Below are 461,373 nucleotides of genomic sequence, written 5' to 3' on the forward strand. Positions count from 1 at the left end.
GAAAGGCCGCTAAGGATGAATTCACCCATTAAGCGCCGCATACTGACACGCCAAGAGCCCCGACAGCCGGTTTATATCTTCGGCTACGGGGCTCTCTGCTTATGGCGTAGCAGTTCGACAAGTTCGATTCTCCGCCTCAAACGCACATCGAAATCGGACCTATCCCCTACATACTAAAAATTCCACCTGACCCCCGCGTTGACTTGCCACGGCGTCTTCGCCTTCTCGCCCGTCGTCCGCGTCAGCTCCAGATAGCCGTCCGTCCTGGCGCCAATCTTGCCTGTCAGTCCGAGGGCGAACTCCAGCCAACTCTCCTTCAGGTCCTGCCGCATATCCACCGGCGCTTGCGTGCCGCTGGCCGCCTTTACGCCCGCCCTCGCCGCGAACTCCCGCACCAGCGACACCTTGCCGTAGTAGTGCGTCCTGCCGGCGTTGCAACCCACCGCCAGACCAAGCCGTCCGGTCAGCGAGTTCACCGCGTCGTTCGTTAGCCGCGTACCGTCGCTCGCCGTGTAGCTCGCCCCGTTTACCCGGCTGTACGTCACCTCGGCCTGCGGCTCCATGTACCAGCCCTTGGCCAACAGCCGCCGCACGCCGTACTCCGCCGACAGGCTGGAGCCCCAGTTTTCATAGCTGCCGTCGACCTTTGTATTGCTCGCGTTGTTAAGATAATTGGTATAGCTGTTTTTCAGCCGGCTCACCTTGGCAATGAGGTCCATAAAATGCCCCTTCTTGCCCAGCCAGCTGTAGTAGGCCGCCGCCGACGCGCTGGTCGCCTCGCCGCTGCCCCGGGTGTACGTGCTGCTGCCTTCCAGGTAGCCGATGGCCCAGCCGGCATAAGCCGCGCCGTCGTCGCGGCTTATCCTCCTGTCCCAGCCGCCCTGCAACGCCGTATAGTGCTGTTGCGTCGTCCGGTCGCCACCCACGAGCTCCTCGGCCCCCCGGAACGTCCTCAGCCACATCCCGGCCTCGCCGGTGGCGTTGCGCAGCTCGCCCAGCCTTTTCGTAAGGTTGTTGTTTTCGCTCCGCCACAGTATCATGTTGCCGGCAACCGCGTCGCTGCCTGTCCGCACCGTTTCACTCGCCCCGCTCGTCCCGCCATTTCGCGTCAGCGCTGTGACGTTCCACGTCGTGCCCGACGCATCCGTCGTCGAGGCCAGCGTCGGCGTATAGCTGTAGGCCCCGTACTCGCTGGCCGCCGCCGTAAAGCTCGCGCCGCCGCTCGTCACGGTGGCGAAGGTCGCCGAGCCGCTGACGCTTGCGCCGGTGAGGTAGGCCGGGTCATAGGCTACCTGCAGCGTATTCGCCGTCGAGCTTGCGGCGCTCGTTATCTTGATAAGATCGGCTTTCCCTGCCGCCAGGTCGGTGTTGATAACATAGTTCGCCGAGCCGCTGAGATTTCCGACCGTCAGCGTCCGGTCCGCCGTCGTCCCGTAGGCCAGCAGCACCTTGCCGCCGGCCGCCGCCAGGTTCGCGACGCTGCCATTGGCTGTGTAGGCTGCCGTGCCGCCGCTGGACAGGCTCAAGAGCGCATCCGTATCCACCGCCGCGTCGACGACCAGGCCGCTGCCGTACACCCGCAGCGCGTTGGTGGCGCCGGCCACGCGCGCCTTCGTCACCGTTCCGCCGGCCACTTTCACCGTATTGTTCGCGCCGCCTTCCACCAGGATTCCGCCCGAACCGCCGCTCACCGTGCCGTCGTTCACCGTCACCGTGTTGCCGCTGCCGTCTTCCACCATGATCCCGTACGAACCGCCGCTTACCGTGCCGCCGTTCACCGTCACCGTGTCGCCTGTTTCGCTGTGCAGATATATACCGTACGTGCCGCCGCTCACCGTGCCGCCCGCCATCGTAAAGGTATGCGAGGTGCCGAAGCCGGCGATGATTCCGTAATCGCCGCCGCTCACCGCGCCGCCGTTTATCGTATACGTATGCGAAGTGCCGCCGTTCATGCTTATCCCTATTGTGCCGCCGACTGTGCCGCTATTCACCGTTACCGAATGATTCGTGCCTTCGTTAATCACCATGCCGTACGTGCCTGTCACCAGGCCGCCGGCCACCGTCACGGCGTTGGCCGTGCCGCCGTCAGCCATCATCCCGTAGTAGGTGCCGCTTATCAGGCCGCCGCTCACCGTCGCCCGGTTGGCGCTGCCGCCGCTCACATAAACTCCCACTTCGCCGCCGGTCACCGTGCCGCCGGTCACCGTCACAGTATTTGCCGTGCCGCCGCTGACGTAAACGCCGTTTGTCCCGCCGCTCACCGTGCCGCCGGCCACTGTCGCTGCATTGCCGCTGCCGTTTTCCATGTATATGCCGTCCGTACCGCCTGTCACCGTGCCGCTGTTCACCCTCACCGCATAGCTTGTGCCGCCATAGATATCGATCCCGTTTCTACTGCCGCTGACTGAACCGTCGTTTATCGTCACGGCGGTCGCGCTGCCGTCGGATAGCGCGATTCCGAAGCGGCCACTGACCGTGCCGCCATTCACCGTCACCAAGCCCGCGCCGTCGGCGTATACATTGATCCCCTGGAAGACGCCGTTTACTGTGCCGCCGTTCACCGTCACCGCGTCGGCGCTGCCATGCTCCATCGTGATGGCGGCCACGGCACCGCTGACCAGCCCGCCGTTCACCGTCGCCGTATTTGCCGTGGCGCTGCCGTCGTTGGACATACGGATCATGGCGATCCCGTTGTCGCCGCTCACCGTGCCGCCGTTTACCGTCACCGTGCTGGTCTTGGCGTCCTCTACGCGGATGCCGCCGGCACCCTCGTAGCCGACCCGGCCGCTGACCAGGCCGCTGTCCAGCGTCACCGTATTGCCGCTGCCGCCCCTGACCGCGATCGCGGCGTTGCCGCTGACTGTGCCGCCTTTCACCATCACAGCGCCGGCGGCGCCGTTTTCCACGCAGATGCCGTATCGGCCGCCGCTCACCAGGCCGCCGCTTACGGCAAAGACGTTGGCACTGCCACCTGATGTATAGATGCCGTAGGTGCCGCCGCTTACTATAGCGCTGCCGACCACCGTCACCGCATTGCCGCCGCCAAGAACCGTTTCGACGCCTACTACGGCGCCGCTCACCGTCCCGCCGTGCATCGTCGCCGTATTGCCGCTGCCATTCTGCATGAGGACCCCGTGGTAGCCGCCGCTGACCAGCCCGCCGCTCATCACCAGCGCCTGGCCGGTTCCGCCGCGCAGCCCGATCCCGAAGAGTCCGCCGCTGACTGTAGCGTCGCCGCCAACCGACACGGTACTGGCGCTGTTGTCTTGCAACAGTATCCCGTCGGTGCGGCCGCTGACCAGCCCGCCACTCGCCGTTACCGCATTGCCGCTGCCGGACTTTACGAGAACTCCGTCGATGTAGCCTGTCACCGTGCCGCCGCTCACCGTCGCTAAGTTGGCACTGGCGTAATCAATTACGATCCCACCCGAAAGCATTCCGTAGATTTCGCCGCCGTTCACCGCCACGGTGTTAGAGGTGCCCGCCATAAGGATTCCAGATTCAGAGCCGCTGATCTGGCCGCCGGTCATCGTCACGGTGGACGCGGTGGTGGCGAAGTGTATGTAGACCCCGTTATAACCGCTGATCCGGCCGCTGTTAATCAACGAGGCGCTCTGGCCGGTCATAACCACGGCAGTGCCGCCGGAAACGTTTATCATGCCGGGTATGCCCACCACCAGGGTATCGCCGCCGCTTACCGTCTGAGAGGTGGTCACACTCGTGTTAATCGTGGTCGTTGTCGCCGCGTGGGCCGTGGCGAAGAACAGCCGCTCGGTCAGCTGCCCGCCGCGGTTCAGCAGGCTGAGCATCCCCGCGCCCGCATCGTCGCAGCGGACCGCGTCCTTTGCTGCCGCAGCCATCAGCGGCGCCGCCAGCGGCGCGTTCGTCTGCACCCCGTTCAGTATCGCCAGCGCTATTGACAGCGCCTTCTTCCTGTCGATGTTTCGCTTTATCTTTCTTATCATCCCGGTTCCTCCTCGTTATACCGCCGTCTTTGCCGGTCGCAGCCCATGGTCGGCCATCAGCCGGTCGATCGCCGCGTTCACCTGCCCGGCCGCTATCAGCCGCGTGCACTCGAACTGCCTGTCCGTGTTCTCCAGCCGCGGGCACCAGGCGAAATTATCGTTCGCAAACTCCGCGCCGCTGTCGGTGAAGCAGCCGTTACACACATGGTGGTTTATCACCCGATAGGGTGTGTAAAACTCCGTCTGCGGCAGACTGAAGCCGCTTATCATCACCACCGGCTTGCCTACCGCCCACGCCAGCCACGACAGCCCGCTCCCCAGGCCGACGAAGAAATCGGCGTGGTGGAGAAGGTCGACCCGCTCCGAGAGTGGCCTGTCGCCGGTGAAGTCCTCCGCCCCGTAGGGGATGCCGTTCCACCAGCGCCCCTGGCCGTGGACCCGCTCGCGGTCGATGCACAGCACCCGGTAGCCCCTGGCCTTCAGGTGCTCCACCGTCTTTATCCAGCCGTGGGGGTTGTTCCAGTACTTCGCCTGGCTCGTCGCCTGGGCGGCGATGCACACATACGGCTCGGCGATCTGCCGTTCCAGATTCTCCGGGGCGATCGCCGGGCGGATCTCCTGCGGCGTCAGTCCCAATATGCCGGCCGCCGCCTTCTGCAGCCCCAGTATCCGCCAGTCCGCCGGCTGGTACGCCCGCTCGCCGGCCGGGTAGAAGTAGCCCATGTAGTAAGTGGCGTAAATATCTTCCGGGCGCTCGCCCGGCTTTACGAAATTGACATCCGGGTAGGTGGCCTTGAACAGCTCCGCCAGCCGCGGCTCGATGGCGCAATATACCTCGCAGTCATGCAGGTATTTGAACGCCTGCCCGTAGGGGAAGGCGGCGATATTGTCGCCGAGCACGCTCCTGAGCGGGTACTGCAGCAGCACCCGCCGCTTCTTTGGAGTGAATTCGTGGTCCAGCACCAGCCGCCCGTCGCGGAAGATTTCCAGCCGGAAATTGACGTAGTACTTTTTCACGCTTGTCACCATGGTGTCCGATACCGCCGCGTCAAAGAGCGTCGTGAAGCTGTCGCGGTCGCTCAGCTTCACCCGCCAGTCGCCGGCCGGCACCTTCACCCGCGCCCCGTGGTTGAAGTCGAACTCCAGGCCGGGGATATCGGTTTTGCAGGTCAGTGGCCCGTTGTAAAACGCCATATAGGCGTTCGCGGCCACCGCCTCCCGTACCGCCGCCTCCGTCATCGCGCCGCCACCTTCAGCCCGCGGACTTTCGTCAGCCCCTTCGGGTTTAGGCCATAGTCGGCCATCAGCCGGTCGATGGTCGCGTTCACTTGCTCGGCGGCGATGGCCCGCGTGCACTCGAACTGCCTGTCCGTGTCCTTGTGGCGCGGGCACCAGGCGAAATCGTTGTGGACGAACTCCACGCTGCTGTCCGTGAAGCAGCCGTTACAGACATGATAGTTGATCACCCGGTAAGGGGTGTAAAATTCCATATACGGCAGGCTGAAGCCGCTGATCATCACAACAGGCTTGCCCACCGCCCACGCCAGCCACGACAGGCCGCTGCCCAGGCCGACGAAGAAGTCGGCGTGATGGAGTAGCTCCACCCGCTCTTTAAGCGGCAGCGCCCCGGTGAAGTTCTCCGCCCCGTAGGGGATGCTGTTCCAGCGGCTGCCGGCGCCGTGGACCATCTCGCGGTCGATGCATAGCACCCGGTAGCCTTTTTGTTTCAGGTATTCCACCGTCTTTATCCAGCCATGGGGGTTGGTCCAGTACTTGGCCTGCGTCGTCGCCTGGGCGGCGATGCACACGTACGGCTCCTTTATCAGCCGTTCGCCGCTTTCCGCCGCGATCTCCGGGCAGATTTCCTCCGGCTCCAGCCCGAGGATGTGGGGGATGGTCTTCTGCAGCCCCACCAGCCGCCAGTCCACCGGCTGGTGGTTGCGGTCGTCGCACGGGAAGAAGATGCCCAGGTAGTAGCTGGCGTACAGCCCCTCCGGCCGTTCGTCCGGGCCGACTAAATTTATGTCCGGGTAGGTCGGCCGGAAAAGCCCGGCCAGCTCGGGCGCCAGCGCGCAGTAGACCTCGCAGCCGTGTTTCTCCCGAAATCTCCGGGCATAGGGGAACCAGGCGACGATGTCCCCCAGCGTCCCCACCGGCAGCTTTATCAGCACCCGCTTGCTTTTAAGGTCGAGGTCATGCTCGAACATCAGCCTGTCCTCGCGGTAAACCTCGACACGGAAATTTATATAGTACTTTTTCACACTTGTCACGATCGTGTCCGATACCCTGGCGTCGAACAGCGTCACGAACGTGTCGCGGTCAGTGAACCTCACCCGCCAGTCGCCCGCCGGCACCTTGACCCTCAGGCCGTAGTTGAAATCGAACTCCAGGCCGTCGATGCCGGTTTTGCAAGTGAGCGGCCCCGGGTCGATGACGAAATAGGGCCGCTTATCGTGCTGCCCGCCTTGGCTTTCGGCCGCAGTCGGGACGACGCCCGTCACCGGCGCTTTTTCCTCTAACGGTTTAACTATTACACTGCTACTCATGTCATCTATCCCCTTCGTCGGCTTGCCTGACTATTATCAGCCGCGCCAGTTCCTCGCCCGACTCTACCTTTTGCCTGCCGGCTGCGAATACTGTAGCCGTATCCCGGTCGTGTTCGAGGCCGATCAGCACAAGTCCCGGTTTTTCCCGCAGCAGCGTGCCCACCTCGGCCAGCCCGCCGTCCCGTATGTCGAAGATGATCGCCTGCGGCGACAGCATCCTGACCGCCGGCGCCGCCTCGGCCAGCGAGCTGCCCAGCCGGCTCACCCGTATTTCGCCCCTCGCCTCCAGGCTGGCCGCTATCCCGGCCGCCAGCAGGCTGCCGCCGCACACCGCCACTTCCAATCGCTTTTGCATATTCGCTCACCCCGGTTTTGCCCAAAAAGCGCATACTTTTCCACTAAACCCATCCTAGCAAAATGCGCCTCCCCTGATACCTGCCTTTCGGATAGTCCGCAAAACAAAAAAGTATAGCCGGACTATACCTTGGTATAGTCCGGCTATACTGCCGACAACGCAGGAGGCCTTTATGAACAGGCGTAATTACAAGCCCAGCTTATAGGCATGGGCGATCAGCTGCGCCTTGTTCGCCAGCCTAAGCTTGCCCAGTATCTCCTTCACATGGTACTTTACCGTGACCTCCTTGATAGCCAGCCGGTCGGCGACCTCCTTGTAGGTAAGTCCCCGGGTTATGAGCCGCAGCAGCTCAGTCTGGCGCTCGGTCAGCTCCCGTTCCCCCCCGGCTTCTTCTCGCTGCCTTTGCTGCTGAAACTCGCGCAGCAGCCGCCCGGCCAGCCCCGGCGCCAGCGGCGTCTCTCCGGCCGCCAGACCGGCCAGCTGCCGCAGAAAGCTCTCCGGCTCCATCTCCTTTAAGAGATACCCCTCGGCTCCCGCCTTTAGGGCCGCCAACAGGCTATCCTCGTCCTCGACGGCCGTCAGCATCACGATCTTCGCCTCCGGATACTCCTTCTTTATCTGCCGTGTTGTCTCAATTCCGTCCATCTCCGGCATCTGCAAGTCCATCAGCACCAGCTCCGGCCGCTGCATCTCGAACTGCATCAGCGCCTCCGCCCCGTTCCTGGCCGTCGCCGCCACCTCGAAGCCGTTGGCCGTCAGGAGGCTGCGCATGCCCTCCAGGAACAGCGCGTGGTCGTCCACCAACAGCGTTTTCATAACTCTTCCTCATGCTTTCCTTGTTCTCCAGCCGGAAGCGGACCGTGACCCGCGTCCCTTCGCCGGGCCGCGACTCTATCTCCAGGCGTCCGCCAGCCTCCTCGGCCCGTTCGGCCATTATCTGCAGCCCGAAGCTCTTTCTCTCTCCGGGACCGGCCGCCATATCGAAGCCGCGTCCGTCATCCTCCACCGTCACCGTTACCTCTTCGCCCGCCTTTTCGATGATGACCTTGGCCTCGCGCGCCTCGGCGTGCTTGCGGACATTCGTCAGCGCCTCCAGGATTATCCTCAGCAGTTGCACCTCGCCGGCCTGGCCCAGCACCCCGGCGAGCGGCGCCGCCGGCAGGCTGAGCTTTACCGCGATGCCGTTATTCTTCTCATACCACTGCAGATAGTTCTCCAGGTTGGTCTCGAAGTCGTCGCTCGCCGCCGCCGTCTTCTTCAGGCCGACGATCGACTCCCGCGTGTCGGCGTTCTGCTCCCTGACCACCCCGAGCAACCGCTCCAGCTGCGTCGCCGCCGCCTCGGCCTTCCCGTCGGTTATCTGCGACCGTACCTGCTGCAGCTCCAGACCCAGGTAGCTCCATATCTGCCCCTGGCCGTCGTGCAGTTCCCGCCCCAGCCGGTCACGCTCCGTCAGGATGGCCAGCGCCTTTTCGCTTTCCAGCAGCCGCTGTTGATCCCGCCTCTGCTGGGTTATATCCTTGAAGACCAGCGTCCTGCCAAGCGGATCCCCCTGCGGCGTCGCCAGCGGTATCGTGCTTATCTGGTAGAAGCATGTCTCGTCGTCAAGCACCCGGGACGTCTCCGCGCCCTCGGGACAGCCGACAGCCTCGGCCAGCGCCGGCCAGGCCGAGGCTACCTGCGCGAACTTGTCGCCCGCCGCCGCCGGCAGCCCCGCGAATATCGCCTTCGCCGCCGGATTCATATCCACGATATATCCTTTCTCGTCCACCACCATCAGGCCGTCGTCCATCCTCCTGGTAACCGCGTCCTGCGCCAGCGGCAGTATGCTGTAAACCCGCCAGCGGTAAAAGACCCAGGTCACATAGACCGCGGATAGCAACTGTCCCGCCGTCTGCGGCGACACTACCGGCAGCTCCAGTGTAAACACCAGGATGTTGCCGATAAAATTAAACAGCGGCGTTACCGACAGCACTATCGCCTGCTGCCGCCGCAGTCCCCTGGATGCGTATATCCAGCGTGCCGACACCCCCAGGCATACCACATTGAGTCCATAACAAAAAGCCATCATCGCCCAGGCTGCCGGTCCGAACGCGATAATCAGGACGTTTCCCTCCAGCGACATTGGCCCGTAATACCAGCCAAGCTGGCCGTCGAAAGCGATTATCAGGACAAAGGCGGCCGTTATCCCCCGGATGGCATACTTCACCGCCGTCGCCAGCCGGCCCTTTTGCTGGCTGACCTCCCAGATGAACTCGAACCAGAAGTAGATAAGCAGCAGCGGCGCAAATTCCGTGAACCTAGCCCAGAACAGTTTTCCCGGCAAATCCGGGCTCATGCTGCAGAAAGCCGTGGCCGAAATCCACAAGCCCTTGCATATCTGGCAGTACACCAGCATTATCGCTCCCGGGATTCGCCGGAACTGGAACAGATAGACCGCCAGGGCCTCGAACACGGCCGCAATAAAAAGATACGCTATTATATTATCGATCGGCGCGAAAGTAACGCTAGATATCATGAGTAGGACAGTTTCTCCTTAAGAACCGGTGGTTTCCGTTGCTCTTTTCTTTTTTTCTCCATAAACGTGACTAATCCTTTGATTTTTCGGTATTTAGCTAAACGTGAAGGTCGCCAAGTATTGAACTGTTCATAAGCTACGAAAATAAGAGTGTGTTGCTACAAATACAAAAGAAATTTTCAAGACGACATTCGTACACCCCGCGGGCCTAGATATCTACTGGACATTAGCCCTGCGGCAGATGACTAACCTACCACCAACATAATAAAATGCCGCCCCAAAGGCAACCGCACTTCTACCGTAGAAGAGGGCCGCGTCTGCGCCCTCAACTGGCTCGACGAAGAACTCGCCTTCGTCAACCCCAAAGTCATCGTCGCCCTCGGCAGCGTCGCCCTCAAATACCTTATGGGCCCCGACGCGCGGATAACAAAAGACCGGGGCCGCTGGTTCGACACCAAATACGGCATCCCCGCCATCGCCACCTACCACCCCGCCTACCTCCTCCGCCTCACCGGCTCCGGCCAGGTAAAAGCAAAATGGGAAGTCTTCTACGACCTCAAGGCGGCGGTGGAAAAATGCAAGGAACTGGCGCCTGACTACGACCTGGCGTCCCCCGAAAAGCCCGACCTCCTGGCCATGTACGAAGGCCGCCGGCAGGAACGGAGAACGGGCCGCTAAGGTCGAGTCCACCAATTTTCGCGAAAGATTATAGATAGTTCTCCGCTGCAGTTGACGGTTGGTTACTTGGAGCAGAAAAGTAGGGCCCCACTTATTAGTGCGGCCCTACTTTTTTTGGATATGCTCCCGCTAACGCTCAAGCAAATTATTAATGGCCGAATCTTTTTTCATCGTTTAGCCATTTCAGGGCAAGCCTTCTGGCCTGGTCCTCTTTCGACCCTTTTGCGATATCGTGCCAGTCCCAGCTTTCGAGCAAGGTCCTCCTCTGCCCCTGAGCGTCATAATCAGCCTCGGAAAGCATCCTGCCCCTGTTCTCGGTCAGCAAGAACTGATAATTGGCTACAGTGTAGCTAAGGCTGGCGACGCCGGTGCTATACTTTTTTTGCGCGTTCAAATAGGTCAACCGTTTATCGAGCCCAGTTTTGTTCCATACGTATTTGACAATCAGCTCGACGATGACTGGATTATCCTTAGGCCAGGCGGCAATTGAGTGGATATTCCAATAAAGTGCGGAATCTTCAAGCTCGCTAAATGCGTACCACCTGGGCGCCGGGGCAACAGTATGGTCGGGCTGTACCGCACTATCCCGCCCTGGCTTCGCAAATTCCAGCACCCGGCTAATCTCCTCAGACTCTTTATGATAGTAATCACTCGGAGTGGTGTGGCGGCGGATCTCAGCATCTGTGCTGTTATACAGATATTGCCCAAGGGTTCGATACTGCAGAGGATAAACCAGCGGCGTTTCCTTCTTGAACAGTATCTTTTTTGTACCATCGTACTTGAGCGTTTCGTCCAGCACCCAAATCGTCCAGTATACAACCCGAGCATCGTCGGTGATGACCGAATCAGCATCGACATACTCGGTGCAAGGACCGTAGCGGGTGCCCTCCAGTCGCTTGAAGTATATCCAGTTAGTCGCGAAGGCGGAATTCGTAAGAATAAATAATACTAGCAGTATCAACGCAACGGTTTTGCGTATCATTGCGCATCCTTCCTCCGTCCGCTATCTGAAGGTCACTTGCATCCTTCGCCGTCGAGAACTACAGCCGCTCGCTTGTTTTGCCGCTTCACACTTCGATCTGGCGTGTGAGTGTATTCTACATACCATGAAGTAACTCTTCCCGGGAAGAAAAACACCGGCCGGAAATAAAGAGGCTCCGAGTGGTCCCCGGAAGCCTCGCGCGACTTACTGTTTGTACTTGTTGCCCTGAATGCCGTTCTGCCGGTGACGGGCGTAGCCTTCCCCCCGGTCCCAGAAACCGTTGACTATTTTGTCGCCGTTGAAAACGAACTGAAACTGGTTTACGACGCCGCCATTGGAGCGCCAGGTCCCGCTCAGCACATTGCTGCCGGGGGCGAACGTTCCCTCCAGGGTGCCGGTGCCGAAGGTGCCGGTTACTTTGCCGCCGTTCTGGGACAGGGTCATGATGCGGGCCATCCACGACGCATGCCATTTGCCTTCCACGTTAGGGGCCGCCAGGGCAAGGCCGGGAGCCAGAATGAGAGCAAACAACAATAGGCTGAGAGACAGGCACATTACGCGATGCAGTTTCATTGGCAAATCCTCCTCAAAAAAATAGTGATGCAGCATGATGCTTATATGATAAGTTACCGCCGGGAGAAAATATATCACCCGGAAGGGTGATTTGGGCTGGAGCCAGGCCGGAGAAAAGCGGAAAATCCCCCGTTCGGGTGATACACTTCCGCCGGAGGAAATGCTATGCTGAAGAAAAATTACGGGGGTGGGTCAAAAATGTATAAACGCCTGTTGGTAACCGTTCTGCTGCTGTTGTTCGTTTTTCCCTGCGTCGCCAGCGCGGCCAATCTGACCGGGAAACTGACCTATTGGAAACAGGGGAAGGAATATCCACTGGTCAACGCCACCGTGGTCGTCGGGAAAGATATCTGGCTGAAGGACGACGGGGCGACCGATGTGGTGAAGGGCGCCGTCACGGCGAAAACGACCACCGACGGAAACGGAAGATTCGTTTTGAGCGGCCCGGCCGGAAATTACCTCATGATTATCTGGAAAGCGAATCACATCCCGAGCACCGGTATCAACGTTTCTCTTCCGGGCACGCAAAACGACAGCATTTCGTACGACAACCAGGTGGGCGCCTCCGGCCGCCATGTTTACCTCAGGTTCGAGAAGTAGGCGGCTAGGGGTTATTTGCCGGGGCAACGGGCGGCGACGATCGCCGCGATCTCGCCGTAGTTGTCGTCCGTGCAGAATACGGCGATCGATTCGGTAAGCCTGCCTCTTACGAGGATGACATGCTGCTGCGGGCGGTATGTCACCTTCCGGATGTCGCTCCATTTGAGGAAGACCGACTGCCGCGACTGCGCCAGCAGGCCGGCGCCGGCCGCGGCCGGCACGCGGGCGAAAAGTCCCAGGAGCACGGCCAGCCCGTTGATGATGAGGTTCGCCTTCGCCTGGCTTTTCTGGGTACGGCAAAGGATGCCCTTGTCGTCGACCAGAAAGGCGGCGTCGTATTTGCCGCCGTACAAGGCCATAATCAGCAGGTAGGTCAGGAGAAAGAGGCCGCCGATAAGCGCCAGGGCATAATACGCGCCTGCGTCCGAGGAATTGCCGGCGAGGAAGAAAAGGAATACGACGAGGATGCCGAAGGGCAGGCCGACGGCAAGCGCCAATTGACGCAGGATGACCCCGTTGCGGAAAATCGGCACGGATATGAGCCATTCCCTGGGGCCGAGGTCCTGCGTATTTTTACCGGTCATCGTCCCAACCCCCATGTTTTTATTTCAGCAGCGGGCATTTGCAGCGGAAGCAGCGGTCGTCGCGGATGTCGTTGAGGCTGGCGCAGGCATTGCAGAAGATGACGGTGTCCTGCGATTTGTCGTATTTCTCGAAGGAGTTGAGCCCCTTGTGGTGTCGCACCCGGTCGCCGATCCGGTAATAGTTGTAAAGGGTATCGTCGTCTTCGCCGCCGATAATGTGCGTTTCGCCGCCGTCGCTGCGGATGACGACGGTATATGAGGTGCGCCAGTCATCCTCGTCGCTGCGCCGGCTTCTTTTTCGCTCGATTTTTTTGTCGACCACTACGCCGTCCCATGTCTTGCTTCTATGCCTGCCGATTATCTGCCACGCCGCGATCGCCAGGAACATGCCGCCGATGCCCAGGCCGATGTAAAGGGCCTCAGGATTGGCCATTTCCCGGCTGGTTTCGCCATAGACGTAAAAGCCGGCGACAGCGGCCGCGGCGAGGATAACAGCAAAGAGCAAAGACCAGCGGTTCGCATTGTTTATGTAGCAGGCAAAAGCCGGATGATCGATTTTAGCGGAATAGCCGATCGTTCCTGAGGCAACCCCGCCGGCCGCCGGTAGCGCCGCCGATGCGGGCATGGTTTTGTCGGGGGCTTCGGTGCCGATAATCTTCACTTTACGCCGCGGCCTGTTTGCGGCGAAGATGAGTAAGGCCCCCACCGCCAGCGAGGCCGCCTTGCCCCAGGAGGGTCGGGCGTTCTCCTCCAGCGTGTTCACCATAGGGAAGGCTTTCAGGTATCTGACCGGAACCGTCTGCCTGCCGGTTGCCTTGACGTAGAGGGGGCCGCCGATGCGGCGGGTGCTGTCGGTTATGGTTCGGCCGTCCGGTGTTTGGAAGGTGTAAGCGAGGATGAACGTGTATCTGTTGGGGGTAGTTTCGTTCCGCTCGCCGAGCTCGCGCCTGATGTGGGTGACGGCCGCGGTCCCCCGCTCGCCGATCTGTCCCAGCGTCAGGCTGATGACGGCCTGCAGGATAAAGCCCGCGCCGAGCAGGGTGATGATTACCTGCAAAACTTTGCCGCCGACCGCATGTTTTATCGCCATGTCCGCCACGCTCCGCCCTGCCGTACTTTTCCACTACAATAATAATGTATGCCGGCACGCGCCGGTATCACCCGGATGAGTGATTTTTGCACAAAAACGGCGCCTTCCTAGGAAGGCGCCGTTTTTCAGCGGCTACTGCATGGGCAGTTCTTCGCTGTTCATCATCAGGTGGAGGAGCTGGTTGCGGTTCTGCACGTTGTATTTGGCGTAGATATTCTTGACATGGGTTTTGACGGTATTTTCGCTGACGTACAGTTCGCTGGCCACCTGCTTGTAGGTCTTCCCGCGGACAAGCAGGGCGGCTATCTCGCTCTCCCGTTCGGTCAGGTCGCCGAGCGTCATCTGCTTCCGCAGGGTCTGCCGTTGCTTGTCGGGCGGCAGCTCGGCAAAAACGGTCAGAAAGACGTGCGTTTTCAGCAGCTTCCCGAGGTGCCTGCCCAGCGGCGGCAGCATGACGAGCACGACGCAGACGACCGACAAGGCCAGCAGAGAGTGGTGAGTGCCATCCCAGTTGAGCGTTCTGCCGGCCATGCCGCCGACCAGCACCCCCAGGACGTTCGCCGCCAGCCCGAAGCCGAAAACCTTGGCCGTGTCGGCCGACAAATCGAGCATTTCCCCGAGGATGCTCCACCAGAACAGGTCGAATATGCCGCAGGCTCCCAGCAGGATGGTATCGATCAACAGATAGGCGGCGACCGAGCGGTCGAGGACGATGAACGCGAGAAAGGAAAACCCCATCATGGAAACAGCGGCGTAAAGAAAGATGTTGCGGTTTACGGTACGCGGCAGATTGCGCATTACGTAAATGGCGGCGATGTAGGGAATCGCCCAATACCAGCTGGCCAGCCAGTCCAGATGGGTGAACGCCGGGTTAATCACCTGATACATGAGACCGGAGTTGAAGGTGATAACGGCGATGAAAAAACACAAAAAGACCAGCGGTCCGGCAATGCCGGCGCGCCCGTACCCGCCCGGTGACCCAACGGCCGGGGCGGCCTCCGCCGTAGGCAGGTGAAGCGCGCACAGCCACGCGCCGGCCAGCGCCAGCAGGCAAAGGGTCAGGCCGGCGTAGGGCGATATATTGACAGCGGCCACGTTGAGGAGGGTCATGAGGAGGTTGGAGCCAATCAGGGCGTCGGCCGCGGTTCTCATCCGCCCGTCAGGCGGCGTCGACGCCCGGAAGAAAAAGCCCCAGGCGGCCACGCTGCCGCCGGCCAGAAAAGAGCTTAAAACGAGACAGGGCGGCCAAAGCCCGGAGGGCGGCAGAAAGAAGAGGACGGTGACCGCGAAGGCGACGACGATGGAAAAGACGATGAATTTTCTGGCGGCCGCCGTGGTTTTGACGAAGAAACCGCACAAAAGTAGACCGGCGCATTGGGCGGCGACGGCCCCGGAAATCATCGGCCGCGGATCGACGCCCACGCTTGCGGCGAGGGCGTACAGCACCTGCCCCTCGAAGGGGAAGGCGAGCAGCCAGGAAAAATAGAGCGAGAAGACCGCCAGGGACAAATGGCGCGCCGATAACGAAGGATAGCCGCCGAATGACTGCAACGTCATCCCCCTGCCTCCTGTTCGAAAAATAAACCGGTTTCTTTTCTGCAACAAATGTGTTATCGGCATTCGGCGCCGGCCACGGGGTTACGAGAGGATTCATTCTCTTACCTGGGCGTTAATTCCTGTTTAGTGAGTTGCAAATTGGGAAGTCTTCTACGACCTCAAGGCGGCGGTGGAGAAACGCAAGGAACACTGGCGCCTGATTACGGACTGACGTCCTCCGAAAAGCCCGACCTCCTGGCTGATTGCAGGAACTAGTGCTCACCCATTTTGAGCCGGCGGGCATTTATTGCCACAAGCACCGTACTTACCGACATCAGCATCGCTCCCACTGCCGGCGACAGCAGGATTCCTGAAGAATACAGTACGCCTGCCGCCAATGGAATAGCCGCCACATTATAGCCCGTCGCCCACAACAGATTCTGCACCATCTTCCTGTAAGTCGCTCGCGACAACTTAATAACGTCCACAACATCCAGGGGATTGCTGCGGATAAGAATAATATCCGCTGTCGCAATGGCAACATCCGCGCCGGCGCCGACGGCGATGCCTACATCGGCCTGAGCTAGTGCCGGGGCGTCGTTAACACCGTCGCCGGTCATGGCGACAACCAGGCCGCGTCCCTGTATTTCCTTGATTTTTTGCACCTTATCCTGCGGCAGAACCTCGGCAATAAACTCATCCATGCCGACTTCTTCGGCCACCTGTCTGGCAACTTCCTTATTATCTCCTGTCAGCATGATACAGCGGATCCCCAGGTTTTTCAGCGCGGCGACCGCCTGTCTTGATTCGGGGCGGATGGTATCGGCCAGAGCGACCGCGCCCACGGCCTCACCGTCGACAATCACGAAAACGACAGTTTTTCCGGCAGCGGACAACTGGTTCAGCCTGGCGTCATGTATGGGAATATGATGCTCTGAAAGGTATCCCGGACTCACCACCTTTACCGCCCGGCCTTCGACCGTTCCCTCTGCCCCTTTCCCCGGGATGGCCCTGAAGTCTTGGGCTTCGGCTAAGTTTTCTGCCGCCGCTACAATGCTCTGCGCGATGGGGTGTTCCGACGCCTGCTCCAGCGACGCCGCGTAGCGCAGCAGCTCCTCGCGCGTCCAGCCCGCAGCAAGGGTTAAGACGTCTGTCACGCCAAACTTGCCGGCGGTCAGGGTACCCGTCTTGTCAAAAACCACTGCTCCTATACCGCGAGCTGCCTCGAAGGCGGCACGGTCACGGATCAAAAGCCCCTGCCGGGCAGCCAGCGACGTCGATGACGACACAACTAACGGCACAGCCAGCCCCAAAGCATGGGGGCAGGAAATGACCAGCACGGTCACCGCCCGCTCGACCGCCCAGGCTACCTCTCGACCGCTCAGAAGCCAGGCGGCCATCGTCACGCCACCGGTAAAGATAGCACCCAGTGCCAGCCAGGATGCCGCTCGATTGGCAAGATCCTGAGTCCTGGACTTACTTTCCTGCGCCTGGCGCACCAACTCCATCATCTGGGCGAGGAATGACTCCTGCCCCGTTTTTTCCACCCTTATCCTAACCGCGCCCTCGCCGTTTATCGACCCACCGATAACCACAGCTGCCACTTGCTTGAGAACAGGCTTTGATTCACCGGTCAACATTGCCTCATCCACCGAAGTTTCGCCGCTTAACACCACAGCATCGACCGGAATCCTCTCACCCGGTTTGACCAGCACGACATCGCCTTTTGCCAGACTTCCTACCGGAACATCTGTTATCGAGCCGTCTGCACCAACGAGATGAGCGTCAGCCGGCACCAAAGAAGCCAATTTCTCAAGTGCCTGTGAAGCTCCCATAACCGATTTCATCTCGATCCAGTGTCCCAGCAGCATGATGTCGACAAGCGTGGCCAGTTCCCAGAAGAACGTCTCACCCGCCAGCCCGAATACTACGAAAGAACTGTACGAATACGCGGTGGAAATCGCGACTGCCACTAAAGTCATCATGCCCGGGCGGCCTTGGCCGATCTCTTGGGCCGCCCCTTTCAGAAAGGGCAGCCCGCCGTAAACGAACAGCACGGTAGCCAAAGCAAAAAGAAAGTATTCATCGCCTGCGAACCGAAGCGACTCGCCCAAACCCGCCCAATGCTGAAGCATCGGGGACAGGGCCATAATCGGCACAGTTATAGCCATACATACATAGAATCTTCGCTTGAAATCGGCGATCATGCCCTCGTGATGCCCTTTATGCCCTCCTTGGCGGCTTGGGGGGGAGGCCCCATTAGCTGTAGAAATATCCTCCACATGATCTTTGGCATGATGAATAGTTTGCTGGCCGTGTTCATGCTGGCGATGTTCCATTGTGGCACCTCCTCGGCAACAGTCTAATTATTATTTCGTAATAATCTTAATATTTACCTCCCTAGATAATCAGTAACCCCGCATTTGCGTGTCCCAAAAGGTCGCCGTACAGCCCCGCAGACCTCCATATCTACCGGACTTTAACTCCCTTGATCAATGACGGATATACCACAAAATCATAAATGCCGCCCCCAAGGCGACCGTACCCTCATTGTCGACATGATTAGTGCTTACCGCTTAGCGCCAGGATGGCAATTGAAGCCACAACGCTCCGGCGCAAGCCGGAGCGTTGTGTTTTACGGTCGGGGCCCTGGCTCCGCCGCGGAGCGCGGCAGCGCTACCATGCTTGGCAAAAAGCCCAATAACTAGGGACGTGCCGTCACCTGCACATCAGTCGGTAGCCCACGCCCGACTCGGTGATAATGTACCGGGGCTGGGTAGGGTTTTCCTCGATCTTGCGCCGCAATTGGCCGATATATATTCTGATGTAGTGGGTATCGCCGCTGTAGCTGCTGCCCCAGACCAGCTTCAACAGCTGTTTATGGGTCAGCACTTTGCCGGCGTGCTGGGCCAAAGCCTTAATGATGTCGTATTCGGTCGGAGTCAGCTTTACTTCCCGGGAACCTACCGAGACCCGCCGCTGGGCCAGGTCGATCTGGAGATCGCCGCAGGTTATCAGCGGGTCGTCCCCTGCCTTCGCTTCCCGCCGCAGCGAGACCCTTATCCGGGCCATCAGCTCGCCCATGCCGAAAGGCTTCGTGATATAGTCGTCCGCCCCGGCGTCCAGCGCCTCGATCTTTTCCTGCTCCTGATCCTTAACGGTGAGGACTATTATCGGCACCTGGGCCCATTCGCGCACCCGGGTGATGACGTCTTTCCCGTCGATGTCCGGAAGGCCCAGATCCAAAATAATAATATCGGGCTTAAAGATGGCCGCGCGGTTGACGCCGTCCTGCCCGGTGGCCGCCTCGTCCACCTCGTAGCCGAACGCTTTCAGGGAAACTCTCAGCAGCTTGCGGATCTGCAGTTCGTCGTCGATTACCAGAATGCGCCGTCCCTTCTCGGTCATGACAGTTCCCGCCTTTCGGAAGACTGGAAGAAACTCGTGTTATCGTTGATCGGGATATCGAAGGTGAAGCTTGCGCCTCCGCCGGGGCGATTTTCCGCCTTTATGGTCCCGCCGTGGGCTTCCAGGATGCTTTTACAGATAGCCAGGCCGAGCCCGGTCCCGCCGATGTTGCCCTCCCGATGCTGGATGCGGTAGAACTTATCGAAGATCCGCACTAATTCGGGCTCAGGAATGCCTATTCCGTGGTCGGCGACCGTAACCGCGATTTTATCTTTCACGACGGAAGCGGTTATTTCGAGCTGGCTGCCCGGGGGCGAGTACTTGGTAGCGTTGTCGATGAGGTTGACCATTACCTGCTCCAAAAGCACGCAGTCGCCGCGCAGCAGCGGTGTATCGGGGGAAATAGCGACGGTTAACGGCCGGTCTTTTATCTGGTCCGTAAATCTGCGCAGCGCCGCCCCGATGATATCTTCGATATCGCACCAGTCGGTTTTCAGTTGGAGCAGGCCGCTCTCCAGCCGGGCGGCGTCCAGAAGATTGGCGACAACTCGGTCCATGCGGTTTGCCCCGTGTTTTATATTTTCAAGCAGCTCTCGTCTTTCTCCCGCGGAAAAGGTGGCTTCCGTCTCCAGCAGAGTGGACGACGAGCCGATTATCAGCGACAAAGGCGTGCGCAGCTCGTGCGACACCGAATTGATCAACGCGGTGCGCAACCGCTCCGACTCCAGCAGCAGCGCAGCCTCCCGCGCCCTCTCGGTCAACCTTACCCTTTCGAGGGCGATCGAGGCCAGCCCCGCCCAGGTCTCCAAAAGGCGACGCTGTTCCGGCGAAATCGTGCTGCCGTCGATATCGACGGCTAGGACGCCCACGGTCGCATCCACCGTGGCCAGCGGCAGATAAAGGCAGTCGGCATCAGGCATGGTATCGGTCGACTTGCCGGCCGACTGCCTGTGGGTATACGCCCATTGGGCGGCCGCGGCTTCGTTTTTGTCGCAACCGGCAGGAGCTTGCCGGTCGTCCCATTTCTGCAATTGTCCCTTCTCATCGGGCATGAAAACGGCGATCCGCCAGCGCAGGGCGTCGGTGGCCTGGCTGATGAATTCGGAGACGATCGTATCCAAATCGATTACGGCGGCGATTGCCCGGCTGAAATCGAACATGGCCCGGGTGCTCCGCTCCCGCTGCCGCGCTGCCGCCGCCTCGTCCCTCAGCACCTCCGTCCTGCGGCCGACCACATAGGAAACGACGACGAACGTTATGAAGCTCAGTACAAACCGGTCGTACACCCGAATCGCAAAAACCGGCGGCACGAAGATGAAGTTAAACACCAAAACGCTGCAGACGGCGGTGAAATACGAAGGCCACCGCCCCCACCAGAAGGCGCTCAAAACTACCGGAATCTGGTACAGCAGGACGATATTCATCAGCTCGAGATGATTCCGCAGCAGCCAGCCCAGGGCGGTTATCGCCGCCACCATCATCGCGCAGCCGGCATAGTGAAGGCGGCTTTGGGGTCCGGCCGGGGGAGCTAAGGATACCGGTGGGGCTGCGGGGCCTGCTTCGTGCGGATTCCTGACAACATAGATATCGGCAGCGAGGCTGTGGCCGGCGAGCTTGTCGGCTACACCGGGGGACAAGAACCGGCGGAGGGGGCCGCGGCATGCCCGGCCAACGACGACAGCGGCCACATTGTTGCTGCGGGCCGTGTCCGCCAAATGCCCGACAACATCCTTGGCCGTAATTATCAGCGTTTTCGCGCCCAGCTCCTCGGCCAGCCGCATGTTTTCGGCTACCTGGCCGCCGCCGCTCCCTATGGCCGACCCGACAGTGTCGATATGCACCGCCAGCCATTCGGTTCCCAGGGACGAGGCCAGACGCCGGCCCGCCCGGATCAGATGGACGGAGAAAGGAGTGGCGTCGACGCACACCATCACACGACCGGCAGCCGGGGGTACCGAGACCGAGCCGCATTCCTTAAGGCGTTTTCCCAGCCCGGGACATTCCCTTTCGGCAGCGAGGCGGAACAACAGCCCTCTGAGAGCGTTGATCGTCTCCGGCCGGAAAAAAGCGTCCGGCTTTCCGACGGTGCCGGGGGGCAGCCATAGACGACCTTCCTTGTACCGCCTTATCAGCTCCTCGGGGGAGACGTCGACGATGGTGACGGTATCGGCTTGCTCGACGAAATAGTCGGGGACGGTCTCCCGGGCGCCGGCGCCGGTGATCCTGGCGGCCGTTTCGCTCAGGCTTTCGATATTGCGGATATCCAAAGTCGTAAAAACGTTTATGCCTGCTGCCAGCAGATCTTCGACATCCTGGAATCTCTTCGTGTGGCGCGAGCCGGGGGCGTTCGCGCGGGCCAACTCGTCGATCACGACAACCGTCGGTTTGCGGAGGATAATCGAGTCTACGTCCAACTCCGCAAAACTGGCGGCCTTGTATTCCCGGACCCGGTCGGGAATTTTTCTCATCCCCGCCAGCAGCCGCTGGAGTTCCGGCTGGCCGTGGGGGTCGATCCAGCCGATTACGATATCGACATTCGCCTGTTGCAGGGCGCGGGCCTTCTCAAGCATCGCGACAGTCATGCCGACACCCGCCGCCGCCCCTAAAAAGACGGTCAGCTTGCCTCTGCGGGCCTTATCGGTAACGCGCGGAGGGGTATTGCCGCATCGCTCGTGTTTTTCGGCCTTGGTCTCGACCATCTTTTACGACAATCCTTTCTGGCGGTTCCGGATTAATTGTATATTTCCGGCTCTCCGGCTGCTCCTCCTTCTTTCCCGGCCAGCCGCCGGCGGAAGGGCTTTTCGGCGCGCAAGGGCCGAAGATTCAACAGCCATTAGTCTTCCCCTTCACCGGCGGAAAACTAATGGCTGACAGAAGGCTATGCAATATTCCGGGACGTTATTTCAGCATCGCCAGCATAGTTCCGGCGGCGACCGCGGTTCCTATGACCCCGGCCACGTTGGGCCCCATGGCGTGCATCAGCAGGAAATTGCCCGGATTCGCTTTCTGGCCGACAATCTGGCTTACCCGCGCCGCCATCGGCACGGCGGAGACGCCCGCGGACCCGATGAGCGGGTTGACTTTGCCGCCGGTCGCGTAATAGAACGCCTTGCCCAGCAGGACGCCGCCGGCGGTGCCGCCGGCAAAGGCCACCAGCCCCAGAACGATGATAAGCAGCGTCTGCACCGTCAGGAAACTCTCGGCCTTCATAGTAAGACCGGTACCGGTGGCCAGGAAGATGGTCACCATATTGATCAGCGCATTCTGGGAGGTATCGGAGAGCCGGTCGGTCACGCCCGATTCGCGGAACAGGTTGCCCAGCATGAGCATGCCCATCAAAGAAGCGATCGGCGGCAACAGCAGACTGATGAGAATAGTGGCCACGACCGGGAAGGCCAGGCGCTCGAACTTGGAAACCGGGCGCAGCTGCGCCATGACGGTCTCGCGCTCTTTCTGGGTGGTGAGCAACTTCATTATCGGCGGCTGGATGAGCGGCACCAGCGACATATAGGAGTAAGCCGCCACAGCGATGGCGCCGAGGAGATGCGGGGCGAGCTTGATCGTCAGATAAATGGCGGTCGGACCGTCGGCGCCGCCGATTATGCCGATAGCGGCCGCTTCCTGGATGTTGAAGCCCAGCAGCATCGCGCCGGCAAGGGAGACGAAAACGCCGATCTGGGCGGCTGCGCCCATGAGCAGCGTGCCAGGGTTGGCGATCATAGGGCCAAAATCGGTCATGGCGCCGACCCCCAGGAAGATGAGCGGCGGGAACACCTCATATTCGATCCCTTTGGAAATGAGCATCATTACACCCGGGTCTTCAAAGAAGCCGGTCTTGGGCAGGTTGGTGAGGATGCAGCCGAAGGCGATGGGCGAAAGCAGCAACGGTTCGAACCCTTTGGCAAAGGCGAGGTACAGGAGGACGACGCCCACGACGATCATTATGCCGTTGCCCAGAGTGAAATCTGTGAAGCCGCTGTCGGCCCAGACGGCCTGCAGGGACACGGAGAACGAATTTATAAGTTCCATCTTGAAAAAATCCCCCAATTTTCACATAGACGTGCGATCAATACGAAAGATGCTATTTATTCGTCGCGTCCTTCGTCGGATCGATTTTTTGGATGAGCTTGATTACCAGGCTCAAGGCGTACAAAACGGCGAATACGACGGTCATGTTGATGATCATAATCAACACGGGGCTGGTGGTTACAGGGGTTCCTTCCATGCTGCACCTCTTTCGGCGTGGTTAAAAATGTCCTGCCAGTGCGCCTAGCATCCTGGCAAAAGGAAGGGGGGAAGGGCGGGCGGACCCGCCACGCCCTTCACCTGCAGTGAAAGCTACTTTCCGGGGAAGAAGGGCCAAACCATCGGGATAATGATCAGCGAAACGATGAAGCACACGATCACCAATCCAGTCCCCGCTTTGACGTAATCCATGAACTTGTAGTTGCCGGGGCCGAGAACGAGCGTATTGGGAGGGGTTCCCACCGGGGTGGAAAAAGCGCACGAAGCGGCGACGGCGATGGCCATCAGAACGGCATGCGGGCTGGCCCCGATGCTTTTGGCGATCGAAATGCCGATCGGCGCGAGGAGGGCGGTGCAAGCGGTGTTCGACATGAACTGGGTCAGACCGCCGGAAAGAGCGAATAATACCGCGGTTACGAAAATCGGGCTGGGTGAGCCGCCCATCAAGTTTACGACGGCATCGGCGATCAGCTTGCCGGCGCCGCTTTTATCCATCGCGGTCGCAATCGGCATCATGCCGGCGAACAGCAGGATAGTGACCCAGTCTATGCCCTGATAAGCCTGCTTTTCCGACAAACACTTGGTCAGGATAAGGATAATTGCGCCGCAGACGGCCGCTATCTCAAGCGTGAACATTTTCAGGTCGAGGGCCATAACGACCACGACGCCGATGAGGGTAAGAGCGGTAATCCACATTTTTGTCGGGTCGGCGTTGCTGGCCATAGCCTCCTTGGCCGCCTCGGCGTCGATCACCACGTCGACCGAGAGGTCGGCCTTGGGCAGCAGGTATTTGCCGACAAACATCATGTACAGAATACCGACGACTGTCAGCGGGACGCCGATCCAGGCGAATTCGAAAAAGCCGAACGGCTGATAACCGGCGTTCTTAAGGGCGCCGGCCGCGATGATGTTGGGCGGCGTGCCGACAAGCGTGATTATCCCGCCCAGACCGGCGCCGAACGCCAACGGCATCATCTGCCGGGAAGCAGGAATGCCGGCGACGGCGCAGATTCCCAGCACGACCGGCATCAGCGCGGCGGTGGTGCCGGTGTTGGAGGAAACACTCGATATAACCGCCGCGATGGCCATCGTGCCGAACATAAGGCCGCCCTCGCTCGTGCCGACGATCCGTACGACGGTCGTGCCGACCTTTTGGGCCAGACCGGTGTGGAACATGGCCGCGCCGATGACGAACATGCCGGCAAACAAAACAACCGTGGAATTCGACAAACCCGAAAAGACGGTATTCATGGGAATGATACCGAGAATGCCGAGAGAAATCGCTCCGCCCATCGCCGTAATAGCCAGGGGAACAGCCTCGGTGATGAACAGCACCGCGACAATCCCGAGAACGATGAGAGTGATTATTGCCGGTGACATATTAATTTTTTTCCTCCCCACATTTTTTCTATAAGCACCGGATACGACTAGCCTTGCCATCACCTCCGCGGGGGAATTCGCATTCCCCAATCAGTTGGCCGGTGTTCCTTTAGTTCGATGTCACTGAAATTATAGCTTGGATATGCATAAAAAAACTGATAAGAATAGCGATGAATGTGTAAGGAAAATGTAAAAATGCAATCTTGATACGCCTACTAAAAAATGGCCGGTAAACAACAAAAAAGCGTGGCCCCTTCCTGCCGGAAGCGGGATTCACGCTAACCGTTCGTCGATAATCCGGATTCCGCCGCACTAAACAAAAATTGCTCGCCTACTCGTCCGGTTCGGTTTTCTTCGTACCCTTCCCGAGCAACAGCACCTTATGCCGATGCTTCAGCCGGTTGATTACCCGGCCGTCGTTGCCGCGCAGAGCGCGGATGACGCAGCTCATCGCATCGGCGAGGCAGCACGCCTGCTTTATCCGTCCCCGCAGCTCCTGGATACCGTTCGCTAAAGCGGTGCCCAGCGGCTCAAATTCAATACCCGCGGGGCTGATTCTATCCCGGAAAACGTAATATTTCCAGCCCTCGAAAGCCAGGATGGCCGGAAAAACCACCGCCATAGTTATGCTCATGATCTTGAGCGTGAGCCGGTTTGAGGCGGAATTATAGATAGTCAGGCTCCACTCCGGGCTCAGACTGGAAACGATGATCCGCGGGAAAAGCTCGGCGAAGACCGCGCCGGAAACCGCCGCCACCGCCAGGCCGCTAAAGACAAAGCTCCTGAGATAATGCCGCCCCTTCAGGCCGAGATTAACCGCGGATATCGCCAAAACCGCCGACAGCAAAGCGACGCCGGTGACGAATTTAAGGCCGGCGACCACATGCGTCAGTACGGCAAACACCAAGGCGGCGGGCAACGCTAACCTGGTCAGCGCCATGCCGAGCCGCCTTGTTCTTGCGCTTATCTCTCCACCCAGTTTAAGGGTTAAATACGTAGCGCCGTGAAGCAGGAAGAGCAGCGCGAACAAGACGCCGCTAGCGACAGTGTACAGGCTTAGCAGGTCCCAGAAAGTACCGGCATACTGCATCCGGGCATCGATCGGCAGCCCTTCCAGCAGGTTGCCCACGGCGACGCCCCATAGCACAGCCGGGATAACGCTGCCCGCGAACAGCGCCCAGTCCCAGAAATTCCGCCACTCCCTCCGCTCGTCCTTATCGCGAAACTCGAATGCCACCCCGCGCAGGATCAGCGGCGCCAGAATCAGCAGCAGCGCCAGGTACATACCGGAAAACAGCGTGGCGTAGGCGCCCGGAAAACCGGCGAACAGGAACGCCCCGGCCGCGATCAGCCACACCTCGTTTCCCTCCCATACCGGCGCCATCGTCCTGATTATCGCCCGGCGCTCCGCGTCCGTCTCCCCGAGGTAAGGCAGCAGCATGCCGGCGCCGTAGTCGAAGCCCTCCAGCAGCAAAAAGCCGATGAACAGCACGCCGAACAAAAGAAAGCAGACCGTGTTATAGTCCATCATATCCCCCCCGGTTATAACTCCCCGCCAGGCCCGGCGCGGATGATTCTGCGGGCGATGTAGAGCGCCGCCAGGGCCACGCCCGCGTATATCCCCGTATAAATAAGCAAAGACGTCCATACGCTCGCCGCCGGCACCACTTTGGAAACGCCGCGCTCAGTCAGCAGCAGGCCGTAAACCAGCCACGGCTGCCGCCCCGCCTCGGTCATCATCCAGCCAGCGGTAACGGCTGCGTACGGCAGCGGCAAACTCCACAGGATCGCTTTCAGCAGGGGCGGATGAGCCTCTAACTCATTTTTATGCCAGTACCAGGCGCAGAGCGCCGCAAGCACGAACAACCACAGGCCGATGGCCACCATGCCGCGAAAACTCCAGAAGAGCAGCGTCACCGGCGGCACGTAATCGCCTGGCCCGAACCGGACCGCGAACTCCCGCTCCAGATCGTTCATCCCCCTGACCTGGGTATTTACCGCGTTAAAGGCCAGCATGGACAGACCCGCCGGCAGCGCCAACTGATAGCTGTTTTTCCGGGTGTCCTCGTCGATCAGGGCGAAGACCACGAAGGGGGCCGGCGCGGCGGTTTCCCACAGCGCCTCCGAAGCGGCCATCTTCATCGGCTGCACCCTGGCGATATATTGGTTGTAAAAGTGTCCCGTACCGACTACGAGAACGGTGGCGACAAGCGCCCATCTCAACCCGACGTCGAACGAGCGCCGGAAGATATCGGGATACTCCCTGCGCAGCAGGTAATAGGCGCTCACCGCCATAATAAAAAAGCCGGCTGTCGCCAATCCGGACAAGACGGTATGGGAGTATTGATAAGCCAGATAAGGATTGTTGATCAGGGCGCCGAGATCGGCCAATTCCAGTCGCCCGTTCCGGAAAGCGAAGCCCGTCGGATGCTGCATGAAAGAATTCGCTGCCAGAATCCAGAACGCCGAATAATTGGCGGCCAGCGCCACCAGCCAGATGGCGGCCAGGTGGGCGCGCCGGGAAACCCTGTCCCAGCCGTAAACCCATATGCCGATCGCCACCGACTCCACGAAAAAGGCGGTCAGCGCCTCGAAAGCGAGCGGCGGCCCGAAAACGCTGCCCACAAACCGGGAATACTCCGCCCAGTTCATGCCGAACTGAAATTCATTGACAAGGCCGGTAACGATAGCAACCGCGTAATTGATCAAAAAAAGCTTGCCCCAAAACCTGGCCATGGCTTTATATAACCGCTCGCCAGTACGGACGTACACCGTTTCCATCATGGCTATCATGACTGACAGCCCGAGGGTCAGCGCCACGAACAAAAAGTGGTAGGTCAGCGTCACCCCAAACTGGATGCGGGCCAGCAGCAAGGCTGTATTATCCATTATTCTCCTCAGCTATGGCGTGGCGATAATAAGCTTTACGATCTTACCCTTTACATTCTCGACGCTCTCGGGCCGTAACCCGGCTATCATCGTATTTTCGACCGTGCGGCGGTTGATGTTCGCCCCGACCATATAGAGGGAAACCGGGTGGAGGATGTCCATTATCCGCCCCAGCACAGGATCATCGCTGCGAACATGCTCCAGCAGAATCACCTTGCCCGTCGGCTTGCACACCCGTCGCGCCTCCATCAGACCTTTCACCGGGTCGGGCACCGAACAAAAGACGCAGGTGGCCACCACCGTATCGAAGGTGCCATCGGCGAAGGCCATCCTCTGGGCGTCCATCTCATACAGCGTCACCGGGACTTTTGCCAGATGCAGCTTTCCCCGGGCCTTGGCCAGCATTCCCGGGCTAAAGTCGATCCCCGTCACATCGCAGCCCGCCGGATAAAACGGCAGATTGGCGCCTGTTCCCACGCCGATCTCCAACACCTTGCCGCTGGCGTGGGCGAGCGCCCTCTGCCGCAAATCCGCCGAAACCATCCGGTCCATCATGTCGTAAAACAAGGCGGCGCGGTTATACCGCCGTCTGATTTTTTCGGTTAGCTCTTCAGTTCCCCGCATTTTGCCCCTGCCCTTCCGGATTAACCCCTTTCAAGTAATAACCCGGTTTCGGAGGATTATGCCCGGTAAAAACTTCCGCAATTATGAGGGATCGTTGCAGTCGGGCGACGTTGTGGTAAAACGCCGCCGCACTCGGCCGCGCTCTTTTCCTGCCCTCCCGGCACGCGCCGGCCGATACCAGAAAAATCCACGTCAGAAAGCGCCCCATCCCTCATATCATTTAGCGAAAGGGAGGGAGGGACCGACGTGCGCTGCTCCAAGGCGCTTGCCGACACCATCCGCGTAGGGGCCGCGTACGCCGGCACCGTCATCGGGGCCGGCTTTGCCTCCGGCCAGGAAATAGTCCAGTTCTTCGCCAGCTTCGGCAAAGCCGGTCTGGCCGGCATCGCCGTCGCCACCATCCTGTTCGCCTGGCTCGGCGGCCGGCTGCTCGAGCTCGGTTACCGTCTCAGGGCCACCGCCTACCACCAGGCCATCTACCACGTGTGCGGCCGCCGCGCCGCCCTCGTCCTCGACGTCCTCACCGCCCTCTTCCTGTTCGTCATGCTGTCGGTCATGCTAGCCGGCATCGCCACCGTCGGCCGCGACTACCTCGGCCTGCCCTTTTACCTCGGCCTTGCCGTCGCCGGAGCGGTCGTCGCCGTCACCGTGTTGGGCGGCATCCGCGGCGTGGCCGTCGCCAACATGGCCATCGCCCCCCTCCTCATCGCCGCCATCGCCGTCGTCGGCCTCTACTCACTCGCCTACCACGCCGCCGACCCGGGCCTGGGCGCGGCGCCGCCCGCCCCCGCCAGCCAGTCGGCCCCCCATTGGCTGCTGGCCACCCTCATCTACGTCTCCTACAACCTTACCGTCGGCTCCACCATCCTCGTGCCGCTCGGCAGCACGATCCCCCACTACGCCAGCCGCGTCGGCGGCGGAGTGCTCGGCGGCCTAATCCTGGGCGGCCTGGCAGCGTTCATAACCCTGATCGTCATGCTCCATCATCCCGCCAGCCTCACTCAGGAGGTGCCCATCCTCGAAATCGCCAGTCGCCAGCATCCCCTTTCCAGCATAATCTACGCCGCCATCCTGCTAGCGGCGATGTACACCACCGCCCTCGCCAGCCTGTACGGTTGCGCCGGAAAAACAGCAGCGGCGACGGGCCTCCATCCGGCCCTCGCCGCCGTGGTGGTCGCCGCCGCCGCCGCGATCTGCGGTCAGTTCGGTTTCGCCAAGCTGATCAAAATGATTTTCCCGATTTTCGGTTACGCGACGCTCTGGTTCACGGCGCGGCTTGCCTGGCTTTCGATTCGAGATAGCCGATGGCGCTGAGCACCGCCACCAGGCCCTCCCCGGTCGCCTTCGCGATCTGCCAGGGCTTGCCCGTGCAATCGCCGGCGGCGAAAACGCCCGGAATACTTGTCGCCATATCGCGCCCCACCCGGATCACCTCGCCGTCCAGCTCCAGACCGGGGAGAACATTCTCCACCGGGTCCGACTGGCGGAGAATAAACACCCCGTCGACAGCCAGCGCTCCCTGGTCGGTCGCCAACTCCTCCACCTGGCTGTCGCCCTTGATCGCCCGGGGCTTGTCGGTCACAACCCTGACGTTCTCCATAAAGCGCGGCAACTCGCCCTTATACTGCGGCAGGTAATAAACCTGGCGGCACAGCTCGCCCAAATACGTCGCCTCGTGCTCGCCCTCCGCCGTATAAGAAATCACCGCCACGTTCTTATCCTTGTAGAACATCGCGTCGCAGGTCGCGCAGTAACTCACGCCGCGGCCGAGGAACTCCTTCTCGCCAGCGAACAGCACCGTCGCCACCACGCCGGTCGTCAGGATGACAGCCTTCGCCTCGTAAGTCGCGGCAGGCGTCAGCAGCGTAAAAACCTCGCCTGGGTAGATATTGAGCACCTTCTCCTTGATGATCGTCGGCTCATGGGCCAGGCAGTGGGCGGCCATCTGCTGCATCAGGCCCTTGCCGGTGATCTGGGGCAGGCCGGGGTAATTGTCCACAAGATGGGCCTTCTGCAGCTTCTGGCTGAAATCGAGATGCTCGAACAGGGCGACCTCCTTATTGCGGATGCGCCCGGTCAGCGCGGCCGAAAGACCGGCGGGTCCGCCGCCGACAACGGCAATGTCGAATACTTTCTCGGCCATGTGAATACCTCCTTCGGGGCAAGGGGTGATGGCATGTACAACTACACGGTCACGCGGATCGCGTGCGGCGCCGTCTTCCGGCTGGCGTTCGCGGCCGGCACGTGCGTCGGCGGGGCGTGCGGCATAATCCTTGGCCTGCTCGAAAGCAGCGCCGTCGGCGTCCTTGGCGGCGCCTTCCTCGGCCTGACGGTAGGAGTCGCCACCGGCGTCGTCGCCCTGGCCAGCGCCGCCGTCTTCAACCTGCTCGCCCCCTACCTGGGCGGCGTCGCGGTCAGGCTTGAGCCCGTGCCCGCGGCCCCGCCGGCCGCCGACGCACAGCCCGAACAGCCCGAGCAGCCCGCGGGCGACTAGCCCAGATCCGCGGCCACCTTCTTCATCCGCTCGCGGATGGGGATATCGTAGGGGCAGCGCGACTCGCACGCCCCGCACTCAGTGCAGTCCGAAGCCTTCGCCGGCAGCGTCGCGTACCGGCCGGGAATGGCGGTCTTCATATTATAGCGGGTATACTGGAGATGGAAAATAAACATCGTCGGAATATCGATACCGGCGGTGCACGGCAGGCAATAGCCGCAGCGGCGGCAGAAATTGGCGCCGATCTCGGCGGCCAGGCGCTTCAGCTCCTCGCGCTCCGCGGCGGAAAGCGGGCGGTAATTCTTCAGCGCCGCGAGATTCTCCTCCACATGCCTGACCTCGTCCATCCCGGGTATGGCGGTCGTAATATCGTGCTCCAGAATGTACCGCAGCGCCAGATCGGGATTGTCGATCTGGCCGCCGCCCAGCGGCTTCATCACGATAATGCCGATATTCTCCTTCCGCGCCAGCGGGAAAAGCTCCTGCTCGGCCTGCGACTCGATACAGTTGAACGGCGCCTGCACGGTGCTGAACAGACCGGTCTTCAGGCCCTCTACCAGCAAATCCATGCTGTGGCCGGTGATGCCGATATGGCCGATCTTCCCGGCCTTCTGCGCCTCCTGCAGCGCCTCCAGCGCGCCGCCCGGACTCAGCACCTTCTCGAAATCGGGGCGTGTCTTGACATTGTGGACCTGATACAAATCGATATAGTCGGTTTTCATGGTCGCCAGGCTAATATCGATATCCCTGGCCATGCCTGCCCGGTCGCGGGCCATGCTCTTGCTGGCCAGATAATACTCCTTCCGCCGGGACGAAACGTGGCAGCCGATCTTCTCCTCGCTGTCCGTATAGGCGCGGGCGGTATCGATAAAGTTGATCCCTGCGTCCAGCGCCGCGTTGAGCACCGGTCCCGCCTCGGCCAGCGTGCAGCGCTGCATGGGCAGGCCGCCGAAAGCGATGGCGGTGACTTCCAGGCCGGTACGGCCGAGAACCCTTTTTTCCAAAACTATCACTCCTTCCCGGTTTTATTTCGGTCCGTGGCCCGGACAATCCTCTTCCGGCGCCATCAGATTTCCTAATGGCCGGATGGCCGGATCCCCGCCAATGCTAGCTTTGTATGGGCGGAACAAAATTATGCGCAAACCCGGCCCGGCGAAAAAAACAACCCGCGCGCATCGCCCGGGCTGGCAGCGTTAATCGGCATGCAGCAGCTTCACAAACAACTCCGCCAGGCCGGGGTCGAACTGGCGGCCGGCGCAACGGACAAGCTCCGCCACCGCCTCGGCGTGAGTCATCGCCTGGCGATAGGGGCGGTCATTGGTCATCGCATCGTAAGCATCGACAATCGCCAGCATGCGACAGGGCAGGGGAATCGCCTCGCCCGCCAGGCCGAGCGGATAGCCCTCGCCGTTCCACCACTCCTGATGCTTCAAGATCCAGTCGGCGATCGGCGCCAGCTCGGGGGAAGCCAGCGCGATCCGGTAGCCGATCTCCGAATGCCGCTTCATCACCTCGAACTCCTCGGCGGTCAGGCGGCCGGGCTTGAAAAGAATCTGGTCGGGGATGCCGACCTTGCCGATATCGTGGAACCGGCCCAGCAGGCGCAGGTCGGGCAGCTCGCTGTCCGGCACGCCAACGGCGACGGCCAGCTTCACCATCAGCTCCTGAAGGCGGTCTGCGTGGCCGTCGGTCACGAAATCCCTGGCCTCCAGAGCCTGGGCGAGCGTCGCCACGATCGCGCTGTGGCCGCTCTGCTTGCTATGAAGCTTCTCGCGGTACATATTGCGGTCGGCCGCCTTAAAGGTATCGCCCAGCGTCTCATCCGCGCCCGTGCGGACAGCGCGGCCGACCGAAACGGCCAGCGGCGTCCGGGTAGATTCCCGGTAAGCGGACACCGCCGCGCGGATACGCTCGCAGGCATCCCCGACCGCCGCCGCATCGCTGTTGGGCATAATCACGCCGAACTCGCCGCCGCCGGTGCGGGCGACGACATCCCCGGCCCCGAAGCACGCGGCGATCATCCCGGCCGCCGCAGCGATCAGCCTGTCGCCGGCCTCGTGGCCCAAAGTATCGTTGATGAGCTTCAGGCCGTCGATATCGCACACGATAACCCCCACCGGCAAAAAACGCCCGTCGTTCATCCGCCGCAGCTCGGCTTCGAAGAACGCGCGGTTGTTCAGGCCGGTGGCCTGATCGGTCAGGCTCATCTGCTTCAGCACGCGCTCCATCCGGCGGCGCTCGGTGATATCGCGGATAATGGCGATGACCTCGCCGTCGGCCGTGGCCGCAAGACGCAGATCCCGGTGCAAAATTATGCCGTCCGGCGCGCTGATCTCATAGTCGAACTCCTGCACAACCCGTGTTCTGACCGCTTCCGCAATTCCGAGAGTTATTCTCTCCTCAACATACTGCGGGGCAAAATCGCAGAGATGGCGGCCGATAAACCCGGCGAGCGGGACGACCGTTTTACAGTCGCCGCCCTCCTTAAACTCCAGCAAGTATCCGTCCGCGCTCAGGCGGAGGATAATATCGGGCATCGCGTCCAGGGCCGCCTGGGTACGGGCCTGCTGCAGCTCCAGGCTGGCCTCGACCAGGGCGCGTTCGGTCAACTCCTCCCGCAGCGAACGGGTAAGGCGGGCGTTCGCGAGGGTTATCGAAGCCAACTCGGCAAAGCTCGCGAGCAGCTCCCGGACCTGCTCGTCCAGCTTGCGGCGGTCAAAATAATTCACCCCGAAAACCCCGGCGACCTCGCCGCTGACGATCAGCGGAAACCCCGTCGAAGTCCTGATGAGCGAAAAACCGTCCCCGGCCAGGCGGCCGTCCCAACAGTCATAATCGTTGATCACCAGCGGCGCGCCGGAATTCCATACCTGGCCGACGACCCCTTCGCCGCGGCGCTGGCGGAACCCGATCTCCCTGATGGTAGTGCCGATCACCACCTTCAGCTCCATCGCCTGACCGTCGTCGGTGAGCGTATACAGATAAGCGTGCGAAGATTCACCCAAAGCGGCCGCCTTCTCTACGATCAGCCGCAGCAGCGCCTCCACGTCCCGTTCGTGCATGAGCGCAAAGGCCGTCTCCCGCAGAGCCAGCAGACACTCGTTCTGGCGGCGGATCTTGTCCTGGCTGCTCACAAGCTCGCTAAACTGCTGGCGCAGCTCCTCCTCGGCGGCGGTCAGTTCCTCGTTCACCTGGGCGAGAGCCTCGTTGCGCTCATGAAGATCCTGCTTTGAGCAGACGATCGCCTTGACATTGCGGCGGATTACCCAAAACAGCATCACCGCCGTCGCGGCCACGAACCCCCAGCCTTTCGCCACCTGCAGGGCGGTGATGGCGGCCGGATCCTTCACGATCGAGAACAAAACAGTATCAGAAAACACGATCCACAGCCCGGCGATCACAGCGTATGAAAAAGCCACCCTGGCGGCGATCATCAAAGGATCGGTACTCATCCCGGCTGCCCCCCCCCCCATCCGATCGGAGCGGATAATTATCCTATAATTGAAAAAATTTCGACACATTGGCAAGCTGTTCCTGTTTTTTTTAAGCATGCAAAGAATCGGGAGGCAAAATATTTTTTGCCTCCCGAAAGACTCCTGCCTGTTACAGTTATTCACGCGGCGCCGCCCGGATCAGCGGCAGCCGGTCAAATGCACCACCATCGCATCCCTGAGCTTCGGCTCGAACCACGTCGACTTCGGCGGCATGATCGCGCCGCGGTCGGCGATCGCCATCAGCTCCTCCACCGAAGTGGGGTAAAGCGAGAAGGCCACGGCGTAGCGGCCGCTGTCCACCAGCCGCTCCAGCTCGGCCATGCCGCGGATGCCGCCGACGAAATTGATCCGCTTGTCGGTGCGGGGATCGCCCACCTTGAGGAGCGGCGCCAGCAGATTATCCTGCAGAATGCTTACATCCAAACCGGCCACCGGGTCGGTGCCGTCGAAGCTCCCCGGCCGGGCCGTCAGCCTGTACCAGCGGCCGGCGAGATACATGCCGAAGGTATGGGCGGCGTCCGGTTTGCAGGCCCCGGCCGGATGCTCCTCGACCGTAAACTTTCCGGCGACGGCAGCCAGAAAATCGGTCGGCGCGAAGCCGGCAAGATCGGCCACCACGCGGTTGTAATCCATTATCCGCACCTGATCATGGGGGAATATCACCACCAGGAAGCGATTATAATCTTCCTCCCCGGTGTGGCCGGGATTTGCGGCCCGGCACTTTTCCCGCACCCGCGCCGCCGCCGCCGAACGGTGGTGGCCGTCGGCGATATACAGCGCCGGTATTTGCCGGAAAGCCTCTTCGATGGCGGCGATATCGCCCGCGTCGTCCACCACGTACAGCGTGTGGCTTATCCCGTCGTCGGCGGTGAAATCGTACGCCGGCGTCCGCCGGCGGCAACGCTCGACAAGCGCGTCGATACCCCGGTCGGCGCGGTAAGTCAGGAACACCGCCCCGGTCTGCGCGTCGGTCGCGGCGATATGGTTCACCCGGTCGAGCTCCTTGTCCGGCCGCGTGAACTCGTGCTTCTTGATGATCCCCTGCTCGTACTCGTCGACCGACGCCGCGGCCACCAGGCCCACCTGCGTGTGGTCGCCCATCGTCTGCTTATACACGTAATAGCACGGCGCGCCATCCTGCCGCAGGTACCCCTGGGCGACGAAGCTCTCGAGAGTGGCGCGCGCCTGGTCGTACACCGCCGGCGAATAATGATCGGCCTCAGCCGGCAGATCCACCTCCGACTTGGTCACCCGCAGAAAACTGAGCGGGTTGTCGGCGGTGATCCGGCGGGCCTCCTCGGAATCCATCACATCGTAGGGCAGGGCGGCGATCTTCGCCGCCAGCCCCGGGTCCGGCCGCAGGCCGCGGAAAGGTTTTACAGTTGCCATCAGGACCTCCCTTTCGCTCAGCCGATATTGAAATTGACCAGTTTAGCGCCGAGAATGCCGTCCACCGCCTTGATCTTCAGCATAACCGGCGTAGGCAGATCGGCCTCGACCGTCATCACCATTATGCTCGTCCCGGCCGTTTCGGTGCGGCCCACCTGCATGCCGGCGATATTGATGCTGTGCTCGCCGAGGATCGTGCCGACCTTGCCGATGATGCCCGGCTTGTCGATATGCGGCCCGATCAGCAGCCAGCCCGACGGGTCCACGTCCACCCGGTAGCCGTCGATCATCACGATGCGGGCCTCCTCCTTGCCGAACAGCGTGCCGGCCACCATATGGGACCCCTTGTCCGTGCGGATGCGGACGGTCAGGAGATTGGCGAAGTTGGCCGTCTCCTTGCTCTTGATCTCCTTCGCCTTAATGCCGCGGCCCTTGGCCACCCCCGGGGCGTTGACGTAATTGACCGTCTCCTGGAGGATAGGACCGAGCAGGCCCTTCAGCACCGCCGTTGTCAGCATGCGGGTGTCGACCTCGCTGATCTGGCCGTTATACTCCACCTCGACCGTCTCGATGCGTCCGTCGGCCAGGTGTACGGCCAGGCAGCCCATCTTCTCGGCCACGCCCAGATACGGCTTGATAACCGTCATCACATGGGCGGGCACGGGGGCGATATTGACCGCGGTCGTCACCGGCTCGCCGCGCAGGGCGACGAGGATGCCCTCCGCCACATCGACGGCCACGCCCACCTGGGCCTCGGCGGTCGACGCGCCCAGATGGGGAGTCAGCACCACCTTGTCCACGGCGAGCAGCGGATTGGCCGGATCGATCGGTTCCTTCTCGAACACGTCGATCGCCGCGCCGGCCACTATCCCGTCCTTGATGGCCTCGGCCAGGGCCGCCTCGTCGATCACCCCGCCGCGGGCGCAGTTGACAATCCGCACCCCCGGCTTCACCTTCTTGAACGTCTCCTTGCCGAACAGGCCCTTCGTATCGGCCGTCAGCGGCAGATGCATTGTGATGAAATCCGCGCCGGCCAGCACCTCGTCGAACTCGACAAGCTCGATATTGAGCGCCCGGGCATGATCGGCGGTTATAAAGGGATCGTACGCCAGCACCTTCATCTCCATCGCCAGCGCCCGCTTCGCCACCCCGGTGCCGATGCGGCCGAGGCCCAGCACGCCGAGCGTCTTGCCCCGCATCTCCACCCCGACGAACTTGCCCCGCTGCCACTCGCCGCTCTTGACCGACTGGTGAGCCTGGGGAATATTGCGGGCCAGGGACAGCATCATCGCCATCGTATGCTCGGTCGCCGCCATCGTATTGCCCTCCGGCGCGTTCAGCACGATGACGCCCTTCTTCGTCGCCGCGTCCACATCGATATTATCCACGCCCACGCCGGCCCGGCCAATAACCTTCAGCTTATCGGCCGCCTCGATCACCGCCTTGGTGACCTTGGTCTCGCTGCGCACCACCAGCGCGTCGTAGCCGGGGATAAGTGCGACGAGCTCCTCGGGCGGCAGTTTAAGCTTGACATCCACATCGTGTTCCTGGCGCAGGATCGCTATGCCTTTTTCTGATACCGGGTCGGATACGAGTATTTTCATGATGCTCCCTCCAAAAATGAAATTGCTTATAAAAAAACCGCCCCGAAATTGGGGCGGGATTTTCCCGCGGTGCCACCCAGCTTATGCCGCAGCCGGAGCAGCCAACTAAAAAACCCCCATCCCCACAGGGACGAGAGTAATTCCCGCGTTGCCACCCACATTGCCAAACGGCCAACTTATGCCGCTTTATCGGGCGGCGCCCGTCATGATTCGTCACCAGCCGCTCCAGGGCGGAACCGCCTGCCCGTCCACCGGCTCGCACCACCCGCCGGCTCTCTGAAGGCACGCAACAATTGGCTTCCCTTTCAACGCGTTGCCGTATAAATTTAGTTTTGATTATAATTCATCCCCTTGGTAAAGTCAAGTGTCTTTTTCGCGAAAACATTGTTCCGGTCGCGGGAAAAATCGCCTGCTTCGCGTTTTTTTACTCCCGTTCGGCAGGAGCGGGCAGTCACCGTCCAGAATAAATAAAATAACGCCAGATAAAGGAGGAATCACCATGGACAAGGACCGCATCAGAGAATACCGTGACCTCTTCGCCAAAAAGGCCCGCGAACTGTGGGACGACCTCGGCGACGAAGTAAAGTGGGCTAAGGATGTCACCGAAATCCGCCTGCAGATGGAAATTCTCGAAGCCAAGCAGGACCGCCTCTTCAAGGAATACGGCAAAACCGTCTTCCTGACCGGCCAGTGCGAAGGCCCGGCCGTCGACACCCTGCTCAAGGAAATCGGCGTCCTCGAAGACGAGCTCCAGAAAAAATACCTCGCTCTCCAGAAACTCAAAGCCGAATCGTAAGTCGCGCAAGAGCCGGACTAACCGTCCGGCTCTTTTGTTTCCCTAACCGATTCATTTAAACACTACCTCGCAGAACACCGCCGCCAGCATCGCCACGCTCAGCGTCCCGTTCAGGTTGAAAAACGCCACCCCGGCGCGGGAAAGATCGGCCGGGCTCACCAGGCGATGCTGCCAGAAAAGCAGCGCCGTCGCGGCCGCCGTCCCCAGCCAGTAAAACGCTCCGAGGCCGAGCATATAGCCGAACAGCGCGAACAGGCCGGCCGCAAGAACGTGGAAAACTCTCGCCACCCGCAGCCCGGTCGCGATGCCGAAGCGCGCCGGGATGGAGTAGATACCGGCTGTGCGGTCGAAATCGTAATCGTCGCACGCGTAAATAATATCGAAACCGGCCACCCACAGCATCACCGCCGCCGCCAGCGTCAGCGCCGCCGCGCTCGCGGCCCCGGTGACCGCCACCCACGCCCCCAGCGGCGCCAGGGCTAGTGTGCCGCCGAGGAAAAGGTGGCACAGCCAGGTAAACCGCTTGGTGTAAGAATAAAAAGTCAGCGCCAGCACCGCCACCGGGAAAAGGCGGAAAGCGAGAGGGCTAAGCTCATGGGCCGCCACCGCCAGCAGCAGCAGCGACACCGCCGTGTACAGCCACACCGTCCACACCGGCAGCAGGCCACGGGGCAGCGCCCGCGCCGCCGTGCGGGGATTCGCGGCGTCGATACGGCGGTCGATGATGCGGTTGAGCGACATCGCCGCCGTCCGGGCGCCGACCATCGCCAGCGTAATCCAGACGAAATCGTGGAAGCTCGGCAGCCGCTGCTCCGCAAGCAGCGCGCCGATATAAGCGAACGGCAGGGCGAAAACGGTATGCTCGAACTTTATCATCTCCAGGAAAATCGCGAACTTTCCCAGGCGCAAACGCCCACCTCCTCACTTCCTGCCGGTATGCACGGCCACTATCCCGCCGGTCAGCTCGTGATAAACGGCCTCCTTCAGCCCCACCGCCGTGAAAATATCGCGCACCGCGGCCTGGTGGGGAAAGCGCCTGAGCGACTCCGGCAGCCAGCGATACGGGCCGTCCACGCCCACCCCCGCCTTACCCAGCAAGGGAAGGACCTGCTCGAAATAAAAGTAATAAAGCTGCTTGAAAACCGGTGCACTGGGCTTGGCCAACTCCAGGGAAACGACCATCCCGCCCGGCCGCACCACCCGCCGCATCTCCGCCAGCACGGCGGCGATATCAGGCACGTTGCGCAGCGCGAAACCGATCGTGGCGCAGTCGAAGCTGTCGTCAGGGAAGGGGAGGGCCATCGCGTTGCCCTCCACCAGTTCGACCATCCGGCCGTACGGGCTCGCGGCGACATTGCCAGTTGCCACATCCAGCATCTCCCGGCAAAAATCCAGGCCCGTCACCCGCCCCTCCGGCCCGGCGATCCTCGCCAGCTCCAGGGCCAGCATGCCGGTCCCGCAGCAGACATCGAGCGCCCGGCCGCCAGCCGCCAGCCCCGTCCTCTCGACCGCGAACCGTCGCCAGTACTTATCGCGGTTGAAGCTCAGCAGCGTATTCATCAAATCGTAACGACGGGCGATAGCGGCAAACACGCCGCGGACATAATTCTCTTTAGCGGTGGTAAAATCGGCCACAACATACTCTCCTTGCCAAATCAGACATCCCGTCCGCCTGTCGGCGGCCGGCACACTAACATTATACCGCCACGCGCGGGTCCGGACCACATAAAAAAACTTATCCCCTCGCCCCGCGCCGCCAGGAAACGCCTTTTTGCGGACAGAATATATAAATAAAAAAGATTCCCGCGGACGGGCGCGCAAGCGGCCCGCCGACAAGGAGGTTTCGATCGTGAAAGAAATCAGCTTCAGCGACCAGGCCAGCAAGGCCATGGAGGTGCTCCGCCAGGGAGCCTTCCTCACCGCCGGCGACGGCGACAAAAGCAACGTCATGACCATCGCCTGGGGCAGTATAGGCTTCATGTGGGGGAAACCGGTCTTCACCGTCATGGTGCGGCCGTCCCGCCACACCTACCAATTCATGGATCGCGGCGAATTCACCGTCAGCCTGCCGCTTGCCGGCATGAAGGACGCCCTCGCCCTCTGCGGCAGCAAATCGGGGCGGGACGTCGACAAAGTCAAAGCGGCTGGCCTCACCCTCCGGGCGGGCCAAAAGGTTGCCACCCCGGTCGTCGACGGCTGCGGCCTCTACTACGAATGCCGCGTCGCCTACCGGTACGACATGGTCCCCGGCCAGCTTGGCCAGGACTACGACGCCCAGTGGTACAAGGGCAGCGACTATCATACGGTATACATCGGCGAAATCGTCGCCGCCTACACTGACTGACGGCCGTCCGGCGGCGCCCATCTGCGGCCCCTACGCCGTTATAAAAGCGAGTCTTATTCAGACTCGCTTTTTCCTTTTATCTCAGCCCTCATTTTCCCGTTCATTCTTACCCTGCTTGCGCTGCCGCTGCGTCCGGTAGCCGTAGCCGACGACGCCGACGGTTATCGCCGCAGGCACCAGCCAGTGGGGCAAATACTCTACGATGTGGACGCCGATCTTGGGGTCGGCGTTGATCATCTCGCCCGCCGTCCAGGCGATCAGCGCGGCCCCGATGTAAACGATGATCGGGAACCGGTCCATCAGCATCACAAGGACTCTGCTGCCGAAAATGATAAGCGGGATGCTCAGTGCCAGCCCGACGCCGAGAAGAACATAATCACCCTCGGCGATTGCGGCGATGGCCAGGGTATTATCGAGGCTCATCACGATATCGGCGACAATGATCGTCTTCACGGCCGCCCAGAGCGAATCCGACGCATTGATATTATCGCAACTGTTCTCTTCCACGAGGAGCTTGGCGGCGATCCAGACAAGCAGCAGGCCCCCGGCGAATTGAAGATAAGGGATTTTAAGCAGGACCACCGCCACGATAGTGAGGACAATCCTAAGCCCTATCGCCCCGGCACTGCCCCACAGGATGGCCATCTTCTGCTGCTTGGGCGGCAGGCAGCGGCTGGCCATGGCGATAACCACCGCATTGTCGCCGCTGAGAACGATGTTCACCATCATGATTTTGGATAGTGCGACTAAAAACTCCATTTTTTTCTCCTTGATGTAAAAATTACTCTGCAGCCTCCTGAGCCGGTGCTCGGTAAAACAGTCAACATCAACTTACCACTATGCAAGCCTTATGTCAAGTGCGGCGGCGGTCCTCGACACGGCCGCACCCTGCGGGCGCCGGAGAAAAGTGCGAGCCCGCGGCTTATTTGGGCCGCGGGCTGGGAAGGTCTTATTATTTTTTAGCAAAGGTTATAGTTATAAAACCATCTCCTTCACATCCGGCACGACGGTAAAGGCGGCCTCGGTGGCGGCCCTCACATCGGCGACGGTAACGCCGGGAGCAGTCTCCGTGAGAACGAGACCCCGCTCGTCGCGGACAAAAACGGCCAGATTGGTGACGATCATATCGACCTCCTGCTTCGCTGTCAGCGGCAGGGAGCATTTCTTGAGAATCTTCGGCGAGCCGTCCTTGGCGGTGTGCTCCATCGCCACGATTACCCGCTTGGCGCCCACCACCAGGTCCATGGCGCCGCCCATGCCCGGCACGATCTTGCCCGGCACCATCCAGTTGGCCAGATTGCCCTCCTCGTCGACCTCCAGGCCGCCGAGGACGGTCGCCGCCAGATGCCCGCCGCGGATAATCGCGAACGACATCGCGCTGTCGAACACCGCGCCGCCGGGCAGGATGGAAACCGGCTTGCCGCCGGCGTTGGTCGTATCGGGGTCGGTTGCGCCGTTGGCCGAACCCAGACCGACAAAGCCATTCTCCGAATGGAGAATGATGTGGACGCCGGCCGGGATGTGGTCGGCGGCGAGAGTCGGGATGCCGATGCCGAGATTGACGAGATCGCCGTCCGCGAACTCGCGGGCGATACGTCTGGCGATAAGTTCTTTAGAATCCATCTTTTCTCCCCCTCCTAGCCCTGCACCAGGTAATTGACGAAAATACCCGGCAGCATTACGGCGTCCGGATCAATGGCGCCGGTCTCGACGATATTGGTGGCCTCGACAACCACGACATCGGCGGCCATGGCCATTAGCGGATTAAAGTTGCGGGCGGAGCGGTGGAAAATCAGGTTGCCCGCCTTATCGGCCGTATGGGCCTTTATAAAGGCGACGTCGGCCCGCAGCGGCTTCTCCAGCAGGTATTCGCGGCCGTCGACGGTGATGGTCTGCTTTCCTTCGGCCACGACTGTGCCCAGGCCGGTGGGGGTGAGGATACCGCCCAAACCTGCGCCGCCGGCGCGGATTATTTCCGCCAGCGTGCCCTGGGGCACCAGGTCGACGGCCAGTTCGCCGGCGTTCATCTGGCGACCGGTCTCGGGATTGGTGCCGATATGGGAAACAATCGCTTTCTTCAGCTGCTTGCTAACCACCAGTTTGCCGATCCCCTTATCAGGGACGGCGGTATCGTTGGCGATAACGGTCAGGTCTTTGGTCCCCTGGGCAACGAGCGCGTCCACGAGCGACTCCGGGGTACCCACCCCCAGAAACCCGCCGATCATGACGGACATACCGTCCTTGACCAAAGCGGCTGCTGCCTGTTGAGTCATCATTTTAGCCATAACAGATCCTCCTGAGCCGGAGGGGCAGCGCGGCTGCCCCTCCGCCATTTGCATTAGAATATCATCAGACCCAGGGCGATAACAATACCAGTGTAGATAAGCGTCATCACGCAGTAGCCCATGATGTCGCGAACGCCGAGCTTGGCGATCCCCAGCAGGGGCAGCGCCCAGAACGGCTGGATCATATTCGTCCACTGGTCGCCGTACGCGATGCTCATCGCCACCTTGGCCGGATCCACGCCGAGAGCCGCGCCGGCCGGGATGTTGATGGGGCCCTGCACTATCCACTGGCCGCCGCCGGAGGGAACGAAGAAATTGATGACGCCGCCGGCGATAAAGGTAAACAGCGGGAAAGTGAAGGGGGTCGAGAAGGAAATGAACCACTTGGCGATAATGGCGGCCAGACCCGAGGAAACCATGATGCCCTGGATGCCGCCGTACAGCGGGAACTGCAGGGCGATGCCGCCCGCTCCCTTGATGGCCTCGTTCATCGCCCGCACGTAATTGATCGGGGTCATATGAAGAATGACGCCGGCGACGAAGAAAATGCAGATAACGATATTAAGCGACAGGTTGAAACCCTTCGTGGCGAAATAATTACCGAGGTAAAGCAGGCCCATCAGGCCGAAAAGCATATTGATGACAACGCTGTTTTCCAGTATGGTCGCGAAAGTCTGTTTCGCGGGCGCCGCCGGCTCGGGCGCTTCGGCCAGCAGCTCGGGGTCGACCGTCCTGATGTCTTCGGGCTTGGGAGCCATCATCTTGAACAGGATCGGCAGGGTGAAGATAATAAACCACGTGATGATGAGGTTCGGGACCGAGAAAATGGTGCTGGTTACCGGGATGATGCCGGTGAGCTTCTCGACCAGGTGGCCCTTGGTGGCCACGGCCAGGGGAATAGAGCCCGAAATGCCGCCGTGCCAGATAACGAACCCGGAGTAACCGGCCGCGACCACGAAGCTGTAATCCGTTCCCTCCACGCGGCGGGCCAGCTCGCGGGCCAGCAGAGCGCCGACGACCAGGCCGAAGCCCCAGTTCAGGAAGCTGGCCACGCCGACCACGAAGCAGTTCAGCATCGCGGCCTGGGAGCCATTCTTGGGAATCGACGCCAGCGTGCTCAGGAAAGCCTTGATCGGCTTGCTGCTCGCCAGCGCGTGACCGGTCACGAGGATCAAAATCATCTGCATGGCGAAAGCGAGAATGCCGTATAGACCGTTGCCCCACATGGTAACAAGGGCCATGAAACCTTTTCCGGTAAGCGCGAGAGCCATTACGAACGCCGCAAAGGTAAGAAGAATTGCGAACAGGTAGGCGTCCGGCAGGTATCTCTGCACTAGAACGACAAAGAAATTGGCCATTCTGTTAAGCATAACTCTTGCTCCTCCTTATAACTAAAATTGTCGACGGGGGCTGAAACTCGAACCTGATTGCCCACCTCCTCCTTTCCGAAAGATCAAGCAAATCATCCCGCAAACATATAATGCAAATTTTATGCCAAAGAACAGACAAGAGCACGAGCCGCGCCGTTACCGGGCCGGCCGCCGCGCGACCGCCGGGAGAAGGGGAGGGCGGGGGTGAAAAATGTGAATATTTTTTCACACGCACCAGCCTTCAGGCGCTATTTTCGGAAAATTTTTGCACATTCATCCACCCGCTTGCGGTGTACCGCTCACTCGGAGGACTGGTCGCCCTCCAAAACCGCCTTGCCCAGACCGTGCTCGTCGATCTTATACTGCAGCGCCCGCCGGCTGATGTCGAGCATCTGGGCCGTCTTGCCGCGATTGCCGCCGCAGGCCTTCAGCGCCCGGTCGATCACCTGCTTCTCCACATAGTGCATGATATCGCGCAGCGTACCGGAGTGGGGGATCGCCACCTGCGGCTGGACAGTATCCGCAGTCAGGCCGGGCAGATCGTGGACCCCGATCACCCCGCTAGACATAATCACCGCCCGCTCCAGAGCATTGGCCAGCTCGCGCACATTCCCCGGCCAGCGATGGCGTCTTAGCTGCTCGGCCGCCTCGGCCGTGATCAGCGGCGGCTCGCGGTGGGACTCGGCGGCATAGTGGCGCAGGAAATAATCGGCCAGCAGCGGGATGTCCTCCTCGCGCTCCCTTAGCGGCGGCACATGGATAGGCACTACCTTAAGCCGGTAATACAAATCCTCGCGGAAATAACCGTTGCGCACCATGGCCTCGAGATCGCGGTTGGTCGCGGCGATGATCCGGACATCAACCTTAATCGTCTCCGTGCCGCCCACCCGCTCGAACTCCCGCTCCTGCAGCACCCCCAGCAGCTTCACCTGCAGCGCCGGCGTAAGCTCGCCGACCTCGTCGAAAAAGATCGTCCCCCCGTCGGCAAGCTCGAACCGTCCCGGCTTGCGGGCTACCGCCCCCGTGAACGCCCCCTTCTCGTAACCGAACAGCTCGCTCTCCAGAAGTCCCTCCGGCAGCGCCCCGCAGTTGACCTTGATGAACGGCCCGTCGCGGCGCACACTGTTATTGTGGATGATCTTCGCGATCAGCTCCTTGCCGCTGCCGCTTTCGCCGGTCACGAGCACCGTCGCGTTCGTTGGGGCCACCCGGCCCACCTTCTTATAAACCTCCTGCATCACCGCGCTCTTACCGATGATATTGCCGAGCTTATACTTCTCCTGAACCTGGTTCCTGAGCACCGTCACCTCGTCGCGCAAGCTCTGGAGCTGGAGCGCCCGTTCGAGAATAATCCTCAGCTCAGCCACATTATACGGCTTGACGAGATAATCGAACGCCCCGTTCTTCATCGCCTCGACCGCCGTATCCACCGTCCCGTGGGCGGTCATCAGAATAACCGCCGTATGGGGCTGCTCGCTGCGGATAATCTCGAAAGCCTCCATACCGCCCATCACCGGCATCTTGATATCCATCACGATCACCGCCGGCTTGATCTCCCGGGCCTTCTCCACCGCCTCGCGGCCGTTCTCGGCCAGGAAAACGCTGTAGCCGGCCTTGCGGACGACCTCCTGGATCAGGCGGCGGACGCTCAGCTCATCGTCCACCACCAGCACGCGGTCATTCCTGCTCATCTTTATCACCCTCCAGCGCCGGCAGGGCGAGCGTGAAAACGCTGCCCTGGCCCAAGGTTGAATCCACAAGGATCTTGCCGCCCCAGCTCGCCATCAGCCGGTCGGCGACCGACAGACCGAGGCCGGTGCCGCCGTCCTTCGTGGTGAAGAAGGGATCGAACAGCTTGCCGATATTCTCCGGGGAAATGCCTACGCCCGTATCCGCGACGCTGACGCGCACCGTGCGGTCCGCGAAGTCGAAAAAAGTGCGGATGCGGATCTCGCCGTCGCTGTCGACAGCCTGGCTGGCGTTGATAAGCACATTGATCAGCACCTGCTTGAAGCGCTCGCCGTCCACCTTCACCATCGGCAGGTTGGGAGCGAAGGAACGGACGAGCTCGATGCCGCTGCGGGCCGCCTTCGGCTCGATCAGCAGCAGCGAATCGGCCACCACCGTATTGATATCGGTCGGCCCCACCCCGGAAGCGGGCGGACGGGCGAACGTCAGCAGCTCCTCGATAAGGCGGTTCATGCGGGCCGTTTCCTTGATAATGATATCCGTATACTCGCTCTGCTCCGCCGGCGTGATCTCCTCCCGCAGCAGCTGGGCGAACCCCTTCACCGCCATCATCGGATTACGGATCTCATGAGCGAGGCCGGCCGCCAGCTCCCCGGCCAAGGCCAGGCGCTCGGCCCGCTGCACCTGCTCCTCCAGGCGGCGCTTGGCCGACAGGCTGAGCGCCATATCGTTGATCGCTGCCGATATCTCGCCCATCTCGCCGCCCAGGCGGGGCAACTGATGGGTCAGGTCGCTCTTCAGGCGCACCAGGCCGCCCTTGATCAGCTCGATGTCGGTAGCCAGCCAGCCGACGAGATAAACAACGCCGGCGATCCCGATGATCAGGCCCAGGGCGATCGCCAGGTAAGCCTGCCTGGTCATCGCGCGGATCTGCATATCGATATCGGCCGTCAGCTCGTTCGCCCAGATATATCCGATCACCTTATCATGCCGAATGATCGGGTGCATAGCGTTCATTATATCGCCGCGGACCAGGGGACCCTCCTGAACGCGCGGCCGGCCGGTGGCCATCACCACGCGGCCCTCGTGGGTCGGGCCGATCGGCAGGCCGACCTTATCCGCGAAAACGCTGCTCGGGCCGTAAGTTATGATAGCATCAAGCTCGCGCGAATAATAGCCCACGCCGATGCCGGGATAGGCGGCCGCCACCTGGTCCGTATAAGCGGCCAGCTCGCGGTTGAGGGCGGCGATGCGCTCGGTCCGTTCCGCGCCGGCGAGGTTCCGCCGGTCCAGGATATCATCATAGCTCCCGGCCAGGAACTCGTCCAGCATCCGGGCGGCGCCGAACAGCTTCGCCTGCTTCTCCGCCACCAGCGCCTGCTCGGCGTTCACCATCATGAAATAGCTCGCCGCCATGATCGGCAGAGCCACCACGACCACCGTCAGGATCAAGAGCCGTCCGCGCAAACTACGCGGCCACATCAGCACCACCCCTTCGCTGCACTAATTCCACCCGCCCGGCCGATATTCCTTGTGGTGCATTTTTCTTCAACCCCGCCGGGGCGCGGCAAAGCGAAGCCCGGCACCGTCAGGTACCGGGCTGTTCATCGTCGGCGCCGCTTTTTTCCGCCGCCTGCTCCTTACGGGCCTCGCGGGCCAGCGTCCAGGCCTCGCGGGCCAGCTCCAGCACCCGCTTCTCATTCTTGGCCTGCGGGTTGCCGACCACCTTCCCGAGGTAATTGAGCGCCTCCGGCAGCCGGCCGGTGCGGCGCAGCAGCTCGCCGATCAGATACTCGAGCGTCAGCTGGCTCATATTGCCGATCGGCAGCCTCTCCTTGAGGAAAGCCAGCTCATAATGCTCGCGCGCCTGATCCAGCATCGTCTTCTCCTCGTCCGGCAGCCCTCCCTCCCGGTAAAGCCAGGCCAGCTTAAGGTACAGACCTGCCTGACGGCTGGGCAGCGTACCGGCCATATCGGCGAAGAAAATCGCCAGCTTGTAAGTCGTCACCGCCTCCTGGCGCGTCCTTTCGCCGGAGAAATTCACCTTCACGTCCCGCCCGGACAGGAAAGTCTTTACAGCCGCCATCTTCGCCGGCTGCTCCTCGAAATACGTGTCCTGGGCGGCGTAGCCGCAGTGGGGGCAGACCCAGACCGAGTAATAATAAGGATTGACCTCTTTGTAATACGTGCAGAAATCGCTGTCCTGCTTCAGCATCGAAAGGCGGTTGCGCACCTTCGTGACCGAGAACCGCTTGTCACACATCACGCATGCCTTTTCCACCGTGTACAAAATATCTGCCATGGCTTTCCCTTCTCCCGGATTTCGGGCAGAACCGTCAGTCGGCTTTAAGCTCGCGGGCCAGCGCCCGGGCGGCTCCTGCGAACAGCATCGTATCCGAGCCAACGCACAGCATGCGCACACCCTGCCCCCGCCAATATCTGGCCTGGGCGGCGTCGAAACAGAACATGCCGGCGAACTTGCCGCTCCTCACCGTTCGCTCCACGATCGCATGCACCGTGCGGGTAAACTCGGGATCGTCGAAGCGGCCGGGCATCGCCATCGAGTGCGAAAGATCAGCCGGCCCCACAAATACGCCGTCCACCCCGTCCACCGCCAGAATCTCGTCAAGGGCGTCGACCGCCCTGATATCCTCCGCCTGGACGATAACGAGCGTATTCTCGTTCGTATCGGCGATATACCTGTCCAGCGGCTGAAAACCGTAGCGGGCGGCGCGGACAATGCCGGCGAGACCGCGGTCGCCGCGCGGATAATACTTCACCGCCCGGACGGCCCGGTCGGCTTCCGCGGCGCTGTTGACCTGCGGCACGAGCACGCCGCGGGCGCCGACATCCATAGCCCGCAGGATATACGCCGGCTCGTTCTTCGTAACCCTCACGACAGGCGTCAGCCCGCTCACCTCGGCGGCCCGGATCATCGACTCCACCTCGGCGATGTCGTTGGCGCCGTGCTCGGTATCGACAATCACGTAATCCAAGCCGGCGTAGCCGAGAATCTCCACGCTCGCCGGCGCGTAAGTCAGCACCATGGTGCCGTTCACCGCCCCGCGGGCGATTTTCTCCTTCAGCAGAAAGACCACATCCTTAAATGAGTATATTTTCTAGTATTAATTATTTTATCGCCAAACCCCTGCAAAATCCGACAAAAAAAATTTGCCGGCAAAAGAAAAGAACAGGGAATATTCCCTGTTCCGAATTTAGTAGACTATGGAAAAACAGTTTGACGCCCCGTCCGCTACCGACGCTTACTTCTGTAAAGCCGCCCAGGCCTTGATCCCGTCCACATACTGCCGGGAGAAATCGTCGAGCGACATACCGGCGGCGCTGGCGTCCTGAGGGGTCAGGGTCGTGATCACGCGATCGTCGTAATAAATCGTTATGTATGTCCCGTCGCCGTCGAGAATGAACCGGTCGGGATTGAAATCGCCCGTCCGCGCAGCGAGATACAGCGCGCCGGCCAGCAGGTAAGCCCGGTATAGCGGCTTATTGCCGCGGTAGGTGGCAGTGAGCGGCGGCAGCGTAAGCCCCGGGTCAATCGCCAGTGCGGTCGCGCCCTTCGCCGTCACCGTCGGATGGACCTTCGCCTCGTTCAGGTATCCCTGCACGCGGGCCACCCGGGCTTCCGGCTCGGGGTGGGTGGAAAACAACCCGTAACTGCCCTTCTTATCCTTGGCGAGATCCTCCAGCTTCTGCAGCCCCATCAGCATGCTGTAGGGGTTGTAGCCTGCCCTCACCGAATGATAATACCCCAGATGGTCGGCCTCCCGCTCGTCCTCCCGGCTGTAGCCGGCCATAATCGCGTTAAAGGCAAGGTTCTGGAGAAAAATCCCCCGGTCGCCGAACAGCACGCCAAACAGGATGCTCATCCCCAGACTCTTCTCGATCTGGCGGACGGTATGGCGCTTAGTAATATGCCCCACCTCGTGGCCGATGATGCCGGCCAATTCCTCGTCCGACGGCATATAATCCGTCAGGCCCTTGAAAAGATACACGTACCCGCCGGGCAGGGCGAGAGCATTGACTTCCTTATTATTGAGCACCTTAAAAGAGTATATAATATCCTGCCTGTCGCTCGCCGCCGCTATCTTGGCGCCGATGCGGGCCACCCGCGCCTGCAGGTCGGGATCCTCCGCCAGGCCGTACTTCGTTTCCAGCTCCATCGCCACGCGGCGGCCGATTTCGATCTCTTCCTTGGTGCTGATGATGGCGGCTTCCGCCTGGGGAAGCCAGCCGGCGATACAGGCGAGCAGCGTCAGCGAAACAAGCAGCCCGGCAACTCTGCGCCATCTGTCGTGCATATCATTCTCCTCCCGGGGGGACAGCCCCCTGAGGAAATTTTACCGGATTATGCCGCGTTAAGCAAGGACTTCCGGTCTCCCGGCCGCCTTGAAATAATTCCCGCGCCAGCAAATTTTCCCAAAACAGCGCACGTTTTAGTGGCCACCCGGGCGCTATTTAGTGTATAATAAATAACGTGAATCAAAAAAAAATGTAACACATTTCGGGAAAAGCGCAGGTGAGCGGTATCGAACTGTCGAAACGCCAGGAAGCCATCCTGGCAATAGTAAAAACCTACGGCCCCATAACCGGCAAAGAAATCGCCGACCGCCTCAACCTCAGCCGGGCGGCACTCAGGCCCGACCTCGCCATCCTGACCATGTCCGGACTTCTGGGCGCCAGGCCCCGGGTCGGTTACTACCTGACCGGCAAAGAACCCGCCGACGTCATCGCCGGCGTCCTCGGCAGCGTCAAAGTGGCCCAGGCGCTTTCGCAGCCCGTCGCCGTACGCGACACCAGCTCGGTATACGACACCATCGTCACCATGTTCGTCGAGGACGTCGGCACCATAATCGTGGTATCGGAAGGGGGCTTCCTCGAAGGGGTGGCATCCCGCAAAGATATGCTAAAAGCGGCAATGACCGGCAAGAATATCAACAAAATGCCGGTCAGCGTCTCCATGACCCGCATGCCGAACATCGTCGTCACCCACCCCGAGGAGCACGTCCTGCAGGCGGCGCAGAAGCTCCTCAGCCATCAGGTGGACGCCCTGCCGGTCGTCGTATCCGTCAAGACCGACAGCGGCGAAAAACTGCAGGTTGTCGGCCGCTTCACGAAAACCAACATCACGCGGCTATTCGTACAGCTAGCCGGTAAGTAGGGGGTAACGGTCATCAACCTGAAGCTCGAATGTCCCACAATCTATATTCTCTCCGACTCCATCGGAGAGACCGGCGAACTGGTGGTCCGGGCCGCCGCCAGCCAATTCAACGCCGGCCGCATTGACGTGCGGCGCATCCCGTACCTCAACTCGGCCCGCGACGTCGAAGAAGCCCTGCTCGAAGTCTCGGCCTGCCAGGCCGCCGTCATCTATACGCTCGTCCGTCCCGACCTCCGCGAAGTGCTCGTCGCCAAAGCGCAGGAACTCGCGGTCGTCTGCGTCGACATCATGGGGCCCATCCTCTCCTGCCTGGCCGTCGTCACCGGCAAGCAGCCCCGCCTCGAACCCGGACTGATACATAAACTCGACGAAGCCTATTTCAGCAAACTCGAAGCCGTCGAATTCGCCGTAAAATACGATGACGGCAAACAGCCATGGGGACTTGCCAAGGCCGATCTCGTCGTCGTCGGCGTATCCCGCACCACCAAGACGCCGCTGTGCATGTTCCTCGCCCACAAAGGCATCAAGGCCGCCAACGTCCCGCTCGTCCCCGAGGTTCCCGTCCCCGAGGACCTGCTCGGCCTCCCGGCCGAAAAGGTCGTCGGCCTCACCATCAACCCGTCCCTGCTCCACGAAATCCGTCGCGAGCGGCTCAAAACCCTCGGCCTCGCCGAAGGGGTCGACTACGCCAACCTCGAGCGCATCTACCAGGAACTGGACTACGCCCAGCGCATCATGCACAAAATCGGCTGCCCGATCATCGACGTCACCAACAAAGCGGTCGAAGAAACGGCGGCAAAAATACTCGAGTACTATCGGAAGGGAGCTGGCAAATAAATGACCAAATACGTTTACCTGTTCAACGAAGGCCGCGCCGACATGAGGGCGCTACTCGGCGGCAAAGGGGCCAACCTCGCCGAAATGAGCAACATCGGTCTCCCGGTGCCGCCGGGCATGACCATAACCACCGAAGCCTGCATCGACTACTACAAACTGGGCAAGACGCTTCCGGCCGGGCTTATGGATGCAGTCTACGTCAACCTGGCGGTCCTCGAAAAGCAAACCGGCAAGAAATTCGGCGACCCCGCCAACCCGCTCCTCGTATCGGTGCGCTCCGGCGCGATGTTCTCCATGCCTGGCATGATGGACACCATCCTCAACCTCGGCCTCAACGAGGCCACCGTCAAAGGCCTGGCCGACAACACCGGCAACCCCAGGTTCGCCTACGACGCCTACCGCCGCTTCATCCAGATGTTCAGCGACGTCGTCCTTGAGATACCAAAAAGCGAATTCGAGCACCTGCTCGAAGAACAAAAACGCGGTACAGGCGTCACCTACGACCAGGAACTCACCGCCGACGCGCTCCGCGTCCTCATCGACAAATACAAGCAACTCGTCAGCGCCAGGCTGGGCAGGCCCTTCCCCGAAGACCCGCGCGAACAGCTCGGCATGGCCGTCGAAGCCGTCTTCCGTTCCTGGAACAACGACCGCGCCATCATCTACCGCAACCTCAACAAAATCTCCCACGACCTCGGCACCGCCGTCAACATCCAGTCGATGGTCTTCGGCAACATGGGCAACGACTGCGGCACCGGCGTCGCCTTCACCCGCAACCCCTCCACCGGCGAAAAGACGCTCTACGGCGAATACCTCACCAACGCCCAGGGCGAAGACGTCGTCGCCGGCATCCGCACCCCCCAGCCGATCGCCAAACTCCGGGACGAAATGCCCGAAGTCTTCAAACAATTCGTCGCCACCGCCGAACTCCTCGAAAAACACTACAAAAACATGCAGGACATCGAATTCACCATCGAGCGCGGCAAACTCTACATGCTCCAGACCCGCAACGGCAAGCGCACCGCCCAGGCCGGCATCAAAATCGCCTACGACATGGTCGCCGAAGGCCTCATCGCCAAACGCGACGCCATCCTCCTCGTCGAACCGGCCCAGCTCGACAAACTCCTCCACCGCCAGATCGACACCGCCGCCAAGCTCGACGTCATCGCCAAGGGCCTGCCCGCCTCCCCCGGCGCCGCCTCCGGCAAAGTCGTCTTCTCCGCCGACGACGCCGAAAAATGGGCCAAGAACGGCGAAAAAGTGCTGCTCGTCAGCACCGAAACCACCCCCGACGACATCCACGGCATGGTCGCCGCCCAGGGCATCCTCACCAGCCGCGGCGGCATGACCAGCCACGCGGCCGTCGTCGCCCGCGGCATGGGTAAACCGTGCGTCTGCGGCTGCGAAGCCATCAAAGTCGACTTCGCCAACCGCGAATTCACCGTCGGCGCCCTCACCGTCAAAGAAGGCGACATCGCCTCCATCGACGGCGCCACCGGCAACGTCATCCTCGGCAACGTGCCCATGGTCGACCCCGTGCTCTCCGAAGAATTCCTCACCTTCCTCGCCTGGGCCGATGAAATCAAGCGCCTCGGCGTCCGCGCCAACGCCGACACCCCCGCCGACGCCGCCAAAGCCCGCGAATTCGGCGCCCAGGGCATCGGCCTCACCCGCACCGAGCACATGTTCATGGGCCACGACCGCCTGCCCCACGTCCAGGCCATGATCCTCGCCGACAGCGAGGAAGAGCGCCGCGAAGCCCTCAAAGCCCTCCTGCCCATGCAGGAAGGCGACTTCTACGGCATCCTCAAAGCCATGGAAGGCTACCCCGTCTGCATCCGCCTCCTCGACCCGCCCCTTCACGAATTCCTCCCCGACATGACCGAGCTCATGGTCGAAATCGCCGAAATGAAAATCACCGGCCAAAACGCTGGCGAGCTGCCCGCCAAAGAGGCGCTCCTCAAGAAAGTCAAATCCCTCCACGAATTCAACCCCATGCTCGGCCACCGCGGCTGCCGCCTGGGCATAACCTTCCCCGAAGTCTACGAAATGCAGATGCGGGCCATCTTCAACGCCGCCGCCCGCCTCACCAAGGAAGGCGTCAAGGTCCTCCCCGAAGTCGAAATCCCGCTCACCATCGACGTCAGCGAAATGAAATTCTTCAAAACCCGCATCGACGCCATCGCCGCCGAAGTAATGGCCGCCGAGAAAGTCTCCTTCCACTACACCTCCGGCACCATGATCGAGCTGCCTCGCGCCGCCCTCCTCGCCGACGAACTCGCCGAAGTATCCGACTTCTTCAGCTTCGGCACCAACGACCTCACCCAGACCACCCTCGGCTTCAGCCGCGACGACGCCGAAGGCAAATTCCTCACCCACTACCTCGACAAAAAGATCCTCAAGGAAAACCCCTTCATCGTCATCGACCGCAAAGGCGTCGGCAAACTCATGAAAATGGCTGTCGAAGGCGGCCGCAAAACCAGGCCCGGCCTCCTCGTCGGCATCTGCGGCGAACATGGCGGCGAACCAAACTCCGTCGAATTCTGCCACCTCATCGGCCTCGACTTCGTCAGCTGCTCCCCCTACCGCGTCCCCATCGCCCGCCTCGCGGCCGCCCAAGCCGCCGTCAGCACCGGCGAAGTATTAGGAACAAGATAAGGTTATAAAGCAAAGGCCCGCCCTGATGCAGATGGGCGCTTATCAACGGCCGCCATTGTATAAAAAGTCATACCCCGCCATCAGGCGGGGTATGACTTTTTATTAGCCTCTCGGCCCGGCCGCCGTAATCTCCGGCGGCACATCCTTGCCGAACTTCACGAAATTCTTCACGAACCGCGCGGCAAGCTCCGCGGCCGTCTTGTCGTACGCCGCCTTATCCGCCCACGTCTGCCGCGGCTTTAAGACCTCCGCCGGCACCCCCGGGCAGCTAACCGGCACCTGCACGTTAAACACCGGGTCAAGCTCGTAGCCCACCTCGTCCAGCGCGCCCTCGATAGCCGCCGTCACGATCGCCCGCGTATAAGGCAGCGACATCCGCTTGCCCACCCCGTACGGTCCGCCCGACCAGCCGGTGTTGATCAGGAACACCCCTGTGCCGTGCGCGGCGATCTTCTCGCCCAAAAGCTTGGCGTACGCCAAAGGCGACAGCGGCAGGAAAGGCGCCCCGAAGCACGACGAGAAGGTCGCCTCCGGCGCGGTTATCCCCCGCTCCGTCCCCGCCAGCTTGCTCGTGTAGCCTGACAGGAAATGGTACATCGCCTGCTCGGGGGAAAGCTTCGCCACCGGCGGCAGCACGCCGAACGCATCCGCGGTCAAAAAGACGATCGTCTTGGGATGGCCGCCCACGCCGGGGATGACCGCTCCGGGGATGTAGTCGACAGGGTAGGCGGCGCGGGTATTTTCGGTGATCGCCTCGCTGTCGAAGTCCGCCTCGCGGGTCGCCTCGTCGACGACGACGTTCTCCAGCACCGCGCCGAAGCGGATAGCCTCCCAGATCTGCGGCTCGGTTTCGTGTTTGAGCTTGATGCACTTGGCGTAACAGCCGCCCTCGACGTTGAAGATGCCGCCGTCATGCCAGCAGTGCTCGTCGTCGCCGATAAGCCTGCGGCCGGGGTCGGCCGACAGCGTCGTTTTGCCGGTGCCGCTCAGGCCGAAGAACAGGGCGGTATCGCCCTTGGCGCCGATGTTGGCCGAGCAGTGCATCGACAGGATGCCCTTCTTGGGCATGAGGTAGTTGATGTAGGTGAAGACAGATTTCTTCATCTCCCCGGCGTATTGGCTGCCGCCGATAAGGACGAGTCGGGCGGCGAAGTCGAGGATGATGAAGGCTTCGGAGTTGGTGCCGTCGCGGGCGGGGTCGGCCTTGAAGCCCGGCAGGCAGATGACGGTGAAGTCGGGCCTGGGGTCGGCCGGCGGCGCGTCGGGTCGCACGAACAGCTGGTGGACGAACAGGTTCTGCCAGGCGAGTTCGTTGATGAAGCGCACGGCGATCCGCTCGCCGCCCGAGCCGGCGAAGCCGTCGAAGACATAGAGCTCGCGGCCGGCGGCGTAGTCGAGCATCCGCTCGTAGAGGCGGGCGAATTTGTCGGCGCTGATGGGCTTGTTGTTGCCCCAGTCGATCTCGCCGGTCGCCGGCGAGTCGACGACGAATTTGTCGTTGGGCGAGCGGCCGGTGTACTTGCCGGTGGCGACGCGCAGGGCGCCGCTGGCGGTTAGCATGCCTTCGCCGGCTAAAAGCGCGCGCTCCGCCAGCACCGGCACAGGCAGGTTGTAGTTCACCTTGCCGGCTTTACCAAGGATCTTGCGGTCGTAATCCATTCTGTCTCCTCCGTTTGTTTTTTTAGGCAGCACGCTTGCAGGTCTCCGCCGCCTCCCGCCCGCGCACCGGGAGGCAAACGCCACACCCCGCGCGGCAGGAGGCAATCCCGCCGGCTCCCTCCGTTTTTCACCTCTCCCCGTCATGGCTATCCGAAGGACGCCGGCTCTATTATAGATGATAACTTCCCCGGCTCACCGGGGCCGGACAACAGACTTCTAGCCGCGCACCTCCATCGCGCAGCCCACCTTAAGCAGCCGGCACAGCCGGGCCGTCGCCGTCTCGATAAGCTCCGCCGCCGAGCACATGCAGTCCTCCAGCGACATCGGCTGAGGCACCACGCTCATCAGACCGTCGATCCCCTGCTCCAGCACCGCGTCGCAGCCCTTTCCCAGGCCGCCCGACAGGCACACCGCCGGCACGCCGAACAACTTGGCCACCTTCGCCACCCCCACCGGCGCCTTGCCGTGGGCGGTCTGAAAATCGGTATTGCCCTCGCCGGTGATCACCAGCGTCGCATCCCTCACGATCGCCGCGAACCCCGTCGCCTCCAGCACGATCTCCACCCCCGGCCGTAAAGCCGCCGCGGTGAAAAACATCAGCCCGGCGCCCAGACCGCCGGCCGCGCCCGCTCCCGGCGAGCCGGCCACATCTTTGCCCGTCGCCGCCTTCGCCACCGTCGCGTAATTCGCCAGCGCCGCATCAAGCTCGGCGATCATCTCCGGAGTGGCTCCCTTCTGCGGCCCGTACACCGCCGATGCGCCCCGCGGGCCGCACAGCGGATTATCGACATCGCAGGCCACCATGATCTGCGTCTCCGCCAGACGGGGGTCAAGCCCCGTCACATCAATGCTCGCCAGCTTCGCCAGCGCCGCGCCGCCCTCGGCGATGTCGCGGCCCTCCGCGTCCAGGAACCGCGCGCCCAGCGCACGGGCCATGCCCGTCCCGCCATCATTCGTCGCGCTGCCGCCGATGCCGACGATCAGCTTGCGGATGCCGCGGTCCAGCGCCGCCTTCATCAGCTGCCCCGTGCCGTAAGTCGTTGTCGTGCGGGGATCGCGCCGCTCCTTCGGCACCAGTGTCAGGCCGGACGCCGCCGCCATCTCGATAACCGCCGTCTCGCCATCGCCCAGCAGCCCCCAGGGGGCCTCCACCGCATCGCCCAGCGGACCGGTAACCTTCTCCGCGACCACGCGGCCGCCGGTCGCCAGCACCAGCGCCTCCACCGTGCCCTCGCCGCCGTCGGCGATCGGCACCTTCTTCACCTCCGCGGTGGGGAAAACCGACAGGATGCCCGCCTCCATCGCCCTGGCCACCGCCACCGCCGACAGGCTGCCCTTGAAAGAATCGGGAGCGACAACAATACGCATATCCTTCACGCCTTTCGCTGAATATCCGAGGAAATCCCTCGCCGACCATACCGTCGGTTACCTTAATTTTACAAAACATCTAAATGTTTTTTCAATTGTCTGACAATGCTAACCGTTATCGGTAATATTGCTCGTCTATTGGTTGTTTTGCACAATAAAGCCGGTCGTTTTCCGTCCCGCCGCAGCTTGTTCCGCGACGTGAAATTCCCCGTAATCCGGCCGACAACGCTGCCAATTTGCCGTGTAACCCCCTTTATCGCCGTGCGCAGGCTGTTGTATAATAAAACCATAATATGAAACGGGGGCGAAAGCATGATCCTCACCGGCGAACTGGCCCAGCAGATCGTGGACAACATTATGCCCATCGTCCACCAGAACGTCAACATCATGAACGACGCCGGCATAATCATCGGCTCCGGGCAAAAGCACCGGCTAGGCACCTTCCACAAAGGCGCCCGGGACGTCATCGACACCGGCGCCGTCGTCGAAATCTATCCCGAGGACCTCGCGCGCTACCCCGGCTCCCTGCCCGGACTAAACTGGCCGATCGCCCTCGGCGCGCAGATCATCGGCGTCGTCGGCGTCACCGGCCACCCCGACGCCGTCCGCAACACCGCCGAACTCGTCAAAATGGTCACCGAACTCATCCTCGAGCGCGAAATGCTCATGGGCGAATTCCGCTCCCAGTCCCACCTGCACGAGCAGTTCGCCACCCTGCTGCTGTCCGAGCACGCCGCCGCCAGCTACGCTCAGCTAGAGGCCAGGGCCAAACTGCTCAAATTTGACCTTGCCCTGCCCCGCCTCGTTGCCGTCGCCAACGTCCGCCCCCTCCTCGAAAGCGCCTACCACCAGTACGGCGCCCACGACCTCGTATCCGCCCGCACCCAGGAAAGCCTCCTCCAGCTCCTCGGCGCCTCCGACCTCGTCGCCCCCGAAGACATGGTCGCCTTCCTCGAAAACAGAATGATCATCCTCAAACACTTCGCCCGCGCCACCGCCTCCCAGGCAATCGGCGAATGGGGCGATGCCCTCGTCCGCCTAGTAAATGCCGGCAATCCCGCCGCCTCTCTCCACCTCGGCCTCGGCAGCCTGGTCGGCTCGCCCCTCAAACTCCACGATTCTTACCAGGAAGCCCTCTACGCCCTCGACAACCCGCCCGGCGACGGCGCCGTCGCCTCCATCTACGACTTTGCCCTGCTCACCGCCTACCTCCTGCAAAGCCCCCGCGGCCTCGCCGCCTGCGAAGCCGTCAAAGCCCTCCGGGAAAAGCTCACCGCCCGGCTCGACGCCAAATACGACATGCGCAACACCGTCCGCCGCCTCCTCGACAACAACCTCAACCTCTCCCTCACCGCCAAGGCCCTCTTCATCCATCGCAACACCCTCGTCTTCCGCCTCAAAAAACTCGAACAACTTACCGGCCTCAGCCCTGGCCGGGATGTTAACCATGCCATCCTTTGCAAAATCCTCTGCAGCTGAACTCCCAGGCGGCCGATAATACTCCATCTGCAGCGTTGTTCCTCGGCTGCCATCCTCAGCGTACGTTCGTGTACGCTTCCGGTGTCATCCTCCGGTACGCCTTGCATCTGGGGCATTCTCGGCCACCTGGGGCTAGTGCCTCAAACTTCATCGGCAAAGCAAAAGCGGCGGCCATACGGCTGCCGCTTTTGCGCCCCCTATCCGCGCCTTTCGGTCAGCGGGCCGGCAGGTAGGGCGGGTAAATAATTCGGAAAACAACTGGAAATAATTGCAAGAATTATATACATAATAAATACCATATATGGTAAAATATACTAAACATCAATCTGTCATCAAGGAGGGTACCAATGAAAAAAGTCCTTATCGGCCTGCTCGTCATCGCCGCCCTTTCGCTGGTCTTCACCGGCTGCGGCGGCGGGGGAGGGGGAGGGGGAGGGGGCGGCAGTCCCACCACCGGCGCCATCGTACATTTCAACTGCGTAGATCAAAACGGCAATCCCGAAGGAGCGGGGTACACCATGTACTTTACCGACCCGAACGGGCGCGAGCGGTCCGGCACCGTCGACGGGTCCAACAAACTAACCGTCATCTGCGACATCGCCGGTCCCTACACCTTTACCAGGATGAGTTACCAGGGTAAAACCGCCAATATCACCCCGCCTCTCCCCACCTTCACCGTCACCGCCGCTGATGTCGCCAACAAAACGGAATTTTGGTACACCCTCGTCGGCTATCTCGACGGCCACTTCGAAATCAAGACGGACCGATAACACCGGCCGCCAACCCCACCTTCTGCGTTACCTCAAGACCCTGCCTGCAGCCCAGGCGGGGTTTTTAGGTTGCAAAACAAAATATTAATTACAAAAAAAGGAATTTAAGAAAAATAATGGAAATATATGGATTGAAGGCCGAATTTGTCTATCGCTAACCGGTATCGTCGAATCCACCGACAAACCAGAACAGGAGAACGAAAGTGCTGGTCATCGACCGTTACTTGCTCACATCCCTGGCAAAACCGCTCATCCTGTCCATCGCCGGCCTGTCGCTGCTCTTCCTCAGCTCGGCCATCTTCGAGATGGGCACCTACCTGATCGTCCGCCGGGTCCATCCGTACCTCGTCGGCCTGCTGCTGCTATACAAGCTGCCGTCCGTCCTAGTCGCCACCCTGCCGATGGGCAGCCTGTTCGCCATGCTCTTCGTCCTCGGCAAAATGGCCCGCGACCGTGAACTCATGATCGTCCGCATGTCCGGACTGCGCACCGGCCGCATCCTTCTGCCCTATCTGGCGGTGGCCGTGCTGCTGAGCGGCCTGTCCCACCTCCTTAACGAAGCCGTCGTCGTAAAGGTCAACGGCAGAGCGGCCGAGATCGTCCGCCGCATCATCTTCGACACCCCGCCCCCCGAACTGATGCAGAACGTCTTCTTCGCCGACAAAGACCGACGATACTATATCGGCCACATCGCCCCGGCCACGAAAACCCTGCGCGGCGTCATGATATTCGAGCTCAAGGAAGGCAAAATGAGCCGCCTCATCACCGCCGAGTACGGCTTCGCCGCCAGCGAGGACTGGCTTCTCCACAACGCCGTCGCGTACGAATTCGACCCGCAGGGCCGGCTCCGATACCAGGCGGCGTCCGCCGAACTCACCGTCACCGGGGCCCGTCCCGGCGAACACGTCTTCCGGGTCGGCAAATCCGCGGACGACATGACCAGCGGCGAGCTGCGCCGCTTCATCGACGACCTGCGCGTCAAAGGCATCCACACGCTGTCCTACGAGGTCGACTACCATCTCAAAAGCGCCATGTCCGTCACCCCGCTCGTCTTCGCCCTCTTCGGCGCGCCGCTGATCAGCAGGGTCAAAAGTCACGAGAAAGTCTACACCGCGCTCCTGTGCGTCACCATCGTCACCGGCTACTACGTCATCGCCTCCCTATCGGCGGCCGCGGGTCGCGCCAGCCTCCTGCCGCCCCTCTGGGCCGCCTGGGCGCCGCCGGTCGGCTTTTCCCTGCTGGGGCTCGCCCTCCTGCGGCGGGCCGACGATGTTTAGGCGCGGCCGGGCGGCCCTCGCCGCCTGCCTGCTGGCCGCCGCCCTCGCCTTCAGGCCGGGCCCGGCCCACGGCTCCGGCCCGCCCGAAAGCCTACAGGCCGATACCATCCGCTACGAGGAGAAGGACAATCGCCTCACAGCCGCCGGCAACGTTCTTTTCGTCGACGGCGACTACCGGTTAACCGCCGCCGCGGCCAGCTACGACATCGACGGCGAAACCCTCCGGGCGAACGGCGCGGTCGTCTTCACCGTCGCCGCCTTCAACGCCAAAGGCGAAACCGCTGTCCTGCAGGCCGAAAACATCACCTTCGACCGGGACCATGAGAAGGCGCGGGCCGAAAACGGCGTCGTCCTCACCATCGGCGGCACCGTCGTCACCGGACAAACGCTCGAATACGATCGCGCCGCCGGCCGGCTCACCGTCAACGGCGCCGTCGCCGTCCGCCGCGACGCCGACAGCCCCGTCCACGGCGACTCGCTCGTGTACGACACCGCGCTCAGCCGGGGTACGATCGCCAACTTCGCCACCGCCGTCGTCAGCGAAGGGGTTGAATACGCCACCGCCGGCAAAGCTCTTACCTTCGGCGACGACAAGACCGAGATGTCCGCCGCCGTCGTCACCACCTGCGACCGCCTCAGGCCTCACTACACCCTGCGCGTCGGCAAAGTCGAACATTACCACGACAAAAAACTCGTCCTGTCCGACTCCCAGTATTGGCAGGGCGACAAAAAACTCCTCGCCGCCAAAAAGACGGTCGTCGCCATCCGCGACGGCGAGCCCGTCCTGCCCGTCACCGGTTACAACGACCAGGACGGCTGGTACATCAGGACCCGCGAATACTACGACCTCGCCGGCAAGGACTACGGCGTGGTCTACGCCGACTACATGGCCTGGCGCGGTCTGGGGGTGGGCGTTCGCGAGTTCCGCCACGACAAGGCCGGCGTCCTGCGCAACGAATACTCCCTCTACGCCTCGCGCAAACCGTGGGCCGCCAATCAGATCGTCCAGGGTGAATGGCGCAGCGCCGGCGGTAGCCGCAGCCAGCTCATCTCCTTCCGCAGCGAGGAAAACGACTGGCGGGGCGCCGGCGACCTGCTGTCGGCCAACTGGTATTTGATGGACGCCGGCAAGACCGCGAAAACCGTCGCCGAAGCCAGCGCCAGCCGCCAGATAGGCAGCGCCACCTTCACCAGCATCCGCCTCGGCCAGACCATCGGCCTCGACAAGGAAGTCCGGGGCTTCTGGGACTACAGCGCCACCCGCAACCTCGCCTGGAGCGGCTACAAATACACCGACCGCACCTTCGACACCAGGCTGGAATGGACCAAGCCCGGCTACGTCGCCGCCATCTCCACCCAGGAAAAGAAAAACGGCATCGACTACACCCCCAAACTCGCCTACTACACCACCCGCTCCTCCCCCTGGCAGTTCGCCGTCGCCACCGCGCACGCCACCAGCGCCGACAAATCCGCCACCCTCCAGCAAACCGACCTTAAAACCTACTACCGCACCAAGCCCAGGAAAATCGCTCCCGGCACCTTCGTATCCACAGTTTCCACCGCCAGCTACTCCTCGTTCGGCGCCACCGGCGCATCCGACCTGCTACTGAAAACCAACCTGCTCAAAAACATCAGCGAAAAGATATACATCAACACCTCGCTTTCGCTCGGCCAGGGCCGTGGCTACAACCCGCTCTTCAAAACCGCCGCCGTCGGCGCCACCAGGCAGTTCGACGTCGAAACCGACTACATCCTCGACGAATACCACCGCGTCAACCTCATCGTCGGCTATGACCTCGCCCGGCGCCGGTACCGCCCGCTGCTCCTCAGCCTAGAAGGTCGCGCCTACCCCTTCTGGAACTGGAACCTCTACAGCGAATACCAGCCCTCCCAGAGCGGCTGGAACACCGTCGGCGCCATGCTGGCCTTCGATCCCGGCAGCGGCGTAACCGGCTACATCCGTACCGAGTACGACCTCGCAATAGGCGCCCTGCGCGAAGCCTCCATACGCCTTGAAGGGCTGCTGGCGAAAAAGTGGTCCTGCAGCGTCAAGACCGACTACTACAGCGGGGGCGCCATCAACCTCTCGGAAATCCAGTTCGTCAAGGACAACCATTGCCAGGACCTCGTCGTCAGCTACTACCCGCGGCAGAAAATGTTTTTCTGCCAGATCCGCCTGAAAAATCCCTCCCGCAGCGAGGCGAAACCTGATGCGTAAAATCATCCTCCTTGGGCTGGGTCTGGCGGCGCTGCTCCTCCTCGGCTGGGACGCCCACCGCTGGTACGACGCCCGCGCGGCCCGGGAGCCGGCTTTCCGGTCGCGGGCCACCGCCAACGAGCTTTCCGGCTGGCGGGACGGCCGGCAGCGGTGGCGCATCCGCGCCGCCGAAATCACCCGCACCGACGGCGGCGTAGACGCTGTCGGCATTCGCGACGGCAGCCTCCGCCGCGACGGCGACGTTTCCCTGCGGTTCTCCGCCCCGCGGGCCGGCTACCGGGAAAAAGACGGCCTGCTGCGCTTCCCCGGCGGTGTCGTCTTCACCCTCGACGGGAAAACTCTTCGGATCGCCGACGGCGTCTACGACGACAAGGCGTGCGCCTTCCGGGGCGGCGGCGTACAACTGGCCTCAGGGCCGGAAAGCCAGCCGCGCTGGGAAGTCCACGCCGCCGGGATAACTTACGGCCACGACGGGACGCTATGGCAGCTCGAGAAGAAAGTAAACATAAAATGGCGAAGCGCGCCGGGCAGCCAGCCGTACACCCTCACCACGACCGTGCTCATTCTCGACGAGGACTTTGCCGGCGCCGCCATGCCCGGCCCGGTCGCGCTTGCCGGCGGCTCTCTCGCCGGCGCGGCGGCGGCCGCCGCCTGGGACGGCGACACCCTCACCCTCCAACGAGTAGCGCTGCGGGACGAAAGCTGGTCCGCCGCCCTGGCGGCCGGCGCCGCGACGCGCAGGGACGGCGCCTGGCTCTTCGTCGGCGTCGACATCCGCAGAGACAACGGCGACACCTGGCGCGCCGACCGCCTCGAGCTCGGCGACGGTGGCGCCGTCGCCTTCGCCGGCGTCGCCGGGACGATCGGCGACATCTCCTTTAGCGCCGACAAGCTGTTGTCCGACGACCGTGAAAACTACCGCACGGCAGGCGCCGTGACCGTCCGGCCGCGCGCGGGCGTCACGCTTGCCGCCCAGAGCCTGGCGTTCGCCGAGTCGGAAAAAAGATACCGCTTCACCAAACCAAGGCTGCGGCAGGACAATGGTACGGAAATAACCGCCGACGCCGGCCTATTCGACGGGAAGCGCCGCAACGTCGCCTTCGCGGCCAACGTCGTCACCGTAATGAAAGACGGGCGAGAGATCCGCGCCGCCACAGCCGCCTACGATCTCGACAGTCGCGTCGTCGAGTACACGGGCGCGGTCAGCTCGGTCCGCCGCGCCGGCAGGGAAGGGGAAAACCGATGAAAAACCTCCTCGCGTTCGCCATAATCATCCTCCTGGCCCTGGCGGGCGGCCCATCCGGGGCGGCCTCCCCGCCGCTCGCCGGCGGCCGGGTCTGTCTGCTCGCCGTCGGCGTAGACGATTACAAATATCTTTCGCCCCTCAAAGCGGCGGCCAACAACGCCGCGCTGTTCGCCGACTCCCTACGGGCCGCGAACGGCCACGCCGAAATAACCCTGCTCACCGACGGCCGGGCGACCCGGGCCGCCATCCTCGCCGCTTTCGAGCGGTACGCGGCCACGCTCGCCGCCGGCGACCGCCTGGTCATCTACTACTCCGGTCACGGCGGCCCGAGCGCTCGCCAATACCGCCCCGCCAGCCTCTACAGCGGCGACCTCCGCTGGCAGACCGAGAACAATCTCTACGACGAGACCATCTTCCCCGTCGACGCCGCCTACGATCTGAAAAGCCAGATAACCTTTGCCGACCTCGCCGGCCGCATAAAGAAAATACGCCACGCCGAAATCGCCGTCATCCTCGACTGCGCCTACTCCGCCGCTCACGACTGGTACATCGACGCCCCCCAAGGCCAGTCCGGGGCCTCGTCCGTCCGCCCCCGGACCTCGCTTCGCGACCTCAGCATGTACGGCGTCACCGTGGTCGAGGCTGCCGACTGGAACGAAACAGCGGCCGCCGACATCTTCGGCGGCAAGCAGTACGGCATATTCACCTACTATCTCGCCCGGGGGCTGGATGCTGGCGTCGTACGCGGCGGCAAGGGCGCCGTCACCCTCTACGACGCCTTCGCCTACGCCCGCTCCGTCACGCTGCAGGAAATCGGTTCCCAGCACCCCAAGATCTACCGCGGCCGCAACCCGGCAATGCCGCTGGCGGACCGTCAAACGGCCCCGTAACGTCAAAAAACCCGCGCCATATCAAGCGCGGGTTTCCTGTGTGCGGCATCGACCTATTTAATCAGATTGAACTGGATGACCCCGTTCGAGTTTATCACCAATCGGTAATACTTGACCGCGCTTTTGGCGATATCGTTCGCCCCGGTGCCGAACCGGACGCCCTGGGTCACCACATAATCCTTCCCGTCGTAAGAGATATTGGTCACCGGATAATCGCCGGCCTTGGTGATGAGAAAAACGAAATCGCCGCTGGCGTTGCTGGCGGGAGTGCGCTGCGTGGCGCCGGCATTATCGGTGTACGACATAACCACGCCGGCCAGCGCCGCACCGGTTTCATCCTGGCAATGGACGTTCGCCGTAACCGTCCCCGAGCCGCCGCCTCCTCCGCCGCCGCCTCCGCAACCGGCCAGCGCCACCGCCAGCAGCGTTACCAGCAAACCAAGCAGAATTCTTTTCAATACGATTCCTCCTCATATAATGAAATCAAAGCTCTATCCAGATATTACCAAAATATGGAAGTTCAGTCAAACCATTCCGGAGGAAAAACCTCCCGGTAGCCGGTCACAAAAACAACGGCGGCAGTCATTTGACTGCCGCCGTTCCCCGATTCTGTCAGCTTACGAACGATACATTCACTTCCAACGGGATATTGTCGATGAACATCTCGATATTGAGCCGCCTGGCCTCGGTCACCGAGCTCGCGAAGCTCTGGCCGGTGATGACGGTCGGCGGGGAAATATCGAGGCGAGTGCCCTGCTGCTCAAGGATCATCGCCGCGTTGGCCGCCAGCATGTTGCCCAGCTCGGCGATCGCCGACTCCGCCATCGCGTCGAATGCCTCAACCGGCATCCCCATCATCATCGTGCTGGCGATCCTCTTGGCTGAATCCTCCGACATATTATAGGCAATGTTGCCTTTGATCTGCTGCGTCAGGCCGATGACCACCATCACGCCCAGGCTGGCGATCTTGTTGGAGTCGCTCACGCTTATCCGGCCCCGCTTGACCTCCTTGAAGCCAAGCCCCGGCATAACCGAGTTCATCGCGCTCAGGAAAGGTTCGATACTGCGTACGTCCATAAAAATCCTCCGTTTAAAACATCGGTCGCGCCTTTCGCCGCGCCAAAGGAAAAGCCAGGGCATCCCTGGCCTAAAGCATTCTAGCGTGCTAAAATGGTGGCCTGGCGATCATGGTCGTAACGACGTTAGACCCATAGCTTTGCGCCCCCGCCTTTCGACGGGTTTGCCCGATATTCAGTACTTATGATTTTAACTCATGCCCGAGATGGCGTCAAGCGAACGCTACCTGAAATCGACAGGAATGTCGCTTAAACCACCTTCGTTGTCCAATCCTCCACGTTCCACACCGCCGTCACGATATCCTCGTAAAATTCCGGTTCGTGCGAAACCAGCAACACCGTACCCTTAAACTCCCTGATCGCCTTCTTCAGCTCGGCCTTGGCGTCCACATCGAGGTGGTTGGTCGGCTCGTCCAGCACCAGCCAGTTTATCTCCTTCAGCATCAGCTTGCACAGCCGCACCTTGGCGTTCTCGCCGCCGCTCAGCACCATCATCAGGCTGGTGATGTGCTCGTTCGTCAGCCCGCAGCGCGCCAAAGCCGCCCTCACCTCATAGTTCGTCATTCCCGGGTACTCCTGCCACACTTCCTCGATCGCCGTATTGCCGTTATCGCGGCCCGACTCCTGCTCGAAATACCCCGGCTGAACGTAGTCCCCGATCTCCACCTTGCCGGCGTAGGGCGGGATGATGCCCAGCAGCGTCTTCAGCAGCGTCGACTTTCCCAGCCCGTTCGTGCCGCGGATCGCCACCTTCTGGCCGCGCTCCAGCGCGATATCCACCGACCGCGTCAGCGGCTCGTCATATCCCAGCACCAGATTGCGGGCCGTAACCACGAACCGGCCCGGCGTCCGCGCCTCACGGAACTGGAACACCGGCTTCGGCTTCTCGCGCGGCTTCTCCAACAGCTCCAGCTTATCCAGACGCTTCTGGCGGCTGTTCGCCATCCCCCGCGTCGCCACCCGCGCCTTGTTGCGGGCGATGAAATCCTCCAGCCGCTCCACCTCCTGCTGCTGGCGCTCGTATGCCCGCACCTCCTGCTGCTTTTTCAGCGCGTGCATCTGCACAAACTGGTCGTAGCCGCCGGAATAGCGGGTCAGCGTGGCGTTCTCCACATGATAGATCACGTTCACCACCGCGTTCAGGAAAGACACATCGTGCGACACCAGGATGAAACTGTTCTCGTAATTTATCAAATACCTTTTCAGCCACTCGATATGCTCGGCGTCAAGATAATTCGTCGGCTCGTCAAGAATCAGGATCGTCGGATTCTGCAGCAGCAGCTTCGTCAGCAGCACCTTCGTGCGCTGGCCGCCGCTCAGATCGGCCACGTCCCGGTCCAGCCCGATCTCCCCCAGGCCGAGACCGTTCGCCACCTCCTCGATCTTGGCGTCGATCACATAAAAGCCGCCGTGCTCCAGCATATCCTGGATATCGCCCACATCCTCCATCATCGCCGCCAGCTCGTCCCCGGACGCCTCGCCCATCTTATCGTAGATGGCCAGCATCTCGGCCTCCAGCTTATACATCCCCTCGAAAGCGCCCCGCAGCGCCTCGCGGATCGTCATCCCCCTGGCCAGCGCCGCCTGCTGGTCGAGATAGCCCACCGTCACGCGGTTCGACCACTCCACCCTGCCGGCGTCGGGCTGCAACTGGCCCGTGATTATCTCCAGAAAAGTCGTCTTGCCCTCGCCGTTCGCCCCGACCAGACCGACATGCTCGCCCTTCAGCAGGCGGAAAGAAGCGCTGTCGAGAATCTGCCGGGCACCGAACCCGTGCGACACATTTTCCACCGTCAAAACACTCATTGCGTCTTACTCCCCGTAAATTTTCAAAATGCCCTACCATTTTAGCGCATCAGCCGCGCCGCTGTCAAAGAAAAATGCCCGTCCGGCAGGGAGAAGGGCGGGGGGTGTGGAATTTTACCGAAATAACCACACCGGAGGAGGGCGGACCGCTTGGTAACGGAATTTATGGCTCTGGCAACCGTCATTATCCTGCTGGGCGTAACCGGCGCCGAAACCGCCGCCGCGGTCTTCGGCAGCCTCGCCGGCTTCTCCGTATGGTTGGGCGTCTTCGCCGGCTACAAACTCTCGCGGCGCATGAACGGCCCCGACAGCCCTTTTGCATACGTCTACGCCCTTGTCATCACCGCCGTTTTCCGCTATGCCGAAATCGTCCTCCTGCTGCCCTCCGCGGGCGGCTTCCATCCCGGGGCCGACCTCGCGCGGCTCGTATGGCCGGTCGTCGCCAGCCTCCTCGTAATGGCCCTCGTCAACATCGGCGTCAAACTCCGCGCCAGAAGAAAATAAACATACCCAAAGCCAAACAGAGGCGGTCCCCGGACCGCCTCTTTGACTGCCGATAAAGCCCCATCTGCGGCGTTGCTCCTCAAAGCGCTTGCTTGCGTACGCCCTGTAGTACGCAAGCAAGCGCTTTTCCGGTGCGCCTTGCATCTGGAGCTTTCTCGACAACCTGGTTTTACCCTAAGCCAAAAGCGGCGGTCCACCGGACCGCCGCTTTTGGCTTTATCGCCGGACCCCGCGGAGCTCCCGGCTTTCTATTCGATCGGGCGGCTAACCGGCCGCCTGCATTTCCACGTGCTCCTCCTCGCTGAACAGCCTGTCCAGGTTGAGGATTATCAGCAGCCTGTCGCCCGTCTTGCCGATACCGCGCAGGAAATCCCCTACGCGGGTGACCGCCTGAGCCGACTCGATCGCGTTATCCTCCAGCCGCAGCACCTCGCTGACCTCATCGACCACCATTCCTACCTCGCGGCCGGCCGCTTCCACGATCAGCGCCTGCACTTCGCCGCGCCGCGCCCGCTCCAGGCCGAACCGCTTCCCCAGGTCGATCACCGGGATCACCTTGCCCCTGAGATTGATGATCCCCTCCATATGAGGCGGCGTGTTGGGCAGCTTAGTCGCCCCGCCGTAACGGATAATCTCCTTCACCTGAGCGATCGACACCGCGTACTCCTCGCTCCCGAGCTGAAAGACAACCAATTGTTCCGACGCCATCTGCTAGCCCCTCCTTCCTCTATACCCTGAACTTGCTCACCGCGATCTGCAGGTCCTCGGCCAGCTTTGCCAGCGCCTGGCTCGACGAAGCGATCTCCTCCATCGACGCCAGCTGCTCCTCGGCCGCCGCCGACACGCTCTGCGACTCGGCCGCCGACGACTTGCTCAGATCGTCGATCTTGCGCACCGACCCCACGATCTGCTGGCTGCCGCCCGCCATCTGCTGCACCGCGGCCGAAATCTCCCGCACCTGGCTCGACACCTGCGACACCAGCGCCACGATCTCCCGGAAGGCCTCACCGGCGGCGTTGACCACCTCGGCGCCTGTTTTCACCTCGCGGGTACCGTCGTTCATCGCCACGACCGCCTTGTCGGTATCGCCCTGGATCTCGCCGATCAGGTCGGCGATCTTCTTCGCCGCCTCCTGCGACTGCTCGGCCAGCTTCCTGACCTCCTCGGCCACCACCGCGAAGCCCCGGCCCTGTTCGCCGGCGCGGGCGGCTTCTATGGCTGCGTTCAACGCCAGCAGGTTGGTCTGCCCGGCGATGCCGGAAATCGTATCGACGATCTGGCCGATCTCCTTCGAGCGCTCGCCCAGCTTGGCCACAACCTTGGCCGACGTATTCACCGTATCCTCGATGTGCGCCATCTGGCTTACCGCCTTATCGACCGCCTTGCCGCCCTCCTGGGCCTGTTCGGCCGCCCGGGCCGACTGCGCCGCCATCTGGTTGGCGTTCGCCGCCACCTGCTGGAGCCCGGCCGACATCTGCTGCACCACCGCCGACGACTCATTCGCCGCCGACACCTGCTCGGTCGCCGCGCTCGCCACATTCATGATCGACGACGCGATCTGGTTGGCCGCCTGCGTCGACTGCTCGGCGCTCGCCGTCAGCTCCTCCGAAGACGCCGCCACCTGGTCGGCGTTGGCGTTTATCTGCCTCACCAGATTGCGCAGATTCCCGCGCATCTGGCCGATAGCGTCCGCCAGCTGGCCCACCTCGTCCCGCGAGTTCACCGTGCGTTCCCGGTCGGTCAAATCGCCCGCGGCCACCTCCTGTACCTGCGTCACCATCAGCTTCAGCGGGCCGACGATCCGCCTCGTTATATACGTCACCGCCAGCGCGGCCAGCACCAGCACCACCGCTATCGTTCCCAGCGAAATATTACGCAGCGTTGTCAATCCCTCGGTCACCTCGTCGATCGGGCCGGAAATCGCGATCGACCACTTCGTCCCGGGCACCGGCGCGAAGCCCATCATTTTCTTGATCCCCTGGAACTCGTACGTCATGACCGCCTTCTCGCCCTTCATCATCCGCTGCGTCGCCGCGGCCAGCGCAGGATTCTTGTCGTCCTTGCCGGGGTTGTACTTCATCACCAGGTCCTTGTTCGGGTGCATGATGATCGTGCCGTCGCCTTGGATCACATAGGCGTAGCCCGTCTTGCCCACCTTGACCTCCAGAATCTCTTTAGTAATGCTTTCGATATCAATTGCCCCAAACAGAACGCCGATAACCTTACCATCGTTTTTGATGGGAGTAGCAGCCACTATTACCAACTTGCCAGTTGCCCTTGAAACGACTGGGTCAGAGACCGACGAAACACCCTTCAGTGCCTGCTGTATGTAAGCTCGCTGGCTCAGATCGCCGGACGAGCCAGCACTGTTATAGTGGAACCCCGCCGTATTGACCCACGCAAAAGACTCGTATCGCTTATTGTTTTTTGCTAATGTTTGCAGGAAAGGGACAATGACCGTCTGATCGGCACTTTGGAACACCGGTGCATTTGCCATGCCACCAATTTCGAGTTTTGCGCTCTCCAGCCAGTCGGCGATACCATCGCCCTCGGCCTTAGCCATGTCCTGTAAATCTGCGAAAATTTGCTCCGTCAGCATCTTGTCCGCCTGCCGGTAATTGAGCCCGCCCAGCACGCCCAGCGAAACCAGGAAAATACCCAGGATGATCACGGTCAGCTTCATCTGCAGGCTGCTCATCAGCCCGCCCCGCGACCCTCCGCCGCTTGAACCTTGAACCATTTTCACGATAACCTCTCCTTTCACCCTACCCAATCTTTTTTATTCTATCGCGCCATTTCTATATTTTAAGGCGGCGCGAACCTTGGCCCGCCAGCAGGCGGGAACGACACTGCAGGGCTATTCTCCCGTGACTATACCATAAGGCATGGTGGCGGCAAAAAGCTTCTGCCGAAAGAAAGACAGGCACAAATTATATCGAAATCCCCGCCAGACCGGATAAATCAAGGCGTGGACGAATTTTCCGCAAAAAAATGCCCTATCTACATAAAGGTGGAAATAGTGTGCTTATGTGACAATAAACTCTGTTAATTCGACATAAAATGCCGTTTGCGGCGGGGTTGTCGCAATGCCGGCGAAAATGCTTACATTGACAAGCCATTTAATATTAACAAAAAATAATTACAAACAAAATTGTCTCCCGGCCACAAAAAAATAAGCCGTCCGTTGTCGGCAAATGACAACGGACGGCCTATCCGAAACCTCAGACCCGGCTCAGCAGCCTCCACACCTTAAGATACAGCGACACCATCGCCCGCGTCTCGAACGAATCAAGCGACAGCCCCAGCAGCTTCTCGATCCGCTTCTTCCGCCAGATCGCCGTGTTATGGTGGATGAAAAGCCTCGCGGCGACCATCCGCAGGTTCTCCTCCTCGAGAATCGCCTCCAGCGTGGCCAGCAGATTGCTCCCCCGCTTCCGGTCGTACGCCGCCAGAGCGCCGATCATATCCCGCACGATCCGCTGGATGTTCCGGTCCCTCAGCAGCTGGAACGCGACCTGGTACAGGCCGGTATCCGCATAATGCACCGCGCCGCGGCCCTCCTGCCGGTCGCACAGCAGCAAAGCCTCCGCCGCCCTGCCGTACAGCGCCTCCAGATCGAGCGGCGCCCCTTCGCCGGAAGTTGCCGCCACGCCTACGGCCACGCGGGTGAACGCGAACGCCGCCTCCACTCTCCCCGCCAGCCGGGCGGCGTACTCCGTCTGCTCCTCCTTCGTGCTCCCGGCCTTATCGGCAGGCACCAGCGCCGCGATACAGCCGTTCGTCTGCCATAGCCATCCTGGCTCGCGCCGCGCCAGCCAGGCAAAAATCTCTCCCGTGCTTGCCGCCGTCGCCGCCGTCGTCTCCCCGGACGGCCAGGCTGCCGGCGACCGCGGCTCCTCCCGCGCCACCGTCAGCGCCAGGCATACGTAATCCGCGCCGGTATCGACGCCGTAGCCCTCAAGCACATCGGCCACATACTCCGCCGGGTGTCCGCCCGTCACCAGACTGTTGAAAAACGTGCTGCGGCCGTACGCCCGCTCCGCCAGCGCCGACTTCTCCTCCGCCGCTTTCTCCGCCGTTATATCCCGGACGCGGAAAGAAACCGTCCGCCTGCCCCGGTAGCGGCGCGTCATCGGCGCCGCCGTCACCCTGACAGCCTTCGGCGCCTCGCCGACCGCCGCCCGAAACTCCGTCGTCCGCGCGGCGCCCTCGCTCAGCACCGCCGCCAGCATCGCCAGCAGATCGGCAGCCACCGGCGGCGGCAGCGCGGCGCGCAGGTTCTCCCCCTCCGGGTTGCCAGGCAGCAGGCCCTTATCGCCGAAAACCCGCACGATGTCGCCAGCCTCGTCCACGATCATCGTCGTCGCGTCCGCGTCCGCCTCCGAGCAGTCCTCCAGCAGGCCGAGCTGTTCCCTCGCCTGCTCCTCCGCCCGTCGCCGCTCGCTGATATCCAGCGAAGTCGCCACCAGATGCTTCCTGCCCCCCAGGTCGATGAACACCACGCTCAACAGCGCCGTCAAAGTATCGCCGCTCTTGGTGCGCACCGCCACATCCCTCTCCCGGACGCAGCCCTCCTCAAGCAGAAGCCTGCGCATCTCGTCCCGCGCAGCCTCGTCCCACAGGCCCAGCTCCACGCCCGTCTTGCCCAGCACCTCGTCCTTGGCGAACCCCAGGCTCGCCAGCCAGGCCCCGTTCACCTCGGCGAACCTTGCCTCCGGCCAGGTCAGCAGCGCCATCGCATGCGGATTGGCGTTAAAAGCCGTCTTCAGCCGCTCCTCGGGCGGCTGTCGCTCGCCGCCGGCGCGGATAATCGCCGCCAGCCCCTCCCCGGAGGGGTAAGCGGTAACCTCCAGCCACCCTTCCGGCTGCGGCAAAAAAACCTCCAAACGGACCGGCTCCTTACCGCCGGCAGCTGCCAACTCGAGCATCTCCGCCAGCTCGGGGATGGCCAGCCCGGCCGCGGCCAAAGTCCGTCCCGCAGGGTCGGCGCCAGCCGCCAGCAGCACCCTCGCCGCCTGGTTCATGAAAACAATCTTCCCCTGCCCGTCCACGGCCAAAAAACCGTCCGCCAGGCCGTCGAGCACGCGCGCCACCTGCGCCGCGCCTTTCTGTCCGCTTGCCCTTGGCATAAACACCGTCCGCCCTAAAAATTGCTTCCTTATTCATTCTGCGCCCACGCCATGAATCCTCCGCGCGCGTCAAAAATGGTGTCAATTCTTGTCAAATAAAGGCGATGATAAAACTCCGCACCTGTGCGGAGTTGGGAAGTCAAGCACGGGGTTTGAGGAAATAGGGCGGGGGAGAGGGCTCGCTACCTATATCCCGCAGGGGCGCAAACGCCGGCTCCGGTGCTTCGGCCGAACGCGCCGTAAGGCTTGGGCCTTCGCTCGCGGGCACCGTCGCCTACGGGCGTCCATGCCCGAAGGCTCCTCGCGCGTCCGTCCATGGACGCGCGTGCTGCGGCGTGCGGCCCTGCGACGACGGCGCGTATTCGCCCTCCGCAAAGTCGCCGACCGTTTGCACCCCTGCGGGCGTTCAGCCGGAGGACCGGAGCTGTTCGCTTTCTGCGGCCCTGCGGGTTTCTTTCTCCCCCCGGCAAAAACCCCATTTCCGGGGCAGGCAAAGCTGACAAAATATGTTACAATATAAAATATTATACTGCTCGCGCGACGGGGGAAGCCGTGCCTGTTCTTGCCGTGGCGGCGGATGAAGATTCGGAGGGATATGTTTGCCCGCGAACAGCCACCTGGTCCTGAACGTCCTCCTGTATTTCATGACCCTCACCCTCGGCAGCACCGCCAGCATCGCCGGCCTGGCCAACAAGTACATCGCGGCCCACTTCTCCGTAGAAAATTACGTCATCGGCTACTGCTTCACCGTCTACTCCGTGGCCTACGCCGGCTCCGTCTTCAGCGTCGGCTGGATGCTGGAGAAATTCAGCGTCCGCAGCCTGCTGCGGGTCTACTGCGGCCTCGGCGCCCTGGCGATCATCTGCTTCGCCAACGCCCCCTCCCTGGTCGTCTTCTCGATCTTTCTCTTCCTGTTCGGCTGCGGCATGGGCATCCTGCTGCCGACAGCCTTCCACGTCACCCTGCTGCTCTATGACGCCAAAGTCCGGGCCGCCAAATCGATCGCCGTCACCTTTTTCTACGCCGTCGGCTCGATCGTCGGTCCTATCCTCGCCGGCCTGGCATTCGACCGGGGCGTAACCTGGCAGGGCGTATACTACGCCATCGCCGCCATGCTGCTGGCCGTCGTCCTCGGCACCTTCATCCCCGAGCTCAAAGGCTTCGAACCGAAAAAAACCAACCGCGGCGACGAAAAAGTCGACTGGAACCTCAACGTCTATCTCGCCGGCCTGTCGGTATTCTGCTTCATGATATCCGAATTCATCTTCGGCTACTGGATTATCCAGTACCTGATGGACAGCCTGGCGGTCGGCGTCGTCCTGGCAAGCGCCGCCCTTTCCGCATGGTGGGGCTGCATCACCACCGGGCGGCTGGCCGGCAGCTTCATTCTATCCCGCGTGTCGCTGGCCCAGTACATCATCGTCAGCGCGGCCGTCGGCAGTCTCGCCTACTTCGGCCTGTTAGCGGCGGCGACCTACACGCAGGCGCTGGTGCTCATCGTCATAATGGGCTTTGCCTATTCGAGCCTTTACCCCACCCTCATCTCCTTCGGTACCTTCCAGACTCCCAAACCGTCTCCCCGCACGACCTCCTTCTTCCTCGCCTCCGGCTCGGCCGGCATCATATTCTCCGTCCTCTTGTCCAGCTCCCTCAAACAATACTTCGACTACGGCGCCGTACTCGCCGCCGGCGCTTCGCTCATCGGCGCGGTAGCCCTCGTAACCGCCGCCGTGGCCTACCGGAACAAAAAGCGCCCCTTCGCCCACGGCGCCTGATCCCTGCCGTTGTACGGCCCGCCTTTGGCTGACGCAGGCAAAGAAGTAATTTTCAGACAGGAATTTACTGTTGACAGCGGGGCCGGCTGCTGGTATATTTTAAAGTAACTTAGATAAAGTAGGCGATGGGGCCTTCGTAGTAAAGCTACGGAGGCCCTGTGCGTTTGCAGGTGACGATGACGTCCGCGCAATCTTTTGCCGGGCGTCTTGTGTTTTTTTGAGAGAGGTGGAACGCTGCTTAGATGAAAGAAATGAGAGAGAGGTGTTCCCCGAATGTCGAGAAAGTTTTGGACTGTTTTCGGTTTATGCTTGGTTTTCATGGTTGTTTGCGCCCCGTTGGCCCTGGCGGCCGATCCGCCGGCCGCACCGGCCAAGGTGGACACGGGCGATACCGCCTGGGTGCTGGTCTCCTCCGCGCTCGTCATGCTGATGACGCCCGGCCTGGCCCTCTTCTACGGCGGCATGGTGCGGACGAAAAACGCGCTGTCGACCATTATGCAGAGTTTCTTCATCGTCGGCCTTATTTCCGTTCAATGGGTGCTGTGGGGCTACACGCTGGCCTTCGGACCCGATATCGGCGGCATGATCGGCGGGCTCGACTTCCTCGGGCTCAGCGGGGTGGGGGTGGAGCCTAACAGCCCGACCTCGACCATCCCCCACCTCGCCTTCATGGTCTTCCAGGGCATGTTCGCCGTCATCACCCCCGCGCTCATCACCGGCGCGTTCGCCGAACGGATGAGATTCCCCGCGTTCCTCGCTTTCGTCCTCATCTGGGCGACCTTCATCTACGACCCCGTGGCCCATATGGTCTGGGGCGGCGGCTGGATGGCCGAACTCGGCGTCCTCGACTTCGCCGGCGGCACGGTCGTCCACATCCTCTCCGGCGTTTCCGGCCTGGTGGTCGCGCTCGTGCTCGGCAAGCGCAAGGGCTACGGCAACGAAGCGATGCTGCCCCACCATCTGCCGATGACCGTATTGGGCGCAGCCCTGCTGTGGTTCGGCTGGTTCGGCTTCAACGCCGGCAGCGCCCTGGGCGCCAACGGCCTGGCGGCCACCGCCTTCGTCACCACCAACACGGCCGCAGCCGCGGCCACCGTCTCGTGGGTGTTCGCCGAATGGCTGCACCACGGCAAACCCACCGTTCTCGGCGCGGCGTCCGGCTGCGTCGCCGGCCTGGTCGCCATCACACCCGCGGCCGGTTTCGTGGCTCCCCTGCCTTCGGTAATCATCGGCCTGGCGGCCGGCGTGATCTGCTACCTGGCGGTAAGCGTCGTCAAGGCCAAACTGGGTTACGACGACTCGCTCGACGCCTTCGGCGTCCACGGCGTCGGCGGCACCTGGGGCGCGATCGCCACCGGCCTCTTCGCCTCCAAAGCGGTCAACGAGGCCGGCAACGACGGCCTGTTCTTCGGCAACCCCGATCTCGTCGTCACGCAGCTCATCGGCGTGGCCGCCAGCTGGGCAATCGCCATCGTGGGCACGTATGTCATCCTCAAAATCGTCGGCGCGTTTATGCCGCTCCGGGCGACCGAGGAGCAGGAGATCCAGGGCCTCGACATTACCGAGCACGGCGAGCGCGGCTACGCCTACCAGGACTTTGCCGCCGGCCTGCCCGTCTCCCCCGCGGCGCCGTTCGCCGTCAGCCAGTCGGGCGCCGCCGCCAAGGTCAGCCTGAATTCGTAAGCGGAAAGGAGCGATACGCGTGGATAAGATAACGAAAATCGATATCATTACCCGCCCCGAAAAGCTCGAAGAACTCAAGGAAGCCATGAACGCCATCGCCGTGACCGGCATGACGGTAACCCAGGTTTACGGCTGCGGCCTGCAGAAGGGCTACAAGGAGGTTTACCGCGGCAAGGAAGTCGCCGTCAACCTCGTGCCCAAGGTAAAAATCGAGATCGTGGTGTGCGAGGTGCCGGTCGAACGAGTGGTGGAGACAGCGAAGCGCGTCTGCCGCACCGGCAACGTCGGCGACGGCAAAATCTTCGTCTACCCGCTGGAGAACGCTGTCCGCATCCGCACCGGCGAAGAAGGCCCTGACGCGATCAAGGACCCCAAAGATCTCCCGGCGCTCAAAAAATAGCGGGGCCAGCCCGCTGCCGCGAATGCGGATGACGCCTTACCGACAGGGTTTTCACGCTTGTTCCGCGGAGCCGCCGGACCTACCGCAAGGCCCTTCGGCTCCGCGGGCACCCTCCCTATATAGCGGCGCCCGCCGCTCTTAAATCCATACCGGCGAGGAAACACTTACTTTGCTACCTCTCTCGCCGGCCATCGTGCCGGCACTTTTTTTAATACAACGGCGGCAGTCCTGTGGACTGCCGCCGTGCTGCGTCGCAAACCCTATTCCCGGTGGCCGGCAAGCCCGCCGGCGGGGTTTCTTTTTTCTCCGAAAATCAGTGGTCGAAATGCAGCCGTATCCTGCACAGCCCCTCGTTGCGCGAGGCTTTGATCTGATCGGCGTACTGGCGGACGATAAAGCCGGAAAGCCTTATAAAGGCGGCGTCGTCCTCCAGCAGTTCGCTCTTCGACGGTCGGACCTCGGCAAACTCCATCAGCTGTCCCGCATAGCTCAGATCGAGATTGACATTGTACTCATCGAAGCTTGCCGCGACTTGCACCTTGCCGTCCACCAGGCCGAGGGCGGCGGAGGATTCCATGAACTCGGTCAGGGCCGACTCCGCCCGGTGGATCACGTCGCGGCGGGCTCCCCAACTGGCGCCGGCGCTTTCCAGAAACTCGAACACCTTCGCCGACGCCGCCACGCCCGGCTCGAGCTCGACCGCCTTCCGCTGCTTCACCCCGATGCGGAAAAGCAGATTCAGCACAATCGCCGTCACCGTCGCCAGGGAAAAGGCCGAATCGAAGAACGGCTGCAGCCAGGCCGGCAAAGCCCGGTAAAGACCCGGCACCATGCTCACGCTCAGCCCGAAAACCAGCGCCAGTCCGATGATGAATATCTTCCTGGCGTCGAGCATCCGGGACAGGATGATCTGAAACCCGGTTATCGTCACGAAGCAGATCACCACGATCAACGTCGCTCCCATCACCGGCTTGGGCATTATCGCCACCAGCGCGGCCGCTTTCGGCAGAAAAGCCAGGGCGATGAACATCAGGCCGACGAACACGCCGAGCCGGCGGCTGGTGACCCCCGTCGCGATCGCCAGGCCGATGCTGCCCGAGCTGGTGTTGTGGCCCATCCCCCCGACCAGCCCGCTCAGGGTGGTGGCGAGGCCCTCGGTCAGCAGGCCGCCCCTGGCCGATTTCATCTCCAGGCGCTTCCACTCGGGATCGTTCGCCTTCTGGCAGGTGGTGATATTGCCGACAGTCTTCAGCGAGGAACATACGACGGCGACCAGGAAGGGGAGCGCCATCGCCGGATCGAACGCCCAGCCGACATGGCTGATGTCCGGGGCCGCCACCAGGGGCACCTCGCTCAGGCGCGCCAGATGCTCGCCGGTAAGGCTGCCGGTGGCGTACGAAGCCAGATAGCCCCCTATCATGCCGATCAGGACGGAGTACTGGCGCACCGCCCCTTTCCCCCAGACGTTGGCTCCCACCATGACCCCGAGCGTCATCGCGCCAACGCTCAGCGCCGACAGATCGACAACCGTCCCGTCGCCGCTGCTGCCGGAAAAGTTGGTGATTGACACCGGAATCAGCGTCACGCCCAGCATGACGACGACCAACCCGGCCAGTTCCGGCGGCAGCAAAAACCTCACCCGGTGAATGACCTTCGCAAAAAACACCTCGGCCAGACCAGCCAACACCGTCATGCCTAGCACCAGCGGCAGGCCGCCCTTTTGCGCCGCCAGCACCGACGCCGGGTAATAAAGGGCCCCCGCCTCGTGGGGGCAGAAGTACCCCGACCCCACCGGCCCTCTGTTCAGTGATTGCAGCAACGTGCCCGCCCCGAGGGCGAGCATCGTCAGACTCACGAAACTCTGCGCCGTATGGATGCTGCCCATTACTGCCTGTACGATAAGCACCGGGAAAATCAGGTCGATGGAAATTATCACAACCTGTTGGAAGGCAAGCGGCAAAGTAATCCTCAGCGGCGGGTTGTCGTCCACGCCATAGTCCAGGTCGGCCGCCTTCTTGCTGGAAGTCATCTGAATAGCTCCTCTGTCGTTATTGCCTGCCCGCTTGTCGGGTGATTGTACATTCCCCGTTTTTTGTCAATAATCCTGCCAGTATGTTCCATAACGGGAAAAACGGCCCGCCCCCACGCCCCCCCTGGGCGGTCTGCCCGCAAATTTGACTTTTCTTTCCGTCTCTGCCATACTCATTATGGACATCACCGCCGGAGGGGGACCACCGCCATGGCCGCTACCCTGCGGGTAGGCGCCGTCGCCTGCCCGGCAACCGTCAACGCCGTCGAGGACAACTTCGCCGCCGCCGCCGTGTGGGCCGCCCGGGCCGCCGGCGAAAAAATCGACCTGCTTCTTTTCCCCGAGCTTAGCCTCACCGGCTACGCCACCGCCGGCCCGCCGGCCGCGCCGCTGAGCGCCGGCCATCCCGCCTGCCGGCGGATGGGCGGACTGGCCGCCGAGTTCGGCCTTGTTCTGGCCGCTGGCCTCGCCTGGGAGGAAGAGGGGGCAAAGTACCTGGCCCACGGCCTGTGGCTCCCCGACGGAGCCTTCCACCTCTATAAAAAGACCCACCTCGGTCAGCGTGAGCGGAACGAGTACGCCGCCGGCGACCGCCTGCCCGTGTTTCCCCTCCCCGGCGTCACCGTAGGCATCCAGCTTTGCCTCGAACAGCATTTCCCGGAAATAGCCCAGACCCTCGTCCTCAAAGGCGCCCAAATCATCCTCTGCCCCCATGCCACGCCGCGCCTCGGCCCGGACGAACGCCGCGAAAGCTGGCACATCTCCCTCCGCGCCCGCGCCTACGACAACTGCGTCTACGTCCTCGCCGCCAACCAGGTGGGCGACAACGGCCAGGGCACCGTCTACCACGGCGGGGCGCTCCTCGTCAGCCCGGCCGGCAAAGTGCTCGCCGAGGACTTCTCCGGCAAACCGGCCATGATAACCGGCGAGATCGACCTCGACCAGGTCATCGACGTGCGCACCACCCCCCAGGGAATGTGCCGCCGCTTTTATGCCCTCGAACGCCGTCCCGACCTTTACGAGTGACAATATTATTATTATGCAAACTTAACCCTCTTTAAAGGAAATAATATCCTGATTACCGGCATGAGAGAATAGTGTATAATAATATGTACGATAAAGATTTAGACCCTCTGCAGAGCAAATACCGGAGTCCTGTCAGAGCAAATGTCAGAGTAAATGACAGAGTAACTGTCAGGGAAAATGTCCGCTAGTGCCATACAATGATAGAGGGGGCGGATGGGGCCTGGTGGCTCCTGCGGTCTTCAAAACCGTCCGAGCGGCGTTAACCCGTCGCTGGTGGGTTCGATTCCTACACGCTCCCGCCACAGTAAAATCAAGGCTTCCGAGGTTTTTGACCTCGGAAGCCTTTTCCCTTTCAAGCCTCTTGTGGAGTGTCTTGGGAAGATGTTTGGGAAGATTGTGCTTTTAAGAGCATCACCTGGTCGAATATTTCCGACATCAAACCGGTCATCTTGGTAGTAGCATCTTTGGAGCCGTGAAGGTATGTGCGCGTCACTCTCGGCGCCGATTCATAGCCGCCGAGAAATTCGGCCTGCTTGGTGGAATGCCCCAACAGCTCGCTGATCGTGACTGTGTTCATGCCGGCCTCGTGTAGCAGCGAGCCCATAGTGTGACGAAATCCGTGCAAAGTGATATGCGGCAATCCGTTGTCTTCAAGATATTCATCAAGCCAATGGTCAATCGTTGAGGGATTGTACGGCGCGCCTTTTTCCTCCAACTTCACGAAGACGAGATCCTTGCCAAGCCACTGCTTTTTCCAGGCCACTTTTGCATTATCATACTCCGCCTTGTAGAGTGTGAGCACTTCGAGGACTTGCGGCGTAACTCCGACACTTCGGGGCTTGCCGTTTTTTGGCCCCTTATCGAGCACGCCTTGACCAGGTATATAAATTCTGCAATTCTGGACTGTTGCGGTCAGAGAGTCGAAATCGATGTCGGACCAGCGGAGGCCGGATAATTCTTCGCGGCGAAGGCCGAGCGTCCAAGCGATGTGGATAAGTAAAGCTCGCTGAAGTTGAGAATCGGGGAACACCCTCCAGAAGTCGGCTAAGTCGCTAATCGAGTAAAAGGCAGTCTTCTTATTCGTAGCTGAAGGTGCCTTCAGTCCTTTCATCGGATTGGTCGGAATGAAGCCCCATGCACAGGCTTGCTCGAACATACTGAACAGCAGGCGGAAATAGTGCTTTCGCGATTGATCACTCAGTGGTTTGAACGTTTTATCTCCGTTCTTCCATGGTCGAGCAAGCAGTCCTTTGACATATTGGTCCAGCTCAAATCCGGTAATCGCGGCAAGCTTCTTCGCTCCAAATACCGGCAGGATTCGCGACTCAATCCGGCGCTTGTCTTCATGAAAGGTCTTGGCGCTCGCCAGCGGTTTCCTGTCTTCAAGCCAGACCGCGGTGTAGTGTGCAAACGTCATTTCTTTGCTATCAATTTCTTTCTGTGCGGCTCGCGGAAGCACTTTGCCCGACTTAACGTCGAGAATAAACTGGAGACGGGCAAGATCAGCCTCCTTCTCGCTGACGACCCCCAAGGGAAGAACGAACCGCTCACCCTTGTGGTAGAAGATTACCCGAGCGCTTGATTTGCGCCAATCAACATGACCTTCGCCGTATTTTTTCCCTTTGCCTTTCACTGCAGTTCACGCTCCTTTTCAGAATTCCTACATCTAGGGGAATCAACTGGCGAGTTGGCTGGACTTCTGGACAAGCCATTGTTTGGCTGCCTCCAAGACGAAGAACCATTGGCCGCGCACCCTGAAGGCGGGAAACTCTTTGGCCTTCACCATGCGAGAAATGGTGCTGTGGGAAATTGCGTTGTTGAATATTATCTGCCGGGCATCCGAAAGCGGATGAAGTTCGCCAATGCCGTTGCTCAGGACCTGTAGATCAGCGGCCGGACCGGTGTGATTCTCGGGTGACGGGGGCAGAGGCGTCGAGATGACGGTTTCAGGGTACGAGGTTTTGTTACTCTGGATTGTGAGTTCGAGCATGATGGAATCCTCCTTATAATAGAGATATTGAAAAACAAAAGCACGCCAGGTGACACATGCAAATCCCTCCCGCGATGCGGAATGATCTGTCTGTGCACTGACGTGCCGTAATCTTGAAGTGTTTTATCAAGCTGCCAGAAGTATAAGGTTGTCTATTGGCGGCTGCTTGGGTTGTCTGGTATTGGTCCCAATGCGACCATGGTGAGTAATATTACGTAACTCCTTTACCATAATATCACACATGATCATGCGATTGCAAGACTCTTGAAGAATTATTTTTAGATTGTTCTCTCATCTGTCGATATGTTGTCATCATGTCCCCGTGAAATCTCCAGAGTGGGCTCATTGAGGCTAAAACTACGGTGGTCGCAGCAACACTTGAAATAATGAGTCTGGCATTATTGTCCTCCTTCCAAATAAATTTGATTAGAGTCTTGACAATGAAATGTACGAGTTTGATATAATGAAGTAGCGGGCCACATCACCGCGCACACATAGAAGAAAAGTAAAGACGCCATAGCGTTAAACAGCAACTAGTATGCTGTCTTTCGCATGGCGTCTATTGTTTTGTAATCAATTATGAAGGAGCGATGATTGATGAATCTGGTCAATCGGTGGAAACTGTGGAAAAGGAAAGATGATATCCGGCTATGGGGTGAGCGCAGACGTAACGGATATACACCAATTATTGGGTTGGCTCGCAGAATGGGTATTCAAGCAAATATCTTGCGACGGTTTGAAGGACTATATGGTACTCCCGAACGGAACTATCTCCCACAGAATATTCAAGACATGCTGTACTTTATATACCGAGCTAATTACAGTGGCATTCAATACCGCTACAAGTGGAATTACCGGCATCGACAATTGCGAGAAATGATCGACGAATGGCTCGAAACCTCACTCGAACAGGACGGCCTACTGTAAATGACCTACCCCGGGCTCGCGTTCTTACAAAAATTGGGGACATATTACCACCTAGAGCCTCAAAGATCATGATGTTTTTCTTTCGTGCTTAGGGTCACCAAAACGATAATCAACATGGAGCACCATCATGACACAATACGCCATCAAATTCCCGTAATACTAAGATAGACACCGAACTCGTGTCATAATAGAAAGGGGAAGATGAAGATGTCAATGCGTCAGCGGCTAAGACAGAAGCGTCGAGAATTCAAGTTGCGGCAAGAAGATGTGGCCCGTTACTTGGGATTCGCAAGCAAGAACGCTTACTGGAGCATCGAGAACGGTCGAACTAGACTTAAGGCCGAGCACCTTTGCCGGTTGATGCAGTTGTATAATGTTCCCGCCGAGTTTTTCCTCCGAGACGATGAGATCTAGAAAATAATTTCAACATCGGATCACCAAAACAGTGAATTATGGAGAAAAACCAGGTAGAGGTAAATTATACGAAGTTATCGGCGACATGAACATGGGGCGGCAAGGAGCGGGTAATCCTTACGCTGCAAGGCTTAGGGGACAGTGCACCACCATGACGATAACTGCGTATTGCAGAGTATATTCTATCTCAAAGGAGCGATTCTCATGATTCACACTATGTCGGTTTATTGCGCCTTATGGCCATCTCACGCACGCCGGATACTCGATAACCTGGGTGTCAGCAGTAATAAAAACAGTTTCAAAGGAGCTGTAAACGTCAACGGAATTGCCGAAGTGGTGGCCCGATCACGAGGAAAAGACTACGGATATCTGCTAAGAGTGATCGTTAATCCTGCCAAGCTACTTTATGGGTTCGATGCATTCGAGACAGTTACACCGGAAACACTGGATGATCTCACTGTTGCTTTCGCCAGAGCCATTAAAGAAGCGACTGGTGATGAGGAAATAGCAAGAACGCCATTACCTGATTGGTTGGTGCATCGAATTGATTTTGCCGTTGATGTCCGTACTCCGTATGTTCACCAGTATCTCATGCTCTTTGATAAAGGCGACAAACCAAGTAATTACAAGGAGAAATACAACTGGCGGAAGGGAAGCTGCTACTGGGAAAGCAGATCCGTGATAATAAACGTGTACAGCAAGTCAAAGCAGATGCGGGACGCCGGCAAGAGTTCCGAGTCAATTGAGAGAGCAAAGAACATTCTCCGGTTTGAGATTCAGTGTAAGAGTCCCAAGGTCGGGTATATCCGTAAGGCGAAAGGACTGGAAGATAGGAGACTGCGGAACTTCTTCTGCGAAGAATATGCGGAGGAAGTTCTAACGAGCTATTGTAAGCGCGTCTACAAAAGCGGCGATTACTACAAGCGGGCAGCCGCCTCACAACGTATGAAAAGACTGGGCATGTCTGCACGGCGCCGGGAAGCAAATGAGAGCATTCAACGGGCCATTGCCCAGACGCGCTCAATTTCAGAAGCTCGCCGGCAGCTCTCTGAAACAGGCATAGTCATCAAGCACACCAAGCCTCAGGTTAGGCTGGAATATTCGACAGAGCAATTCAGCCGCAATTGCAGGTCACTGATAGAAGCAAATATCAATCCCGTTGTCATACCGAAAGATTGGGAAGTCAGCTACCTACCAAGCATCTTTCACCTTATCGAGCCGGTGTTTGCTGGCCACCAAAGCATAGAACATGATATAGCTTGAATATAAAGAGTGTCGCGATAACCTCGCGGCACTCTTTATATATAAAGACGAGCTATATTTCAACATGTGTAGATACGGGAATCCAGCGGTAACTTATTACTGTTCCTCTCAAGAGAACGTACCTGCAACCGCAGTAGTGGAAATACGGCAATCCCAGTAAATAAGCGATGTCTAGCCTGCTAGGTCGGCCATCATAGGAGAGAAGTAGCCCAATTCTTTGGAACGACGACCAGATACTCTCAGAGAAATTATTTCAAGCTTCCGCATCAATTCGGAACGACAACTTTACCACACAAAAGAGTGCCCAGAAATTGACGCCGTATATACCATATAGTTCGGGCAGGAGTAACGACCTCCCGCCCTGAATTTATTTAGGTTAGGTTGTCCGCCAAAACAGTAATCACGTAGAAGCATCAAACAATACGAGGTGATGAAATGCTGCAACGATTACGGCATCCTTTGCGAAGATCATTGATTCGAAAAAGACTGAGACAGAACCAGCTAGATATTGAAAACGGGTGGACAGTTGAGCTCAAAGATGCGAAGGGAGTCACTGTAAGCAAACAACTTGCCAACTTTGTGGCCTGGCCGGTGCGGGAAATACTTCTTGACGATGGATTATCAACCACTCGTTACATAGATATCCAGGGTCTGCTCACGGGGAATAAACCGTTACCTACGATTCGCCTGTCGGACATTGAGTTCTTGGGAGATCTAAAGAAGTCTTTGCCAAGGCTATGGGGAATTGAGGTAATCATCAAACGCGGGGCCGTCGATCGTGTTCGCGAGGCAATTCAAGTGCTTGGCAAAGACCGACAACAGGAAACTATCTATACATGTACAGGGTGGCGGGACATAAACGGCCAGAGGGTGTTCCTACATGCAGGTGGTGCTGTCGCCGGCGATGGTGTTAGGGTTGACTTGTCGGAAGGCGGAGAAACTCTCGGCCGATACGTACTCCCCTTGACATGCGACGATCAAGAACAAGCGGCAAGTAAGGTTTTCTCTTTGTTTGATATGTTGGCTCCCCATATTGCATATCCGATGTTTGCGATAACATTTCTGAGCCCGCTCTGTTCGATACTGCGAGAGGAAGGAGCCGTTATCGACTTTGTACCTTACCTGGTAGGCCGTTCGCAAAACGGCAAGTCGGTAATAGCAGCACTATTTCTTTCGTTCTTTGGAGACTTTGACAAGAACAGTTTTCCCGCCAAGTTCAATTTCTCGATCAGCAGTATTGAGAAGATCTGCTTTATCCTCAAAGATGTGTTGACTGTTGTCGACGATTATTATCCTGCTCAAACAAGCAAGGAACAGGCGGCAATGAAAGAGGTGGCGCAACATCTTGCACGAGCATACGGTGACAGTACCGCCCGTGGGCGTATGGGTGCTGGTGGCCGGATGCGGCAGTCCTGGTTCCCAAGAGGCGCGGCTATCGCCACAGGAGAGACAAGACCTGATATCGGCGAGTCGGGAATGGCAAGGTATGTGTTCATTGATGTTACGCGTGAGCACAGCGACTACGAAGCACTTCTGGAACTTCAGAGTCATAAGCGTTTTCTTGCGGAGTTTATGGTAATATTTATTGAATGGGTGGCAGCCAACAGAGATCGAATACCTGCTCTATTTCAAGAAACCTATCGGCAGGCTAAAGGCAGGCTAAAATCACCAGAGTATTCCGGCCGGATCAACGAATCTGTCTCAAAGCTGTTCGGCGGGCTTGAAGTGTTCTTCAGTTTTGCTAAAGAGCAGGGATTCCTTGGCCAAGAAGAATACGAGCGGCACGGCCAGCATGCATTTGAGGCTTTGAAAGCCGTCCTAGAACAAAATGCTGGCACACTTCGGGCGGAAATGCCCTCTCAGATGTTTCTGGCGGCGATGGCCGAGATCATCGCAAGCGGCCAGGGCCATTTATGCGCCACAAACGCCGCGGAATTACCGGAACATCATTTCGGCTGCTACGATGACGAATATGCTTACTTGTTCCCCAGTCTATGTTACGGGGCAGCTAAAAATCTGGTCGAGAGCCAAGGCAAGCGGTTCCCTATAGGGGATAAGATGCTGTGGAGACACCTCCGCGATGAGGGCATTATCGAAACGAGTAGTGATGCTCGCCACCGGAATACCGTCCAGAAGCGCCTGCCCTGCTTGGGAGGAAATGCTCCCGACGTGCTAAAATTGAAGAAAAGTTTTCTGGGGCTGTAGAAGTAATCGCCTGCATCGCCTGCATTTTGCCGAAAAATGGTTTTTGTAGGCGATGTAGGCGATTATTTGATGTTACCCTAAACTGGTGGATCACCCATCGCTATAGCAGCACCCATATATTCCAATATATACCTGAAAAGGAAAACCAGTATAGTCGGCGAAGATGTTAGTTGGGTTGTGCTGCAACTTGTCGGAGATCGATCCATATCCGAAACAACAAGGAACTGGAGGTTGGGCAGCTGATTAATAGCAAGTGAAGCTCTAGTGTTTTTTCAGGCGCAATCGAGTGGGTAGCCGATGCCGTGTTAAGCCAATCTGGACGCTACCCAGTATAAGTAAGTAGTTCCTGCCTTATCTTTAGTCGCCATGTGGGCCACCATAATGATTTTGTTTGACTGACTACTAGCCATGAGCACCTGCGCCATCTAATTAGTCTACTTGTCGCACTTACATTTAAATCGAAGGAGCATTCAACATGTCGAAACTAACAATCTCACAACTGGAAAGCCATCTGCTCAAAGCAGCAGATATTTTGCGCGGCAAGATGGATGCATCCGAGTTTAAAGAATATATCTTCGGGATACTGTTTCTTAAACGACTCTCTGACAATTTCGACGCAAAGCGAAAAGAAGTGATTGCACAAGCACAAAAGCTTGAACTCACGGGCGCCGAATTTGACGAATATATCAATGATCGAACCTCCTACGGCAGCACCTTTTTTGTGCCGACGGAAGCTCGCTGGGAGTGTGAGGACAATGGCGACGGTTGGACGGGCATCCTCCACCAGAAGACGGAGGTCGCATCCAAGCTGAAGCGCGCCCTCGTCGCTATTGAGAAGGAAAACAGCCAGCTTGACAGTGTTCTTCGTAATATCGACTTCGCCAAGAAGGTGAAGTCAAAGCAGATTATCACCAATGAGCGACTGGTGCAACTTGTTCAACACTTCAACAAGTACAGGCTGACGAACGACAATTTCGTATTCCCGGATTTGTTGGGTGCAGCCTATGAATATATGATTAAGAACTTCGCGGATTCCGCCGGAAAGAAGGGCGGTGAATTTTACACGCCCTCGCCGGTCGTCCACCTTATGGTGCGGCTCATCAAGCCACAAGAGAATATGACCGTGTACGACCCGACGGTCGGAAGCGGAGGCATGCTCATTCACAGCAAGCAGTTCGTAGAGGAGCAAGGCGGCGACGGCAAGAAGCTCGCCCTCTTCGGGCAGGATGACGCTGCGACCGTATGGTCAATATGCAAGATGAACATGATCATGCACGACATCCAGGATGCGGATATTCAGCCTGGGGACACACTGATGGAGCCGCATTGGCAGTCAAGCGGCAAAGCCACTCAGTTTGACAGGGTCATTGCGAACCCGCCGTTTTCGCAAAATTACTCTAAGAGCGACAAGATGCAGCTTCAGAACCGCTTCGCCTATGGCTGGGCGCCTCAGACTGGTAAGAAAGCTGACTTGATGTTTGTTCAGCATATGATTGCCAGTACCAAGCCTGATGGCATGATGATAACCGTTATGCCCCACGGCGTACTGTTTCGCGGCGGCGAGGAAAAGAAGATACGCAAGGGCATTCTGACCGACAAGCAGGATATCGTCCAGGCTATCATCAGCTTACCACCGGATTTGTTTTACGGCACTACGATCCAGACTTGCCTACTGGTCATCAACAAGAAGAAGCCCGCCAAGCTAAAGGGCAAGGTCTTGATTATCAACGCCGACGCGGAGTATGGCGAAGGCAAGAATCAGAACTTCTTGCGCCCGGAGGACAGCGAGAAAATCGTCTGGGTATTCGACAACATGGAGGAAGTTCCTGGCTATTCCCGCATCGTACCTTTGGAGGAAATCCTCGACGAGAAGGGTAACGACACCAACTTAAGCATCAGGCGGTATGTGGACAATACGCCGCCACAGGAACCGCACGACGTGAAGGCTCACATTTTGGGTGGAGTACCAAACAAAGAGATTGCCGCATTGAACGGACTGATAACGAAGTATGCTATCGCCGAAGTGGATGTGTTCCAAGACCGGGGCGACGGCTATTCGCTGTTTATGGACAATTGTAACAGTAAAGCAAAAATCAAGGCGTTCATTTCTGCACACCCTGGTGTGGCCGCCGCCAACGGCAGAATGCACGACGCCTTCGAAGCATTCTGGGCGAACGCAGGCGCTGCTGTGAACGAAGTGGAAAGTGATCTCGGTATTTCCGACTTCACCAAGCGGTTCACTGCCCTCCTTGCGGATACCTTAGAACCTCTCGGAATTCTGGATAGGTTCCAGTGCATCGGTGTGTTCGCCAACTGGTGGGATCACAGTTACACTGTTCGTGAATATACCGAGATCGAGCAGGCGGCCGACGGCAAAGAAACCAAGGTCTCCGTCAAAGAGGTCATCAAGATCAAGAACGTCTTTAAAACCATCAGCGCTGAGGGCTTCGTGTCAGCTCTAGTAAGCGACGAGAAGATTGCGCTTGAGCATTTTGTCGACGAGCTTGCCGACTTAAGGTATCTAGAGGATGAAGCTGCGGCAGCGCTCGCCGACCTGCAAAACTATGTTTCCGCTATCGATATGGGCAACGATGATGACAGCGTTGACGAGGACGGCGAGGAAACCGAAGCAAAAGAGCCGACCGTAAAAGAGGTAAAGGATTTCCTCAAAGCCCTCGACACTGCCGAAGCGAAGGCTTATTTGAAGAAAATCAAGGAACTGGAATCCGAGAAGAATAGGCTAAACCGCGAACTCAAGAGGAAAACCTCCGAGTTGCAGGGTAAGATCGACGCCATCCGCGAGAAGCTGACCGCCGAACAGTGCGAAACCCTTGTCATGCAGTTGCTACACGAAGGCTTCATCACGGAACTGGATAGATACCTAAACGCCGAGGTCGCCCAGACTGTGAAGGCGGTTTGCCGGCTGTGGGAGAAGTACCACGCTTCAGCAACCGACCTACTGGCAGACCGGAAAGCCGCTGAGGAAAAGCTGAACGGCTTTCTGGAAAGGTTAGGGTACATCAATGGGTGAGTGGAAAAATGCGTCTATCGGTGCGCTTTGTGAATTATTAAATGGTGACCGGGGTCAAGCTTACCCTTCAGCGGATGAGTTGGTCAAAGAAGGATACCCATTTATTAATGCAGGGCACTTGATAAATGGGAGAGTAGATTTTTCAAAATGCGATTATATTACGGCAAAAAAACTTCAATCGCTACGTGGTGTTAAACTTCAGAATTCTGATATAATCTACTGTCTACGCGGCACTATAGGCAAAAATGCTATATACGAATGGCCTTCAACTGGTACGGTGGCATCCTCATTAGTTGTCATTCGAGCGCAAAATATTATCCCGAGATTCTTATTTCAGTTGCTGAATTCATCGTTAGAAGAAAAATTGAGAAAAGCCAGTGATAATGGAACCGCACAACCAAATCTGTCTGCTGAAAGTGTTGCCAAGTATTCTTTCTGTGTACCTATAGATGAAAAAGAACAAACTTGTATCGCCGAAGTCCTCGCCACCGTAGATGAAGCCATGGATAAAACCCGCGCACTGATTGAGAAGTACACCAACATTAAGGCGGGAATGGTTCAGGATTTATTGGGAAGCGGCGAAGAAGTACCTTTCGAGAGAATCATCAATGTTTGTTTTGATTATCGCGGAAGAACGCCCAAGAAGCTTGGCATGGATTGGGGAAACGGTGATATTCCTGCATTATCTGCAAACAATGTCACAATGGGGAAAATAGATTTCTCCAAACCGACCAATTACGGGAGCGCGGAGTTATACAAGAGATGGATGACAAACGGTGATATTCACAAGGGCTACATTTTATTTACAATGGAGGCGCCTTTGGGCAATGTAGCAAAAGTTGAAATAGAGCAACGGTATATTTTAAGCCAACGAACAATCGCTATCGATTGCAATAGAGAGTATTGTATAAACGATTATTTATATCACTATCTGATGAGTGCCAAATTTCAGAGATATATCGCTTTGTACGCGTCCGGTACTACAGCAAAGGGTATTCAACGAAAGCAACTCTATAAACTTATTGTCACTCTACCAAAGAGTATCGAAAAGCAGCAGCGTATAGCGGATATGCTAACTGCCGCCGACGAGAGAATTCAAACCGAACGGGACTACCTTACGAAACTCCAAGATATCAAGCGGGGCTTGATGCAGGATTTGCTTGACCCCAATGGAGTTAGTGTAGATGTGTTAATGTAAAAGGAGGGCTTCAAAATGCAGGGAAGGCCGTCAGAACTGAAATATGTAGAAGAGCCGTTACTTCAGCAGCTTGAAGCCCTCGGTTGGACGGTACTTGCGCTGGACGACATCGACAAGCATGATCCTGAAAAGAGCTTCCGCGCATCACTGGCTGAGGTCATAATCGTCAAGAAGCTCAAGCAGGCCCTGAAACGGCTCAATCCTTGGCTACAGGAAACGCAGATTGACGACCTTTGTGGCCAGTTGCAAAACTACACCTACCCGATAAATAAGCTGCTGGAGAACAACGTCGAGACTTTTGACCGTATCGTGGAAGGCTTATCCGCCGACAACGAGGAAACGGGCGAGGCTAACTGCCCCGTGCGGCTTATTGACTGGTTTGACGTGGAGGGCTTTAATAAGGCCTCTTCACAGAACGAATTCCTAGCTATCAGTCAGTACAAGGTGCGGATTCCGGGGAAAGAGGAACACATCATCCCGGACGTGGTTCTCTTTGTCAACGGACTCCCCCTTGTTGTTGTAGAATGCAAGGCCCCGGATATCGCTGAGCCGATTGCTGAAGGCATTGAACAGCTTCTTCGCTATCAGGATAGGCGCGGCGCAGCAACGGCAGAGGGTGTCTCAGAACTGTTCTTCTATAATCAGTTCGTTGTGTCGACCTGCTACCACTCTGCCCGTTACACGAGCATCACAGGCGATGCGAGCCACTTTATCGAGTGGAAAGACCCGTACCCGTTCAAACTATCTGAGATCAAGGAAAGTGGTGTTCCATCCAGTCAGGAGGTACTTGCTGCAGGGATGCTGGAGCCGTCCCACCTGTTGGACATCATCCAGAACTACACCGTGTTCATCGAGGATGACGAGGGGCGTACCATCAAAATCGTACCGCGTTACATGCAATATCGCGGCGCCCGCAAAATTGTGGAGCGGCTACGCAAAGACCAAGCTGGCGGCACGCTTTGGCATACGCAAGGCAGTGGCAAGTCCCTGACCATGATGTTCGTCATTCGCAAGATGTTCAACTCCACTGACTTGAAGGACTACAAAATCGTCCTGCTCATCGACCGAAAGGACCTGCAAACCCAGCTATTCAAAACAACGAAAGCCATAAAGTTCGCCGTCAACGAGGCGGGAAGCATTGACGGCTTGAAAAAGTTGATAGCGAATACCGCCAGCGATGTGACTGTGGCGATGGTGCATAAGTTCGGTGACCGGGGAGAAAAGGTCGATAAGTTCCCCGTGCTGAACAAGTCGAATCGCGTTCTCGTCATGATTGATGAAGCGCACCGCAGTGAGTATTCCGACCTCGCCGCCAACATGTGGTGCAGTATGCCCAACTCCGTGAAAGTTGCCTTTACAGGCACCCCCATCACGAAAACGACTGAGACTTTCGGCGGCTACATAGACGCATACACTATGCGCCAAGCGGTTGAGGATGAGGTCGTCGTGGAAATCAAATACGAGGGGCGCGCCACCGATAGCGAGATCACAGACCACGACGCCATGAACCGCGCTTTTGTTGACGTTTTTGGCTATATGGAAACCGAAGAGCAGCAGGGAATCCTGGGGAAATATACTGCCAAGGGTTATCTGGAGGCATGGGAAGTCATCCGGGAGAAGGCTTCCGATATGCTTGACCACTATATCAATACGGTTTTTGGTAACGGCTTCAAGGCGCAGGTTGTCGGTGTCAGCAAGGAAGCAGCGCACAGATACAAGACTGCTATTGACGAGCTTCTCCCGATAAAAATCGCCGAGCTGGAGAAAAGCAATCCGCAGAATATCGACATCGTCAGGTTGAAGCAGGTCAAGACAGCTTGCATCATTTCCACTGCACTGAATGATTACCCGCACCTGAAAGCCTATGGCGATGAGAAGGAAAACGAAATCATCGTGGACGGCTTTAAGGCCCCTTACGGCGGCAAGGGCAAGAAAGGCGGGGACGGTAACTACGGCATCATCGTTGTCACCGCTATGCTTCTGACGGGGTTTGACGCCCCTATCGAGCAGGTCATGTATTTGGACAAGGTGCTTAAGAACCACACGCTTCTCCAAGCCATCGCTCGTGTAAACCGCACTTGCGGTGCGGACAAGAAATGCGGCTACATGGTCGATTACGTCGGCGTGACAAACCATCTGCGCGATGCGCTGGCAGAGTACGCCGACGCTGACATTGATGAATCTGTAGCGGCAATGAAAAATCCGGCCCAGGACATCGACTCACTGAACAGCGCCTACAACAGCATTTTGCTATTCATCCATGACAAGTTAGGTGTTAGTTCCTTAGATGACACAAGCACCATAATTGAGGAACTTGTAGCAGACGACAAGCTGCGCGATGAGTTCAACGCCTTATTCGGTATACTATCGAAGCTGTTTGACCGAGTTCTGCCTCATCCTGTGGCACTGGACTACCGCGACACTTTCAAACTGCTCACTTTCATAAGGGAGTCGGTAGCCAAACTCACCCGTGATCCGCGTCTGTCCATGAAAGACGCGAGCAAAAAAGTACGGGCGATAATCGAAGAGTACCTTGCTGTCAACGGGGTAGCCTTAGAAATAGCGCCAGTGTCGTTGCTTTCCAGTGACTTCTTGGACGATGCTAAGACAAAAGCCAAGACCGACCGGGCTGTCTGCGATGAAATCAAGTACGCCGTCCGTGAGTACATCAACGTGAACACGCCTAAAGACCCGGAACTGTTCATGCGTTTAAGCGAAAAGCTGGAGGCTCTGTTACAGGAATTCAAGAACAACTGGGCTGACCTGCGCAATGCCCTTGAAAAGTTTCGTGAGGAAATCATCGAAGGCCGCCAACGCGAAAAGACCTACGGCTATGAACCGGAACATGAGATGCCGTTCTTTGCCCTCTTGAGGCAGGAATTATATGGCGATAAAACCTTTGCTGACCTTGAGGAGGACGACTTTGAGGCGCTCAAAGATTTGACGAATGATGTGTTGCAGCGATTCAAGGCTGATGCCGCGGCGGTGAACTTCTGGAATAACGAGTCCATGCAAAACAATCTGCGAACATTCATAATTACGAAACTGATTGCTCCGGAGATTAAACGGCGCGTTCCCAGTGTTTTCAAGAAGCGTAAGGAAATCGCCCAGAGACTGCTTGAACTGGGATTCCAGCATTTCGGGAGAGACGGTGCATGAACAAAATCCCTTATAAAATCGTCCGCTCCAAGCGGAAAAGCATAGCCCTGGTTATCGACAGCGATGCATACCTTGTTGTCAGAGCACCGCAGAACGCCTCTGAGAGCGTAATCGTTGACTTCGTCGAGAAGAAGAAACGCTGGATTACAGAGAAGCAACAACAGGTTGCTGCATTCGGCGAGAAGCACAGCCCGGTAATTTTTAACAACGGCGAGAGCATCCTGTACCTGGGCAACACATACACGATACTCAAGGGTTCCGTTCCCGCCATCCAGTTTTCTAGTTCTAACATCCTGATTCCGGAAGAGTATTTGAGGGAAGATGTAATTGCTTGGATGAAGGATGAAGCGGAGAAGATGCTGATAGAGCGGGTTTCACGTTATGCGGGGCTAATGGGAGTCACCTATTCTTCTGTCAGACTTTCCGAGGCCAAGGTGAGGTGGGGCTCATGCGGCAAGAAGAACAACCTCAATTTCGCCTGGCGATTGATTATGTGTCCGATTGCAGTTATTGATTATGTGGTTGTCCATGAACTCAGCCACATCGCATATAAAAACCATAGTTCAAGTTTCTGGGCAAGGGTTAAGACTGTCCTCCCAAATTACAAAGAACAGCAGGAGTGGTTGAAGGTTAACCGGAAACTCATGGAGATCATATACTAGCTTGATTAGGGGGCGAAGGCATTATGCCCAGCGTGGAAGAAATTCGACTGTCGTATAAACCCGATAAGGTGGCTGTGTTGTTCATAGGCGAGTCTGCTCCGGCTAAAGGTACGTTCTTTTACACTGGCGATAGCCTATGTACCTACACGAGAGAAGCTTTCTTCTTGGCTTTTCCGGGGCGAATCCCTTCTTCGGCGAAAGAGTTTCTCCGGCTGTTTCAGCGCGTCGGCTGTTATCTCGACGATCTCTGCCTTGTCCCAGTCAACGACCGGGCGGCCCAAGAACGAAGCCGGCTTCACCGGGAAAGCATGCCGGGATTGGCGGCGCGGGTCAGAGAATATCAGCCGCAGGCTGTTGTCTGCATGCTCAAAGGGGGCGAGTTCCCTGCTATCGTTAGTGAGGCTGTACGCCGCGCAGGGTTGGCTGATGTTCCGTTCCGAATAACGCCTTTCGGGGGATTCGGTAATCAGGGTAAGTACAGGGAAGCTCTGCGTGAGTACCTTCTGGAATTCGAGAGACGGGGCATCCTCCGCGTCCCGGAATAGCCTTTTTAGTTGGCTCAGGATATACAGCTGCCAGAGCCGTGATGTAATAAACAGGTAACCAGCCTTCTCGGCACGCGAATGGAGGGAATAAACTGTGGCAATGCCGACCTATGAGGGAGCGATGCTGCCATTCCTTAAGCTGCCCAGGTAGTAGGGAAGGCGGGTGACGAGGGTATAGACGGCATTATCAAAGAAGACCGGTTGGGCCTCGACGTTATTTATGTGCAGGCCTAGGGTGGAAAGACTCTGTCGGCGGCCCAACAATACGCGAGTTTATCGGCTCACTGCAACTGAAAGGTGCCAATAAAGGCATATTTTTCACTACATCTACATTCACCCCTCCCGCCCGCGACGCTTCTGCCAAGGTAGGCAACCGCATAGTCCTCATTGATGGGATGCAGCTCGCACAGCTGATGATCGACTATAACGTCGGCGTTTCGACCGAGACATCCTATGAAGTGAAGAAGATAGACAACGACTACTTCGACGAACAGGTATAGTTTATCTAGCTCAGTAGAAACTCGTTGTAACGTATTGCAAGGACGCGAAAAGTTCCGAAGAATTGTTACAAGGTGATAATTGATAAAAAATCCCGTTCTAGTGTCAGAAGTATATCGTGACAAGGGTAAATTGTCGTGTCGCAACGAGATTGCCGACTATTCACGGTTATACACTGTTTGGCAAGCATATGAAAATACGCTAGGATTGATTTGAGGTGATGAGTAATGGCCCAATCAAGCGAGCGTATTTTTCTGATTCTCGACGCTTTGAAGAAATTATGTGAGGCAGAACCAAAGATGGAGATGCACCAATTGATGGATTACCTGGACCGGCTTGAAGAAGCAGCAACGTTTAGAAAAGATTTAACTAATGCGAAGTGGCTTAAAATAATTAACAAGCAGTCTGGCACAGATTTGAAAGAATTTCTTCGTGAAAAAGAAGAGTCTGAAGCGCGAACAAAGCGTGTGTTTGAGGAGCTTGACAAGAGAAATGCTGAGCGAAAGGCTAAGGATCTGAACAATAATCCGATGGAAAGCAAGTTCCCGGGCCTGGCTTTTCTTGCTGAGAAATCACAATGATCCAAATTTAGTTTAGTGATAAGACTGACCAGACAGTACTTTCCATCCCCTTAGATGCGGCATTAGGGCATTGGAAGGTGGGAATAAGCCTGAAGCCAATAGCAATATTAGTCGACGTTGAAAACATTTCCCCTCATATGGCCATATATGCGATCAGACTCGCGAAGCGGACATGCCAACCTGTCATTCTTGTTTCAGATTGGGCAGCTTGCGGTGATATTAGGGGAAATCTCTGGCGTCAATTGAAGAACCGTAATGACATTACGATAACGCAAGTAGATAAAGCCGATAACGGGGAGAACGCATTAGACATGGCCTTGATAAACTCAGCACGGTCATTGTTCACTGCTGGCATTAGGCAATTTTTCTTTGTGTCTTCAGACGGAGATTTCTCTGGGATTATCAGCGAGCTTAGAGCTGGCGGGGCGAAAGTAACAGGAATAGGCCAATGGTGCGCATCTGAGGATTTGAAGAATGCCTGTGACAGATTTCTGTACTTTCCTTTGGGGGCAAACCACAGGGCAGCAAGAAAGGCCAAGTGGGCGAAAATAATACCGGATGCACAGCCGGTTGACTATGTGCGCGATTGTTGGATAAAAGCTTATAGAGCAATAGCCAAAAAATATAGATGGATATTGCTGACGAAACTTTGCGGAAGTTGGGCGAAGCAGTCAAAAGGCGTAGAAATTCCGGCGGACCATCCGGCCGAGCCCAGGGATATGATCAAGATATATCATGATTCATTTGAGTGGAAGTTAGCCGGAGGAAAAATGCTTATAAGATTGAAACAGCCTCCAACCATAATGAAAGTGCAAGAAGAGGACGGTTAGTCCGCTTAAACAGACAGTGCGGGTATGAAAATTATATTACCGAGTTCTTCCACAATTCTATTGAGCAGGCAATCACGCGGCGTATAAAAGTTCAAGATATGGAGTGCTCAACTCGTGTTGAACAAGACGATTACCACACACACTCCACAGCGTATTACCCCAGATATTCTCAAGTTATGCGCGAAACTTTCTCCTTCAACGAGTCCGCAGTATATTAAGGTACGAGTATTTAGTCATTGTCAACCAAATGAATGCTTCAATAATGTTAAGCGGCACATTATTAGGCATGGAGGATGCATTCAACACGGTTGGGCAATTTGGTTGTGGCCGAAAGTGATGTTGGATGCCGAGTTTCATGCTGTATGGTTAGATAATATGGGAAATTATCTTGACATTTCTCCGCACTTCCCAGTGACTAACAAGATACTATTCCTTCCTGATAATAACAGGGTATTCGAAGGTAGACGAATTGATAATGTACGGCGCGCTCTCAAGAATGATCCCATAGTTCTTGAGCTTATCAAGATCTGTGAAGAGATGGTCAAGATCCAAGTTAATAACGTAGTTCCACTGATGGGCAAGTCCATGATCATGGGTGATGAGGTTGATCGGTATAAATATCTTCAGACTCGCGCCTTTAAAATACGGGAACAATTAGACAGGAGATAACGCTACAGTTGTGAAGTACTAACTTTGCGCTATCCGGCAAAAAAGAGCTTCGGCCGATGTCAGCCGAAGCTCTTCGATGAATTGCATGCACTACGACAAAGACTGCAAAGTCTGAATCTTGAACAAAGTGTCACACTGGCAACAACGGTGAATATCTACGGTTGATCCGTCAGAATCCATTTCGTGTGCAACGAGAGTACCTTGGTCTACTACTACAATGGCGCAGTTGACGCAGTCCCCACAAGGATTATCGCCGTAGACATCGTCAGGTGTCTCAAGGACTTTCTTCATACGATCAGAATGGAGGCAGACTGCCAGAATCTGATCAGGGGAAGCTTCAGGGGCAGCCAGTTGGCAGTAGTAAGAACGCTTTTCCTGGTGAATCTCGGCACCACAGTTGGGACAGTACGCGGTTGCAGGGGCATGGATTTGGGATTGGTTAGTCATTGTGAACACTCCTTATAATGTATTGTTATTCTCCTCTGTAATCTGGGTGTAGGTGAGAGGAAGAATAAAGCACGAGAAAGTATGAGGGGATGGGGCAAACATATCAAGTATAGCCACAGGAAGACCCGTCTGATAGGCGGGCCGCGGGAAAAGGACGTAGCCGATAAGGGGGTTAAGACGAATGGAGACCGGATATTATCCGTTATTGGCCACGATCGATAAATTTCAGGAACGGATAAGGCAGCATCGTCCGTTAGCACGAGAGGCCGTGTTGGAATTGAAAGAGGATTACCGTATCGTGCTAACGTATTCGTCGAACGCACTTGAAGGCAATACGCTGACTTTGTCTGAGACGAAAGCGGTCCTGGAAGAAGGAATTACTATTAATGGTCGTCCCAATAGAGATCACCTCGAAGCCATTGGCCACAGCAAAGCTTTCGACTACATGTACAGCCTTATCGGTAGCGACCGGATCTCTGAGACCGATATCCTTATGCTCCACAAGCTGTTTTATATGGCCATCGAGCCGGAGAAGGCAGGCGTTTATCGGAACTGCCCTGTTCAAATTACTGGTTCGGAATATCCTGTACCTGAACATAAGGAAATAACAAAGCTAATGCAGAAGTTCGTCACTGAGATGTATACTGTTAAGTCGAAGTTGCATCCTGTTGAATATGCGGCGCGAATTCACAGAGAGCTAGTATTTATACATCCTTTCATTGACGGGAATGGGCGTGTGGCGCGGCTTCTTATGAATCTGACGCTTCTCAGGAGAGGATATCCGGCATTGATTGTTCCAAAGATTTTGAGACAGGAATATATTCGATTGCTTGAACAAGCTCACAAAGATGATCGGCCTTTTATCGGGTTTGTTGCCGAACAGCTGAATGAAGCTCAGCGAGATTATATCCGGCAGTTTCATATATGAACGATCTGCCAGTGAATAAACGCTCGGCAGTAGACCCCGAAGGGGATAGAAAAAGCAATTGCTGACAAAAACGACCGAAACACATATTGAATCTTCTGGAGGGATTTCAGGCCCATCCGGTTCTAAGGGACCGCTTCGCGCTGAAAGGCGGGACGGCTCTTAACCTATTCTACCTGGATGTGTCGAGGCTGTCCGTCGCATATGCTATGAGTGTGGGAAGAAAAGTGGGAATAAAGACTTGGTTTCCATTGACGAATTTGATCGAATCTGGTTGACCAAGATGACGAGAATGGTTGATTCTGCTCTATTCTTCACTTGTAGACCAGTGCTGAATTGCAGCCAGAGCGGACTTCAAAACCGTTTGCGTGGCTAAAAACTGTACGACTTATGCTTCCAGCGCTACGCGGGTTCTTTTATGTCTATTGGTCATTTTATGGTTCTAACTCTGGCCGATTTGTGGTCATATTCACGATGCTTTTAGATTCGGTGATGGATGATTATTGCAGGATTTTACCTGTGTTGCAAGAAAATAATATAATTGTGCAGACAGAATCCTGCAATTGCAGGGTTCTCATTTTTTTGCGACTGCGGGGTAGCAACCTTGATATTATACATTGCCGAGAAACCCAGTATGGGGGCGGAGATCGCCAAGTGCCTGCCTGGGCCAATCCGGCGCCATGACGGGTATATCACCACTGGCGCCGGGGTGGTTACTTGGGGGTTCGGGCATATTCTGCGCCAGGCCGAACCGGGCGAGTATGATGCGAAATATGAAAAATGGCGGATGGAGGATCTGCCGATTATTCCCGCGGCCTGGAAGCTGCTGGTTGCAGATTCTTGCAAGAAGCAATTCGGCGTGGTCAGGAAGTTGATTAGCGAGGCGGCGGAAATAGTCCATGCCGGTGACCCGGACCGCGAGGGGCAGCTTTTGATCGATGAGGTGCTGGAATATGTCGAGAACGACAAGCCGGTCCGGCGGATTTTGCTCAATGCCCTTGACGAGCAGAGTATAAAAAAGGCTATCGCCAATTTACGCGATAACGAGGATTTTCATAATCTCAAGCAGTCGGCGCTGGCCAGGGCACGAGCCGACTGGCTGATCGGCATGAACTTGTCGCGGGCCTTCACGCTTGCCGCCCGACGGGCCGGTCACCGGGCGACCCTCCCGGTGGGGCGGGTGAAAACGCCGACGTTGGCGCTTGTCGTCAGACGGGAGCGGGAGATAGAAGGTTTCCGGACAGCGGATTATTTCACGGTTAAGGCCGATTTCCAGCATGCCAACGGTGTATTTACAGCCTTTTGGAAACCGGGTGAGGACCAGGCGGGCCTGGATGCCGAAGGCCGGCTGGCAGATAGTTCCGTCGCCCAGGCGTTGCTCGAGCAACTGGCGTCAGCATTTGAGACCGCTCAGATCGTGCAGTGCGAAACCGCGGAGAAGCGGGAGGCGCAGCGGCTGCCGCTGTCGCTATCGGCGCTGCAAGTGCTGGCCGGGAAGAAGTTCGGTTACGATCCGCAGCTTGTTTTGGACACGGCGCAAAAACTCTATGAAAAGAAGTTAACAACGTATCCGAGGTCCGACTGTGATTATCTGCCTGAGTCGCAGATGGCCGACGCCGCCGTTATTCTTGAAAACTTGTGCGGCGGCAAACAGGCGGAACTGGCGGCTTGGTCCGGTCGGGCCGACGCCGGCGTGCGGAGCCGGGCCTGGAATGATGCAAAGATCACGGCCCATCACGCGATTATCCCCACGGTGGAGAAATGCAAATGGGAGTCGCTGAGCGAGGCGGAACAAAATATCTACTTTCTCATTGCGCAGGCTTATGTCGCCCAGTTTTACCCTGCGCATGTCTATAGCCAGACCAGGGTGGGCGTCCGCCATGCCGGGGAGAGTTTCACCGCCAGCGGCCGGATTATCCGCGAGCCGGGCTGGAAGGAACTGTACGGTACGGACGGCGAAGAGAAGAAGGACGAGGACGACGGAGTGCTGCCGCCGATGGAAAAGGGCGACAGGGTCGATTTCCTCAAGGCGTCGGCCGAGAAGAAGAGTACGCGGCCGCCCGGCCGGTTTACGGCCGCCACTTTGTTGGCGGCGATGAAAGAGATACATAGGTATGTAAAAAACCCTGAGCTGAAAAAGCAGCTCAAAGAGGTCAGTGGCATCGGCACCGAGGCAACGCGGGCGACGATTATAAAGGAGCTTGTCCAGCGCGGCTTTCTCCGGGAAGAGAAGAAGAAAAAGTATCTTATCCCGACCGAGGCGGCGTACCTGCTGATCGATGCCCTGCCGGAGGAACTGACCTATCCTGATTCCACCGCCATCTGGGAGGCGATATTGCACCGAATGGCCGCAGGGCACGCATCCCTGGAGGAATTTCTCACGCAGCAGGCCGAGTTTACCGCCGGCATCTGCGCTCTGGCGACCGGGCTTAATATCGCTCCCCAAGGCGATCATCCTTGTCCCCAGTGCGGCAAAGGGGTTTTGCAGCCGCGAACTGGCAGCAAGGGGAAGTTTTGGGGCTGTTCCCGATACCCGGCCTGCAGGGCGGCGTATGACGATGCCGACGGGGAGCCGCAAAAGCCTAAGCACACGTGCCCGCGCTGCAAAGCCGGTGCCCTGCAGCTTATTATGGGCAAGAACGGCGCGTTCTGGGGCTGCACGAAATATCCCGCCTGCCGGGCCACGTACAACGACAAGGCTGGCGAGCCGGATATGCCGGCGAGGCAAGGGCTAGGTAAATAGCCGTCAGTTAACGGGAAGATACTACAGAGAGGAACGGCGCGGCGAATGAATTATGTAGCGATAGATTTCGAAACCGCCAACCGCAGTAGAGCCAGCGCCTGCAGTTTGGCGGCGGTTACGGTGGAAAACGGGCTGATCGTAAAATCCGCATATTCGCTGATTCGTCCGCCAATACTCCAATTCGACTACTGGAATACCAGGATCCATGGGTTAACGGAAAAAGACGTGGTCGATAAACCGACGTTTGCCGAGCTATGGCCGAGGATACGGCCACACCTTGAAGACAAAGTGGTGATTGCCCATAATGCCGTCTTCGACATCGGCGTCCTCCGCAGTATGCTGGACGAATACGGACTGCCGCATCCCCGCTTCCGGTACGCATGTACGGTGGATATCGCCAGACGAGTGTGGACGGATGTCGAGAATTATAAACTGTCGACACTGGCCAATCGTTTTGATATCCAATTCGAGCACCATAACGCCTTGCATGATGCGCGTACCTGCGCCATGATCGCCTTGGCGGCCCGCGAAACGATAAAGGCGAAAGATTTCAAGCATTTGACGGAGAAGCTGAATATTGCCGTAAGGGATTTTTGAGTTTAGCTAGGTGAATGCGCTGTATTGGAGTGATGGGTCATGGGCGACTTATTTGCGGGGATTGGCATAAACGAGGCGCTGGCCAGGGGGCTGGGCAAGGCGGGCATAACCCGGCCGACGGGGATACAGGCCGAAGTAATCCCGTTGGCGCTTTTTGGCAAGGATGTTATCGGGCAATCCGCTACCGGTACGGGCAAAACGCTGGCCTATCTGCTGCCGCTCTTGCAAAAGATCGAAACCGCCAAACGGGAGACGCAGGCGATCGTCCTCGCCCCGACCCACGAATTGGCTATGCAGATATATCACCAGAGTGAAGCGTTGAGCCAAAACGCTGGCTTGCCGGTGACGGCCGCCCCTATCATCGGCCAGGTGAATATTGCCAGGCAAATCGATATGCTGAAGGGAAAACCGCATATTATCATCGGTTCGAGCGGACGGATTCTCGAGCTTATCCAGAAGCGGAAGATCAATGCCCAGACGATAAAGACGATTATCATTGATGAAGCGGACAGGCTGCTGGATGATATGAACTGGGCCAGCGTTAAAGCGGTGATCAAGACGACGATGCGTGACAGGCAAATGCTGCTCTTTTCGGCGACAATGACGCCGGCCGCGCTGGAACGCGCCAAAGAGGTCATGCGCGACCCGGAGGTTATCGCCGCTAATGGGCAGACTGAAATCCCGTCCGATATATCCCATATGTACTTTGTGTGCGAGCCGCGCGTAAAATTCGAGCTGCTGCGTAAACTGGCAGCCCACCTCAATGTGGAACAGGCGCTTGTTTTTATCAATCAGAGCGAGGCGATCGAAACAACGGTCATGAAGCTTAATTACCACGGCTTGACGGCTGCCGGGATATACGGAACAGCCGGGAAGGCCGACCGGCAAAAAGCGCTGGAAGATTTCCGCAGCGGCAAGGTGCGGCTCCTGGTTGCCTCGGACCTGGCGGCGCGGGGGCTTGATATTCCGGGGGTAAAGTATGTATTTAATCTCGAGCTGCCGGAAGACCCGCAAATATATCTGCACCGGGTAGGGCGGACAGGCCGGGCTGGCCAAAGCGGCACGGCAATATCGCTGGTGACAGGTAAAGAAATTGAGCTGATCGCAAAACTAGAGAAGGTGTTGAGAATCAAGCTGACGTCGAAAGATCTGCTGAGTGGCAAGGTTGTCGACAGTAGACCGCCGGCGAGGCCTGTTAAACGATCTGGTACGAGGTAAAGGGATTAGCATGAATTTACTGTCGATAGAAAATTTAGCGAAAAGCTATGGCGAGAGGGTCTTGTTTACCAATGTCTCCTTTGGGGTCGACGAGGACGATAAAATCGGCCTTATCGGCGTTAACGGCACCGGCAAATCGACCTTTTTGAAAGTGATTGCCGGGCTAGAACCGGCTGACGGCGGCAAGGTCACGCGGGGTAGTGGCGTACGGGTGGGATATCTGCCGCAAAACCCTGCGCTGGACGCGGGGTCTACCGTGCTTGCGCAAGTATTTATCGGCAGCACGCCGGTCATGCGGCTGATCCGCGAATACGAGCAGGCTTTGGAGGCGGTCAACACTCATCCCGGCGATCCCGAGCGGCAAAAGACGCTGATTGCTCTTAGTCAGCAAATGGATGCCCAGAATGCTTGGCAAGTGGAGAGTGACGCTAAAGCCATTCTTACCAAACTGGGTATCAGCGATTTCGCGGCGAATGTAGGCACGCTTTCCGGGGGCCAGCGCAAGCGGGTCGCGCTGGCGAGCGCTTTGGTAAATCCCGCCGACCTGCTGATTTTGGATGAGCCAACGAATCATATCGACAATGATATGGTTGCTTGGCTGGAGCAATACCTACATGCTTACAAGGGTGCCCTTCTGATGGTGACCCATGACAGGTACTTTCTTGATCGGGTGGTCAACCGGATTGTTGAGATAGATAAAGGCCAGTTGTATACCTATGGCGGCAATTATAGCGATTTTGTGGAAAAGAAGGCTGAGCGGGAAGAACTGCAAGCCAGCAGCGAACGGAAGCGGCAAAATCTCTATAGAAATGAACTGGCTTGGATCAGGCGGGGCGCGCGAGCGCGAACTACCAAGCAGAAGGCGCGTATTGACAGGTTTGAGCAGCTAAGCGCACAAAAGGCCGACCTTGGGACGAACAAGCTGGAAATAGAGGCCGGGGCAAGCCGCCTGGGCCGTAAGATTATCGAGTTGGAGAATATCCAGCAAATGTTTGGCGATAGGGTCTTTATCCGCGATTTTAGTTATACCGTTCTGCGGGATGACCGGGTGGGCATTGTCGGTCCCAACGGCAGCGGTAAATCCACCTTGCTAAATATTATTGCCGGGCGGTTGGCTGCCGACAGCGGTATTGTTGAGGTTGGGCAGACGGTGAAGATCGGCTACTTCTCTCAGGAAAGCAGCGATATGGACGAAGGTCTGCGGGTCATTGACTACATCAAGGAAGAAGCCAACTTTATTACAGTGGGCGATGGCGGAACGATTAGCGCCTCGCAGATGCTGGAACTATTCCTGTTTCCGCCAAATGTGCAGTGGATGCCGATAGCCAAGCTGTCGGGCGGGGAAAGGCGCAGGCTGTACTTGCTCCGAATATTGATGGGGGCACCGAATGTGCTGTTGCTTGATGAACCCACAAACGATCTTGATATTCAGACACTTACCATTCTTGAAGATTATCTGGATGATTTTCCCGGTGCGGTTGTTGTAGTGTCTCATGACCGTTATTTCCTTGACCGGGTGACGGATAAGATATTTGCCTTCGAAGGTGACGGTAATATAAGGCAATATACCGGCGGCTACTCCGACTTCCTTGACAAGTGTACGCCGCCGGAGAATGAGGCAAGCCAAAAGAGAAGCGACAAAGATACGAAACCGTATGCGCCTGAAGAAGCGAAAAGGCCCCGCCGCTTTACGTTCAACGAACAGCGGGAATACGAGCAAATTGATGAGGTGATTGCCGGCGTCGAACGGCAGTTAAACGCGGTAGTCGCCCAGATCGACGCCGCAGGCAGTGACTTTGAGCAACTGCAAAGATTGGTGGCTGATCAAAAAGAGCTGGAAGGCAAGCTTGATGAGCTGTTGGAACGGTGGACATATCTGAACGAATTGGCAGAGGAGATAAGTAAAAATTCAAGAACACGATAAGAGCCGGTCTGCAATTAGCTCCGCTGGAGGCGGCCTGATGAGAATTGCCGCCACTATATGCTTCAAACAGGAAAAATGAGTAAAAAATGGCTCCGCGAATTTCGCGGGTCCATTTTCACGGCTTGGCCAGTTTATGATTCCAACGCCGGCCAAGTTACGGTCATATTCACAGTCGTTTGGCCTGAGGAGCCTTTTTGTCTTTTTGCAGGAATAATCGCTTGTGGGGCGGAAGCGGGGCAGGGAATACTACTGATTGCATCACGGGAAGTTCTTGCCGACTGATTCAGGGCTAATCAAAAAACGGGACAAAGAGAGGCAGTAAAGCTCATGGGCCCTCATGCGTTCTTCTCTCGAATACATGGACAACCTCCCGGCCTGTTTTCAGTCTAAGATTCTGTCCGCGTCCTTTTTCCTACATCTTATCGTCGACGCTGACATTAATGTCCTGTTTGCAGGAACTTTGATATTTTGAAAAGAAAAGTTTGATAGGATGACCAATCTTGTTTGGATGTGATTGTTATACCGATGGGGCTGAAGGCCGGCATTGCCGGGATTGGCGTTTGCCTTCCGGATAGAGTCCTTACGAACGATGAACTGGCGACGATGGTGGATACTTCTGACACTTGGATTAGGGAGCGAGTTGGCGTCCTGGAGCGGAGAATCGCTGACAAGGCTCAGGCCGCCTCGGATTTGGGGACGGTTGCCGCAGCCAGGGCTCTTGAGACTGCCGGCGTAGCGGCGGAGGAAGTCGACCTGGTTATTGTCGCCACCGCTACTCCCGATATGCTGTTTCCCGCCACCGCCTGCATCATCCAGGAAAATCTCGGCCTGAAGAACTCGGCCGCTTTTGACCTTGCGGCGGGGTGCAGCGGCTTTATCTATGCGCTGGCGACGGGAAGCCAGTTCATCGAGAGTGGCGTATACCGCACCGTGCTGGTTATCGGCACAGAGACTTTATCGAAAATAACTGACTGGACGGATCGAGAGACCTGCATCCTGCTGGCAGACGGCGCCGGAGCCGTGGTTCTGCGGCCCGCGCAGCCGGGTTACGGGATTTTAGCGGTTAAACTCGGGGCTGACGGGTTGGGGGGCAAGCATCTGCGGCGGCCGGCCGGCGGGTCGCGGCAGCCACATACGCCGCAGACTCTGGCCGCGAAGCTCGACAAGCTGCAGATGAACGGCCAGGAGGTATTCCGCTTCGCAATAAAGGCGCTTCCGGAGGCTACGCTGGAAGCGCTGGCTGTCGCGGGTCTTGATAAGGACGATGTCGCCCTTGTCGTCCCCCATCAGGCGAACAGGCGTATTATCGAGGCTGCGGCGAGAAGGCTTGAGTTGCCGATGGAGAGGTTCATGATTAACCTCGACCGGTATGGCAACACGTCTTCGGCGTCCGTGCCGATCGCACTCCATGAGGCTCTGAAAAATGACCGCCTGAAAGATGGCGACATTGTTGCTTTGACCGCTTTTGGAGCCGGATTGACCTGGGGCTCGGCGGTCCTCCGCTGGCATAGTCTGGCTAGACGAATTACCTGAGAAAGTGGCTGCAGGGCGCAATCTTTGGTATTTCGGACAAACATCTGTCTGCTGATGTCAAACAGAAATTAAGAGCATTTTCCCAAAGTTTATAAAAGATAGCGGGAGATAATCTAGGCTTGAAATCCCGTAGTATGCGCAGAAGCGAAATGACAGTGCAAATACAACTCTGGCCGAAATGGTGGCGGGCGGTGGATGGGATACTGATACGCGACCTGTTTGCGACTGGGGCGGCTACCGTGCTATCCTCTGCCCGGCTGCGGCGCGATTAAAAGGAACCTATATGGGCGGCAGTATTTACTGCTGCGAGCATTGCCAGGAAAGGTGAGATAGAGATTCATCATGAACAGAATCAGTATTATTTGCCTTGGCGTAAAGGATATGGCGCAGTCCATCCGTTTTTACCGCGACGGACTTGGTTTTGCCACGGATGAAAAAGAGGATAACCCTAAGGTCGTATTCTTTAACACTACCGGCACAAAATTTGAACTGTATCCGTTAGCGCTTCTCGCCGAGGATATTAACGAGGAAAACCCGCCGCAGGTTGCCGCAGGATTCGCCGGTATCACGCTGGCCTACAACGCGAAAAGCGAGGCCGAGGTGCATGAAATCATGGAAATTGCGAGAAAAGCGGGCGCGGTTATCGCCAAAGAGCCGCAGAAGGTTTTCTGGGGCGGGTACAGTGGATATTTCACCGACCCGAACGGTTATTACTGGGAGGTCGCATATAACCCGCACTGGTCGTTCGACGAGAACGATATGCTTATATTGTAGAAGTTCACGGAAAGCGTGTGGTGAGGAGTAAAGTATGGGCACTACTGTAGATTTTATCGAATATGTCTGCGACCAGATTGCGGGTGTGGGCGAAATTCGTTACAAGAAGATGTTCGGGGAGTATATGGTTTATGTGAACGGCAAACCAATTCTACTCGTCTGCGATAACACCGTGTTTGTGAAAATCCTTCCCTGTCTGGATGAGACGATGCGGGAAGCCGATAAGGGGTTTCCTTATGACGGGGCGAAGGAGCACTATGTTTTGGACATCGACAATGCAGAATTCTGCAGAGAAGTAATCGCAATGCTTGAACCGGTTACGTCCTTGCCAAAACCGAGAAAGAAAGGCAAGAAAGAATTTGTTTGCGGTGAATGCCGATGAAAGCATATCAAATTAGGATAGAGTTGGTTGGTTCGAAGCCTCTTATTTGGCGGCAGGTCACTATCCCGGCAGATGTAACCTTTAAGCGCCTGCACGATACCGTCCAGTTTGCTATGGACTGGTGGGACAGGCATTTATATAAGTTTGAATTTCCGCAGGAAAAGCTTCGCATCACAAATGATGAAGAAGCATATGAGGAGTATAAGTTTTATCAAAAAAAATATACGGGCAAAGCGCTAACCAAGCGTAATGACCCGCACGGGTTTATTGCGCAGGCCCTCGAAACTGCGATAAGACAACCACAGACCGTTAAGATCGATCGATATCTTGAAAGGTACAAAACGATTACTTACATTTATGATTTCGGCGATAACTGGCAGCACAAAATAGAGCTTGAGAAAATACTTGAGGATTATGGATTTGGCTATCCGACAATTCTTGAGGGCGAGGGCGCTTGTCCGCCGGAGGATGTGGGCGGGATTTCAGGTTATGAGGAATTTCTTCGTGCCTGGGACAATCCTAAGCATCCTGAGCATGAGGAAATGCGTCAATGGGGAGAGAGTCAACACTATCGGCCGTTTGACATTGTTTTTCGAAACGACTTGCTAAAGACCTGCTTGAAGATCAAGAAGGTGAAATGAGAGCAGAGCGCAACTGAAAGGAGAATGGAAGCATAAAATGGCCTATTGGCTACGTTATGCTTCCATTTTGTTTTGGCCAGATGCTTCCAGAATTTTAGCGGACAATCTTACTTTACCGCGAGGATCACGTTAAGCCTTTCTGCCAGGACCTCTGCTGGCTCTTCCCCTTCGCCAGGGGTCACTATTGCTATGTCTCCCAATAGGACTTCCCCATCGTCACCGATATCGCCGCCAGTTAGCGTATACGGTTTTTGATGGAATGCCCGGGCGATTTTTCCGGCGATCAAGTAGGCCCGCTCATCTTGGATCTGGCCGTAATTCGCCTTCGGAACCATGAAAAGCTGCCCCTTGACAAGGATAGCTGCGCCGGTTTTCCCTTCGGCTACGGTGACTTTGCCGCGGGAGTAATCGGTCATCTTTTTCGAGAAGGCGGCGACTCTGGCGGATGTTTTAGGGTGATTGTTCGGGTTTATGAGCCGCGCAAGTCCTTCCACCCATATCTCGCCATGTTTCTTGCGGATTCTGGCCATGTTGGCGGCCCCGGCACCGGGGTTGAATCCGGCCGCCACAGCGTAATTAAACGCGTATTCGTCTGCTTCCCATTCCTGGCCCATGGTGAAGATTTCATTGTTTATGTAGTTGGCGGCTACTGCGGCAAGAATTTCGGAGGTGGTGTTGTCGTTTCTCTGGAGGAAGAGATTGACTATCAAACTCAGGCCTAGGAGCTTCTGGACGCCGGCGATGTTATGTTTTGCCTCGCCGTGACGCAGTTCATGGGCAAGGGTAAAGGCAACTTCGTCGTCCGTGAGGTCAAAATTCCCCCGGTATACGCAGATCACCCTGCCGATGTCGCAGAAAGCGTTAAGATCTTTCTCGGGGCTGACATATAAGGCATAGTTGCTCTTTATCTGCCCGTTCGCCTTAAGCTGGGAGTAGAGGCGGCCGAGTCTTTCGTTTACGTCCGGGTCGTTGTCAATCCCTGTTTTCCGCTGGTCGATGGCGAGCCGCTGCTGCTGGTGGTTGTCGTTGATATTTTGCAGTTGGCCGTTGATGTAGGCGTAGGCCGCCGCGGCGTACAGAAGGTTTTCTGCTGCCGAGGCGGCTTGAACGACCCGGGGGGTAAAGCCAAAAAGGATGATCAGACTAATTAACGCTGAAGCTACATATTTTTTCATTCTAAATGTCTCCTTTCCGATGGGCTTCAGTTGCTTTTGCATTTGTTGAAAGATAATTTCTTAAAGCGCCCTTCCATGGCAATGTTTATATATTTATCCATTTTTCGATTATTTTTTTGTAAAACCTTCAATACAGTTGCCGAGTCAATTCCCGTCCGGATGCTACTGATATTACGGCAGGAGGCTACAGGGTAAAGGCAAAAAGAGACAGGAAACCTGTCTCTCGTCTTCTGCGCAATTTGGTTCGCGTTTGCGGGCGACAACTTCTCCATTGGCTGTGATTTAAAATCGGTAATCAGGCAGCGGGAAGACCTCGCCGCCGGAAAGCGCGACCCCGGTCCCAAGCCGGGCGCCGCGTGCTGCCTGCGATTCCGGCGCCCCTTCTGGTATGCCGGCGATCAATAGGGTGTAAGGAAGGCGGAACCGGTAACCTGCCGGCGGGGGCGGCAGTAAGTCGGCAAACGGTATAGTAATCGCGCATAGCCGCAATAATAGGTATGTATACCGGGCGATGAAAGCGCGACCCGAAAAAAGGGAAGGCTAAATGGCGCCAAACATAGATTGGGGCGGATTGTACGAAATTTACGAGGCCAACCAGACATTTCTGAGGCTGGCCTACGAATACTGGCGTCAGTATACGTACAATGCGCCGGTGTGGTGGTTGCTTATTTTGACGCTTATCCTGCCGTGGATTATCTGGTGGCGTTTTGTGGATAAAGCGAGACTTTCGTTGTGCTTGTCCCTGGGGTTGCTGACCCTGATCGTCTGCACCGGCCTCGACGCGGTCGGCGTGGCCCACGGGCGGTGGGTATATCCGCATAAGCTGCTCGGTACTTTTCCCCACCTTGTCCCGGTCAACTTTTCCCTCCTGCCGGTATCGTACATGCTTATTTATCAGTTTTTCCCGTCATGGAAAAAGTACTTGCGCGCCAGTTTCGCCATGGGGCTGCTGTTCGCCTTCGTGGGTGAGCCGGTCCTGATTTTTCTCGGCGTCTATTTGCCGCTGCAGTGGTATCACCACTATTCTTTTCCCCTTTATATAGCGATTGCCGTCGCGGTAAAAGCGGCCGGCGACGGCATGCGGGGTCTTCAGGAGCGACATGGCAAAAAACCGGCGGATTAGCCGGTTTTTTGCCGCTATTTGCGGATGCTAGCGCGGCCGGGTTTCGTCGTCGTCATCCAAGGGCTTCATCGCCGGGACCATCCCCAATCTTGCGGAGGAGCCGCTGCCGACTGTTAGGGCATTCAGCGCCGCGGCGAGTACCAGTCCGAATACTGACGAGGCGATAAGATTGGCTATTGCCGTCATAAGCGGGATGGGGACAGTGCCCTCCACCTTGAACAGCGTGGTGACGGCGTAGATGAGAAACCAGGCGGTTACCGAAAAAAGCCACCCCTTGAAGATAAGGTAACGGCTGCCTGCCGGTGGCACCAGATAGGCAAACGCGATTCCCAGCACACCGCTAAAGATTAGCTGGCCCAAGAGAGAAAAAAGCGTTTCCCCCAAGCTGAACGGCGGGGTATGGGCGTGGATAATTACGGCGGCCCAGTCTGAGATGCGCAGCGTGGTCATATTCATTGCTCCTGAAATGAAACTCCAGATATTCATTGCTATCCCGCCGGCGATCCCCGCCGAGAACCCGCGGAGCACCCTGTCTTCCATCGGCAGCCTCCTTTTGCGATGATGCTATAGTATGCGCCACAGGGCAAGGTAAATATAAGGTCGTCGGCTTCTTCCGGCTAGAGCCGGATATTCGCAGTGCGTGGGTGACGTTGATTCGATACCCGCCGAAGAGGCGGGTGTTTTCGTTTGGGGGCGGATTTCGGCGTGCCGCCCCGCAGCGGCTGTTGTCGCGCGAACTGTGGCTCGGGCTACATATCTATGGTCGTCCGGTTTTTTTCGACCCATGGATGTCGCAAAATGTCTTTTTGGCAGGAGCTTTCGGCTTTTATCAAGAAACAAGTAAAATACGGCAATTTGCTTGGAGATGAGCCCATATACGCCGATCGGAAATGCGAGCCGATGGTTTCCGGGATACGAACCTATGTGCAAGGAGAGGGTGCCTTATGTCCGAATCTTCGTTCCGGCTCGTGCCGATCGACGAAGCGAACGCCGGCCTCGTCGGCGAAGTTTTCCGCGCGGCGTACGGCGATGCCTTTCCGGTGAAGTATGTTTACCGGCCGGAAGCGGTCCTGGAGGAAATCCGCCACAACCGCTTGGCGGCCTTGCTGGCCGTCGACGAAGATAACAGAGCCGCCGGGTATGTTTCCGTTTTCAAGAGCAGCCCAAACCCGCGATTATGGGAGGCTGGCAACATGGTCGTCGTCCCGGCCTACAAGCAGACGGATGTCAGCATGTTGTTGGCGGCGGCCTACACTGACGGCACCCTGTTCGCGGGGAACGCCAGCGACGGCCTGTTCGGCGAAGTGGTGTGCTGCCACTATTTCACCCAGGTGAGCGGGATTAAGGCCGGTCAGGTCGATTGCGCCCTGGAACTCGACCAGCTCGACGGGCCGAGCTTTAAGGACAACCGGACCGGCAGCGCGCGGGTGTCGTGCGTGCTCAATTTCAAGGAGTATTCCCGGCCCACGGGGCCTGTTTATCTGCCGCCGGTTTACGGGGATTTCCTCAGCCGGCTCGCGCAGCCGCTGCAGCCCCGGACGTTTGCCCCGGCGACGGCGCCGCTGCCGCAGGACGGGCTTACCCGGCATGAGGACCGTTACTATGAAGCCGCCCAGACCTGGAAGGTGGCGGTCAGCGAGATCGGCGCCGACTGGGCGCGGTTCACGGCCAAGCTGTTGGCCGAGGCCAAGCGGCGAGGCGTCGTCAGTCTGCAGCTGACGCTTAACGCGGGCTGCCCCGCTATCGGCGCGGCCGTGGAGGAACTGAGGGCCAGCGGGTTTTTCTTCGGCGGGCTTGCCCCCCGCTGGTTCGGCAGCGATGGTCTGCTCATGCAGCAGGTGCTGGGCGTTGAAACCGAGTACGAGCATATCAGGCTCTACTCCCCGACCGCAAAGGAGCTGCTCGCCTTTATCCGGGCTGACCGGGCGTCCGTTACGGCTGGAGCAGGCAATTGAAGCCGCGGGCTTCGACCTGTTTCAATATATGAATGAGGAGGAATATCACTATGTCGACTATCGAAAAACTGCGGGAAGTAATCCTCAAGCTCAGGAAGAAGAATATCACCGCCGACAAGCTGACCCCCGACGCCCGTTTTGCACAGGACCTCGACTTCGATTCCCAGGATCTGACCGAGATGCTGGTATTGGCGGAGGACGCGTTCAAGGTTTCCCTCGACCTGCAGGAAGTGAAGAATCTGTCGACGATCGCCGCCGCCGTGGAATTTCTCGACAAAAAGCAGGCAAAGTAAGCGTCCTCGAGGAAGCCGATTGGAGGCGATGTTTGTGGCTGATGGACGGTTCCGCTTGGTCCCTGTCGGGCCGGATAACGTCGCCCTCGTCGGCGAGGTTTTCCGGGCGGTTTACGGCGAGGGTTATGTTGACCCGGTCGTCTACCGGCCGGAGAGCCTGTTGAAAAAAATCGCCCAGGGACAATTGGCGGGCCTGCTTGCCCTGGACCCCGCCGGTCGGCCGGCGGGCTATGTCGCTCTGGGCTCCACCGCGCCCAACCATTCTCTTTGGGAGGAGAAAGGGTTGATTGTCGTTCCCGGATACAGCAAAACCGACGCCGGGACCGCGCTGGCGTGTCATTTCGGAGACCGGGCGGTATGGCCGGCCGGCGTGGACGGCGTTTTCGCCTCCGCGGTCTGCCACCATTATTTTTCCCAGGTTATCTGCGCCAAAGCGGGCTGGGTCGTTTCAGCCGTTCAATTGGACCTTTTCGACGCCGCCATCCTCAGCGACCGGCCGGAGGATGTCGACCGCATATCCTGCTCCCTCTTCTTCAGCCCTATGCCACCCGCAGCCGTTCCTTGCTACTGGCCGGCTGCTTACTTTGATGTGATGGCGGCCCTGGCGGAGGAGAGGAACGATCCTCCGGGCGCGATATCCGCCGCGCAGCTGCCCGTGACGGTGACGACGGACCTGGAAGTGATTCCTTTGCCTACCTCGGACAGCATGAAGGTCAACGTATTCCGTGTGGGCGGGGACTGGGCGGCCGCGGTCGAACGGCTTGTGGCCGAGGCCCGGCGCCGACGGGCGCTCTCGGTCCAGCTTTTTATCGACACCGCCTGCCCGTCCATCGGCGAAGCCGTGCGGGTTCTGCGCGCGCGCGGCTTCTTTTTCGGTGGGCTTGCGCCGCGCTGGTTCGGCTCCGACGGCCTGCTCATGCAGCAGGTGTTCGCGAATACGCGCTACGATTTGATCCGACTTTATCCGGATACAGCAGCGAAGCTGCTGGCTTTTATCCGGGCCGACCGTCTGGCGGTCGGGCAGGAAAGGGGATGAGGAGATGACCGGACCTTCCCCGGGCACCGGGACCAACGCCCGTATAGCGGGGCTCGGCATGTATGTGCCGGAGAAGATCGTGACAAGCGCCGAGATTGCCGGCCGGCTCAATGTTTCCGAGGAATGGATCGTGAGCCGCGTCGGCGTCCGGGAGCGGCATATCGCCGCCGCCGGCGAGGCTGCCTCGGCGCAGGGGGCCGTCGCCGCCGAGCGCGCCCTGGCTGACGCCGGCGTCGCGCCGGACGAGGTCGACCTGCTTATCGTCGCCACCCAGACGCCCGACCGGCCGGTACCTTCCGCCGCCTGCGCTCTCCAACGCAGGCTCGGCTTGTCCGGAGCGGCTTTCGACCTGAATGCCGCCTGTTCCGGCTTTGTGTACGCGCTGACCGTGGGCGCGCAGTTCATCGCCACCGGCAGCTACCGCAACATCCTGGTCGTCGGGGCGGAAGTGGTGTCGCACACGGTGGACTGGGACGATTTGTCCTCCTGTATATTGATCGGCGACGGGGCGGGCGCCGCCGTGCTGCAACCGACGGGCCCGGACAGGGGGATTCTCGCCTGGGAGATGGGGGCCGACGGCCGGGGCGGCGATTTTCTCACCATCCCCGCCGGCGGGTCGGAGACGCCGCTGACCCACGAAGCGCTGGATGCCAAGCTTGATAAGGTGAGGATGCTCGGCCAGGAGGTGTTCATGTTCGCCCTCCGCACCGTGCCGGCGGTCACTAACCGGGTGCTGGCGATGGCCAATCTGTCGCTGGCCGATGTTTCCCTTTTTGTCCCCCACCAGGCCAACAGCCATATCATCGAGGCCGTTGCCCGCAGGCTGGACCTGCCTGAAGAGAAGCTGATGATGAATATCGACCGTTATGGCAACACTGTCGCCGCCTCTATACCGATAGCGCTGTGCGAGGCTATGGAGCGCGGCCGGATAAAGTCCGGCGATGTCGTGGTCCTCGCCGGTTTCGGCGCCGGCCTCACGTGGGGCGCGGCGGTAGTGCGCTGGTAAGAGTGAAGGCTTCGCCGGCAGGCTTTTGCCGGCAATAAGGCGGAAAATCGCAGGGGTGTTATGCGAGAACAGATCGACCTAGGGGCAGGCAACGTTTCGGCGGTTATTATCCGCTTTGCCGTTCCCTTGATGGTATCTTTGTTTTTCCAGAACTTGTATGCATATATTGATACGGTGTTTGTCTCCTGGCTGGGGGCGGAGGCGCTGGCGGCCGTCTCGCTGAGCGTGCCGCTGACCTATCTGGCGCTGTCGCTGGCCAAGGGGGCCTCGTTCGGCAGCGTCGTCCTCATCAGTTATGCCCGCGGGCAGGGGGACGAGGAGGGCGGACGGGCGGTCGGCATGGCGCTGCTGCCGATGATGACGCTGCTGATGGCGATTTTCGCGCCGCTTTTGTCCGCCGACCTGTGCCGCGCATTTTACGCTTTTTTGGGCGCCACCGATGCCGTGGCCGCAGTGGGTATCGGTTTTACCGCCTGGCTGGTGGCCGGGTTTCCGGTGATGGGCTATGTGTTTACCGCCGAGGCTTTGTTCATGGCCCGCGGCGACACGAAGACGCCGATGAAGGGGCAGATTCTGGGCAATATGCTTAATTTCGCCCTTGACCCGCTGTTTATGTTCGTGTTCGGCTGGGGCGTGACCGGGGCGGCGGTCGCCACCTTCACCGGCCAGCTTGTGGCGGCCGTTTACCTGCGGCGGCGACTCGCAATCCAGCAGGGGGAACGGCTGACGCTGGCCCTTCCGGCCGGCGTGACGGGGCTGTGGCGGCGGATTGTCGGCCAGGGAGTGTTCATCACGGTGGCCTACATGGTGAGCCCGGTGGGCCTGATGCTGCTGAATATGGTGCTGGCCCGGTTCGGGCCGCTGGCGGTCGGGGCCTGGAACCTGATGTCGCGCACCGAGATGATGGTGATGCTGCCGATAATGGGTCTCAGCAACGCCTTGGCAGCGTTCGTCAGCTTCAACCTCGGCCGGGGCGATTACGGGCGGATACGCGCGGGGCTGGTCTTTTTTTTCAAGTTTTCGTTGGCTATTGTGGTGCCGACGATGGTTTTGTTCACGGTTTTCCCGCGTGAGCTTACGGCCGTTTTCCGGCCGGCTCCGGACCTGGTGGAGCTGGGAAGCGCCGCACTTTCGGCGTCGGCGGTGGCGGTGCTGTTCATGCCGGCCCTGTTCGCGATGAACGGCCTGGCGCAGGGTTTCCGGCGCCCGGTCTTTATGCTGGCGATAGGTTTTGTGTATATTATCGCGGCCCGCGTACCGCTGGCTTATTTGTTCGCCGCCCGCTGGGGCGAGCGGGGCGTGTTTTGGAGCCACCCCGCCGCCGCTTTTCTGGCCGGTGCGCTGGCACTGGCGTTATCCCTGCGCCTGCTGGCCGACTGCCGCCGCGGTCTGGCGGCCGCTGCGGCCGAGAACGGGAGAGGCGCGGCGGCCGATGGCTGATGAAAACATCGTCCCCTCCGGTTGTGGGCGACGCGGGCTGCAACCGCCGAGCCCGATTTTGAGGGGATTTTTCTTTACCGGAAACCGGACGGAAGTCGTAAGGCAGGACTTGTTGGCCGTGCGGGCAAGGTAATACAGGCAACCAGCAGGTTGCGGAAAGGGTGAGGGTTATCGACAATCAAACCATCGGCGCCCTGCTGTCCGCCCAGGCCGGGGCGCGTGGCGACAAGCCGGCGCTGGTCGACGGCGATGGCAAGGTGCGGTATACTTTCGGCCAACTGAACGACGGCGCGCGCCGGGTGGCGTCCGCCCTGCTGGCTTTGGGCGCGGGACGCGGCGAGAACGCCGCCATCTGGGCCCCGAACATGCCGCTTTATCTGGATGTCGCGTTCGGCTGCGCCAAGGCCGGCGTGCCGCTGGTGATGGCGAACACGAATTTCCGGGCGTACGAGCTCGAACAGGTGCTGCGCCAGACCGAGGCGGCGACGTTGTTCGTGGCCGACGGCGCCGGGCGGCCGGGGGAGTTCCCCGAGATCCTGCGGGAGCTTTGCCCCGAGCTTGCGGACGCGCCCCCCGGCCGCCTGGCGGCCGCGCGTCTGCCGCACCTGCGGCGGGTGGTGTTCCTCGGCGACGAGAGCCGGCCGGGGATGTTTTCCTGGCCCGAGTTCCTGGCGCTGGCGGCCGGCGCGGAGGAGGCGCGGGTGACGGCCTGCGAGGCGGCGGTCGTGGCCGAAGACGTTTTCGCCATTTTGCTTACTTCAGGCACGACTGGCACTCCCAAGGGGGCGATGCTGACCCACGCCAATTTCTTTTACGTCGCCGCTACGGTGAGCGGCTGCCTGGGCGTTTCGCCGGGCGACCGCCTGTGCATCCCGCTGCCCTTTTTCCACGCGTACGGCTTCGGCATGGTGTTGACCGCCTTGGCGGCCGGGGCGGCGGTGGTTGCCCTGGACCGTTTCCGGGCGCCGGAATTGCTGCAGGCCATCGAGGGCGCCCGCTGCAGCCTGGTGTTCGGCACGCCGACGATGTACGTCGCCGCGCTGGAGGAACTGGCCCGCCGGGAGTACGACCTGTCGTCGCTGCGAGGCGGCAATACGGCGGGCGCGTTTTGCCCCCCGGAGCTGGCCGAGGCGGTGATCGGCAGGATGGGGGCGCGGGAATTCGGCGTCTTTTTCGGGATGACGGAGGCGTATTGCACCATCAACCGGCCGGACGACCCGCCGGAGCGCCGCGTCGGCACCATCGGCCGGGCCATGCCGGGCATGGAGGTCAGGGTGGTCGACCCGCGGACGGGCCTGGAGGCGCCGGCCGGAACGGCGGGCGAGCTGTGCGTGCGCGGCCCGGCGGTGATGAAAGGCTACTATAAGATGCCGGAGGCCACCGCGAAGGCCATCGACGCCGACGGCTGGCTGCACAGCGGCGACCTGGCCCGGGCCGACGCCGACGGGTACTGCGTTGTCACCGGCCGCATCAAGGACCTGATTATCCGCGGCGGGGAGAATATTTTTCCGGCGGAGATCGAGGAGTTTCTTTTCACCCACCCCAAGGTGGCCGAGGCCCAGGTGGTGGGTGTTCCGTGCGATTATTACGGGGAGGATGTGGTGGCGTTTGTCCGCCTTAAGGACGGCTGCACCGCGACCTCGCTGGAACTGAAGCGCTATTGCCGGGAGCGCATCGCTATCATCAAGGTGCCGGCGAAGTTCTTTTTCGTCGACAGTTATCCTCTGACCGCCAGCGGCAAGGTCCAGAAGTTCAGGCTGCGGGAGCTGGCCGCCCGGATGCTGGCGGAAGAGGCGGACAGGGGATAGGCCGACCGGCGAGGACCACGACAATGGCAGGAGGAGTATGTATGGATAAACAGCAGATCGCAAGCCTGACGCGGGACATCGTGGCCAAGCGGTTGCCGCAGGTGAGCCCCGACAAGATCACGCCCGAGGCCGAGTTTGCCGTTCTCGGCGTCGATTCCCTGGCGCTGAGCTGGATGCTCGCTGATATTGAGGACACCTTCGAGATCGAGATGCAGATCGGCGATGCCATGAAGCTAAAAAACACGGCCGCGGTGGTCGATTATGTCGCGAAACGACTGGCGGAGTAGCGGGCTGCCGGCCGGCGTGCAGGAGGTCGGCCGGCCGGCCTTGAGGGCGGACGCCGCCGCGAAGGTTACCGGGGCGGAGCGCTATGCGGCCGATTACTACCCGGAAAACTACCTGTGGGGCGGCGTGAAGCGGGCCGGGATTCCCCACGCCCGCATAACGGCTGTTGACACGGCCGCCGCTCTCGCCCTGCCGGGCGTGGTGGCGGTGTTGACCTATAAGGATATCAAAGGCAAAAACCGTCTGGGGATATTCGAGAAGGATCAGCCGATTTTGGCCGACACCGTCGTTCGCCACTGCGGCGACGCGGTGGCCCTGGCGGTGGCCGAGACCAAGGAGTCCCTGGCGGCGGCGCTGGCGGCCATCCGGGTCGATTACGAGCCGCTGCCGGCGGTCTTCACGCCCGAAGAGGCTCTGGCCGCAGGAGCGCCGTGCGTTCACGAGGGCCGGTCGGCCGGCAATCTTCTGCTGGAGAGCGAGATAATCTTTGGCGATGCCGGCGAGGCGCTGGCCGCCTGCCGCTATACCGCCGAGCTGACCGTGGCGGTGAACTGGCAGGAGCACGCCTTTCTTGAGACCCAGACGGGCGTGGCCTGGCAGGAGGCGGACGGCAGTCTGGCGATGGTCGTTTCCACCCAGACGCCTTTCCGCGACCGCCTGGAGCTGGCCGAGGCGCTCGGCCTGCCCCCCGACCGGATACGGGTGACGGCGCCTTACCTGGGCGGCGGTTTCGGCGGCAAGGACGGGGTGACTGTGCAGGGCTTTCTGGCATTGGCCGCCCTGCATAGCGGCGGACGGCCGGTGAAGATCTGGTATTCGCGGGAGGAGAGCATTCTGGCCGGCACAAAGCGTCATCCGGCGACCGCGGTCTACAGGCTGGGCTGCGACGCCGACGGGGCGCTGCAGGCGCTGGACTGCCGGCTGGTGTTCGACACCGGCGCGTATGCGTCGCTGGGGACGGAGGTTTTCGCCCTGGCGCTCGAGCATGCCGGCGGCCCGTACCGGATCGCCAACGTGGCGGTGCGCGGCGCGATCGCTTATACGAATAACCCGGTGGGCGGGGCTTTCCGCGGCTTCGGCGTGCCGCAGGCGGCGGCGGGGATGGAGCAGGCGATGGACGAGCTGGCGCGGGTCGCCGGCTTCGACCCGTTGGACTTGCGGCGCCGCAACGCCGTCCGCCGCGGCGACACGACGCCGACAGGCGTGGCGGTAAGTCGGCCGGCCGGTCTTGACGAGTGCCTGGCGCAGGTCGAGCGGCACCCGCTGTGGCGGGGGCGGCAAGCCTGGCGGGAAGGCGCGCCGCCGTTCAGGCGCCGGGGCGTGGGCGTGGCCGCTGTTTACCACGGCATGGGGTTCGGCCCGGTGGTTACCGACTACGCCAACGCCAAGCTGGAGCTGACCGCCGAGGGGCGGATTATCGTCTGCGCCGGCGTGGCCGACATGGGTCAGGGCAATGCCACCACCTGCCTGCAGATAGCCAGCCATTGCCTGGGCCAGCCGTACGAAAGCATGGAGCTTGTGCTGCCGGATACGGCGCGTACTCTGCCATCGGCTTCGTCGTCGGCCAGCCGCACCACTTTCACTTACGGCAACGCTCTTGTCGGCGCCGCCGGCCTGCTTAAGGAGCGGATTCTGGCGAGAGGGGCGCTGCTGCTGTCCTTTCAACTGATGGCGCCGGTCGGCGCCGGGGATGTCGAGTTGCTGCCCGGCCGCGTTTTTCATGCCCCTTCCGGCCGCAGCATCCCGCTCAAGATGATCGCCGGCTTTATGGACGCCGCCGAGCGCACGACGACCTACAGTTACACCTGCCAGGCGAACACGCAGGCCATCCCGACCGGTGAAAACCTCCGGCTTCACGGGTACCCTCACCGGATATTCGCCTATGGCGTTCAGCTTGCCAGGGTGGAAACGGATACCCTCACCGGCGAGACGAAGGTGTGCGATTACCTTAGCTGCGTCGACGCCGGCCGGGTGCTGAATCCCCAGCTTTACGAGCAGCAGCTTCACGGCGGCGCCGTCCAGGGCATGGGTTATGCTCTGTTCGAGGATTTCGCCGTCGCCGGCGGGCGGATCGCGACCGGCGATCTGGCCACTTATATACTGCCGACGGCCGCCGACGTGCCGGATGTGGAGGTTGTGAGCGTGGCGGTGAGCGAGGACGACGGCCCCTTTGGCATGAAGGGGGTCGGCGAGGTGGTAATCGACGGCGTCCTGCCGGCGGTGGCCAACGCCGTGGCCGACGCGGCCGGGTCCCGCGTGACCCGGGGCACGCTGACGGCGGAGAAAATACTGGCGGCCCTGCGGGCCGGCGGCCGGGAGGCGGCGCGATGATCGTACGGTTCACGCTCAACGGCAAGGAAATGGCTGTGGAGACCCCAGCCGACCGGCGGGTGGTCGACCTGCTGCGGGAGGATTTGGGGCTGACGGGCGTCAAGGAGTGCTGCGGCGCCGGCGAGTGCGGCGCGTGCACCATATTGGTGGACGGCGAAAGCCGCCTGTCCTGCCTGATGCTGGCCGCCCAGCTGGAAAACCGCGCCGTCGTCACGGCCGAGGGGGTGGCGACAGGCGACAGTCTGCATGTCGTTCAGCAGGCGTTCGTGGATTGCGGCGCCGTGCAGTGCGGCTTCTGCAGCCCCGGCATGGCTTTGGCGACCCTCGATCTGTTGCGGCGCAACCCGTCGCCCGCCAGGGACGAGATCCGCGACAGGCTGAGCGGCAATCTGTGCCGCTGCGGCAACTACCAGAAGATTGTCGACGCCGTCGAGGAAGCGGCCCGGCGTCTTAAGGGGAGGGACGGCTGATGGAGGTTTTCTTTCCCCGAACCCTGGCCGAGCTTTGGCCGCTGCTGGCGGCTTATCCCACGGGGGCCGTCCTGGCCGGCGGCACCGATCTGCTGGTTAAACTGCGCAAGACGGGCGTGAGGCCGCCAGCCCTGTTCGCCCTGGAGCGACTGGCCGTACTGCGGCAGATGGCCGTCCGCGACGGCGAGCTTCATATCGGCGCGGCGGTGACGGTTAGCGAGCTTGTGGACAGCGACACGGTGCAGAAGGCGCTGCCGGCCCTGTGGGAGGCGGCGTGCCTGCTGGGCTCGCCGCCGGTGCGCCACGGCGCCACGGTGGGCGGCAATGTCTGCACTGCCTCGCCGGCCGGCGACACGTTACCGCCGCTTTACGTCTATGGCGCGGCGGTGACGGTTGCAAGCGCCGCAGGCGAACGCCGGCTGCCGATCGACGCGTTTATCGCCGGCCCGGGCCGGACCGCCCTGATCCCGGGCGAGATTGTGACCGGCGTCGTCGTACCGCTGCCGTCCGCGGGGACGTTCTCGGCCTACTATAAGGTCGGCAAGCGCCGGGCGATGGCGGTCGCCGTGGCCAGTCTGGCGGTCCGGCTTGAGCGGGACGCCGGCGGCGCGGTCAGGGATATCCGGCTGGCCTGGGGGAGTGTCGGTCCGCAGGTGGTTTCGCTGCCGGCGGTCGAGGCGTTTCTCCGCGGCCGGAGATTGACGGAGGCTGTTTTGCGCGAGGCCGGGGCGATGGCGGCGGCGGCGGTGCGACCGATCGACGATGTGCGGGCGAGCGCCGATTACCGGCGGCGCCTGGCCGGCAACCTGCTGCTGAAGCTGGCCGCTTCAGGAGGCGACGAGGAGGAGGATGGCTGATGAAGCACGCGCCCGTGACGGAACTGACCGTACCTTTACAGGTCGAGCTGCTGCCGGTGGTGACCGGCTGTGTCGAGCAATCGGCGCAGGCCTTCGGGCTGCAGCGGAGCGAATCGCTGGCCCTGGCGCTGGCGACGGAGGAGGTTTTCTCCTACCTGGCCGCCAAGGCGGCCGTGGGCCAGAGCCTTCGCGTGACCTGCCGCGGCGGCGGGTACTACGCCGAGGTGGTTTGCCGCTTTCCGGGCCGGGCTCTGCCGGTTAGGGCGCTGAACATCACGGCCGCCGTGGCCGACGACGAAGCGTCGCTCGAGGAGATGGGCTTTCTGCTGGCGGCGCGGACCGTCGACCGGCTGGCGATTGCCACCGAGGGCGACAGCATGAGCGTGTCGTTCGTCAAGGAGAAGGCCTATCCGCCGGCGCCGGCGGAGGTTCCCCCGCCGTTCGCCGTCAAAGGCGCGTTTCGCGAGTATGGCGACGAGCCCGAGCTGCTCAAGCAGTTCGCCAGGCGGGTGACCGCTGCGTACGGTCGGCAGGCGCCGCCTTTTTTCCGCTTCCCGGGCAAGATTGTCGATATGGTGGCGGGCGGCGAATACGGCGCGGTGATGCTGGCCGACGATAACCGAAATATCGGCGGCGGCATGTTCTGGCGCAAGGACGCGAAAATGGCCGAGGCTTACGGGCCGTACGTTTTCGTCGGGGCGTCCGGGCTGGCTCGCGACGTCGTCGACGCCTGCCTGCGGAGGTTTGCCCGCACCGGTACGCTCTGCCTGGTTATCCCGGCGGCCACCGCGGAGGCGCCGCGCGATTACTTCGAACCGCTCGGCCGGCTGCCGCTTACGGCCGCCGACGGCCGCCGCGAGGAAGAGGCCCTGTATCGCCAGCTTGAGGAGGATAACGGGTCGCTGATCTATGTCCATCCCGCCCTGGCCACGTTCGTGCGGGACGCGTACGACCGTTTGTGCCTGCCCCGCCAGATAGAGGAGGTCGCGAGCTTCGGCGAGGCCCGGTCGCCGTATTCGGCTTTCGCCGTAAGCATGGACCGGCCGGCGAACAAGGCGGTGCTGTCGCCTATATGGGTCGGCGAGGATGCCGCCGCCAGTCTGGCCGAACATGTGCGCAGCCTTGAGCGGGAAGGCGTTGTCAATATTTTTTTCAAGCTGGACGCCGGCGTGGCCGGGAAGGCTCTGCTGGGGCCGGCCCTCCTGGCGGCGGGCTTTCGCCCCCGGCTGATAATCCCCTGGGAGGGACGGGGCGACGTTATCGTCTTTGCCCACCAAGAGGGGGGAGAGTAGTGAGCGGCCGTTTCCCGCCCCTGGAGACCCTCGTTCCCCCCCATATCCGCGATATCGAGCCTTATATACCCAGCAAGCCGGACGACGTGCTCGCAAAGATGTTCGGCTGTCAGATGATTTACCGTCTCAACAATAACGAGAACGCTCTCGGGCCGTCGCCGCAGGCGCTGGCGGCGCTGAGGTCGCTGGACCCCAGGCAGGCGGCGGTTTATCCGAGCGGTGACGCCTACCATCTCCGCCACAAGCTGGCCGAGCGCTACGGCCATCCTTCGGACGCCTTCCTCGTCGGCAACGGCGCCAACGAGCTGATCGCGTTCGTCATCAAGGCCTTCTGCCATGAAGGCGACAATATCGTGACCGCCGACCGGACCTTTACCGTGTACGAATGGGTGGCCGGTTTTTCCGGTTTTGAAGCGCGATTGGTGCCACTGGCGGACTACGGCTTCGACGACGAGGCCATGCTGGCGGCGGTCGACGACCGCACCAAGATCATTTTCGTCTGCAATCCCAACAACCCTACCGGCACCTACTGGGACGAGCGGCGGCTCAGGCGCTTCCTCGACCGGGTCGCCGGCCGGCAAATCGTCGTCCTCGACGAGGCTTACGGCGAGTTCGTCTCGGCGGGGGATTTCCCCGACGGCATGTCGCTTATCAACGAATATCCGAACCTGGTCGTTTTCCGGACTTTTTCCAAGATGTTCGCCCTGGCGGCACTCAGGATCGGCTATCTGGCCGGCGACGAGCGAGTCGTCGAGGTCATCCGCCGCACTTGCGTGGTGTACTCGGTGAACAGCATCGCCCAGGCGGCAGCGATAGGGGCGCTGGCGGACGCGGACGACCAAATCGCCCGTACGCGGCGAATGGTGAACGAGGCGAGGGCGTTCCTGCGCGGGGAGCTTGCCCGGCTCGGCCTGGTTCACTTCGGCGACCAGGCCAACTATATGGTGGTCCGCCTGCCGGTAAGCGATACCCTGGCGTATCGCAAGCTGATGCGGCAGGGAATAATGGTGAGAACGATGACCGGTTTCCGCTTCCCCAATCATATCCGGGTGACGCTTGGCCCCATCCCGGTCATGGAAAAATTCATCGCCGCGCTGGAGCCGGTGGTGGCCGGTTAGGCGGGCGGGGACGGGGTTTATATCGGAGCGGAGGCATATCTGAGGCGGAAAGGATGGCGTGGATGGCGCGGTTGACGAGGGAGTTTTTCGGGGGCGGCGAGGTGCTGTTCGTCGGCTATTCCAGCCGGAACGCCGGTTTCAGCCGCAAGGTGTATGAAGCTATTACCGCGGCGGGGATACGCGTTTATCCCCTCAATCCCAAGGGGAGCGGCGATCCGGCGGTGAAGGTATACCGCAGCCTGGACGAGCTTCCCGCCGTGCCGGCGGCGGCGTACGTGCTGCTGGGCGCGGGCAAGGCTGGCGGTGTCGTCCGCGAGCTGGCGGCGAGAGGGGTGAAGCGCGTCCTGTTTCACATCGGCAAGACGGCTGACGCGGTCGTGTTGGCGGAGTGCCGCGCACTCGGGATGGAGACGGCGGTGGCCTGCCCGCTGATGCTGTTCGGCGGCGGCATCCACTGGCTGCACGGTTGGCTCGCCGGCGTGCGGCGGTAGGCCGATTTTCGGGAAGATAACCCCGGCCGGGGATTTCGGCCGGGGTTTCGTCTTGGCTGCGCGGGGCTTTCCGGGCGGAGGAGGAATTACCCGGCATATATGGAAAATAGTCATTGCGAATAATGTCGGAAGATTTGCAAATATGGCGGTTAAGGCGATTTTCGGAGGTGTAAATGATGAGGCATTTTGTCAGGGTGGGGTGGCTGCTGGTTTGCCTGCTTTTGGCCGGTATGCCGCTGGCGGCGGCCATGGACTCCGACGCGACGGATGCCAAGGCTGTCGCCCGCACGGAGATCTGGAAGGATATCGCCGCCGGGGCGACGGGCAACGCCGCCGTCGCCATCATGGACGGCGGGGAAATCGTCTACTCCGAGGGGTTTGGCATGGCCGACCGCGCAGGGAGCATCCCGGTCGACCGGTACACCATTTTCAACATGGGTTCGGTGAGCAAGGTTTACGCGGCGACGGCGATAATGCTGCTAGTGGATGAGGGCAAGGTGGAGCTCGACCAGCCGGTGACGCGGTACCTGCCGGAATTCAAAATGGCGGACGAGCGATATAAAGACATAACAGTCAGGATGACGCTCAATCATGCCTCAGGTATACCCGGCACGACGGGGGCGAATAATTTCGGGTTTGCTTACAACAAGGATGTTTACAAGGATACGCTGGACGCGCTGGCTCTGTCCGACCTGAAGCACCGGCCCGGAGAGATGAACCCGTACTGCAACGACGGGTTCACGCTGGCGGAGATGATCGTTGTCCGGGTTTCGGGGCAAAGTTTCCCCGATTTTCTGAACGAGCGGATTTTCAAGCCGCTGGGGATTGGCAATACCGGTCCGAGTGTCGGCATGCGGCCGGAGACGAAGAAGGTGAAGGCGGCGAGGTATTATCCGCCGGGCCGGCTTAATGCCGAGCCGCTGGAAGTTATTTCGCTCCTCGGGGCGGGCGGGTTGTCCGCGTCGGCTGAAGACCTGTGCCGGTTTGCCGATTCGTTCTCGGGAAAAGGGCCGCAGGTTTTGTCGGCCAGGGCGCTGGCCGAAATGAAGAAGGCGCAGCCGCCGGAATTCAGCGGCAAGCTGCGCGGCCCGGACGTAAGCTGGGGGCTGGGCTGGGACGTGACCGACCACGAGCGCTACAGGGTGCAGGGGATAAAGGTGCTGGGCAAGAGCGGCGGCACGGGAACGTATACCACGATGATGTTCGCCGTGCCTGACAGACGGATCGCGGTGGCGGTGATCGCCACCGGGGCGCGGAGCGGCGCCGTCGCCATCGCCGACAAGGTGCTGGAGGCTTATCTGGCCGACAAGGGCCTGATGAAGAAGGAAGCCAGGGCGGTGACGCCGCCGGTCAAGGCCGAGCCCATTCCTGCCGGCCTCAAGGCGTACGAGGGGTATTACTACGGTGGCGTCCTGATGAGGATGGCTTTCGATACGGAGAAGGGGACGCTGACCGTCTATAAGGTGGAAGATCAGGCCGAAACGACGCTGCTTACGGCGAAGTATAACGGCGGCTATTTCCACACCGACGGGGGCAAGCTGTATTTTGCCGTCGTCGACGGCCGGCGCTACTTCGTGAAGCATGACCCGGACTGGATGGTGGATACGATCAGCGGGGAAAAAGTAGAGCCTGTCGCGTCGCCGGTACGGCTTGGCGTGGAGATCGAAGGCCGCGAGTGGCTGCGGCGGAACGCCAAGGCTTTCGAGGGCATGATGGCTGCGGACGGCAATGTCGTAGAGTCGCGCCTGGTGCCCGCTTTGCCCGGGTACGTGGTGTTCGGCGGGCTGATGAGAGTCGAGTCGCCGATTTTCGCGGCGATGCCGGTCAAGTCGATGCGCGATTTGGCAGAACTCCGCCTGGTGGACAGGGACGGAGGGCTGTGGGCCTGGTGCGGCGGGGCGCTATATATGCCGGGCGATATGGCGGCGACGCTGACGGGCGGCGAGGGGCGGCTCGTGATCGGCAAGGAAGGCTACAATGAATGGCTGAAGGTGACGGAAGACTGTGTGCTGAGTTTCGCGAAGCCGGCGAAGGGCCGGGTGATGGTGTACGACGCCGAGGGGAAACTGTTGTATGACAGCGTGATGGACAGTGGCGAGGTGTTCGTGGGCGCCGGCGGGTTCGTGGCGCTGACAGGCAACGCCGGGGATGCCTTCACGGTGATGGCGAAGTCCGGTAATTAGGAATTATGGGGGCCGGGTTTTCCCGGCGACTGTAAATTATGCTGCAGGGAGGCATGACAGGAGATGGCAGTGATGGCGAAGGCGGAGGGGATGATAGCTGTTCGCGGCGGCAGGGTGTGGTATCGTATCGAAGGCCGGGATAAGGCGGGCGTGCCGGTGCTGATCGTGCATGGCGGGCCGGGGGCGCCCCACGATTATCTAGAATCGCTGGCCGCTTTGGCCGACGAGCGTCCGGTGGTGTTTTACGACCAACTGGGCTGCGGCAACTCCGACCACCCGGACGACCCGACGCTGTGGACGACGGGCAGGTTCGTGGCGGAACTGGCGGCGGTGCGGGCGGCGCTCGGCCTGGAGGAATTGCATATCCTCGGCCAGTCGTGGGGCACGATGCTGGCGGTCGAGTATATGCTGGCCGAAAAACCCCGCGGGGTACGCAGTCTGGTCCTGACAGCCCCGTTTCTGAGCGCTCCCCGCTGGATAGCCGACCAGCGGGCCTATCTGGCCGCGATGCCGGCCGAGGTGCGGCGGGCGGTGGCGGAGGCGGAGGCAAAAGGCGATTACGAGTCGCCCGCGTACCAGGAGGCGGTGACGGCGTTCTACAAAAGGCACCTATGCGTGCTCGACCCGTGGCCGGAAGCGATGGAGCGGGCGTTCGCGAAGATGGGGATACCGGTCTATCTCAGCATGTTCGGGCCGAGCGAGTTTACCGCCACCGGCTGCCTCAAGGAGGTCGACCTGGTCGGCCGCCTGAAGGAGATAACCGTGCCGGCGCTGTTTACCTGCGGCAGCCTGGATGAGGCGACACCGGCGGCGACCGAGCTTTATCACCGCGCGCTGCCGGGGTCGGAGCTGGCGGTGTTCGCGGACGCCGCCCACCAGCATCACCTCGAAAAGCCGGACGAATACCTGGCGACGGTGCGCGGTTTCCTGGCGCGCGCGGAGGGTCGGGGATAAGCAAAAAAAGAGTTGGACACGGTCCAACTCTTTTTGGGTAGATGGGGTATTATCACCGGCCGTTAAAAGGTAGGGGGAATTCGAGGATGCCGTAAACATACGCCGCCAGTTCGTAGAGCTGAAAGAAGACGACGGGCCGGCCGTCGGCCGCCAGGTAGAAATCGGGGTTTTCTCCGATGCCGTCGAAAGTCTGCAGCAGGGGGATGTCGCGCTTTTTGAGCTGGGCGGCGATGGCGGCGTCGATTTTTGCGCGGCCGCCGCCGGCGTAGGGGACGAGGTCGGTCAGGCGGTATTCGCGGCCGGTGGCGAGGTCGAAGGTGAGGCCGCGCATGTAGGTCATGCCGTGGGCGCCGCCGCTGTACAGATAGAAGGTCATGGTGAGGCTGAGCAGGCCGTCGCCGTTGTGCCTGACTTCGTATCTGGCCATGGCGACTTCAGCGTCAAGGTGGCGGAATTCGGCGACCCGCCGGCCGATGGCGGCGTTGATGGTGTCCTGGGCGGCGGCGTCGGGCAGGCCGACGACCCGTGGGTATTGGAAGTCCAGTACGCCGTCGTGGAGGGTCTGGGTGACGACGATGGCCGCGGCGGGCTGGGCCGCCGCCGGGGTGGGCGCTGCCGCCATCAGGGCGAGCAGGGTGATTCCGAGGACCAGTTTGGCGAGCGTTTTCACGGGTGCGACACCTCTTTCCGACGACTGGGGTTGCGGGACAAAGCCGTGCTTATACTATCAGTATACCACACCGGCGCTTAATGAAGGGCGCGGACCGCGAATAAGCCGTATCGCCTCCGGCGGGCTCGACGACATTGGCGCGCAAGGAATAAGCGGGCGTGGATTGCCGGGCGGGGCGGCAGGAATAAGCGGGCGAAGGCGAGAAATGAAAGGCACTGATGGAAAGGTATTATTCTGGGCAGGGGGGTCGGATTGTGAACAGGCATTGTATCGATTCGCTGGCCACGGTCGGGCGCGAGGTGCGGGCCGACATCGTCCGGATGACGGCGGCGGCGGGCTCGGGCCATCCGGGCGGCAGTCTGTCGGCGGTGGAGCTGCTGACGGCGCTTTATTTCAAGGTTATGCGTCACCGGCCGACGGAGCCGAAGTGGCCCGGACGGGACCGCTTCATATTGTCCAAGGGGCACGCCTGTCCGCTGCTGTATTCGGTGATGGCGCGGAGCGGCTATCTGCCGGTCGAGGAGCTGACGTCGCTGCGGAAGTTCGGCAGTTGCCTGCAGGGGCATCCGAGTTGTCTGGCGCTGCCGGCTTTAGAGGTGTCGAGCGGCTCGCTCGGCCAAGGGCTGTCGATCGCCAACGGGCTGGCGCTGGCGGCGAAGATGAACGGGCAGGAGTTCAGGGTATACTGCCTGATGGGCGACGGTGAGCTGCAGGAGGGCCAGGTGTGGGAGGCGGCGATGTCGTCCGCCCACTACAAGCTGGACAACGTGTGCGCGATCGTGGATTACAACGGCCTGCAGATCGACGGCGACGTGGAGAAGGTGATGGGCTTGGCGCCGCTGGCCGAAAAGTGGCGGGCGTTCAACTGGCATGTCGTCGAGATCGACGGCCACGATTACGCCCAGGTGCTGGACGCCTACGAGGAGGCGGCGAGGACCGGGGGCATGCCGACGGTCATCATCGCCAGGACGGTGAAGGGCAAGGGCGTTTCCTTCATGGAGAACGCCGCCGGCTGGCACGGCAAAGCGCCGGGCGAGGATGAGCTGAAGCGGGCGCTGGACGAAATATACGGGAAGGGGCTGGGACAATGAGCGACAAGATGCTGCCGACCAGGGACGGCTACGGCCACGGGCTGGTCGAGCTTGGGGCCGTCAACCCGGAGGTGGTGGTGCTGGACGCCGACCTGGCCAAATCCACCCGCTCGGACTGGTTCGCCGCCAAGTACCCGGACCGGTTTTTCGACATGGGCATCGCCGAGCAGGATATGGTGGGCACGGCGGCCGGGCTGGCGCTGGGCGGAAAAATCCCGTTCGCGACGACGTACGGCGTGTTCCTGGCCGGGCGGGCCTGGGACCAGATCAGGACGACGGTCTGCTACGCCAATCTCAACGTGAAGATCGCCGGCAACCACGGCGGCATTTCGGTGGGGGCGGACGGCGCGACCCACCAGGCGCTGGAGGATATCGCCCTGATGCGGGTGTTGCCGAATATGAGGGTGATCGTGCCCTGCGACGCGGTGGAGGCGAAGAAGGCGACGTTAGCCGCTGCGGCGGTGCACGGGCCGTGCTTCCTGCGCTTCGCCCGCGAGGCGACGCCGGTTTTCACGGCCGAGGGCGACGGGTTCGAGATCGGCAAAGCGATAACTCTCAGGGAAGGAACGGACGCTACGATTATCGCCTGCGGGCCGATCGTGTACGAGGCGCTGCTCGCCCATGAGACGCTGAAGGCCAAGGGAATAAGCGCGCGGGTGGTCAACATGCATACCGTCAAGCCGCTGGACGAGGCGGCCGTGCTGAAGGCCGCCGCCGAGACAGGGGCGATCGTGACCGCCGAGGAACACCAGATCTACGGAGGTCTAGGCGGCGCTGTGGCCGAGGCGCTGGTGCGGCACATGCCTGTGCCGGTGGCGATGGTGGGCGTCCGCGACACGTTCGGCGAGTCGGGCACGCCCGAGGAACTGGCGGCCCGCTACGGACTGACGGCCACGGATATTGTCGCCGCCGTCGTCGAGGCGCTGGAGCGAAAGCAATAAAAACGGGAGCCAGGTTTAAAAACCTGGCTCCCGTTTTTTGCCGGAGTGGCTATAAGACTGTGCAGGAGGCGGGGTTGCACCAAGCCCGTGCTCCAATTCTATTTCATCAGCCGCCGCATCGAATAGTTGTACGCGGCGATCTGCCATATTATCAGGCCGGCGATGACGGCCGAGCCGGAAACGGGCAGGCCGGTGTAGGCGACGACGGTTTTACCCGGCTCGGGCTGTTCGGGACGGGAGTCGGCGGTAAGGGAGAACGCGGCGCCGATGGTGAGGGTCTTGTTTTTGCCGTTGACGGCCTGTTCGGGCGGCAGGGTGGAGACCGACAGGCGGAGGCAGGACAGGAAGAAGAGGACGAGCAGGACGGCGAGCGTCGTCAGCATGGTCGTTTTGGCGGCCTTGCCGGTAAGCAGGGCTTCGCGTTCGTCGCGCTCCCTGATGAAGGTGAGCCGGGAGAGGACTTTTTCGCGGAACTCCCCGGAGGCGACCAGACGGATGAGCAGGTAAACGGCCAGCAGCAGCCAGAGACCGAAAATAAGGCCGATGACCGGGTTGCTGTAATGGAAGGGGGCCTCTGTGACGCGTCCGGCTGCGTCTATGTACCGCCAGCCTTGCGCGGCGGCCAGGACGGCAAGGCCGACGATCAGCGGCAGGCCGTAGAGCAAGAGTTTCAGGATAACCGAGTCCAATCTGTTCATGCTTTTTCCTCCTCGACGGAAAAGATGCTGTTGATGTCGGCGTTGAAAAAACGGGCGATGCGGAAGGCGAGCTCCAGAGACGGGTTGTAGCCGCCGCCCTCGATGGCGACAATGGTTGCCCGCGTCACGCCGATTTCCCTGGCGAGCTGCTCCTGGGTGAGCCGGCGTTCGGCCCGGAATACGTGCAGGCGGTTGACGATTTTGAGCTGGGGAAGGGGTTTGGTCACAGTTGCCACCACCCAATGATTTTTACAGTTTTAATGTATAGTAAAATTGACTAAATGTCAAGTTTGTTTTACAAGAAAAAAATGTAAAAAATAAGAGACCAGTCTCCGGTTGAGACTGGTCTTAGAAGTGCGGGTTGATAACTTGCCGGCGGGGTCGCTCAGTGGCAGCCGCCGCAGCAGCCGCCGCAGGGTCCCTGGTGGTTGGGCATGGCGCAGGCCGGGGCGGAGCCTGCGGCCATTTTAGCCGGCGATGTCACGGAAAGCTGTTTTTTTAAGGCGTCCGCACCGCAGGCGGGGCAGGGCGCGCCGGCGCTTTCGGCCCCCATTTTCTGCAGCAGCTCCACCTTTTTGCCGCATTTTTCACAGGAATATTCGTAGATGGGCATAGCTTTTCTCTCCTATCTGCTATGGGGTGGGATGTGTGATGATAATATAGTTCCACGCCCCCCGGGATTATTCCTGTTGCCGTGCAACCGGCAAGCGGGAAGGGCAGTCGTTTTGCGTTTGCCCGATTGACAGCGAAAACGCTCAGGCGGTAAAATTAAATGAAAACATTTTTCATATCGTGGAAATTGCCTTGTCGGAAAGAGGGGAGAGCAATGAAGGAGATAAGGTGGCACGGGCGCGGCGGACAGGGCGGGTTTACGGCCGCGCGTCTGCTGGGGATGGCCGCATCGCTGTCCGCGGATTATTACGTCCAGGCCTTCCCGTCGTTCGGCCCCGAGCGCCGGGGCGCGCCGGTGCTGGCATTCACCCGCATCGACACCAGGCCGATCCACGACCACAGCAAGGTGTACGGGTGCGATTACGTGGTGGTGCTAGACGAGAGCCTGCTGGAGGTCGTGGACGTGTTCGAGGGACTCAAGCCGGGGGGGACGGTGCTGATCAACTCCAGCCGCGGCGCCGAGGCTTTCGCGGGCGGGGGCCGGCTGATACATACCATCGACGCCACGGGGATCGCGCTGGCCGTGCTGGGGCAGCCGGTGACGAGCACGCCGATGTTCGGGGCGTTCGTGGGTGCGACCGGGCTGGTGGCGCTGCCGGCGGCGCTGGCGGCGGTCGAGGAGATGCTGCCGCCCGACAGCCGGGTGCAGAACCGCGAGGTTGTGGAGTGGGCCTATAACGAGCTCAGGAGGAAGGCCGATGCCTAAACCGACAGTGAGCGTTTTTCAGTATCCGCGGACGAGGGAGGAGATGCCCCGCGGCCCGTACGCCAAGGCGGGGGTGCTGGTGGAGGCCAACGCGGGCTGGCGGGTTTTCCGCCCGGTCATCCAGACGGCCAGGTGCCGGAAGTGCCAGCAGTGCTGGCTGCTCTGCCCCGACGGGGCGATCGACCGCACGGGCGAGTGTTATACCGTCGACTATAATTTCTGCAAGGGCTGCGGGCTGTGCGCGACCGAGTGCCCGGCGAAGGCGATCGCGATGGTGAAGGAGGGCGCAAAGGGTGAGTAACGATACGCTGACGGCGCGGCGCGCCTTCATGTCCGCCAACGATGCCGTGTCCTACGGGGTGCGGCTGTGCCGGCCCGAGGTCATCGCGGCCTATCCGATCACGCCGCAGACGTCGGTGGTGGAGAAGCTGTCGGAGTTCATCGCCGGCGGCGAGATGGACTGCCAGTTCATCAATGTGGAGAGCGAGCACAGCGCGATGGCAGCGGTGATGGGGGCGGCGATGATGGGCTGCCGAACGTTCACGGCCTCGTCGTCACAGGGGCTGCTGTACATGTGCGAGATGCTGCATTATGTGAGCGGCAGCCGGTTTCCGATCGTGATGATGAACGCCAACCGCACGGTGGCGGCGCCGTGGAATATTTTCGGCGACCACCGCGATTCGCTGGCGATGCGCGACGCCGGCTGGCTGCAGGTGTATGTGGAGAACGGCCAGGAGGCGCTCGACGCGGTTATCCAGGCGTACAAGGTGGCCGAGGACCCGGCTGTGAGGACGCCGGTTATGGTGTGCCTGGACGGGTTCGTACTTACCCATACTTATGAGGTAGTGAGCATCCCCGGCCAGCGGGAGGTGGACGCCTTTCTGCCGCCTTTCGTCCCGGGCGAAAACGTCCTCGACCTTGCTAATCCGCGCAGCTTGTGCATTTCCGTCGCCCCCGAGTGGCAGACGGAGTTCCGCCACCAGCAACAGGAGGCGATGGCGGCGGCCAGGCGGGCGATCGCCGGGGCGGACGGTGATTTCGCGGGTGTCTTCGGCCGGCGCTGGGGCGGCATGGTTGAGGAGTACCGTTGCGAGGACGCCGAGTATGTGCTGATGGGCCTGGGGAGCGTTATGGGGACGACGCGGCTCGTCGTCGACAAGCTGCGGGAGGAAGGGCTCAAGGTAGGGCTGGTAAAGGTCCGCTACTTCCGGCCGTTTCCAAATGAGGAGATCGCCGCTCTGGGGCGGCGGGTGAAGGGGATCGGGGTTATCGACCGCGACGTGTCGTTCGGCAACGCGGGGGCGCTGTACACCGAGGCGAAGGCCGCGCTTTACAGCGCCGGCGACGCCAGCCCGCACACGGTGAATTTCATCGCCGGGCTGTCCGGGCGGGATATAACCAAGGAGCATCTGGAGACGATGTACCGCAAGGTGATCGCCCTGACGGAGGGCAAGGCCGAGCGGGAGATACAATTCGCGGGATTGAGGTGGGAAGAGTGGTGAAGGTGAAGGATTTATCCGACAGCGAGCTGCTGTATGGTCACAAGGCCTGCCCGGGCTGCGCCGCCGGCACGGTCGCCCGCCTGATCCTCAAGGTGACGGGGGAGCGGACCTTCCTCGCCTACCCGGCGAGTTGCCTGTCGACGGTGACGAGCATTTACCCGCAGATGGCCTTTAGCGTGCCGTCGTTCACGGCGCCGTTCCCGGCGACGGGGGCGGTGCTGTCGGGGATGGCGGCGGCGGTCAAGGCGAAGAAGCTGCAGGATGTGACGGTGCTGGGCATCGCCGGCGACGGCGGCACGGCCGATATCGGCCTGCAGGCGCTGTCGGGGGTGGTCGAGCGCGGCGACAGGATTTTTTACGTGTGCTATGACAACGAGGCGTATATGAACACCGGCGTGCAGCGCAGCAGCCTGACGCCTTTCGGGGCGGCGACGACCACTTCGCCGGTGGCGGGGTCCTCGGCGGGCAAGCGGGGCGTAAAGAAGAACCTGTTCGAGATCCTTGTCGCCCACCGCATCCCGTACTGCGCGACCGCCAGCATCGCCCACACCGCCGATTTTCTGAACAAGGTGGAAAAGGCCAAGAATACCGACGGGCCGTCGTTCATCCACGTGCTGGCCCCCTGCCCGACAGGCTGGGGCTTCCCGTCCGACCAGACGATGGCGGTCGGGCGCCTGGCGGTGGAGACGGGGCTGTGGTTCCTGGCCGAGTACGAGCAGGGCCGGGTGAAGATGAACAGCGTCCCGAGGAACTTCAGGCCGGTGGAGGAGTACCTGGGGCTGCAGAAACGGTTCAGGCACCTCGGGCCGGCGGAGCGGAAGCTGATCGAAGGCCAGCGCGACCGCGAGTGGGCCGATATGCGTGAGAAGTGGGGCTTTTGAAATATTTCGGGAGAGGTGATTGAACATGATGACCAAGGAGCAGTATTTCGACAGCCTGCGGCGGCTGAAGCCGGTGATATACTGCAACGGACGCAGGATCGAAAGCGTGGTCGACGACCCGATGACGCGGCCGCATGTCAACTCGGCGGGCAAGACGTACGAGCTGGCGTTCGATCCGCAGTACGAGGACCTGATGACAGCCACTTCCAGTCTGACCGGCAGGAAGATCAACCGCTTCACCCACCTCCACCAGAGTACCGACGATCTGGTGAAGAAGGTGAAGATGCTGCGGATGATCGGCCAGCAGACGGGGACGTGTTTTCAGCGGTGCGTGGGCTTCGACGCCCTCAACGCCACCTTTATCGTCACCCACAAGGTCGACAAGGAGTGCGGCACCGAGTACCACAAGCGGTTTATAGAGTACATGAAGTATGTCCAGGATAACGACCTGATGGTCGCCGGCTCGATGACCGACGTGAAGGGCGACCGCAGCAAGAAGCCCGGCCAGCAGGCCGACCCCGACCTGTACGTGCATATCGTCGAGAAGCGCCAGGACGGTATCGTCATCCGCGGCGCCAAGGCCCACCAGACGGGGATGGTGAACTCGCACGAGCTGCTGGTGCTGCCGACGACCAACCTGGGGGCGGGTGACAAGGATTACGCGGTGGCCTGCGCCCTGCCGGTGGACGCGCCGGGGGTGGTGCATATCTTCGGCCGCCAGACGAATGGCGAGCGTCGCCTGGAGGGCGACATCGACACCGGCAACGCGGAGTTCGCCATCGTCGGCGGCGAGACGCTGACAGTGCTGAACGACGTGTTCGTGCCGTGGGAGCGGGTGTTCATGTGCGGCGAGCACCAGTTCGCGCAGGAGTACGTGGAGACGTTCGCGTCGTATCACCGCCAGAACTACGGCGGCTGCAAGGTGGGGGTGGCGGACGTCATCATCGGCGCGACGGCGGCGATGGCCGATTACAACGGCACGCCGAACGCCTCCCATATCAAGGATAAGCTGATCGAGATGATCCACCAGGCGGAGACGATGTACAACTGCTCGATCGCCTGCTCGGCCGAGGGCCACAGGACGGAGGCAGGCAACTACTATGTCAACACGCTGCTGGCCAATACCGTCAAGCTGAACTGCACGCGGACGATGTACGAGATCTCGCGCCTGGCCCACGATATCGCCGGCGGCTTCATCGCCACGCTGCCGTACGAGGCCGATTACCGGGCGGAGGAGACGGGTCCGCTGATCGAGAAGTATTTCGCCGCCAACCCGGCGGTGCCGACCGAGCACCGGATACGGATGGCGCGGCTGCTGGAGAACATGACCGGCGGCACGGCGTTGGCCGAGGCTATGCACGGTGCCGGTTCGCCCCAGGCGATGCGGGTGATGCTGTACCGCGAGGCTAATCTGGAGCATAAGAAGGGCCTGGCCCGGAAGCTGGCGAAAATCCAGGCGTGACGTTGACGAAGACCCGCCGATGGGCGGGTTTTTGTCCGGCTAAAAGTGATAATAATTATTTAATAATAATTTTACTAAAATAAACGCGAATTATGCAGGGGAAAGCGTACTTATGTAGAAAAAGGAAAAATAAAACAATCTGTGTTTAACCAAGGGAGGAATACGGATGATCAAATGGCGGGACGAATACAACACCGGGGTGGAGAATCTCGACGCCCAACACAGGCGGCTGTTCGAGATCGCGAACGAGGCTTACGGGTTGTTGAGGGACGAGCTGCGGGTGGACAAGTATGACGACATCGTCGCTATTCTGGACGAGTTGCGCGAATACACCAAGTACCATTTTCAGACCGAGGAAGATTATATGTTGAGCATCGGCTACAAGAAATTCCTGTCCCACAAGGCCGAGCACGCCGAGTTTATCGCCAAGATCGAGGCTGTTGATCTTGACAAGGTCGACGCCAGCCAGGACGAGTACCTGCGGGTGACGCTCGATTTCGTCTGCACCTGGATCACCGAGCATATTCTCGGGCGGGACAAGCTTTACGCAACGCCCTGAGCCGTGTAGGAAGGGCAATAATCAAGAAGCCGCCAGGCAGTCTGGCGGCTTTTTGTCACCCATATAATCTTTTCAGCAGCCAGGCCATGTTTTCGCCGAGATTCTTCATGTTGGCGATGCCCTCAGAGTCCTCGCTCACTTCGCCGATGTTGCGGCCGTATCCGATATTCCAGTAGGTCGAACCGACGAGGTGCATTTCCTTGCTGTGAAGGAAGTGGGTGAGGGTGTCGAAGGCGCCGACCGCGCCGCCGCGCCGGGCGGCTACCACCGCGGCTCCGACCTTGTGGCGGAAGAGGCCTTTGTTGGCTGCCAGCACCATGCTGGCCCGGTCGATTAGGGCTTTGATCTGCGCGGAAGCGCCGGCGGCGTAGACGGGGGAGCCGAGAATTATTCCCTCGGCGGCCGCCATTTTGGCGAAGCAGTCATTGAAGAAGTCGCCCGTGATCGCGCAGCGGGCGTTTTTTTGCGTCAGGCAGGCGCAGCAGGCGGTGCAGCCTTCGAGGGGCCGGCCGGCGAGCTCGATCAGCTCGGTTTCGATGCCCCGGGCGTGAAGCTCGGCGAATACTGTTTTGAGCAGGAGCGCCGTATTGCCGTCTTTGCGGGGGCTGCCGTTGATGCCGATGACTTTCATAGTGCCTCATCTCCCGTTTCGCATGTGCCGTATTCCGTTGCGCGGCGAAAAGCCGCTTTAAAAGAGGTGTTCGCCCGGGGCGGGAGATATCCTTCCGCCGGACCGCGACGACGGGCGCTTTTTTGGGGACCGGCGTCACCGGCGCAGGATATATTTATCATGTTCCCGGGAGGAGGACTTGCCGGGGAGAAGGTATTCGGCCGGCGAGCACGAAATTTCCTTTGTATGGCAAAGCCGCCGTTTCAGGCGCAGCCATGGCGGATACCGCCCATCGCCGGGAGGTATGCTATGGCTGGCGGATGTCGGGGGAGGCCGGCAGGCGGCGTGGCCGTAAAGCGGAATTGAGGAGGAGTGCTTGCGTGACCAAGTCGAAAATGACCATCCCCCAAGTCCGGCAGTATAAAGAGCAAGGCAGAAAAATCAAGATGATCGTCGCCTATGATTATCCGTTCGCGGCGCTTATCGACAAGTCGGACGCCGATATGATCCTTGTCGGCGATTCGCTGGGGATGGTGGTGCTCGGCTACGATACGACTGTCCCGGTCAATATGGAGGAGATAATTTATCATCTTCGCGCGGTGAGGAGGGCGGCCAGGAATACGATGGTTGTCGCCGATATGCCGTTCATGTCGTATATCAATGTGGATGAGGCGATCCGCAACGCCGGCCGCCTGATGAAGGAGGGGGCCGACTGCGTCAAGCTGGAGGGCGGCCTGCCGATGGTGGATAAGGTGAAGGGGATCGTCGACGCCGGCATCCCGGTTATGGCCCATATCGGCCTGACGCCGCAGACGGTGTCGATGCTGGGCGGCTTCAAGGTGCAGGGCAAGGACGCCGCGTCGGCCGAGCGGATGCTGCTGGAGGCCAGGGAACTCGAGGGAGCGGGGGCGTTCGCCGTTTTGCTGGAATGCGTGCCGGCGCCGCTGGCCAGGCTGATAACGGCTAAGCTGAGCGCCGCGACGATCGGCACCGGCGCGGGCGCCGACGTGGACGGGCACTGCCTGAACGCCTATGATCTGACGGGGATCTTCGACCGGTTCGTGCCCAAGTTCGTCAAGCCGTATGCCCAGGTAGGGACGCAGATGCTGGACGCTTTCAACGCCTACTGCCGGGAAATCGACAGCGGCGGGTTTCCGGAGGAGAAGCATTGTTTCACGATGAAGGAAGAAGACTTGAAGAGGTTGTACTAAAATATAATATAGATTGCAAGCAAAAGTGAGGAGGAAACGAAAATGGCGAAGAAGACTATCCTCGATTTCCAGAGCATGGTGAGCAAGGGTGAGAAGATCGTTTATCTGACCGCTTACGATTATCTTACCGCCAAGATGCAGGAGCGGGCCGGCGTGGACATGATCCTGGTCGGCGATTCTCTGGGCATGGTTTCCCTCGGCTATGACACCACTTTTCCGGTGACGATGAACGACATGATCCGCCACTGCCAGGCGGTTCGCCGCGGTGCGCCCAATACCTTCGTGGTCGGCGACATGCCTTATATGTCGTACCAGGTATCCGACGAGGCCGCGATAGCCAACGCCGGGCGCTTCATCCAGGAGGCCGGGGCGGACTGCGTCAAGCTGGAGGGCGGCGGACCCCGCATTTTAAGCCGCATCCGGGCGATCAACGAAGCGGGCGTCCTCGTAATGGGCCATATCGGTCTCACTCCCCAGTTCATGGGACAGATCGGCGGCTACAAGGCCCAGGGACGGTCGGCTCAGGCGGCGATGAGCCTCATAAAGCAGGCCCAGCTTATCGAGGAGGCCGGAGCGTGCAGCATCCTGGTGGAAGGCGTGCCCACCGCGGTCGGTAAGGCGATCGCCGAGCGGGCCGGGATTCCTATCCTCGGCATCGGGGCCGGGTCCGGCACTCACGGCCAGTTGCTTATTTACGCCGATATGGTCGGCATGTACGACAACTTTACCCCGAAGTTCGTGAAGAAATACGCCAATGTAGGCGAAGTGCTCACCGGCGCGTTCGCCGAGTATGTCAAAGAGGTGCGGGAAAACAAATTCCCGGTGGACGCCGAGCATACGTACAAGATGCCGGAAGAGGAAATCGCCGCGCTGGCCAAACTGCTGGCCGAGAAGGAATAAGGCCTAAAAGGGGGATGAAGATGGCCAGGATTATCGACGGCAATGCCGTCGCCGCGCGCATCAGGGAAGAAGTTAAGGCCGGGCTAGCCGGGCTGAAGGCCGATTTCGGCGTGACGCCCGGGCTGACGGTGGTTATCGTCGGCGAGGACCCGGCCTCGAAGGTATATGTGAGCCGCAAGCACAAGGCGTGCGAGGAGCTGGGCATAAAATCGGCGGTAATCAGGCTGCCGGCCGATATCGACGAGGAGGCTCTCGGCGCCGCGGTCGACAGCCTGAACGACGACCCGGCCGTGCACGGCATTCTTGTGCAGCTGCCCCTGCCGAAGCACATCGACGCCGAGAAGGTGCTCGACCGCATCAGGCCGGATAAGGACGTGGATGGCTTCCACCCTCTTAATGTCGGCAGACTTGCCATCGGCCGCGAGGCGCTCGTGCCCTGCACGCCCCACGGCGTTATCAGGATGCTGGAGCTGGAGGGCATTCAGATCGCCGGCAAGCGGGCCGTTGTGATCGGCCGCAGCAACATCGTCGGCAAGCCGATGGCCAACCTGCTGCTGGCCAGGAACGCCACTGTGACTGTCTGCCATTCCCGTACCCCCGACCTGCCGGCGGTTACCCGCCAGGCTGAGATCCTTGTGGCCGCCATCGGCAAGCCGGGGTTCGTGACCGCGGACATGGTGGCCCCCGGCGCGGTCGTGATCGATGTCGGCATCAACAGGGTGGGCGACAAGCTGGTAGGCGATGTTGATTTCGAGCGGGTGAAGGAGGTCGCGGCGGCGATAACCCCGGTGCCGGGCGGCGTCGGTCCGCTGACGATCGCGATGCTGCTCCACAATACGGTAAAAGCGGCGCGCCTGCAGCTTACGAAGTAGAGGAGGATGGATCGTTAGATGAAAAGCGACGTGGAAATAGCCCAGGAAGCGAACATGAAACCAATCGCCCAGGTGGCGGCCGAACTCGGCCTGACCGACGACGACCTCGAACTTTACGGCAAATACAAGGCGAAAGTCTCGCTCGCGGCGTGGGAAAAGCTCAAAGACCGCCCCGATGGCAAACTGATCCTTGTCAGCGCCATAAACCCCACACCCGCCGGCGAAGGCAAGACGACCAACACCGTCGGCATCGGCGACGCATTAAGGCGCCTGGGCAAGAAAGTCGTCATCGCCCTGCGCGAACCGTCGCTCGGCCCGTGCTTCGGCGTCAAAGGCGGCGCGGCCGGCGGCGGCTACGCCCAGGTGGTGCCGATGGAGGACATCAACCTCCACTTCACCGGCGACATCCACGCCGTCACCACCGCCCACAACCTGCTGGCGGCGGTGCTCGACAACCACCTTCACCACGGCAACGAGCTTAATATCGACCCCCGGCGCATCACCTGGCGGCGGGTCATGGACCTCAACGAACGGGCCCTTAGGAACATCGTCCTCGGCCTGGGCGGCAAAGCCAACGGCGTGCCGCGCGAAGGCGGCTTCGACATCTCGGTGGCCTCGGAAATGATGGCCATCCTCTGCCTGGCGTCCGACCTCGAAGACATGAAACGGCGCATCAGCCGCATCATCGTCGCCTACACCTATGACGGCAAACCGGTCACCGTCGCCGACCTCAAGGTGGCGGGGGCGCTGACCCTGCTTTTCAAGGACGCCATCAAACCCAACCTCGTACAGACGCTGGAAAACACCCCCGCCTTCATCCACGGCGGCCCGTTCGCCAACATCGCCCATGGCTGCAACAGCGTCATGGCGTCGAAATTCGCCCTCAAGCTGGCCGACATCCTCGTGACTGAGGCCGGCTTCGGCGCCGATCTGGGAGCCGAGAAATTCATCGACATCAAGTGCCGGTTCGCCGGCCTCAAGCCTGACGCCGTCGTGCTCGTAACCACGGTGCGGGCGCTCAAGTCGCACGGCGGGGTGGCCAAAGCCGACCTTGGGCGGGAGAACATGGCCGCCCTGGAAAAAGGGCTGGCCAACCTGACCAAGCATATCGAAAACGTCGGCAAATTCGGCCTGCCGGCGGTGGTGGCGATCAACGCCTTCCCGACCGACACGCCGGCCGAACTGGCCTTCGTGGAGGAAAAGTGCGCCGCCCTGGGGGCCGAAGTGGCCCTGTCGGAGGTGTGGGCCAAGGGAGGCGCCGGCGGCGAGGCTCTGGCGCAGAAGCTGCTGGCGGCGATCGAGAAGCCGAACAAGTTCCGCTTCCTCTACGACGAGAAGCTGCCGATCAAGAACAAGATCGATATAATCGCCCGCGAGGTTTACGGGGCCGACGGCGTGAACTACACGCCGGCCGCCGACAAGACCATCCAGGAGCTGACCGCGATGGGGTTCGACAAGACGCCGGTCTGCATGGCGAAGACGCAGTATTCTTTAAGCGACGACGCCGCCAAGCTCGGCCGGCCGGCCGGGTTTACGGTGACTGTCCGCGAGGTGCGGGTGGCGGCAGGGTCAGGTTTCCTGGTGGCGATCACCGGCGAGATCATGACGATGCCCGGCCTGCCGAAGAAGCCGGCCGCCGAGGCGATGGACATCGACAACAGCGGCAAAATTGTCGGTCTGTTCTAAAAGCGGTCAGTGCGCGCGAAACCCCGCCGAAGGCGGGGTTTTTGACTGTTTTGCATACAGGGGGCTTGGCGCACGAATTCCCTTGATTAGGGTTCTGCGGTGTGATAATGTGTAGTTAAGCAAGCTCTTTAGTGGGGTGGAAAACGTGACGCAGAGCCTGGGAAATCCCGACAAGTTTAAAATGATGTTGTCCGGGTCGGTTGTGGCGGCCGCGATGTATTGCTATGTCGATTTTGTCCTCGGCGTCGGCGACGTGTACCCGGAGATGCTCCAGGACGAGATCATGACCGGCCTGTTGGGATTGGGGCTGGCGCTGGTCTGGTACCGATTCCGGGGCCGGCGGTAGCCTGAGGGTAAATCCGACGAAAAAGCCCGCTTGTTAGCGGGTTTTTCTTATGCCCATATAAGATTGTGAAAAAAATATCAAAAACTGCGCCGCCAGGCGTGCCGGCGGCAGGGAGTGGACGGACGGCAGGCGAATTCCTGAGGTATAACGGAAACGAGGTGAAGTATGCAGACATTTGATGTGTTAGTCATCGGCAGCGGCGGCGCCGGGATGCGGGCGGCGCTGGAGGCGGGCGCCCGCGGCGGCCTGGCGGTGGGGCTGATGACCAAGATGTTTCCGACCCGTTCGGCTACGGGCATGGCCCAGGGGGGGATAAACGGCTTCCTTGGAAATGCCGACCCGACCGATAGCGTGGCAAAGCATGTTTTCGATACGGTAAAGGGCAGCGATTATCTCGGCGATCAGGACGCGATTGCGTTTTTCTGCGGACAGGCGGCGGCCGCGATCAGGGAGATCGATTACTATGGGGTGCCGTTTTCCCGCGACGGCGACGGAAGAATCGCCCAGCGGAATTTCGGCGGCCAGTCCGCGCCGCGGACCTGTTTTTCGGCCGACAAGACGGGCCACGTCATCCTCCACACACTGTACGAGCAGTGCCTGAAGCACGGGGTGAAGATGCTGACCGACCGGCTATTGCTGGACCTGGCGGTGGACGATGACGGGTTGTGCGGCGCGGTGGCGCTCGATATCAGGACCGGCCAGGTTGTGCCGGTCAGGGCTAAGGCGGTGGTGATCGCCACCGGCGGGGCGGGTCGGATGTACTGGTCGCGGACGACCAACCCGTTCGCGTCGACGGCCGACGGCATGGCGGCCTGCTTCAGGGCGGGCATCCCGCTTAAGGACCCCGAGATGGTGCAGTTTCACCCCACCGGCCTGGCCGGAACGGGGATTTTGATGTCGGAGGCTTCCCGCGCCGAGGGGGGATACCTTTACAATAACGCGGGCGAGCGGTTCATGGCCCGCTACGCGCCCGAGAAGATGGAGCTGGCGACCCGCGATCTGGTCTCCCAGGCGATTGAGACGGAGATCAGAGAGGGGCGCGGCTTCGGAACGGGGCTGAGCGCTTATGTGCTGCTTGATCTCAGGCATCTGGGGCGGGAGAAGATTCTCGAGCGTCTGCCGGGCATCCGCGATCTGGCGATGACCTTTGAACGGGTCGATCCGGTCGAGGCGCCGATCCCCATCAGGCCGAGCTGCCACTATACGATGGGCGGTGTGGATGTGACTGATTTCCGCACCGGCGGCACGGCCCTCGCCGGCCTGTTCGCCGCCGGCGAGGCGGCGTGCGTGTCTGTTCACGGCGCCAACCGGCTGGGCGGCAATTCGCTTGCCGATATCATGGTGTTCGGCAAATGCGCGGGGGCCGGCGCGGCCGACTATGCGCTGGGCAGGGACCGGAAGGCCGGCGACGGCGCGCTCGCGGCCAAGGCGGCCGAGTGGGAGGAGCGACTGGCGGCGGCGATGGCCCGCGACGACGGGCCGGCGGTGGCGTCGATTCGCGACCGGCTGGCGGAGGCGATGTGGAACAAGGTCGGCATTTTCCGCCGCGGCGGCGAGATGAAAGAGGCGGCGGCGGCTATCGACGGGCTGACGGAGGAGTACGCGCGGTGCGCCGTCGGCGACGACAGCCGGGTGTTCAACACGGCGCTGGTGAATTACGTGGAGCTCGGCAACCTGCTGGCGATGGCCAAGGCGGCGGTGCTGGGGGCGTTAAACCGCACCGAGAGCCGGGGCTGCCACCTGCGCGAGGATTACCCGGCCCGCGATGACGCCAATTTCCTCAAACATACCCTCGTCACCCTGGCGGGGACCCGATACGAACTGTCTTACCGGCCGGTGGTTGTGACCGATTACCAGCCGGCGGAACGGAGGTACTGATGGAACAGGTTGTTTACCGGATACGCCGCTTCGATGGCCGGAAGGAGTTCTGGCAGGAATACCGCTTCGCGCATGAGGCGAACAAGACGGTGCTGTGGGGGCTGCTGAAGATCAAGGAGACGGTCGATCCGTCGCTGGCGTTCGTGGCCGCGTGCCGTTCGGCGGTGTGCGGGGCGTGCGCGGTGCGGGTGAACGGCGAGGCGATGCTGGCGTGCGAGACGCCGCTCGACGCTCTGCTGGAGCGCTTCGGCGCGACGCTGGTTCTTGAGCCGCTCGGCAACTTTCCGGTGATCCGCGACCTGGTGGTTGACTGGGAGCCCAAAGCGGCCAGGCTGGCGGAGGCCAAGCCGTGGCTGGTGCCGCGGGAGGAGTTTTCGGCGGAGGCGGGCTGCCGCCAGTCGCAGGCCGAGTTCAGAAGGATTAACGCGCAGACCAACTGCATCCTCTGCGGGGCGTGCGCGTCGGAGTGCAACAAGCTGACCACGGGGGACGACGATTTTTACGAGCCGTTTGTCTATACCAAGGCCGGCAAGTTCGTCGCCGATTCGCGCGACGGGGCGGCCGCCGACCATCTGCGCCCGGTGCTGGCGCGCGGGCTGTGGAAGTGCGTCCACTGCCAGGAGTGCGTGACCAAGTGCCCCAAACGGGTGGCGCCGGCGGAGGATATCGCCGCGCTGCGCCGCGCGTCGATCAGGCTGGGATTGGCCGACAACCAGGGAACGCGGCATGCGCGGGCGTTCGCCGGGGATATCACGAAGACCGGCCGGCTTAATGAAACGACGATGGCGGTCAAGACGGACGGGCTGCTTAAATCGGCCACCCGCCTGCCGTTCGCGCTGCGGCTCCTGAGGCGCGGCAAGCTGAATCCGTTCCACTTCCCGGCCCCGGTCGAGGGCATCGACGGTGTCCGCGCGATCGTGAAGGCTGCCAAGGAGGCGAAAGAATGATGCGGTACGCATTTTTCCCCGGCTGCGTGCTGGACGGGGCGGCGTCCGAGGCCAGAGAGGCGACGGTGAAGGTCGCGCGCGCCCTGGATATTGAGCTTGTGGAGTTGCCCGGCTGGACGTGTTGCGGGGCTTCGCACGCCCAGGATGTGGACGAGCTGGCGGCGCTGGCGGTCAACGCCCGCAACCTGGCGTTGGCCGAAAGACTCGGGCTGCCGCTTTTAACGGCCTGCAGCACCTGCACGTTGATGCTCCGCAAAGCGAAGGCCGCCCTCGACGGCGGGCTGAAGGATAAGGTCAATAAACTGTTGGCGGCGGCCGGGATTAGCTACGCGGGGACGGCGACGGTCACCCATCTGCTGTGGGCGCTGGTCGGCGACTACGGCCTCGACCGGCTGCGGGCCAGGGCGACCAGGCCGCTCGCCGGCCTGAAGGTGGCGGGCTATTATGGCTGCCATATCCTCAGGCCGCCGCAGGTGATGGATTTCGAGGACCACGCCCGGCCGCGGTCGCTGGCGGCGCTGATCGCCGCTCTGGGCGCCGAACCGGTGGAATTGGCTTCCGCCCGCCGCTGCTGCGGTTTTCACGCCGTTTTTCCCGCCGAGCGGGACGCGTTCAAGATGACGGGCGCGATTAACGCCGACGCGCTCGCCGCCGGCGCCGACTGCGTCGTTACGCCCTGTCCGCTGTGCCAGATGCAGCTCGATATGCGTCAGCGGGAGGGAAAGGCGGCGACCGGGACGGCGGGGGACATGCCTGTCCTGCATCTTGCCCAACTCGTCGGCCTGGCGCTGGGGATGACAGGCGGCGAGCTGGGGCTGGGGCGGCATGTGACGCCTGCGGACCACTTGGCCGCGAAGGTTGGCGGGCGGTAGGAAAACAAGTATTTCACGGGGCGCAGCCCGGTATCGGCCGGACTGCGCTCTTAATTTTGGGCAGTTGCATTTATTTTTAATACTGTTGTTTATATATGGTGTACTAAAATATACATTTTCGTACGGTGGGGAGGCAAAGAGAAAAATATACGCTGCTATTTACAAATAGTGCTTGCATTTCGGGCGGGGAGCAATTATAATCAAAAATCATACGCGGTATTAACGTATACATGTATTTTAAAAAACATGAGTTATGCGGGGAAGGCGGTTGGTAAAGATGGCCGGTTTGGCGGATATTATCGCGTGCGATTCTACCATCTGTTCCATTGAGGACGGGGTGCTGAGATACCGGGGCTACGCAATCGAGGAGTTGGCCGAGCACGCTTCGTTCGAGGAAGTGATTTATCTGCTGTGGTACGGGCGGCTGCCCAACTGCCATGAGCTCAAGGCGCTCAAGCAGGATCTGGCCGAGAACGCAGCGTTGCCGCCGAGGATCTACGACCTGCTGCGCATGTACGCGCCGTGGGGCAACGCGATGGCCAAGCTGCGGACCTGCCTGTCGTTCCTGACCCACTTCGACGACGAGGTTATGGACCATTCCTTCGCCGCCGACCATCGTAAGGCGGTGCGCATCATGGCGAGGATGGCGGCTATCGTGGCTGCCATCGAACGCATCCGCAGCGGCAGGGAGCCGGTTGATCCGGCGACCATCCGCACCCAGAGCCTGGCGGAGCTGTTTCTGTGGCTGCTGGCGGGCGAGAAGCCGGAGCCGGTCGCCGTCAAGGCGATGGATAAATGCCTCGTTCTGCACGCCGAGCACGAGCTTAACGCGTCCACTTTCGCCGCCCGCGTGACGGTATCCACCATGTCGGATACTTATTCGGGGATGGTGTCGGCCATCGGGACGCTCAAGGGGGCCCTCCACGGCAACGCCAACGAGCAGGTGGCTCTTATGCTGGAGGAGATCGGCGATGTCGACCGGGTGGAGGCATATATCGACGGGAAGATTGCCGACGGCGGGCTTATTATGGGCTTTGGCCACCGGGTATACAAGAACGGCGACCCGCGGGCCAGAGTGCTGAAGGAGCTGGCGCGGGAACTGGGCGAGTGGCGGCAGGACACCCGCTGGTACGACATGGCGGTGAAGGTGGCCGGGCTGGTGCGGGAAAAGAAGGGGCTGCTGCCCAACGTGGATTTTTATTCGGCGGTGGTTTATACCTATCTCGGCATCCCCCGCGATCTGTTCACGCTCGTGTTCGCCATCAGCCGCACGAGCGGCTGGCTGGCCCACATCATGGAGCAGCACGAGAACAACCGTCTTATCAGGCCCCGAGCCAATTACACCGGCAAGGGCGCCGGGACTTGGCTGCCGCTGGCGGACCGCTAGGAGTGTGTTGCAAAACCCATTGAAATCAAACCGGAGATTCCCTTGAAACCAGGGAAATCAAGGCCTGACGGCGAATTTACCTGTAGAGGTGAACGCCGTGTTAGGAAGCCAAGATAAACAGACCAGCTTATTGGATTTAGAAGCGTGGCTGGATGGTCCGCTGGTCGATCCCGATAGCATTTACGGACTGTTTGCCCGGTGGGGCGAGCGCCTCATCCGGGAAGAAGACTTTGCCGACCTGTACAGTGCCGTTGGCCGGCCTTCGGTTTCTCCGGCTCTGCTGTCGAAAGTGCTGTTGTTGATGTATCATGACAACGTTTCGGATCGGGAAGCGGAACAGCGCGCCCGCTATGACCTGCGCTGGAAAAAAGCGCTGGGTCTGGGCCTGAACGAAACGGGCTTCGACCATACGGCCCTGTGCCGGTTTCGTACCCGGCTGCTGCTCAATAAGCAACAGAAGCTGGTTTTTGAACGATTTGTCCGCCTCGCCAAAGAAACGGGGATCTTGAAGGACCGGGGACTGCAGATTCTTGACTCCACCCAGGTGCTGGGAGCGGGCGCTCTCCAGGACACCTACACCTTAATTAAAAAGGCCATCCAGAAGATGTTCGCCGTAAGCAGTCATGCCGGCGGTACGGCACGGGACCGGTTGAACGCCCTTTCTTTGTCCTTGGATTACAGCCAAAACGGCAAGGAGAAGATCCGGTGGGATGATGCTGAAGCCAGAACCCAGCTCCTCCGCCAGTTGGTCGGCGACGGTCGCGCCATCTTGGATGCGCTCAAGGGGGCCGAATTGACGGCGGACGAAAAGACGGCCATGGAACTCCTGGGTAATGTCACCGAGCAGGATATTGTCACCGATGACACCGGTATCCATCTCAAACAGGGCGTGGCTCCTGACCGCATTCTTTCGGTAACGGACCCGGACATGAGGCACGGACACAAAACCTCAAGCGGCAGGTTCAACGGCCATAAGAGCCAGATTCTCATGGACGAAGCCAGTGAACTTATTACCGGCATCGATATCACTGCCGGAAACCGGCCGGATGGCGAGTCGGTCGATCCCTTGTTGGCGGGAACCCTCGTCAAGCCTGGCAAGCTGCTCGGGGATACCGCGTACGGCACACTCGAAGCCCGCGATCAGATGGCTAAACATCAAGTAACGCCGGTGGCGCCGCTGCCAGGGGCTCACGCCCCGAAGAAACGGTTTGGCAAACAGGACTTTACCATCGATTTTGGGCAAGGAATCTGCTGGTGTCCGGCGGGAGAAATCACGGCCACGGTCCGGCATCGCAAGGGCGGCATTGATGTGTTTGTTTTCCCCAAAGCGACCTGCAACCGTTGTAAGTTCCGGGACCAGTGCACCCGTCACGGCAAGGGAAAGACGATTGAGCTGCATTCGCAGGAAGAGCGGCGGCGGGAGATTCTGGCCGAGATGGCCACAGAAGAATTCCGAACGCTGTACGTGAAGCGGGCCAAGGTGGAGCGAAAAGTGGCGCACCTGATTCGCAAAGGAATGCGTCAAGCCAGATATATAGGCAGAACCAAAACGCTCCTTCAGGTCGCGTTTACCGCAGCAGTGGTGAATATCAAACGGCTCTATACACTTACCCGGGACCAAGTCTGCCCATCGGTCGGGCTCCCAGCGGTCCTGGTGGGTCAGTAAGGGCCATAGGGGATAGAATCAAACGTTATTCTTTCCGGCATATCCCTAAATTGAGGTGACGGGCCGCCTTTTTAACCATGATGGGTACTCAATGGCCACAGTATACAGGGGTTTCGAAACACTCTCCTAGAAAGCCGCGGCGCGGCAAAGGATTTTACGGCTCTGACGGAGAAGAGGTAGCAACGCGGACAGATTCTCTGAGAGGAGCCAGATGATGATGAAGACAATTGTAGCGACCGACCAAGCGCCACAAGCGATCGGACCGTATTCCCAAGCGGTGAAGGCCAACGGATTCCTGTTCCTGTCCGGGCAGGTTCCCCTCGACCCCGTTACGGGGCAGTTGGTTTACGGTGGGGTGGCCATGCAGACCCGCCAGTCACTCTCGAACCTCCAGGCCGTTTTGGCCAAGGAAGGGCTGACGCTGGCCAATGTCGTCAAGACGACGGTGTTTTTGCAGGACATGAACGACTTTGCCGAGATGAACAAGGTGTATGCTGAGTTCTTCCCGTCCGAGCCGCCGGCCCGCTCGACCGTCCAGGTAGCCCGATTGCCCAAGGACGCGCTGGTGGAAATCGAGGCCGTGGCCGCGTATTAAGGCAACAAGAAAGCCGTCATCCCGGATTCGGGTGACGGCTTTTTGGTTACTAATCGTTTGCAGGTTCGAGCGCCAGGTGGCCCCTTATATTCATGTAAGCCTGGCGGACGTGTTCGGTGAGCGCCTTTTCCGCGCCGGCCGCGTCCCTGGCCTCGAAGGCTTCGAGGATGGCGTGGTGCTCCGCCAGGGTGTGGGGCAGGCGGTTCTCTATGCCGAGGGATTTGAGGCGGGCCATCTGGACGTATTGGTGGAGGTTGTGGAGGGTCAGGTAGAGTATCTTGCTGCCGGCCGCCTCGTAAATCATCTGGTGGAATTTGTTGTCCAGCTCGGCGATTTCCTCGACATCGTTCTTATGGGCGTAAAATTCCATCAGCTCGTAGGTTTTCTGAAGCTCCTTGAGTTCGGCGGAGGTGAGGCGTTCGGCCGCCCAGCGGGCCGCGAGACCTTCGACAAGCTGGCGGATGGCGTAGATGTCTTCGACATCCTGGTGGGATATGCCGAGGACGATTGCCCCCTTTTTTGTGGTGGTTTCGACAAGACCTTCCATTTCCAGCAGGCGTATGGCTTCGCGAATCGGGGTGCGGCTGACGCCGAGTTCCTCGGCCAGCTTGGATTCGAGCAGCGTTTCGCCCGGGCCATAGGAGCCGTTGATTATTTGCGATTTGATGTATTTAAATACTTTGTTGCGCAAAGACGCATCGCTGGCGGGGGAAAATTCCGATTCCCGTGACATTGCGCTCCCTCCTCGCGGCTGTTGACCATGTATATTTTATTATACCATTTTCCTGCGCACAAGCCCAGGAAACATCAAATTTTTCAACGCCTGGCGGCCTGTGGAGGTCGATCGGGCGTGTGGAGCGGACAAAAACAAATGTATTTTTCACACGAACATATGTAACAATTTAAGTAATGAAATATTTTTTTGTGAAAACCTCTAGCATTTCTTTACAAGGAATGTTATAATGTACCCAAAAATCAATGTATTAATGGGGGATGGGATACATGTATACGCAAAAAGGCAGCCGCGTCGATCTTGAACTGGTGCTCGAGGAACTTAAGCATGTCGAGCCCGTGCAGACCGTTTTCGCCGAGCACTAAGCGCCGGCACTGCCGCAGGGGTATGCCGCGGGATCCGGGACGGGTCCGGGCGCCCGGCTTTGTGCAGTTGTGACCCGGTTTTCCATTCCCGTACAATACAATTGCTGTTTCAAGCTGCGACAGAGTGGTCGTGGACGCTGTTTTCGCCTGCCGTCCGTCTTGAAAGAGCAGTTGTTATTTTTTTAGCCAGCGGCCTGAGCCGCGTATATTGGGCAACGGAGGAAACGCGATGGGAAAAACGCTGACAGCCAAGATTCTCGCCGCTCACCTTGTGAGCGGCTCGCTTGTTCCGGGGACGGAAATCGGTATCGGCATCGATCAGACCCTGACCCAGGATTCCACCGGCACGATGGCCTACCTGCAGTTCGAGGCCATGGACGTGCCGCGGGTCAGGACCAGGCTGTCGGTGGCGTATGTGGATCATAACACGCTGCAGTGCGGATTCGAGAACGCCGACGACCACCGCTACATCGAAACGGTGGCCGCCAAGCACGGGGTGGTGTTTTCCAGGCCGGGCAACGGCATTTGCCACCAGGTTCATCTGGAGCGATTCGGCCGGCCCGGTTGGACGCTGCTGGGCTCGGACAGCCACACGCCCACCGGGGGCGGCCTGGGGATGCTGGCGATCGGCGCGGGCGGCCTCGACGTGGCCGTGGCGATGGCGGGCGGCGCGTATTACCTGACGATGCCCAAGGTCTGCCGGGTGGAGCTTGTCGGCAAGCTGCCGCCGTGGGTGGCGGCCAAGGATGTGATTCTCGAGTTGCTGCGCCGTCTGACGGTAAAGGGCGGGGTGGGGCGGATTTTCGAGTACGGCGGGCCGGGAGCGGCGACTTTAAGCGTGCCCGAGCGGGCGACGATCACCAATATGGGGGCCGAGCTGGGGGCGACGACGTCGATTTTCCCCAGCGACGAGGCGACCAGGGCGTTTTTGGCCGCCCAGCAGCGAGGCTGCGAATGGGTGCCGCTGGCCGCCGATCCTGACGCGGTTTACGATGAGACGGTGACCATCGATCTCGGCAGGCTGGAGCCGCTGGTGGCGGCGCCCCACAGCCCGGATAATGTGGTGCCTGTGAACGAGGCGGCGGGGACGAGGCTCGATCAGGTGGCGATCGGCAGCTGCACGAATTCGTCGTTCAGCGACCTTTATAAGGTGGCGAAGATCCTCGAGGGCAAGCGGGTCGATCCCGGGGTGTCGCTGGTGATCGCCCCCGGCTCGCGGCAGGTGCTGGGCATGTTGGCCGATTGCGGCGCTCTGGGCGTACTCATCCGCGCCGGCGCCCGCATCCTCGAATGCGCCTGCGGGCCGTGCATCGGCATGGGCCAGGCGCCCCGCTCGGGCGGGGTGTCGCTCAGGACTTTCAACCGCAATTTTCCCGGCCGCAGCGGCACGCCCGACGCCGGCGTATATCTGGCCAGCCCCGAGGTGGCGGCAGCGAGCGCTCTGACCGGGATGATAACCGACCCCCGCCACTTGGGCGCGCCGCCCGCGGTTGTCGGCGACGATGCCGCCGGCCGCAACGCCGGCGACAATCTGTTCGTTTTTCCGCCGGCTAACGGCAACGGCCTGGCGGTGGTGCGGGGGCCGAACATCAAGCCGTTCCCCCGGGCGGCCAAGCCGCCCGCCGAGCTTGCGGCGGCCGTTGTCCTCAAGGCGGGCGACAACGTGACGACCGACGACATCATGCCGTCCCACGCCGGCCTGCTGCCGTACCGTTCGAATATCCCCCACCTGGCCGACTTTTGCTTCAGCGGCCTGGACGCGTCTTTCCCGGCCCGGGCGAAGGCGGCGGGCGGCGGCATTATCGTCGCCGGGTTGAACTACGGGCAGGGTTCGAGCCGCGAACACGCCGCCCTCGTGCCGCTGTACCTGGGCATCAAGGCGGTGATCGCCAAGTCGTTCGCCCGCATTCATCGCGCCAATCTGATCAATTTCGGCATCCTGCCCCTGCTGTTCGCCGACCCGGCCGATTACGACGCGCTGGCCGCGGGCGAGACGCTGACATTCGCGGGGTTGACGGACCAGATCGCGGCCGGGGCGGCTTTGGCGGCGCGGACGGCCGACGGGCGGACGGTGAGCCTGAAGCTGGAGGTGACGCCGCGGGAGCGGGAGGTCATCCTTGCCGGCGGCCTGCTCAACCTGGCCGGGAAGGGAGGCGGCGTCCATGCATAGGGTGACGTTAATTCCCGGCGACGGCATCGGGCCGGAGATCAGCGCGGCGGTTCAGGAGATTTTCGCCGCCGCGGCCGCGCCGGTGCTGTGGGATGTCCACTTTGCCGGCCAGGGCGGCATCGACCGCTGCGGCGACCCGCTGCCGGAGGCGACGATGGCCAGCATCAGGGCAAATAAGGTGGCGCTGAAAGGGCCGCTTACCACTCAGGTGGGGGAAGGGTACCGCAGCATCAACGTCACGCTGCGGCAGACGCTCGACCTGTACTGCAACCTGCGGCCGGTCAAGTCGCTGCCGGGGGTGAGGAGCCGCTACGAGGGCATCGATCTGGTGATCTTCCGGGAAAATACGGAGGATCTTTACGCTGGCGTCGAGCACCGCGTCGGCCGTTACGCGGCCGAGTCGGTCAAGATAATCACCACGGAGGCGTCGGTGCGCATTGCCCAGGCCGCCTTCGCGTACGCGGCCCGGCACGGCCGGAAAAGGGTGACAGCCGTCCACAAGGCCAACATCATGAAGCTGACGGACGGGCTTTTTCTGGCGAGCGCCCGCGAGGTGGCCAAGCTTAATCCGGATATCCGCTACGACGAGGTGATCGTCGACAATCTTTGCATGCAGCTGGTGATGCGTCCGGAGGAGTACGACGTCCTTCTCGCTCCCAACCTGTACGGGGATATAGTTTCCGATCTGTGTGCCGGCCTGGTGGGCGGCCTCGGGGTGGTGCCGGGGGCGAACCTCGGCGAGGGCGGGGCGGTTTTCGAGGCGGTGCACGGCACGGCGCCGGACATCGCCGGCCGGAACGCGGCCAACCCGGCGGCTCTGCTGCTGTCGGCGGCGATGATGCTGGACTACCTCGGCGAGGGGCCGACCGCCGCGCGCATCCGTGCCGCCCTGGAGGCGGTGCTGGCCGAGGGCCGGGCGGTAACGCCCGACCTGGGGGGCAGCGCGACCACCCTGCAGATGACGGATGAGATAATAAGGAAGCTGTGAGAAAACGCCCTGCCGGGATGGCAGGGCGTTTTGTTGTTTTTGATTGCTAAGAATCGCAGACTGTGCGCCGGCAGCGGGGGCTTATCAACGGCCGGAACCTTAAGCGATTTTCTTCTGGAATTTCTTGATTGCGATAGCCAGTACCACAGTTATGAACACCGTTAGGGCCATCACCTGGGTCCACAGGACGGTGATGCCGACGCCTTTGAGGATGATGCCGCGCAGGATCTGGAGGTAGAAGGTGAGCGGCAGGAGGTTGCCCAGCCAGTTGAAGAACAGGGGCATGGATTCGCGGGGGAACATGAAGCCGGAGAGAAGTACGCTGGGCAGGAATACGAAGAAGGACATCTGCATGGCCTGCATCTGGGTTTTGGCGAAGGTGGAGATAAGCACGCCGAGAGCCAGGGAGGCGATGATGAACCATGAGGTGAGCAGGTAGAGGAGGCCAAGGCTGCCGCGGACCGGCAAATCGAAGACGACGATGCCGACGAGGAGGGCGACGGTGGCCTGAACGTAGCCGACGACGATGTAGGGGATGATCTTGCCGAGCATGAGTTCCCAGGTTTTCATCGGCGTGACGATGAGCTGTTCGAGGGTGCCGCGCTCGCGCTCGCGGACGATGGCCATCGAGGTTATCATGACCATCGTCATGGTGAGGACGATGCCGAGGATGCCGGGGACCATGTAAAAGGCGGTGACGAAGTCGGGATTGTACCAGGGACGGATGCGGACGTCAAAGGGCGGGTCGATCTTCTTGCCGGTGACGCCCTGCAGGCGTTTTATCATGATTTCCTGCGATTTTATCTGCCCGACGAGCTGGGCGGCGCTGATGGCCGACGAGGCGGCCATCGAGTCGGAGGCGTCGACGATGACTTGTACGGCAGCGCTGCGGCCGTGTTTGAGGTTTTCGGCGAAGTCGGGGGGGATGACGACCCCTACTTTTGTCCGTCCCGATTCGACGGCGGCGGCGACCTGTTCGTGGCTTGTGGCGATCTCGGTGATGTCGAAGTATTCGCTGGCGGTTAGAGCGGACAGGAAGTCGCGGCTGTCCTGCTGGAGCGACTGGTCGTAGACGGCGGTGGGCAGGTGCTTGACGTCGGTGTTGATGGCGAAGCCGAACACCAGGAGCTGGACGATGGGCAGGCCGATCATCATGGCGAAGGTCAGCCGGTCGCGGCGCATCTGGATGAATTCTTTTATGAGCAGGGCTCTGAGACGTCTCATGCTACCGCCTCCTTGCGGTGGGATTTGACGAGGTAGACGAAGACGTCTTCCAGCGACGGGTCGATGACGGCCGGGCCGTAGGCGGCCAGCCGGCCCTCCTGGCCGGGGGCGGCGAGGACATGGACGCTGGCGCCGAAGGGGTAGACGTCGAGGAAGGGGTCGTCGCCGCCTTCAAGCTCGGCGAGCAGGGCCATGGGCTCGGGGGTGGGGATGGCGAGCAGTGTGCCGGGAAGGCTTTTTTTGAGGTTGGTGGGGGTGTCGCTGGTGAGGAGGGCGCCTTCGTAGATGAAGCCGATTTCGTCGCAGTGCTCGGCTTCGTCCATGAAGTGGGTGGTGACCATGACGGTGGTGCCCTGGCGTGACAGGTCGTAGATGATATCCCAGAAGAGGCGGCGGGATTTGGGGTCTACGCCGCCGGTGGGTTCGTCGAGGAAGAGGATGGGCGGGTTGTGGAGGATGGAGCAGCCGAGGGCCAGCCGCTGCTTCCAGCCGCCGGACAGGTTGGCGACGAGCTCGTGCCGCCGCTTTTCCAGGCCGGCGAGGGCGAGCATGGCGGCGATCCGCTCTTTTTCCACGGCCGGCGGCAGGCTGTACATGCCGGCGTAGAAGGTGAGGTTTTCGCTAACGGTCATGTCGTCGTAGAGGCTGAATTTTTGCGACATGTAGCCGATTTTGTGCTTGATGGCCTCGCTGTCGGCGGCGATGTCGAGGCCGAGGACGCGGCCGCCGCCGGCGGAGGGGGCGAGGATGCCGCAGAGCATGCGGATGGTGGTGGACTTGCCTGAGCCGTTGGGGCCAAGGAAGCCATAGATGCTGCCCTGGCGGATGTTCAGGGTGACGTTGTCGACGGCGGTGAAAGATCCGAAGCGGCGGGTGAGATTGTTAAGCTCGACGGCGTACATGTCAGGCCACCTCGCTTGCGAGGGCGACGAAGACGTCCTCGAGGGTGGGGGGTATCTCGGTCAGCGATATTATGGGGACGCCGGCGGCGTTTAGGGCGGCGCGGACTTCGGCCGCCGCGGCGTCGGCGTCGGCGGCGACGAGATGGTATTTGTCGCCGAAGGGGTTGATGTCGAGCAACGAGCTGTCGGCCAGCAATTGCTTGACGTTTTTGCCGGGGGTGGCGAGTTCCAGCACTTTGTGGGGGTATGCCCGGCGCAGGCCGCGGGGCGAGTCGCAGGCGACGATGCGGCCGTTGTACATGAAGGCCACGCGGGTGCAGAGTTCGGCTTCGTCCATGTAGGGGGTGGAAACGAAGACGGTGGTGCCTTCCTTGTTGAGCTTGTAGAGCATCCGCCAGAATTCGCGGCGTGAAACGGGATCGACGCCGGTGGTCGGCTCGTCGAGGACGTAGAGGAGCGGCCGGTGCATGAGGCCGGCGGCGAGGGCCAGCTTTTGCTTCATGCCTCCCGAGAGGTTGTCGGCCAGGCGGTCTTTGAAGGGCAGCAGGTTGGTGAAGGACAGGATGGCGGTGGCCCGGGACGCGATTTCTCCTTCGTCCTGGCCGTAGAGCGAACCGAGGACACGGATGTTCTCCATGACGGTGAGGTCGCCGTAGAGGCTGAACCGCTGCGGCACATAGCCGAGTTTGTCCTTGACCTCCTCGGGGTTGGCGGCCTCCAGGACGCGGAGGCTGCCGGACGTGGGGGCGAGGATGCCGGTGAGCATGCGGATGACGGTCGTCTTGCCGGCGCCGTCCGGGCCGACGAGGCCGAAGATCTCGCCGGCGGCGACGTTCAGGGAGACTTTGTCGACCGCCAGGTTTGCGCCATAGCTTTTGACGATGCTATCGAAGACGATCATTTTATTACCACATCCGCGGGCATGCCGGGTTTGAGGATGCCTTCGGCGTTGTCGACCTTGACCTTGACGGCGAAGACAAGGTTGGCCCGCTCGCGCTGGGTAATGCTCTGGCGGGGGGTGAATTCGGCGTTCTGGCTGATTTCCTTGATAGCGCCGGGGAAGATGCGGCCGGGGAAGGAGTCGACTCTGACGTCCACCGGCTGGCCGACCTTGATGAGGCCGAGCTGGGTGGAGGCGATGTAGACCTTGACCCGGCAGTCGTTCATGTCGCCGATGGTGGCGATGGCCGAGCCGGGGTTGATGTATTCGCCGTTCTCGAAGTTTTTCGTGAGCACTACGCCGCTTATCGGGCTGGCGACGACGGTGTCGGCGAGCAGGGCGCGGCTGGCGGCGACGATGGCCTGCGATCTTTTGACCTCGATGCGCTGGGCTTCGATGGTGTCGGGTCGGTTGCCTTCTTCGACGAGGCTCAGGCGGGACCGGGCGGCTACGAGGGCGCTTTGGGCCACTTCGTAGCTTGATTGGGCGGCGTCGAGCTGTTGGGCGGAGATGGCGCCGCTGTTGTAGAGGGCCCGGTAGCGCTCGAGGTCGGACTTGGCCTTGTCATACACCGCCTGGGCGGAGGCGAGGCTGGCGGCCGTTTCGCGGCGCTCCTGGCTGCGGGCGCCTTTTTCAAGGTCTTCGAGCTGTACTTTGGCTTTGACGAGGGCGGATTCGTCGCGGAGGAGCTGGGCCTCCAGGTCGGGGCGGGCGATGCGGGCTATCACTTGCCCGGTCTTGACGGTGTCGCCGGCCTCGATTTTGAGTTCGCCGAGGTAACCGTTGACCTTGGGCATGACGTCGGCGCGGGTGACCTCGATGGTGCCGGTGGCGGTGATGCCGTCCTCGCGCGCCATGTAGAGCTTGTAGCCGGCGATGGCGGCGAGGGCGAGGAAGACGACCGCTCCGACGATGATAAGCCGCTTGTTCATTGTTTCTCCCTCCTGATGCCGTTTAGGTAGATGGCGAACGCCTGGGCAACGTACTTTTCGTCGCCGCGGTCGGGAACGGGCAGCAACTGCCGGGCGAGGGGCTTGACGATGAAGTAGAAGTTGAGGATGCCGGCCAGCGATATGCAGGCAAAGTCGACGTCAAGGTCGGGGCGGAAGTCGCCGGCGGCGACGCCGTCGGTCAAGGCCTGGTGGAGAAAGGAATAAATCCGCGGGATATATTTTTTGACGACCGCCTCGAGGCCGCTGGTGGGGCTGGTAAGTTCGCCGTGCATGATGCGAAGCAGGTACGGGCGCCGCTGGTGGACGCCGGCGATCAGCGAGGCGTAGAGGGTGAGGCGCTCGACGGGCGGCAGGGGCGGCATGGTTTTTATGCGCTCGAGCGCCTCGGCGATTGGCTCGAACTGGTACTCCAGCATCGCGTGATAAAGGCCCTCCTTGCCGCCGAAGTGGTATGAGACGGCGGCGACATTGGCGCCGGAAGCCTGGGCAAGATCGCGGACCGATACGGCCGCGAAGCCCTTGTGGGCAAAGAGGGTGGATGCCGCTTCGAGCAACTTGGCGCGGGTATCTTTTTCCATATCGTCACCTCGTAAACAAACGATTGTTTAAAACGTTTGTTTTAAAAGTAGCACGACACGCGCCTGTCTGTCAAGATATTTATGCTAAATAATGGCACAATATTATCGGCCGGTGAAGGCGGGGAATATAGGCAGGTGGAGGCGGGGACGGCGGCGAACAAGGTCGGAAGGCGGCTTTGTCCGCTGGAATATGGAGATATGGATAATAAGGAGTTTTCATGTGTCTGATCGCGTTTGCATATAAGGCCCATCCCCGCTTCAGCCTCGTGGTCGCCGCCAACCGGGACGAGTTCTACCGCCGGCCGACCGCTCCGGCCGGGTTCTGGCCGGAGTGCCCCGGCGTGCTTGCCGGGCGGGACCTGGACCGGGGCGGGACATGGCTGGGGGTGACCCGCGACGGGCGGTTCGCGGCTCTGACGAATTATCGCGACCCGGCCGAGAACCGGCCCGACGCCCGGTCGCGCGGCGAGCTGGTGCGCGATTATCTATGCGGTGCGCTGACGCCCCGCGGGTACCTGGAGCGGGTGCGGGCCGCCGGTGGGGAATACAACGGGTTCAATCTGCTGGTTGGGGACTCAACGGGTTTGTGGCACTATTCCAACCGTACGGGCGTTGCTACGGCGGTGACGCCCGGCGTCCACGCCCTGAGCAATCATCTGCTCGATACGCCGTGGCCGAAGGCGGCGAGGGCGAAAGCGGGGCTGACTGAATGCCTGGCCGGCGCGGACGAGGACCTCGCGGCGGGGCTGTTCGCGGTGCTGGCCGATGACGTGCCGGCGCCTGACGCGGCCTTGCCGGATACGGGGGTGGGGCTGGCGTGGGAGCGGATGCTGTCGCCGGTCTTTATCGCGAGCGCCGATTACGGGACACGCTCGTCGACAGTGGCGCTGCTGGGCGAGGGCGGGGCGTGGTTCGCCGAGCGCACTTGGCCGGGCGGGACGGAGCGGGTATATCGGTTTTAAGTGTGGTGGAGCAGGCATCGGTTGCGCGGCTTTTCGCCGGGGCGGACGAATTGTTTTGCGGCGGCGGCGCAAGCTAGACAGTAGGTGGTCTAGGCGGGGAGGACGGGATGCTGCAGGAGCGATGGGCCGCGTTGGCGGCGAGAATCGGCGGCTGCACGGACGCGGCGCGGGAGGTTTATGAGGCGGTGGCCGGCGCGTACGGGAGCGGGGCGCGGTTTTATCACGGGTTTGAGCATCTGCGGTGCTGTCTGGCCGAGTTGGATGTGGCCGCCGGCTATGCCGCCGACCCGGATACGCTTGAGTATGCTTTGTGGCTGCATGATTTGGTGTGCGAGCCCGGCAGCACGGCCAACGAGACGCTTAGCGCCGCCGCCGGCCATTTTTTCGCCGGGCGGCTGGGCGCGCCGCCGACCTTCGCCGACCGTGCCGCGACCCTTATCCTCGCGACCCGTCACGACCGGCCGCCGGTGGATGGTGACACCGCCCTGCTGCTTGATATCGACCTGGCGGTGTTGGGTGATCCGTGGCCGGCGTTCGCCGCTTACGAGGCGGGCGTCAGGCGCGAGTACGCGTATGTGGCGGCTCCGCTCTACGCCCGCCGCCGACGGGCGTTCCTCCGCTTGCTGCTGGCGCGTGACGGCATTTTTCACAGCGCATTTTTCCGGGAGCGCTGCGAGGGGCAGGCCAGGCGCAACCTGGAACGCTTGCTGGCCGCGCTGTGACGAGGGCCGCAAGGATTAGCAGGAGCGCCGGATAATGGCGACGAAGTAATCTGTTAAGATATATTTCCGGGAGGCGAAAGGCGATGGGTTTTATGATGAAGGATAATATCACCTGGGTGGGCAAGGTCGACTGGGAGCTTCGCCGCTTCCACGGCGAGGAATACCATACCGAGCGGGGCTCGAGTTATAATTCCTATCTGGTCAGGGACGAGAAGACGGTGCTGATCGACACCGTCTGGGCGCCGTTCGCCAAGGAGTTCGTCGCCAAGCTCAAGCGCGAGATCGATCTGAAAAAGATCGACTATATCGTCGCCTGCCATGGCGAGATCGACCATAGCGGCGCCCTGCCCGAGCTGATGCGCGAGATCCCCGACACGCCCATTTACTGCACGGCCAACGCGGTCAAGTCCATAAAGGGGCAGTACCATCAGGACTGGGATTTCCGGACGGTGAAGACGGGCGACAGGCTTAGCCTCGGTTCGAAGGAACTGGTGTTCATTGAGGCGCCGATGCTCCACTGGCCGGACAGCATGTTCTGCTACCTGACGGGCGACGCGGTGCTGTTCAGCAATGACGCTTTCGGCCAGCACTACGCGTCGGAGAAGATGTTCAACGATCTGGTCGATCAGGGCGAGCTTTACCAGGAGGCGCTCAAATACTACGCCAATATCCTTACGCCGTTCAGCAGGCTGGTGGACAAGAAAATCAAAGAGGTTGTCGGCCTCGGGCTGCCGGTGGCGATGATCGCGCCCAGCCACGGCATTATCTGGCGGGACAACCCCCTGCAGATTGTGGAGATGTACGCCAAATGGGCGGCCGATTACCAGGAGAATCAGGTGACGATCATATACGACACGATGTGGAACGGCACCCGACGCATGGCCGAGGCGATCGCCCAGGGCATCGGCGAGGCCGACCCGGCGGTAACGGTGAAGCTTTTTAACTCGGCCCGGTCCGACAAAACGGGTATCATCGGCGAAGTTTTCAAGTCCAAGGCGATTGTCGTCGGCTCGCCGACGGTCAACAAAGGGGTACTGTCGTCGGTCGCCGGCATTATGGAGGAGATCAGGGGCCTGGGGTTCAAGAACAAGAAGGCGGCGACGTTCGGCGCCTACGGCTGGAGCGGCGAGGCGACCAAGGTCATCGGCGAGGAGCTCGAAAAGGGCGGCTTCACTCTGGTGGGCGACGGCGTGCGGGAGTTGTGGTATCCCGGTGAAGAGGCGATCGCCAATTGCGTGCGGTTCGGTCGCGAACTGGCGGGCAAGCTGTAGCGCCGAGCCCTTCCGCGGCCTGGTTTCGCGGCTGGTCGGGAGACGTTAAAATTCCGCTTGCACTTTCGGGGGATTGTGTTAAAATCATAGCGTATGTTTGATGGGTGTCTGACGAAGAACCCGACTTGAGCCGGTTACTTTGGGCGGAGTCCGGGTTCTTCAGTCTGCGGAAATTGAAGGTTTCCGCTAGGACCAGAAAGGCGGGGTGATTTACATGCAATCCTATTTTAAGCTCACCCGGGCGGCGACCGAGTCGCTGGCGGAAAAGTACGGCACGCCGCTGCTGGTCCTGTCGCTCGACCAGGTGAAGGCTAACTACCGGTTCCTTACCGAGCACCTGCCCGGCGTGAAGGTCCACTACGCGGTGAAGGCTAACCCCGAGCGGCGCCTGGTGGCGGCGCTGGCGGAAGAGGGCGCGCGCTTCGATGTCGCTTCCGACGGCGAGATGCTCGACCTGGCGGCGATGGGCGTGTCCCCCGACCGCATCATCTACGCCAATCCGATCAAAACGGCCGGCGGACTGGCGGTTGCCCGCCGCACCGGCGTTAATAAGTTCACCTTCGACAGCGAAAACGAGATCGGCCGCATCGCCCGGGCCATTCCCGGCGGTACGGTGCTGCTGAGGATCAAGGTCGAAAATCCGCAGGCGCTGGTCGATCTCAACAAGAAGTTCGGCGCTCCGCCCGAGGATGCCCTGCGCCTTCTTCGGCTGGCCCGCGAGCAGGGCCTGGACGTCGCCGGGCTGTGTTTCCACGTCGGCAGCCAGTCGATGAGCGCCAAGGCGTATACCGACGCCATCAAGGTCTGCCGGCGGCTGGCCGATGCGGCGGCGGCCGACGGGTTCAAGCTGCGTTATCTCGATATCGGCGGCGGGTTTCCCATTCCCACTCCGCAGGATAATGTCGACGTGGCGGCGATGGCGTCCGAGATCCGCGCGTCGCTGGCGGCGTCTTTCCCGGATACCGAGATATGGAGCGAGCCGGGGCGCTTTATCTGCGGTACGGCCGTCAACCTCATCACCAGCGTGATCGGTATCCAGACCCGCAACAGCCAGCTGTGGTATTTCCTCGACGAGGGGCTTTACGGGACTTTTTCGGGGGTGATTTTCGATCACTGGGATTTCGAGCTGGAATCCTTCCGCGCGGGCGAACGGATCGCCGCGACCTTCGCCGGTCCGAGCTGCGACTCGTTCGATGTGATGTTCCGCGATAAGCCGACGGTGCCGCTGGCGGTGGACGACGTAATTCTGGTGCCCAACTGCGGTGCGTATACTTCGGCGTCGGCGACGACTTTCAACGGTTTTTCCAAGGCGAATATCCTCATCTGGGAGGAAGTCCGGGCCGGGTTGGCCGTAAAGGTGTAGCTTTTTCGCAATAAAGAGGTTGGGCTTTAAAGCCCAACCTCTTTTGTGTCTCTGGCTATTGATAACGCCGCGCCCGCCTGCTATTCGCCGAGGAGGAGGCGGAACCGCAGGCTGCCGACGAGCCCCGTGCGGCGGTGGTAGTCGCGGTATTCGGGGAAGGTGGCGAGCAGCAGTTTTTCCTCCCGCTTGAGCCTGAGGACGAGTATGGCGATGTGGGCCACGGAAACGGCGATCATCGGCAGGGAGGGGAACATCATTATGTTGGCGGCGGCCCAGACGATGTAGCACATGTACAGGGGGTGGCGGGAGTATTTGTAGATGCCGTGGGCGACGACGCCGTGGGCTTCGGGGAGAACGGTAAGACAGTCTTTCAGGCAAAGGAGCGCCCACAGGATGAAGGGGTATGGCAGGAGGGCGACAACGCCGCCCGCCTGCCGGAGGGAGGGGGCGAGGGGAAAATCCGGTACCGGATAGCCGATGGCGACGGCGCTGCCGACGAAACCGAGTGAGCCGACGACGCCGAGCAAAAAACCGTACGGGGAGGTATCGATGTCTTTGGGCCGATTGAAGGAGCTTTTGACGAGGAAGTAGATGTCGAGCAGCGAAACGACAACAGCCACGCCGCCCCAGAGCAGGTGGCGGCCGGAGGCGGGCAGGGAGGCCAGCCGCGCGAGGACCACCAGGAGGCAGAAGACGGTGATGACGGCGTTCGCGGTGTAGCGGATATGGTTGGCGGACATGACTCCAGCTCCTTTCCGGTGGATGTGATTTATGGTTTTCTCGAAACGACGCCCGCGTTCCTTGAGACCGCGGGTTCAATTTGCCGGGACCGCCGTCCCAGAGAGGGGGGCAGAAGGATTATTTCGCCCCCCCCTGTCACGCGGCTGTCATAATTTGCCCTTATTCTGGGGTCAGGACCAAGAAAGGGGAAATATGACAATGAAGAAACTGACGGCGATGGTTATCATGGTGTCGATCCTCGTTTTCTGCAGCGGCTACGCGTTCGCCTGGTCCCCGCAGCTCCAGGGCAGGCCGGACGGGTTCCGGCCCGGGCACAGCAGGGGAATCTTCATCTGGCGGGACGGCGACGGATTCCATCTGCGCACGACCACGCGCGGGCAGGGTCACGTTTTCAGCGGGGTCATCCGCACCGACGGCCGTTTCGGCGCTGTGCGCGACAAGGGCGAGGAGAGGAACGATTTTCACTATCTGAGCAATGACCGCGACACGATCACGTTCCGTTACCATACAAAGGGAGGCGCGGACGGGCTGGATTTCAAGGTGAAGGACGGCGACCGCCTGACTCTGGACCTGTTCATGGACGGCCACCGGATCGATACTCGGGAGATTTATGTGGGGCACCGGGGCTGGCATCCCCGTCACAGCGATTTTACTTTGCGGCGGTAAATTTTGCCTCGGCCGAGAGGAGTAGGGCGGGCGGGGCAGAATATATCGGTAGCGTATGATTGACGGGACCGCCCGCCGCGAGGAGGCTGAGGTGCCTGTGAGGAAGCGAAGCATTGCCGGGAAGGCAGGGCTGCCGCCGGAGTCTTTGGTTCATGTCGGCCGCGATTACGGCCGGGACACCAGGGTTACGGTGCTCGACTACGACGCCGCCGGCGCCCGGGAGCGGGCCGCAGGCGATGTCGCGGTCCTGGCGGCGCCCCGGGCGGCGAATGCGGTGACGTGGATAAGTGTGGACGGGCTCCACAACGTGGGCCTTATCGAGAAGATAGGCGCCGCGTTCGCCATCCACCCGCTGGTGCTGGAGGATATTCTGAACACCCACCAGCGGCCCAAGCAGGAGGATTACGGCGATTACCTCTATATCGTGTTCCAGGCGTTCGTTCTCGAGCAGGACGGGACGATGGCCGGCGAGCAGGTGAGTATGATCGTGGGCGACGGCTATGTGCTTTCTTTCCAGGAGAGCGGCCGGGAGCTTTTCAAGGCGGTCCGCGAACGGATCAACAGCGGCAAGGGCCGCATCCGGCGCGAGGGGGCCGATTATCTGGCCTATTCGCTGATCGACACGATCGTCGACAATTACTTCGTAGTGCTAGAGGACCTGGGGGAACGGCTGGAGGATCTGGAGGACACCCTGGTTACCCGGCCGGGGCAGGGGACGCTGCAGGACATTCATTACCTCAAGCGGGAGATGCTGTTTTTCCGCAAGGCGCTCTGGCCGCTCAGGGAAGTGATCGGCGCGCTGAGCCGCGGCGAGTCGCCGCTGATCAGGCAGACGACCCTGCCATATGTCCGCGATGCGTACGATCACACCGTTCAGGTCATCGATACGCTGGAGACTTACCGCGACATTCTGTCAGGCATGCTGGACATTTACCTGTCGAGCGTCAGTTACCGGCTGAACGAGGTTATGAAGCTGCTGACGATCATCTCGACCATCTTTATCCCGCTGACGTTTCTCGCCGGGGTTTACGGGATGAACTTCCGGTATATGCCTGAGCTGGAATGGGAGTATGGGTATCCCGCGGTATGGGCGGTGATGATTCTGGCGGGACTGGTGATGGTGCGCTATTTCCGCCGGCGCGGCTGGCTGTGAGGAATATTGGTTTGGGGGGCGGCCCGGAGGGGCCGCTTTTTTATTTATTGTTGAAAAGGCCCCGGCCGTTCACGAACGGGTAGAGAAGCACGCAGCGTCAGACCAAGTTTTTCAGCGGTCCGGGAGTTCGGTGGGTCCGTGGTCCCAGAAAAACGAGACTGTTCCCAGCGCCGGTTTAAGGCCCTGGTCGGATGAGGCGGCAGGGGGTTTGCGCTACAATTAAAGCATGACAGGAGTGGATCATTGGAGGGGAAGACGTGGCAAAGTTATCACCCAAGGGGCTGGTCGCCGTTGCCCTGGTTTTCAGCCTGGCAGCGGCCGTGCTTGTCTATAGCTATCTTAAGGGCCTGGCCGATCAGACCGTAAGGCAGGGGCTGCCGGTGGTGGTGGCTAAGGCCGATATTCCGCCGAAGACGAAAATGACCGCCGATATGCTGCAGGTGGTGAACGTGCCGCCCGAGTATATCCAGCCGGGAGCGGTGCAGGAGGTCGGCAAGGCTGTGGGCGCGGTGGTCCGCGATAAGATCGTCGCCGGCGAACAGATCACCCAGCGGCGGCTGTTCATCGCGGGCCAGTCGTCCGGGTTCACGGGGATTATACCGCCGGACAAGCGGGCGGTGTCGGTGGCGGTGACGGAGGTGACCGGCGTGGCCGGTCTCGTCAGGCCGGGCGATTACGTGGATGTGATCGTGACATTCGACACCAATATCATCGGTGAGCATCTTAGCCAGATTTTCCTCCAGAATGTCAGGGTGCTGGCCGTTAACCGCGAGACCGAGACCGGCGCGCCCGAAGGCGCGAAGAAGGAGGCGTCGTCCAAGATGACGGTGACGCTGGCGGTGTCGCCCGACGAGGCGGCCAGGCTTACGGTGGCCGAGGAAAAGGGCAAAATCCGGCTGGTGCTGAGGCCCTATCTGCCGAGCGACGTGATGGTGGTAACCAACGCGCTGAAGCCGCGCGATATCGTGAACGCCTCCGCTCCTCCGGCGGCCCCTCAGGCTGCGACGGGCGGGGCCGCTCCGGCACCGTCACCCAAGGGTATTCAGGTTATCCGCGGTACAAAAACGGAAATGATTCCGGTCAACTGAGGCCGGCGGAGGTTTTGCGATGAAACGGGGAATTGTGAGGATAATCGCGCTGCTGCTGCTCTGTTTCGCCTTCCAGCCGACGCCGGCGTCGGCTAATGAGAAGATTTCGGTGGCGGTCAGCCAGTCCCGGCTGTTCAATATCAGCGGGGTGGAACGGGTGGCGGTGGCCAATCCCGAGGTGGCCGACGTGCTGGTCGTGTCCGGTTCCGAGGTGTTGATCGTCGGCAAGCAGCCGGGGGTGACGACGCTGCATATCTGGTCGGCGGCCGGCCGGGGCAGCTACGATGTGGAGGTCGGCACCAACGACACGCAGATCGCCAATGATATCAAGGCTATTCTGGGGTATCCCGACATCCGCGTGAGCAAGGTGGGCAAGAACGTCATCCTCGAGGGCGGCGTCAATGACCAGTACCAGAAGCTGCGGGCCGAGAAGGTAGCCGGCGCTTACGGCGAAAAGGTCGTGAACCTGCTGGAGATCGTAAGGCCGGTGCAGGTGAAGATCGAAGCGCGGGTGATCGAGATAAATCGTTCGAAGACCGACAATCTGGGCATCAAGTGGGGCAACGACCCCACCAACCCCGGTACCTTCCGGGCCGGGCAGACGCCGCAGAAGGACTGGAAGGTCACTTATGGCGACGGTTCCTCGGGCTACGTCTACAACAACGCCCTAATCGATTCCAAGCCATACGGGAAAACGTGGGGCGGGCACGGCGGCTACTGGGACGTCAACGCCCAGCTCGACGCGCTCGTCAAGCAGGGGTTGGCCAAGATACTGTCCCAGCCGAACGTGATCACGCTGAGCGGCGAGAAGGCCAACATCCTCGTCGGCGGCGAGATACCGATTCCGATAGCGATGCTCAATGGCGCGATATCGGTGGAATGGAAGCAGTTCGGCATCAAGCTCGAAATTTCGCCTGAGGTCAACAGCGAGGGCCTGATCAACAGCAAGATAAAGGCGGAGGTCAGCACGGTCGACTGGAGCAGCGATCATAAGATCGGTCTCAGCCAGAATTTCCAGATTCCGCCGATCAACACCCGCCGGGCCGAGGCCAGTATCGCCCTGTCCTCCGGCCAGACGATGGCTCTCGGCGGCCTGATCGCCAGCGAAACGCTGAAGGATGTGACGAAGGTTCCGGGGCTGGCCGATATACCCATCCTCGGCAAGCTGTTCACCAGCAAGTCGTTCAGCCGCCATGAAACCGAGCTTGTCATCCTCATTACGCCGACGATCGTCGATCCCCGGGAGTACGTGCCCGGTATGACGACCGAGATGAAGGACATGGTGAAAGAGGACCCGTATGCCGACGGACAAAAGAAAAATGCGCCGGGAGGTAAGCGAGATGGCGGCAAAGATTAAGGTTCTCATTGTCGACGATGTCGAGGCCACCAGGGACAGTATAAGAAAGCTGCTGGCTTTCGATCCGGATATCGCCGCCGTCGACCAGGCCGGGACAGCCGAGGAGGCGATCGCCAAGGCCAGGGCGGTCCAGCCGGAAGTCATCCTTATGGATATCAACATGCCCGGCATGGACGGGCTGTCGGCCACCGCGCTGCTCGGCAACGAGGTGCCCAACGCCTGCGTCATCATCATGAGCGTGCAGGGCGAGCAGGAGTACCTGCGCCGGGCGATGCTGGCCGGTGCCAAGGATTATCTCATCAAGCCGTTCACCGGCGACGAGCTGCGGCAGGCGATAAAACAGGTACACGCGAGCGAGCAGAACCGGCGCAAGGTTATCCCGCTTGAGGCACGGCAGCCTGCGGCCGGCAAGGTTATAACCGTTTTCAGCACCAAGGGCGGGGTGGGCAAGACGACCATCGCCACTAATCTGGCGGTGGCGCTTGGGACCAGGTCCAGGCAAAAGGTGTGTATTGTCGACGCCGACCTGACTTTCGGCGATGTCAGCCTGTTCCTTAACGTTCTGCCGAGAGCGACGGCGGCCGATCTGGCGGCCGACGGGGAAGCTCTGGAGACCGGCCAGCTGTCCGGGTACCTGACCCGCTACGACGATTATGTGGACGTGCTGGCGGCCCCGCTCCGACCGGAGCAGGCGGAGCTCGTCACCGCCGCTCACCTGGGCGCGGCGCTTAAAGCGTTGCGCGGCGCTTACCGGTATGTGATCGTCGATACCGCCCCGTCCTTTGGCGAGGCGATGCTTACGGCCCTCGACGAGGCCGACCAGATACTGGTGATTTCTTCTCTTGACCTGCCGACGATCAAAAACGTCAAGCTGTGCCTGGAGATAATGGATTCGCTGGCGTATAGCGGCGAGAAGGTGAAGCTGGTGCTGAACCGGGCCACCGGCGAGGGCGGCATGGATGTGCGGGAGGTGGAGGAGAGTCTGCGGCGTCCCTTCGCCGCTGTTTTGCCGAGCGACGGCAAGGTGGTGGTGCCGTCGGTCAACCGCGGCATTCCTTTTGTTGTCACCAACCCCGAGGCGGGAGTTTCCCAGGGGATTTTCAACCTTGCGAAAGGCGTTGCCGGCGAGGCCGCCGGACACGAGGAGCCTCGCGGGGTGGTGCACCGCCTGAAACGGCTGCTGGGCTGACGTGAGGATGTGAGCGAAAATGCCTTTTATGATCGCTGCGGTTACTTTTCTGGCGGTGCTGACCGTGCTGGCGGCGCTGATTTATTACCTGTCTTCGTCCCGCCGGGAGCTCGTCGGGCGGCTGAGCCGTTACGTCGAGCTGCCGGCGGCGGGGGATGTGCCGCTTAAGGTGTCGCTGGGCGGCGCGGGCCTGTCAGGCTGGCGCGCTTTCGTGCGGCGGATGAGCAGGCACTTCGAATCGCCCCGCCGCTCGCGTACCGTCGAGCGGAAGCTGGTTCAGGCCGGACTGCCGCTCCGCGCAGCGGAGTTTATGGTAATATGCGCCGGGGCGGCCGGGCTGGGCGCGCTGCTGCTGCTGACTACTTCCGGCGGCAAGTTGGCCGCGGCCGTCATCGGCGGCTGCGGCGGTTTTATCGCGCCGCATATCGCCGTGCGCATTAAAGCGGCCAAGCGCCTGAGGCTGTTCAACGACCAACTGGGCGACGCCCTCGTGCTGACGGCCAATTCGCTGCGCACCGGCTACAGCTTTCTGCAGGCCCTCGAGATGGTGGCGAGGGAGATGCCGGAGCCAATCGCGGGCGAGTTCGCCCGCACCCTCAAGGAGATGGCCCTGGGGATGACGACCGATCAGGCGATGAATAATCTTGCCCGCCGGATGGACAGCGACGATCTCGACCTTGTTGTCACCGCGGTGCTTATTCAGCGGCAGGTGGGAGGTAATCTGGCGGAGGTGCTGGACAACATCGCCGGCACCATCCGGGCGCGCGTCAAGCTCAAGGGCGAAATCCGCACGCTGACCGCCCAGGGCCGCGCTTCCGGGGTCGTGCTGGCCGCGTTGCCGGTTTGCGTCGGGCTGGCGGTTTTCGTTATCAATCCCGGCTACATCAGCCTGCTCTTTACCCATCCGATCGGCCAGGCGATGACGGGCGGCGCGATCGTCGGCCAGCTTTTCGGCGCGCTGGTCATCCGCGAGATTATCAATATCAAGCTTTAGCGGCAAAACGCCGTCCGGAGGGACCGGCGCGGGCGGCATTGATAAATGTGGGCGGACTTGGCTTTTGCCAAGTCTTTCTCATGGGCGCCCGGCAGGGATATATGCCGCCTGACGCGAATTGACCCGGAAAGAGTGTGCGGAAGGGTGGCCTTATGCAAAAGCTCGACGTCAAAATACTCGACAAGATCGTCAAGCAGACGATCGCGGCCGTGGAAAAGGGCAAGTCGCAGATTTTCGATATTTACGAGGCGGCCCGTACCGAGATGGAGAACGTCAAGAAGGACCTTGAGAGGATCAAGCAGGAGACGACCGAGGTCATCGCCCGCGTCGACGGTCTGGAGAAGAAGGAGCGGCGGGCCCGCCTGCGACTGGCCGAGGTTCACCGCAATTTCCGGGTTTTCAGCGAGGAGGACATGAAGCAGGCCTACCAGGACGCCGAGAACGTGCGCGTCGACCTGGAGGTGGCCCGCGAACAGGAGCGGAATCTCCGCCGCCAGCGGGACGATATGGAGCTGCGACTGCGCAACCTGAAGGATACGCTGCAGCGGGCCGAGGGACTGGTGACCCAGGTGGGCGCCGCGCTGGGCTTTCTGGGCGATCATATGGAGACGGTGCTGACGCAGATCGATTCCCTGCAGCAGCGGCAGGCGTTCGCCGCCAAGATCATCAGGGCCCAGGAGGAGGAGCGGCGGCGGGTGGCGCGGGAGATCCACGACGGGCCGGCTCAGGCGATGGCCAATGTCGTCTTCCGGGCGGAGGTGTGCGAGCGGCTGCTGGAGAACGATCTCGCCCGGGCGCGGGAGGAGCTTAAGGATCTGCAGGAACAGATCAGATATGTATTGAAGGAAACGCGCAAGATCATCTTCGGGCTCAGGCCGATGACGCTCGACGACCTGGGCCTGGTGCCCACGCTGCGGCGGGTGCTGGACACGCTGCGGGAGCGGTCGGGGGTTTTCCCGGAAATCAAGGTGACGGGCGAGGAGAAACGGCTGAGCACTCACCTGGAGGTCGGCCTTTTCCGGACGGTGCAGGAGGCGCTGACGAATATCGAGAAGCATGCCAAGGCTTCCGCCGTCCTGGTTAGGATCGATTACCGTCCGACGATGGTGACCGCGCTCATCGAGGACGACGGGCAGGGCTTCGACCCCGGCGCCGACCGGAGCGGGACGGAGAGTTTCGGCATCATGGGGATGCAGGAGCGCATCTCGCTGCTGGGGGGCGAATTTTCGATCAGGTCGCAGAAGGGAAGAGGCACGAAGGTGCTGCTCAAGGTGCCGCTGAAGGGCGAGTAGTATAGGACCAACAACCCTGTATTGTCTGGGACCGGGCGACGCCCAAGCTGAGACCATCCGACCAGTAAAGATAAGACTTGCGGTCGATGGCGGGGCGCGGGCGGAGTGCTACAATGAAATCACAATCTGGTCCCCAATTTTAATTTACAATACAGGAGGAAAGACAAATGATGAACGTGTGGAATTATCTTCGTAACCAAAAAGGGCAAGGCATGGTCGAATACGGTCTGATCCTCGCCCTGATCTCGATCGCCGCCATCACCCTGATGCCTCAGGTCGGCACCGCGATCAACAACGCCTTCAACTCCGTCGTCACCGCCCTCTAATCGATGCTTCGATGGCCCCCTGGCTACAGCCGGGGGGCTTTTTCGTCCGGGACGAAAATCCCAGACGGGGAATGGGACTTCCTCCTTAGAAGAATAAGACTGTGGCACGATGCCGGCCGAGCCTGGCGGTGCTAGAATAAGGGTAAGATAAAGTGGCCCGGCTGTCCGCTGCGGCGGACGCGGGAATAGGCGCGAGGAGGTAAAGGCATGCAAGCGATTGTTCGGTATATCCGCAGTCACAGGGGTCAATCGGTGGTCGAGATAGCGCTGGCGCTGCCGTTTCTCATGCTGGTGCTGGCCGGCATGTGCGATTTTGGGCTGTATATGTACAAGACCACCCTGGCCAATGAGGCCGCGCGGGCCGGGGCCAGGGCCGCCACCCTGCACAAGACTAATGAAGACATAATTGCGGCTGCGAAAAAGGCCACCCCCCTGCGGTTTGATAATAACGCGGAACCGACCGTCAAACCGGTTCCCCTGGCCGAGGAAGCCCGGACCAGCGACAGCGAGGTCACCGTCACCGTCGAAGGCCAGCACAGTCTGCTGACAAAGGATATTGCCGGGATATTCGGGAGCGGTACGGTTACCATCAAGGGCACCGCCACCATGCGCATGGAATAGCGGAAGGAGCTGGCTGATATGTTGATGAAGGTGTTCAGGGAACAACGGGGCAGCTCCCTGGTGATGGTGGCTGTCGGCATGGTTTTCCTGCTCCTTATGGCCGGCCTGGTGATCGATGTCGGCAACTTATACCTTGAGAAGACCATCGCTCAGAACGGCGTCGACGCCGCCGCTCTGGCCGGGGCCACCGCCCTGCCCGATCAGGCGGCCGCCACGAGCCGGGCCGATCATTACGCCGATCTCAACAGGCTGAGCAATGGCACGCTTACCCCCGATTTCAGCAAGGGAGCGGGGCGGATCGATCTCACCTATACCAAGATTGTCGATACTTTTTTGATGAAAATAGCCAATTATTTTTATAGCGGCAGCTACGACAAGGTCACCGTCCGGGTGGCCGCGGCCGCCAAACGGAAGTACGGGGGCGGGCCGTTCGCCTATACCATTTTTTCCGGCAGCGACTTTGATATGCTGCCCCTCAACGGCAGCCGGCTTTATGTCGACGGTTCCGTCCACTCGGACGCCGACCTGAGGATCAACGGCTGCGATATCACCGTCACCGGCGTGGCCGAAGCCCACGGTATCGTAAGGGTGAACGGCAGCCAGCTCAATATTCCCACGCAGATTTCCAACGCCCCGAGGATAGCCATGCCTGATTTCAGTCAGCAGATCAGCGATCAGGCCGCCGCCGTCAACCATGTATTCAACGGCGATAAAACTTATAACGGCGGACCGATAAGTGTCGACGGCTCGATCCACGTCAACGGGTCGGTGACGCTCAACGGCAACACGATCAGCGGCACGGGCGCCATCCTGGCCAGCGGCGGGGACATCAACATCAACGGCAATATCATCAACAGCACAACGGGCGATCAGGTCTGCCTGTATTCCCAGACTGGCAGCATCCATATCAACGGCAACAATATTACTGTCAACGGGATTATCTACGCCCCCAACGGCGATATTCAAATCAACGGCAGCAACATCACCGTGAACGGCCGTATTGTCGGCAACACCGTGAAAATCAACGGCAGCAACTTCCGGGTCAACGGTCAGAATGTGGAGGTTACCTCCCTGCCGTCTACCGGTAGCGTGCTTATCGAATAACGGGGGATAGACCTATGTCGCTCCTACGGCGTTTGGAGGCCAAGCAAAACGAGGTCAGCCCGGCTGTCAAAGACAGGCCCAAGGCTCCCGCCGCCCTGAGGCTTGATCCCTATCAGGGGCTGAAAATGCGTATCCACAAGCGGATCGTCGACGAGCTGAGCGCCGAGGAGAGCAAGCTGCTGACCGACAAGGACGCCGACCGGCGGCAGCTTAACGATATCGTAGCGAGGCTGGCGAACGCCCTGATGGACGAGGAGTCGGCGCCGGTGCCCCGCGGCGAGCGGGCCCGCATCATCACCGAGGTGGTTGACGAGGTCCTCGGCTACGGGCCGATCGACCCGTTGCTCCAGGATGAGACGATTTCCGAGGTGATGGTCAACGGGCCGGCGCAGGTGTACGTGGAGCGCAAAGGCAAGCTCATCCTTACCGACGTGCGTTTCCGCGACGACGCCCATATCTTGCATGTTATCGAGAAAATCGTCGCCCCGCTGGGCCGCCGCATCGACGAGGGTTCGCCGATGGTCGACGCCCGGTTGCCGGACGGCTCGCGCGTCAACGCGATCATCCCGCCGCTGGCCCTTAAAGGGCCGTGCCTGACGATCCGCAAGTTTGCCAAGGACCCGCTTACGGTGAACGATCTTGTCAATTTCGGGACGATGACCCGCGATATGGCTGACTTCCTGCAGGCCTGCGTCGAAGGAAAGCTCAACATTGTCGTGTCCGGCGGCACAGGTTCCGGCAAGACTACGACCCTCAACGTCCTGTCGTCGTTCATTCCCGGCGACGAGCGCATTGTCACGGTGGAGGACGCCGCCGAGCTGCAGCTTCGTCAGGAGCATGTGGTGACGCTGGAAACGCGCCCGCCGAACATTGAGGGCAAGGGCGCGATAACGATGCGCGACCTGGTGCGCAATTCGCTGCGGATGCGGCCCGACCGCATTGTGGTGGGCGAGGTGCGCAGCGGCGAGGCGCTCGATATGCTGCAGGCGATGAACACCGGCCACGACGGCTCGCTGACCACCGGCCACGCCAACAGCCCGCGCGACATGCTCAGCCGTCTGGAAACGATGGTGCTGATGGCCGGTATGGATCTGCCGGTGCGGGCCATCCGCGAGCAGGTCGCTTCGGCGGTCGATCTTATCGTGCAGCAGGCCCGCCTGCGGGACGGCAGCCGCCGGGTGACCCACCTCACCGAGGTGCAGGGCATGGAGGGCGACGTTATCACCCTGCAGGACATATTCGTGTTCGAGCAGACCGGCAAGGACGAGACGGGCCGTATTACCGGCCGCCTCAAGCCGACCGGAATAAGGCCGAAGTTTGTAGAGAAGCTGGCCGCCAACGGCATTCAGCTGATTCCTGAGGTATTCATGGTCAAATAGGCGGTGAAAAAATGCTGTTTCTTATCGCCACCATCACCTTCGCTACGATATTTATGCTGACGTATCTGCTGGTTTCCGCCTATGCGCCGCTGTGGGGCGGGCAGGTCACGCTGCGGTTGAGGGCCCTCGATAGCATGGCGGAGGCCGATGTCCCGGACGAGGAGATGACCAAGCCCTTCAGTCAGCGGGTGCTGGCTCCGGTGACAGGCAGTTTCGCGGGCTTTTTTCTGCGGTTTACGCCGCAATCGACCAAGCGGATGACCGAGGAACGGCTGGCGGCCGCCGGCGGGTTCGGTGGCCTGAGCGCCGGCCAGTTCCTCGTTCTGACGGGCTTCACGGCCGTGGGTCTGGCCATAATCAGCGCTGTGGTCGCCGATTCGGCCCATCTGCCGGCGAATAAGACGGCCGGTTATGCGATATTTGCCCTGGCGGTCGGGCTGGTTTGGCCGTTTTATGTTCTAAACCGCAGGGCCGCCGCCCGCAAAGCCAGTATGCAGAGGGATTTGCCCGACGTGCTCGATATCCTGACGGTCAGTGTCGAGGCTGGTCTCGGCTTCGACGGCGCGCTGGCCAAGCTGGCGGAGAAGATGCATGGGGCGTTGGTGGACGAATTCACCCGCGTGCTGCAGGAGATCAGGGTGGGGGTGCCGCGCCGCGCCGCTCTGCACGCGCTGGCGCTGCGCTGCGATGTCCCCGACGTATCTTTGTTCGTCACAGCCCTTATTCAGGCTGACCAGCTTGGGGTCAGCGTCGGCAACGTGCTGAGGGTGCAGTCGGCGGCGGTGCGGGAGAAACGCCGCCAGCGGGCCCAGGAGAAGGCGATGAAAGCGCCGATCAAGATGCTGATCCCGCTGGTGTTGTTCATTTTCCCGGCGATTTTCATCGTGCTGCTCGGGCCGGCGATGATACAGATTTTTACTACTTTTATTCAAAGGTAGGCTGTTATGGAGATTGTCAACGTGACGACCGGCAAGCTGCTGGCCAATGACGCGCGGCTGGCGGACAGTTTTTTTACCCGCCTGAGGGGCCTACTGGGGACGGAGGGCCTGCCGGATGGCGGCGGGCTGGTTATCAGGCCGTGTTGCAGCATTCACACCTTTGGCATGAAGTATCCCATCGATGTGCTGTTCGCCGCCGACGGCGACCGGGTGGCGCATACGGTGGCTAACCTTGGACCGGGGCGGATGACGCTGTGTCGCGGCAGCCGCTATGTGATAGAGCTGCCGCCGGGGACGCTGGACCGTACCGGGACAAAGCCCGGCGACCAACTGCGGCTGGGGTGAAAAGAATCAGGATGGAACGACCCCTGCCAACGGGCAGGGGTTTGGCGTGTTTGCCGGCGCTCTTCACGGCGGTAGACAGGGTATTTATTGTATAGCTTTGGCCACTGTGATACAATTAATAATGATTTCTACCGTTAGTGCTTACACTAAGGACAGCCGTCCTTTGCGCACGGGTTTTTTCGTTCCCTATTTCGGGAGGTGAATTTGGTTGCCGGGCTATTCGCAAGAAGAGACGCCTCTGCTCGCGGCAATGAAACGCTATGTGGACGACGGGGTAATCCCTTTTCATACACCGGGACATAAGTTCGGCAAGGGGATGCACCCGCGGCTGGAGAATATCCTCGGCCGGACCGCTTTGGAACTCGATCTGGCGCTCCTTCCCGAGCTGGATGACCTGCATGAGCCCCACGGTTGCATCAAGGAGGCCCAGGATCTGGCGGCCGAGCTTTACGGGGCCGACCACAGCTTTTTCGTCGTTAACGGCACGACCGGCGGCATTTATGCGATGATTTTGACCATCGCCGGCCCCGGCGATAAGATCATCGTACCCCGCAACGCCCACCGGTCGATTATCGGCGGGGTTTTGCTGAACGGGGCGATCCCTATTTTCACGAATCCCGTGGTGGACAGGCATCTCGGCATCTCTCACGGGGTGACTCCCGAGACGGTGGAGGAGGCGGTCCGCAAGCACCCCGACGCCAAGGGGGTGCTGATCATCAACCCCACTTATTACGGCGTGGCTGCCGATTTGCGCCGGATCGTCGATATCGTCCACGACCACAATATGCCGGTGGTGGTGGATGAGGCCCATGGCCCGCATCTGCGTTTTTCCCCCCATCTGCCGCTGCAGGCATTGGACGCGGGGGCGGATATCTGCGCCCAGAGCACCCATAAGATAATCGGCGCGCTGACCCAGTGCTCGATGGTCCACTGCCGCGAGGGACGCGTGAGCGTGCCCCGCCTGAAGGCGATGCTGCAGCTCGTTCAGTCGACCAGTCCTAATTATCTGCTGATGGCGTCGCTGGATGTGGCCCGCATGCAAATGGCGACCCAGGGGCGCGAACTGGTGGCGCGGTCGGTGGAGCTGGCCGAGTGGGTACGCGCGGAGATCAACAAGATTCCCGGTCTGTATTGCTTCGGCGCCGACAAGCTCGGTACGCCCGGGGTCTACGGCCTTGATCCCACCAAGGTGACGGTGACGGTAAAGGGACTGGGCCTCAAGGGGGCTGAAGCGGAGCGCATCCTGCGCCACGAGTACAAGGTGCAGGTGGAATTATCCGATATGTATAATGTTCTTTTCCTGATTACGATGGGCGACGGCGAGGCCGAGGCCCGGACGATGGTGGAAGCGTTGCGCGGTCTGGCGGCCAATCATGCCGGCAGGCGTGATTTCACGGCGGTCGAGGGCGCTTACGGCGACGCTTACCCGCCCATACCGGAGCAGGTGCTGTCCCCCCGTCAGGCGCTGTTCGGCCATACCAGGACGATTCCTTTCAAGCAGGCGGCCGGACGGGTGTGCGCCGAAATCATCACTTTCTATCCTCCCGGCATTCCCCTGCTCTGTCCCGGCGAGCGCATCTCGACGGAGACCATCGATTACTGTCTGCGCCTGCAGAAGGCCGGCCTGCATATTTCCGGGCCGGAGGACTATATGTTGAAAACAGTCAAAGTGGTGGAATAATGGTAGGGGTGCTGATTACCTTCGAGGGTCCCGACGGCGGGGGCAAGACGACCCAACTGGGCCTGCTGGCGGACCATCTTCGCCGGCGGGGCCATACCGTCGTCTGCACGCGCGAACCGGGCGGCACGGCGTTGGGTGATAAGATCCGCTGCCTGCTGCTCGACCCCGCGAATGCGGCGATGGCTCCGTGTACCGAGGCGCTGCTGTATATGGCCGCGCGGGCCCAGCACGTGGCCGAGGTGATCGCGCCGGCGCTGGGGCGCGGGGAGGTGGTCCTTTCCGACCGCTACGCCGATTCGACGCTTGTTTACCAGGGAACGGCCCGGCGCCTGGGGCGCGAAGATCTTGACGCCATAAACCTGTTTGCTACCGGCGGGGTGACTCCCGATCTGACCATCCTGCTGGAGAGCGACGACGCCACCCTTGACGGGCGCGTGGCGGGGCGGGGCGACGCCGACCGCATCGAGGGGGAGGCGGCCGCTTTCCATGCTCTGGTGCGCGAGGGGTTCAGGGAACTGGCCGCGGCAGAGCCCGACCGGGTAAAGGCTGTGGCTGCCGATGGCGGCGTAGACGAGGTCCACCGCGCGGTGGTGGAGATTGTGGAGGAGTTTTTTTGCAGGAGGGCTTATGGTTAAAATAAACAACGTGCGTCCCGGCGGGACGCCGGTGTTGCCTGAACGCGAGGCTGCAGGCCACCCGGAAAAGACCGGCGGCCTGTTTACGGCCGATCTGTCGAAGGCCGAGGATTCGCTGTCCAAGGAGAAGATGAACGAGCTGCTGGACAGGATTTCCGAGCAGGGCCGGCGGCTTGGCGAGGTGCCGACCTATGCCGAGCTTAAGGCTTACCGGGAGCTTGTGCGCTCCTTTCTCGCCGAGGCGGTGGGCCGCGCATACACGCTGCAGGCCCAGGCCGGCTGGGACCGTCACGGGCGCCAGAAGATGTACGCCGTTGTTAAGGAGATCGATCATCAACTGACCGAGCTGGCGGAGGACGTCCGCCAGGGGCAGGAGCGCCAGCTGCAGATCATGGGTCGGCTGGACGCCATCCGCGGCATGCTGGTCGATCTGTACAGCTGATATGGTTACGCGGTGGGAAGATATCGCTGGGCACGACAAGGTGACGGCGATGCTGTGCAATATGCTTGCCTCGGGCCGGATGCCGCATGCCTTGCTGTTTGAGGGGCCGGCCGGCATCGGCAAGCTGCTGGCGGCGAGGACGCTGGCGGCCGCGATTCTCTGCGGGGGGCGGGACAAGCCATGCGGAGAATGTCCGTCCTGCCGGCTTGTGGGGCAGGGCACCCATCCCGATCTTGTCGAGCTGGCGGCCGACGGGGCGAGTCTGAAAATCGACCAGATCCGGGCGCTGCAACACGAGGCGGCGCTCGCGCCATATTTCGGTTCCGGCCGGGTTTTCCTGGTCGAGGAGGCGGAAAGGCTCACCGTGCAGGCGGCCAACAGCCTATTGAAGATTCTTGAGGAACCCCCGGCCGGGTCGGTGTTCATTCTTACGGCGTCTTCCCGGCACGCCATGCTGCCGACCGTTGTTTCCCGCTGCCGGGTCTTTCCATTCCGGCCGCTGGCCCCCGAGGCTCTCGCCCGCCTGCTGGCGGCGCGGGGGGCGGACGGGGCGCGGGCGGCGATGGCGGCCCGCCTGTCCGGCGGCAGGGTGGGCGAGGCATTGGCTTTGTTGGCCGAGGGGGGCCTGGCGCTTAGAGACGCTGCACTGACCGTCGTGGCCGCCCTGCCGGCCGGCGGGGCTTCGCTGGTATGGGCGCAGGGAGCGGCGCTGGATAAGCTGGCGGCACCCGAGCTGGCGGCATTCCTCCGCCACCTGCGGCAGGTGCTGCGCGATCTGCTGGTCGTCGTCAGCGGCCGGGAGGAACTGGCGCTCAACAGCGATGTGGCCGGCGAACTGCGCCGCGCCGCCGCCGCCTGGGACGCCCGCCGCCTTGACGAGGCGCTGCGGGTGGTGCGGGACGCAGGTCGGGCTTTGGAAGGAAACGCCAATACCCGCCTCACGCTGGAGGCGATGCTGATACATTTATTGGAAGCGGCAAGGGAGGGAACGCGAGATGCAGACCGTCGTCGGTATTCGGTTTAAGAAAGCGGGCAAGGTTTACTATTTCGACCCCGGGCAGCTCAGCCTGGCGGAGAACGACCACGTAATCGTCGAGACGACCAGGGGGTTGGAGTACGGCCGGGTGGTCATCGGCCCGCGCGAGGTCAAGGACGAGGATATCGTGGCGCCGCTGAAGCCGGTGCAACGTAAGGCAACGCCTCAGGACGAGGCCAAGGTTCGCGACAATGAGGCCAAGGAGGCGGAGGCTTTCCGGGTCTGCCAGCAGAAGATCCAGGCCCATAACTTGCCGATGAACCTCGTGGATGTCGAGTATACGTTCGATGTAAACAAGATAATCTTTTATTTTACCGCCGAAGGCCGGATCGATTTCCGCGAGCTTGTCAAGGATTTGGCGGCGGTGTTTCGCACCCGCATAGAGCTTCGCCAGATCGGGGTGCGCGACGAGGCGAAGATGGTGGGGGGCATCGGCTGCTGCGGGCGGCCGCTATGCTGCGCTACTTTCCTCGGTGATTTCGAGCCGGTGTCGATCCGGATGGCCAAGGATCAGAATTTATCCCTTAACCCGACGAAAATTTCCGGCATCTGTGGCCGGCTGATGTGTTGCCTGAAGTACGAGAGCGACTGCTACGGCTCGTGTTGCAAGAAGACGCCCGCGCCTCAGGCGGGCCGCGAGGTTATGACGGTGGAGGGCGAGGGTAAGATCACCGCCGTTAACGGCGCCAAACGGACGGCGTCGGTCCGCCTGAAGGACGGCAAGATGCTGGAGATTCCGTGGGAAGAGGTTGTGGAAAAAGAGGAAAATGGCAAATGAGGTTTTGCGTCCGGGCGAACGCCTGGACGATTTGCTAATCGGCGGCCTCAAGATTATTCAGCAGGCCGACCGGTTCCGCTTTTCTCTCGACGCGGTGCTGCTGGCCCACTTCGCGACGGTGAAGCGGGGAGCGGCGGCTGTCGACTTGGGCGCGGGCACGGGGGTGCTGGGACTGCTGCTCGCCGCCAGGGGGGCGAAGCGAGTGACGGGGGTGGAGATCAGCCCCGAGATGGCGGACATGGCCCGACGCAGCGTCGGCGTCAACGCTCTCGACGACCGCCTGGCGGTGGTATGCGCCGATGTGCGGGCGATTCCGGAAGGCGCCCTGTTGGCGGGGCGGAACTGGGATCTGGTGGTCGCCAATCCGCCCTACCGGCCGCTGGGCGGCGGGGGAGTGAGCCCCCGGGAGGAATTGGCGCTGGCCCGCCATGAACTTGCCGGCGGTCTGGACGATTTTGTCGCGGCGGCTGCTTTTCTTCTCAAGGACAGAGGACGGCTGGCGATGGTGCATCTGCCGGAGCGGCTTACGGACGTCGTCGGCGCGCTGCGGCGGGAGGGCGTGGAACCCAAGCGGCTGCGGCTGGTTCATCCGGCTCCCGGCAAGGCTGCCAAGCTGCTGCTGGCCGAGGGGGTGCGCGGCGGAAGGCCGGGCCTGAAGGTTGAGCCGCCGCTATACGTTTACGGCGAGGACGGCTGCTATAGCAGGGAGCTTACGGCTTATTACCAGGCAGGTGAATAGTATGGAAAAGGGCTCCGGAACACTATATCTGTGCGCGACCCCGATCGGCAATCTGGAGGATATGACGTTCAGGGGCGTGCGGGTGCTGAAGGAGGCGGCGGTCATCGCCGCGGAGGATACCCGGCACACGCGGAAGCTGCTCAGCCACTTCGACATCCATACGCCGCTGGTGAGTTACCACGAGCATAACAAGGCGGCCCGCGGGCCGGAACTGGTCGCCCGCCTGTCGGCCGGCGAGGATGTGGCCGTGGTCAGTGACGCCGGGCTGCCCGGGATATCCGACCCTGGCGCCGATCTGGTGAGGCTGGCGCTGGCGGCGGGGGTGCCGGTGACGCCGGTGCCAGGGGCGAATGCGGCCCTCGCGGCGCTGGTGGCGTCCGGTCTCGATACGGCCATGTTTTTGTTTGTCGGTTTTCTGCCGCGGGCGGCAAAAAAACGGCGCGAACTTGTGGCATCCCTGGCGGAGCTGCCGTATACCCTGATTTTTTACGAGTCGCCTCACCGGCTGGCGGATACGCTGGCCGAGCTGACGGCTGCGTTTGGCGACCGCCCGGCGGTCGTGGGCAGGGAGCTGACGAAAAAGTTCGAGGAATTCGCCCACGGTCCGTTGGCGACCCTTGGCAGCCGGTTTGCCGCTCAGGCGCCCCGCGGCGAGATTACGCTGGTGGTCGCGGGCGGGACGGGAAAGGCGGCGGCGCAGGACGAGCCGCAGGACGAGCCGGCGACAGCGGTGGCCAGGCTGGTGGACGGCGGGACGCCCAAGAAGGAGGCCATCAGGCGGGTGGCTGCCGAACGGGGACTGCCGCGCCGGGAGGTCTACCAGGCTGTCGTGGCGGCGGAAAAATAGGCGGGTCGACTGTTTTCAACGAAAAAAATAGAGGCCCTTTTCAGGCCTCCTTTTCGGCAAAATGCTGATTTAGACTGCTTTTTGCCCCATGGTTGTCAGACACTCTTTGCAAACGTTCTTGCCACGGAAATTGGTGATCTCGTCCGCATTGCCGCAGAAAACGCATGCCGGCTCGTATTTGCGGAGGATTATGCGGTCGTTGTCGACGTAAATTTCCAGCGCGTCCTTCTCTTCGATATCAAGGGTCCGGCGGAGTTCGATGGGTATTACGACCCTTCCTAGTTCGTCCACTTTGCGTACGATGCCAGTTGATTTCATGTTCAGTTCCCCTTCCATTTCAACATGATTCGACAAAAAATGTCTACCTAAATAATACCAGAAATTACAATGCTTGTCAACCCCCTGTTTTGACAAAAAAACACATGTTTTCCAATAAATGTTCTTAATTGTCGAACGCTAATATTTGACATTGCTGGTCAATTTATCTATAATTGTTGGGAATACAAGCTTTCTCGCTCCTCTAAGTTGCTGGGGAAATATTGGTCGATAAGGAGTGCTTATATGTCTGAAAAAAAGTTTTATATTTCTACGCCGATCTACTATCCGAGTGATAAGCTACATATCGGCCACGCTTACTGCACGACGGTGGCCGATGCCCTAGCCCGCTACAAACGGCTGGCCGGCTACGATGTTTTTTTCCTTACCGGGTCGGACGAGCACGGGCAAAAAATTCAGCGCAAGGCTCAGGAAAACGGCGTGTCTCCGCAGCAGTATGTCGACAAGATTGTCGCGTCTTTCCGCCACCTGTGGGAGAAAATGTCGATTTCCTACGACGATTTCATCCGTACCAGCGAAGTTCGTCACCGCGAGGTCGTGCAGACGATTTTTCAAAAGATCTACGACCAGGGCGACATCTACAAGGCGTCTTACGAAGGCTGGTATTGCACTCCCTGCGAGACTTTCTGGCTGGAGCGCCAGTTAAACGAGGGCAACTGTCCCGATTGCGGCCGGCCGGTGGAGCTGCTGAGGGAGGAGAGTTATTTCTTCCGGATGTCGAAATATCAGGACCGGCTGCTGGCCTACATAGAGGCTAATCCGGACTTTATTCAGCCGACGTCGCGCCGCAACGAGATGATCAATTTCATCAAGGGCGGCCTGGAGGACCTGTGCGTATCGCGCACGACCTTCGACTGGGGCATTCCGGTGCCGTTCGACACAAAGCACGTCGTTTATGTATGGTTCGACGCCCTTACGAATTATATCACTGCCGCTGGCTATCTGCAAGACCGTGGCAAATTTGCCAAGTATTGGCCGGCGGATATCCACCTGGTGGGTAAGGAGATTGTCCGTTTCCACGCGATCATCTGGCCTGTCATTCTGATGGCGCTAGGCGTCGAGTTGCCGAAGATGGTGTACGGCCATGGCTGGCTGGTGATGGAAGGGGACAAGATGTCCAAGTCCAAGGGCAACGTCATCGATCCGCTGGTGTTGATCGACGAGTTCGGCGCCGACGCGATCCGCTATTTTCTGTTGCGGGAGATTATGCTCGGCAACGACGGGAATTTTTCGCGCGGGGCCCTCATCAACCGCATTAACGCCGATCTGGCCAACGATCTCGGCAATCTGCTCCATCGCACGGTTAACATGGTGGGCCGCTTCAGCGGCGGCGTGGTTCTGGCCCCGGAGGAGCGGGAGGCGGTGGACGAGGAGCTCGTGCGGCTGGCGCAGGAAACGGCGGCCGAATACGAGCGGGCGATGGAGAGGCTGGAGGTCAACGCCGCCATCAAGGGTGTGTGGGCGCTGATCGGTCGCGCCAACAAGTATATCGACGAGACGGGACCGTGGGCGTTGGCCAAGGACCCGGCCAAAAAGGGCCGCCTCAACACGGTGTTGTATAATCTGGCCGAGGTATTGCGGATCGTGGCTATCCTGATTTCTCCCTTTATGCCCGGTACGACGCCGCGCATCTGGCGTCAGCTCGGCCTGGCCGGCGACCCGGCCGCGGCGAGGCTGGACGATGCCCAGCGCTGGGGCCTGCTGCCGGCGGGCACGAAGATGACGGCGCCGGAGGCGCTATTCCCGCGCATCGAGGAGAAGGAGGAGACTGGGGAAGTGGACGAAGCCAAAAATCCGCAGGAGGCGACGAAGCCTGCCGTGCCGGTTCTACCCGAGGTAAGCATCGAGGATTTTGCCAAGATGGATTTTCGCACCGCCAGGGTGTTGGCGGCCGAGAAGGTCGAAAAGGCTGACAAGCTGCTGAAGCTGACGGTCGATCTTGGCGGCGAGGAGCGGACGATTATCTCGGGCATCGCCCAGCATTACGCGCCTGCGGACCTCGTGGGCAAGGACGTGGTTATGATCGTCAACTTGAAGCCGGCCAAGATCCGCGGCATCGAGTCGCGGGGAATGGTGCTGGCGGCGGTCAACGGCGACAAGCTGGCGGTGGTTACCGCTCCGGGGATGGAACCCGGAAGTAAGGTAAGATAGGCATATATAGGGGAGGCTGTCCATAACTTCCTAGCTGCTTTGTTGCTTTCAGCTGCCTTCCCCGGCGTATACAAACGTTTCGCGGAGGAAACGGTGGCGTCAGCCTCCGGTGCGCCCTGCAGTTAGAGCGTTCTGAACAGCCACTGCATTTTGGAGGATACTATGCTATTCGATTCCCATGCTCATCTTGACGATAAACGCTTTCACGACGACCGCGACGAGGTGGTTGCCAGGGCGGTGGCCGGCGGCCTGACCGGGATACTCAACGCCGGTGCGGATATGTTCTCGTCGGCGCGGGCGGTGGAGCTGGCGGCGAAGCATGATATCGTGTGGGCGGCGGTCGGCATCCATCCCCATGACGCCAAGGACGCCCGCGAGGAAGATTACGACAGGCTGGCGGCGTGGTGCGCTCTCCCCAAAGTGGTGGCGGTGGGTGAAATCGGCCTCGATTACCACTACGATTTTTCGCCCCGCGAGGCCCAGCGGGCGGTGTTTGTCAGCCAACTCGACCTGGCCCGCCAGGTTGGCAAGCCGATAATAATCCACGACCGCGAGGCTCACGCCGATGTGCTGGCGACCGTAAAAAATGAGGGCAAAGGGCTGGCCGGGGTGTTCCATTGTTTTTCGGGCAGCGTGGAGATGGCCCGCGAGGTGCTTAAGATGGGGTTTTACGTTTCGGTGGCCGGGCCGGTGACCTTTGCCAACGCCCATAAGCTGCACGAGGTGGTGAAGGCGGTGCCGCTTGACCGCCTGCTGGTCGAGACGGATTGCCCGTACCTGACGCCCGAGCCTTTTCGGGGACGACGCAACGAGCCCGCTCATGTGCGCTATGTGGCCGAAAAAGTGGCCGGGCTGCTGGGGCTGGAGCCGGAGGCTTTGGCGGCCCGGACGACGGAGAATACGAAGAGACTGTTCGGGATAACGGTTTAGAGCAAGAAAAGAGCTGCCGCAAGGCGGCTTTTCGTTTGGATGACCGTAGTATATAAACATTGGGCGAAAAGCCGCTTGGCCGGCGGGCAGGATAGCGGGCGGGGACGGGGAATATTATTTAGAATATGATTTTTGCGATGGAGGATAAGCCGGTGATCAAGAAGGAGCTGTTGGAGTTTTTGTATGAGAGCGCCCATATCCAGCGCTGGAATGATCATATGCGCCCCAAAGGGGGTTTCACGGAACTCGATAAACAGGCCCATAAGATGATCATCGCCTATGTCCTAGCCAAGTACGAGGTCGAGGACCGCAGGGCGACGGTGAACTGGCGGCTGCTGATCGAGGGAGGGCTGTTCGAGTTTTTGCACCGCGTAAGGGTGACGGATATCAAGCCGCCTGTTTTCCACGAGCTGATGGCCAGGCACGGCGCGGAGCTTAACCGCTGGGTGCTGGATGAGCTTAAGGAAAGAATGGATTCGCTGGCCGGGGATTTTGGCGGCAACTTCGCGCGCTATCTTACCGACCCGGCGTACGCGGCGATGGAGAAGAAGATTCTCAGGGCGGCGCATTATCTGGCGACCGACTGGGAGTTTCAGATGATTTATCAGCTAAATTCCCATATTTACGGGGTGGAAGAGACCAGGACCCGTATTGCCAACGAATTGGAGGAGCATTACGACCTGGTGGGGGTGCAGAAGATCGGCCTGGGCCGCAAGACACGCCATTTCATCGACCTGGTGGGGCAGCTGCGTTTCCAGCAGCGTTGGGCGCAGTCGCCGCGGGTGCCGGAGACGTCGGTGATGGGGCACATGCTGGTCGTGGCGATGTTGGCGTATTGCTGCTCGCTGGAGGTGGGGGCGTGCGAGGCGCGCCTGGTAAACAACTATTTCGCCGGCCTGTTCCACGACCTGCCGGAGGTGCTGACCCGGGACATAATCTCGCCGGTCAAAAGCTCCGTGACCGGGCTGGACGAGCTTATCAAGGAGATTGAGGCGCGACAGGTCGCCCAGAAGCTTTACCCGCTGCTGCCGGACGGCTGGCACCGGGAGATCAGGTATTACATCGAGGATGAGTTCGCCAACAAGGTCATCCTCGACGGCAGGGTGACGAAGGTGGCGTCCGGTGATATCGCCGCCCGCTACAACGAGGACGCTTTTTCGCCGCTGGACGGGGAGTTGGTCAAGGCCTGCGATCATCTGGCAGCCTATATCGAGGCGTCGCTGTCGATCGCTCACGGCATTACGTCCCGGCCGCTCAGGGACGGCGTCGAGGCCCTGTACGCAAGGTATGGGCAGCGTCGCGAGGTGGCGGGGGTGGATTTCGGCCGGCTGTTCGGTTACTTTCGGGATGCTTAGCGGTGAGGCGCGGCGGGAGTTGCCGTTACGGTATGGTTGCTAATGTCACGGTGGGGCCGGCGGAAGCCGGTCCTCTTGCTTATGGTATAGAACGCCCCGTTTTTGGATATAACTTGAATTGAGGCAGGAAATCGCTGCCTCGTTTGACACTCGCCTACCTGCTATGGTATAATTTACGAACCTGGAAAGGGGGAAGTGAATGAGTGGTTTAAAAACCGCAAGTTTACGCAAGTTTGCGGTCAATTTTGATAGGGGCCGGACGATTCTTGTCGCTGCTCTTATCATAACATCACTGGTAATCACGGGGGCTGTCTGGTCCAGCAAGAATGTTACGGTTGTGGCCGACGGCAAGAAGACTACAATATATACTGTCCACGATAATCCGCAAGACATTCTGCACCAGATTGGCGTCTATCTCGCCAGCAAGGACGAATACAGGATGTCGACAGCCAACGTGACCGAGGGGACGATTATCACGGTTTACCGGGCAGTGCCGGTCGAGGTGATTTACAAGGACCGCACGCGGATTGTGATTACCGGCAAGCCCACGGCGGGCGAAGTGGCCGCCAGTCTGGGATACGGTCCCGGCCGCGGCCGCACGGAGCCAGCTGAGACGACGCCAGTAAAACCGATGATGAAGATTCGGCTGATTTCGCTGACGGAGAGCATGGTTACGCGCAAGGTGCCCATCCCGCCGCCTGTTGTCCGCCAACCGGACGGGACGCTGGAAAGGGGCCTCGAAGAGGTTCTCGACGAGGGTGAGGAAGGTCTCAAGGAGGCTACCGTAAAGCTGCATTTCGAGGACGGCGCCCAGACGGCCACCACTACTGTGACCGAGAAGATGCTGGTGGAGCCCAAACCTCAAATTCTGCGGGTCGGCACACGCGAGACGGTCCAGACGTCGCGGGGGACGATGCGCTTTAGGAAGGCGTATCTGATGGAAGCGACGGCATATCTGCCCACCGACGGCAGCGGCGAAGGGATTACGGCGAGCGGCCTTGCGGCCCGCCACGGGATTGTGGCGGTCGATCCTTCCGTTATCCCGCTCGGCACGCGGGTGTATGTGCCCGGCTACGGACTGGCGCTGGCGGCGGATACCGGCGGCGCGATAATCGGCCACCGGATCGACCTGTGTATCGAAGATTATGACGCGGCCTGGGCTTTCGGGCGGCAGATGGTCAAGGTGTATGTATTGGCCGATTAAGAGAAGGTCAAAGGGGGTAAATCCGCAAGGGTTTACCCCAATATTTTGCCGGCAGGCGGGAAGAATAGCTATGGCAGGCGGGGTGGACGCGTGATCAGGGAAGTGGTCGTGGTCGAGGGAAAGAAGGACGTGGCCGCGGTAAAGCGGGCCGTAGAGGCGGAATGTCTGGTGACAGGCGGGTTCAGCCTTTCGCGGCATCTGCTGGCGCAGATCGAAGCCGCTTACGGCCGCAACGGCATTATCATTCTTACCGATCCGGACAGCGCGGGCGAGCGGATTCGCAAGGTGCTGTCGGCTCGTTTCCCGGGCGCCAAGCATGCATTCGTGCCGCGGGAGGCGGCGACCGCCAACGACGACGTAGGCATCGAGCAGGCGCCGGCGGAAGCCATCCGGGCGGCGCTGGCGAAAGCCCGCTGCCAGGAGTGGCGGCCTGAGGCGGTGTTCACGATGGAGGATTTGCTCGGCGCCGGGCTGGCGGGATCGCCAACGGCGGCTGCGAGGCGGGCCGCGCTAGGGGAGGCGCTCGGGATCGGCTACGCTAATGCGAAGACCCTTTTGCGCCGCCTCAACAATTATGGGGTGACGAGGGCGGAATTTACGGCAGCGGTGGCTGCGATGGAGAATAACGATGCTTAAGCCGCGGATTGCCAAACGTGAGGTTACTCTCCATATTTTGCGGGCTTTCGGTCTTCATGCCAGCAAACGGCTGGGTCAGAATTTCCTGGTGGACGAAGTGGTGGTGGACAGTATCGTTGCCGCCGCCGGTGTGACTCCGGGGGAGGCGGTGCTCGAGATCGGCCCCGGTATCGGTACGTTGACCCAGGGGCTTCTTGAGGCTGGGGCGCAGGTTGTGGCTGTGGAGCTTGACCGACGCCTGGTCGAGGTGCTGGCCGATACTTTGGCCGGCTATGACGGCGTGCGGGTGGTACACGGCGATATTCTAAAAATCGATATTTCCCGGGAAATGGCGACAGCACCTTTCAAGGTTGTCGCTAATCTGCCGTATTATATCACGACCCCTATTCTGATGGGGATTTTGGAGCAACGTCTGCCGGTATCGGTGCTGGTGACGATGGTTCAAAAGGAGGTGGCCGCGCGGATGGTGGCTGCCCCCGGCGGCAAGGATTATGGAGCGCTATCGGTAGCGGTGCAGTACTATACCGCGCCGGAGATCGCTTTTTACGTGCCGCCGCGCTCTTTTATCCCGGCGCCGGCGGTCGAGTCGGCCGTAATTCGTTGCGCTGTCCGCGAACGGCCGCCGGTGGAGGTGACGCGGGAGGCGACTTTCTTCCGGGTGGTGAAGGCGGCGTTCGCCCAGCGGCGCAAAACCTTGGCCAACGCTCTCAAGGCGGCCGGACTGGCGGCGGGGGAGGTAGCCGCTATTATGGCGGCGTCCGGCATTGACGGCGGCCGCAGGGGAGAGACGCTGTCGCTGGCGGAATTTGCGGCGGTGGCGAATGCGTGGGATAAACAGAAATAAAAAAACGGCCGCTCGTTATGAGCGGCCGTTTTCGCTGAGAAAAAGGTCTAACAGGTCAAACCGCCGTTCGCTGTGATAGCCCAGGTAGGTGGAGTTTTGCCATTGGCGGGTGCGGGGCTCGCCACGGAAGGCAGCGATGGCCTCCAGGCAGTCGCCGACGATGGTGTCGATTATTTTGTTGGTGTGGATCTGGTTTTTGATGGAGGAGCCTAAACGGTAATGGGGGATGGTGGTGGCGACGTCGAGACGGAGCTTTGCCTGCCTCGCCAGGGCCATGACCACGGGCGGGACTGCTATTTCCCGGGCCGGGATGGTTTCCAGAAGACGCCGGGATACCGCATGGGGGCCGTGGGCAGTCGAGGCCAGGCCGATTTTCTTTTCCAGGCCGAGCTCCTTGTTGAGGTTTAGCCGCCACTGGAAGGTGGGGTTATACCGTTCGATATGGCGGGGCGGGGAGGGATAGCAGTTGGTGAGGGCGAGGTCGAGATGTTTGAGGGTGATCCCGTCGGCCAGTTCCATCAGGTTCTCGTTGAAGGTTCCCACCATGTCGCCGTCGACGAAGGCTACGACGTCGCTGCCGAGAGATAACGCCACTTTTGCGCCGATGGCCCGGGGGACGTCGATGCCCAGGCAATCGTGGAAGTAAATGATCTGGAGTTTGGGGAGGCGGAGGCTGAGAATTTCGCGCATTGTCGCGTCCTTGGATCCGTTGGCGATTACGATGATATGGTCCACCGGCAATGTGCCCAGATTTTGGAGAACGGTAGCGATGCGGCCTGCTTCGTTCCGTGCGGGGACAACGACGCTGATCAAGAGCCATCACCTCGGTGGGACTAGTGCGGCAGAGCCCTCTTGGCTTTACTACAGTATATCGGCGGACAAGGCGCTTTGCCACTTGTCCGCCGGGGGAAAATATCCGACCGCGCCGGCCCGTCCGCCCCGTGTGGCAATCTTCCGGCGAGCCACATAGTATGTAATAATCGGGGGAGGGATTAGCGTGCCGGAATTAGCTGTGGGCGATTTGGTGATCCGCAGGTCGCACGGCGGCGATATTGTGTTCAAGGTCATGGGGCGTGAGAATGATGAGCGCGGTGGGGCAGTGTATACGCTCCGCGGCTTGCATCTCAGGCTGCTGGCGGATGCGCCGCCGGACGATCTTGAGAGGGTCGACGCCGAGCATTTGAAACAGGAAATAATCCGTAATGAGAATGTTCATAACGAATCGATGCGCCGGGTGATGATGCGCCGCAGCCTGGAATTTGAGCAACGGGAGTTCAGCCGGGCCGAGCCGTCGAAAAAATACACTTTTTTTGACGTTCCCGGCCGGGTGCTGCATATCGACGGCGACGAGGATTATCTCAAGATGTGCCTCAAGACTTACGGTCAACTGAACATTGAGGCCGAGGGCCGTTATATCGAGGAGGATAAACAGCCGGACGCTCTTATGGCTCTTTTGAAGGAGTACCGGCCGGACATTCTGGTGGTTACGGGGCACGATGCTCTGATCGGCGGCGGGAAGAAGGGATTCAGGGATATCAATAATTACCGGACGTCGAAGTATTTCGTGCGCTGTGCCCAGATAGCCAGGGAGTTTCAGCCGTCCCGGGACGATCTGGTGGTTTTCGCCGGCGCTTGCCAGTCGTATTTCGAGGCTATTCTGGCGGCAGGGGCCAATTTCGCCAGTTCGCCGACCCGAATTTTCATTCACGCCTACGATCCGGTGTTTATTGCCGAAAAGGTGGCGTTCACGCCGATCGGCAAGACGGTTGACGTGAGCGATGCGATAACAGCGTCGGTGACCGGGGCCGAGGGAGTGGGCGGGGTTGAGACCCGCGGCAAATTCCGGCTGGGGATGCCGAAATCGCCTTATTGAAACAGGGGGCGCAGGCGGGCTGCGCCCCTCCGAATCGCCCCGGCAGCGGACAGGCAGGCGGCCGGTAGGGATTTGGACAGGCGAGGGAGAAATAATGAGCGCTGAACTTGTTTGCCAACGGGAAGGGGGAGCGGCGGAAGTGAAAAGGCTGATGAGGATGGTGCTGCTTTGTTTGCTTGCGGCGGCGGTTGTCATGGCTGCGTCGGCAGGCGTCGAAGGCGGGACTCCGTCGCCGCAAGCCGCCGACGAGGAGCAGGCGGTCGCGTTGCTGAACGCCGACCGGGCGGCCCACGGCCTTCCGCCGCTCCGGATTAACCCGACCTTGGCAGTTCTGGCGCGTGATTATGCCCAGGATATGATCGACCGGGGCTATTTTTCTCATGTGAGCCCGGAGGGAGAAGCCTTTACAGACCGGTTGGCCCGGTATGGAGTCGGCTTCCGCAGCGCCGGGGAGAATCTGGGGGTGAACGGGAGCGTGGCTGCCGCCGAGAGGATGCTGATGAACAGCCCCGCTCATCGGGACAATATCCTTGGTAAGGAATATGCCGAGGTCGGCATAGGCGTCCGGTACGCCGCCGACGGTTCGGTGTATGTTGTGCAGGTGTTCGTGGGATTGTAGGGAGCCGGCGCGTGGCGGGGAGCGCGTCCGCGGCGGGCGGTTCGCTTGCAAACATTGCCATAGTTATGTTAACAGGATAATGCCTCGTAGGCGAGAATATATATAGCAGACTAGTCGGGAAGTTTGACTTGACGTGGCCTGTCCTTATTCTTCAATTAAGAAAGGCAGGTTGCACATGGGAAAAAAGCGATGGACCAGGTTATTGATGACGGGTTTCGTGGCCTTTTCTCTGGTCGGCACTTCCCTGGGAGGCGCATTCGCCACCGCCGCGCAGGCGGCGACACCAGCGGAGGCGGCGCAGGAACCGGGCGGTGACTCGAAGGCGATTGTCGGCGGTATCGTGGCTCTTGGTCTGATTACCATGCTGGCGAAAGGCGGCGACAGCTCCGGTGGAACGTCCGCTCCCGGCAAGAGTCCGGCACCGGTACCCGCTCCGGCGCCGACTACTAAGCCGGCTCCCCAACCGACTCCGAAACCGATTCCCAAACCGGCTCCGATTCCGGCTCCAAGCCCGGCACCGAATTCGTCGGGGGTGGCGGCTGATGAACAGAAGGCTCTGGCTCTTCTCAACGCCGACCGGGCGAAAAACGGTCTGTCTCCTGTCCGGGCGAACACGAGGCTGGCCGCTCTGGCTGGAGATTACGCCCAGGATATGATTAACCGCAATTATTTCGCCCATAACAATCCTGAGGGGCAGTCGCCTTTCGACCGGATGCGGGCGCGGGGCATCAGTTTCGGTTATGCCGGCGAGAATCTGGCCATCAACACCAGCGTGGCCGCAGCCGAGCAGGCGTTCATGAACAGTCCCGGGCACCGCGCGAATATTCTCAACCCCCACTATACCCAGGTGGGAATAGGGGTGCGTTACAGCCGCAGCGGATCGGTGTATGTGGTGCAGGAGTTCACTGACGGTTGAGTACAGCAACTGTGACAAAGAGGCAAGCGTAAACGCTTTGCCTCTTTGTTTTTGGCGCCCAAGGGACGCCGGCATTGTTAAGAATCATAAATGTAAGGCGGGCCGGGCAGAGAGCGGAGGAGCGGCTTACCCTGGCCGGGTAAGCGTCTAAGCAAAAAGGGTAGTCAAAAGCCTCTGGCTATCGAACAAAAGCTACCTGCATTTGGGGCATAGCCCGCGGCATCCGTAGTAGTCGAATTCCGTGCCGCAGCGCGCGCAGACCTTGTAGAGGCGGTAGGTGCAGATCTTATACATTTTGTAGCAGGTTTTATAGGTTTTGACACATTCCTTGGTCGTTTTGCATTTGACCTTCGGCATTGCGCCTTCGCAGTACTCAAAGTCGTAGCACCCTTCGTCCTCCTTGAAGCCGTATCCCCATCCGGGTTCGTACTGGCAGTACATGCCGGCGTCGCAGAACCCTTCGTACATCATTCTGCGATCGTGTTCTTTCACTAATCAGCTACCCCCCATCTTGTATCATCCGGTTATCTCGGATGTCGGCTTTTACTACATTGTATGTCGAGACAAGTCAAAGTGTTATGTTTTCCAGCGACTGGCGGCCTGGCTGTTTTCCGGTCCCCCCTGCGGGGGCGGTATTTTTCCCGCGGCGGCCCGGGGACGTGCTTTTTTTGTCACATAAGATAAAATGCAGGCATATATATAACTAGAAAACACAAAGGGGGGAATATGTGTGGACGATAAAAACTTGCGGCAGACGGTAAGTGCTTCGGCCGTTGGCACGACCATGGTCGCACCGGCTAACTGCACGCTGGGCGTACAGGCGGGGCCGATTATTGTGCGGCAGGTTATCGGCGAAGTTGAAAAGCAAAAGGTTCTCGATATCAATGTGGTGGTCCCGCCCGAAAAACCGGCCATCGAGCAGATTATCGACGTTTTCGTGAAGGATGTCGATGTCAACAGCGTCGATGTCATTACCGACAAGGTCATTGTACGCGGCGATCTCGAAATCAAGGCCATTTATGTAGCCGATCAACCCGACCAAGCGGTACATGCGGTCGAGATCAGGCACGTCAAGTGGACTCAGGACATTGAAATCATCGGGGCCCGCAAGGGAATGGACGCCGAGGCCAGCGTGGTGGTTGAATTCGTCGACTACGACGTCGAGGAGCACAGTCACGCGCACCGTGCGAAATACGGCACGATGAAGAAGTGGCATGACGATGACGACTGTGACGACGATGATGACAACGACAATTGCGACGACGAGTGCGATCATCATCATCACCACCACTGCGGCAACCTGCGCGATTTCGACGTTTCGGTCGTGTTGAAGATCACCGCCAAAGTGCTTACCGACCGCGAGGTGCAGATCGGGGCGGCGATGCCGGCGACACCGAAGGGGTAAAAGGGTTTGCAAACTCCAGGAGAAGGGGGGAAGACAATGGCTGACAAGAAGAGACAGAGCTCCGGTTCGACCTCCGCGACGTCGGAAACCGTCATGGTGACGACCGGTACCGGGACGGTGGATAGCGCCGAGTTGGTGTGCGGCTGCCCTGAGCCCGGTCCGGCAACGATCCAGGTTGAACAGGTGCTGGGCGCCAATATGGAGCAACGGGTCGTGGAATTCGATATGATCGTTCCTGACCCTAAACCTAGTATCGAGCAAGTAATCGATGTATTCGTAAAAGATGTCTGCATCAAGAGCGTCGATGTTATTCCCAATAAGGTTATCGTCCGCGGCGAACTGGAAGTCAAGGTGCTGTACGTAGCCGATCTGCCCAGCCAGCCGGTGCACGCTTTCGAGAAAGAGCAGCGCTGGACTCGTGATATTGTTGTCGATGGGGCCATGCCGGATATGAAGGCGACCGCCGACGTGATGGTGGAGTTCGTAGACTATGATTTCCACCGGCGCCACAACGACCGGAAGGTGCATATAACCATCGTACTTAAAGTGTGGACCCGGGTGGTAACTACCACCGAGATGGATGTGATTGCCCTCTCGCCGGTCGATGAGGTCGGGGTGGTAGAGGTAACGACGGCAAGCGCCTCCGAATCGCTGACTTCCGGGAGCGTGGTGTCGACCGGCAATGTTTTCGTCACCGGCCCGGGGGTAGAGCCGACGGCAGGGGTAAACATGGGCGTAAGCGGGACGGCGACGGTCACGGGTACCAGGGTTAACGTCCGCACCGGACCCGGCACAAATTTCCCGGTCGTTACCCAGGTCAATACCAATGACGTGGTAACGCTGAAGGATCAGGCGTTCGGCTGGTACAGGGTGGTGCTGAGCGACGGATCGACTACCGGCTGGATCGCCGGCTGGCTCCTGAGCGTGGGCGCCGCCGCGGGCGCGCCGAAGGGTTGACAAGAACGGCCACGGTTATTGCCGTGGTCTTTTATTTTGGAGGCGCGAAAAGAGGAGATTCCGTCTCTGCCGGGGAATTTTGTTGAAAATGCATGCGGGAGGAAAATGTATGGATTTTAGCTATTTCTTCTGGATTATTTTTTTCGCTTTCACGGTGTGGCCAATGCTGCGGCAGCAGGGAATCGAACGGGCGCGTATGAAACTGATAAGGGCTATCGAGCTGCGCCGCCAGTCGCGCCTCATCACGATGATCCATCGCCAGGAGGCTATCAGTATTCTTGGCCTGCCAATAAGCCGCTATATCAATATAGAGGATTCGGAGCAGGTTTTGCGCGCCATCCATCTTACTCCTTCCGACATGCCCATCGATCTTGTCCTTCATACCCCCGGCGGGCTTGTGCTGGCGTCGGAGCAGATATCGCACGCTTTGATGCGCCATAAGGCCAAAGTGACGGTTTTCGTGCCCCATTACGCTATGAGCGGGGGGACGATGGTCGCCCTGGCCGCGGACGAGATAGTGATGGACTGCAACGCGGTTCTTGGACCTGTAGATCCGCAGTTGGGCCAGTATCCGGCCGCGTCGATCTTGAAGGCGGTGGCGCAGAAGAACATCGATAAGGTTGACGATAATACGCTCATTCTCGCCGATATGGCGGGAAAGGCGATGCGCCAGGTGGAAGATTTCCTGACCAAGTTGCTGTCCGACAAGCTGACGCCGGAGGCTGCCAAGGACCTTGCCCGTACTCTGAGCGAGGGCCGTTGGACCCACGATTATCCCATTACCTGCGATCAGCTTGTGGATATGGGGCTGCCGGTGGTGCGCGAGCTGCCGGCGGAGGTCTACGATCTGATGGAGCTTTATCCGCAGCCCGCCCAGCGGCGCCCTTCGGTCCAGTATATCCCGGTGCCTTATGAACGGGATATTTTCAAGAAGACGTTGGAATAGCATCGAACAGAGAATCCCGGATGTAAATCCGGGATTTTTTTTGTCGGCAATTTGCTTCCGCCGCGCTCATATAATAGCGATGAAACGGGGAGGGGATTGTGATGCTGATCGCTTTGGAGCATCTTGGCGCCACGAGGCGGGGTGTGACGTCGCCCCAGCTTTTCCGGGCGGACGACGGCCGGGTGTATGTGGTCAAGCTGCAGAACAACCGCCTGGGGCCGAAGGTGCTGGCCAACGAGCTTATCGCCGCCCGGCTGGGGGAGGTTATGGGTCTGTGTTTTCCGCCAGGCGGGATGATAAAGCTGGAAGAGGGACTGCTGAAAAGGAGCCGCCGGTTGGCCGCGGCCGGGGTGGCGCCGGGACGGCATTTCGCCTGCCGTTACCTGAGCGGGACGGAGTATTTGTGCCGCCACAATGTGGCGCGGGCAATAAACCGTTCGGAGGTGGCGGGGGTGATGCTGCTCGACCATCTGGCGCACAATCTGGACCGAACGCTCAACCGGCGCAATCTCCTGCTACGGCGCGAGGCGCACGGCTGGCGGATTTACGCTATCGATAACTCCCATTTTTTTCGCCGTGCGCTGTGGACGGAGGAGACGCTCCAGCGGCTGGCGCCGCTTGTAAGGGTTAACCGGCACGGCGTGTACGGGACGCTGCTGCGTTATTATCTGCGGCCTGAAGATTTCGCCCCGTATCTGGCGACGGTACAGGGCTGGAGCGACGCGTTTCTCGCCGACCTGGTAGCTGGGGTGCCGGCCGAGTGGCTGCCACACGACGGCGAACGCCAGGCGGTGGCGGCGTTTCTGGCGGTGCGGCGCGACATGGCGGCTGATATCGTTACCTGCCTGTCGGCTTTAATTCCTGATAATCACCGGGCAGCCAACGGCGACAAGGTGGAATAGCTCTTCGACGTTGGCGTTATGCATGCGGATACAGCCATTGGAGACCATCTGGCCTATTTTCCACGGGGCGGTGGTGCCGTGGATGCCGTAGGCGTCGAAGTTGAGTCCCATCCAGCGGCTGCCGAGGATGCCGCCGGGGTTGAGGATTTTGGTGGCGATGGCGTAGTTGCCTTCGGGGGTGGGGGTGGACGGTTTGCCGATGGCTACGGGATATTGTCTGAGGGCGGTGTTCCCGTCGTAGAGGGTGAGGCTGCGTGTCGATTTGGTGATATGGATTTTTGCGCGGGGCAGGAAGGCGGCGGCGCGATCGACGGCGGCTACGGGCCGGATATCGGCGGTGGCTGCCGGGGTAAGCAACTGACAGTAGGTTACGGGGTCGAACCGGCCGGTGGGTTTCAGGCCACGCAGCTCCTGAAACCGACTGACGGCGCCGGCGGTGGCGGCGTCGTAGCAGCCATGGGCTTCACCCGCGTACAAGCCATATCCGGCCAGCAGCCGTTGAATTTCGGCGACGATGGGGCGGCTTTCGTCTTCGTTGAGCCAAGCTTCGACGAAACGGTGGGCCGGGATTAGGAACCGGAGTTGCATTTTTTTCGACCTCCTTGGGTGCGGGCACATTCTTTCTGACTAAATCATTATATGTCGGCGGGGAGGGCAGTGTTTTCCGGAAATTATTGTATAGAGGAAGGCGGGACAGGGCAAAAATAGCATTGAATAGTGCCAGATTGCAGATACAGGACGGGAGGCGGGATAATCGGCGAGGGGACAGGCAATCTGCTTGTCATCGGCGGTAACGAGGACAAGCAGGGTGATTGCGTTATTCTGCGCAAGTTTGTTGCGATGGCCGGCGGACGCGACGCGATGATTGCGGTGGTGACCACGGCCACCGAGCACCCCGACGAAACAGGGGAAGAGTACCGCGATATTCTGACTGGGCTGGGCGCTGCCGGTGTCAATGTTGTGTCGGTGGTGAACCGCCAGGCGGCTAATGCGAGGCATAGCGACAGTGAGTTCGAGAAGTGCACGGGGATTTTTTTTACCGGCGGCGATCAACTCCGGCTGACAAGCATTTTGGGCGGGTCGGAGGTGGATGCGGCTATCCGCCGCGCTTACCGGCGCGGGGTGGTGATAGCCGGTACGAGCGCCGGCGCTTCGGTGATGAGCGATACGATGATTGTTGACGGCAGTTCGAGCGAGACGCCAAAGAAGGCGGCTCTGAGTATGGCAAACGGCATGGGTCTGCTGGAAGAAGTGGTGATCGACCAGCATTTTGCCCAGCGGGGCCGGATTAACCGTCTGTTGGCGGCGGTGGCCCAGAATCCTCATATTCTCGGTGTCGGCATCGACGAGGATACGGCATTGGTGATTTCGCCCCGCCGCGATTTCGAGGTTATCGGATCGCAGACGGTGACGGTTATCGACGGCCAGCGGGTGGTGCATTCGAATATTTCCGAGTCGCAGCGATATGATCCGCTGGCGCTTACCAACGTTATTTTGCATATTTTGCCCAGCGGCTATGGTTATGACCTGAAGCGGCGCTTGCCGCACGAACGCGGCCAGGGGTAAGCCGCGGCGTTTTTGCGTCCTGCCGGGAACAGCTTGCCGGCGGAAAAGCATAGGAGGACTAGGAGATGCAGATTCTTTCGGTACATATGATGCCGGGCGCCAATATTTACAGCCACCGCTCCGTGCTGCGGGTGAGGCTGGAACTCGGCGAGGACGAGGATGTTCCCACGAACGAGCTGGGCGATTTTTCCTCCCGCCTGCTGGCTGTATTGCCGGGACTGGCGGAGCACGCCTGCAGCCGGGGTTATCCGGGGGGGTTCGCGGAACGTCTGACGGAGGGGACGTATCTGCCTCATGTCTTCGAGCATGTGGTGATCGAGCTGCAATGCCTGGCCGGCTATGAGGTGAGCTTTGGCAAGGCGCGGGAAACGGACCGGGCGGGCCGGTACGATGTCGTGGTCGGGTACCGGGTGGCGTCTGCGGCCGAGCAGGCGGTGAAGGAAGCAGGGGTGCTTATGGCTGCGCTGCTGGCGGGGGGCGGCTACGACGCGGCGGCGGCGGTCGGCCGCGTCCACGATGCCGGAGAGGCAGGCAGTCTGGGCCCGAGTACGGCTGCGATCGCCGAGGCTGCCGGGCGGCGCGGCATACCGATCACGCGGGTGGCTAGCGAGGATTTGCTAATCCTGGGCTATGGATGCCGGCAGCAGCGGGTTTGGGCCACGGTTACCGGCAGGACGGGGGCGTTGGCTGTGGACCTGGCATGCGACAAGTCGCTTACCAAGCATGTGTTGGCGGGAGGCGGCGTGCCTGTTCCGGAAGGGCTGGTGGTCGATTCGGCGGCGGAAGCGGTGCGGGCCGCCGGGCTTCTGGGCCGGCCGGTGGCTGTTAAGCCGGCCGGCGGCAATCAGGGCAAAGGCGTGACACTCAATGTCACAAGCCCGTCCGAGGTGGAGAGGGCGTTCACTATCGCGGCCGCTTTCGACAGCCGGGTGCTTGTGGAGGAATTCATCCCCGGTCGCCAGTACCGGCTGTGTATAGTGGGCGGCAAGATGGCGGCGGCGGCGGAGCGCATCCCGGCCTATGTGACTGGCGATGGCGTCCATACGGTAAGTGAGCTCGTAGAGTTGGTCAACAGGGACCCGCTCAGGGGTGAAGGGCATGAGCGGCCGCTGACCAGGATCAAAATCGACCCGGTGGCGATTACAGTGCTCGCCAGGCAGGAGCTGACCTCGCAGACAGTACCGGAGGCCGGCAGGGTGGTGTATATCCGGGAGAACGCCAATTTGAGCACTGGCGGAACGGCGGTCGATGTGACCGACGCCGTGCATCCCGACAATGTGCTACTCGCGGAGCGGGCGGCGATGTTGCTGGGGCTCGATGTCGCCGGAGTGGATTTGGTGGCCGAGGATATCGGCCGACCGATCACCGACGGGCATGGAGTCGTGATCGAAGTGAACGCTGCGCCGGGTATCCGTATGCACCATTATCCGTCGGCCGGCAAGCCGCGCGATGTGGCCGCCCGGGTGGTAGACCACCTTTTTCCCCGTGGCGACGGCCGGATTCCGGTTATCGTCGTGACCGGCACCAACGGCAAAACGACGGTGAGCAGGATGATCGGACACATCTGGCAGCATGCCGGCTATTGCGCCGGGATGACCACCACCGACGGCATATATATCGGCAACCGCCGCGTGATGGGCGGGGACGCGACCGGCCCGGTCAGCGCCCGCACCGTGCTCACCGACCCTGCGGTTGAGGTGGCGGTGCTGGAGACGGCCCGCGGCGGCATACAGCGCAGCGGGTTGGGGTTCGACGCCTGCGATGTCGCCGTAATAACCAATATCAGTGAGGACCATTTTGGCCAGGACGGCATCGAGGACATCGACGACCTTGTTTTCATCAAGTCGCTGGTGGCCGAGGTTGTGCGGCCCGGCGGCCATATCCTGCTGAACGCCGACGATCCTTACGTGACCGCTGTCAGGGGGCGGGCCAAGGGCGAAGTCGTTTATTTCAGCACCGAACCTGACAATCTCCTTGTTCGCCGGCACCTTAGTGTCGGCGGCAAGGCCTTTTTCGTGCAGGACGGCGTTATTTACGCCGCGTGCGGCCGCCTTGGCAGGCCGGTCGTAAGGGTGGAGGACGTGCCTGTTACACTGGCGGGCATCGCTCTTCACAATGTTCAGAACGCCGTGATTGCCGCGGCGGCCTGTTACTGCATGAAGGTCCCGGTCAGTTATATTCAGGAGGGACTGTCGAGCTTCGAGCATAACCCGGGGCGGCTCAATATGGTAACGTTCGGCGACTTCCGGGTGTGTGTGGACTACGGCCACAATCCGGCCGGGTATCAGGCGTTGCTTAATACGGTCAAGCGTCTCGGCGCCAGACGGCTGGTGGGTGTTATCGCCGCTCCCGGAGACCGTAGGGATGATGTTATCATGAATGTGGGCCGGGTAGCCGGTTATGGGTTCGACTACCTGTTCATCAAGGAAGATGCCGACCTGCGCGGCCGCCGGCCGGGCGAGACGGCGGAGCTCCTGCGCCGAGGCGCTTTGGAGGCGGGAATTTCCGCCGAAAGGGTTGCGACGATTTACGCGGAGGATGAGGCGGTTTTGGCCGCGCTATCCGCCGCTTTACCGGGCGACCTGATCGTGGTGTTTTACGAAAAGTACGATAAGGTGACGGCGGTGATCGAGTCGTTCCGGGAGAAACGAGTGGAGCGCCCGGCTGCTTACTCCGTGGGGTACGCGCCGGGGTTGGTGGTGAGCGCAAATTCGCTTTAGCGCGCGGCCGGGCTAGAAAATAATCCCTTGGCATTTGCAGGCAAATACCCTTGTGTGTAGAATTACAACATAAATATACTACGGATGGGGGTATTACGATGGACGACGTCACAGCTAACGAAGAGTTGCAGTTGGTTATTTTTCGCCTCGCCAAGGAAGAGTTCGGCTTGCCGATAACCAAGGTGCAGGAGATTAACCGTCTCGTGCCGATTACCAAGTTGCCGCAGACGCCTTCTTTCATGGAGGGGATAATCAATCTGCGCGGCCGGATAATCCCGGTGATCGACCTTCGGAAACGCTTCCAGCTGGCCGGCGCCGAACAGAGCGACGACAATCGCATCATCATCGTCGAGGTCAGCGGACAGACGATTGGGGTCATCGTCGATTCGGTAACCGAGGTTGTCCGTCTGCCTGGGTCGAGCGTCGAGCCGCCGCCGCCGGCCTTCATTCTCGACGCCCAGTATATCCACGGGGTGGGCAAACTTGACGATAGGTTGCTGATTATGCTCGACATCGATAAGATATTGACCAGCCAGGAAGAAATAATGCTTAAACAGATCAAGCAATAATGCCTGTTGAACGACTGGTTCTCGCCGCCAGGGCCAAGATCAACCTTGCGCTCGACGTGCTGTTCAAGCGGCCGGACGGATACCACGAAGTGGCGATGGTGATGCAGTCGCTGGCGCTGGCCGACAAGGTAACGCTTACAGCCGACCGCGCGCTCAGCGTGGTTTCCACGGCGCCGGATCTGGAATGCGGGCCGTCCAACCTGGCTTACCGGGCTGCTGCCCTGCTCAGGGAGCGGTGCGGGGTCGACCGCGGGGTCCGCATCGCCCTGGAGAAAAATATTCCGCTGGCGGCGGGTCTGGCCGGCGGCAGCGCCGATGCTGCCGCCGTCTTGCGCGGCCTGAACAGGCTGTGGGGCCTGGGGCTTACGCTTTCCGAACTGGAGGGTGTCGGCGCCGCTCTGGGGTCGGATGTACCCTTCTGCCTGCGTGGCGGCACGGTGTTGGCAACGGGAAGGGGCGAGGCCTTGAGGTCGTTGCCAGCCCTGCCTCATGCCTGGATAGTGCTGGCCAAACCGCCGGTCGCCGTTTCCACCGCCTGGGTGTACGGCAATTACCGCGGCGAGCGGGTGACGCTCCGCCCCGATGTTGCCGGCATGGAGTCGTGCCTGGCTGCGGGCGATCTTAACGGCGTGACCGCCCGCCTGGCCAATGTTTTGGAGACAGTAACGGTGCCGGCCCATCCCGCCGTGGCGGCGCTCAAGGCTGCGATGCTGGAGCATGGCGCCAGGGCCAGCCTGATGTCAGGCAGCGGGCCGACCGTATTCGGCATTGCCGATAATCTTCGCCAGGCGGAGAAAATCGCCGCCGCGCTCAGAAGTTCGACTGATGCCTGGGTGACGGTGACGGAGACGGCTGGTGAATTGGAGGGAGAAGATGGAACGACGGTTGCCGCCGATCAAGCTTGACAGTTATCGGCCGTTGCGCGAAGTCGTCTCCGAGGCGTTGCGCGAAGCGATTTCGACCGGCATTCTCAAGCCGGGGGAACGTCTTATGGAGATTCAGATGGCCGAAGAGCTTGGGGTCAGCCGCACGCCGGTGCGGGAGGCGATCCGGCGCCTGGAGCTCGAAGGTTTCTTGGTGATGGTGCCGCGCCGCGGTACATATGTGTCCGATTTGTCGATCAAGGACATCAACGAGGTGTTCGAAATCCGCACCGCGCTGGATGTGCTGGCGGCGGGATTGGCCGCCGAACGGATCACCGAGGAAGAACTGGAGCAGATGGAACGTTTGCTGGTGGAAATCGGCGAATATATCGACAGTGGCGAGGCCGACAGAATCGTCGACGCCGACAGTCAGTTCCACGATGTTTTATACCGGGCGAGCCGCAATGACCGGCTGGTGGGCATAATCAACAATCTGCGCGAGCAGTTTACCCGCTTCCGCTCGATATCGATGGCGTACCCCGGACGGATAAAGAATACGCTTGAGGAGCACCGGCGGTTGGTGGAGGCCATCGCCCAGCGTAACCCCGACCTGGCCCAGCAGTATGCCCGCGAGCATATGGAAAACGCCGAGCAGACGCTATTGAACGACCTTAACGAACGCCGGCAGAAACGTTAATTTTTTTGGGAGGGAAGCGCCTCGATGTACGACGCCATAATTCTGGCGGGTGGCGAAAACAGCAAAGAGATGTTCCAGTATACGCCCCAGTCCTACGAAGCGCTAATCGATATCGCCGGGAAGCCGATGGTGACTTTTGTCGCCGATGCTCTGGCGAGGTCCCGCCAGGTTGACCGCATCTTCGTGCTCGGCCCGGTTGCCGAGCTGGCGGACTGCGATTTTCCTTCCCGAACGCAGTTGGTGGAGAGCGGGCCGACGATTATCGAAACTATCCGTATCGGGATGCGCGCCCTCGGCCATAATCGGCCCGTGCTGGTGGCGACGGCTGATATCCCCCTCCTTTCCGCCGAGGCGGTGAACGATTTTCTTGCCCAGTGCGGACGAATGCATGCCGACCTGTATTATCCCATTGTGCCCAAAGAGGTCAACGAACACAGCTTTCCCGGCAATAAGCGCACCTATGTCCGCCTGCGCGAAGGCGTTTTCACCGGCGGGAACCTTTTTCTGGTCAATCCGGGAATAGTCGAACAGTGCGCTCTGGTGGCGGAAAAGTTCATCGCCGAGCGTAAGAATCCGTTGGTGTTGTGCAGGATGCTGGGATGGACGTTCGTTATCCGCTTTCTGCTGGGGGTGCTTTGCCTGGCGGACGTGCAGCGGCGGGTCTCTGAGCTTCTCGGGGTTCGGGGCGCGGTGATCCAGTCGCCTTTTCCCGAATTGGGCATCGATGTCGATAAGCCGAGCGATCTCGAACTCGTGAGGGCGACGTTTTCCTTGCGGGGATGAAATATGGTTGATTAAGGCGCGATGGTTTGTCGCGCTTTCTGTCTTTCTTTCGCTTTTGCGTTTCTTTTGCGGCAGCTGGCAGGAATTGCCGCATCGGCGGGAGAATGTGAATAAAAATGTTTTCGGACGGGGGAATGTTCGCCTTTCCCCCTGCTACGGAGGATTAATGGACAAGACGAGCAGGCAGGCGCGCAGAATCGCCCTGACCAAGATGCTGGCCGATCATCCGGGCCAGCTGTTTTCCCTTAACCGTTTCAGCAGTTTGTTCGGGGTTGCCAAATCGACGCTGTCGGAAGACCTGGAGGCGGTGCGCCAGGCGTTGGCCGACTTTGCTCTTGGCCGCCTGGAGACGGTGTCCGGCGCGGCCGGCGGCGTGCGACTGGTGCCGCTGAAAACCGAAGAGGCCGCCCATAGTCTGCTGACCGCTCTGGCGGAGAAGATGTCCGCCCCCGACAGGATTATACCCGGAGGGTTTCTTTACATGTCGGACATCCTGTTTTCCCCCCAACTGATGGCCCAGGTGGGAGAGGTTTTCCTGACGCGTTTCGCGGCCGCCGCCCCGGATCATATCATGACGGTGGAGACGAAGGGCATTCCGCTGGCGTTTGCCACTGCCCGGGCGTTCAACCTGCCGTTGGTTACGGTGAGGCGGGGCAGCCGGGTGACGGAGGGGACGGCGGTGAGCATCAATTACGTGACCGGATCTTCGCGCCGCATCCAGACGATGTCGCTGCCGAAGCGGGCTGTCCCGCCGGGGGCGAGGGTGCTGATTATCGATGATTTCATGAAGGCCGGCGGCACTGCCTGCGGCATGGTCGACCTGGCCAGGGAGGTGGGGGCGACAGTGGTCGGCATCGGCGTGCTGGTAGCCACCGCCGAACCGGCGGACAAGCTTGTGGACAGCTTCACGCCGCTCCTCATCCTCCGCGGTGTTGATGAGCATAATAAGAAGACAGATATCCGGCCGGCTCTGTAATTCAAGGCCGGGGACGGGAGGATAGCATGGTCGGACCAATTGGCGTGAGACTGAAGGACATCCAGGAGGCTTTGGCCGCCCTGCAAGGGGTGGTTCACGCAACGCCGCTCGACCGCAGCCGGACATTCAGCGCGATGGCGGGCTGCGACGCTTATCTCAAACTGGAAAATATGCAGAAGACAGGGTCGTTCAAGATTCGCGGCGCGTATAATAAGATCCGCACCTTGAACGCGGCGGAGCGGGCCCACGGCGTGATCGCCGCCTCCGCGGGCAATCACGCCCAGGGGGTCGCTTCGGCGGCCAGTATGGCCGGTGCGAAGGCAACGATTGTGATGCCCGAGGCGGCGCCGCTGGCCAAGATCATTGCCACCCGCGGCTACGGGGCGGAGGTGGTGCTGAGCGGCACGGTCTACGACGAGGCCTACGAGCGGGCGCTTGAGCTGCAGCAGGCCGGCGGCCAGACTTTTATCCACGCCTTCAACGATAACGCGGTTATCGCCGGTCAGGGCACTGTGGGCCTGGAAATTCTCCGTGAGCTTGAGGATGTTTCCAGCATCGTTGTGCCGGTGGGCGGCGGGGGACTTATCTCCGGCATCGCCCTGGCGGTCAAGGAGACGGCGCCGCATGTCAAGGTGTACGGTGTGCAGGCCCAGGGGGCGCCGGCGATGTATATGTCCAAACGCTCCCATGCCTTGAAGACCGTTCCCGACGCGGTGACGATGGCGGACGGGATCGCGGTCAAGGTTCCGGGGGACCTTACTTTCGCCATTATCGACAAATATGTCGACGATATATTCGTTATCGACGACGAGGCTATTGCCAGCACTATTCTGATGCTGCTGGAGCGGGCCAAGCTGATGGTCGAGGGGGCGGGCGCGGTCAGCCTCGCCGCGCTGCTCCACGGCAAGGTGCCCGCCCAGGGCAAGGTCGTGAGCGTTATCTCGGGCGGAAATATCGACGTGAACATGATTTCGCGCATCATTGAGCGCGGTCTTGTAAAAGCCGGTCGGCGGGTTAAAATTTCCACCATGGTGGTGGATCGCCCCGGCGCGCTCCACCGGCTGCTCTCGGTGATCGCCGCGCTCAGGGCCAATGTAATCCATATCTACCACGACAGGGTGGAGCGGAACGTGCCGATCGGCCAGTCGATCGTCGAGGTCGGCCTGGAGACGCGCGATACCCTGCATACCGAGGAAATCCTCTCGACTCTCCGCAAAGAAGGATATAACGTCGAGGTTTTGTAGAGGATTAACGCGACAAGTGTCGAATTGTACTTCCTTTGAGACAAAGGAGGCAGGTATATGGCAGATTTTGTTGCGGTGGTTCTCGCCGCCGGCAAGGGTACGCGGATGAAGTCGGCCCTGCCGAAGGTGCTGCACCGGGTAGGCGGGCAGCCGATGCTGGCTCATGTTCTGGGGGCCGCCAAGCAGGCCGGCGCCGCTCGCTGCGTAACCGTGGTGGGCTTCGGCGCCGCCGCCGTCGAGGAAGAGATCGGCGCGGCGAGCGAGTTCGTCGTCCAGGCCGAGCAGCTCGGCACAGGCCACGCCGTAATGCAGGCGCGCGAGGCTCTCGGTAAATACAACGGCACGGTAATGGTGCTGTGCGGCGATACGCCGCTTCTGACCGCCGATCTTCTGGGCCGGCTTTATGCCGCCCATCGAGAGGCGCAGGCAGCCGCGACCGTGCTGACGGCCAAGATGGCCGACCCCGCCGGCTACGGGCGGGTTATCCGCGACCGGGCGGGTCAGGTGGCAAGGATTGTGGAGCAGAAGGATGCCAGCGCGGACGAACTGGCGGTCAACGAGATCAACACCGGCATATACTGCTTTGAGTGCCAGCCCCTGCTGGCGGCCCTGGATGGCCTGACCTGCGACAACAAGCAGGGCGAGTACTATCTGACCGACGTGATCGGCATATTTGTGGGCCAGGGAGCCAAGGTGTGGGCGCTGACCGCCGATGACGAGCGCGAAACGATGGGCATCAATTCCCGCCGGCAGCTCGCCGAGGCGGAGAAGCTTCTGCGCCGCCGCAAGTTAGATGAGCTGATGGACAACGGCGTGACGATAATGGACCCTGATTCGACCTTCATCGACGCCGCCGTAACGGTGGACGCCGATACGGTCATCTATCCGTTCACCTGGCTGGAAGGGGCGACCCGCATCGGCGGCTGCTGCTCCGTCGGGCCGAACACCAGGCTGGCCGATACTGTGCTGGGCGACAATGTGACCATCCATTTTTCGTACGCCCATGAATGCGAGATCGGCAGCGGCGCCAATGTCGGGCCTTACGTCCACCTGCGGCCGGCCACCGAGCTGGCTTCGGGCGTGAAGGTCGGCAATTTCGTGGAGATCAAGAACAGCAAGGTCGGCCCTGGCAGCAAGGTGCCCCATCTCAGCTATATCGGCGACACCGATATGGGGGCCGGGGTCAACATCGGTTCGGGGACGATTACCGTAAATTACGACGGCCGGAAAAAACACCGCACGGTTATCGAGGATAACGCCTTTATCGGCTGCAACACCAACCTGGTGGCGCCGGTTACCGTCGGCAGCGGCGCTTATGTCGGGGCCGGCTCGACGATCACCAAGAACGTTCCGGCCGATTCCCTGGGAGTGGCGCGGGCGCGCCAGTCCAACATCGAGGGTTGGGCCAAAAAGCATAAAGGCTGATTTGGGGGAGTAGAAATGGTGTTAGACAACGGTAAACGGCTGCGGATTTTTTCCGGTAATTCCAACCGCCACCTCGCGGAAGAAATCGCGGCATATCTGGGGCTGGCGCTGGGGGATGCCTTCGTCGGCCGCTTCAACAACGGTGAGACTCAGGTGATGATCGAGGAAAGCGTGCGCGGCGCGGACGTTTTTATCGTTCAGCCCACCTGCGAGCCGGTCAACGATACCATCATGGAACTGCTGTTCATGGTCGATGCCGTGAAAAGGGCCTCGGCCGCCAATATCACCGCGGTCATACCTTACTACGGCTATGCCCGCCAGGACCGCAAAACGCGCGGCCGCGAGCCGATTTCCGCCAAGCTCGTCGCCAATCTTCTCACCACAACCGGCGTCACCAGGGTAGTGACCATGGATCTCCACGCCGGACAGATCCAGGGCTTTTTCGATATTCCGGTCGATCATCTGCTGGGAGTGCCCATTCTGGCCGATTATTTCATCTCCAAGGGTCTGGAGGATCTGGTGGTCGTCTCGCCCGACCTGGGCGGGGTGACGCGGGCCAGACAGCTGGCGGACCGGCTCCACTGCCCGATAGCGATTATCGAGAAACGGCGGCCTGCGCCGGGCGTCGCCGAGGTTATGAATCTCATCGGCAGCGTGAACGGCAAGACGACGATCGTGGTTGACGACATCGTCGATACCGCCGGGTCGCTGACTGAGGGCGCCAAGGCCTTGACCAACTATGGGGCTAAGGAGGTCTACGCCTGCTGCACCCATCCGGTGCTCAGCCCGCCGGCGGTGGAGAGGGTGGCAAACTCCAATATCAAGGAGCTGGTCGTCACCAACACCATCCCTGTTCCGGACGAAAAACGCATCAGCAAGATCAAGGTATTGTCGGTGGCGCCGATCTTCGGCGAGGCCATCATCCGCATTTTCGGCGACCTGTCGGTCAGCAAGCTTTTCGACGACTGATACACGATGAACGGGGACTTCACTGTCGGGCGCGCGAACGCTGGCGACGTCCCGGCCATTGCCGTGCTGTTCACCGAGTGCTTCCGGGAGAGCGTCCTGCACCACTGCGGCCGGTTGCCCGCGCCGCAGGCGATGGAGGACGTGTTCGCCCTGGTGTATGAGGCTGAGCCGGAAGCGGCGCTGGTGACCCGCGCCGATGACGGCTCGGTCGTCGGTTACTGCTTTGCCCCCACCGTGCTGCCGCGCCTGTGGGTGAGGGCGGTGACGGGCGGCCACCTTTTCCGGTGGGCGTGGCGGTGGCTGACCGGGCGGTACGGTTTCGGGCTCCATCCGGTGAAGGTAATCCTGGTAAACAAATTGGCCTTCCTGCGTTCGGCGGCGACACCGGCCAAGGCGGCCGCGGCCCGCATCCTATCGGTCGCGGTGGCGCCTTCCTGGCGCGGCCGGGGTCTGGCGCGGGCGCTGATGGCCGAGGCTATGGCCTATTTCCGCTGCCGCCAAGTGGCCAGGATCCGCCTGGAGGTGCGTCCGGACAACGCGCCGGCGATCCGGGTATATAAGGATTGCGGCTTTGTGGCTGCTGGGCTTACATATGATTCCCAGGGTCCGTGGCTGATAATGATGAAAGAGATGGAGCAGGCCGATGTTTGATACGAAGCTGTCCCTCATCAGCATCCTGGCAGTGCTCACGGTGATCGTGCTGATAAGCTTGACGCTCGATTACCTTCGTCTGCTGCGGCGGCCGGCCAGGCTGGGCTTGTGGCTTGCTATGCTCGGTATTATCGCCGGCTTCGTCTTTACCCTCAACGCCGTGCTACCGGGCAATCGCTTCTACGGGCCGACCTTTTCCGAGGTGAAGACAAGCCAGAAGATCGTGGCCCTGACGTTCGACGACGGGCCTTACCCGCCTTACACCGGCAAGGTGCTCGACATCCTCCGTGAGGAAGAGGTGCCGGCCACCTTTTTCGTTATCGGCCGGAATGCCGCGAGGCATCCCGACCTGGTGCGGCGAATGGTCGCCGAGGGGCACCAGGTGGGCAACCACACATATAATCATGTAGATCTCTTGAAGGCGGACCGGGCGACGATCGCCGACGAAGTCGACCGCACCAACAGGGTAATTGCGGCGATAACCGGCGCTTCCGCCAGGGTCGTCCGCCCTCCGCACGGCTTCCGCGACGCGGTGGTGCTGGAGGTGATGGCCGAGCGGGGCCTCAAGGTGGTGGAATGGTCGGTGCTGAGCCGCGACTGGACCAACCCCGGCGTGGATACGATTGTCAGGCGGACGCTCGACAAGGTGAAAAGCGGCGCGGTCATCCTTCTCCACGACGGCGACGGCGTGGCCGCGGCGGCCCCCAGGACCCAGACGGTCGAGGCGGCGCGGCTGGTCATCCGCGACCTGAAGGCGCGGGGGTTTAAGTTCGTTACTGTTGACGAGATTCTCAAGTCGGAGGAATAACGTGAAAATCGTTGTCGGTCTGGGAAATCCCGGGCGGGAGTACAGCGCGACCCGCCACAACGTGGGCTTCATGGCGGTGGACGAGCTGGCCGCGCGCTGGAACGTGGCCAGCTGGCGGGAAAAGTTCGGCGCTCTGGTCGCCGAGCATCGCGGTCAGGAAACCGTGTTGCTGGTAAAGCCGCAGACGTATATGAATCTGAGCGGCCAGGCGGTGTCGGCGCTTGTGCGCTGGCACAAGCTGGACGCGGCAGATATTATCGTGGTCTATGACGATATCGACCTGCCGGCCGGCAAATTGCGGCTGCGCCCGGCGGGCGGCGCCGGCGGCCACCGCGGCATCGAGTCGATGCTGGCCCACCTGGGCAAGGACGCCTTCGCCCGCGTCCGCATTGGCGTGGGCAGGCCGCCGGAGTACATGGAGACGGCCGATTACGTTCTGGGGCGCTTTTCGGCCGAGGAGCAGCCGCTGATGGCGGAAGCCGTCAGACGGGCGGCGTCCGCGGTCGAGGCGGTGCTCAAGGACGGGCTGGCGAAGGCGGCCAATGAGTATAATAAGTAAAATGCGGTTTTTGAGGCTGGGTGGAGAGAATGTTTTCAGCGGTCTACGCCGATGAGAGAGGCAATATCTACGATGCGCCGGGCTACGCGGCCGTCGGACGCAGCGGCCGGGACGACCGGATGCTGGCGGATGACGACCTGATTCCTCTGCCCCCGGGGGCCGACCTGATGTTTTTACCCGGCCGCAGCGCGCTGGCTGCCAAAGACGGCGCCGTGACGCCGATCGCCGCCCCGCTGGCGGCGGTGGCGGCGATGCTGCCGGCCGGCTATACCCGGACCTATCTGCCGGCTTACCGCCTTCAGGCGGGTGCGCCGCCGCTGCCGCTGTACGGCTACGCGGCGGTGGCCATGCGGCGGGGCCGCTTCTATGCCGCGGCGGTAAAAAGCGACGACAACGCCAAGTGGGACCCCCGCCGCTTTAACACCCCCGACCTCGCCGGCCGCATCGCGGCGGTACGGAAGGAGCTTCCCGGCAACCGCCTGGTGGAGCATCTGGCCCGCTGCTCGCTCGAGTGGCACTGTTGCACGGCCCAGAACCTCTTCTACCGGCGCTGGGAGGCGGGCATACCGGTTTCGCCGGCCTGCAACGCCGACTGCCTGGGCTGCATCTCCCGCCAGCCGGCGGAATGCTGCCCGGCGCCGCAGAGCCGCATCGACTTCGTGCCGGAACCGGACGAAGTGGCGGCAGTCGGGGTCTATCATCTCGGCAAAGCGCCGCAGGCGATCGTCAGCTTCGGCCAGGGCTGCGAGGGCGAGCCGTCGCTGGAGGCTGACACGATCGCGGCCGCGATAAAGATCATGAGAGCGGAGACGGTGCGGGGGATGGTGAACATCAACACCAACGCCGGGTTTACGGCCGGTATCGAGAAGATCGCCGCCGCCGGCCTCGACAGTATGCGGGTAAGCGTCATCAGCGCCCGTCCCGAGGGACACAAGGCGTACTATCGCAGCGGCTACTCGCTCGACGACGTACAGGCCTCGATAGCGGTCGCCAAAGCCCGCGGGGTTCACGTTTCCCTTAATATGCTGTTGCTGCCCGGCTTTAACGACCGGCCGGAGGAAGCGGCGGCCTGGGAGGAGTTCGTGGAGGCGACCGGGATAGACATGATCCAGCTCCGCAACCTCAACATCGACCCGGAGGCGGTTTGGCCGGTTCTGCCACCCCAGGGCGCTGAGCCCATGGGGGTCAAGAAGTTCCTCAGCCGGCTGGCGGAGCGGTTCCCGGCGGTGAGGATCGGCAGCTTCAGCAGGTATATCGGCTAAGATCGGACCGATAATTCAAGAACCCCTCTGCCGGCTGGGCAAGGGGGTTCTTTGCGTGATGCGCTGTCAGGCGTATATGTGGTCGTTGGTCAGCGGCAGGTCGTTGTTGACGCCCTTGGTGAAGACCAACTGGTGGATGTCGAGGGCGGCTATCCGGAAGGAGGCGGCGCAGGCCTTGAGGTATAGGTCCCACATCCGGTAGAACCGGTCGCCGAATTTAGTGCGGACAGCGTCTGCCTGGCGGTCGAAGTTTTCGTGCCAGCGGTCGAGCGTCATGGCGTAATGTCGGCGCAGGCTTTCGGCGTTGATCATCTGGAAACCGTATTCCGGCAGTTGCCAGATTATTTCCCTGAGCGTCGGCACATAGCCGCCGGGGAATATGTATTTTTTCATCCAGGTATTGCCTAGGGCCGTCTCGCGGGTGCTGGTGATGGTGTGTAGCAGCGACAGTCCGGCGGGGGCCAGGAGGCGGTAAATCTTGTTGAAGTATTTGGGGATGTTGTCTTTGCCCACATGTTCGAACATGCCGACGCTGACGATCTTATCGAAGCGGTGGCGGTCTTCGTCCAGGTCGAGATAGTTGACAAGCTCGACGTCGACTTTATCGCTCAGGCCGAGCGCGGCGATCCGCTCGCGGGTCTTCCGGTACTGTTCCTCGCTAAGGGTGATGCCTAAGGCGTTTACGCCATAGGTCTGGGCAGCCGTGATTATCAGCCACCCCCAGCCGCTGCCGATGTCGAGCAGGCGGTCGCCGGGGTGGAGGTCGAGTTTTCTGAGGATGTGGTCGATTTTTTGCAGCTGAGCCTGGTCCAGGCTGTCGGTCTCGTGCTTGAAGTAGGCGCATGAATAGCTCATGGTTTTGTCGAGCCAGGCGGCGAAGAAGTCGTTGCCAAGGTCATAATGGTGCTGAATATTTTCCTTGGCCTGTGTTCTGTTGGCAAGGCGGCCGGCCGCTTTCCACACGCTGGTTGCCGCATCGCTCTTGGCGAACAGTGTTTGGTTGTCGCCCAACAGGTTGAGTAAATCGTCGAGGCGGCCTTCATAATCCAGAATGCGGTCCATGTAGGCTTCCCCCAGCGCCAGAACCGGGTCGTCAAGCGCGGCCGCGATGGCGGGATTCTTCCGGAAAACCAGCTTTACCGCCGGCGGAGCGTCGCCATAGTCCGCCTCTTCCCCGTCCCAGTAACGGACCCGCAGGCCGCCGTGCCGAATTTTCCCAAGCAAGTTCTTGAGGAGCTGCTTTTCCATGACTTGCATACCGAGATTCATAATGTCACCACCTTCTTATAGGTTTATAATCTGCCTGGAGGAATAAATTGTCAAGAAGGGAGGGGGGTGGTGAAGGGGCTTAAAGGGGCGACCGGTCCCGTTATCAGGAAACAACTGGGCGAACGTAACTTTTACGCCTCGTTCCGGCAGCGGTGTCCGTCGTCGGTCAGGTGACGGGGGGCGGGGCTGGGGAAAGCGGACTTTTTTCAGGAAAGATTTGCGCCGTCGGGGCGGTTGTGCTATAATAATTTAGCGTGACAACGATTGTAGTAAAGTGAGGTGCAAGATACATGAAAGAAAAGATTCATCCGAAGTACGGCGAATCTACCGTGGTGTGCGCCTGCGGCAACACCTTCAACACCGGCTCGGTGAAAAAGGAACTGAAGGTCGACGTGTGCTCCAAGTGCCACCCTTTCTTCACCGGTCAGCAGCGCTCGCTGGCCGCCCGCGGACGCATCGAGAAGTTCAATAAGCGTTACGGACAGGAAGAATAAGATGTGGGGCAGAGCGGAGGATGCTCTGCCTTCTTTACAAGTTCGGCCTTTGATAAGCGCCCATCTGTTCAGAGAGGAGAAAAACCGTGCAAGCCAAGACGAATATCGGCGGGCAGGCGGTGATCGAGGGCGTGATGATGCGCGGGCCGGGACACATCGCTACGGCGGTGCGGGAACCCTCCGGCAACATCACGGTCAAGAAGGAGCCGCTTGTTTCAATTAGCGATCGATATCCGATTCTGAAGAAACCAATGCTGCGTGGCGTGGTAGCTCTGGCGGAAGCGCTGGTGTACGGCCTCAAGGCGCTGTCTTTCTCCGCCCAGGCTTCGGGCGAGGAGGAGGAGCAACTGACGACGAAGGAAATCCTGATGACGATGGGATTCGCCTTCGTCCTCGCGGTCGTGCTCTTCGTCATCATTCCCACCTGGGCCGCCAAGTTCATCCACAGCATCGCGGACGACCCGATGGTTTTCAACCTGTTTGAGGGCCTGCTGCGCCTGGCGATTTTCTTCGCCTACGTAGTAGCGATTTCGGTGATGAAGGATATCAGGCGGGTGTTCATGTATCACGGCGCCGAGCATAAGGCCATCCATGCCTACGAGGCGGGGGCGCCGCTCGATGTCGAGCATGTCCGCCCTTTCAGCACGCTCCATCCTCGTTGCGGGACGAACTTTCTGTTGATCGTCATGCTGGTAAGCGTGTTCGTGTTCGCGTTCCTGGGCTGGCCCGACCTGTGGCTGCGCATTGCCACGCGCGTGGCGCTGCTGCCGCTGATCGCCGGTATCGGCTACGAAATAATCCGCTACGCCGGCCGCAGTGATAAACGCTGGGTGGCGGTGGCCATCACCCCCGGTCTGTGGCTGCAGAAGCTCACGACCCGCGAACCGAGCGACGATATGATCGAGGTGGCGATATGCGCTCTCGAGGCTGTCAAGCCCGACGGCGAGGTGAAAGCGAATGCTTGATAAACTGCAGGCGATTGAAGATAGATATGAGGAACTTGAGCAACTAATCAGCGATCCGGCCGTGATGGCCGACATGTCGGTGTGGCAGAAGCACACCAAGGCGCATTCCAAGTTGTCCGGCCTGGTGACTGCGTTCCGCGAGTACAAGCAGGCCCTCAAGGGGGCTGACGACGCCCGGGAGATGCTTAAGGACAAACTCGACGCCGACTTCCGCGAGCTGGTAGAGGCGGAGCTGGCCGAGCTGACCGGCAAAGCCGAGAAGCTGGCCGATGAACTGCGGGTCATGCTGTTGCCCCGCGACCCTAACGACGACAAGGATGTTATCATCGAGATTCGCGGCGGGGCGGGGGGCGACGAGGCGGCGTTGTTCGCCGGCGATCTTTTCCGCATGTACAGCCGTTATGCCGAAGGCCGGGGCTGGAGGACCGAGGTGCTGGACGCCAATCCTACCGACCTCGGCGGTTTCAAGGAAGTCGTTTTTGCCGTTTCGGGCGACGGGGCGTACTCTCGCTTCAAGTTCGAGAGCGGCGTGCATCGTGTGCAGCGGGTGCCGGATACCGAGGCCAGCGGCCGCATCCACACCTCGACGGTGACGGTGGCGGTGCTGCCCGAGGCCGAGGATGTCGACGTCGAGATCAACCAGAACGACCTGCGGATCGACACTTACTGCGCCAGCGGCGCCGGCGGTCAGCACGTCAACAAGACCGAATCGGCGGTGCGCATCACTCACCTGCCTACCGGCGTGGTGGTGCAGTGCCAGGACGAGAAGTCCCAGCTTAAGAACCGCGACAAGGCGATGCGGGTGCTTAGGGCCAAACTGCTCGAGCTTGCCCAGGAGTCGCAGCGGGCCGAGGTGGCCGAGACGCGCAAGAGCCAGGTGGGTACAGGCGACCGCAGCGAGCGTATCCGCACCTACAATTTCCCGCAGGGGCGGGTGACCGATCATCGCATCGGTCTGACGCTCCACAAGCTTGATTTTATTTTGAACGGCGACCTGGACGAACTGATCGACGCCCTTATCACCGCCGACCAGAGCGAGCGTCTGAAGCAGGTCGATTAGACGATGAGCGAACCGAAATGGACGATAGGCTCGATTTTAACATGGACCAAGCAGTACTTTGCCGACAAGGGCGTGGCCAGTCCGCGCCTTGACGCCGAGGTGCTGCTTTCCCACATTCTGGGCACGGACCGCATGTACCTGTACGTCAATTTCGACCAGCCGCTGGAAGCCGGCGAACTGGCCGCCTTCCGCGAGGCGGTGAAAAAGCGCGCGGCACGCATGCCGGTGGCTTATATAACCGGCCGGCGGGAGTTTTTCGGCCTGTCCTTCGCCGTCACGCCTGCGGTGCTCATCCCGCGCCCGGACACCGAGGTGCTGGTGGAGGCGGTTATACGCCGCTTTCAGGCGACAGACGGCCCGTCGGTGCTGGATATCGGCACCGGCAGCGGAGCGGTAATCGTCAGCCTATTGCACAAGCTGCCGGCGGCGCGTGGGGTGGCGACCGACGTTTCCGCCGAGGCGCTGGCGGTGGCGGCTGATAACGCCGCTAGGCTGGGGGTGGCCGACCGCCTGGAGTTTTTGCGCGGCGATCTTCTCGCTCCCGCGGCGGGGCGGGTCTTCGACGCGATCGTCAGCAACCCGCCCTATATTGCCGCCAAGGATATGGCCGCTCTCGAGCCCGAGCTGGGCTACGAGCCGCGGGGCGCTCTGGCCGGCGGCGCCGACGGGCTGGACTTTTACCGTCGTATGGCCGGTGGGGCGGCGGCGCTTCTCAGGCCGGGAGGCTTCCTGGCCGTCGAGGTGGGAGCCGGCCAGGCGCGGCAGGTGGCTGCGCTGGCGACTGAAGCCACGGGTCTGGAGGCCGCGGATACGATCAAGGATTATGCCGGTGTGGAGCGGGTTGTCGTGCTGGAACGGAGGCTGTAATGAATACGAAGCATTATGTTGTCGATAGGGAGAAGCCGGATTTCCGCATCCTCGACCAGGCGGCGGCGGTGCTGCGCCAGGGAGGGCTGGTGGCCTTCCCGACCGAGACGGTTTACGGGCTGGGAGCGAACGGTCTCGATCCCGGGGCGGTGGCGAGGATTTTCGCCGCCAAGGGGCGTCCGGCGGATAACCCGCTTATTTTACATATCGCCGACGTCCATGAGGTGAATAAGCTGGCCGCCCGGGTGCCGGCCAACGCCGCCGCGTTGATGGCGGAGTACTGGCCGGGGCCGCTGACGCTGGTGCTGGCGAGGACGCGCTTGGTGCCGGACGCGGTAACCGGGGGGCTCGATACGGTGGCGATCCGCCTGCCCGACTCAACGGTGGCCCGGGAACTCATCCGCCTGGCGGGTGTGCCGGTGGCGGCGCCGAGCGCCAACACCTCGGGACGGCCCAGCCCGACGACCGCCGGCGACGTGCTGGCCGACCTGGCCGGCCGCATCGAGCTGGTGATCGACGCCGGCCCGTGCGGCATCGGCGTGGAGTCGACGGTGGTGGACTGCACTACCCCGGTGCCGACGCTGCTCAGGCCGGGGGGCGTGACGCTGGAGATGTTGATCGCAACGCTGGGCGAGGTCGAAGTCGACCCTGCCCTGGGCGGCGAAAACATCGTGCCGCGGGCGCCGGGGATGAAGTATACCCATTATGCCCCGGCGGCGCCGATGACGCTTTACGAAGGCGAGGGCGGGGCGGCCGCGGCGGCGGTCGCCGGCGAGGCTGCGCGCCTGGAGGCGGCCGGCAGACGGGTCGGGGCGGTGGTTTCGGCGGAAACGGCGCTGCTGCTGCCGCCGACGGTGGTGGCGGCGGTCTACGGAATCCGGGGCGACCTGGACGCGGCGGCAGCGAATCTGTATACCGCCCTGCGACTGTTCGACGCCGAACCTGTCGATGTCATCCTTGCCGAGAGCGTGTCCGAGGCGGGGCTCGGTCTGGCGGTGATGAACCGCCTTCGTAAAGCGGCAGGGTATCGGATTGTACACTGCTAAAGGGAAGCGGCTTATAGGCCGTTTCCGGCATTCTTGGGGGAAGCATTATGGACGGAATCACCTACTACCGCGACGCCGATGTGCCGTTCTTCGAGCTGAAGGCGGGCAGTACGGACCAACTGTCGTATAAAAAGCATTATCATGAGGATTTTTCCGTGGGGCTGGTGGAAAAGGGGGCCAGCAGGTTATGGCACGAAGGCCGGCAGGCGGAAGTGCTGCCTGACAGCCTCGTGGTCATTCCGCCCGGCGTTTTTCACGCCTGCAACCCCCGTGACCGGGCCCACTGGCAGTTTAAAATGCTGTTCGTCGCTCCTGCGTGGCTCGACAGCGTAGTTCCCAAAGGGCGGCCGGGGGGAGTGCGCTGCCTGCACGGGCGGGCGTACGAGCGGCTGATGTCACAGGCGGCCTATTGCCTGATGGACTCCGGTGCCCCGCTGGCCAAGGAAAGCTGCGTCCTGGCGCTGTTCGCGGCTCTGTGCGGCGCCAGGGACCGCTGGACGGACGGGGGCGGCGGGGAGAGCGCCGGGCTGCGGCAGGTGCGGGAATATCTCGAAGCGCATTTCCTCGACCGGATCACGCTGGCGTCGCTGGAGGCGGTGTCCGGGCTGAGCAAATACTACATAGTTAAGCTGTTCAAGAAGAAGTACGGCGTGCCGCCCCATGTTTACCAGACGATGCTGAGGGTCAACTTCGCCGAGAAGGAGCTGCGCCGGCAGCGGGATCTGGCGGCAGTCGCCCAGGACGCCGGCTTTTACGACCAGAGCCACTTTACCAAGACCTTCCGCAGCCATGTGGGCGTGACGCCCGAGGTGTATCAGAGGGCCCATTCGTAGCGGGGACAACTTTTTACAATACACTGCCGCCGTCGCCGTTTATCATGGGAGGAAAACGGCGGGAGGCGAGTGAAATGAAAGTTGTGATGATTATCGACAAGGAGCTGCCGGTGGGGCTGATCGCCAATACGGCGGCGGTGCTGGGGGCGAGCTTGGGGAGGATGGTCGACGGTCTGGTAGGCGGGGATCTGCAAGACGCCGACGGCAACCTCCACCGGGGGATCACGACGATGAACATCCCCATTCTTGGGGGAACGAAAGAGCAGATCAGGTCCATCCGTGCCCGGCTGTACGATGAAGAGTACGCCGCGGTGGCGACGGTGGATTTCAACGCTATCGCCCAACGGTCGCTGGATTACTGCGACTACGGGCGCTCGCTCGCCAGCGCGGGTGGCGACGGGCTTTCCTATCTGGGCATCTGTCTGTACGGCCCGCAGAAAAAGGTCAGCAGCCTGACCGGCAGTATCGGGCTGCTGCGCTGACAGGGTGATTCGATTTGGAGAAGCCACGGGGTGCGTTCCCGACAATCGAGACCGCGAGACTGACCTTGCGCGAGATCGTAAGCGGTGACGCAGCCTTATTGCACCGCTATTGGTCGGACGAGGACGTGACCGAGTTCATGGTGCTCGACCGGTTTACGAAGATCGAGGATACGGTGCAGATGATCGTTTTGTTGGCCGGCCTGTTCGCCGACGGATCGGGCGTCAGATGGGCGGTAGTCCGCAAGGAGGACGGCGCGGTCCTGGGAACCTGCGGGTTTCACAATCTCAAGCCCGAGCACTTTCGGGCGGAGGTGGGCTACGAGATGGGTAAGGAGTACTGGGGCCGGGGCCTGATGACCGAAGCGCTGACGGCAATCCTCGGCTACGGCATCGAGGCCATGGATTTCAACCGCGTGGAGGCGTTCGTCAACGCCGGCAACATCCGCTCGCTGCGGATTCTCGAAAAGCTTGGCTTCCGGCTGGACGGGACGCTAAGGGAATACGAGCGGGCCCGTGGGGTGTTCGTGGACCAGCACTGCCTTTCGCTGCTGCGGAAGGAATGGGTTGTCGGGCAGAGAGCGCGTACGGGAGCGGGGATACTTGCCGATGGATAGCAGCACCAGGGTCGATTTGCATATTCATACCGTCGCCTCCGATGGGACGTGGACACCGGCCGAAACGGTCGCGGCCGTGCGGGCGGCGGGCATCGGCCTGTTTGCCGTCACCGACCATGATTCGGCGGCGAGCGTCGCCCTGACCGCCCGGCTGGCGGCGGAGGCCGGGCTGGGCTTTCTGTCCGGGGTCGAGATTTCGGTGACGCTGGCGGGGCACCTCTTCCACGTGCTTGGCTACGGGATCGACCCGGAAGGCCGGTCGCTGCGGCGCATCCTGGACGCCAACACCGCGCTGATGGAGGAGGTCGATCACGACAGCATCAAGCGGCTGGCCGCCGCCGGCCTACCCATCAGTTACGCCGAGTTTTGCGCCTATGACTACGACCCCGGACGGGGCGGCTGGAAGTCGCTCTACTATTTGATCGACAAAGGCCTGTGCACCGGTGTGGGCGATTTCTTCGCCGAGTTGTTCAACGCCAAACGGGGCATCGTTTTTCCCGAATTCTCCCACCCGGCCGAGGCCATCGCCGCTATCAAGGAAGCGGGCGGCGTGCCGATACTCGCTCACCCCGGCAGCGATTTCCACGGCCCCGCCATCGAAGAGACGCTCGACCTGTTCGCCGCCGAGGCCATCGAGGGAGTGGAGTGTTTCCACCTCTGTCACGACGCCGCCACCACCCGGCGGGCGGTCGAGTGGTGCGACCTGCACAACCTGCTGATTACCGGCGGTTCGGACTGCCACGGCGGCTTTGTTCCCGCCCGTCGACTGGGGGTGCCGGAGCTTCGCCTCGGGCAGTTGCGTCTCGGCAAACTGGCGGACAGTCTGACAGGCTTCAGCGAGGGTGGCGGATGAGCCCGGAAGATCGCTATCCGGCCTGGGAAAAGCAGGGGCAAGTTTACCGCCTTGGCTGCGGGGCGGAAGATGCGGTTATCCTGCTGCACGAGATATACGGCGTGAACGGCCATATGCTCGATGTTGCCGCCTGGCTGGCGGCGCGGGGCCTGGACGTGTACTGTCCCGACTTGCTTGGAGTGTCGTACGGTTACGACCGGGAAGAAGCCGCCTACGCGCACTATATGCGGGTGGGGTTCGCCGCAGCGGCCGCGGAGGCGGGCGCGCTCGCCGGGCTGCTTGCCGGACGGTACCGCAGGATATACCTGGTCGGGTACAGCGCCGGGGCGACGGTGGCCTGGCTGCTGAGCTGCCGGGAAGGCTTTGCCGGCGCCGTCGGTTACTACGGTTCCCGCATCCGCGATTTTTGCGACCTTACGCCGGCCTGCCCAGTACTGCTGTTTTTCCCCGCCTGCGGGGAGGCTTTTTCGGTGCCGGCACTGGCGGAAACTCTGGCGGTCAAGGACGGGGTGGAAGTCCATATACTGTCGGGGATGCACGGCTTTGCCGATCGCCGGTCGTCCCGTTTCGACGCGTCCGCCGCCCGGGCGGCGGATGAACTGACGGCGGCATTTGTTAGCGGGGATGCGCGTGTAGTCCGATAAGGGCAAGAAAAAGCAGCCTGAGTTAGTCAGGCTGCTGGTTTTTTTTTGCAGGTTTGATCGGATTTTCAGGACAGTATTTCCGTCCGGTTGCGACCCCGTCGCTTCGCGTTGTAAAGAGCTTTGTCGGCCCGTTTGAAGACCTCGTCCACGGATTGGTCCTTCTCCCGCGCCGCGGCGATGCCGCTGCTGATGGTGTAGGGAAGCTCCTGGTCCTGCCAAACGACGGCTTCGGTGCCGACCCGGAGGCGTTCGGCGACCGCCTCCGCCTGCTCGGCAGGGGTGTCGGGAAGAATCAGGACGAATTCGTCGCCCCCCAGCCGGCCCCAGATGTCTTCGCGGCGGAGCTGGCGCGCGACGTAGGCGGTGAAGCTCGTGAGGACCAAGTCTCCCGCTTCGTGTCCGTAGGTGTCGTTCAATTTCTTGAAACGGTCGATATCGATCATCGCGACCGATAGCGGCCGTCGTTCGCGTACAAACCGCTCGTATTCCCGGGCGGCCAGTTCCATGATTTTCCGGCGGTTTAGCACCCCGGTAAGGTCGTCGGTGGCGGCCAGCCGGCCCAGTTCTTCCTTGACCCGGGTTTCCTCCAGCCTGGCCTGAAATTCGGTGAGGCGGTGTTTATGCAGCCATGTGGAGAAAATAATGCCAAGGGTGTTGGCCATGGCTAGAGCGACCAGCGATGTGAAGAGGATTTGCGGGCTGATCGGTTCGGAGACCCACAAATGCAGGAAGAAGTTACCTGCGGACAGGGCCAGGGGCGGGGCGAGGCGGATGGGTAGCCTGGCAGGGAAGACCATATAGGCGCTGAAGATGATTAGGATTGTGAGGACGCCGTTGGGGGGGATGTACCGGGCCCAGGCGTAATTGAAGTATAAGACGGCGATGACGGCGAAGACGGCCCAACGGAGGAGGATGTTATCATACTCACGGGGTGTGGTGATTTTGGCCAGGGCGGATATGGTGTACAGGGAGAATGCGGCGAAGGCAAGTCTTAACGTCAGCAAGACCACTAGTTGCCGGCTGGCGCCGAATAGGAAATAATCGCCGCCGGCGAAAAGGAGGAGGGGAACCAGCCATGCGGCGATGGCGACGCTGGCCTGGCGGGCGTCGGCCGCCAGGTAATGCTCGCGGTATCCGGCCTCCGGGCCGGCGCTTGTATCTGGGTGTGCGAAGAAACGCATTTTTCGTCTCCAGGGATCGAAGTATAATAAGTTTCGCTGGACAGGCCTGATAGTCCTTTAGGTAAATAATTCCAAAGTAAAAGGCAGCCTAGCTAAATGCCAGGCTGCCTTGGGAGTGATGCAAGTCAGTTGCCGGCGATTCCTGTCGACGGCGGGTTGGATAGCGAGCGCTTCTGCCAGAGGTATACGGCAATTACGCTGCCGAGGCCGATAATGTCGGTCCAAAAGCCGGGGATGATGAGGCAGAGGGCGCCGACCAGCAGGACTGCCCGCTCCGGCAGGGTACAGCCGCGGAGCAGCCAGTTTTCCAGGGCGGCGCTGAGGGCGATGATGCCGACGGTGGCCGTGAGTAACGCTTCGCCAACTTCAAAGGCGCCAAAGTTGCCTTGCAGCAACAGCATGGGAGAGTAGACGGCCAGGAAGGGGACAAGGAAGCCGGCCACGCCGAGACGGGTGGAGGTCCAACCGACTTTATACGGGCTGGCTCCGGCCATGCCGGCGGCGGTGAAGGCTGCCAGGCAGACCGGCGGGGTGAGGTTGGAGAGGCAGGCAAAGTAGAAGACGAAGAAGTGAGCCACCAGCGGCGGGACGCTGAGCTTGATAAGGGCCGGGGCGGCGATGGTGGCGGCGACGATGTAGCAGGCGGTTGTGGGCAGGCCCATGCCGAGTATGAGGGAGGTGATAGCGGTCAGGACGAGGGTGAGCATGAGACTATTGCCCGAGAGGTCGAGTATGTTGGCGCCGAAGGTCAGGCCCAGGCTGGTGAGGGAGCTGACGCCGACGACGAAGCCTACGACAGCGCAGGCCATGGCCACGCCGACCGCCGAGCGAGCACCCGCCTCGAGGGCTTTAAGAATGCCGCGGAAGCTGATGCGGGTCTCTGGCTTGAGCCAACTGACGACGATGGTGATGAGGATGGTAAAGAAAGCTGCATAAAGCGGAGTGAGGCCGTACAGGAGCAAGGCGACGATCGCCAGGATGGGGAGCATGAGATGACCGGATTTAAGGAGGGTATTCTTAAAGCTGGGCAACTGTTCTTTGGGTAGTCCTTCCAGCCCCAGTTTGAGCGCCTCGAGATGGATCATGGTCCAGCAGGCCAGGTAGTATAACGCGGCCGGCACCACGGCGGCAATCATAATGGCGGTGTAGGACATGCCGAGGAATTCGGCCATGACGAAGGCAGCGGCGCCCATAACCGGCGGCATTATCTGACCGCCGGTGGAGGCGACGGCCTCTACGGCGCCGGCAAAATGTGGCCGGTAGCCGATGCTTTTCATAAGGGGGATGGTGAAGGAACCGATGGTGGCCGTGTTGGCGACAGCGCTGCCGTTGATCATGCCCAGCAGTCCGCTGGCGAAGATGGCCACCTTGGCGGGGCCGCCGGGGGAGCCGCCGGCCACGGCCATAGCCAGCGAGTTGAAGAAGCGGGCCATGCCGGTTTCGGACAGGAAGGCGCCGAACAGGATAAAGAGGAAGATGTAGGTGGCCGAGACTCCGAGAGCAACGCCGTAGATGCCTTCGGTGGTCAGGAACATATGCTCAATGACCCGCTCCAGGCTGTAACCACGGTGGCCGAACTGGCCGGGAATCAAGTCGCCGAAGAGGGCGTAGCCGACGAAGAGGAGAGCCATGATGGGTAGCTCCTTGCCGGTGGCCCGCCGGGCAGCCTCCAGCACCAGCAGGCAGAGCAGCCCGCCGACGTAGATGTCCATCTGGGTGTAGACGCCGCCGGCGTTGGCGAGGTCGTCGTAAATGGTCATGAGATAGACGCCGGCGAAAAAGGAGAGGGCGGCCAGCATTACGTCGATCGGGGTGACTTTGGCCTTGGGGCTTTTGCTGGTGGCCGGATAAAGGAGGAAGACCAGGACCAGAACAAAGGTCAGGTGGATGCTTCTCTGTTTGATGGCCTCGAACACGCCGATGCCGGCTGTATAAAGATGGAATAAGGACATGGCTATGGCGATCACGGCGATGATTTTCGCCATGGGGCCGGTGAATTTGCGATAGCGGGCTTCGACTTCATATTTTCGCAATACTTCGTCGACTTTTTCAGACGGCTCTTCGTTGATGAAGGCGTCGATCTGCTGTTTGTCGATCACCGGTTTTTTTTCTTGCTCCAACGCATTACCCTCCTGTGGCTAGAGTTGCACGGTTAAAATATGCGTAAAGTGAGGAAGTCGCAGGCAGGGAGCCTGCCTGCGACTTCATTGATGCAGGTGTTACTTGATTATGCCTTTTTCCTTATAGTACTTCTCGGCGCCAGGATGGAGCGGCACGGTCATACCCTTGGTGGCCATTTCGAGCTTCATGGCTTTGGCGGCCGAGTGAGCGGCTACCAGGTCGCTGTGCTTTTCGTAAAGGGTTTTGGTTATGTTGTAAACGAGGTCGGTGGAGAGGTCGTCGCGGCAGATGAGGATATTGGCGACCGCCACGGTGGTGACGTCTTCGGTCTGGCCGATGTAGGTGCCCTTGGGGATTTTGATTTCGTAGTACCAGGGCATTTCCTTGGTGAGTTTGGCCAACATATCCGGCTCAAGGGACAGGATACGGATTTTTACCGACGAGGCGGCGTCGAGGACCGCGGCGGTCGGTAGGCCTCCGGCGATGAGGATGCCGTCAACCCGGCCGTCCTTAAGGGCTTCGGCCGCTTCCGAATAGCCGAGGTAGTCGGCTTTCACGTTTTTCTTGTCTTTGTAGTCAAGGCCGTAAAGGCCGAGTATTTCCTTGGAGTTGATTTCGGTGGCGCTGCCGACGGCACCGGGGACGAAGCGCTTGTCTTTAAGGTCTTTGATGGACTTTATGTCAGAATCGGCTCTGACGACGATATGCATGACGTTGGGGTAGAGGTGGGATATCCCCCGGAGGTTCTTGACCGGTTTGCCGTTAAACATTCCTTTGCCGTTATAGGCGTAGTAGGTAACGCCGTTCTGGGCAAAGGCGATCTCGGCTTCTTTCTTCTGCATCAGCAGGACGTTCTGCGGCGTCCCGGCCGTGGCCTGGGCAGAGGCCTTGACGTTGGGGATGTTCTTGCTGAAGATCTGGGCCATGGCGTTGCCTAGCGGGTAGTAGACTCCGCCGGTGGTCGCGGTTGCGATGTTGATGTTCTGGAGCTTCTGGGCACCGCCGCCGCACCCGGCAACGATGAGCGCCAGGATGACGAGACCGGACAAAATCAAGATGGCTTGCTTTCTCACATGGTTCTCCCCTTCCGGTTTATTATGGGACAACGTACTATAACCATTATTCATTATACTTTAAATATTCTCGCAAAGAAATAAATAACTGCCCGAATTTCACAAATTGATGACCGAACGCAGGAAATTGGCCGCTAAAATGGATGATTCGGCAGCGGCGGAAATGCGGACGTTATAGGAAGGGTGAATACGGCGGACGGCGAAAGTGATAATATAAGCACATATCCCTGTTGCTTTCGTTGGGGAGGAGGGCATGATGGCCATACAGATTTTCGGCACGAAAAAGTGTCAGGATACGCGCAAGGCCGAGCGATATTTCAAGGAACGGGGCATATCGTATCAGTTCGTCGATCTCGCCGTCCGCGGGCTCAGCAAAGGGGAACTCGACAGGGTCAAGGCGGCGGTGGGCCTCGATAATCTCATCGACCGGGATGGCAAGGAATACGCCCGGCGGAACCTCAAATACCTTATCCACGACGTGGAAGAGGTACTGCTGACTACCCCGCTGCTATTGAAAACGCCGGTCGTCCGGGACGGCCCGCGGGCGACGGTGGGCTACCGTCCCGAAGTTTGGAGCGGATGGCTGGAGAAAGGGGCGACAAGATGAACGGCACGGAGCGCAGGAATGTGAGGCCGGGACTGAGGGTGAAGGTGGTGCAGAAGCAGCACCAGCGCAGCGGTGAGCTTACCGAGGGCGTCGTGCGGGATATCCTGACGAACAGCGCCGTTCACCCGCGCGGCATTAAGGTGCGCCTGGAAGGGGGCGTCGTCGGCCGGATTAAGGAAATAATCGGCGGCTGAGAAACGCCGCAACATTTTTTGAGGAGTGATTATGATGGTTGTCGTCAATATGCTGGCGGAGATGGCGAAGACGCCTGTCGACCCGGCGGTAGGCATCGCGGTCGTGCAGGGAGTGGCCGAGCCGGGGGTGAGCATTGGTTTGGCGGTGGTTGAAAAAAGCATCCGACCGCACTATCAGAAGGTAAGCGACGAGATTTACTATGTTCTGCGCGGGCAGGGGACAATTACCGTTGACGGGGAGAGTCGGGACCTGAAGGAGGGGGATGTAATCGCCATCCCCAAGGGTAAGGTGCACGGCTTCGAGAATACCGGCGCCGTGCCGTGCCTCATCCTGTTCGCGAGCGGGCCGAAGTTCGAGCCTGACAAGGACCGTTTCTTCCCAGACGCCGGGTGATCATATCCGGCGCCCGTTACTTTCCGGGGGCTGAAGCGTTTAATAATTAGGTGCGCGAAAAAGGACTTCCGGAAGGAGACGCGACAATGAAAATGAATAAGAAGCAATTCGTGACTGCGGCGATTATTGGCGTGTTCGCCCTGTCGACGGCCGCCTGTTCCGGCGCGGCGGCTGGCCGGACGCCTGCGGCGCCTCAGCCTGCGGCGCAGGTTGAGGACGGCAAGGGTGCGGCGACGATAGCCGCCTACAATACGCTGGCTGGCAAGAGAGGGGTGCGGGCCGCCGAACTCCTCGCCGCTCTCGACGCCGGCATCCGCACCGTGTCCCGCAACGAAGCAACGGCGATGATCGTCGCCGCCGAGGCTGCCCAGAAGCGGGATCTGCCCGGCCTGGAGGAGAAGCTTGCCGGCGAAGGGCTGCAACGGAAGATTGGCGAATTGTACCGGAACGGCATCGATCTCGACAAGGCCGGGGATATCGGCGACGCGGAACTGCGTGAGGCCTTGATCGAGGTGCGGGACGGCGGCTATCGCCTTGATACTGCCGAGGGGATGTATTTCCCGGTGATCGACTACGGCCGCTACCGCCAATACCGGGGACTTGTAACCGCCGATCTTGCGGCTTATATCGACCTAATGGCCGTTGAGTCGGACCGCGCGCCTGCCAAGGACGCCGCCCTGGTCATCGGCTGGGACGAGATGATCAGGCGGGCGTTGGCTCAGGAAAACTTCCTGAGAACTTTCGAAGATTCGCCCCGGGCAAGGGATGTGAAGAGCCTATATGGTCGCTACCTGAGCTTCATTTTCTACGGCGCCAACAACACGCCCTTGTTCGCCTACGACAACAAGACCATGAGCGCCGAGGCCAGGACGGCTTACGCCGCGGCGGCCGGCACCGGCGACAGCCGGTTGGCGGCACGACTGAAAGAATACCTGGGGTTGCTGGCGACAAAGGGTTACCGCCTGGACGCAGAGGTGGAGGAGTTCCGCAAACAGGCGGTCAGCGATCTTGGGGATTAATTGTCCCGCAATCCGGTCACACTACTTGCGGAGGTGATTTTGTGAAGGACAGTTACGGCAAGCCCGTTCACGAGATTTGCGTCGATAAGACCAGTTGCCGCCACGAGACGTCACTGGACAAGGTGGATGGAGCGGAGCCGAAAGCCACCTTCGAACCGACCGGACACCTGACTAAGGACGCTATCCGCAAAACTTACCAGGACAGGCTAAAAAGCAGCGATAATCAGCCGTGAAGCCACATTAGCCGCCGATCCCGCCAGGGACGGCGGCTTTTTCGCATCGAGCGGCGGCGAGCGCGACAACGTCATACGGGAGGGATGGCAGGGGGGATTGGCGAATATACAGACACAACAAATATCGAGCTTTTTTGCAAGGGGACCACTGATGAAAAGACTGATACTGCTGCTTCTCGTAGCGATAATGACGGTCTGTCTGGCGCCATCAGCCGAAGCGGGCGTTGCCGAGGACTTTGCCGACGCATATGAAATCCGCCTGGCGGCCGCGGCCTGCCTGGCGGCGTACAGCGACCGGACTGGCTTCCTGGCGCGCGAATATCTCCGCCAGGACGGGTGGGAAATAATCCCGTTCAAAAAGAGCAGCCGGGAGGCCGATGCGCGCTTCCTGCTGGCCCGCAACCTGACGGAGAAGGGGCGGACCCGTTATGTGCTGGCGGTGGTGGGCACGGAAACCTTCAAGGATTTCCAGGTCGACCTGCGGACAGATAAGGTTTACTTCGCCGGCGACACTCCGGACAAATTCGCGGCCAACGCGAAGAGGGAGGATATGCCGGATACGGAACCCAAAGTGCATCGCGGCTTTCACGAGTATGTGCAGACCGCGTTCACGGCCAGGACCGACGGAGAGGGCCAGGCCAAAGACAGGGTGCTGGGAGAACTGCTCGCCGACCAGTCGGGAGAGATGCTGATCGTTGGTCACAGCCTCGGGGGCGCGGCTGCCACCATAGCCGGGGCGCGGCTGTTGGCGACGGGGGTCGGGCCGGACCAGATCAGGGTTATTACCTTCGGCGCGCCCGCGGTGGGCAACGAGGCGTTCGGCCGTCAATTCTCGCCAAAGCTCAACCTTACCAGGGTGGTTATCGCCGGCGACCCCGTAACCGGCGTTCTCCAGAAACTGGTGGGCGGGTACCGTCAGTTCGGGCGTGAGATGGTGTGGCAGCGGTCGGCGCTGTTCGAAAAAGGGCCCCACGCCATGGCGGAGTATCTTGACTTGGCGATGAAGAATTACTACGACCGGCGGACGTCGGCAATACAGGCGGGCGTTTTCACCATGCCGCAGGCCAGTCCGCCGGAAGCCGGGCCGCGGCTGTACATCGTCCCGCCGGCCGATAACCTGCCGGCTGAACTGAAAGATGAATACCGTTATATGGAACAGGCTTTCGCCGACCAGTACCGCCGCCTTTTGCCCGGATACGTGCTGGGCGGCGCGGGGGTTGACCCCGCAAAGGCCGCGGCCGCGGCCGGCTGCAGGTGGTATGTGGTTGCCGAACTTGGCGGCCTTAAGCTGAAAAACGAGCGTAACCAGTATTTTGTGACGTTGCACCACACGGTTTACGACACTTCCGGCCACGTCGTCTATCTGAACGCTTATTCGTCAGTCACCGCCAATATGACGCCCTTGGAGGCTCTGACCCACGACGCAGCCGGGGCGGTAGCCGATTTGGCGACCTGGATGGAAGGCCGATAGCCGGGAAATTGTTCTCCCCACCTCCGCCGCTTCATATACATTAGCAGGCGGGGGTGAGAGGGTTGAGTGTGCTCGAATTGTTCGTGCTCAGCACAGCGCTGGGCACGGACTTGTTTTCGGTGGCGATCCCCATCGGCATGAACAGGGTGAGGCTGCGGGTCATATTCCGGTCGGCGGCGGTTTTCGCCCTCTTTCACATCGGGATGATTCTCACCGGTTACCATGTCGGTCACTGGCTGGGCGGGATGGTCGAGCATGTGGGCACATACCACATCGATTGGCCGGCGGCGGCGGTGCAGGACTGGGCAAGCGCCATCGGCGCATTGGTGCTGACCGCCCTGGGGGTGCACATGATCCGGGAGAACGCCGCCGGGAACGATCGGCAGGCGGCGGGGCACCCGTTGCAGGGACTGGCGCTCGTGGGGCTGGCGGTAAGCGTCAGCCTGGATGCGTTGGCCGCGGGGTTCAGCCTGGGGATGATGGATGTCGACCTCATAAAGCTGAGCGTCGTCCTTGGGGCGGTGATCTTCTGCGTCGGAATAGTCGGCCTGGGGCTGGGGAGGCGCCTGGGGCGCTACATCGGCGGGCGGGCCGAACTGGTGGGCGGGCTGGTGCTTATGCTGCTCGGGGTTCATGTATTCTGGACCGCGGTCATGAATTAAAAAGACTTGGCGCAAGCCAAGTCTTTTTGTTGCGGAGCGGGGATGACGGCAATGGTGGGCGTTACTTCTTGGTGGTCACGGGTTGCCGTTCCGGCAGCTTTTCCTGCCCGCTTTCCTGCCTGGCGGGCGACGGGTCGCCGGCACTGCGCGCGTCTTTGGCTCTGGCCCGCCGGAGACTGTTGAACTGGTCAAATGTCCTGCCACCCATAGTATCACCTCGCGTCTTATTTATTGCGGCGTCCGCGTTACCAAGGCATTGAGGTCTGGGAATATTGTCTGTAAAAGCGGTCTCAGGGATACCTTGCAGATTAATCCAAGGTCGGGCGCCAGGATGCCTTCATTTTAGCTTGCCGTGAACGGCCAGCCATACACAGGGCGGCGAGGACGAGGTGAATTCGACGCGATGTTTTTCGTGGGCTGCGAGGAAGAGCGCGTCTCCTTCGGCGAGGCTGACTCGCCGGCCGTCGGCAAAAGATATTTCCGCCCGCCCTTTGAGGAGAACGACCCATTCGTCCCTGGCCTGGTCGTACCAGAACCCGGGGGGCGAAGCCTGCCCGCAGGAAACTATCCGCTCGATCAGCACGCCGCCGCCTTCGTGGAGGGGCTCGGTAAGCTCTTCGGACGGCAGGGGATGAGGGATGTTGAAGATATTCATGGCAACCTCCGACGGAATTGTTGTAGTTATATTTGGCCCCGTTTCCGCCGATTCCTGCCCGGAAAGCCGCTTAAGCGCATATCATGAGGTTTATTGTCCCGGGCCGGTTTCACCAATCGCCGCATTTATGGTAAAATAGTGCCATATACGGACATACTAAGGGGAGGCTGGATGCGTCAATGGTGCGAGTTTTACTCGTGTGTACAGGCAATACCTGCCGCAGCCCGATGGCCGAGGCGATGCTGAGGGAAAGGGTTCGGGCCGGAGATTTGGCGGACAAGGTTGTGGTGCTGTCCGCGGGACTTGCGGCTCCGGGCGAATACCCGCCGTCGCCCCCCGCGCTGGCGGCGATGAAAAGGCGGGGGCTCGACCTGTCGGCCCACCGCTCGCGGCAGCTTCAGCCCGAACTCGTTAAGGCGGCCGACATTATCCTGACGATGACGGCGTCCCATAAGCGGGCGGTTGTCGCCGCCGCTCCCGAAGCGGTTGGAAAGGCGTACACCCTGGCGGAGTATGCCGGGGAGAATGGAGATGTGGCCGATCCCTTCGGTGGCAGCGGGGCAATATACGAGGCCTGCGCCGCCGAAATGGAGCGCCTTATCGATAAAATATGGCAAAGGATCGCGCAATTAGCAGGAAAAAGCGATCAGATGTAGAAAACTTCCCGAAATGCGAGGAGGGGATAGGATGCTTGTTGCGATCGGCAGTGATCACGGCGGTTTTCGCCTGAAGGAAGATATCAAGCAGTATCTGACGGAGAAGGGGATCGAGTTTCAGGATTTCGGCACCCATTCCACCGTTTCCGTCGATTACCCCGACATTTCCCGTTCGGTGGCCGAAGCGGTCGCCGGCGCGAAGTGTGACCGGGGCATTATTATATGTGGGACAGGCATTGGCGTATGCATCGCCGCCAACAAGGTGAAAGGCATCCGGGCGGCGTTGTGTCATGATACCTATTCCGCCCAGATGTCGCGAGAGCACAATAACGCCAATATTTTGACGATGGGCGAGCGGGTTATAGGCTTCGGACTTGCCCGGGCGATCGTCGACAAGTGGCTGGCGGCCGAGTTCGCCGGCGGGCGGCATGAAAAACGGGTGTGCAAGATCGCCGATCTTGAGATTTAAAGACAATACCGTGCCGATTGAGGCGTAAGGGCAAAGCGGCCCTTATTCGGGAGGTTTTCGGGGATGTTCTGCGATAATGCCGAAATCAAGCGTCAGACGGCGGCGGCGGTCGACGAGCTGTTGAGCGCGGCCGGTCTCGGGCCGGGGCAGATTCTGGTGGTCGGCTGCAGCACCAGCGAGGTGCGGGGGGCAAGGATCGGCTCGTCCGGCTCCGAGGAGGTGGCGGCGGCAATCCTCGCCGCGCTCAGGGGAAGCTGCCGGGCCAAGGACGTCTATCTTGCCGTCCAGTGCTGCGAGCACCTCAACCGGGCGCTGGTGGTTGAGCGACCGGCGGCCGAACGCTACGGCCTGGAAGAGGTGAGCGTAGTGCCTGTGCCGAAAGCGGGCGGGGCGCTGGCCGCCCGGGCGATGCGCGAGTTTAACGCTCCGGTGGTCGTGGAGACCATCGAGGCTCACGCCGGGCTGGATATCGGTTCGACGCTGATCGGCATGCACATCAAAAGGGTGGCGGTGCCGTTGCGCCTGGAGCAGAAGGTGATCGGCCAGGCGACGCTGACGGCTGCCCGCCATCGGCCCAAACTGATCGGCGGCGTGCGGGCGGTTTACGAATTGCCGCCCTGTTACTGAGGATGACCTGCGCTTTGTTTGCAGCATAATGATAAGCAATATTTAGGAGGGAATCATGAATATTCTTGCCAGAATTGATCCGGAAGTGGCGCGGGCCATCGACCTTGAGTGTAAGCGCCAGCAAAGCAAAATCGAGCTGATCGCCTCGGAGAACTTCGTCTCCAAGGCGGTGCTGCAGGCCCAGGGCTCGGTGCTGACCAACAAGTACGCCGAGGGCTACCCCGGCCACCGCTATTACGGCGGCTGTGAGTTCGTGGATATCGCGGAGAACCTCGCCATCGAACGGGCCAAGTCGTTGTTCGGGGCGGAGCATGCCAATGTGCAGCCGCATTCCGGCGCCCAGGCCAACACGGCGGTATATTTCGCCTTCCTTCAGCCCGGCGACACCATTCTGGGCATGAATCTGGCCCATGGCGGGCACCTGACCCACGGCAGCCCGGTCAATATTTCCGGCAAGTATTTCAAGATCGTTCCCTACGGGGTAGACGAGGTCAGCCACCGCATCAACTACGACGAGGTGCGGCGGCTGGCGATGGAGAACCGGCCGAAGATGATGGTGGCCGGCGCCAGCGCGTATTCGCGGATAATCGATTTCGAGCGCATGGGAGCCATTGCCCGCGAGTGCGGGGCGATGTTCATGGTCGATATGGCACACATCGCCGGCCTGGTCGCCGCCGGGCTGCATCCCTCCCCCGTCCCCCACGCCGACATCGTCACAACGACTACCCACAAAACGCTGCGCGGACCGCGGGGCGGCTTGATCCTCTGCAAGGCCGAGCACGCCAAAGCGGTGGACAAGGCTGTTTTCCCAGGCATCCAGGGCGGCCCGCTGATGCACGTCATCGCCGCCAAGGCGGTCGCGCTCAGGGAGGCAATGGGCGAGGAGTTCCGGGCCTATCAGGCTCAGATAATCAAGAACGCCAAGGCGCTGGCCGAGAAACTGACCACCGAAGGCTTCAGCCTGGTATCCGGCGGGACAGACAACCACCTGATGCTTCTCGACCTGCGCAACCAGCGCCTCACCGGCAAGGTGGCCGAAAAGTTGCTCGACGAGGTCGGGGTGACGGTGAACAAGAATGCCATCCCCTTCGATCCTGAAAGTCCGTTTGTCACGAGCGGCATCCGTATCGGCACGCCGGCGGTGACCTCGCGCGGCATGCAGGAGGACGCCATGCTCGCCATCGGCGAGATTATCGCCATGGTCCTTAACAACCCTGAAGATTCGATGGTGAAAACCAGGGCGGCCGGCCTGGTCGCCAAGCTGACCAAGAAATATCCCTTGTACGCCGACCTGGGTTAAGGGAAAAGGCCCGGGAGGAAATACAACGACGGGAGAGTGTGGACATGCAGGTTCGAATCATCGATCATCCCCTGATACAACACAAGCTTACGCTGATCCGCGATATACGGACCGGCCCGAAGGAGTTCCGCGAGCTTCTCGAGGAAATCGCCATGCTGATGGCCTACGAGATTACCCGCAACCTGCCGCTGGAGGATACGGTTATCGAGACGCCGGTGGCGCAGTGCCGCTGCAAGGTGCTGTGCGGCAAGAAGCTCGGCGTGGTGCCCATCCTGCGGGCGGGGCTCGGCATGGTCGGCGGCGTCGTCCGCCTCATCCCGGCGGCGAAGGTCGGCCATATCGGCGTTTACCGGGACCCAGAGACTCTGAAGCCGGTGGAATACTACTGCAAGCTTCCCACCGATGTCGAGGACCGGGAAATCGTCGTTATCGACCCGATGCTGGCAACCGGCGGTTCGGCCGCGGCGGCCATCGAAATGATCAAGCAGCGGGGCGCCCGGAGCATCAAGCTGATGTGCCTGGTCGCGGCGCCCGAAGGCGTGCTGCACGTAAATGAGCAGCACCCTGATGTGGAGATTTACACCGCCTCGGTGGACGAGCGGCTCAACGACCACGGCTATATCGTGCCCGGTCTCGGCGACGCCGGCGACCGGATCTTCGGAACAAAATAGAAGGACAAAAAGGCCCCGGGCGTACGCCCGGGGCCTCTAAGCATAAATGAGTGTCACGCGAATTTGACGGCGCGCTTGTTTCCGCCCAACGCCTTCTTCATTCCTTCGCAGGCGGCGGCGATCGTCTCCTCGTTGCGGAGGTAGCACAGGCGGACGTGGCCTTCGCCCCGTTTGCCGAAAAACGCGCCGGGGGTGAGGGCAACGCCGGCCCGCTCAAGCACGAAGCGGGCGAAGTCCTTGCTGTTCATGCCGGTGCCGCTGATGTCGGGGAAGGCGTAGATGGCGCCGGCGGGCATAGCACAAGTGACGCCGGGGATGTCGTTGAGCAGATTGACCATCAGGTCGCGCAGTGAACGGTAGTAGGACCGCCGTTCGTCCATCAGGCGTCGCTCGGTGGCGAGGGCGGCGATGCCGGCGTGCTGGATGAAGGGGGGCAGGCAGGTGTAGACGGTGTTGAACATCAGGCCCATTTTGGCGATCAGCTCGGCGGGGCCGATCGCATAACCCAGCCGCCAGCCGGACATAGAGTGGCCCTTGGAGAAGCCGCTGAGGATGATGGTGCGCTCGCGGCACTGGTCGGCGAAGCTTGGCGAAAAATGGCGGCCTTCGTATATGTTTTCGGCGTAAATTTCGTCGCTCAGGAGATAGATGTCGTGCTTCGCGGCCACGGCGGCCACGTCGCGGATCTCCGCCTCGCTCATTACGGCGCCTGTAGGGTTGCCGGGGGTGTTAATGATTATCAGGCGGGTCTTGGGGGTGATGCGGGCCTCAAGGTCGCCGGCGTCGAGGCGGAAGCCCTCCCGGAGCGGCACGGTCACCTGCCTGATGCCCGTGTAGCTGGCGACGGCCTCGTAGGTCGGGAAATAGGGGTCGAGGGTTATGATCTCGTCGCCGGGGTTGGCGGTGCAGCGGATGACGAAATCGATGATGCTGTTTGCCGGCATGGTCACGATCTGGTTGAGCTCGGGCGTAAAACCGAGCTTGCCGGCGGTATATTCGCGGATGGCCTGCCGCAGCGGCTCGATGCCATTTGAGGCGACGTATTTCGTATTGCCCTGGTCGAGGGCCTGCTTGGTTGCTTCGATTACGTGCGGGTAGGCATCGAAATCGGAATCGCCCACTTCGAAGCGGTAAATAGTTCGGCCGGTTGCGGCCAGCGCGTTGGCGATATTGAGGATTTCCAGCATTGGTTGGCCGACGAGGCCGGTGGTGAGGTCGGACAGACGTTTCATGATTGGCACCATCCTCTGTGTAAATACAAGTGGACTATACAGAAAGACATTATACTCCACTTTGCGCCCAGGCGCAACCCCTGAAGAGGGCATTTTTGTATTAATAAAGGAAATCATATGTCTTCCCGGGCGAGGATTGTTCCATAAGGTGAACAGTGTCGGCGGGCAGGTTTAACAGGTCGAACGGGTAATGTATAATTAGTCCTAAAAGGAAAGTGTTGAGGAGGCGAAAAACATGATTCTCGGGCATATCGGCAAGCTCCAGCATGAAAAGGGCCTGTTGCCCGCCGCTCTGCGGACGGGGCTTGAGTACCTCGCCACGACCGATTTCAGCAATGTGGCCGCCGGCAAGTATGAGCTCGCCGGCAGCGACAGCTACGCGTCGGTGTCGGAATACACCACCGACGCCAGGGAAAACAAAAAGCTAGAGGCCCACGTCAAGTATGCCGATATCCAGTACATCATCAGCGGCGAGGAGACCATCGGCTTCGACGTGCTTACCGACGCTCTGGCGGTCAAGGAGGACAAGCTGGCCGAGAAGGACGTTATCTTTTACCACGCCGTCCCAAACGAGACGGAGCTGAAGCTGACGGCGGGCATGTACGCCATCTTCTTCCCGTGGGACGTCCACCGGCCGGGCTGCGCGTCCGGCGCCCCCGGACCGGTGCGTAAAGTGGTCGTGAAGGTCAGGATGGACGCTCTCAAGTAAAAAGTCGCAAGCGCCGGGTGCATACCCGGCGCTTGCTTTTTTGCGTCGCGGGGAAGGGGTTGACGGCCGGGAGGCATAATATACAGGGTATCGAATGGACGGAGGCGGAGATGATGGCGGCGTTGCTGGACGAAGTGGCGGCAGCCTGGTCAAATGCCAGGTACCCGGTGGTTTTCACCGGGGCGGGGATGAGCACCGAGTCGGGGCTGCCCGATTTCCGCTCGGCCAGGGGGCTGTGGAAGCAGCGCCCGGAGAGCCTGGCGACGATGGCGGCGCTCCGTCGCGATCCGGGCGAATTCTATTTTTTCTATCAGTGGCGGATCGCCCGCCTGTGGGAGGCGGCGCCCAACGCCGGCCATGCTGCGCTGGCCGCGTTGGCGTCAGCGGGCTTCGTCAGGCGGCTGATAACCCAGAACGTCGACGGTCTCCACCAGCGGGCCGGCGGCGAGGCTGTGGAGCTTCACGGCACGCTGCGGACGGTAAGCTGCCTCGGGTGCGGGGCGGGGTACGACAGCCGGCAGCTGCTGCCGGCGAGGACGGGCTGGGAGGAAGAATACCGGTCGGGGCGGTACCGGCCGGGCAAAGAGTGTATTTGCCCCGGCTGCGGCGGAAGTCTGCGGCCGGATGTCGTGCTGTTCGGCGAATCCCTGCCTGGCGATGCCTGGGACGAGGCGGCGCGCGTCAGCCGGGCGGCCGACTTGTTCGTGGTCGTCGGTTCGTCGCTGGCGGTGGGGCCGGCCAACCTCTGTCCCGAGTTTGCTCTGGAAAGCGGGGCGCGGCTGGTAATCGTAAACCGGGAGGCGACCCATTTAGACGGCCGGGCGGAATGGGTGTTCCACGACAAGGCCGCCGGAGTGCTGGCGGCGATCCGGGAAAGGATTATCGGCTGACACGTGGAAATAGTGGAAATATAGGGAAGGCAACAGGATGGAGGTGCGCGGATGGCGCGGCCGATGTGGGATGAATATTTCATGGATATCACCAGGGTGGTGGCGACCAGGTCCACCTGCCTCAGGCGCCAGGTGGGGGCGGTCATCGTCAAGGGCAAGCGCCTGCTGACCAGCGGCTACAACGGCGCTCCGCAGGGGCTGCCGCATTGCAGCGAGGTGGGGTGCCTGCGCTCTGAAAGGGCGATTCCTTCCGGCGAGCGACACGAGTTGTGCCGCGGCACCCACGCCGAGCAGAACGCCATCGTCCAGGCCGCCCTCTATGGCGTGGCCATCGAGGGCGCGACCCTTTACTGCACCCACCAGCCATGCTCGGGCTGCACCAAGATGATCATCAACGCCGGCATCAAGCGGATAGTCTATCTGTCCCCCTACCCCGACGAGCTGGCGGCGGAGTTGCTGGCCGGAACTGGCATAGAATGCGTTTGTTTCCAGGACAAATGCTGAAATAGGGCGCTTTCCGCCGGGAAGCGCCCTATTGGCTGTTGCCTATTTGCGCCGCAGCGCGTTGTACGCCTTCGCGGCCGTCCTGGCGATATAATCGCTGGCGTACTCTTCAGGCTTGTCGGTCAGGGTATAGATGCTTATGAGGATTTGGTCCCGGCCGTCGTCGACGATGCCTACGTCGCAGAGGAGGTTGTCGAGAGAGCCGACCTTGTGCATAACCGGGGTTTCCATGAAGCGGGGAATCTCGTCGCGGAAGATGGTGTTGGCGAGCTTGTCTTTGAGCTCGGCCGACTTCTGCCTGCCGAGGTAGCGGTCGCGGTAGATGTGCTCGAATACCAGGGCCATCTCGTACGGCGTGGTGACGCTGTGATACCTGTAGCGTTTATAGGCGTCCTCGCTGTGCACCTGGGTTTTGCGCAGGCGCAGGTCCCGCGTTACCCTGCGCAGCGCATCGGGACGGACGGCGTCGATCTCGTCGAGCATCGCGCGGTACGAGTCGTTGCCGCTGATAACGATCATATCGGTTACGTTTTCGTCGTACAGCTCCTTTTTATCCGGGTTGGCGGCCGGATAGAGGTACTTGTAGAGCGCCAGCGCGACAACCAGCTTGGCGGTCGACGCTGCGGGGAAGACGGTGTCGCGGTTGTAGGCGAGGGTCTTGCCGGTCTTGAGGTTCTTGGCGTAAACGCCAACCTGGCCCGGGAAAATCCTGGCGTCGCCGGCGATTTCCTTATAGGGGCTGGCCGATGCGGCCGCGGCGGTCAAAAGGAGCGCGGTAAGGACAATGGCGGCTTTTCTAAGCAATCCTACCACCCCTGGCTTTCTTTTGGGTCAATTATAACCGACGCAGACGGGCCGGTCCATGGGCGAAAAAGACTGCTTTTGTCGTTATGTGCCTTGCGGGATAGCGGCGCTGCGGCGCAGGTCCGGGAGAGAAACGGCCCCTGTAATGAATATTAAAGAAAAATGAAGGGATGTGGTTTTTCATGGCCAGCAAAGAATACAGTCTGAAGTACGGCAAAGGGTACGTGAAGTTTTCCCTCGACCCGTCGCTGGTGGCGGCGGAGCTGAGAATCAGGGAGGCCCCCGTGCTGCCCGACCCGGTGGCGGTCATCCGCGAGGCCATCCGCAACCCGATCGCCTCTTTGCCTCTTCGCAAGGTGGTCAAGCCAGGCGAGACGGTGTGCTTCATCGTCAACGACCCGACCCGCGTGGCCAACAGCGACGTCTTTATGCCCGTCCTGCTCGACGAGCTCAACGCCGTCGGCGTGCCTGACAAGGACATGTTCATCGTTTTCGCCCTCGGCACCCACCGCGACATGACTGAGGAGGAGATGACGGCGGCCGTGGGTCCGGAAGTGGCCAAACGGGTGCGGATGTATAACAGCAACGCCAAGAAGGATGAGTTCGTGTACTTCGGCACCACTTCACGCGGCACGCCGGTATGGTTCAACAAACTTGTCGCCGACGCCGACCGCATCGTCTGCACCGGCAGCGTCGTCCATCATTTCTTCGCCGGCTTCGGCGGCGGCCGCAAGGCGATGTTGCCCGGGGTCGCCAAACACGAGACCATTCGCAAGAATCACAGCATGATGTTCGACCCTAACGCCGTCATCGGCCGCTTGGAGGGCAACCCCATCTATCACGACCAGGTGGAGGGCACGGAGATGCGTCGCCCCGACTTTCTTCTCAACGTCGTCCTGAAAGAGAAGATCGAGTTCCTGGGCGTGTTCGCCGGCGACTATGTTAAGGCCCACCTGGAGGCCTGCAAGTTCGTCGACAGCGTTTACGGCACGCCGGTCGCCGAGCCGGCCGACCTCGTCATCGCTACCTGCGGCGGCTATCCCAAGGACATCAATGTCTACCAGCTGCAGAAAACGATGGACAACGCCTGGGGTGCGGTACGCCAGGGCGGGGTGGTCGTCATTCTCGGCGAGTGCATCGAAGGCACCGGTTCGGCTCTGTACGAGGAGACGATGCGCAAGTACCGGACGCCGGACGAGGTGGAGGCCGCCCTCAGGGACAACTTCGAAATCGGCGCCCATAAGGCGTACGCCGTCACCAGGCTGATGAAGAAGGCCGAATTCATCCTCGTCTCGTCCCTAAAGCCGGAGCTTGCCAAGACGCTCCTCTTTACGCCGGCCGCCGATATCGACGAAGCCCTCGGCAGGGCGTTCGCCAAACTGGGGCCGAAGCCGCGGATCGTCCTGATGCCGCAGGGCGGTATAACCGTTCCGCTAAGTCAATAAGCAGTCGATGCCGGCCGGCGTGGCAACGCCGGCCGGCGCTTTGCCGGGTACGCAACGGTAGGACCGTATGTCGGCCCGAACGGGTATCGATGATATATTGTCGAGGAAGCCGAATTTCTGGAAAATCGGTAGACATAAAAGGAATTTGACCCTTTGAGGCGAATGATATATAATATTCGCACCCTGGTGCGTATCGGTGGACATAAAAATACCGGTGGCCGGGCGGGCCGCCAACCCCGTTGCCGGGGATACGGCGCACGCGGCGTTGATTAAGCTTGACATATTGTTGTAGCACGTGCATATCCTGTGTGGCGGGGAAAATACTAAAGATACCAGTAGATTTGGATGTTTATCACGTTTGACAAGTTTTGTCTGCTAAGTTAAAATAGCTACTGATATTCGCGTAAAAGTTGCCGGTTTATCAATATCTCTCCCTGGGAAATGAGGTGGTCTCAGCGTGCAAATATACGCATTCGCCTTTACTGTAGCCTTGATCGTGGCTTATTTCCTCACGCCTCATATCAAGGATATCGCGATAAAAGCAGGGGCGCTGGACGCGCCCGACGCCCGCAAGGTCCATACCAGCCCGATTCCCCGCATGGGCGGTCTGGCGATTTACATGGGCTTTCTGGTGGCGGTGCTGGCCAGTCTCCATATCAGCCACGAGATTGCCGGTTTGCTTGTCGGCGGTACGGTCATTCTTATTGTCGGCATAGTGGACGACCTCAAGCACCTGTCGGCCAAAACCAAACTGCTCGGCCAGATCGCCGCGGCGCTTGTCCTGGTGGTTTTCGACGTGCGCATAGAATGGCTGACAAACCCGTTCGGGGACATGATCTACCTTGAGTATTTCTCCATCCCCCTCACTGTTCTCTGGGTTGTCGGCCTTACCAATACCGTCAATCTGATCGACGGCCTCGACGGTCTTGCGGCGGGGGTTTCCACCATCGCCTCCATCACCATCCTCCTGGTGGCGTTGCAGCAGAACTTCTGGACGGTGGCCATCATGACGGCGGCCCTGGCCGGCAGTGCGCTGGGCTTTCTGCAGCATAACTTCAACCCGGCGAAGATCTTCATGGGCGACACGGGCAGCATGTTTTTGGGCTATATGCTTGCCGCCGTGTCCATCCTCGGCACAGTGAAAAGCGCGGCGACTATCGCCCTTGTAGTGCCGATCGTGGCTCTTGGTCTGCCGATTATGGATACCGCCTTCGCGATCATCCGCCGCTACACCAACGGGCGGCCGATATTCAAGCCCGACAAGGGGCACCTCCATCACCGGTTGCTGGAGATGGGCCTTACCCAGAAACAGGCGGTGTTGCTGATGTACACGATCAGCGGCTGCCTGGGCCTGAGCGCCATCGCGCTGACGGAAGTGAATAAAGGCTATGGGGCGCTGATAATTTTACTGCTGCTGGGACTAGCTTTCTTCGGGGCCAGGAAGGTCGGCGTCCTCAAGGACACCGGTTCGGTGGAAAGCAACTAGGGGAAAAACGGGCAGGCCGGAGGGCCTGCCCTCTGATTATGTGCGGTTGCTTAGAGCCTCTCGCGGCAATCATTCAGGAGGACGAATATGGCTCCCATAAAGGTCATGACTATTTTCGGCACGCGTCCCGAGGCGATCAAAATGGCGCCGGTGGTTCTGGAACTGGCGAAATACCCGACCCTTGTCACCCCGGTGGTCGCTGTCACCGCCCAGCATCGCGAGATGCTCGACCAGGTACTGCAGCTTTTCCGCGTTGTGCCCGACCATGATCTCGACATTATGTCCCGGGGGCAGACGCTTTTCGATATCACCTGCCGCTCGCTGCAGGGACTCAACGACGTGCTTGCCGGGGAGCGTCCCGACATCGTCCTCGTCCATGGCGACACGACGACGACTTTTGCCGGCGCGCTGGCCGCCTTCTACCACCAGATCGCCGTCGGTCACGTCGAGGCTGGTCTGAGGACGCGGAACAAGTTTTCCCCCTTTCCGGAGGAGATGAACCGCAAGCTCGCCGGCTCGCTCACCGACCTGCACTTCGCGCCCACTGCCACCGCCCGCGGCAATCTGCTCGCCGAGGCGGTCGCGCCGGCGGACGTGTTCGTCACCGGCAACACCGTCATCGACGCCCTTCTGGCCACCGTCGACGAAAAGTACCGATTCACCGCGCCGCCGCTCGCCGATATCGACTACCTCTCCCGGCGGGTCATCCTTGTTACGACCCACCGCCGCGAGAATCTTGGCGAGCCGCTCCGCCACGTCTATCAGGCGCTGCGCGACATCGTAAGCGAGTTCGCCGACGTCGAGGTCGTCTTTCCCGTACATAAGAATCCGCGCGTGCGGGAGATAGTCCAGGCTGAGCTGGGCGGACTGGCGAGGGTTCATCTCGTCGACCCGCTCGACTACCAGCCGTTCGCCAACCTCATCGCCCGTTCCCATCTCGTGCTGACCGACTCCGGCGGCATCCAGGAAGAAGCGCCGTCGCTCGGCAAGCCGGTATTGGTGCTCAGGGATACAACCGAGCGCCCGGAAGCGCTCGACGCCGGAACGGTCAAACTGGTCGGCACCGACCGGGAAAAGGTGTACGCCGAAACCCGCCGGTTGCTCGTAGACCGGGACGAATACCGGCGGATGGCCAATGCCTGCAATCCTTACGGCGACGGGCAGGCCGCCCGCCGCATCGTGTCGTTCATCCTCTGGAAGCACGGTTTGGCCGAGCGGCCGGAGCCGTATTCCGCCCGCTGACTGTGGCATAATGCGACAATGCGTTCACAATTGTCTCGATTCGTAGACAGCAGCGAGGCGGCCTTCGGCCCGCAAGCCGCGTATTTGCTGGGGTGGAAGCTGGCATAATTCTTGCATGGATAATTGAGGGTGGAAATTATACAGCGGGTGGAATGCAGATACGAGGGAAAAGAGAAGGATATTAAAGAAAATTAAGAAAATTACCCAATTTTTGCACGAATTTCAAATTTTTTATTCTAAATTTCCGACGTCAGCAGGATTTTACCGGCTACTTGCGGAACAGACATAAGTATTGCTTATAACACCTGTCTTCTTTTGCTCGCATCTAGCGCGGTCGTACCGGGGATAATATCTGCGTAGGAAGCGGGGTGGGGCTGGTGAAACGGGATGACAGGCGCCAGCTTATGGCGGCGTTTGGTATGGTGGGCAATGTCGGCATCGGCATGGTCGCTTCGGCTGCCGTGGGCTTGATCGGCGGCCGCTTCATCGACAACTGGCTGGATTCCAGTCCTTGGGCGACGGTAATCGGCACGCTGCTCGGCCTGATCGCCGGATTATGGTCCGCCTATAAAAGGGTCGCCAGTGATGAATAGCCCCGGATTAGCCGATTCACGGGAAACTCTGGGCCGGGTGGCGAGAAAACTACTGCTGCAGTTGTCGGCGTGGGCCGCAACCGTCGTCGGCGTTCTATATTTTACCGGTCACGGCGACAAAATCGCCGGCTTTCTGGCGGGTACGGCTATCAGCGCTGTTTATGGGCTGCTCGTCTGCTACCGGGTGAGACGCAGCGCTTCGCTGTCGCCGCAAAAAGCGGTGGCCTATATGCGGACAGGCTGGCTGATTCGGCTCGCGTTTATCGTTTTGGCGCTGGCCTGGTCGCTCAAGGTGCCGTCGCTGAATTTCGGCGCCGTGGTGGCGGGCCTGCTGTCATTGCAGATAATAATCTTCGTCAACGGATTCTATCTGGTGGTCAGGCATTCAACAGCCAAGTAATCTACGAAGAAAGGGGTGAAACATATGGGACATGGGGGACACGAAATCGGTTCACATAAAGTAGCCCACTTCTTCGGCTTTGCCTTCAACATGGATACGCTCTACATGACATGGATGGTCATGGCCATCGTTATCGTTCTGGCGATACTTGCCGTCCGCCGTCTCGAAACTGTGCCGCGGGGCATGCAGAACGCCTTCGAAATGGCGATCGAGGCCATCGGCGGTCAGGTCGATGCGACTATCGGGCCCAACAGCAGGAAGGTCGCGCCGCTATTGATCACGCTGTTTGTCTTCCTGCTGACTTCCAACTGGCTGGGCCTGGTGCCGGGCTTCACCTCCCCGACTAACGATCTCAACACTACTCTCGGTCTGGCGCTGATGATCATCGGCTTCGTCCACGTACTGGGAGTAGGCCATCACGGGTTGAGCCATTTCAAGCACTTTATCCAGCCGCATCCTCTGTTCTTGCCGATCAACATCATCGAGGAAATAGCCCGGCCGATAACGCTGTCTTTCCGTCTATTCGGCAATATCATGGCCGGAGAGATTCTGATAATCCTGATCGCCGCGCTGCCGCTATATTACGGCGAGCCGCTGGTCGGCGTGCTCTGGCTGGGCTTCAGCGTGATCGTCGGCCTGATCCAGGCTTTCATCTTTACCATGCTGTCGACATCCTACCTGAGCAACTCGCTCAAGGAAGAGCACCATTAGTCGAGACTAATCCCAAATCAGCCTAAATATAAGGAGGAAACCACTGTGGAACACGCAATCATCGTAGCCGCCTCGGTAATCGCCGCTGCGCTGGCAATCGGACTGGCCGCTTTCGGCGCCGCTATGGGCGACGGGCAGGTAACCGCCAAAGCTATCGAGGGGATGGCCAGACAGCCGGAAGCCAAAGGCACCATTCTGGTCAACATGTTCATCTCCGTCGGCTTGATCGAGTCCATTCCCATTATCGCTGCGGTTATCGCCCTGGTGCTGGTGTTTGCCAATCCGTTCATCAAGTAAATGATTTTGCTGGGCGACGGGAGCATTTTCCCGTCGCCTCCCTTAAGCCTTGCAGAGGAGGGGCAACGACTTGGTTGAGTTGAATGCTACGCTGATAGCGCAAATCATAAATTTTCTGCTCTTGGCCTACATTCTGAAGAAATTTGTCTTTGGGAAGGTTCTCCAGGCGATGAGCGACCGCCAGGCGCGTATCGCCGGCAGTATTGAGTCGGCCGACCGCGAGCGGGCGGCTGCCGAGGAGCTTAAGCGCGAGTACCAGGAACAGCTCGCTCAGGCCCGGACTCAGGCCCAGACAATCGTCGAGAAGGCCACCAAGCTCGCCGAACAGGCGAAAGACGACATTATCAAGGAAGCACGGGCCGAGCACGCCCGTCTCATGAAGGAAGCCCAGGAAGAGATTGCCCGCGAGCGCGAGCGGGCCGTGGCCGAGCTCAGGAATGAGGTCGTGTCCCTGTCCATCGCCGCCGCCGGCAAAATTATCGGGCAGAACCTGGATGCCAACGCTAACGCCAAACTGGTCAGCGATTTCATCAATAATCTCGACGGACAGAAAATAGGTGGTGTCCAATGATCGCCAGCCAACTCGCCCTGAGGTACGCCGAGGCCTTGTACGAGATCGCGGCCGAGAAAGAGGCGCTCGACGGCGTGGAGAAACAGTTGGGCATCGTGGAAGAGACGCTCGTCGAATTCGGCGAACTGGCAACGCTTTTATATCATCCGCAGGTGCCGCTCGCGGCCAAGAAGGAAACGATCACCAAGGTCTTCGGACCGCAGGTTGACGACTATGTTCGCAACTTCCTGCTCCTGCTCGTCGATAAGCGCCGTGAGACGGCGCTCCCGGCGATCATCAGGGAGTACAGGCAGTTGGCCAACAAGGCTCGCAACATCGCCGAAGCCGAAGTGACCACGGCCATGCCGCTGGCGGAGGGCGACAAACAAGCCCTGGCCGCCAAGCTGAGCGCCGTTACCGGCAAAAAGATCGTGCTCAACACCCGCGTCGACGGAAGCATCGTCGGCGGCGTGGTGGTTAAGATCGGCGACAAACTGATCGACGGCAGCGTGGTCCGTCAGCTCGAAACCCTGAAGGCGGCGCTGCTCAAGACCGAAGTGAGTAAGATTGGGGTGACTTACTGAGTATGAAACTGAGGCCTGAAGAAATTACGGCAATCATCAAGCAACAGATAGAGCGCTACCAGGTCGACCTCAACGTAGACGACGTCGGCACGGTCATCGAAGTCGGCGACGGCATCGCCCGCATCCATGGCCTGGAGAAGGCCATGGCCGGCGAGCTCCTCGAGTTTCCGAACAGCGTCTACGGCATGGTTCTCAATCTTGAGGAAGACAATGTCGGCGCCGTTCTTCTGGGTGGCGAGCTGCTGATAAAAGAAGGCGACACCGTGCGCCGCACCGGCCGCATCATGCAGGTGCCGGTCGGCGACGCGATGGTCGGCCGGGTCGTCAACGCCATCGGCCAGCCGATCGACGGCAAAGGTCCGATCGACACCAAGGAGTTCCGGCCGGTCGAGTACCGCGCTCCCGGCATTGCCGACCGCCAGTCGGTCAAGGAGCCTCTCCAGACGGGTATCAAGGCCATCGACGCCATGATCCCCATCGGCCGCGGCCAGCGCGAACTTATCATCGGCGACCGCGGCACCGGCAAGACGGCCATCGCCATCGACACGATCATCAATCAGAAAGGCCACGGCGTTATTTGCATCTATGTGGCCATCGGCCAGAAAGCGTCCACCGTCGCCCGCGTCGTTCATACCCTTGAGGAAGCCGGCGCGATGGAATATACCATCGTCGTCGCCGCCACCGCTTCCGACAGCGCGCCCCTGCAGTATCTCGCGCCTTACGCCGGGGTTACGATGGGCGAACATTTCATGTACAAAGGCGGCGCCGTGCTGTGCGTCTACGACGACCTCTCCAAGCACGCCACCGCTTACCGCGCCATGTCGCTGCTGCTTCGCCGCCCGCCGGGCCGCGAGGCTTATCCGGGCGACGTGTTCTACCTACACTCCCGTCTGCTGGAACGGGCCGCCAAGCTGTCCGATGAACTGGGGGGCGGCTCGATCACCGCGCTGCCGGTCATTGAGACGCTGGCCGGCGACGTTTCCGCCTATATTCCCACCAACGTTATTTCGATCACCGACGGCCAGATATTCCTGGAGAGCGAGCTGTTCTACTCCGGCACTCGTCCGGCCATCAACGCCGGTATTTCCGTGTCTCGCGTCGGCGGCTCCGCCCAGATCAAGGCCATGAAGCAGGTCGCCGGCCGTCTGCGCCTCGACCTCGCCCAGTACCGCGAAATGGCGGCCTTCGCCCAGTTCGGCTCCGACCTCGATAAAGCGACCAAGGCGCTCCTCGACCGCGGCCAGCGGATGACCGAGATCCTCAAACAGCCGCAGTACGAGCCGGTACCGGTGGAAGAGCAGGTCCTGACGATCTATGCCGGCGTAAACGGCTACCTGGACAGCATCCCCATCGACCAGGTCGTCCATTTCGAGCAGGATTTCATCAAATTCATGAAGGCTAATTACGCCGAGATCGGCAAAACCATCCGCGAGAAAAAGGTCATCGACAAAGAGACCGAAGCCGCGCTCAAGGAAGCCCTCAAAGAGTTCAAAGACACTTTCGCGGCTTACGATAAGACCGGCGCGCAAGCGGGGTGATAACTGATGGCCAGTACTCGGGACATACGGCGCCGCATTAAGAGCGTCAAAAACATCCAGCAGATCACCAAAGCCATGAAGATGGTGGCAGCGGCCAGGCTGCGCCGGGCCCAGGAACGGGCCAACTCCAGCCGCCCCTACACCGACAAGATCCGTGAGATTCTCGCCGGCGTGGCGAGCGGAGCCAAGGAATCCGGGCATCCGCTCCTGGCGGTGCGGGAGGTCAAGCGTACGGCCTACCTCATTATCGGGGCCGACAAGGGTCTGGCGGGGGCGTACACCTCCAATCTCCTGCGCGAGGTGCTGCCCAACGTCAGCGGCCGGGACGACGTCCATCTGCTAACCGCCGGCCGCAAGGTGCGGGATTACTTCCGGCGCAGGGGCTATACCATCGATCAGCAGTATACCGGATTTTCCGAGAAGCCGACCTATGACATAGCCGTCAGTATGGCCCGCGACGTGGCTTCGGCCTACGAGCGCGGCGAATACGACGAGGTCTATCTGGTCTACACCCGCTTCTTCTCGCCCATCAACCATAAGCCGACCACCGTGAAACTGCTGCCAGTCGACACCGATACGGCGCACGGGGAAGAACAGCCGCGCGAGTACATCTTTGAGCCGTCGGCGGAAGAAGTGCTGGGGCTGCTGTTGCCGAAGTACCTGGAAACGGTCGTTTTCGGCGCCCTTCTCCAGTCGGCGGCCAGCGAACTGGGGGCCAGGATGACGGCCATGGGTTCGGCCACCGACAACGCCCAGGAGCTTATATCCAAGCTGGTTCTCAACTACAACAAGATTCGCCAGGCGAACATCACCCGCGAGATTTCCGAGATCGTGGGCGGCGCCGAGGCCCTCAAATAGTAAAACGCCGCTGCCGAATGAGGCCGGGACGCCGGACGCCCGAAGGGCGCGACGCGGACGGGCCGCACGCGGCAACGAGCAGGAGGGGACAGAATGAACACTGGTAGAGTAATTCAAGTCATCGGGCCTGTCGTTGACGTCGAATTTCCCCCGGAGCACCTGCCTCCGATTTATAACGCCGTCAAAATCGACGAGCAGGTCGGCGAAGTAAGAGTAAAACTGACGGTGGAAGTCATGCAGCACCTCGGCGACAACGTCGTCCGTTGCGTGGCCATGTCGTCCACCGACGGCCTGACCCGCGGCATGAAGGCCGAGGATACCGGCTCGCCGATCAAGGTTCCCGTAGGCAAGGGCACGCTGGGCAGGGTATTCAACGTGCTGGGCGAAACGGTCGACAACGACGACCGCCCGGTCGAAGCCGACGATTATTGGCCCATCCACCGTCCGGCTCCGTCCTTCGAGGACCAGGAGACGGCGACCACCATCCTTGAGACGGGGATCAAGGTCGTCGACCTCATCGCCCCCTACGCCAAAGGCGGCAAGATCGGCCTGTTCGGCGGCGCGGGCGTCGGCAAGACGGTTATCATCATGGAGCTTATCCGCAACATCGCCACCGAGCACGGCGGCTTCTCGGTCTTCTCGGGCGTTGGCGAGCGCACCCGCGAAGGCAACGACCTGTGGACGGAGATGAAGGAGTCCGGGGTTATCGACAAAACCGCTCTGGTTTACGGCCAGATGAACGAGCCGCCCGGAGCGAGGATGCGCGTCGGCCTCACCGGCCTGACGGTGGCCGAATACTTCCGCGATAAGGGCGGCCAGGACGTGCTGCTGTTCATCGACAACATCTTCCGCTTCATCCAGGCCGGCTCGGAGGTTTCGGCCCTCCTCGGCCGCATGCCGTCCGCAGTCGGTTACCAGCCCACGCTGAACACCGACGTCGGCGCCCTGCAGGAACGCATCACTTCGACCAAAAAAGGCTCGATCACATCGGTGCAGGCCGTGTACGTGCCGGCCGACGACCTTACCGACCCGGCGCCGGCGGCGACCTTCGCCCATCTCGACGCCACCACCGTTCTCTCGCGTCAGATTTCCGAGCTGGGCATCTATCCGGCGGTCGATCCTCTCGACTCAACCTCGAGGATTCTCGACCCCCACGTAATCGGCCAGGAGCACTACGAAGTGGCCCGCGGCGTGCAGGAAGTGCTGCAGCGCTACAAGGAGCTGCAGGACATCATCGCCATCCTCGGCATGGAGGAGCTCTCCGACGACGACAAGCTCACCGTGTCCCGGGCCCGCAAGATCCAGCGCTTCCTGAGCCAGCCCTTCTTCGTGGCCGAAGCGTTCACCGGCACGCCGGGCAAATACGTGCCCCTCAAGGAGACTATCCGCGGCTTCAAGGAAATCCTCGCCGGCAAGCACGACGATCTGCCTGAGCAAGCCTTCTTTATGTGTGGCCCAATCGAAGATGTGGTGGAAAAGGCGCGCCAGATCAAGGGGGAATAAGCTGTGGCCAATACCATCCGGCTTGATATCGTCACCCCTGAACGCATCGTCTATTCCGACGACGTCAATATGGTGATCGCCCGGGCCACCGACGGCGATATCGGCATCCTGCCCGGACATGCCCCGCTGGTGGCCGGCATGGACATCTGGCCGCTCCGGGTTATCAAGGACGAGGGTGAGCGCCAGATATCCGTGTGTGGCGGGTTTATCGAGGTCCGGCCCGACAAGGTTACTGTCCTGGCGTCCTGTGCCGAGCTGCCCGACGAGATCGACGTCAAGCGGGCCGAAGCTGCACGCGCCAGAGCCGAAGGCCGCATCAAGGACGCCACCCCCAATGTCGACATGGCCAGGGCCGAAGCCGCCCTGCGACGGGCGATAATTCGCCTGCGGGTGGCCGAAGGCGGCAAAACACGGGATATTTGAGCATAACGCAAGGCCGGGGATAACCTCCCCGGCTTTTTGTATTCTAAGCAGCGCCAATAATTACATGCATAGCTCCCCTAAAAACTGGCAAGAATAAGCTTAGAGAAGGATGGGGAGTAGTATGCGCAGAAGTATTTGCTATGCGTTGATGGCCGGCTTCCTTTTTTTGTCGCTGTTCGTCTGGGTCCAAGCGGGCGACGCTGTCCACGCCACGCGGGTCGGGTTACTCAGCGAGGCCATGGAAGCCACCGGGGCGGTGACGGAAACCGTCGCTTTCAACGCTTGGTCGGAGTTGCCTGATGCCGAGCTGAGCGATGACGAACTAAAGCGCGTTGTCCGGGCGTCGATGGCGAAGCTGGGTTACGCTAAGGGACAATACGACCTAAAGCTGACCCGCAGCGAGCGCCATCGCCTCGTCAGGGCGGAGGCATCCGGCTCCGGCCGTCGTATCGCCGTCATTGCCCAAATCGTCTATCCTGTCTGGGACAGGAAAAGACCCGAGGCGTACCTGGTGGTCAACACCGAGTCTCAGGCTGCGGAGGCCGACATCTCCCTGCTTCGCAGCCGGGTAGCCGACGCCGGAGCCTGCGGCGGAGGCAGCGCGCGGATATCCACTTGCCTGGTGGGCTGGCTTGATGGTAAACTAGATAAGGAAAAGTGGCCAGAAAAACTACATGCGGCCGGACAAGTCCTCGGCGCAACGGACGCCGAACTGACCGTCCAGCCGGGATACGCCGGCATGACGGGGTTTTCCCCCGAGCTGCCGGAAAGCATCGTCGTAGGCGACAAGCGGATCAACATTAATCTTGCCATCCGCTACAGCCCTTACGACAACCGCACCTATGTAGTCATCGCCTCGCCGGTGATAACCGGCGAATATTAGCAGCAAGCGGTGGGAGGAAAGTAAGTGGAAAGACTGATAGTCAGCGGGGGGAAAAGACTGTCCGGCAGCGTTAAGATCAGTGGCGCCAAGAACGCCGTGTTGCCGATAATCGCGGCCTCGCTACTGGGGACGACGACCAGCAGGCTGGAGGAGATACCCGCCCTCGAGGACGTTGGGACGATCAGCGAGGTGCTGGGGCATCTCGGCGTAGCCGTCTCGAAAGAAGAGGAAGGAACGCTGATCGTTGACAGCGCCGGCCTCTCCTGCTGCGAAGCGCCCTACGAGCTTGTCCGCAAAATGCGGGCATCCTTCCTCGTAATGGGTCCTCTCCTCGCCAGAGCCGGTCAGGCGCGCATTTCCCTGCCGGGCGGCTGCGCTATCGGCACCAGGCCGATCGATCTTCACCTCAAGGGATTCGAGGCTCTGGGGGCGGAAATCGTCCTCGGTCACGGTTATATCGAAGCCCGGACGAAGCAGCGGCTGAAAGGGGCGCGGATCTATCTCGACTTTCCCAGCGTCGGCGCTACCGAGAACATCATGATGGCCGCTTCTCTGGCCGAAGGGCAGACAATCCTCGAAAATCCCGCCGAAGAGCCGGAAATCGTCGACCTGGCCAACTACCTCAACACCATGGGAGCGAGGATCCGCGGCGCGGGGACCAATGTCATCCGCATCGAGGGGGTCAAAGAACTAAAAGGCACCACCCATGCCGTTATCCCTGACCGGATCGAAGCCGGCACCTACATGGTGGCAGCGGCGATCACCGGCGGCGACGTCTGGTTGGAGAGCGCCCTGTCCGAGCATCTCAAGCCGGTCACCGCCAAGCTTAAGGAAGCGGGCGTGACGATCGAAGAAAAGATCGACGGGGTGATGGTCCGCGGCACGGCATCGGTCAAGGCGGTGGACGTCAAAACTCTCCCCTATCCCGGATTCCCCACCGACATGCAGTCTCAGTTTATGACACTGATGACGGTGGCCAACGGCACGAGCGTAATCACCGAGACGGTGTTCGAGAACCGCTTCATGCATGTGGACGAACTCAAGCGCATGGGGGCGAGCATTAAGATCGAAGGCCGCAGCGCGATTGTGGAGGGGGTGCCCAAACTGACCGGCTGCCCGGTCAAGGCGACCGACCTCAGGGCCGGCGCGGCGCTGGTGCTGGCGGGCCTGGTGGCTGACGGCAAAACCGAGATAAGCTGCATTCATCATATTGATCGCGGTTATGAGGATATTGTCGGCAAACTGACCAACCTGGGCGCGGATATCGTCCGGGTGGGATAAATGGAAGTAATAAGGGGCGGCCGGAGGGCCGCTCCTTTAGCTTGTCATATAATGCTAACCCCTCGCATATGATTGGACACATAAGTGCGGGAGGGGCGGGCGTGAAAAAGGTGTTGGCGCTGACCGTAGTGCTTGTCATCGTCGTTGTCATCGTGATCCCCGCCGTGGTGCTCTATGGTTTGGGCGGTCCTGCGGGAACGCGGTCGACGGGCATCAGGAAAGGCGAGGACATCCCGATCAGGGTTTATCTTCACGACCAGGACCGGATCGTGGAAATGAGCCTGGAAGAGTATGTAAAAGGCATGGTGGCGGCCGAGATGCCGGCCGAGTTCGAGCTTGAGGCCCTTAAGGCCCAGGCGGTGGCGGGCAGAACGTATGCAGTCAAACAGATGGCGCTGTTTGGCGGCGGCGGGTTGGCGAACCGGCCGGGAGCCGACGTTAGCACGAATCCTGCCGAAAGCCAGGCGTGGATGAGCACTCTCCAACTGCGCGACAGATGGGGTCCGTTTGCATTTGACCGCTACTGGGCCAAAATCGGCCGGGCGGTCGAGGAAACGCGAGGACTGATCGCGACCTATAACAGCGAGCCAATCAACGCCGTCTTTCATTCCACCAGCGGCGAGCGTACGGCTTCCGCACAAGAGGTGTGGGGATTTGACTATCCCTATCTCAGAAGCGTGGTCTGCACCTGGGACAAAAAGTCGCCCCGCTACAGCGACAGCCGGGAATACAGCTTAGTCGAACTCGAGCAGCGCCTCGGCTCGGATGCCGGGGTTGTGGCGGCCGCCCAGGGCGGCGGCGGATCGGTTGCCCAGATTATCGACCGGACCGAGTCCGGCCGGGTATCAAAGGCCAGGGTGGGCAGCAAAACATTCTCCGGTCTCGACCTCCGCAAGAAGCTCGAGCTGCGTTCGGCCAATTTCACCATGGAATCCAAGGACGGCAAGGTGGTATTCAAGACCACCGGCTACGGCCACGGCGTGGGCATGTGCCAATACGGCGCGAACGGCATGGCCAAGGAAGGCAGGAGCTTTCGCGACATCCTGACCTATTACTACACCGGCGTCAAGATCGCCAGCATCCACGAATCGTAAATGCAGCGAGCAGTCTGTATAGGCCATTCAGACCCCCCGGATACGAGGCGGCCCGGGCATGCGAGCGAGGCGTACTTGAGATGTACGGCGAGCGAGCACGCGCAGGGCCGAGAAAGTAGACGGGGGGTTACCAATGGCTGAAAAAGGGAATAATGGGATTGTGAGGTGATTTACAATGCCCATTAAACCCTGGCCGGAAGATCTTTTTGCAGAATTAAAGCGGCTTGGTGAGCGGCGGACATGGACGGCGGCGCGTCCGGTGTACGTCGCTACCGGACTGGTCATCATGGCCTCCATACTCATGCTGGTTGTGGTCAGCGGCGTCAGGCAGCCGGCCGTGCCGGTCCCCACAGCCCCGCAAATCAGCCGGGAGGCGCCCTCGGCGACGGCGGTACGCCAGTTGAAGCCTGCGGGAGGCGCGGCGGAGGTGCAGGCGGCTGACCCTCAACAGGTTAAGCAGGCAGTGGAGCGGAGCTCCGGACCGCTCACGCCCGGCAACAAGCCCCATAGACCTGTTGCCGGGGCGGTGACGGTGGGCTTCGGCTGGCAGCTTCACCCTTCGTATGGCGACTGGCGCTACCATCCTGGCGTCGATATCGCCGCGCCGGCCGGCGGCGGCGTAAAGGCGATGCTGGGCGGCCGGGTAACGGAGATTTATAAGGACAGGCAGTACGGCCTGTCCGTGACGGTGGCCGGCGGCGGTTACACCGTCCATTACGGATCGCTGGCTTCCGTCGCCGTCGCCAAAGATCAGCAGCTTTTTGCCGGTACTTCCATAGGCAGCGTCGGTGAGGCGCCCCACGAGCGCTTTCCTCATCTCCACCTGGCGGTAAAAAACGGCGATAACTATGTCGATCCTCAGGAAATATTGGTAAAATGCGAATAGCCTTTTTCCGCCCGCCTGCCCCGTCAGCGGCCGAAAATGCGTGACATGTCACGCATTTTTTTATTTTGTCCGCATATACATGGTAGCAAACGGAGGGCGAGGGGGAAATTGGGATATGAAGGACTATATCCGCAAGCGGGTGCTGGACATCTGTAATCACATACTCGATAGCAAGCATACGGTAAGACAGACGGCAACCGTTTTCGGGGTGAGCAAAAGCACCGTACATAAAGATATGATAGAGCGACTGCCCACCATCAACAAGCGCCTGGCGAACAAGGTGCGCCACATACTGGAGATCAACAAGGCCGAACGCCACATTCGCGGCGGCGAGGCGACCAGGAAGAAGTATAAAGATGGCAAAGAAAATAGTGAGAAATAAAAGGAATTACTGTCATAAGATAGAACTATTAGTTATTATTTATTGCAAAGAGTAACACTGTTCGAGTTAGCTCTTTTTTTTGGCCGCGGAGGGACAAGCTTCAGGAGATTGCAGTAGCGGAAAGGAGTTTCGGAATGTTCGGAATGTCGATGGATATCGGAGTGGACTTGGGAACGGCTACCGTACTCGTATATATAAAGGGCAAGGGAATCGTGCTGCGCGAGCCGTCGGTCGTGGCAATCGACCGCGATACCAACCGCATCATCGCGATAGGGGAGGAAGCCCGCCGGATGCTGGGGAGGACGCCGGGCAACATCGTGGCCATCCGTCCTTTGCGGGAAGGCGTCATTGCCGATTACGACACCACGGAAAGCATGTTGAGGCATTTCATCGAGAAGGTTGCCGGCAGGAGCATGTTCTTCAAGCCGCGCATCATGGTGTGCGTGCCATCCGGCGTCACAACGGTGGAGAAAAGGGCGGTGCTGGAGGCGGCCATGCAGGCGGGGGCCCGCAAGACGTATCTGATCGAAGAACCGCTGGCGGCGGCACTCGGCGCCGGCCTGGTCATATCCGAACCGTGCGGCTCGATGGTCGTCGATATCGGCGGCGGCACTACCGACGTTGCGGTGCTAAGCCTCGGCGGCATCGTCGTCAGCGAGTCGCTCAGGGTCGGCGGCGACAAATTTGACGAAGCGCTGGTGCGCTATATCAAGAAGGAATACAATATCATGATCGGCGAACGTACCGCTGAGGAGATCAAGGTCAACGTCGGCACGGCATTCCCGTCCGGCCGCAACGAATCGATGGAAATCCGCGGCCGCGACCTGGTGTCCGGTCTGCCGAAAACGATGCGGATCGGCTCCACCGAGACCCGTGAGGCGCTGGCGGAACCCATCTCCCTCATAATCGAGTGTGTCAAGACGGTGCTGGAAAAAACGCCGCCTGAACTGGCGGCCGACATCGTCGACCGCGGCATCGTTATGACCGGCGGCGGCTCGTTGCTTCACGGGCTGGACAGGCTCATCAGCCAGGAGACAGGTATACCGACCTATCTGGCCGACGACCCGCTGTCTTGCGTGGCGCTGGGTACGGGCAAGGCGCTGGAGTCTCTCGAAACCATTCAGGATTCGCTTACGACAATCAAAAAAGGCAGCATTGCCTGATATCGGCCGTCCGGGGGATCAATCCCCGGACGGCTGCTTTTCTCTGTTTTTTCCACAACTTTCCTGGCTGAAAGTGCTTAAGAAATCGCCCGATTCACCGATAAATAGAATAGGAGGTGAATGGATGATACGGGGAATTTATGTCGCCGGGTCGGGAATGATGACCGAGGCGACGAGGACCGACGTTATTGCCAACAACCTCGCCAACGCAAGCACGGCGGGCTATCGCAAAGATGTCGCCATCGGCAAGGATTTCCGCAGCATGCTCATCCGGCGGATCAATGACGGGCCGAACAGCCCGCTTATCGGCAGTATGGGGGTCGGCTCGGTGATCGACGAGGTCGCCACCATCCACGAGCAGGGGGGCATAAGACCGACCGGCAATAAGTTTGATCTGGCCATCGAAGGCCGTGGCTTTTTCGCGGTCGAGACTCCCGCCGGGGTGCGCTACACCCGCAACGGCGGCTTCACCCGCAGCGCCCAGGGCGAGCTGGTGACCGTGGACGGGTATCGGGTGCTGGGTCAGGGCGGAGCCATCCAGCTGGGCGATCCCGAAAGCCAGGTGTATATCGCCGACGACGGGCGGGTGATGGTGGACGACGCCGAAGCCGACACGCTGCGAATTGCCGACTTCGCCGACGTTAAGCGGCTGGTCAAGGAGGGCGCCAACCTGTTCGCCGCAGCGCCGGGCCAACAGGAAGAGCCGGTGGCGGGCATTACGGTGCGCGCGGGCTATCTTGAGCACTCCAACGTTAACGTAGTCGCCGAGATGGTCAACCTCATCGCTGGCTACAGGGCGTACGAGATCAACGGCAAAGCCGTTCAGGCCCATGATTCGCTGCTGGATAAAGCCGTTAATGATGTAGGAAGAGTGTAATATGAAGAGATGAAGTCGTTCAGAAGCGAGTATCGCTAAGCGGCGCGGGACCGACACCGGAAATGTACGCGATACGTACGTTGAGGGCGGGCGATGCGGCGACAACGTGAGACGAAGCTTAACAACGACCGGAGCAAATGGGGCTGGACTTTCAAGAGGCCCCGGGGGTCGCCGACCGACTGAGGCGGCCTGAAATCGGAAAACCGGGAGGTAAAATCTATATGATGCGAGCGTTATGGACGGCCGGCACGGGCATGGTAGCCCAGCAGGCCAATATTGACGTTATTTCCAACAACCTGGCGAACGTCAATACCACCGGCTTCAAGAAAAGCCGCACCGATTTCCAGGACCTGATGTACCAGACTATCCGCCAGGCGGGGGCTGCGACCGGTCCCGACACACAGCTGCCGACAGGCATCCAGGTCGGCAGCGGCGTCCGCCAGGTGGCGACGCAGAAAATCTATACCATGGGTAACTTTCAGAACACCGGCAATCAGCTGGATGTCGCCATCGAAGGCGACGGCTTCTTCAGGATAACGATGCCTGACGGTACGATCAATTACACCAGGGACGGCGCCTTCAAGATGGACAGCGCCGGCAGGGTGGTAACCTCCGAAGGCTACCCGCTCGAACCGCTTATTACAATCCCCGAGGGCACCACCGAAATCACGATTTCCTCCGACGGCCGTGTGTCGGCCAAGATCCCCAATCAGACCAACGCCCAGGACCTCGGCCAGATCCAGCTCTCCCGCTTCATCAATCCCGCCGGCCTGGAGAGCGTCGGCCGCAACCTGCTCAAGGAAACGGCGGCCTCCGGGGCGCCGGTCGACAACATCCCGGGGGCGGAAGGCGCCGGCACACTGGTGCAGAAATACCTCGAAATGTCCAATGTTCAGGTTGTCGAAGAGATGGTCAACATGATCGTCGCCGAACGGGCGTACCAGATGAACTCCAAGGCGATCACGACATGCGACTCGATGCTTGAAGTGGCTGCCGGCCTCAAGCGCTAGGTGAAAGCCGTGGGTAGAATCCTGGTGATGCTGGCGATTCTGTGTTTTTACGCCGCACCCGCGTGGGCGGCCCCGGTAACGGTCGCGGTGAACGCCGAGGCCACCGTTGCCGGCCCGCTAATGACCCTCGGCGATCTGGCGACCATTACCGGCGACGACAAGGAAAGAGTCAAGGCGCTCGCAGCCATCAAGCTCGGCGACGCCCCCTCGCCCGGACACCGCCTGGCCCTGACCAGCGACGCGCTGGGCGCGCGGTTGGCCGGCTCAGGCGCCGATCTGAGCGAAATCAACTGGCTTGTGCCGCCGACGATTGTCGTGACCACCGCCGCCCAAACGGTCGGCGGCGACAGACTGCTGGCCGTGGCTACCGAAGCCCTGCGGGCCCAGCTGGCGACGGCGGACGGCGATATAGAACTCGCGATAGCGCCGGTCGGCGCGACGTCCGACGTCATGGCGCCCCTCGGCAGCGTCGACATCAAGGCGGAGTTTCCGGCCGGCATCCGCTTCAACGCCCCCACCACAGCGGTGACCGCTATCAGCGTCGACGGACGGACGTTTACGACCGTAAGCCTCCGTTTCAACGTCAAGGCCTTTCAGCAGGTGGTGGTGGCGGCGCGCAACATCGCAGCCCGTGAGGAGATAACGCCCGACTGCGTCCGCACCGAGCGCCGCGAGATCGGCAGGATGGCCGGCTACATCACCGACATCGGCAAAGTCGTCGGTCTTGCCGCCCGCCGCCCGATAACCGCGGGCACGCCGCTGACAGAGGCGGCCGTGGACAAGCCGGTGATGGTCAGGCGGGGCGCGGCGGTAATCATTGTAGCGAAGGCAGGCGGCATGATCATAACCGCTGGCGGCCGGGCGATGCAGGACGGTCGCGAGGGCGAGGCGATCCGGGTACAGAATGTTACTTCCAAGCGGATTCTAAGCGCCCGGGTGGTTGACCCGAATACCGTCCAGGTAATAATTTACGGTGGAAGGTGAAGCAACCGTGATGTCGAATATTTACATAAAGGCAATAATTCTGTCGGTCGTCCTGGCGAGCGCGCTGCTGGCTCCGCTGCAGCCGCCGGCTGAGGCCGCCTCGCTGTGGAGCGAGCAGAACAGCCTGTTCGGCGACCGCAAGGCCCGCGCTGTCGGCGACAGTCTGACGATCATCATCAGCGAGTCGTCCGTCGCCAGCCGCACCGGCAACGCTGCCAACTCAAAGTCCGCCAGCACCAAAGCGACCGCCGGCACCGGAGTGTTTAAATGGATTGATAACGCCGGCACCAGCGGCAGCGACAGCTTCAAAGCTGAAGGCAAGATTACCAACAGCAACTCCGTAACCGGCCGGATCACCGTCCAGGTGACGGGGGTCAAGCCGAACGGCAACCTTGAGGTGTCCGGGACGCAGAGCATCAAGCAAAACGGCGAGGAGCAGAAGATAACCATCACCGGCGAGGTGCGCCCCGAGGACGTCAGCGTCGACAACTCCGTGATGTCGTACAACGTAGCCAACGCCCAGCTCAAGATCGACGGCAAGGGGCCGATCGCCAACAAGCAGCGGCAGGGAATCCTCACCCAGATATTTAATTTCCTGTTCTGACCGGGAAGGGATAATGTGATGCGCAGATTGATCGTCTTCAGCCTGATAACGATGCTGCTGGCCGCGAGCGCCGCTCCGGCCCTGGCCTACGGGCCCCGCATCAAGGACGTTGCCAAGCTTCAGGGGGTGCGCAGCAACCAGCTCGTCGGCTACGGTCTGGTCGTCGGCCTGGCCGGCACGGGCGACTCCGACAAGAGCACCTTTACCGTCCAGTCGATCGTCAACATGCTGAAAAACTTCGGTATCACCATTTCCACCTCCCAGCTTAAGCCCAAAAACGTGGGGGCGGTGATGGTGACGGCGCAACTGCCGCCGTTCATCAAGCCGGGCGATACCATCGACATAACTGTTTCCTCCCTGGGCGACGCCAAGAGCCTCCAGGGCGGCACGCTGCTGCAGACTCCGCTCAAAGCCGCCAACGGTGCGGTCTATGCGGTCGGTCAGGGCCCATTGTCGGTCGGCGGTTTTTCCGCCGGCGGCGGGGGTGCCAGCCAGCAGAAAAACTTCCCCACCGTCGGTACAATCCCCGGCGGCGCAATCGTCGAACGCGACGTTCCCACCCAGTTCGAAGCCGGCGGCAGCGTTGTCTTCGTCCTCAACAAGCCTGACTTTACCACCGCCAGCCGCATTTCAGAGGCTGTCGACCGCCGCTTCGGCCCGATTTCAAGAGCCAGCGACGCAGGCTCGGTATCGGTATTCGTCCCGCTCGAATACACCGGCAACCTGGTCGGCTTTATCGCCGCCCTGGAAGAACTGCCGGTCACTCCGGACAGCGCCGCCAAGGTCGTTGTCAACGAGCGGACGGGCACCGTCGTAATGGGCGGCAATGTCACGATCGACACCGTAGCCGTGGCTCAGGGCGGGCTTACCGTGCGCGTTTCCTCATCGACCGAAGTTTCCCAGCCGCCACCCTTTTCGGGCGGATCGACGGTGGTTACCCAGAACAAGTCGGTCGACGCCAAGGAGCAGCAGGCGCCGCTCATAGTCCTTCCGGCGACGGCCAACGTCAGCGACCTCGTCAGTGCCCTCAACGCGGTGGGCGCCACCCCCCGCGACGTGATTTCCATCCTCCAGGCCATCAAGGCGGCCGGCGCGCTTCACGCCGAGCTACAACTCATATAGGCGGTGAGGGACATGCAAATCAAAGGACCGGCAGACGCCGCGGGGGCAAAAGCGCCCACCGGGCGGGATGCCAAGGAGGACGCCAAGCTTAAGGCGGCCTGCACCGAGATGGAAGCCGTCTTCCTAAACCTCCTGCTGAAAGAGATGCGCAAAGCGGTGCCGAAAGGCGGTCTTGTAGGCAACAGTTCCCAGGAAGACATCATGCGCTCGCTCCTCGACAGCGAGCTCACCAAAAATATGGCGCAATCCGGAGGAGTTGGCCTGGCTGATATGCTCTACCGCCAGCTCAGCCCCAAAGACGCGGTAATCGACAACAAAGGCCAGGCACCCCGTTAGTGCTTGGCTTTTTACCATCAAGAGGAGGGAAGGATTTGACGAAGTTTCGACGCAGCATCTGCCTTCTACTGGCTGCATGGATAGTGGCGGCTTTGGCTCTTGCCCAGGCTGCGCCGCCAGCCGTTCAGAAAGTCCGCTTCCATCAGACGCAGGAGAAGGTACGGGTGGTTTTCGACATGACTGCCGTGCCGGATTTCAACGTTACGCTGGAAAAGGACCCGCTCCGCCTCCTCATCGATATGCCGGCTGCTGCCGCCAAAGGCGCTCTTCTCAAGACCGCGCTCAACGACCCTTTCGTGGCCGCGGTGGAAATCCAGGACATCGGGCCCGGCCAGGTGAGGCTGGCCATCAACCTCAACATGATGGTGGGTTACAAGGTTTTCAAGCTTGCCAAGCCGGCGCGCCTCGTAGTGGATCTGTTTAAAAACTATGACCAGAAGAAAGAGGAGCAGATAAGACCGGGAATTAAGTATACTTTCTGGCAGCGGAGCCAGCCCTCCGGGCCGATCCAGGCGCATATCCTCCTGATCGACCCCAGGGCCGGGTTGGCTCTGCAGCCGGTTCTGTCCAACGGGGCGGTGGCGGGCTTGGAGACGCTGGCGTCCATGAGCGCGGGCGCGAAGGCGATTGCGGCCGTTAACGGTTCTTACTTCGCGCTGAACGGCGAGATTATCGGCCTGCTTAAGATCAACGGCGAAATCGTCAGCTCGCCCAACATTGCGCGGACGGCGGTGGGGATTTTTCCCGACGGCCGGATAGCCTTCGACCAGGTCAACTGGCAGGGCTATGTCGAATTTCCCGGCGGGCGGGCCGAACTCAACGGCGTCAATCGCAGCCGCGGCGACGATGAACTCATCCTGTACACCGGCTACTTCGGACCGTCTACGGGTACCAACGCCTATGGCGCCGAATACGTGCTGAATCAGGACGGCGTGGTTACCGCCATCGGCCAGGGCAACACATCGATCGAGGACGGTTGCACGGTCCTGTCGGCCCACGGGGTGGCCGCCAAAGAACTCGCCGGCCTGAAGGTGGGCGACAAAGTCACTGTCAGCCAGAGCCTCGGGCGGGAATGGGACGCCGCCGTCCACGCCCTCGGCGCCGGACCGATGCTGATTAAGGATGGCAGCATTTACCTTACGACCAAAACGGAGGAATTCGGCAGCGACGTCGCCGGCGGCCGCGCCCCCCGCACTGCCATCGGTCTGACCAAGGACGGGCAGCTTCTCCTGGTGGTGGTCGACGGCCGCCACGCCGCAAGCTCCGGCCTGACCCTGCTTGAGTTGGCCCTGTTTATGCAGGAGCTGGGAGCGGTGGATGCCATGAACCTCGACGGCGGCGGTTCCAGCCAAATGGTCATCTACGACAAGGTCGTCAACCGCCCCTCGGACGGCCGCGAGCGCAAGGTGGCGGACGGTCTGGCGATCGTTCCCGGCAGCCTTGCGAAATAGCGGTTATAATGTATAATGGTTAATAAGAAACGGAGGTGGGGAGAAATGTTCCGACCCAAAAGTGTAGCCGCTCTAACGGTGGTATTGGTTTTGGCGGTAGCGGCCTGGGCGATGGCGGCCGGCCCGCTTGTCGACCAGAAAGGCGTGCTGTCGGGCCGCGTGTTGGCCGATGGCTTGGCCGTGCCCGGCGCCGGCGTGCGCGAGGGTGACGTCCTGGTAAGGGTCGAAGGCCTCGCCGGTCCCGCGATCGCCGTCAGGGCGAATATTGACGGGAAAGTAAAGGAAGTGCTGGTGAAACCTGGCGACACGATCCGCACCGGCGACGTACTGGTGAGAATCGAGCCTCGTAAATAGGGAAAGGATTGATTGAATGGCGTTCGTGTTCAGGTTATGCCGGGTAGCGCTGCTGGCCATGCTGCTGACGCTCCCGGCGGCAGTGGCCGCGGCCGCGCCCGAGACCATGCCGCTGGAGGAAGTCCGCGCCGGCATGCAGGGCATCGCCAGGACGGTGGTGTCCGGGACCGATATAGAAGAATTCGGCATCGAAGTCCTAGGGATTATGAAGAATAAGGGTCCATCCGGCGACCTGATTCTTGTCCGCACATACGGCGATCTCATCGACCGCACCGGCGGCATTGCACAGGGGATGAGCGGCAGCCCGGTATACATAGGCGGCCGACTGGTCGGCGCAATCGCCTATGGCTGGTCGTTCACCGATCATAAGATCGGCATGGTGACGCCGATTGCCGATATGCTGAAACTGTGGGAACTGCCTGCCCCCAAACCCCGCGTTCCCGAGGTGGAGCAAATAAAGTTAGTCGAACCGGAACCCGAGTCCGGCGATAAGCCGGAGGAAAAACAACCCGACGACCGTAAGCCGCCGGCTAAAGACGGCGTGGATAAATCGGGACAAGACTTGAAAGACAAAGTGACGCCGCTCATGGCTGCCGGGTTCGGCGAGCGGGCTCTGGCTTTCCTCACCGATAAGCTCCGGCCTCTTAACCTGACGCCGTATGCGGTCGGTGAATCACCCGAAGGCACGGAGTACGCCCCCCTTGAGCCGGGCAGCGCGGTGGGCGTGCAGCTTGTCCGCGGCGACGTAAGCCTGGGAGCGATGGGGACGGTCACCTATACCGACGGCAACAAGATACTGGCTTTCGGCCACCCCTTCCTGAAGAAGGGCAACACCGGGTACTTCCTAACGAACGCGTATGTTTTCACGACCGTTAAAGGTCTGGAGAATTCCTTCAAAGTTGGCGCCATCGGCCCGGCGGTGGGGATAGTGGATCAGGACCGGGGCGCCGGTATCGCCGGACAACTGGGTGTATATCCCAGCGTCGTTCCGTTGAGGGTAAACGTCACCGACCGGGCGTTAGGCACATCGCGTGACGCCATCATCCAGGTGGTTCAGGACGAGCAGCTTTTCCCCATACTGACTGCCGCTTCGGTGTTGAGCATCCTTGAGAAGACGGCCGACCGGGTCGGCGCCGGCACGGCGAAAATCACCTTCGAGATTTCCGCCCGCAACATGCCGGGCGATGTGTTCAAGCGCGAAAACATGTTTTACAGCCCGGCCAACATCGGCGAGATGGCGATCAGCGAACTGTACGAGCTCATGGCCCTCCTGGCCGCCAATCAGTTCCAGGCGGTCGACGTCATCGACGTGCAGGTAGACGCTACGGTTGACCCCGAGCGGCGCACCGCCACCATCATGGAAGCGCGCTCCAACGTCGCCTCGGCCAAGCCGGGGGAAAAGATCGAGATTGCGGTCAGTCTCAAACCGTACCGGGGAGAGATGATAACGGTCAAGGTCCCCTTCACCATTCCCAGGAACCAGCAGCCCGGCCCGTTGACCCTCGAGGTCCGCGGCGGCGGCATGGTTCCCCTAATCGAGCTGCTGGCCAAGCGCCAGCAAGGAGAGGAAGAATTGCTCCAGACCTTCGGCAAGCTCAAGACCAAGACCTTCGACGACATGATCAAGGAATTGGCCGAGCGGGACCGTAACAACGACATTGTCGTGGAAGTGCTCAGCGGCGAGGCCGGCGAACTGCTCGGCGGCATGGGGGCCTCGAAAGCGCCGTCCACGAAGCTTGACCCCATCCCCAGGCCCAACGCTGAAGCCGGCCAAAATCAGAAGGCGCTGCGACTTGGCAAGGGAGCCGAAGGATTCAAAAAGCCGACTCCCAAAAGCACACTCAGCACCGAATATATAATCGACAGCGATACCCAAGTGCTGGTCAACGTGGAAAAGAGCGATATCCCCCCCGGCAAGGCGGTGCTCTACGAGTGGAAGGTTACCCAAAAAGACGAGCAGGAACAGACCTTATAAGGCTCGGTAATCAGTCCCCCGGCGGATTTATTCCCCGGGGGATTTTCCCTGTTTAAGGGGCTCCTGCGGGCTACAGAGCGAAAAGGGATTATTGGGGCCCGCCCGTATATTACGCCTCGCCGCCAGTAGCGATAAGGAGGAGGGCCGGCGGCTGCAGGGGGATAGGATTAGCGGCGTTTCGGCACGGGCGCCCGTGAACACGCCTCCTTGAGTAGTTAATATTGTTATTAATGTAATAACAATATTAACAGTAAAAACTAAAAGACCGACTGGGGCGGACTGGGTGAAACAGCCTGCGTGGTGGGGCGGCAACCAGTAAATACCCGCCGGCAAAGGCAGGCGGTAAGCAGGGAAATAAGCGAATGGCATTGAATATAAAAACAGTTTAAGAAACGCGGGCGTGGTCTGAATCGCCGGTTGCCGCAAACCATGCCGTTGCAGGAAATTGGTCTAAAAGTAGTCTGCCTGTACGTAGAATGTACCGTCCGCAGCCCGAATAAATTGCGCCGGCAAGAGCCTCGCGGCGCCGGCGATGTGAGGTCGACCCATGTTTATAACCCTGCTGGAGCGGATAGGACGACAAGCGATCGAAATCCTTGAACATACCGGGCGGGTAGTGCTGCTGGTCGGCCAAACGCTCGCGAGCATGAGGCGCTCGCCCAACCTGAGACAGGTTCTGCGCCAGATGGCTCACCTAGGGGTCGACTCGCTGCCTATTGTCGCCCTCACCATGCTGTTTACCGGCATGGTTATGACGGTCCAAATCGCCCACGAATTTATCAAATATGGCGCCCAGTCCTCGGTCGGCGGGGTAGTGGCGATCGCAATGGGGCGTGAGCTGTCCCCGGTACTCACGGGCGTGGTGGCTGCCGGCAGGGTAGGAGCGGCCATCACGGCCGAAATCGGCTCGATGAAGGTGACCGAACAGATCGACGCCCTGCGGGTGATGGCGACCAACCCGGTGGCCTACCTGATAGTCCCCCGGCTTATCGCCTGCGTGCTGATGCTGCCCGTCCTTGTGATTTTCGCCGACATGATCGGCACGGTCGGCGGCTATCTTGTCGCGACCCTGTACGCCGGCATCAATTCTTTTACCTTTCTTCACTCGATAAAGGTATTCGCCGCGGTCAACGACGTGACCGGCGGGCTTGTCAAGAGCATGTTCTTCGGCGCCATCATCGCCATCATCGGCTGCTACAAAGGCCTGACGACCGCCGAGGGGGCCGAAGGGGTGGGTAAGGCCACCACAGGCTCGGTGGTCGCCTCGATGATCCTGATTTTTATCAGCAATTATTTCCTGTCGCTGATACTGTACCGCTAGGGGTGTGCCATGATTAAGCTCGACAACGTAAGCATGGCGTTCCGCGGCAGGCCGGTGCTGGACAATATCAGCCTGGACATCGCCGAGGGCGAAATAATGGTGATCATCGGGCCCAGCGGGTCGGGCAAGAGCACCATCCTGCGTCTGATGATCGGTCTGCTGAAGCCGCTGGCGGGCAAGATATGGATCGACGGACAGGAAATCTCCGGCGCCAGCGAGGAAGAACTCAACATCATCCGCCGCAATATGGGGATGGTGTTCCAATACTCGGCCCTGTTCGACTCGATGACGGTGGGCGAAAACGTCGCGTTCGGTCTGCGGCAGCATACCGCGCTGTCCGAAGAGGAGATCGCCAGGACGGTGCGACGACGGCTGAGGATGGTAGGCCTCAACGGCCAGGAGAGCGTCATGCCCAGCGAACTGTCGGGGGGCATGAAAAAACGCGTCAGCCTCGCCCGGGCGATCGCCATTAATCCGCAAATCGTGCTGTACGACGAGCCAACAGCCGGGCTAGATCCGATAATGTCGACGACCATCGACCGCCTGATATGCAGCACCCGCCGCGTTCTGAACGTGACCTCGGTTGTCGTCACCCACCATATGTCAAGCGCCTTCAACATCGCCGACCGGATCGCCATGATATACGACGGCCGGATAATCGAAATCGGTACGGTCAGCGAGATTAAGAAATCGTCCAACCCCATCGTGCAGCAATTTATCCATGGCTGGGCCAAACCCGGCGAATTCGCCAAAAGGAGGTCGAGAAGAAGTGAATCTTAGCACCGAGGCCAGAGTGGGCGCAATATCTTTGATCGGTCTGCTGCTGCTGGGTTATATGATCGTCTATCTCGGCGGCATTTCGTTCGGCGAAAAGGGTTATCCGGTCCAGGCAGTGTTCAGCGAGGTCGGCGGCCTCAAAGAGGGTAACGTCGTCCGCTACGCCGGCGTGGATGTCGGCAGGGTCACCGGCGTGCGCGCCGGTGACGGGGGAGTGGAGGTGCAGCTCAGGATCAATCCGGGCGTCAAAATCCCCGCAGGCTCGAAGTTTACCATCGGCACCGACGGGCTGCTGGGGGAAAAGTTCGTCAACATCGTGCCGCCGCGGAAGACATCGGGCTATTTACAGCCCGGCGCCACCGTGGCCGGCGAGGACCCCCGCGGACTCGATCAACTTGTGAGTTCGGCCGACAAGACGCTCGTCGATCTCCAGAAACTCATTCAATCTCTCAACGAAGTGCTCGGCGACGATAAAGTCAAGGCGGCCATGAAGACCACCGCCCTCAACGCCCGCGAGATAACCGAGCGTCTCAACGAGTTCAGCGCCTCCCTGGCGAGGATGGCCCGCAATAACGAGCAGGACGTAAACACCATGGTCGGCAACCTGCGGGAGGTATCCGCCAACCTGAAGAACGTGACCGCGAGGGTCGATGCAATGGTGGCCGCCGTCGACAACAAGGGCCAGACGGCCAAGGACCTCAAGGAAACCATCCAGAACCTCAAGAAGGCCAGCGTACGGGTGGAAAAGATCGCCGCGTCGGTGGAAGACCTCGTGACCGACCCGGAAACGGCTAAAAATATCAAGGAAACGCTTCGTAACGCGCGTTCGGTCAGCGAGAAAGCCAACAAGATGCTTACCAAGATCGAAAACGTCAGTGTCGAGACCGGTTTCGAAGTGCTGCGTAACGGCCATACCGACAAGTACAGAAGCAACGCCGACGTCCGTATCAACACATCGCCGAGCGATTTCGCCGTCATCGGAGTGAGCGGAATAGGCGATAACCAGAAAACCAATTTCCAGATTGGCAAGGGCGACGCCAATTTCGCCGCCCGCGCAGGCATCGTCGAGGGCAAGGCGGGGATCGGGGCGGACACCAGGCTGGGCAAACAACTGCGCCTCTCGCTTGACGTATACGACCCCAATGATGTGCGGGTCAAATTGCGCACCCAATATGAGATTGCGCCCCACACCTTCATCGTCGGCCAGACCGACAGCCTCAACAAGCAGCCCAGCCAGAACACCTACGTGGGACTGCGCCACACCTTCTAGATTTTCTGTTGACACGCCCCTGTTTAAAACACTATAATGAGAATTGGAACTGACTAACCAGTCAATCGCCTAACAAAAGGAAACCGGGACTGCGGTTGCCGCCGCAGCTACATACGGTCAGGAGGAGTAACCATGACGCATCGGAAACTGGGAAAGAAGACTTTGGCGCTGGTGGCCGGAGGCTTGATGCTGATGAGCGCCGTAGCTTCTGCCGCGCCGACGGAGCTTACGCTTGAAGAGAGCATCGCCTTGGCACTCAGGAACAATCCGACGATGAAGATCGCCGAGGCCGACAGGGATAAGTATTCGTGGGCGGTGCGGGAGGCCCAGGCAGGGCAGGGGCCGACCCTCAGCTACAGCCACAAGGACGCTCGCGCCAAAGCGGCACCGTCTACGTTGGTGCCCAACCCCTCGCCGGTCAACGATTTCGACAACACCGTCAGCCTGTCACTGCCGATTTATAGCGGCGGAAGGGTCGACGGCGCCATCGGCAAGGCGGAATACGACTTCAAGGCAGCCGACCTGGGGCTTGCCAAGACCAAGCAGCAGCTCAAGCTGGATGTGACCAACGCCTATTTCAAAATGCTGCAGACCCGCAACCTACTGCAGGTCAAGCAGGAGTCGGTGGACAACCTGACAGCCCATCTGCGTAACGTCCAAGCACAGTATGAGGTAGGCACGGTCGCCAAGTCGGACGTGCTCAGGTCCGAGGTCGAGCTGGCCAACGCCCAGCAGAGCCTGATAACAGCTCAAAACGACTTCGATCTTGCCATGGCAAGCCTTAACAACGTTGTCGGGCTGCCCCTCGACACCGAGATAAAGCTTAAGGAAGAGATGAAGTACGAGCAATCAAAGCTGACCCTGGCGGATGGGATCAACTTCGCGATGCAGTACCGTCCGGATGTTCTTCAGGCCGATTACGCCCTGAAGGGCGCCCAGGAAACCGTCAAGGTGGCCCGCAGCGGTTTCCTGCCGACTGTTACGCTTAGCGGCGCCAACAACTGGACCGACAGCAAATTCCCCGGCAGTAAGAATAGAAACTGGTCGGTGTATCTGACGACTTCGCTGACACTGTTCGATACAAACCTAACACTTTCCAAGGTCAAGGAAGCGGAGGCCGGCGTTGTCAAGGCCAACGAACAGTATCGCCAGACAAAGGACAGCGTTTCCTTAGAAGTGCGCCAGGCGTATCTCAGCATGAAGGAATCGGAAAAGCGCATCGAAACGAGCCAGGTGGCGGTTGCGAAAGCCGACGAGGACTTTAAAATCGCCCAGGTCCGCTATAACGCCGGCGTCGGCACCAACCTTGACGTCATCGATGCCGAGCTCGCGCTGGCCCAGGCCAAGACCAACTATATCCAGGCACTGTACGACTACAACACCAGCAAGGCCAAACTCGACAAGGCCATGGGCGTAGCCGTCAAGCAGTAACGAGTGCATCTGGCCGGGGCGAAAGCTCCGGCTTTTTCCGACTTACCGCATAATTTGGTAATAATCCACAAATTACCGGTTACACTAAGAGGCAGCGTTGTCTGAATTTTATTACCAGCGTCTATTTTAAAGGAAGGCAATCGCCCGCGTCGAAATTAGACAGTGACCAAGACTTTGATGCGGGAGGCACATATGCGACAAAAAGCCATAGTACTGGCTTTGGTGGCTTTGGTTGTTGCCAGTGTAGCCGGCGCTTTTATAATGAACAAGAGCCAGACCGTCATGGCTGGAATGAGCGATAGGCTGGAGACGGAATTGACCAAGGCATTGGGAGTCCCTGTTTCGGTAAAAAGCCTCGAGATTTCCTGGCTCAATAAAGTATTGCTCAAGGATGTCGCCATTCGCGACGACCGCGGGCAGTTAATCGCGGCGGCGGAAAAAGTGACGGTTGTATTCAACCCGCTGACCATGCTCCGCGGCACGGACACGATAGAGGCAGTCGGCGAACTGCTTCTCGACGACCCGCAGATTTTTCTCGAACGCCGGGCTGACGGAAAGTGGAATATTGACGACTTGTTGGACAAGACCCGTTCGGGCGATTCGGCCTTCAACGGCAAAGTAACCATCCGCAAGGGCACGGTGACGGTAAACGTACCCGACGGCCGCTGGCGGCTCGGCGATATCGACGCAGCTTTCGATTTTGCCGACAAGCCCGATGTCGCTCTTCAGCTTGCGGCCAATTATAACGGGGCGCCGCTGGAAGTGGCGGGACGCGTCAGCCGTGACGGGTCCAGCATGCTGGCGCTCGGTGCGACCAATCTTGACATCGGTGGGCTGGAGGCTTTGGTGCCGGCCGATTTGGCCGTAAAGCCGGCCGGCGGCCGCATTGCCCAGGCGCAGGTAATCGTGCGGCGCGACAAAGGCGAAATCACCTACGCAGGCGAGGCCAAACTCGACGGCGTGAATGTCGACGTCGGCGGCGTAACGGTGAGCAGCGCGCGGGGCAGCGTGGCTTTCAGCGACAAACAGGTTTTTCTGTTCCCAATTGCCGCCAGGGTCTACGGCCAGGACATCGAACTCAGGGGTAAAATAGCGACCGACGCCGCCGAACCGGTCCTCAGCCTGACGGCGAGCGCCAAGAGTTTCGACCCCGCGGCCCTGGGCCGGGACATCCCGTTTAAAGGCCCGCTGTCGTTCACGGCCGTCATCGGCGGCTCTCCGACCAGGCCCGTGGTCAGTGGCGAGGTGCGTCTCGACAAGGGCGAGACCAACGGTTGGGCGATCGGCAACGCGGCGGCCAAATTTGCGCTGGTCGAATCGGTGCTGACAGTCAAACAACTGGACGCCGATATGTTCGGGGGCCGGATAAGCGGCGCAGGCACCATCCTGCTCGACAAGCAAGACTACAACCTGGCGGTCAGCGGCCGCAAGCTCGACTTGGCGGCGCTTCCCAGCCTCGGCGTTGATATATCCGGACGAGTCGACATCGACCTCCGCCTGGAAGGAACGGGCAATCTGGCGTCCGCTAAAGTGGACGGCTCGGTCCGGGCGGCGGACGGCTGCATCGACGGCATACCTTTTGCTACTCTGTCCGCCGGCTTATACAAGGCAGGCGCCGTCTTGACGATCGACTACATAACCGTCGGGTTTTCCGGCTCGGGAGTGATGACAGTCAAGGGATCGGCAACGGACGGCCGGTTGGCTCTGAACTTTTTCGGTCAGGGCGTGCCGTTGTCCCTGCTGGCCGACAAAGCGGGCGGCATCGATTTGTCCGGCGCTGCCGACGTCGAAGGCAGGGTGGAAGGCACGACCGCTTCGCCGAAGGCCACGGCCCGGTTCACCGCCTACAACGGCAGGGCGCTTTACCAGCCCTACACGCTTGCAAAAGGCGGACTGACTGTAACGCGCGACACCCTTACACTCGAAGAGGTGGAAACGCTGAGCACCGTTACCCGGCAAGTGGTCAACGGCAGCGTCGGCCTGAACTCACCACGCGACAACCTTACCTTCAAAGAGGTGGAAACGCTGAGTGACGTTACCCGGCACTTGGTCAACGGCACCATCGGTCTGACCGGTGAGCGGGAGCTGAACATCACCGTCGCCACCCGTCAGGCGAGAGCGGAAAACCTCGTTAATTTGATCTTGCCAGGGGAGAAGTTGACCGGCAACGTCGACAACGAGCTGACGATTACCGGTCCCCTCGCCTCCTTTACTGCCGAAGGCCATATCAAGCTGACCGAAGGCAGCTTCCGCGGCCAGCTTATCGCCCGTGCCGAGGGTCATTACCGTCGGCGGGCGGGCGTCACCGAATTGCGTGATTTTATTGTGAATTCGCTGGGAGCCGAGGTGCGGTTCGCCGGCACGATCGCAGCCGACAACAGCCTTAGTCTCGATGTGGCGGCCAAAGACATCGACCTTGCCGCCGTCCATGTAAAGTTTCCTTATCCGGTAGCCGGGCGGGCCCATTTTTCCGGTAGGCTTACAGGCACGCCCTCCGCACCGGTGTTCAGCGGCGGAATTACCGCCGCAAGCTTGAAACTTAACGGCCAGGAACTGACCGACATCACCGGCGAACTAAGCGTCGACAGCGATCAGCTCGCCGTGCCGCGTTTCGGGTTTTCCCTGGGAGAAGGCAAGTTCACCTTCTCAGGTGGGATAGGGTTCGCGGCCGAGAATATTTACGGCGACCTCAGCGCGAGCAACGGCAGCGTCGCCGCCCTGCTGGCCATCTTCAACATCCCCGCCAAAGATATCGACGGCCAGCTCGACGGGCACGTCAGCCTCGGCGGCACGGTAAACCGGCCCGATATGTGGCTGACAGGCACTTTAACCAAAGGCAAGATCAAGAATTACCCGCTCGATAACATCGAAGCCGACATTGCCCTCCACAACAACGTGGTGACGGTCAACCGTTTTTACGCCAAACAAGGCGACGGCGTGTTGGCGGCGCGCGGCACAGCCGCGCTCGGCGGGCCGCTCGATCTGGAGATTGGCGGCCGCTCCCTCGATGCCGGCCTCCTGACCGCCTGGCTGGATTCGACGGTCGATACGCGCGGTAAGCTCACATTCACGGCCCAGGTGACGGGAACGTCATACAGTCCCCACGCGGCCGTCTCGCTGGAGATAAACGGCGGCGGCGTGGCCAACGCCACTTTTGACGCTATGTACGGCCTGTTTATACTCGACAAGGGCAGCATCCACGTTAACCAGCTGATGTTTACCAAGGGCCCGTACCGGGCCAGCGCCTATGGGACCATTCCCCTGGCCGCCCTGAATCCTAAGGGAAGGGCCCAGGCGACCATCGCCGACCAAATGGATCTTAAGGTGCGCCTGGAGCAGGCCAACCTCAGCATTCTGCCCCTGCTCAGCAAGGAAGTTGCCTGGGCGACCGGCGAAACCAAGGGCGAGGTGACGGTCGGCGGAACCCTGGCCCAGCCGCTTCTAAACGGCAGCATTGTCGTGAATGATGGAGCGGTCAAGCTCAAATCGCTGGCCGACCCCATTCAAAAAGTGGGGGTTGATATTCAGTTCGAAGGTGATAAAATTAATATAATAACCTTCGACGGCAGCATGGGCAAAGGAACGTACCGCCTGACCGGGTCGGCAGCCATCAGCGGCCTTTCCCTGGCCGATTACCGCCTTCTGCTCGTGCTGGACAAGCTTGATATCAATCACAAATATTACAAAGGCCCGCTGGAAGGAACGCTCACCCTCAATTCCAGCGGCGGGAAGCCGGTCCTGGGCGGCCAGTTGTTGTTCGAGAATACGACGATCAACGTTCCCGTCGTGCCAGAGTTCTCGCCTTCAGGCCTTGACGTAGGGCTGGACTTGGAGATTGTCGCTGCCAAGAAGGTCAGGCTTTACAACTCCTATTTCTATGACCTGCAGGTGGAAGGCCGGGCGAAATTCGCCGGCTCGACGTCTTCGCCCGCCGCCTCGGGACACTTCGACGCCGTGCGGGGGACAGTAAGTTACCTGCACACGCAGTTTAGAGTAGACAGCGCCCGCGCCGATTTCATCCAGTTCAGGTCGCTCCTGCCTGTTATCAAGCTTTCGGCCGAGACCCGGCTGGAGTATACGAGAGTCAAGCTGACGGTCAGCGGGCCGCTCGATGCGATGCAGATCCGCCTGAGCTCCGAACCGGCGATGAGTCAGCAGCAGATATTGTCGCTCCTCACGTTGCGCAACCGTTATGCGGACAGGCAGAGTACAGCGGGCGGCAACCGGGACTCGGGGCTGGGCAGGGAAGAACTGATGAGCCTTCTCGACGCGGGGCTGCATGTAGCTTTTGTGGCCGAAGCCGAGAGCGCGTTCCGCAACTCCTTCGGGCTCGACGATTTCCGCCTTGTGCGCAGCACCCTGACCACCGAGACGACCACAACTACAAGCGGCAAGACCTCAGGAACGGCGTCAGGCTCCGCGAGTACTGCGTCGGCGGTCGCCGACCGGGAAGTATACAACATCGAAATCGGCAAGTATGTCACCGACCGGTTGTATATAAGCTACACACTGGGCATCGACCACAAGGAAACAAGCGCCTTCCTCCGGTATGACCTCAATCGCCGGTTCAGCGTAACCGGGGCGATAGACCAGTATCACCGGCGGCAGTTGGGCGTTGAAGCGCGATTCACTTTTTAAGCGGGGATGATTGAAGTGTTAAGCCAGTATCTGGCGGAACTCCGAAAAATACGCCTGCTCGGTGCCGCCGAAGAACGGCGGCTGTGGGAGGCTTACAAGGAGGCGGGCGATCTCGACAGCCGGCGGCAGCTCATCGAGCATTATCAGCCGCTGGTCTTCAAAGTCGCTCTCCGCTGGAAAGCCGATGACGCGGTTGTTATGGACATCATCCAGGAAGGGACCGTCGGCCTTATCGAGGCGGTGGAAAACTACGACCACAGCCGGGGGGTGGCGTTCAGCCTGTACGCCCTCCACCGGATCCGCGGCCGCATCGTCAACTTCGTCACCCGCGAAGGCAAGGCCAATTGCCTTTATATCGACAGCCCGCTTGAAGAGGAAGGCAGCCTGACCCTGGGGGATGCGCTGGTGGACGGCGCACCTGCGGTCGCTGTCCAGGCTGAGCGCAATTTCCTCGTGGAGCAGGTCCGCGGCGCTCTCGGCCGCCTGCCGGCCAACGAACAACTGGTGCTGTCGGGCATGTACCTGGAAGAGCGCGAGCCCAAGCAGCTTGCCGAAGCTCTCGATATGAGCCTGTCGCATGTCTACAGGCTTCATAAACAAGGGATCCGCAGGGCCCGCGGTCTATTGTCCAGACTTATGCAGGATATGAAGAGTTCATTATAGAGAAAAAAGGCTGAAAGAGGGAGAAAGAGCGACATAAACTCTCTTAATTGCCCAAATTGCTCTGATTTACCCGCGCAAGAGTGACCAGAATCTGGCCTCTTCCCATGACTATATATTGTGGCTATAATAGGAGTGGTGGAAATGGCGGATTTCAAACGGCATATGTTCCGGCACCTGCGTTCCGCCAAGGTCTGGCTGACGCGGGCGGAAGAGTCATTCGACAATAACAGCAAAATTCGCGGCGAACTCAACCTTATCTTAGCTCAGGCCGAGCTTCAGCACGCGAAGGAGGCAAGCCTCTTCCGGCAAGAGCGGCGTCAGTTCCCGCTCCTGCGCCAGGCTGCGCCTGTAGTTTTCGCCGCCACCATCGTTGCCGCCGGATTTGGGGCATACTGGGGGCTTAGCGAACGCCACACCGCCGTGCCGATTCCACTTGCCGCGCGCGAAGCCAAGACTAAGCCGGTGGTCCAGAAGGCCAGCGACACCTCCGTCCCGCACCGGGCTGAGGAGCAGCGACCGGCGATATCCAAGGCGACAGGCAATACTCCGCCGCAAACCATCCCGCCGGCCTATCGCCCGGAAAGCTTTGGGGCGCAACGTCCTGAAAGCATTGGACGGATGCAGGCGGCAGAAAAGGAGAACCTGCTTTCCCCGGATGAAATGAAAGACGTCATCCGGGCTGCCGGCAGATCGCTGCGCGGCCAGTAAACTTAATAAAGGAGGTTATGCATGAAAGCGAGGAGGCACTTCGGGCACCTGTTACTTTCAGCTGTGATCGCACTAGGGATCGTGCTCGGCTCCGCCGCTCAGAGTCATGCTGCCGACCTTACCGGGAAACGGGTCACCGCCGTAAGCGTCTCCGGCAACAGCAGCGTTTCGGAGGACGCCATCATGGCGGTGGTCAAGCTTAAACCCGGCGACACACTTAGTGCCGACAAGGTCCAGCAGGATTTGCGGGCGATTTACGAGCTTGGCAACTTTTTTGACGTAGTATCCAACTTCACCGAAGTACCGGAAGGCGTAAAGGTGGTCTACACGGTAATGGAAAACCCCGCCCTTAAAGACATTGTCGTCAAGGGCAATTCCAAGGTATCCACCGACAAGATCAAAAGTATGCTTACGGTAAATACAGGCAAGGTGCTCAATACCAAGGCCTTGAACGAAAACGCCCGCATCATCGAGTCCTATTATCACGACCAGGGCTACGTACTGGCGCGGGTGAGCGACGTCGCCATGACCCCCGGGGGAGTGCTGACCATCACCATCAACGAAGGGATGCTCGAAGGGATAACGGTCAAGGGCAACGAAAAGACCAAAACCTACGTCATCACCCGTGAGATGAAGGTCAAGCCCGGCGAAGCTTTCAACGTCAAGGACGCCCGCCGGAGCATGCAGAAGGTGTACAACCTCGGCTTCTTCGAGGATGTCAACATGAAGCTCAATCCCGGCAAACAGCCTAACTCCGTTATTCTCGAAACCAATGTCGTCGAGCAGAAAACCGGCGTTTTCTCCGTCGGCGGCGGCTACAGCCAGGGCGACGGCCTTATCGGCATCATCGAGGTCGGCGACAACAACTTCCGCGGCACCGGCGACAAGGTCAAAGTTCACTGGGAATTCGGCGGCAAAGCCGACTCCGGCCGGAACTACGAGTTCTCCTACACCCGCCCCTGGCTGGACAGCAAACAGACATCGGCGAGCGTCTCTTTGTACAACATGACCAACGAGTACTCCGATTACGGCTACAAAGGCGACGACCGGGCCGTAAGGTCGACCTACGACCGCAAGCGGCGGGGCTGGGACCTCACCCTCGGGCGGCCGCAGGGCGAGTACACCCAGAACTATATCACCTTCAAAAACCGTACCGACGACTATGTGAAATTCGTCTCCGGTCCGGTCGACTACAAGGCTGCGGCTGGCGCAACTAACTATGATGCAGACTATAATAGCCAGTGGCTGAAGGACAACTTCGGCCTGACCCGCAGCATCACGCTGGCGCGCGTGTTCGATTCGCGCGACAACGTCTTCAACCCCAGCGAAGGGACACGCTTCTCACTGTCGGCCGAATTCGCCGGCAAGGCGCTCGGCGGTGATTTCAGCTTCAACAAGTACACTGCGGAAGACCGCAACTATTTCAAGGTCGGCCATTCGCAGGTTGTCGCGGTCCGCCTGACGGCAGGCTACGCCGACGGCCGGATGCCCGACAGCGGCAAGTTCTACGTAGGCGGCTCCGACACTCTCCGCGGCTACAACGACGAGCAGTTCAAAGGCAACAAGATGCTGGCGGCGACGGCCGAGTACCGCTTCCCGATCGTCAAGAAAGTTGAGGGCGTGGTCTTCGGCGACATCGGCAACGCCTGGGACGGCGAAGGCTATAAGCTCAACGATCTCAAATCCAGCGTCGGCGTCGGCGTCCGCGTCACCACTCCCCTCGGGCCTATCCGGCTAGACTACGCCCGGGGCAAGGAAGGCGGCAAGACGCATTTCAGCTTCGGAGGCCAGTTCTAAAGAGGACAAGAGCCAGGTCTAGCACCTGGCTCTTGCTTTAATCCGGCTTATTTCAGGGCTGCAGGCAACTGCCCAGGGGATTCTCCTGTCCAGGGAGGTGGCGGCAATAAAGGCGCGACATTTCTTTGTAATAGCAGCGGCAGCGTCGATAATCGTGGCGGGCTGGAGCGGCATCGCCGCGGCCGCGAACGCCTCCGTGGAGGCGGTAACGGTCAGCGTGCGGGCAGGTGACGCTCCTCCGCCCAGCCGCGTCATCAAACGCATGGAACAAAGCATCGCCACCGTGGGCGACCACGTCCTGGCAGGGCGCAAAGTGGCCGACGTCGAGAGCGGCAAGGCGTCCTACGAGAAGCTGATCAAGGAGATCTTCGACCGCGTGCTCGTCGGCTACTCGGTACAGGAAGTGAACATCACCCCCGGCACGACCGCGCATATCGCCGTACGCATCCTGCCGTGGGGCGACATCGTGCGCAAAGTCGCACTGGAGACCGATCTCGGCGGCATCTCGCCCCAACTGGAGGAACTCTTCCGCAGCGACCTCGGCAACATCGAGGACAAGATCGGCCAGGTACTCATAGGTATGCCGGTGGATTCGGTCGATTGGGCGGGCAGCGTTTCCAAATCGGTCATCCGCGAATACCTTGCCGCCCAGTTGCCGGAGTTCAGGGCCAACATCGAGATAATCGCCGGACAGACGACGACGGTCAGGCTTTCTTTGGCGCCGGCGGGGCCGCTAATCAAGGATGTGCGGGTGACGCTGCGTTCGCGGACCATCCCCAACTTCCTTCTACTCGAAGCGCGCCCGGGTGTCGAAGACGCGGCCAGCCCCCTGCGCGGGCTGCCGGTGGCGTTCGTCGAACGGCACGGCGACTATTTTAAGGACATGCTCATGAGGGTCGCGTCCGCCCAGCCGGTAGTCGGGCGGTACAGCCTCACCCTGACGTCGGCGCTCAGGCCGGGGGTGACCACCGACATGGATTTAAGCGCGGAAACCACCAAATACAATGTGAAGCTCGAGGGCTACCTTGATATGGGGCGCAAGGAGAACGACACCTCGGCCCGCCTGCATGTAGGGCAGTACCTCGGCCGTCAGGACGAGCTCTTTATGGAAGTTACCTTCATCCCGGCTTCGGTAACCTGGGAGTTCGTGCCCGGGTGGGGACACCGCCTGGGACCCGCGACCGAGGCCGGCGTCAAGTACAACCTCAGCAGCAAGCAAGGTCTCTTCTGGCTTAAACAGGACCTTGACGAGCGCTGGTCGCTGCGCCTGGAGCGGACCCCGATAACGGGGGTCAACGAGGCGGGCCTGCGGTATAAACTGCACGAATTCCTGAGCGCCGAATATGTCATCACCAACAATAACCGCTGGCTGCGGCTGGTGGGGAATCTGTAGAATTTTTGTCCTTGAATGCCGCCCTCGTCCCTGCTATAATGAAGGAGTATAAATTCTGCCAAGAAGCGGAAAGAGGGGTAAGAAAGTGCTCAAAATCGAGAAGAAACAGGTTAAGATTATCTCCGTAGCTATCGCAGCGGTGTTTATGCTTAGTGTCGTTGGCATTGCGGTGTCGCAGACCGGCACCACTCAGGCTGCAGCAGCCTCCAACGTTGGCAAGGTAAATTTTGAAGACCTGGTAAGGGCCCATCCCGATTTCGCCAAATTCGCCGAAACCATGAAGGCTGAACAGGAGACGGCTCAGAAGGAATTCGACGCCAAAGCGCCTTCGATGGCCAACGACCAGGAAAGACAAGAATTCCTTATGCAGCTCCAGCAGCGCCTGCAAATGAAGGAGGCCGAACTCCTGAACCCGATTCGCGAAAAAGTCATGGCCACCATCAAAGAAGTGGCCGACACAAGGGGGCTGTCAGTCGTGATGCCGGCCGGCATGGTGATCTACGGCGGCCAGGACATCACCGACGACGTCAAGAAGAAGCTCGGCGGCAAATAACCGATACTTGTTTATTTCCGAGCCGGTCTTACTGTGCTCGGTTCTTTATTCCGAAAGGGAGGTGGTTTTGTGCGGAAGAATATGGCCAAGCTGATTTTTGTCGCCGCGGTTGCCGCCTCTCTGGTTATAGCAGGCTGCGGATCGCAGCAGGCTAAGACCACCCCGCCCCCCAAGTCTACCATCGGTCTGATCGTAATGGAAAAAGCGATCAAGGCCCATCCCAAATACGCGGAAGTCCAGCGCCTCCAGAAGGACTACGCCGCGCTCGCGGCCCGCATCGACGCCGAGAAAGCCCAGGGTCTCGCGGCGCGGGCGACGCTACCTGCGGCAGGAAGCCCTGCCGCCCTCGAACAGGCAGCCGCCAAGGAATTCGATGCCCGCATGGCGGCCAAGGAGGCCGAAGTCAAGACGCGCCTGCAGGCGGCCGCCGACCAGGCCAGCCGCGACGTGGCGGCCGAACTTGACGCCTACGCCCATGAACTCGACCAGCAATACCAGCCGCAGATATTTTCCATTCAGCTCAAACTGAAGACTGTTCAGCTTTCCAAAGAGGAAGCGGCGCCTCTGCAGGCGGAACTGGACAAGCTCCAAAAGGAACGGGCGGCCAAAATCTCCGCCCGCCAGAAGGAACTTCTCGCCAAGACAGACACCGTAATGAAGGGCAAACAAAACGAGGCTGAGCAGGAACTGGCCGCGTACGCCAAGGCCCTTAACGGTGAACTGACCGACAAGCTGGCAGCCCGGAGGGCCGAGATGGCGGCCCGCCTCGACCAGCCCGGCGCGGCCGGCGGTACGGCGGCGGCCGACAAGCTGGCCGCTACCGGCCGCGACATCGCGGCCCTTCAGGCGGCGATAATCAGCGACATCCGCGACAAAGCCGCAAAAGTCGCCAGCCAGTCGGGTCTTGACACGGTGCTCGTCGAAGTACAAGTAAACGTAAGCGCCACCGACATCACCGACGCGGTGATTGCCGAGTTTAAGAAATAAGCGCCCGGTGCATAATAGAACCGGGCAAGTATCGATAACGGGGGGATTCTTATGCGAAATAAAAAATACCTGATCTTTGCGGTCGCGGTGATCGCCGCGGCGGCCCTGCTGCTTGGAGGCTGCTCCGGCGGGACGGGCGCGGTAGGCATCCTCGACGTCAACAAAGTGATGAGTGACAGTCCCAAGGTCAAACAGCTCCAGGAACAGCTCAACACAAAAGCCAAGGAACTCAGCGACACGCTGGAAAAGGATAAAGCCAGCCTCAGCGCGGACGAGTTCCAGAAGAAACAGGAAGCGGCCTACGGTGACTTCCTGAAAATCAAGCAAGACCTTGAGGGCCAGGTCGACGCCAGCATCAAGCAGTCCGTCGATGCGGTGGCCAAGGAGAAGAAGCTGGGAGTAGTGCTGTACAAGAACAGCGTAGCTCAGGGCGGCACCGACATCACCGACGAAGTAATCAAACGGATGCAATAATCGATTAAGCCAAAGGGTTAAAGCCTTTGGCTTAACCTCTAATATTGAGTGGGAGTGTTTCCGTTGGCTAAAAGACTTAGTGAAATCGCCGCCCTGGTAGAGGGGATGGTATTGGGGGGATACGACCCCGAGATCGCCGGCGTCTCCAATATCGAGGATGCCGGGCCCCGGGACATTACCTTCGCCGTACCCCCGCACCTCGACAAGGCGGCCGCGTCGAAGGCGGCCGCGGTCATAGTGCCGGGCGACATTGCAGCGTATCCCAAGCCGGCTATCCGGGTGGCGAACCCTCGGGTAGCCTTTACTAAGGTATTGGAGCTTTTCACCCCGCCTACGGTCGTATCCCGGGGAGTTCACCCCACCGCCGTCGTCGGCAGGGGGGTTCGGCTCGGGAGCAATGTCGCCGTAATGGCCCACGCGGTCGTAGCCGACGACGCCGCCATCGGCGACAACACCGTCCTCTATCCTCACACTTATGTAGGCGAGGCCGCCACGATCGGCGGCGACAGCATCCTTTATCCCGGGGTGACCGTATACGCCGGCTGCCGTCTGGGAGAGCGGACGATCGTCCACAGCGGGGCGGTCATCGGGTCCGACGGCTTCGGGTTCGTCACCATCGAGGGCCGTCACCACAAGGTGCCTCAGGTCGGCAACGTGATAATCGAGGACGACGTCGAGATCGGCGCCAACGTAACCGTTGACCGGGCTACCACCGGCTCCACAGTCGTCAGGCGCGGCACCAAAATAGACAATCTCGTCCACCTGGCGCATAACGTCGTCATCGGTGAAAACTGCTTCCTGGTGGCGTTCACCGGCATCGCCGGCAGCACCAAGGTCGGCAACAACGTTATTTTCGCCGGTCAGAGCGGCGCGGTTGGGCACATCACCATCGGCGACAACTGCATTTTCGCCGGCAAATCCGGCGCCGCAGGCGACGTTCCGCCAAACTCCTTTTACGCCGGCTTTCCCGCCAGGCCCCATAAGGAATGGCTGCGGGCCGAAGCGGCCGCGCGCAGGCTGCCGGACCTGATGAAACAGGTGCAGGCCCTGGAGAAGCGCCTCGCCGCCTTGGAAAAACAAGGAAAATAACTGGCGGACAGATATTACCTTGTGGCAGAGGGCAGGATTGGCGGCCCGGGCGCAGAATAGTCTACTCAATGTTCTTCCCCCACTTCATTCAAACCAAGGAGGACATATGAGGAAGATAGTATTCGGTGTCCTGTGCGCCCTGCTCGTTTCTGTCGCTGCGGCTTCCGCCGCCCCGTCGGTAAACGGCGCCACCGGCCAGATCAACAATCCGTCCGCCGACGTTCTCCAGGAAGGCCAGTTCTCGGCTGGCTACTATCACCTTAAAACCGGCGGGGTCGGCGTAATCAACCTGAGCCTGCTACCCAACCTCGAACTGGGGGTCGCCGGCTTCCGCCACGACGATGTCAGCGCCAACAAAACATACGTCAACGCCAAACTCGGCCTGTTGCCTGAAACCATTCTCACGCCCGGGGTGGCGGTCGGCGTGGAAGACATCGCCGGCGAGCGCTCGCGTTCTTACTACGCCGTAGCCTCCAAAGCCCTGCCGCTCGGTTTCCGCATCCACGCCGGCGTGGGCAACGGTCGCTTCGACGGCACCTTTGCCGCCCTCGAAAAAACCATTAACCCTGTCAGTGTGCTCACCGGCAACAACACCTTCCCCGCCACCACCCTTATTGCCGAGTTCGACGGCCGCCGCATGAACTACGGCGCAAGGGTTTCGATCATCCCGGGACTCAAGGTGGATGCCGGCTGGCGGGATCGGGCGGCCTATTTCGGCATAAGCTTCACCAACTAGAAAACCTGCAACCCAAAAGGCTGCCAGGGGAGTATCCCGCGAACGGCGCGGACAGGCTCCCGGCAGTTTTTCCCTGATGGAGGTCGCCCCGCCATGCAGTATTACCTCGTCAAGTTGATATGTTGGCTGTTACGCCCGTTACCCGCCGGGATGCGCAACCGCATAGGCGACTTCATCGGCGAGTCGCTATGGCCGCTAGTGCCCATGAAGCGGCGCGAAATGGCCGTTGCCAACGTCATGGCCAGCCTGGGGCTGGACGCTCCGTCCGCCCTTGCCGTCGTCAGGCGCAGCGCCGTTCGGTTCGGCCGGATGTTCATGGAACTGCTGACAATCCCCAAACTCACCAGGAATAATATCGACAGCTTCGTAATTCTGCGGGGCCGGGAGTACTTCGACCAGGCGTTCGCCCACGGCAAGGGGGTCATCATCGCCGCGGCCCACAGCGGCAACTGGGAACTTATCGGCCCGGCGCTGGCCCTTTACGGCTATGAGATCGTCGGCGTTGCCCAGCGGCAGACCAACGCCGCCATGGACAGGCTGATAAACGAAATTCGCACATCCACCGGTATGCACATCACCTATAAAAGCGGCGTCCGCGAAATGATCGCCTACCTCAGTGAAGGCAAGGCCATCGGCCTGATAATGGACCAGGACGCCCGAGAGCAGGGGGTTTTTACCGAGTTTTTCGGCCGTATCGCCTCCACGCCTCAGGGACCGGCCGCGCTGAGCCGGATGAAAGGTTCGCTGATCGTGCCCACTTTCATCACCGCCAACGCCGACGGCACCCACACCATCATCTTCCATCCGCCGCTGGCGACCGAAAAGACCGACGACCGTGACCGCGACTTCCTCGTCACCACCCGGAAGCTCAACGCCATCCTCGAAGAGCACATCCGCGCCCATCCTCACGAATGGTTCTGGCTCCACAACCGCTGGAAGACCAAGCCGCCGGCCGAAAAAGCGGGCCAGGACAAATAAACGCCGTACCCGCGCCCGTCCCCGTAAGGGGGCGGGCCTTTTCATCCCCGATGCCAATATATACAAATGCGCGACAATCGTATATACTTATGGACATAAAAGTGATATACGTGCTATAATGGAGGCCGGAAAAGAGGTGGTTACGCATGACTTTCGCCAAGAATATATTACGTGATTCCTTTCAGCGCGACATTCTCATCCTGGTTATCGTAAGTGTTCTGGTGGGGTCGATGCTGGCCAGCGTCGTATCGTTGGGAGCCAACGCCTATTTCTCCAAAACCCTCGCCAGTTTCGTCGGCGACTACGGAGAATTCGACCTCATCATCAATGTGCGGGAGGAAATGAAAACAGACGCCGCCCAGCAGATTGACAAGATAATCAGCGACGTATTCCCTGGGGCGGTGATGAAGGAAGGCCCCACCCTAACCGGCAAGACCAGCTTCTTCATCACCCTGCCAGCCCAGTTCCAGACCAAGCAGGTCTACGAAGACCTCGGCAAGACCTTCGGCAGCATCCCCGGCGGCGCCGGCGTCGGCGTAATGACCGACCCGCGCCTCACCATCCGCGGTGTGCCTGAAGGCGCGAAAAATATGCTAATGGAACGGATCATGCAAATGGACGGCGTGCGGTTCGCGTTCCGCGACGGCGGCTCGATCGGCGTGGTTTTGCTGTCTCTGGACAAAAGCGCCCCGGTCGAAAAGCAGATCAACGCCCTCCTGAAACAGTACCAGGTAATCGAGATTAGCTTCCCGGTCGGCAGCGAGCCGTCCAACCCAATCCGCCTCGGCGAGGCGATCGCCGGTGACATCAGGCAGGACCTCAAGGTTCAGTACGCCCAGAATGTCTCGGTGGACGGCAAGAACGACGATATGACCTACGCCGTCAGCACGATGATGGAGATGCGGAGATTCCTCACCGCCTACGCATCCCAGGTCACCATCACCCCAACAGGCGGCGCCAAGCTCGTAAAAGGCGACACCCTCGTCTTCCAGGGCGCGGCGCCGGCGGCGCCTGCGGCCGGCAGCCCGCCGGACAAGAACAATGTCCTTGTGCAGGTTACCGGCATCAAAGGCGACGGCGTTGCCGAAGGCATCGTCGTCCAGGGTGACGCCAGCGCGCTGGCGAATCCGCAGGGCTACAAGCTGGACAAGAATCTCGTCGGCGCTTCCGTCGCCACGGCCAGCTACAAGAACCCGCGCCAGGAGCTCGGCACCGCGCTCAACGAAACCTCCAAACTGGTCGGCCAGATACCCGACTTCGCCCAGGACGCCCGCAACATGAGCGGCATAGCGATGAACGCCCTCGACAACTACGACAGCGGCATCGCTGCTGTCGAACAGACCATCAGCGGCGTCCAGCAGGCCGGCGCCACCATCCAGGCGGCGACGAGCGGCCTGGCCAATATCGATACCAGCTCGCTCCGCGCCCAGCTCGACTCCTCGTCCAAAGGCCTCGGCGGTCTTATCAATACCCTTAAGGTATTGAAACTGGTACAGCCGGACGCCGGCAGCAGCATCGACAGCCTCGCCGGCACCCAGAGCAGCCTCGCCAGCCTGAGCGGCACCCTCGGCGCTCTTGACAACGTTGCGGCCAACGCCCGTCAGGCGACGGCAGCCATCGACGGCGTTGTCAGCGGCAGCAAGAATACCCTCGCCACGCTGAAAGCGTTCGATGCCGCCAGCGCCAAGACCAACCTGCGCGACATGACCGGCCGGCTCGACAAGGTGCAGGAGATCAACGTGCCGCTGGTCACCGCCCAGCTTCAATATATGGCGGCCAGCGCGCCCAACCTCAAGGACGAGGACATCAGCCACACCCTGGCGATCATCGATAAATTCATCGCCGGCCAGGTGATTCCCGGCGAGCGCATCCAAATCCTCACGACCAGCAGCGTCAGCGCCGACGCCGTGGCGCCCATCGTCGCCCGCCAGGCCGGACACAACAACGCCGCCCTGTACTCGACCGCTCTGGGCATCATCGAGCCTGACGCCCGCGGGCAGCTTTACCAGGTCCTCCATGAGGTCAAAGCCATCCTGGCCGGCATAACCGCCATGGTGGCGACCATTCTCTTCCTGGTATTCGACCATACCGCGGTCATGGCGGTCATCCGCCGCCGTCGCCTGGCCAACCGCGCCAAACCCAGCGGCTGGCGGGCGGTGATGGCGAGATTCGCCGCCCTGAGCGCCGCCGAAAGAGTCTACGGTATGACGTGCGGCGCGGTAATGCTCACCGCCATGTTCATCATCGCCGGCGGCGGCATTCCCTACCTCCCCTGGGTCGGCGTCCCGGTGCTCGGCGCCGCTCTCGGCCTGTTGGTGGCCGGCTACGCCGAGAAAATCAGCCCGGTGGCCGCCGACGAAATCATGGCCGGCGAAGCGCTCGGCCTGTCCTTCGACGAGGTCATGCGCGAGATCGTCATTCCCGCCGCACGGCCGGGACTGTTGCAGAAATTGAACAATCGCAAGGTAAAATTTCGTTAATGAGGTGATACTATGCTCACCATAAATAATCTTCACAAACGGTTCGGCAAAGTTACAGCCGTAGCGGACGTCAGCCTCGACGTGAAGAAAGGCGAGACGGTCGTGCTCATGGGCCCCTCGGGGTGCGGCAAGTCCACTACCATCCGCACCGTAAACCGGCTCGTCGAGCCGGACGGAGGCCGGATCTTCTTCGCCGGCCGCGACATCACCGCCATCGCCCCCGAGGAAATGCGGGCGGTGCGAAAACGCATCGGTTTCGTTTTCCAGCAATTCAACCTCATCAGCCGTCTGACGGCCGAAGAAAACGTAATGCTTGGACTGGTAATGGACGGGATGCCGCGCGAGCTGGCCGGCGAGAAAGCCATGGCCGCGCTCGCCAAGGTCGGCCTTGAAAGCTGTCGCGGCCAAAAACCCGGGGAACTGTCGGGCGGCCAGCAGCAACGGGTGGGCATCGCCCGCGCGCTGGCCTTCGAACCCGAGCTGATGCTCTGGGACGAACCCACTGCCTCGCTCGACCCTATCCTGGTCAGGGAAGTGCTTGTGGTCATGGAGGAACTCGCAAAATACAACGCCAACACCATGGTGGTCGTCACTCACGAACTGCCTTTCGCTCTCCATGTCGCCGACCGGATCGTCCTTATGGACAAAGGCCGGGTAGTCGAAGAAGGCGTGCCCGACAAAGTCTTTGTCACCCCCGCGTCGGAGGTCGGCCAGCGTTATAAAGAGCTCATCGAATACCAGATGAACACCAGCGCCCTTACCCTCGCCGGCAAGCGCGTCGCCTGATTCCTTCCTTTTACCACTTGCAGGAAAACCGAATCTTTTGTAGAATAAGTGATAGCTGTTTATCGGGAGGTTGCCATGTCGTATCAGACCACCCTCGGGAAATCCGTCGCTTATACGGGAATAGGCCTTCACTCGGGCCGGGACGTCACCATCACCCTGCAGCCCGCCCCGGCTGACACCGGCATCGTCTTCGTCCGCACTGATCTCCCGGGAGCGCCGCGGGTAAAGGCAACCGCCGCCAACGTTACGTCCACCCTGCGGGCGACGACGATTGAGGATGGGGCTGCCAAGGTTTTTACCGTGGAGCACCTGCTGGCCGTCTTTTTCGCCATGGGGATCGATAACTGCCTGGTCGAAATCACCGCCGCCGAGCCGCCCGTGGGCGACGGCAGCTCCCTCCCCTTTGTGAGCCTGGTGGAAGAGGCCGGTATCGCCGCTCTGGCGGCGCCGTGCCGCTACACCCCGCTGCCGGCGGCGCAGGTGGTACGCTTCCCCGATAAATTCATCGCCATCCTGCCGTATGACGGCCTTAGGGTCAGCTTCACGTCCGTCAACCCGCACCCCTTGATCGGCATCCAGTACGGCGACTTCGAAATCTCGACCGACACGTTCATCCGCGAAATCGCCCCGGCGAGGACCATTGGCTTCATGCACGAGGTCGAAGCCCTGCAGGCGCAGGGCCTGGCTCTCGGCGGCAGCCTCGAAAACGCGGTGGTATACGACGGCGATAAAATTCTTACCCCGCTGCGCTTTCCCGACGAGCTCGTCAGACATAAGATCCTCGACGTGCTCGGCGACCTGGCGTTGGTCGGAAGGATCCGCGGCCACGTCGTCGCGGTGAAATCCAGCCACGCGCTCAACACCGCGCTGGCGAAGCAAATAGCGGCAAGCGCTCAAAAGTGACGAGGAGGACTGCTACCATGTTGACCGTGCCTCAGATCCAGGCGATCATCCCGCATCGCTACCCGTTCCTGCTGGTCGACCGCATCGTCGAAATCGAGCCCATGAAAAGAGCCGTGGGCATAAAAAATGTTACCGCCAACGAGCAGTTTTTTCAGGGCCATTTCCCTGGCAAGCCCATCATGCCCGGCGTCCTGCTCCTTGAGGCGATGGCCCAGGTGGGCGGCGTGGCGATGCTCCACAGCGACGAATTCTCCGGCAAGCTGGCGGTTTTCGCCGGCATAGACCGGGTTAAGTTTCGCAGGCCGGTGGTGCCGGGCGACCAAGTGCGGATGGTGGCCGAGATTATGAAAATGCGCGGCACCATGGGTAAGATATGGGCCGAGGCTTTTGTCGACGGCGAACTGGTGGCCGAGGGAGAATTTCTCTTTGCCCTTACCTGAAAAGAAAAGCAATAAGGATATAAATGGCATAGTTTATATGTAAGGTTGCCCTAAACAGCCATTTTTGGTTTTTTTGCCAATATACGCGACGATAGGCCCTGCCACCATTCGACTGGTTAGTCGGATTATAAGTAACAGCAGGTTGGCTACGGGCCTCGGCCGCGACAACAGTAAGGAGATGAGCTGATGAAGCCGGAAACTGTCGTAATACCGATTCGTAAAATACACGAAACAGCTGTCATACACCCGGGCGCCCGTATCGGCAAAGAAGTCGAGATCGGACCGTATGCGGTCATCGGCGAAAACGTCCTGATCGGCGACGGCACCAAAGTCGGCGCTCATGTCGTCATAGACGGCTGGACCAGTATCGGTAAGAACTGCATCCTTTATCCCAGCGCTTCCATCGGCACCGATCCCCAAGACCTCAAATTCCGCGGCGAAAAGAGCTACGTTTTCATAGGCGACGAAACCCAGATCCGCGAGTTCGCCACCGTCAACCGCGCGACCGGCGAAGGCGAGGAAACCCGCATCGGTTCGCATTGCCTGCTGCAGGCGTACACCCACGTCGCCCACAACTGCATCCTCGGCAACCATGTCATCATGTCCAACTGCGCGACGCTGGCCGGCCACGTCGTCGTGGAAGACCGGGCGATCATCAGCGGCCTTTCCGGGGTGCACCAGTTCGTCAAGATCGGCCGCAACGCCTTCATCGGCGGCGCCTCCAAGGTAGTCCAGGACGTGCCTCCGTTTGTCATCGTCGACGGCCATCCGGCCAAAGTCTGCGGGCTCAACAGCGTGGGCATCGCTCGCGCCGGCATCAGTGAACTGGCCCGCCGCAACCTCAAAAAAGCCTACAAGATTCTATATCGCTCCAACCTTACCCTGCCGCAGGCGATCGCCGTGATGGAGCAGGAACTCGACTCCTGCGAGGAAGTCGAACACATCCTCCGCTTCCTGCGCAACGCCGAGCGCGGCATCTGCCGCGGCCGCAGGGACGAAGAGGAATAGAGAATCGGCAGGCCGCCGCCAAGATCGGGGCGGCCGCGTAAGGAGTATCGGGATGAAGACAATAGGATTACTGGCCGGCGTCGGCAGACTGCCGGTAGAATTCGCCCGTGCCGCCTCCGGCATGGGCTTTACCGTGATTGCCGTCGGCGTGGTTCCGGGGATCGATCCCGAACTGGCCGCCGCGGCGAGCAAATACTTCGACATCGGCGCCGGCGAACTGGACCGCATCATTGCCACCCTCAAGGCAGAGGGCGCGCAGGAGGTCACCATGCTCGGCAAGGTGACCAAAGAGCTGCTGTTCACCGGAGCGGTCAAACTCGACGACCGGGCCCGGAAGCTTTTCGCCGGCCTCGCCGACAACAGCGACGACACCATTATGCTGGCCTTGGTGCGCGAATTGGCGCACGAAGGGATCGGCGTGCTCGACCAGACCGCCATGATCCGCGCCCTGATGCCGCCGCCAGGCCTTATAACCAGCCGGCCGCCGACCGCGGCCGAGGAGGCCGACATCGAATTTGGCTTCCGCATGGCCAAAGAGATCGGCGCCCTCGACATCGGCCAGACGGTCGTCGTCAAAAATAGGGCGGTGCTCGCGGTCGAGGCCATCGAGGGTACCGACGCCTGTATCCGTCGCGGCGGTCAGTTGGGCCGGGGCGGGGCGGTTGTCGCCAAAGTCGCGAAACCCGGTCAGGACGCCCGCTTCGACGTACCCACGGTAGGCACCGACACCATCCGGGCCATGATCGAAGGGGGCGCAAGCGCCCTGGTGATCGAGGCCGGCCGGACGTTGCTGGTGGACCGCAACAAGGTCGCGGCGCTGGCCGACGAGAACAGCATCACCATTATTGCCCGCTGATTTTTGCCACAGAGGCATAGAGATACTGCGAGAAGAGGGAAACTATCTCCGGGTCTCTATCGTCCTGTGGCTCGTGTTTTAGCGCGGGGAAATCTTGGACAACCGCGCGCATATGGGATAAACTAGTATTAGCCGAGAGGATTCTTATGTACAAGATCTTTATCTCCACAGGCGAGGCGTCAGGCGACCTCAATGGCGCCAGCGTCGCCGCCGCCCTCAGGAATATCCGGCCCGACGTCGCGCTCTTCGGCATGGGCGGCGAAATGATGCGCGCCGCCGGAGTGGAGATTGTCTATGACATCGCCGACCTCGGCGTCATGGGAATTGTCGAGGTCGCCAAAAGCCTGCCCAAATTGTTCAGGCTGCGGGATTTCCTCGCCGACTGGCTGGAGCGCGAACGCCCCGACGTTCTGGTAGTAATCGACTACCCCGGTTTCAACACCCGGCTGGCCAAAATAGCCAGACGGCTCGGCATCCCCGTCATTTCCTACATCAGCCCCTCCGCATGGGCATGGGGCCGCGGGCGGGCGCGGGAAGTCGCGGAAACGGTGACCAAGGTCGCCGCCATTTTCCCCTTCGAGGCCGATGTTTACCGCCAGGCCGGCGCCGACGTCGTCTTCGTCGGCCATCCCCTGCTTGACATCGTTAAGCCCTCACTCCCCAGGGACGAGGCATACCGCCTGTTCGGTGCCGATCCGGCACGACCGGTGGTGCTGCTAATGCCGGGCAGCCGGCGTCAGGAAATCGACATGCTTCTGCCCGCTATGCTGGCGGGAATGGAAGAAGTGGCAAGAAAAGTGCCGGAATGTCAAATATTTTTACCGGTAGCCTCGACAATTTCCCGGGAAATATTGCAAAATATAATTGACGGCTACAATATAGAAGTGCGACTCACCGCCGGCAACACCTACGACCTGATGAACATCGGCACCGTGGCGGTGGCCGCCTCCGGCACCGCCACCCTCGAAGCCGCCATCATGGGCCTGCCCACGGTCATCGTCTATAAGGTCGCGGCCTTAACCTATCTGCTGGGCAAACTGCTCGTCAAGATACCCCATATCGGCCTGCCCAACATCGTCGCCGGCCGACGCATCGTACCCGAGCTCCTGCAGGGCGAGGCCAGCGCCGCCAACATCGCCCGCGAAACGCTGCCCATCGTCGCCGACCCCACGGTCCGAGACCGCATCGTCGCCGATTTGGCCGACGTCAGGCGGAGGCTCGGAGAAACAGGTGCGGTGGGACGGGTGGCGGAAGTCATACTTGAAGTGGCCGCGCACGGCCACGGAGGAGCGGCATGAATCTATACCTGCGCTTGCTGAAATACGTCCGGCCTTACATGGTGAGGGTCGTTGTCGCCGTAGTCTGCATCATTCTGGCCGCGGCGGCCAACCTCTACGTGCCCTGGATCATAAAGGACGTCATCGACGACGTTCTGACCGCCAAGGACATGACCATGCTCAACTTCATCGCCGGCGGCATCATCGCGGTGTTCCTGCTGCGCGGGATCTTTTTCTACGGCCAGACCTATCTGATGGCCTTCGTCGGCCAGCGGGTCATTATCGATATCCGCGAAGCCCTCTACCGCCACCTGCAGCGACTGTCGATGTCCTACTTCGAAACCCGCCGCACCGGCGCCATCATGAGCTACATCACCAACGATGTGGCAGCCCTCCAGTCGGCTCTGGTCGAGAGCGTCATCGAAATGTTTACGGAGAGCGTTGTGCTGGTCGGTTCGATCATCGCCATGTTCGTCCTTCACTGGAAGCTGTCCCTGCTGACCTTCATAACCCTGCCGCTCGTCTTCCAGGCCATCAATGTCTTCGGCAAGAAGCTGCGGCTAGCCGGGGCGGTCATGCAGGAACGCGCCGCCGACATAACCTCCGTGCTTCAGGAAACCGTCCTGGCAGTGCGGGTCATCAAGTCGTTTGTGCGTGAAGACTACGAGATCGAACGCTTCGGGCGCGAGAACTACCAGAACTTCCGGGCCCAAATGAAGAGCTCCCAGCTCATGGCCACCCTTACTCCCCTGATCGAATTCCTCGCCGCTATCGGCGTCACGGTCATTATCTGGTACGGCGGCCACGAGGTCATCGGCGGCAACCTGACGACCGGAGCGCTCATGGCTTTCCTTATCTACGTCGTTAACCTTTCCAACCCCATCAAACGCCTCAGCCGCGTGTACGGCAACATCCAGAAGGCGCTGGCCGCGGCCCAGCGGGTCTTCGAAGTCCTTGACACCGAGCCCGACATCAAGGACGAACCCGGCGCCGCCGAGCTGCCAGCCATTAACGGCGAAGTCGCCTTCCACAACGTAAGCTTCGAATACAAGCCCGGGGAACCTGCCCTGGTCGATATATCGCTCACCGCCAGACCCGGCCAGGTCGTGGCCATCGTCGGTCCCAGCGGCGCAGGCAAAACCACCATCGCCAACCTCATCCCCCGCTTCTACGACCCGTCGTCCGGCTACATCGCCATCGACGGCATCGACATCAAGACTATAACTCTCGCCTCCCTTCGCCGCCAGATCGGCATCGTTCCCCAGGAAACCATGCTCTTCAACGGCACGGTGTACGAAAACATCCTCTACGGCGACCTCGACGCCCCGAGGGAGGCGGTCATCGCCGCCGCCAAAGCGGCCAACGCCGACACCTTCATCATGGAAATGCCCCAGGGTTACGAGACGCAGATCGGCGAACGCGGCGCCAAGCTTTCCGGCGGTCAGCGCCAGCGCATCGCCATCGCCCGCGCCATCCTGAAAAACCCCCGCGTCCTCATCCTCGACGAAGCCACCTCCGCGCTCGACACCGAGAGCGAGTCCCTCGTCCAGGAGGCCCTGGACAAGCTGATGGTCGGCCGCACCTCGTTTGTTATCGCCCACCGCCTTTCCACCGTGCAGCGGGCCGATGTCATTATCGTCATGGAAAGGGGCCGGATTGTCGAGCAGGGCTCTCATGCCGCGCTTATTAATACCGGCGGCTTGTACAGCAAGCTTTACCAGGTCCAATTCGATTTGCGGACAGAGGAGCCGCCCAAAGAGGTATAGCTGATGAAGTTCCTATACGACATCCTGACGATCATCCTGGTTGTGGCGGCGATACCGGTATTCATCTTCCGCCTCTTCCGCGAGAAAGGCTTCGGCGAGCGGCTCAGGCAGAGCTTCGGGTTCCTGCCGCACGGGGCCGTGGCGCCGGTCGCCGGTAAAAACTGCCTGTGGCTGCACGCCGCCTCGGTCGGCGAAATAGTCGCCACAAGCCCGATCGTCAAAGAGATACGGCGCCAGATGCCCGAAATGCCTGTACTGGTATCGGTCGTCACGGCCAACGGCTACGAAATGGCCCAACGCATCATCCCCGAAGCGGACAGCATAATATTTTTCCCGCTCGACTTGCCGGGACTCAGCCGGCGGGTGATAAACCGCATCAAACCGACCATGTTCGTGCTCGTTGAGACCGAACTGTGGCCGAACTTTCTCCTTTCCTGCCGGGATCTCTCCATCCCGGTCATGATGGTCAACGGCCGAATCAGCGATAAAAGCGTCGGCAACTACCGTTACCTTTTCACCATCCTCGACCGCATGCTCGACACCGTCCACCGTTTCTGCATGCAGTCCACCATCGACGCCCAGTACATCATCCGTCTGGGCGCAAAGCCGCGTCGGGTCTTCGTCACCGGCAACACGAAGTACGACCAGACGCACACTGAAGTCAGCGCCGCCGAGCGGGAGCGGCTCGCAAGCCTGCTAAAACTGCGGGGGGGCGCCCCGGTCGTCGTCGCCGGCAGCACTCACCGGGGTGAGGAGGAATTTGTCCTCGCCGCTTTCAACAAAGTCAGAGAAAACATTGCCGAAGCCCGCCTGATAATCGCGCCGCGCGACAACCTGCGGGGCGGCGAGGTCGCATCCCTGGCGGAAAAGTACGGCTTGAAGGCCGTGCGCCGCACAGACCTCGACAAAGCGGATGGAAGCCATGACGTCATCGTATTAGATACCATCGGCGAACTCGGCAAGATTTACAGCATCGCCGATGTCGTATTCGTCGGCGGCAGCCTGGTCGCCACCGGCGGCCACAACATCCTCGAGCCCGCCGCCCACGGCAAGCCCATCCTCGTAGGCCCGCACATGTTCAACTTCAAAGATAGCTACGCCCTCTTCAGCGGGCAGGGCGCCTGCGACACCGTCTACGACAGCGCCGACCTCGGCGACAAGTTCGTCTGCCTGCTCAGCGACGCCCACGTCCGGGCGGCGATGGGCGAAAAGGCGCTGGCCATCATCCGGGAAAACCAGGGAGCTGCCGTCCGCAGCGTTCAGCATATCAGCGAAGTACTGGCGACACTTTCCCAACGATCGTGAGGGAAAAAGCATGATCCGTCATGAGCCTGTTCAAGTATATCTATACCAGCTGGTGCATGGCAAGAAGCGGGGGCCGGTGGCCGCCGTTCTTCTCGGCGTGCTCCGGTTCATGTCGGTCGTCTACGGCCTGGGCGTCGACATCAAGCTCGGCCTCTACAAGGCCGGAATCCTCAAGCAGCATAAACTGGCCTGCCGGGTCATCAGCCTGGGCAACATCACCGTCGGCGGCACCGGCAAAACCCCCACCGCCCAGCGCCTGGCGGCCATCATCCGCGACCTTGGTTACCGGGTCGTCATCCTCAACCGCGGCTACCGGGCCAAGTGGCGGGGCCAGGTGGGCCTCGTATCCGACGGCCGGCGCATCTACATGTCGGTCAGCGAGGCCGGCGACGAAGCGTACCTGCTGGCGAAGAACCTGCCAGGCGTGGCGGTCGTCATCGGTAAAAACCGCAACGTCACCGGCGATTACGCCGTCGCCAACCTGAAAGCGGACTTCATCATCCTCGACGACGGCTACCAGCACTGGCAGCTGGCCCGCGACCTCGACATCGTTCTCATCGACAGCATCAATGTCTTCGGCAATAACTTCCTCCTGCCTCGCGGAACGCTCCGCGAGCCCCTGACCCACCTCAATCGCGCCGACATCTTCCTCATTACCCGCGTCAACCAGGGCACCGACAACGCCCGCGACATAATCCGTGAAACCCTCGTCCGCTACAACGACCAGGCGCTCGTTGTCGAGAGCGTCCACAGCCCGAATTGCTTCATCGAAATCGAAGACTGGTATAAAGGCATCAGGCCGGAGACGGTCGCGCTCGAAGCCATCCGCGGCAAACGCGTGCTGGCGTTCTCCGCCCTCGGCAACCCGACCTCCTTCGAGCAGTCGATCAGCAGCATCGGGGCCCAAATCGTCGATGCCGTGCGGTATCCCGATCATCACGACTATACCATGGCGGAAATGCAGCAGGTCATGCAGCGGGCGGTCGACAAGGGCGTTTTTGCTCTCGTGACCACCGAAAAGGACGCGGTCAAGATCCCGTCCGAGTTCATCCACTCCGACCGGCCCCTGCCGCTATACGTGCTGGGCATCGAAGTGCGATTCGTCGACAACGGCTACCAGGGACTGATGAACCTCATCAAATCCGTGGCCGAGCGGGGAGGCAAACAATGAGAATAATCTGCGTCATCCCGGCCCGCTACTCCTCCACCCGCCTGCCGGGCAAGCCGCTGGCCGTCATCGCCGGCAAACCGATGATCCGGCATGTCTACGAACGGGCCAGCCAAGCCAAGCTGCCCTGCCGGGTGTTGGTCGCCACCGATCACGAGCAGGTCTTCGCCGCCGTCAAAGCCTTCGGCGGGGAAGTCATGATGACCTCGCCCCATCACCCCACCGGCACTGACCGGCTGGCCGAAGTGGCCGCCCGCCACGAAGACGCCGACGTAATCATCAACGTCCAGGGGGACGAGCCGCTCATCGAACCGGCGGTAATCGACCAACTGGCCGAGGAATTCCACCGGTCCCCCGGACTGGCGATGGCTACCCTGGCAGCGCCGCTGGCCGAGGACGAGCACCAAGCCCCGAGCGTTGTTAAAGTAGTCACGGACCTGGAGGGTTACGCCCTGTATTTCTCCCGTTCCCTCATCCCTTATCCCCGCAATCCGGCCAACGGGCCGGCATACCAAAAACACATCGGCATCTACGCCTACCGGCGCGACTTTCTGCTCAAATTCGCCGCGCTGGCGCCCACGCCGCTCGAACAAGCCGAATCGCTTGAACAGCTCCGGGCGCTCGAGCACGGCTACCGTATCAAAGTGCTCGCCGCAAACTTCACCTCCGTGGGCGTCGATACGCCGGAGGACTTGGAAAAAGTAAACGCCATAATCGCTGCACAAGGAGGCTCAGTCAGATGAAAACAGTGCAAGTCGGCTCCATCGCCATCGGCGGCCAAAACCCTCTCGCCCTCATCGCCGGGCCGTGCGTTCTTGAGAATCCCGACCGGGCCCGCATGATCGGCCGCGAGGTCAAGGCCATCGCCGATCGTCTCGGCATTCCCTATATATTCAAAGCATCGTACGACAAAGCAAACCGGTCGGCTTACAATTCCTTCCGCGGCCCCGGGCTGACGGAGGGGCTGGCTGTGCTGGCCGACATCAAAGCCGACCTGAAGGTGCCGGTATTAAGCGATATCCATTGCACCACCCAGGTCGGGCCGGCCGCTGCCGTGCTCGACATCCTGCAGATACCCGCCTTCCTCTGTCGCCAGACCGACCTCGTCCACGCCGCGGCCGCCACCGGCAAGGTCGTCAACGTGAAAAAAGGCCAATTTCTGGCCCCCGGCGACATGAAAAACGTCGTCCAGAAGATCCTCGAAGCAGGCAACGAAAACATCCTTCTAGCCGAGCGGGGCGCGACCTTCGGCTACAACAACCTTGTCGTCGATATGCGCTCGCTGCCCATAATGCGCTCGTTCGGTTACCCGGTGGTATTCGACGCCACCCACAGCGTCCAGCTTCCCGGCGGGGCCGGCGCCACGTCCAGCGGCCAGCGGGAATACGTAGCCTACCTGGCAAGGGCGGCGGTAGCCGCCGGCGTCGACGCGCTTTTCATGGAAGTGCACGACAATCCGGCGGAAGCCTTGTCGGACGGACCGAACATGCTTTATATCGAACAACTCGCACCGCTCCTCGAAGACCTGCTGGCCATCGACGCGGTCGTGCGCAAACATAAATAAGGAGGGACAGGCCGATGATCATCGAGCAGGCAAAAGAAGTGCTGGCAGTCGAGGCGGCGGCCATCCAGGCTCTCATTCCCCGCATCGACGGCCAGTTCACGGCGGCGGTCAAACTCATCCTCGCTTGCAACGGCCGGGTAATCGTCACCGGTATGGGCAAATCGGGCATCGTCGGCAGAAAAATTGCCGCCACCCTTGCCAGTACCGGCACACCGGCCTTTTTTCTGCACCCGGCCGAAGCCATCCACGGCGACCTCGGCATGGTCACGGGCGAAGACGTCGTCCTCGCCTTGTCCCACAGCGGTGAAACGGCCGAAGTGCTCAGCATCCTGCCCATCATCCGCCGCATCGGCGCAAAGGTCATCGCCATGAGCGGCCGGGAAAAATCGACCCTCGTCAGCAACGCCGACGGCTTCCTCGACGTAGCGGTCGAAAGGGAGGCCTGCCCGCTCGGTCTCGCGCCTACCGCAAGCACCACCGCGTCCCTCGCGATGGGCGACGCCCTGGCGGTGGCGCTGCTCAGTGCCCGCAGCTTCACCCCCGAAGACTTCGCCCTCTTCCATCCGGGCGGCTCGCTCGGGCGGCGTTTGCTTCTCACCGTCGAACAGGTGATGCACAGCGGCGACGACAACCCGGTTACACCGCTCGGCAGCACCGTCAAAGAAGCGCTGTTCGTCATCACCGCCAAAGGTCTCGGCGTCACCTCGATCATCGATGGCGATGGCCGCCTACAGGGAATAATCACCGACGGCGACATCCGCCGCAGTCTCGAAAAGGGCTTGGACTTTCTCAACAAGCGGGTGGAGGAAATCATGACCCGCACCCCCAAAACCATCACCGCCGACAGGCTGGCCGCCCAGGCCCTCCACATGATGGAGAAGAACAAGCCGCGCCCCATCACGGTGCTGCCTGTCGTCGACAGGGAACAGCGGGCAATTGGTATGATTCACCTTACTGACTTATTGCGTCAAGGAGTGGTATAATGGATACTGAGGTCCGCGCCCGCCGGGTCAAACTGCTGGTTTTCGACGTAGACGGGGTGCTGACTTCGGGCCAGCTGCTCTTCGGTCCCGACGGCGAAGCCATGAAGGTTTTTCACGCCCAGGACGGCCTCGGTCTAAACGCCGCCCACCGGGCCGGCCTCAAGACCGCCCTGATTACCGGCCGGGAAAGCGAAATGGTGCGCCGGCGGGGGGCAGAGCTGTCGATAACCGATATCTGCCAGGGGGCGCAGGACAAAATCGCCCACCTCGAACGGCTGCTGGCCAAGCACAACCTGACGTACGACGAAGTCGCCTACACCGGCGACGACCTCAACGACCTCGCCGTAATGGAGCAGGCCGGGCTGGCCTGCGCGGTCGCCAACGCCGCGCCGGAAGTCAAGGCCGCCGCTCACTACGTTACCGGCCGCTCCGGTGGCGCCGGTGCGGTGCGGGAAATCGTCGAACTGATCCTCAAAGCCCAGGGCAAATGGCCTGCGGTCGTGGAAAGCTTCCGCCGCCCCGGCGGGGACAGGCCCTGCCAGTGATGCCGGCTGCCCAGAGCCCTAGCGGGGCCTGAGCGAACTGTTCGCCGACAACGCGCGAGGCTTATCAGCGTTCCGGGAGGAAAAAAGTGACGAATACCTGGCAGTATTACCTGCTTAAAACAATCAGCCGCATAATCTGCCTGTTGCCTTACCCCTGGCTGCTGGCGTTCGGCCGCCTGCTGGGCCGCGCATATTACCGCGTCGCCGCGCGCCAGCGCGAACGGGCCATCGCCCAGATAACCGCGGGGCTGGGGCTTTCCCGCCCCGAAGCCGAGCGGACCATCCGCAGCCTGTTCGTCAAGCTCGGCCAGACCTTTCTGGAAGTGATGTACCTGCCGGCGCTAAGCCCGGCGAAAGTCGGCCGTTATATCACGATCGAAAACCGTCACTATCTTGACGAAGCCCTCTCCCGGGGCAAGGGCGTAGCTGTGTTGTCCGCCCACCTGGGCAACTGGGAGTGGCTTGGCGCCGGGCTGTCCATGAACGGCTTCCCGGTGGCCAGCATCGTCAAAAGCCAGCCCAACGACCAGCACAACCGCATTATCAATGAATACCGCCAGCATGCCGGCATCGAAATGTTCACCCGCGGCACCACCGAACTGGTCGCAGCCGCCAAGGCGCTTAAAAACGGCCGGGTGCTCGGCTTCTTTTCCGATCAGGATGCCGGAAAAAACGGCGTTTTCGTCGAATTTCTCGGCAAAATGGCCTCCACTCCTGTCGGGCTGGCCGTCTTCGCCAGGCGACTGGCGGTGCCTGTCGTGCCGGCATTCATCGTTCGCCGCCCAGAAGGCGGCCACCGCATCATCGTCAGCCCGCCCCTCGAATTCACCGCCACCGGAGACGACGCAGCCGACGACTACACCTTCACCGTAAAGGCCACCAGGATCATCGAAGACACCATCAGACGCTATCCCGACGAATGGTTGTGGTTTCAGAAACGCTGGAATACGAAATGGGCAGGTGAACAGGCTTGAAGCTGAGCAAATCAACATACCGGGCGCTAGCCTGCACCCTGTTGATCATAGCCGGAGGGCTCTATTATTTTAACAGGGAAGAGCTTCCGCCGCCGCCTACCCAGGAGGCGAAACCCGCCGAAGTTTCGGCCGCCGTCACTTTTTCCGGCAGCTCGATCGTCGAGCAGCAGGATGGCAAGAAACAGTGGGAGGTAACCGCAGAGTCGGTGCAGATGAATCCGGACACCAACAAGGCCCGGCTGGTCAATTTCAAAGCGATCCTCTACCGTGCGGATGGCAGCAAGCTCGACCTGGTCGGCCGCCAGGCGGAAATCGACACCAAGACCAGAGATATCGACATGGCCGGCGACATCAAGGCCGTGTCCAGCAGCGACGGAGCGGTATTCACCTCCGCCACCGCCCGCTGGGCCGCCAAGGAACGCAAGTTTTACGGCGGCGGCGGCATCACCCTTACCAGATATGACACTATCGTTACCGGCGACCGCATCGAAGGCGACGAGCAGCTCGAAAGAGTAAAAGTAATGGGCAACGCCCGCGTGCTAAAAGGAGGGACTCCCCAATGAGCCGTAAGTTAGCGACAGCTCTGCTTGCAGCGCTGCTATTGGTAATGATCGCCGCCGCCACGGCCGTTTCCGCCCCGGCGGACAAGCCTGTCGAACTCACCGCCGACACCATCGAATACGACGCCAAGACCGGCGTCATGACCGCCCAGGGCGCGGTCAAGCTCGTGCGCGACAAAGCGGTGCTCACCGGCGCCAATGCCCGGTACAACACCAAGAGCAAGGAAGCGTACGTTTCGGGCAGCGTGAAAGTGGTGCGCGAAGACACCACACTGACCGCCAACGAAGTACGCTCTTACAACGACAACTATCTCGTGGCCACCGGCAGCGCCCTGCTCACAAAAGGGGAAAACTCGCTGGCCGGCCCGAAAATCGAGCACTGGGTCGACCGCCAGTACTCGCTGGTGCCCAACAACGCCCGCCTGACCATGCCCGACGGCTGGATGACCGCAAACCGTGTCGAGGCGTTCCACACCGAAGACCGGGCGGTAGCCGACGGCGACGTCCATATCGTCAGCGACAAGCGCAGCCTGGACGCCACCTCCGACAAAGCGGTCTACTACGGCTCCAAGACCGAGCAGGGCAAGGTGGTAATGAGCGGCAACGCCCGGGCCGTCCAGGAAGGCAATGTCCTGACAGGCAAAACGCTTACCATCTATCTCGACGACAAAGCCATGGACGCCCAGGGTCGCCCCAAGCTCGTCGTCAAACCCCAGTAAGCGGGGCCCGGCAGCGCGATGTACAATTTATTCACGAAATACATCGAAACGGAAGACCTTGTCAAAACGTACAAAGGACGCAACGTCGTCGACGGCGTCAGCCTGAGGGTCGACCAGGGGCGGGTCGTCGGTCTTCTTGGCCCGAACGGCGCCGGCAAGACCACCACCTTCTACATGATTGTCGGCCTGGAGCGCCCCAACGGGGGACGGATCTTCATTAACGGCGAAGACGTCACCAGCCTGCCCATGTACCGCCGCTCGCTGTTCGGGGTGGGCTACCTGCCGCAGGAACCGTCGGTATTCCGTAAACTGACCGTCGAGGACAACCTCCTCGCCATCCTGGAGCTAAAGGAAGATCTAAGCGCTGCCGAGCGGCGGGAAAAGATGGAATCGCTGCTGGAGGAGCTGGGGGTCGTAAACGTGCGCGCCCGTCTGGGCTCGCAGCTTTCCGGCGGCGAGCGGCGGCGGGTGGAGATCGCCCGGGCGCTGGCCACCGATCCGGCTTTCATTCTGCTGGACGAACCATTCGCCGGCGTCGACCCGATCGCCGTCGCCGATATCCAGGAAATCATCGGCTTCCTACGGGACCGCGGCATCGGGGTGCTCATAACCGACCACAACGTTCGCGAAACGCTCAGCATCGTCGACTACGCCTACATCCTCAACGAGGGACAGATCCTCATCTGCGGCGACAGCGCCACCATCGCCGCCAGCGAAATCGCCCGGAAGTTCTATTTGGGCGACAAATTCAGCCTATAACAACGCCGTTGAAAAACTTCGCCTAACTTTGCCTGCTAGGAGCGTCACATGCGCATACTCGACAAGTATATCCTCAAAGAGCTGCTGGGGCCGTTCCTCTTCGGCATCTGCGCGTTCTCCAGCGTGTTTATCGGCACCAGCACCCTCTTCAGGATCGCCCAATATATAACCAAATACGGCGCCGGGTTCAGCCCGGTCATCAGGCTGTTCATCTACAGCCTGCCCAGCATCATCGTGCTTACCTTCCCGATGTCGATGCTGCTGGCCTCGTTATTGTCCTTCGGGCGGCTGTCAGGCTCCAGCGAGATAACGGCCATGAGGTCCGGCGGTCTGAGCTTCTACCGTCTGGCGACGCCGGTATTCATCGTCGCCTTCTTCGTCAGCCTCTTCTCGGTCGGGTTCAGCGAAATGGTAGTGCCGGCCGCCAACGCTGGCTACAACCATATCGTGCGCTACGAGATCGAAAAGAATACCCGGCCCCGTTCCCAGGAACACATCGTCATCAAAGACGTCAAAGGGGGCACCATCGAGCGCCTCACCTACGCTCGCAAGTTCGAGGAAGACAAAAGCACCATGTACGCCGTTACCGTGCAGGACTTCGAAAACGACCGTCTGGTACGGGTCGAGAACGCCGAAAAAGCCGTCTGGGAGAAAAACCAGTGGATCATGTACAACGGCATTATCCACGACCTCACCCCGGAAGGGAAGCTGGAACGGTCGATGCACTTCGTCAGGCAGCTCATGCCGGTGGAAAAAAATCCCGCAGCCATCGGCCGTGAGCAAAAAAAGCCTGAGGAAATGTCGATCAGGGAGCTTAAGATCCACATCAACGCCCTCAAGCGGGAATACGTCAAGACAAGCTACTATGAAACGGAGCTTCACCAGCGGCTGGCGATCCCCATGGCCTCGTTCGTCTTCGCCCTCATCGGCACGCCCCTCGGCCTTCAGCCCCACCGCTCCAGCTCCTCCATCGGCCTGGGCCTGAGCATCATCATCATCTTCATCTACTACACCATCATGACGATAACGACCGCGCTCGGACAGGGAGGGGCCATCCCGCCGGTCCTGGGCGCCTGGTTTCCGAATATAATCGGCATCATCGTCGGTCTGTACCTGGTGCGCAAAGCCTCGCAATAAACGGCACAATCCGAGTATCCGGGAGAGGAGGTTCGTCCGTGTTCGGTCTCACCCTCATCGCCGTCCTCGCCATCATGGGCGGAATTATCGCCTATATCGGCGACTGGCTCGGCAGCAAAGTGGGCAAACGCAAACTCACCGTATTCGGCCTGAGGCCCAAGCATACCTCGATCCTATTCACAATCGTCACCGGCATCGTCATCGCCGGCGTGACGCTCGGCGTGCTGAGCGTCGCCTCCCGCGACGTGCGAACCGCCCTGTTCGGCATGGAGGCGCTGAAGGCCGAGCTTACCGGCCTCTCCCGCGAAGTCGCCGCGAAAAGCGTCGAGCTTGACGCCAGCCGCTCCGCCCTGGAAGCCAAGAACAAGGAGTACTCGGTCCTGACCGTCAAGATCAACGAAACAATGGACAGGCTTGCCAGCGTCACCGAACAACTGGCCACCGTCAATGCCGAGCGTGACCGCACGGCGGCGGCCCTTGATCTGGCCAAGGGCGATCTGACCAAGGCCCAACAGGAGATTGACGCCCTGCAGGCGACAAAATCCGAACTCGACGCCCGCGTCGCGTCGCTCAACGAGGCCAAGACCGCTCTACAGAGCGATGTCGACAGGCTTAACGAGCTGACCGCCAACCTCCGCCAGGGCATCCAGACCGTCCGGGAAGGCGTGGTCGTATTCCGCGCCAGCGAGGTGCTGACGACGGCCGTCACCAAAGGCGGTCAGCCGCTCAAGGACACCGAAGAGATCCTCGGGGGCATCATCAACGCCACCAACCGGGCCGTGCTCAACCGGCTGGGCGTGCAGGACAAGAACATCGAAGTGCTGTGGATCGCCAAGGCCGACTTCGACCAGGCCGCGAAGATCATCGCTTCGACACAGGAAGAAGTCATCGTCCGCATCCTTGCCATGGGCAACACTATTTACGGCGAACCGGTCATCGGCCGCATCGAGCTGTTCCCCAACCGGCTTATCTACTCGGCGGGCCAGACGATTTACTCCGAGACCGCTGACGCCGGCGACAGCGCCAAGCAGGCCGAGGATGTAGTGCTCCTCTTCCTGCAGAAGGTAAATGCCCAGGCGATCGCCAAAGGCATTCTGCCCGATCCGTTGCAGGGGACGGTGGGAGTCATCAGCGGCTCGCAGCTGTTCGAAACCGTTAACAAGGTCAAACGGATCGGCGGCCGCGTGGTGCTGACAGCTACGACCAAAGGGGACATCCATACCTCCGGGCCGTTGCAGATTGAGATCAACGTGCGGGCCGCATCTGATTAACATAATATACCTGACAAGAATCCTGCCTTTCAGGCAGGATTCTTTTTATTAATCGCGAATTCTTACAACAGCCGAATTAATTATGTTAACAATATAATTTTTTTGGCCAGATGTGACTGAGTAGTCAGTGCCTGGAAATCCAGTAATACCAACAATTACACCGATGACGCAGGCAGGATAACGAAAAGAAACATCGAATTATGTAAACTAAAGGCTGCCGAAAGCGGCAGCGGCTCGCTCACGCGGACGCGGCGGGGAAGAGTTATGAGGAAACACGGTCACTCATGACGATCCTCCTTGCCAAATGCGCCGAGCCGGCCGGTGGAACGCCACCCGCGCAAAATCATCACCACAAGGAGGATTTCAAAGTGCAGAAGAGACTTCTCAAAGTGGCTATCGCTACCGCTCTCACCGTGGCTTTCGCCGCTCCCGCATTCGCCAATCCTTTCTCCGACGTTCCCGCCAAACACTGGGCATATGCCGCAGTGAACAAGCTCGCCCAGGCCGGCGTTGTTGACGGCTACGGCGACGGCACCTTCCGCGGCGACAAGACCATCACCCGTTACGAAATGGCTCAGATCGTGGCCAAGGCGATGAACAAAGACCTCAACTCCGACCAAAAAGCCATCGTCGACAAGCTGGCCAAGGAATACGCCGTTGAGCTCAACAACCTCGGCGTAAAAGTCGAAGGCATGCAGAACCAGATCGACAACATGGTCAAATTCTCCGGTGACGCCCGTGTACGTTACTACAACGCCGACAACGTCGACAACTCCACCGACAAAGACTCGACCGAATACCGTGTCCGCCTCGGCGCCACCGCCAAGGTCAACGACACCACCAGCCTCTACGCCCGCATCACCAGCGGCTCGGCCTCCATTGGCGCCCAGAACGCCGACGCTTCGATCGACAACGCTTACGCCACCACCAAAATCCTCGGCCTGAGCACCAAGATCGGCCGTCAGGACTACAGCCTCGGCCAGGGCATGCTGGCCGGCGCCGGCTCGGTCGCCATCATCAACGGCGTGAGCGTCAGCGAAGGCAACTTCATGGCCGTCGGCGGCAAGGAAACCAACGGCACCTCGATGGTCAACACCTACGGCGCCCAGTACAACTTCAAGTTCGCCACCGCTCCCATCAGCCTCGCTTACCTGAACCAGGACAAGAAGGACTTCTACGCCGCAGGCACCAGCTTCAACCTCTTCCCCGGCTTCAAGGTAGCCGGCGAGTACGCCAAGAACGAAACCGACAACGCCAAAGCCTACCAGGTAAAAGCCTCCCTCGGCAAAACCGGCCTGAGCGTTGCCTACAAGGATGTTGAAAGAGGCGCCGTGCCCTTCGATTCGGCCCTTAACCTCAAATCGTCCGGCGGCATCCTGGGCGACTTCCGCAGCGTCGCTGAAGCAACCGGCAAGGCCAAAGGCATGGAGTACGAGTACAACGCCGACCTGGCCAAGAACACCAATCTCAACCTACTCTACCAGGACATCAAGGACGCCGGCAAGAACGTCCGCGCCACCGTCAACGTCAAATTCTAACTGAATCGGTCCTGACTAGTCTGAAACCGCAGGGGTTAACCCCTGCGGTTTCTTTTTCTATTATTTTCAAAGACGGTGTTCGGCAGGAATAAACTTACTGGAGGAGAAATAAAATACAAGCATAGGAGGTTGTACCATGACCGATGCCGTCATCGCCGTCGACCCCGGCCGCGACAAGTGCGGCGTAGCAGTAGTAGGCCGGCGGGCCGGCGTGATGGATAAAAGCGTCGTCCCGGCGGACCGGATGACCGCGGTCGTCGCCGAACTGGCCGCGAGGCACGGAATCGCCACCGTCATCCTCGGCGACCGCACCGGCAGCAAGGCCGCCATGGCCGCGCTCACCGCGCTTCGCCCCGGCGGCCGCGAACTGACGGTCAGGCTGGTCGACGAGCACCGCTCCACCGACGAGGCGCGCGCCCGCTACTGGCGGGACAATCCGCCGCGGGGCCTGGCCAGGCTGGTGCCGGTCACCTTAAGAGTGCCGCCGGTGCCGGTGGACGATTATGTCGCCGTCATCATCGCCGAAAGGTACTTCCGCAAGTGATTTTTGACAATTCGGCCAAATAATTTTCTCAATTTCCGTAAACCAGGCAGGAATATCGTGCTTGATATAGAATATCATGCATAGCTAGCCAACGATTGGCACAAACTATGGGCCAATCATCCATATGGTCCTCTCGCCGAAGAGAGCCGACGGGGAAGAAAGGAGGTGCACCTTAGGTTCCCGGGAGCGGTTTTTGAAGTAGGCGTAGGATATGAGCTCTCTGACAAGGGAATATTGAGGCAACAAGGATACTCAACGTTTCCCTTCCTTAGGGCTCATCAAAACACAAAAAAACCTAAGGAGGAAAACACATGAAGAAAACTCTCGTTACTCTTCTCGCGCTCGTTTTTGTGCTCGGCATCGCCGGCACCGCGATGGCCGCTCCGGCCAACCCCTTCGTTGATGTTCCTGCCAAGCACTGGGCTTACGGCGCAGTTGCTAAATTGGCGAAAGCCGGCGTAGTTGACGGCTATGGCGACGGCACCTTCCGCGGCGACCGCACCATGACCCGCTACGAAATGGCTCAGGTAGTTGCCAAGGCTATGGCTAAGTCCGAGAAGGCCGATGCTGAAACCAAGGCCCTCATCGACAAACTGGCTGTCGAGTTCGCCGCCGAACTGAACAACCTCGGCGTCCGCGTTGCGAAACTCGAGAAAAACGCCTCCAACATCAAACTCAGCGGCGACGTTCGCCTGCGTTACATCCATCAGGACAAAGGCACCGCCAACCCGGCCTTCGCTCAGCGTTTCCGCCTGAACGCTCAGGCTGACATCAACGACACCACCAGCTTCTACGCTCGCTGGGTCGTTCTCAACCACAACGCCATGGGTACCTACGGTCAGACTTACACCATTCCCGACTATACGACGCAAACTTCTACTCTGACCACCACTGCTACCAACGTTCTCACTGACGCCAACGTTACCGTCAAGAGCTTCCTGCCGAACATCTCCGCGAAAGCTGGCCGTTACAGCCTGAACATCGGCGAGACCCTCGGCTACGCTGGCACCACCGGCGGCTTTGACGGCGTCGAGTTCAGCTGGAAGGAAGGCAAAGCCGCTGTCCAACTCGGCTACGCTGACCCCGGCGCGACCTTCGCATACGCCAATTCCGACTTCGGTAGCAACCCGGCCTATAACCCCTACAACAACATTATGTACACCCAACTGGGGTACAAATTCGACGACAAAGTTAAGATGAGCGCTTGGTACATGAAGAACCAGGATCAGGGCGACGCCGCCAAGAAACTTATGAAAGTTTGGGGCGTTGGCGCCACCTGGAATCTGAACAAAGACTGGACCTTCGTAGCCGACTACTGGAAAAATAGCGCCGAGACTGTCAAGACCATCGCAGGCAAATCTCCCGTTGGCAACGTTTACCGTCTGCAATACGGCCAGATGAAACCGGCTGTTCCCGGCAGCTGGCAGGCCCATGTTGAGTACACCAAGATGGAAGCCGGCTCCAACGACAGCGCTTTCACCGGTTTCTACACCGTCGTAACCAACGTCAAGTCCTGGGATGTTCAGTACGCCTACACCATGGCCAAAAACGTCACCATGGAAGCTATCTACCAGTTCAACATGAAGAATGCTGCGACCGGCAATGACTACTATGCTGGCAACGGTTCCAACCGTACCCGCATCCAGTTCAACTTCATGTTCTAAGAACCCCGATAGACCGTGCCGCAAGGCACGGTCTATTTTTTTTGTCTCCCCAGAGATTTCTCGACATTATTTTACCTTCTCGGCAGGAACGTCCCAGCGGACGGCGAATAAATATATAACAAAATCAGGAAGGTGTGTGACAAAAATGAAAAAACGTATTATCATCGGCCTGTTGGTATTCTGCCTTGCGTCCGTCGCCGCCGTTCCCGCCACCCAGGCCTTCAACTTCGGCGACATCCTCAAAGTCGGCGGCGTCGCCATCCTGGTTGACCGGTTCGCCGGACCGCTCAATAACTTCATCAACTCTCTCACCGCCAAGCATAACGCCGGCAGCGACTACGCCACCAAGGTCGTGCCCATCATCACCCTCGGCAGCGGCGGCTACGTCGGGGCCGCGCAGATAACAGGGCCGCAGGACCTTGTCGACAAAACCAAGGCCGCCCTCCAGGTTGAGGCGGATTTCAACAGCCAGCTTCGCGTAAAGGCCCTTATCCCCATTGACAGCAAGAACCCGGTAAATTTTTCGCGGGTGCAGGGGGTCGGCGTGTCGGCGATGATCGACGTCCGCATCTAAAAAATCCGTATCCTGTCGCGGTGCGGCAGGATATTTCTTTTTCCGCCACGAAATATTGTGGCAATACGAGTGAGGAGGAAGACTGATGCGCAAGATATTGATCTGCACCCTTATCGCGATCCTGGCCTTTTCCGGCCTTGCCGCCGCCCAAAGCAACGCCGAGATGACGGTCCTCGACAAGGCGGCGGCGGTGGAGAAGCTCCTCTACGGGACGGAGCAGACGGGATCGCTGGTCGAGCGGGCCGCCAAGATCGAGAGAGATATGTATGGCCGGGAGACTAACGACCCCCTGATCACCAAGGTGGACCGCGTCTACGGATATTTGAAGGAGAACTCGGCGGGTATGCCGTCATTTACCATCAAGCTAAACGCCGTGGAATGGATGCTGTCCCACGATATCGGCTCCCAGCCGGTCAAAGTCCGGCTTGAGAATCTGGAACGGGTCATGTTCGGCAGTGTAGCCCAGGGCTCGTTCGACGGCAGGCTGACAAAGCTGGTTCAGCTGGCGTTTCCCGCCGGACAGGTTGAGGTCGAAAGCGCCAGCATCGTCAAGGACAGCCTGGTGAAGATTAAAATAACAACGCCGCTTGATTCAAAGAGCAACCGCACAGGTGACGCGGTATCCTTCCAGGTGGCGGAAGACGTCTACGTCGGCGGTGTGATGGTGATCGGCAAGGGCGCTTCCGGCACCGGCAAGGTGACCAAGGTAGAGCCGGCGCGAAATTTTGGCCGCGACGCCAAGCTGGAGATATCCTTCGACAATATCGTATCGATCGATGGCACCACCATTGAAACAATCCTCGGCGAGAAAGCCAAGGAAGAGACAAAGTCGATGGCCAAAGCAGCGGGCGCGACGGTCGCCGGCCTCGTCGTCCTGGGGCCCATCGGCATCGTGGGCGGCGCCTTCGTGCAGGGGCAGGACATAACCATCCCGGCCGGAACGATGCTCTACATCCAGACCAAGGCCGACTCCGAAGTGTACGGCATAAAGACGAAATAAGGAATAGGGACGGAAAGGGCCGCAGTCGCGGCCTTTTCCCGTTTCTGCATAGTATTGCCTGACCCCGATGGGCAGGAGATAGAGGACATTTGTAGAATAATCTTTAAGATTGGAGATAATATATACAACATTTGGAATATAGGAGAAAAACATGCCAATAATGAAAAAAATGCTAGGCGGAGTGCTCCTTGCATCGCTGATAGCGTTTCCGCTCACGGCGGCGGCCGCCGATAAGGACAAGGAAGCAAAGCCGAAGTCTCAAGCCCCGATCGTCATAGAGGCGGACGAGATATACTTCAGCGACCTGAACGGCACCATGTTCGCCAAGGGGACCGTGGTCATAACCCAGGATAAGACGAGCCTAAAGGGCGACCTAATCCGCGGCAACGCCAAACAGAACCAGATCTGGATCGACGACAAGGCCAATTACAGCGAACCGGGGGTTACTCTCGACGGCTCGCAGATAAACTATAACTACGGCAACAAAAACGGGTCGATCGCGACGGCCTCGGGTAAAATCGGCAAGGATATTGTCGTCGGGCAGAAAATTGAGCTGCTCCCCGGCGAATATATCATCCACGACGGTACGATAACCGGCTGTCCCGCCAAAGTTCCCGACTACCACGTCAGTGCGACCAGGGTGGAAATCTGGCCGAACGACAAGATGATCGCCTATAACGCTAAATTCTGGATAAAGAATACCGTCATCTACTCGATGCCCAAATACCAGAAGTCGCTGCGCAAGGACGCTGCCAGCGAGTTTCCCGAGATAGGGCATTCCAGCAACGATGGCGCCTACATCAGGCAGCACCTTGAATACCCCTTCGACGATAAGTTCTCCGCTTATACCGACCTCGCCTACTACTCGCGGCGTGGCTTCAGGCCTCTCTATGGCTTGACAGACCGGGAGAAAGGTTTCACCCTGGGGGTTGTTTACGGCTACAGCGTCGACGGCAATGACAACTGGGTCAAGCGGGAACCGGAGTTCAGCCTCTCGTTCGACACCAGGCAGTTGTTTTCACTGCCGATAAATTACTCCGTATGGGGCAGTTACGGGCGCTGGAACGACTTTACGAAGTCCAGCTGGCAGAAAAGCTACGGCGTCTATTTTACCGGTTTCCCGATCAAATTCGGATCGTCGACTAGCCTGGTGCTGGGCACCGGTTTTTCCAACACCAAGCAGAGCTATAACAATTCGTCAAACAATTCCTATGTCTACGACGCCACGCTCACGAGCGAATGGTCCCCCGAATTGAGCACATTCCTAGCTTACCACTACCGGCGCAACATCTCCGACCTCTTCTCCTACAACCGTCCGGAAATGGCGCGTGAAGGCGACTTCGGCTTTAGCTACCAGGTAGACCGTCTGAATAAGTTATCGTTCGTCTGGGCGTACGATATCGGTTACAGCCGGCTCCATGATGCAGACCTGACCTGGTCTCACAACCTGCATTGCTGGCAGGCTGACATAACCTACCGCTTCAAACGCAGCCAGTTGCAGGTAAGGTTCGCCACGAAAAAATTCTAGCCCCTAAGGAGAGCAGCCTGTGGATTCTGGACTCGCGAGGTTAATCGACAATCTGTCCGGCCATAGGATCATGGTCATCGGCGACATGGTGGCCGACGTTTACCTCGAAGGAATAATCTCCCGCATCTCGCGGGAGGCGCCGGTGCTGGTGCTTGAACACGGCGGCGAAAATGTGGTCCCCGGCGGGGCCGCTAACGCCGTCCATAACGCCGCCACCCTCGGCGGCGACGCCTTTGCCGTCGGCGTCGTCGGCGAAGACGCGGCTGGCCGCGAACTCGCCGCAATCCTGGCCGGCAAGAAAGTTCACACCGCCGGCCTCATCATCGACCCCGCCCGGCCCACGATAACCAAAACGCGGGTGATGGCGGGCGGCCTGGCGACTGTCAGGCAGCAGATCGTGCGCATCGACCGCGAAGCCAAGGACAGCCTCAGCCCCGCCGTCGAAGCGCGCCTCCTGGAGTATATCGGCGCCCATATAGAAACCATGGCCGCCGTAGTCATCAGCGACTACGGCAGCATAACACTGTCGCCGGCGGTGCGCGACATGGTCATCGCGGCCTGTCGCCGCCGGGACATCCCCTGCATCGTAGATTCGCGCTACAACATCCTCGCCTTTGCCGGGGCGACGGTCGTCAAACAAAACGAGGCCGAGGTTGCGGCCGCGCTCGGGTACAAGAACCTTGACGCCGAAAGCGCGCTCGTGGAAGCGGGCGAACGGATGCTGGCCGCGATGCAGGCCGAAGCGCTTCTTCTTACCCGCGGTCCCGACGGCATGAGCCTGTTCGAGGCCGGCGGCAGAGTCACCCATATCCCGGTCTCCAACGTAAGCGAAGTCTTCGACGTCACCGGCGCGGGCGATACAGCCGTCGTCACCGCCGCGCTGGCGTTGGCAGCAGGCGCCTCGTACGTCGAGGCGGCCAGGCTGGCAAACTTCGCGGCCGGCATCGTCGTCAAGAAGCCGGGCACGGCGACGACAACAACGGCGGAATTACGCGAGGCGGTAGGAGTGTACAATGAAAATAATCGCTAGGGACGAAGCGAAAACCATCGCCGCCGGCCTAAAAACCGCCGGGCATACGCTCGTTTTCACCAACGGCTGCTTCGATATCCTCCACGCCGGCCATGTGCGCTACCTGGCGGCTGCCAGGCAATTAGGCGACCGGCTGATCGTCGGCCTCAACAGCGACCAATCCGTGAAAAGCTTTAAAGGAGCCGACCGGCCGATAAATTCCCAGGACGACCGGGCCGAAGTACTGGCCGCTCTGGCGGCGGTCGACCATGTCGTGGTATTCGGCGACCGGACGGCCGAGGGACTGGTGTCCGAAATCAAACCCGATATATACGTCAAGGGAGGCGACTACCGTGTGGAGGACCTTCCCGAGGCCAAGATCGTGGCGGCGTACGGCGGGCGCACGGTGCTCATTCCCGAGGTTCCGGGCCGCTCGTCCAGCAATATCATCGACAAAATAAAGGAGACTGCTTCCCGTGGTCCCAAGAGCTGACCGTACCTATACGAATATTCTCATCGTCAAGCTCAGCGCCATCGGCGACGTGGTCCACGCCCTGCCGGTGGCTTATGCATTGAAACAGTGCTTTCCCGCCGCCCGCATCACCTGGGTGGTGGAGAAGCCCGCCTACGACCTGCTCGCCAACAACCCATGCATCGACGAAATAATCGTTTTCGATAAGCCGAAGCTGAAAAAAGTATCCGGCATCTTTACGTACGCTCCTGGTTTTGTCAGGCTGCTCAGATCGCGGCGTTTCGACCTGGCCCTCGACCTGCAGGCGCTGTTCAAGAGCGGCGCCATCGCCTACATGAGCGGCGCACCCGAGCGCTACGTATACTGCAACACCCGCGAACTGAGCGACAAGCTCAGTCGGCGGATCTGCGGCCCCCATCAGGACGGTCATGTCGTCGAGCGGTACCTCGACGTGGTGAGGGCGCTCGGTTGTGAAGTCAAGCAAGTGGTATTCCCGATACATATCACCGACGGGGAAAGGCAGGCGGCGGCGAAAGCGGCCAAGGAAGCCGGCCTCGACCTCGACAGTCCCTATGTCCTCCTTTCTCCCGGTGCCAACTGGCCCAACAAACGCTGGCCCACAGCCTGCTTCGCCGCGCTCGCGGACAAGCTGCGGCAAGGCGGCCTCGTCTCCGTCGTCAGCGGCGGTCCCGGCGACGCTGCCCTGGCGGCGGAAATCGCCGCGGCGGCCGCCACGCCCCCGGTCGACCTGACCGGCAAAACCTCACTCAAACAACTTACCCATATAATCAAGCACGCCCGGGCGTTTGTCGGCGGCGACACAGGGCCGATGCACCTGGCCGCGGCCTTGGCGACGCCGGTGGTCGCCCTGCACGGACCCACCGACACCATCCGCAACGGACCGTACGGCAGCGGCCACAAAGCCCTCGTGACGGCGCACAGTTGCGCCGGCTGCTGGCGGCGGGCCTGCCCCAAAGGGCTCGACTGCCTGGCGGGCATAACCGTCGAAGCGGTCCACGACGCATTAAATACAATACTGGGGTAGAATAATGCTTGATCCGGCGGCGATTAAAAAAATTCTTGTGATTAATCTGGCTTATCTTGGCGACGTCATCCTCTCTACTCCTGCGGTGAGGGCACTCAAAGCGGCTTATCCGGGGGGAGAAATTGACATGCTCGTCATACCATCCACTGCCCCGGTTGCCAATGGCAATCCCTACATTAGGCGGGTCATTGTCTATGACAAGCGTGGCCGGCACCGCAATCTTTTGCGATTATGGGAACTGATTAAACAACTGCGAGCTGAGAAATACGATCTGGCGGTGGCAATGAATTTCGCTCTCCGTAGTTCCCTCATGGCCTGGGCTACCGGTGCCAAATACAGACTGGGTTACGACGCCCAGCATGCTGCGCCCTTCCTCACGCACGTCGCTAGTTCCAGCCGGGCCGCAGTGAGGCACGAAACGGAAAACTATCTCGCGTTGCTAGAACCACTCGGTATCATAACGGAGGATACGTCCCTGACCTTCCGGGTTAATCAGGAAGCGGTCGTAGCGATGAGAAGTAAGGTCAAACTGACTTCCGCCCGCCCCGCCGTAGCAGTCTGCCCCTATGGCCGTCATCCGCTAAATAGTTGGACGGACCAAGGTTATGCCGAGCTCATTAAGTATTTTTCTCAGGATGGCGACTGCTATCTCATTGGCGGACAGGCTGAAAAAGAGTCGCTCGAAAAGCTCAATGCCCTAAGCGGAGGCGCCGCCACTGTGCTAGCTGGTACCTTGAGTATCAGCGAACTCGCAGCCTTACTACAAGCAGTCGATCTGTTGATTAGCGTCGATACCGGGCCTTTACACATCGCCGGCGCGGTGGGCACACCGATACTGGGGCTATTTGGCCGCTCAGACTTCAGGGTATGGGGACCAAAGGGCGTTAACAGCAAGGTGTTATGCACGCAGCCGCCTTGCTGGCCCTGCTACCAACGGGAATGCGACCACCATGACTGCATGGGTAAACTCGGTCCCGCCGAAGTAATCGCCACTGCGGTGGCGATGCTCAAAGACCGGGATGTTTCCTAGTAGTGGGTACCCGGGTTGGGAATGTGTAGGTAGGGTGTGTTAATTACCGGCGACAGTCGGATTAACACTGAATGCAACTGCGTATTGTCACACGACAACGATGTTATTGGAAATTACCGCCGGCCGTGACGATCAAGGGGATGCCGGCAATGTTGGGAGGGTCTCGATGCCGAAACTGGCTATACTTATTCTTACTTATAATGAAGAAGTAAACATCGTTCCCTGCATCGAAAGCGCCGCCTTCGCCGACGAAGTAGTCGTTGTCGACAGCGGCAGCGGCGACCGGACGGTCGAGCTGGCCCGCCAACTGGGCGCGAAAGTCGTCACCCGGAAATTCGACGGCTTCGGTCCGCAACGCAACTTCGCCCTCACCCAGACGGATGCCGACTGGGTGATGTTCCTTGACGCCGACGAGCGGATAACCTCCGCCCTGGCGGCCGAGATGCGGAGCGCGGCCGACAGCGGCGAGCTAGCGGCGTATGAGATACTGCGCCACAACTATGCTTTCGGCCAGCGCATCATGCACGGCGGCTTCAGGCCTGACTACTCACTGCGTTTTTATCCCCGCTCCGCCATCTCTTGGGACGGGGTGGTACACGAGCAGGCCACCGTCACCGTTCCCAAGCGCAAAATGCGCGGCGTCATGCTTCACCATACCTATACCGACTGGGACCGCTACTTCGTCAAGTTCAACAGCTACACCACCCTCATGGCCCGGAAAATGCACGAACAGGGCAGGCGCGGCACCATGATCCACATTATGTTCCGGCCGTGGTGGGCCTTCCTCAAGTTCTACATTTTCCAGTCCGGCTGGCGGGATGGCCGGCTTGGCTTCATTTTGTCGGCCTTTCACTTCTTCTACACGATGGCCAAGTATGTAAAACTGTATTACCTCCAGGCGGAGGAGAAAAATCAATGAGAATCGCAATTTTCGAGTCCATCATGACCCCCGGCGGCCATGAAGTCGATTTCGACCGCCTGATTGTCGAAGAACTCGTCGCGTTGGGGCACGAAGTAAGCTTCTATGTCCCGCAGGATTTTGTCTTCCGATTCGACTACAAGGTGCCGGTCCGATATCTGCCGGGCAACACTTCCTCATACGCAGGCGTCAAGGGATGGCGCAAAGCATTGAATTCCCTCAAGCGCGAGATAAACAGGCAGCGATGTTACCGGGGCCTCTACCAGGCCGCGGCCAGAGGCGAATTCGACGCCGCGATAGTACCCACCTCCACATACCGCTACTTGAGAGCACTAAAATTCAGCGCCCTCAAGGCGCCCCCGGTGCCGATCATCTTCATCCAGCACGGCCTCAACCCGGGCGAAGTAGACGCCTATTTCCGCGAGGCCGACAACTTAGCGGCGAGCAGCAACATCAAACTCGCCGTCCTGACCTTCGGTAACGACGTCTTAGGCCGGAGCCGGCCGAACGTCCGCCTGATGTATCCGCCGGCCTACACCGCCCGCGACCTCGACTACCAGCCGAAAATGAACAAGGACGGCCCGCTCAGACTGGGCTTCTTCGGGCAGTACCGCCGCGAGAAGAACCTCGACGTCTTTCTCGACACATACCTATCCTGCCGCTTCAGCCACCCGGTGGAGCTCATGGTGCAAGGCGCAACCGTTCATCCCGATGACGCCGCCGATTTCGAACGGATAATCGCGAAATACTGCGGCGCCGGCGGCGTGTCCTTCCTCCACAAGGGACTGATCGGCCGCGAGTGGCAGGAAGCTATCGCCGGCCTCGACGCGCTCGTTATGCCCTACGCTGCCGAACGGTACCGCTACCACTGGGCGGGGATGCTGTTCACCGCCATCGGCTTCTACCGGCCGGTGGTGGCGAGCGCGCAGATCAATCCCGAAGTGTTCGCCCTGTATGACATCGGCGTGACCTTCCCCAGCGCCGGGGCGCCGACCCTCAAAGACGCGCTGGAAGTGTTCGTCAACACCTTCCCGGAGAAAGCCGGGAGCTATGAGCAGCAACTGACGGCAGCCAACGCCGCCTTTTCCCCCGCCGAATTCGTGAATAAGCTGATTGCCGTTATGGACGGAAGAGACTAGAACACCAGTGTGCCGCCCTGTGCCCAGGTAGGCTAACAGGGAAACGTCAATAGGGGTGAGACGAATGGATAACCAAGCGATGAAAAATATCGCCGAGGCGGTCTTCGCCGAGCACGACATGGTGATCGCTGCGACGCGCGGCCAACTGCTCGACGAAATCGTACGGCTGGGGGCGCTGTTCGCCCACGCAGTCAAAAACGGCAACTGCATATTTTTCATGGGCAACGGTGGCAGTGCTGCCGACAGTCAGCACTTGGCGGCCGAGTTCGTCGGCCGTTTTCAGAAGGAGAGGCGCGGCCTGCCGGCCATAGCCCTTTCGACCGACACCTCCATCCTGACAGCGGTCGGCAACGACTACGGCTTCGACGCCGTGTTCGCGCGCCAGGTGGAAGCGCTGGCCAAGGCGGGCGACGTCGTCGTCGGGTTGTCCACCTCCGGCAACAGCCCCAACGTCGTCAAAGCACTGCAGGCGGCGAAGGCAGCCGGGGCGGTCGCCGTCGGCATGACGGGGCGCAGCGGCGGTAAAATGGCGGCGATCTGCGACCTGTGCATCATGGTGCCGGCCGACGTCACCGCCAGGATACAGGAAGCCCACGCCCTCATCGGCCATATAGCCTGTCAGCTTGTCGACGGGGAGGCCGGCGGTGTTTAATGTTTAACGACAGCGGAAAGATTTTCGACCTCTTAGATAACGGTGTCGGCGATATCGCCGTCTTGGTCGTCGGCGACGTGATGCTCGACCGGTATTACTTCGGAGAAGTAAAGCGCATCTCGCCCGAGGCCCCCGTGCCAGTCACCCGCGTTACCCACGAGCACGCCACCCTGGGCGGGGCGGGCAACGTGGCCAACAATCTCTCCAGGCTGGGCTGCAAAGTCCTGCTGGCTGGCCTGGCCGGAGAGGACGAAGCCCGCGGACGCCTGAACGGACTATTGGCAGACGCCGGCATCGACGGAACCGGCCTGCTGACCGATGGCCGGCCGACCACGACCAAGCTCAGGGTGCTGGGCGGCCATCAGCAGATGCTGCGCCTGGACTTCGAGGACAGCCGCCCAGTCGGCGGCAAGGCGGAAACCGGCCTGAAGAGCTTCATCAGCCAGACGGTCGGCGCCGGACGGGTTCAGGCGGTGATCGTGTCCGACTACGCCAAGGGCCTGTGCACGCAGCGGCTCTGCCAGCATATTGTCAGGGAGTGCGCCGCCGCCGGCATACCGTTGATCGTAGATCCCAAAGGGCTGAACTGGCGAAAATACGCCGGAGCGCCGTACATCACACCTAACCTCAAGGAACTGGGCGAGGCGGCCGGGACCGATCCGGCTAACGACGACCGGGCGGTAAAAGCCCTGGCCGACAAAGTGCGAAAACGGTACAACATCGCGAACGTCATCGTCACCAGGTCGGAAAAGGGCCTGAGCGTGCTCAGCAACCAACCTGCCGTGCATATCTCCACCACCGCCCGGGAAGTATTCGACGTCTCGGGCGCCGGCGACACGGTAGCGGCCGTGTTGGGAGCCGCCCTGGCCGCCGGGATCGAATTGATCGACGCGGCGCATCTGGCCAACCTGGCGGCAGGCATTGTCGTCGGCAAACTCGGCACTTATGCCGTAACACGGGACGAACTGCTGGACGCCGCCGGACGCGAAGGCGGGCAACAGCGGAAGGAGGCGGGAAAATGATCGTAGTGACAGGCGGCGCAGGCTTCATCGGCAGCAATCTCGTCAAAGGACTCAACGACCGCGGGTTGAAAGACATCCTGGTGGTCGACGACCTGAGCCAGGGTGACAAGTTTAAAAACTTGCTGGCGCTCGATATTAGGGACTATATCGACAAGGACGACTTCCTGACGGCGCTGTGCGCCGGTAAATACGACAACGAGGCTATCGAAGCCGTATTTCACGACGGAGCCTGCTCCGACACGATGGAATATAACGGCAAGTATATGATGGACACCAACTACGTTTACAGCAAAGAGTTGCTGCATTTCTGCCAGCGGCGTCGTATCCCGTTCATCTACGCCTCATCGGCTTCGGTGTACGGCGGCGGCGAAAACGGCTTCCGCGAAGAGCCTGAATGCGAGTGGGCGCTGAACGTTTACGCCTTCTCCAAGCTCCAGTTCGACCGCTACGTCCGGCGCGTCCTTCCGGACGCGACCGCGCAGATCGTCGGCCTCCGGTACTTCAACGTCTACGGGCCGCAGGAAAACCATAAGGGAAAGATGGCCTCGGTAGCCTACCACTTTTTCCATCAACTGAAGAAGGACGGCGTAGTCAGGCTGTTCAAGGGTATCGAGGGTTATGGCGATGGCGAACAGCGGCGGGACTTCGTCTATGTCAAAGACGTTGTCGACGTCAACCTGTTCTTTTACGATAATCCGGACAAAAGCGGCATCTTCAACTGCGGCACTGGCCGGGCCAACACCTTCAACGCGGTCGCCAACGCCGCGATCAAGGCTATAGGCGACGGAAAGATCGAATACATCGATTTCCCCGAGATGCTCAAAGGAAAGTACCAGAACTTTACCGAGGCCGATCCGGCACAGCTTCAAGCGGCCGGCTACAACAGACCGTTCACAGAACCGGAGGAGGCGGTAGCCGATTACTACCGGTATCTCGCTACCGGCGGCTACCTGAAGCGGTGAAGGGGGGGAAAGCCGGGCGACCGGCTGCTTTCTTTGACCGCGACGGCGTGCTAAACGTCGACAAAGGCTATCTGTACCGCAGCGAGGAGTTCGAGTGGATTCCCGGCGCTGTCGAAACGATCAAGCGTCTCAACGACCAAGGTTTCCTCGTGTTCGTCGTGACCAACCAGAGCGGTGTTGCCCGCGGCTACTACCGCGAGGAAGACGTCGTCAGACTGCACGCCTGGATGAACGGCGAACTCGCCAACCACGGCGCCAGGATCGATAAGTTCTATTACTGTCCCCACTACACGGAAGGCCCAGCGAGGGAGTACGTCAAAGCCTGCCAGTGCCGCAAGCCGCTGCCCGGGCTAATCCTGGCGGCGTTCGCCGAGTGGGACATCGACCGGGAGAAGTCCTTCCTGATCGGGGACAAGGATTCCGATCTGGCGGCGGCAGAGGCGGCGGGGATAAGGGGGTACAAGTTTGCCGCCGGCAACCTGGCCGCCTTCCTCAAGACAGCGAACGTTATCCGGGAGTAGGGTGAAACGCTTTTGTACAAAAAGATTCTCGTCATTAACCTGATGCATATCGGCGACCTGCTGCTTGTCACGCCGGTGCTGCGGACGCTCAGGAGCAATTTCCCGGCGGCCCGCATTGCCCTTCTGGCCGACGCTAAAATAGCCGATCTGGTGAAGTATAACAAGAATATCGACCAATTGATCGCTATCGACAAAAAAGGATATCACGACAAACTGGGGAATTACATAAAATTAATCCGGGAAATCAGGCGGGAAAAGTTCGACCTTGTCGTCAACCTGCACCGCAACGAGCGGGCGTCCTTCCTGGCCGGACTCAGCGGGGCGGACAAGATTGTCGGCTACTCGACCTTCGGCCCCCATCTGCTGTTCGACAAAGTGATGGAGAACCGCAAAAGGATCAAGCACCAGGTGGAGGCCCATTTCGACGTGCTGAGGGAGACCTTGGGGATCACAGCGATCGACGACCGGGGCATCGAGATGTGGCTGGATGAAGCCGCTGAGGCCGAGGCGGCCAGGTTGTGGATTGAGTCTTTCGGCGAGGAAGAAGCGCCGCCGGTCATAGGCCTGAACAATGGGGCGAGCTGGCCGACCAAGCGGTGGCCCAAGGAGTACTTCGCCGACCTGGCCGACAGGCTGCTCGACAGAGGCTACGGGGTGGCGTACTTCGGCGGGCCGATGGATGTGGAGCTGGTTCGGGAAACGACGGCGATGATGAGGAACGCCGACCATCCGAAGCTGGTTGTCTTCACCGGCCGGGTCAACCTGCTGGTGCTGGCGGCGCTGTTTAAAAAATGCGCCGCACTGGTGACCAACGATTCGGGGCCGATGCACATCGCCGTAGCGATGGATGTGCCGCTGGTGTCAATATTTGGCGCTTCGCCGGTGACGGGGTTTTCCCCCTATAACGACAAAAGCGTCGTCATCAAGTCGGACGCCGACTGCCATCCGTGCTACGAGCACCACTGCGACACCCTCCACTGCATGACAGGCATCAGCGTCGACAAAGTCCTCGCGGCGACCATGGAGATTATAGAGAAAAGCAAGTAATTGTTTGTAATGGGAGAGAAAACATGCCAGCTGTCGACCGGTTGGATACCGCCATCAAGTATTTGGTGCTAGCTTTCGCCGCCGTGATGGGCTTCTCCCGCGGCGGCATTCATACTGTTGCCTGGCTGCTGATCGTGACGGCGGTTCTCCGGTTCTGCTGGCGACCTTTCCCGGTGCCACTGGATAAGGAGCTGAAAAGAGCGCTGCTGTTGTTTTTCGGCGCGCTGACCATTGCGTCGCTGTTTTCCGGCGACATTGCGGCGAGCGTCAAATTCCTTGGCTTAAGTGTCGTCAAAATCCTACCTTTTTTTATCGTTATCGCGGTCGTCAAAGAGCAAAATGTCGTCGAGCAAGCGACGGTACTGATGGCGGGGTCGATGTTGGTCGGTGCCGCGATTGCTACCTGGCAAGGACTGCATGGCATGCATCGTGTGGGAGGCACGCTTGGGACAATGGATTTTGCCGGCATCGTCGGTCTGCTAGTGCCGGTGTTGCTTGTCAAGGGCTTTGAGGAAACCACGGGCAAGAAGGTTCGGATACTGTACATCATAGCGGCTGCCGTCGCCATGACGGCGATGATGTTCAACGGCACCAGGGCCGTGTGGGTGACGCTGGCGGTTACCTGTATTCTTTTCGTGACAATAAGCCTGATAATCAACTGGCGAAAAAACCGGCAGGCGGCGGTCATGGTATGCGCGCTGCTGCTGATTATCGTGCTGGCTTTCATTAATACCCCCAGTCTTAATCACCGTCTGCACACGATAACCGATACAAAGTTCAAATCCAATCATGAAAGAATCCTGATGTGGCGCTACGCCATCGATGTATTCACCGATCATTGGCTGTTAGGGGTGGGGCCGGCGACACTGCCGACGCTGCCGCTGTCGCCGGAGGAGGAAGTAAGGCTCAGGCAGAACCCGACATACGGGCATGTGCACAACAACCTGCTGCAGATTGCCGCCGAGAGCGGAATCGCCGGCGGACTTGCCTACCTGTTTCTTTTCTACACAATCCTTAAAACCACAGTCAGGAAGATGCGGCAGGCTGCCACGCAGAGCTGGGCGATGATAGCCTTCCTGTGCACGACCGACTATCTGATTCACGGGATGTTCGACTACACTTTCAACATCCCGACGATTATGTACAGTTTCTGGCTAATAATCGGGCTGGCTTATGTCAGTATGTCGCAGGAACACTGATCCCGAAATATATTGAAAGGACCTTCCATTTCTTACATATGCAAGATGGAAGGTTTTTTCTTTTTTGTGCAGAATTCAACACAATCGGAGACGAATTGACAAATGGGTGGTTAAGAAGTGAGCCGGATAGCCAAAGCCTTTTTTCTCATGGCGCTAGACGCAGTGATTGTAATGGCAACGCCGTACTTATCCCTATACGTTAGATTCGAGGGCAGTGTCGAAGTAAAGTATTTGCTAACAATGCTGGGCTTTTTGCCGTTCATTGTCCTCGTTCGACTCGCAACTTTTTATATATTCGGGTTGTATAATCGCTTGTGGCGGTATGCGAGCATCAACGAACTGGTCGCGATTATCATGGCTGTTACGGCAAGCTCGGTTGTATTAACTGTTGTGATGTACTGGTCAGATTCAGGCATACCTCGTTCAAGCTATTTACTTACATGGTTATTCAATATCGCCCTCATCGGTGGCAGCCGGCTGGGAGTTCGCATCCTCTATCATATCCGCCAGCGCCAGGCCAGCCGCAGCGTCAACGTGCTGATCGTCGGCGCGGGCGACGCTGGGGCGATGATCGCCCGTGAAATCCAGCAGCGGGTATATGACGACAAAAAAGTCATCGGCTTTATCGATGACGATTTAGGCAAGCATAGTCAGATGCTGTACGGGGCAAAGGTGCTGGGGACGCGGGACGACATCACCAGGATCGTGGTCGACTGCCAGGTGCAGGAAATAGTAATTGCGATGCCATCGATCGGCGGTCGCCTGCTGCGGCAAATTATGAAAGAGTGCAAAAAGACAAACTGCACTATCAAAGTCGTTCCCGGCCTGTACGAGCTTATTGACGGTAAGGCGTCGATCGACCAACTGCGCAATGTTGACCTAGAGGATCTATTGCGCCGCGAGCCGGTGCGGCTTGACTTGGATGAGATCGCAAACTATCTTGCCGGCAAGAGGGTGCTGGTCACGGGGGCGGGCGGCTCGGTGGGGTCGGAGTTGTGCCGCCAGATCGCCAAGATAGGACCGCAAAGTCTGATACTTGTGGGGAAAGGCGAAAACAGCATTTACGAGATCGACCGCGAACTGCGAGGGAAATACCCAACTTTGCCGTTAAAACCACTAATCGCCGATATTAGGGATGCAAACCGCATTAATAACATATTTGATACATACAAACCGGAAGTAGTGTTTCACGCCGCAGCCCACAAGCATGTACCCCTGATGGAAATGCAACCCGAAGAAGCAGTCAACAACAACGTGTTTGGCACCAAGGCGGTCGCAGAGGCCGCCGAACGACACGGCACGGCGATATTCGTGATGATTTCGACCGACAAAGCGGTCAACCCGACAAGCATTATGGGGGCTAGTAAACGCCTGGCCGAACTGGTTGTTAACAATTTAAGTAAAAGCAGCAAAACAAAGTTTATCGCCGTGAGGTTCGGCAACGTGCTAGGCAGCCGAGGCAGCGTCATTCCGCTGTTCCGTCAGCAGATAGCGGCCGGCGGCCCGGTGACTGTCACCCACCCGGAAATGACGCGCTACTTCATGACTATCCCGGAGGCAGCCCAGTTAGTTCTGCAGGCGGGAGCGATCGCCCAGGGCGGAGAGGTATTCGTCCTCGATATGGGCGACCCTGTAAGAATAGTCGATCTGGCCCGAGACCTCATCGAGTTGTCGGGGTTCATCCCTGAGACGGAAATCCCGATCGTCTTCACCGGCATAAGGCCGGGGGAAAAACTGTTCGAGGAACTGCTGACTGCCGAAGAGGGCACGATGGCGAGCAGGCATGAAAAAATCTATGTCGCCAACCTGAGACCGATCAGCAAGGACAAGCTTAACCGAGGAATAAATAAACTCAAGACGCTTGCGGCAGCGGAAGATATCATCAACGTCCTGGAAGAACTCGTACCCTATTACCGGGAGGCTAGAAGCGTCCATGGCATTAAGACCGCAACAGATAAACAAAGGGAGAAGGAATACGGTGAAACAAGCGGACGAAACCAATCGGCAGCCCAGTGATCATGCCGCCCAGCTAAAAGAAAAAATAGTCACCAGAACAGCGAGAGTTGGCGTCATCGGCCTCGGCTACGTGGGACTGCCACTGGCGGTCGAAAAAGGCAAGGTCGGTTTCGAGGTGATAGGTTTCGACCGCAGCGCCAAACGGGTCGCCCAAGTCAACGCCGGCGAAAACTATATCAAAGACGTGAAGGACGAAGAACTTAAAGCGCTGGTTGTTAATAAGAAACTGGTGGCGACAGAAGACTTCGCCAGGCTGAAAGAGGTCGACGTCATCGTAATATGCGTACCGACCCCGCTTACAATCACCCGCGATCCGGACATCTCCTATATCGTCAACGTCACCAACGCCATTGCCAAGCACCTACGGAACGGTCAGTTAGTGACTCTAGAAAGCACCACCTACCCCGGCACGACATCGGAAGTCATCCTGCCTGAGCTGGCCGCCGACGACAAAGAGGTCGGCAAGGACTTTTTTCTGGCCTTCTCACCAGAACGGGTGGACCCGGGCAACAAGCGCTACACTACCCAGAACACCTCTAAGGTGGTCGGAGGGATAACGCCGGCATGTCTCGACGTTGCCGCCACTTTCTACCGCCAGACCATCTCCCACGTGGTGCCTGTATCTTCGACCGAAGTCGCGGAAATGACAAAGGTATTCGAGAATACATATCGAGCGGTGAACATCGCGCTGGTAAACGAGCTGATGCTGCTGTGCGACCGGATGGGCATCGACATATGGGAGGTCGTAGAGGCGGCCGGCACCAAGCCGTTCGGCATTCAGACCTTCTATCCCGGGCCTGGCGTGGGCGGCCACTGCATACCGATTGATCCGTTCTACCTGACATGGAAAGCCAGAGAATTCGATTTCCATACACGGTTTATTGAGCTGGCGGGAGAAATCAATATCCAGGCTTCATATCACGTTATCGACAAGGTCATCCGGGTGCTAAGCGGCAGCCACAAATCACTGGCGGGCGCGAAGATTCTCATACTGGGCGTGGCCTACAAGAAAGACATCGAAGACTACCGCGAGTCACCAGCGATGAAGATCATCGACCTGTTGCTCAAGCGACAAGCCTTGGTTCAGTATCATGACCCTTACGTGCCGGAACTGCAGACGCACGATCCCTATACTTGGAGCATGCAGGGCAGCCAACTGACTCCTGAAATTCTAGCACAGGCAGATTGCGTCGTCATCACAACGGATCATACCAACATCGATTACGACTATGTCGCCGAATACGCCAAGCTGATCGTCGACACCAGGAACGCTTGTCAAAAGGTGAGCGCCGAGTATAAGCACAAAATAACCAAAATTTAGGAGAAATAATGAAAATACATGGTTTTGGACTTATCGGCTGCGGCCGCATCGCCAAAAACCACCTGCAAGCGATATCTTCCCATAAATATGCCAGGCTTGCGGCGGTCTGCGACATCGACGCGGGCAGGCTGGCGGAAGTAAAGGAACAATACGGCAGCACGGCCTACATTGACTACCGTGAGATGATCAAAGACCCGAAGATCGAGATAGTCAACATCTGCACCCCCAGCGGCCTGCATGCGAAAATGGCGATTGAGGCCATGAACGCCGGCAAGCACGTACTGGTGGAAAAGCCGATGGCTATGTCGCTACATGAAGCAAACGCGATGATCGATGCGGCGGATCAGAACGGTGTGAAGCTTGGGGTGGTACACCAGAACAGGTTCAATAAAGCAATCGTCAAAGTGCGTCAAGCATTGGAAGAAGGCCGTTTCGGCAAACTGACCCACGGTGCGTTGACCGTGAGGTGGCACCGGGACAAGAACTATTACGACCAGGCCCCCTGGCGGGGTACCTGGGCCCAGGACGGCGGCTGCCTGATGAACCAGTCAATCCACAACATCGACCTGCTGCAGTGGATGATGGGACCGGTGGAATCGGTATTCGCCTATACTGCTACCAACGCGCGCGAAATAGAGGGCGAGGACGCCGCGGTGGCTGTGCTGAGATTCAAGAACGGCGCGTTCGCCACGATCGAAGCCTCCACCACCGTCTATCCCCGCAACCTGGAAGAAACACTGCACATTTTCGGCACGACCGGCACGGCCGGCGTAGGCGGAGTGGCAGTCAACAAAATCGAAGCATGGCGGTTCGAAGGCGTGGACGAAGCCGCCGTGCTCACCGACCAGGACAAGGAACCGCCTAACGTATACGGCTTCGGCCATTACGACATCATCAAGGACTTCATCGACGCGGTAGATGGCGGACGCCAACCTGCCGTTCCCGGCGCGGAAGGGTGCAAGGCGCTGGAAATTATCCTCGCCATCTACCATTCAGTAAAATATCGGGAGGAAGTAAAGCTGCCGCTGACGGAAAAGTTCATGATAGGGGTGGGCTTATGATCAATCACATCGATCCCAAGGCCCGACTTGGCCAGGGAGTGATGGTCGGCTACTTTTCCGTAATTGGGAAAGACGTTCAGGTGGGCGACAACGTCACCATCGGCAACAACGTCACTATCTGGGATGGCACGGTAATCGGCGACAACGTCCAGATCGGCGACGGCAGCGTCATCGGCAAGCAGCCGAAGCCCAGCAAAACGAGCACCGTAAAATACGAAGACGTCCTGCCGCCACTCGTCATCGGCGCCAACACTACGATCGGCGCCAACGCCGTAATCTACGCGGGCGCCACTATCGGCGAAAACGCCCTGATTGCCGATCTTGCATCGGTGCGGGAAAACTGCAAAATCGGCAACTTCGTCGTCGTCGGCCGCGGCGTCGCGGTGGAAAACAAAACGACCATCGGCGAATATACAAAAATCCAGACGGGCGCATACATCACCGCCTACATGGACATCGAAGACCATGTCTTCATCGCCCCGATGGTCACCTTCACCAATGACAACTTCATGGGCCGCACGAAAGAACGGTTCAAATTCATAAAGGGAGCCACCGTAAAACGCGGCGCCCGCGTCGGCGGCGGCTCGATAATCCTCCCTGGGGTGGTAATCGGCGAAGAAAGCTTTGTCGCCGCCGGAGCACTAGTCACCAAAGACACTGGGGAGCGGAAAGTCGTTATCGGCCTACCGGCCAAAGAAACGCGTACCGTGCCCGGCCGCGAACTGCTGGAAAACCAGGAGGACAAGAAATGAACTCCGCGCGGGAAATCCCTTTTATCGACCTAAAAACCCAGCAAGAGAGGATCAAAGCCGAGCTTGACGGCAGAATCGCCGCCGTGCTTGAGCACGGTCAGTACATAATGGGACCGGAAGTCTACGAACTCGAGAAAAAACTGGCCGAATACACTGGCGCTAAACACTGCATTACGGTTGCCAACGGCACCGACGCCTTGTTGATCGCCATGATGGCGCTCGACATCAAGACCGGCGATGAAGTGATTACCACCCCTTTTACCTTCGCCGCGACAGCCGAGATGATCGTATTTATCGGCGCCATACCCGTATATGTGGATATCGACCCTCGGACCTACAACATCGACGCGAATCTCATTGAGGCGGCAATCACGCCCCGCACCAAGGCAATCATTCCGGTAAGTCTGTTCGGTCAATGCGCCGACATGGATGCCATCAACGACATCGCAGAAAAGCATGGCCTCGCCGTCATCGAAGACGCCGCCCAAAGCTTCGGCGCCACTTACAAGGGGCGCAAGTCGTGTAACCTGTCCACCATCGCCTGCACAAGTTTCTTCCCTTCCAAGCCGCTCGGTTGTTACGGCGACGGTGGCGCATGCTTCACCAGCGATGACAACCTAGCGAAGAAAATGCAACAAATCCGGCTTCATGGTCAGGACAACCGGTATCATCACGTTCGCATCGGCATGAACAGCCGCCTTGATACTCTTCAGGCGGCAGTATTGCTCGCCAAGCTTACCGTCTTCGAACAGGAGACGGAGATGCGGCGGAATATTGCCGGAAAGTACGGGAATTTGCTGGGCCTCGCAAATGTTGTCGTACCGTTTGTCGAATCATTCAATACCTCAGTTTACGCCCAATACTCGATACTCGTAAACGCAAGAGACGCTATGCAGCAAGAGTTAAAGCAAGCGGGGATTCCGACTGCTGTTCACTATCCCGTGCCACTCCATCTCCAGCCTGCTTTTGCGGAATTTGGTAAGTCCCAGCACACCTTACCGGTAACCGAAAGTATCGCGAAGAGGATAGTGAGTTTGCCTATGCATCCCCATCTTGACGATAAGGCAATGGGTAATATTACGAATTGCATAACGAAATTTGCGCGGCAGTTTTCTACTTTGAATGCAGGAAAATAGCAATAAAAATCGAAATGTGTTAAATGAGTAAAAAAATTACTCGTTTTACGCGTTTCTTTTTTATGGTTATTGGGAGAACATCATGCTTGATTCAATCATTACCTCGAAAACACGCATCAAAATGCTACTGAGGTTCTTTCTTGATTCCGACCGTTCCGCCTATCTCAGAGAGTTGGCAAAAGAACTTGGCGAATCGTCTAATGCGGTGCGAGTTGAACTAAATCATCTCAGCAAAGCACATCTGATTGAATGCGTTTCTGAAGGACATACGAAGTGCTACAGGGCGAACAAAGACCATCCGCTGTTTTTTGATTTGCATAACATTGTCCGTAAAACTCTCGGCATCGACAAACTGTTAGAGCATATAGTGACAAGACTCGGAGACGTTAAGGTCGGCTTAGTAACTGGGGATTACGCCCGCGGGATTGATAGCGGCATCATCGATCTTTTACTCGTCGGCAATATTGACCGCGTCTATCTCGACGAACTTGTTCGCAAGGCCGAAAGATACCTAAGCAACAGAAAGATTCGCTGTTTGTGCCTTAGTGAGGAAGAGTTTCCCCGGTTTCTTGACAGAATCAGACGAGAAAAAGGGATATTGGAGATATACCGGAGTGATGCATAGCCGGGGGTCTCTTTTTTAAGGAGGATGGCTTTGAATCTTAAGCACAAAAAGATACTTGTGACCGGGGCGGACGGTTTTATCGGCTCACACTTGACCGAAGAACTGGTACGCCAGGGGCGCGATGTTCGAGCGTTCACCCTATATAACTCTTTTAACTCCTGGGGGTGGCTTGACAGTTTTCCGCGAGATATAAAAAATAGCATGGAAATTTTCGCCGGGGATATCCGTGATCCTCACGGGGTAAAGCAAGCTGCCAAAGGCTGTGATCTTATACTTCACCTGGCTGCCCTGATTGCTATTCCATACTCTTATCATTCCCCCGATACGTACATTGACACAAATATCAAAGGGACGCTTAACGTCCTGCAGGCAGCAAGGGAGCTAGCCATTGAAAAAGTTGTCCACACATCAACAAGTGAGGTCTACGGCACGGCAAAGTTTGTGCCTATTACCGAAGAGCATCCGCTTCAGGGGCAGTCTCCCTACTCGGCGACAAAGATCGCGGCTGATCAGTTGGCAATATCCTTCTACAATTCCTTCAGTACACCAGTGGCAATTATCAGGCCCTTTAATACCTATGGACCGCGCCAGTCGGCCAGGGCTATTATCCCGACCGTCATAACCCAAATTGCCAGCGGTGCTCGTCGTCTAAAGCTCGGTGCTTTGCATCCCACCAGGGATTTCAACTATGTAAAAGATACGGTACGTGGTTTCATTGCCATAGCCGAAAATGATTCTTCTGTAGGAGAGGTCATTAATATCGGCAGCAATTATGAAGTAGCGATAGGTGAAACCGTACAAACGATTGCCGAAGTTATGGGTGCCGAGATAGAAGTAGAAACAGAAGCAATAAGGCTGCGGCCAGAAAAAAGTGAGGTTGAACGCCTCTGGGCGGACAACGGAAAGGCCAAAACATTACTGGGATGGGAACCTCAATACGGAGGAAAAGAAGGCCTGAAACGGGGGTTAGCGGAGACGGTGGCTTGGTTTAACGATTCGGAGAATCTAAAAAACTACAAAGCCTTCGCCTACAATATATGATTACGTACGCCAGGAGCCGAAACGAAATTATCTCAGCTGTGAAAAGCTGCCTCCCTTCTCAGGAAAAGAGCATCGGCCTACATGAGCCCTGCTTTGCCGGCAAAGAGTGGGAGTACATTAAAGACTGCCTCGATACAGGTTGGGTTTCTTCGGTAGGAAAATACGTGGACACTTTCGAGGAGAAGCTGGCTGAATATACGGGTGTAAGAAGAGCAATAGCCGTTGTCAACGGAACAGCAGCCCTCCATATTGCCCTCAAACTGGTCGGCGTAGAGCAGGGAGACGAAGTGTTGGCTCCCGCCATGACCTTCATCGCCACCACGAATGCCATCACTTATTGTGGTGCAATACCGCATTTTGTTGATAGCGAGAAACGAACCATGGGCATCGACCCCTACAAACTTGCCGATTACCTATCGGAAATCGCCGAGATTCGCGATAGCTGTTGCTTCAACAGTCACACCGGGAGGCGGCTAAAAGCTGTACTTCCCATGCACACCTTTGGGCATCCGGTGGATCTTGACCCCCTAGTAGACATATGCAATCGATGGAGATTAGAGCTCGTGGAAGACGCCGCCGAATCACTCGGGTCGTACTATAAGGGCCGTCATACCGGAAACTTGGGGAAGGTTGCCGCACTCAGCTTCAATGGCAACAAAATCGTCACCACCGGCGGCGGGGGCGCCATCCTCACTAATGATGAAGAACTGGGGAGAATAGCCAAACATATCACGACGACGGCCAAGCTGCCTCATAAATGGGCATTCAACCATGACAAGGTAGGCTACAATTACCGACTGCCAAACATCAATGCCGCCTTGGGTTGCGCCCAGATGGAACAACTGCCCGCCTTTCTCGCCAACAAGCGCGCGCTGGCGGCAAGATACGAGCAAGCTTTTGCCAGTGTTGACGGGATTGAGTTTTTCAAAGAAACCGAGTTTGCCACAAGTAATTACTGGCTGAATGCTATATTGCTTAACGACGGTTTTGCCGCAGAACGCGACACAATCCTTGAGATGCTGCATCAAAACGGCTTGCTCGCACGGCCGGCATGGACGCTGATGCACAAGCTGCCTATGTATGCGAACAATCCGCGGGCAGACTTGAGTACTGTAGAAAACCTGGAGCAGCGAATCATCAATTTGCCCAGTAGTGTATTTTTATGAAAGTAGCGGTGTTATGAGAAAGATCTGTGTCGTTACGGGTACGCGGGCAGAATATGGCTTGTTATATCCAATTATGAAGCGAATTCAGGACGAACCAACGATGGAGTTACAGATCGTGGCGACCGGAGCCCACCTATCTCCGGAGTTCGGTCTTACATATAAATGCATAGAAAGCGACGGCTTTACAATTGATGCCAAGGTGGAGATGCTGCTATCCAGTGACACCGCGGTGGGAGTAGCCAAATCGATAGGGTTAGGAGTTATCGGTTTTGCCGAGGTGTTGGATCGCCTGAATTCCGATATCTTGGTCGTCCTTGGCGACCGTTACGAAATACTCGCCGCCGTGCAGGCGGCCATGGTAGCCCGGATTCCCGTCGCCCACATCGCTGGTGGTGATACGACCGAAGGGGCCATTGATGAGGCCATTCGACATAGCATCACAAAAATGGCGCATCTTCATTTTGTCACAAACCAACAAGCGGCAAACCGGGTGCGGCAGATGGGTGAGGACCCGCAGCACATCTTTTGCGTCGGAAGTCCCGGCATTGACGCAATAAAAGAGACGCCCCTGCTTTCGCGACAGGAGTTGGCTACTGAGTTAGATTTCACCTTCTTAGAGAAAAATCTACTCATTACCTATCACCCGGTTACCCTGGAGAGCGCTGCAGCGAAATGGCAAATCGAAGAACTGCTGAAGGCGCTGGATTATTTCGGACCGACAATGGGGCTGATTATTACCAAACCTAACGCCGATACGGACGGAAGAATTATTAGCGAAATGATAGATAGCTATGTAGCCGGGCGGACAAATGCCAAAGCTTTTGTCTCCCTCGGCCAGCTCAGATATTTGAGTACTATAGCGCAGGTTGACGTTGTTGTAGGAAACTCTTCCAGCGGATTATACGAGGTACCAAGCTTTAAAAAACCCACCGTGAACATCGGTGACAGGCAAAAGGGCAGACTTGCTGCCAAATCAGTAATCCATAGTGGCTATAAATCGGAGGAAATTCGCGATGCCATCCACCAAGCCTTAGGTTATGACTGCTACGATATCGAGAACCCTTATGGCGACGGCAATTCAGCTTCTCAGATAGTGGCTATATTGAATTCCTATGACAACTATAAGCTGCTTCTCAAGAAACATTTCTATGAATGGGTTGTTGATCGTGAATAGACATGTATTTATCATTGCTGAAGCTGGAGTAAACCATAACGGCTCAGTCGAGTTGGCCAAAAAGCTAATCGACGCCGCTGTCCAAGCCGGGGTTGACGCGGTAAAGTTTCAGACGTTTTCCGCCGACAGCCTGGTTAGCGGGGACGCACCCAAGGCTGAGTACCAACGGGTTGCATCCGGGCTGCAAGAATCCCAATACAAAATGCTCAAAAAACTGGAGATGGATGAGGCTATGCACAATACCCTTATGCATTACTCCACGTACAGCGGAATCGAATTTCTCTCTACACCGTTCGATGAAAACAGCCTTGACCTTCTTAGCAATCGGCTCGGATTAAATCGTATCAAAATACCGTCGGGCGAAATCACCAACGCCCCGTTTTTGCTCAAGATAGCCAGAACGGGTAAGCAGGTAATTCTTTCGACCGGGATGAGCACCCTCGGAGAAGTCGAAACCGCATTGGGGGTATTGGCTTTCGGCTATCTCGGTGGTAAGAGCAAGCCATCACCACATGCGTTTGCCAGGGCGTTCGCATCGACGGGCGGACACAGAAAGCTCCAGCAAAAAGTGACCCTGCTCCACTGCACTACCGAGTATCCCGCCCCCTTCGAGGATGTCAACCTGCAGGCGATGGACACGCTCAGGAAGGCATTCGGCTTGCCGGTGGGGTACTCAGACCATACCGACGGCATTGCTGTGGCGATTGCCGCCGTCGCTCGCGGCGCGGTCCTTGTCGAAAAGCACCTCACTCTGGACAAGCGCCTTCCGGGACCGGACCATAAGGCGTCCCTTGAACCGGATGAATTGACTGTTTTGGTGCGATCTATCCGCCAGGTCGAGCAGGCGCTAGGTACCGGCCTGAAGGTACCGGCGACAACCGAGATCAAGAACCGCCTGGTGGCGAGGAAAAGCCTGGTAGCGACCCAGGACATCGGCAGAGGAGAACCTTTCAGTGAAAGTAATCTGTCCGTAAAGCGGCCGGGCGACGGCTTGCCGCCCCTGCGTTACTGGGACATGCTCGGACGTAAAGCAACGAAGAATTATTGTAAAGATGAGAGAATTTTGGAGTGAGTATGAAGCTACCGGTGATCGTCATAGGCGCGGGTGGGCATGCCAGGATATTGATCGACGCTCTTGTGCTAACCGGCCGTGAGGTGATAGGGATAGTCGACGCCGACGTCGGGCGTCACGGCGACAAGGTACTAGGCATCCCGGTCATCGGCGACGACGCGGCGGTTTTCGCCCACTCGCCGGCAAACGTGGAACTCGTCAACGGACTTGGATCCATACAATCTACCGAATCGCGGGAGAAAGTCTACAATAAGTTCAAACAAGCCGGTTATAGTTTCTCCGTCGTGATCCACCCGGCGGCAACGGTCGCGCCCGACGTCCGGGTCGGCGAAGGAGTCCAGGTGATGGCAGGCGTGGTCATACAAACCGGCAGCCGTATCGGCAGCAACGCTATAATCAACACAAGGGCGTCCGTAGATCATGATTGCGCCATCGGCAATCACACTCATGTTGCTCCTGGAGCGGTATTGTCCGGCGGGGTACAAGTCGGCGATGATGTACACATAGGTACCGGCGCGATTATCATCCAGGGAATAAAGATCGGCAAAGGCAGCCTAATAGCTGCAGGCGCGGTAATAGTGCAGGATGTGCTTGCAGGAGAAAAAATAATGGGCGTACCCGGAAAGGCGGTGAAAAGGTGAAGGACTGGAAAAGGATCCTTATCAGCCCCACAACAGCAATAATTGATGCTATTGAAATAATCGACGCCGTTGCCACCGGCATCGTTTTGGTAGTTGACGACGACAACCGCTTGCAGGGAACAGTAACCGATGGCGATGTCCGGCGTGCTATCCTGAAAGGCATCCGACTCGATGAACCGATAAACCTGATCATGAACGCCCACCCAACAGTTGCCAGAATCAATGATGACAAGGAAACGATTTTAACCCGCATGAAGCTTAAGGACCTTAAGCAGATTCCCATCCTGGACGATAGCGGTCGCGTCGTCTCAATGGAAATGATCAATGACCTGATCAGGACGGACGAACGGGGAAACTGGGTACTGTTGATGGCTGGCGGCATGGGGAAGAGGCTGAATCCGTTAACCAATGACTGCCCAAAGCCGCTTCTCAAGGTGGGAGACAAGCCGATCCTGGAGACTATAATTCAGAACTTCGTTTATCACGGCTTCATGCGGTTCTATATATCGGTAAACTATAAGGCGGAAATGATCGAGGAATACTTTGGCGATGGGGCGCAGTGGGGCGTAGAGATCCGGTACCTTAGGGAGAAAGAACCCCTCGGCACCGCTGGCGCATTGAGCCTCATCACTGAGCCGCCAGGCGAGCCTCTGTTGGTTATGAATGGCGATCTGTTGACCAAGGTTAACTTTGGCCATCTTCTCGATTTCCACAAACAACACCGAGCCTGTGCCACGATGTGTGTACGGGAGTACAAGCTGCAGGTGCCTTACGGTGTTGTCCAAATGGATAAGCACCGACTGAAGGGGATAATTGAAAAACCGGTCCAACAGTTTTTTGTCAGCGCCGGTGTTTATGTTTTGGACCCAGTTGTATTGAAACATATCCCGAAAAGTACCCTAATAGACATGCCGGCTTTATTTGAACGTTTAATAAGCAAGGAACTTGAAACTGCGGTTTTCCCTGTACGTGAATACTGGCTCGATATCGGGCGTATCGGAGACTTCGAACGGGCCAACGGCGAATTTGCCGAGGTGTTTCGATGAAAGCCTTAGTCATTGGGTATGGATCGATTGGCTCACGGCACGCCAGGCTTCTTCAAAACATGGGCTTTCCCGTTAAGGTTGTTAGCGGAAGGCAGATAGACGATTACAACCCCTATAAGACGATTGCCGAGGCGCTTGCCGACTATGCCCCCGATTATGTCGTTATCACGAACGAGACTGGAAGGCATTACAATTCTCTGGCTGCGCTTGCCGAATGCAGCTATCGGGGGCTGGTTCTGGTGGAAAAGCCTCTCTTCGACCGACAGCGAGACCTCCCTGAAAACGAATTCGAGGGACTGTATGTGGGCTACAATCTTCGCTTCCACCCGGTCATCCAGAAGCTGCGCGATATAGTGGCCGACGAAAAAGTCCTATCGTTCCATGTCTATGTTGGCCAATATCTGCCCGGCTGGCGGCCGAACACCGACTACCGCCACACCTACTCCGCCAGCAAAGCCCTAGGCGGCGGTGTTCTCCGCGACCTAAGCCACGAACTTGACTATACCAACTGGTTATTGGATGGCTGGCGGAGCCTGACTGCGCTTGGCGGTCACTACAGCCACCTGGAGACCGACAGTGACGATATTTTTTCTATCCTGGCGACGACACGCAAATGTCCGGTGGTAACCATCCAATTGAACTATCTCGATCGTCATTACCGGCGGGAAATATTGTTTAACACAGATAAACACACCATCAAGGCGGACTTCATCAACGCCACACTGACTATCGACGACCGATCGGAAAATTATAATATCACCCGCGACTTTACCTATATTGCCCAGCATAAGGCGGTTACCGGCAGGGATGCGGTTTCAACCTGTCCGGCAACGGGCGGCGTCGAAGTGCTAAAAATGATCGAAGCCGCGGAAAAAGCGGTTCAATCAAAAGGGTGGGTTTTTAATGATTAGACTTTGTACCATCTGTGCCAGGGGCGGCTCAAAAGGCGTAAAAAACAAAAATATCCGTTACCTGTTGGGACGGCCGCTGATCGCCCACACAATCCTGCAGGCCAAGGCAACCAACCTCTTCGCCGAGATAGCGGTCAGCAGTGATTCCGACGAGATCCTTGCCATTGCCCGACAATGGGGAGTAGATTACCTTATCAAACGGCCGGACGAATTGGCCACCGATACCGCCGCAAAAATTCCGGTCATTCAGCACTGCGTGGTGGAGACCGAGCGCTTGACCCAAAAGGCATATGACACCATCGTCGACCTTGATGCGACGTCTCCCCTACGGTTACCGGAGGATATAGTCGCTGCCGTCAATTTGCTCGAGAAAAAGAACGTCTCGAATGTGATAACCGGTATGCCGGCGAGACGTTCGCCCTACTTCAACCTGGTCGAGCTGGACGAGTGCGGCGTTGCCCGCCTTGCGAAGAAACTCGACAGATCGGTGACGAGGCGACAGGATGCGCCGAAGTGTTATGACATGAATGCCTCGATATATGTCTGGAAGCGCGGCGCCTTGCTAACCAAAGCCGCGATTTTCAATGACGACACCCAGCTATATGTAATGCCTGAGGAGCGTTCGATAGATATAGATTCGGAGCTTGATTTCGCGTTCGTCGAGTTCTTGGCCCATAAGGGGAGACAGCCATGAATAAACTAGATTTTCCTATGCTTTTCAGCCTCAAAGACAAAAACGCCATTGTGACCGGTGGTCTAGGCATTTTAGGCAAGCGTTTTTGCGCCGGCTTGGCCGCCTATGGAGCCAATGTGGCCGTAGTTGACCTCGACGAAAAACTAGCTTCCGCCTACGCCCGGCAACTCACGGAAGAATATAACGTGAAAACGGTCGGAGTCGGTTGCGACATATCCTCCCCCGCGTCTGTGGCTCAGATGGTGCAAGAGGTAGTTAGTGGCCTCGGAGCGATAACTATCCTTCATAACAATGCCGCTAGCAAGTCGGATAATCTTGAAGCCTTCTTTGCTCCCTTCGAAGATTATAGTTTGGACGAATGGCGAAAGATTATGGCGGTCAATATCGACGGCATGTTTCTTGTAGCCCAGGCAGTAGGCAAACACATGGTGAAGAGCGGCCGAGGTGGCAGCATCATCCAGACTGCTTCGATATACGGAGTCCTCGCTCCCGACAACAGGATCTACGAAGGCTCGCTTTATCTCGGCAAGCAGATAAACACTCCTGCCGTTTATAGCGCATCGAAGGCGGCGGTTATAGGTCTTACCAGGTATTTAGCCACGTATTGGGCCGACAAGGGGATCAGAGTAAATTCGATTACTCCTGGAGGGGTCGAAAGCGGCCAGAATGAAGAATTCAAACGTCGCTATTCAGCCCGGATACCTCTAGGCAGAATGGCCAAGGCCGATGAAATGGTTGGTACACTGTTGTATCTGGCCTCCGACGCATCGAGTTATATTACCGGTCAGAATATCCTTGTTGATGGGGGATTAAGTGCGTGGTAGGCATATCCCAAGATACATATACACAAGATGCTCTGTTGAAAACAATACAACGAGCACTTGTTTTGCTAAGGAGACCTCTGCATGAGCCCAAAATGCAATTTCGTTCTACCTGCTAACTGTTCGGCCGCCTTAGATTTTATCCGTGCCGTTTCCGCCCAGATGGTCTTGGTTGGACACGCCATCAGTTACTTTGGCATATTCAATTTCCTCCAGCCGCCCATCTTGCCTTACATGCAAAATGTCGCAGTATTGCTGTTTTTTCTCTTATCGGGGCTGCTTATATCCTATTCGGTTTTCACTAAACTGGATAACTACCCTGGCTACCGTTTCGCGGAGTATTTTATCGACCGCTTTTCACGGATTTATACGAGTTATCTGCCCTCAATCCTCTTTGTCCTGCTGCTCGACTTCATCTATATCTGTCTCGCCGGCTCGAACTACGGATTCGCAACCGCCTTTAGCGTCCAAACATTTATCGGCAACCTGTTCATGCTCCAGGATTATCCGGTAGGTCGTTATATCTCCCTGCTACACGTCACCTCTTTCGGTTCTGCGAGACCGTTCTGGTCTTTGGCAGTTGAGTGGTGGATATATCTATGGTTTGGTTGGTTTGTTTACAACTACTACAAGAAGGAACAGAATAGGAATAACTGGTATGTGCACTTAATATTCATCTTTTTTTGCATAGTGCCGATCTGGAATATGGTTTTCGGCCGGGGGAACGGGCTTACCTTTGTCTGGCTTATGGGCTCGGGGGTCTGCCTTATTCTGGCCAAAGTGTCGATAACGTCCTTTAGGCCAAAATTGTCTTTTATTCTCTCCGCCGCCTTTTTAACCTTAGCCACAATCAGAGTGGTTAGGACGAAAATTGAATACGACGTTCTATTCGCCGGCCTTCTTGGCTTATTTTTGCTCTTTCTGTTAATCGGATTACACAACAGTACATTCAGTTTTGGCAAAACCTTTGATAGAAGAGTAAGGTTTGTTGCAAACTACTCCTTCACTTTGTATTTGACTCACTACAGTATACTGGATTTTGCACATTATCTGACTAACGGTATATACTCGCCATATCTTATATTTGTTCTATCATTTTTAATCTGTAATTTCGTTGCGGCATTCATAGCATATTTTTCGGAGTTTCGTCACAAATACGTTGCATCTCGATTAAAGCAACTATTGCCTAGGCTAAGTAATACGTAATAATGGAGGAGAAAAATGAACATCTACAAGGCACAATACGATTTGGATTTGAGCAAATTTCAAGATTCAGAGGAAAGTCTGGAAACAAAGTATGGCTTACCCGCACAGGTTAAGTTTTGCAAGAAGTGCGTTATTTCTAATCAAAGACCTAACTCAAGTGTAGAGTATAAGCACACAAAAGATTCTACTAAGCAGACGATAAACTTTGACGAAGAGGGTGTCTGTGACGCCTGCCGTCTGGCGGAAAAGAAGAAAAAAACAATCGACTGGACGTTGCGGGAAAAAGAACTGAAGGAGCTGTGCGATAAACACAGGAAAAATGACGGTTCATACGATTGTGTTGTTCCAGGATCTGGTGGAAAGGACAGCTTTTACGCCGCCCATATGCTTAAATACAAATATGGCATGCACCCATTGACAGTCACCTGGGCCCCACATATTTACACCACCTGGGGCTGGCACAACTTCCAGGCATGGATTGGCGCAGGCTTCGACAACTTCCTCTGCACCCCCAACGCTAAAACCCACCGCTTGCTCACCAGACTGGCTGTCGAAAACCTCTTCCATCCTTTCCAAGCATTTATGTTCGGGCAAAAGGCGTTAGCGCCCAAGATGGCTTTGTTGCATAATATCCCCCTGGTGTTTTTCGGCGAAAACGAGGCTGAGTACGGTAATCCAATCTCCGACACGGAAACTGCCAAACGGGACTGGAAGTATTTCACAAGCGAAGACAGGACTCAAATTTATCTGGGCGGCGTTTCCTTGGACTCTCTTGAAAAAGATTTCGGCGTCGACTCAGTCGAGTTCGCCCCCTATATGCCTGCCAATCCCGAGGATATCCAAAAGAAAAAGGTCGAGGTTCATTATCTAGGCTATTATTTAAAATGGCATCCCCAGGAGTGCTACTACTACGCCGTTGAACACGGTGGGTTTCAGGCCTCGCCGGAGAGAACCCCCGGCACATACAGCAAATACAATAGCATCGACGACCGGATCGACGACTTCCACTACTACACCACCCATATAAAGTTCGGCATCGGGCGGGCCACCTACGATGCAGCCCAAGAAATCCGCAACGAGGAAATCACCCGAGAGGAAGGCGTCGCCCTGGTCAAGAAATTCGATGGCGAATTCCCAGAGCGATTTGCCGACGAGATATTTCGCTACCTGAGCATCACCGAGAAAGAATTTCCCATTGCCCACAGGATGTTCGAGCAGCCTATAATGGATAGGGACTACTTCATGGCCCTCGCCGACCAATTCCGCTCGCCACACCTGTGGAAGCGAGAAAATGATACGTGGAAGTTACGCCATACCGTATACGAATAATAATGGAGCCACGACAATGAGAAACGTTAGACTTATTGCGCGCTTGGATGTTAAGGGCCCTAATCTGGTTAAAGGTGTTCAGTTGGAGGGTCTGAGGAAGATAGGCGACCCTAACCTCTTCGCCAAGAAATACTACGACCAGGGCATCGATGAGATAATATACATCGACATCGTCGCCAGTCTGTACGAGCGCAACAGTTTGCTTGACATCGTCCGGCGTACGACCCAGGATGTGTTCGTCCCGCTTACTGTCGGCGGAGGGATTCGTTCTGTCGACAACGTCCGCGACATGCTGCGGGCTGGAGCTGACAAAGTCGCAATCAACACCGCGGCCCTCAAGCGGCCCCAATTAATTTCCGAAATATCCACGAAATTTGGTTCCCAGTGTATGGTTCTCTCCATTGAGGCGAAAAGAGTCGGATCAAACAAATGGGAAGCCTATTACGACAACGGTCGCGAGAAAACAGGCGTCGACGCTGTCGAGTGGGCAAGAAAGGGCTTCGAGCTTGGTGCCGGGGAAATTCTCATAACGTCAGTAGACCAGGAAGGAACAGCCAAGGGTTTCGACATTGAATTAATCAAAGCCGTCTCGGGGGCTGTGCCTATCCCGGTAATCGCCAGTGGTGGCATGGGCTCAACCTCTGACTTGGTCGAAGCCATGAATACAGGCAAGGCAGACGCGGTAGCGATGGCTCATGTTCTTCACTATGGCAAAATGACGGTAATGGACGTTCGTTCAGAGGCCGCTGCGAGTAACATCAATGTTAGGAGATATCATGTATGCCCAGAGTGACTATCATTGATTACGGGATAGGCAACCTCTTGAGTGTACGCCGAGCTTTCGAGTATTGTGGCGCCGAAGTAATCCTCACCGATTCACCCGAGCTTATTGAGAAGGCCGAACACCTGGTTTTGCCAGGCGTCGGCGCCTTTGCGGACGGAATGGCTGGTTTGCGCCAGCGTAGCCTGATTGAGCCGATCAGGAGATACGCCAAGGAAAACCGCCCCTTCATGGGTATTTGCCTGGGTATGCAAATGATGCTCGAAATCGGCGAAGAATACGGCACTCATGAAGGCCTGGGGCTAATTAAGGGTAAAGTCTCCAAAATCCCCGACACTGGAGTCGACGGCATTGCGCATAAAATACCGCATATTGGCTGGAACTCCCTGGCGCCGTCCTCCGACTGGGATGAAACCATCCTGGACGGGATTAATCCCGGGGAGGCGGTATACTTCGTCCACTCATTTACCGCTATGCCGCTGGACGACAATCGACTAGCGGATTGCTATTACAGCGGCCGTGTTATATCTGCCGCAATTCGCTCCGGCAACCTCTACGGTTGTCAGTTTCACCCTGAAAAAAGTGGCCAAATAGGCTTAAAAATAGTAGACAATTTCATCAGAATCCACACAAGCGGATTTAGAAAATAGGAGAAGGTCATGCAGAAAATATATATTATCGGGGCAGGCCAGCTTGGCAGCCGCCACCTGCAAGCCTTAAAACACGTTCGTCTCCCTCTAGCCATCACTGTTATAGATCCCAGCGCCGACTCCTTGGCTGTTGCCCGTGAGCGCTACGACGCATTTGCCACCGGCCAACATATCCATCAGATCGAATACACCCAGCATATACCGCATTCCAGCGAACAGATCGACCTCGCCATAGTGGCGACAAATGCGAACATCAGGAAAGAGGTCGTCACGGAAGCACTGCAAAACAACTGCATCAAGTATATGATCCTGGAAAAGCTACTGTTTCAGAAGTCCGCGGATTTCCGCGAAACCGACCGACTCTTGAGTGAGGTCGGCACAACTGCCTGGGTAAACTGCTCGATGCGCGTCATGCCCTTCTACAGGGCCGCAAAGCAGGAAATCGCTGGCAACAAAATACTATATCAGGTCACCGGCAGCCAATATGGCCTAGTCACCAATGCCATCCATTATCTCGACCACATCGCCTACCTCACCGGCGCCCTCGACTACGAACTCGACACCGCGATGCTCGATTATCCCCCGATACCGAGCAAACGAAAGGGATATCTGGAGCTAAGCGGCAACTTGACCGCTCGTTATGCAGATGGCAGTATGGGAGTTATAACCTGCTATCCTGGGGGAAATGCGCCTGTCCAGGTAGAAATCCTCAGTCAGAATGTCCGGATGATAGTCCGCGAAGCGGAAGGGAAAGCCTGGGTATCGCGCGCAGGCGAAGACTGGCAGTGGACTGAAGCTGACGCTCGTATCCTCTATCAAAGCGAAATGACAGCCGGTCTCGTCGAAGACATCCTTGGCCAAGGTACCTGCAATCTGACTCCTTACCGGGACTCGGTGAAAGTACATCTTAACCTGCTGGAACCGCTGCTGTCATTTCTCAACAACTACACACAAGAAAAATCCGCGCTATATCCTTTTACTTAAGGTGGGCTGATAATGACTGAGCAAATCTTACTGGTCGGAGCCGGGCCGATGGCCGTTGAATATGCGAAAGTGCTACAGGCGATGAAGCGGCCGGTTCTTGTCATCGGCCGGGGGGGGGAGTCGGCCGAAGCTTTCCGGGAGGCGACGGGTATTCCTGTATTCACAGGCGGCCTAGAATCATGGCTCCAACAAGCAACAGACATCCCTGCAACAGCCATCGTATGCGTAGGGGAAAAGTGGCTTGGACAAACAACCCGGCACCTTATCAATCGGGGCGTGCACGACATACTGGTGGAGAAACCCGGCGGTTTCGACGGCCGGGACATCCGTGAAGTTGCTGAGGCGGCGCAAGCGAAGAACGCTAATGTTTACGTGGGCTACAACCGCCGTTTTTACGCCTCTACCCAAAAAGCGGAACAGATAATAAGCGAAGACGGTGGGGTTCTGTCGTTCTCGTTCGAATTTACCGAGTGGGGACACATAATCGCCGGCCTCAAGAAGGAAGACGGCGTGAAGGAAGAATGGTTCTTAGCAAACTCTACCCACGTAATTGACCATGCCTTCTTTTTGGGGGGGAAACCCAAGGAGATATGCTGCTTCACGGCCGGCGGGGTCGAATGGCACAATCGAGCCTCCATCTATGCCGGCGCCGGTATTACCGAAAAGGGCGCCCTGTTCTCCTATCAGGCCAACTGGGAAGCGCCCGGCCGCTGGGCGGTAGAATTATTGACAAAGAAGCACCGCCTGATATTTAAACCGATGGAAAGGTTGCAAATACAAAAAATCGGTAGCGTCGCCACCGAAGAAGTGGTGATCGACGACGAACTTGACAGGAAATTCAAGCCAGGATTGTTTAGGCAGGTGATGCGTTTCTTGTCCGAATATAAGGCAAGCCTACCATCAATTCAAGAGCAATCTTCGATGCTTGATTACTTTGACCAAATTAACCGGGCGAATTCGGGAAGGAGAAAGTAAGTTTGGGTTCTTATTTGAGCGAAAACATAGCAGAGAGCTGGTCGACGATAATTCGTCCCAAGAAGGGCTTACTAGAACTTGGGTTAACAGAAATATGGCAATACCGGGATCTGATTTACCTGCTTGTGAAACGGGACTTTGTCACATATTACAAGCAAACGATACTTGGACCGTTTTGGTTTTTTCTCCAGCCGATGTTCACGAGCGGTGTATTTACCCTGATATTCTCCCGGATAGCCAAAATACCGACCGATGGGGTCCCGCCTTTACTATTCTACCTATCTGGAACGATAATATGGAATTACTTCGCCAGCTGTCTTACCAACACTTCGACTACCTTCAGCGCTAACAGCGCAATCTTTGGTAAGGTCTATTTCCCAAGACTATGCGTTCCGATTTCGATCGTTTTAACTAATCTACTATCATTTATGATACAATTTCTCTTATTCATACTGATATATTTATATTATTATTTGCATGGAGCCTCCATTCACCCTGGTATCTATTTGCTTCTGACGCCTGTCTTGCTTCTCCAAATGGCTATTCTCGGGATGGGGTGCGGGATTCTTATTTCCGCTTTAACGACAAAATATCGGGATCTAACATTTGTACTAGGCTTTGGGATTCAACTATGGATGTATGCTACGCCAATTGTGTATCCATTATCTCAAGTGCCTGAGGCGTGGAAATCGTTATATCTTCTCAACCCAATGGCGGCTGTTATTGAGACTTTTCGTTATGGGTTTATAGGTGCAGGATCACTAGATTTATGGCAAAGCTGTCTGAGTTTCGGCCTGAGTGTGACCATCTTAGCAGTAGGAATACTTCTATTCAACCGGGTCGAGAAGACGTTTATGGATACAATCTAACCAGACAAGGAATGATGATATGAGTGTAGTTATCCGAGCCGAAAATCTATTTAAAAAATATATGTTGGGAAGTATCGGTCATAATCTTCTTTATAGGGATTTACAAAGCTGGTGGGCAAATGTACGAGGCAAAGAAGATCCAAACACAAAAATAACATTTTCGGGGCATAGTGCCGAAAATCGACAAGATAATTTCTTTGCGTTACATGATGTATCATTTGACGTTAACCAGGGAGACATTGTTGGTATTATTGGCCGGAACGGGGCAGGTAAGTCAACGTTGTTAAAGATTTTGAGTCGTGTTACGGCCCCAACTATGGGTGTGGTTAAAATGAGAGGACGGATTGCAAGCTTACTTGAAGTAGGAACAGGCTTTCATCCTGACTTGACTGGTAGGGAGAACATATATCTCAACGGCGCAATTCTTGGAATGTCCCGCTCGGAAATAAAAAAAAAGCTCGATGAGATTGTTAGCTTTGCAGATATGGATAGGTTTTTGGATACGCCAGTGAAGCGATATTCTTCAGGCATGTATGTACGTCTTGCATTTGCAGTCGCCGCTCATCTCGAACCAGAAATATTAGTAGTAGATGAAGTACTCGCCGTTGGCGACGCCGGGTTTCAAGAAAAATGTTTAGGAAAAATGAAAAATGTAGCAAATTCTGGAAGGACAGTACTGTTTGTCAGTCACAATATTCGTGCCATACAAAGTCTTTGTACACGAGGTATTGTCTTGGAGAAGGGAAAAGTGGTGTATGACGGATTAAGTAGTGGCGCCATAAATCACTACGTAAAATCTCTGCACAGAGATCGGTTCGTAACCAGGGAGTTGACTACTAATGCAAGAAGGGAAGGTAGTGGAAGGGTCAGATTTATAGATGTCCAAATAACTGATTCTGAAGGGATTCCCCAAAACATGTTTTGTATGGGCGACACCTTGAGGATTCGTCTCAATTACGAGGTGTTTAACACCATGCGTGGGATCAAGATATTTATTGCTTTTCGGTCAGGCCCTGGTCGCGAGGCCATCACCTCAGTAGAGCACATAATGACGAGAGACATCATCCCTCCTGGAGCAATAGGCTCTGCGACAATAGATATACCAGACATCCAATTGCGAGCAGGCGAATATCCAAGTTACTTCCATATTAGTGAAGCTATTGCTACGCATCCGAATTTTGACGAACTAGACGATGTATTACCACCTATCATCATAGAGTATCGTGACAATTACAACTACCATAACTATAATCCGGCAGAGGCAACGGGTTTTTTCTCCATTCCTTCACAGGTCATTGACCATCAGCTGAAATGCTGCGCACAGTAAGGGGAATAAAAATGATTTTATTTGTCACCGACTCTCTTGGGGGGCCTAGATTTTCTCCAGAGCAATTGTATTTTCAAGATACTTGGGTATATAAAGTGCGCGATCATTTGAAGAATATGGGAGTTGAAACCCATTCTATAGTATGTTACGGTCTAGATTCGCACCAAGTACGTTATGACTTATTGCGGTTTTTGCCGTATTATAAACCAGATTTAATAGTCTACCAAATAGGGATTTGTGACTGTGCGCCCAGAGCAATTAGTACGGCTGAGTTGCGATTAATAAAATATCTGCCTGGAAGAATTCAGTCATTGGTTAGACGGATTATTAGAAGATATTTTAAAAAATTAACAGTTGTTAGAGATATAAGCAATATTGATCTATTCTCGTTCCAGGAAAACATTCGGCATATTTCTAAACAGTTTAATAGTATTTTTATTCCGATTGCTCCGGTATGCGATGGTTATGTCAAAGTAACGCCGCTAATTCGGCAGCGGGCTATTGAATACAACGAAGTCTTAAAGAAGCACAGTCAGTTTTGGCTCGACGAATATGTAAACTCCCCGAAAGAACTCATAGAGAATATGTTCGTTTCCGACCATCACCACCTAAACAATTTTGGACAAGAATACCTGACAAAGCTCATACTGAATAATCCCTATCTTATGGGAAGATTAACAAAAAATGAAGGGTTAAAGGCTTGTGCGTTTGAAAAGTAAAAAAAAACAAAAAGTGTTACTAGTCGTCAACACCGGGTCGTATTTCCCCCTGCTTTTCCGAATAGCCAGATTGCTCAAAAAATCAGGGAAATATGAACCGGTAATATATCTTATGGCTTACCCGACCACCCTGGTTCATCTACGTGAGTGCGAAACCAACGAAATAGCATATCTTCTTGACAATACGGTAAAAGCGATGCTACGCAAGGCAAATGGATACCTGAAGGTTTATCAGTATTTAGTGTCCGTCATAACGAAAAACCAGCTTATTCACTTATTACTAAGAATTCGCTCCGTAAAATCGCTGATAAAAGACCATAACATAGAGTTAGTTGTCCTGGCCGGGGATATTATTGGTCATGATACGGCCGTTTTCATTAAAGCAGGTCATTTATGCGGGATATCCACCGTAATCACTCCGTTTGTGATGGGTAGCAAACTAGAAACCGTGTACTCGGTAATGCACAATCCCGACCACAGCATGGATAACTGGCTTAACCGATTTGTTGGCGCACTATTCCCCAAATGGGTTTATGAACATGAAGGGAGGAGCCTGTTGCGTGTTCCTGCAGGTAGGGTTATCGCCCTAGAGTTGCTTGGTATGGCTCCGAAGCTACCATGGATTATTCATAGTGGACACTCCGACGCAATCGCAGTCGAAAGCGAGGAAATGCGAAGGTACTGTCGTCAGGAAGGGCTTCCAGCCGAAAAACTTGTCCTAACCGGAACTGTCGCCCATGATGATTTGGCAGTTGGACTAAAAGAAAAAGAAATTAGACTCGAGGCGCTGTGTTTTTCACTCGGCTTAAACAACGCAAAACCGCTAATATTGACCGCTTTACCGCCGAACATGATGTACGGTTACTGGCGACCGGACTGTGACTTTGACACCTACGAAGAAATGGTCAAGTTTTGGTTGGCGACGCTTGCCAATCTTAAGGAATACAACGTAATCGTCAGTTTGCACCCGTCGGTAATTATTGATGATATGGAGTATATAGAAAAGTACGGTGTTAAAATAACCCAAGAAAAGATCATTGACCTAATTCCGCTCTGCGATTTCTTTGTAACAGCGGTTTCTTCAACTATACAATGGGCAATTGCCTGTGGCAAACCGGTCGTAAATTATGATGTTTACAAATATCGCTATGCCGACTATCTCAAAGTGCCTGGAGTATTGACCTTCGAAGAAAAAGAAAAATATATTGAGTATACCAACAGACTCGCTTATGACAAAGCTTTTTTTCAACTCTATGCGGCCAAGCAAAGAAGTTGTATGAAAGAATGGGGAAACCTTGACGGGCGGGCCGGGGCAAGATTGCTCGAACTATTTGCGTCGCTCATGGCCAGCAATGGTGCGTTCCGGAAATAATTAGAAAAAAGCGGGCAGGAGGAAGCAATGACCAAACCGATTGAAAGATGCAGAATATGCGGCAACTCTCATCTTATCCCCATTATTAATCTCGGAGAGCAATACTTGACAGGCATCTTCCCGAAAACCAGGGAAAGAAAGATTTCGTCCGGCCCGCTTGAATTGGTAAAATGTATGGATTTAAACGGGCAAGAAGGCTGCGGACTAGTCCAACTACGGCATTCCTATGACTTGGGTGAAATGTACGGTCATGACTACGGCTATCGCTCCGGACTGAACCAGTCGATGGTAAAACACCTTCACAATAAAGTGCAAAAAATACAGCAGGCGGTGACTCTCGAGCCTGGCGATTTAGTAATCGATATCGGCAGCAACGACAGCACCCTGCTGCAGGGATACTCCCCAAACGGCTTAAACCTGCTGGGGATTGATCCTACAGGCGTCAAGTTCAAAGACTATTATCCTGCGCACATCCAACTTATTCCGGACTTCTTTTCGGCCCGGACCCTCAAAGCAAGGGTAGGCGAACAAAAGGCGAAAGTTATCACATCCATTTCAATGTTCTACGATTTGGAATCGCCACTAGACTTCATGCGGGATGTTCACGAGTCCCTAGCCGACAACGGTATATGGGTATTCGAGCAAAGCTACATACCGGCGATGTTGCAGGCGACCGCCTACGACACAATCTGCCACGAACATCTAGAATATTATGCTTTAAAGCAGATAAAATGGATGACCGACAGAGTCGGCCTGAAAATAACCGACATTGAATTCAATGACGTCAACGGTGGCAGCTTTTCAGTATCCGCCGCTAAAGTTGGTGCTCCATACCCGGAAAGCACTTCATTAATCCAAAGAATTCTTTTGGCCGAGGAAAAGATTGGTTTATCCGGTCTCAAAATTTACGACAAATTTCGTGACAGTGTCGAACGCCACCGGCAGCAACTAGTCCATTTCATCGCCAGGGCGAAAAAGGCCGGTAAGACGGTAGCCGGATACGGGGCCTCGACGAAAGGTAACGTCGTTCTGCAGTATTGCGGTCTGTCAACTGAGGATATTCCATATATAGCTGAAGTTAATCGGGATAAGTTCGGTTGCTTTACTCCAGGTACCTTGATACCCATCATCCCAGAAGAAGAGGCTCGCGTCTATAAACCGGATTACTTCCTAGTATTGCCTTGGCACTTCCGGGACAGCATCATTCAACGGGAGCAAGCGTTGCTGGCTTCCGGTGGCAAGCTGTGTTTTCCTCTCCCGCATCTCGAAGTAGTATTTGAGACAATCCGCTCGCGGGAGCCTTTTTCCGGTCCTGAGGCAGAACAAGTATGAAGAGGGCCGTTATCGTTGGCTCCGGTGGGCAGGATGGTACGATATTACATGAGCAATTGAAAAATCGCGGCTACGCTATCATTGGAATAGCCAGAGAAGTGGTAACTACTACCGAGATTGAATATCCGCGCACAGTCATCGATATCGCTGATTTCGGACAAGTGCGTGCGCTGCTCAGGGACTTTCAACCCCACGAAGTATACTATTTGGCTGCTTTCCATCAGTCGTCGCAGGACTCTCAGTTGGACGAAATAGAGCTTTTTCAGAAGAGCTATCGAGTAAATGTAGAGTATCTGGTTCATTTTCTCGAAGCAATCCGCAAACATGCTACTAAAACACGCTTGTTTTATGCCGCGTCGTCGCACGTTTTCGGCGATGGAACCGGTGAATGCCAGGATGAGGAGACACCTCTGAACCCGGTATGTGTTTATGGCATGACCAAGGCTGCCGGCCTGCTCGCTTGCCGATATTACCGCGACAAATACGCCGTATTCGCGACAACCGGCATTCTTTACAACCATGAATCGCGCTACCGGAGCCCCAATTTCGTATCGAAGAAAATCATCAAAAGCGCTGTGGACATAAAAAACGGCCAAACCGAAAAGTTGGTGCTGGGGAATTTAAAGGCCGAAATAGACTGGGGCTTTGCACCCGATTACGCTGAGGCCATGCACAGCTTGCTGGAGATTGATGTAGCGGGAGAGTATATTATCGCCACCGGACAGAAGCATACCGTTCTCGATTTTGTAGTGACGGCATTTTCGTTACTCGGGCTCAACTGGGAGAAATACGTAATCGAAGATGTCGAACTGATCCAAAAACCCAGCTTCCTGCGGATAGGAAATCCGCAAAAACTAACGGCAGCTACCGGCTGGAAACCGAAGACAAGCTTTGAACAGATGATCCAAATTCTATTGAGAGACGAGGGGGCATTGGTTTGAAACTGGATGCGGCCAATAGAGAAACTTGCGATACCCCTTTTTCCTCGATTTTTGAACGTTACTATAGCAGTGAAACATTTCGCGATCGTTATCGCTCAGAGCCAGAGAACGCCGTGGACGTAATTATTCCAGTCATTCACACCAACGAATTGTGGCGCGCCAACCTGCTTTCCATCTACCGGGAAGTACCGGTCAATCGTCTGCTTATCTCCGACGGAGGGTGCATAGACAATTCCATTAACGTGGCGAAAGAATTTCCCCGCGTTATCGTCTTGGATCATCACCAGTACACCTCTTTGGGATATTGTTTGCGTCTGCTGATTGAGGAAGTAGAAACCGAATGGTTTTTGTATTTGCATTCCGATGTTTATCTGCCTGACAACTGGTTCTGTGCCATGAAAAAACATCAAGAAAACTACGACTGGTTTGGTTGTCCTCAGCAGATAACAGTTATGGTTGAGTACAAAAACGTCGACAAGCTAGGAGATGAACCACGGCCTTATGCCGGGAGTCAGATGGGGAAGAGGTCAGCCTTTGTCGAAGGATTAAAAAAAATAGATGACGACTACGTATATCGCCAGGAAGATCTTGTCCTGAAGGAGTTGGTCGAAAAGTCCGGGTTCAGGCATGGGTGGGTCGAGGATACCTATCATTACCACCAAGTGATGCACAAGGACAGCCCGTGGGCACGGAACTTGAAGCGGGTTCAGGTCGAGGTTGAATGGTCCGAAGTGGAAAGAAAAAGACAAGCGGAAACGCAACTGAAGGGATTGGTCAAATATCTTTATCCTTCTCCCAACCTGGTGGCTGAAGCCGAAGCGGTGATTTCCATACTGCTCGACATAGGTGGAACGGATTGGACGGAAATAAGTAAGTGGATCAAAAAAACAAATCCCGTCTGGCTTGAACACATCAAGTATTGGCGTATTCAAATGAAAAGGCTCGTCAGAAGCAAAATAGCGAGACTATACAGAAGTATCCGGAGCTGCAAATAACATGGGAATATGGGTGAGTTGCTGATGGACAATTACGAAGATAGACTGAAATCGGCCTTAATAAATCAGCACAAAAAATGGTTTGACCACAATACGCGATCTTTACGACCAGAGCATGCGCAAGAGATTAATTGTCCAGTCTGTGATTTGGCCGCGCATAAATTATATTTCCAAAAGGATTGGTTCAAATTTGTAAAGTGCTCCGAATGTGGTATGGTTTTTCTGAATCCACGGCTGAACGAAAAGGCAACATACGATTTTTATAATAGCGAATGGACCGCCATCTATAACGAACGAAAGTTCGACGCCGTACCGAGGACAATAAAGCTAGATGACATCATTAACGAAACTAACCTCAACTTACTTGAAAACTTCGCTGACAAAAGAACGGATGGAAACAGAGGCAATCTTCTCGAAATTGGTACAGGCAGTGGGTTTTTTATTCGCAAGGCGGTAGAACATGGTTACAATGCTTATGGGGTCGAACTTAACTATAACAACTGCATGAAAGTAAAAGACTTGCTCGGTGATAACATCATTAACGCCGATCTATATTCAGCCCGGTTTTCCGCGAGGATGTTCGATGTCATTTACATGCGGGACGTATTTGAACATGTACCTGATCCGAAGAGAATGCTGTATGAAATGAACCGGATCGCTAACGACGGCTGTGTAATATACATCGAAGTTCCCAATATCGAAGGCCTGATCTACAAAATCGTTAAAGAAAAGCATGTCTGTGTATTCGGTTTTGAGCATCTGAACTATTGGTCACCGCAATCTCTTGCGCGAATTCTAGGAACCTGCGGGTTTGAAGTCGCAGAAATTAAACACGAATCGTTGGACTTTACTCTCAGCAGACTGCTGGCCCATTTTTGCGAGGCAAGCTTTACAAGCATTGAGCCAGTGCACTATCCCGCAATCGTCAAGCTATTAGCGAGGTTTGTTAGTCTGGGGTTTTCCCTGCCCCTCCTATCGACCATTGATAAGCGGCTTACGCCATTGATAGCCGACTCCATGAGGCGCGGTAGCGTAATAAAAACGATTGCCAGAAAAACTGGGGATATTTTGTTAATATGATGGAAAAAAATACCAAAAGGAGCAACTATGAAAAAAGTAGCATTGATTACCGGGATAACAGGGCAAGATGGGGCATACCTAGCCCAGTTTCTGTTAAATAAAGGCTATATCGTTCACGGACTGCGCCGCAGAAGTTCTTCTTTCAATACCGGAAGAATCGACCATATCTACCGCGATATCCATGAGACGGACGTTAAATTTTTCCTTCACTACGGTGACCTAACCGACGCGACAAATATAATCCGCATAATTCAACAGGTTCAACCTGACGAGATTTACAATCTGGCTGCGCAAAGTCATGTCCATATTTCTTTTGAGACGCCAGAATACACCGCAAATGCCGATGCACTTGGAACATTGCGAATTCTAGAAGCAATACGTATTCTGGGGTTGAACCAGAAATGCAGATTCTATCAGGCATCAACGAGCGAGCTTTTCGGGAAAACCGCCGATTTTGCTCCCCAAAACGAGAAAACCCCCTTTTATCCGCGGAGCCCATATGCTGCTGCGAAGATATATTCATACTGGATTACGGTCAATTATCGCGAAGCATATAAAATCTTTGGATGCAACGGTATACTATTTAACCATGAGTCCCCCAAGCGTGGAGAGACATTTGTCACCCGCAAGATTACCCGGGCCGCCGCCAGAATCAAACTAGGTCTTCAGGAGAATCTTTTCCTCGGGAACCTTAACGCAAGTCGGGATTGGGGTTATGCCGGCGACTACGTTGAAGCAATGTGGATGATGTTACAGCAAGCGGAGCCAGATGACTATGTGATAGCCACAGGCGAAACTCATACAGTACGCGAGTTTGTTGAACTGGCATTTAAAGAAGTCGGGATAAGTATAGTTTGGAAGGGAATTGGTATTGACGAAACGGGGATAGACTCAGAAACCGGCAAAGTGCTAGTAAAAATAGACTCGCGCTATTTTCGACCTACGGAAGTTGATTTCTTGCTCGGTGATCCATCGAAGGCAAACAATTTGCTCGACTGGAAACCCCGAACTGCTTTTTCGGAATTAGTCAAGATGATGGTGACCCATGATCTGCAATCGTCAGAACGAGACATTCTATGTAGGCAGAACGGTTTTCAATATGAACACAGCGGAGTCTAAAAAGATAGCCCAAGTTGGTTTTTGTTCCTTAGAGCATCCAGTAAGTTAACAGGAGATTATTATGAAGCTCGAACAAGATATGTCCCTAATCAATGAATTAGAGAATGAATTTCCTGTTCAACACTGGACGATTGCCGATATTCATATATGGCCGCTAATACGGATACCTTTGAGTTTCACACTCAATGCCCAGGGGAGTGAAGCTAAGCGTTATAAAACCACCGGAGATAAACGAATTCTTAACAAAATTCGACAAATAATATCTTTTGGTTCAGGTGCATTGCGGCAGTTATCGGCTTCACTAAAAGACAACCAGCATAATGATTGTACCGAAAGAGCTGACGTTTTAATAATTTCAGCAACTAAAGACCGATTGCTAAAATTGCCGAATGGCCAATACTATGATATCCATTGTGATTATATTTCGGATGCAATAAAGAAGTTAGGCAAGCGGGTATTGACATATGAAATCGCGCCGCAAAACCACTACTTGCTACCGAGATACAGTATATCCCACTTTTCGCAAGCACAACTTGATTGGATTCGAATAAAAGCCGAAATAGAATTCTTGGCAAACCGGAAGCCTTTGGCTAAGGTTAAGTTACCTAGCTATGATGACTTTCGCCGAGCCCTAGAAGAACGGAACATTTATTTCTCTCTTCCCTCCCCAGAACAACTACTTAAGCAAGTTTTTGTAATTAGCAGGACTGCTGCATACTTTGAAAAAGTAATTAAAAGCAAAAGAATTAGCTTAGCTATGGTTTGTGATTATTGTAGCACTGCCGGCCTAGCAATGAATTTGGCTTGCAGGCGCATGGGAATTATATCCGTCGATATTCAGCACGGCGTGGCTGGAAATCTCCACGGCTCATACAGCCGTTGGACGAAGGTTCCTCTGACAGGCTACGAGTTATTGCCCAAAATTTTCTGGTGCTGGTCTGAAGACGACGTTGCAACGATAAATTCATGGAACAACGGTGTAATGAAATATCATCAGGCAATCGTTGGTGGGAACTCTTGGGAAGAGCTATGGCTCGACCCCAAGAACGAGATAGGTAACTACTATGACAAAATACTGGCAAAAGAGTTTCCGGGTAAGATAAACGAAAAAAGAATTCTTGTTACACTACAAACAGGTGGCCTTATTCCGCCAGTGATTGTACAAACGATAAAAGAGGCCCCTTCATCTTGGCGGTGGTATATCAGGTTCCATCCTTACATGACCCAGGAAGAACGTAATCATATTAACAAGGAATTAGACCGGGAGTGCCGTCAGGCCAATATCGACTTAACAATAAGTAATACTTTGCCTTTGATGGCGTTGCTTCGAAACGTCGACGTCATGATAACGGAATGGTCGGCAACCGTAATTGATGCGAAAATCATGAAAACACCTTCGGTCGTAGTTCACCGCTATGCAGAAGAGTACTTTGCCAGGGAAATAGAACAGGGTTGGGTACGACCGGCCTATAATCCACCTAAAATATTGGCTGCTATTACCGACCAAATTTCGGCAAAAGAGATGCTAAGGTCAAAAGAGTTAATAGTTCCATCGGTGAGTAAAGCACTGGAAGCGGTAAAAATATTGCTTAATATTGGTTAAGGGGCATTCCGACCTTGGGATGCAGTTTGGGAGGACGGAAATGATTGCCGTAATTGATTATTCGGTTGGCAACCCTGGGTCAATTTTGAATATGCTAAGGAAAATCGGCGCGAAGGCGGAGCTGTCAGCAGATGAAAAGGTATTGTCCCGGGCGAACAAGCTTATCTTGCCGGGCGTAGGAGCTTTTGATACAGGCATGGCGAATTTGCGGGTGAAAAACCTCATTCCGCTTCTTGATGAACTAGTCATGAAAAAGGAAATTCCCATACTTGGCATTTGCCTTGGGATGCAGCTCCTAGGAAAAGGTAGTGAAGAAGGGATTGCCGAGGGGCTGGGGTGGCTCAATTTTACATCCGTTCGTTTTAAATTCGTCGAATCCGACAAAAAGCTAAAAGTCCCACACATGGGGTGGAATAACATCTTCGTTCGACGTAGTAGTTTGCTATTAAAAGAGCTCTCTGTTGATTCTAGATATTATTTCGTCCATTCCTATTATGCCCATCCTAACGAGCCACAGATTATTTTAGCCGAAACATCATACGGTATCAATTTCGCATCGGTATTGCAAAAGAACAATATTTTCGGGGTACAGTTCCATCCAGAAAAAAGCCATCGTTTTGGGCTTCAATTGCTAAGAAACTTTGCGGAGTGTTGCTGATATGTTCCGACCTAGAGTAATTCCCTGTCTGTTGCTCATGAATTCGGGGCTGGTAAAAACGATCAAGTTTCAAAACCCCCAGTATGTTGGCGATCCTATCAACGCTGTGAAAATTTTTAACGAAAAATCGGTGGACGAGCTAATACTGCTAGATATCACGGCATCAATGGAAAACCGTAAACCAGCTCTTAATCAATTGTCAAGAATCTGTAGCGAAGCATTTATGCCCCTATGCTACGGTGGAGGAGTTTCCACATTGGAAGACATTAGTTCCATCCTCAGCGTAGGTTTTGAAAAAGTGTCCATCAACAACAAGGCCATATACACTCCGGAATTCATTTCAGCTGCCAGCAGTACCTTCGGCAGCCAAAGTATCGTCGTCTCTATTGACGTTAAGAAGGATTTTTGGGGCAGGTATTCTGTTGCGGGGCAACGGGGGACAAAGGCGCTGAAACTAAATCCGGTATTGTGGGCGCAAGAAGTTGAAAGGCGTGGTGCCGGCGAATTATTCGTCAACTCAGTGGATCGAGACGGCACGGGTATTGGATACGACTATAGCCTAATCAAAATGATTGCCGAAGCTGTTGACATCCCAGTTATAGCATGTGGTGGCGCTGGTAAAGTAAATGATTTCACTAGAGCCATCAAAGAAAGTGGCGCTTCGGCCGTTTCCGCAGGTAGCATGTTTGTCTTTCATGGAAAGCATCGGGCGGTATTAATCACATTCCCTTCAGAAGAGGAACTTAAACAGGCCTTTTTATAGTGTCTTATTTGGAAGGAGCGCGAAATATGGGATATCAACAGTGTGTACGCTGCGTCATGGATACTACGGATCCAGAAATCGTCTTTGACGAAAAAGGACAATGTAATCACTGCAAATCTGCGGAACGGGCAATCGCTAAAGACATCATTGCTGATCCTATCGCAAAACAAAAAGCGTTGCAGACAATCGTAGAAAAAATTAAAAAAGACGGGCAAGGGAAAGAATACGACTGTCTTATTGGTGTAAGTGGAGGTGTCGACAGTACCTATGTAGCATATAAAGTAAAAGAATTAGGTTTGCGTCCGCTTGCCGTTCATGTTGATAATGGGTGGAATTCGGAACTGAGTGTAAGCAATATTGAAAAAGCACTCAAGACGCTTAATATAGATCTTTATACCTATGTATTGGATTGGAATGAGTTTAAATATTTGCAAATGGCCTTTTTACGGGCGTCTGTTCCTGACTTAGAGATACCAACAGACCATGCGATAAATTCGGTTTTACGCTCCATGACAACGAAGCATAATATCAAATATATGATCTTTGGATCTAATATAAACACTGAGTCAATATTACCGCGAAGATGGTCGCACGGTCACCAAGATTGGGGATATATTCAAGCTATAAACAAAAGGTTCGGTGGCAAAGAACTTAAGTCGTTTCCTCACCTATCGTTTTGGAAGAAAATATATTATCGAATCACCAATAGATTAGAAATAATTAACCTGCTGGATTATTTGGATTACTCAAAAAGCGGGGCGATTGAGATCCTGCAAAAGGAGCTTAACTGGCAGTATTACGGCGGGAAACATTATGAATCTGTTTATACTCGTTTTGTACAAGGATATATTCTTCCCAACAAGTTTAATTATGACAAGCGTAAGGCTCATCTTTCCTCCCTAATTGTTTCGGGGGAGATATCACGAGATGAAGCTATACAAGACTTGGAGAAGCCAATTTACCCGCCGGACTTGTTGGAAGAGGATTTGCGGTTCGTTAATAGCAAATTTGGAATTACAGAGACTGAGTTTTACCGACTGATGGAATTGCCCAACAAAGAATTTGAAGACTATCCCTCAGATGAACGAAGCATTAAGTACAAACTTATAAAAAGTATGTATGAATTTTACAAAGGATTTTTTAAAAGAACATAAATTTGCTTGATCAAAATTATTTAAAGCGTTTAGACGAATCCTATGCTGTAGCAAAGGTGAAAAAATAATGAAAATTGCATACCTGTTGACTCATGATATTAGACAAGAAGACGGAGTTACAAAGAAAATTACACAGCAAGCAAAGATTTGGCGAGCAATGGGCCATGAAGTAGAAGTTTTTGCTATTATCAATGTGAAAGAGCCGTTAAGTGATTATTGCAATGGTCACCGTTTGTTTCATAATTCTATGTGGTTAGCTGAACCGCGCAACCTTGTAAAAAGTATACGCTCTTATAAACCCGAAATTATTTACCTCCGTTTCGAACCTTTCAAACCCTTCATGAATTTACTTGTACGACAATATCCTACAGTTATTGAGATTAATTCCGATGATATTTCAGAATATCGTTTAAGGGCGAAAAATAACATTAAAGGAAAGCTACTATATTATTACAACTTATTAACAAGAAGAATACTCTTAAAAAGGGTCGCAGGGCTTATTGGTGTAACGGAAGAATTGCTAACTCTGCCGGAAAACCGGAAATCTCGCAAACTATCCCTCGTTGTACCCAATGGAATCGACCTGAAACAATTCGGAACCCTTAAAGTTCCGAAGGATAATTCTATTCCGCAACTAGTTTTTCTCTGTAGTAATGATCAGCCTTGGCAGGGGACTGATAAGTTGATAAGGCTAGCACGAAACTCCATTGGGAAGCTTGCATTTCATATTATCGGAGTTAGTCCGGATAAAACTGCCCCACCTAACATGACCTATTATGGATATTTGCATAAAGAAGGATATGAAGCAATAATGAAACTGAGTGACATCGGAATCGGAACACTTGCCTTGCATAGAAAAAACATGAATGAGGCCTGTCCCTTGAAGGTTCGAGAGTATTTAGCTTATGGATTACCGGTAATTATTGGCTACAATGATACTGCATTTATGGGGCAGGAAGGCCTGCCGAACTGGATGCTAGAAATACCTAATACTGAAAATAACATTGACGATTATCTGATGCAGATTATAGATTTTTCATATAAAATGAAAAACTTTGTGTTACCGAAAAAAAATATATCCTTCATTGATTACAATGAATTGGAAGAAAAGCGGTTGTCATTTATGGCTTCCATACTTGCACTGCAACGGCATGAGAAAGAATGAAAATTGCATTTATTACTTCCAGTTTACCCTGTGGTCCAGGTGAAAGCTTCATCATCACAGAAATCAAGGAATTGCAGCGGCAAGGGCACAGTATCCTGAATATTCCCATGTGTCCCCGGGGACACATTGTTCATCGCGAAACGGAACAAATAAATAGTCTTGTGGCCCCGCTTTTTTCAGTGGCAATAATGATGGGGGCACTGAGGACCTTGCTTTCGGCTCCCGGCCGGTCAAGCAAATGCTTAGCCTGGATCTTTCGCAGTCGCAACCTTCTTACCTTTTTAAAAAATTTCGCTGTTTTTCCCAAGGCCTTATGGCTAGCAGACTATATTCGCCGGCAAAATTTTACCCATCTGCATGTCCACTGGCTGGCTACTTCTGCGACATTGTGCATGATTGCCGCCGAGATTACCGGCCTGCCCTGGAGCTTCACGGCTCATCGCGGGGACATAGTGTTGAATAACCTGTTGACTCTTAAAATGACAAAGGCTACTTTCGGACGGTGCATATCCCTGAAAAGCAAAGCCCTGGTAGAAATGTTAAGCGGCGGCGATAAGGACGGTAAGCTGAACGTCATCCATATGGGGATTGAAATGCCTCAGCTACCTGCGCCAGTCCGGTCACCCCGGGAGAAAAACGTTATTCTATCGCCGGCTAGCTTAATTCCTGTAAAAGGGCACTGCAACTTATTGTCGGCGGCAAAAATACTTATAGAGCAAGGCGTTAACTTTGAACTCTGGCTTGCTGGTGAAGGGGAGTTGCGGAACCGGCTTGCCAAACAGGTAATGAGTCAGGGACTGGAGAATCACGTAAAGTTTTTGGGGCAAGTGAGCCACGATACCTTGATGGGGTATTATGCGCAAGGCCTCATTGCCTTCACCGTTCTGGCGAGTGTAGATCTCGGCAACGGCGAACACGAAGGTATTCCAGTTGCTCTTATGGAGGCGATGGCCTACGGGATTCCAGTTGTTGCAACTGCCACCGGCGGTATTCCGGAGTTGGTCTCAGACGGTGGAATCCTTGTTCCACAGCAGGACCCGGACAGTCTCGCTCAGGCGATAGGGAAATTGCTGGAAGATCGGCATATTTGGTTCCGCCTTTCCCAAGATGCCCGCCAAGTTGTCGAGCGCGATTTTAATGTCGTGGTTACGGCAAGGAAATTGTACGAACTTATCGCAGCCATCCCGTATTCGACTCCTAAGTAAGGGGCTTTGTCCTTCCTAGGATTCCTCGGGACCGGCCGGCTACGATTGTTTTTCGAGAACCACTTGGAAGCAAGTAGCGGCAACATAGGTTGCTCGCTTTAGTTGATCCCGAGGAAGCATCGTCTTTAACCAGGTTTTTGCATAACAAAAGAAGGCAGAGGTAACGACCATGCGTGTTTGGCTGATAACTGTCGGCGAACCGCTGCCAACCGATGGCAGCTGCGTCCGGTTGCACCGTGCCGGCATATTGGCGGACTTGCTCCACGGGCAGGGTCATGACGTGATATGGTGGACATCAACTTTTGACCATATGGCCAAAAAACAGCGCTTTACAAGCGATACCGTCGTCGACTTGGACAAACGATTTCGCATGATTTTCCTGCACTCATGCGCATACGCCTCCAATGTCTCAATCAGCCGGATTCTCAACCATATCGGGATTGCCCGTCATTTTTCCGAACTTGCGCCAAAAGAAACAAAACCAGACGTCATTTTGGTTTCGTTGCCGACGCTGGAACTTTCCCAAGCGGCCGTAGAATACGGTAAGCGGCATAATGTTCCTGTTGTTGTCGATGTTCGAGACCTTTGGCCAGACATCTTTGTCGACCTGTTTCCTACTGCTATGCGGCCGTTGGGACGATTGCTTCTGTTGCCCTATTTCCACATGGTGCGCTCCATCTGTCGGCAGGCGACAGCCATAATCGGCATAACCCCGAAGATCGTTCAATGGGGGCTAGATTACGCCGGCCGGACCGCGACCTGTTGGGATAGGGATTTTCCGCTGGCCTACTCAGGGGTTCAACCGAAAGACGAAGCTTTACGTTCGGCAGGAAAATTCTGGGGAAAATATGGCATAAGCGGCAGCGATGACCAGTTCACGGTATGCTTTTTCGGCACAATGGGTCGGCAGTTCGACCTGGAGACGGTGATAAAAGTCGGCAAAATACTTGAGGAGGAGAATGCCGGCATCCGTATTGTGCTGTGCGGTACAGGCGACAACTTTGAGAAATACAAACAACTTGCTGGTTTCTGCAAGAGTCTGATATTCCCTGGCTGGGTAGGGGCGGCGGAAATATGGACGATGATGCGCTCGTCACACGTCGGCTTAGCGCCCTATTACAGTACTACTGATTTCGAAATGTCAATTCCTAACAAGGTGATTGAATATTTGTCGGCGGGATTACCCATAGTATCGAGTCTTAAAGGCACTGTGGCGGAGATACTGTCCCATCACGGTTGTGGGGTGTCTTATAAGCAGGAGAATCCGCGTGAACTTGCCAATACATTAGCTGATTTGTATAGACAACCAAAACTACTTGAGACAATGTCGAAAAATGCTCGCCGATTGTATGAGGAGCGATTCGCAGTAGACGACGTTTACGGTAAGTTGGTCGCCAGTCTTGAGGAAATTTCCAGCAGCCATAAAAGGGCGAAGTGAAACGGAATTCGTTTTAAATGCATTTTCTAGAGTAGGTGTTTTCATCATGCACGCAATAGGCGTAATCCTGTTGTCTTTATCCTTATTATCAGTGGGGCTTTACCAAAGGAATGCAAGAAACGACTGGTTATCGCCGAGTCGATTTTGGGCGCTAGTCTGTTTTATCATGGTGAGTATCCCCTTATTATTTATTTCTTTTTCAAAAGTATCCGTGCTGGCCATTGCCTGGATACTTTTGAGTGCCACTTGCATATACAGCGGAGCCGCCACTGCGCGTTATAGTGGCAATAATTGCCAAAAAATAACACCAGAAGATTGCCGCTTTCCCGGACTGGGAGTACTGATAATATTTGGTAGCTCGGTGGGACTCGGAGCGCTATTTGTTCAATTCCACATGTTGGGGCACAGTCCGATTGAGGTGTTTTTTACAGCAAAGATTTTTACTATTATGCAAGAAATACAACCGCTGCATATCCAGAATAAAATACCGTCCATTGTTTCAGGTATGACTGGGGGAGTATATTTAGCGGCGATGCTCGGCGGATTTTATTATGTCGCCTACGAGAAAACATCGCTTCGATATCTGGCTTTTTTGCCCTTCGTTCCTGCAATATCGATAGCTTATTGTGTAACTACTAAACTCTCCTTCCTATTTCCCGTGCTTTTCTGGGTCGGATCATATTTAGCTGCTAAGGTATATTTCCGGCGCGTAATTACAACGAAGACGTTGCTCTGGTTTATGGCCGTCTGTGTGGGTATTTGCCTTTTGCTTGCCCTGCTAATTCTCGCCAGATGGAAATCTTGGTCCCCGGCTGCCAGCGGAATCCCTTTTGACGGTCTGATTGGCTTTCGAAATTATACGCTTACCTTGGTTATCGGACATATAGTAGCTTTTTCGCACTGGTTCCCGACCTACATACAAAGCATTTCAGAGGGGTATGGGTGGGGACGGTATACGTTTGCTGGCATTTTCAATTTTCTCGGTTATTCGGTTCGAACGCCTGCAGAATCTGTTGTTCTTTTTCCTGGCCCCTATAATTTATCGAACGTTTACACCGTTTTCCGGCCTTTGATACTCGATTTTGGACTATTTGGGTCATTGCTCGTATTTTATCTTGCCGGCTTTCTCGGAGAATATTCATATAGTCGCCTAAAAATGGGCCAATTGCGATGGATGCCGGTGTTATCAATTTTTTACTGGGTCACGATGTGGAACTTCAATTCGAGTATTTTTAACTACAATTCGATATTACTGGCTTCTTTTATCTTCTTCGGCTACTTCTATACACTGCCTTATATTAAAAAGAGTCTGCCTATTAAGGAGAAGCGATGAAAATCTGGATAGTCACAATCGGCGAGCCACTGCCGACAGATGCGGGCAAGCAACGGCTACACCGTTCCGGCCAGGTTGCTAAAATCCTGTCAAGCCGCGGCCATGATGTCACATGGTGGACGTCATCCTTTGACCATGCCTTAAAACGCGACAGAACTTTAAAAGACGAGGTCGTTACGATAAACGACAACCTGCGTATTTACATGCTTTATGCTCCCGGCTACCGCAAGAATGTATCTCTAGCCAGAATCATCAATCACATTAAAATCGCGAAGAAATTCCGCAAGTTGTCCCGAAATGAGGACCGTCCCGATATAATCTTGACCTCACTACCTTCAATTGCCTTATCGGCCGCCGCCACCGAGTTTGGACGCGAAAATTCGGTGCCAGTGGTTGTCGATATCCGCGATTTATGGCCGGATATTTTTCTCGACCTGTTTCCGGTTTATTTGAAAGGAATGGCGAAAATCGCCCTTTTTCCGGCTTTTCTACTGGCGGAAAAGGCGTGTCGAGAAGCGACCGCCCTTTCGGGATGTACCGCCCCGTTTGTTGAATGGGGCTTAAAAAAAGCCAGACGGGCGCTAGGACAGTATGACAAAGAATTCTTCATGGGCTATTCCAGTCAGGTACCAAATGAGCAAGAAATCGAACAAGCAAAAGAATACTGGCGGGAATTCGGTATTGAAGAAAGCCGGCAAGAATTTATTGTATGCTTCTTTGGAAATATGGGTCGTTATTTCGACTTTGAGACTGTGATTCGGGCGGCAAGACAATGTAAAAGCAAGGGCATGTCTCTTCGCTTTGTTCTATGTGGGAGTGGCGAGAAGCTTGCCTCATACAAAGAACTAGCTAAGGATTGCGACAATATTCTTTTCCCGGGCTGGGTCAATTCAGCTAAAATATGGTATTTGCTTCGGATCTCATCCGCAGGCTTGGCACCCTACGTAAACATAGACAATTTCACCCTCAATTTGCCAAATAAACCTGCGGAATACTTTTCGGCTTCCGTCCCCATCCTGACGAGCCTGCAAGGGATCCTAAGCAATCTACTGGCGGAGACCGAAACCGGGTTTACTTACCAGGATGGTGATCCCACCGACTTGGTAGACAAGCTGATGGATTTATATAATAACCCAGGCAAGCGACAAATAATGGCTGTCAACGCAGGCAAACTATACAACGAACAGTTTAATGCCGATGTTGTTTACAGTAATTTCGCTCACCACCTGGAGATTATCGGCCAAAAGAAGATCTAATAAAAAATATCGCAAGCTGCATACAAATGCGAGGGGAACAAATTGCATCAGCCAGAAAAATTCCTTATCATCCATACGTTTGGCTTGGGAGACATGATAATGGCTACTCCGGCGCTGGAGTTGCTCTTCAAGCATTTCCCTTCAGCAAAGTTCGACTACTTCATAGGATATCGGCCGGTTGCCGAAATTGTGCGGAGCTATCCGCAGACAAGACATATCTATTTAAAACGTGGTGGGTTTGAGACCGTAAGGCAAATCTACGAACTAAGGAAAAATCGATACGACTATGTTTTGATCACAAGTGGGCACAGCTCCTGGAAAAGCTGCCTGTTCGCTAACTTGCTGAAGACCGGCTGTACTATTGGAGATTATGAGGGGAATATAAGCTTTTTTGATAAAGCGACGAAAAGAAGCAGGAATAGCCATCGGATGACTTGCAACCTTCTTATGGTAAAAAATGCGTTCGGAATTAATGAAACCACACCCGCGCAGCCGAAGGTAACCATTTCAAGCCCCCAGAATGATGCCATTATCAAAGAAATAGTCGGAACAGGCAAAACTGTCATCGGTATTCACTGCGGTTCAAGAGAAACCCAATCGTACAAAAGGTGGCCAACCGAGCACTTCCGGCAACTGCTGGCGCTAATACACCAAAACAACGCTGACGCCTTTTTTCTGATTTTCGCCACTGGCACAGAACAACAAGAGGCGCGAGTGATTACCAATCAGTCTACTCATTGCAGCCTAATTCTGGACAAGCCTCTTAGCATTGTAATGGGACTCATTCAGCGCTGCCGACTAATGATTGCCAACGACTCCGGAATCGGGCATCTGGCAGCGGCTGTCGGCACGCCAACTCTCAGCATCTTCGGACCGAGCGACCCGGGGAAATGCGCTCCTGTCGGCGCCCACTGCCGGCACATCAGAGCAGAAGGTTTTTGCAAACCGTGCATTGACGGCACGGTACCATCGAAATGCGGGGAAACTGCCGAGTGCATGGCGGTTCTCAAACCTGAGACCGTTTATAAGCTTGTTGCCGGATTACTAGAAGAGACGGGTCACTAAAATGTTTCGCAACTTATATTCGCATACATTTATAACCACACTATGCATTTTCGCCCTGGGCGCGGCTTCCCTCAAAATCGCCGCCGACTTTTTCGGCAGTGTCGGCTTCGGCGAATACCAGATTGCTCGTCGCGGGATAGCGTTAGTAACTTACCCGCTGCTAATGGGACTCGGCATAAGCTTGCCGCGTTTTATTGCCGGGAATCAGGAAAGTGGACAAACGGAAAAGAGCGCCTATTTGCTATCCGGGCTGCTGATTATAATCGTAAACCTTGGTTTTTGCGGGTTGCTCGTTTTTCTGTTCCCGCAGGAAATAAGTCACCTGCTTTTTGGGAATAGCAAATATCAAGGGTTTGTTATGCCTATATACGCCGCAGTATTCGGTCTTTGTTTCTATACCCTGGTATATTCGCACCTGCGCGGTAGCCTTAAAATACGGGAAGCGAACCTGTTTCAACTTTTTAGTATTGGTCTGGTGCCGATGGGGGCGATTGCTGCCAACGGAAACAGCCCGGCGCAAAGCATCCTTTACACAGGCCTTATCTGGTTTGTCTTGGCCACCTTATACCTCGTATTTATTCTTTTTATAAAAGAGGGAATCCCTAAACGCAGGTTAGAACTTTTTCCACAGATGAAAAAACTGATTTTCTTCGGCCTCCCGCGGATTCCAGGAGAGTTTGCCCTCTTTGGCCTATTTTCTGTTCCGGTGATCAGTATCGCCCATATCACCGGTGTTGAAACAGCAGGCTATTTTGCGTTAGGTTTTTCTTTTTTGCAGTTGATTTGCGGTTTCTTCGACTACGTAGGTGTCATTTTGTTGCCGTTAATCAGTAAGATGAACGCCGAAAAGCGCTTTCCCGAAATAGCCTCTCTTGTGAGAAAGACCCTTGGCCTATCGATGTTGGGCAGCCTAATACTGGTTTCGGGTTTGTTTTTTTTAATGAAGAACATTCTCGGAACCTTCTTCGGCAACGATTTTCTGGCGGCGACGGGAATCATAAAATGGATTATCAGCGGTGCCTTCCCCTATCTTATTTACGCCATACTCCGCAATCCCCTCGACGCCATGGTAAGTTTTCCGCACAACTCCCTTAATCTTTCGATTGCACTGGGCGTCATTCTTGGCGCGCTTTTTTTCGCAAATAGTATCACGGGGTGTATCATTGCCGTTTTAAGCGGATTATCATTACTCGGACTATTGACGTTTATGTCTTGGCGTAGGTGCATTAACACCAACAGATAAAAATGCTAACAGCCCGAACAGGCCTCAATCCCGAAGGAGGCGGCCCGCTGGATAATTAAAGCATTTGGCATTTTTTTGAGCGTCTATTATAATAAATGTAGTTATGCAAAAAGTGACAAGCCTAGGCAAAATTCGGATCCGCCGTCCCCGGCGCCGCAGGGCGAAGAACTGTGCCTTCGTTAATCATACGCCTATTGGTCCGGCAGGCTGGGGAGACCACATACTCCAGCATGTTACATAAATATTGACAGGGGGACTTATGCTCAAACGCCTCTTCGACCTCGTATGCTCATCAATCGGCCTTATTCTTCTTTCTCCAATCCTCATCGCCCTCTCTGTAGCGATCAAACTCGACTCTCCCGGACCTGTATTCTACCGGGGCGTGCGAGTAGGGCGCTACGGAAAACCGTTCCGTATCTTCAAATTCCGCAGCATGGTACCAAACGCCGACAAAATCGGTGCCGACTCCACCAGCGGCAGCGACATGCGGGTAACCAAAATCGGCCACATTATCCGCAAATTCAAGTTCGACGAATTCTCCCAGCTTATTAACGTCTTCCTTGGCGACATGAGCATTGTCGGGCCGCGGCCGGAAGTCCAGAAATTTGTCGACATGTACACCGAAGAAGAAAAAGCCATCCTGACACTACGCCCGGGCATCACCGACTGGTCTTCGATAAAATTCCACAACGAGGGCGACATCATCGAAGCCTCGGGCATAAAAGACGCCGACGAGGCCTATGCCAAATTGATCAGGCCAACGAAGCTCAAGCTGCAGCTGAAGTACGTGCGGGAACACAATCTCTGGGTAGACATCAAAATCATCGTCTGCACCATCCTGACGCTCTTCTCCACTCGAACCGGTGGCGGGGTGGTAGGAGTCCCGGAAATATGAATCTCAGCTCATACGCCACACAAAAACGATACAAAGGGGAATTATTTTAATGATTAACAAAGTCCGTTTCGTAAACCCGGTCAGAAACTACCACATGATCAAAGACGAAATCGACGCCGCTTTCTTCGATGTCATGGAAAAAGGCGAATACATCGACCGTTCCCACCTCAAGCAATTCGAAGAAAACCTGGCGAAATTCGTCGGCACAAAATACGCCGTCGGTCTCAACAGCGGCTACGACTCCCTACATATGTCCCTCAGGGCCGCCGGCATCGGTGCTGGCGATGAAGTCATCGTTCCCGCCCACACCTTTGTCGCCTCCTGTTCCGCCATCGTCAACGTCGGCGCCACCCCGGTGCTCGTCGACGTCACCAAAGACTTCAACATCGACTGCGATAAAATCGAAGAAGTCATCACCGAAAAAACCAAAGGCATCATGCCCGTTCACCTCAGCGGCTGGATGGCTGACATGCCGCGCATCATGGACATCGCCGCCAAATATAACCTCGTCGTCGTCGAAGACGCATGCCAAAGTCTTGGCGCCAGCATCAACGGCAAAATGGCCGGCGCCTGGGGCCTCACCGGCTGCTGGAGCTTCTACCCCTTCAAAATTCTCGGCGGTTACGGCGACGGCGGCGCCATCACCACCAACGATCCCGAAGTGGCAGCTTTCGCCCGTCGGATGCGCTACAACGGCGAAGACCGCGAAACCGGCGAATACTTCGGTCACGGTTTCACCTGCCTCCTGGACAACCTCCAGGCAGCCTTCCTCGACGTCAAGCTCCGCCATCTGCCTGAAGGCATCAAAAGAAGAAAACAAGTCGCCGCGCGCTACAAGGAAGCGCTCAGCGACCTCCCGGACCTGCTGCTGCCCCACTACGATAAACCCGGCTTCGACCACGTCTACCAAAATTATACCCTCAGGTCCAAACAGGGCAGCGAATTTTCCGACTACCTCAAAAAGAACGGCGTCGAAGTCCTGACCCAGTTCCGCAAGCCCTATTATAAGCATGAGGGCCTCAAGCTCGTCGACCGCGGCTTCCCCGAAACCGAAGCATTAAGCCGCGAAGTATGCTCTTTGCCCATGAACGTCGAAACCAACGACGAAGAGATCGAATACGTCATCAAAGTCGTCCGGTCCTTCTACGGGAAATAACATAACCGTTCAGGCCGGATTAAAAAAGTTCTATGCTTATAAGCGGTAGGGAGGAACCATGAAACAGCTTTCGAGAATAACCGAAACCTTCTCGGAGTCCGTCATCCGGGAAATGACCAGGATATGCGACGCTGCCGGCGGCTACAACCTCTCCCAGGGCTTCCCTGACTTCGAAAGCCCCCAGGCCATAAAAGACGCCGCAATCGCCGCCATAACCGGCGGCCTCAACCAGTACCCCGTCACCTTCGGCGAACCCGAGCTGCGCGAGGCCATCAGCAAAAAAGTCCTCGCCTACAACGGCATAAAATGCGACCCCGTCACCGACATCACCGTCACCTGCGGGGCCACCGAGGCGATGATCGCCACTCTCAAGGCAATCATCAACCCCGGCGACGAAATCATTGTTTTCGAGCCCTTCTACGAGAATTACGGGCCGGACGGCATCCTCTCCGGGGCCACCCCCCGTTACGTTACCCTTTACCCGCCCGCGTGGACCTACCGGCCGGAGGAACTGGCCGCCGCCTTCAACGAAAAAACCAAGGCAATCGTAATCAACACCCCCAACAACCCAACCGGCAAAGTCTTCACCCGCGCCGAGCTCCAGGAAATCGCCGACCTATGCCTGAAATGGGACGCCTACGCCGTCACCGACGAAATCTACGAACACATTCTCTACGACGGCGCCGAGCACGTCTCGCTTGCCGCCCTGCCCGGCATGGCCGACCGCACTGTCACCATCAACTCCATCTCTAAAACCTACTCCGTCACCGGCTGGCGGGTCGGCTGGGCGATCGCCGAAAAGACGATCACCCAACGCATCCGCAAAGTCCACGACTTCCTCACCGTCGGCGCGCCCACCCCGTTCCAGCACGCCGCCGCCGCCGCGCTCACCTTCCCGCCCGAATACTACGCCGGCCTGCAAAGCCATTACGCTGAGGCGCGCCAGTACCTTTACGACGTCCTCGTCCAGGCCGGCTTCGAATGCGCACCCCCCAAAGGCGCCTACTACATCCTCGCCGGCATCGGCGACCTCAAGAAGAAACTTGGTGCCGAAGACGACTTTGCCTTCAGCCGCAAGCTCATCGAAGTCGCCGGCGTCGCCACCGTACCAGGGTCGTCCTTCTACTCCGACCGCAGCAAAGGCATAAACCAGGTCCGCTTCTGCTATTGCAAGAAGTGGGAAACCCTCCACGCCGTTGCCGACTCCATGAAGAAACTCGCCAAGTGATGTCCGGAACTTGACGACAAAGATTATAATGATCGAGGTGGAGTAATGTCCGGGTCAATAAATTGTCCCCCGCAACCTCCTCAATTCCGCAATGACGACCTGCTGCCGGCCGAACTGAAAAAGCTTCTGGCTACGATGATGAGGATCCGTGTCTTCGAAGAAAGAATAGCCGACCTGGTGATCGAGAAGAAGATAATTACTCCCTGCCATCTTTATACCGGTCAGGAAGCCGTCGCCACCGGCGTATGCCACGCCCTGAACAGCGACGACTATCTCTTTGGCACCCACCGCTCCCACGGCCACTATCTGGCCAAAGGAGGCGACCTCAAAGCCGCAATGGCGGAAATCTTCGGCCGGGCCACCGGCTGTTCCAAGGGCAGAGGCGGCTCGATGCACCTCGTCGCCCCCGAAGTCGGCATAATGGGCACCTCGTCCATCGTCTCCGGCAGCATGTCCATCTCGGTCGGCACGGCGCTAGCCGAATCAATTCGCGGCTCACAGCGGATAACCGTCGTTTTTCACGGCGACGGCGTCCCGGAGGAAGGCAGTTGGCACGAATCAGCCAACCTGGCGGCCGTCAAACGCCTGCCGATTATCTTCGTCTGCGAAAACAACCTCTACTGCACCCACATGTCGCTGGAGAAGCGCCGCGTGCACGACAACATCCCGGAAATGGCGAAAGCTCACGGGTTCAAAACACTGTCCGCCGACGGTAATAATGTCCTCGAAGTCCTCGCTGCCGCCCGGCAAGCCGTACAGACCGCCCGGGCAGGCGAGGGCCCCACGCTCATCGAGTGCCGCACCTATCGCTGGCGAGGTCACGTCGGCCCCAACTACGACGTCGACCTCGGACTGCGCGACCAGCAGGAGATCGACGCCTGGAAAGATCGCTGCCCGATAAAGCATTTCGGAAATTTCCTGGTCGATGAAAAAATCATGACAAGGGCGGAAGTGGAAAAGGTCTGGCAGGAAGCGTGCGACGAAGTCGAGCAGGCTGTTGCTTACTCGCTCGCCAGCCCGTACCCTGACGCCGCCGAAGTCACCAAGAACGTTTACCGGGGGGCCGGCCAATGACAGTGATAAGCTACGCGAAAGCGATCAACGAAGCCCACCGGCAGCTATTGGCGACGGACGAGCGGGTCTTCGTCATCGGCCAGGGAGTGGAAAGCCCCTGGTGTGTCGGCACGACTACCCTGGGACTCATCGACCAATTCGGCACCAACCGGGTTATCGACACGCCGATTTCCGAACTCGCCGTCACCGGCTCGGCCATCGGCGCCGCAATGACCGGCATGCGGCCCATCGTCTTCCACCCACGCATGGACTTTATGTACCTGGCCCTTGACCCCATCATCAACCATTGCGCCAGCTGGCACTACATGTTCGGCGGCGCGGTCAACGTCCCTGTGACCATCCGCGGGATCGTCAACCGAGGCAACGAGCAGGCCGCCCAGCATTCGCAAAGCCCTTACTCCCTCTACTGCCATGTCCCCGGCCTCAAAGTCGTCGCCCCCGCGTCCCCCTACGACGCCAAAGGGCTGCTCGTGGCCGCCGTCAGAGACGACAACCCGGTGCTCTATATCGACGACCGCTGGCTATACCAGACCGAAGAAGAAGTCCCCGACGAAATATATGAAGTACCCCTCGGCAAAGGCAAGGTCTGCCGTGAGGGGACCGACGTCACAGTCGTGGCCGTATCCTACCTCGTCAAAGAAGCGATCACAGCTGCGGCTGAGCTTGCCAAGCTGGGGATCAGCGTCGAAGTAATCGACCCCCGCACCCTCAAGCCGCTTGACACAGATCTTATCCTGAACTCGGTAAAGAAAACCGGCCGACTGGTAATCGCCGACCCCGACAACCCTATCTGCAGTCTGGGCGACCACATCTCCTCCCTCGTCTATGGCAACTTTTTCGGCCGACTGAAAGGCCCCATCCAGAGGGTCAACCTCCCTGACGCTCCCGCCCCGGCCAGCACCGCGCTGGAGAAAGCCTACTACCCGAACCACCAGAACATAATCGCCTCCGTCAGGACGCTTTTCAGGCAATAGGATATTACTTCGCTTTTCCGGCGGCGCATTAGCGCCGCCATCCGCTTTTTTCGCAATGGCCAAGTCTCGACTAAGCCATTATCCGGCAGGATAAGAGTTTAAAGCCACGAAGATAATCATATAACTAATAGAGTCTTGCTAAAGGCAAAGGAGCATTCCCATGAAAATCATCATCCTTGCCGGTGGCGGCGGCACCAGGCTCTTCCCGCTGTCGCGGGCCAACTACCCCAAACAGTTTCTCAAGCTCGGCGGCCCGCATTCCCTCCTGGCGCAAACGGTAGCCCGCTTCCTGCCGTTGGTGGCCGCAAAGGATATCGTCATCGTCACCAACCACGACCATCTTCACCATGTCCGGGCCGAGCTGTCGGCCTGCAGCGCCACTGCCGCCCACATCATCCTCGAGCCCGTCGGCCGCAACACCGCCCCCGCCGTAGCCCTCGCGGCCCGCTACTGCATCGATAAGCTTGGCGCAGATGACAACGAACTCCTCCTCGTCACCCCCTCCGATCACCTCGTAGGCAACCCCGCAGCATTCGTGCAGGCCATTCGCCAGGCATCCACAGCGGCTGGCAGCCGTATCGTCACCTTCGGCGTCCGGCCCGACAAACCCGAGACCGGCTATGGCTACATACAGGCCGGCGCCAAACAGGGCGACGCATACATCGTCGATTCCTTCAAGGAAAAACCCGACGCCCAAACCGCCGAACGCTACCTCAAGGCCGGTAACTATTACTGGAACTCCGGCCTGTTCGCCTTCACCGTCGGTACCTTCGCCGACGAACTATCCCGGCACCAACCGGCTATCCACGCCGGCCTTGAACAATCTTACGAAGCACTGCTCGAGAGATTCGCCGACCTGCCGGACATCTCGCTCGACTACGCCATCGCCGAAAAATCCGATCGTATCGTCACCATCCCCCTAGACGCCGACTGGAGCGACATCGGCTCCTGGGACGCCATCTACGACGTCCTCCCCAAGGACGCCGCCGGCAACGCCATTCACGGCGACTGTCTGCCGGTCAGCTGCCGCGACTCCCTTATCCTCGGCCACAGCCGCCTCATCGCCGGCATCGGCCTAGAAGACATCCTCGTCGTCGAAACCGACGATGTCATCCTTGTCGCTAAAAAAGGGGAATCCCAGAAGGTCAAGGAAATCGTCGCGGAGCTCAAGGCCCGCGGCCGGCGCGAAGCCGCCGAGCACACCACCGTCTACCGTCCGTGGGGCCGCTACAGCGTACTCGGCGAAGGCCCGGGCTACAAGCTAAAAAAAATCGTCGTCAATCCTGGCCAGCGCCTCAGTCTCCAGCTCCACCACCACCGCAGCGAACACTGGATCGTCATCGGCGGCACGGCCAAAGTCACCATCGGCGCGCAGGAACAGATGGTCCACGAAAACGAAAGCGCCTTCGTGCCCGTCTCCACAAAACACCGCCTGGAGAACCCTGGCAAGATACCGCTGGAAATGATCGAAGTTCAAAACGGCAAATACCTCGAAGAAGACGACATCGTCCGCTTCGACGACATCTACGGCCGCGCCTGAGCGCCGGCTGGCGAAAAGCCCCATCTGCATTGATACGACCAGCTTGTTGCTTGCGTACGTTCCGGGCACGCAAGCAAGCAATCCTCGTCGTGCCTGGCAGATGGGGCTTTCTGAACGGTCTTAGTTTATGTAAAAAAAATCCAGAAATTCAACGCGTCCGCTATTGACGGCAGGACAAAACCGGCTGAAAAACGAATTATTTACCAGTAAATCCGGGCATAATAGCAGACTGTATGGGGGGCGATCGCATGATAAAATTCGGTACCGACGGCTGGCGCGGCATAATCAGCGAAGACTACACCTTCAGCAACGTTAGGCTGGTGGCCCACGCCATCGCCGACTACATCCTCGGCCGCGGCGAAGCGGCCAAAGGGGTCGTCGTAGGCTACGACGCCCGTTTCCTCTCCCGCAGCTACGCCGAAGACTGCGCCGGTGTTTTGGCGTCGCGCGGCGTCACCGTTTGGCTCTCTGACGCCATCCTGCCCACCCCGGCCCTCACCTGGCAGGTCAAAGACCGCCAGGCCGCCGGCGGCATAATGATCACCGCCAGCCACAACCCCGGCGAATACAACGGCCTCAAATTCAAAGCCTCCTATGGCGGCTCGGCCTCGCCCGAAATCATCGCCGACATCGAAACCTACGTCCGCCGCCGCGAAACAGAAGGCGGCGAGTACCCCAAAATCCCCCTGCCGGCCGGCGTCGAAGCCTTCTCGCCCCATGACCCTTACCTCGACCACATCGACGCCGTCCTCGACCCGAAAACCCTCGCCGCCAGCAAAGGCAAGATCCTGTTCGACGTCATGCACGGCGCGGCCAGCGGGTACGCCGCCAGGCTCGCCGCCCGCCACGGCCTCGACCTCGTCGAAGTCAGAAGCGAATACAACCCCTCCTTCGGCGGCGTCAACCCCGAGCCCATCGATAAAAACCTCGCCGCCCTCCGCGCCGCCATGGCCGAGCACAAGGCGGCCGTCAGCCTCGCCACCGACGGCGACGGCGACCGCATCGGCGCCATCGACGCCGACGGCCGCTTCATCAATGCCCACCAGATCATCGCCCTGCTCGCCAAATACCTCCACGAAAAGCGCGGCTGGACCGGCGGCATAGCCCAGACCCTCACCGTTTCCGAACTCGTCAAGCGGGTCGCCGCCAAATACGGCCTCAAACTCTACGAAACCCCTGTCGGCTTCAAATACATCGCCAACCTCATGCTCTCCGAGGACATCCTCATCGGCGGCGAAGAATCCGGCGGCATCGGCATCAAAAACTACATCCCCGAGCGCGACGGCGTCCTCCTCGGCTTCCTGCTCATCGAAGTCGTCGCCGCCTACGGCAAAACCCTCGGCCAGCTTCTCGACGAAATGATGGCCGAGCTCGGCCACTTCTACTACGGGCGCGAAGACCTCCACCTCGACGACGCGCGGAAAAACCGCCTGATGGCGTCCCTCGTCCCCGCGCCGCCCGCGGCTCTGGGCACCCTCAAACCCCTCTCCTCGAACTGCACCGATGGCTGCAAACTCTACGTCGACGGCGGCTGGGTAATGTTCCGCGCCTCCGGCACCGAGCCCATCGTCAGGGTCTACGCCGAAGCCGGCAGCCCCGAACTGCTCGCCACCATCCTTACCGAGGCGGTGAACTATGCCAGAAATGCGTAAAATCAGAAAAGCCGTCATCCCCGCGGCCGGCCTCGGCACGCGCTTCCTCCCGGCCACCAAGGCCCAGCCCAAGGAAATGCTGCCCATTGTCGACAAGCCAGCCATCCAATACATCATCGAAGAAGCCATCCAGTCGGGCATCGAAGAGATCCTCATCATCACCGGCCGCAACAAACGGGCCATCGAAGACCACTTCGACCGCGCCGTCGAGCTTGAGCTCACCCTCAAGGCCCAGGGCAAATACGACCTCCTCGGCCTGGTCGAGGAAATATCCAATGTCACCATCCACTATGTCCGCCAAAAGGAACCGCGCGGCCTCGGCCACGCCGTCCTCTGCGCCAAACAATTCGTCGGCCCCGAGCCGTTCGCCGTCCTCCTGGGCGACGACATCATCGACGCCGCCGTCCCCTGCCTCAAACAACTGCTTGACGTCTACGAGGACCATCCCGGCACCATCCTCGGCGTCCAGGAAGTCCCTCAGGACAGGGTGTCAAGCTACGGCATCGTCAAACCCGTTCCGGTCGGCGAAAACCTCTGGAAAGCCGCCGACCTCGTCGAAAAGCCGCCCCAGGCCGAGGCCCCATCGCGCCTTGCCGTCCTTGGCCGCTACATCATCGAGCCCGAAGTCTTCCCAATCCTTGAAACCACCCCGCCCGGCCGCGGCGGCGAAATCCAGCTCACCGACGCCCTCCGCGTCCTGGCCGCCAGCCGGCCGGTCTATGCCTACCACTTCGACGGCCGCCGCTACGACGTTGGCGACAAGCAGGGCTACCTCGAAGCCACCATCGAATTCGCCCTCAAGCGCCCCGATCTCCGCGACCAATTCCTCCAGTATCTTATAAAAACAGTCAAACCCCTCCTGGTCGGCCAGGAAGCTGCCTGCAGCCGCCGGCCGGAATAAAGAGGGGAGTAGGGGAGAGGCATGACACCTATAGCAGCAGTAATCGGCACCATCTTCATGGACTGTAAAGGCTTCGCCAAACAGAAATACAACCCCGCCGGCCGCAACCTCGGCAGCGTCAAATTCGTCCACGGCGGCGTCGGCCGCAACGTCGCCGAAAACCTCGCCAACCTCGGCATCGACACCCGCTTCGTCGCCAGCGTCGACCGCAGCGGCATCGGCCGGGAGATCACCGCCCGCCTTGCCCAAGCCGGGGTCTGCACCCAATCTGTCGTCGAAACAGATACCCGCGGCATGGGGCTGTGGCTCGCCGTCATGGACGACACCGGCGACCTGGCCGGCTCCATCTCCCAGATGCCCGACCTCCACCACCTCGAAAACCATATCGGCAAAAACGGCGCCGAAATCGTCCGCAATGCCGGCCATATCGTCCTTGAGCTCGACCTCAACGCCCACATCACCAACAAGGTGCTCAGTCTCGCCCGCGAGCAGGGACGCCCGGTTTACGGCATCCCCGGCAACCTCTCCGTCATAATGAGCCACCCCGACATCCTCGGTCAGCTCGACTGCTTCATCTGCAACAACATCGAAGCCGAGCGGCTGATCGGCGTCCCCCTGCCGGCGGACGACATCGCCTCCCTCGAATGGGAACTGGCCCGCTTCGTCGCCGCCAAAGGCCTCGGCGGCATGGTCATCACCCTCGGCAGCGCAGGTAGCGTCTACTACGACGCCGTAAAAGGAACGGCCGGCCATCAGCCCGTCTTCCCCGTCACCGTCATTGACACCTCGGGAGCCGGCGACGCCTTCTTCTCCGGCACCGTCATGGGCCTCATGCGCGGCCTGCCTCTCAAAGAGGCCGTCGTCTGCGGCACCAAAGTCGCCAGCTGGACCGTCCAATCGGACGAAAACACCTGCCGCGACCTCGGCGCAAAACTCGCCGCCGACCCCGTTCTCAAGGAACTTCTTGCCGGGTAGCGTATCCCGGCTTCCGATACGAAGGAGGCGTCCGACATGCTTACCCTTCCCTCGGGCTTCGCGTTCGACTACGCCAACCTCTACGGCGACGGCAAAGTAACCGGCGCCGACATCGCCGGCATCGCCGGCCGCATCGCCGCCGCCCACGCCGCCGTCGGCCATATGCGGGCCACCGGCGAAGTGCGCGGCCACCTATCCAAAGACGGCGTCCCCGAAAAAGTTCTCTTCAGCCAGCTCCCTTACGTCGCCGCCGGCAATCTCAACTCCCCCGAATCCATCCGGCGGCTCAAGGACTTCGGCGCCTCCCTCCGCCACCGCACCGACGCCGTCATCCACTTCGGCATCGGCGGCTCCTACCTTGGCAACCGCGTCCTCTTCGACGCCCACTGCGGCGAATTCTGGAACAGCCGCTCCCCCGAAGAACGTGGCGGCTACCCCGAACTCTACTTCAGCGGCAATAACCTCGACCCCCTGCGCACCGACGATCTTATAAAACACATCCGTGCCGCCGCCGCGGAAAAAACGCCCTACCGACTCCTTCTGGTTGTCGTATCCAAATCGGGAGGCACCCTCGACACCATGGGCTCCTTCATGGTCGTCCACGAAGCCCTGCGCCAGGTTCCGGGGCTTGAACTCTCCGTCGTCGCCGTCACCGACCCGGCCGGGGGCGACAAAGCCACCCTCCTCAAAAAACTCGCCAATGACAGCGGCTGGCCCACCTTCGCCGTCCCCGACGGCGTCGGCGGCCGCTTCAGCGTATTTTCCGAAGTCGGCCTTGTTACTGCCGCCTGCATCGGCTTCGACCTTGACGCCTTCCTTGCCGGTGCGCGATCCATGGACCAAGCCTGCCTGGAAGGCGACCCGCGGACCAACCCCGCCCTTTTAAACGCCGTCCTCAAATACCTCGCCGCCGCCAACCATGGCCGCAACATCGAAATCTTCATGCCCTACGCCGACAGGCTCAAAGCCGTCGCCGAATGGTATGTCCAACTCCTGGCCGAGTCGCTCGGCAAACGCACCGACCGGCAGGGGAGGGAGGTCTTCTACGGCCGCACCCCCGTAGTCGCTGTCGGCACCACCGACATGCACGCCCAAACCCAGCAGCACCAGGACGGCGCCCGCGACAAAGTCGTCCAGTTCGTCCGTGTCGCCGCCTGGGACAGCGACCCCGTCATCCCCGACGCCTTCCCGTCTGCCCGCGAACTAACCAAAATCTCTTCCCTGCGTATGAGCCAGGCTCTCGACGCCGCCCTCGAAGCCAACGCCCAGGCCCTCGCCGCCGACGGCCGCTACAGCGCCGTATTCCACCTGCCGCACCTCGACGCCTTCCACCTCGGCGAACTCCTTTACCTGCTCGCCCTCTCCGTCGCCTACGAAGGCGAACTGGCCGACGTCGACGCCTTCGACCAGCCCGGCGTGGAAGCATACAAAAGAATAATGTCTCCCAAATTGGCAGCTTTGAAACAGGCAGGACGTTGATAAGCGTAAAAGACCAGGGAACGCACTCGCGTTCCCTGGTCTTTTCTTCACATCCCCAGCGGCACGTTGACGATGATCTCGCGCGCGTGGGTCTTGCGCTGGCCTTCGGGCGGCACCGCCAGATCGCCGTATTTTTTCAGCAGGTACGTATCGGGCCGGTTAGGCGCGAAAAACTTGTACCCTTCAAAGGAAACCTCCCGTAGCGGAAAGATATCCTTCCGCACGCGCGGCACCTTGTAATAAAATTCGACTCCGAACGAAAGGAGATCCTGCCCGGGCCGGTTGAAAAACCTGTCGCGGAACCGCTTGGCGCTCCACTCCGCCGCGTACAAAGGCAGGATAAGCGGCAGCCCGACGGTAAACAGCCCGCTCATATACAGCGCCCTGCTGACGGATCCCTTGGGAAACCGCCTTCGGAACTGTCGCAGCCGGTGCCGGAGGGTCAACATCTCCAGGATAGCCCGGTGAGGATAAGAATCGTACGGGAAGATATCCAGATAAATCCCCCGGTAATGGGGAACATAGCCCTTGTCCTTCTCCACAAAGATACTGTTTCTGTCCCGGATTCGCGGCAACACGTCCCGATAATCGGCGTCCGTCTCCGCGGTCTGAAAAAATAGATCTTCCGGCAGCTCCTCCGCCGCGATTTTCCGGAAACGCTCGAAGTCGGCGCGGAGCATGGCTATATCCGCGTCATCATCCCAGGGGATGAACCCCCCGTGGCGCACCGCCCCAAGCAGCGTGCCAGATTCCAGCCAGTAGGGGATGCCGTGCTTGCGGCATATATGGTCCAAGATGCGCAGCATGCGCAGCATCACCAACTGCGCCTGGCGGAGCGTCGTATCCCCCATCGCGCGGTTGTCGGGGAAAAGCGACTGCAAATCCTCTTTCAAGCGCGAAGCCTCCCTTTCCGTCCCTTACGGGTGCAGGCAGAAAAGTGGGGAACTCGCGTTCCCCACTTTCCGTCTGCGGCTTATTACTCTTTGACCTCTGCGGCCTTCGCGTCCTCGATGACCTTCAGGAGCCGCGAGCCGGGAGCGGGCTGGGCCGAAGCCGGGACAGCCTCGTCGCTCTTCTCGACGGCTTTATCCGACTTTTTGTGGCCGATCCGCCAGGTTACGCCCGCGCGGGCCATCTTTTCGCTGCTGGCCATCGCGAAGCCCAGATTGAGGAGCACGTCCTTGCCGCCGCCGTAATGGTAGAGGCCGATGGCAACAGCCTGCTGGCCGGCGTAAGTGCCGACGCCGACGGCAAGCTGAGTCGGCTGCTCGGGATCATAGTCCAGCGGGGCCAGGCCCGACATGGCTGCCGATAAGGCGCCCACGCGGTCCACGCGCGAAGAGAGATCTTTCAGTTGGCGGAGATTAACCGCGTCGGTGCTGTGAAGGCCGTCCGCCACGTTAGTGATCCGCCGCTCGCTGCCGGGCGAACCGACAGATACGGTATTGTCCTGAGTAGCGACCGAATTGTTGCCGAGTGCCACGCTGTTGGCGGCATTGGCTTGAGCGCCCGCGCCGAGCGCCACGGAGCCGTCCGCGGCGTAGCTGCCTGCGCCCACAGCCGTACCCAGATTTCCGGCCTGGCTGCCGATGCCGGCCGCGGTACCGCCCACACCGGCGGAGCTGGCAACTCCGTACGCGGTACCTGCGAAGCTCGCATAGCTGCCAGCGCCGGTGGCGGTGCCGAGGACGCCCGCGTAGCTGCCGAAGCCTGAAGCGGTACCAAACATCCGCGCTTCGCTCAGCGCGCCGGAGGCGGTGCCGAAGAAGCTGGCATAGCTGTCTGCGCCGGTAGCCGTGCCAAGGAATCTGGCCGTGCTATCGGTGCCGGTGGCGGTACCGGCGATGCCGGCGAAGCTGTCTTCCCCGGTAGCGGTCCCACTAGTCAGAGCGGCGCTGTTGGCGCCGGTGACCGTGGCCCGTTCGCCCAGGGCGACGCTGTTGGCGCCGGTGACCGTGCTGTAATCGCTGTACGCACGGGCATTGTACCCGGACACGGTGTCCATGTACCCGGCCTGGGTATTCGCACCGGTCGCGGTGCCGTAGGCGCCCGCTTCGCTGTTGTACCCGGAGGCGGTGCCGCGGTATCCGGCGTAGCTGTCGTAACCGGAGGCCGTGCCGCGCTCGTCGGCGTAGCTGTCGAAGCCGGTGGCCGTGCCGCGGTATCCGGCGTAGCTGTCGTCGCCGGTAGCTGTGCCGCGCTCGCCGGCGTAGCTGTCAAAGCCTACGGCCGTACCATGGGCGGCAGCTTCGCTGTAAGCGCCGATGGCTGAGGCATGTTCGCCTCTGGCGTAGCTATTGTTGCCGACGGCGGTGCTTTGGGTATCGGTTGCCCGGGCATCCTCACCGACCGCCGTGCTTTCGTAACCGGTCGCCCTGGCGTCCTGTCCGAACGCCGCGCTGTAATTGCCGCTCGCTACGGCACCCTGGCCGAAGGCGCTGCTGTCCTGACCGGTTGCCTGGGCGTTTTGCCCAGTCGCCGTGCTGTTATTGCCGTGAGCCCAGGAGAACTGACCTGTGGCGGTGCTGTTTGTACCTGTTGCCCAGGCGCCCTGCCCGAACGCGCTGGCGTTGCTCTTACTCGCCTTGGCTGACTCGCCCGTGGCGGTGCTGTTGGCGCCCTGAGCCTTGGCGTGGGCGCCATAGGCGGTACTTGCTGTGCCGCTGGCCTCGCTCCACGCGCCTCCTGCAGTGCTGTCGACAGCGCTAGCCTTGGCCTTTACACCGTTTGCGGTGCTGTTGTAGCCCTGAGCTTCGCTCCAGGCGCCGGTCGCGGTGCTGTTCTCGCCGGTGGCCTGAGCGTACTGGCCGGTGGCCGTGCTGTATTCACCTGTAGCCCTCGAATCTTGACCGGTGGCCGTGCTAAAGTTTCCTTTCGCCAGCGCGTTCTGGCCGGTCGCGGTGCTATTGGCGCCCATAGCGTAGGCATTCTGGCCGGTGGCCGTACTGTTATCGCCTTCAGCAAAGGAATACTGGCCAGAGGCTGAGCTGTTTTTGCCCGTAGCCCAGGCAGACTGGCCGATGGCGGTGCTGTTTTCGCCCGTAGCTAAGGCGGCTTGCCCGAAGGCGCTACTGCTGGCGCCGTTGGCTTTGGCGCCCACGCCCACGGCCGTGCTGTCGCCGCCGTTGGCCTGCGCGTTGCCGCCCAGCGCGATATTGTTAGATTTGTTGTCGCCGACACCCGCCTGGGCGCCGTTGCCGATGGCGGCATTATTGGTGTTGTTGTTGCCCACCCCGGCCTTGGCGCCGTCGCCGATGGCCAGGTTGTCCTTGTTGTCGCTGCCGTCTGTGCCGGCCTTGGCCTGATAGCCGATAGCAGTATTGTCCACGTTCCTACTGCCGTGGCTGCCGGCCTGGGCTTGATTGCCCAGCGCGGTGTTAAAGTCGTTGTTGTCGCCATAGCTACCCGCCAGGGAGGAGGCACCTATGGCGATGTTCCAATCGTTGTCCGAGTTGGGACTTAGGCCTCGCCCAGCTTTTGCGCTATCGCCAATTGCCGTGTTGTCGTTGTTGGTGGTGTATGGGTTCCACCAAGGGCCGCCCCAGGGATCGCCAGCCTCTGCATTGTCGCCAAATTCGACGTTCGCCGCGAACGCCGGCGTGGCGCTGAAAGTCACCAGACAGAAGCATGTCAATAGCGCCAGCATTTTCCTTTGAGTCTTGGGTTTCATCATTTCCCTCCTTATTAAGCAGTTTTCAAAGAGCAGTTACTGTTCCGGTTAAGCCAAGACCGCCCCCCTTCAGGGAAATGGGATGGGTGAAGTTTTCGGTGGTAGTAATGCGTAGAAGAGGAAAAAGTATACATGACTGATGGAAATAAACCGACCGCCGCAAACAACTCCCATTTAGTTACTATTTTTCCATAAAATTCCAACAAAGTATGTCTAATTTACTCGGACCAGCCCGGAAAAAAAACGACAAAATAGCCTTGCGAGCGCCAAAAAAACAAGCCCTCGCCGGCCCGGAGGGCATCGGCGGGGCGGCGGGGCATCCTGTTGCGCTCAAGCGCTGTCGTTTTTCCCGGTCTTGCTGAAGACCGTGCAAGCAAGCAGACTCATGCCTTGGGCGTCCTTGCGGGCACATTTCGCACCTCGCTGCGAAAAAAGTCGGAACAATCTGCTTGATTTGGTAAAATTTTACAGGTATGATATAAACAATCATTGAGTTCACGGGAGGGCTATATGGACAGCCAACTCGCGCGGATATTCGAACTCAAGTCCCAGCTCCTAGACCTGGGCTACCACGCTTTTCAGGTCGACGCCATGCAGAAGGAGATCCTCGGTGACGCCGTCCCCGAGGAGGTCGGCGCCGAAAAGCGGCGGCAGGTCATTGATGCCCTCGAGAAATACGCCTACTTCGCCATCAAAGCCCGGCACGGCGGCGGGGGCGACATGCGCCGCTACCCCGGTCCGCCCAGGAAATGAAAACGCACAGGAGGTGTCCATGCACTACACGGACCGAAAGCCCATCCGCCTATGGGGCGACGGGGTCGAAAACCTTTCCCGGATATGGCGCTGCGGCCACTGCGGCGCCAAAATATACTGCGGGCGCCTGACCACGCAGCCGGCCTGCCGCTGCCTGTGCGGCAAGGCAGCCTGGCGGATGTCCGGGCCGCATACCGCTGCGGACCGCCTTCTTTAAGACGGCAGACGACAAAAAATCCTGTGACTATTCACAGGATTTTTCTGTTAAGGGATAATATTTATCTTTTCGTTGCCTTATCATGCGCGGAACCACTATTTCTTACAGGATTTCTCCGCACGGCGTCGAATATTATGTCGAATAAAACGTTTAACTTCCGCCGTAAGGCTACCGAAAATAATAACGTAGAGTGGAGTGTCCGAAAGATGTCGCCGATTTTTGCGGCTTTCGCTTCCCGCTGGCGCCTGCTCACGCTACTGGCCGTCGTCGCCGCCCTGACCGCCACCATGTATTACCGCAGCCTGCCGGATACACCCTTGGCGCCGTCCGGCGTCATAACCAAGGTTGCCGTGCCGTTCCAGCCCGGCAAGCCGGTCATGCCCAAAGGCTACCAGCCCGAACTCGCCGTGCGCGACCCCTTCGCCGTCCCGGCCGAATTCCTCTCCAGGCAGCAGCCTATCCCCGGCGCGCCAAAGGCCAAACAGACCGACGAGCGGCAGATCCGCCAGGCGGAAATAATGCCTGTTCTCACCGGCGTCATCATGTCCGGCGATGTCGGCTCGGCCATCATCCAATACGGCGCCGACAGCCGCTCCTACCGCCGAGGCGACTACGTGGGCCCTTACCAGATCGTCGCCATCAGCAACCACTACGTAACGCTGCACGGCCCGGGAGGCCGACTGACTCTCGGCCTGGGAAGGTGAATACATAAATGCGGACTAAAAGATACATCGCGCTTGTCAGCCTGCTGCTGCTACTGTTCGCCGGCCGGGCGGCCGCCGGGCCGCTCGTCAACATGAATGTCGTCAACACCGAAGTGCGCGACGTGCTCACCGCCCTGGCCAGCGTCGGCGGCGTCAGCATCGTCGCCGACGACTCGGCTTCCGGAAAGATTACCATCCAACTCACCAATGTCCCCTTCGAAACCGCCCTCGATTTGGTCACCAAGACCAAGGGACTCGTCTACCAGCGGATGGGTAACGTAATCGTCGTCGCCACCCCCGAAAAACTCAGCAAAGGCTTCGGCAACGTCCAGATCATCAAGATCAACTACGCCCAGGCCGCCGAAATCAAAAAAACCCTCGCTCTCATCATCCCCGAAGAGCGGCTCAAGGTCGACCAGGCGACCAACTCCATCATCTTCAGCGGCTCGCCGGCCGAAGCGGCCAGCATCCGCGAGACGCTCGAAGAACTCGACGTCCCCTACCGGCAGATATCCCTCGAAGCCCAGGTGGTATCCATCAACAAAACCGCCAGCAAGAACCTCGGCATCGACTGGAAATGGTCGGGCCTGCCCGCCAAGACCGAATACGATACATCGACAACCTCCGGCTCCACCACCACCCAAACCACCGTCACCCGCGAATACCCCGGCGTCATCAGCTTCGGCCGCACCCCCGAGGGCCGGAAGTACGAATTCACCTTCCAGGCCACCCTGAACGCCCTACTCACCAAAGGCGACGCCAAAATCCTCGCCAAGCCCAACATCACCACCCTCGACGGCAAGCAAGCCAACATCCTCATCGGCGACCGCATCCCCGTCCTCGTGGAGAAAACCGAAAACGGCAAAACGACCAACACCATCGAATACGTCGAAGCCGGCATAAGGCTCAAATACACCCCCCGCATCAACGCCGACGGCCTGATAACCGCCGTCGTCCATACCGAAGTCAGCACCCCCACCCTCGTCACCGAGATGAAAGCCTACCGCATCAGCACCCGTGAAGCCGAAACCAACGTCCGCATGAAAGACGGCGAGACCATGGTCATCGGCGGCCTGATCAACACCGAGGAATCGGGAGGCAAAAACCGCATCCCGGGGCTGGCCGACCTGCCCATCCTCGGCAAACTGTTCGAAAGCAACTCCAAATCCAAATCGGAAACCGAAGTCATGATTTTCCTGACGGCCCGGATAGTTAAATAGCGAAGGGATGTGAGGATCGATGCCGATCCGGATTCTGATCGCCGACGACCACGCCCTGCTTCGGCAAGGCATCAAAAACGTGCTCGAACTCGAAAGCGATTTCTCCATCGTCGCCGAAGCCGGCGACGGCGAGGAAGCGGTGCGCAAGGCCGACGAAGCGGTTCCCGACATAGCCCTCCTGGACATCAACATGCCGCGCCTCAACGGCCTGGAAGTCACCAAACGCATCCGCGCCGCCCAGCCTGGCGTCAAAGTCATCATCCTCACCATTCATGACGACGAAAGCTATGTGGTCGAAGTCGTCAAAGCGGGCGCCGCCGGCTACCTCCTCAAGGACGTCGAGCCCGGCATGCTCATCAAAGCCATCCGGACCGTCTACGAGGGAGAATCGTTCATCTATCCCACCCTCGCCAGAAAACTTTTCGGCGAAATCACCCGCCTCGAGGAAGAACGGCGTCACGGCCCCGCCAGCATCCTCCAGCACGGCCGCGACGAACGCCTTACCCTGCGCGAGCTCGAAGTCCTGCAGCTCATCGCCAAAGGCCTCAGCAACCAGGAAATCGCCCACAAACTCTTCCTCAGCGAAAAAACCGTCAAAAACCACCTCACCAACATCTTCCGTAAAATCGACGTCGCCGACCGCACCCAGGCCGTCCTCTACGCCATCAAAAACAAGATAGTCGTCCTCGACTGAACGGGCAGGCACCACCGAACCGCCGCCACATATAATATCCTATCCCGGAAAAGGGGGTAGGATATTTTGCTTTTCCCTTACTGGCTGACTGTCGTCACCGTCTCCCTCGCCCTCTACGGGCTATGGCACGTCTTCCGCGACCTGCTCGGCCTGTGGGCCGGCGGCCGGCCGGGCAGGGCCCTCAGCGCCAGCCTGCTCGTAGTCGTCCGCAACGCCGAAGACAGCATCGAGGACAATCTGCGCCGCCTGCTGTACGAAACCGCCCTCGAGCCGGCGTGGCAGGAAATAATCGTCGTCGATCACGGTTCCCACGACCTTACCCCCGCCATCCTCGACCGGCTGGCCGCCGCCTACCCGCTCCTTAAAATCGTCCATCTGCCGCCCGGCGCCAGGCCGGTCGCCGACGCCATCCCCTTCTGCCAGGGTGAAGTCCTCGAAATAATCGACCTCGAAAGCCGCCTGGGCAGCGCCGACTGGGACGCGGCCGTCAGCAGGCTCATGCGCCGCTAGCAGGGACCTGCATAATTACGTTGGCGGAGGAAATACTGCATAGCAAGCGATAAGGGGGTGCACCATGGACAAGCGAACAGACAACGCCGAGACAGGATACAAATGCAGCCGGTGCGGCGGCATGTTCGGCAGCCACGCCGCCGACGTGGTCCGCTGCCCGTTCTGCAGCATGCTCTGTGAAGAGACAAGCTGCCGGGTGGTCGATTTCAGCAACGAGGAATACTAATCAAGGGAGGGAAAAATACTTCTCCCGGCGAATAGAAAAATATAGCAAATAAAAGCGGGCATCTGCGCGGGACGCAAGCAGATAAACAAGCGGTTATCAACGGCCGGTATCGAGGAGAGAGGAGATGGGCAATGCGGCTCATCATCAGCGCCGTCACCTGGGACCAATACCTGCGCTCGGGGATGTGCCAGCTTGAGCTTGTGCCGGTGGCGGACAAATACGGCTGTGCCGGCATCGAATTCCGCCCCTACTGGCGAAGCTCCATGGAAGAACTCTACGAAATCCAGGACTTCCTGGCCGAATATAACCTTGAATGCACCTATGCGGCCAACGATTGTCTGCTGGCCGCCACCGAGGAAGGCACCCGCCAGTCACTGCTGCGGGTGGAAAAAAGCCTCGCCAAAGCCGAACGGCTGGGAGCCAAGGTATTGCGGGTCCTGGTAGCCGTCGGGCCGGTCGCCGGGGCGCAGCTCGAAGCCGCCTGGTGGCGGCGGGAGATCGGGCTGCTTATCGACGCCGCGGCGGCCAAAGGCATTATCATCGCCGTCGAGAACGCCCCCAACCCCACTACCGGCGACGCCGGACTCCTGCGCGACCTCGTCGCCCCGTTCGCCTCGCCGTGGTTCAAAGTCACCTTCGACACCGGCAACTGGCTGCCCGCCGGCTGGGACCCGCTGCAGGCCGCCGACATCCTCGCCGGCCACATCGGCTACGTTCACCTCAAAGACATGATCAAACGGCCGGACGGCTTCGTGCCCGCCTACCCGGGCGAAGGCGACATGGACCTCGCGGCCGTCATCGACAAAATTGAGCAAACAGGGTACCGGGGCCTCTACGCACTGGAATTTCCCGGCGGGCGCAGCCCGGCGTCCAAAGTCAAAGCCAGCCTCAAGCACCTGCGCAAAATCAACATCGAGTTTACCAAATAAAAACAGCCCTGACGTCAGTCAGGGCTGTTTTTCAGGTTCCGGAAATCAGCGGAACATCACGACGACCGTTACCACCGCGTAAGCCATCCCGCAGAACAGGGCAGCCTGGACGAGATAATCCGAAGTCCGGGCCGGCCTCATGACCGAGCGGCGCTTGTAATAGTGATAGCTGTACATATCCTCTTTCATGCAGCATCACCTCTTGATGTAAATTACTGTAAACCTTCCACGCAATTGGCAATATTCCTGCCGGAATAAGAAAAAAATCTGCAGGAATTATGGAAAGTTGCTGCGAATCTATAGAACAATTGTTTGGGACGCCGAGGAGGAGCCATGCAGTCACTAACAGGTACGGTCGAAAGCATAGTATACCGCAGCGACGGCGACGACTTCACCGTCTTCCGCCTCGTGCCCGCGCGGGAAAATGTCCCTGTCAGCGTCGTCGGCAACTTTCCTGCGCCGCTCGTCGGCGAAGAACTGGACCTCACCGGCGACTGGGTCGAGCACAGCCGTTTCGGCCGGCAGTTCAAAGCCGCCTCCTGCCGCCGCCTGGCGCCCACCACCGTCAAGGGCATCGAACGCTTCCTGGCCTCCGGCGCCATCAAAGGCATCGGTCCGGCCACCGCCGCCCGCATGGTCGCCCGTTTCGGCGACCGCACCCTGGAAATGCTTGAGAACTATCCCCACCGCCTCACCGAAATAGAAGGCATCGGCGCCAAAAAAGCCGCCGTCATCCGCGCCTCCTTCGCCGAACACTCCGACCTCAGGGAAATAATGCTCTTCCTCGAAACCCACGGCGTCACCGGCGCGTATGCCGGCAGAATATATAAACACTACGGCGCGGCGGCCCTCGCCGTCCTCAAGGAAAACCCCTACCGGCTGGCCGCCGAGGTCGATGGCATCGGCTTCCGCATCGCCGACCACATCGCCCTTGCCCTCGGCCACGACAAAAGCGACCCCGCCCGGCTGACCGCCGGCATCGAATACGCCCTCCTGCAGACCGCCCAGACCGGCCACTGCTGCCTTCCCGAAGAAGTACTCGTACAGGAGAGCGCCAAACTCCTCGGCGCGGACGCCATCGATATAGCCGTCTGCCTAGCCGGCCTCGTGCGCGACAACAACCTCCACACCGAAGACAGCCAGGGCACCACCCTCATCTACCCCGGCCTCCTCTACCACGCCGAAACCCAGGTCGCCGCCAGGCTCAAACGCCTGCAGGAACGGGCCTTCCCCGCCGAAAGCGGCGATGCGGTCCGGGCGGTGGACGCCTGGGAGGAGCGGGAGGGGATCACCCTCGCCGCCGCCCAGCGCGAAGCGGTTGCCGCCGCCCTCCGCCACGGCGTCCTCGTCCTCACCGGCGGTCCCGGCACCGGCAAAACCGTCACCGTCAAAGGCATCCTCGCCGTCCTCGCCGAACAGGGGTTCAAAATCCTCCTCGGCGCGCCCACCGGCCGGGCCGCCAAGCGCCTTAGCGAAGCCTGCGGCCGCGAAGCCGCCACCATTCACCGCCTCCTCGAAGCTACCGGCGGCCGTGAAGGCGCCCCCCAATTCCTGCGCGACGAGCGCACTCCCCTCGACGCCGACGTCGTCATCATCGACGAAGCCTCCATGATCGACATCACCCTTATGTATTACCTCCTCAGGGCCGTTCCCGAAGGCTGCCGCTTCGTCCTCGTCGGCGACGTCGACCAGCTTCCCGCCGTCGGGCCCGGCTCCGTCCTCAAAGACATCATCCGCTCCGGCACCGTCCCCGTCGTGCGCCTCAGCGAAGTATTCCGCCAGGCCGGCGAAAGCGTCATCGTCGTCAACGCTCACCGCATCAACCGCGGCCTCTTCCCCGACACCCGCTCCAGCGCCGACTTCCAGTTCCGCGAAGTCGCCGACGAAGCGGCCGTAGCCGCCGCCATCGTCCGGCTGTGCGGCGAGGAACTGCCGGCCGCCGGCCTCGACCCCCTCGCCGACGTCCAGGTCCTGTCGCCCATGCACCGCCAGCAGTGCGGCGTCGAAAACCTCAACCGCCTCCTCCAGGCAGCCCTCAATCCCTCTACGCCCGCGCGCCCATCCGTGGGCGGCGGAGCGCTGCGCCTCGGCGACAAAGTCATGCAAACCCGCAACAACTACGGCAAAGGCGTCTTCAACGGCGACATTGGCTACATCGTCGGCGCCGACAGCGGCATCGCCCTCGTCCGTTACCCCGACGGCGACGTCCTCTACGAAAAAGCCGAAATCGACGAACTCATCCTCGCCTACGCCATGAGCGTCCACAAAAGCCAGGGCAGCGAATACCCCGCCGTCGTGATGCCCCTCGTCGCCGGCCACTACATCATGCTCCAGCGCAACCTCCTCTACACCGCCGTCACACGCGCCAAACAGAGCGTCATCCTTCTCGGCACCAAAGCCGCCCTCAACACCGCCCTCGCCAACGACCGCACCCGGCGGCGCTACTCGCTGCTCGCCGAGCGCCTCAGGGGTGAGAGCTTGTGCTGAGCGACTGGTGGGCGGCCCTCCTCGACCTAATCTACCCGCCCCGCTGTCCCGTCTGCCGGAGCCCGGTCGCCATCCACGGCGCCTGGTGCCCCGTTTGTCTCGCCCCCGTCCTCGCCGGGCACGAACTGAACCTCGCCGGTCGCCGCCTCGCCGCCCTCGACTCCTGCCGGGTGCGGTGCGACTACGTCGCCGGCGTCAAAACCCTTCTCCACCGGCTAAAATTCCGCGGCGACACCCGCGCCGCCGCCTCGCTCGCCTGGCTGCTCACCGCCCGGCGCGACGGCCTCCGCCTCGCCGGCATCCAGGTCGTTGTGCCCGTTCCCCTGCACCCCGGCCGTCATGCCGAGCGCGGCTACAACCAGACCGAACTCATCTTCCGCCGCTGGAGCGAGCGCCAGGGACTGCCGTGGCTCGACGCCCTCGTCCGCACCCGCCCAACCGCGCCCCAGTGGGAACTCGTTCCCGCCGAACGCCGCCGCAACGTAAGAGGCGCCTTCGCCCTCGCGCACCCGGAAGCCATCCGCGGGAAAATCGTCCTGCTCGTCGACGACATCGTCACCACCGGCGCCACCGTCAACGAATGCGCCAAGGTATTGAAGAGGGGCGGGGCCAAGGCCGTCCATGCCCTCGCCCTCGCCGGCGGAGATTACGGCCGTTGATAAGCCGCCATCTGCGGCGTTGCTCCTCGGAGCGATTGCTTGCGTACATCCGAGTACGCGGCGCGGCTCGCTCCTCCGGTGCGCCTAGCATCCGGGGCCTTCTGAGCGGCCTCATGTCGGCGATACCGTGTTGAGTAATTAAAAACAAAAAACCCGGCTGCAAATGCAGTCGGGGCATATCTCTCTTCTTTTATCCCAGTGAATCGACGAACGCCTTCACAACCTCGTGGTCGAAGGCCGTACCGGAATGGTCGTTCAGCTCACGCACCGCTTCCTTCTTCGTCTTCACCCAGTGCTGGGTGCAGGGGTTGATGAACCGGTCGTAATGGTTGGCCACCGCGATGATGCGGGCGCCGAGGGGAATATTCACGCCCTTGAGGCGTTTCGGGTACCCCTTGCCGTCCCAGCGCTCGTGATGGTACCTGATATAAGGGATGATCTCCTGGCAGGCGGGGATATTCTCCAGCATCGCGCTGCCCGCGTTGCAGTGGTTCTTATACACGCTCTGCTCCCGCGTCGACAGATACGGCAGCTTGGCAAGCACGGCGTTGGGCACGGTCAACTGACCGACATCGTGAAGAATGGCGGCGACCCTGATGCGCTCGATCTCGTCCCGCGGCAGACGCATCTTGGCCGCTATGCTCACGGCATAGTTCGCCACTTGCTGGCTGTGCAGGTAAAGCTTGAGATTCTTCAGTTCGATGAGGCGCATCAGGATGGGCACGATCTCCTGAAGCGTCTCGGCGGCGTTGGCGCCGTTTTCCACAGCCTGCATAAGAGAAAGCATATACACAGAGGAACGACCTTCCCGCTTCAGAGTCTAGTCAAGTATAAATTAGATTTGGCTATAAACGTAGATTATCCTGCCGGGCGCAGAAAAAAAACCGGAAGTGAAGCAAATTGGGGCCAAAGACCTAGCGCATTTTGTCGAATATGCTATAATTTCCTTAGAAAGGGGGAGCGGACCATGAAGCTCACCAATTGTATCGAGTGTGGCAACCTTTGCGTCGAGAATCCCTCCAAGCTTTGCAACGACTGTATCCGTGCCGAGGAAGAAGCCGAGGACAAGGTGGCCGAATACCTGCGCAACACCGACAAGGCAACCCTCGAAGACATCCACAAAGCCACCGGCGTAAAACACAAAGTCATCCTTCGCATGCTCAAACGCGGCCGGATCTTCAGCGACGCCATCATCAGCTATCCGTGCGAGACCTGCGGCGCGCCCATCAACGAAGGCCGGGTATGCGCCAGCTGCAGCAGCAACATCGTCGGCCAGGTAAAGCACGAGGAGTGGAAGCCCGTCAAACCGCAGGAATCGGTACGCAAAGACGAGAAAATGTACACCAAAGACATCATCCAGAGAAAATAACCACGGAATCAGCCCCTAGGACGAGAAAAACGGGCAAAAAGCGGACATAAAGCTCAATAAGTTTCCTAAACGGCAAGTGGCGGCGGTTAAAACCCCCGCCATTTTTGACGATACTATAACAGGAGACTGCTATGTAAGTGAGGTGTCGCGCCGTGATTATTTCCGGCAAACAGATCCAAAGCATCATGAAAGTATATACAGACCAGAACAAAGTCGCCAAAAGCTCCAAAGCAGGCGACGTCGCTCCGGCTTCCAAGAAAGACGAAGTAATCCTTTCCACGCAGGCCCAGGAATTCGGCCAGATTTATCAGGCCATCAAGGCCCTGCCCGAAGTGCGCGAAGACAAGGTCAGAGAGTTGTCCGAAAAGATCGCCCAGGGCAACTACAGCGTCGACGCGAAGGAAGTGGCGGAAAAAATGCTCGGCCGTCTGATGGCCGACAGCATACGCTAAGGAGGACAATGTGGCCAATTGGGACAAGCTAATCAATCTGCTCGAAGAAATGGTCAGTCTCTATGAGGCCATCCTCGAACTTAGCCGGCAGAAGCGCGACATACTCATAGCCGTCAAACCGCAAGACCTCGAAGCGGTCACCAAGCAGGAAGAGCTCCTCATCCTGCAGGTCGGGAAACTGGAAGCGGCCCGCGGCAAACTCGTCCAGCAGCTTGCGGCGGCGGGCGGCGTCACCGCCCAGGATATCACCCTGGCCAAAATGAAAGAGCTGGCCGGCCCGGAAGCGGGCGTGCGCCTCGACAAAATCGCGGCCGAATTCGAACGCATCATGGCCGAACTCGCCCCGGTCAATAAGCTCAACGCCGAACTTATTCAACAGGCGCTCGGCTTCATCAACTACAACATAAACCTCCTGACGCAGAGCTCGGCCGGACCCACCTACGCCCCGCAGGGCAAAACCCCCCAGGACAATCAGGTCCGGAAGCTGGTCGACAGAAAGATATAATCCGCAACCTTAAGAATAACGGGGTAAACGAACATGCGCTCGACCTTCAGCGGCCTAAACACGGTCGTCCGCGGCATATACGCCCAGCAGCTGTCGCTCGACACCGTCGGCCACAATATCGCCAACGCCAATACGGAAGGATATTCCCGCCAGCGCGTCAACCTGGCCACCACCCTGCCCGAGGTAGTCTACGGCGGGTCGGGGGCGTTACAGGTCGGCACCGGCGTCGCCATCGAGTCCGTCACCCGCGCCCGCGACATCTTCATGGACAGGCAGTACTGGAAAGAATCCTCGTCCCTCGGCTACGGGGCGACCTCGGTCAGCACCTACAGCCAGGTCGAAGACATCTTCAACGACGAACTGCCCGACCTCGGCATCCAGACCGTTCTCAACAACTTCTGGCAGTCCTGGGAAACGCTGTCCACGAGCGCTTCCAACGACAGCGCCCGCACCGCCGTCCGGGAGCGGGGGGCCGAACTCGTCGACGCCATCCAGCACGCCGCCGGTCAGCTCAAGGACATGGTCGCCAACATCAACGACACCCTGTCCGCCAAAGTCAAGGAAATCAACGAAATGTCGTCCGAGATATACACCCTCAACAAACAGATATCCAACATCGAGGTTGGCGGCCGCGACAACGCCAACGACCTGCGCGACCGGCGCGACTATCTTACCGACAAACTGTCGAAAATGATGAACGTCCGCGTCTTCGAAGACTCCGAGCGCAACTACGTCATCCAGGTATCGGACGTCGTCCTCGTCGACGGCGGCGGCTACACGCCGCTGGCCCTCAATAACCCCGCCACCTCCATGGACGCCGATTACGGCTTCGAGGCCAGATACGTCGTCGTCGCCGGCGGCGCCAACCAGCGGGTCAACTTCACCAACGGCGAAATGAAAGCCCTGCAGGAAGCCAACTCCACCATCCCCAAAAACTACCTCGACAAACTCTCCACCATCAGCAAATACCTGCTCCAGGAATTCAACGCCGTCCACCGTGCCGGCTTTGGCACCGACAACTCCACTAACAACAACTTCTTCGGCAACCCGTCCGTCAACTACGGCGACCCTACCGCCATCCCGCCGGTAGCCGGGCCGGTCCTGTCGAAAGGCGGCTGGATCAACGCCCTCAGCATCAACAGCGACCTTTACAACGACGGCGGCATCGCCAAAATCGCCGCCAAAACCCTTATCAGCAACCCCGTAAACCAAAGCAACGCTTCCGGCGGACAGGCATCGGTCGGCGGCACATACACCGCCGCTCCCGCCGCCAACGCCTACCAGGTCAGAATCGACAATGTTACCGGCACAGGCCAGGTTGACCAAGCAAGTTATTCCCTCGACGGCGGCATAACCTGGACGGCAGTCGCCGCGGCCGACCTCGACACCTCCAACGCCAACTTCACCGTCGTCAACAACCTGCCCAACGGCCTCAGCCTCACCGTTAACACCGACGCCCAGAACACCGCCCTTGACACCTACAACTTCAGCGTCCCCCAGGGCAACGCCTCGGGCGACAACGCCAAGCTGCTCAACAGCAAGCTAAAAGACCCCACAGCGGCCGCCTCGGGACTTAAAGGCGCCTCCCTCGACGGCTTCTACAACTCCATGATCGGCGAGCTCGGCGTCCAGGCCCAGACCAGCCAGCGGCTCGAAGAAAACCAGCAGACCCTCGTCGATCAGATCGAAAATTGGCGCCAGGCCACCGCCGGCGTCAACATCGACGAAGAAATGACCAACATGATCCGCTTCCAAAAGGGCTACAACGCCGCGGCGCGGATCCTCACGTCCCTCGACGAAATGCTCGACAAACTCATCAACGGGACCGGCGTAGTCGGTCGCTAGGGGGTAGAACGCGATGCGGATCGCTAACAGCACGATAATCTACAACTTCCTTTCCAGCCTCAACAAATCCCAGCAGCGGATGAACAAATACCAGGAACAGCTGTCGGACGGCAAAATCGTCCACCGGCCCTCCGACGACCCCGTGCGGGCCATCCGCAGCCTGCGGCTCAATACCGACCTCATGACCAACGAACAATACACCCAGAACGCCAAAGACGCCCAATCGTGGATGAACCAGTCCGACTCCTCCCTCGACGGCGTTGTCAGCGTCCTGGAAAGAGCCAGGGAATTGGTGATCGACGCCGTCAGCGCCAATCCCGAAATCGCTTACACCACCGCCGCCACCGAAATCAACGGCCTCATCAACCAGGCCGTCTCCCAGGCCAACGCCCAGAGCGGCGACCGCTACATCTTCGCCGGTCAGCAGGACAAAGTGGCCGGCGGCCCGTTCGAACGCAAAACCATCACCGTCAATATCGCCGGTGTTGACACCCCGACCGAAGTCGTCGTATACAAAGGCGACGACAACAAAATCTCCATGCGCATCCAGCCCGGGGCAGCCAACCCCAACCAGGACAGCGTCAACGTCACCGGCGAGGACGTCTTCGGTCCCATGACCACCGTTCAGGACAGCGTAACCGGCGAAATCTACACCGTATCCACCGCCTTCCGCGACCTGCTGGCGATCAAAGACCAACTGGCGTCCGGCACTCCCGATCTCAGCTACATGTCGACAACAGCCCTGACCAACGTCGACAAAGTCACCGACCGGGTGCTGCTCGCCCGGACCCAGATCGGCACGCGCATGGCGACTTACGAGATGGGTCAGAACCTGCTGGAAAACAACTATGTCACCATCGGCGAAAACGTCGCCGCCAACGACGACATCGACATCGCCCGGCTGACCATCGACTTCAAAAACGGCGAGAACATCTACAACGCGGCTCTGGCGGTCGGGGCGAAGATCATGCCCCAGTCGCTGGTCGACTTCCTCAGATAGCGGGGTAAAACCTCATGAGCCGACTGCTCCTCACCATCGACCAGACGCCCTGCCGGGCGTCTTACGGCATCCTGGGCCACGAGGCTTTCCGCCGCGACCTCGTCGCCAAGCAGCGCGGCGTCGTCCAGGAAGCCATCGCCAACTACGTCAGCCGCGGCGACCGTCTGTCCAAGGCCGCGCCCGGCAACAGCATCCCCGACCTTGCCGCCGAGCTCTATCTCAGCAAGCCCGTCCCCCAGGTCGCCCTCGTGCCGGTCGAACGGCCGGTCATCGGCCTCGCCGAAGTCAGCGTCATCGACATGGTCATCTGAGCCGCACCCCATACTCGTTGAGAGGTGAGATAATGGTTATAGAATCAATCCGCTTCGGATCCCTCGAAGTCGACGAACATGACATCATCCGTTTCCCCCAGGGTCTGCTAGGCTTCGGCGAAGAAAAAGCCTTCGTTTTTCTCCCGCACGGCCAGGACAGCCCGTTCGCCTTCCTGCAGTCGGTCAGCCAGCCCGAGCTCACCTTCTTCATCGCCGACCCATTTCAGTTCTTCGCCGACTACGAATTCGAACTCGACGACGACCTTGCCGGCCAGATCGGCCTTACCGCCGACTGCCCCCTGCAGGTCTTCTGCATCGTCACCGTCGCCGATAAGCTCGAAGAAATGACCGCCAACCTGCTCGCGCCGGTTGTCGTCAACTGGCGGGAGCGCAGCGCCGTCCAGGCCGTCCTCGACAGGAAAGGCTACACCACCCGCCACCGGCTCTTCCCGGACGGGTTTCCCACAAAGCCCAAGGAGGGCAAATAACCATGCTGGCCCTCACCCGCAAATGCGGCGAAAAGATAGTAATCAACGACAACATCGTCGTCACCGTCGTCGACATCAAGGGCGACAGCGTCCGGCTCGCCATCCAGGCGCCGCGTGAAGTAAAGATATTCCGCGGCGAGCTCTACGAGGCCATCGCCGCCGAGAACAGGCAGGCCGCCGCGCCGCCGCCGGACGCCGGCCTCGACCTCTTGAAAACCATCCGCAAAAAATAGCCATTTCCGGAGGACTGCCCTTCCAGAGCAGTCCTCCGTCATTTTGCGGCCGCCGCCAAAAAATATTGCGACAAATGACTTATTCCTCAAAAACTGGCGAACAGGGGAACATGAGCGACATAAACGCGTAAAAATACGCCAAACAGCTCCAAAATCGCCATAAATGTCTCTTAAAAATAGTTCGCGGCAAGGCGATATATTGAATGAGATGTTTATCAGCCCCGCCGCCGGTCGGCCGACGGTCCGGCGGGCTGGTTTACACCAAAAAACGGGCAAGGAAGCCCGCAGCAAAATTCAAGGAGGAATGAACCCGTGATTATCAACCACAACATCGCAGCCCTCAACACCTACAACCGTCTGGCTGCCACCAACAACCAGACCAACAAGGCCCTCGAAAAACTGTCGTCCGGCCTCAGGATCAACCGCGCCGGCGACGACGCCGCCGGCCTGGCGATTTCGGAAAAAATGCGCGGCCAGATCCGCGGCCTCGACATGGCTTCGAAAAACGCCCAGGACAGCATCTCGCTCATCCAGACCGCTGAAGGCGCGCTGACCGAATCGCACAGCATCCTGCAGCGTATGCGCGAACTGGCCGTCCAGTCGGCTAACGACTCGAACACTGACCAGGACCGCCTCGAGCTGCAGGCTGAGGTCAAGAACCTCATCAGCGAGCTCGACCGTATCGGCAACACCACCGAATTCAACACCAAGAAACTGCTCGACGGCTCGGCCAAAGGCGTCAAGGAAGCGGTTGACGGCACCGTCCATGTCAACAACAACTCCTCGATCACCCTCAACGCCACCGACATGGCCGGCCTGGCCTCCGGCATCGCCGACACCGGCCTGAAAGACGGCGCCTTCATGATCGTCCGCGTCGCCGACCACGCCACCGCTGGTTTTGCAACGTCCGACTGGAAAGTCATCTCCAACGCCGGCAGCGAACTGAGCCTCTCCGACGCCTCCGCCGCTGGTATCGTTCTTACCTCCGACGTCATCACCATCGGCAGCGAAATCGCCGGCACCGGTACCGGCGGCTGGGCCGTAACCGGCGGCAGCATGGACGCCCAGATGAAGGTCGGCGAAAGCCTCACCTTCGTGTTCGGCAAGCACGAAGCCGAGTCCAACGACCTCGGCGGCTCGATCATGACCCAGATCGGCGCCAACGCCGGCCAGACGATGTTCATCGCCATCGGCGACATGCGCGCCAAGGCCATCGGCGTCGACGTCATCGACATCTCCAGCAAGTTCGGCGCCCAGACCGCCATCGAGACGGTCAACCTGGCGATCACCAAGGTCTCTTCGCAGAGAAGCTCCCTCGGCGCCATGCAGAACCGCCTCGAGCACACCATCAACAACCTCGGCGCGGCCTCCGAGAACCTGACCGCCGCCGAAAGCCGCATCCGCGACGTCGACATGGCCAAGGAAATGATGAACTTCACCAAGTCCAACATCATCAGCCAGGCCGCGACCGCGATGCTCGCCCAAGCCAACCAGCAGCCGCAGGGCGTTCTCCAGCTCCTTCGGTAACAACCGGTAAAGACAAATACTATAAACATGGTGACGGGGCCAGAGGCGCAAGCCTGCTGGCCCTGTCCATAGCATCAGGCGACTGGAGGATTTTTCATGGACGACAAACTGTTCGCCGCCATCGACCAATTGCAGGAGGAAGTCTTCGCCTATCGGCCGGCTGGAATCAACGCCGCCTTCCTGGCGCTGGTCGACGCCCTGGAATACTGGGTAAACAACGTTTTCCGGGCGGAGGAGCGCCCCGCCCTCAACCGTCTGCTGGAACTCATGCTCACTGCCTTCGACAACAAAGACTACCTGCTGGCCGCCGACCTCGCCGAGTACGAACTCAGGCCGATGGCCGCAGCCGCCCGGAAGAGGAGCGCCGACAATGTCACTGTATGCTGACAACCTCGCCTTCATCGCCAAGCACAACCCCGCCGTCTACCGGGCCCTGGCCGCCGACGCCGGCGACGGCGCCGACTCCGCAGATTACCTGCCTGAATCCGACAATTTTATCGTCCGCCGCAACGGCATGCAAATCCTCCTTCACAGCGAATTCGACCGCGAACGAGAATTCGACCGCCTGCTTCAGCCGGTCGGTGAGGCCGACAAGACCGTCGTCATATTCGGCCTCGGCAACGGCCAGGTCCTGCAGGCCCTCCGCCGGCGGCATCCCGCCGTCGAACACCTCGTCGTCATCGAACCTAACGTCGAAATCATGCGCTCTTTCCTCGCAAAGCACGACTTCGTGGAAAGCTTCAGCGTCTTCAATAAAGTATCGTTCGTCGTGGGCCAAAGTCCGGAAGAGGCCAGAAAAATGCTCGAAGGCCTTGTATTGTCGCTGACCTTCGCCGAGAAAAAAATGGCCTTCATCGCTCCGATCGCCTACCGGACGCTGTACGCAGACTACCACGGCCTGCTTGTTCAAGGAACCCTGGAGGCCATCCGCTTTCACCGCGTCAACAAGAATACCCTGGAATCCTTCCGGCTGCACTGGCTGATCAACGACTGGCGCAACCTCAGACACGTCTCCCCCGATGTCGGCGTATTCCGCGATACCTTTGCCGGTTGGCCGGCCGTCATCGTCTCCGCCGGCCCGTCGCTCAAGAAAAACATGCACCTGCTGCCCGAGGTCAAAAAACGGGCGCTTGTCATCGCCGTCGGCAGCGCCATCAGCATCCTCGACGCCCACGGCATCGTGCCCCATTTCCGCATCGCCGTCGATGCTACGGTCGAAAATCGGCCGCTATTCGAAAAAATCGACACTGCCGCCTGCCCGCTGCTCTACAACGACCACCTCTTCCACGAAATCCTTCCCGGCTACAAGGGCGCCAGAGTGCAGATGACGACGACCAACAACGACACCCTCGTGCCGCTGATATTTTCACGGGCCAAAATCAGTTCCTTGCCGGTGCGCAGCGGCTTTTCGGTCGCCAACATCGCCCTTTACCTGCTGGTTCAGCTGCGGTGCTCGACCATCGTCCTCATGGGCCAGGATCTCTGCTACACCCGCGGCAAGCTTCACGCCGAAGGCTCGTGGGACGAGGAAATCGAAGACCGCTACATCCGCAAGCAGATCGAAACCGTCGATATCCTCGGCAATCAAGTCTATACCGACAAAACGTTCATCGGCATGAAAAAGATCTTCGAAAGCATCATTGCCGACAGTCCGGAAGTCAAATACTTCAACGCCACCGAAGGCGGCCTCGCCATCGAAGGCGCCGAAAACGTCGCCCTCGCCGACCTTCTGGCCGGCCCGCTGGCCGAGCCCCGGCCGGTCACCTCCACCATCGAAACCATCTTGGCCGCCGAAAACGCCAACCTGCCGGCGAAAGCCGAAAAAATCGCCGCATCAGTCGAAGGAATCGCCGGTGAAGTGGCGAAAATCATCGAATATTGCCGTAGCGTCGACCGGCAGTACATTAAAGTACACCAATTGGTGGAAACCGGGGTCAACCGCGACCGGGTAATGGCGGAGACGAAAAAGCTGCGCACCCTGGTCGCGAAACTTGACAAGGTCGAGTACTACGCCAAAGTCGTGAAACCGGTCTTTGCCGAACGGTTCGAAATCCGCCGCGGCGCGATGGATTACAAGAACGACGACTGGCGCCGGCAATGGAGCGGAGAGATCGGCCTGCTGCGCCTGGAAATGCAGGAGATCCAGGAATACGTGCTTCGTACCCAGGCACTCATCGAAGAATATCAGGGAAAACGCCGCCTCAACATCGTCTTCGAATAAAGGGGCGTCTCCCGGAATGCAGGGCGGGATTTCCGCCCCGGCGCAGACGATAAACTAACAAACCGGAGGTTCTCATGTTCACGGACAAAACAGTTCTCATCACCGGCGGGACTGGATCTTTCGGCAAGCAATGCGTCAGGGACGTCCTGGCACAGTTCAAACCGCGGCGCCTCATCGTCTATTCGCGCGACGAACTCAAACAGTTCGAAATGCAGCAGGAATTCGCCGGCGACGAAATGCGCTTCTTCATCGGCGATGTCCGCGACCCGGAGCGCCTCAAGCAGGCCATGCGCGGCGTCGACTTCGTCATCCACGCCGCGGCGCTCAAGCAGGTGCCCGCCGCCGAGTACAACCCGATGGAGTGCATCAAGACCAACATCTACGGGGCGGAAAACGTCATCAAAGCCGCCATCGACAACGGCGTCAGGAAAGTCGTCGCCCTCTCCACCGACAAAGCGGCCAACCCCATCAACCTCTACGGCGCGACCAAACTGGCCTCCGACAAACTTTTCGTAGCCGCCAACAACATATCGGGTGAAGGCGGCACAAGATTTTCCGTCGTCCGCTACGGCAACGTCGTCGGCTCGCGCGGCTCCGTCATCCCGTTCTTCAAGAAACTGGCGGCCGGCGGCGCCTCCGAACTGCCTGTCACCGACGACCGCATGACCCGCTTCTGGATTACCCTGCCCCAGGGCGTGCAATTCGTGCTCAAAGCCTTCCAGCGCATGCAGGGCGGGGAAATATTCGTTCCCAAGATCCCCTCGATGGGGATCGTCGACCTCGCCAAAGCGATAGCGCCCGGCCTGCCGATCAAAATAATCGGCATCCGCCCCGGCGAAAAACTCCACGAAATCATGTGCCCGGCCGACGACTCCCACCTGACGATCGAATTCGAAGACCACTACGTCATCAAGCCGACCATCACTTTCTTCAGCCCGCTGGATTACAGCGTCAACCAACTGGGCGAGCGGGGGCGGCCGGTGCCGCAAGGCTTCGAATACAACTCCGGGAGCAACCGGGAATTTCTCACCCCCGACCAACTGCGGGAGATGATAAAATGATCCCCTACGGGCGCCAATCGATCAGCGACGACGACATCGAAGCCGTGGTCCGCGTCCTGCGGTCCGACTGGCTCACCACCGGGCCGAACGTCAAAGAATTCGAAGACAAAGTCGCGCGCTACTGCGGCGCCCGCCACGCCGTCGCCGTCAACAGCGCCACCTCGGCCCTCCACATCGCCTGTCTGGCCGCCGGCCTTGCGCCCGGCGACACCCTTTGGACCTCGCCCAACACCTTCATCGCGTCAGCCAACGCCGCCCTGTACTGCGGCGCGGAAGTAGACTTCGTGGACATTGATCCCCGCACGTACAACATCAGCGTCGCATGCCTGGAAAGCAAACTGGCCGCCGCCGAAAAGGCGGGCAAACTGCCAAAGGCGGTTGTCCCCGTGGACTTCGCGGGCCAATCCTGCGAAATGGAACAAATCCGCGCCCTGGCCGACCGCTACGGCTTCACCGTCATCGAAGACGCCGCCCACGCCATCGGCGGCCGCTACGGCGAACGCAAAACCGGCGACTGCGCCTACGCCGACATGACCGTCTTCAGCTTTCATCCCGTAAAGGTTATCACCACCGGGGAAGGCGGCATGGTTCTAACCAACAACGACGAACTTTACGGCAGGCTTGCCAGGCTGAGGAGCCACGGCATCACCCGCGACCCGGCGGAAATGTCCGGCGGCAGCGACGGCCCGTGGTACTACCAGCAACTCGACCTCGGCTACAACTACCGGATGACCGATCTCCAGGCCGCGCTCGGCAGCAGCCAGATGGACCGCATCGACCAATTCGTCGCCCGGCGGCGGGAAATCGCCGCCCGCTACACCCGTGAGTTCGCCAGCCTGCCTGTCATAACTCCCTATCAGCGGCCGGAAACCCGGTCGGCCTGGCACCTGTACGTCCTTTGCCTCGACCCCGCCCGGACGGCAAAGAGCCGGTCCGAGGTCTTCGCCCGCCTCGTTGCGCTGGGCATCGGCGTCAACGTCCACTACATACCTGTTCACACCCAGCCCTACTTTAGGCGGCGGTTCGGATTCCAGCCGAACATCTGCCCCAACGCCCTCGCTTACTACGACGCCTGCCTCAGCCTGCCGATCTTCCCCGGTCTCACGGACGACATGCAAACCCACGTAATCGCGAGCGTTAAAGAGGCGCTGCGATGAAAACCGTTATTATCTCCCAGGCCCGCATGACCTCCACCCGCCTGCCGGGGAAAATTCTGAAAGAGGTGCTCGGCAAACCGCTGCTCGAATATCAGCTGGAACGCCTGCGGCGGGTCGCCAATGCCGACGCGGTCGTGATCGCCACCACCGTCAACCCCGCCGACGACCCTGTCGCCGAGCTGTGCGGCCGTCTCGGAGCGCCCTGCTTCCGCGGCCCCGAGAACGACGTGCTCGCCCGCTACTATCACGCCGCCCGCGAGCACGGCGCCGACACCGTCGTCAGAGTGACCTCCGACTGCCCGCTCATCGACCCGGCCGTCGTCGCCGCCGTGATCGGCAAGTTCAAACGCGAGCCGCGGCAGTTCGACTATGTCGCCAACGTCCTTGTCCGCACATATCCCCGCGGCATGGACACCGAGGTATTCTCCATGCAGGCGCTCGCCGAAGCCCATCGCGAAGCAACGCTGCCGGCGCACCGCGAACACGTCACCCCCTTCATCCACAGCCAGCCGGCGCGTTACCGGCTGAGCAACGTCGAGAACGACACCGACTGCAGCCGCTACCGCTGGACAGTCGACACCCCCGAAGACTTTGACCTCATCAGCAAAATCATCGCCGCCGTCTGGCCGGCACGGCCGGAATTCACCCTGGCCGACTGCCTGACGGCCTACCGGGACCACCCCGAATGGCTGGCAATCAACAGCCACATCGAACAGAAAAAAGTCTAGAAGGGGCTGAGCCAACCGATGTACAAAACCGAGCAGGAAAAATTCTGGGCCGGGCAATTCGGCGACGAATACGTCGAGCGCAACCGGGGCGGAGATATAATCGCCAGCAACACCGCCATGTTTGCGCGGATCATGGCGCGAACGAACGGCGTAAAATCCCTCATCGAATTCGGCGCCAACATTGGCCTCAATCTTATCGCCATCCGCCAGCTTTATCCGGACATCGAGCTTTCCGCCATCGAAATCAACGAAAGAGCGGTTGCCCGGCTGACAGCCCTCGAATACATCAAGACCTACCCCATGTCCATCCTCGACTTCGCCGGCGACTACCAGCGCGACTTTGCCCTTATCAAAGGCGTCCTCATCCACCTCAACCCCGACGTCCTTCCCCAGGTCTACGATCTCCTCTACCGGACAAGCAAGCGCTACATCTGCCTGGCGGAATACTACAACCCGGCCCCGGTCGAAATCTCCTACCGCGGCCATAGCGGCAAACTGTTCAAACGCGACTTCGCCGGCGAAATGCTTGAGCGGTTCGCCGACCTGAAGCTTATCGACTACGGCTTCGTCTACCACCGGGACCCGAACTTTCCCCAGGACGACCTCACCTGGTTCCTGCTGGAAAAAAAGTAATGTTGGGGTGATACGATGCGCTACTGTAACAAATGCGTTATGCCCGATACCAAGCCGGACCTCAAATTTAACGACCAGGGCGTCTGCAGCGCCTGCGAAAGCTTCGCCCAGCGTAAGGAAGTCGACTGGGACGTCCGAAAACTCGAACTGCAGACAATCCTGGACAAATACCGCTCCAAGGACGGGACGAACTGGGACTGCATCGTTCCGGTCAGCGGCGGCAAAGACAGCCACTACCAGGTAATCCGCATGCTGCAGCTGGGCATGAACCCGCTGTGCGTCACTGCCACCACCTGCCACCTCTCCGACATCGGCCGGCGCAACATCGAAAACCTCAAGGCCCTGGGCGTCGACTACGTCGAATTCACCACCAACCCCGTCGTCCGGAAGAAACTCAACCGCATCGGCCTCACCCAGGTGGGCGACATTTCCTGGCCCGAGCACTGCGGCATTTTCACCATCCCTGTGCGCGCAGCCGTCCAGTATAACATCCCCCTCATCATTTGGGGGGAAAACTCCCAGAACGAATACGGCGGCCCGGCGGCGGCGGCGGAAAACAACATTCTCACCCGGCGCTGGCTGGAGGAGTTCGGGGGGCTGCTGGGGCTAAGGGTATCGGACCTCATCGGCCTCGACGGCATCGAAAAAAGACATCTCATCCCCTTCACCTATCCCTCGGACGAAGAACTGCAGCGGGTCGGAGTCACCGGGATCTTCCTCGGCCACTACCTGCCGTGGGACGGCTACGCCAACGCGCTCATCTCGCAGGCGAGCGGCTTCGCCACCCTCCAGACCACCGTAGAAGGCTCGGTCGTCAACTACGAAAATCTGGACAACTACCAAACCGGCATTCACGACTACTTCAAATATCTTAAATTCGGCTTCGGCCGGGCGACCGACATCGCCTGTCTCCACCTGCGCCGCGGGCGGATCACCCGCCAGGACGCCATCGAAATGGTCCGCCGCCATGACGGCAAATTCCCCTGGACGTACCTCGGCAAGCCGCTGGAGGAAATCCTGGCGCCGCTGGATCTTTCCCTCGACGAATTCATAAAAATCTGCGACCGGTTCACCAACAAAAAGATATTTCTTACTGACGCCAAAGGCAACCTCGTCAAAGACCGGCACATGAACCTCGCCAAAAAGCATCATCCCGAGTAAACAGGAGAAACGCCATGCATGTGCTAGTGATCGACTACGGAATGAGCAACCTCGGCTCGATAAGGCGGGCCCTCGAAGAATGCGGCGCCTCCGTCGTCGTCTCCGACGACCCCCGCGATATCCAAAATGCCTCCCATATCGTCCTGCCGGGCGTCGGCGCCTTCGGCGACGGCATGCGGAACTTGAACGACCAAGGCTGGACGGAGAAGCTGCGGCAAACGGTCCGCGAAGACGGCATCCCCTTGTTGGGCATTTGCCTCGGAATGCAACTGCTGGCCGACAAGGGCCACGAAGGGGGCGAACACGCCGGACTCGGCCTCGTGCCCGGGGAAGTCCGGCGCTTCGTCGCGACCGCCGATCACGAACGGATACCGCATGTCGGCTGGAACGAAATCAAGCGGACGGCGGACAGCCCGTTGCTCGACAACATCGGCGACGGCACCGACTTCTACTTCGTTCACAGCTACCATTTCGTCGCCGGCGAACAGCGCTGCGTGCTTGCCACCACACCCTACTGCGGCACCTTCCACGCGGTGGTCGCCAAGGACAATGTCTTCGGCGTCCAGTTCCACCCCGAAAAAAGCGGCCCGATGGGGTTCAGGCTGTTGAGCAATTTTCTCAACTTCTGGCAAGTGGAGGCCTAGCATGCTGAAAACACGCATTATTCCCACCCTCCTGTGGAAAGACGTCGGCTTGGTCAAAGGCGTCGCCTTCGACAGCTGGCGGCGCATCGGCACCGTCATGCCGGCGGTCAAAGTATACAACACCCGCCAGGTCGACGAACTGATGCTGCTCGACATAACGGCGACCGAACAACAGCGCGAGCCGGACTACGACACCATCAACGAAATCGCCGCCGAATGCTTCGTGCCGCTCACCGTGGGCGGCGGGATCCGCACCATCGATCACATCAAAGATCTCCTGCGGGCCGGCGCCGACAAAGTCTGCATCAACAGCGCCGCCTTCGACACCCCGGAACTGATCGCCGAAGCGGCCGGCAAATTCGGCACCCAATGCGTGGTCGTCAGCCTCGATGTCGCCAAAAACCCTGCCGGCGAATACGAATGCGTCAGCCTGTCGGGCAAACGCTTCACCGGCCGTCCGCCAGAGGAATGGGCCCGCCGGATGGAAGAACTGGGCGCAGGGGAAATACTGCTCACCTCCGTCGAACGCGACGGAACCATGCAGGGATACGACATCCCGCTTATCAAACAAGTCGCCGGCCTCGTAAGCATACCCGTCATAGCGTCGGGGGGGGCCGGCAACTACCACCACATGTACGAAGCCATCGCCCACGGCAACGCCTCGGCCGTCGCGGCGGCCAGCATCTTCCACTTCACCGAGCAGACACCCCTCGAAGCCAAACAATACCTGGGCTCAAAAGGAGTGCCGGTGCGCAACATCAACCTGAGGCAGCCCGCCTGACAGCCGGCTAAAGGGAGAAATGCCATGAACATCGCCATTCGCGCCGACGCGTCGACAGCCATCGGCATCGGTCATCTCATGCGGTGTCTCACCATGGCCGAAGAACTGAAAGAAAAAAGCTGCCGGGTACTGTTCATCTCCCGGCGGCTGCCGGACAACGCCGCCGCGGCGATACGGGCCAAACACCGCCTGCGGCTCCTCCCTGACGACCTTTCCTGGGAGGAGGACGCCGAACTGACCGGTGACATCCTCCGCCGCGAAAGCTTCCGGACGGATCGGCTCATCGTCGACAACTACCGCCTCGACGCCCGCTGGGAAACTAGCCTGCGGCCCTATTCCGGGAAAATAATGGTCATCGACGACCTCGCCGACAGACCCCACGACTGCGACCTGCTGCTCGACCAAAACTACTACCGCGACGCCGAAAACCGCTACGACGGCCTGCTGCCGGGCCACTGCCGGCGCTTTTTCGGGCCGCGGTTTGCGCTGTTGCGCCGCGAATTCCGGGAAGCGCGCAAACGAACCGCGCCGCGTGACGGGAAAATACGGCGACTGTTCGTCTTCTTCGGCGGCACCGATCCCACCGGCGAAACCCTCAAAACCCTCACCGCCCTCCGCGAATGGTGCCGGCCGGACATCGCCGCCGACATCGTCGTGGGCGGCGACAACCCGCGCCGCGAAGAAATCCGGCAGGCGTGCGCAACCCTGCCGCAGGCAACCTTTCACTGCCAGATCGACAACATCGCCGCCCTCATGGCCCACGCCGACCTAGCCGTCGGCACCGGCGGCACCGCCAGCTGGGAACGCTGCAGCCTCGGTCTGCCGGCCCTTCTCGTCGTCGCCGCCCCCAACCAGGCGGAAGTCGCCGCCAACCTCCACGCCGCCGGCGCCGGCTGGCTGCTCGGCGACAGCGCGACCGTAGCAGCCGGCGACATCGCCGCCGCGCTGGAAAAAGCCGCCGCCGACCAACCGGCGGTGCGCCAGGCGTCGCAGCAGGCCGCGCGGCTCATGGGCGAGCCCGGCTTTGACGGAATGGACGCCATACTTCAGGCACTCATGGAGGATGATCATGCTGCGCTATGAAGACTGCACGCTCCGCCCCATCGCGGAAAGCGACCTCGACATCATGCTCGCCTGGCGCAACTTGCCCGCCATCAGGCACAACATGTTCAACGACCACACCATAACCCCCGAGGAGCACCGCGCCTGGTTCGAACGGGCCCAAAACTCCCGGCTCAGCCGCCATCTGCTCTTCCTGCACCGCGACCGGCCGCTCGGCGCCGTAAACATCAGAGGCATCGACCGCGTCAACGGCCGCTGCATCTGGGGCTTCTACATCGGCGACCCCGACGCGCCGCGCGGCAGCGGCACCGCCATGGCCTGCCTGGCGCTCGACCACATCTTCGGCGACCTCGGCATGCGCAAAATCTGCAGCGAAGCCTTCGCCTTCAACGACGCCAGCGTCAACTACCACCGTAAACTCGGCTTCCGCGAGGAAGGCCGGCTCAGGGCCCATCAGATAAAACAAGGCAAATACGAAGACATCATCATCTTCGGCCTCTTCCGGCCCGAATGGGAGGAAACGCGTCCCAGACTGCTCGAAACTCTGCGGGAGGTGAGTCGCAATGGCTGAATTCTTGATCGGCGACCGCGCCATCGGCGCCGGCAGCCCCCCGTTCGTCATCGCCGAAATGTCCGGCAACCACAACCAATCCCTTGAGCGCGCCCTCGCCATCGTCGACGCCGCCGCCCGGGCGGGCGCCCACGCCCTCAAAATCCAGACCTACACCCCCGACACCATGACCCTCGATCTCGACCGGGGCGAATTCCACATCGGCGACGCCAACAGCCTCTGGCAGGGCAAATCGCTCTATAAACTCTACCAGGAAGCCCACACCCCCTGGGAATGGCACCGGCCCATCCTCGACCGCTGCCGCGAACACGGCCTGCTCGGCTTCAGCACCCCCTTCGACGAAACCGCCGTCGACTTCCTCGAAACCCTCGACGTTCCCTGCTATAAAGTCGCCTCCTTCGAAAACACCGACCTGCCGCTGATCCGCAAAATCGCCGCCACCGGCAAACCGGTCATAATCTCGACCGGCATGGCCACCGCCGCCGAACTCGACGAAACCGTCCGCCACGCGCGGGCCGCCGGCTGCCGCGACATCGTCCTTCTCAAATGCACCAGCACCTACCCCGCGACCCCCGAAAACTCCAACCTGCTCACCATCCCCCACATGCGCCAGCTGTTCGCCTGCGAGGTAGGCCTGTCCGACCACACCATGGGGGTGGGAACGGCGGTAGCCGCCGTCGCCCTCGGGGCGACCGTAATCGAAAAACACTTCACCCTCGCGCGCGCCGACGGCGGCGTCGACAGCGCCTTCTCGCTCGAACCAGCCGAATTCTCCGCCCTCGTCGCCGAAACCGAGCGGGCCTGGCAGGCCCTCGGCGCCGTCCGCTACGGGCCGTCCGACAGGGAAAAGGCGTCGTTGCAGTACCGCCGGTCGCTCTACGTCGCCCGCGACATGAAAGCCGGCGACACCTTCACAGCCGGCAACCTGCGGGCGATCAGGCCTGGCAACGGGCTGGCGCCCAAATACTACAACCTGCTCCTCGGGAAAAAAGTCATCCACGACGTAAACGCGGGAACCCCCGTCAGCTTCGATTTGGTCATGGAAATGGAAGACAAATAGCAAAAACGGCGAAATGCGGCGGAAATCCCGCCGCATTTATTGTTGAAAATGCTAAAGAAATCGACCGTTTCCTTCGATAATATTTATACCGGTAGTATTTTGCGAGGTGATTCACATGGAAGTGAATAAAATCAATCCGGCCGTTTTGCCGGACCAGGGAATGTCCGGCGCCGCTGTTGATGCCAAGGTATTCAAGGGAAACCCCGACGCCCAGCAGAAAATGCCCGCAAAACAGTCATCACCCCAGGAGGACCCGACCCCGGAGGAGATGGAAAACGTCACAGACGCCATGAACAAATTCATGGAGTCGCTCAACGCCGACCTGCAGTTCGCGATTCACGAAAAAACCAACCGCATGATGGTCAGGGTGGTCGACGTCAAAACCCATAAAGTGCTCAAGGAATTTCCGCCGCACGAACTGCTCGACACCCTGGCTGCCATCAGCGAATACGTGGGAGCGCTCCTCGACAAAAAAGTCTGAGGGCTTCCAACGGTTAGATTGGAGGGATACTTATGGTCATGCGCACATACGGTCTGAGCGGTTCGGGAATGGATATCGATTCGCTCGTCAAAGACCTGATGAAAGCCCGCAGAGCGCGGTACGACAAAGTTCAGCAGCAGAGAACCCAGTTGGAGTGGAAAAAAGAAGACTATAACTCCATCTACACCCTCGCGCAGAATTTCCGCAACACCGACCTCGCCAACTTCCGCAAGCAGAGCAACCTGTCCCCGAAGCTGGTATCGTCCACCAACGACGCGGTCGTGAGCGCCACCGCCAACGGGGCGGCGGCCAACATCGAGCACTCCATCGTCGTCAGCCAACTGGCCGGCGGCGTCAAAATGACCAGCAGCGACGGCATCACCCCCACAGGCAACTACAAAGGCTCGCTGACCGCCCAGTTTGGTATCGCCGCCGGCACCACCCTCGACTTCACCATCAACGGCAAAAACATCAAAGTCAACGTCACCGATACCACCACCCTCAACAACGTCGCCAGCAGCATCAACCAGGCGGACGCCGGCGTAAAAGCCAGCTATGACGCCACCCTTGACAGATTCTTCCTTTACACCGACAAAACAGGCGCCGCCGCCACAATCAACTTCAACGGCACCACCGACGGGGGAATGGACTTCCTGTTCAACACCCTCAAACTCGGCGGTTACTCACCCGGTCTGAACACCATCGGCGAGGTCAGCCGCAACACCGTGGACGCCGCCGACTACGGCACCAAAACCCTCCAGGAACTGTACGGCATCAGCGGCGACTTCCAGCTAAGCATGACCGACAACGGCGTCGCCGACACCATCGACATCGCCGCCAGCGACACCCTCAGCGTCGCCCTCGACAAAATCAACGCCAAACTGGGCGCAGGCGCCGCCACCTACGACGCCGGCACTGGCCGGATCACCGTCAAAGCCGTCGATCCCGACCACGCCTACACCCTCGACGGGGCGGACGCCACCGGCAAAGCCTTCCTCCAGGACAACCTCGGGCTTGTCTCCATGGTCCAGAACGGCCACGACGCCGTCTTCAACCTTGACGGCGTGGATCTCACCCAGGCCGCGAACACCTTCACCGTCTCCGGCGTCACGTACAACCTCAAATCGGTCAGCCTGACAAATCCCGACACCGGCTCCCCTATAGCGACCTCGGTCAACGTCAAGGCGGACATCGAAAAGACCATCGACGCGGTCCAGTCGTTCGTGGACATATACAACAGCTTCATCTCCGTCATCAACAAAGAAGTCAACGAAGACCGCTACCGCGACTACATGCCCCTCACCAGCGAGCAGAAAGAAGCCATGAGCGACAGCGAAGCCGCCGCCTGGGAAAAGAAAGCGCGAAGCGGCATACTGCGCAACGACTCCATTCTCTCGTCCGCCCTCACGACAATGCGACGCAATATTTCCACCCCCATCAGCGGGCTGAGCGGGAAATACACCTCCGCTTCGAGCATCGGCGTCAGGACCGGCTCCTATATCGACGACGACGGCAACCTCACATCGGAATACGGCAACGGCGGGAAACTGTACGTCGACGAAGACGACCTGCGGGCCGCCCTTGAGGAAGATCCCGACGTCGTATACAAAATCTTCGGCAACACCGAAAGCACAACCGGCGTCGCCGGCCGCCTCTACGACCAGTTCGACGAGGCGCTGAAGCAACTGCGCACCGAAGCCGGCTATCCCAACACCACCGATACGACCAGCTTTTTGGCCAAGCGCCTGCAAAACTACGACAAGCAGCTAGTCTCCATGAACGACCAGCTGACAATGATGGAAAACCGCTATTACCGGCAATTCGACGCCATGGAAGCGGCGCTCGCGCAGCTCAACAAGCAAAGCTCGTGGCTGAGCCAGCAATTCAGCTGATAAACTAACCGACACGGGGGCCGAAAGACATGGCAATCGCGGGACTTTCCGGAAGCAGTGTTGAATACTACGCCCGGCTCAGCGCCGAAAAGGAGACGATCAAAAACCAGGCCGCCAACCTGGAAAGCGCCGCCAAGAAAGTCGAAGACAGCATCGACGCATTCAGCCCGAACGGAATGTTTACCAACCTCTACATAACCAACAAAAACAGCTCCGCGTTCCGGGATTTCTCGGCCAACGCCCTTCGCGGACTGGTCAAAAGCTATAACGAGCTCAACGAGGTGAGCGCATCCTCCGACCGGCTGAGCGACGAAGGCAAGGCGCTGCTCGACAAGGCGAAAGCGCTGTTTGCCGGCCCAAACGCCGAATTGTTCCGGGAGATGGGGCTCGAAATGAACGCCGCCACCGGGACAATGACGTTCGATGAGAATCGCTTTGCCGACAGACTGGCCGCCGATCCTTACGAAGTCAAACGGCTGCTCTGCGACCGCAACAGCCTGGGCTCGGTGCTGCAGCAAGTCATTGAAGACATTGCGGCCAGGTCCACCCAAGGCTATTTCAACTCCTCGTTCATCATCAATGCATAATCCGGCCCGAAACCATCGGCCCGCCCATACCGCCACGACAATTCAGCACGCAGGAGGAAGATACACATGGATGCTTCCACGACCGCCAGCACCTACAGGACCCAGCAAATAATGACCGCCTCCCCGGAAGAACTTACCATGATGCTGTATAACGGCGCCATCCGCTTTGTCAACGAAAGCATCCAGAGCCTTGAGGCGGGCAATCTGGAGAAATCGAACAACGCCAACATCCGGGCCCAGAATATCGTCCGCGAATTTATGGCCACCCTCGACATGCGGTACGACATCGCCAAAAACCTCATGGCCCTCTACGACTACATCGAATATTGCCTCATCCAGGGCAACGCCCATAAAGACAAATCCCAACTCGAACAGGCCCGGTCGATGCTCCAGGAGCTCCGCGACACCTGGGCCGAAGCAATGAAACAAGTAAGACTGGCAAAGGTGGTCGGTAGATAATGGTAGTGAAGTCGGCGAAAGACCTGTGGTGCGACTATCTGTTCCTGACGAGGGAAATGGCTAAATTCCTCGCGAAAGAGGATCTGGAAATGTTCCAAAACCTGATGGACCAGCGGGAACGCCTCCAGCAACTGATAGACGACAACGCCGACAATCATTTTGCCGCCTCCGACGAGGGACGGAAAATCCTCACCCTGATCCGCGACACCAACACCGGCATCTCTCTCGCCATCAACGGCCGCTACAGCCGGAACAAAAAAATCGACCTCGTCGACCAGGCCTACGCCGGAGGCAACGCGCCCCCCGCCGCCGGCAGCCGGATGAACAGAATGGGCTGACACGCACATCGGCGGGTAACGGAATACCCGCCCGGATAAATCGATCATCCGAACTCACGGAGGAGAGAACGATGAAAATCGATAGCTACGCCATCTCCATGTCCAGTCAGCACCGGCAGACCGAAACCGACCTCCGGCAGGAAAACCTGCGCTACTGGACCGGCGACCGTCAGAACCAGACCGCCGCGTCGCAGCTCGGCCAGGTTGCCGAACAGGCGAGGCAAGACCTCGTCGAAATATCCGACGCCGCCAGACAACTGCTTGCCGGCCAAACCGCGGGCGCGGTCGAAGCCAGCGACGAAACCGATGTTTTCGAACTGAGCGACACCGACAAGCTGAAGATCCAGATGATTCAGGATTTCATCGAGCGACTAACCGGCAAAAAACTCAAAATCCAAATCCCCGAAACCCGCAGAATCAAGCTGGACATCGCCGCCGAACTGCTCGGCCTGCGCCACAGCGCCGCCCAAGCCCGGCCGCGTTACGGCTGGGGCCTCGCCTACGACCTTCACGAGCGGCACTACGAATCCGAGCAGACGACCTTCGCCGCCTCAGGCTCCGTCAAAACGGCCGACGGCCGCGAAATAAACTTTGACATCGCCTTCGCCGCCAGCCGCGAATACGCCTCCGAAACCAACGTCAGCATCCGGGCCGGCGACGCCCTCGTCGACCCGCTCGTCATAAACTTCGCCGCCCCCGCCGCCAGCCTCACCGCCGCCAAATACGCCTTCGACCTCGACGCCGACGGCGACAAGGAACAGATCTCCTTCGTCGGCCAGGGCAGCGGCTTCCTCACCCTCGACAAGAACGGCGACGGCATCGTCAACAACGGCAGCGAACTCTTCGGGCCCGAGAGCGGCAACGGGTTTGCCGACCTGGCAGCCTATGACGCCGACGGCAACAACTGGATCGACGAAAACGACCCTATCTACGCCAAACTCAGCGTCTGGACAAAAGACGAAAACGGCAACGACCGCCTCCTCGCCCTCGGGCAGACCGGCGTCGGCGCCATCTACCTCGGCAACGTCGACACCGACTTCAGCTACAAAGACACCGCCAACCAGCTTCAGGGCCAGCTGCAGCGCAGCGGCGTATTCCTGAGCGAAGAGGGCGGGGTGGGGACTATTCAGCAAGTCGACCTAGCAGTATAACGGGCCGTTGATAAAGCCCCATCTGCGCACTTGTTCCTGCGGGCGCTCGCTAGCCTATACCACGCGGCGCTGTTTTCGCTCGCGTTCCCGGCATCGCCACGCATCCGGGCCTATCCGAACGGCCACAAAGTTTATTGAGGATACACTTTCCAAGGCCCGGCGAATGCCGGGTCTTTTCCGCTTCGGCACATAACCACGCGGCAATTGCCTTATTTTTTTACTTGCTTTTTTTTGCCACCCTCCTTATAATTTGGGGTAAAGGAACCCTTTTGCTTAGGTCTGTGGTTGAAAATCGATGCCAGTCGCAGGCGAAACGATCCACGTAAGGGGCCCAAAGAGGTCTTGAGCATGGTGCGGCTTAGAAGTAAGCCCTGCCGGCGGGCGCTTAGGCGCAGCGGCCGAGAGAAGTAGTAGTGAGGGGATTGAATTCCTAGTAGCGAACCTTCCAGCAGGCGGGTGTGGGGGAAAAGACCAGGTCGGCTAAGCAATGGTCCTTTAATTTGAAGGTGAGGGGATTTCGAGGAATGGCTTTCGAGGACAAGACCTTAAAGTGCAAAGACTGCGGAGGAGACTTCATCTTTACGGCCGGAGAGCAGGAGTTCTATGCCGAGAAAGGCTTCGAGAACGAACCTGCCCGCTGCCGGGAATGCCGCGATGCGCGCAGGCGCAGCCGGGATGGCGGCGAAGCCAGAGCCCCGCGGGAAATGCACGAAACTGTCTGTGCCGAGTGCGGCATCGTCACCCAGGTGCCCTTCAAACCGCGCAACGACCGCCCCATATACTGCCGCGAGTGCTTCAACGCCAAAAAACAAATCTGACGCCCAACAACGCCCGGAGCTAATCCGGGCTTTTTTTGTTCCCGGCCTAAACGATGGCTTTTTTCGATCACCACAGACTTATCCCCAGACCAAATCGCCGCAAATAAGATTATCAACACATTTATCCACATTATCCACAGACGCGAGATGAAGAATTCTGTGGAAAAATGTCCAAGAATAAGCGTGATTGCGTGTTGATTATTTATGCATGTTATCGTATAATTATAATCGTTGCCAAACACACTATACCGGGAGGGACCACCATGTCCAAGAAAACCATCGCCATCGCGCTCACCGTAGCGCTCGCCTTCTCCTTGCTCCTCGCCGGCTGCGGCGGTAAGACCCCCCAGCAGGCCAAAGTCCTCAAAATTGGCACCGACGCCGCCTTCGCCCCCTTCGAATTCCAGGACGAAAAAAGCAAGGAATACATCGGCTTCGACATCGACCTCATCAAAGCCATCGGCAAACAAATGGGCTACGAAGTCAAAGTGCAAGGCATGGGCTTTGACGGCCTTATACCCGCCCTCGAAGCCGGCCAGATCGACGCCGCCGTCTCCGGCATGACCATCACCGAAGAGCGCGGGAAAAAGGTCAACTTCTCCAAACCCTACTACACCTCCGGCCTGTCCATCGTCGTCAAGCAGGACAATGCCGCCATCAAAGAATTCAAAGACCTTGAAGGCAAGCGCCTCGCCGTCCAGATCGGCACCACCGGCGCCAACTTCGCCAAAAAAGTCAAGGACGCCAAAGTCCGCGAATTCAACACCGCCCCCGAGGCCTTCCTCGAACTCAAAGCCGGCGGCGTCGACGCCGTCATCAACGACCTGCCTGTCAACGAATACTACATCGCCAAAACTGGCAGCAAAGACGCCAAAATTGTCGGCAAGCCCCTCAATTCGGAAAACTACGGCATCGCCACCGCCAAGAAAAACACCGAACTGGCCCAGAAAATCGACAAAGCTCTCGAAGACCTCAAAAAAAGCGGCGAATACGACAAGATCTACGAAAAATGGTTCGGCAGAAAACCGGTCAAATAAGGCAAATGATACTCAGGGCGCGAATAATTCGCGCCCTTCCTGTCGGCGGTCGATAACCCCCAACCCGCCACGGTTGACACCTCAACCCCGTGTGCTATAATCATAAATGGTGTATTAATATTCAGAGGCCGCCCGGAAAGCACCTCCGCGGTGCGGGGAGCGCTCCTGGCGGTCTTAGTCATTCTCTGTCGTAATGAGGTGAAACCATGAACTTCGATGTCGAACTGATCGTCCGCTCCTTCCCGCTCCTGCTTGCCGGCGCCGCCGTCACCATCCAGATCACCGCCCTCAGCGTCGGCTTCGGCCTTCTCATCGGCATGTTCGTCGGCATCGCCCGCCTCTCCAAAATCCTGCCCGTAAGGGTCGCCGCCGCCGTCTACGTCGACTTCATCCGCGGCACCCCGCTCCTCGTCCAGATATTCCTCATCTACTTCGCCCTGCCCATCGTCCTGGGAACACGCATCGACCCCTTCGTCGCCGCCATCACCGCCTGCAGCATCAACAGCGGCGCCTATGTCGCCGAAATCTTCCGCGCCGGCATACAATCCATCGACAAAGGCCAGATGGAAGCCGGCCGCTCCCTCGGCATGACCTGGCCGCAGACCATGCGCCACATCATCCTTCCCCAGGCCTTCAAACGCGTCATCCCGCCCCTCGGCAACGAATTCATCGCCATGCTCAAAGACTCCTCGCTCGTCTCCGTCATCGGCTTCGAAGAACTAACCCGGCGCGGCCAGCTCATCATCGCCCGCACCTACGGCTCCTTCGAAATCTGGCTCACCGTCGCCTTCATCTACCTCCTCATGACCCTCACCATCTCCCGGCTCGTCGCCTACCTTGAGAGGAGGTACAAAATCGATGATAAACATTGAGAACCTGCATAAATACTTCGGCAAACTCCACGTCCTCCGCGGCATCGACGCCCGCGTAGCCGAGGGTGAAGTCGTCGTTATCATCGGCCCCAGCGGCTCAGGCAAAAGCACCCTCCTCCGCTGCATCAACTACCTTGAAGAACCCAGCTCCGGCCAGATCACCGTCGACGGCATCCCCCTCAGCGGCCAGGCAAACATCAACAAAGTACGCGCCGAAGTCGGCATGGTCTTCCAGCGCTTCAACCTCTTTCCCCATATGACCGTCCTCGAAAACATCATCCTCGCGCCCGTCGTCGTGCGCAGACAGGCAAAAGGCGAAGCCCAAGAAACCGCCCTCGCCCTCCTCGCCAAAGTCGGCCTGTCAGACAAAGCAGCCGCCTATCCCGAACAGCTCTCCGGCGGCCAGCAGCAGCGGGTCGCCATCGCCCGGGCGCTTGCCATGCACCCGAAAATAATGCTCTTCGACGAACCCACCTCCGCCCTCGACCCGGAAATGATCAAAGAAGTCCTCGACGTAATGAAGACCCTCGCCCGCGAAGGCATGACAATGGTCGTCGTCACCCATGAGATGGGCTTCGCCCGCGAAGTCGGCGACCGCGTCATCTTCATGGACGAAGGCCGCATCGTCGAACAGGGAAACCCCGAAGAATTCTTCGCCGGCGGTCGCGAAGAACGCACCAAGGCCTTTTTGTCGAAAATTCTGTAAAAGGCATAAACTGCCCCCGCGATGGCCATAAATGCCCGTGATAGGCGGCCGGAAGCCGCGTTGACACATCTATCCAGGTGTGCTATAGTAGTGGCTGTGGCCATAAAAGTGGTCCGGTAACAACTGTTAGGAGGAATTCAGCAACATGATCGGCAAAGTCAAATGGTTCAGCGCGGAAAAAGGCTACGGCTTCCTTGAAAGAGAAGACGGCGGCGACGTCTTCGTTCACTTCTCCGCCATTCAGACCGAAGGCTTCAAAACCCTCAACGAAGGCGAGAAGGTGGAATTCGAAATCGTCGACGGCGCGCGCGGACCGCAAGCCGCCAATGTATTGAAAGTGTAAATGCTTGTCCGACCCGGCCCTCGCGGCCGGGTTTTTGGTTATCCGGCTGGCGGCAACCGGACAATTTCAGGCGCCGCAATTATTAGACAGGAATTTTTTACTTTCTAGGGAATAATATTAGTAAGATTTCCGGAAGGGAGATGGGGTCTGTGGCAATTACTGTACGAGGCAAAAACATCGACATCACACCACCGCTGAAGGACTACGTCGAAAAGCGCGTAGGGAAAATCGCCAAATACTTCGAAAACCTTGGCGAGATAACCGTAGTCCTCACCGTCGCCAAAGGCCGGCACATCGTCGAAGTGACCGCGCCCCTGAACGGCATGCTGCTGCGGGGCGAGGAATCCACCACCGACATGTACACCTCGATCGACCTTGTCATCGAAAAGCTGGAGCGGCAGATTGAAAAATACAAAACCAAGCTCGCCCGCAAACTCAAAACAGGCACCTTCAAGGGCGAACCCGGTCCCGCTCCGCGCGACCTCGACGACGAAGAATTCCGGGTCGTAAAAACCAAGCGCTTCGCCATCAAACCCATGACAACCGAAGAGGCCATCATGCAGATGAACCTCATCAACCACGACTTCTACGTCTTTTCCAACGCCGACACCGAAGAGGTCAACGTCATCTACCGCAGGAAAGACGGCGGCTACGGCCTCATCGAGCCGGAATTCTAGCAAAGCGCGCCGGCACCCGGGGAACTACCGGGTGCCGGCCTTATCACGCGAAAAAGGGAAGGGGAGGGGAGAAGAGGGCAATGACAGTAAACCGCAAGTACTTCCGCATATTTCTCGTATTCCTGATCCTCTTCGGCGCCTACCAGATATACGAAATCCTCACAATAAAACAGCCGGTCATCTCCAAAAACATGATCATCGCCTTCGCGCTCCTCATCGCCATCATCGTCGGCAGCGCCGTCTGGTTCCTCAGGAACACTAAGAAATAGCAATCGGCCGTTTATAAACGAAAGCACCCGTCAGGGTGCTTTTCTCGTTCACTTCGTCCTCACAACCTTCATCCGCCGACTGGCGACGATCTCCGCCAGGCTTACCTGCTCCAGCTCCCGCGCCTTCAGCGCGAACTCCTCGCGCGTGAACACGCCCTTGTCGATCAAAAGCTCTACCAGCACCGCCACCGCCAGCGTATTCTTATAATCCGTATCCTTCAGATCGGCGATATGGCCGGCGATCTCCAGCACGCTCAAACTCATCGGCAACCCCCTCCCGGGCATGAAACTTTCCTCCCCACATTCATGCCCCAAACGGACACATTCTATACATATGCCCAAACCGGCGCAGATTGCCGCTTTTTTCCTCCCGCCGGCCATGTTGCGGCATATGAAAAACTCATCGTATGAAACGGCTTCCAAGAGGCATTCTTCCATTTATAGGGAACAAACAACACAGCAAAGGCCCCGGCCCCGCAACACAGCGCCGACGCCTGCGCCCTGTTCGCACGGACAAAGCAAAAGGAGGATTGCAATGAAAAAAGGTCTCATCCTTACCCTGGCATGCATGCTCCTCATTGCCGGCTCGGCTTTGGCCGCCCCCGGCCCGGTGGTAGGCGACGCCAAACTCCTCGACACCTCGTTCGACAAAGGCGTCGTCATCAGTCTCGACGCCTTCTTCGCCGAGCATCCCCTCAAAGCGGGCGACGCCACCCGCGGCGACACCGTCTTCAAATCGCCGCGGGTCGAAGTCGTCCTCGTCACCAACCGCGGCCCGCTGATCGACCTCCACTACCACGCCACCTGCGAAGAAACCGTCTTCGTCTACAAGGGCCAGGGAGAAATGTTCATCGACGGCAAATGGACACCCGTCAAAACCGGCGACCTCCATGTCAACCCGCGCGGCGCCATCCACGCCACCCGCGTCACCGGCGACGAAGACATGAACGTCGTCTGCTTCTTCACCGCGCCCCAGGCCAGCGGCAACGACAAAGCCTTCATCCCCAACCCCGGCAAATACGAAGGCACCGGCATCGGCGCTCCCACCCTCCTCGACACCCAATTCACAAAGAACTTCGTCCTTAACCTCGACCAATTCTACGCCGAGCATCCCCTTAAACCGGGCGAGGCCACCCGCGGCGACACCGTCTTCAAATCGCCCCGCGCCGAAATCGTTCTCGTCACCAACCACGGCCCCCTCATCGGCAGGCACTACCACTCCTCCGCCGAAGAAATCGTCTATATCCACAAAGGCCAGGGCGAAATGTACATCGGCGGCGAATGGGTACCCGTCAAAGGCGGCGACCTCCACATCAACCCGCGCGGCATCTACCACTCCACCCGCGTCACCGGCGAAGACCTCAACGTCTTCTGCATCTTCGCCCCGCCGCAGGCCGGCGGCAACGACAAAACCTTCCTCGACAAATAAAACCGAAATAAGGCAAGCGTGCGAACAGGAAAGGCGGCCCGGCCATCCGGGCCGCCTTTCTTTCCCACCGCCGATGCTTACTTGCCGTCCAAGCCGCATATACTATCACTGGTCGCCGGCTTTCGTTCCGCCGCGCCAGGGGAGAAGGCGTCGGCCTTGGATGCCGTCCTTTTGACTAATCATGGATATTCTGATAAAATTTCTAAGATAGGTTGTAAAGGAGATGAGACCCATTGCTTAAATTCCTCAAGAGCCTTCTCGGCGACGACAACGAGCGGGAAATAAAGCGCTTGATGAAATACGTCGATCAGATCAACGCCTTCGAGCCTGAAATCGAACGCCTCAGCGACACCTCCCTGGCCGCCAAAACCGGCCAGTTCAAAAACCGCCTCGCAGCCGGCGAAACCCTCGACGACCTCCTGCCCGAAGCCTTCGCCGTCGTGCGCGAAGCCTCGCGGCGGGCCACCGGCATGCGCCACTTCGACGAACAGCTTCTCGGTGGCATGGTCCTCCACGCCGGCAACATCGCCGAAATGCGCACCGGCGAAGGCAAAACCCTCGTCGCCACCCTCCCCGTCTACCTTAACGCCCTGTCCGGCGCAGGCGTCCACGTCGTCACCGTCAACGACTACCTCGCTCGCCGCGACAGCGAATGGATGGGCAAGGTATACCGCTTCCTCGGCCTCACCGTCGGCCTCGTCGTCCACGGCCTCGACTTCGCCGAGCGCCGCGCCGCCTACGCCGCCGACATCACCTACGGCACCAACAACGAATTCGGCTTCGACTACCTCCGCGACAACATGGTCGTCCACCCCGACCAAATGGTCCAGCGTCCCCTCAACTACGCCATCGTCGACGAAGTAGACTCCATCCTCGTCGACGAAGCCCGCACCCCGCTCATCATCTCCGGGCCGGGCGAAAAATCCACCGACCTCTACTACGTCCTCGCCAAAGTCGTTCCCCGCCTCAAAGAAGGCGAAGACTACACCATCGACGAAAAGGCCCACACCGTCGCCCCCGGCGAAAGCGGCATCGCCAAAGTCGAAAAAGCCCTCGGCGTCAAGAACCTCTACGAAAACGAAAACATGCAGCTCTCCCACCACTTCAACCAGGCCCTGAAAGCTCACGCCCTCATGAAACGCGACCGCGACTACGTCGTCAAAGACGGCGAAGTCATCATCGTCGACGAATTCACCGGCCGGCTCATGTTCGGCCGCCGCTACTCCGACGGCCTTCACCAGGCCATCGAAGCCAAGGAAGGCGTCAAAATCGAGCGCGAAAGCCAGACCCTCGCCTCCATCACCTTCCAGAACTACTTCCGCATGTACAAAAAACTCGCCGGCATGACCGGCACCGCCAAGACCGAAGAAGACGAATTCCGCAAAATCTACGGCCTCGACGTCATCGTCATCCCCACCCACCGGCCGATGGTCCGCGAAGACCTGCCCGACGTCATCTACAAAACCAAGCGGGCCAAATACAAAGCGGTCATAAACGACATCATCAAATGCCACTCCCAGGGCCAGCCCGCCCTCGTCGGCACCACCTCCATCGCCCAGTCCGAAGAACTCAGCAACCTTCTCAAAAAACAAGGCGTCGAGCACAACGTCCTCAACGCCAAATTCCATGAGATGGAAGCGGAAATCATCGCCCAGGCCGGACAGCGCGGCGCCGTCACCATCGCCACCAACATGGCCGGCCGCGGCACCGACATCGTCCTCGGCGAAAGCGTTCCCGAACTCGGCGGCCTCCACATCATCGGCACCGAGCGGCACGAAAGCCGCCGCATCGACAACCAGCTCCGCGGCCGCAGCGGCCGTCAGGGCGACCCCGGCTCCTCGCGCTTCTACCTCTCCCTCGAAGACGACCTCATGCGCCTGTTCGGCTCCGAAAATATCTCCTCCATCATGGACAAACTCGGCATGGAGGAAGACGAACCCATCGAACACGCCCTCATCACCCGCTCCATTGAGACCGCCCAGAAGAAAGTCGAAGCCCGCAACTTCGAAATCCGCAAACACGTCCTCGAATACGACGACGTCATGAACCAGCAGCGCGAAATCATCTACGGCCAGCGCCGCAAAATCCTCATGGGCGAAGACCTCAAAGAAAACATCTTCCACATGATCGACAAACTCGCCGACCGCGGCATGGAACTCTACGCCAACGAAAAGGTCTACCCCGAAGAATGGGACTACGACGGCCTCATCGAATACTGCGACAACATCTTCACCCCCGTCGGCCACCTCAAAAAGGACGAGCTCGCCCGCCTGAGCCGCGAAGAACTCAAAGACGCCCTCATGGACGCCGCCCGCGTCGGCTACGAAGCGCGCGAAGCCCTCTTCGGCGCCGAAAACATGCGCGAACTCGAAAAAGTCGTCATGCTCAAGGTCGTCGACAACAAATGGATGGACCACCTCGACGCCATGGATATGCTCCGCGAAGGCATCGGCCTCCGCGCCTACGGCCAGAAAAATCCCCTCATCGAATACAAAATCGAAGCCTTCGACATGTTCCAGGCCATGATCGACGCCATCCAGGAAGACATCGTCCGCTACATGTACCGCGTCAACATCGTCACCCAGCCCGAAGACCACCTCCAGCACGCCCAAGCCGCCCACGGCGGCGAAGAAGCCGCCACCCGCCAGCCGGTCGTCAACAAGGACCAGGTCGGCAGGAACGACCCGTGTCCGTGCGGTTCCGGGAAGAAATACAAAAAATGCTGCGGCGCCGCCAAATAGGCTGTTGAAAAATCGCGCCCAGCGATGTGCCCGCAGGGGGGAGGCCGCGGTACTAAGCGCTAAAGCGCTAAGAACTGCGCACGTGCTCCTCCGGTGCGCCTTGCTATGCTTGCTTCTGAACAGCCTTTGGTTTGGCAACATTTTGGACTACTTTATCACTACAAACAATATACTTTAGGGAGAGATCGAATTGCTATTGGAAGATTTGCGACGGGAAGTGGATCAACTGGCCGTGAGGCTGGAAGAAACGAGGGCTTCTCTTTGACGTTGCCGGCAAAGAGAGTCAGATAGCCGCCCTCGAGCACAAGCTCGCCGCCCCCGACTTCTGGGACGACCCGGCCTCCGCTCAGAAAACAATGCAGGAACTCACCCGCCTCAAAGACAGCGTCGGCCAGTACGCCGACCTCGCGAGCCGCTACAGCGACACCGCCACCTTGTGGCAGCTCGGCATGGACGAACACGACGAAAGCGTCTACCCCGAAGTCGCCGAAGCCCTCGCCGCCATGAACAAAGAACTCGACCACCTCGACATCACCCTCATGCTCTCCGGCGAATACGACGCTTCGAACGCCATCGTCACCCTCCACGCCGGCGCCGGCGGCACCGAAGCCCAGGACTGGGTCCAGATGCTTCTTAGGATGTACGTCCGCTGGGCCGAAAAAAACAACTTCAAAGTCGAAACCCTCGACTTCCTCGCCGGCGACGAGGCCGGCGTCAAAAGCGCCACCCTCCTCGTATCCGGCCAGAGCGCCTACGGCTACCTGCGGTCCGAAAAAGGCGTCCACCGCCTCGTCCGCATCTCGCCCTTCGACGCCTCCGGGCGGCGGCACACCTCCTTCGCCGCCGTCGACGTCATGCCCGAGGTCGACGACAGCATCGAAGTCACCGTCAACCCCGCCGACCTCAGGGTCGACACCTTCCGGGCCGGCGGCGCGGGCGGGCAGCACATCAACAAAACCGACTCCGCCGTCCGCATGACCCACCTTCCCACCGGCGTCGTCGTCCAGTGCCAGAGCGAACGCTCCCAGATCCAGAACCGCGAACAGTGCATGCGTCTTTTACGCGCCAAACTCTTCGAACTCGAACGCCAAAAACGCGAGGAAAAGAAAGAAGAGATCGGCGGCGACTACCAGGCCATCGAATGGGGCAGCCAGATCCGCTCCTACGTCTTCCACCCCTACAGCCTCGTGAAAGACCACCGCACCGGCGCCGAAACCGGCAATGTTCAGGCAGTCATGGACGGCGAAATAGACGCCTTCATCGAAGCCTACCTCAAGAGCGGCGGCAAAAGCGCCGCGGAATAGGAGGCGTTGCCTTCTGAAACGCCTGACCACAATCCTCTTGCTGATAATAGCCGTCATCGTCGCCGGCGAGGTAGCCATACCCTCGCTCGTCGGCAACCTCATAGCCCGGGGCATGACCGGCGCCACCGGCAGCAGCTCCGTCTCCGCCCAGGTCGCCAAGCGCCCGGCCTTCCTGATGTTCGACGGCCGCTTCGACAGCGTCCGCATCCACGCCAACGACTCCAAAGTCGACAAAATCACCTTCGCCGAACTCGACGCCACCCTCAAGGACGTCGCCCTCGACATGCCCGCCCTCATTACCCAGGGCAAAGTCGCCTTCCGCGGGGTGCGCGACGTCGACCTCACCGCCGTCATCACCCAGGACGAACTCAGCCGCTTCCTCAACCAGACCGTCAAAGGCGTCAAGAACGCCAAGGTCAGAATCGAGCCCGACAAGATCAACGTCAGCGCCAACTTTATCCTTGGCCAGATTGCCAGCATCGCCATCGCCCTCGACGGCAAAGTCGTCGGCGACGGCCACCGGATCAAATTCGTCACCGACCGTTTCCTCATCAACAACACCGCCGTAGGCAACATCGGCGGCTCCGTCCTCACCGAAATCCCCCTCGTCGACCTTCGGAAGCTGCCCTTCGGCGTCAAAGCCAAAAAAGTCGTCATGGACGCGGGGAAGATAACCATCACCGCCGACAACCGAACCCCGTGAATGTTTGACCCGGCAACTCCGCCGGGTTTTCCGTTCTCCATCCCCGACGTTCCCGTGCTTCACGCGCTGCCCGCCGGGGAGCAACGCCGCAGATTGACTTTTTAAGAGCAGCCACAGCTTGTTTTCCCGATACCAGGCAGGACATTTTTGCCGAGTGGCAGAATAATGTAATGTTTCGCATCTTTGCCAGACCACTGCATAAATGATGGTTAAATAAGGAAAAATATAGTGCCGCGCTCCCTGCCGCAGCCGCGCCAATCATAAACAAGGTGGGAGAAACTTGACACACTTCAGATACAACCGGTTCCTGGTCGCCCTCATCTTTGCCGGTCTCCTCGCCGCCCTGGCGATCGGCTGGCAGCGTCATACCGTCGAAGTCGGCAACTCCCGGGTCGAAACCGTCATGGACTACGAGGAGGTCGTCGAACTCGCACAGATGGAAGGCGTGCCGGTGCCCGAAATGATGCGCATGCTCAAAGAAGCGGGCCTCACCTCCCTCGCCGTTTACGAAATGACCCTCGAAAAACTGCAGAAAAGCGGCAAACTCACCGTCGTCCCCGGCGCCGAGCTTCTCGCCCATTACCGCTCCGGCGAAATCGACAAGCCGCTCTTCCAGGAAAGTGGCGGCCGCATCGATCCCGCACAGGTATACATATTCGCCGACAGGCAGAACCCCGGCGACCAAAGCTTCTTCGAGGAACTCACCGCCGACCTCTCCCGGCGCCTCGGCGCAGGCCGCGTCCATTCCCTCACCCCGCTCGACAACCGCCTGGCCGTAGCCGTCGACACCAGCTTCGACAAAACCCTCAAATGGAACCTCGGCCTTCCCAGCCATCAGATGCAGGACGCCGCCGACAACGGCTTCGCCATCGTCGCCCGGCCCAGCAACTACACCAAAGTCAAACCCGACGACGTGAGCGCCGTCTTCGCGCGCCTCAGCCCCTTCGCCGCCCACATCAGCGGCCTGATGTTCGTCGGCGAGGAAGCCCTCGGCTTCCCCGACCTCCTGCCGCTCACCGCCCGCCTCATCGCCGAAAGCGGCTACACCCTCTACATGATCGAGCATCCCGTCCAACTTCAGTTCATCAAGCAGGAGGGCCTCACCGCCATCGCCGCCGCGGCCGGCTACCGGGCCGCCCGCGTCTACGTCATCCCCAAAGACGAACAGCCCAGAATCGCCGTCAACACCGCCATCAACCGCTGGGCGCTTTCCGACCGCGAACGCAACATCAGGGTCAACCTGCTGCGCAAATTCGAACGCACCGACCCCGGTCAGAGCCTCACCGAAACCAATCTCCGCTACATCAGCGGCGTCAAAAAGGCCGTCGAAGCCAAAGGCTTCACCCTCGGCCGGGCCGGCGTCTTCCAGCCCTACTTCCCGGCCCCCTGGCTGCTCGCCGTCGTCATCCTCGGCGTCACCGCGGCCGGCGTCCTCTTCCTCACCCTCGTCTGGCCGTTTCCCGTCCGCTGGCAATACATCCTCCTCATCGTCATCGCCCTGGCCCTCGCCATCCCCGTCCTCGCCGGCGGCGGCACCCTGGCCCGCCAGGCCACCGCCCTCGCCGCGGCCGTACTCTTCCCCACCCTCGCCATGACCTGGCAGCTCGACCGCTGGCGGAGCAGTCCGCCCCGGGAAGGCTCAGCGCTCGCGCGCATCCTCGTCGACGGCCTCGGCGGCCTCACCGTCGCCACCCTCATGTCCCTGGCCGGCGGCCTCTACCTCGGCGCCGTCCTCGGCGACATCCGCTTCCTGCTCGAAATCGAAATCTTCCGCGGCGTGAAGCTCACCCTTATCCTGCCGCTCCTCCTTATCACCGTCATCTACATCGTCCGCTACAACCCGTGGGGCGGCGGGCGCATCGACAGCCCGCAGGCCGTCGTCGCCCAGCTCAAACGCGTCCTCGACTACCCCGTCTACGTCAAAACCCTGCTCCTCTTCGCCGCCGGCGCCGGCGCCGCCTGGGTATTCATCGGCCGCTCGGGCCACACCGCCGGCGTGCCCGTCCCCGCCTTCGAAATCAAACTCAGGACCTTCCTCGAACAAACCATGTACGCCCGGCCGCGGGAGAAGGAATTCCTCATCGGCCACCCCGCCTTTCTTGTTGCCGTCCTGGCCCTCTACCGGCAGTGGCCGCGGCTTGCCCACTACGTCCTCATCGTCGCCGCCACCGTGGGGCAGGGCTCGATGGTCGAAACCTTCGCCCACCTGCGCACCCCTGTTTTTATGTCCTTGGTCAGGGGCCTCGACGGGCTTCTGGTAGGAGCCCTCATCGGCATCCTCGCCGTCGTCGCCGTGCAGCTCCTGCACTATCTCTCGTTCTTGCTGGGAAGGAGACTTGCCCCTCATGAGTGAGATCGTCATCTCCGGATACTACGGATTCGGCAACGCCGGCGACGAAGCGATGCTGACAGCCATGATCGAAGCCCTGACCGACGTAAACCCCGCGGTCAGGATCACCGTCATCTCCGGCTGTCCGGCCGACACCCGCCGCCGCCACGGCGTGGCCTCCGTATTTCGCCTCAACTACCCCGAAATCATCCGCATCCTCAGGAAAAGCGACCTGCTCATCAGCGGCGGCGGCAGCCTCCTCCAGGACGTCACCAGCGACCGCAGCCTCTACTACTATCTCAGCATCATGATGCTCGCCGAAAAACTCGGCAAACCCGTCATGCTCTACGCCCAGGGGATCGGCCCGGTACGCGGCGCCATGGCCAAAGGCGCCATGCGCCACATCGGCAACATGGTCGACCTCATCACCGTCCGCGACGAAGGCTCCCGCACCGAACTCAAATCCCTCGGCGTCGACGTGCCGCCCATCCACGTCACCGCCGACCCCGTCCTCGCCCTTCACCAGGTCGACAAGGGCATCGGCCGGGCAATCCTCAAAAAGCGCGACCTCGAAGGCAACGCCCCCCTCATCGGCATATCCGTCCGCGAATGGAAAGACTGGACCTACTACAAAACCACCCTGGCCGAAGCGGCCGACAGGCTGGTAGCCGAATGCGGCGCCCGTCTCGTCTTCCTGCCCATGCAATGGCCCGACGACATGAACATCGCCCGGAGGATCGCCGACCGGATGAAACAGCCGGCCGCCGTTCTCGAGGAAGAATATACCACCAGCGAACTGTTATCACTCGTGGGCAACCTGGACATGCTTATCGGTATCAGGCTTCACGCCCTCATCTTCGCCGCCGTAATGCACGTGCCGCTCATCGGCATCTCCTACGACCCCAAGATCGACCGCTTCCTCGAAACCGTAGGCGATAAGCCGGTAGGCACCCTGCAGAACTTCACCGCCGACGCCCTGCTCGCCAAGGTCCGGGCCCTGTGGCCGGAAATCAGGCACCCCAGCAGAGAGCGCGCCGCGCGGATCGGCGAACTCAGGCAAAAAGCGTTCCGCAACGCCGAACTGGCCATGGCCCTGATCGAGAACCGGAAGCGGGGTTAGCATGCCGAAAGGATTCCGTACTTACGCCGGCATAACGCTCGGCGCGGTCCTTACCGCCGTCGCGCTTAATATGTTCCTCATCCCCAACAAAGTGGCCGCCGGCGGCGTAAGCGGCATGGCCACCGTGCTCCATTACCTCGTCGGCGCCCCCGTCGGCGTCACCATGCTCGCCCTCAACATCCCCCTCTTCCTGGCCAGCATCAAAGTCCTCGGCGCCACATTCGGCGTCCGGACCCTCTACGGCGCCGCCATCCTCGCCGCCGCCATCGACCTCACCGCCCCCTTCACCCCCGTCCTCACCCACGACCTCCTTCTAAGCTCCCTCTACGGCGGCGTCCTCTCCGGCGTCGGCATGGGCATCGTCTTCCGCTTCGGCGGCACCACCGCCGGCACCGACCTCGCCGCCGCCATCATCAACAAAATTACCCGCATCAGCCTCGGCCAGGCCCTCCTGGCCGTAGACTTCTTCGTCATCGCCTCCGCCGGCATCGCCTTCAAAAGCGCCGAACTCTCCCTCTACGCCCTCATCTCCCTGTGGCTCACCAGCCACATCATCGACCTCGTCCAGGAAGGCCCCAGCACCGCCAAAGCCTTTCTCATCGTCAGCGACGCCTCCGAAACCGTCGCCAACCGGATAATGACCGAAATGGGTCGCGGCGTCACCTTCCTCCAGGGCAAAGGCGGCTTCACCCGCCAACCGCGCGAAATCCTCTTCTGCGTCGTCGCCACCAACGAAGTCGTCCGCCTCAAGGAGCTCGTCAACAGCGTCGACCCGGCGGCGTTTGTGATCGTGGCGGACGCCCACGAAGTAATGGGCGAAGGCTTTACCCGTCGGCAGTTATAGGGGGAGGCCGTTTAAACGCCCATCTGCTGCGTTACTCCTCGGTTGCCATCCTCAGCGTACGTTCGTGTACGCTTCCGGTGTCAACCTCCGGTGCGCCTTGCATCTGGACGTTTAAACGACCTCCCGGCAGTTTTGGGAAAACGACGAGCCTACGTAAGACCGCCGACGCAGCGTGTAGCCGCTCCCAGCCGGAAACATAGCCGGCGGGATAAAGCTAAAAACAGCCAAATGCATTTATATAATTTCAGATGATTTAAGTATCGTTCCAGAAGGAGGTACCTATGTCCACGCAGCTCACCCCCGAAATACTCGCCGAACTGGCCAAGCGGGCCACAGCGGTCCGCAAAAACATCATCGAAATGGTCACCGCCGCCAAATCCGGCCACCCCGGCGGCTCGCTGTCCGCGGCCGACATCCTCGTCACCCTCTACTTCGCCGTCATGCGCGTCGATCCTCATGCCCCGGCCGATCCGGAGCGCGACCGCTTCGTCCTCAGCAAAGGCCACGCCGCCCCTGTCCTCTACGCGACGCTGGCCGAGCGCGGCTTCTTTTCCCATAGCGAACTCTGCACCCTCCGCCAGATCGACAGCCGCCTCCAGGGCCACCCCGACATGAAAAGCGTCCCCGGCGTCGACATGTCCACCGGCTCCCTCGGCCAGGGCCTCAGCGCCGCCAACGGCATGGCCCTCGCCGGCCGCGTCGACGGCAAGGACTGGCGCGTATACGCCCTCCTCGGCGACGGCGAACTCGAAGAAGGCCAGATATGGGAAGCCGCCATGCTCGCCGCCCACTACAAACTCGACAACCTCACCGCCTTCGTCGACTACAACGGCCTCCAGATCGACGGCCCGGTCAGCGAAGTCATGTCGCCCCTGCCCATCCCCGAAAAATGGCGGGCCTTCGGCTGGCACGTCCTTGAAATCGACGGCCACGACTACAACGCCATCTACGACGCCATCGAAACGGCAAAAACGGTAAAAGGCAAGCCCACCATGATCGTCGCCAAAACGGTCAAAGGCAAAGGCGTCTGCAGCATGGAAGGCATCGCCGACTGGCACGGTAAAGCCCCTAGCTCAGAGGAGTGCGTAAAGTTCCTGGCAGAACTTTGCGGTTAACAAGGGTCAGGCCGTAAAACGCCCATCTGCGGCGTTGCTCCTCGGTTGCCATCCTCAGCGTACGTTCGAGTACGCTTCCGGTGTCAACCTCCGGTGCGCCTTGCATCTGGACATTTTACGACCAGACCGGCAATCCGAGGATACGTTTTTGAATTGAGGTGTATACATACATGGGAAAAGCAACCCGTGAAGCATATGGAGAGGCTTTAAAAGAACTCGGCGGGCGCTACGAGGACATCATCGTCCTTGACGCCGACCTCTCCAAATCCACCAAAACCAACGTCTTCGCCAAAGCCTACCCCGGCCGGTTCTTCAACGTCGGCATCGCCGAGCAGAACCTCATCGGCACCGCCGCCGGCCTCGCCGCCGCCGGCAAGATCCCCTTCGTCTCCACCTTCGCCATGTTCGCCGCCGGCCGGGCCTACGAGCAGGTACGCAACTCCGTCGGCTACCCCCGGCTCAACGTCAAAATCTGCGCCACCCACGCCGGCCTCACCGTCGGCGAAGACGGCGCCACCCACCAGGCCATCGAAGACATCGGTCTCATGCGGGCCATCCCAGGCATGACCGTCATCGTCCCCGCCGACGCCACCGAGACCCACCAGGCCGTAGCCTGGGCCGCCGAACACAAAGGCCCCGTCTACCTCCGCCTCGGCCGCATGGCCGTCCCCGACGTTTTCGGGGAAAGCTACCGCTTCGCCCCCGGACAGGCCGCCCTCCTCGCCGAAGGCGCCGACCTCACCATCATCGCCTGCGGCGTCATGGTCGCCCCCGCCCGCCGGGCCGCCGACGAGCTCACCCAGTCCGGCCTCAGCGCCCGCGTCCTCAACATGCCCACCATCAAACCCATCGACAGCGCGGCGATCGTCAAAGCCGCCCGCGACACCGGCGCCGTCGTCACCTGCGAAGAGCACTCCGTCATCGGCGGCCTAGGCAGCGCCGTCGCCGAAGTCCTCGGCGAAAATGCCCCCGTACCCATGGAAAGAGTCGGCATCCTCGACACCTTCGGCGAATCGGGCACCCCCGACGCCCTCCTCGCCAAATACAACCTCACCGTCGCCGACATCGTCCGCGCCGCCAAGCGGGTTGTCGAACGCAAACGCTAGTTTCAGGACAAAATATAAAGAGACTTGTTTAAAGCATATACTTTAAGCAAGTCTCTTTTTTTCATTGCTGCGGCCGCAAAACGCCCATCCGCGGCTTCGCTCCTCCGGTGCCCCTTGCATCTTGGCCTTTATCAGCCGCAGCGGCAAATCGGGAGGACGGTCCAGATTTCAAGCGCCCACCCGCGCAGGGAGGTACCGTCATGGCCCTTTGGAAAGTCGTCCATCTCGGCAACAGAATCCTCCGCCGCATCGCCATCTGCGTCGTCATGGCCGTCGCCGCCCTCGGCCTTGGCGAAGCCGCCGCCATGGCCGCCACCATGCTCATCTCCCTCGCCCTCTACGCCCTCGCCTTCGGCTGGAAATTCGCCGTCGGCTTCACCGTCCTCCTCCTCGCCCACGAACTCGGCCACCTCGTAGCCGCCCGCGTCGTCGGGCTGCGATCGTCCACCCCCGTATTCGTCCCCTTCCTCGGCGCCGTCATCAGACTGCGCCAGCCGCCCATCAACGCCAAAATGGAAGCCAACATCGCCGTCGGCGGTCCCGCCGCCGGCACCCTCAGCGCCCTCGTCTGCCTCGTCTTCTACCTCTGGACCGACAGTGCCCTCATGCTCGTCCTCGCCTACACGGCCTGCCTCCTCAACCTCTTCAACCTCATCCCCTGCGCCCCTCTCGACGGCGGCAAAATCGCCGCCGCCATCTCGCCCCGCATGTGGTGGCTCGGCAGTTTCGCCGCCGGGGCGCTGTTTTTTTACACCCGCAACCTCCTCATCCTCTTCATCTTCGCCTTCTCCCTCGCCCAACTGTGGAGAGGGGAGGGGGTCGACCCCGGCGCCCGCTACTACAACCTCGGCCTCGGCCAGCGGATCAAGGTCGCCCTGTGGTACTTCGGCCTGCTGGGGGTCTTAGGAGTGGCTACTGTATACTTAGTTGAGTTGCTACGCTAATTAACTAGCGGCCGTTGATAACCCCTCATCTGCTGCGTTGCTCCTCGGAGCGATTGCTTGCGTACGTTCGAGTACGCGGCGCTGCTCGCTCCTCCGGTGCGCCTTGCATCTAAGGGGTTCTGAACGGCCGTGGCGCATTTCGGGGAACGGACGACGCGCCGGAGAGGGCGGAGAACATAGGCGTACTGCGCCGTAACTCCGGCGCACAGCCTGCGTTCTTCGCCACAGCACCTGGTATTGCCCCTCACCCCCGCCGACAAAAATCGACCGATCGGACAATTTTGCGCAGGAAAGAAGGTTTTTCGCTAAAAAAGTCGAAAAAAAATAAGTTGGATGGACATGACTTGCTAGTCCAAGCCCTGCCTGCAGCACCACTCACACAAAGGGGGAATGGCATCCGTGATTCATATGGCTGGAGTCTCGAAGATATACAGCAACGGCTCTGTTGCCCTCTCCGACATCAACGTCGCCATCGACAAAGGTGACTTCGTTTTTATCGTCGGCCCCAGCGGCGCCGGTAAATCCACCTTCATAAAACTCCTTTTCCGCGAAGAGTTGCCCACCAGCGGCGAACTGAGCGTCAACGGCCGCAACGTCGCCGAACTCGAGCCGGCCGAAGTCCCGTACCTCAGGCGCGGCCTGGGCATCGTCTTTCAGGACTTCCGCCTGCTCCCCAACAAAACCGTCTACGATAACGTCGCCTTCGCCATGGAAGTCATCGAATCGCCGCGGCGCGAAATCCAGAAGAGGGTCCACCACGTCCTCGACCTCGTCGGCCTCCGCCACAAAGCCCGCACCTATCCGGGGCACCTTTCCGGGGGCGAACAGCAGCGCGTCGCCATCGCCCGCGCCATCGTCAACAACCCCACCATCGTCATCGCCGACGAACCCACCGGCAACCTCGACCCCGACACCTCGTGGGAAATCATGAAAATCTTCGAACGCATCAACAAAGCCGGCACCACCATGGTCATGGCCACCCATGACAAAATGGTCGTCGACGCCATGAAAAAACGCGTCATCGCAATCGAGCAGGGCCGCATCGCCCGCGACCAGGAAGGTGGGCAGTACGGCTATGAAAGTTAGGACCTTCGAATACTTCATCCGCGAAGCATTCTCCTCACTTAGGCACAACGGCCTGATGAGCATCGCCTCCGTCAGCACCGTCGCCCTGTCGCTGCTCATCCTCGGCATGTTCCTCATCATGGTCCTCAACCTCAACCACATGGCCTCCACCCTCGAATCCCAGGTCCAGATATCCGTCTACCTCAAGGACAACCTCACCGACCTGGAAACCCGCGAAGTCGGCACCCGCATCACCAAAGTCCCCGGCGTCGTCCAGGTCACCTTCGTCAACAAGGATCAGGCTTTGGCCCGCTTCAAACAGCGCCTCGGCGAGCAGCAGGGCATCCTGGCCGTCCTCGGCGACACCAACCCCCTGCCCAACGCGTTCGAAGTAAAGGTGGACAAGCCCGGCATGGTCAAACCGGTAGCCGAGGCTGTCGCCAAATTCAAAGGCGTCGAAAACGCCCGCTTCGGGCAGGAAATCATCGAACAACTCTTCACCCTCACCAAAATGATCCGTCTCATCGGCCTCGCCTTGATACTCTTCCTGGCGCTCGCCGCCCTCTTCATAATCTCCAACACCATCCGCATCACCGTCTTCGCCCGCCGCAAGGAAATCGGCATCATGAAATACGTCGGCGCCACCGACTCCTTCATTCGCTGGCCCTTCCTCATCGAAGGCATGATCCTCGGCTTCTGCGGCGCGGGCATCGCCGTCTTCCTCCTCATCGAAGCATACACCGTCCTTACCGGGCAGATCTACCAAAAACTCGTCTTCCTGCCCCTCATCCCCAAGTATCCCTTCCTCACCTATGTCAGCGTCTTCATCCTCGCCGCCGGCACCGTCATCGGCGCCCTCGGCAGCACCATATCCCTGAAAAGATTCATGAAGGTATAAAGGAGGTATTCGATGGACAAACGGCGCATTACAGCACTCGCGCTGGCCCTGCTGCTCACGTCGGCCGCCGCGCTGCCCGCCCTCGCCAACGAAATCGAAGACCACCAGCGCCAGTTGCAGGACATCCAGCAGCAAATGCAGCTTCACCAGCAAAAAGCCGCCGAGGCCCAGCAAAAGGTCACCAGCGTCGCCGAACAGCTACGTCTCATCCAGACCGACCTTGACGCCGCCCTTGACGACTACAACGCCATCCAGTCGCGGCGGGCCTACACCGAGCAGCAGATCGTCCTCAACAAAGAGATCCTCGCCAAGGCCGAAAAGAGCCTTGCCGAGCGCACCAAAATCCTCAACAAGCGCATCCGCGACATCTACAAGAACGGCCAGGTCAGCTACCTCGACGTTCTCCTCGGCGCCACCGACTTCCGCGACTTCACCACCCGCGCCGACCTGCTGAAACGCGTCCTCGCCCAGGACGCCGCCCTAATCACCAAAGTGAGGCTCGAGCGCGAACTCGTCACCCGGAAAAAAGCCGAACTCGAACGCGACCGCCTCGCCATCATCGAACTCGAAAAGGTGGCTCTCGCCAAAAAACGCCTCATCGAAGGCCGCCGCAACGAACGCGAGCAGGTCCTCAACTCCGCCGTCAACGAGCGCGACACCGCCGAGCGGGCCTATCAGGAGCTCCAGGAAACCTCCCGCCGCATCGAACAAATGATCCGCAACATCCAATCAGGCGGCCAAGACGCCAGCGGCGCCACCGGCACCCTCATCTGGCCGGCCACCGGCCCCATCACCTCCCCGTTCGGCTGGCGCACCCACCCCATCTTCGGCACCCAGCGCTACCACAGCGGCATCGACATCGGCGCCGACTACGGGGAACCCATCCGCGCGGCCGACGGCGGCGTCGTCATCTACGCCGACTGGATGGGCGGCTACGGCAAAGCCGTCATCATCGACCACGGCGGCAGCATCTCCACCCTCTACGGCCATTCCTCCGAGCTGCTCGTCGGCGAAGGCCAGCGCGTCTACAAAGGCCAGGTCATAGCCCGCGTCGGCTCCACCGGCTACTCCACCGGCCCCCATCTCCACTTCGAAGTACGCCAGAACGGCTCGCCCGTCAGCCCGCTCGGATATTTGCCCTAGGTTGAATAGGCGGGAGAGATTCTACATATAGTTAACAGGAGATTGCTTTAAGTTCAGCTGCGGCGCACCCGCAAGGGGTAGGCCGCCGTTCTGGGCAATCTTGGCCATGAGTACCGTCAACCCCGAATTGAGGTGTAAATATTGCTTAACCGGCGCTTGCTCGCGGGAGCCGTCGCCCTCGTCGCGGCCACCTTCCTGCTGACCGCGGGGACTTTCTATTACCTGCTCCAGTCCTGGACCGGCGACGCCGTCGGCGCCGTCAAACTCTTCCGGGTCATCCAGCAGGTCAAGGCCCGCTACGTCGAAGACGTCCCGGTCGAAACGCTCATGAACGGCGCTATCAAAGGCGCGGTCGGCGCCCTCGGCGACCCCCACTCCGTCTACCTCGACAAACGCATGTACCGCGAATTCCTCATCGAAACCGAAGGCTCCTTCAGCGGCGTCGGCATCGTCATCGGCGTCAAGGACAAGGTCCTCACCGTCGTATCCCCCATCGAAGGCACCCCCGGCGACAAAGCCGGCATCAAAAGCGGCGACCAGATCGTCAAAATCGACGGCCACGACACCAAAGACCTCGCCCTTGACGAAGCGGTCAGCAAAATCCGCGGCCCCGAAGGCACCAAAGTCACCCTCACCATCCGCCGCGGCCAGGACACCAAAGACTACGACCTAACCCGCTCCAACATCCAGCTCAAGACCGTCACCGGCAAAATGCTTCCCGGCAACATCGCCTACATCCGCCTGTCGATGTTCAACGAACAGACCGGCGCCGACTTCGCCCGCAAATACCAGGAACTCGAGCAGCAAGGCATGAAAGCCATCGTCCTCGACCTGCGCGACAACCCCGGCGGCCTCCTCAGCGAAAGCGTCAAAGTCGCCGGCAAACTCGTCCCCAGAGGCCCCATCGTCTCCGTCGTCCAGCGGAACGGCCAGCGCGAAGTCCACTCCTCCTACCTCGACGCCGTCAAATACCCGCTCGCCGTCCTCGTCAACGGCGGCAGCGCCAGCGCCTCCGAAATCGTCGCCGGCGCCGTCCAGGACACCGGCGCGGGCACCCTCGTAGGCGTCAAAACCTACGGCAAAGGCTCCGTCCAGACCATCATGGGCCTCGGCGACAACACCGCCGTCAAACTAACCATCGCCAAATACTACACCCCCAAAGACCGTTCCATCAACGGCATCGGCATCGAGCCCGACGTCAAAGTCGAACCCCCGTCCGACAAAGACACCAGCGGCAAAGACCCCCAGCTCGACAAAGCAGTCGAAATCCTCAAAGCCAAAATCAAATAACAACCCGCCCCCGCCGCATGGCGGGGGCGTTGACATTTACCAGCCCGCCTTTCAATATCGCCGCCAATCGTATATAATTTTAGCAGTGCGGCATATCCCGCCCGCGCAAATCCACCACCGACGGAGCAACAAACAATGGCCTCTCTCCATGCTGACCAACTGAGCAAATCGTTCGGCGTCGACACCATCTTCGACAACATCGGCTTCGAAATACAAAGCGGCGAAAAAGTCGGCCTCATCGGCGCCAACGGCGCCGGCAAAACCACCCTCATGCGCTGCCTCCTCGGCCTCGAGCCCCTCGACAAAGGCCACGTCCGCCTCACCCCCGGCGCCACCGTCGGCTACGTCAGGCAGCAGACCGTCGCCGGCGACGGGACCGTCTACGCATACCTCGAAGACGCCTACACCGACGTCCTCGAATGCCAGCGGCGCTTCCGGGAAACCGAGCGGCGCATGGCGGCCGAAAAGGACGAAACCGAACTCGCCCGCCTCATGAAAGCCTACGCCGTCGACATCGAATACTTCGAGCGGTCCGGCGGCTACCACTACGCCACAGACATCCGCCGCGTCGCCTTCGGCCTCGGCTTCGCCGACGAAGACCTCGCCCGCCCGGTCGCCACCCTCTCCGGCGGCCAGCAGACCCGCCTCAACCTCGCCAAAGCCCTCTGCCGCACGCCTGACTTCCTCTTCCTCGACGAACCCACCAACCACCTCGACATCGCCATGGTCGAATGGCTGGAGGAATTCCTCCAGGGCTACGCCGGCAGCGTCTTCATCATCTCCCACGACCGCTACTTCCTCGACAACACCGTCAGCCGCATCCTCGACCTCCAGGGCGGGCGGCTCGCCGCCTACGCCGGCAACTACAGCCGCTACCTCGAACAAAAAGCCATGAGCGACGCCGCCCTCCTCAGCGCCTACGAAAAACAGCAGCGCCAGATCGCCAAAACCGAGGAATACATCCGCCGCTACAAAGCCGGCATCAAATCCAAGCAGGCCCGCGGCCGCCAGTCCCAGCTCGACCGCCTCGAACGCATCGAACTCATGCGCCGCGATAAAGTGCTCGAATTCGACCTGCCCGCCCCGGCCGAATGCGCCGACCGCGTCGCCGAACTCATCGAAGTCACCGCCGGCTACGGCGACAGGACGGTCTTCGAACGCCAGTCGCTGCTCGTCCGCCGCGGCGAATCCGTCGCCCTCGTCGGCCCCAACGGCGCCGGCAAAACCACCCTCCTCAAGCTCCTCACCGGCGAACTCGACCCCCGCGAAGGGCGGATCAAGAAAGGCAGCCGCGTCCACATCGGCTACTTCGCCCAGCAGCACGAAACCCTCAGCGGCCACGGCACCCTGCTGGACGAAATCGTCCACGGCTTCGGGATGGGGGAGGAGAGGGCCCGCGGCCTTCTCGGCCACTTCCTCTTCTGCGGCGACGACGTCTTCAAACGGATCGGCGACCTCAGCGGCGGCGAAAGAGCCCGCCTCGCCCTCCTTAAACTAATGCTCTCCGGAGCCAACGTCCTCCTCCTCGACGAGCCCACCAACCACCTCGACATCACCGCCAAAGAAGCCGTCGAAACCGCCCTCGCCGTTTTCCCCGGCACCATCGTCGCCGTCTCCCACGACCGCTACTTCCTCGACAAAGTCGCCGACCGCGTCGTCGAACTCGACGACGGCCGCCTCAGCGAATACCTCGGCGACTACAGCTACTACCGCCGGCAGAAGCAGCTTGCCGCCCGCCAGGCCGCCACGACTGCCGCCGCCAGGCCCGCCGCGTCCCGCCCGGCCGCCGCCGCGAAAAAGCGTCCCCCCGACGCCGCCAAAGCCGCCCGCAAGCTCGAAGAAGAAATCGCCGGCCTCGAAGCCGAACTTACCGCTTGCGAAGCGGCCCTCAACGACCCCGCCACCCACGGCGACCCCGAAACCTCCCGCCAGGCCGCCGACCGCTACGCCGCCTGCAAAAACGCCCTCGACGCCAAATACGAAGACTGGCTCGCCCTCACCGACCAAAAGAACGAAGGGAATTGACTGCAATGGAGCATGAATTTCTCGTCGTAAACAGCTTCGCGGCGGCGCCGTTCGGCGGCAATCCCGCCGCCGTCTTTCCCGATGCCGACAACCTCGCCAAAGACCTCATGCAAAAAATCGCCAGGCAGATGAACCTCGTCGAAACGGTATTCGTCAGCGCCAGCTCGCAGGGCGCAGACTTCCGCCTGCGCTACTTCACCCCTGCCGAAGAACTGCCCGTCGCCGGCCACCCCACCATCGCCGCCGTCGCTGCCCTACTGACGACAGGCCGCATCGACGCCTCGCGGACAAAATCGCTCGTCGTCGAAACCGGGGCCGGGCAGCAGGCCGTCGGCATCGACAGCGGCGCCTCGCCCCCCGTGATCGTCATGGACCAGCCGACCCCGCAATTTCATCCCGTAATCCACGAGCGGCAGGAAGTGGCGGAAACCCTCGGCATCAACGCCGCCGACCTCATTGACGGCCTGCCCGTCCAGCCGGTCGACACCGGCCTCGGCCACATAATCGTCCCGGTAAATTCCCTGGACGCCCTCATGCGGGTCCGCCGCGATACCGAGCCGCTCAGAGCCATGTGCCGCCGCTACGGGATGCGCGAAGTGCAGGCGTTCGCCTTCGCGGCCTACGATCCGGCCAACGACCTTCACACCCGCAACATTTGCCCGCGCGAGGGCCTCGAAGACCCGGGCTGCGGGGTCGGCAACGGCGCGCTGGGAGCCTACCTTCTCGAGCATCGGTTCGGCGACTGGCCCGCCATCCGCCTCCAGGCCGAGCAGGGGACGGTCGTCAACATGCCGTGCCGCATCACCATCCACGCCTCACGCTCGCCGGCCGGCATCGCCCTGGCGGTCGGCGGCGCCGGTGCCGTCATGATCAGAGGCACCCTCTACAGCGGCTGACCAGCAATAGAAACCTCACGAAGCGAAGGAGTGATAGCCCGTGCTCATCCTCGAAATCGCCGGCAAGGAATACTCCATCGAACTTTACGACAACCCGGCCGCCAAAGACTTTGCCGCCGCCCTGCCGCAAACCATAGCCATGAGCCGCTGGGGCGGCGAATACTACGGCAGGCTCGCCGCGCCCGTAGCCGCCAAAGGCGAAACGCGCGACACCTTCGCCGTCGGCGAAGTGGCCCTATGGCCGCCCGGCAACGCCTTCTGCATCTTTTTCGGCCCCACCCCGGCCAGCGACTGCGACGAGCCCAAAATGGCCTCCCCCGGCGTGCCGCTCGGCAGGCTGACCGGCGACGCCACGCCGCTCGACAAGCTCGGCCCCTCCGTCAAAGCCACGCTGCGCCGCGCGTAACGCCCCAACCCCGCGAAGAAAAGTGTTTCGACACACAAATCATATGGACCGAAAAGGGAGCTCCGCCATGCAGAACAAAATCAAAGCCCTCGCCGCCCAAAACCATCCTGCCGTCGTCGCCCTCCGCCGCCACTTCCGGGCCCACCCCGAACTCGGCGGCCGGGAATTCGCCACCCAGGCGAAAATCGTCGAAACCCTTTCTGCCCTTGGCCTCGCGCCTGTCCCGGTCGCCGGCACCGGCGTAATCGCCGACATAAAAGGCGCCGCCGGCGGCAAAACCGTCGCCCTCCGGGCCGACATCGACGCCCTGCCGCTCACAGACGAATGCGGCCAGCCCTACGCCTCCACCGTCGACGGCGTATGCCACGCCTGCGGCCACGACGGCCACACCGCCGCCCTCCTGGGGGTCGCCATGGCGCTCGCCGCGCTCAGGGACGGGATTTCGGGCACCGTTCGCCTTATCTTCCAGCCCAGCGAAGAAATCCTCCCCGGAGGGTCGCTCGGCATGATCGAAGGCGGGGCGCTCGCCGGCGTCGACTGCATCATCGGCGCCCACCTGTGGCCGACCGCGCCCCTCGGCAAACTCCATATCTCCCGCGGCCGGCTGATGGCCTCGGCCGACGCCTTCCGCATCGCCGTCCACGGCAAAGGCGGCCACGGCTCGATGCCCCACCGGGCCGTCAACCCCATCCTTATCGGCACCGAGATCGTCGCCGCCGTCAACGCCATCGTCGGCTGCAACATCGACCCGCTCGAGCCGGTGGTCCTCTCCGTCGGCTCCTTCCAGAGCGGCGAAGCGGAAAACATCATCCCAGACAAAGCCTCGATCAAAGGAACGCTGCGCTGCTTCGACGGGCAGCTGCGATACACCGTCCTCGACCGCATCGAAACAATCTGCCGGCACATCGGCGCAGCCAACGATGCCGAGGTCACGGTCGAAAAAGTCATCGGCTACCCGCCGCTGATCAATCATCCCGCCGTGGCCGAGCGGGTCATAGCTGCCGGTCGCGAAGCGCTGGGCGCCGACGGGGTGGAAGAAATACCCCCCGCGCTCGCCAGCGAGGACTTCGCCCACTACCTCGCCAAAGTACCCGGCGCGTTCATGTTCATCGGCGCCGCTGCTTCCGGCCGGGAGACCTATCCCCTCCACCATCCGCGGTTCGACTTCGACGAACGGGCCCTGACCGTCGCCGTCGAAACATTGGCGGGCGCCGCCCTCGGCCTGCTCCGCCCGTAAACCCTGTCCGCCGACAGCAAAAGGCGAAGGCCCCAACCCTTGCACACACAAGGGTTGGGGCCTTTTCACAGCAAAAAACCTCTACAGCATGCTGCCCAGGAACGCCTGCGTCCGCTCCGCCCGCGGCCGGCCGAAAACCTCCTCCGGCGTCCCTTCCTCGACGATTTCGCCCTCGTCCATGAAAATCACCCGGTGGGCCACCTCACGGGCGAACGCCATCTCGTGGGTCACCACCACCATCGTCAGATGCTCCTCGGCCAACTGGCGCATCGCCCGCAGCACCTCGCCGGTCAGCTCCGGGTCGAGAGCCGACGTCGGCTCGTCGAACAGCATGATGTCAGGCTTCATCGCCAAAGCCCGGGCGATCGCCACCCGCTGCTTCTGGCCGCCCGACAGGCGGGATGGGTAAACGTCGCGCTTCTCCCACAGCCCCACCTTCCTCAAAAGCGCCTCAGCCTCGGGCAGGACGTCGGCCCGCGCCAGCCCCTTCACCGTCAGCGGCGCCTCAAGGAGGTTATCCAGCACCGTCAGATGCGGGAAAAGGTTGAAATGCTGGAACACCATCCCCATCCGGCGGCAGATGCGCCGCGCCTCGGCGTCGGGCGCATAACGGCTCCGGCCGTCGGGGCCCTCGGCCGCCAGCGTCTCGCCCGCCACCGTCATGCTCCCGCGGTCGATCGCCTCCAGGCGGCACAGGCAGCGCAGCAGCGTGCTCTTCCCCGAGCCCGACGGCCCGATGATGGCGACCACCTCGCCCTTCGCCACCTTCAGCGACACGCCCCTGAGCACCTCCAGCGCCCCGAAGCTCTTATGGATGTCGGTCATCTCGATCATATACCTGTCGCTATTCGTCATACACGGCGTACCTTTTCTCCATTTTCTCGAACATCCAGGTCAGCACGAACGTCATCGCCAGGTAGAAAACCGCCGCCACGAAGAACGGCGTAAGATCGAAATCGCGCTGCACGATCGAGCGCGTCACCCTGAGCAGGTCGTTCATCGCCAGCACATAAATCAGCGAGGTATCCTTCACCAGCGTGATCGTCTCGTTGCTCACCGGCGGCAGCACCCGCTTGATCACCTGCGGCAGGATGACCCGCCGCATCGTCTGCCCGTACGTCATCCCCAGCACCTTCGCGCCCTCGTACTGCCCACGCTCGATCGACTGGACGCCGGCCCGGAAAATCTCCGCGAAATACGCGGCGTAATTCAGCACGAACGCCACCGCCGCCGCCGGGAACTCGGGCAGCGTCACGCCCACATACGGGATAAACGGCAGCCCGTAATACACGAACAACAGCTGCAGCATCAGCGGCGTGCCGCGCATCAGCCAGATATACACGCCTACCGCCCCGGACAGGGCCGGAAAACGCGAAATGCGCGCCAGCGCCAGCGCCAGCCCCAGCGGCAGCGACAGTACGATGGTCACCGAAAACATCTGCAGCGTCACCACCGTGCCGTCAGCCATCGGTCCGATGAGAGAGAGGATATAATCCATGCCTTGCACCTTACAAAGATGAGACTGCCGGTCGGCAATCTCATCCGTCTTTCCTGAATTTTGCTACTTGACGATGTTGGCCCCGAACCACTGCTGCGAAATCTTCGCCGAAGTGCCGTCCTTCTTCATCTCGTCGAGCGCCTTCTGCAGCTTCGCCTGCAGGTCCTTGTCATCCTTGCGCAGCCCCACGCCGTACTCCTCGGAACCGAAGTTATCGTTCAGCACCGCGTACTCGCCCGCCTTCTTGGCGATATAGTAGCGGCCCACGATCTCGTCGACCACCAGAGCGTCGATGCGGCCCGCCTTCAGATCCATCAGCGCCGCCACATTATCGGGGTACTTCTTGAGCTCCTTGAAGGACTTGGCCACCGCCGCCTCCTTCTCCACAGCCTCGATGCTGCTGCTGCCGTCCTGCACGCCCACCACCTTGCCGGCCAGGTCGGCCTTCGTCTTGACCGGCGATTTGGCGGCCACCACGATAATCTGCTTATTCTCCATATACGCGTTGGTGAACAGAATGTTCTGCTTGCGCTTCTCGGTGATCGTCAGGCCGTTCCACAGCACGTCGATGCGCTTGCCGTTAAGCTCGGCCTCCTTGCTGTTCCAGTCGATCGGCTTGAACTCCACCTGCATGCCCAGCCGCTTGGCGGCCTCCTTGGCCATATCCACGTCGAAGCCCACGATATTGTTCTTAGCGTCGCGGAACCCCATCGGCGGGAAATGATCGTCCAGGCCCACCACGATCTTCTTCTTCTCGGCCGTCCCGCAGCCTGCCAGCAGCGTAACCGCCAGCACGGCGACAAGGGCGATAGCCATCCACTTTTTCATTTTCCGTCCCTCCCGTATGTATTGCTTCCTTGCCTATTTTACTTTACCGTGATAAAGCACAGAACCGCTAAATAAAACGATTATTGGAAACGTTCGTCCCGCGCGGACGGTATGCTGGTCAAATCGCCGCCAATCGCAGTATTTCGTTTTTTCGTTTTTCGCGGCCCGGCCACTACTACCAAACCTTTCGCAGCATCAGCGAAGCCGTGAGATTATCGCTCCTCTTGCCTACTTCATTGGTTATCTGCCCGTCTATGGTCACATTTTTCGCAAGCTTTCCCTGGATATTAAGACCGACCACCAAATACTCGCGATCTTGCTCGCTGCCGCTTATCTTAATTTTATCCGCCGGCGCGAGAGTGTAGGCGACGGTCATCTCGGGATTGCTGCCGCTCAGCACCCTTTTGTATCCTACGTTTAGCGCATAATGCGCACGGGGCAACTTGCGGGTTACTTTGATGCCGAGTTCGCCCGTACTATAGGTATTGGTCAGCTTATCGGCTATCTGGTCATAGCTGTCGCCTGCACCCGTTTCGGCGTATCCGTCCTGGATATAGCGGGTTATATGGACGTCGGCATACGGGCTCACCTGCCACTGCCGCTCTTTATCATAGTGCAGATTATAGCTGGCGCCGATGCCAAAAGACAAAGTCTTGCTATTATAGCTGCTGTCGGCCTGAAGGCCCAGTTGCCGGATAAAGCGGGACGCGCGGTTGTTCTGGCGACCGTAATCGAGGTAAGTTTGCAGATCCAAGGCGCCCTTGCTGGAACCGCCGTACAATCCCAGATGATAGCCGCGGTTGCTCGTATTGGCCAGAGTCGAGGATACCTGATTCTGGCTATAACCGAAGAGAAAGCCAGTCCGCCAATTATCGCCTGTTTTCCTGTCTGTGCCGATTACGAGACCGGAGCCCTGGTTATTGATTACAGGCAGGTCATGCTGAGCTTGGATCGAGCCCCAGTTTTTGCTGGCCTTCATCCACCAGCTGTTAACAGCATCCAATTCCAGAGGGATGACGGTGTTGACCGTAAAGCCGACGGGCGCTAAACCGGGGAGCAGAAAAGAGACTTGTTGCCCGGCTGGCTGCTTCAAATAGTCCATCCTTGCCGATACGGCGTTGCCGATGGTCGGATCGCTTTGAATGAAGGCCGCCTGGTTTACCTGGGCTCCGCCGTAGATTTCCGTCAAGGCCTGGGTAGCCTGTCTGTCGTTCAGATTGAGCAACGGGTACATGGCCAGCCTCTCCGGCGACCCGACCGGCAGCCTATTGTAGATAGCTATCATTTTTTGATAGGTTTCCGACTGTTTGGCCGTAGTGTTGACGAGATTATTTTCCTGCCGGTACTGAAGCGTGGCGGTGGTTCCGTCGTGGCTTCCCACGGCGGTCAGAAATCCCGTCAAAGGCATGTCTGAAAAGGTGCCTGTAATGCCACTCGCGGCAGTAAGTATCCCGACATACTTTTCATCCGGTTTGTAGGCATCGGTGTAGGGGATTAAGAGGGAATTATTGATATCGGCGGTACCGGCTACAGCAATCTTGCCAAAACTGTCTTTACTGTTTATGACAACGGAAATGAATCTGTTGCTGGCGAGATTGCCGTTGACCCTTAACGTGCCGGGGGTGCTGCCGCTCCCGGCCCTTATATTGGAGTGATTGAACAAATTGCCGCCGATGGTGCCTGCGCCGGAAATCGTACCCGACCCCACGCTCCAGGCGTCACCCGTAATTGCTCCGTCGAGCTGCAGGATCCCGCCGGCTGCGATGGTGCTGCCCTGATAAGTGTTCGTTCCTGAGAGCGTCAGCGTTCCCAGGCCGGATTTGATCAACCCTACAGGCAGGTCTTTTAATCCGTTGGCGGTCACCTTTGCGTTGTATTCCGCGATATACGCCCGGCCTTGCGTGAGGCTGTACGTATCGCCGCCTTGCGTATTGTAATAATTATAGATTTCCCGCAGATCCTGGTACGGGCTGCCCGCTTCCAGCAAGCCGGCCCTTCTTTCCCCGATATCGTTGCTCCACGTACTGTCATATCCGTTCGTATCGACTGCGTAGAGGGCCTGTGTTAATCCATAGCTCGTACTCAGGCTGCTCGCGGTCAACCTTCTGGCATCCAATAACCCGGGGCCTTTTACGGCCGTCCCGGCATCCAGCAGGCCCTGGCCGAAAACAAGCTCCTGCGGGACATTGTAAAACACGGACCGGGTCGCCAGCAGAAAACTGTTCAAAGTATCATAACCATAATTCAGCAAAGTTGCACTGTTGGCATTATAATAATTGGTCAAATCCGTTTGGACCGGATTCGGCGAAGTTCTGAAATAATATAGGTTAACTTTAAAACGATTACCACCTGCTGGTGTCTCATCCTGCTGGATCGTAACCGTGTAGTCAGGCAGGGTAAAGCTGCGGTTTGCCGTCGACAGCACGGTGTCGACGATCTGTCTGCCGCTCATATACGGAAAAGCCTGCTGCACCAAGCCGGCCACACCGCTGACATGTGGCGCGGCCATCGACGTCCCCGAATCGGGTTTATACAAATTATTAGCCGACGGACTGGAAACGGACGAATAGATATTAGAACCCGGTGCGGCGATGCTATTTTCCTCCACATACTTCGTCAGATCGCTGAACTCGCTGACAAAGGCCGTGCCTGCGGTGTTGGTCGCCATATTATAATTGGCCGCATTAACCGAAATGACGTTGATAAAATTGCCTGCCGTCTGAGGTCGCAGATAGGCAAGCGTGCTTTCCGCGGCCGGAGTGGGGTGACCGCTGTTTCCGGCGGCAAAAACCAGAACCTTATCGCGGTTTGTGGCATTTTGCAGCACATCGAGCGACAACTGAAACCCCGGATCCTGGAAAGCCGCCTTCCCGGCCACATCGTAATAGGCTGTCGAACCCCAGCTGTTATTGATGATTTTTATACTGCTATTAGCAATGAAAGCATTATAAGCGCCAAGTAAATTATTATACTGATTGTCGGAAAGCACGTCGCCGGACAGCAGATTCGCCTCAAAAGCCACGCCGTGCATTCCAAGGTTATTCTTGTCCGCCGCCATAATACCGGCCACGTGCGTACCGTGAGTATATTCCGCCCAGTTGTAATTTTGCGAAAGCTTAATAGTTCCCGAATTCGGCTTGTTTGCGAACTCGACGTGCGTCAGCTGCGCGAAATTATCCGCGATGCCCAAAGTGATCCCCCGGCCGGTATAACCGAGCGCATAAGCCTCGGAAGCATAGATCAGGCGTAAGCCTTGGTTTGCTTGGTACTCCGGCGTTTCGAAATCCGCCGGATTAGCGCAATAAGCTGTACTGCCAACGAAGGTCAGCAGAAAAAGGCCCAGAGGGACTCCCAATAATCGACGCCACTTGATTGTCATTTTTCACATACCTTTGCCGCATTCTCTGAAAAAAACTGGATTGCTTCCCCATTCAACACACCAGCGACGCGTTATCACAATCTGGATCCTTTGCGAAAGGCTTGGCGGTCAAGGCCAAGCCCCCAATAGCACAACTTATGCCGAAAGCTTCTTGTCGATATACTCGGCTACATCACCCAGTGTCTTCATCTTGAACGCATCCGCGTCGGAGATCTTCAGATTAAAGGCATCCTCGGCCAGCACCAGCAGCTCGGTGCGGTCGATAGAGTCGAGGTCGAGATCGGAAACCAGGTTAGCTGTCGCTTTCAGAGCCTCCGGCGCAACCTTGCCCTTTTTGAACTTGAGGATAATCTGGCCTAATTTTTCCAATGTTGACATGATACATTTCCTCCCTTAAATAAAATTATCATGCAGCCCTTATTTCAACGGCGTTTCCTCCCCGGCATCAGTGCCATTTCAGCACACAGGAGGCCCAGGCCAGACCCGCGCCGAAGCCGACGAGGACCACGCGGTCGCCTCGCCGTATCCGGCCGGCGGCTGCAGCTTCACTGAGGGCGATAGGGACGGAGGCTGACGAAGTATTGCCACAATGGTCGATATTGATCACCGTTTTTTCCAACGGAAAATCCATCCGGCGGGCGGCAGCCTCGATGATTCGCAAGTTGGCCTGATGCGGCACCAGTAGATCTATAGCGCCCGGTCCTAGCCCGGCTGCGGCCAGCGAACGTTTTACAGACTCGCCCAGCACCCGCATGCCGAACATGACTACGCTGGCGCCATCCATCTTCGTATAATGAAGCCTTTGGGCCACCGTTTCCGCCGATGTCGGCAGCCTGCTGCCTCCGGCCGGGACTTTGATTGTATCGAAGCCCGAACCGTCCGCTCCGAGATCGGTGCCCAGAAGGCCGTAGCCGGCCGGCACTTCCCCCAGCACCACCGCGCCGGCGCCATCCCCGAACAGGATTGCCGTATCGGGGTCCTGCGAGTCGGTTATCCTCGACAACACATCGCTGCCGATCACAAGCACCTTCCGGTATAGCTCTGCTCTAATTAGATTGCAGCCCACCACCAGGCCATAGACAAAGCCGGAACAGGCCGCCGCCAAATCGAAGGCCGCCGCCCTCCGCGCCTGGAGGTGCTCTTGGACCGCCGCGGCGGTCGAAGGACCGTAGCAGTCAGGCGAGCAAGTAGCTACAATTATCATATCTATTTCATCTGGTTTAGCCTTGGCATTTGCCAGAGCCAGCCTGGCGGCCTTGGCAGCCAGGTCCGAGGTAGCTTCCTCAGCAGCGGCGATATGGCGCTCGTTAATGCCGGAAAGTCGCAGAATAGTCTCGGCCGGTAACCCCAAGGTTTTTTCCAGGTCGGCGTTGGTTAGCGTTTTTTCCGGGACATAATGTCCCATGCCGATAATACCGACACTCCTCATTTCGCGCTACCTCGTTTCCCGTCTTTCAGTTGCTTGCTTCCGGCGTCCGACTCGTTGGCGTAAAGTTTAGCTTGGTAAAACCTAGTACAATTTTACCATTTTGCATGCCTTCCTGCCAGGATAACATCCACCATTTGCGCAGTTAACGACAATAAACGATACAAAAAGTAATATTTTTTGCCGTTTGCTGTCGCGGCGTCAAGGTGAACCCCAAGCGCCAACCTCATGCTCCGCTCCCTTTGCAGGGGCGCGAAACTCCGGCTCCTATCCTCCGGCTTAACGCGCCATATGGCTCGCAGTTTCGCACTGCGGGCACCGTCGTCAACGGTCGTCCGTGACCGATGACTCCTCTCGCGGCCGTCCATGGCCGCTCGTGCGGCGTGCTCACCGCTTCGCCGACGGCGCGTAACAGCCTCCGCAAAGTCGCCGGATCGTTTGCGCCGCCGCAAAGACTACTCTTGTACTTTCAAAATATCCCGAGGCGAACCATATCATTTGTAGCGGCGAAAAATAGGTTTCTAAGAATAGGGCAAAAAATGTTGGGTATTAATCCTGCTAATTTGTAGATGTTCGCAGGATTTTGTATTTTTATGGTAAATAGCTAAAGTATGTTGAAATAAGTTTGGTTGAATCGCGAAACATATTTCTAAGTAAAAGAGGATATAAAAGAACTGTCTCCTTGTTCTACGAAAAGTTTATTCAAGGGAGGATTACTATGGAAATTAATGAACGAATTTCTCAGTACAGGCAAGATATTAAGTCTGATAGAGTCGATATGTCCTTCGGAGAAATTATCAATATGTACAAAGATGACGAAATTATAATCTCTCCGGAATACCAGCGAGCATTTCGCTGGGATCTACAGCGTCAGACAGATTTTATTGAATCTATCTTGCTGGGGATTCCGTTTCCTTCCATTTTTGTGGCCACAAACGCTGATGGTACTTGGGAGTTAATTGATGGTCTACAGCGAATATCAACGGTTCTTTCGTTTTTCGGGGAATTAAAGAACCCAGAAAAAAATCATTTGACTCTGCGTTCGGGAAGTATTGTGCCGGAACTGGAAGACATTACAATTGATACATTGCCATTGGATTTAAAACTCGCCATTAAGAGAACTCCTTGTCGAGTCGAGATCATTCAAAAAGATAGCCACTTTGAAATGCGGTATGAATTGTTTAAAAGATTAAATACTGGAGGAGAAGGTCTAACACGTCAGGAAATCCGCAACTGTATTTTCCGTGGATTTGAAAACTACAGATATTTCAGTGACATCATCACGGCATGTTCGAGTAATGAGGACTTCAGAGAAATTGTTAATATTTCCAGTGAAATTCAGGAAAAAATGATGTATGAGGAATTGTTCTTAAGGTTCTTTTCTTTACATGCTTTTCGTGTCTCTTATACTGAGAAAGTTATTCAAGACTTTTTCGACAAGATTATGAAAAAGCAGTGTGAGACACCCGATAAAGAAATAATAGCAAGGGCCGCTCAAATATTCACTGAAATATGTTCATACTTGCGACCTCTTGGTTATGAGATTTTTAAATTGGCGCGTTTGAATTTTTCGACAAGTATGTTTGATGCAATTCTTCTCTCCCTATCTACCACAACAAAGGATTACAAATCGATTGCCCAAGACACTTTTAAAGCAAGAGTGGACCTTCTGCGAGAAGATGATGCATTCAAAAGAAACGCTGGTGCAGCTAGTAGCAATGCGAGTGCAATTAACAATAAACTCATCATTGCTAGAAGAATTCTTCTGGACGATACGGAATGACTGAGCAAAACTTAGGTAATATACTGGTTGCTGAAAGAGACTGGCGTATGCAAGAAATGGAGTTTTGCAAAAAAATTCCGTTTCTCTATACAACCCAAAACTTTAGACAACATATTGATCAATTCTGGAGGCTGTGCGTACCAATAATATATGCACATTGGGAAGGGTTTGTAGTTGCGGCTATGAAATCGGTTGTTGACTACGTAAACGATATACAGGTCCCTTATTACATGGCTCCAAAACATATGGTTCTCTTGGACAATAAAGCAAGATTCGGATATTTACAGGGGAATTGTACGTTAGAGCAACAAAGTAGGTTTTTAGATGAATTTCTCCAAGCACAGGCTAATGGCATTCATATTAACCGCGCCCTTATTTCAGCGAATTCCAAATTGAATTATGTCCAGTTGGAGAAAATGCTAGCTTATTTCGGCATAGAACTTTCGCCGGCGTTAGTATCAAATAAACAAGGTATTGAGAAACTAGTTTGGTATCGGAATTCAATTGCCCATGGTGAAAACAGCATTCAAGTAACACAGAAAGAGATTGAATATTTTATTGATTGCATAATAAAATGCGTTGATGAAATAATAATTCTTTTACTGCGATATATTACTGAACTAAACCATATGTTGCATAGATAATTATGGGCTAGCGGCCGGTTCCGGCGAGTCACTATATACTGATAGTCCGCAGAAACCAGGAAACCGTCGCCTTACGACGAACATAATAAGGAAATGTTCTCGGGAGGAATGCGCAATGATCATCGTCATGGCCGCCCAGACGGTCAAAGAAGGCAAGAAACCGGAAGTCCTCGCCCTCGCCCAGCCCCTGATGGCCGCCACCAGGCAGGAGGAAGGCTGCGTCAGCTACACCCTCTTCGACGACCCCGGCGATCCCCAGAGACTGGTATTTGTCGAGGAGTGGACGAGCAAAGAGGCGCTCAAAAAGCACCTTACCACCCCGCATATCGCCGAATGGCGGGCCAAGGTCAAGGACCTGCTCGCCGCGCCCACCGTCATCAAACTCTACGAAGGCGAGGAAACGCCCCTGTAATCCTTCCATCACCGGCCCGGCCCGCTCCCGCAGCGGGACCGGGCCATTTTTTTCCGGTGGTCCGCCCGCGCGCCGCCGTGATATCATAGTCGGTGTGCCCGTAAACGCAGCAGCAATCATACTTATTCGACGAAGGGAAGGCAGCATGAAAAACAGAGAAACTTTTTCCTCCGGCCTCGCGGTCTTCTTCGCCACCCTCGGCTCGGCCGTCGGCCTCGGCAACATCTGGAAATTCCCCTACCTCACCGGCCAGCACGGCGGCGGCGCGTTCCTGCTCGTCTACCTGGCCTGCATCGTCTTCGTCGGCCTGCCCGTCATGCTCGGCGAATTCTACCTCGGCCGCCGCACCAGGAGCAACGCCGTCGGCGCCTTCGAAAAACTCGCCCCCGGCACCCCCTGGAAAAACATCGGCGCCATGGGCGTAGCCGCCGCCGCCCTCATCATGTTTTTCTACAGCTCGGTCGCCGGCTGGGTCTACTTCTACCTCTTCAAGGCCCTGCGCGGCGACTTCGCCGCCGTCACCATGGAAAGCGCCAAAGCCCAGTTCGGCGCCCTCGTCGTCGACCCGGTCACGCCGGTCGTCTGGCAGCTCGCCGTCCTCGCCGTCGTCGCCGCCATCCTCGTCATGGGCGTGAAGAAAGGCATCGAGCGCATCACCAAAACCCTCATGCCGCTTCTCTTCATCCTCATCGTCGCCTGCGACCTCCGCGCCCTCACCCTGCCCGGCGCGGCCGACGGCGTCAGCTTCCTGTTCGCCACCGACTTCGGCAAGCTTTCCGCCGCCGCCGTCCTCACCGCCCTGGGCCTCGCCTTCTTCAAATTGTCGCTCGGCATGGGCTGCATGATAACCTACGGAAGCTACTTCACCGCCGACAACAACCTCTTCGCCACCGGCGCCAAGGTCGCCCTGTCCGACACCCTCGTATCGCTGCTCGCCGGCCTCGCCATCTTCCCGACCGTCTTTTCCTTCGGCCTCGAGCCGGGGGCCGGCCCCGGCCTGCTGTTCATGACCATTCCGCTTGTCTTTTCCCAAATGCCCTTCGGTTCCGTCCTCCTGGTCGCCTTCTTCTTCCTCGCCGCCATCGCCGCCACCACCGCCATGCTCTCGCTCGTCGAAGTGCCGGTCGCCTACCTCGCCGAAGAGAAAGGCCTGCCGCGCTCCCGGGCAGTCATGCTCAGCGTTGCCGGCATCTTCGCCGTCGGCGTCCTCGCAACCCTGTCGGTCGACAAGGGCAGCCTGCTCGGCGGCTACACCTTCATGGGCCGCGGCTTCTTCGACTGGTTCGACTATCTCTCCTCCAACATCCTGCTCCCGCTCGGCGGCCTGCTCATCGCCCTCTTCGTCGGCCGCATCGCCGACAAAGCGGACGTCGCCCGCGAACTGTCCAAAGGCTCGCCGGCCGCCGCCCGCCTCCTGACCGTCTACTTCATCATCCTCCGCTACGTCACCCCGGCCCTCCTCATCGTCATCTTCCTCAGCTCCGTCGGCGTCATCAAGCTGTAGGCTCCGCGGCCCGTCGCAGGAAGGAACCGGGACGCTTCCGGGCTTGATTCGAAACCATAAACGTGTTATACTATGAAAAAATTAACAAGGGAAGCACAAAATGGGGGGCACCACCGAAAGGGTGCCAGACTCATTTTGTGCTTTTTGTTTTCCCGCCGGAGGAGGTGAAACGGTGAAGGTCAACGGCAAGACGGTTCCCCTCGAACAGGAGCAGACTTTGCAGGCTTTTTTGACGGCGGAACGGTACGACGGTAAAACGGTCGCGGTCGAGCGGAACGGGGCGGTTGTGCCCCGGACGGAGTACGGCAGCGTCACGCTCACCGACGAAGATGTGCTGGAAATCGTGCGCTTTGTAGGCGGTGGTTGAAAAATGCGACTCGAAGTAAACGGCATAACGCGGACGCTGCCCTGTCGCACCGCCTTCGAAGCGAGGGCGCTGCTCGGCGGCGAAACCGCCATCGTCATCCTGAACGGCTTTCAGCTCGACCGGGACCGCCCCCTGGCGGACAACGACGTCCTGACGGTCATCCCCAAGGGCGCCATGCCGGACCGGGAGCAGCTTGAAAGCATGATGCTGGCGCGGCATACCCCGGACATCCACAAAAAGCTCCAAAAGGGGCGGGTAGCCATCGCCGGGCTGGGCGGGCTGGGCTCCAACATCGCCGTAATGCTCGCCAGAACAGGCGTCGGTCATCTGCTGCTCGTCGATTTCGACATCGTCGAGCCCAGCAACCTCAACCGGCAAAGCTACTACATCCGCCACCTCGGCATGCCGAAGACCCTGGCCCTGCAAAGCCAACTGGCGGAGATCAACCCTTTCATCAGCGTCGAAACCCGCACGGTCCGGGTCGAGGCCGACAATGTCGCCGAACTGTTCGCCGGCTGCGAAATCCTCTGCGAGGCGTTCGACAGGCCCGAAGCCAAAGCCATGCTCGTCAGCGCCGCCCTGGAAAAGCTGCCGGGCGTCAAAATCGTCGCCGCCTCCGGGATGGCGGGCCTCGCCAGCGCCAACGCCATCCGCACCACCCGGCCGCTGGAGCGGCTCTACCTCTGCGGCGACCTCGAAACGGAAGCCGCCGTCGGCACCGGGCTGATGGCGCCCCGGGTGCAGATCTGCGCGGGCCACCAGGCCAACACCGTCCTGCGGCTTTTAGCGGGAATAGAAGAACCGTAAGGGAGGTTTACATAATGAACGACCGGCTTATCATCGGCGGCCATGCGTTCCGGTCGCGGCTGATCCTCGGCTCGGGCAAGTTTTCGCTTGAAATGGCCAAGGCGGTCATCGAGCACGGCGAAGTGCAGATGGTCACCCTTGCCCTGCGCCGCGCTGATGTTCACGGCCCGGAAAACATTCTCGATTACATACCGCCAGGCATAACCCTCCTGCCGAACACCTCCGGCGCCAGAAACGCGGCCGAGGCTGTCCGCATTGCCCGCCTGGCGAGGGAAATCGGCTGCGGGGATTTCGTCAAGCTCGAGGTCATCAACGATTCCAAATACCTGCTGCCCGACAACTACGAAACGGTCAAGGCTACCGAGATCCTCGCCCGCGAAGGCTTCATCGTCATGCCCTACATGTACCCCGACCTCAACGTCGCCCGCGCCCTGGCCGACGCCGGGGCGGCCGCGGTCATGCCCCTGGGCGCGCCGATCGGCACCAACAAGGGCCTGTGCACCAAAGAGTTCATCCGCATCCTCATCGAGGAAATCCCGCTGCCGATCGTCGTCGACGCCGGTATCGGCCGGCCGTCGCAGGCCTGCGAAGCGATGGAGATGGGGGTGGACGCCGTGATGTGCAACACCGCCATCGCCACCGCCGGCGACATCGCCCTGATGGCGCGCGCCTTCAAGCACGCGGTCGAGGCCGGCCGGGCCGCTTACCTCGCCGGCCTGGGGCGGGTGCTCGACGGCCGGGCGGAGGCGTCCAGCCCCCTGACCGGCTTTCTGGAGGAGTGAGACTTATGACAATCCGGGCAAACCATATGGCCTATGCCGAAGGCATGGAGGCCATCGAGTCGGACGTCCTGGACAAAGTGGCCGCCGGGCTGGCCGCCTACGACTACCGGCGGTATACAGGCGCCGACGTCGAGCGGGCCCTGCGGCAAGAACAACTGTCCGTCGCTGATTACGGCGCCCTCCTGTCGCCCGCGGCGGACGCCAACCTGGAAGAAATGGCCGCCAGGGCGACCTGGGAGACGCGCCGGCACTTCGGCAACTCCGTCCAGCTTTTCACGCCGCTCTACATCGCCAACTACTGCGAAAACCACTGCGTTTACTGCGGCTTCAACTGCAGCAACCGCATCGTCCGCGGCCGGCTGTCCGGGGAGGAAATCGAAGACGAGCTCAAGGCGATCGCGGCCACGGGGCTGCGGGAGATACTCCTCCTCACCGGCGAATCGCGCCGGCAGTCCGGCGTCGAATACATCGGCGAGGCGGTCAGGCTGGCGGCCCGCTATTTCCCGGCCGTCGGCATCGAAATCTACCCCCTCGACACCGGCGAATACGCCTACCTCCACCAATGCGGGGCCGACTTCGTCAGCGTATATCAGGAGACCTACAACACCGACAGGTATGAACAGGTCCATCTGCGCGGGCCGAAACGCGTCTTCCCGTATCGCTTCCACGCCCAGGAGCGCGCCCTGCGGGGCGGCATGCGGGGGGTGGCCCTCGGCGCCCTGCTCGGCCTGGACGACTTCCGCAACGACGCTTTCGCCGTCGGGCTGCATGCCCACCTCCTGCAGCAGAAATACCCCCATGCCGAGCTTTCCTTCTCCGTTCCCCGCCTGCGGCCATACATCAACAACACCGCCACCGGCGCGGGCGGCGTCCGCGAGCGCCAGCTGCTGCAGGTCATGCTTGCCTACCGCCTCTTCATGCCGTTCGCCGGCATCACCATCTCCACCCGGGAGCGGGCCGGGTTACGCGACAACGTCATCGGCATGGCGGCCACCAAAATATCCGCCGGGGTGCGCGTCGGAGTCGGCGGACACAACGCGGCGGAAAAGGGCGACGAACAATTCGCCATCGCCGACCCGCGCAGCGTCGCGGAGGTCCACCGGACGATCCTCGCCCGCGGCCTTCAGCCGGTCTACACCGACTACGTTAGAGCGTACACGCCGTGCTGATCTGCGTCACCGACCGCCGGCTGTGCCCCGCGGAGGACTTCCTGCCCCGCATTGAGCGGCTGGCCGCAGCCAAGCCCTACGCCGTCATGCTCAGAGAAAAGGACCTCGACCCGCCGGCTTACGCGCGGCTGGCCCGCCAGGTCAAAGACATCTGCGACCGCCACGGAGTGCTCCTCATCGGCCATCAAAACCCCACCGTCGCCGAACAAATGGCGATAACCCATCTCCAACTGCCCCTGCCCGCCCTACGCGCCTATCGCAGGCGCGGCCCCCTGCTCATCGGCGCATCCGTCCACTCGGCCGCCGAAGCCGAAGAGGCGCAAAGCCTCGGGGCCGCCTACCTGGTTGCCGGCCACATATTCGCCACCGACTCCAAAAAAGGGGTCCCCCCGAAAGGGTTGCCCTTTCTCCGGCAAATCTGCCAGGCCGTCAACCTGCCCGTATACGCCATCGGCGGGATCAGCGCCAGCAACGCGCCAGCGGTGCTGGAATGCGGCGCCGCGGGCTTTTGCGTCCTGTCGGCGGCCATGACCTGCCCGGACCCGGCCGCGTTCGTGCGAGCCTTCGACCGCCTGAGATGACCAAACCGCGCGGCGACGCCTCGCGGTTTCTCTTCCCCCTGCCGGCGAATTCGGGTATGATTAATAGAGGCAATTTTTGCCGGCAACCGTACTCTTTCAGCCAGGAGGCGCTTACCATGGACAGCGGCATCAGCATCCGCGCAATGACCATCGACGACTATCCGCAGGTTTACGCCCTGTGGGCGGCAACCGCGGGCCTCACCCTGGGCGGCGCCGACTCGCGCGCCAGCATCGGCAAAGTACTGGCCCGCAACGAAGGCTTCAGCTTCGTCGCCGAACGGAACGGGCGGGAGATCGTCGGCGCCCTCCTGTGCGGCCACGACGGCCGTCGGGGCTGCCTGTACCACCTCGCCGTCGCCGCCGACTGCCGGCGGGCCGGCCTCGGCCGCGCCCTCGTCGCCGCCAGCCTCGCCAGCCTCAAAGACGCCGGCATCGAACGCTGCCACCTGTTCGTCAACCTCGATAACCCGGCAGGGGCGTCGTTCTGGCGGCAGGCGGGTTTCACCGTGCAGGGCGACGTGGAATTCTACGCCAGATAAGCCTCCTCGCCGCCGGGCTTGGCAAAATTACCTTGTATTAATATACCGGACAACTTATAATAAGGACAGACTGACAACGGAGGGATACATAATGAAGCACTATTTGAAGAAGATTGCGGCAGTCGTGGCCGTAGGCATGCTTACGCTCGCGGTGGCCGGCTGCGGCGGCGGCGAAAAGAAAGACGCGACGGCCGACGCCATCAAGAAAAAAGGCAAACTGATCGTCGGCACGGCGACCGGCTACTATCCGTTCGAAATGGCTGACAAGAACGGCCAACTGGTCGGCTTCGACATTGACGTCGCCAAAGCGCTCGGCAAAGAGCTGGGCGTCGAGATAGAGTTCCAGAATTACGCGTTCAGCGGCCTCATCCCGGCCCTTCAGGCCAAAAAAGTCGATCTGGTCATCGCCGGCATGACGATCACCGACAAGCGCAAAGAAGTCGTCGATTTCTCCGAGACCTATTTCAAGTCCGGGCAGGCCATGCTCGTCAGCAAGAAATACCCGGGAGTCAAGAAATGGGAAGACCTCGACAAAAAAGGCAACGTTATCGCCGTATCGATGGGCACCACCGCCGATCAGACGGCGTCCAAAATGTTCAAGAACGCTGAAGTCAAGAAATTCGACGGCTCCGCCCTGGCCGGCCTGGAAGTCTTGAACGGCAAAGCGGTCGCCGTCATCCACGAAGTGCCGTGGGTGGCCATCTACAACCGGATGAACAGCGAAGCCACCTATGCCGTGCTGGAGCCGTTCACCACCGAGGAACTCGGCATCGCCGTCCCCAAAGGCAACGCCGCCCTGCTCGCCGAGGTCAACAAATTCGTCAAAAAATACAAAGCGAGCGAAGAATACAAAAAAGCCTACGCCTACTGGTTCGTCGACATGAAGTGGTGGGATTCGGTTCCGCAGAAGAAAAAATAAGCCTGCGGGCAACAAAAAGGCTTAGCTAGGAGAATAACACCGTGTATCAGTTGCATTTCGGCGTACTGGCCGAATACATGCCGTCCATTTTGGACGGCTTACTTGTAACCATCAAAATATCCGCGCTGTCGATCGTCTTCGGCACCGCGATGGGGATAATCGGCGCGCTGTGCCGCATCTCCAGCTCCTGGGCCCTGAGGACGGTGGGGAACATTTACGTCGAATGGATAAGGAACACGCCGCTCCTCATCCAGATCCTCTTCATCTACTTCGGGCTGGGCGTGTTCTTCAGCCTGTCGCCGGTCACGGCCTCGGTCTTCGCCCTGGCCTTCTTTTCGGGGGCCTACATCACCGAAATAATTCGCGCCGGCATCCAATCCATCCACCGCGGCCAGCGCGAGGCCGCCCTGTCGATCGGCATGACCGAGTGGCAGGCCATGCGGCTCATCATCCTGCCGCAGGCGATCAAGCGGATACTGCCGCCGCTGGCCGGCCAGTTCATCACCCTCGTCAAAGACTCCTCCCTCGTATCCGTCATCGCCGTGGCCGACCTCACCTATGTGGCCAAAAACATCGTGACCACCACCTTCCGGGCGTTCGAAGTGTGGCTGGCGATCGCCGCCTTCTACTTCATCCTCTCCTTCGGCCTGTCGCTCGCGGTGAGAAAACTGGAAAAGAGGCTGGCGGAAAGTGATTGAGCTAAAAGGAGTATCGAAAAACTTCGGCCCGCTCGAAGTGCTAAGGGATGTCTCGCTGACCGTCGCCGCCGGCGAAGTCGTCGTCGTCATCGGCCCGAGCGGTTCGGGCAAAAGCACCCTCCTCCGGACGATCAACGGCCTGGAGACGATCAGGGCGGGGGAGATAACGGTCGACGGCATCTCCGTCCATTCCAGCCCCCACAATCTTCACAAGGCCCGCCAGCTCACCGGCATGGTCTTTCAGCAGTTCAACCTCTTCAACCACAAAAACGTCATCGACAACATCACCATGGGGCCCATCCACGTTCAGGGCATGGCGCGGACCGACGCCGAGGCGGCCGCGCGCCAGCTGCTCCAGCGAGTCGGCCTGCCTGAGAAGGCCAGCGCCTTCCCGTCGCGGCTCTCCGGCGGGCAGCAGCAACGGGTGGCCATCGCCCGCGCCCTGGCGATGCGTCCGAAGGTCATGCTCTTCGACGAGCCGACCTCCGCCCTCGACCCGGAAATGATCGCCGAGGTGCTCGACGTCATGAAAGGGCTGGCCGGCGACGGCATGACGATGATCGTCGTCACCCACGAAATGGGCTTCGCCCGCGAGGTCGCCGACCGCGTCATCTTCATGGACGAAGGGCTCATCGTCGAGGAAGCCGTGCCGGCCGATTTCTTCACCGCGCCGAAGAACGAGCGGACCAAGCTATTTCTCAGCAAAGTCCTCAACCACTAAAAAATCCCGGCCCTTAGCAAAGGGCCGGGATTTCGTTTCATCGGGTTCCGGTTTACCGTCGTCCGCGGCAGGCGCTAGGAAACAGCCGGCTTGCGGTACAAAAACCACTGCTGAACTATCTGGACAAGGTTGCTTACCACCCAGTACAAACCCAGTCCCGCCGGAAAGCGCAACGTCATAAAGCCGATAAAGAGGGGCATGGCCAGCAGCATCATTCTGTTTTGAGCGGTC

The 461,373-nt window shown here is 59.2% G+C and carries 443 protein-coding genes, 1 tRNA gene, 2 pseudogenes and 1 riboswitch (2 of these 447 only partly in view); of the genes and pseudogenes, 361 read left to right on the forward strand and 85 right to left on the reverse strand.

Annotated elements, in window-relative coordinates; genetic code table 11:
- Positions 1-13, forward strand: the end of a protein-coding gene (locus tag Q4T40_20030; GenBank protein ID MDT8903523.1) for a uracil-DNA glycosylase. The gene continues 659 nt to the left of window position 1, outside the view; only the last 13 of its 672 coding nucleotides appear in the window; the start codon falls outside the window, past its left edge; it ends in the stop codon at positions 11-13.
- Between the two features lie 160 nt (positions 14-173).
- Here the strand turns inward: Q4T40_20030 and Q4T40_20035 are convergent, their stop codons facing one another.
- From Q4T40_20035 to Q4T40_20060, 6 genes and pseudogenes are all read right to left on the reverse strand, one after another.
- Complete coding sequence (locus tag Q4T40_20035) at positions 174-3,965, reverse strand: autotransporter outer membrane beta-barrel domain-containing protein (protein MDT8903524.1); 3,792 nt, start codon at positions 3,963-3,965, stop codon at positions 174-176.
- 15 nt (positions 3,966-3,980) lie between these two features.
- The gene (locus Q4T40_20040) at positions 3,981-5,204 is read right to left on the reverse strand and encodes an autotransporter strand-loop-strand O-heptosyltransferase (GenBank protein ID MDT8903525.1); all 1,224 of its coding nucleotides are present in this window, start codon (positions 5,202-5,204) and stop codon (positions 3,981-3,983) included.
- Entirely contained in the window at positions 5,201-6,511 is a 1,311-nt protein-coding gene (locus tag Q4T40_20045) for an autotransporter strand-loop-strand O-heptosyltransferase (protein ID MDT8903526.1), read from the reverse strand. Before Q4T40_20045 ends, Q4T40_20040 begins: the two co-directional genes overlap by 4 nt.
- Position 6,512: 1 nt before the next feature.
- Entirely contained in the window at positions 6,513-6,866 is a 354-nt protein-coding gene (locus tag Q4T40_20050; protein MDT8903527.1) for a hypothetical protein, read from the reverse strand.
- Positions 6,867-7,052: 186 nt separating this feature from the next.
- Positions 7,053-7,637 carry a response regulator transcription factor gene (locus tag Q4T40_20055; GenBank protein ID MDT8903528.1) on the reverse strand — a complete coding sequence of 195 codons (585 nt, stop codon included), beginning with the start codon at positions 7,635-7,637 and terminating at the stop codon, positions 7,053-7,055.
- Positions 7,638-7,719: 82 nt separating this feature from the next.
- A pseudogene (locus Q4T40_20060) lies at positions 7,720-9,384 on the reverse strand (histidine kinase N-terminal 7TM domain-containing protein).
- A gap of 264 nt (positions 9,385-9,648) precedes the next feature.
- On the opposite strand from Q4T40_20060, the gene Q4T40_20065 reads away from it, so the two are divergent.
- Entirely contained in the window at positions 9,649-10,062 is a 414-nt protein-coding gene (locus Q4T40_20065) for a uracil-DNA glycosylase (protein MDT8903529.1), read from the forward strand.
- A gap of 148 nt (positions 10,063-10,210) precedes the next feature.
- On the opposite strand, the gene Q4T40_20070 is transcribed toward Q4T40_20065, so the two are convergent.
- Both Q4T40_20070 and Q4T40_20075 read right to left on the reverse strand, forming a co-directional pair.
- Positions 10,211-11,044 (reverse strand): hypothetical protein, encoded by an 834-nt coding sequence (locus Q4T40_20070; GenBank protein MDT8903530.1) that lies wholly within the window; start codon positions 11,042-11,044, stop codon positions 10,211-10,213.
- A 204-nt stretch (positions 11,045-11,248) separates the two neighbouring features.
- Complete coding sequence (locus tag Q4T40_20075) at positions 11,249-11,617, reverse strand: hypothetical protein (protein MDT8903531.1); 369 nt, start codon at positions 11,615-11,617, stop codon at positions 11,249-11,251.
- Between the two features lie 198 nt (positions 11,618-11,815).
- Between Q4T40_20075 and Q4T40_20080 the strand changes: the two genes are divergently transcribed.
- Entirely contained in the window at positions 11,816-12,217 is a 402-nt protein-coding gene (locus tag Q4T40_20080; protein ID MDT8903532.1) for a hypothetical protein, read from the forward strand.
- Positions 12,218-12,228: 11 nt separating this feature from the next.
- On the opposite strand, the gene Q4T40_20085 is transcribed toward Q4T40_20080, so the two are convergent.
- The 12 genes and pseudogenes from Q4T40_20085 to Q4T40_20140 all read right to left on the reverse strand — a co-directional run bounded on the left by Q4T40_20085 (position 12,229) and on the right by Q4T40_20140 (position 27,973).
- Positions 12,229-12,801, reverse strand: coding sequence for a hypothetical protein (locus Q4T40_20085; protein MDT8903533.1), 573 nt, complete (start codon positions 12,799-12,801; stop codon positions 12,229-12,231).
- A gap of 19 nt (positions 12,802-12,820) precedes the next feature.
- Positions 12,821-13,891: a hypothetical protein gene (locus Q4T40_20090; GenBank protein ID MDT8903534.1), complete on the reverse strand. Its 1,071-nt coding sequence runs from the start codon at positions 13,889-13,891 to the stop codon at positions 12,821-12,823.
- A 132-nt stretch (positions 13,892-14,023) separates the two neighbouring features.
- Positions 14,024-15,448 carry a helix-turn-helix transcriptional regulator gene (locus Q4T40_20095; protein ID MDT8903535.1) on the reverse strand — a complete coding sequence of 475 codons (1,425 nt, stop codon included), beginning with the start codon at positions 15,446-15,448 and terminating at the stop codon, positions 14,024-14,026.
- Between the two features lie 251 nt (positions 15,449-15,699).
- A complete protein-coding gene (locus tag Q4T40_20100) occupies positions 15,700-17,766 on the reverse strand; it encodes a copper-translocating P-type ATPase (GenBank protein ID MDT8903536.1) in 2,067 nt (688 codons plus the stop codon).
- 379 nt (positions 17,767-18,145) lie between these two features.
- Positions 18,146-18,835, reverse strand: coding sequence for a response regulator (locus Q4T40_20105; protein ID MDT8903537.1), 690 nt, complete (start codon positions 18,833-18,835; stop codon positions 18,146-18,148).
- Positions 18,832-21,534, reverse strand: a complete 2,703-nt coding sequence (locus Q4T40_20110) for a sensor histidine kinase KdpD (protein ID MDT8903538.1) — start codon at positions 21,532-21,534, stop codon at positions 18,832-18,834. Before Q4T40_20110 ends, Q4T40_20105 begins: the two co-directional genes overlap by 4 nt.
- Before the next feature lie 199 nt (positions 21,535-21,733).
- Positions 21,734-22,864 (reverse strand): sodium ion-translocating decarboxylase subunit beta, encoded by a 1,131-nt coding sequence (locus Q4T40_20115; GenBank protein ID MDT8903539.1) that lies wholly within the window; start codon positions 22,862-22,864, stop codon positions 21,734-21,736.
- A 70-nt stretch (positions 22,865-22,934) separates the two neighbouring features.
- Positions 22,935-23,060: pseudogene (locus tag Q4T40_20120) on the reverse strand (OadG family protein).
- A gap of 113 nt (positions 23,061-23,173) precedes the next feature.
- Positions 23,174-24,460: an SLC13 family permease gene (locus Q4T40_20125; protein MDT8903540.1), complete on the reverse strand. Its 1,287-nt coding sequence runs from the start codon at positions 24,458-24,460 to the stop codon at positions 23,174-23,176.
- A 331-nt stretch (positions 24,461-24,791) separates the two neighbouring features.
- Entirely contained in the window at positions 24,792-25,991 is a 1,200-nt protein-coding gene (gene cydB / locus Q4T40_20130) for a cytochrome d ubiquinol oxidase subunit II (GenBank protein MDT8903541.1), read from the reverse strand.
- Between the two features lie 11 nt (positions 25,992-26,002).
- Positions 26,003-27,349 carry a cytochrome ubiquinol oxidase subunit I gene (locus tag Q4T40_20135; GenBank protein ID MDT8903542.1) on the reverse strand — a complete coding sequence of 449 codons (1,347 nt, stop codon included), beginning with the start codon at positions 27,347-27,349 and terminating at the stop codon, positions 26,003-26,005.
- Between the two features lie 12 nt (positions 27,350-27,361).
- On the reverse strand, positions 27,362-27,973 hold the full coding sequence (locus Q4T40_20140) for a class I SAM-dependent methyltransferase (GenBank protein ID MDT8903543.1): 612 nt from the start codon (positions 27,971-27,973) through the stop codon (positions 27,362-27,364).
- Positions 27,974-28,219: 246 nt separating this feature from the next.
- Between Q4T40_20140 and Q4T40_20145 the strand changes: the two genes are divergently transcribed.
- Entirely contained in the window at positions 28,220-29,287 is a 1,068-nt protein-coding gene (locus Q4T40_20145; protein ID MDT8903544.1) for a hypothetical protein, read from the forward strand.
- On the opposite strand, the gene Q4T40_20150 is transcribed toward Q4T40_20145, so the two are convergent.
- Complete coding sequence (locus Q4T40_20150) at positions 29,238-30,116, reverse strand: NAD(P)/FAD-dependent oxidoreductase (GenBank protein MDT8903545.1); 879 nt, start codon at positions 30,114-30,116, stop codon at positions 29,238-29,240. The genes Q4T40_20145 and Q4T40_20150 overlap by 50 nt on opposite strands.
- Before the next feature lie 33 nt (positions 30,117-30,149).
- On the opposite strand from Q4T40_20150, the gene Q4T40_20155 reads away from it, so the two are divergent.
- Positions 30,150-30,467, forward strand: coding sequence for a hypothetical protein (locus tag Q4T40_20155; GenBank protein ID MDT8903546.1), 318 nt, complete (start codon positions 30,150-30,152; stop codon positions 30,465-30,467).
- On the opposite strand, the gene Q4T40_20160 is transcribed toward Q4T40_20155, so the two are convergent.
- From Q4T40_20160 to serA, 4 genes are all read right to left on the reverse strand, one after another.
- A complete protein-coding gene (locus tag Q4T40_20160) occupies positions 30,464-31,471 on the reverse strand; it encodes an aldo/keto reductase (GenBank protein ID MDT8903547.1) in 1,008 nt (335 codons plus the stop codon). The genes Q4T40_20155 and Q4T40_20160 overlap by 4 nt on opposite strands.
- 189 nt (positions 31,472-31,660) lie before the next feature.
- A complete protein-coding gene (locus Q4T40_20165) occupies positions 31,661-33,919 on the reverse strand; it encodes a diguanylate cyclase (protein MDT8903548.1) in 2,259 nt (752 codons plus the stop codon).
- A gap of 180 nt (positions 33,920-34,099) precedes the next feature.
- Entirely contained in the window at positions 34,100-35,350 is a 1,251-nt protein-coding gene (locus Q4T40_20170; protein ID MDT8903549.1) for a DUF1015 family protein, read from the reverse strand.
- Between the two features lie 17 nt (positions 35,351-35,367).
- Entirely contained in the window at positions 35,368-36,954 is a 1,587-nt protein-coding gene (gene serA, locus Q4T40_20175) for a phosphoglycerate dehydrogenase (protein ID MDT8903550.1), read from the reverse strand.
- Between the two features lie 499 nt (positions 36,955-37,453).
- On the opposite strand from serA, the gene Q4T40_20180 reads away from it, so the two are divergent.
- A complete protein-coding gene (locus Q4T40_20180; GenBank protein MDT8903551.1) occupies positions 37,454-37,750 on the forward strand; it encodes a hypothetical protein in 297 nt (98 codons plus the stop codon).
- A gap of 51 nt (positions 37,751-37,801) precedes the next feature.
- Here the strand turns inward: Q4T40_20180 and Q4T40_20185 are convergent, their stop codons facing one another.
- Together Q4T40_20185 and Q4T40_20190 are read right to left on the reverse strand one after the other, a co-directional pair.
- Positions 37,802-38,659, reverse strand: a complete 858-nt coding sequence (locus tag Q4T40_20185) for a UbiA-like polyprenyltransferase (GenBank protein ID MDT8903552.1) — start codon at positions 38,657-38,659, stop codon at positions 37,802-37,804.
- 12 nt (positions 38,660-38,671) lie between these two features.
- Positions 38,672-39,385, reverse strand: a complete 714-nt coding sequence (locus tag Q4T40_20190; protein MDT8903553.1) for a demethylmenaquinone methyltransferase — start codon at positions 39,383-39,385, stop codon at positions 38,672-38,674.
- 214 nt (positions 39,386-39,599) lie between these two features.
- Here Q4T40_20190 and Q4T40_20195 point away from each other — a divergent pair, with 214 nt between their 5' ends.
- Positions 39,600-40,094: a flavin reductase family protein gene (locus tag Q4T40_20195; protein ID MDT8903554.1), complete on the forward strand. Its 495-nt coding sequence runs from the start codon at positions 39,600-39,602 to the stop codon at positions 40,092-40,094.
- Positions 40,095-40,175: 81 nt separating this feature from the next.
- Here the strand turns inward: Q4T40_20195 and Q4T40_20200 are convergent, their stop codons facing one another.
- The 9 genes from Q4T40_20200 to Q4T40_20240 form a co-directional block, all read right to left on the reverse strand.
- Positions 40,176-40,853 carry a TerC family protein gene (locus Q4T40_20200; protein MDT8903555.1) on the reverse strand — a complete coding sequence of 226 codons (678 nt, stop codon included), beginning with the start codon at positions 40,851-40,853 and terminating at the stop codon, positions 40,176-40,178.
- Between the two features lie 216 nt (positions 40,854-41,069).
- Positions 41,070-41,717 (reverse strand): 3-oxoacid CoA-transferase subunit B, encoded by a 648-nt coding sequence (locus Q4T40_20205; protein ID MDT8903556.1) that lies wholly within the window; start codon positions 41,715-41,717, stop codon positions 41,070-41,072.
- A gap of 14 nt (positions 41,718-41,731) precedes the next feature.
- Positions 41,732-42,379 carry an acetate CoA-transferase subunit alpha gene (gene atoD / locus Q4T40_20210; GenBank protein MDT8903557.1) on the reverse strand — a complete coding sequence of 216 codons (648 nt, stop codon included), beginning with the start codon at positions 42,377-42,379 and terminating at the stop codon, positions 41,732-41,734.
- 53 nt (positions 42,380-42,432) lie between these two features.
- Positions 42,433-43,749, reverse strand: a complete 1,317-nt coding sequence (locus Q4T40_20215; GenBank protein ID MDT8903558.1) for a TIGR00366 family protein — start codon at positions 43,747-43,749, stop codon at positions 42,433-42,435.
- Between the two features lie 299 nt (positions 43,750-44,048).
- On the reverse strand, positions 44,049-45,440 hold the full coding sequence (locus tag Q4T40_20220; GenBank protein ID MDT8903559.1) for a sigma-54 dependent transcriptional regulator: 1,392 nt from the start codon (positions 45,438-45,440) through the stop codon (positions 44,049-44,051).
- Positions 45,427-46,920, reverse strand: coding sequence for an ATP-binding protein (locus Q4T40_20225; protein ID MDT8903560.1), 1,494 nt, complete (start codon positions 46,918-46,920; stop codon positions 45,427-45,429). The genes Q4T40_20220 and Q4T40_20225 overlap by 14 nt, the downstream gene beginning before the upstream one ends.
- Positions 46,921-47,026: 106 nt before the next feature.
- Positions 47,027-47,740 carry a DUF2225 domain-containing protein gene (locus Q4T40_20230; GenBank protein MDT8903561.1) on the reverse strand — a complete coding sequence of 238 codons (714 nt, stop codon included), beginning with the start codon at positions 47,738-47,740 and terminating at the stop codon, positions 47,027-47,029.
- 34 nt (positions 47,741-47,774) lie between these two features.
- Positions 47,775-48,536: an aldolase/citrate lyase family protein gene (locus tag Q4T40_20235; GenBank protein ID MDT8903562.1), complete on the reverse strand. Its 762-nt coding sequence runs from the start codon at positions 48,534-48,536 to the stop codon at positions 47,775-47,777.
- Between the two features lie 165 nt (positions 48,537-48,701).
- Positions 48,702-49,754 (reverse strand): M48 family metallopeptidase, encoded by a 1,053-nt coding sequence (locus Q4T40_20240; GenBank protein ID MDT8903563.1) that lies wholly within the window; start codon positions 49,752-49,754, stop codon positions 48,702-48,704.
- 218 nt (positions 49,755-49,972) lie between these two features.
- Here Q4T40_20240 and Q4T40_20245 point away from each other — a divergent pair, with 218 nt between their 5' ends.
- From Q4T40_20245 to ppdK, 3 genes are read left to right on the forward strand one after another with little or no spacing between them, the layout of a single operon-like run.
- Complete coding sequence (locus Q4T40_20245; GenBank protein MDT8903564.1) at positions 49,973-50,614, forward strand: helix-turn-helix transcriptional regulator; 642 nt, start codon at positions 49,973-49,975, stop codon at positions 50,612-50,614.
- A 39-nt stretch (positions 50,615-50,653) separates the two neighbouring features.
- Positions 50,654-51,451, forward strand: a complete 798-nt coding sequence (locus tag Q4T40_20250) for a pyruvate, water dikinase regulatory protein (protein ID MDT8903565.1) — start codon at positions 50,654-50,656, stop codon at positions 51,449-51,451.
- A complete protein-coding gene (gene ppdK / locus Q4T40_20255) occupies positions 51,452-54,109 on the forward strand; it encodes a pyruvate, phosphate dikinase (protein MDT8903566.1) in 2,658 nt (885 codons plus the stop codon).
- Positions 54,110-54,211: 102 nt separating this feature from the next.
- Here the strand turns inward: ppdK and pckA are convergent, their stop codons facing one another.
- Positions 54,212-55,768 carry a phosphoenolpyruvate carboxykinase (ATP) gene (gene pckA / locus Q4T40_20260; GenBank protein MDT8903567.1) on the reverse strand — a complete coding sequence of 519 codons (1,557 nt, stop codon included), beginning with the start codon at positions 55,766-55,768 and terminating at the stop codon, positions 54,212-54,214.
- 216 nt (positions 55,769-55,984) lie between these two features.
- Positions 55,985-57,136 (reverse strand): glycerate kinase, encoded by a 1,152-nt coding sequence (locus Q4T40_20265; GenBank protein ID MDT8903568.1) that lies wholly within the window; start codon positions 57,134-57,136, stop codon positions 55,985-55,987.
- A 312-nt stretch (positions 57,137-57,448) separates the two neighbouring features.
- Here Q4T40_20265 and Q4T40_20270 point away from each other — a divergent pair, with 312 nt between their 5' ends.
- From Q4T40_20270 to Q4T40_20295, 6 genes are all read left to right on the forward strand, one after another.
- Positions 57,449-58,615 carry a sugar diacid recognition domain-containing protein gene (locus Q4T40_20270; protein MDT8903569.1) on the forward strand — a complete coding sequence of 389 codons (1,167 nt, stop codon included), beginning with the start codon at positions 57,449-57,451 and terminating at the stop codon, positions 58,613-58,615.
- Positions 58,616-58,962: 347 nt separating this feature from the next.
- Positions 58,963-59,385, forward strand: a complete 423-nt coding sequence (locus tag Q4T40_20275) for a hypothetical protein (GenBank protein MDT8903570.1) — start codon at positions 58,963-58,965, stop codon at positions 59,383-59,385.
- Positions 59,386-59,588: 203 nt separating this feature from the next.
- Complete coding sequence (locus tag Q4T40_20280) at positions 59,589-60,662, forward strand: LptF/LptG family permease (GenBank protein MDT8903571.1); 1,074 nt, start codon at positions 59,589-59,591, stop codon at positions 60,660-60,662.
- Positions 60,655-62,880 (forward strand): LptA/OstA family protein, encoded by a 2,226-nt coding sequence (locus tag Q4T40_20285; protein MDT8903572.1) that lies wholly within the window; start codon positions 60,655-60,657, stop codon positions 62,878-62,880. The genes Q4T40_20280 and Q4T40_20285 overlap by 8 nt, the downstream gene beginning before the upstream one ends.
- Positions 62,873-64,126: a hypothetical protein gene (locus Q4T40_20290; GenBank protein MDT8903573.1), complete on the forward strand. Its 1,254-nt coding sequence runs from the start codon at positions 62,873-62,875 to the stop codon at positions 64,124-64,126. The genes Q4T40_20285 and Q4T40_20290 overlap by 8 nt, the downstream gene beginning before the upstream one ends.
- Entirely contained in the window at positions 64,123-65,016 is an 894-nt protein-coding gene (locus Q4T40_20295) for a caspase family protein (GenBank protein ID MDT8903574.1), read from the forward strand. Before Q4T40_20290 ends, Q4T40_20295 begins: the two co-directional genes overlap by 4 nt.
- 53 nt (positions 65,017-65,069) lie before the next feature.
- Here Q4T40_20295 and Q4T40_20300 read toward each other — a convergent pair whose 3' ends face one another.
- The 3 genes from Q4T40_20300 to Q4T40_20310 form a co-directional block, all read right to left on the reverse strand.
- Complete coding sequence (locus tag Q4T40_20300; protein MDT8903575.1) at positions 65,070-65,474, reverse strand: carboxypeptidase-like regulatory domain-containing protein; 405 nt, start codon at positions 65,472-65,474, stop codon at positions 65,070-65,072.
- Positions 65,475-65,628: 154 nt separating this feature from the next.
- A complete protein-coding gene (locus tag Q4T40_20305) occupies positions 65,629-66,093 on the reverse strand; it encodes a chemotaxis protein CheX (protein MDT8903576.1) in 465 nt (154 codons plus the stop codon).
- 92 nt (positions 66,094-66,185) lie between these two features.
- Positions 66,186-66,271: riboswitch (cyclic di-GMP riboswitch) on the reverse strand.
- 70 nt (positions 66,272-66,341) lie between these two features.
- Positions 66,342-67,898: an ABC-F family ATP-binding cassette domain-containing protein gene (locus Q4T40_20310; protein MDT8903577.1), complete on the reverse strand. Its 1,557-nt coding sequence runs from the start codon at positions 67,896-67,898 to the stop codon at positions 66,342-66,344.
- 150 nt (positions 67,899-68,048) lie between these two features.
- On the opposite strand from Q4T40_20310, the gene Q4T40_20315 reads away from it, so the two are divergent.
- Positions 68,049-68,402 (forward strand): hypothetical protein, encoded by a 354-nt coding sequence (locus tag Q4T40_20315; protein MDT8903578.1) that lies wholly within the window; start codon positions 68,049-68,051, stop codon positions 68,400-68,402.
- A 264-nt stretch (positions 68,403-68,666) separates the two neighbouring features.
- Here Q4T40_20315 and Q4T40_20320 read toward each other — a convergent pair whose 3' ends face one another.
- The 3 genes from Q4T40_20320 to Q4T40_20330 form a co-directional block, all read right to left on the reverse strand.
- Positions 68,667-69,110, reverse strand: a complete 444-nt coding sequence (locus Q4T40_20320) for a chemotaxis protein CheW (GenBank protein ID MDT8903579.1) — start codon at positions 69,108-69,110, stop codon at positions 68,667-68,669.
- Between the two features lie 19 nt (positions 69,111-69,129).
- The gene (locus Q4T40_20325) at positions 69,130-71,142 is read right to left on the reverse strand and encodes a methyl-accepting chemotaxis protein (GenBank protein ID MDT8903580.1); all 2,013 of its coding nucleotides are present in this window, start codon (positions 71,140-71,142) and stop codon (positions 69,130-69,132) included.
- Positions 71,143-71,623: 481 nt separating this feature from the next.
- Entirely contained in the window at positions 71,624-73,531 is a 1,908-nt protein-coding gene (locus Q4T40_20330; protein ID MDT8903581.1) for a PAS domain S-box protein, read from the reverse strand.
- Positions 73,532-74,130: 599 nt separating this feature from the next.
- Between Q4T40_20330 and Q4T40_20335 the strand changes: the two genes are divergently transcribed.
- The 3 genes from Q4T40_20335 (at position 74,131) to Q4T40_20345 (ending at position 77,389) form a co-directional block, all read left to right on the forward strand.
- Positions 74,131-75,306, forward strand: a complete 1,176-nt coding sequence (locus Q4T40_20335) for an MFS transporter (protein MDT8903582.1) — start codon at positions 74,131-74,133, stop codon at positions 75,304-75,306.
- 318 nt (positions 75,307-75,624) lie between these two features.
- Positions 75,625-76,989: an ammonium transporter gene (locus Q4T40_20340; protein MDT8903583.1), complete on the forward strand. Its 1,365-nt coding sequence runs from the start codon at positions 75,625-75,627 to the stop codon at positions 76,987-76,989.
- 19 nt (positions 76,990-77,008) lie between these two features.
- A complete protein-coding gene (locus tag Q4T40_20345; protein ID MDT8903584.1) occupies positions 77,009-77,389 on the forward strand; it encodes a P-II family nitrogen regulator in 381 nt (126 codons plus the stop codon).
- A gap of 313 nt (positions 77,390-77,702) precedes the next feature.
- Here the strand turns inward: Q4T40_20345 and Q4T40_20350 are convergent, their stop codons facing one another.
- Positions 77,703-79,418, reverse strand: coding sequence for a solute carrier family 23 protein (locus tag Q4T40_20350; protein ID MDT8903585.1), 1,716 nt, complete (start codon positions 79,416-79,418; stop codon positions 77,703-77,705).
- A gap of 210 nt (positions 79,419-79,628) precedes the next feature.
- On the opposite strand from Q4T40_20350, the gene Q4T40_20355 reads away from it, so the two are divergent.
- A complete protein-coding gene (locus Q4T40_20355) occupies positions 79,629-80,444 on the forward strand; it encodes a nitrilase-related carbon-nitrogen hydrolase (GenBank protein MDT8903586.1) in 816 nt (271 codons plus the stop codon).
- A 205-nt stretch (positions 80,445-80,649) separates the two neighbouring features.
- Positions 80,650-80,746: transfer RNA gene (locus tag Q4T40_20360), tRNA-Sec, on the forward strand.
- 50 nt (positions 80,747-80,796) lie between these two features.
- On the opposite strand, the gene Q4T40_20365 is transcribed toward Q4T40_20360, so the two are convergent.
- Together Q4T40_20365 and Q4T40_20370 are read right to left on the reverse strand one after the other, a co-directional pair.
- The gene (locus Q4T40_20365; GenBank protein ID MDT8903587.1) at positions 80,797-82,077 is read right to left on the reverse strand and encodes a tyrosine-type recombinase/integrase; all 1,281 of its coding nucleotides are present in this window, start codon (positions 82,075-82,077) and stop codon (positions 80,797-80,799) included.
- Between the two features lie 42 nt (positions 82,078-82,119).
- Positions 82,120-82,434 (reverse strand): helix-turn-helix domain-containing protein, encoded by a 315-nt coding sequence (locus Q4T40_20370; GenBank protein MDT8903588.1) that lies wholly within the window; start codon positions 82,432-82,434, stop codon positions 82,120-82,122.
- A 597-nt stretch (positions 82,435-83,031) separates the two neighbouring features.
- On the opposite strand from Q4T40_20370, the gene Q4T40_20375 reads away from it, so the two are divergent.
- From Q4T40_20375 to Q4T40_20470, 20 genes are all read left to right on the forward strand, one after another.
- The gene (locus tag Q4T40_20375; protein ID MDT8903589.1) at positions 83,032-83,361 is read left to right on the forward strand and encodes a hypothetical protein; all 330 of its coding nucleotides are present in this window, start codon (positions 83,032-83,034) and stop codon (positions 83,359-83,361) included.
- A gap of 618 nt (positions 83,362-83,979) precedes the next feature.
- Positions 83,980-85,038: a hypothetical protein gene (locus Q4T40_20380; GenBank protein MDT8903590.1), complete on the forward strand. Its 1,059-nt coding sequence runs from the start codon at positions 83,980-83,982 to the stop codon at positions 85,036-85,038.
- A 435-nt stretch (positions 85,039-85,473) separates the two neighbouring features.
- Positions 85,474-87,243, forward strand: a complete 1,770-nt coding sequence (locus Q4T40_20385) for a DUF927 domain-containing protein (protein ID MDT8903591.1) — start codon at positions 85,474-85,476, stop codon at positions 87,241-87,243.
- A gap of 475 nt (positions 87,244-87,718) precedes the next feature.
- A complete protein-coding gene (locus Q4T40_20390) occupies positions 87,719-90,274 on the forward strand; it encodes a class I SAM-dependent DNA methyltransferase (GenBank protein ID MDT8903592.1) in 2,556 nt (851 codons plus the stop codon).
- A complete protein-coding gene (locus tag Q4T40_20395; GenBank protein ID MDT8903593.1) occupies positions 90,267-91,472 on the forward strand; it encodes a restriction endonuclease subunit S in 1,206 nt (401 codons plus the stop codon). The genes Q4T40_20390 and Q4T40_20395 overlap by 8 nt, the downstream gene beginning before the upstream one ends.
- Positions 91,473-91,487: 15 nt before the next feature.
- Positions 91,488-94,631, forward strand: a complete 3,144-nt coding sequence (locus tag Q4T40_20400; protein ID MDT8903594.1) for an HsdR family type I site-specific deoxyribonuclease — start codon at positions 91,488-91,490, stop codon at positions 94,629-94,631.
- The gene (locus tag Q4T40_20405; protein ID MDT8903595.1) at positions 94,628-95,293 is read left to right on the forward strand and encodes a SprT family zinc-dependent metalloprotease; all 666 of its coding nucleotides are present in this window, start codon (positions 94,628-94,630) and stop codon (positions 95,291-95,293) included. The genes Q4T40_20400 and Q4T40_20405 overlap by 4 nt, the downstream gene beginning before the upstream one ends.
- Before the next feature lie 23 nt (positions 95,294-95,316).
- Complete coding sequence (locus Q4T40_20410) at positions 95,317-95,838, forward strand: hypothetical protein (protein MDT8903596.1); 522 nt, start codon at positions 95,317-95,319, stop codon at positions 95,836-95,838.
- 725 nt (positions 95,839-96,563) lie between these two features.
- Complete coding sequence (locus tag Q4T40_20415) at positions 96,564-96,917, forward strand: hypothetical protein (GenBank protein ID MDT8903597.1); 354 nt, start codon at positions 96,564-96,566, stop codon at positions 96,915-96,917.
- Positions 96,918-96,994: 77 nt separating this feature from the next.
- Complete coding sequence (locus Q4T40_20420) at positions 96,995-97,747, forward strand: NYN domain-containing protein (GenBank protein ID MDT8903598.1); 753 nt, start codon at positions 96,995-96,997, stop codon at positions 97,745-97,747.
- A 114-nt stretch (positions 97,748-97,861) separates the two neighbouring features.
- Positions 97,862-98,416, forward strand: coding sequence for a hypothetical protein (locus tag Q4T40_20425; protein MDT8903599.1), 555 nt, complete (start codon positions 97,862-97,864; stop codon positions 98,414-98,416).
- A 628-nt stretch (positions 98,417-99,044) separates the two neighbouring features.
- Positions 99,045-99,791 (forward strand): Fic family protein, encoded by a 747-nt coding sequence (locus Q4T40_20430; GenBank protein ID MDT8903600.1) that lies wholly within the window; start codon positions 99,045-99,047, stop codon positions 99,789-99,791.
- A 601-nt stretch (positions 99,792-100,392) separates the two neighbouring features.
- Positions 100,393-102,531, forward strand: coding sequence for a DNA topoisomerase 3 (locus Q4T40_20435; protein MDT8903601.1), 2,139 nt, complete (start codon positions 100,393-100,395; stop codon positions 102,529-102,531).
- Between the two features lie 45 nt (positions 102,532-102,576).
- Positions 102,577-103,128, forward strand: a complete 552-nt coding sequence (locus Q4T40_20440; GenBank protein ID MDT8903602.1) for a 3'-5' exonuclease — start codon at positions 102,577-102,579, stop codon at positions 103,126-103,128.
- Positions 103,129-103,167: 39 nt separating this feature from the next.
- Complete coding sequence (locus tag Q4T40_20445) at positions 103,168-104,346, forward strand: DEAD/DEAH box helicase (GenBank protein ID MDT8903603.1); 1,179 nt, start codon at positions 103,168-103,170, stop codon at positions 104,344-104,346.
- A 10-nt stretch (positions 104,347-104,356) separates the two neighbouring features.
- Positions 104,357-106,270: an ABC-F family ATP-binding cassette domain-containing protein gene (locus Q4T40_20450; GenBank protein ID MDT8903604.1), complete on the forward strand. Its 1,914-nt coding sequence runs from the start codon at positions 104,357-104,359 to the stop codon at positions 106,268-106,270.
- A gap of 525 nt (positions 106,271-106,795) precedes the next feature.
- A complete protein-coding gene (locus Q4T40_20455; GenBank protein ID MDT8903605.1) occupies positions 106,796-107,803 on the forward strand; it encodes a beta-ketoacyl-ACP synthase III in 1,008 nt (335 codons plus the stop codon).
- Between the two features lie 342 nt (positions 107,804-108,145).
- Positions 108,146-108,577 (forward strand): VOC family protein, encoded by a 432-nt coding sequence (locus Q4T40_20460; protein MDT8903606.1) that lies wholly within the window; start codon positions 108,146-108,148, stop codon positions 108,575-108,577.
- A 34-nt stretch (positions 108,578-108,611) separates the two neighbouring features.
- Complete coding sequence (locus Q4T40_20465) at positions 108,612-108,959, forward strand: TfoX/Sxy family protein (GenBank protein MDT8903607.1); 348 nt, start codon at positions 108,612-108,614, stop codon at positions 108,957-108,959.
- Positions 108,956-109,600, forward strand: a complete 645-nt coding sequence (locus Q4T40_20470) for a plasmid pRiA4b ORF-3 family protein (protein ID MDT8903608.1) — start codon at positions 108,956-108,958, stop codon at positions 109,598-109,600. The genes Q4T40_20465 and Q4T40_20470 overlap by 4 nt, the downstream gene beginning before the upstream one ends.
- A gap of 107 nt (positions 109,601-109,707) precedes the next feature.
- Here Q4T40_20470 and Q4T40_20475 read toward each other — a convergent pair whose 3' ends face one another.
- Positions 109,708-110,775: a M48 family metalloprotease gene (locus tag Q4T40_20475; GenBank protein ID MDT8903609.1), complete on the reverse strand. Its 1,068-nt coding sequence runs from the start codon at positions 110,773-110,775 to the stop codon at positions 109,708-109,710.
- Positions 110,776-111,319: 544 nt separating this feature from the next.
- Here Q4T40_20475 and Q4T40_20480 point away from each other — a divergent pair.
- Positions 111,320-111,898 (forward strand): CBO0543 family protein, encoded by a 579-nt coding sequence (locus Q4T40_20480; protein MDT8903610.1) that lies wholly within the window; start codon positions 111,320-111,322, stop codon positions 111,896-111,898.
- Between the two features lie 27 nt (positions 111,899-111,925).
- Here the strand turns inward: Q4T40_20480 and Q4T40_20485 are convergent, their stop codons facing one another.
- The gene (locus Q4T40_20485; protein ID MDT8903611.1) at positions 111,926-112,438 is read right to left on the reverse strand and encodes a hypothetical protein; all 513 of its coding nucleotides are present in this window, start codon (positions 112,436-112,438) and stop codon (positions 111,926-111,928) included.
- A 404-nt stretch (positions 112,439-112,842) separates the two neighbouring features.
- On the opposite strand from Q4T40_20485, the gene Q4T40_20490 reads away from it, so the two are divergent.
- From Q4T40_20490 to Q4T40_20560, 15 genes are all read left to right on the forward strand, one after another.
- A complete protein-coding gene (locus Q4T40_20490) occupies positions 112,843-113,853 on the forward strand; it encodes a hypothetical protein (GenBank protein MDT8903612.1) in 1,011 nt (336 codons plus the stop codon).
- A gap of 50 nt (positions 113,854-113,903) precedes the next feature.
- Complete coding sequence (locus Q4T40_20495) at positions 113,904-114,146, forward strand: phosphopantetheine-binding protein (protein MDT8903613.1); 243 nt, start codon at positions 113,904-113,906, stop codon at positions 114,144-114,146.
- Between the two features lie 34 nt (positions 114,147-114,180).
- A complete protein-coding gene (locus tag Q4T40_20500; protein ID MDT8903614.1) occupies positions 114,181-115,182 on the forward strand; it encodes a hypothetical protein in 1,002 nt (333 codons plus the stop codon).
- A 4-nt stretch (positions 115,183-115,186) separates the two neighbouring features.
- Positions 115,187-116,188, forward strand: coding sequence for a beta-ketoacyl-ACP synthase III (locus tag Q4T40_20505; protein ID MDT8903615.1), 1,002 nt, complete (start codon positions 115,187-115,189; stop codon positions 116,186-116,188).
- Positions 116,189-116,248: 60 nt separating this feature from the next.
- On the forward strand, positions 116,249-117,628 hold the full coding sequence (locus Q4T40_20510; GenBank protein MDT8903616.1) for an MATE family efflux transporter: 1,380 nt from the start codon (positions 116,249-116,251) through the stop codon (positions 117,626-117,628).
- 161 nt (positions 117,629-117,789) lie between these two features.
- A complete protein-coding gene (locus Q4T40_20515) occupies positions 117,790-119,436 on the forward strand; it encodes an AMP-binding protein (protein MDT8903617.1) in 1,647 nt (548 codons plus the stop codon).
- Between the two features lie 41 nt (positions 119,437-119,477).
- Positions 119,478-119,723 carry a phosphopantetheine-binding protein gene (locus Q4T40_20520; GenBank protein ID MDT8903618.1) on the forward strand — a complete coding sequence of 82 codons (246 nt, stop codon included), beginning with the start codon at positions 119,478-119,480 and terminating at the stop codon, positions 119,721-119,723.
- The gene (locus Q4T40_20525) at positions 119,698-122,052 is read left to right on the forward strand and encodes a xanthine dehydrogenase family protein molybdopterin-binding subunit (GenBank protein ID MDT8903619.1); all 2,355 of its coding nucleotides are present in this window, start codon (positions 119,698-119,700) and stop codon (positions 122,050-122,052) included. The genes Q4T40_20520 and Q4T40_20525 overlap by 26 nt, the downstream gene beginning before the upstream one ends.
- Entirely contained in the window at positions 122,049-122,522 is a 474-nt protein-coding gene (locus tag Q4T40_20530; protein ID MDT8903620.1) for a (2Fe-2S)-binding protein, read from the forward strand. The genes Q4T40_20525 and Q4T40_20530 overlap by 4 nt, the downstream gene beginning before the upstream one ends.
- A complete protein-coding gene (locus tag Q4T40_20535) occupies positions 122,522-123,379 on the forward strand; it encodes a xanthine dehydrogenase family protein subunit M (GenBank protein ID MDT8903621.1) in 858 nt (285 codons plus the stop codon). Before Q4T40_20530 ends, Q4T40_20535 begins: the two co-directional genes overlap by 1 nt.
- Complete coding sequence (locus Q4T40_20540) at positions 123,379-124,671, forward strand: hypothetical protein (protein MDT8903622.1); 1,293 nt, start codon at positions 123,379-123,381, stop codon at positions 124,669-124,671. Before Q4T40_20535 ends, Q4T40_20540 begins: the two co-directional genes overlap by 1 nt.
- Complete coding sequence (gene hisC / locus Q4T40_20545; protein ID MDT8903623.1) at positions 124,671-125,789, forward strand: histidinol-phosphate transaminase; 1,119 nt, start codon at positions 124,671-124,673, stop codon at positions 125,787-125,789. Before Q4T40_20540 ends, hisC begins: the two co-directional genes overlap by 1 nt.
- A 62-nt stretch (positions 125,790-125,851) precedes the next feature.
- On the forward strand, positions 125,852-126,280 hold the full coding sequence (locus Q4T40_20550; protein ID MDT8903624.1) for a CoA-binding protein: 429 nt from the start codon (positions 125,852-125,854) through the stop codon (positions 126,278-126,280).
- A gap of 173 nt (positions 126,281-126,453) precedes the next feature.
- Positions 126,454-128,463: a serine hydrolase domain-containing protein gene (locus Q4T40_20555; GenBank protein ID MDT8903625.1), complete on the forward strand. Its 2,010-nt coding sequence runs from the start codon at positions 126,454-126,456 to the stop codon at positions 128,461-128,463.
- Positions 128,464-128,526: 63 nt separating this feature from the next.
- Positions 128,527-129,417 carry a proline iminopeptidase-family hydrolase gene (locus tag Q4T40_20560; protein MDT8903626.1) on the forward strand — a complete coding sequence of 297 codons (891 nt, stop codon included), beginning with the start codon at positions 128,527-128,529 and terminating at the stop codon, positions 129,415-129,417.
- A gap of 52 nt (positions 129,418-129,469) precedes the next feature.
- Here Q4T40_20560 and Q4T40_20565 read toward each other — a convergent pair whose 3' ends face one another.
- Complete coding sequence (locus Q4T40_20565; GenBank protein ID MDT8903627.1) at positions 129,470-130,087, reverse strand: DUF3298 and DUF4163 domain-containing protein; 618 nt, start codon at positions 130,085-130,087, stop codon at positions 129,470-129,472.
- Between the two features lie 254 nt (positions 130,088-130,341).
- Here Q4T40_20565 and Q4T40_20570 point away from each other — a divergent pair, with 254 nt between their 5' ends.
- Together Q4T40_20570 and Q4T40_20575 are read left to right on the forward strand one after the other, a co-directional pair.
- The gene (locus Q4T40_20570; GenBank protein MDT8903628.1) at positions 130,342-131,178 is read left to right on the forward strand and encodes a transketolase; all 837 of its coding nucleotides are present in this window, start codon (positions 130,342-130,344) and stop codon (positions 131,176-131,178) included.
- The gene (locus Q4T40_20575; protein ID MDT8903629.1) at positions 131,175-132,119 is read left to right on the forward strand and encodes a transketolase family protein; all 945 of its coding nucleotides are present in this window, start codon (positions 131,175-131,177) and stop codon (positions 132,117-132,119) included. The genes Q4T40_20570 and Q4T40_20575 overlap by 4 nt, the downstream gene beginning before the upstream one ends.
- 98 nt (positions 132,120-132,217) lie before the next feature.
- Here Q4T40_20575 and Q4T40_20580 read toward each other — a convergent pair whose 3' ends face one another.
- The 3 genes from Q4T40_20580 to Q4T40_20590 all read right to left on the reverse strand — a co-directional run bounded on the left by Q4T40_20580 (position 132,218) and on the right by Q4T40_20590 (position 133,430).
- On the reverse strand, positions 132,218-132,817 hold the full coding sequence (locus Q4T40_20580) for a hypothetical protein (GenBank protein MDT8903630.1): 600 nt from the start codon (positions 132,815-132,817) through the stop codon (positions 132,218-132,220).
- The gene (locus tag Q4T40_20585; GenBank protein MDT8903631.1) at positions 132,814-133,044 is read right to left on the reverse strand and encodes a helix-turn-helix transcriptional regulator; all 231 of its coding nucleotides are present in this window, start codon (positions 133,042-133,044) and stop codon (positions 132,814-132,816) included. Before Q4T40_20585 ends, Q4T40_20580 begins: the two co-directional genes overlap by 4 nt.
- Before the next feature lie 158 nt (positions 133,045-133,202).
- Positions 133,203-133,430, reverse strand: a complete 228-nt coding sequence (locus Q4T40_20590; GenBank protein ID MDT8903632.1) for a zinc ribbon domain-containing protein — start codon at positions 133,428-133,430, stop codon at positions 133,203-133,205.
- A gap of 213 nt (positions 133,431-133,643) precedes the next feature.
- Here Q4T40_20590 and Q4T40_20595 point away from each other — a divergent pair, with 213 nt between their 5' ends.
- The 6 genes from Q4T40_20595 (at position 133,644) to Q4T40_20620 (ending at position 138,599) form a co-directional block, all read left to right on the forward strand.
- Positions 133,644-134,195, forward strand: coding sequence for a 2-oxoacid:acceptor oxidoreductase family protein (locus Q4T40_20595; GenBank protein MDT8903633.1), 552 nt, complete (start codon positions 133,644-133,646; stop codon positions 134,193-134,195).
- Entirely contained in the window at positions 134,188-134,496 is a 309-nt protein-coding gene (locus tag Q4T40_20600; GenBank protein MDT8903634.1) for a 4Fe-4S binding protein, read from the forward strand. Before Q4T40_20595 ends, Q4T40_20600 begins: the two co-directional genes overlap by 8 nt.
- Complete coding sequence (locus Q4T40_20605) at positions 134,489-135,697, forward strand: hypothetical protein (protein MDT8903635.1); 1,209 nt, start codon at positions 134,489-134,491, stop codon at positions 135,695-135,697. The genes Q4T40_20600 and Q4T40_20605 overlap by 8 nt, the downstream gene beginning before the upstream one ends.
- Positions 135,694-136,578, forward strand: a complete 885-nt coding sequence (locus tag Q4T40_20610) for a thiamine pyrophosphate-dependent enzyme (GenBank protein MDT8903636.1) — start codon at positions 135,694-135,696, stop codon at positions 136,576-136,578. The genes Q4T40_20605 and Q4T40_20610 overlap by 4 nt, the downstream gene beginning before the upstream one ends.
- Before the next feature lie 25 nt (positions 136,579-136,603).
- Positions 136,604-138,040, forward strand: coding sequence for a 4-hydroxyphenylacetate 3-hydroxylase family protein (locus Q4T40_20615; protein MDT8903637.1), 1,437 nt, complete (start codon positions 136,604-136,606; stop codon positions 138,038-138,040).
- 166 nt (positions 138,041-138,206) lie between these two features.
- Entirely contained in the window at positions 138,207-138,599 is a 393-nt protein-coding gene (locus tag Q4T40_20620; GenBank protein MDT8903638.1) for a hemerythrin family protein, read from the forward strand.
- A gap of 55 nt (positions 138,600-138,654) precedes the next feature.
- Here Q4T40_20620 and Q4T40_20625 read toward each other — a convergent pair whose 3' ends face one another.
- On the reverse strand, positions 138,655-139,230 hold the full coding sequence (locus Q4T40_20625; GenBank protein ID MDT8903639.1) for a flavodoxin family protein: 576 nt from the start codon (positions 139,228-139,230) through the stop codon (positions 138,655-138,657).
- A 374-nt stretch (positions 139,231-139,604) separates the two neighbouring features.
- Here Q4T40_20625 and panB (Q4T40_20630) point away from each other — a divergent pair, with 374 nt between their 5' ends.
- The 11 genes from panB (Q4T40_20630) to Q4T40_20680 all read left to right on the forward strand — a co-directional run bounded on the left by panB (Q4T40_20630) (position 139,605) and on the right by Q4T40_20680 (position 151,569).
- Positions 139,605-140,420, forward strand: coding sequence for a 3-methyl-2-oxobutanoate hydroxymethyltransferase (gene panB, locus Q4T40_20630; protein ID MDT8903640.1), 816 nt, complete (start codon positions 139,605-139,607; stop codon positions 140,418-140,420).
- Positions 140,421-140,462: 42 nt separating this feature from the next.
- Positions 140,463-141,320, forward strand: a complete 858-nt coding sequence (gene panB / locus Q4T40_20635) for a 3-methyl-2-oxobutanoate hydroxymethyltransferase (GenBank protein MDT8903641.1) — start codon at positions 140,463-140,465, stop codon at positions 141,318-141,320.
- A gap of 20 nt (positions 141,321-141,340) precedes the next feature.
- Positions 141,341-142,192 carry a bifunctional methylenetetrahydrofolate dehydrogenase/methenyltetrahydrofolate cyclohydrolase FolD gene (gene folD / locus Q4T40_20640; protein MDT8903642.1) on the forward strand — a complete coding sequence of 284 codons (852 nt, stop codon included), beginning with the start codon at positions 141,341-141,343 and terminating at the stop codon, positions 142,190-142,192.
- A gap of 18 nt (positions 142,193-142,210) precedes the next feature.
- Positions 142,211-143,878: a formate--tetrahydrofolate ligase gene (locus Q4T40_20645; GenBank protein ID MDT8903643.1), complete on the forward strand. Its 1,668-nt coding sequence runs from the start codon at positions 142,211-142,213 to the stop codon at positions 143,876-143,878.
- 145 nt (positions 143,879-144,023) lie between these two features.
- Positions 144,024-144,224 (forward strand): hypothetical protein, encoded by a 201-nt coding sequence (locus Q4T40_20650; protein MDT8903644.1) that lies wholly within the window; start codon positions 144,024-144,026, stop codon positions 144,222-144,224.
- 165 nt (positions 144,225-144,389) lie between these two features.
- Positions 144,390-146,102 (forward strand): FAD-binding protein, encoded by a 1,713-nt coding sequence (locus Q4T40_20655; protein MDT8903645.1) that lies wholly within the window; start codon positions 144,390-144,392, stop codon positions 146,100-146,102.
- Positions 146,102-147,049 carry a succinate dehydrogenase/fumarate reductase iron-sulfur subunit gene (locus Q4T40_20660; GenBank protein ID MDT8903646.1) on the forward strand — a complete coding sequence of 316 codons (948 nt, stop codon included), beginning with the start codon at positions 146,102-146,104 and terminating at the stop codon, positions 147,047-147,049. Before Q4T40_20655 ends, Q4T40_20660 begins: the two co-directional genes overlap by 1 nt.
- A complete protein-coding gene (locus Q4T40_20665) occupies positions 147,049-147,921 on the forward strand; it encodes a CoB--CoM heterodisulfide reductase iron-sulfur subunit B family protein (GenBank protein ID MDT8903647.1) in 873 nt (290 codons plus the stop codon). The genes Q4T40_20660 and Q4T40_20665 overlap by 1 nt, the downstream gene beginning before the upstream one ends.
- A 277-nt stretch (positions 147,922-148,198) precedes the next feature.
- Positions 148,199-149,308, forward strand: coding sequence for a citrate/2-methylcitrate synthase (locus tag Q4T40_20670; GenBank protein ID MDT8903648.1), 1,110 nt, complete (start codon positions 148,199-148,201; stop codon positions 149,306-149,308).
- Between the two features lie 97 nt (positions 149,309-149,405).
- Entirely contained in the window at positions 149,406-150,974 is a 1,569-nt protein-coding gene (locus Q4T40_20675) for an IS1182 family transposase (protein ID MDT8903649.1), read from the forward strand.
- 217 nt (positions 150,975-151,191) lie between these two features.
- Entirely contained in the window at positions 151,192-151,569 is a 378-nt protein-coding gene (locus Q4T40_20680) for a RidA family protein (protein MDT8903650.1), read from the forward strand.
- 49 nt (positions 151,570-151,618) lie between these two features.
- Here the strand turns inward: Q4T40_20680 and Q4T40_20685 are convergent, their stop codons facing one another.
- Positions 151,619-152,302 (reverse strand): GntR family transcriptional regulator, encoded by a 684-nt coding sequence (locus Q4T40_20685; protein MDT8903651.1) that lies wholly within the window; start codon positions 152,300-152,302, stop codon positions 151,619-151,621.
- Between the two features lie 594 nt (positions 152,303-152,896).
- Between Q4T40_20685 and Q4T40_20690 the strand changes: the two genes are divergently transcribed.
- Together Q4T40_20690 and Q4T40_20695 are read left to right on the forward strand one after the other, a co-directional pair.
- A complete protein-coding gene (locus tag Q4T40_20690) occupies positions 152,897-154,837 on the forward strand; it encodes an aconitate hydratase (GenBank protein ID MDT8903652.1) in 1,941 nt (646 codons plus the stop codon).
- Positions 154,830-155,825 (forward strand): isocitrate/isopropylmalate dehydrogenase family protein, encoded by a 996-nt coding sequence (locus Q4T40_20695; GenBank protein MDT8903653.1) that lies wholly within the window; start codon positions 154,830-154,832, stop codon positions 155,823-155,825. The genes Q4T40_20690 and Q4T40_20695 overlap by 8 nt, the downstream gene beginning before the upstream one ends.
- Positions 155,826-155,924: 99 nt before the next feature.
- Here the strand turns inward: Q4T40_20695 and Q4T40_20700 are convergent, their stop codons facing one another.
- From Q4T40_20700 to Q4T40_20720, 5 genes are read right to left on the reverse strand one after another with little or no spacing between them, the layout of a single operon-like run.
- Positions 155,925-157,049 carry an ABC transporter permease gene (locus Q4T40_20700; protein ID MDT8903654.1) on the reverse strand — a complete coding sequence of 375 codons (1,125 nt, stop codon included), beginning with the start codon at positions 157,047-157,049 and terminating at the stop codon, positions 155,925-155,927.
- Complete coding sequence (locus Q4T40_20705) at positions 157,046-157,951, reverse strand: ABC transporter ATP-binding protein (GenBank protein ID MDT8903655.1); 906 nt, start codon at positions 157,949-157,951, stop codon at positions 157,046-157,048. Before Q4T40_20705 ends, Q4T40_20700 begins: the two co-directional genes overlap by 4 nt.
- A 1-nt stretch (position 157,952) precedes the next feature.
- On the reverse strand, positions 157,953-158,852 hold the full coding sequence (locus Q4T40_20710; GenBank protein MDT8903656.1) for an ABC transporter ATP-binding protein: 900 nt from the start codon (positions 158,850-158,852) through the stop codon (positions 157,953-157,955).
- Positions 158,849-159,823 (reverse strand): efflux RND transporter periplasmic adaptor subunit, encoded by a 975-nt coding sequence (locus Q4T40_20715; protein MDT8903657.1) that lies wholly within the window; start codon positions 159,821-159,823, stop codon positions 158,849-158,851. The genes Q4T40_20710 and Q4T40_20715 overlap by 4 nt, the downstream gene beginning before the upstream one ends.
- Positions 159,820-160,422: a TetR family transcriptional regulator gene (locus tag Q4T40_20720; protein MDT8903658.1), complete on the reverse strand. Its 603-nt coding sequence runs from the start codon at positions 160,420-160,422 to the stop codon at positions 159,820-159,822. The genes Q4T40_20715 and Q4T40_20720 overlap by 4 nt, the downstream gene beginning before the upstream one ends.
- Positions 160,423-160,640: 218 nt before the next feature.
- Here Q4T40_20720 and Q4T40_20725 point away from each other — a divergent pair, with 218 nt between their 5' ends.
- The 4 genes from Q4T40_20725 to Q4T40_20740 all read left to right on the forward strand — a co-directional run bounded on the left by Q4T40_20725 (position 160,641) and on the right by Q4T40_20740 (position 164,740).
- Positions 160,641-161,384, forward strand: coding sequence for an NRDE family protein (locus tag Q4T40_20725; GenBank protein MDT8903659.1), 744 nt, complete (start codon positions 160,641-160,643; stop codon positions 161,382-161,384).
- A 107-nt stretch (positions 161,385-161,491) separates the two neighbouring features.
- Positions 161,492-162,106: a hypothetical protein gene (locus tag Q4T40_20730; GenBank protein MDT8903660.1), complete on the forward strand. Its 615-nt coding sequence runs from the start codon at positions 161,492-161,494 to the stop codon at positions 162,104-162,106.
- Positions 162,107-162,189: 83 nt separating this feature from the next.
- Complete coding sequence (locus Q4T40_20735; protein ID MDT8903661.1) at positions 162,190-163,377, forward strand: anaerobic nitric oxide reductase flavorubredoxin; 1,188 nt, start codon at positions 162,190-162,192, stop codon at positions 163,375-163,377.
- A 214-nt stretch (positions 163,378-163,591) separates the two neighbouring features.
- Positions 163,592-164,740, forward strand: coding sequence for a type III PLP-dependent enzyme (locus Q4T40_20740; GenBank protein MDT8903662.1), 1,149 nt, complete (start codon positions 163,592-163,594; stop codon positions 164,738-164,740).
- 80 nt (positions 164,741-164,820) lie between these two features.
- Here the strand turns inward: Q4T40_20740 and Q4T40_20745 are convergent, their stop codons facing one another.
- Positions 164,821-165,480 (reverse strand): isoprenylcysteine carboxylmethyltransferase family protein, encoded by a 660-nt coding sequence (locus tag Q4T40_20745; GenBank protein ID MDT8903663.1) that lies wholly within the window; start codon positions 165,478-165,480, stop codon positions 164,821-164,823.
- 199 nt (positions 165,481-165,679) lie between these two features.
- Here Q4T40_20745 and Q4T40_20750 point away from each other — a divergent pair, with 199 nt between their 5' ends.
- The 20 genes from Q4T40_20750 (at position 165,680) to rsmI (ending at position 184,091) form a co-directional block, all read left to right on the forward strand.
- On the forward strand, positions 165,680-166,147 hold the full coding sequence (locus Q4T40_20750; GenBank protein MDT8903664.1) for a hypothetical protein: 468 nt from the start codon (positions 165,680-165,682) through the stop codon (positions 166,145-166,147).
- Positions 166,148-166,238: 91 nt separating this feature from the next.
- Positions 166,239-167,300 (forward strand): magnesium/cobalt transporter CorA, encoded by a 1,062-nt coding sequence (corA, locus tag Q4T40_20755; protein ID MDT8903665.1) that lies wholly within the window; start codon positions 166,239-166,241, stop codon positions 167,298-167,300.
- A gap of 257 nt (positions 167,301-167,557) precedes the next feature.
- The gene (cpaB, locus tag Q4T40_20760) at positions 167,558-168,388 is read left to right on the forward strand and encodes a Flp pilus assembly protein CpaB (GenBank protein ID MDT8903666.1); all 831 of its coding nucleotides are present in this window, start codon (positions 167,558-167,560) and stop codon (positions 168,386-168,388) included.
- A 19-nt stretch (positions 168,389-168,407) separates the two neighbouring features.
- Positions 168,408-169,745 carry a pilus assembly protein N-terminal domain-containing protein gene (locus Q4T40_20765; GenBank protein ID MDT8903667.1) on the forward strand — a complete coding sequence of 446 codons (1,338 nt, stop codon included), beginning with the start codon at positions 168,408-168,410 and terminating at the stop codon, positions 169,743-169,745.
- On the forward strand, positions 169,729-170,934 hold the full coding sequence (locus Q4T40_20770) for a response regulator (protein ID MDT8903668.1): 1,206 nt from the start codon (positions 169,729-169,731) through the stop codon (positions 170,932-170,934). Before Q4T40_20765 ends, Q4T40_20770 begins: the two co-directional genes overlap by 17 nt.
- A gap of 19 nt (positions 170,935-170,953) precedes the next feature.
- Complete coding sequence (locus Q4T40_20775) at positions 170,954-171,928, forward strand: type II secretion system F family protein (protein ID MDT8903669.1); 975 nt, start codon at positions 170,954-170,956, stop codon at positions 171,926-171,928.
- A 152-nt stretch (positions 171,929-172,080) separates the two neighbouring features.
- Complete coding sequence (locus Q4T40_20780) at positions 172,081-173,220, forward strand: sensor histidine kinase (GenBank protein MDT8903670.1); 1,140 nt, start codon at positions 172,081-172,083, stop codon at positions 173,218-173,220.
- A 167-nt stretch (positions 173,221-173,387) separates the two neighbouring features.
- Positions 173,388-173,546, forward strand: a complete 159-nt coding sequence (locus tag Q4T40_20785) for a Flp family type IVb pilin (protein MDT8903671.1) — start codon at positions 173,388-173,390, stop codon at positions 173,544-173,546.
- A gap of 207 nt (positions 173,547-173,753) precedes the next feature.
- Positions 173,754-174,167 (forward strand): pilus assembly protein, encoded by a 414-nt coding sequence (locus Q4T40_20790; protein ID MDT8903672.1) that lies wholly within the window; start codon positions 173,754-173,756, stop codon positions 174,165-174,167.
- Positions 174,168-174,185: 18 nt separating this feature from the next.
- The gene (locus tag Q4T40_20795; GenBank protein MDT8903673.1) at positions 174,186-175,271 is read left to right on the forward strand and encodes a pilus assembly protein TadG-related protein; all 1,086 of its coding nucleotides are present in this window, start codon (positions 174,186-174,188) and stop codon (positions 175,269-175,271) included.
- A 14-nt stretch (positions 175,272-175,285) separates the two neighbouring features.
- Positions 175,286-176,650, forward strand: a complete 1,365-nt coding sequence (locus tag Q4T40_20800; protein MDT8903674.1) for a CpaF family protein — start codon at positions 175,286-175,288, stop codon at positions 176,648-176,650.
- An 11-nt stretch (positions 176,651-176,661) separates the two neighbouring features.
- Positions 176,662-177,588 (forward strand): type II secretion system F family protein, encoded by a 927-nt coding sequence (locus tag Q4T40_20805; protein ID MDT8903675.1) that lies wholly within the window; start codon positions 176,662-176,664, stop codon positions 177,586-177,588.
- Positions 177,589-177,594: 6 nt separating this feature from the next.
- Positions 177,595-177,933, forward strand: coding sequence for a DUF192 domain-containing protein (locus Q4T40_20810; protein ID MDT8903676.1), 339 nt, complete (start codon positions 177,595-177,597; stop codon positions 177,931-177,933).
- 208 nt (positions 177,934-178,141) lie between these two features.
- Positions 178,142-179,614, forward strand: a complete 1,473-nt coding sequence (locus tag Q4T40_20815; GenBank protein ID MDT8903677.1) for an aminotransferase class I/II-fold pyridoxal phosphate-dependent enzyme — start codon at positions 178,142-178,144, stop codon at positions 179,612-179,614.
- On the forward strand, positions 179,614-180,249 hold the full coding sequence (gene tmk, locus Q4T40_20820) for a dTMP kinase (GenBank protein MDT8903678.1): 636 nt from the start codon (positions 179,614-179,616) through the stop codon (positions 180,247-180,249). The genes Q4T40_20815 and tmk overlap by 1 nt, the downstream gene beginning before the upstream one ends.
- The gene (locus tag Q4T40_20825) at positions 180,242-180,691 is read left to right on the forward strand and encodes a YaaR family protein (protein MDT8903679.1); all 450 of its coding nucleotides are present in this window, start codon (positions 180,242-180,244) and stop codon (positions 180,689-180,691) included. Before tmk ends, Q4T40_20825 begins: the two co-directional genes overlap by 8 nt.
- 1 nt (position 180,692) lies before the next feature.
- Positions 180,693-181,715: a DNA polymerase III subunit delta' gene (gene holB, locus Q4T40_20830; GenBank protein ID MDT8903680.1), complete on the forward strand. Its 1,023-nt coding sequence runs from the start codon at positions 180,693-180,695 to the stop codon at positions 181,713-181,715.
- Positions 181,687-182,505 carry a stage 0 sporulation family protein gene (locus Q4T40_20835; protein ID MDT8903681.1) on the forward strand — a complete coding sequence of 273 codons (819 nt, stop codon included), beginning with the start codon at positions 181,687-181,689 and terminating at the stop codon, positions 182,503-182,505. Before holB ends, Q4T40_20835 begins: the two co-directional genes overlap by 29 nt.
- Positions 182,495-183,244 carry a tRNA1(Val) (adenine(37)-N6)-methyltransferase gene (locus Q4T40_20840; GenBank protein MDT8903682.1) on the forward strand — a complete coding sequence of 250 codons (750 nt, stop codon included), beginning with the start codon at positions 182,495-182,497 and terminating at the stop codon, positions 183,242-183,244. The genes Q4T40_20835 and Q4T40_20840 overlap by 11 nt, the downstream gene beginning before the upstream one ends.
- Before the next feature lies 1 nt (position 183,245).
- Positions 183,246-184,091, forward strand: a complete 846-nt coding sequence (gene rsmI, locus Q4T40_20845; GenBank protein ID MDT8903683.1) for a 16S rRNA (cytidine(1402)-2'-O)-methyltransferase — start codon at positions 183,246-183,248, stop codon at positions 184,089-184,091.
- A 69-nt stretch (positions 184,092-184,160) separates the two neighbouring features.
- Here the strand turns inward: rsmI and Q4T40_20850 are convergent, their stop codons facing one another.
- Positions 184,161-184,415 carry an AbrB/MazE/SpoVT family DNA-binding domain-containing protein gene (locus tag Q4T40_20850; protein MDT8903684.1) on the reverse strand — a complete coding sequence of 85 codons (255 nt, stop codon included), beginning with the start codon at positions 184,413-184,415 and terminating at the stop codon, positions 184,161-184,163.
- 237 nt (positions 184,416-184,652) lie between these two features.
- On the opposite strand from Q4T40_20850, the gene metG reads away from it, so the two are divergent.
- The 6 genes from metG to rsmA all read left to right on the forward strand — a co-directional run bounded on the left by metG (position 184,653) and on the right by rsmA (position 191,547).
- Positions 184,653-186,578 (forward strand): methionine--tRNA ligase, encoded by a 1,926-nt coding sequence (metG, locus tag Q4T40_20855; protein MDT8903685.1) that lies wholly within the window; start codon positions 184,653-184,655, stop codon positions 186,576-186,578.
- Positions 186,579-186,740: 162 nt separating this feature from the next.
- The gene (locus Q4T40_20860) at positions 186,741-187,508 is read left to right on the forward strand and encodes a TatD family hydrolase (protein ID MDT8903686.1); all 768 of its coding nucleotides are present in this window, start codon (positions 186,741-186,743) and stop codon (positions 187,506-187,508) included.
- Positions 187,509-187,660: 152 nt separating this feature from the next.
- The gene (locus tag Q4T40_20865) at positions 187,661-188,863 is read left to right on the forward strand and encodes an HD domain-containing protein (GenBank protein MDT8903687.1); all 1,203 of its coding nucleotides are present in this window, start codon (positions 187,661-187,663) and stop codon (positions 188,861-188,863) included.
- A 199-nt stretch (positions 188,864-189,062) separates the two neighbouring features.
- Complete coding sequence (locus Q4T40_20870; protein MDT8903688.1) at positions 189,063-190,067, forward strand: G5 domain-containing protein; 1,005 nt, start codon at positions 189,063-189,065, stop codon at positions 190,065-190,067.
- Between the two features lie 90 nt (positions 190,068-190,157).
- Positions 190,158-190,703 (forward strand): ribonuclease M5, encoded by a 546-nt coding sequence (gene rnmV, locus Q4T40_20875; protein MDT8903689.1) that lies wholly within the window; start codon positions 190,158-190,160, stop codon positions 190,701-190,703.
- Positions 190,696-191,547: a 16S rRNA (adenine(1518)-N(6)/adenine(1519)-N(6))-dimethyltransferase RsmA gene (rsmA, locus tag Q4T40_20880; GenBank protein ID MDT8903690.1), complete on the forward strand. Its 852-nt coding sequence runs from the start codon at positions 190,696-190,698 to the stop codon at positions 191,545-191,547. The genes rnmV and rsmA overlap by 8 nt, the downstream gene beginning before the upstream one ends.
- Positions 191,548-191,562: 15 nt before the next feature.
- Here the strand turns inward: rsmA and Q4T40_20885 are convergent, their stop codons facing one another.
- Positions 191,563-192,360, reverse strand: a complete 798-nt coding sequence (locus Q4T40_20885) for a glycosyltransferase (GenBank protein MDT8903691.1) — start codon at positions 192,358-192,360, stop codon at positions 191,563-191,565.
- A gap of 184 nt (positions 192,361-192,544) precedes the next feature.
- Between Q4T40_20885 and yabG the strand changes: the two genes are divergently transcribed.
- The 3 genes from yabG (at position 192,545) to Q4T40_20900 (ending at position 194,955) form a co-directional block, all read left to right on the forward strand.
- On the forward strand, positions 192,545-193,420 hold the full coding sequence (gene yabG, locus Q4T40_20890; GenBank protein MDT8903692.1) for a sporulation peptidase YabG: 876 nt from the start codon (positions 192,545-192,547) through the stop codon (positions 193,418-193,420).
- 94 nt (positions 193,421-193,514) lie between these two features.
- Entirely contained in the window at positions 193,515-194,039 is a 525-nt protein-coding gene (locus Q4T40_20895) for a CAP domain-containing protein (GenBank protein MDT8903693.1), read from the forward strand.
- Between the two features lie 175 nt (positions 194,040-194,214).
- Entirely contained in the window at positions 194,215-194,955 is a 741-nt protein-coding gene (locus tag Q4T40_20900; GenBank protein ID MDT8903694.1) for a CAP domain-containing protein, read from the forward strand.
- Positions 194,956-195,147: 192 nt separating this feature from the next.
- Here Q4T40_20900 and Q4T40_20905 read toward each other — a convergent pair whose 3' ends face one another.
- On the reverse strand, positions 195,148-195,447 hold the full coding sequence (locus Q4T40_20905; GenBank protein MDT8903695.1) for a hypothetical protein: 300 nt from the start codon (positions 195,445-195,447) through the stop codon (positions 195,148-195,150).
- 238 nt (positions 195,448-195,685) lie between these two features.
- Between Q4T40_20905 and Q4T40_20910 the strand changes: the two genes are divergently transcribed.
- The 4 genes from Q4T40_20910 (at position 195,686) to Q4T40_20925 (ending at position 199,165) form a co-directional block, all read left to right on the forward strand.
- Positions 195,686-196,360 (forward strand): DUF3794 domain-containing protein, encoded by a 675-nt coding sequence (locus Q4T40_20910; protein ID MDT8903696.1) that lies wholly within the window; start codon positions 195,686-195,688, stop codon positions 196,358-196,360.
- A gap of 36 nt (positions 196,361-196,396) precedes the next feature.
- Positions 196,397-197,317 (forward strand): DUF3794 domain-containing protein, encoded by a 921-nt coding sequence (locus Q4T40_20915; GenBank protein ID MDT8903697.1) that lies wholly within the window; start codon positions 196,397-196,399, stop codon positions 197,315-197,317.
- Between the two features lie 109 nt (positions 197,318-197,426).
- A complete protein-coding gene (locus tag Q4T40_20920) occupies positions 197,427-198,263 on the forward strand; it encodes an ATP-dependent Clp protease proteolytic subunit (GenBank protein MDT8903698.1) in 837 nt (278 codons plus the stop codon).
- A gap of 101 nt (positions 198,264-198,364) precedes the next feature.
- Complete coding sequence (locus tag Q4T40_20925) at positions 198,365-199,165, forward strand: hypothetical protein (protein ID MDT8903699.1); 801 nt, start codon at positions 198,365-198,367, stop codon at positions 199,163-199,165.
- Here the strand turns inward: Q4T40_20925 and Q4T40_20930 are convergent.
- Positions 199,118-199,753 (reverse strand): L,D-transpeptidase family protein, encoded by a 636-nt coding sequence (locus tag Q4T40_20930; protein ID MDT8903700.1) that lies wholly within the window; start codon positions 199,751-199,753, stop codon positions 199,118-199,120. The two genes, Q4T40_20925 and Q4T40_20930, sit on opposite strands and share 48 nt — an antisense overlap.
- Positions 199,754-199,882: 129 nt before the next feature.
- Here Q4T40_20930 and Q4T40_20935 point away from each other — a divergent pair, with 129 nt between their 5' ends.
- From Q4T40_20935 to Q4T40_21000, 14 genes are all read left to right on the forward strand, one after another.
- Positions 199,883-200,731, forward strand: a complete 849-nt coding sequence (locus tag Q4T40_20935) for a cyanophycinase (GenBank protein MDT8903701.1) — start codon at positions 199,883-199,885, stop codon at positions 200,729-200,731.
- Positions 200,732-200,796: 65 nt separating this feature from the next.
- Positions 200,797-203,451: a cyanophycin synthetase gene (gene cphA, locus Q4T40_20940; GenBank protein MDT8903702.1), complete on the forward strand. Its 2,655-nt coding sequence runs from the start codon at positions 200,797-200,799 to the stop codon at positions 203,449-203,451.
- Positions 203,452-203,549: 98 nt separating this feature from the next.
- Positions 203,550-204,020 (forward strand): chemotaxis protein CheW, encoded by a 471-nt coding sequence (locus tag Q4T40_20945; protein MDT8903703.1) that lies wholly within the window; start codon positions 203,550-203,552, stop codon positions 204,018-204,020.
- Complete coding sequence (gene ispE, locus Q4T40_20950; protein ID MDT8903704.1) at positions 204,020-204,925, forward strand: 4-(cytidine 5'-diphospho)-2-C-methyl-D-erythritol kinase; 906 nt, start codon at positions 204,020-204,022, stop codon at positions 204,923-204,925. The genes Q4T40_20945 and ispE overlap by 1 nt, the downstream gene beginning before the upstream one ends.
- Positions 204,894-205,580 (forward strand): GntR family transcriptional regulator, encoded by a 687-nt coding sequence (locus Q4T40_20955; GenBank protein ID MDT8903705.1) that lies wholly within the window; start codon positions 204,894-204,896, stop codon positions 205,578-205,580. Before ispE ends, Q4T40_20955 begins: the two co-directional genes overlap by 32 nt.
- Before the next feature lie 24 nt (positions 205,581-205,604).
- Positions 205,605-206,363, forward strand: coding sequence for a nucleotidyltransferase family protein (locus Q4T40_20960; protein MDT8903706.1), 759 nt, complete (start codon positions 205,605-205,607; stop codon positions 206,361-206,363).
- A gap of 166 nt (positions 206,364-206,529) precedes the next feature.
- Positions 206,530-207,339 (forward strand): pur operon repressor, encoded by an 810-nt coding sequence (purR, locus tag Q4T40_20965; GenBank protein MDT8903707.1) that lies wholly within the window; start codon positions 206,530-206,532, stop codon positions 207,337-207,339.
- 26 nt (positions 207,340-207,365) lie between these two features.
- The gene (gene ilvA, locus Q4T40_20970) at positions 207,366-208,583 is read left to right on the forward strand and encodes a threonine ammonia-lyase (GenBank protein MDT8903708.1); all 1,218 of its coding nucleotides are present in this window, start codon (positions 207,366-207,368) and stop codon (positions 208,581-208,583) included.
- 57 nt (positions 208,584-208,640) lie between these two features.
- Positions 208,641-210,008: a bifunctional UDP-N-acetylglucosamine diphosphorylase/glucosamine-1-phosphate N-acetyltransferase GlmU gene (gene glmU, locus Q4T40_20975; protein ID MDT8903709.1), complete on the forward strand. Its 1,368-nt coding sequence runs from the start codon at positions 208,641-208,643 to the stop codon at positions 210,006-210,008.
- Positions 210,009-210,023: 15 nt separating this feature from the next.
- Complete coding sequence (locus Q4T40_20980; GenBank protein MDT8903710.1) at positions 210,024-210,977, forward strand: ribose-phosphate pyrophosphokinase; 954 nt, start codon at positions 210,024-210,026, stop codon at positions 210,975-210,977.
- A 6-nt stretch (positions 210,978-210,983) separates the two neighbouring features.
- Positions 210,984-211,628: a GNAT family N-acetyltransferase gene (locus Q4T40_20985; GenBank protein MDT8903711.1), complete on the forward strand. Its 645-nt coding sequence runs from the start codon at positions 210,984-210,986 to the stop codon at positions 211,626-211,628.
- On the forward strand, positions 211,621-212,436 hold the full coding sequence (locus Q4T40_20990) for a polysaccharide deacetylase family protein (protein ID MDT8903712.1): 816 nt from the start codon (positions 211,621-211,623) through the stop codon (positions 212,434-212,436). The genes Q4T40_20985 and Q4T40_20990 overlap by 8 nt, the downstream gene beginning before the upstream one ends.
- Position 212,437: 1 nt before the next feature.
- Complete coding sequence (pth, locus tag Q4T40_20995; GenBank protein MDT8903713.1) at positions 212,438-212,995, forward strand: aminoacyl-tRNA hydrolase; 558 nt, start codon at positions 212,438-212,440, stop codon at positions 212,993-212,995.
- 29 nt (positions 212,996-213,024) lie between these two features.
- Positions 213,025-214,257, forward strand: a complete 1,233-nt coding sequence (locus Q4T40_21000; GenBank protein ID MDT8903714.1) for a radical SAM protein — start codon at positions 213,025-213,027, stop codon at positions 214,255-214,257.
- Positions 214,258-214,323: 66 nt separating this feature from the next.
- On the opposite strand, the gene Q4T40_21005 is transcribed toward Q4T40_21000, so the two are convergent.
- Positions 214,324-215,526 (reverse strand): class I SAM-dependent methyltransferase, encoded by a 1,203-nt coding sequence (locus Q4T40_21005; GenBank protein MDT8903715.1) that lies wholly within the window; start codon positions 215,524-215,526, stop codon positions 214,324-214,326.
- Positions 215,527-215,816: 290 nt separating this feature from the next.
- Between Q4T40_21005 and rpmE the strand changes: the two genes are divergently transcribed.
- From rpmE to Q4T40_21055, 10 genes are all read left to right on the forward strand, one after another.
- Positions 215,817-216,020, forward strand: a complete 204-nt coding sequence (rpmE, locus tag Q4T40_21010) for a 50S ribosomal protein L31 (GenBank protein ID MDT8903716.1) — start codon at positions 215,817-215,819, stop codon at positions 216,018-216,020.
- Positions 216,021-216,106: 86 nt separating this feature from the next.
- Positions 216,107-216,985: a DUF1385 domain-containing protein gene (locus Q4T40_21015; GenBank protein ID MDT8903717.1), complete on the forward strand. Its 879-nt coding sequence runs from the start codon at positions 216,107-216,109 to the stop codon at positions 216,983-216,985.
- Entirely contained in the window at positions 216,978-218,045 is a 1,068-nt protein-coding gene (prfA, locus tag Q4T40_21020; GenBank protein ID MDT8903718.1) for a peptide chain release factor 1, read from the forward strand. Before Q4T40_21015 ends, prfA begins: the two co-directional genes overlap by 8 nt.
- Positions 218,046-218,048: 3 nt before the next feature.
- Positions 218,049-218,912 (forward strand): peptide chain release factor N(5)-glutamine methyltransferase, encoded by an 864-nt coding sequence (prmC, locus tag Q4T40_21025; protein ID MDT8903719.1) that lies wholly within the window; start codon positions 218,049-218,051, stop codon positions 218,910-218,912.
- Positions 218,912-219,958: an L-threonylcarbamoyladenylate synthase gene (locus Q4T40_21030; GenBank protein ID MDT8903720.1), complete on the forward strand. Its 1,047-nt coding sequence runs from the start codon at positions 218,912-218,914 to the stop codon at positions 219,956-219,958. Before prmC ends, Q4T40_21030 begins: the two co-directional genes overlap by 1 nt.
- A gap of 47 nt (positions 219,959-220,005) precedes the next feature.
- Positions 220,006-220,791: an AraC family transcriptional regulator gene (locus Q4T40_21035; protein ID MDT8903721.1), complete on the forward strand. Its 786-nt coding sequence runs from the start codon at positions 220,006-220,008 to the stop codon at positions 220,789-220,791.
- Positions 220,792-220,865: 74 nt separating this feature from the next.
- Positions 220,866-221,273, forward strand: a complete 408-nt coding sequence (locus Q4T40_21040; GenBank protein ID MDT8903722.1) for a DUF2000 domain-containing protein — start codon at positions 220,866-220,868, stop codon at positions 221,271-221,273.
- Between the two features lie 14 nt (positions 221,274-221,287).
- On the forward strand, positions 221,288-221,887 hold the full coding sequence (locus Q4T40_21045; GenBank protein MDT8903723.1) for a GNAT family protein: 600 nt from the start codon (positions 221,288-221,290) through the stop codon (positions 221,885-221,887).
- Positions 221,880-222,740 (forward strand): PHP domain-containing protein, encoded by an 861-nt coding sequence (locus Q4T40_21050; protein MDT8903724.1) that lies wholly within the window; start codon positions 221,880-221,882, stop codon positions 222,738-222,740. The genes Q4T40_21045 and Q4T40_21050 overlap by 8 nt, the downstream gene beginning before the upstream one ends.
- Positions 222,737-223,384: a dienelactone hydrolase family protein gene (locus tag Q4T40_21055; GenBank protein MDT8903725.1), complete on the forward strand. Its 648-nt coding sequence runs from the start codon at positions 222,737-222,739 to the stop codon at positions 223,382-223,384. Before Q4T40_21050 ends, Q4T40_21055 begins: the two co-directional genes overlap by 4 nt.
- 65 nt (positions 223,385-223,449) lie before the next feature.
- On the opposite strand, the gene Q4T40_21060 is transcribed toward Q4T40_21055, so the two are convergent.
- From Q4T40_21060 to Q4T40_21070, 3 genes are all read right to left on the reverse strand, one after another.
- The gene (locus Q4T40_21060) at positions 223,450-224,565 is read right to left on the reverse strand and encodes a GGDEF domain-containing protein (protein ID MDT8903726.1); all 1,116 of its coding nucleotides are present in this window, start codon (positions 224,563-224,565) and stop codon (positions 223,450-223,452) included.
- Positions 224,566-224,690: 125 nt separating this feature from the next.
- Positions 224,691-226,685 carry a TRAP transporter permease gene (locus tag Q4T40_21065; GenBank protein MDT8903727.1) on the reverse strand — a complete coding sequence of 665 codons (1,995 nt, stop codon included), beginning with the start codon at positions 226,683-226,685 and terminating at the stop codon, positions 224,691-224,693.
- Positions 226,686-226,784: 99 nt separating this feature from the next.
- Complete coding sequence (locus Q4T40_21070) at positions 226,785-227,759, reverse strand: TAXI family TRAP transporter solute-binding subunit (protein ID MDT8903728.1); 975 nt, start codon at positions 227,757-227,759, stop codon at positions 226,785-226,787.
- A 253-nt stretch (positions 227,760-228,012) separates the two neighbouring features.
- On the opposite strand from Q4T40_21070, the gene Q4T40_21075 reads away from it, so the two are divergent.
- The 7 genes from Q4T40_21075 (at position 228,013) to Q4T40_21105 (ending at position 232,339) form a co-directional block, all read left to right on the forward strand.
- Positions 228,013-228,366, forward strand: coding sequence for an ArsC/Spx/MgsR family protein (locus Q4T40_21075; GenBank protein MDT8903729.1), 354 nt, complete (start codon positions 228,013-228,015; stop codon positions 228,364-228,366).
- A complete protein-coding gene (locus Q4T40_21080; protein ID MDT8903730.1) occupies positions 228,363-228,560 on the forward strand; it encodes a YwbE family protein in 198 nt (65 codons plus the stop codon). The genes Q4T40_21075 and Q4T40_21080 overlap by 4 nt, the downstream gene beginning before the upstream one ends.
- A 31-nt stretch (positions 228,561-228,591) precedes the next feature.
- Positions 228,592-228,954, forward strand: coding sequence for a cupin domain-containing protein (locus Q4T40_21085; protein ID MDT8903731.1), 363 nt, complete (start codon positions 228,592-228,594; stop codon positions 228,952-228,954).
- A gap of 86 nt (positions 228,955-229,040) precedes the next feature.
- Positions 229,041-229,973 carry a hypothetical protein gene (locus Q4T40_21090; protein ID MDT8903732.1) on the forward strand — a complete coding sequence of 311 codons (933 nt, stop codon included), beginning with the start codon at positions 229,041-229,043 and terminating at the stop codon, positions 229,971-229,973.
- A gap of 41 nt (positions 229,974-230,014) precedes the next feature.
- Complete coding sequence (locus Q4T40_21095; GenBank protein ID MDT8903733.1) at positions 230,015-230,206, forward strand: hypothetical protein; 192 nt, start codon at positions 230,015-230,017, stop codon at positions 230,204-230,206.
- A 151-nt stretch (positions 230,207-230,357) separates the two neighbouring features.
- The gene (locus tag Q4T40_21100) at positions 230,358-231,677 is read left to right on the forward strand and encodes a lipase family protein (GenBank protein ID MDT8903734.1); all 1,320 of its coding nucleotides are present in this window, start codon (positions 230,358-230,360) and stop codon (positions 231,675-231,677) included.
- A gap of 68 nt (positions 231,678-231,745) precedes the next feature.
- A complete protein-coding gene (locus Q4T40_21105; GenBank protein MDT8903735.1) occupies positions 231,746-232,339 on the forward strand; it encodes a manganese efflux pump in 594 nt (197 codons plus the stop codon).
- Positions 232,340-232,400: 61 nt separating this feature from the next.
- Here Q4T40_21105 and Q4T40_21110 read toward each other — a convergent pair whose 3' ends face one another.
- A complete protein-coding gene (locus Q4T40_21110; GenBank protein ID MDT8903736.1) occupies positions 232,401-232,547 on the reverse strand; it encodes a hypothetical protein in 147 nt (48 codons plus the stop codon).
- A 129-nt stretch (positions 232,548-232,676) separates the two neighbouring features.
- A complete protein-coding gene (locus Q4T40_21115; protein MDT8903737.1) occupies positions 232,677-232,994 on the reverse strand; it encodes a cupin domain-containing protein in 318 nt (105 codons plus the stop codon).
- Positions 232,995-233,173: 179 nt separating this feature from the next.
- Between Q4T40_21115 and Q4T40_21120 the strand changes: the two genes are divergently transcribed.
- The 5 genes from Q4T40_21120 to upp all read left to right on the forward strand — a co-directional run bounded on the left by Q4T40_21120 (position 233,174) and on the right by upp (position 236,717).
- Positions 233,174-233,650, forward strand: a complete 477-nt coding sequence (locus Q4T40_21120; GenBank protein MDT8903738.1) for a low molecular weight protein arginine phosphatase — start codon at positions 233,174-233,176, stop codon at positions 233,648-233,650.
- Positions 233,651-233,681: 31 nt separating this feature from the next.
- Positions 233,682-234,119: a ribose 5-phosphate isomerase B gene (rpiB, locus tag Q4T40_21125; GenBank protein MDT8903739.1), complete on the forward strand. Its 438-nt coding sequence runs from the start codon at positions 233,682-233,684 to the stop codon at positions 234,117-234,119.
- A 63-nt stretch (positions 234,120-234,182) separates the two neighbouring features.
- Positions 234,183-234,746 (forward strand): TIGR01440 family protein, encoded by a 564-nt coding sequence (locus Q4T40_21130; protein MDT8903740.1) that lies wholly within the window; start codon positions 234,183-234,185, stop codon positions 234,744-234,746.
- Positions 234,747-234,801: 55 nt separating this feature from the next.
- A complete protein-coding gene (gene glyA / locus Q4T40_21135; GenBank protein ID MDT8903741.1) occupies positions 234,802-236,046 on the forward strand; it encodes a serine hydroxymethyltransferase in 1,245 nt (414 codons plus the stop codon).
- A 44-nt stretch (positions 236,047-236,090) separates the two neighbouring features.
- Positions 236,091-236,717: a uracil phosphoribosyltransferase gene (gene upp, locus Q4T40_21140; GenBank protein ID MDT8903742.1), complete on the forward strand. Its 627-nt coding sequence runs from the start codon at positions 236,091-236,093 to the stop codon at positions 236,715-236,717.
- Positions 236,718-236,770: 53 nt separating this feature from the next.
- Here the strand turns inward: upp and Q4T40_21145 are convergent, their stop codons facing one another.
- Positions 236,771-237,949 (reverse strand): aminotransferase class I/II-fold pyridoxal phosphate-dependent enzyme, encoded by a 1,179-nt coding sequence (locus Q4T40_21145; GenBank protein MDT8903743.1) that lies wholly within the window; start codon positions 237,947-237,949, stop codon positions 236,771-236,773.
- A gap of 235 nt (positions 237,950-238,184) precedes the next feature.
- Between Q4T40_21145 and Q4T40_21150 the strand changes: the two genes are divergently transcribed.
- The 3 genes from Q4T40_21150 (at position 238,185) to Q4T40_21160 (ending at position 240,052) form a co-directional block, all read left to right on the forward strand.
- The gene (locus Q4T40_21150) at positions 238,185-238,658 is read left to right on the forward strand and encodes a YhcH/YjgK/YiaL family protein (protein MDT8903744.1); all 474 of its coding nucleotides are present in this window, start codon (positions 238,185-238,187) and stop codon (positions 238,656-238,658) included.
- A 110-nt stretch (positions 238,659-238,768) separates the two neighbouring features.
- Complete coding sequence (locus Q4T40_21155) at positions 238,769-239,548, forward strand: NAD-dependent deacylase (protein MDT8903745.1); 780 nt, start codon at positions 238,769-238,771, stop codon at positions 239,546-239,548.
- 51 nt (positions 239,549-239,599) lie between these two features.
- Positions 239,600-240,052: a cytidine/deoxycytidylate deaminase family protein gene (locus Q4T40_21160; GenBank protein ID MDT8903746.1), complete on the forward strand. Its 453-nt coding sequence runs from the start codon at positions 239,600-239,602 to the stop codon at positions 240,050-240,052.
- Between the two features lie 42 nt (positions 240,053-240,094).
- Here the strand turns inward: Q4T40_21160 and Q4T40_21165 are convergent, their stop codons facing one another.
- A complete protein-coding gene (locus Q4T40_21165; protein MDT8903747.1) occupies positions 240,095-240,856 on the reverse strand; it encodes a serine hydrolase in 762 nt (253 codons plus the stop codon).
- A 182-nt stretch (positions 240,857-241,038) separates the two neighbouring features.
- Between Q4T40_21165 and larA the strand changes: the two genes are divergently transcribed.
- From larA to Q4T40_21820, 131 genes are all read left to right on the forward strand, one after another.
- Positions 241,039-242,301, forward strand: a complete 1,263-nt coding sequence (gene larA / locus Q4T40_21170) for a nickel-dependent lactate racemase (protein MDT8903748.1) — start codon at positions 241,039-241,041, stop codon at positions 242,299-242,301.
- A gap of 457 nt (positions 242,302-242,758) precedes the next feature.
- Positions 242,759-243,787 (forward strand): MraY family glycosyltransferase, encoded by a 1,029-nt coding sequence (locus tag Q4T40_21175; protein MDT8903749.1) that lies wholly within the window; start codon positions 242,759-242,761, stop codon positions 243,785-243,787.
- An 87-nt stretch (positions 243,788-243,874) separates the two neighbouring features.
- Entirely contained in the window at positions 243,875-245,029 is a 1,155-nt protein-coding gene (gene wecB, locus Q4T40_21180; GenBank protein MDT8903750.1) for a UDP-N-acetylglucosamine 2-epimerase (non-hydrolyzing), read from the forward strand.
- A gap of 377 nt (positions 245,030-245,406) precedes the next feature.
- Entirely contained in the window at positions 245,407-245,622 is a 216-nt protein-coding gene (locus tag Q4T40_21185; protein MDT8903751.1) for an AtpZ/AtpI family protein, read from the forward strand.
- 37 nt (positions 245,623-245,659) lie between these two features.
- Complete coding sequence (locus Q4T40_21190; protein MDT8903752.1) at positions 245,660-246,022, forward strand: ATP synthase subunit I; 363 nt, start codon at positions 245,660-245,662, stop codon at positions 246,020-246,022.
- 24 nt (positions 246,023-246,046) lie between these two features.
- Positions 246,047-246,733, forward strand: a complete 687-nt coding sequence (atpB, locus tag Q4T40_21195) for a F0F1 ATP synthase subunit A (protein MDT8903753.1) — start codon at positions 246,047-246,049, stop codon at positions 246,731-246,733.
- Between the two features lie 45 nt (positions 246,734-246,778).
- A complete protein-coding gene (gene atpE / locus Q4T40_21200) occupies positions 246,779-247,030 on the forward strand; it encodes a F0F1 ATP synthase subunit C (protein MDT8903754.1) in 252 nt (83 codons plus the stop codon).
- Positions 247,031-247,100: 70 nt separating this feature from the next.
- Positions 247,101-247,601 (forward strand): F0F1 ATP synthase subunit B, encoded by a 501-nt coding sequence (gene atpF / locus Q4T40_21205; protein MDT8903755.1) that lies wholly within the window; start codon positions 247,101-247,103, stop codon positions 247,599-247,601.
- A complete protein-coding gene (locus tag Q4T40_21210) occupies positions 247,598-248,164 on the forward strand; it encodes a F0F1 ATP synthase subunit delta (protein MDT8903756.1) in 567 nt (188 codons plus the stop codon). The genes atpF and Q4T40_21210 overlap by 4 nt, the downstream gene beginning before the upstream one ends.
- Before the next feature lie 2 nt (positions 248,165-248,166).
- Entirely contained in the window at positions 248,167-249,702 is a 1,536-nt protein-coding gene (gene atpA, locus Q4T40_21215) for a F0F1 ATP synthase subunit alpha (GenBank protein MDT8903757.1), read from the forward strand.
- A 6-nt stretch (positions 249,703-249,708) separates the two neighbouring features.
- Positions 249,709-250,560, forward strand: coding sequence for an ATP synthase F1 subunit gamma (gene atpG / locus Q4T40_21220; protein ID MDT8903758.1), 852 nt, complete (start codon positions 249,709-249,711; stop codon positions 250,558-250,560).
- Between the two features lie 93 nt (positions 250,561-250,653).
- Positions 250,654-252,063: a F0F1 ATP synthase subunit beta gene (atpD, locus tag Q4T40_21225; GenBank protein ID MDT8903759.1), complete on the forward strand. Its 1,410-nt coding sequence runs from the start codon at positions 250,654-250,656 to the stop codon at positions 252,061-252,063.
- Positions 252,064-252,066: 3 nt separating this feature from the next.
- The gene (locus Q4T40_21230; protein MDT8903760.1) at positions 252,067-252,486 is read left to right on the forward strand and encodes a F0F1 ATP synthase subunit epsilon; all 420 of its coding nucleotides are present in this window, start codon (positions 252,067-252,069) and stop codon (positions 252,484-252,486) included.
- A 121-nt stretch (positions 252,487-252,607) separates the two neighbouring features.
- On the forward strand, positions 252,608-253,369 hold the full coding sequence (locus Q4T40_21235; GenBank protein ID MDT8903761.1) for a YwmB family TATA-box binding protein: 762 nt from the start codon (positions 252,608-252,610) through the stop codon (positions 253,367-253,369).
- Between the two features lie 24 nt (positions 253,370-253,393).
- Positions 253,394-254,650 (forward strand): UDP-N-acetylglucosamine 1-carboxyvinyltransferase, encoded by a 1,257-nt coding sequence (gene murA, locus Q4T40_21240; GenBank protein MDT8903762.1) that lies wholly within the window; start codon positions 253,394-253,396, stop codon positions 254,648-254,650.
- 101 nt (positions 254,651-254,751) lie between these two features.
- Positions 254,752-255,744, forward strand: a complete 993-nt coding sequence (gene spoIID / locus Q4T40_21245; protein ID MDT8903763.1) for a stage II sporulation protein D — start codon at positions 254,752-254,754, stop codon at positions 255,742-255,744.
- A gap of 175 nt (positions 255,745-255,919) precedes the next feature.
- Positions 255,920-256,630 carry a M23 family metallopeptidase gene (locus tag Q4T40_21250; protein MDT8903764.1) on the forward strand — a complete coding sequence of 237 codons (711 nt, stop codon included), beginning with the start codon at positions 255,920-255,922 and terminating at the stop codon, positions 256,628-256,630.
- Between the two features lie 115 nt (positions 256,631-256,745).
- The gene (spoIIID, locus tag Q4T40_21255; protein ID MDT8903765.1) at positions 256,746-257,012 is read left to right on the forward strand and encodes a sporulation transcriptional regulator SpoIIID; all 267 of its coding nucleotides are present in this window, start codon (positions 256,746-256,748) and stop codon (positions 257,010-257,012) included.
- A 134-nt stretch (positions 257,013-257,146) separates the two neighbouring features.
- Positions 257,147-258,175, forward strand: coding sequence for a rod shape-determining protein (locus Q4T40_21260; GenBank protein ID MDT8903766.1), 1,029 nt, complete (start codon positions 257,147-257,149; stop codon positions 258,173-258,175).
- A 124-nt stretch (positions 258,176-258,299) separates the two neighbouring features.
- Positions 258,300-259,052 carry a flagellar basal-body rod protein FlgF gene (flgF, locus tag Q4T40_21265; GenBank protein MDT8903767.1) on the forward strand — a complete coding sequence of 251 codons (753 nt, stop codon included), beginning with the start codon at positions 258,300-258,302 and terminating at the stop codon, positions 259,050-259,052.
- A 221-nt stretch (positions 259,053-259,273) separates the two neighbouring features.
- Positions 259,274-260,062 carry a flagellar basal-body rod protein FlgG gene (gene flgG / locus Q4T40_21270; GenBank protein ID MDT8903768.1) on the forward strand — a complete coding sequence of 263 codons (789 nt, stop codon included), beginning with the start codon at positions 259,274-259,276 and terminating at the stop codon, positions 260,060-260,062.
- A gap of 9 nt (positions 260,063-260,071) precedes the next feature.
- Positions 260,072-261,046 (forward strand): flagellar basal body P-ring formation chaperone FlgA, encoded by a 975-nt coding sequence (gene flgA, locus Q4T40_21275; GenBank protein ID MDT8903769.1) that lies wholly within the window; start codon positions 260,072-260,074, stop codon positions 261,044-261,046.
- Positions 261,047-261,056: 10 nt separating this feature from the next.
- Positions 261,057-261,650: a flagellar basal body L-ring protein FlgH gene (locus Q4T40_21280; protein MDT8903770.1), complete on the forward strand. Its 594-nt coding sequence runs from the start codon at positions 261,057-261,059 to the stop codon at positions 261,648-261,650.
- 18 nt (positions 261,651-261,668) lie between these two features.
- Positions 261,669-262,772 carry a flagellar basal body P-ring protein FlgI gene (locus Q4T40_21285; GenBank protein ID MDT8903771.1) on the forward strand — a complete coding sequence of 368 codons (1,104 nt, stop codon included), beginning with the start codon at positions 261,669-261,671 and terminating at the stop codon, positions 262,770-262,772.
- A gap of 12 nt (positions 262,773-262,784) precedes the next feature.
- Positions 262,785-263,108 (forward strand): rod-binding protein, encoded by a 324-nt coding sequence (locus Q4T40_21290; GenBank protein MDT8903772.1) that lies wholly within the window; start codon positions 262,785-262,787, stop codon positions 263,106-263,108.
- A gap of 35 nt (positions 263,109-263,143) precedes the next feature.
- The gene (locus Q4T40_21295) at positions 263,144-264,559 is read left to right on the forward strand and encodes a phosphodiester glycosidase family protein (GenBank protein MDT8903773.1); all 1,416 of its coding nucleotides are present in this window, start codon (positions 263,144-263,146) and stop codon (positions 264,557-264,559) included.
- Between the two features lie 45 nt (positions 264,560-264,604).
- Positions 264,605-264,913 carry a biotin/lipoyl-binding protein gene (locus tag Q4T40_21300; protein ID MDT8903774.1) on the forward strand — a complete coding sequence of 103 codons (309 nt, stop codon included), beginning with the start codon at positions 264,605-264,607 and terminating at the stop codon, positions 264,911-264,913.
- Positions 264,914-264,929: 16 nt separating this feature from the next.
- Positions 264,930-266,888 carry a SpoIVB peptidase S55 domain-containing protein gene (locus Q4T40_21305; protein MDT8903775.1) on the forward strand — a complete coding sequence of 653 codons (1,959 nt, stop codon included), beginning with the start codon at positions 264,930-264,932 and terminating at the stop codon, positions 266,886-266,888.
- Between the two features lie 547 nt (positions 266,889-267,435).
- Positions 267,436-268,209, forward strand: a complete 774-nt coding sequence (locus Q4T40_21310) for an ABC transporter permease (protein MDT8903776.1) — start codon at positions 267,436-267,438, stop codon at positions 268,207-268,209.
- 9 nt (positions 268,210-268,218) lie between these two features.
- Positions 268,219-268,989, forward strand: coding sequence for an ABC transporter ATP-binding protein (locus tag Q4T40_21315; GenBank protein MDT8903777.1), 771 nt, complete (start codon positions 268,219-268,221; stop codon positions 268,987-268,989).
- Complete coding sequence (locus tag Q4T40_21320) at positions 268,979-270,256, forward strand: MlaD family protein (protein ID MDT8903778.1); 1,278 nt, start codon at positions 268,979-268,981, stop codon at positions 270,254-270,256. The genes Q4T40_21315 and Q4T40_21320 overlap by 11 nt, the downstream gene beginning before the upstream one ends.
- Positions 270,257-270,388: 132 nt before the next feature.
- A complete protein-coding gene (locus Q4T40_21325; protein MDT8903779.1) occupies positions 270,389-271,687 on the forward strand; it encodes a TolC family protein in 1,299 nt (432 codons plus the stop codon).
- Positions 271,688-271,879: 192 nt separating this feature from the next.
- Positions 271,880-276,325: a translocation/assembly module TamB domain-containing protein gene (locus Q4T40_21330; protein ID MDT8903780.1), complete on the forward strand. Its 4,446-nt coding sequence runs from the start codon at positions 271,880-271,882 to the stop codon at positions 276,323-276,325.
- A gap of 6 nt (positions 276,326-276,331) precedes the next feature.
- Complete coding sequence (locus Q4T40_21335; protein ID MDT8903781.1) at positions 276,332-276,988, forward strand: sigma-70 family RNA polymerase sigma factor; 657 nt, start codon at positions 276,332-276,334, stop codon at positions 276,986-276,988.
- 141 nt (positions 276,989-277,129) lie between these two features.
- Positions 277,130-277,696: a hypothetical protein gene (locus Q4T40_21340; GenBank protein MDT8903782.1), complete on the forward strand. Its 567-nt coding sequence runs from the start codon at positions 277,130-277,132 to the stop codon at positions 277,694-277,696.
- Between the two features lie 21 nt (positions 277,697-277,717).
- Positions 277,718-279,493, forward strand: a complete 1,776-nt coding sequence (locus tag Q4T40_21345) for a BamA/TamA family outer membrane protein (protein MDT8903783.1) — start codon at positions 277,718-277,720, stop codon at positions 279,491-279,493.
- Positions 279,494-279,590: 97 nt separating this feature from the next.
- Complete coding sequence (locus Q4T40_21350) at positions 279,591-280,886, forward strand: hypothetical protein (protein MDT8903784.1); 1,296 nt, start codon at positions 279,591-279,593, stop codon at positions 280,884-280,886.
- A gap of 85 nt (positions 280,887-280,971) precedes the next feature.
- Positions 280,972-281,439: an OmpH family outer membrane protein gene (locus Q4T40_21355; protein MDT8903785.1), complete on the forward strand. Its 468-nt coding sequence runs from the start codon at positions 280,972-280,974 to the stop codon at positions 281,437-281,439.
- A gap of 69 nt (positions 281,440-281,508) precedes the next feature.
- Positions 281,509-282,426: a hypothetical protein gene (locus Q4T40_21360; GenBank protein ID MDT8903786.1), complete on the forward strand. Its 918-nt coding sequence runs from the start codon at positions 281,509-281,511 to the stop codon at positions 282,424-282,426.
- A gap of 51 nt (positions 282,427-282,477) precedes the next feature.
- The gene (locus Q4T40_21365; protein MDT8903787.1) at positions 282,478-282,900 is read left to right on the forward strand and encodes an OmpH family outer membrane protein; all 423 of its coding nucleotides are present in this window, start codon (positions 282,478-282,480) and stop codon (positions 282,898-282,900) included.
- A gap of 63 nt (positions 282,901-282,963) precedes the next feature.
- Positions 282,964-283,989, forward strand: coding sequence for a UDP-3-O-(3-hydroxymyristoyl)glucosamine N-acyltransferase (gene lpxD / locus Q4T40_21370; GenBank protein ID MDT8903788.1), 1,026 nt, complete (start codon positions 282,964-282,966; stop codon positions 283,987-283,989).
- Between the two features lie 106 nt (positions 283,990-284,095).
- The gene (locus Q4T40_21375; protein MDT8903789.1) at positions 284,096-284,725 is read left to right on the forward strand and encodes a YjbH domain-containing protein; all 630 of its coding nucleotides are present in this window, start codon (positions 284,096-284,098) and stop codon (positions 284,723-284,725) included.
- A gap of 93 nt (positions 284,726-284,818) precedes the next feature.
- A complete protein-coding gene (locus Q4T40_21380; protein ID MDT8903790.1) occupies positions 284,819-285,703 on the forward strand; it encodes a lysophospholipid acyltransferase family protein in 885 nt (294 codons plus the stop codon).
- Positions 285,704-285,849: 146 nt separating this feature from the next.
- Positions 285,850-288,183, forward strand: a complete 2,334-nt coding sequence (locus Q4T40_21385) for a hypothetical protein (protein ID MDT8903791.1) — start codon at positions 285,850-285,852, stop codon at positions 288,181-288,183.
- Between the two features lie 12 nt (positions 288,184-288,195).
- Entirely contained in the window at positions 288,196-288,969 is a 774-nt protein-coding gene (locus Q4T40_21390; GenBank protein MDT8903792.1) for an amino acid ABC transporter ATP-binding protein, read from the forward strand.
- A gap of 75 nt (positions 288,970-289,044) precedes the next feature.
- Complete coding sequence (lpxC, locus tag Q4T40_21395) at positions 289,045-289,872, forward strand: UDP-3-O-acyl-N-acetylglucosamine deacetylase (protein MDT8903793.1); 828 nt, start codon at positions 289,045-289,047, stop codon at positions 289,870-289,872.
- Positions 289,873-289,889: 17 nt separating this feature from the next.
- Complete coding sequence (fabZ, locus tag Q4T40_21400) at positions 289,890-290,312, forward strand: 3-hydroxyacyl-ACP dehydratase FabZ (GenBank protein MDT8903794.1); 423 nt, start codon at positions 289,890-289,892, stop codon at positions 290,310-290,312.
- Between the two features lie 186 nt (positions 290,313-290,498).
- Positions 290,499-291,320, forward strand: coding sequence for an acyl-ACP--UDP-N-acetylglucosamine O-acyltransferase (gene lpxA / locus Q4T40_21405; protein ID MDT8903795.1), 822 nt, complete (start codon positions 290,499-290,501; stop codon positions 291,318-291,320).
- A gap of 52 nt (positions 291,321-291,372) precedes the next feature.
- Entirely contained in the window at positions 291,373-292,176 is an 804-nt protein-coding gene (gene lpxI, locus Q4T40_21410; GenBank protein ID MDT8903796.1) for a UDP-2,3-diacylglucosamine diphosphatase LpxI, read from the forward strand.
- A gap of 146 nt (positions 292,177-292,322) precedes the next feature.
- Positions 292,323-293,474: a lipid-A-disaccharide synthase gene (gene lpxB / locus Q4T40_21415; GenBank protein MDT8903797.1), complete on the forward strand. Its 1,152-nt coding sequence runs from the start codon at positions 292,323-292,325 to the stop codon at positions 293,472-293,474.
- On the forward strand, positions 293,471-295,219 hold the full coding sequence (locus Q4T40_21420; GenBank protein MDT8903798.1) for an ABC transporter ATP-binding protein: 1,749 nt from the start codon (positions 293,471-293,473) through the stop codon (positions 295,217-295,219). Before lpxB ends, Q4T40_21420 begins: the two co-directional genes overlap by 4 nt.
- A 3-nt stretch (positions 295,220-295,222) precedes the next feature.
- Positions 295,223-296,524, forward strand: a complete 1,302-nt coding sequence (locus Q4T40_21425; GenBank protein MDT8903799.1) for a 3-deoxy-D-manno-octulosonic acid transferase — start codon at positions 295,223-295,225, stop codon at positions 296,522-296,524.
- A gap of 10 nt (positions 296,525-296,534) precedes the next feature.
- Positions 296,535-297,695, forward strand: coding sequence for a tetraacyldisaccharide 4'-kinase (lpxK, locus tag Q4T40_21430; GenBank protein MDT8903800.1), 1,161 nt, complete (start codon positions 296,535-296,537; stop codon positions 297,693-297,695).
- On the forward strand, positions 297,692-298,435 hold the full coding sequence (gene kdsB / locus Q4T40_21435) for a 3-deoxy-manno-octulosonate cytidylyltransferase (protein MDT8903801.1): 744 nt from the start codon (positions 297,692-297,694) through the stop codon (positions 298,433-298,435). Before lpxK ends, kdsB begins: the two co-directional genes overlap by 4 nt.
- Positions 298,432-299,256 (forward strand): 3-deoxy-8-phosphooctulonate synthase, encoded by an 825-nt coding sequence (kdsA, locus tag Q4T40_21440; protein ID MDT8903802.1) that lies wholly within the window; start codon positions 298,432-298,434, stop codon positions 299,254-299,256. Before kdsB ends, kdsA begins: the two co-directional genes overlap by 4 nt.
- Before the next feature lie 14 nt (positions 299,257-299,270).
- Positions 299,271-300,239: a KpsF/GutQ family sugar-phosphate isomerase gene (locus Q4T40_21445; protein MDT8903803.1), complete on the forward strand. Its 969-nt coding sequence runs from the start codon at positions 299,271-299,273 to the stop codon at positions 300,237-300,239.
- The gene (locus Q4T40_21450) at positions 300,239-300,784 is read left to right on the forward strand and encodes an HAD hydrolase family protein (protein MDT8903804.1); all 546 of its coding nucleotides are present in this window, start codon (positions 300,239-300,241) and stop codon (positions 300,782-300,784) included. Before Q4T40_21445 ends, Q4T40_21450 begins: the two co-directional genes overlap by 1 nt.
- Positions 300,785-300,870: 86 nt before the next feature.
- Positions 300,871-301,758: a lysophospholipid acyltransferase family protein gene (locus Q4T40_21455; protein ID MDT8903805.1), complete on the forward strand. Its 888-nt coding sequence runs from the start codon at positions 300,871-300,873 to the stop codon at positions 301,756-301,758.
- Positions 301,755-302,321 carry an LPS export ABC transporter periplasmic protein LptC gene (gene lptC, locus Q4T40_21460; GenBank protein ID MDT8903806.1) on the forward strand — a complete coding sequence of 189 codons (567 nt, stop codon included), beginning with the start codon at positions 301,755-301,757 and terminating at the stop codon, positions 302,319-302,321. The genes Q4T40_21455 and lptC overlap by 4 nt, the downstream gene beginning before the upstream one ends.
- The gene (locus Q4T40_21465) at positions 302,318-303,037 is read left to right on the forward strand and encodes an LptA/OstA family protein (GenBank protein MDT8903807.1); all 720 of its coding nucleotides are present in this window, start codon (positions 302,318-302,320) and stop codon (positions 303,035-303,037) included. The genes lptC and Q4T40_21465 overlap by 4 nt, the downstream gene beginning before the upstream one ends.
- An 18-nt stretch (positions 303,038-303,055) precedes the next feature.
- Positions 303,056-303,796, forward strand: coding sequence for an LPS export ABC transporter ATP-binding protein (lptB, locus tag Q4T40_21470; GenBank protein ID MDT8903808.1), 741 nt, complete (start codon positions 303,056-303,058; stop codon positions 303,794-303,796).
- Between the two features lie 48 nt (positions 303,797-303,844).
- Entirely contained in the window at positions 303,845-304,933 is a 1,089-nt protein-coding gene (locus Q4T40_21475; protein ID MDT8903809.1) for an LptF/LptG family permease, read from the forward strand.
- Between the two features lie 38 nt (positions 304,934-304,971).
- Positions 304,972-306,204, forward strand: a complete 1,233-nt coding sequence (locus Q4T40_21480; GenBank protein ID MDT8903810.1) for a DUF3084 domain-containing protein — start codon at positions 304,972-304,974, stop codon at positions 306,202-306,204.
- Between the two features lie 368 nt (positions 306,205-306,572).
- Positions 306,573-307,742 (forward strand): S-layer homology domain-containing protein, encoded by a 1,170-nt coding sequence (locus Q4T40_21485; GenBank protein ID MDT8903811.1) that lies wholly within the window; start codon positions 306,573-306,575, stop codon positions 307,740-307,742.
- A gap of 136 nt (positions 307,743-307,878) precedes the next feature.
- Positions 307,879-308,286, forward strand: coding sequence for a pre-16S rRNA-processing nuclease YqgF (locus Q4T40_21490; GenBank protein ID MDT8903812.1), 408 nt, complete (start codon positions 307,879-307,881; stop codon positions 308,284-308,286).
- 311 nt (positions 308,287-308,597) lie between these two features.
- Entirely contained in the window at positions 308,598-309,950 is a 1,353-nt protein-coding gene (locus Q4T40_21495; GenBank protein MDT8903813.1) for an S-layer homology domain-containing protein, read from the forward strand.
- 145 nt (positions 309,951-310,095) lie between these two features.
- A complete protein-coding gene (locus Q4T40_21500) occupies positions 310,096-310,524 on the forward strand; it encodes a hypothetical protein (GenBank protein MDT8903814.1) in 429 nt (142 codons plus the stop codon).
- A gap of 85 nt (positions 310,525-310,609) precedes the next feature.
- Positions 310,610-311,524 carry a hypothetical protein gene (locus tag Q4T40_21505; protein MDT8903815.1) on the forward strand — a complete coding sequence of 305 codons (915 nt, stop codon included), beginning with the start codon at positions 310,610-310,612 and terminating at the stop codon, positions 311,522-311,524.
- 160 nt (positions 311,525-311,684) lie between these two features.
- Positions 311,685-313,052, forward strand: a complete 1,368-nt coding sequence (locus Q4T40_21510) for an LPS-assembly protein LptD (protein ID MDT8903816.1) — start codon at positions 311,685-311,687, stop codon at positions 313,050-313,052.
- Between the two features lie 70 nt (positions 313,053-313,122).
- Positions 313,123-314,082: a PfkB family carbohydrate kinase gene (locus tag Q4T40_21515; GenBank protein ID MDT8903817.1), complete on the forward strand. Its 960-nt coding sequence runs from the start codon at positions 313,123-313,125 to the stop codon at positions 314,080-314,082.
- Positions 314,066-314,554 carry a D-glycero-beta-D-manno-heptose 1-phosphate adenylyltransferase gene (gene rfaE2 / locus Q4T40_21520; GenBank protein MDT8903818.1) on the forward strand — a complete coding sequence of 163 codons (489 nt, stop codon included), beginning with the start codon at positions 314,066-314,068 and terminating at the stop codon, positions 314,552-314,554. The genes Q4T40_21515 and rfaE2 overlap by 17 nt, the downstream gene beginning before the upstream one ends.
- Complete coding sequence (locus Q4T40_21525) at positions 314,538-315,578, forward strand: glycosyltransferase family 9 protein (GenBank protein ID MDT8903819.1); 1,041 nt, start codon at positions 314,538-314,540, stop codon at positions 315,576-315,578. Before rfaE2 ends, Q4T40_21525 begins: the two co-directional genes overlap by 17 nt.
- A 4-nt stretch (positions 315,579-315,582) precedes the next feature.
- A complete protein-coding gene (gene waaF, locus Q4T40_21530) occupies positions 315,583-316,608 on the forward strand; it encodes a lipopolysaccharide heptosyltransferase II (GenBank protein MDT8903820.1) in 1,026 nt (341 codons plus the stop codon).
- 166 nt (positions 316,609-316,774) lie between these two features.
- Entirely contained in the window at positions 316,775-317,527 is a 753-nt protein-coding gene (locus Q4T40_21535) for a glycosyltransferase family 2 protein (GenBank protein ID MDT8903821.1), read from the forward strand.
- The gene (locus Q4T40_21540; GenBank protein MDT8903822.1) at positions 317,524-318,666 is read left to right on the forward strand and encodes a glycosyltransferase family 1 protein; all 1,143 of its coding nucleotides are present in this window, start codon (positions 317,524-317,526) and stop codon (positions 318,664-318,666) included. Before Q4T40_21535 ends, Q4T40_21540 begins: the two co-directional genes overlap by 4 nt.
- Positions 318,667-318,730: 64 nt before the next feature.
- A complete protein-coding gene (locus Q4T40_21545) occupies positions 318,731-319,318 on the forward strand; it encodes a D-sedoheptulose 7-phosphate isomerase (GenBank protein MDT8903823.1) in 588 nt (195 codons plus the stop codon).
- Positions 319,318-320,340: a D-glycero-beta-D-manno-heptose-7-phosphate kinase gene (gene rfaE1 / locus Q4T40_21550; GenBank protein ID MDT8903824.1), complete on the forward strand. Its 1,023-nt coding sequence runs from the start codon at positions 319,318-319,320 to the stop codon at positions 320,338-320,340. The genes Q4T40_21545 and rfaE1 overlap by 1 nt, the downstream gene beginning before the upstream one ends.
- Complete coding sequence (gene rfaD, locus Q4T40_21555) at positions 320,337-321,302, forward strand: ADP-glyceromanno-heptose 6-epimerase (GenBank protein MDT8903825.1); 966 nt, start codon at positions 320,337-320,339, stop codon at positions 321,300-321,302. Before rfaE1 ends, rfaD begins: the two co-directional genes overlap by 4 nt.
- Positions 321,299-321,823 carry an HAD family hydrolase gene (locus tag Q4T40_21560; GenBank protein ID MDT8903826.1) on the forward strand — a complete coding sequence of 175 codons (525 nt, stop codon included), beginning with the start codon at positions 321,299-321,301 and terminating at the stop codon, positions 321,821-321,823. The genes rfaD and Q4T40_21560 overlap by 4 nt, the downstream gene beginning before the upstream one ends.
- Before the next feature lie 12 nt (positions 321,824-321,835).
- Positions 321,836-322,870, forward strand: coding sequence for a lipopolysaccharide heptosyltransferase II (gene waaF, locus Q4T40_21565; protein ID MDT8903827.1), 1,035 nt, complete (start codon positions 321,836-321,838; stop codon positions 322,868-322,870).
- Between the two features lie 23 nt (positions 322,871-322,893).
- Positions 322,894-324,069, forward strand: a complete 1,176-nt coding sequence (locus tag Q4T40_21570; protein ID MDT8903828.1) for an O-antigen ligase family protein — start codon at positions 322,894-322,896, stop codon at positions 324,067-324,069.
- 171 nt (positions 324,070-324,240) lie between these two features.
- On the forward strand, positions 324,241-326,085 hold the full coding sequence (locus Q4T40_21575) for a nucleoside-diphosphate sugar epimerase/dehydratase (protein ID MDT8903829.1): 1,845 nt from the start codon (positions 324,241-324,243) through the stop codon (positions 326,083-326,085).
- On the forward strand, positions 326,048-327,406 hold the full coding sequence (locus tag Q4T40_21580; protein ID MDT8903830.1) for a nucleotide sugar dehydrogenase: 1,359 nt from the start codon (positions 326,048-326,050) through the stop codon (positions 327,404-327,406). Before Q4T40_21575 ends, Q4T40_21580 begins: the two co-directional genes overlap by 38 nt.
- Before the next feature lie 8 nt (positions 327,407-327,414).
- Positions 327,415-328,467 (forward strand): Gfo/Idh/MocA family oxidoreductase, encoded by a 1,053-nt coding sequence (locus Q4T40_21585; protein MDT8903831.1) that lies wholly within the window; start codon positions 327,415-327,417, stop codon positions 328,465-328,467.
- Positions 328,464-329,219, forward strand: a complete 756-nt coding sequence (locus Q4T40_21590) for a DapH/DapD/GlmU-related protein (GenBank protein MDT8903832.1) — start codon at positions 328,464-328,466, stop codon at positions 329,217-329,219. The genes Q4T40_21585 and Q4T40_21590 overlap by 4 nt, the downstream gene beginning before the upstream one ends.
- The gene (locus Q4T40_21595) at positions 329,216-330,355 is read left to right on the forward strand and encodes a DegT/DnrJ/EryC1/StrS family aminotransferase (GenBank protein MDT8903833.1); all 1,140 of its coding nucleotides are present in this window, start codon (positions 329,216-329,218) and stop codon (positions 330,353-330,355) included. Before Q4T40_21590 ends, Q4T40_21595 begins: the two co-directional genes overlap by 4 nt.
- Before the next feature lie 82 nt (positions 330,356-330,437).
- On the forward strand, positions 330,438-330,980 hold the full coding sequence (locus Q4T40_21600; protein ID MDT8903834.1) for a winged helix-turn-helix domain-containing protein: 543 nt from the start codon (positions 330,438-330,440) through the stop codon (positions 330,978-330,980).
- Between the two features lie 24 nt (positions 330,981-331,004).
- Entirely contained in the window at positions 331,005-332,021 is a 1,017-nt protein-coding gene (locus Q4T40_21605; protein ID MDT8903835.1) for an NAD-dependent 4,6-dehydratase LegB, read from the forward strand.
- A complete protein-coding gene (locus Q4T40_21610) occupies positions 332,018-333,187 on the forward strand; it encodes a LegC family aminotransferase (GenBank protein ID MDT8903836.1) in 1,170 nt (389 codons plus the stop codon). The genes Q4T40_21605 and Q4T40_21610 overlap by 4 nt, the downstream gene beginning before the upstream one ends.
- 13 nt (positions 333,188-333,200) lie before the next feature.
- Complete coding sequence (gene neuC, locus Q4T40_21615) at positions 333,201-334,361, forward strand: UDP-N-acetylglucosamine 2-epimerase (GenBank protein ID MDT8903837.1); 1,161 nt, start codon at positions 333,201-333,203, stop codon at positions 334,359-334,361.
- On the forward strand, positions 334,354-335,433 hold the full coding sequence (gene neuB / locus Q4T40_21620; protein ID MDT8903838.1) for an N-acetylneuraminate synthase: 1,080 nt from the start codon (positions 334,354-334,356) through the stop codon (positions 335,431-335,433). The genes neuC and neuB overlap by 8 nt, the downstream gene beginning before the upstream one ends.
- Positions 335,434-335,435: 2 nt before the next feature.
- A complete protein-coding gene (locus Q4T40_21625; GenBank protein MDT8903839.1) occupies positions 335,436-336,074 on the forward strand; it encodes an acetyltransferase in 639 nt (212 codons plus the stop codon).
- Positions 336,071-337,120: a nucleotidyltransferase family protein gene (locus tag Q4T40_21630; protein ID MDT8903840.1), complete on the forward strand. Its 1,050-nt coding sequence runs from the start codon at positions 336,071-336,073 to the stop codon at positions 337,118-337,120. The genes Q4T40_21625 and Q4T40_21630 overlap by 4 nt, the downstream gene beginning before the upstream one ends.
- Positions 337,117-338,031, forward strand: a complete 915-nt coding sequence (locus tag Q4T40_21635) for a hypothetical protein (GenBank protein ID MDT8903841.1) — start codon at positions 337,117-337,119, stop codon at positions 338,029-338,031. The genes Q4T40_21630 and Q4T40_21635 overlap by 4 nt, the downstream gene beginning before the upstream one ends.
- Positions 338,024-338,725 carry an acylneuraminate cytidylyltransferase family protein gene (locus tag Q4T40_21640; GenBank protein ID MDT8903842.1) on the forward strand — a complete coding sequence of 234 codons (702 nt, stop codon included), beginning with the start codon at positions 338,024-338,026 and terminating at the stop codon, positions 338,723-338,725. Before Q4T40_21635 ends, Q4T40_21640 begins: the two co-directional genes overlap by 8 nt.
- On the forward strand, positions 338,722-339,549 hold the full coding sequence (locus Q4T40_21645; GenBank protein ID MDT8903843.1) for an SDR family oxidoreductase: 828 nt from the start codon (positions 338,722-338,724) through the stop codon (positions 339,547-339,549). Before Q4T40_21640 ends, Q4T40_21645 begins: the two co-directional genes overlap by 4 nt.
- A gap of 81 nt (positions 339,550-339,630) precedes the next feature.
- Positions 339,631-340,752, forward strand: a complete 1,122-nt coding sequence (locus Q4T40_21650; protein ID MDT8903844.1) for an acyltransferase family protein — start codon at positions 339,631-339,633, stop codon at positions 340,750-340,752.
- Positions 340,753-340,767: 15 nt separating this feature from the next.
- On the forward strand, positions 340,768-342,081 hold the full coding sequence (locus tag Q4T40_21655) for an N-acetyl sugar amidotransferase (GenBank protein ID MDT8903845.1): 1,314 nt from the start codon (positions 340,768-340,770) through the stop codon (positions 342,079-342,081).
- Positions 342,082-342,097: 16 nt separating this feature from the next.
- Complete coding sequence (locus Q4T40_21660) at positions 342,098-342,874, forward strand: imidazole glycerol phosphate synthase cyclase subunit (protein ID MDT8903846.1); 777 nt, start codon at positions 342,098-342,100, stop codon at positions 342,872-342,874.
- Positions 342,862-343,512 (forward strand): imidazole glycerol phosphate synthase subunit HisH, encoded by a 651-nt coding sequence (gene hisH / locus Q4T40_21665; GenBank protein MDT8903847.1) that lies wholly within the window; start codon positions 342,862-342,864, stop codon positions 343,510-343,512. Before Q4T40_21660 ends, hisH (Q4T40_21665) begins: the two co-directional genes overlap by 13 nt.
- A gap of 9 nt (positions 343,513-343,521) precedes the next feature.
- Complete coding sequence (locus Q4T40_21670) at positions 343,522-344,496, forward strand: Gfo/Idh/MocA family oxidoreductase (GenBank protein ID MDT8903848.1); 975 nt, start codon at positions 343,522-343,524, stop codon at positions 344,494-344,496.
- Between the two features lie 12 nt (positions 344,497-344,508).
- Positions 344,509-345,471 carry a Gfo/Idh/MocA family oxidoreductase gene (locus Q4T40_21675; protein MDT8903849.1) on the forward strand — a complete coding sequence of 321 codons (963 nt, stop codon included), beginning with the start codon at positions 344,509-344,511 and terminating at the stop codon, positions 345,469-345,471.
- Positions 345,472-346,359: 888 nt separating this feature from the next.
- Positions 346,360-347,667 carry an ABC transporter ATP-binding protein gene (locus tag Q4T40_21680; GenBank protein MDT8903850.1) on the forward strand — a complete coding sequence of 436 codons (1,308 nt, stop codon included), beginning with the start codon at positions 346,360-346,362 and terminating at the stop codon, positions 347,665-347,667.
- A gap of 11 nt (positions 347,668-347,678) precedes the next feature.
- A complete protein-coding gene (locus Q4T40_21685; protein ID MDT8903851.1) occupies positions 347,679-348,386 on the forward strand; it encodes a hypothetical protein in 708 nt (235 codons plus the stop codon).
- A complete protein-coding gene (locus Q4T40_21690; protein MDT8903852.1) occupies positions 348,370-349,758 on the forward strand; it encodes a hypothetical protein in 1,389 nt (462 codons plus the stop codon). Before Q4T40_21685 ends, Q4T40_21690 begins: the two co-directional genes overlap by 17 nt.
- A 27-nt stretch (positions 349,759-349,785) precedes the next feature.
- Entirely contained in the window at positions 349,786-351,090 is a 1,305-nt protein-coding gene (locus tag Q4T40_21695; protein MDT8903853.1) for a class I SAM-dependent methyltransferase, read from the forward strand.
- Positions 351,087-352,031 carry a GDP-mannose 4,6-dehydratase gene (locus tag Q4T40_21700; GenBank protein ID MDT8903854.1) on the forward strand — a complete coding sequence of 315 codons (945 nt, stop codon included), beginning with the start codon at positions 351,087-351,089 and terminating at the stop codon, positions 352,029-352,031. The genes Q4T40_21695 and Q4T40_21700 overlap by 4 nt, the downstream gene beginning before the upstream one ends.
- Positions 352,028-353,026 (forward strand): glycosyltransferase family A protein, encoded by a 999-nt coding sequence (locus Q4T40_21705; GenBank protein ID MDT8903855.1) that lies wholly within the window; start codon positions 352,028-352,030, stop codon positions 353,024-353,026. The genes Q4T40_21700 and Q4T40_21705 overlap by 4 nt, the downstream gene beginning before the upstream one ends.
- Before the next feature lie 24 nt (positions 353,027-353,050).
- Positions 353,051-354,106, forward strand: coding sequence for a class I SAM-dependent methyltransferase (locus Q4T40_21710; protein ID MDT8903856.1), 1,056 nt, complete (start codon positions 353,051-353,053; stop codon positions 354,104-354,106).
- 27 nt (positions 354,107-354,133) lie between these two features.
- Positions 354,134-355,225, forward strand: coding sequence for a GDP-mannose 4,6-dehydratase (gmd, locus tag Q4T40_21715; protein MDT8903857.1), 1,092 nt, complete (start codon positions 354,134-354,136; stop codon positions 355,223-355,225).
- A gap of 61 nt (positions 355,226-355,286) precedes the next feature.
- Entirely contained in the window at positions 355,287-356,828 is a 1,542-nt protein-coding gene (locus tag Q4T40_21720) for a hypothetical protein (GenBank protein ID MDT8903858.1), read from the forward strand.
- A gap of 40 nt (positions 356,829-356,868) precedes the next feature.
- On the forward strand, positions 356,869-357,486 hold the full coding sequence (hisH, locus tag Q4T40_21725; GenBank protein MDT8903859.1) for an imidazole glycerol phosphate synthase subunit HisH: 618 nt from the start codon (positions 356,869-356,871) through the stop codon (positions 357,484-357,486).
- Position 357,487: 1 nt separating this feature from the next.
- On the forward strand, positions 357,488-358,249 hold the full coding sequence (locus Q4T40_21730) for an AglZ/HisF2 family acetamidino modification protein (protein ID MDT8903860.1): 762 nt from the start codon (positions 357,488-357,490) through the stop codon (positions 358,247-358,249).
- 26 nt (positions 358,250-358,275) lie between these two features.
- Positions 358,276-359,403 carry an N-acetyl sugar amidotransferase gene (locus Q4T40_21735; GenBank protein ID MDT8903861.1) on the forward strand — a complete coding sequence of 376 codons (1,128 nt, stop codon included), beginning with the start codon at positions 358,276-358,278 and terminating at the stop codon, positions 359,401-359,403.
- A gap of 67 nt (positions 359,404-359,470) precedes the next feature.
- Positions 359,471-360,568, forward strand: coding sequence for a hypothetical protein (locus Q4T40_21740; GenBank protein ID MDT8903862.1), 1,098 nt, complete (start codon positions 359,471-359,473; stop codon positions 360,566-360,568).
- On the forward strand, positions 360,565-361,773 hold the full coding sequence (locus Q4T40_21745) for a glycosyltransferase family 4 protein (GenBank protein ID MDT8903863.1): 1,209 nt from the start codon (positions 360,565-360,567) through the stop codon (positions 361,771-361,773). Before Q4T40_21740 ends, Q4T40_21745 begins: the two co-directional genes overlap by 4 nt.
- Before the next feature lie 169 nt (positions 361,774-361,942).
- Positions 361,943-363,211, forward strand: a complete 1,269-nt coding sequence (locus Q4T40_21750) for a glycosyltransferase family 4 protein (protein MDT8903864.1) — start codon at positions 361,943-361,945, stop codon at positions 363,209-363,211.
- A 46-nt stretch (positions 363,212-363,257) separates the two neighbouring features.
- Positions 363,258-364,544 (forward strand): O-antigen polymerase, encoded by a 1,287-nt coding sequence (locus tag Q4T40_21755; GenBank protein ID MDT8903865.1) that lies wholly within the window; start codon positions 363,258-363,260, stop codon positions 364,542-364,544.
- A complete protein-coding gene (locus tag Q4T40_21760; GenBank protein ID MDT8903866.1) occupies positions 364,541-365,800 on the forward strand; it encodes a glycosyltransferase family 4 protein in 1,260 nt (419 codons plus the stop codon). Before Q4T40_21755 ends, Q4T40_21760 begins: the two co-directional genes overlap by 4 nt.
- Positions 365,801-365,899: 99 nt before the next feature.
- Positions 365,900-366,865, forward strand: coding sequence for a glycosyltransferase family 9 protein (locus Q4T40_21765; GenBank protein ID MDT8903867.1), 966 nt, complete (start codon positions 365,900-365,902; stop codon positions 366,863-366,865).
- A 1-nt stretch (position 366,866) separates the two neighbouring features.
- Positions 366,867-368,108, forward strand: a complete 1,242-nt coding sequence (locus Q4T40_21770; GenBank protein MDT8903868.1) for a hypothetical protein — start codon at positions 366,867-366,869, stop codon at positions 368,106-368,108.
- Positions 368,109-368,367: 259 nt separating this feature from the next.
- Positions 368,368-369,003 carry a sugar transferase gene (locus Q4T40_21775; GenBank protein ID MDT8903869.1) on the forward strand — a complete coding sequence of 212 codons (636 nt, stop codon included), beginning with the start codon at positions 368,368-368,370 and terminating at the stop codon, positions 369,001-369,003.
- A 49-nt stretch (positions 369,004-369,052) separates the two neighbouring features.
- Entirely contained in the window at positions 369,053-370,159 is a 1,107-nt protein-coding gene (locus Q4T40_21780) for a DegT/DnrJ/EryC1/StrS family aminotransferase (GenBank protein MDT8903870.1), read from the forward strand.
- Positions 370,160-370,217: 58 nt separating this feature from the next.
- A complete protein-coding gene (locus tag Q4T40_21785) occupies positions 370,218-371,387 on the forward strand; it encodes an aminotransferase class I/II-fold pyridoxal phosphate-dependent enzyme (GenBank protein ID MDT8903871.1) in 1,170 nt (389 codons plus the stop codon).
- 45 nt (positions 371,388-371,432) lie between these two features.
- The gene (locus Q4T40_21790; GenBank protein MDT8903872.1) at positions 371,433-372,461 is read left to right on the forward strand and encodes a thiamine pyrophosphate-dependent dehydrogenase E1 component subunit alpha; all 1,029 of its coding nucleotides are present in this window, start codon (positions 371,433-371,435) and stop codon (positions 372,459-372,461) included.
- Positions 372,458-373,435, forward strand: a complete 978-nt coding sequence (locus Q4T40_21795) for an alpha-ketoacid dehydrogenase subunit beta (GenBank protein ID MDT8903873.1) — start codon at positions 372,458-372,460, stop codon at positions 373,433-373,435. The genes Q4T40_21790 and Q4T40_21795 overlap by 4 nt, the downstream gene beginning before the upstream one ends.
- A 160-nt stretch (positions 373,436-373,595) precedes the next feature.
- A complete protein-coding gene (locus Q4T40_21800; GenBank protein MDT8903874.1) occupies positions 373,596-374,975 on the forward strand; it encodes a mannose-1-phosphate guanylyltransferase/mannose-6-phosphate isomerase in 1,380 nt (459 codons plus the stop codon).
- Between the two features lie 248 nt (positions 374,976-375,223).
- Positions 375,224-376,627: a phosphoglucomutase/phosphomannomutase family protein gene (locus Q4T40_21805; protein MDT8903875.1), complete on the forward strand. Its 1,404-nt coding sequence runs from the start codon at positions 375,224-375,226 to the stop codon at positions 376,625-376,627.
- Positions 376,611-377,528: a UTP--glucose-1-phosphate uridylyltransferase GalU gene (galU, locus tag Q4T40_21810; protein MDT8903876.1), complete on the forward strand. Its 918-nt coding sequence runs from the start codon at positions 376,611-376,613 to the stop codon at positions 377,526-377,528. The genes Q4T40_21805 and galU overlap by 17 nt, the downstream gene beginning before the upstream one ends.
- A gap of 21 nt (positions 377,529-377,549) precedes the next feature.
- Positions 377,550-378,503: a PfkB family carbohydrate kinase gene (locus Q4T40_21815; protein ID MDT8903877.1), complete on the forward strand. Its 954-nt coding sequence runs from the start codon at positions 377,550-377,552 to the stop codon at positions 378,501-378,503.
- Between the two features lie 36 nt (positions 378,504-378,539).
- On the forward strand, positions 378,540-379,982 hold the full coding sequence (locus Q4T40_21820; GenBank protein ID MDT8903878.1) for a glucose-6-phosphate isomerase: 1,443 nt from the start codon (positions 378,540-378,542) through the stop codon (positions 379,980-379,982).
- Between the two features lie 47 nt (positions 379,983-380,029).
- Here Q4T40_21820 and Q4T40_21825 read toward each other — a convergent pair whose 3' ends face one another.
- Both Q4T40_21825 and Q4T40_21830 read right to left on the reverse strand, forming a co-directional pair.
- Positions 380,030-380,875, reverse strand: a complete 846-nt coding sequence (locus Q4T40_21825) for a LicD family protein (GenBank protein ID MDT8903879.1) — start codon at positions 380,873-380,875, stop codon at positions 380,030-380,032.
- 83 nt (positions 380,876-380,958) lie between these two features.
- Positions 380,959-383,652, reverse strand: a complete 2,694-nt coding sequence (locus Q4T40_21830) for a YadA-like family protein (GenBank protein MDT8903880.1) — start codon at positions 383,650-383,652, stop codon at positions 380,959-380,961.
- A 510-nt stretch (positions 383,653-384,162) separates the two neighbouring features.
- Here Q4T40_21830 and Q4T40_21835 point away from each other — a divergent pair.
- The 8 genes from Q4T40_21835 to Q4T40_21870 all read left to right on the forward strand — a co-directional run bounded on the left by Q4T40_21835 (position 384,163) and on the right by Q4T40_21870 (position 388,905).
- On the forward strand, positions 384,163-384,405 hold the full coding sequence (locus Q4T40_21835; GenBank protein ID MDT8903881.1) for a hypothetical protein: 243 nt from the start codon (positions 384,163-384,165) through the stop codon (positions 384,403-384,405).
- Between the two features lie 19 nt (positions 384,406-384,424).
- Positions 384,425-384,622 (forward strand): hypothetical protein, encoded by a 198-nt coding sequence (locus Q4T40_21840; protein MDT8903882.1) that lies wholly within the window; start codon positions 384,425-384,427, stop codon positions 384,620-384,622.
- A gap of 206 nt (positions 384,623-384,828) precedes the next feature.
- A complete protein-coding gene (locus Q4T40_21845) occupies positions 384,829-385,326 on the forward strand; it encodes a hypothetical protein (protein MDT8903883.1) in 498 nt (165 codons plus the stop codon).
- A gap of 8 nt (positions 385,327-385,334) precedes the next feature.
- Entirely contained in the window at positions 385,335-386,546 is a 1,212-nt protein-coding gene (locus Q4T40_21850) for a secretin N-terminal domain-containing protein (GenBank protein ID MDT8903884.1), read from the forward strand.
- A 19-nt stretch (positions 386,547-386,565) separates the two neighbouring features.
- Positions 386,566-387,240, forward strand: a complete 675-nt coding sequence (locus Q4T40_21855; GenBank protein MDT8903885.1) for a response regulator transcription factor — start codon at positions 386,566-386,568, stop codon at positions 387,238-387,240.
- 66 nt (positions 387,241-387,306) lie between these two features.
- Positions 387,307-387,750: a glycosyltransferase gene (locus tag Q4T40_21860; GenBank protein MDT8903886.1), complete on the forward strand. Its 444-nt coding sequence runs from the start codon at positions 387,307-387,309 to the stop codon at positions 387,748-387,750.
- A gap of 64 nt (positions 387,751-387,814) precedes the next feature.
- Positions 387,815-387,976 carry a hypothetical protein gene (locus Q4T40_21865; protein MDT8903887.1) on the forward strand — a complete coding sequence of 54 codons (162 nt, stop codon included), beginning with the start codon at positions 387,815-387,817 and terminating at the stop codon, positions 387,974-387,976.
- Between the two features lie 131 nt (positions 387,977-388,107).
- Entirely contained in the window at positions 388,108-388,905 is a 798-nt protein-coding gene (locus Q4T40_21870) for a sugar phosphate isomerase/epimerase family protein (GenBank protein ID MDT8903888.1), read from the forward strand.
- A gap of 45 nt (positions 388,906-388,950) precedes the next feature.
- Here the strand turns inward: Q4T40_21870 and Q4T40_21875 are convergent, their stop codons facing one another.
- The gene (locus Q4T40_21875; GenBank protein ID MDT8903889.1) at positions 388,951-389,094 is read right to left on the reverse strand and encodes a hypothetical protein; all 144 of its coding nucleotides are present in this window, start codon (positions 389,092-389,094) and stop codon (positions 388,951-388,953) included.
- Between the two features lie 144 nt (positions 389,095-389,238).
- Between Q4T40_21875 and Q4T40_21880 the strand changes: the two genes are divergently transcribed.
- Together Q4T40_21880 and Q4T40_21885 are read left to right on the forward strand one after the other, a co-directional pair.
- Entirely contained in the window at positions 389,239-391,392 is a 2,154-nt protein-coding gene (locus tag Q4T40_21880) for an ATP-dependent RecD-like DNA helicase (protein ID MDT8903890.1), read from the forward strand.
- The gene (locus tag Q4T40_21885) at positions 391,386-392,051 is read left to right on the forward strand and encodes a ComF family protein (GenBank protein MDT8903891.1); all 666 of its coding nucleotides are present in this window, start codon (positions 391,386-391,388) and stop codon (positions 392,049-392,051) included. The genes Q4T40_21880 and Q4T40_21885 overlap by 7 nt, the downstream gene beginning before the upstream one ends.
- Positions 392,052-392,241: 190 nt before the next feature.
- Here Q4T40_21885 and Q4T40_21890 read toward each other — a convergent pair whose 3' ends face one another.
- The gene (locus tag Q4T40_21890; protein ID MDT8903892.1) at positions 392,242-392,838 is read right to left on the reverse strand and encodes an HD domain-containing phosphohydrolase; all 597 of its coding nucleotides are present in this window, start codon (positions 392,836-392,838) and stop codon (positions 392,242-392,244) included.
- Between the two features lie 180 nt (positions 392,839-393,018).
- Here Q4T40_21890 and Q4T40_21895 point away from each other — a divergent pair, with 180 nt between their 5' ends.
- The 34 genes from Q4T40_21895 to Q4T40_22060 all read left to right on the forward strand — a co-directional run bounded on the left by Q4T40_21895 (position 393,019) and on the right by Q4T40_22060 (position 420,490).
- Positions 393,019-393,420 carry a flagellar protein gene (locus tag Q4T40_21895; GenBank protein MDT8903893.1) on the forward strand — a complete coding sequence of 134 codons (402 nt, stop codon included), beginning with the start codon at positions 393,019-393,021 and terminating at the stop codon, positions 393,418-393,420.
- 137 nt (positions 393,421-393,557) lie between these two features.
- Positions 393,558-393,872 (forward strand): flagellar biosynthesis anti-sigma factor FlgM, encoded by a 315-nt coding sequence (flgM, locus tag Q4T40_21900; protein ID MDT8903894.1) that lies wholly within the window; start codon positions 393,558-393,560, stop codon positions 393,870-393,872.
- A gap of 10 nt (positions 393,873-393,882) precedes the next feature.
- Positions 393,883-394,377: a flagellar protein FlgN gene (locus Q4T40_21905; protein MDT8903895.1), complete on the forward strand. Its 495-nt coding sequence runs from the start codon at positions 393,883-393,885 to the stop codon at positions 394,375-394,377.
- Between the two features lie 33 nt (positions 394,378-394,410).
- Positions 394,411-396,222, forward strand: a complete 1,812-nt coding sequence (gene flgK, locus Q4T40_21910; protein MDT8903896.1) for a flagellar hook-associated protein FlgK — start codon at positions 394,411-394,413, stop codon at positions 396,220-396,222.
- A 13-nt stretch (positions 396,223-396,235) separates the two neighbouring features.
- Positions 396,236-397,222 carry a flagellar hook-associated protein FlgL gene (flgL, locus tag Q4T40_21915; protein MDT8903897.1) on the forward strand — a complete coding sequence of 329 codons (987 nt, stop codon included), beginning with the start codon at positions 396,236-396,238 and terminating at the stop codon, positions 397,220-397,222.
- 14 nt (positions 397,223-397,236) lie between these two features.
- A complete protein-coding gene (locus Q4T40_21920) occupies positions 397,237-397,533 on the forward strand; it encodes a DUF6470 family protein (GenBank protein MDT8903898.1) in 297 nt (98 codons plus the stop codon).
- 32 nt (positions 397,534-397,565) lie between these two features.
- On the forward strand, positions 397,566-398,021 hold the full coding sequence (fliW, locus tag Q4T40_21925; protein MDT8903899.1) for a flagellar assembly protein FliW: 456 nt from the start codon (positions 397,566-397,568) through the stop codon (positions 398,019-398,021).
- Between the two features lie 2 nt (positions 398,022-398,023).
- Positions 398,024-398,254 (forward strand): carbon storage regulator CsrA, encoded by a 231-nt coding sequence (gene csrA, locus Q4T40_21930; protein ID MDT8903900.1) that lies wholly within the window; start codon positions 398,024-398,026, stop codon positions 398,252-398,254.
- A gap of 312 nt (positions 398,255-398,566) precedes the next feature.
- Positions 398,567-399,781 (forward strand): flagellin, encoded by a 1,215-nt coding sequence (locus tag Q4T40_21935; protein ID MDT8903901.1) that lies wholly within the window; start codon positions 398,567-398,569, stop codon positions 399,779-399,781.
- Positions 399,782-399,877: 96 nt separating this feature from the next.
- Complete coding sequence (locus tag Q4T40_21940; GenBank protein MDT8903902.1) at positions 399,878-400,168, forward strand: hypothetical protein; 291 nt, start codon at positions 399,878-399,880, stop codon at positions 400,166-400,168.
- Complete coding sequence (locus Q4T40_21945) at positions 400,152-402,002, forward strand: DUF115 domain-containing protein (protein MDT8903903.1); 1,851 nt, start codon at positions 400,152-400,154, stop codon at positions 402,000-402,002. Before Q4T40_21940 ends, Q4T40_21945 begins: the two co-directional genes overlap by 17 nt.
- A gap of 74 nt (positions 402,003-402,076) precedes the next feature.
- Entirely contained in the window at positions 402,077-403,063 is a 987-nt protein-coding gene (gene pseB / locus Q4T40_21950; protein MDT8903904.1) for a UDP-N-acetylglucosamine 4,6-dehydratase (inverting), read from the forward strand.
- The gene (pseC, locus tag Q4T40_21955) at positions 403,060-404,220 is read left to right on the forward strand and encodes a UDP-4-amino-4,6-dideoxy-N-acetyl-beta-L-altrosamine transaminase (GenBank protein MDT8903905.1); all 1,161 of its coding nucleotides are present in this window, start codon (positions 403,060-403,062) and stop codon (positions 404,218-404,220) included. Before pseB ends, pseC begins: the two co-directional genes overlap by 4 nt.
- Positions 404,217-404,948 carry a glycosyltransferase family protein gene (locus Q4T40_21960; protein ID MDT8903906.1) on the forward strand — a complete coding sequence of 244 codons (732 nt, stop codon included), beginning with the start codon at positions 404,217-404,219 and terminating at the stop codon, positions 404,946-404,948. The genes pseC and Q4T40_21960 overlap by 4 nt, the downstream gene beginning before the upstream one ends.
- A gap of 18 nt (positions 404,949-404,966) precedes the next feature.
- Entirely contained in the window at positions 404,967-405,581 is a 615-nt protein-coding gene (locus Q4T40_21965) for a pseudaminic acid biosynthesis-associated methylase (GenBank protein ID MDT8903907.1), read from the forward strand.
- Between the two features lie 15 nt (positions 405,582-405,596).
- Positions 405,597-406,742 carry an N-acetyl sugar amidotransferase gene (locus Q4T40_21970; protein MDT8903908.1) on the forward strand — a complete coding sequence of 382 codons (1,146 nt, stop codon included), beginning with the start codon at positions 405,597-405,599 and terminating at the stop codon, positions 406,740-406,742.
- A gap of 14 nt (positions 406,743-406,756) precedes the next feature.
- A complete protein-coding gene (hisH, locus tag Q4T40_21975) occupies positions 406,757-407,386 on the forward strand; it encodes an imidazole glycerol phosphate synthase subunit HisH (GenBank protein MDT8903909.1) in 630 nt (209 codons plus the stop codon).
- Position 407,387: 1 nt separating this feature from the next.
- Positions 407,388-408,167, forward strand: coding sequence for an imidazole glycerol phosphate synthase cyclase subunit (locus tag Q4T40_21980; protein ID MDT8903910.1), 780 nt, complete (start codon positions 407,388-407,390; stop codon positions 408,165-408,167).
- A 24-nt stretch (positions 408,168-408,191) separates the two neighbouring features.
- On the forward strand, positions 408,192-409,250 hold the full coding sequence (pseG, locus tag Q4T40_21985; GenBank protein MDT8903911.1) for a UDP-2,4-diacetamido-2,4,6-trideoxy-beta-L-altropyranose hydrolase: 1,059 nt from the start codon (positions 408,192-408,194) through the stop codon (positions 409,248-409,250).
- Positions 409,237-409,800: a UDP-4-amino-4,6-dideoxy-N-acetyl-beta-L-altrosamine N-acetyltransferase gene (gene pseH / locus Q4T40_21990; protein MDT8903912.1), complete on the forward strand. Its 564-nt coding sequence runs from the start codon at positions 409,237-409,239 to the stop codon at positions 409,798-409,800. The genes pseG and pseH overlap by 14 nt, the downstream gene beginning before the upstream one ends.
- Positions 409,793-410,860, forward strand: a complete 1,068-nt coding sequence (gene pseI / locus Q4T40_21995) for a pseudaminic acid synthase (protein MDT8903913.1) — start codon at positions 409,793-409,795, stop codon at positions 410,858-410,860. The genes pseH and pseI overlap by 8 nt, the downstream gene beginning before the upstream one ends.
- 115 nt (positions 410,861-410,975) lie before the next feature.
- Positions 410,976-411,341 (forward strand): flagellar protein FlaG, encoded by a 366-nt coding sequence (locus Q4T40_22000; GenBank protein ID MDT8903914.1) that lies wholly within the window; start codon positions 410,976-410,978, stop codon positions 411,339-411,341.
- Positions 411,342-411,373: 32 nt separating this feature from the next.
- Positions 411,374-413,233 carry a flagellar filament capping protein FliD gene (gene fliD, locus Q4T40_22005; GenBank protein ID MDT8903915.1) on the forward strand — a complete coding sequence of 620 codons (1,860 nt, stop codon included), beginning with the start codon at positions 411,374-411,376 and terminating at the stop codon, positions 413,231-413,233.
- 29 nt (positions 413,234-413,262) lie between these two features.
- The gene (locus Q4T40_22010) at positions 413,263-413,820 is read left to right on the forward strand and encodes a hypothetical protein (protein MDT8903916.1); all 558 of its coding nucleotides are present in this window, start codon (positions 413,263-413,265) and stop codon (positions 413,818-413,820) included.
- A 66-nt stretch (positions 413,821-413,886) separates the two neighbouring features.
- Positions 413,887-414,279 (forward strand): flagellar export chaperone FliS, encoded by a 393-nt coding sequence (gene fliS, locus Q4T40_22015; GenBank protein ID MDT8903917.1) that lies wholly within the window; start codon positions 413,887-413,889, stop codon positions 414,277-414,279.
- A complete protein-coding gene (locus tag Q4T40_22020; GenBank protein ID MDT8903918.1) occupies positions 414,279-414,617 on the forward strand; it encodes a hypothetical protein in 339 nt (112 codons plus the stop codon). The genes fliS and Q4T40_22020 overlap by 1 nt, the downstream gene beginning before the upstream one ends.
- A gap of 71 nt (positions 414,618-414,688) precedes the next feature.
- Positions 414,689-415,768: a hypothetical protein gene (locus Q4T40_22025; protein MDT8903919.1), complete on the forward strand. Its 1,080-nt coding sequence runs from the start codon at positions 414,689-414,691 to the stop codon at positions 415,766-415,768.
- A gap of 524 nt (positions 415,769-416,292) precedes the next feature.
- Positions 416,293-416,586, forward strand: a complete 294-nt coding sequence (locus tag Q4T40_22030) for a zinc-ribbon domain containing protein (protein ID MDT8903920.1) — start codon at positions 416,293-416,295, stop codon at positions 416,584-416,586.
- 263 nt (positions 416,587-416,849) lie between these two features.
- Positions 416,850-417,623, forward strand: a complete 774-nt coding sequence (locus Q4T40_22035; GenBank protein MDT8903921.1) for a basic amino acid ABC transporter substrate-binding protein — start codon at positions 416,850-416,852, stop codon at positions 417,621-417,623.
- A gap of 206 nt (positions 417,624-417,829) precedes the next feature.
- The gene (locus Q4T40_22040) at positions 417,830-418,495 is read left to right on the forward strand and encodes an amino acid ABC transporter permease (GenBank protein MDT8903922.1); all 666 of its coding nucleotides are present in this window, start codon (positions 417,830-417,832) and stop codon (positions 418,493-418,495) included.
- Positions 418,482-419,201, forward strand: a complete 720-nt coding sequence (locus Q4T40_22045; protein MDT8903923.1) for an amino acid ABC transporter ATP-binding protein — start codon at positions 418,482-418,484, stop codon at positions 419,199-419,201. Before Q4T40_22040 ends, Q4T40_22045 begins: the two co-directional genes overlap by 14 nt.
- Positions 419,202-419,346: 145 nt before the next feature.
- The gene (locus Q4T40_22050) at positions 419,347-419,544 is read left to right on the forward strand and encodes a cold shock domain-containing protein (GenBank protein MDT8903924.1); all 198 of its coding nucleotides are present in this window, start codon (positions 419,347-419,349) and stop codon (positions 419,542-419,544) included.
- A gap of 149 nt (positions 419,545-419,693) precedes the next feature.
- A complete protein-coding gene (gene raiA, locus Q4T40_22055; GenBank protein MDT8903925.1) occupies positions 419,694-420,221 on the forward strand; it encodes a ribosome-associated translation inhibitor RaiA in 528 nt (175 codons plus the stop codon).
- Between the two features lie 80 nt (positions 420,222-420,301).
- Positions 420,302-420,490: a hypothetical protein gene (locus Q4T40_22060; protein MDT8903926.1), complete on the forward strand. Its 189-nt coding sequence runs from the start codon at positions 420,302-420,304 to the stop codon at positions 420,488-420,490.
- Positions 420,491-420,538: 48 nt separating this feature from the next.
- Here Q4T40_22060 and Q4T40_22065 read toward each other — a convergent pair whose 3' ends face one another.
- A complete protein-coding gene (locus Q4T40_22065) occupies positions 420,539-420,754 on the reverse strand; it encodes a hypothetical protein (GenBank protein ID MDT8903927.1) in 216 nt (71 codons plus the stop codon).
- A 271-nt stretch (positions 420,755-421,025) separates the two neighbouring features.
- Here Q4T40_22065 and Q4T40_22070 point away from each other — a divergent pair, with 271 nt between their 5' ends.
- The 18 genes from Q4T40_22070 to Q4T40_22155 all read left to right on the forward strand — a co-directional run bounded on the left by Q4T40_22070 (position 421,026) and on the right by Q4T40_22155 (position 443,085).
- Complete coding sequence (locus tag Q4T40_22070; protein ID MDT8903928.1) at positions 421,026-421,919, forward strand: cupin domain-containing protein; 894 nt, start codon at positions 421,026-421,028, stop codon at positions 421,917-421,919.
- A gap of 233 nt (positions 421,920-422,152) precedes the next feature.
- Positions 422,153-424,660 (forward strand): preprotein translocase subunit SecA, encoded by a 2,508-nt coding sequence (gene secA, locus Q4T40_22075; protein ID MDT8903929.1) that lies wholly within the window; start codon positions 422,153-422,155, stop codon positions 424,658-424,660.
- Positions 424,661-424,850: 190 nt separating this feature from the next.
- Positions 424,851-425,964 (forward strand): peptide chain release factor 2 gene (prfB, locus tag Q4T40_22080; protein MDT8903930.1). Its coding sequence is split into 2 segments (ribosomal slippage): positions 424,851-424,922 and positions 424,924-425,964, totalling 1,113 coding nucleotides; the frame shifts between segments, so codons are not numbered across the junction.
- A gap of 37 nt (positions 425,965-426,001) precedes the next feature.
- A complete protein-coding gene (locus Q4T40_22085) occupies positions 426,002-426,667 on the forward strand; it encodes a DUF2993 domain-containing protein (protein ID MDT8903931.1) in 666 nt (221 codons plus the stop codon).
- A gap of 280 nt (positions 426,668-426,947) precedes the next feature.
- Positions 426,948-429,020, forward strand: coding sequence for a DUF5693 family protein (locus Q4T40_22090; GenBank protein MDT8903932.1), 2,073 nt, complete (start codon positions 426,948-426,950; stop codon positions 429,018-429,020).
- Positions 429,013-430,116, forward strand: a complete 1,104-nt coding sequence (csaB, locus tag Q4T40_22095; GenBank protein MDT8903933.1) for a polysaccharide pyruvyl transferase CsaB — start codon at positions 429,013-429,015, stop codon at positions 430,114-430,116. The genes Q4T40_22090 and csaB overlap by 8 nt, the downstream gene beginning before the upstream one ends.
- Before the next feature lies 1 nt (position 430,117).
- Positions 430,118-430,960 carry a YitT family protein gene (locus tag Q4T40_22100; protein ID MDT8903934.1) on the forward strand — a complete coding sequence of 281 codons (843 nt, stop codon included), beginning with the start codon at positions 430,118-430,120 and terminating at the stop codon, positions 430,958-430,960.
- A 281-nt stretch (positions 430,961-431,241) separates the two neighbouring features.
- Complete coding sequence (locus Q4T40_22105; protein ID MDT8903935.1) at positions 431,242-432,075, forward strand: transketolase; 834 nt, start codon at positions 431,242-431,244, stop codon at positions 432,073-432,075.
- A 170-nt stretch (positions 432,076-432,245) separates the two neighbouring features.
- A complete protein-coding gene (locus Q4T40_22110) occupies positions 432,246-433,181 on the forward strand; it encodes a transketolase family protein (GenBank protein MDT8903936.1) in 936 nt (311 codons plus the stop codon).
- Between the two features lie 200 nt (positions 433,182-433,381).
- Complete coding sequence (locus Q4T40_22115) at positions 433,382-434,125, forward strand: site-2 protease family protein (protein ID MDT8903937.1); 744 nt, start codon at positions 433,382-433,384, stop codon at positions 434,123-434,125.
- 399 nt (positions 434,126-434,524) lie between these two features.
- Positions 434,525-435,211 carry a cell division ATP-binding protein FtsE gene (gene ftsE, locus Q4T40_22120; GenBank protein MDT8903938.1) on the forward strand — a complete coding sequence of 229 codons (687 nt, stop codon included), beginning with the start codon at positions 434,525-434,527 and terminating at the stop codon, positions 435,209-435,211.
- Entirely contained in the window at positions 435,201-436,088 is an 888-nt protein-coding gene (ftsX, locus tag Q4T40_22125; protein MDT8903939.1) for a permease-like cell division protein FtsX, read from the forward strand. Before ftsE ends, ftsX begins: the two co-directional genes overlap by 11 nt.
- A 12-nt stretch (positions 436,089-436,100) precedes the next feature.
- Positions 436,101-437,231, forward strand: a complete 1,131-nt coding sequence (locus Q4T40_22130; GenBank protein MDT8903940.1) for a peptidoglycan DD-metalloendopeptidase family protein — start codon at positions 436,101-436,103, stop codon at positions 437,229-437,231.
- 141 nt (positions 437,232-437,372) lie between these two features.
- On the forward strand, positions 437,373-438,521 hold the full coding sequence (locus tag Q4T40_22135) for a S41 family peptidase (GenBank protein MDT8903941.1): 1,149 nt from the start codon (positions 437,373-437,375) through the stop codon (positions 438,519-438,521).
- Between the two features lie 135 nt (positions 438,522-438,656).
- Complete coding sequence (locus Q4T40_22140; protein ID MDT8903942.1) at positions 438,657-440,546, forward strand: ABC-F family ATP-binding cassette domain-containing protein; 1,890 nt, start codon at positions 438,657-438,659, stop codon at positions 440,544-440,546.
- 5 nt (positions 440,547-440,551) lie between these two features.
- Entirely contained in the window at positions 440,552-441,442 is an 891-nt protein-coding gene (locus Q4T40_22145; GenBank protein MDT8903943.1) for a PhzF family phenazine biosynthesis protein, read from the forward strand.
- 40 nt (positions 441,443-441,482) lie between these two features.
- Positions 441,483-441,848, forward strand: coding sequence for a cyclophilin-like fold protein (locus tag Q4T40_22150; protein ID MDT8903944.1), 366 nt, complete (start codon positions 441,483-441,485; stop codon positions 441,846-441,848).
- Positions 441,849-441,915: 67 nt separating this feature from the next.
- The gene (locus Q4T40_22155; GenBank protein ID MDT8903945.1) at positions 441,916-443,085 is read left to right on the forward strand and encodes an amidohydrolase; all 1,170 of its coding nucleotides are present in this window, start codon (positions 441,916-441,918) and stop codon (positions 443,083-443,085) included.
- A gap of 81 nt (positions 443,086-443,166) precedes the next feature.
- Here the strand turns inward: Q4T40_22155 and Q4T40_22160 are convergent, their stop codons facing one another.
- The 6 genes from Q4T40_22160 to Q4T40_22185 form a co-directional block, all read right to left on the reverse strand.
- Entirely contained in the window at positions 443,167-443,940 is a 774-nt protein-coding gene (locus tag Q4T40_22160) for an amino acid ABC transporter ATP-binding protein (GenBank protein ID MDT8903946.1), read from the reverse strand.
- A complete protein-coding gene (locus tag Q4T40_22165; GenBank protein ID MDT8903947.1) occupies positions 443,930-444,583 on the reverse strand; it encodes an amino acid ABC transporter permease in 654 nt (217 codons plus the stop codon). Before Q4T40_22165 ends, Q4T40_22160 begins: the two co-directional genes overlap by 11 nt.
- A 63-nt stretch (positions 444,584-444,646) precedes the next feature.
- Positions 444,647-445,411 (reverse strand): amino acid ABC transporter substrate-binding protein, encoded by a 765-nt coding sequence (locus Q4T40_22170; GenBank protein ID MDT8903948.1) that lies wholly within the window; start codon positions 445,409-445,411, stop codon positions 444,647-444,649.
- Positions 445,412-445,586: 175 nt separating this feature from the next.
- The gene (locus Q4T40_22175) at positions 445,587-448,790 is read right to left on the reverse strand and encodes a S8 family serine peptidase (protein ID MDT8903949.1); all 3,204 of its coding nucleotides are present in this window, start codon (positions 448,788-448,790) and stop codon (positions 445,587-445,589) included.
- Positions 448,791-448,925: 135 nt separating this feature from the next.
- Entirely contained in the window at positions 448,926-449,168 is a 243-nt protein-coding gene (locus Q4T40_22180; protein MDT8903950.1) for an acyl carrier protein, read from the reverse strand.
- A gap of 67 nt (positions 449,169-449,235) precedes the next feature.
- Positions 449,236-450,219, reverse strand: a complete 984-nt coding sequence (locus Q4T40_22185; protein MDT8903951.1) for a beta-ketoacyl-ACP synthase III — start codon at positions 450,217-450,219, stop codon at positions 449,236-449,238.
- 715 nt (positions 450,220-450,934) lie between these two features.
- Between Q4T40_22185 and Q4T40_22190 the strand changes: the two genes are divergently transcribed.
- The 13 genes from Q4T40_22190 (at position 450,935) to Q4T40_22250 (ending at position 461,142) form a co-directional block, all read left to right on the forward strand.
- The gene (locus Q4T40_22190) at positions 450,935-451,999 is read left to right on the forward strand and encodes a DUF262 domain-containing protein (GenBank protein MDT8903952.1); all 1,065 of its coding nucleotides are present in this window, start codon (positions 450,935-450,937) and stop codon (positions 451,997-451,999) included.
- The gene (locus tag Q4T40_22195; protein MDT8903953.1) at positions 451,996-452,643 is read left to right on the forward strand and encodes an MAE_28990/MAE_18760 family HEPN-like nuclease; all 648 of its coding nucleotides are present in this window, start codon (positions 451,996-451,998) and stop codon (positions 452,641-452,643) included. Before Q4T40_22190 ends, Q4T40_22195 begins: the two co-directional genes overlap by 4 nt.
- Positions 452,644-452,758: 115 nt before the next feature.
- Positions 452,759-453,055 carry a putative quinol monooxygenase gene (locus Q4T40_22200; GenBank protein ID MDT8903954.1) on the forward strand — a complete coding sequence of 99 codons (297 nt, stop codon included), beginning with the start codon at positions 452,759-452,761 and terminating at the stop codon, positions 453,053-453,055.
- Between the two features lie 145 nt (positions 453,056-453,200).
- A complete protein-coding gene (locus Q4T40_22205) occupies positions 453,201-454,559 on the forward strand; it encodes a sodium-dependent transporter (GenBank protein ID MDT8903955.1) in 1,359 nt (452 codons plus the stop codon).
- Positions 454,560-454,731: 172 nt separating this feature from the next.
- A complete protein-coding gene (gene thiS / locus Q4T40_22210; GenBank protein MDT8903956.1) occupies positions 454,732-454,926 on the forward strand; it encodes a sulfur carrier protein ThiS in 195 nt (64 codons plus the stop codon).
- Between the two features lie 3 nt (positions 454,927-454,929).
- Positions 454,930-455,733: a sulfur carrier protein ThiS adenylyltransferase ThiF gene (gene thiF / locus Q4T40_22215; protein ID MDT8903957.1), complete on the forward strand. Its 804-nt coding sequence runs from the start codon at positions 454,930-454,932 to the stop codon at positions 455,731-455,733.
- A gap of 14 nt (positions 455,734-455,747) precedes the next feature.
- On the forward strand, positions 455,748-456,515 hold the full coding sequence (locus Q4T40_22220; protein ID MDT8903958.1) for a thiazole synthase: 768 nt from the start codon (positions 455,748-455,750) through the stop codon (positions 456,513-456,515).
- Between the two features lie 5 nt (positions 456,516-456,520).
- Positions 456,521-457,684, forward strand: coding sequence for a 2-iminoacetate synthase ThiH (gene thiH, locus Q4T40_22225; protein ID MDT8903959.1), 1,164 nt, complete (start codon positions 456,521-456,523; stop codon positions 457,682-457,684).
- The gene (locus Q4T40_22230) at positions 457,678-458,265 is read left to right on the forward strand and encodes a thiamine phosphate synthase (GenBank protein ID MDT8903960.1); all 588 of its coding nucleotides are present in this window, start codon (positions 457,678-457,680) and stop codon (positions 458,263-458,265) included. Before thiH ends, Q4T40_22230 begins: the two co-directional genes overlap by 7 nt.
- Before the next feature lie 116 nt (positions 458,266-458,381).
- Positions 458,382-458,804 carry a GNAT family N-acetyltransferase gene (locus Q4T40_22235; GenBank protein MDT8903961.1) on the forward strand — a complete coding sequence of 141 codons (423 nt, stop codon included), beginning with the start codon at positions 458,382-458,384 and terminating at the stop codon, positions 458,802-458,804.
- A gap of 91 nt (positions 458,805-458,895) precedes the next feature.
- Complete coding sequence (locus Q4T40_22240; protein MDT8903962.1) at positions 458,896-459,723, forward strand: transporter substrate-binding domain-containing protein; 828 nt, start codon at positions 458,896-458,898, stop codon at positions 459,721-459,723.
- A gap of 41 nt (positions 459,724-459,764) precedes the next feature.
- The gene (locus tag Q4T40_22245) at positions 459,765-460,421 is read left to right on the forward strand and encodes an amino acid ABC transporter permease (GenBank protein ID MDT8903963.1); all 657 of its coding nucleotides are present in this window, start codon (positions 459,765-459,767) and stop codon (positions 460,419-460,421) included.
- Entirely contained in the window at positions 460,414-461,142 is a 729-nt protein-coding gene (locus tag Q4T40_22250; protein MDT8903964.1) for an amino acid ABC transporter ATP-binding protein, read from the forward strand. The genes Q4T40_22245 and Q4T40_22250 overlap by 8 nt, the downstream gene beginning before the upstream one ends.
- A gap of 74 nt (positions 461,143-461,216) precedes the next feature.
- Here Q4T40_22250 and Q4T40_22255 read toward each other — a convergent pair whose 3' ends face one another.
- Positions 461,217-461,373, reverse strand: the 3' end of a protein-coding gene (locus Q4T40_22255) for a YidC/Oxa1 family membrane protein insertase (GenBank protein MDT8903965.1). It continues 452 nt past the right edge of the window; 157 of the gene's 609 nt are visible here — the last part of the coding sequence; its start codon lies off the right edge, out of view; the stop codon is at positions 461,217-461,219.

The sequence above is a fragment of the Selenomonadales bacterium 4137-cl genome (assembly GCA_032334055.1).
In the GTDB taxonomy this organism is placed as follows: Bacteria; Bacillota; Negativicutes; order Sporomusales; family UBA7701; genus Anaeroselena; species Anaeroselena agilis.

Bases quoted from the DNA above. Each gene is read 5' to 3' on its own strand.
- Q4T40_21700 (MDT8903854.1), top strand. From the start codon at position 351,087: ATGAAGAGGGCCGTTATCGTTGGCTCCGGTGGGCAGGATGGTACGATA.
- Q4T40_20410 (MDT8903596.1), top strand. From the start codon at position 95,317: ATGCCCAGCGTGGAAGAAATTCGACTGTCGTATAAACCCGATAAGGTG.
- Q4T40_21285 (MDT8903771.1), top strand. From the start codon at position 261,669: ATGCGCAGATTGATCGTCTTCAGCCTGATAACGATGCTGCTGGCCGCG.
- Q4T40_22040 (MDT8903922.1), top strand. From the start codon at position 417,830: ATGAACTTCGATGTCGAACTGATCGTCCGCTCCTTCCCGCTCCTGCTT.
- Q4T40_20100 (MDT8903536.1), bottom strand. From the start codon at position 17,766: ATGGAACATCGCCAGCATGAACACGGCCAGCAAACTATTCATCATGCC.
- Q4T40_22155 (MDT8903945.1), top strand. From the start codon at position 441,916: ATGCAGAACAAAATCAAAGCCCTCGCCGCCCAAAACCATCCTGCCGTC.
- Q4T40_21090 (MDT8903732.1), top strand. From the start codon at position 229,041: ATGAAAATGAATAAGAAGCAATTCGTGACTGCGGCGATTATTGGCGTG.
- serA (MDT8903550.1), bottom strand. From the start codon at position 36,954: ATGAAAATACTCGTATCCGACCCGGTATCAGAAAAAGGCATAGCGATC.
- Q4T40_22145 (MDT8903943.1), top strand. From the start codon at position 440,552: ATGGAGCATGAATTTCTCGTCGTAAACAGCTTCGCGGCGGCGCCGTTC.
- Q4T40_21545 (MDT8903823.1), top strand. From the start codon at position 318,731: ATGGATAACCAAGCGATGAAAAATATCGCCGAGGCGGTCTTCGCCGAG.
- Q4T40_20835 (MDT8903681.1), top strand. From the start codon at position 181,687: ATGCAGACCGTCGTCGGTATTCGGTTTAAGAAAGCGGGCAAGGTTTAC.
- Q4T40_21755 (MDT8903865.1), top strand. From the start codon at position 363,258: ATGCACGCAATAGGCGTAATCCTGTTGTCTTTATCCTTATTATCAGTG.
- Q4T40_20790 (MDT8903672.1), top strand. From the start codon at position 173,754: ATGCAAGCGATTGTTCGGTATATCCGCAGTCACAGGGGTCAATCGGTG.
- Q4T40_21845 (MDT8903883.1), top strand. From the start codon at position 384,829: ATGTCGCCGATTTTTGCGGCTTTCGCTTCCCGCTGGCGCCTGCTCACG.
- flgG (MDT8903768.1), top strand. From the start codon at position 259,274: ATGATGCGAGCGTTATGGACGGCCGGCACGGGCATGGTAGCCCAGCAG.
- prfA (MDT8903718.1), top strand. From the start codon at position 216,978: ATGCTTGATAAACTGCAGGCGATTGAAGATAGATATGAGGAACTTGAG.
- Q4T40_20840 (MDT8903682.1), top strand. From the start codon at position 182,495: ATGGCAAATGAGGTTTTGCGTCCGGGCGAACGCCTGGACGATTTGCTA.
- Q4T40_20825 (MDT8903679.1), top strand. From the start codon at position 180,242: ATGGTTAAAATAAACAACGTGCGTCCCGGCGGGACGCCGGTGTTGCCT.
- Q4T40_21945 (MDT8903903.1), top strand. From the start codon at position 400,152: ATGTCACTGTATGCTGACAACCTCGCCTTCATCGCCAAGCACAACCCC.
- Q4T40_21380 (MDT8903790.1), top strand. From the start codon at position 284,819: ATGCAGTATTACCTCGTCAAGTTGATATGTTGGCTGTTACGCCCGTTA.
- Q4T40_22045 (MDT8903923.1), top strand. From the start codon at position 418,482: ATGATAAACATTGAGAACCTGCATAAATACTTCGGCAAACTCCACGTC.
- Q4T40_20370 (MDT8903588.1), bottom strand. From the start codon at position 82,434: ATGCTCGAACTCACAATCCAGAGTAACAAAACCTCGTACCCTGAAACC.
- Q4T40_20485 (MDT8903611.1), bottom strand. From the start codon at position 112,438: ATGGAAGACAGGGTGCTCCGCGGGTTCTCGGCGGGGATCGCCGGCGGG.
- Q4T40_21075 (MDT8903729.1), top strand. From the start codon at position 228,013: ATGATGGCCATACAGATTTTCGGCACGAAAAAGTGTCAGGATACGCGC.
- Q4T40_21060 (MDT8903726.1), bottom strand. From the start codon at position 224,565: ATGCGTTTCTTCGCACACCCAGATACAAGCGCCGGCCCGGAGGCCGGA.
- Q4T40_20460 (MDT8903606.1), top strand. From the start codon at position 108,146: ATGAACAGAATCAGTATTATTTGCCTTGGCGTAAAGGATATGGCGCAG.
- Q4T40_21055 (MDT8903725.1), top strand. From the start codon at position 222,737: ATGAGCCCGGAAGATCGCTATCCGGCCTGGGAAAAGCAGGGGCAAGTT.
- Q4T40_21820 (MDT8903878.1), top strand. From the start codon at position 378,540: ATGCTTACCCTTCCCTCGGGCTTCGCGTTCGACTACGCCAACCTCTAC.
- Q4T40_22060 (MDT8903926.1), top strand. From the start codon at position 420,302: ATGACAGTAAACCGCAAGTACTTCCGCATATTTCTCGTATTCCTGATC.
- Q4T40_20920 (MDT8903698.1), top strand. From the start codon at position 197,427: ATGGATTTTAGCTATTTCTTCTGGATTATTTTTTTCGCTTTCACGGTG.
- lptB (MDT8903808.1), top strand. From the start codon at position 303,056: ATGTACAATTTATTCACGAAATACATCGAAACGGAAGACCTTGTCAAA.
- Q4T40_21305 (MDT8903775.1), top strand. From the start codon at position 264,930: ATGGCGTTCGTGTTCAGGTTATGCCGGGTAGCGCTGCTGGCCATGCTG.
- Q4T40_21625 (MDT8903839.1), top strand. From the start codon at position 335,436: ATGAAGCTACCGGTGATCGTCATAGGCGCGGGTGGGCATGCCAGGATA.
- Q4T40_21250 (MDT8903764.1), top strand. From the start codon at position 255,920: ATGCCCATTAAACCCTGGCCGGAAGATCTTTTTGCAGAATTAAAGCGG.
- Q4T40_22050 (MDT8903924.1), top strand. From the start codon at position 419,347: ATGATCGGCAAAGTCAAATGGTTCAGCGCGGAAAAAGGCTACGGCTTC.
- Q4T40_20555 (MDT8903625.1), top strand. From the start codon at position 126,454: ATGATGAGGCATTTTGTCAGGGTGGGGTGGCTGCTGGTTTGCCTGCTT.
- Q4T40_20600 (MDT8903634.1), top strand. From the start codon at position 134,188: ATGCCTAAACCGACAGTGAGCGTTTTTCAGTATCCGCGGACGAGGGAG.
- Q4T40_21000 (MDT8903714.1), top strand. From the start codon at position 213,025: ATGTTTTCAGCGGTCTACGCCGATGAGAGAGGCAATATCTACGATGCG.
- lpxB (MDT8903797.1), top strand. From the start codon at position 292,323: ATGTACAAGATCTTTATCTCCACAGGCGAGGCGTCAGGCGACCTCAAT.
- Q4T40_20980 (MDT8903710.1), top strand. From the start codon at position 210,024: ATGGTGTTAGACAACGGTAAACGGCTGCGGATTTTTTCCGGTAATTCC.
- Q4T40_20860 (MDT8903686.1), top strand. From the start codon at position 186,741: ATGCTATTCGATTCCCATGCTCATCTTGACGATAAACGCTTTCACGAC.
- Q4T40_21280 (MDT8903770.1), top strand. From the start codon at position 261,057: ATGTCGAATATTTACATAAAGGCAATAATTCTGTCGGTCGTCCTGGCG.
- Q4T40_21795 (MDT8903873.1), top strand. From the start codon at position 372,458: ATGACAGTGATAAGCTACGCGAAAGCGATCAACGAAGCCCACCGGCAG.
- Q4T40_21675 (MDT8903849.1), top strand. From the start codon at position 344,509: ATGACTGAGCAAATCTTACTGGTCGGAGCCGGGCCGATGGCCGTTGAA.
- Q4T40_21750 (MDT8903864.1), top strand. From the start codon at position 361,943: ATGCGTGTTTGGCTGATAACTGTCGGCGAACCGCTGCCAACCGATGGC.
- Q4T40_20445 (MDT8903603.1), top strand. From the start codon at position 103,168: ATGGGCGACTTATTTGCGGGGATTGGCATAAACGAGGCGCTGGCCAGG.
- Q4T40_20155 (MDT8903546.1), top strand. From the start codon at position 30,150: ATGTACAACTACACGGTCACGCGGATCGCGTGCGGCGCCGTCTTCCGG.
- Q4T40_21730 (MDT8903860.1), top strand. From the start codon at position 357,488: ATGTTCCGACCTAGAGTAATTCCCTGTCTGTTGCTCATGAATTCGGGG.
- Q4T40_20240 (MDT8903563.1), bottom strand. From the start codon at position 49,754: ATGCACGACAGATGGCGCAGAGTTGCCGGGCTGCTTGTTTCGCTGACG.
- Q4T40_21890 (MDT8903892.1), bottom strand. From the start codon at position 392,838: ATGCTTTCTCTTATGCAGGCTGTGGAAAACGGCGCCAACGCCGCCGAG.
- pseI (MDT8903913.1), top strand. From the start codon at position 409,793: ATGGCTGAATTCTTGATCGGCGACCGCGCCATCGGCGCCGGCAGCCCC.
- Q4T40_20580 (MDT8903630.1), bottom strand. From the start codon at position 132,817: ATGAACAGATTGGACTCGGTTATCCTGAAACTCTTGCTCTACGGCCTG.
- Q4T40_21575 (MDT8903829.1), top strand. From the start codon at position 324,241: ATGGCAACGCCGTACTTATCCCTATACGTTAGATTCGAGGGCAGTGTC.
- Q4T40_21290 (MDT8903772.1), top strand. From the start codon at position 262,785: ATGCAAATCAAAGGACCGGCAGACGCCGCGGGGGCAAAAGCGCCCACC.
- Q4T40_20785 (MDT8903671.1), top strand. From the start codon at position 173,388: ATGATGAACGTGTGGAATTATCTTCGTAACCAAAAAGGGCAAGGCATG.
- hisH (MDT8903859.1), top strand. From the start codon at position 356,869: ATGATTGCCGTAATTGATTATTCGGTTGGCAACCCTGGGTCAATTTTG.
- lpxI (MDT8903796.1), top strand. From the start codon at position 291,373: ATGAAGACAATAGGATTACTGGCCGGCGTCGGCAGACTGCCGGTAGAA.
- Q4T40_21745 (MDT8903863.1), top strand. From the start codon at position 360,565: ATGAAAATTGCATTTATTACTTCCAGTTTACCCTGTGGTCCAGGTGAA.
- Q4T40_20540 (MDT8903622.1), top strand. From the start codon at position 123,379: ATGAAGCACGCGCCCGTGACGGAACTGACCGTACCTTTACAGGTCGAG.
- Q4T40_20690 (MDT8903652.1), top strand. From the start codon at position 152,897: ATGGGAAAAACGCTGACAGCCAAGATTCTCGCCGCTCACCTTGTGAGC.
- Q4T40_21235 (MDT8903761.1), top strand. From the start codon at position 252,608: ATGCGCAGAAGTATTTGCTATGCGTTGATGGCCGGCTTCCTTTTTTTG.
- lpxC (MDT8903793.1), top strand. From the start codon at position 289,045: ATGTCGTATCAGACCACCCTCGGGAAATCCGTCGCTTATACGGGAATA.
- Q4T40_21640 (MDT8903842.1), top strand. From the start codon at position 338,024: ATGATTAGACTTTGTACCATCTGTGCCAGGGGCGGCTCAAAAGGCGTA.
- atpG (MDT8903758.1), top strand. From the start codon at position 249,709: ATGGCCAGTACTCGGGACATACGGCGCCGCATTAAGAGCGTCAAAAAC.
- Q4T40_21005 (MDT8903715.1), bottom strand. From the start codon at position 215,526: ATGAATCTCGGTATGCAAGTCATGGAAAAGCAGCTCCTCAAGAACTTG.
- Q4T40_20405 (MDT8903595.1), top strand. From the start codon at position 94,628: ATGAACAAAATCCCTTATAAAATCGTCCGCTCCAAGCGGAAAAGCATA.
- Q4T40_20990 (MDT8903712.1), top strand. From the start codon at position 211,621: ATGTTTGATACGAAGCTGTCCCTCATCAGCATCCTGGCAGTGCTCACG.
- Q4T40_21740 (MDT8903862.1), top strand. From the start codon at position 359,471: ATGAAAATTGCATACCTGTTGACTCATGATATTAGACAAGAAGACGGA.
- Q4T40_21735 (MDT8903861.1), top strand. From the start codon at position 358,276: ATGGGATATCAACAGTGTGTACGCTGCGTCATGGATACTACGGATCCA.
- rsmI (MDT8903683.1), top strand. From the start codon at position 183,246: ATGGAAAAGGGCTCCGGAACACTATATCTGTGCGCGACCCCGATCGGC.
- Q4T40_22115 (MDT8903937.1), top strand. From the start codon at position 433,382: ATGGCCCTTTGGAAAGTCGTCCATCTCGGCAACAGAATCCTCCGCCGC.
- Q4T40_20355 (MDT8903586.1), top strand. From the start codon at position 79,629: ATGGCCGCTACCCTGCGGGTAGGCGCCGTCGCCTGCCCGGCAACCGTC.
- Q4T40_21965 (MDT8903907.1), top strand. From the start codon at position 404,967: ATGTACAAAACCGAGCAGGAAAAATTCTGGGCCGGGCAATTCGGCGAC.
- Q4T40_20670 (MDT8903648.1), top strand. From the start codon at position 148,199: ATGGCCGGTTTGGCGGATATTATCGCGTGCGATTCTACCATCTGTTCC.
- Q4T40_21335 (MDT8903781.1), top strand. From the start codon at position 276,332: ATGATTGAAGTGTTAAGCCAGTATCTGGCGGAACTCCGAAAAATACGC.
- Q4T40_21895 (MDT8903893.1), top strand. From the start codon at position 393,019: ATGAAGCTCACCAATTGTATCGAGTGTGGCAACCTTTGCGTCGAGAAT.
- atoD (MDT8903557.1), bottom strand. From the start codon at position 42,379: ATGGCTAAAATGATGACTCAACAGGCAGCAGCCGCTTTGGTCAAGGAC.
- Q4T40_20750 (MDT8903664.1), top strand. From the start codon at position 165,680: ATGAAGAAACTGACGGCGATGGTTATCATGGTGTCGATCCTCGTTTTC.
- metG (MDT8903685.1), top strand. From the start codon at position 184,653: ATGTCTGAAAAAAAGTTTTATATTTCTACGCCGATCTACTATCCGAGT.
- Q4T40_20140 (MDT8903543.1), bottom strand. From the start codon at position 27,973: ATGCGGGGAACTGAAGAGCTAACCGAAAAAATCAGACGGCGGTATAAC.
- Q4T40_21805 (MDT8903875.1), top strand. From the start codon at position 375,224: ATGATAAAATTCGGTACCGACGGCTGGCGCGGCATAATCAGCGAAGAC.
- Q4T40_21685 (MDT8903851.1), top strand. From the start codon at position 347,679: ATGATTTTATTTGTCACCGACTCTCTTGGGGGGCCTAGATTTTCTCCA.
- Q4T40_20150 (MDT8903545.1), bottom strand. From the start codon at position 30,116: ATGGCCGAGAAAGTATTCGACATTGCCGTTGTCGGCGGCGGACCCGCC.
- Q4T40_21445 (MDT8903803.1), top strand. From the start codon at position 299,271: ATGATCATCGAGCAGGCAAAAGAAGTGCTGGCAGTCGAGGCGGCGGCC.
- fliW (MDT8903899.1), top strand. From the start codon at position 397,566: ATGGTTATAGAATCAATCCGCTTCGGATCCCTCGAAGTCGACGAACAT.
- Q4T40_21145 (MDT8903743.1), bottom strand. From the start codon at position 237,949: ATGAAACGTCTGTCCGACCTCACCACCGGCCTCGTCGGCCAACCAATG.
- Q4T40_20080 (MDT8903532.1), top strand. From the start codon at position 11,816: ATGTATAAACGCCTGTTGGTAACCGTTCTGCTGCTGTTGTTCGTTTTT.
- Q4T40_21960 (MDT8903906.1), top strand. From the start codon at position 404,217: ATGAAAACCGTTATTATCTCCCAGGCCCGCATGACCTCCACCCGCCTG.
- Q4T40_20925 (MDT8903699.1), top strand. From the start codon at position 198,365: ATGCTGATCGCTTTGGAGCATCTTGGCGCCACGAGGCGGGGTGTGACG.
- Q4T40_22170 (MDT8903948.1), bottom strand. From the start codon at position 445,411: ATGAAAAAGTGGATGGCTATCGCCCTTGTCGCCGTGCTGGCGGTTACG.
- flgL (MDT8903897.1), top strand. From the start codon at position 396,236: ATGCGGATCGCTAACAGCACGATAATCTACAACTTCCTTTCCAGCCTC.
- Q4T40_20045 (MDT8903526.1), bottom strand. From the start codon at position 6,511: ATGAGTAGCAGTGTAATAGTTAAACCGTTAGAGGAAAAAGCGCCGGTG.
- Q4T40_22200 (MDT8903954.1), top strand. From the start codon at position 452,759: ATGATCATCGTCATGGCCGCCCAGACGGTCAAAGAAGGCAAGAAACCG.
- ilvA (MDT8903708.1), top strand. From the start codon at position 207,366: ATGGTCGGACCAATTGGCGTGAGACTGAAGGACATCCAGGAGGCTTTG.
- Q4T40_20945 (MDT8903703.1), top strand. From the start codon at position 203,550: ATGGACGACGTCACAGCTAACGAAGAGTTGCAGTTGGTTATTTTTCGC.
- rpiB (MDT8903739.1), top strand. From the start codon at position 233,682: ATGCTTGTTGCGATCGGCAGTGATCACGGCGGTTTTCGCCTGAAGGAA.
- Q4T40_20225 (MDT8903560.1), bottom strand. From the start codon at position 46,920: ATGTGGCCGCGTAGTTTGCGCGGACGGCTCTTGATCCTGACGGTGGTC.
- thiH (MDT8903959.1), top strand. From the start codon at position 456,521: ATGACAATCCGGGCAAACCATATGGCCTATGCCGAAGGCATGGAGGCC.
- larA (MDT8903748.1), top strand. From the start codon at position 241,039: ATGGCCAGCAAAGAATACAGTCTGAAGTACGGCAAAGGGTACGTGAAG.
- Q4T40_20180 (MDT8903551.1), top strand. From the start codon at position 37,454: ATGGACAAGGACCGCATCAGAGAATACCGTGACCTCTTCGCCAAAAAG.
- ppdK (MDT8903566.1), top strand. From the start codon at position 51,452: ATGACCAAATACGTTTACCTGTTCAACGAAGGCCGCGCCGACATGAGG.
- Q4T40_20960 (MDT8903706.1), top strand. From the start codon at position 205,605: ATGTACGACGCCATAATTCTGGCGGGTGGCGAAAACAGCAAAGAGATG.
- Q4T40_20085 (MDT8903533.1), bottom strand. From the start codon at position 12,801: ATGACCGGTAAAAATACGCAGGACCTCGGCCCCAGGGAATGGCTCATA.
- Q4T40_20090 (MDT8903534.1), bottom strand. From the start codon at position 13,891: ATGGCGATAAAACATGCGGTCGGCGGCAAAGTTTTGCAGGTAATCATC.
- Q4T40_21385 (MDT8903791.1), top strand. From the start codon at position 285,850: ATGACTTTCGCCAAGAATATATTACGTGATTCCTTTCAGCGCGACATT.
- Q4T40_21645 (MDT8903843.1), top strand. From the start codon at position 338,722: ATGAATAAACTAGATTTTCCTATGCTTTTCAGCCTCAAAGACAAAAAC.
- hisH (MDT8903847.1), top strand. From the start codon at position 342,862: ATGCCCAGAGTGACTATCATTGATTACGGGATAGGCAACCTCTTGAGT.
- Q4T40_21770 (MDT8903868.1), top strand. From the start codon at position 366,867: ATGTTTCGCAACTTATATTCGCATACATTTATAACCACACTATGCATT.
- Q4T40_22000 (MDT8903914.1), top strand. From the start codon at position 410,976: ATGGAAGTGAATAAAATCAATCCGGCCGTTTTGCCGGACCAGGGAATG.
- pseH (MDT8903912.1), top strand. From the start codon at position 409,237: ATGCTGCGCTATGAAGACTGCACGCTCCGCCCCATCGCGGAAAGCGAC.
- Q4T40_22220 (MDT8903958.1), top strand. From the start codon at position 455,748: ATGAACGACCGGCTTATCATCGGCGGCCATGCGTTCCGGTCGCGGCTG.
- Q4T40_20070 (MDT8903530.1), bottom strand. From the start codon at position 11,044: ATGATACGCAAAACCGTTGCGTTGATACTGCTAGTATTATTTATTCTT.
- Q4T40_21260 (MDT8903766.1), top strand. From the start codon at position 257,147: ATGTTCGGAATGTCGATGGATATCGGAGTGGACTTGGGAACGGCTACC.
- Q4T40_20320 (MDT8903579.1), bottom strand. From the start codon at position 69,110: ATGGCGTCGGAACAATTGGTTGTCTTTCAGCTCGGGAGCGAGGAGTAC.
- Q4T40_21100 (MDT8903734.1), top strand. From the start codon at position 230,358: ATGAAAAGACTGATACTGCTGCTTCTCGTAGCGATAATGACGGTCTGT.
- Q4T40_20620 (MDT8903638.1), top strand. From the start codon at position 138,207: ATGATCAAATGGCGGGACGAATACAACACCGGGGTGGAGAATCTCGAC.
- kdsA (MDT8903802.1), top strand. From the start codon at position 298,432: ATGAAAACAGTGCAAGTCGGCTCCATCGCCATCGGCGGCCAAAACCCT.
- Q4T40_22020 (MDT8903918.1), top strand. From the start codon at position 414,279: ATGGTAGTGAAGTCGGCGAAAGACCTGTGGTGCGACTATCTGTTCCTG.
- Q4T40_20050 (MDT8903527.1), bottom strand. From the start codon at position 6,866: ATGCAAAAGCGATTGGAAGTGGCGGTGTGCGGCGGCAGCCTGCTGGCG.
- kdsB (MDT8903801.1), top strand. From the start codon at position 297,692: ATGAGAATAATCTGCGTCATCCCGGCCCGCTACTCCTCCACCCGCCTG.
- Q4T40_21680 (MDT8903850.1), top strand. From the start codon at position 346,360: ATGAGTGTAGTTATCCGAGCCGAAAATCTATTTAAAAAATATATGTTG.
- pseB (MDT8903904.1), top strand. From the start codon at position 402,077: ATGTTCACGGACAAAACAGTTCTCATCACCGGCGGGACTGGATCTTTC.
- Q4T40_21790 (MDT8903872.1), top strand. From the start codon at position 371,433: ATGTCCGGGTCAATAAATTGTCCCCCGCAACCTCCTCAATTCCGCAAT.
- Q4T40_20715 (MDT8903657.1), bottom strand. From the start codon at position 159,823: ATGAACAAGCGGCTTATCATCGTCGGAGCGGTCGTCTTCCTCGCCCTC.
- hisH (MDT8903909.1), top strand. From the start codon at position 406,757: ATGCATGTGCTAGTGATCGACTACGGAATGAGCAACCTCGGCTCGATA.
- Q4T40_21760 (MDT8903866.1), top strand. From the start codon at position 364,541: ATGAAAATCTGGATAGTCACAATCGGCGAGCCACTGCCGACAGATGCG.
- ispE (MDT8903704.1), top strand. From the start codon at position 204,020: ATGCCTGTTGAACGACTGGTTCTCGCCGCCAGGGCCAAGATCAACCTT.
- Q4T40_20795 (MDT8903673.1), top strand. From the start codon at position 174,186: ATGTTGATGAAGGTGTTCAGGGAACAACGGGGCAGCTCCCTGGTGATG.
- Q4T40_20780 (MDT8903670.1), top strand. From the start codon at position 172,081: ATGCAAAAGCTCGACGTCAAAATACTCGACAAGATCGTCAAGCAGACG.
- Q4T40_20135 (MDT8903542.1), bottom strand. From the start codon at position 27,349: ATGGATAATACAGCCTTGCTGCTGGCCCGCATCCAGTTTGGGGTGACG.
- purR (MDT8903707.1), top strand. From the start codon at position 206,530: ATGGACAAGACGAGCAGGCAGGCGCGCAGAATCGCCCTGACCAAGATG.
- Q4T40_22180 (MDT8903950.1), bottom strand. From the start codon at position 449,168: ATGTCAACATTGGAAAAATTAGGCCAGATTATCCTCAAGTTCAAAAAG.
- Q4T40_21815 (MDT8903877.1), top strand. From the start codon at position 377,550: ATGACACCTATAGCAGCAGTAATCGGCACCATCTTCATGGACTGTAAA.
- Q4T40_22070 (MDT8903928.1), top strand. From the start codon at position 421,026: ATGAAAAAAGGTCTCATCCTTACCCTGGCATGCATGCTCCTCATTGCC.
- Q4T40_22140 (MDT8903942.1), top strand. From the start codon at position 438,657: ATGGCCTCTCTCCATGCTGACCAACTGAGCAAATCGTTCGGCGTCGAC.
- Q4T40_20955 (MDT8903705.1), top strand. From the start codon at position 204,894: ATGGAACGACGGTTGCCGCCGATCAAGCTTGACAGTTATCGGCCGTTG.
- Q4T40_21325 (MDT8903779.1), top strand. From the start codon at position 270,389: ATGACGCATCGGAAACTGGGAAAGAAGACTTTGGCGCTGGTGGCCGGA.
- Q4T40_21970 (MDT8903908.1), top strand. From the start codon at position 405,597: ATGCGCTACTGTAACAAATGCGTTATGCCCGATACCAAGCCGGACCTC.
- Q4T40_20340 (MDT8903583.1), top strand. From the start codon at position 75,625: ATGGTTGTTTGCGCCCCGTTGGCCCTGGCGGCCGATCCGCCGGCCGCA.
- Q4T40_20490 (MDT8903612.1), top strand. From the start codon at position 112,843: ATGTCCGAATCTTCGTTCCGGCTCGTGCCGATCGACGAAGCGAACGCC.
- fliD (MDT8903915.1), top strand. From the start codon at position 411,374: ATGGTCATGCGCACATACGGTCTGAGCGGTTCGGGAATGGATATCGAT.
- Q4T40_20705 (MDT8903655.1), bottom strand. From the start codon at position 157,951: ATGTACGCCGTCGAGCTTAACAATCTCACCCGCCGCTTCGGATCTTTC.
- Q4T40_21855 (MDT8903885.1), top strand. From the start codon at position 386,566: ATGCCGATCCGGATTCTGATCGCCGACGACCACGCCCTGCTTCGGCAA.
- glmU (MDT8903709.1), top strand. From the start codon at position 208,641: ATGGCAGATTTTGTTGCGGTGGTTCTCGCCGCCGGCAAGGGTACGCGG.
- thiF (MDT8903957.1), top strand. From the start codon at position 454,930: ATGCGACTCGAAGTAAACGGCATAACGCGGACGCTGCCCTGTCGCACC.
- Q4T40_20505 (MDT8903615.1), top strand. From the start codon at position 115,187: ATGACCGGACCTTCCCCGGGCACCGGGACCAACGCCCGTATAGCGGGG.
- Q4T40_21110 (MDT8903736.1), bottom strand. From the start codon at position 232,547: ATGGGTGGCAGGACATTTGACCAGTTCAACAGTCTCCGGCGGGCCAGA.
- Q4T40_20270 (MDT8903569.1), top strand. From the start codon at position 57,449: ATGATCCTCACCGGCGAACTGGCCCAGCAGATCGTGGACAACATTATG.
- Q4T40_20530 (MDT8903620.1), top strand. From the start codon at position 122,049: ATGATCGTACGGTTCACGCTCAACGGCAAGGAAATGGCTGTGGAGACC.
- Q4T40_20095 (MDT8903535.1), bottom strand. From the start codon at position 15,448: ATGACGTTGCAGTCATTCGGCGGCTATCCTTCGTTATCGGCGCGCCAT.
- atpD (MDT8903759.1), top strand. From the start codon at position 250,654: ATGAACACTGGTAGAGTAATTCAAGTCATCGGGCCTGTCGTTGACGTC.
- Q4T40_20985 (MDT8903711.1), top strand. From the start codon at position 210,984: ATGAACGGGGACTTCACTGTCGGGCGCGCGAACGCTGGCGACGTCCCG.
- Q4T40_21475 (MDT8903809.1), top strand. From the start codon at position 303,845: ATGCGCATACTCGACAAGTATATCCTCAAAGAGCTGCTGGGGCCGTTC.
- Q4T40_21800 (MDT8903874.1), top strand. From the start codon at position 373,596: ATGAAAATCATCATCCTTGCCGGTGGCGGCGGCACCAGGCTCTTCCCG.
- pckA (MDT8903567.1), bottom strand. From the start codon at position 55,768: ATGGATTACGACCGCAAGATCCTTGGTAAAGCCGGCAAGGTGAACTAC.
- Q4T40_20775 (MDT8903669.1), top strand. From the start codon at position 170,954: ATGCCTTTTATGATCGCTGCGGTTACTTTTCTGGCGGTGCTGACCGTG.
- Q4T40_21450 (MDT8903804.1), top strand. From the start codon at position 300,239: ATGGATACTGAGGTCCGCGCCCGCCGGGTCAAACTGCTGGTTTTCGAC.
- Q4T40_21030 (MDT8903720.1), top strand. From the start codon at position 218,912: ATGAATACGAAGCATTATGTTGTCGATAGGGAGAAGCCGGATTTCCGC.
- prmC (MDT8903719.1), top strand. From the start codon at position 218,049: ATGAGCGAACCGAAATGGACGATAGGCTCGATTTTAACATGGACCAAG.
- Q4T40_20695 (MDT8903653.1), top strand. From the start codon at position 154,830: ATGCATAGGGTGACGTTAATTCCCGGCGACGGCATCGGGCCGGAGATC.
- cydB (MDT8903541.1), bottom strand. From the start codon at position 25,991: ATGATGGACTATAACACGGTCTGCTTTCTTTTGTTCGGCGTGCTGTTC.
- Q4T40_20035 (MDT8903524.1), bottom strand. From the start codon at position 3,965: ATGATAAGAAAGATAAAGCGAAACATCGACAGGAAGAAGGCGCTGTCA.
- csaB (MDT8903933.1), top strand. From the start codon at position 429,013: ATGAGTGAGATCGTCATCTCCGGATACTACGGATTCGGCAACGCCGGC.
- Q4T40_21600 (MDT8903834.1), top strand. From the start codon at position 330,438: ATGCTTGATTCAATCATTACCTCGAAAACACGCATCAAAATGCTACTG.
- Q4T40_21340 (MDT8903782.1), top strand. From the start codon at position 277,130: ATGGCGGATTTCAAACGGCATATGTTCCGGCACCTGCGTTCCGCCAAG.
- Q4T40_21375 (MDT8903789.1), top strand. From the start codon at position 284,096: ATGAGGAAGATAGTATTCGGTGTCCTGTGCGCCCTGCTCGTTTCTGTC.
- Q4T40_21635 (MDT8903841.1), top strand. From the start codon at position 337,117: ATGAAAGCCTTAGTCATTGGGTATGGATCGATTGGCTCACGGCACGCC.
- Q4T40_22035 (MDT8903921.1), top strand. From the start codon at position 416,850: ATGTCCAAGAAAACCATCGCCATCGCGCTCACCGTAGCGCTCGCCTTC.
- Q4T40_20560 (MDT8903626.1), top strand. From the start codon at position 128,527: ATGGCAGTGATGGCGAAGGCGGAGGGGATGATAGCTGTTCGCGGCGGC.
- pseG (MDT8903911.1), top strand. From the start codon at position 408,192: ATGAACATCGCCATTCGCGCCGACGCGTCGACAGCCATCGGCATCGGT.
- Q4T40_21330 (MDT8903780.1), top strand. From the start codon at position 271,880: ATGCGACAAAAAGCCATAGTACTGGCTTTGGTGGCTTTGGTTGTTGCC.
- csrA (MDT8903900.1), top strand. From the start codon at position 398,024: ATGCTGGCCCTCACCCGCAAATGCGGCGAAAAGATAGTAATCAACGAC.
- Q4T40_22165 (MDT8903947.1), bottom strand. From the start codon at position 444,583: ATGGATTATATCCTCTCTCTCATCGGACCGATGGCTGACGGCACGGTG.
- Q4T40_20165 (MDT8903548.1), bottom strand. From the start codon at position 33,919: ATGAGTACCGATCCTTTGATGATCGCCGCCAGGGTGGCTTTTTCATAC.
- Q4T40_20595 (MDT8903633.1), top strand. From the start codon at position 133,644: ATGAAGGAGATAAGGTGGCACGGGCGCGGCGGACAGGGCGGGTTTACG.
- atpB (MDT8903753.1), top strand. From the start codon at position 246,047: ATGGGACATGGGGGACACGAAATCGGTTCACATAAAGTAGCCCACTTC.
- lpxK (MDT8903800.1), top strand. From the start codon at position 296,535: ATGATCCGTCATGAGCCTGTTCAAGTATATCTATACCAGCTGGTGCAT.
- ftsX (MDT8903939.1), top strand. From the start codon at position 435,201: ATGAAAGTTAGGACCTTCGAATACTTCATCCGCGAAGCATTCTCCTCA.
- gmd (MDT8903857.1), top strand. From the start codon at position 354,134: ATGAAAAAAGTAGCATTGATTACCGGGATAACAGGGCAAGATGGGGCA.
- spoIIID (MDT8903765.1), top strand. From the start codon at position 256,746: ATGAAGGACTATATCCGCAAGCGGGTGCTGGACATCTGTAATCACATA.
- Q4T40_21425 (MDT8903799.1), top strand. From the start codon at position 295,223: ATGAAGTTCCTATACGACATCCTGACGATCATCCTGGTTGTGGCGGCG.
- Q4T40_20470 (MDT8903608.1), top strand. From the start codon at position 108,956: ATGAAAGCATATCAAATTAGGATAGAGTTGGTTGGTTCGAAGCCTCTT.
- Q4T40_20720 (MDT8903658.1), bottom strand. From the start codon at position 160,422: ATGGAAAAAGATACCCGCGCCAAGTTGCTCGAAGCGGCATCCACCCTC.
- Q4T40_20930 (MDT8903700.1), bottom strand. From the start codon at position 199,753: ATGCAACTCCGGTTCCTAATCCCGGCCCACCGTTTCGTCGAAGCTTGG.
- flgF (MDT8903767.1), top strand. From the start codon at position 258,300: ATGATACGGGGAATTTATGTCGCCGGGTCGGGAATGATGACCGAGGCG.
- Q4T40_20510 (MDT8903616.1), top strand. From the start codon at position 116,249: ATGCGAGAACAGATCGACCTAGGGGCAGGCAACGTTTCGGCGGTTATT.
- Q4T40_21115 (MDT8903737.1), bottom strand. From the start codon at position 232,994: ATGAATATCTTCAACATCCCTCATCCCCTGCCGTCCGAAGAGCTTACC.
- Q4T40_20290 (MDT8903573.1), top strand. From the start codon at position 62,873: ATGCGTAAAATCATCCTCCTTGGGCTGGGTCTGGCGGCGCTGCTCCTC.
- Q4T40_20430 (MDT8903600.1), top strand. From the start codon at position 99,045: ATGGAGACCGGATATTATCCGTTATTGGCCACGATCGATAAATTTCAG.
- Q4T40_20400 (MDT8903594.1), top strand. From the start codon at position 91,488: ATGCAGGGAAGGCCGTCAGAACTGAAATATGTAGAAGAGCCGTTACTT.
- Q4T40_20170 (MDT8903549.1), bottom strand. From the start codon at position 35,350: ATGGCAACTGTAAAACCTTTCCGCGGCCTGCGGCCGGACCCGGGGCTG.
- Q4T40_21130 (MDT8903740.1), top strand. From the start codon at position 234,183: ATGTTCTGCGATAATGCCGAAATCAAGCGTCAGACGGCGGCGGCGGTC.
- rfaD (MDT8903825.1), top strand. From the start codon at position 320,337: ATGATCGTAGTGACAGGCGGCGCAGGCTTCATCGGCAGCAATCTCGTC.
- Q4T40_21785 (MDT8903871.1), top strand. From the start codon at position 370,218: ATGAAACAGCTTTCGAGAATAACCGAAACCTTCTCGGAGTCCGTCATC.
- Q4T40_20895 (MDT8903693.1), top strand. From the start codon at position 193,515: ATGAGCGCTGAACTTGTTTGCCAACGGGAAGGGGGAGCGGCGGAAGTG.
- Q4T40_20480 (MDT8903610.1), top strand. From the start codon at position 111,320: ATGGCGCCAAACATAGATTGGGGCGGATTGTACGAAATTTACGAGGCC.
- atpA (MDT8903757.1), top strand. From the start codon at position 248,167: ATGAAACTGAGGCCTGAAGAAATTACGGCAATCATCAAGCAACAGATA.
- Q4T40_20900 (MDT8903694.1), top strand. From the start codon at position 194,215: ATGGGAAAAAAGCGATGGACCAGGTTATTGATGACGGGTTTCGTGGCC.
- Q4T40_22025 (MDT8903919.1), top strand. From the start codon at position 414,689: ATGAAAATCGATAGCTACGCCATCTCCATGTCCAGTCAGCACCGGCAG.
- neuC (MDT8903837.1), top strand. From the start codon at position 333,201: ATGAGAAAGATCTGTGTCGTTACGGGTACGCGGGCAGAATATGGCTTG.
- Q4T40_20535 (MDT8903621.1), top strand. From the start codon at position 122,522: ATGGAGGTTTTCTTTCCCCGAACCCTGGCCGAGCTTTGGCCGCTGCTG.
- Q4T40_21420 (MDT8903798.1), top strand. From the start codon at position 293,471: ATGAATCTATACCTGCGCTTGCTGAAATACGTCCGGCCTTACATGGTG.
- Q4T40_21500 (MDT8903814.1), top strand. From the start codon at position 310,096: ATGAAAAAACGTATTATCATCGGCCTGTTGGTATTCTGCCTTGCGTCC.
- waaF (MDT8903820.1), top strand. From the start codon at position 315,583: ATGCTTGATCCGGCGGCGATTAAAAAAATTCTTGTGATTAATCTGGCT.
- Q4T40_20205 (MDT8903556.1), bottom strand. From the start codon at position 41,717: ATGGATTCTAAAGAACTTATCGCCAGACGTATCGCCCGCGAGTTCGCG.
- fliS (MDT8903917.1), top strand. From the start codon at position 413,887: ATGGATGCTTCCACGACCGCCAGCACCTACAGGACCCAGCAAATAATG.
- Q4T40_20040 (MDT8903525.1), bottom strand. From the start codon at position 5,204: ATGACGGAGGCGGCGGTACGGGAGGCGGTGGCCGCGAACGCCTATATG.
- Q4T40_20330 (MDT8903581.1), bottom strand. From the start codon at position 73,531: ATGCCAAGGGCAAGCGGACAGAAAGGCGCGGCGCAGGTGGCGCGCGTG.
- Q4T40_21610 (MDT8903836.1), top strand. From the start codon at position 332,018: ATGATTACGTACGCCAGGAGCCGAAACGAAATTATCTCAGCTGTGAAA.
- Q4T40_20220 (MDT8903559.1), bottom strand. From the start codon at position 45,440: ATGAGCAGGAATGACCGCGTGCTGGTGGTGGACGATGAGCTGAGCGTC.
- Q4T40_21390 (MDT8903792.1), top strand. From the start codon at position 288,196: ATGCTCACCATAAATAATCTTCACAAACGGTTCGGCAAAGTTACAGCC.
- rfaE1 (MDT8903824.1), top strand. From the start codon at position 319,318: ATGTTTAACGACAGCGGAAAGATTTTCGACCTCTTAGATAACGGTGTC.
- Q4T40_20730 (MDT8903660.1), top strand. From the start codon at position 161,492: ATGCTGCAGGAGCGATGGGCCGCGTTGGCGGCGAGAATCGGCGGCTGC.
- Q4T40_20275 (MDT8903570.1), top strand. From the start codon at position 58,963: ATGAAAAAAGTCCTTATCGGCCTGCTCGTCATCGCCGCCCTTTCGCTG.
- Q4T40_20660 (MDT8903646.1), top strand. From the start codon at position 146,102: ATGGAACAGGTTGTTTACCGGATACGCCGCTTCGATGGCCGGAAGGAG.
- fabZ (MDT8903794.1), top strand. From the start codon at position 289,890: ATGTTGACCGTGCCTCAGATCCAGGCGATCATCCCGCATCGCTACCCG.
- Q4T40_20115 (MDT8903539.1), bottom strand. From the start codon at position 22,864: ATGGAACTTATAAATTCGTTCTCCGTGTCCCTGCAGGCCGTCTGGGCC.
- Q4T40_20075 (MDT8903531.1), bottom strand. From the start codon at position 11,617: ATGAAACTGCATCGCGTAATGTGCCTGTCTCTCAGCCTATTGTTGTTT.
- Q4T40_21535 (MDT8903821.1), top strand. From the start codon at position 316,775: ATGCCGAAACTGGCTATACTTATTCTTACTTATAATGAAGAAGTAAAC.
- Q4T40_20450 (MDT8903604.1), top strand. From the start codon at position 104,357: ATGAATTTACTGTCGATAGAAAATTTAGCGAAAAGCTATGGCGAGAGG.
- Q4T40_20710 (MDT8903656.1), bottom strand. From the start codon at position 158,852: ATGATCGTCTTCGATAGCATCGTCAAAAGCTATGGCGCAAACCTGGCG.
- Q4T40_22100 (MDT8903934.1), top strand. From the start codon at position 430,118: ATGCCGAAAGGATTCCGTACTTACGCCGGCATAACGCTCGGCGCGGTC.
- Q4T40_20325 (MDT8903580.1), bottom strand. From the start codon at position 71,142: ATGGTTCAAGGTTCAAGCGGCGGAGGGTCGCGGGGCGGGCTGATGAGC.
- Q4T40_22240 (MDT8903962.1), top strand. From the start codon at position 458,896: ATGAAGCACTATTTGAAGAAGATTGCGGCAGTCGTGGCCGTAGGCATG.
- Q4T40_22010 (MDT8903916.1), top strand. From the start codon at position 413,263: ATGGCAATCGCGGGACTTTCCGGAAGCAGTGTTGAATACTACGCCCGG.
- Q4T40_21150 (MDT8903744.1), top strand. From the start codon at position 238,185: ATGATTCTCGGGCATATCGGCAAGCTCCAGCATGAAAAGGGCCTGTTG.
- Q4T40_21050 (MDT8903724.1), top strand. From the start codon at position 221,880: ATGGATAGCAGCACCAGGGTCGATTTGCATATTCATACCGTCGCCTCC.
- rfaE2 (MDT8903818.1), top strand. From the start codon at position 314,066: ATGAAAATAATCGCTAGGGACGAAGCGAAAACCATCGCCGCCGGCCTA.
- Q4T40_20575 (MDT8903629.1), top strand. From the start codon at position 131,175: ATGAGCGACAAGATGCTGCCGACCAGGGACGGCTACGGCCACGGGCTG.
- Q4T40_20390 (MDT8903592.1), top strand. From the start codon at position 87,719: ATGTCGAAACTAACAATCTCACAACTGGAAAGCCATCTGCTCAAAGCA.
- Q4T40_20655 (MDT8903645.1), top strand. From the start codon at position 144,390: ATGCAGACATTTGATGTGTTAGTCATCGGCAGCGGCGGCGCCGGGATG.
- Q4T40_21710 (MDT8903856.1), top strand. From the start codon at position 353,051: ATGGACAATTACGAAGATAGACTGAAATCGGCCTTAATAAATCAGCAC.
- Q4T40_21540 (MDT8903822.1), top strand. From the start codon at position 317,524: ATGAGAATCGCAATTTTCGAGTCCATCATGACCCCCGGCGGCCATGAA.
- Q4T40_20700 (MDT8903654.1), bottom strand. From the start codon at position 157,049: ATGAGACGTCTCAGAGCCCTGCTCATAAAAGAATTCATCCAGATGCGC.
- Q4T40_21495 (MDT8903813.1), top strand. From the start codon at position 308,598: ATGAAGAAAACTCTCGTTACTCTTCTCGCGCTCGTTTTTGTGCTCGGC.
- Q4T40_21840 (MDT8903882.1), top strand. From the start codon at position 384,425: ATGCACTACACGGACCGAAAGCCCATCCGCCTATGGGGCGACGGGGTC.
- folD (MDT8903642.1), top strand. From the start codon at position 141,341: ATGGCCAGGATTATCGACGGCAATGCCGTCGCCGCGCGCATCAGGGAA.
- Q4T40_20915 (MDT8903697.1), top strand. From the start codon at position 196,397: ATGGCTGACAAGAAGAGACAGAGCTCCGGTTCGACCTCCGCGACGTCG.
- Q4T40_20615 (MDT8903637.1), top strand. From the start codon at position 136,604: ATGATGACCAAGGAGCAGTATTTCGACAGCCTGCGGCGGCTGAAGCCG.
- Q4T40_21780 (MDT8903870.1), top strand. From the start codon at position 369,053: ATGATTAACAAAGTCCGTTTCGTAAACCCGGTCAGAAACTACCACATG.
- Q4T40_20810 (MDT8903676.1), top strand. From the start codon at position 177,595: ATGGAGATTGTCAACGTGACGACCGGCAAGCTGCTGGCCAATGACGCG.
- Q4T40_20770 (MDT8903668.1), top strand. From the start codon at position 169,729: ATGGCGGCAAAGATTAAGGTTCTCATTGTCGACGATGTCGAGGCCACC.
- Q4T40_21830 (MDT8903880.1), bottom strand. From the start codon at position 383,652: ATGAAACCCAAGACTCAAAGGAAAATGCTGGCGCTATTGACATGCTTC.
- Q4T40_20215 (MDT8903558.1), bottom strand. From the start codon at position 43,749: ATGCTTAACAGAATGGCCAATTTCTTTGTCGTTCTAGTGCAGAGATAC.
- Q4T40_21465 (MDT8903807.1), top strand. From the start codon at position 302,318: ATGAGCCGTAAGTTAGCGACAGCTCTGCTTGCAGCGCTGCTATTGGTA.
- cphA (MDT8903702.1), top strand. From the start codon at position 200,797: ATGCAGATTCTTTCGGTACATATGATGCCGGGCGCCAATATTTACAGC.
- upp (MDT8903742.1), top strand. From the start codon at position 236,091: ATGCAGGTTCGAATCATCGATCATCCCCTGATACAACACAAGCTTACG.
- Q4T40_21775 (MDT8903869.1), top strand. From the start codon at position 368,368: ATGCTCAAACGCCTCTTCGACCTCGTATGCTCATCAATCGGCCTTATT.
- Q4T40_20765 (MDT8903667.1), top strand. From the start codon at position 168,408: ATGAAACGGGGAATTGTGAGGATAATCGCGCTGCTGCTGCTCTGTTTC.
- Q4T40_20870 (MDT8903688.1), top strand. From the start codon at position 189,063: ATGAGTGGTTTAAAAACCGCAAGTTTACGCAAGTTTGCGGTCAATTTT.
- Q4T40_21880 (MDT8903890.1), top strand. From the start codon at position 389,239: ATGCAGTCACTAACAGGTACGGTCGAAAGCATAGTATACCGCAGCGAC.
- Q4T40_21160 (MDT8903746.1), top strand. From the start codon at position 239,600: ATGGCGCGGCCGATGTGGGATGAATATTTCATGGATATCACCAGGGTG.
- Q4T40_20520 (MDT8903618.1), top strand. From the start codon at position 119,478: ATGGATAAACAGCAGATCGCAAGCCTGACGCGGGACATCGTGGCCAAG.
- Q4T40_20475 (MDT8903609.1), bottom strand. From the start codon at position 110,775: ATGAAAAAATATGTAGCTTCAGCGTTAATTAGTCTGATCATCCTTTTT.
- Q4T40_21510 (MDT8903816.1), top strand. From the start codon at position 311,685: ATGAAAAAAATGCTAGGCGGAGTGCTCCTTGCATCGCTGATAGCGTTT.
- wecB (MDT8903750.1), top strand. From the start codon at position 243,875: ATGGCTCCCATAAAGGTCATGACTATTTTCGGCACGCGTCCCGAGGCG.
- Q4T40_21655 (MDT8903845.1), top strand. From the start codon at position 340,768: ATGAACATCTACAAGGCACAATACGATTTGGATTTGAGCAAATTTCAA.
- Q4T40_20105 (MDT8903537.1), bottom strand. From the start codon at position 18,835: ATGACCGAGAAGGGACGGCGCATTCTGGTAATCGACGACGAACTGCAG.
- Q4T40_21585 (MDT8903831.1), top strand. From the start codon at position 327,415: ATGAAAATACATGGTTTTGGACTTATCGGCTGCGGCCGCATCGCCAAA.
- Q4T40_20495 (MDT8903613.1), top strand. From the start codon at position 113,904: ATGTCGACTATCGAAAAACTGCGGGAAGTAATCCTCAAGCTCAGGAAG.
- panB (MDT8903640.1), top strand. From the start codon at position 139,605: ATGACCATCCCCCAAGTCCGGCAGTATAAAGAGCAAGGCAGAAAAATC.
- Q4T40_20385 (MDT8903591.1), top strand. From the start codon at position 85,474: ATGCTGCAACGATTACGGCATCCTTTGCGAAGATCATTGATTCGAAAA.
- Q4T40_20590 (MDT8903632.1), bottom strand. From the start codon at position 133,430: ATGCCCATCTACGAATATTCCTGTGAAAAATGCGGCAAAAAGGTGGAG.
- Q4T40_20230 (MDT8903561.1), bottom strand. From the start codon at position 47,740: ATGGCAGATATTTTGTACACGGTGGAAAAGGCATGCGTGATGTGTGAC.
- Q4T40_20350 (MDT8903585.1), bottom strand. From the start codon at position 79,418: ATGACTTCCAGCAAGAAGGCGGCCGACCTGGACTATGGCGTGGACGAC.
- Q4T40_22130 (MDT8903940.1), top strand. From the start codon at position 436,101: ATGGACAAACGGCGCATTACAGCACTCGCGCTGGCCCTGCTGCTCACG.
- Q4T40_21605 (MDT8903835.1), top strand. From the start codon at position 331,005: ATGGCTTTGAATCTTAAGCACAAAAAGATACTTGTGACCGGGGCGGAC.
- Q4T40_20295 (MDT8903574.1), top strand. From the start codon at position 64,123: ATGAAAAACCTCCTCGCGTTCGCCATAATCATCCTCCTGGCCCTGGCG.
- holB (MDT8903680.1), top strand. From the start codon at position 180,693: ATGGTTACGCGGTGGGAAGATATCGCTGGGCACGACAAGGTGACGGCG.
- Q4T40_20725 (MDT8903659.1), top strand. From the start codon at position 160,641: ATGTGTCTGATCGCGTTTGCATATAAGGCCCATCCCCGCTTCAGCCTC.
- Q4T40_20265 (MDT8903568.1), bottom strand. From the start codon at position 57,136: ATGCGTATTGTTGTCGCTCCCGATTCTTTCAAGGGCAGCCTGTCGGCG.
- Q4T40_21210 (MDT8903756.1), top strand. From the start codon at position 247,598: ATGATCGCCAGCCAACTCGCCCTGAGGTACGCCGAGGCCTTGTACGAG.
- panB (MDT8903641.1), top strand. From the start codon at position 140,463: ATGGCGAAGAAGACTATCCTCGATTTCCAGAGCATGGTGAGCAAGGGT.
- Q4T40_20440 (MDT8903602.1), top strand. From the start codon at position 102,577: ATGAATTATGTAGCGATAGATTTCGAAACCGCCAACCGCAGTAGAGCC.
- Q4T40_21035 (MDT8903721.1), top strand. From the start codon at position 220,006: ATGGACGGAATCACCTACTACCGCGACGCCGATGTGCCGTTCTTCGAG.
- Q4T40_22195 (MDT8903953.1), top strand. From the start codon at position 451,996: ATGACTGAGCAAAACTTAGGTAATATACTGGTTGCTGAAAGAGACTGG.
- Q4T40_21850 (MDT8903884.1), top strand. From the start codon at position 385,335: ATGCGGACTAAAAGATACATCGCGCTTGTCAGCCTGCTGCTGCTACTG.
- lpxA (MDT8903795.1), top strand. From the start codon at position 290,499: ATGAAGCCGGAAACTGTCGTAATACCGATTCGTAAAATACACGAAACA.
- Q4T40_20055 (MDT8903528.1), bottom strand. From the start codon at position 7,637: ATGCGCAGCCTCCTGACGGCCAACGGCTTCGAGGTGGCGGCGACGGCC.
- Q4T40_21040 (MDT8903722.1), top strand. From the start codon at position 220,866: ATGAAAGTTGTGATGATTATCGACAAGGAGCTGCCGGTGGGGCTGATC.
- Q4T40_20455 (MDT8903605.1), top strand. From the start codon at position 106,796: ATGGGGCTGAAGGCCGGCATTGCCGGGATTGGCGTTTGCCTTCCGGAT.
- Q4T40_20200 (MDT8903555.1), bottom strand. From the start codon at position 40,853: ATGGAGTTTTTAGTCGCACTATCCAAAATCATGATGGTGAACATCGTT.
- Q4T40_21570 (MDT8903828.1), top strand. From the start codon at position 322,894: ATGCCAGCTGTCGACCGGTTGGATACCGCCATCAAGTATTTGGTGCTA.
- rsmA (MDT8903690.1), top strand. From the start codon at position 190,696: ATGCTTAAGCCGCGGATTGCCAAACGTGAGGTTACTCTCCATATTTTG.
- Q4T40_21505 (MDT8903815.1), top strand. From the start codon at position 310,610: ATGCGCAAGATATTGATCTGCACCCTTATCGCGATCCTGGCCTTTTCC.
- Q4T40_22175 (MDT8903949.1), bottom strand. From the start codon at position 448,790: ATGACAATCAAGTGGCGTCGATTATTGGGAGTCCCTCTGGGCCTTTTT.
- Q4T40_21660 (MDT8903846.1), top strand. From the start codon at position 342,098: ATGAGAAACGTTAGACTTATTGCGCGCTTGGATGTTAAGGGCCCTAAT.
- Q4T40_21490 (MDT8903812.1), top strand. From the start codon at position 307,879: ATGACCGATGCCGTCATCGCCGTCGACCCCGGCCGCGACAAGTGCGGC.
- Q4T40_21940 (MDT8903902.1), top strand. From the start codon at position 399,878: ATGGACGACAAACTGTTCGCCGCCATCGACCAATTGCAGGAGGAAGTC.
- Q4T40_20665 (MDT8903647.1), top strand. From the start codon at position 147,049: ATGCGGTACGCATTTTTCCCCGGCTGCGTGCTGGACGGGGCGGCGTCC.
- Q4T40_21695 (MDT8903853.1), top strand. From the start codon at position 349,786: ATGACCAAACCGATTGAAAGATGCAGAATATGCGGCAACTCTCATCTT.
- Q4T40_21980 (MDT8903910.1), top strand. From the start codon at position 407,388: ATGCTGAAAACACGCATTATTCCCACCCTCCTGTGGAAAGACGTCGGC.
- galU (MDT8903876.1), top strand. From the start codon at position 376,611: ATGCCAGAAATGCGTAAAATCAGAAAAGCCGTCATCCCCGCGGCCGGC.
- Q4T40_20465 (MDT8903607.1), top strand. From the start codon at position 108,612: ATGGGCACTACTGTAGATTTTATCGAATATGTCTGCGACCAGATTGCG.
- Q4T40_21920 (MDT8903898.1), top strand. From the start codon at position 397,237: ATGAGCCGACTGCTCCTCACCATCGACCAGACGCCCTGCCGGGCGTCT.
- Q4T40_22065 (MDT8903927.1), bottom strand. From the start codon at position 420,754: ATGAGTTTGAGCGTGCTGGAGATCGCCGGCCATATCGCCGATCTGAAG.
- Q4T40_21650 (MDT8903844.1), top strand. From the start codon at position 339,631: ATGAGCCCAAAATGCAATTTCGTTCTACCTGCTAACTGTTCGGCCGCC.
- Q4T40_21870 (MDT8903888.1), top strand. From the start codon at position 388,108: ATGCGGCTCATCATCAGCGCCGTCACCTGGGACCAATACCTGCGCTCG.
- Q4T40_21670 (MDT8903848.1), top strand. From the start codon at position 343,522: ATGCAGAAAATATATATTATCGGGGCAGGCCAGCTTGGCAGCCGCCAC.
- Q4T40_20415 (MDT8903597.1), top strand. From the start codon at position 96,564: ATGGCCCAATCAAGCGAGCGTATTTTTCTGATTCTCGACGCTTTGAAG.
- Q4T40_21315 (MDT8903777.1), top strand. From the start codon at position 268,219: ATGATTAAGCTCGACAACGTAAGCATGGCGTTCCGCGGCAGGCCGGTG.
- Q4T40_21765 (MDT8903867.1), top strand. From the start codon at position 365,900: ATGGCTACTCCGGCGCTGGAGTTGCTCTTCAAGCATTTCCCTTCAGCA.
- Q4T40_20395 (MDT8903593.1), top strand. From the start codon at position 90,267: ATGGGTGAGTGGAAAAATGCGTCTATCGGTGCGCTTTGTGAATTATTA.
- Q4T40_20645 (MDT8903643.1), top strand. From the start codon at position 142,211: ATGAAAAGCGACGTGGAAATAGCCCAGGAAGCGAACATGAAACCAATC.
- Q4T40_20625 (MDT8903639.1), bottom strand. From the start codon at position 139,230: ATGAAAGTCATCGGCATCAACGGCAGCCCCCGCAAAGACGGCAATACG.
- Q4T40_21365 (MDT8903787.1), top strand. From the start codon at position 282,478: ATGCGAAATAAAAAATACCTGATCTTTGCGGTCGCGGTGATCGCCGCG.
- pseC (MDT8903905.1), top strand. From the start codon at position 403,060: ATGATCCCCTACGGGCGCCAATCGATCAGCGACGACGACATCGAAGCC.
- Q4T40_20305 (MDT8903576.1), bottom strand. From the start codon at position 66,093: ATGGACGTACGCAGTATCGAACCTTTCCTGAGCGCGATGAACTCGGTT.
- Q4T40_21595 (MDT8903833.1), top strand. From the start codon at position 329,216: ATGAACTCCGCGCGGGAAATCCCTTTTATCGACCTAAAAACCCAGCAA.
- Q4T40_22105 (MDT8903935.1), top strand. From the start codon at position 431,242: ATGTCCACGCAGCTCACCCCCGAAATACTCGCCGAACTGGCCAAGCGG.
- Q4T40_20125 (MDT8903540.1), bottom strand. From the start codon at position 24,460: ATGTCACCGGCAATAATCACTCTCATCGTTCTCGGGATTGTCGCGGTG.
- Q4T40_20745 (MDT8903663.1), bottom strand. From the start codon at position 165,480: ATGTCCGCCAACCATATCCGCTACACCGCGAACGCCGTCATCACCGTC.
- Q4T40_21120 (MDT8903738.1), top strand. From the start codon at position 233,174: ATGGTGCGAGTTTTACTCGTGTGTACAGGCAATACCTGCCGCAGCCCG.
- Q4T40_20740 (MDT8903662.1), top strand. From the start codon at position 163,592: ATGCAATCCTATTTTAAGCTCACCCGGGCGGCGACCGAGTCGCTGGCG.
- Q4T40_21300 (MDT8903774.1), top strand. From the start codon at position 264,605: ATGTTCCGACCCAAAAGTGTAGCCGCTCTAACGGTGGTATTGGTTTTG.
- glyA (MDT8903741.1), top strand. From the start codon at position 234,802: ATGAATATTCTTGCCAGAATTGATCCGGAAGTGGCGCGGGCCATCGAC.
- Q4T40_22190 (MDT8903952.1), top strand. From the start codon at position 450,935: ATGGAAATTAATGAACGAATTTCTCAGTACAGGCAAGATATTAAGTCT.
- Q4T40_20110 (MDT8903538.1), bottom strand. From the start codon at position 21,534: ATGGTCGAGACCAAGGCCGAAAAACACGAGCGATGCGGCAATACCCCT.
- Q4T40_21080 (MDT8903730.1), top strand. From the start codon at position 228,363: ATGAACGGCACGGAGCGCAGGAATGTGAGGCCGGGACTGAGGGTGAAG.
- rpmE (MDT8903716.1), top strand. From the start codon at position 215,817: ATGAAAGAAAAGATTCATCCGAAGTACGGCGAATCTACCGTGGTGTGC.
- Q4T40_20550 (MDT8903624.1), top strand. From the start codon at position 125,852: ATGGCGCGGTTGACGAGGGAGTTTTTCGGGGGCGGCGAGGTGCTGTTC.
- Q4T40_21310 (MDT8903776.1), top strand. From the start codon at position 267,436: ATGTTTATAACCCTGCTGGAGCGGATAGGACGACAAGCGATCGAAATC.
- Q4T40_22205 (MDT8903955.1), top strand. From the start codon at position 453,201: ATGAAAAACAGAGAAACTTTTTCCTCCGGCCTCGCGGTCTTCTTCGCC.
- Q4T40_21835 (MDT8903881.1), top strand. From the start codon at position 384,163: ATGGACAGCCAACTCGCGCGGATATTCGAACTCAAGTCCCAGCTCCTA.
- Q4T40_22160 (MDT8903946.1), bottom strand. From the start codon at position 443,940: ATGACGAATAGCGACAGGTATATGATCGAGATGACCGACATCCATAAG.
- Q4T40_20310 (MDT8903577.1), bottom strand. From the start codon at position 67,898: ATGAGTGTTTTGACGGTGGAAAATGTGTCGCACGGGTTCGGTGCCCGG.
- Q4T40_20680 (MDT8903650.1), top strand. From the start codon at position 151,192: ATGAAGACAATTGTAGCGACCGACCAAGCGCCACAAGCGATCGGACCG.
- tmk (MDT8903678.1), top strand. From the start codon at position 179,614: ATGGTAGGGGTGCTGATTACCTTCGAGGGTCCCGACGGCGGGGGCAAG.
- Q4T40_21720 (MDT8903858.1), top strand. From the start codon at position 355,287: ATGAAGCTCGAACAAGATATGTCCCTAATCAATGAATTAGAGAATGAA.
- Q4T40_22185 (MDT8903951.1), bottom strand. From the start codon at position 450,219: ATGAGGAGTGTCGGTATTATCGGCATGGGACATTATGTCCCGGAAAAA.
- Q4T40_21345 (MDT8903783.1), top strand. From the start codon at position 277,718: ATGAAAGCGAGGAGGCACTTCGGGCACCTGTTACTTTCAGCTGTGATC.
- Q4T40_21515 (MDT8903817.1), top strand. From the start codon at position 313,123: ATGGTCATCGGCGACATGGTGGCCGACGTTTACCTCGAAGGAATAATC.
- Q4T40_21085 (MDT8903731.1), top strand. From the start codon at position 228,592: ATGATGGTTGTCGTCAATATGCTGGCGGAGATGGCGAAGACGCCTGTC.
- Q4T40_21155 (MDT8903745.1), top strand. From the start codon at position 238,769: ATGATGGCGGCGTTGCTGGACGAAGTGGCGGCAGCCTGGTCAAATGCC.
- flgK (MDT8903896.1), top strand. From the start codon at position 394,411: ATGCGCTCGACCTTCAGCGGCCTAAACACGGTCGTCCGCGGCATATAC.
- Q4T40_20805 (MDT8903675.1), top strand. From the start codon at position 176,662: ATGCTGTTTCTTATCGCCACCATCACCTTCGCTACGATATTTATGCTG.
- Q4T40_22110 (MDT8903936.1), top strand. From the start codon at position 432,246: ATGGGAAAAGCAACCCGTGAAGCATATGGAGAGGCTTTAAAAGAACTC.
- Q4T40_20285 (MDT8903572.1), top strand. From the start codon at position 60,655: ATGTTTAGGCGCGGCCGGGCGGCCCTCGCCGCCTGCCTGCTGGCCGCC.
- Q4T40_21590 (MDT8903832.1), top strand. From the start codon at position 328,464: ATGATCAATCACATCGATCCCAAGGCCCGACTTGGCCAGGGAGTGATG.
- Q4T40_20380 (MDT8903590.1), top strand. From the start codon at position 83,980: ATGATTCACACTATGTCGGTTTATTGCGCCTTATGGCCATCTCACGCA.
- Q4T40_20525 (MDT8903619.1), top strand. From the start codon at position 119,698: ATGTCGCGAAACGACTGGCGGAGTAGCGGGCTGCCGGCCGGCGTGCAG.
- Q4T40_20375 (MDT8903589.1), top strand. From the start codon at position 83,032: ATGAATCTGGTCAATCGGTGGAAACTGTGGAAAAGGAAAGATGATATC.
- Q4T40_21875 (MDT8903889.1), bottom strand. From the start codon at position 389,094: ATGAAAGAGGATATGTACAGCTATCACTATTACAAGCGCCGCTCGGTC.
- Q4T40_20800 (MDT8903674.1), top strand. From the start codon at position 175,286: ATGTCGCTCCTACGGCGTTTGGAGGCCAAGCAAAACGAGGTCAGCCCG.
- Q4T40_22235 (MDT8903961.1), top strand. From the start codon at position 458,382: ATGGACAGCGGCATCAGCATCCGCGCAATGACCATCGACGACTATCCG.
- Q4T40_22030 (MDT8903920.1), top strand. From the start codon at position 416,293: ATGGCTTTCGAGGACAAGACCTTAAAGTGCAAAGACTGCGGAGGAGAC.
- Q4T40_20735 (MDT8903661.1), top strand. From the start codon at position 162,190: ATGGGTTTTATGATGAAGGATAATATCACCTGGGTGGGCAAGGTCGAC.
- Q4T40_21865 (MDT8903887.1), top strand. From the start codon at position 387,815: ATGGACAAGCGAACAGACAACGCCGAGACAGGATACAAATGCAGCCGG.
- Q4T40_20685 (MDT8903651.1), bottom strand. From the start codon at position 152,302: ATGTCACGGGAATCGGAATTTTCCCCCGCCAGCGATGCGTCTTTGCGC.